Origin of the sequence: Streptomyces sp. TLI_185 (assembly GCF_003814765.1) — a bacterium.
Lineage (GTDB): Bacteria > Actinomycetota > Actinomycetes > Streptomycetales > Streptomycetaceae > Streptomyces.
This window is the reverse complement of sequence record NZ_RKRB01000001.1, coordinates 3,541,451-4,002,823: the sequence shown is the minus strand read 5'-3', so window position 1 is coordinate 4,002,823 and position 461,373 is coordinate 3,541,451. Positions and strand designations below refer to the sequence as shown.

Annotated in this window: 407 protein-coding genes, 6 tRNA genes and 4 pseudogenes (2 of these 417 only partly in view); 249 read left to right on the top strand and 168 right to left on the bottom strand. The window is 70.3% G+C overall.

The genetic code is table 11. The features are described 5' to 3' along the window. Positions 1-771 carry the beginning of a carboxyl transferase domain-containing protein gene (locus EDD92_RS18240; RefSeq protein WP_123965322.1) on the bottom strand. The gene continues 846 nt to the left of window position 1, outside the view, so only the first 771 of its 1,617 coding nucleotides appear in the window; its start codon is at positions 769-771; its stop codon lies beyond the left edge, outside the window. 95 nt (positions 772-866) lie between these two features. Here EDD92_RS18240 and EDD92_RS18235 point away from each other — a divergent pair, with 95 nt between their 5' ends. The 4 genes from EDD92_RS18235 (at position 867) to EDD92_RS18220 (ending at position 4,350) form a co-directional block, all read left to right on the top strand. Further along, positions 867-1,463 carry a TetR/AcrR family transcriptional regulator gene (locus EDD92_RS18235; protein WP_123965321.1) on the top strand — a complete coding sequence of 199 codons (597 nt, stop codon included), beginning with the start codon at positions 867-869 and terminating at the stop codon, positions 1,461-1,463. Positions 1,464-1,570: 107 nt separating this feature from the next. Next, positions 1,571-2,728, top strand: a complete 1,158-nt coding sequence (locus tag EDD92_RS18230; RefSeq protein ID WP_123965320.1) for an acyl-CoA dehydrogenase family protein — start codon at positions 1,571-1,573, stop codon at positions 2,726-2,728. A 46-nt stretch (positions 2,729-2,774) separates the two neighbouring features. Continuing rightward, the gene (tesB, locus tag EDD92_RS18225; RefSeq protein ID WP_123965319.1) at positions 2,775-3,650 is read left to right on the top strand and encodes an acyl-CoA thioesterase II; all 876 of its coding nucleotides are present in this window, start codon (positions 2,775-2,777) and stop codon (positions 3,648-3,650) included. A 31-nt stretch (positions 3,651-3,681) separates the two neighbouring features. Then, positions 3,682-4,350 carry a maleylpyruvate isomerase N-terminal domain-containing protein gene (locus EDD92_RS18220; protein ID WP_123965318.1) on the top strand — a complete coding sequence of 223 codons (669 nt, stop codon included), beginning with the start codon at positions 3,682-3,684 and terminating at the stop codon, positions 4,348-4,350. 188 nt (positions 4,351-4,538) lie between these two features. On the opposite strand, the gene EDD92_RS18215 is transcribed toward EDD92_RS18220, so the two are convergent. Next, entirely contained in the window at positions 4,539-5,339 is an 801-nt protein-coding gene (locus EDD92_RS18215) for a phosphatase (RefSeq protein WP_123965317.1), read from the bottom strand. A 275-nt stretch (positions 5,340-5,614) separates the two neighbouring features. Continuing rightward, complete coding sequence (locus tag EDD92_RS18210; protein ID WP_185124052.1) at positions 5,615-7,210, bottom strand: PucR family transcriptional regulator; 1,596 nt, start codon at positions 7,208-7,210, stop codon at positions 5,615-5,617. A gap of 122 nt (positions 7,211-7,332) precedes the next feature. Between EDD92_RS18210 and EDD92_RS18205 the strand changes: the two genes are divergently transcribed. From EDD92_RS18205 to EDD92_RS18195, 3 genes are all read left to right on the top strand, one after another. Beyond that, positions 7,333-8,793, top strand: a complete 1,461-nt coding sequence (locus EDD92_RS18205; RefSeq protein WP_123965315.1) for a sodium:solute symporter — start codon at positions 7,333-7,335, stop codon at positions 8,791-8,793. 66 nt (positions 8,794-8,859) lie between these two features. Then, entirely contained in the window at positions 8,860-9,849 is a 990-nt protein-coding gene (gene speB, locus EDD92_RS18200; protein ID WP_123965314.1) for an agmatinase, read from the top strand. Then, positions 9,846-11,534: a thiamine pyrophosphate-binding protein gene (locus tag EDD92_RS18195; protein WP_123965313.1), complete on the top strand. Its 1,689-nt coding sequence runs from the start codon at positions 9,846-9,848 to the stop codon at positions 11,532-11,534. Before speB ends, EDD92_RS18195 begins: the two co-directional genes overlap by 4 nt. Before the next feature lie 4 nt (positions 11,535-11,538). Here the strand turns inward: EDD92_RS18195 and EDD92_RS18190 are convergent, their stop codons facing one another. Beyond that, the gene (locus EDD92_RS18190; RefSeq protein WP_123965312.1) at positions 11,539-12,342 is read right to left on the bottom strand and encodes an endonuclease I family protein; all 804 of its coding nucleotides are present in this window, start codon (positions 12,340-12,342) and stop codon (positions 11,539-11,541) included. A 203-nt stretch (positions 12,343-12,545) separates the two neighbouring features. After that, entirely contained in the window at positions 12,546-14,879 is a 2,334-nt protein-coding gene (locus EDD92_RS18185) for a glycosyltransferase family 39 protein (RefSeq protein ID WP_123965311.1), read from the bottom strand. Between the two features lie 220 nt (positions 14,880-15,099). Between EDD92_RS18185 and EDD92_RS18180 the strand changes: the two genes are divergently transcribed. The 5 genes from EDD92_RS18180 to EDD92_RS18160 all read left to right on the top strand — a co-directional run bounded on the left by EDD92_RS18180 (position 15,100) and on the right by EDD92_RS18160 (position 22,925). Then, positions 15,100-15,954, top strand: a complete 855-nt coding sequence (locus EDD92_RS18180; RefSeq protein ID WP_123965310.1) for a serine hydrolase — start codon at positions 15,100-15,102, stop codon at positions 15,952-15,954. Between the two features lie 48 nt (positions 15,955-16,002). Further along, a complete protein-coding gene (locus EDD92_RS18175; protein WP_123965309.1) occupies positions 16,003-17,022 on the top strand; it encodes an esterase-like activity of phytase family protein in 1,020 nt (339 codons plus the stop codon). Between the two features lie 129 nt (positions 17,023-17,151). Beyond that, positions 17,152-20,856, top strand: coding sequence for an ABC transporter ATP-binding protein (locus EDD92_RS18170; protein WP_123965308.1), 3,705 nt, complete (start codon positions 17,152-17,154; stop codon positions 20,854-20,856). A gap of 154 nt (positions 20,857-21,010) precedes the next feature. After that, positions 21,011-21,406, top strand: a complete 396-nt coding sequence (locus tag EDD92_RS18165; RefSeq protein ID WP_123965307.1) for a hypothetical protein — start codon at positions 21,011-21,013, stop codon at positions 21,404-21,406. Between the two features lie 97 nt (positions 21,407-21,503). Beyond that, positions 21,504-22,925 carry a S28 family serine protease gene (locus EDD92_RS18160; RefSeq protein WP_123965306.1) on the top strand — a complete coding sequence of 474 codons (1,422 nt, stop codon included), beginning with the start codon at positions 21,504-21,506 and terminating at the stop codon, positions 22,923-22,925. A gap of 34 nt (positions 22,926-22,959) precedes the next feature. Here EDD92_RS18160 and EDD92_RS18155 read toward each other — a convergent pair whose 3' ends face one another. The 3 genes from EDD92_RS18155 to EDD92_RS18145 form a co-directional block, all read right to left on the bottom strand. Continuing rightward, positions 22,960-23,589 carry a hypothetical protein gene (locus EDD92_RS18155; protein ID WP_123965305.1) on the bottom strand — a complete coding sequence of 210 codons (630 nt, stop codon included), beginning with the start codon at positions 23,587-23,589 and terminating at the stop codon, positions 22,960-22,962. A gap of 155 nt (positions 23,590-23,744) precedes the next feature. Next, positions 23,745-25,538 (bottom strand): glycoside hydrolase family 3 protein, encoded by a 1,794-nt coding sequence (locus EDD92_RS18150; protein WP_123965304.1) that lies wholly within the window; start codon positions 25,536-25,538, stop codon positions 23,745-23,747. Positions 25,539-25,869: 331 nt separating this feature from the next. Further along, positions 25,870-26,787 carry a LysR family transcriptional regulator gene (locus tag EDD92_RS18145; protein WP_123965303.1) on the bottom strand — a complete coding sequence of 306 codons (918 nt, stop codon included), beginning with the start codon at positions 26,785-26,787 and terminating at the stop codon, positions 25,870-25,872. A gap of 89 nt (positions 26,788-26,876) precedes the next feature. Between EDD92_RS18145 and EDD92_RS18140 the strand changes: the two genes are divergently transcribed. Genes EDD92_RS18140 through EDD92_RS18120 form a run of 5 tightly spaced genes read left to right on the top strand, consistent with a single transcriptional unit; the run spans position 26,877 to position 31,013 of the window. Further along, the gene (locus EDD92_RS18140; RefSeq protein WP_123965302.1) at positions 26,877-27,818 is read left to right on the top strand and encodes an EamA family transporter; all 942 of its coding nucleotides are present in this window, start codon (positions 26,877-26,879) and stop codon (positions 27,816-27,818) included. A 4-nt stretch (positions 27,819-27,822) separates the two neighbouring features. After that, a complete protein-coding gene (gene aroA, locus EDD92_RS18135; RefSeq protein WP_123965301.1) occupies positions 27,823-29,073 on the top strand; it encodes a 3-phosphoshikimate 1-carboxyvinyltransferase in 1,251 nt (416 codons plus the stop codon). After that, the gene (locus EDD92_RS18130; protein ID WP_123965300.1) at positions 29,063-29,740 is read left to right on the top strand and encodes an HAD family hydrolase; all 678 of its coding nucleotides are present in this window, start codon (positions 29,063-29,065) and stop codon (positions 29,738-29,740) included. The genes aroA and EDD92_RS18130 overlap by 11 nt, the downstream gene beginning before the upstream one ends. A gap of 14 nt (positions 29,741-29,754) precedes the next feature. Further along, complete coding sequence (locus tag EDD92_RS18125) at positions 29,755-30,411, top strand: GNAT family N-acetyltransferase (RefSeq protein ID WP_123965299.1); 657 nt, start codon at positions 29,755-29,757, stop codon at positions 30,409-30,411. Positions 30,412-30,428: 17 nt separating this feature from the next. After that, on the top strand, positions 30,429-31,013 hold the full coding sequence (locus tag EDD92_RS18120) for an alpha/beta hydrolase (protein WP_123965298.1): 585 nt from the start codon (positions 30,429-30,431) through the stop codon (positions 31,011-31,013). A 47-nt stretch (positions 31,014-31,060) separates the two neighbouring features. Here EDD92_RS18120 and EDD92_RS18115 read toward each other — a convergent pair whose 3' ends face one another. The 5 genes from EDD92_RS18115 to EDD92_RS18095 form a co-directional block, all read right to left on the bottom strand. Next, a complete protein-coding gene (locus tag EDD92_RS18115; RefSeq protein WP_123965297.1) occupies positions 31,061-31,861 on the bottom strand; it encodes a sugar phosphate isomerase/epimerase in 801 nt (266 codons plus the stop codon). Between the two features lie 11 nt (positions 31,862-31,872). Then, positions 31,873-32,805, bottom strand: coding sequence for a bifunctional helix-turn-helix transcriptional regulator/GNAT family N-acetyltransferase (locus tag EDD92_RS18110; protein ID WP_123965296.1), 933 nt, complete (start codon positions 32,803-32,805; stop codon positions 31,873-31,875). 101 nt (positions 32,806-32,906) lie between these two features. After that, positions 32,907-33,506 (bottom strand): dihydrofolate reductase family protein, encoded by a 600-nt coding sequence (locus tag EDD92_RS18105; protein WP_123965295.1) that lies wholly within the window; start codon positions 33,504-33,506, stop codon positions 32,907-32,909. A 95-nt stretch (positions 33,507-33,601) separates the two neighbouring features. After that, positions 33,602-34,375 (bottom strand): DUF4253 domain-containing protein, encoded by a 774-nt coding sequence (locus tag EDD92_RS18100; RefSeq protein WP_311736769.1) that lies wholly within the window; start codon positions 34,373-34,375, stop codon positions 33,602-33,604. A 142-nt stretch (positions 34,376-34,517) separates the two neighbouring features. Then, positions 34,518-35,564, bottom strand: coding sequence for a LacI family DNA-binding transcriptional regulator (locus EDD92_RS18095; RefSeq protein WP_123965293.1), 1,047 nt, complete (start codon positions 35,562-35,564; stop codon positions 34,518-34,520). 316 nt (positions 35,565-35,880) lie between these two features. Between EDD92_RS18095 and EDD92_RS18090 the strand changes: the two genes are divergently transcribed. Then, positions 35,881-37,038, top strand: a complete 1,158-nt coding sequence (locus tag EDD92_RS18090) for a Gfo/Idh/MocA family protein (protein WP_123965292.1) — start codon at positions 35,881-35,883, stop codon at positions 37,036-37,038. Between the two features lie 34 nt (positions 37,039-37,072). Here the strand turns inward: EDD92_RS18090 and EDD92_RS18085 are convergent, their stop codons facing one another. Continuing rightward, complete coding sequence (locus EDD92_RS18085; RefSeq protein ID WP_123965291.1) at positions 37,073-38,275, bottom strand: RNA-guided endonuclease TnpB family protein; 1,203 nt, start codon at positions 38,273-38,275, stop codon at positions 37,073-37,075. Between the two features lie 29 nt (positions 38,276-38,304). Between EDD92_RS18085 and EDD92_RS18080 the strand changes: the two genes are divergently transcribed. The 5 genes from EDD92_RS18080 (at position 38,305) to EDD92_RS18060 (ending at position 41,951) form a co-directional block, all read left to right on the top strand. Then, on the top strand, positions 38,305-38,463 hold the full coding sequence (locus tag EDD92_RS18080; protein ID WP_123965290.1) for an Arc family DNA-binding protein: 159 nt from the start codon (positions 38,305-38,307) through the stop codon (positions 38,461-38,463). Between the two features lie 84 nt (positions 38,464-38,547). Beyond that, entirely contained in the window at positions 38,548-39,699 is a 1,152-nt protein-coding gene (locus EDD92_RS18075; RefSeq protein WP_123965289.1) for a dihydrodipicolinate synthase family protein, read from the top strand. Positions 39,700-39,734: 35 nt separating this feature from the next. Then, the gene (locus EDD92_RS18070) at positions 39,735-40,532 is read left to right on the top strand and encodes a sugar phosphate isomerase/epimerase family protein (protein WP_123970439.1); all 798 of its coding nucleotides are present in this window, start codon (positions 39,735-39,737) and stop codon (positions 40,530-40,532) included. 55 nt (positions 40,533-40,587) lie between these two features. Continuing rightward, positions 40,588-41,139, top strand: coding sequence for a hypothetical protein (locus EDD92_RS18065; protein ID WP_123965288.1), 552 nt, complete (start codon positions 40,588-40,590; stop codon positions 41,137-41,139). Continuing rightward, positions 41,136-41,951: an MOSC domain-containing protein gene (locus tag EDD92_RS18060; RefSeq protein WP_260326587.1), complete on the top strand. Its 816-nt coding sequence runs from the start codon at positions 41,136-41,138 to the stop codon at positions 41,949-41,951. Before EDD92_RS18065 ends, EDD92_RS18060 begins: the two co-directional genes overlap by 4 nt. Positions 41,952-41,963: 12 nt before the next feature. On the opposite strand, the gene EDD92_RS51145 is transcribed toward EDD92_RS18060, so the two are convergent. Then, positions 41,964-43,532 (bottom strand): hypothetical protein, encoded by a 1,569-nt coding sequence (locus tag EDD92_RS51145; protein WP_260326586.1) that lies wholly within the window; start codon positions 43,530-43,532, stop codon positions 41,964-41,966. Between the two features lie 21 nt (positions 43,533-43,553). Beyond that, entirely contained in the window at positions 43,554-44,942 is a 1,389-nt protein-coding gene (gene eccD, locus EDD92_RS18050; RefSeq protein WP_123965287.1) for a type VII secretion integral membrane protein EccD, read from the bottom strand. A 499-nt stretch (positions 44,943-45,441) separates the two neighbouring features. Here eccD and EDD92_RS18045 point away from each other — a divergent pair, with 499 nt between their 5' ends. Next, a complete protein-coding gene (locus EDD92_RS18045) occupies positions 45,442-45,630 on the top strand; it encodes a hypothetical protein (protein WP_311736768.1) in 189 nt (62 codons plus the stop codon). Between the two features lie 163 nt (positions 45,631-45,793). Here EDD92_RS18045 and EDD92_RS18040 read toward each other — a convergent pair whose 3' ends face one another. The 6 genes from EDD92_RS18040 to EDD92_RS18015 form a co-directional block, all read right to left on the bottom strand. Then, a complete protein-coding gene (locus EDD92_RS18040; protein ID WP_148096472.1) occupies positions 45,794-47,182 on the bottom strand; it encodes an alpha/beta hydrolase in 1,389 nt (462 codons plus the stop codon). Between the two features lie 525 nt (positions 47,183-47,707). Further along, a complete protein-coding gene (rbsD, locus tag EDD92_RS18035) occupies positions 47,708-48,097 on the bottom strand; it encodes a D-ribose pyranase (protein ID WP_123965285.1) in 390 nt (129 codons plus the stop codon). Beyond that, complete coding sequence (locus EDD92_RS18030; protein ID WP_123965284.1) at positions 48,094-48,996, bottom strand: ribokinase; 903 nt, start codon at positions 48,994-48,996, stop codon at positions 48,094-48,096. The genes rbsD and EDD92_RS18030 overlap by 4 nt, the downstream gene beginning before the upstream one ends. Before the next feature lie 132 nt (positions 48,997-49,128). Further along, positions 49,129-51,090 (bottom strand): substrate-binding domain-containing protein, encoded by a 1,962-nt coding sequence (locus tag EDD92_RS18025; protein ID WP_123965283.1) that lies wholly within the window; start codon positions 51,088-51,090, stop codon positions 49,129-49,131. Further along, positions 51,080-52,609: a sugar ABC transporter ATP-binding protein gene (locus tag EDD92_RS18020; protein ID WP_123965282.1), complete on the bottom strand. Its 1,530-nt coding sequence runs from the start codon at positions 52,607-52,609 to the stop codon at positions 51,080-51,082. Before EDD92_RS18020 ends, EDD92_RS18025 begins: the two co-directional genes overlap by 11 nt. Continuing rightward, on the bottom strand, positions 52,606-53,622 hold the full coding sequence (locus EDD92_RS18015) for a LacI family DNA-binding transcriptional regulator (RefSeq protein WP_123965281.1): 1,017 nt from the start codon (positions 53,620-53,622) through the stop codon (positions 52,606-52,608). The genes EDD92_RS18020 and EDD92_RS18015 overlap by 4 nt, the downstream gene beginning before the upstream one ends. Positions 53,623-53,912: 290 nt before the next feature. Between EDD92_RS18015 and EDD92_RS18010 the strand changes: the two genes are divergently transcribed. From EDD92_RS18010 to EDD92_RS18000, 3 genes are all read left to right on the top strand, one after another. Further along, the gene (locus EDD92_RS18010; protein WP_123965280.1) at positions 53,913-54,122 is read left to right on the top strand and encodes a hypothetical protein; all 210 of its coding nucleotides are present in this window, start codon (positions 53,913-53,915) and stop codon (positions 54,120-54,122) included. A gap of 52 nt (positions 54,123-54,174) precedes the next feature. Further along, complete coding sequence (locus tag EDD92_RS18005) at positions 54,175-56,439, top strand: ATP-dependent RecD-like DNA helicase (RefSeq protein ID WP_123965279.1); 2,265 nt, start codon at positions 54,175-54,177, stop codon at positions 56,437-56,439. 262 nt (positions 56,440-56,701) lie between these two features. Next, positions 56,702-57,991 carry a citrate synthase gene (locus EDD92_RS18000; RefSeq protein ID WP_123965278.1) on the top strand — a complete coding sequence of 430 codons (1,290 nt, stop codon included), beginning with the start codon at positions 56,702-56,704 and terminating at the stop codon, positions 57,989-57,991. Between the two features lie 669 nt (positions 57,992-58,660). Here EDD92_RS18000 and EDD92_RS17995 read toward each other — a convergent pair. The 3 genes from EDD92_RS17995 to EDD92_RS17985 all read right to left on the bottom strand — a co-directional run bounded on the left by EDD92_RS17995 (position 58,661) and on the right by EDD92_RS17985 (position 61,948). Continuing rightward, entirely contained in the window at positions 58,661-60,910 is a 2,250-nt protein-coding gene (locus tag EDD92_RS17995; RefSeq protein ID WP_123965277.1) for a cation-translocating P-type ATPase, read from the bottom strand. A 20-nt stretch (positions 60,911-60,930) separates the two neighbouring features. Beyond that, positions 60,931-61,170, bottom strand: coding sequence for a heavy-metal-associated domain-containing protein (locus tag EDD92_RS17990; protein WP_123965276.1), 240 nt, complete (start codon positions 61,168-61,170; stop codon positions 60,931-60,933). 106 nt (positions 61,171-61,276) lie between these two features. Then, positions 61,277-61,948: a TetR family transcriptional regulator gene (locus EDD92_RS17985; RefSeq protein ID WP_123965275.1), complete on the bottom strand. Its 672-nt coding sequence runs from the start codon at positions 61,946-61,948 to the stop codon at positions 61,277-61,279. 131 nt (positions 61,949-62,079) lie between these two features. Between EDD92_RS17985 and EDD92_RS17980 the strand changes: the two genes are divergently transcribed. Continuing rightward, the gene (locus EDD92_RS17980; RefSeq protein ID WP_123965274.1) at positions 62,080-64,356 is read left to right on the top strand and encodes an MMPL family transporter; all 2,277 of its coding nucleotides are present in this window, start codon (positions 62,080-62,082) and stop codon (positions 64,354-64,356) included. Beyond that, positions 64,316-65,359, top strand: coding sequence for a zinc-dependent alcohol dehydrogenase family protein (locus tag EDD92_RS17975; RefSeq protein WP_123970435.1), 1,044 nt, complete (start codon positions 64,316-64,318; stop codon positions 65,357-65,359). Before EDD92_RS17980 ends, EDD92_RS17975 begins: the two co-directional genes overlap by 41 nt. Here the strand turns inward: EDD92_RS17975 and EDD92_RS17970 are convergent. From EDD92_RS17970 to EDD92_RS17955, 4 genes are all read right to left on the bottom strand, one after another. Continuing rightward, the gene (locus EDD92_RS17970) at positions 65,340-65,906 is read right to left on the bottom strand and encodes a GNAT family N-acetyltransferase (RefSeq protein WP_123965273.1); all 567 of its coding nucleotides are present in this window, start codon (positions 65,904-65,906) and stop codon (positions 65,340-65,342) included. The genes EDD92_RS17975 and EDD92_RS17970 overlap by 20 nt on opposite strands. A 68-nt stretch (positions 65,907-65,974) precedes the next feature. Further along, complete coding sequence (locus tag EDD92_RS17965) at positions 65,975-66,199, bottom strand: AlpA family transcriptional regulator (protein ID WP_030934829.1); 225 nt, start codon at positions 66,197-66,199, stop codon at positions 65,975-65,977. Positions 66,200-66,591: 392 nt separating this feature from the next. Then, a complete protein-coding gene (locus EDD92_RS17960) occupies positions 66,592-67,440 on the bottom strand; it encodes an AraC family transcriptional regulator (protein ID WP_260327313.1) in 849 nt (282 codons plus the stop codon). A 251-nt stretch (positions 67,441-67,691) separates the two neighbouring features. Further along, on the bottom strand, positions 67,692-68,612 hold the full coding sequence (locus EDD92_RS17955) for a sugar phosphate isomerase/epimerase (protein ID WP_030934826.1): 921 nt from the start codon (positions 68,610-68,612) through the stop codon (positions 67,692-67,694). A 125-nt stretch (positions 68,613-68,737) separates the two neighbouring features. On the opposite strand from EDD92_RS17955, the gene iolC reads away from it, so the two are divergent. The 11 genes from iolC to EDD92_RS17900 all read left to right on the top strand — a co-directional run bounded on the left by iolC (position 68,738) and on the right by EDD92_RS17900 (position 85,543). After that, positions 68,738-69,688, top strand: a complete 951-nt coding sequence (gene iolC, locus EDD92_RS17950) for a 5-dehydro-2-deoxygluconokinase (RefSeq protein WP_123965271.1) — start codon at positions 68,738-68,740, stop codon at positions 69,686-69,688. A 56-nt stretch (positions 69,689-69,744) separates the two neighbouring features. Next, on the top strand, positions 69,745-70,665 hold the full coding sequence (locus EDD92_RS17945; RefSeq protein WP_123970434.1) for a deoxyribose-phosphate aldolase: 921 nt from the start codon (positions 69,745-69,747) through the stop codon (positions 70,663-70,665). A 7-nt stretch (positions 70,666-70,672) separates the two neighbouring features. After that, positions 70,673-71,500 (top strand): 5-deoxy-glucuronate isomerase, encoded by an 828-nt coding sequence (iolB, locus tag EDD92_RS17940; protein WP_123965270.1) that lies wholly within the window; start codon positions 70,673-70,675, stop codon positions 71,498-71,500. Next, a complete protein-coding gene (gene iolD / locus EDD92_RS17935) occupies positions 71,497-73,383 on the top strand; it encodes a 3D-(3,5/4)-trihydroxycyclohexane-1,2-dione acylhydrolase (decyclizing) (RefSeq protein WP_123965269.1) in 1,887 nt (628 codons plus the stop codon). The genes iolB and iolD overlap by 4 nt, the downstream gene beginning before the upstream one ends. A 14-nt stretch (positions 73,384-73,397) precedes the next feature. Then, a complete protein-coding gene (gene mmsA, locus EDD92_RS17930) occupies positions 73,398-74,900 on the top strand; it encodes a CoA-acylating methylmalonate-semialdehyde dehydrogenase (protein ID WP_123965268.1) in 1,503 nt (500 codons plus the stop codon). Between the two features lie 252 nt (positions 74,901-75,152). Then, complete coding sequence (locus EDD92_RS17925) at positions 75,153-76,553, top strand: APC family permease (RefSeq protein WP_123965267.1); 1,401 nt, start codon at positions 75,153-75,155, stop codon at positions 76,551-76,553. A gap of 229 nt (positions 76,554-76,782) precedes the next feature. Then, positions 76,783-79,593, top strand: a complete 2,811-nt coding sequence (locus EDD92_RS17920) for a CocE/NonD family hydrolase (protein ID WP_123965266.1) — start codon at positions 76,783-76,785, stop codon at positions 79,591-79,593. After that, positions 79,590-80,462 (top strand): ABC transporter permease, encoded by an 873-nt coding sequence (locus EDD92_RS17915; protein ID WP_123965265.1) that lies wholly within the window; start codon positions 79,590-79,592, stop codon positions 80,460-80,462. The genes EDD92_RS17920 and EDD92_RS17915 overlap by 4 nt, the downstream gene beginning before the upstream one ends. Positions 80,463-80,609: 147 nt before the next feature. After that, the gene (locus EDD92_RS17910; RefSeq protein WP_123965264.1) at positions 80,610-82,172 is read left to right on the top strand and encodes a von Willebrand factor type A domain-containing protein; all 1,563 of its coding nucleotides are present in this window, start codon (positions 80,610-80,612) and stop codon (positions 82,170-82,172) included. Positions 82,173-82,259: 87 nt separating this feature from the next. Beyond that, positions 82,260-84,182 carry a long-chain fatty acid--CoA ligase gene (locus EDD92_RS17905; RefSeq protein ID WP_123965263.1) on the top strand — a complete coding sequence of 641 codons (1,923 nt, stop codon included), beginning with the start codon at positions 82,260-82,262 and terminating at the stop codon, positions 84,180-84,182. A gap of 119 nt (positions 84,183-84,301) precedes the next feature. Further along, a complete protein-coding gene (locus tag EDD92_RS17900; RefSeq protein WP_123965262.1) occupies positions 84,302-85,543 on the top strand; it encodes a glycoside hydrolase family 26 protein in 1,242 nt (413 codons plus the stop codon). A 7-nt stretch (positions 85,544-85,550) separates the two neighbouring features. On the opposite strand, the gene EDD92_RS17895 is transcribed toward EDD92_RS17900, so the two are convergent. From EDD92_RS17895 to EDD92_RS17860, 8 genes are read right to left on the bottom strand one after another with little or no spacing between them, the layout of a single operon-like run. Then, on the bottom strand, positions 85,551-86,663 hold the full coding sequence (locus EDD92_RS17895) for a GNAT family N-acetyltransferase (RefSeq protein ID WP_123965261.1): 1,113 nt from the start codon (positions 86,661-86,663) through the stop codon (positions 85,551-85,553). Further along, positions 86,660-87,331 (bottom strand): lipopolysaccharide biosynthesis protein, encoded by a 672-nt coding sequence (locus EDD92_RS17890; RefSeq protein WP_123965260.1) that lies wholly within the window; start codon positions 87,329-87,331, stop codon positions 86,660-86,662. Before EDD92_RS17890 ends, EDD92_RS17895 begins: the two co-directional genes overlap by 4 nt. Further along, the gene (locus EDD92_RS17885; RefSeq protein ID WP_123965259.1) at positions 87,328-88,470 is read right to left on the bottom strand and encodes a glycosyltransferase; all 1,143 of its coding nucleotides are present in this window, start codon (positions 88,468-88,470) and stop codon (positions 87,328-87,330) included. Before EDD92_RS17885 ends, EDD92_RS17890 begins: the two co-directional genes overlap by 4 nt. After that, on the bottom strand, positions 88,467-89,258 hold the full coding sequence (locus tag EDD92_RS17880; RefSeq protein ID WP_123965258.1) for a polysaccharide deacetylase family protein: 792 nt from the start codon (positions 89,256-89,258) through the stop codon (positions 88,467-88,469). Before EDD92_RS17880 ends, EDD92_RS17885 begins: the two co-directional genes overlap by 4 nt. Continuing rightward, positions 89,248-90,942 carry a murein biosynthesis integral membrane protein MurJ gene (gene murJ / locus EDD92_RS17875; protein WP_123965257.1) on the bottom strand — a complete coding sequence of 565 codons (1,695 nt, stop codon included), beginning with the start codon at positions 90,940-90,942 and terminating at the stop codon, positions 89,248-89,250. The genes EDD92_RS17880 and murJ overlap by 11 nt, the downstream gene beginning before the upstream one ends. Then, the gene (locus tag EDD92_RS17870) at positions 90,939-92,408 is read right to left on the bottom strand and encodes an O-antigen ligase (protein WP_123965256.1); all 1,470 of its coding nucleotides are present in this window, start codon (positions 92,406-92,408) and stop codon (positions 90,939-90,941) included. Before EDD92_RS17870 ends, murJ begins: the two co-directional genes overlap by 4 nt. Positions 92,409-92,414: 6 nt before the next feature. Then, entirely contained in the window at positions 92,415-93,878 is a 1,464-nt protein-coding gene (locus EDD92_RS17865) for an exopolysaccharide biosynthesis polyprenyl glycosylphosphotransferase (RefSeq protein WP_123965255.1), read from the bottom strand. A gap of 20 nt (positions 93,879-93,898) precedes the next feature. Then, complete coding sequence (locus tag EDD92_RS17860) at positions 93,899-95,035, bottom strand: glycosyltransferase (protein WP_123965254.1); 1,137 nt, start codon at positions 95,033-95,035, stop codon at positions 93,899-93,901. Positions 95,036-95,359: 324 nt separating this feature from the next. On the opposite strand from EDD92_RS17860, the gene EDD92_RS17855 reads away from it, so the two are divergent. Continuing rightward, on the top strand, positions 95,360-95,692 hold the full coding sequence (locus EDD92_RS17855) for a hypothetical protein (RefSeq protein ID WP_123965253.1): 333 nt from the start codon (positions 95,360-95,362) through the stop codon (positions 95,690-95,692). Positions 95,693-96,031: 339 nt separating this feature from the next. Here the strand turns inward: EDD92_RS17855 and EDD92_RS17850 are convergent, their stop codons facing one another. The 4 genes from EDD92_RS17850 to EDD92_RS17835 form a co-directional block, all read right to left on the bottom strand. Next, positions 96,032-96,352 carry a hypothetical protein gene (locus EDD92_RS17850; RefSeq protein ID WP_123965252.1) on the bottom strand — a complete coding sequence of 107 codons (321 nt, stop codon included), beginning with the start codon at positions 96,350-96,352 and terminating at the stop codon, positions 96,032-96,034. Positions 96,353-96,411: 59 nt separating this feature from the next. Continuing rightward, positions 96,412-96,729, bottom strand: a complete 318-nt coding sequence (locus EDD92_RS17845; protein WP_123965251.1) for a hypothetical protein — start codon at positions 96,727-96,729, stop codon at positions 96,412-96,414. A 61-nt stretch (positions 96,730-96,790) separates the two neighbouring features. Beyond that, entirely contained in the window at positions 96,791-97,111 is a 321-nt protein-coding gene (locus tag EDD92_RS17840) for a hypothetical protein (protein WP_123965250.1), read from the bottom strand. Between the two features lie 306 nt (positions 97,112-97,417). Further along, positions 97,418-97,813, bottom strand: coding sequence for a hypothetical protein (locus EDD92_RS17835; protein WP_260326584.1), 396 nt, complete (start codon positions 97,811-97,813; stop codon positions 97,418-97,420). Between the two features lie 279 nt (positions 97,814-98,092). Between EDD92_RS17835 and EDD92_RS17830 the strand changes: the two genes are divergently transcribed. The 5 genes from EDD92_RS17830 to EDD92_RS17810 all read left to right on the top strand — a co-directional run bounded on the left by EDD92_RS17830 (position 98,093) and on the right by EDD92_RS17810 (position 101,364). Continuing rightward, positions 98,093-98,827 carry a family 16 glycosylhydrolase gene (locus EDD92_RS17830; RefSeq protein ID WP_123965249.1) on the top strand — a complete coding sequence of 245 codons (735 nt, stop codon included), beginning with the start codon at positions 98,093-98,095 and terminating at the stop codon, positions 98,825-98,827. A gap of 21 nt (positions 98,828-98,848) precedes the next feature. Further along, positions 98,849-99,328: a hypothetical protein gene (locus EDD92_RS17825; RefSeq protein ID WP_123965248.1), complete on the top strand. Its 480-nt coding sequence runs from the start codon at positions 98,849-98,851 to the stop codon at positions 99,326-99,328. Between the two features lie 74 nt (positions 99,329-99,402). Continuing rightward, positions 99,403-99,900 carry a DUF5949 family protein gene (locus EDD92_RS17820; protein ID WP_123965247.1) on the top strand — a complete coding sequence of 166 codons (498 nt, stop codon included), beginning with the start codon at positions 99,403-99,405 and terminating at the stop codon, positions 99,898-99,900. Positions 99,901-100,034: 134 nt separating this feature from the next. Next, the gene (locus EDD92_RS17815; RefSeq protein WP_123965246.1) at positions 100,035-100,508 is read left to right on the top strand and encodes a tyrosinase family oxidase copper chaperone; all 474 of its coding nucleotides are present in this window, start codon (positions 100,035-100,037) and stop codon (positions 100,506-100,508) included. Beyond that, positions 100,492-101,364, top strand: a complete 873-nt coding sequence (locus EDD92_RS17810; RefSeq protein WP_123965245.1) for a tyrosinase family protein — start codon at positions 100,492-100,494, stop codon at positions 101,362-101,364. The genes EDD92_RS17815 and EDD92_RS17810 overlap by 17 nt, the downstream gene beginning before the upstream one ends. A 24-nt stretch (positions 101,365-101,388) precedes the next feature. Here EDD92_RS17810 and EDD92_RS17805 read toward each other — a convergent pair whose 3' ends face one another. Continuing rightward, entirely contained in the window at positions 101,389-102,348 is a 960-nt protein-coding gene (locus tag EDD92_RS17805) for a D-2-hydroxyacid dehydrogenase family protein (protein ID WP_123965244.1), read from the bottom strand. Between the two features lie 182 nt (positions 102,349-102,530). Here EDD92_RS17805 and EDD92_RS17800 point away from each other — a divergent pair, with 182 nt between their 5' ends. The 5 genes from EDD92_RS17800 to EDD92_RS17780 all read left to right on the top strand — a co-directional run bounded on the left by EDD92_RS17800 (position 102,531) and on the right by EDD92_RS17780 (position 108,007). After that, complete coding sequence (locus EDD92_RS17800) at positions 102,531-102,809, top strand: hypothetical protein (protein WP_123965243.1); 279 nt, start codon at positions 102,531-102,533, stop codon at positions 102,807-102,809. A 97-nt stretch (positions 102,810-102,906) separates the two neighbouring features. Then, positions 102,907-103,269 carry a metalloregulator ArsR/SmtB family transcription factor gene (locus EDD92_RS17795; RefSeq protein WP_123965242.1) on the top strand — a complete coding sequence of 121 codons (363 nt, stop codon included), beginning with the start codon at positions 102,907-102,909 and terminating at the stop codon, positions 103,267-103,269. Beyond that, the gene (gene mgtA / locus EDD92_RS17790; RefSeq protein ID WP_123965241.1) at positions 103,262-105,937 is read left to right on the top strand and encodes a magnesium-translocating P-type ATPase; all 2,676 of its coding nucleotides are present in this window, start codon (positions 103,262-103,264) and stop codon (positions 105,935-105,937) included. Before EDD92_RS17795 ends, mgtA begins: the two co-directional genes overlap by 8 nt. A 33-nt stretch (positions 105,938-105,970) precedes the next feature. Further along, entirely contained in the window at positions 105,971-106,177 is a 207-nt protein-coding gene (gene tatA / locus EDD92_RS17785) for a Sec-independent protein translocase subunit TatA (RefSeq protein ID WP_123965240.1), read from the top strand. A 111-nt stretch (positions 106,178-106,288) separates the two neighbouring features. Beyond that, positions 106,289-108,007: an LCP family protein gene (locus EDD92_RS17780; protein ID WP_399183200.1), complete on the top strand. Its 1,719-nt coding sequence runs from the start codon at positions 106,289-106,291 to the stop codon at positions 108,005-108,007. A gap of 297 nt (positions 108,008-108,304) precedes the next feature. Here EDD92_RS17780 and EDD92_RS17775 read toward each other — a convergent pair whose 3' ends face one another. Continuing rightward, positions 108,305-108,703: a helix-turn-helix domain-containing protein gene (locus EDD92_RS17775; protein WP_123965239.1), complete on the bottom strand. Its 399-nt coding sequence runs from the start codon at positions 108,701-108,703 to the stop codon at positions 108,305-108,307. Positions 108,704-108,780: 77 nt separating this feature from the next. On the opposite strand from EDD92_RS17775, the gene EDD92_RS17770 reads away from it, so the two are divergent. Next, positions 108,781-109,704 (top strand): zinc-binding dehydrogenase, encoded by a 924-nt coding sequence (locus EDD92_RS17770; RefSeq protein ID WP_123965238.1) that lies wholly within the window; start codon positions 108,781-108,783, stop codon positions 109,702-109,704. Positions 109,705-109,894: 190 nt separating this feature from the next. Here the strand turns inward: EDD92_RS17770 and EDD92_RS17765 are convergent, their stop codons facing one another. Both EDD92_RS17765 and EDD92_RS49875 read right to left on the bottom strand, forming a co-directional pair. Continuing rightward, positions 109,895-110,323: a VOC family protein gene (locus EDD92_RS17765; RefSeq protein WP_123965237.1), complete on the bottom strand. Its 429-nt coding sequence runs from the start codon at positions 110,321-110,323 to the stop codon at positions 109,895-109,897. Positions 110,324-110,442: 119 nt separating this feature from the next. Continuing rightward, positions 110,443-110,510 (bottom strand) — tRNA-Arg (locus tag EDD92_RS49875). Positions 110,511-110,849: 339 nt separating this feature from the next. On the opposite strand from EDD92_RS49875, the gene EDD92_RS17760 reads away from it, so the two are divergent. Further along, positions 110,850-111,524 carry a hypothetical protein gene (locus EDD92_RS17760; RefSeq protein ID WP_123965236.1) on the top strand — a complete coding sequence of 225 codons (675 nt, stop codon included), beginning with the start codon at positions 110,850-110,852 and terminating at the stop codon, positions 111,522-111,524. Positions 111,525-112,070: 546 nt separating this feature from the next. Here the strand turns inward: EDD92_RS17760 and EDD92_RS17755 are convergent. Next, complete coding sequence (locus EDD92_RS17755; protein ID WP_123965235.1) at positions 112,071-112,622, bottom strand: hypothetical protein; 552 nt, start codon at positions 112,620-112,622, stop codon at positions 112,071-112,073. A gap of 1,824 nt (positions 112,623-114,446) precedes the next feature. Further along, the gene (locus tag EDD92_RS17750) at positions 114,447-115,205 is read right to left on the bottom strand and encodes a GntR family transcriptional regulator (RefSeq protein WP_123965234.1); all 759 of its coding nucleotides are present in this window, start codon (positions 115,203-115,205) and stop codon (positions 114,447-114,449) included. 189 nt (positions 115,206-115,394) lie between these two features. Between EDD92_RS17750 and EDD92_RS17745 the strand changes: the two genes are divergently transcribed. From EDD92_RS17745 to EDD92_RS17695, 12 genes are all read left to right on the top strand, one after another. Continuing rightward, positions 115,395-115,751: a hypothetical protein gene (locus tag EDD92_RS17745; protein ID WP_123965233.1), complete on the top strand. Its 357-nt coding sequence runs from the start codon at positions 115,395-115,397 to the stop codon at positions 115,749-115,751. 2 nt (positions 115,752-115,753) lie between these two features. Beyond that, a complete protein-coding gene (locus tag EDD92_RS17740; RefSeq protein WP_123965232.1) occupies positions 115,754-117,097 on the top strand; it encodes an FtsK/SpoIIIE domain-containing protein in 1,344 nt (447 codons plus the stop codon). A gap of 83 nt (positions 117,098-117,180) precedes the next feature. After that, entirely contained in the window at positions 117,181-117,393 is a 213-nt protein-coding gene (locus tag EDD92_RS17735; protein ID WP_123965231.1) for a hypothetical protein, read from the top strand. Continuing rightward, positions 117,390-117,590 carry a hypothetical protein gene (locus EDD92_RS17730; RefSeq protein ID WP_123965230.1) on the top strand — a complete coding sequence of 67 codons (201 nt, stop codon included), beginning with the start codon at positions 117,390-117,392 and terminating at the stop codon, positions 117,588-117,590. Before EDD92_RS17735 ends, EDD92_RS17730 begins: the two co-directional genes overlap by 4 nt. A gap of 78 nt (positions 117,591-117,668) precedes the next feature. Next, entirely contained in the window at positions 117,669-118,343 is a 675-nt protein-coding gene (locus EDD92_RS17725; RefSeq protein ID WP_123965229.1) for a DUF2637 domain-containing protein, read from the top strand. A gap of 20 nt (positions 118,344-118,363) precedes the next feature. Next, positions 118,364-118,573 (top strand): mobile element transfer protein, encoded by a 210-nt coding sequence (locus EDD92_RS17720; protein WP_123965228.1) that lies wholly within the window; start codon positions 118,364-118,366, stop codon positions 118,571-118,573. 4 nt (positions 118,574-118,577) lie between these two features. Beyond that, positions 118,578-118,733, top strand: a complete 156-nt coding sequence (locus EDD92_RS49870) for a hypothetical protein (protein ID WP_185124051.1) — start codon at positions 118,578-118,580, stop codon at positions 118,731-118,733. 47 nt (positions 118,734-118,780) lie between these two features. Beyond that, positions 118,781-119,086: a SpdD-like protein gene (locus tag EDD92_RS17715; protein WP_123965227.1), complete on the top strand. Its 306-nt coding sequence runs from the start codon at positions 118,781-118,783 to the stop codon at positions 119,084-119,086. 88 nt (positions 119,087-119,174) lie between these two features. Continuing rightward, positions 119,175-119,381, top strand: coding sequence for a hypothetical protein (locus tag EDD92_RS17710; RefSeq protein WP_123965226.1), 207 nt, complete (start codon positions 119,175-119,177; stop codon positions 119,379-119,381). Then, a complete protein-coding gene (gene repSA / locus EDD92_RS17705) occupies positions 119,381-120,757 on the top strand; it encodes a replication initiator protein RepSA (RefSeq protein WP_123965225.1) in 1,377 nt (458 codons plus the stop codon). The genes EDD92_RS17710 and repSA overlap by 1 nt, the downstream gene beginning before the upstream one ends. After that, positions 120,754-120,951 carry an AlpA family transcriptional regulator gene (locus EDD92_RS17700; RefSeq protein ID WP_123965224.1) on the top strand — a complete coding sequence of 66 codons (198 nt, stop codon included), beginning with the start codon at positions 120,754-120,756 and terminating at the stop codon, positions 120,949-120,951. Before repSA ends, EDD92_RS17700 begins: the two co-directional genes overlap by 4 nt. A gap of 71 nt (positions 120,952-121,022) precedes the next feature. Continuing rightward, the gene (locus EDD92_RS17695; protein WP_260326582.1) at positions 121,023-122,345 is read left to right on the top strand and encodes a site-specific integrase; all 1,323 of its coding nucleotides are present in this window, start codon (positions 121,023-121,025) and stop codon (positions 122,343-122,345) included. A gap of 178 nt (positions 122,346-122,523) precedes the next feature. Here the strand turns inward: EDD92_RS17695 and EDD92_RS17690 are convergent. Continuing rightward, a tRNA-Arg gene (locus EDD92_RS17690) sits at positions 122,524-122,596 on the bottom strand. Positions 122,597-122,917: 321 nt separating this feature from the next. Between EDD92_RS17690 and EDD92_RS17685 the strand changes: the two genes are divergently transcribed. From EDD92_RS17685 to EDD92_RS17660, 6 genes are all read left to right on the top strand, one after another. Continuing rightward, on the top strand, positions 122,918-124,525 hold the full coding sequence (locus tag EDD92_RS17685) for a dynamin family protein (protein ID WP_123965222.1): 1,608 nt from the start codon (positions 122,918-122,920) through the stop codon (positions 124,523-124,525). A gap of 153 nt (positions 124,526-124,678) precedes the next feature. Then, a complete protein-coding gene (locus EDD92_RS17680; protein ID WP_399185420.1) occupies positions 124,679-126,418 on the top strand; it encodes a GTPase in 1,740 nt (579 codons plus the stop codon). Positions 126,419-126,691: 273 nt separating this feature from the next. Beyond that, positions 126,692-127,168 (top strand): single-stranded DNA-binding protein, encoded by a 477-nt coding sequence (locus EDD92_RS17675; RefSeq protein ID WP_123965220.1) that lies wholly within the window; start codon positions 126,692-126,694, stop codon positions 127,166-127,168. Between the two features lie 260 nt (positions 127,169-127,428). Next, on the top strand, positions 127,429-128,838 hold the full coding sequence (locus EDD92_RS17670) for a Cys-Gln thioester bond-forming surface protein (RefSeq protein ID WP_123965219.1): 1,410 nt from the start codon (positions 127,429-127,431) through the stop codon (positions 128,836-128,838). Positions 128,839-128,954: 116 nt separating this feature from the next. Further along, positions 128,955-129,323 carry a hypothetical protein gene (locus EDD92_RS17665; RefSeq protein ID WP_123965218.1) on the top strand — a complete coding sequence of 123 codons (369 nt, stop codon included), beginning with the start codon at positions 128,955-128,957 and terminating at the stop codon, positions 129,321-129,323. Between the two features lie 94 nt (positions 129,324-129,417). Continuing rightward, complete coding sequence (locus EDD92_RS17660; RefSeq protein WP_123965217.1) at positions 129,418-129,714, top strand: zinc-ribbon domain-containing protein; 297 nt, start codon at positions 129,418-129,420, stop codon at positions 129,712-129,714. Between the two features lie 185 nt (positions 129,715-129,899). On the opposite strand, the gene EDD92_RS17655 is transcribed toward EDD92_RS17660, so the two are convergent. The 14 genes from EDD92_RS17655 to EDD92_RS17595 all read right to left on the bottom strand — a co-directional run bounded on the left by EDD92_RS17655 (position 129,900) and on the right by EDD92_RS17595 (position 140,339). Then, entirely contained in the window at positions 129,900-131,156 is a 1,257-nt protein-coding gene (locus tag EDD92_RS17655) for a site-specific integrase (protein WP_123965216.1), read from the bottom strand. 85 nt (positions 131,157-131,241) lie between these two features. Further along, on the bottom strand, positions 131,242-131,481 hold the full coding sequence (locus EDD92_RS17650; protein ID WP_123965215.1) for a helix-turn-helix domain-containing protein: 240 nt from the start codon (positions 131,479-131,481) through the stop codon (positions 131,242-131,244). Between the two features lie 494 nt (positions 131,482-131,975). After that, positions 131,976-133,451 carry an ATP-binding protein gene (locus tag EDD92_RS17645; protein WP_123965214.1) on the bottom strand — a complete coding sequence of 492 codons (1,476 nt, stop codon included), beginning with the start codon at positions 133,449-133,451 and terminating at the stop codon, positions 131,976-131,978. 2 nt (positions 133,452-133,453) lie between these two features. Then, positions 133,454-134,299, bottom strand: coding sequence for a bifunctional DNA primase/polymerase (locus tag EDD92_RS17640; protein WP_123965213.1), 846 nt, complete (start codon positions 134,297-134,299; stop codon positions 133,454-133,456). Positions 134,300-134,388: 89 nt separating this feature from the next. Continuing rightward, the gene (locus EDD92_RS17635; RefSeq protein ID WP_123965212.1) at positions 134,389-134,664 is read right to left on the bottom strand and encodes a hypothetical protein; all 276 of its coding nucleotides are present in this window, start codon (positions 134,662-134,664) and stop codon (positions 134,389-134,391) included. Between the two features lie 22 nt (positions 134,665-134,686). Then, on the bottom strand, positions 134,687-135,163 hold the full coding sequence (locus EDD92_RS17630) for a hypothetical protein (RefSeq protein WP_123965211.1): 477 nt from the start codon (positions 135,161-135,163) through the stop codon (positions 134,687-134,689). A 204-nt stretch (positions 135,164-135,367) separates the two neighbouring features. Beyond that, positions 135,368-137,485: an ATP-binding protein gene (locus EDD92_RS17625; RefSeq protein WP_123965210.1), complete on the bottom strand. Its 2,118-nt coding sequence runs from the start codon at positions 137,483-137,485 to the stop codon at positions 135,368-135,370. 111 nt (positions 137,486-137,596) lie between these two features. Beyond that, on the bottom strand, positions 137,597-137,761 hold the full coding sequence (locus tag EDD92_RS49865) for a hypothetical protein (protein WP_185124050.1): 165 nt from the start codon (positions 137,759-137,761) through the stop codon (positions 137,597-137,599). A gap of 57 nt (positions 137,762-137,818) precedes the next feature. Next, positions 137,819-138,055 (bottom strand): hypothetical protein, encoded by a 237-nt coding sequence (locus EDD92_RS17620; RefSeq protein WP_185124049.1) that lies wholly within the window; start codon positions 138,053-138,055, stop codon positions 137,819-137,821. Next, complete coding sequence (locus EDD92_RS17615) at positions 138,055-138,372, bottom strand: hypothetical protein (RefSeq protein ID WP_123965208.1); 318 nt, start codon at positions 138,370-138,372, stop codon at positions 138,055-138,057. Before EDD92_RS17615 ends, EDD92_RS17620 begins: the two co-directional genes overlap by 1 nt. 2 nt (positions 138,373-138,374) lie before the next feature. Continuing rightward, positions 138,375-138,764: an RRQRL motif-containing zinc-binding protein gene (locus EDD92_RS17610; protein ID WP_123965207.1), complete on the bottom strand. Its 390-nt coding sequence runs from the start codon at positions 138,762-138,764 to the stop codon at positions 138,375-138,377. Beyond that, positions 138,764-139,591 carry a protein spdB gene (locus tag EDD92_RS17605; RefSeq protein ID WP_123970431.1) on the bottom strand — a complete coding sequence of 276 codons (828 nt, stop codon included), beginning with the start codon at positions 139,589-139,591 and terminating at the stop codon, positions 138,764-138,766. Before EDD92_RS17605 ends, EDD92_RS17610 begins: the two co-directional genes overlap by 1 nt. Before the next feature lie 38 nt (positions 139,592-139,629). After that, positions 139,630-140,079 carry a Pycsar system effector family protein gene (locus EDD92_RS17600; protein WP_123965206.1) on the bottom strand — a complete coding sequence of 150 codons (450 nt, stop codon included), beginning with the start codon at positions 140,077-140,079 and terminating at the stop codon, positions 139,630-139,632. Beyond that, on the bottom strand, positions 140,076-140,339 hold the full coding sequence (locus EDD92_RS17595) for a DUF6284 family protein (protein ID WP_123965205.1): 264 nt from the start codon (positions 140,337-140,339) through the stop codon (positions 140,076-140,078). Before EDD92_RS17595 ends, EDD92_RS17600 begins: the two co-directional genes overlap by 4 nt. A gap of 440 nt (positions 140,340-140,779) precedes the next feature. On the opposite strand from EDD92_RS17595, the gene EDD92_RS17590 reads away from it, so the two are divergent. From EDD92_RS17590 to EDD92_RS17575, 4 genes are all read left to right on the top strand, one after another. After that, a complete protein-coding gene (locus tag EDD92_RS17590; protein ID WP_123965204.1) occupies positions 140,780-141,145 on the top strand; it encodes a GntR family transcriptional regulator in 366 nt (121 codons plus the stop codon). Between the two features lie 127 nt (positions 141,146-141,272). Beyond that, a complete protein-coding gene (locus EDD92_RS17585; protein ID WP_123965203.1) occupies positions 141,273-142,850 on the top strand; it encodes a transcriptional regulator in 1,578 nt (525 codons plus the stop codon). Between the two features lie 3 nt (positions 142,851-142,853). Continuing rightward, positions 142,854-143,207, top strand: coding sequence for a signal peptidase I (locus tag EDD92_RS17580; protein ID WP_123965202.1), 354 nt, complete (start codon positions 142,854-142,856; stop codon positions 143,205-143,207). A gap of 292 nt (positions 143,208-143,499) precedes the next feature. Further along, the gene (locus EDD92_RS17575; protein WP_123965201.1) at positions 143,500-144,150 is read left to right on the top strand and encodes a TRADD-N-associated membrane domain-containing protein; all 651 of its coding nucleotides are present in this window, start codon (positions 143,500-143,502) and stop codon (positions 144,148-144,150) included. A gap of 629 nt (positions 144,151-144,779) precedes the next feature. On the opposite strand, the gene EDD92_RS17570 is transcribed toward EDD92_RS17575, so the two are convergent. Continuing rightward, positions 144,780-145,649 (bottom strand): hypothetical protein, encoded by an 870-nt coding sequence (locus tag EDD92_RS17570; protein ID WP_123965200.1) that lies wholly within the window; start codon positions 145,647-145,649, stop codon positions 144,780-144,782. Positions 145,650-146,452: 803 nt separating this feature from the next. Here EDD92_RS17570 and ettA point away from each other — a divergent pair. Genes ettA through EDD92_RS17555 form a run of 3 tightly spaced genes read left to right on the top strand, consistent with a single transcriptional unit; the run spans position 146,453 to position 149,211 of the window. Beyond that, positions 146,453-148,117, top strand: coding sequence for an energy-dependent translational throttle protein EttA (ettA, locus tag EDD92_RS17565; RefSeq protein ID WP_030934638.1), 1,665 nt, complete (start codon positions 146,453-146,455; stop codon positions 148,115-148,117). 6 nt (positions 148,118-148,123) lie between these two features. Next, entirely contained in the window at positions 148,124-148,537 is a 414-nt protein-coding gene (locus EDD92_RS17560; RefSeq protein WP_123965199.1) for a thioesterase family protein, read from the top strand. Beyond that, entirely contained in the window at positions 148,534-149,211 is a 678-nt protein-coding gene (locus EDD92_RS17555) for a hypothetical protein (protein ID WP_123965198.1), read from the top strand. Before EDD92_RS17560 ends, EDD92_RS17555 begins: the two co-directional genes overlap by 4 nt. Positions 149,212-149,341: 130 nt before the next feature. Here EDD92_RS17555 and EDD92_RS17550 read toward each other — a convergent pair whose 3' ends face one another. The 4 genes from EDD92_RS17550 to EDD92_RS17535 form a co-directional block, all read right to left on the bottom strand. Then, positions 149,342-150,295, bottom strand: coding sequence for an ATP-binding cassette domain-containing protein (locus EDD92_RS17550; RefSeq protein ID WP_123965197.1), 954 nt, complete (start codon positions 150,293-150,295; stop codon positions 149,342-149,344). A 217-nt stretch (positions 150,296-150,512) separates the two neighbouring features. Further along, positions 150,513-153,224: an FtsX-like permease family protein gene (locus EDD92_RS17545; RefSeq protein WP_123965196.1), complete on the bottom strand. Its 2,712-nt coding sequence runs from the start codon at positions 153,222-153,224 to the stop codon at positions 150,513-150,515. A 1-nt stretch (position 153,225) separates the two neighbouring features. Then, a complete protein-coding gene (locus tag EDD92_RS17540) occupies positions 153,226-156,711 on the bottom strand; it encodes an FtsX-like permease family protein (protein ID WP_260326579.1) in 3,486 nt (1,161 codons plus the stop codon). Between the two features lie 145 nt (positions 156,712-156,856). Then, entirely contained in the window at positions 156,857-157,261 is a 405-nt protein-coding gene (locus EDD92_RS17535) for a globin (RefSeq protein WP_123965194.1), read from the bottom strand. Positions 157,262-157,480: 219 nt separating this feature from the next. On the opposite strand from EDD92_RS17535, the gene EDD92_RS17530 reads away from it, so the two are divergent. Next, positions 157,481-158,464: a methyltransferase domain-containing protein gene (locus tag EDD92_RS17530; RefSeq protein ID WP_123965193.1), complete on the top strand. Its 984-nt coding sequence runs from the start codon at positions 157,481-157,483 to the stop codon at positions 158,462-158,464. A gap of 111 nt (positions 158,465-158,575) precedes the next feature. Here the strand turns inward: EDD92_RS17530 and EDD92_RS17525 are convergent, their stop codons facing one another. From EDD92_RS17525 to EDD92_RS17460, 14 genes are all read right to left on the bottom strand, one after another. After that, positions 158,576-159,865, bottom strand: a complete 1,290-nt coding sequence (locus EDD92_RS17525; protein ID WP_123965192.1) for an FHA domain-containing protein — start codon at positions 159,863-159,865, stop codon at positions 158,576-158,578. 79 nt (positions 159,866-159,944) lie between these two features. Further along, positions 159,945-161,291: a VWA domain-containing protein gene (locus tag EDD92_RS17520; protein WP_123965191.1), complete on the bottom strand. Its 1,347-nt coding sequence runs from the start codon at positions 161,289-161,291 to the stop codon at positions 159,945-159,947. A gap of 98 nt (positions 161,292-161,389) precedes the next feature. Beyond that, the gene (locus EDD92_RS17515) at positions 161,390-162,739 is read right to left on the bottom strand and encodes a PP2C family serine/threonine-protein phosphatase (protein WP_123965190.1); all 1,350 of its coding nucleotides are present in this window, start codon (positions 162,737-162,739) and stop codon (positions 161,390-161,392) included. Positions 162,740-162,742: 3 nt separating this feature from the next. Next, a complete protein-coding gene (locus EDD92_RS17510; protein WP_123965189.1) occupies positions 162,743-165,235 on the bottom strand; it encodes a serine/threonine-protein kinase in 2,493 nt (830 codons plus the stop codon). Then, a complete protein-coding gene (locus tag EDD92_RS17505) occupies positions 165,232-166,563 on the bottom strand; it encodes a hypothetical protein (protein WP_123965188.1) in 1,332 nt (443 codons plus the stop codon). The genes EDD92_RS17510 and EDD92_RS17505 overlap by 4 nt, the downstream gene beginning before the upstream one ends. A 65-nt stretch (positions 166,564-166,628) precedes the next feature. Then, complete coding sequence (locus tag EDD92_RS17500; RefSeq protein ID WP_123965187.1) at positions 166,629-167,678, bottom strand: glutamate ABC transporter substrate-binding protein; 1,050 nt, start codon at positions 167,676-167,678, stop codon at positions 166,629-166,631. A gap of 14 nt (positions 167,679-167,692) precedes the next feature. Beyond that, positions 167,693-169,093 (bottom strand): hypothetical protein, encoded by a 1,401-nt coding sequence (locus EDD92_RS17495; protein WP_260326578.1) that lies wholly within the window; start codon positions 169,091-169,093, stop codon positions 167,693-167,695. 319 nt (positions 169,094-169,412) lie between these two features. After that, positions 169,413-170,384, bottom strand: coding sequence for an N-acetylglucosamine kinase (locus tag EDD92_RS17490; protein ID WP_123965185.1), 972 nt, complete (start codon positions 170,382-170,384; stop codon positions 169,413-169,415). Continuing rightward, positions 170,375-171,640 carry a 6-phospho-beta-glucosidase gene (locus tag EDD92_RS17485; RefSeq protein WP_123965184.1) on the bottom strand — a complete coding sequence of 422 codons (1,266 nt, stop codon included), beginning with the start codon at positions 171,638-171,640 and terminating at the stop codon, positions 170,375-170,377. Before EDD92_RS17485 ends, EDD92_RS17490 begins: the two co-directional genes overlap by 10 nt. 6 nt (positions 171,641-171,646) lie before the next feature. Continuing rightward, on the bottom strand, positions 171,647-172,540 hold the full coding sequence (locus EDD92_RS17480; RefSeq protein WP_123965183.1) for a carbohydrate ABC transporter permease: 894 nt from the start codon (positions 172,538-172,540) through the stop codon (positions 171,647-171,649). A gap of 2 nt (positions 172,541-172,542) precedes the next feature. Further along, positions 172,543-173,484 carry a carbohydrate ABC transporter permease gene (locus EDD92_RS17475; protein ID WP_123965182.1) on the bottom strand — a complete coding sequence of 314 codons (942 nt, stop codon included), beginning with the start codon at positions 173,482-173,484 and terminating at the stop codon, positions 172,543-172,545. Further along, positions 173,484-174,821: an ABC transporter substrate-binding protein gene (locus EDD92_RS17470; protein ID WP_123965181.1), complete on the bottom strand. Its 1,338-nt coding sequence runs from the start codon at positions 174,819-174,821 to the stop codon at positions 173,484-173,486. The genes EDD92_RS17475 and EDD92_RS17470 overlap by 1 nt, the downstream gene beginning before the upstream one ends. An 86-nt stretch (positions 174,822-174,907) precedes the next feature. Then, complete coding sequence (locus EDD92_RS17465) at positions 174,908-176,119, bottom strand: ROK family transcriptional regulator (protein ID WP_123965180.1); 1,212 nt, start codon at positions 176,117-176,119, stop codon at positions 174,908-174,910. Between the two features lie 227 nt (positions 176,120-176,346). Continuing rightward, complete coding sequence (locus EDD92_RS17460; protein ID WP_123965179.1) at positions 176,347-177,444, bottom strand: mechanosensitive ion channel family protein; 1,098 nt, start codon at positions 177,442-177,444, stop codon at positions 176,347-176,349. Positions 177,445-177,767: 323 nt separating this feature from the next. Here EDD92_RS17460 and EDD92_RS17455 point away from each other — a divergent pair, with 323 nt between their 5' ends. Beyond that, complete coding sequence (locus tag EDD92_RS17455; protein ID WP_020116449.1) at positions 177,768-178,304, top strand: HNH endonuclease; 537 nt, start codon at positions 177,768-177,770, stop codon at positions 178,302-178,304. 98 nt (positions 178,305-178,402) lie between these two features. Here EDD92_RS17455 and EDD92_RS17450 read toward each other — a convergent pair whose 3' ends face one another. The 3 genes from EDD92_RS17450 to EDD92_RS17440 are packed head-to-tail and all read right to left on the bottom strand — an operon-like array spanning position 178,403 to position 180,983. Continuing rightward, complete coding sequence (locus EDD92_RS17450) at positions 178,403-179,761, bottom strand: FtsX-like permease family protein (RefSeq protein ID WP_123965178.1); 1,359 nt, start codon at positions 179,759-179,761, stop codon at positions 178,403-178,405. Beyond that, complete coding sequence (locus tag EDD92_RS17445; protein ID WP_123965177.1) at positions 179,758-180,453, bottom strand: ABC transporter ATP-binding protein; 696 nt, start codon at positions 180,451-180,453, stop codon at positions 179,758-179,760. The genes EDD92_RS17450 and EDD92_RS17445 overlap by 4 nt, the downstream gene beginning before the upstream one ends. After that, the gene (locus EDD92_RS17440) at positions 180,450-180,983 is read right to left on the bottom strand and encodes a PadR family transcriptional regulator (protein ID WP_123965176.1); all 534 of its coding nucleotides are present in this window, start codon (positions 180,981-180,983) and stop codon (positions 180,450-180,452) included. Before EDD92_RS17440 ends, EDD92_RS17445 begins: the two co-directional genes overlap by 4 nt. A gap of 176 nt (positions 180,984-181,159) precedes the next feature. Here EDD92_RS17440 and EDD92_RS17435 point away from each other — a divergent pair, with 176 nt between their 5' ends. From EDD92_RS17435 to EDD92_RS17425, 3 genes are all read left to right on the top strand, one after another. Continuing rightward, positions 181,160-181,390 (top strand): hypothetical protein, encoded by a 231-nt coding sequence (locus EDD92_RS17435; RefSeq protein ID WP_030934551.1) that lies wholly within the window; start codon positions 181,160-181,162, stop codon positions 181,388-181,390. Positions 181,391-181,393: 3 nt separating this feature from the next. Continuing rightward, on the top strand, positions 181,394-183,478 hold the full coding sequence (malQ, locus tag EDD92_RS17430) for a 4-alpha-glucanotransferase (protein ID WP_123965175.1): 2,085 nt from the start codon (positions 181,394-181,396) through the stop codon (positions 183,476-183,478). A gap of 265 nt (positions 183,479-183,743) precedes the next feature. Beyond that, entirely contained in the window at positions 183,744-183,989 is a 246-nt protein-coding gene (locus tag EDD92_RS17425; RefSeq protein WP_123965174.1) for a hypothetical protein, read from the top strand. A 110-nt stretch (positions 183,990-184,099) separates the two neighbouring features. On the opposite strand, the gene EDD92_RS17420 is transcribed toward EDD92_RS17425, so the two are convergent. Continuing rightward, a complete protein-coding gene (locus EDD92_RS17420; protein ID WP_123965173.1) occupies positions 184,100-184,699 on the bottom strand; it encodes a TetR/AcrR family transcriptional regulator in 600 nt (199 codons plus the stop codon). Positions 184,700-184,841: 142 nt separating this feature from the next. On the opposite strand from EDD92_RS17420, the gene EDD92_RS17415 reads away from it, so the two are divergent. Continuing rightward, positions 184,842-186,278, top strand: a complete 1,437-nt coding sequence (locus EDD92_RS17415) for an FAD-dependent monooxygenase (RefSeq protein WP_123965172.1) — start codon at positions 184,842-184,844, stop codon at positions 186,276-186,278. Here the strand turns inward: EDD92_RS17415 and EDD92_RS17410 are convergent. Continuing rightward, the gene (locus tag EDD92_RS17410; RefSeq protein WP_123965171.1) at positions 186,275-186,784 is read right to left on the bottom strand and encodes a MarR family winged helix-turn-helix transcriptional regulator; all 510 of its coding nucleotides are present in this window, start codon (positions 186,782-186,784) and stop codon (positions 186,275-186,277) included. The two genes, EDD92_RS17415 and EDD92_RS17410, sit on opposite strands and share 4 nt — an antisense overlap. Positions 186,785-186,931: 147 nt before the next feature. Here EDD92_RS17410 and EDD92_RS17405 point away from each other — a divergent pair, with 147 nt between their 5' ends. The 4 genes from EDD92_RS17405 to EDD92_RS17390 are packed head-to-tail and all read left to right on the top strand — an operon-like array spanning position 186,932 to position 191,051. Beyond that, a complete protein-coding gene (locus EDD92_RS17405) occupies positions 186,932-188,260 on the top strand; it encodes an MFS transporter (protein WP_260326575.1) in 1,329 nt (442 codons plus the stop codon). Continuing rightward, positions 188,257-189,189: an EamA family transporter gene (locus EDD92_RS17400; protein ID WP_123965170.1), complete on the top strand. Its 933-nt coding sequence runs from the start codon at positions 188,257-188,259 to the stop codon at positions 189,187-189,189. The genes EDD92_RS17405 and EDD92_RS17400 overlap by 4 nt, the downstream gene beginning before the upstream one ends. Before the next feature lie 35 nt (positions 189,190-189,224). Then, positions 189,225-190,127, top strand: coding sequence for a DMT family transporter (locus EDD92_RS17395; protein WP_123965169.1), 903 nt, complete (start codon positions 189,225-189,227; stop codon positions 190,125-190,127). Between the two features lie 9 nt (positions 190,128-190,136). Further along, positions 190,137-191,051, top strand: coding sequence for a LysR family transcriptional regulator (locus EDD92_RS17390; RefSeq protein ID WP_123965168.1), 915 nt, complete (start codon positions 190,137-190,139; stop codon positions 191,049-191,051). Between the two features lie 128 nt (positions 191,052-191,179). Here the strand turns inward: EDD92_RS17390 and EDD92_RS17385 are convergent, their stop codons facing one another. Then, a complete protein-coding gene (locus tag EDD92_RS17385) occupies positions 191,180-192,082 on the bottom strand; it encodes an SDR family oxidoreductase (RefSeq protein ID WP_123965167.1) in 903 nt (300 codons plus the stop codon). Between the two features lie 130 nt (positions 192,083-192,212). Between EDD92_RS17385 and EDD92_RS17380 the strand changes: the two genes are divergently transcribed. The 3 genes from EDD92_RS17380 to EDD92_RS17370 all read left to right on the top strand — a co-directional run bounded on the left by EDD92_RS17380 (position 192,213) and on the right by EDD92_RS17370 (position 195,358). Next, positions 192,213-193,100, top strand: coding sequence for a LysR substrate-binding domain-containing protein (locus EDD92_RS17380; RefSeq protein ID WP_123965166.1), 888 nt, complete (start codon positions 192,213-192,215; stop codon positions 193,098-193,100). A gap of 59 nt (positions 193,101-193,159) precedes the next feature. After that, positions 193,160-194,524, top strand: a complete 1,365-nt coding sequence (locus EDD92_RS17375) for a sigma-70 family RNA polymerase sigma factor (protein ID WP_123965165.1) — start codon at positions 193,160-193,162, stop codon at positions 194,522-194,524. 75 nt (positions 194,525-194,599) lie between these two features. Then, positions 194,600-195,358, top strand: coding sequence for an SDR family NAD(P)-dependent oxidoreductase (locus EDD92_RS17370; RefSeq protein WP_123965164.1), 759 nt, complete (start codon positions 194,600-194,602; stop codon positions 195,356-195,358). Positions 195,359-195,586: 228 nt separating this feature from the next. On the opposite strand, the gene pepN (EDD92_RS17365) is transcribed toward EDD92_RS17370, so the two are convergent. Continuing rightward, on the bottom strand, positions 195,587-198,157 hold the full coding sequence (gene pepN / locus EDD92_RS17365; RefSeq protein ID WP_123965163.1) for an aminopeptidase N: 2,571 nt from the start codon (positions 198,155-198,157) through the stop codon (positions 195,587-195,589). 158 nt (positions 198,158-198,315) lie between these two features. Here pepN (EDD92_RS17365) and EDD92_RS17360 point away from each other — a divergent pair, with 158 nt between their 5' ends. Next, positions 198,316-198,786, top strand: coding sequence for a DUF1203 domain-containing protein (locus EDD92_RS17360; protein ID WP_123965162.1), 471 nt, complete (start codon positions 198,316-198,318; stop codon positions 198,784-198,786). Here EDD92_RS17360 and EDD92_RS17355 read toward each other — a convergent pair. Beyond that, positions 198,783-199,799 carry an aspartate-semialdehyde dehydrogenase gene (locus EDD92_RS17355; RefSeq protein ID WP_123965161.1) on the bottom strand — a complete coding sequence of 339 codons (1,017 nt, stop codon included), beginning with the start codon at positions 199,797-199,799 and terminating at the stop codon, positions 198,783-198,785. The genes EDD92_RS17360 and EDD92_RS17355 overlap by 4 nt on opposite strands. A 305-nt stretch (positions 199,800-200,104) precedes the next feature. Between EDD92_RS17355 and EDD92_RS17350 the strand changes: the two genes are divergently transcribed. Further along, positions 200,105-200,632, top strand: a complete 528-nt coding sequence (locus EDD92_RS17350) for a sigma-70 family RNA polymerase sigma factor (protein WP_030934510.1) — start codon at positions 200,105-200,107, stop codon at positions 200,630-200,632. A 1-nt stretch (position 200,633) separates the two neighbouring features. Further along, positions 200,634-201,356: a hypothetical protein gene (locus EDD92_RS17345; protein WP_123965160.1), complete on the top strand. Its 723-nt coding sequence runs from the start codon at positions 200,634-200,636 to the stop codon at positions 201,354-201,356. A gap of 65 nt (positions 201,357-201,421) precedes the next feature. On the opposite strand, the gene EDD92_RS17340 is transcribed toward EDD92_RS17345, so the two are convergent. Further along, positions 201,422-204,709 carry a S8 family serine peptidase gene (locus tag EDD92_RS17340; RefSeq protein WP_123965159.1) on the bottom strand — a complete coding sequence of 1,096 codons (3,288 nt, stop codon included), beginning with the start codon at positions 204,707-204,709 and terminating at the stop codon, positions 201,422-201,424. A 182-nt stretch (positions 204,710-204,891) separates the two neighbouring features. Between EDD92_RS17340 and EDD92_RS17335 the strand changes: the two genes are divergently transcribed. The 3 genes from EDD92_RS17335 (at position 204,892) to EDD92_RS17325 (ending at position 208,637) form a co-directional block, all read left to right on the top strand. Further along, positions 204,892-205,353, top strand: coding sequence for an NUDIX hydrolase (locus EDD92_RS17335; RefSeq protein WP_123965158.1), 462 nt, complete (start codon positions 204,892-204,894; stop codon positions 205,351-205,353). A 260-nt stretch (positions 205,354-205,613) separates the two neighbouring features. Further along, a complete protein-coding gene (locus EDD92_RS17330) occupies positions 205,614-207,362 on the top strand; it encodes a TIGR03767 family metallophosphoesterase (RefSeq protein WP_123965157.1) in 1,749 nt (582 codons plus the stop codon). Positions 207,363-207,467: 105 nt separating this feature from the next. After that, positions 207,468-208,637 (top strand): serine hydrolase, encoded by a 1,170-nt coding sequence (locus EDD92_RS17325; protein ID WP_123965156.1) that lies wholly within the window; start codon positions 207,468-207,470, stop codon positions 208,635-208,637. On the opposite strand, the gene EDD92_RS17320 is transcribed toward EDD92_RS17325, so the two are convergent. Next, positions 208,625-210,064, bottom strand: coding sequence for a PLP-dependent aminotransferase family protein (locus tag EDD92_RS17320; RefSeq protein ID WP_123965155.1), 1,440 nt, complete (start codon positions 210,062-210,064; stop codon positions 208,625-208,627). The two genes, EDD92_RS17325 and EDD92_RS17320, sit on opposite strands and share 13 nt — an antisense overlap. A gap of 324 nt (positions 210,065-210,388) precedes the next feature. Here EDD92_RS17320 and EDD92_RS17315 point away from each other — a divergent pair, with 324 nt between their 5' ends. Continuing rightward, positions 210,389-211,573, top strand: a complete 1,185-nt coding sequence (locus EDD92_RS17315; protein ID WP_123970429.1) for a glycosyltransferase — start codon at positions 210,389-210,391, stop codon at positions 211,571-211,573. Between the two features lie 253 nt (positions 211,574-211,826). Here the strand turns inward: EDD92_RS17315 and EDD92_RS17305 are convergent, their stop codons facing one another. Continuing rightward, on the bottom strand, positions 211,827-213,041 hold the full coding sequence (locus tag EDD92_RS17305; protein WP_123965154.1) for an MFS transporter: 1,215 nt from the start codon (positions 213,039-213,041) through the stop codon (positions 211,827-211,829). 65 nt (positions 213,042-213,106) lie between these two features. Between EDD92_RS17305 and EDD92_RS17300 the strand changes: the two genes are divergently transcribed. Next, positions 213,107-213,454, top strand: coding sequence for a helix-turn-helix transcriptional regulator (locus EDD92_RS17300; protein WP_123965153.1), 348 nt, complete (start codon positions 213,107-213,109; stop codon positions 213,452-213,454). A 27-nt stretch (positions 213,455-213,481) separates the two neighbouring features. Here EDD92_RS17300 and EDD92_RS17295 read toward each other — a convergent pair whose 3' ends face one another. Further along, on the bottom strand, positions 213,482-214,255 hold the full coding sequence (locus EDD92_RS17295; RefSeq protein ID WP_123965152.1) for a hypothetical protein: 774 nt from the start codon (positions 214,253-214,255) through the stop codon (positions 213,482-213,484). Positions 214,256-214,266: 11 nt separating this feature from the next. Further along, positions 214,267-215,613, bottom strand: coding sequence for a hypothetical protein (locus tag EDD92_RS17290; RefSeq protein WP_123965151.1), 1,347 nt, complete (start codon positions 215,611-215,613; stop codon positions 214,267-214,269). A gap of 190 nt (positions 215,614-215,803) precedes the next feature. On the opposite strand from EDD92_RS17290, the gene EDD92_RS17285 reads away from it, so the two are divergent. Next, entirely contained in the window at positions 215,804-216,727 is a 924-nt protein-coding gene (locus EDD92_RS17285) for a LysR family transcriptional regulator (protein WP_123965150.1), read from the top strand. 88 nt (positions 216,728-216,815) lie between these two features. Here EDD92_RS17285 and EDD92_RS17280 read toward each other — a convergent pair whose 3' ends face one another. After that, positions 216,816-217,862, bottom strand: a complete 1,047-nt coding sequence (locus EDD92_RS17280; RefSeq protein WP_123965149.1) for a hypothetical protein — start codon at positions 217,860-217,862, stop codon at positions 216,816-216,818. A gap of 188 nt (positions 217,863-218,050) precedes the next feature. Continuing rightward, the gene (pepN, locus tag EDD92_RS17275; RefSeq protein ID WP_123965148.1) at positions 218,051-220,657 is read right to left on the bottom strand and encodes an aminopeptidase N; all 2,607 of its coding nucleotides are present in this window, start codon (positions 220,655-220,657) and stop codon (positions 218,051-218,053) included. Positions 220,658-220,805: 148 nt separating this feature from the next. Here pepN (EDD92_RS17275) and EDD92_RS17270 point away from each other — a divergent pair, with 148 nt between their 5' ends. Further along, complete coding sequence (locus EDD92_RS17270; RefSeq protein ID WP_123965147.1) at positions 220,806-221,468, top strand: DsbA family protein; 663 nt, start codon at positions 220,806-220,808, stop codon at positions 221,466-221,468. 3 nt (positions 221,469-221,471) lie between these two features. On the opposite strand, the gene EDD92_RS17265 is transcribed toward EDD92_RS17270, so the two are convergent. The 5 genes from EDD92_RS17265 to EDD92_RS17245 form a co-directional block, all read right to left on the bottom strand. Continuing rightward, on the bottom strand, positions 221,472-221,699 hold the full coding sequence (locus EDD92_RS17265) for a hypothetical protein (RefSeq protein WP_051833426.1): 228 nt from the start codon (positions 221,697-221,699) through the stop codon (positions 221,472-221,474). A 106-nt stretch (positions 221,700-221,805) separates the two neighbouring features. Further along, entirely contained in the window at positions 221,806-223,230 is a 1,425-nt protein-coding gene (locus EDD92_RS17260) for an FGGY-family carbohydrate kinase (RefSeq protein ID WP_123965146.1), read from the bottom strand. A gap of 127 nt (positions 223,231-223,357) precedes the next feature. Then, positions 223,358-224,380 (bottom strand): 2-hydroxyacid dehydrogenase, encoded by a 1,023-nt coding sequence (locus EDD92_RS17255; RefSeq protein ID WP_123965145.1) that lies wholly within the window; start codon positions 224,378-224,380, stop codon positions 223,358-223,360. An 84-nt stretch (positions 224,381-224,464) separates the two neighbouring features. After that, complete coding sequence (locus tag EDD92_RS17250) at positions 224,465-225,301, bottom strand: DeoR/GlpR family DNA-binding transcription regulator (protein ID WP_123965144.1); 837 nt, start codon at positions 225,299-225,301, stop codon at positions 224,465-224,467. Beyond that, on the bottom strand, positions 225,298-225,480 hold the full coding sequence (locus tag EDD92_RS17245) for a hypothetical protein (RefSeq protein WP_260326571.1): 183 nt from the start codon (positions 225,478-225,480) through the stop codon (positions 225,298-225,300). The genes EDD92_RS17250 and EDD92_RS17245 overlap by 4 nt, the downstream gene beginning before the upstream one ends. A 174-nt stretch (positions 225,481-225,654) precedes the next feature. Between EDD92_RS17245 and EDD92_RS17240 the strand changes: the two genes are divergently transcribed. From EDD92_RS17240 to EDD92_RS17225, 4 genes are all read left to right on the top strand, one after another. Then, entirely contained in the window at positions 225,655-227,094 is a 1,440-nt protein-coding gene (locus EDD92_RS17240) for an FGGY-family carbohydrate kinase (RefSeq protein ID WP_123965143.1), read from the top strand. 40 nt (positions 227,095-227,134) lie between these two features. Next, positions 227,135-227,755 carry a histidine phosphatase family protein gene (locus EDD92_RS17235; RefSeq protein ID WP_123965142.1) on the top strand — a complete coding sequence of 207 codons (621 nt, stop codon included), beginning with the start codon at positions 227,135-227,137 and terminating at the stop codon, positions 227,753-227,755. A 427-nt stretch (positions 227,756-228,182) separates the two neighbouring features. Further along, a complete protein-coding gene (locus EDD92_RS17230; protein ID WP_123965141.1) occupies positions 228,183-228,947 on the top strand; it encodes a LamG domain-containing protein in 765 nt (254 codons plus the stop codon). 141 nt (positions 228,948-229,088) lie between these two features. Next, the gene (locus EDD92_RS17225) at positions 229,089-229,688 is read left to right on the top strand and encodes a sigma-70 family RNA polymerase sigma factor (protein ID WP_123965140.1); all 600 of its coding nucleotides are present in this window, start codon (positions 229,089-229,091) and stop codon (positions 229,686-229,688) included. A gap of 3 nt (positions 229,689-229,691) precedes the next feature. Here EDD92_RS17225 and EDD92_RS17220 read toward each other — a convergent pair whose 3' ends face one another. Further along, positions 229,692-230,624: a hypothetical protein gene (locus EDD92_RS17220; RefSeq protein ID WP_123965139.1), complete on the bottom strand. Its 933-nt coding sequence runs from the start codon at positions 230,622-230,624 to the stop codon at positions 229,692-229,694. 247 nt (positions 230,625-230,871) lie between these two features. Here EDD92_RS17220 and EDD92_RS17215 point away from each other — a divergent pair, with 247 nt between their 5' ends. Next, positions 230,872-235,251, top strand: coding sequence for an FtsK/SpoIIIE domain-containing protein (locus EDD92_RS17215; RefSeq protein ID WP_123970428.1), 4,380 nt, complete (start codon positions 230,872-230,874; stop codon positions 235,249-235,251). Positions 235,252-235,358: 107 nt separating this feature from the next. On the opposite strand, the gene EDD92_RS17210 is transcribed toward EDD92_RS17215, so the two are convergent. From EDD92_RS17210 to EDD92_RS17155, 12 genes are all read right to left on the bottom strand, one after another. Next, the gene (locus tag EDD92_RS17210; protein ID WP_123965138.1) at positions 235,359-236,537 is read right to left on the bottom strand and encodes a putative T7SS-secreted protein; all 1,179 of its coding nucleotides are present in this window, start codon (positions 236,535-236,537) and stop codon (positions 235,359-235,361) included. Positions 236,538-236,546: 9 nt separating this feature from the next. Continuing rightward, positions 236,547-237,269, bottom strand: a complete 723-nt coding sequence (locus tag EDD92_RS17205; RefSeq protein ID WP_123965137.1) for a hypothetical protein — start codon at positions 237,267-237,269, stop codon at positions 236,547-236,549. Continuing rightward, positions 237,256-237,525, bottom strand: a complete 270-nt coding sequence (locus EDD92_RS17200) for a hypothetical protein (protein ID WP_260326570.1) — start codon at positions 237,523-237,525, stop codon at positions 237,256-237,258. Before EDD92_RS17200 ends, EDD92_RS17205 begins: the two co-directional genes overlap by 14 nt. Positions 237,526-237,622: 97 nt before the next feature. Beyond that, on the bottom strand, positions 237,623-237,922 hold the full coding sequence (locus tag EDD92_RS17195) for a WXG100 family type VII secretion target (RefSeq protein WP_030934419.1): 300 nt from the start codon (positions 237,920-237,922) through the stop codon (positions 237,623-237,625). A gap of 327 nt (positions 237,923-238,249) precedes the next feature. After that, positions 238,250-238,891, bottom strand: a complete 642-nt coding sequence (locus EDD92_RS17190) for a superoxide dismutase (RefSeq protein WP_123965135.1) — start codon at positions 238,889-238,891, stop codon at positions 238,250-238,252. Between the two features lie 109 nt (positions 238,892-239,000). Beyond that, positions 239,001-240,383 carry an amino acid permease gene (locus EDD92_RS17185; RefSeq protein ID WP_123965134.1) on the bottom strand — a complete coding sequence of 461 codons (1,383 nt, stop codon included), beginning with the start codon at positions 240,381-240,383 and terminating at the stop codon, positions 239,001-239,003. Positions 240,384-240,496: 113 nt separating this feature from the next. After that, positions 240,497-241,402 (bottom strand): TauD/TfdA family dioxygenase, encoded by a 906-nt coding sequence (locus EDD92_RS17180; protein WP_123965133.1) that lies wholly within the window; start codon positions 241,400-241,402, stop codon positions 240,497-240,499. 15 nt (positions 241,403-241,417) lie between these two features. Next, a complete protein-coding gene (locus EDD92_RS17175) occupies positions 241,418-242,758 on the bottom strand; it encodes an LLM class flavin-dependent oxidoreductase (protein ID WP_123965132.1) in 1,341 nt (446 codons plus the stop codon). Between the two features lie 146 nt (positions 242,759-242,904). Continuing rightward, positions 242,905-243,621: an ABC transporter ATP-binding protein gene (locus tag EDD92_RS17170; protein ID WP_123965131.1), complete on the bottom strand. Its 717-nt coding sequence runs from the start codon at positions 243,619-243,621 to the stop codon at positions 242,905-242,907. Further along, positions 243,597-244,451, bottom strand: a complete 855-nt coding sequence (locus EDD92_RS17165) for an ABC transporter permease (RefSeq protein WP_030934403.1) — start codon at positions 244,449-244,451, stop codon at positions 243,597-243,599. The genes EDD92_RS17170 and EDD92_RS17165 overlap by 25 nt, the downstream gene beginning before the upstream one ends. Then, positions 244,448-245,515 carry an ABC transporter substrate-binding protein gene (locus EDD92_RS17160; protein ID WP_123965130.1) on the bottom strand — a complete coding sequence of 356 codons (1,068 nt, stop codon included), beginning with the start codon at positions 245,513-245,515 and terminating at the stop codon, positions 244,448-244,450. The genes EDD92_RS17165 and EDD92_RS17160 overlap by 4 nt, the downstream gene beginning before the upstream one ends. A 251-nt stretch (positions 245,516-245,766) precedes the next feature. Then, positions 245,767-246,942 carry an ROK family protein gene (locus tag EDD92_RS17155; RefSeq protein ID WP_260326569.1) on the bottom strand — a complete coding sequence of 392 codons (1,176 nt, stop codon included), beginning with the start codon at positions 246,940-246,942 and terminating at the stop codon, positions 245,767-245,769. A gap of 436 nt (positions 246,943-247,378) precedes the next feature. On the opposite strand from EDD92_RS17155, the gene EDD92_RS17150 reads away from it, so the two are divergent. Further along, positions 247,379-247,957, top strand: a complete 579-nt coding sequence (locus tag EDD92_RS17150; RefSeq protein ID WP_123965128.1) for a biotin transporter BioY — start codon at positions 247,379-247,381, stop codon at positions 247,955-247,957. Here EDD92_RS17150 and EDD92_RS17145 read toward each other — a convergent pair. Both EDD92_RS17145 and EDD92_RS17140 read right to left on the bottom strand, forming a co-directional pair. After that, positions 247,944-249,308 (bottom strand): annotated as a pseudogene (locus EDD92_RS17145) (FAD-binding oxidoreductase). The gene EDD92_RS17150 and the pseudogene EDD92_RS17145 overlap by 14 nt on opposite strands. A gap of 80 nt (positions 249,309-249,388) precedes the next feature. Beyond that, a complete protein-coding gene (locus EDD92_RS17140; protein ID WP_123970427.1) occupies positions 249,389-250,120 on the bottom strand; it encodes an LPXTG cell wall anchor domain-containing protein in 732 nt (243 codons plus the stop codon). A gap of 259 nt (positions 250,121-250,379) precedes the next feature. Between EDD92_RS17140 and EDD92_RS17135 the strand changes: the two genes are divergently transcribed. After that, a complete protein-coding gene (locus EDD92_RS17135; RefSeq protein WP_399183138.1) occupies positions 250,380-252,683 on the top strand; it encodes a protein kinase domain-containing protein in 2,304 nt (767 codons plus the stop codon). A gap of 95 nt (positions 252,684-252,778) precedes the next feature. Here EDD92_RS17135 and EDD92_RS17130 read toward each other — a convergent pair whose 3' ends face one another. Next, entirely contained in the window at positions 252,779-254,206 is a 1,428-nt protein-coding gene (locus tag EDD92_RS17130; RefSeq protein WP_123965127.1) for an amino acid permease, read from the bottom strand. 217 nt (positions 254,207-254,423) lie between these two features. Between EDD92_RS17130 and EDD92_RS17125 the strand changes: the two genes are divergently transcribed. Then, a complete protein-coding gene (locus tag EDD92_RS17125; protein ID WP_123965126.1) occupies positions 254,424-254,909 on the top strand; it encodes a ribose-5-phosphate isomerase in 486 nt (161 codons plus the stop codon). Between the two features lie 223 nt (positions 254,910-255,132). Then, the gene (locus tag EDD92_RS17120) at positions 255,133-255,942 is read left to right on the top strand and encodes an Fpg/Nei family DNA glycosylase (RefSeq protein WP_123965125.1); all 810 of its coding nucleotides are present in this window, start codon (positions 255,133-255,135) and stop codon (positions 255,940-255,942) included. Between the two features lie 7 nt (positions 255,943-255,949). On the opposite strand, the gene EDD92_RS17115 is transcribed toward EDD92_RS17120, so the two are convergent. Further along, positions 255,950-257,179 (bottom strand): GNAT family N-acetyltransferase, encoded by a 1,230-nt coding sequence (locus EDD92_RS17115; protein ID WP_123965124.1) that lies wholly within the window; start codon positions 257,177-257,179, stop codon positions 255,950-255,952. Positions 257,180-257,341: 162 nt separating this feature from the next. Between EDD92_RS17115 and EDD92_RS17110 the strand changes: the two genes are divergently transcribed. Together EDD92_RS17110 and EDD92_RS17105 are read left to right on the top strand one after the other, a co-directional pair. Continuing rightward, positions 257,342-258,532, top strand: coding sequence for a PP2C family protein-serine/threonine phosphatase (locus EDD92_RS17110; RefSeq protein ID WP_123965123.1), 1,191 nt, complete (start codon positions 257,342-257,344; stop codon positions 258,530-258,532). 4 nt (positions 258,533-258,536) lie between these two features. Next, complete coding sequence (locus EDD92_RS17105; protein ID WP_123965122.1) at positions 258,537-259,004, top strand: HD domain-containing protein; 468 nt, start codon at positions 258,537-258,539, stop codon at positions 259,002-259,004. A gap of 79 nt (positions 259,005-259,083) precedes the next feature. Here EDD92_RS17105 and EDD92_RS17100 read toward each other — a convergent pair whose 3' ends face one another. Next, on the bottom strand, positions 259,084-260,262 hold the full coding sequence (locus tag EDD92_RS17100) for an acyltransferase family protein (protein ID WP_123965121.1): 1,179 nt from the start codon (positions 260,260-260,262) through the stop codon (positions 259,084-259,086). Positions 260,263-260,876: 614 nt separating this feature from the next. Between EDD92_RS17100 and EDD92_RS17095 the strand changes: the two genes are divergently transcribed. Next, positions 260,877-261,071, top strand: coding sequence for a hypothetical protein (locus tag EDD92_RS17095; RefSeq protein ID WP_016435177.1), 195 nt, complete (start codon positions 260,877-260,879; stop codon positions 261,069-261,071). A 205-nt stretch (positions 261,072-261,276) separates the two neighbouring features. Then, on the top strand, positions 261,277-261,684 hold the full coding sequence (locus EDD92_RS17090) for an SseB family protein (RefSeq protein WP_123965120.1): 408 nt from the start codon (positions 261,277-261,279) through the stop codon (positions 261,682-261,684). A gap of 1,043 nt (positions 261,685-262,727) precedes the next feature. Here the strand turns inward: EDD92_RS17090 and EDD92_RS17080 are convergent. Both EDD92_RS17080 and EDD92_RS49860 read right to left on the bottom strand, forming a co-directional pair. After that, entirely contained in the window at positions 262,728-263,147 is a 420-nt protein-coding gene (locus EDD92_RS17080) for a UTRA domain-containing protein (protein WP_260327311.1), read from the bottom strand. A 25-nt stretch (positions 263,148-263,172) separates the two neighbouring features. Next, positions 263,173-263,322, bottom strand: coding sequence for a hypothetical protein (locus EDD92_RS49860; protein WP_185124047.1), 150 nt, complete (start codon positions 263,320-263,322; stop codon positions 263,173-263,175). 15 nt (positions 263,323-263,337) lie between these two features. Between EDD92_RS49860 and EDD92_RS49855 the strand changes: the two are divergent. Next, positions 263,338-263,853 (top strand): annotated as a pseudogene (locus tag EDD92_RS49855) (tyrosine-type recombinase/integrase); the annotation flags it as partial. A gap of 46 nt (positions 263,854-263,899) precedes the next feature. Here the strand turns inward: EDD92_RS49855 and EDD92_RS17070 are convergent. Next, positions 263,900-263,973, bottom strand: a tRNA-Gly gene (locus EDD92_RS17070). A 130-nt stretch (positions 263,974-264,103) separates the two neighbouring features. On the opposite strand from EDD92_RS17070, the gene EDD92_RS17065 reads away from it, so the two are divergent. The 5 genes from EDD92_RS17065 to clpX all read left to right on the top strand — a co-directional run bounded on the left by EDD92_RS17065 (position 264,104) and on the right by clpX (position 268,986). Further along, positions 264,104-264,180, top strand: a tRNA-Pro gene (locus tag EDD92_RS17065). 225 nt (positions 264,181-264,405) lie between these two features. Beyond that, complete coding sequence (tig, locus tag EDD92_RS17060) at positions 264,406-265,803, top strand: trigger factor (protein WP_123965117.1); 1,398 nt, start codon at positions 264,406-264,408, stop codon at positions 265,801-265,803. A 354-nt stretch (positions 265,804-266,157) separates the two neighbouring features. Continuing rightward, positions 266,158-266,766, top strand: coding sequence for an ATP-dependent Clp protease proteolytic subunit (locus EDD92_RS17055; protein ID WP_030934347.1), 609 nt, complete (start codon positions 266,158-266,160; stop codon positions 266,764-266,766). 71 nt (positions 266,767-266,837) lie between these two features. Next, positions 266,838-267,518 (top strand): ATP-dependent Clp protease proteolytic subunit, encoded by a 681-nt coding sequence (locus tag EDD92_RS17050; RefSeq protein WP_030934342.1) that lies wholly within the window; start codon positions 266,838-266,840, stop codon positions 267,516-267,518. A 178-nt stretch (positions 267,519-267,696) separates the two neighbouring features. After that, the gene (gene clpX, locus EDD92_RS17045; RefSeq protein WP_030934339.1) at positions 267,697-268,986 is read left to right on the top strand and encodes an ATP-dependent Clp protease ATP-binding subunit ClpX; all 1,290 of its coding nucleotides are present in this window, start codon (positions 267,697-267,699) and stop codon (positions 268,984-268,986) included. 79 nt (positions 268,987-269,065) lie between these two features. Here the strand turns inward: clpX and EDD92_RS17040 are convergent, their stop codons facing one another. Further along, complete coding sequence (locus tag EDD92_RS17040) at positions 269,066-270,052, bottom strand: hypothetical protein (protein ID WP_123965116.1); 987 nt, start codon at positions 270,050-270,052, stop codon at positions 269,066-269,068. A 136-nt stretch (positions 270,053-270,188) separates the two neighbouring features. Here EDD92_RS17040 and EDD92_RS17035 point away from each other — a divergent pair, with 136 nt between their 5' ends. From EDD92_RS17035 to EDD92_RS16975, 13 genes are all read left to right on the top strand, one after another. Further along, positions 270,189-272,840: a valine--tRNA ligase gene (locus EDD92_RS17035; RefSeq protein WP_123965115.1), complete on the top strand. Its 2,652-nt coding sequence runs from the start codon at positions 270,189-270,191 to the stop codon at positions 272,838-272,840. 117 nt (positions 272,841-272,957) lie between these two features. After that, a complete protein-coding gene (locus EDD92_RS17030) occupies positions 272,958-274,442 on the top strand; it encodes a folylpolyglutamate synthase/dihydrofolate synthase family protein (RefSeq protein WP_123965114.1) in 1,485 nt (494 codons plus the stop codon). 6 nt (positions 274,443-274,448) lie between these two features. After that, complete coding sequence (locus EDD92_RS17025; RefSeq protein WP_123965113.1) at positions 274,449-274,817, top strand: DUF4233 domain-containing protein; 369 nt, start codon at positions 274,449-274,451, stop codon at positions 274,815-274,817. A gap of 71 nt (positions 274,818-274,888) precedes the next feature. Further along, positions 274,889-275,302, top strand: a complete 414-nt coding sequence (ndk, locus tag EDD92_RS17020; RefSeq protein WP_030934323.1) for a nucleoside-diphosphate kinase — start codon at positions 274,889-274,891, stop codon at positions 275,300-275,302. Between the two features lie 300 nt (positions 275,303-275,602). Next, the gene (locus EDD92_RS17015) at positions 275,603-276,622 is read left to right on the top strand and encodes a rod shape-determining protein (RefSeq protein ID WP_030934321.1); all 1,020 of its coding nucleotides are present in this window, start codon (positions 275,603-275,605) and stop codon (positions 276,620-276,622) included. Positions 276,623-276,801: 179 nt separating this feature from the next. Beyond that, a complete protein-coding gene (mreC, locus tag EDD92_RS17010) occupies positions 276,802-277,746 on the top strand; it encodes a rod shape-determining protein MreC (protein WP_123965112.1) in 945 nt (314 codons plus the stop codon). 13 nt (positions 277,747-277,759) lie between these two features. After that, on the top strand, positions 277,760-278,440 hold the full coding sequence (gene mreD, locus EDD92_RS17005) for a rod shape-determining protein MreD (RefSeq protein WP_123965111.1): 681 nt from the start codon (positions 277,760-277,762) through the stop codon (positions 278,438-278,440). Between the two features lie 83 nt (positions 278,441-278,523). Beyond that, entirely contained in the window at positions 278,524-280,773 is a 2,250-nt protein-coding gene (mrdA, locus tag EDD92_RS17000; RefSeq protein ID WP_123965110.1) for a penicillin-binding protein 2, read from the top strand. Next, complete coding sequence (gene rodA / locus EDD92_RS16995) at positions 280,770-281,969, top strand: rod shape-determining protein RodA (RefSeq protein ID WP_123965109.1); 1,200 nt, start codon at positions 280,770-280,772, stop codon at positions 281,967-281,969. Before mrdA ends, rodA begins: the two co-directional genes overlap by 4 nt. A 170-nt stretch (positions 281,970-282,139) precedes the next feature. Then, positions 282,140-283,648: a CYTH and CHAD domain-containing protein gene (locus EDD92_RS16990; RefSeq protein WP_123965108.1), complete on the top strand. Its 1,509-nt coding sequence runs from the start codon at positions 282,140-282,142 to the stop codon at positions 283,646-283,648. Positions 283,649-283,741: 93 nt separating this feature from the next. Then, positions 283,742-285,715: a TIGR03960 family B12-binding radical SAM protein gene (locus EDD92_RS16985; protein ID WP_123965107.1), complete on the top strand. Its 1,974-nt coding sequence runs from the start codon at positions 283,742-283,744 to the stop codon at positions 285,713-285,715. 134 nt (positions 285,716-285,849) lie between these two features. Beyond that, positions 285,850-286,206 carry a carboxymuconolactone decarboxylase gene (locus EDD92_RS16980; protein WP_123965106.1) on the top strand — a complete coding sequence of 119 codons (357 nt, stop codon included), beginning with the start codon at positions 285,850-285,852 and terminating at the stop codon, positions 286,204-286,206. Between the two features lie 245 nt (positions 286,207-286,451). Beyond that, entirely contained in the window at positions 286,452-287,225 is a 774-nt protein-coding gene (locus tag EDD92_RS16975) for a glycosyltransferase (RefSeq protein ID WP_123965105.1), read from the top strand. On the opposite strand, the gene EDD92_RS16970 is transcribed toward EDD92_RS16975, so the two are convergent. Beyond that, entirely contained in the window at positions 287,198-287,893 is a 696-nt protein-coding gene (locus EDD92_RS16970) for a DUF899 family protein (protein WP_123965104.1), read from the bottom strand. The genes EDD92_RS16975 and EDD92_RS16970 overlap by 28 nt on opposite strands. Before the next feature lie 122 nt (positions 287,894-288,015). Between EDD92_RS16970 and EDD92_RS16965 the strand changes: the two genes are divergently transcribed. The 20 genes and pseudogenes from EDD92_RS16965 (at position 288,016) to EDD92_RS16875 (ending at position 313,458) form a co-directional block, all read left to right on the top strand. After that, positions 288,016-289,095 carry a hypothetical protein gene (locus EDD92_RS16965; RefSeq protein ID WP_123965103.1) on the top strand — a complete coding sequence of 360 codons (1,080 nt, stop codon included), beginning with the start codon at positions 288,016-288,018 and terminating at the stop codon, positions 289,093-289,095. 48 nt (positions 289,096-289,143) lie between these two features. Continuing rightward, positions 289,144-289,908 carry a TIGR03936 family radical SAM-associated protein gene (locus EDD92_RS16960; RefSeq protein WP_123965102.1) on the top strand — a complete coding sequence of 255 codons (765 nt, stop codon included), beginning with the start codon at positions 289,144-289,146 and terminating at the stop codon, positions 289,906-289,908. A gap of 263 nt (positions 289,909-290,171) precedes the next feature. Next, positions 290,172-293,960 (top strand): Rne/Rng family ribonuclease, encoded by a 3,789-nt coding sequence (locus EDD92_RS16955; protein WP_123965101.1) that lies wholly within the window; start codon positions 290,172-290,174, stop codon positions 293,958-293,960. 235 nt (positions 293,961-294,195) lie between these two features. Then, entirely contained in the window at positions 294,196-294,516 is a 321-nt protein-coding gene (gene rplU / locus EDD92_RS16950) for a 50S ribosomal protein L21 (protein ID WP_030934287.1), read from the top strand. A gap of 14 nt (positions 294,517-294,530) precedes the next feature. Then, complete coding sequence (rpmA, locus tag EDD92_RS16945; protein WP_007381992.1) at positions 294,531-294,785, top strand: 50S ribosomal protein L27; 255 nt, start codon at positions 294,531-294,533, stop codon at positions 294,783-294,785. A 129-nt stretch (positions 294,786-294,914) separates the two neighbouring features. Continuing rightward, complete coding sequence (gene obgE, locus EDD92_RS16940; RefSeq protein ID WP_123965100.1) at positions 294,915-296,357, top strand: GTPase ObgE; 1,443 nt, start codon at positions 294,915-294,917, stop codon at positions 296,355-296,357. 212 nt (positions 296,358-296,569) lie between these two features. Beyond that, positions 296,570-298,069, top strand: coding sequence for an FG-GAP and VCBS repeat-containing protein (locus tag EDD92_RS16935; RefSeq protein WP_123965099.1), 1,500 nt, complete (start codon positions 296,570-296,572; stop codon positions 298,067-298,069). Next, positions 297,969-298,262 (top strand): annotated as a pseudogene (locus EDD92_RS52425) (hypothetical protein); the annotation flags it as partial. The gene EDD92_RS16935 and the pseudogene EDD92_RS52425, both read left to right, overlap by 101 nt. Then, positions 298,186-298,494, top strand: coding sequence for an FG-GAP repeat protein (locus tag EDD92_RS52420; protein ID WP_399183118.1), 309 nt, complete (start codon positions 298,186-298,188; stop codon positions 298,492-298,494). The pseudogene EDD92_RS52425 and the gene EDD92_RS52420, both read left to right, overlap by 77 nt. Further along, positions 298,473-298,808 (top strand): FG-GAP repeat protein, encoded by a 336-nt coding sequence (locus EDD92_RS51135; RefSeq protein ID WP_260326564.1) that lies wholly within the window; start codon positions 298,473-298,475, stop codon positions 298,806-298,808. Before EDD92_RS52420 ends, EDD92_RS51135 begins: the two co-directional genes overlap by 22 nt. A gap of 203 nt (positions 298,809-299,011) precedes the next feature. Then, the gene (locus tag EDD92_RS16920) at positions 299,012-300,562 is read left to right on the top strand and encodes an alkaline phosphatase (RefSeq protein WP_123965098.1); all 1,551 of its coding nucleotides are present in this window, start codon (positions 299,012-299,014) and stop codon (positions 300,560-300,562) included. A 474-nt stretch (positions 300,563-301,036) separates the two neighbouring features. Further along, a complete protein-coding gene (locus EDD92_RS16915; protein ID WP_260326563.1) occupies positions 301,037-301,840 on the top strand; it encodes a hypothetical protein in 804 nt (267 codons plus the stop codon). 184 nt (positions 301,841-302,024) lie between these two features. Next, positions 302,025-303,521: a bifunctional cytidylyltransferase/SDR family oxidoreductase gene (locus tag EDD92_RS16910; RefSeq protein ID WP_123965097.1), complete on the top strand. Its 1,497-nt coding sequence runs from the start codon at positions 302,025-302,027 to the stop codon at positions 303,519-303,521. Between the two features lie 180 nt (positions 303,522-303,701). Beyond that, on the top strand, positions 303,702-305,798 hold the full coding sequence (locus EDD92_RS16905) for a CDP-glycerol glycerophosphotransferase family protein (protein ID WP_260326562.1): 2,097 nt from the start codon (positions 303,702-303,704) through the stop codon (positions 305,796-305,798). Between the two features lie 231 nt (positions 305,799-306,029). Then, on the top strand, positions 306,030-307,268 hold the full coding sequence (locus EDD92_RS16900; protein ID WP_123965096.1) for a glycosyltransferase family 2 protein: 1,239 nt from the start codon (positions 306,030-306,032) through the stop codon (positions 307,266-307,268). 195 nt (positions 307,269-307,463) lie between these two features. After that, a complete protein-coding gene (gene proB, locus EDD92_RS16895) occupies positions 307,464-308,570 on the top strand; it encodes a glutamate 5-kinase (RefSeq protein WP_123965095.1) in 1,107 nt (368 codons plus the stop codon). A gap of 1,141 nt (positions 308,571-309,711) precedes the next feature. Continuing rightward, the gene (locus EDD92_RS16890) at positions 309,712-310,164 is read left to right on the top strand and encodes a hypothetical protein (protein WP_123970424.1); all 453 of its coding nucleotides are present in this window, start codon (positions 309,712-309,714) and stop codon (positions 310,162-310,164) included. Between the two features lie 149 nt (positions 310,165-310,313). Further along, complete coding sequence (locus EDD92_RS16885; protein ID WP_030934266.1) at positions 310,314-311,600, top strand: glutamate-5-semialdehyde dehydrogenase; 1,287 nt, start codon at positions 310,314-310,316, stop codon at positions 311,598-311,600. 105 nt (positions 311,601-311,705) lie between these two features. Next, positions 311,706-312,272 carry a hypothetical protein gene (locus tag EDD92_RS16880; protein ID WP_123965094.1) on the top strand — a complete coding sequence of 189 codons (567 nt, stop codon included), beginning with the start codon at positions 311,706-311,708 and terminating at the stop codon, positions 312,270-312,272. 112 nt (positions 312,273-312,384) lie between these two features. Next, the gene (locus EDD92_RS16875) at positions 312,385-313,458 is read left to right on the top strand and encodes a hypothetical protein (RefSeq protein WP_123965093.1); all 1,074 of its coding nucleotides are present in this window, start codon (positions 312,385-312,387) and stop codon (positions 313,456-313,458) included. Positions 313,459-313,504: 46 nt separating this feature from the next. On the opposite strand, the gene EDD92_RS16870 is transcribed toward EDD92_RS16875, so the two are convergent. Further along, positions 313,505-314,620: a M48 family metallopeptidase gene (locus tag EDD92_RS16870; RefSeq protein WP_123970423.1), complete on the bottom strand. Its 1,116-nt coding sequence runs from the start codon at positions 314,618-314,620 to the stop codon at positions 313,505-313,507. A gap of 126 nt (positions 314,621-314,746) precedes the next feature. On the opposite strand from EDD92_RS16870, the gene EDD92_RS49850 reads away from it, so the two are divergent. The 10 genes from EDD92_RS49850 to EDD92_RS16830 all read left to right on the top strand — a co-directional run bounded on the left by EDD92_RS49850 (position 314,747) and on the right by EDD92_RS16830 (position 319,909). Beyond that, on the top strand, positions 314,747-314,908 hold the full coding sequence (locus tag EDD92_RS49850) for a hypothetical protein (RefSeq protein WP_185124045.1): 162 nt from the start codon (positions 314,747-314,749) through the stop codon (positions 314,906-314,908). 144 nt (positions 314,909-315,052) lie between these two features. Beyond that, complete coding sequence (locus tag EDD92_RS49845) at positions 315,053-315,217, top strand: hypothetical protein (protein WP_006376185.1); 165 nt, start codon at positions 315,053-315,055, stop codon at positions 315,215-315,217. Between the two features lie 79 nt (positions 315,218-315,296). Beyond that, the gene (gene nadD / locus EDD92_RS16865; RefSeq protein ID WP_123965092.1) at positions 315,297-315,983 is read left to right on the top strand and encodes a nicotinate-nucleotide adenylyltransferase; all 687 of its coding nucleotides are present in this window, start codon (positions 315,297-315,299) and stop codon (positions 315,981-315,983) included. A 16-nt stretch (positions 315,984-315,999) separates the two neighbouring features. After that, the gene (locus EDD92_RS16860) at positions 316,000-317,712 is read left to right on the top strand and encodes an LCP family protein (RefSeq protein WP_123965091.1); all 1,713 of its coding nucleotides are present in this window, start codon (positions 316,000-316,002) and stop codon (positions 317,710-317,712) included. A 99-nt stretch (positions 317,713-317,811) separates the two neighbouring features. Continuing rightward, a complete protein-coding gene (rsfS, locus tag EDD92_RS16855; RefSeq protein ID WP_123965090.1) occupies positions 317,812-318,255 on the top strand; it encodes a ribosome silencing factor in 444 nt (147 codons plus the stop codon). Next, complete coding sequence (locus EDD92_RS16850; RefSeq protein WP_123965089.1) at positions 318,255-318,926, top strand: histidine phosphatase family protein; 672 nt, start codon at positions 318,255-318,257, stop codon at positions 318,924-318,926. The genes rsfS and EDD92_RS16850 overlap by 1 nt, the downstream gene beginning before the upstream one ends. A 114-nt stretch (positions 318,927-319,040) precedes the next feature. Then, positions 319,041-319,113 (top strand) — tRNA-Ala (locus tag EDD92_RS16845). Positions 319,114-319,320: 207 nt separating this feature from the next. Beyond that, entirely contained in the window at positions 319,321-319,494 is a 174-nt protein-coding gene (locus EDD92_RS16840; RefSeq protein ID WP_107057459.1) for a hypothetical protein, read from the top strand. A gap of 3 nt (positions 319,495-319,497) precedes the next feature. Next, positions 319,498-319,731 (top strand): hypothetical protein, encoded by a 234-nt coding sequence (locus EDD92_RS16835; RefSeq protein ID WP_003976229.1) that lies wholly within the window; start codon positions 319,498-319,500, stop codon positions 319,729-319,731. A 105-nt stretch (positions 319,732-319,836) separates the two neighbouring features. Further along, positions 319,837-319,909, top strand: a tRNA-Ala gene (locus EDD92_RS16830). 114 nt (positions 319,910-320,023) lie between these two features. On the opposite strand, the gene EDD92_RS16825 is transcribed toward EDD92_RS16830, so the two are convergent. Both EDD92_RS16825 and EDD92_RS16820 read right to left on the bottom strand, forming a co-directional pair. Then, on the bottom strand, positions 320,024-321,637 hold the full coding sequence (locus tag EDD92_RS16825) for an NADH-quinone oxidoreductase subunit NuoF family protein (protein ID WP_123965088.1): 1,614 nt from the start codon (positions 321,635-321,637) through the stop codon (positions 320,024-320,026). Next, complete coding sequence (locus tag EDD92_RS16820; RefSeq protein ID WP_185124044.1) at positions 321,634-323,001, bottom strand: cytochrome b/b6 domain-containing protein; 1,368 nt, start codon at positions 322,999-323,001, stop codon at positions 321,634-321,636. Before EDD92_RS16820 ends, EDD92_RS16825 begins: the two co-directional genes overlap by 4 nt. 420 nt (positions 323,002-323,421) lie before the next feature. On the opposite strand from EDD92_RS16820, the gene leuS reads away from it, so the two are divergent. From leuS to EDD92_RS16745, 15 genes are all read left to right on the top strand, one after another. Beyond that, positions 323,422-326,295 (top strand): leucine--tRNA ligase, encoded by a 2,874-nt coding sequence (gene leuS, locus EDD92_RS16810; RefSeq protein WP_123965087.1) that lies wholly within the window; start codon positions 323,422-323,424, stop codon positions 326,293-326,295. 144 nt (positions 326,296-326,439) lie between these two features. Next, complete coding sequence (locus EDD92_RS16805; RefSeq protein ID WP_185124043.1) at positions 326,440-327,174, top strand: hypothetical protein; 735 nt, start codon at positions 326,440-326,442, stop codon at positions 327,172-327,174. Positions 327,175-327,246: 72 nt separating this feature from the next. Beyond that, the gene (locus EDD92_RS16800; RefSeq protein ID WP_123965086.1) at positions 327,247-328,092 is read left to right on the top strand and encodes a DegV family protein; all 846 of its coding nucleotides are present in this window, start codon (positions 327,247-327,249) and stop codon (positions 328,090-328,092) included. 119 nt (positions 328,093-328,211) lie between these two features. After that, positions 328,212-329,201 (top strand): ComEA family DNA-binding protein, encoded by a 990-nt coding sequence (locus EDD92_RS16795; RefSeq protein ID WP_123965085.1) that lies wholly within the window; start codon positions 328,212-328,214, stop codon positions 329,199-329,201. Between the two features lie 172 nt (positions 329,202-329,373). Further along, on the top strand, positions 329,374-330,780 hold the full coding sequence (locus EDD92_RS16790; RefSeq protein ID WP_260327310.1) for a recombinase family protein: 1,407 nt from the start codon (positions 329,374-329,376) through the stop codon (positions 330,778-330,780). Between the two features lie 90 nt (positions 330,781-330,870). Then, positions 330,871-331,086 (top strand): hypothetical protein, encoded by a 216-nt coding sequence (locus EDD92_RS16785; protein ID WP_123965083.1) that lies wholly within the window; start codon positions 330,871-330,873, stop codon positions 331,084-331,086. After that, positions 331,083-331,217 (top strand): hypothetical protein, encoded by a 135-nt coding sequence (locus EDD92_RS51130; protein WP_260326554.1) that lies wholly within the window; start codon positions 331,083-331,085, stop codon positions 331,215-331,217. Before EDD92_RS16785 ends, EDD92_RS51130 begins: the two co-directional genes overlap by 4 nt. Beyond that, a complete protein-coding gene (locus tag EDD92_RS16780) occupies positions 331,210-331,998 on the top strand; it encodes a bifunctional DNA primase/polymerase (protein ID WP_185124041.1) in 789 nt (262 codons plus the stop codon). The genes EDD92_RS51130 and EDD92_RS16780 overlap by 8 nt, the downstream gene beginning before the upstream one ends. Then, the gene (locus EDD92_RS16775) at positions 331,995-333,461 is read left to right on the top strand and encodes an AAA family ATPase (RefSeq protein WP_123965081.1); all 1,467 of its coding nucleotides are present in this window, start codon (positions 331,995-331,997) and stop codon (positions 333,459-333,461) included. The genes EDD92_RS16780 and EDD92_RS16775 overlap by 4 nt, the downstream gene beginning before the upstream one ends. Before the next feature lie 288 nt (positions 333,462-333,749). Then, complete coding sequence (locus EDD92_RS16770; protein ID WP_123965080.1) at positions 333,750-333,980, top strand: hypothetical protein; 231 nt, start codon at positions 333,750-333,752, stop codon at positions 333,978-333,980. 86 nt (positions 333,981-334,066) lie between these two features. Next, positions 334,067-334,474: a hypothetical protein gene (locus EDD92_RS16765; protein ID WP_123965079.1), complete on the top strand. Its 408-nt coding sequence runs from the start codon at positions 334,067-334,069 to the stop codon at positions 334,472-334,474. Between the two features lie 63 nt (positions 334,475-334,537). Next, positions 334,538-335,473 carry an HK97 family phage prohead protease gene (locus EDD92_RS16760; protein WP_185124040.1) on the top strand — a complete coding sequence of 312 codons (936 nt, stop codon included), beginning with the start codon at positions 334,538-334,540 and terminating at the stop codon, positions 335,471-335,473. Further along, positions 335,470-335,685, top strand: a complete 216-nt coding sequence (locus EDD92_RS16755; RefSeq protein WP_123965077.1) for a hypothetical protein — start codon at positions 335,470-335,472, stop codon at positions 335,683-335,685. The genes EDD92_RS16760 and EDD92_RS16755 overlap by 4 nt, the downstream gene beginning before the upstream one ends. A 1-nt stretch (position 335,686) precedes the next feature. Further along, positions 335,687-335,938 carry a hypothetical protein gene (locus EDD92_RS16750; protein WP_123965076.1) on the top strand — a complete coding sequence of 84 codons (252 nt, stop codon included), beginning with the start codon at positions 335,687-335,689 and terminating at the stop codon, positions 335,936-335,938. Beyond that, a complete protein-coding gene (locus tag EDD92_RS16745; RefSeq protein ID WP_123965075.1) occupies positions 335,935-336,483 on the top strand; it encodes a hypothetical protein in 549 nt (182 codons plus the stop codon). Before EDD92_RS16750 ends, EDD92_RS16745 begins: the two co-directional genes overlap by 4 nt. Positions 336,484-337,010: 527 nt before the next feature. Here the strand turns inward: EDD92_RS16745 and EDD92_RS16740 are convergent. Further along, positions 337,011-337,499: a hypothetical protein gene (locus tag EDD92_RS16740; protein WP_123965074.1), complete on the bottom strand. Its 489-nt coding sequence runs from the start codon at positions 337,497-337,499 to the stop codon at positions 337,011-337,013. A gap of 144 nt (positions 337,500-337,643) precedes the next feature. Here EDD92_RS16740 and EDD92_RS16735 point away from each other — a divergent pair, with 144 nt between their 5' ends. Continuing rightward, on the top strand, positions 337,644-337,943 hold the full coding sequence (locus EDD92_RS16735; protein ID WP_260326553.1) for a hypothetical protein: 300 nt from the start codon (positions 337,644-337,646) through the stop codon (positions 337,941-337,943). Between the two features lie 65 nt (positions 337,944-338,008). On the opposite strand, the gene EDD92_RS16730 is transcribed toward EDD92_RS16735, so the two are convergent. Both EDD92_RS16730 and EDD92_RS16725 read right to left on the bottom strand, forming a co-directional pair. Next, the gene (locus tag EDD92_RS16730; protein ID WP_123965073.1) at positions 338,009-338,863 is read right to left on the bottom strand and encodes a helix-turn-helix transcriptional regulator; all 855 of its coding nucleotides are present in this window, start codon (positions 338,861-338,863) and stop codon (positions 338,009-338,011) included. A 20-nt stretch (positions 338,864-338,883) separates the two neighbouring features. After that, on the bottom strand, positions 338,884-339,408 hold the full coding sequence (locus tag EDD92_RS16725; protein WP_123965072.1) for a DUF6879 family protein: 525 nt from the start codon (positions 339,406-339,408) through the stop codon (positions 338,884-338,886). A gap of 386 nt (positions 339,409-339,794) precedes the next feature. On the opposite strand from EDD92_RS16725, the gene EDD92_RS16715 reads away from it, so the two are divergent. From EDD92_RS16715 to holA, 8 genes are all read left to right on the top strand, one after another. Further along, positions 339,795-340,004: a hypothetical protein gene (locus EDD92_RS16715; RefSeq protein ID WP_123965070.1), complete on the top strand. Its 210-nt coding sequence runs from the start codon at positions 339,795-339,797 to the stop codon at positions 340,002-340,004. 5 nt (positions 340,005-340,009) lie between these two features. Further along, a complete protein-coding gene (locus EDD92_RS16710; RefSeq protein ID WP_123965069.1) occupies positions 340,010-340,231 on the top strand; it encodes a hypothetical protein in 222 nt (73 codons plus the stop codon). Positions 340,232-340,281: 50 nt separating this feature from the next. After that, positions 340,282-341,064: a hypothetical protein gene (locus EDD92_RS16705; protein ID WP_123965068.1), complete on the top strand. Its 783-nt coding sequence runs from the start codon at positions 340,282-340,284 to the stop codon at positions 341,062-341,064. A gap of 75 nt (positions 341,065-341,139) precedes the next feature. Then, entirely contained in the window at positions 341,140-343,758 is a 2,619-nt protein-coding gene (locus EDD92_RS16700; protein ID WP_123965067.1) for a ComEC/Rec2 family competence protein, read from the top strand. Between the two features lie 4 nt (positions 343,759-343,762). Beyond that, positions 343,763-344,569, top strand: a complete 807-nt coding sequence (locus EDD92_RS16695) for an arylamine N-acetyltransferase (RefSeq protein WP_123965066.1) — start codon at positions 343,763-343,765, stop codon at positions 344,567-344,569. A 142-nt stretch (positions 344,570-344,711) separates the two neighbouring features. Continuing rightward, positions 344,712-345,593 (top strand): YceI family protein, encoded by an 882-nt coding sequence (locus EDD92_RS16690; RefSeq protein WP_123970419.1) that lies wholly within the window; start codon positions 344,712-344,714, stop codon positions 345,591-345,593. An 82-nt stretch (positions 345,594-345,675) separates the two neighbouring features. Then, positions 345,676-345,903 carry a hypothetical protein gene (locus tag EDD92_RS16685; RefSeq protein ID WP_185124418.1) on the top strand — a complete coding sequence of 76 codons (228 nt, stop codon included), beginning with the start codon at positions 345,676-345,678 and terminating at the stop codon, positions 345,901-345,903. Between the two features lie 165 nt (positions 345,904-346,068). Beyond that, positions 346,069-347,055 carry a DNA polymerase III subunit delta gene (holA, locus tag EDD92_RS16680; protein ID WP_185124039.1) on the top strand — a complete coding sequence of 329 codons (987 nt, stop codon included), beginning with the start codon at positions 346,069-346,071 and terminating at the stop codon, positions 347,053-347,055. Positions 347,056-347,419: 364 nt separating this feature from the next. Here holA and rpsT read toward each other — a convergent pair whose 3' ends face one another. Continuing rightward, positions 347,420-347,686, bottom strand: coding sequence for a 30S ribosomal protein S20 (rpsT, locus tag EDD92_RS16670; RefSeq protein WP_123965063.1), 267 nt, complete (start codon positions 347,684-347,686; stop codon positions 347,420-347,422). A 245-nt stretch (positions 347,687-347,931) separates the two neighbouring features. On the opposite strand from rpsT, the gene lepA reads away from it, so the two are divergent. Both lepA and EDD92_RS16655 read left to right on the top strand, forming a co-directional pair. Then, complete coding sequence (gene lepA / locus EDD92_RS16660; RefSeq protein ID WP_123965061.1) at positions 347,932-349,800, top strand: translation elongation factor 4; 1,869 nt, start codon at positions 347,932-347,934, stop codon at positions 349,798-349,800. A gap of 266 nt (positions 349,801-350,066) precedes the next feature. Continuing rightward, positions 350,067-351,941 (top strand): long-chain fatty acid--CoA ligase, encoded by a 1,875-nt coding sequence (locus EDD92_RS16655; RefSeq protein ID WP_123965060.1) that lies wholly within the window; start codon positions 350,067-350,069, stop codon positions 351,939-351,941. Positions 351,942-352,042: 101 nt separating this feature from the next. On the opposite strand, the gene EDD92_RS16650 is transcribed toward EDD92_RS16655, so the two are convergent. After that, on the bottom strand, positions 352,043-352,618 hold the full coding sequence (locus tag EDD92_RS16650; protein WP_123965059.1) for a two-component system response regulator: 576 nt from the start codon (positions 352,616-352,618) through the stop codon (positions 352,043-352,045). Positions 352,619-352,630: 12 nt separating this feature from the next. Beyond that, positions 352,631-356,779 carry a HAMP domain-containing protein gene (locus tag EDD92_RS16645; RefSeq protein WP_185124038.1) on the bottom strand — a complete coding sequence of 1,383 codons (4,149 nt, stop codon included), beginning with the start codon at positions 356,777-356,779 and terminating at the stop codon, positions 352,631-352,633. Positions 356,780-356,881: 102 nt separating this feature from the next. On the opposite strand from EDD92_RS16645, the gene EDD92_RS16640 reads away from it, so the two are divergent. The 3 genes from EDD92_RS16640 to EDD92_RS16630 all read left to right on the top strand — a co-directional run bounded on the left by EDD92_RS16640 (position 356,882) and on the right by EDD92_RS16630 (position 360,838). Beyond that, positions 356,882-358,897, top strand: coding sequence for an ATP-binding SpoIIE family protein phosphatase (locus EDD92_RS16640; RefSeq protein ID WP_123965058.1), 2,016 nt, complete (start codon positions 356,882-356,884; stop codon positions 358,895-358,897). 31 nt (positions 358,898-358,928) lie between these two features. Then, positions 358,929-360,161, top strand: a complete 1,233-nt coding sequence (gene hemW / locus EDD92_RS16635) for a radical SAM family heme chaperone HemW (RefSeq protein ID WP_123965057.1) — start codon at positions 358,929-358,931, stop codon at positions 360,159-360,161. Positions 360,162-360,259: 98 nt separating this feature from the next. After that, on the top strand, positions 360,260-360,838 hold the full coding sequence (locus EDD92_RS16630) for a Uma2 family endonuclease (RefSeq protein ID WP_123965056.1): 579 nt from the start codon (positions 360,260-360,262) through the stop codon (positions 360,836-360,838). Here the strand turns inward: EDD92_RS16630 and EDD92_RS16625 are convergent. Continuing rightward, positions 360,816-361,631 carry a DUF3097 domain-containing protein gene (locus EDD92_RS16625; RefSeq protein WP_123965055.1) on the bottom strand — a complete coding sequence of 272 codons (816 nt, stop codon included), beginning with the start codon at positions 361,629-361,631 and terminating at the stop codon, positions 360,816-360,818. The two genes, EDD92_RS16630 and EDD92_RS16625, sit on opposite strands and share 23 nt — an antisense overlap. Before the next feature lie 34 nt (positions 361,632-361,665). After that, entirely contained in the window at positions 361,666-362,394 is a 729-nt protein-coding gene (locus EDD92_RS16620) for an MBL fold metallo-hydrolase (RefSeq protein WP_123965054.1), read from the bottom strand. Positions 362,395-362,546: 152 nt separating this feature from the next. On the opposite strand from EDD92_RS16620, the gene hrcA reads away from it, so the two are divergent. The 10 genes from hrcA (at position 362,547) to EDD92_RS16570 (ending at position 373,393) form a co-directional block, all read left to right on the top strand. Then, entirely contained in the window at positions 362,547-363,563 is a 1,017-nt protein-coding gene (gene hrcA / locus EDD92_RS16615) for a heat-inducible transcriptional repressor HrcA (protein ID WP_123965053.1), read from the top strand. Further along, positions 363,564-364,700 carry a molecular chaperone DnaJ gene (dnaJ, locus tag EDD92_RS16610; RefSeq protein WP_099928818.1) on the top strand — a complete coding sequence of 379 codons (1,137 nt, stop codon included), beginning with the start codon at positions 363,564-363,566 and terminating at the stop codon, positions 364,698-364,700. 215 nt (positions 364,701-364,915) lie between these two features. Beyond that, positions 364,916-365,992 (top strand): nitronate monooxygenase, encoded by a 1,077-nt coding sequence (locus EDD92_RS16605; RefSeq protein ID WP_123965052.1) that lies wholly within the window; start codon positions 364,916-364,918, stop codon positions 365,990-365,992. Further along, a complete protein-coding gene (locus EDD92_RS16600) occupies positions 365,989-366,741 on the top strand; it encodes a 16S rRNA (uracil(1498)-N(3))-methyltransferase (protein ID WP_123965051.1) in 753 nt (250 codons plus the stop codon). The genes EDD92_RS16605 and EDD92_RS16600 overlap by 4 nt, the downstream gene beginning before the upstream one ends. A 19-nt stretch (positions 366,742-366,760) precedes the next feature. Next, positions 366,761-367,153, top strand: a complete 393-nt coding sequence (locus EDD92_RS16595; protein WP_123965050.1) for a VOC family protein — start codon at positions 366,761-366,763, stop codon at positions 367,151-367,153. Between the two features lie 77 nt (positions 367,154-367,230). Then, entirely contained in the window at positions 367,231-367,794 is a 564-nt protein-coding gene (locus tag EDD92_RS16590) for a hypothetical protein (RefSeq protein ID WP_123965049.1), read from the top strand. Between the two features lie 45 nt (positions 367,795-367,839). Beyond that, complete coding sequence (locus tag EDD92_RS16585; RefSeq protein ID WP_123965048.1) at positions 367,840-371,037, top strand: S41 family peptidase; 3,198 nt, start codon at positions 367,840-367,842, stop codon at positions 371,035-371,037. 65 nt (positions 371,038-371,102) lie between these two features. Continuing rightward, a complete protein-coding gene (locus EDD92_RS16580) occupies positions 371,103-371,456 on the top strand; it encodes a histidine triad nucleotide-binding protein (protein WP_123965047.1) in 354 nt (117 codons plus the stop codon). A 21-nt stretch (positions 371,457-371,477) separates the two neighbouring features. Next, complete coding sequence (locus EDD92_RS16575; RefSeq protein WP_123965046.1) at positions 371,478-372,383, top strand: ribonuclease Z; 906 nt, start codon at positions 371,478-371,480, stop codon at positions 372,381-372,383. A gap of 20 nt (positions 372,384-372,403) precedes the next feature. Continuing rightward, on the top strand, positions 372,404-373,393 hold the full coding sequence (locus EDD92_RS16570; RefSeq protein ID WP_123965045.1) for an adenosine deaminase: 990 nt from the start codon (positions 372,404-372,406) through the stop codon (positions 373,391-373,393). Here EDD92_RS16570 and EDD92_RS16565 read toward each other — a convergent pair. Together EDD92_RS16565 and EDD92_RS16560 are read right to left on the bottom strand one after the other, a co-directional pair. After that, positions 373,390-374,601, bottom strand: a complete 1,212-nt coding sequence (locus tag EDD92_RS16565; protein ID WP_123965044.1) for a sugar MFS transporter — start codon at positions 374,599-374,601, stop codon at positions 373,390-373,392. The two genes, EDD92_RS16570 and EDD92_RS16565, sit on opposite strands and share 4 nt — an antisense overlap. A gap of 234 nt (positions 374,602-374,835) precedes the next feature. Further along, positions 374,836-375,621, bottom strand: coding sequence for an IclR family transcriptional regulator (locus tag EDD92_RS16560; RefSeq protein WP_123965043.1), 786 nt, complete (start codon positions 375,619-375,621; stop codon positions 374,836-374,838). Between the two features lie 76 nt (positions 375,622-375,697). On the opposite strand from EDD92_RS16560, the gene EDD92_RS16555 reads away from it, so the two are divergent. The 11 genes from EDD92_RS16555 to EDD92_RS16505 all read left to right on the top strand — a co-directional run bounded on the left by EDD92_RS16555 (position 375,698) and on the right by EDD92_RS16505 (position 386,635). Further along, positions 375,698-376,672 carry a 5-dehydro-4-deoxyglucarate dehydratase gene (locus tag EDD92_RS16555; RefSeq protein WP_185124037.1) on the top strand — a complete coding sequence of 325 codons (975 nt, stop codon included), beginning with the start codon at positions 375,698-375,700 and terminating at the stop codon, positions 376,670-376,672. Beyond that, a complete protein-coding gene (locus EDD92_RS16550; RefSeq protein ID WP_123965041.1) occupies positions 376,669-377,958 on the top strand; it encodes a glucarate dehydratase family protein in 1,290 nt (429 codons plus the stop codon). The genes EDD92_RS16555 and EDD92_RS16550 overlap by 4 nt, the downstream gene beginning before the upstream one ends. Before the next feature lie 475 nt (positions 377,959-378,433). After that, a complete protein-coding gene (locus EDD92_RS16545; RefSeq protein WP_123965040.1) occupies positions 378,434-379,582 on the top strand; it encodes a carbohydrate kinase family protein in 1,149 nt (382 codons plus the stop codon). A 145-nt stretch (positions 379,583-379,727) separates the two neighbouring features. After that, on the top strand, positions 379,728-380,801 hold the full coding sequence (locus tag EDD92_RS16540) for a PhoH family protein (RefSeq protein ID WP_123965039.1): 1,074 nt from the start codon (positions 379,728-379,730) through the stop codon (positions 380,799-380,801). 13 nt (positions 380,802-380,814) lie between these two features. Beyond that, complete coding sequence (ybeY, locus tag EDD92_RS16535; RefSeq protein WP_030934120.1) at positions 380,815-381,312, top strand: rRNA maturation RNase YbeY; 498 nt, start codon at positions 380,815-380,817, stop codon at positions 381,310-381,312. Further along, positions 381,309-382,613, top strand: a complete 1,305-nt coding sequence (locus tag EDD92_RS16530) for a hemolysin family protein (protein ID WP_123965038.1) — start codon at positions 381,309-381,311, stop codon at positions 382,611-382,613. Before ybeY ends, EDD92_RS16530 begins: the two co-directional genes overlap by 4 nt. Continuing rightward, complete coding sequence (locus tag EDD92_RS16525) at positions 382,610-382,969, top strand: MmcQ/YjbR family DNA-binding protein (protein ID WP_123965037.1); 360 nt, start codon at positions 382,610-382,612, stop codon at positions 382,967-382,969. The genes EDD92_RS16530 and EDD92_RS16525 overlap by 4 nt, the downstream gene beginning before the upstream one ends. Positions 382,970-383,066: 97 nt before the next feature. Continuing rightward, on the top strand, positions 383,067-383,420 hold the full coding sequence (locus EDD92_RS16520; RefSeq protein ID WP_123965036.1) for a cytidine deaminase: 354 nt from the start codon (positions 383,067-383,069) through the stop codon (positions 383,418-383,420). A 208-nt stretch (positions 383,421-383,628) separates the two neighbouring features. Further along, positions 383,629-384,105: a hypothetical protein gene (locus tag EDD92_RS16515; RefSeq protein ID WP_123965035.1), complete on the top strand. Its 477-nt coding sequence runs from the start codon at positions 383,629-383,631 to the stop codon at positions 384,103-384,105. A gap of 140 nt (positions 384,106-384,245) precedes the next feature. Beyond that, the gene (locus EDD92_RS16510) at positions 384,246-385,562 is read left to right on the top strand and encodes a beta-xylosidase (RefSeq protein WP_123965034.1); all 1,317 of its coding nucleotides are present in this window, start codon (positions 384,246-384,248) and stop codon (positions 385,560-385,562) included. A 56-nt stretch (positions 385,563-385,618) separates the two neighbouring features. Next, positions 385,619-386,635: a WxL protein peptidoglycan domain-containing protein gene (locus EDD92_RS16505; RefSeq protein WP_123965033.1), complete on the top strand. Its 1,017-nt coding sequence runs from the start codon at positions 385,619-385,621 to the stop codon at positions 386,633-386,635. Here EDD92_RS16505 and EDD92_RS16500 read toward each other — a convergent pair. Continuing rightward, complete coding sequence (locus EDD92_RS16500) at positions 386,529-386,867, bottom strand: P-II family nitrogen regulator (RefSeq protein ID WP_123965032.1); 339 nt, start codon at positions 386,865-386,867, stop codon at positions 386,529-386,531. The genes EDD92_RS16505 and EDD92_RS16500 overlap by 107 nt on opposite strands. Further along, positions 386,864-388,177 carry an ammonium transporter gene (locus tag EDD92_RS16495; RefSeq protein ID WP_123965031.1) on the bottom strand — a complete coding sequence of 438 codons (1,314 nt, stop codon included), beginning with the start codon at positions 388,175-388,177 and terminating at the stop codon, positions 386,864-386,866. Before EDD92_RS16495 ends, EDD92_RS16500 begins: the two co-directional genes overlap by 4 nt. A gap of 164 nt (positions 388,178-388,341) precedes the next feature. Here EDD92_RS16495 and era point away from each other — a divergent pair, with 164 nt between their 5' ends. Further along, positions 388,342-389,304, top strand: coding sequence for a GTPase Era (gene era / locus EDD92_RS16490; protein ID WP_185124036.1), 963 nt, complete (start codon positions 388,342-388,344; stop codon positions 389,302-389,304). A 198-nt stretch (positions 389,305-389,502) separates the two neighbouring features. On the opposite strand, the gene EDD92_RS16485 is transcribed toward era, so the two are convergent. Beyond that, positions 389,503-390,408: a helix-turn-helix transcriptional regulator gene (locus EDD92_RS16485; RefSeq protein ID WP_123965029.1), complete on the bottom strand. Its 906-nt coding sequence runs from the start codon at positions 390,406-390,408 to the stop codon at positions 389,503-389,505. Positions 390,409-390,527: 119 nt separating this feature from the next. Between EDD92_RS16485 and EDD92_RS16480 the strand changes: the two genes are divergently transcribed. Then, a complete protein-coding gene (locus EDD92_RS16480) occupies positions 390,528-391,382 on the top strand; it encodes an NAD(P)-dependent oxidoreductase (RefSeq protein ID WP_123965028.1) in 855 nt (284 codons plus the stop codon). A 25-nt stretch (positions 391,383-391,407) separates the two neighbouring features. Here the strand turns inward: EDD92_RS16480 and EDD92_RS16475 are convergent, their stop codons facing one another. From EDD92_RS16475 to EDD92_RS16460, 4 genes are read right to left on the bottom strand one after another with little or no spacing between them, the layout of a single operon-like run. Beyond that, on the bottom strand, positions 391,408-392,661 hold the full coding sequence (locus tag EDD92_RS16475) for an MFS transporter (protein WP_123965027.1): 1,254 nt from the start codon (positions 392,659-392,661) through the stop codon (positions 391,408-391,410). Continuing rightward, positions 392,658-393,971, bottom strand: coding sequence for a GH1 family beta-glucosidase (locus EDD92_RS16470; protein ID WP_123965026.1), 1,314 nt, complete (start codon positions 393,969-393,971; stop codon positions 392,658-392,660). Before EDD92_RS16470 ends, EDD92_RS16475 begins: the two co-directional genes overlap by 4 nt. A 58-nt stretch (positions 393,972-394,029) precedes the next feature. After that, entirely contained in the window at positions 394,030-394,296 is a 267-nt protein-coding gene (locus EDD92_RS16465; protein ID WP_123965025.1) for a protealysin inhibitor emfourin, read from the bottom strand. 21 nt (positions 394,297-394,317) lie between these two features. Next, positions 394,318-395,385 carry a M4 family metallopeptidase gene (locus EDD92_RS16460; protein ID WP_123965024.1) on the bottom strand — a complete coding sequence of 356 codons (1,068 nt, stop codon included), beginning with the start codon at positions 395,383-395,385 and terminating at the stop codon, positions 394,318-394,320. A gap of 320 nt (positions 395,386-395,705) precedes the next feature. On the opposite strand from EDD92_RS16460, the gene leuA reads away from it, so the two are divergent. Together leuA and EDD92_RS16445 are read left to right on the top strand one after the other, a co-directional pair. Continuing rightward, complete coding sequence (gene leuA, locus EDD92_RS16450) at positions 395,706-397,427, top strand: 2-isopropylmalate synthase (protein ID WP_123965023.1); 1,722 nt, start codon at positions 395,706-395,708, stop codon at positions 397,425-397,427. A gap of 185 nt (positions 397,428-397,612) precedes the next feature. Continuing rightward, positions 397,613-398,308 carry a TerB family tellurite resistance protein gene (locus EDD92_RS16445; protein ID WP_123965022.1) on the top strand — a complete coding sequence of 232 codons (696 nt, stop codon included), beginning with the start codon at positions 397,613-397,615 and terminating at the stop codon, positions 398,306-398,308. Here EDD92_RS16445 and EDD92_RS16440 read toward each other — a convergent pair. Further along, positions 398,303-398,725: a DUF6234 family protein gene (locus tag EDD92_RS16440; RefSeq protein WP_123965021.1), complete on the bottom strand. Its 423-nt coding sequence runs from the start codon at positions 398,723-398,725 to the stop codon at positions 398,303-398,305. The two genes, EDD92_RS16445 and EDD92_RS16440, sit on opposite strands and share 6 nt — an antisense overlap. Positions 398,726-398,809: 84 nt before the next feature. Here EDD92_RS16440 and EDD92_RS16435 point away from each other — a divergent pair, with 84 nt between their 5' ends. From EDD92_RS16435 to EDD92_RS16420, 4 genes are all read left to right on the top strand, one after another. Then, positions 398,810-400,891, top strand: coding sequence for an MMPL family transporter (locus tag EDD92_RS16435; protein ID WP_123965020.1), 2,082 nt, complete (start codon positions 398,810-398,812; stop codon positions 400,889-400,891). 124 nt (positions 400,892-401,015) lie between these two features. Beyond that, on the top strand, positions 401,016-402,260 hold the full coding sequence (locus tag EDD92_RS16430; RefSeq protein ID WP_123965019.1) for a sensor histidine kinase: 1,245 nt from the start codon (positions 401,016-401,018) through the stop codon (positions 402,258-402,260). Continuing rightward, positions 402,257-402,919, top strand: coding sequence for a response regulator transcription factor (locus tag EDD92_RS16425; protein WP_123965018.1), 663 nt, complete (start codon positions 402,257-402,259; stop codon positions 402,917-402,919). Before EDD92_RS16430 ends, EDD92_RS16425 begins: the two co-directional genes overlap by 4 nt. 2 nt (positions 402,920-402,921) lie before the next feature. Further along, a complete protein-coding gene (locus EDD92_RS16420) occupies positions 402,922-404,109 on the top strand; it encodes an exo-alpha-sialidase (RefSeq protein WP_123965017.1) in 1,188 nt (395 codons plus the stop codon). A gap of 166 nt (positions 404,110-404,275) precedes the next feature. Here the strand turns inward: EDD92_RS16420 and EDD92_RS16415 are convergent, their stop codons facing one another. Genes EDD92_RS16415 through EDD92_RS16395 form a run of 5 tightly spaced genes read right to left on the bottom strand, consistent with a single transcriptional unit; the run spans position 404,276 to position 410,831 of the window. After that, entirely contained in the window at positions 404,276-405,211 is a 936-nt protein-coding gene (locus tag EDD92_RS16415) for a dihydrodipicolinate synthase family protein (RefSeq protein WP_123965016.1), read from the bottom strand. Further along, complete coding sequence (locus tag EDD92_RS16410; RefSeq protein WP_123965015.1) at positions 405,211-406,245, bottom strand: ABC transporter ATP-binding protein; 1,035 nt, start codon at positions 406,243-406,245, stop codon at positions 405,211-405,213. Before EDD92_RS16410 ends, EDD92_RS16415 begins: the two co-directional genes overlap by 1 nt. 5 nt (positions 406,246-406,250) lie before the next feature. Next, positions 406,251-408,245, bottom strand: a complete 1,995-nt coding sequence (locus EDD92_RS16405; protein ID WP_123965014.1) for a dipeptide/oligopeptide/nickel ABC transporter permease/ATP-binding protein — start codon at positions 408,243-408,245, stop codon at positions 406,251-406,253. Continuing rightward, complete coding sequence (locus EDD92_RS16400) at positions 408,242-409,204, bottom strand: ABC transporter permease (RefSeq protein ID WP_123965013.1); 963 nt, start codon at positions 409,202-409,204, stop codon at positions 408,242-408,244. Before EDD92_RS16400 ends, EDD92_RS16405 begins: the two co-directional genes overlap by 4 nt. Before the next feature lie 4 nt (positions 409,205-409,208). Beyond that, the gene (locus EDD92_RS16395) at positions 409,209-410,831 is read right to left on the bottom strand and encodes an ABC transporter substrate-binding protein (RefSeq protein WP_123965012.1); all 1,623 of its coding nucleotides are present in this window, start codon (positions 410,829-410,831) and stop codon (positions 409,209-409,211) included. Between the two features lie 189 nt (positions 410,832-411,020). Between EDD92_RS16395 and EDD92_RS16390 the strand changes: the two genes are divergently transcribed. After that, entirely contained in the window at positions 411,021-411,719 is a 699-nt protein-coding gene (locus EDD92_RS16390) for a FadR/GntR family transcriptional regulator (protein ID WP_123970416.1), read from the top strand. Then, a complete protein-coding gene (locus tag EDD92_RS16385; protein WP_123965011.1) occupies positions 411,716-412,144 on the top strand; it encodes a protein-tyrosine phosphatase family protein in 429 nt (142 codons plus the stop codon). Before EDD92_RS16390 ends, EDD92_RS16385 begins: the two co-directional genes overlap by 4 nt. A gap of 197 nt (positions 412,145-412,341) precedes the next feature. Here EDD92_RS16385 and bla read toward each other — a convergent pair whose 3' ends face one another. Continuing rightward, positions 412,342-413,073, bottom strand: a complete 732-nt coding sequence (bla, locus tag EDD92_RS16380; RefSeq protein WP_260326551.1) for a class A beta-lactamase — start codon at positions 413,071-413,073, stop codon at positions 412,342-412,344. Between the two features lie 262 nt (positions 413,074-413,335). Between bla and EDD92_RS16375 the strand changes: the two genes are divergently transcribed. Further along, positions 413,336-414,463, top strand: coding sequence for an abortive phage infection protein (locus EDD92_RS16375; RefSeq protein ID WP_123965009.1), 1,128 nt, complete (start codon positions 413,336-413,338; stop codon positions 414,461-414,463). Positions 414,464-414,797: 334 nt separating this feature from the next. Here EDD92_RS16375 and EDD92_RS16370 read toward each other — a convergent pair whose 3' ends face one another. From EDD92_RS16370 to EDD92_RS16360, 3 genes are all read right to left on the bottom strand, one after another. Next, positions 414,798-416,273, bottom strand: coding sequence for an alpha/beta hydrolase (locus EDD92_RS16370; protein ID WP_123965008.1), 1,476 nt, complete (start codon positions 416,271-416,273; stop codon positions 414,798-414,800). A gap of 92 nt (positions 416,274-416,365) precedes the next feature. Further along, the gene (locus EDD92_RS16365) at positions 416,366-417,196 is read right to left on the bottom strand and encodes an ABC transporter permease (RefSeq protein WP_123965007.1); all 831 of its coding nucleotides are present in this window, start codon (positions 417,194-417,196) and stop codon (positions 416,366-416,368) included. After that, positions 417,193-418,107, bottom strand: coding sequence for an ABC transporter ATP-binding protein (locus tag EDD92_RS16360; protein ID WP_123965006.1), 915 nt, complete (start codon positions 418,105-418,107; stop codon positions 417,193-417,195). Before EDD92_RS16360 ends, EDD92_RS16365 begins: the two co-directional genes overlap by 4 nt. Positions 418,108-418,241: 134 nt before the next feature. Here EDD92_RS16360 and EDD92_RS16355 point away from each other — a divergent pair, with 134 nt between their 5' ends. Together EDD92_RS16355 and EDD92_RS16350 are read left to right on the top strand one after the other, a co-directional pair. After that, positions 418,242-419,441, top strand: coding sequence for a sensor histidine kinase (locus EDD92_RS16355; protein ID WP_185124035.1), 1,200 nt, complete (start codon positions 418,242-418,244; stop codon positions 419,439-419,441). Continuing rightward, entirely contained in the window at positions 419,438-420,100 is a 663-nt protein-coding gene (locus EDD92_RS16350) for a response regulator transcription factor (RefSeq protein WP_123965004.1), read from the top strand. Before EDD92_RS16355 ends, EDD92_RS16350 begins: the two co-directional genes overlap by 4 nt. 34 nt (positions 420,101-420,134) lie before the next feature. Here the strand turns inward: EDD92_RS16350 and EDD92_RS16345 are convergent, their stop codons facing one another. After that, on the bottom strand, positions 420,135-420,644 hold the full coding sequence (locus EDD92_RS16345; RefSeq protein WP_123965003.1) for a GNAT family N-acetyltransferase: 510 nt from the start codon (positions 420,642-420,644) through the stop codon (positions 420,135-420,137). A 276-nt stretch (positions 420,645-420,920) separates the two neighbouring features. On the opposite strand from EDD92_RS16345, the gene EDD92_RS16340 reads away from it, so the two are divergent. The 11 genes from EDD92_RS16340 (at position 420,921) to EDD92_RS16290 (ending at position 431,147) form a co-directional block, all read left to right on the top strand. After that, positions 420,921-421,715, top strand: coding sequence for an SCO2525 family SAM-dependent methyltransferase (locus EDD92_RS16340; RefSeq protein WP_123965002.1), 795 nt, complete (start codon positions 420,921-420,923; stop codon positions 421,713-421,715). A 101-nt stretch (positions 421,716-421,816) separates the two neighbouring features. Continuing rightward, a complete protein-coding gene (locus EDD92_RS16335; protein WP_123965001.1) occupies positions 421,817-423,670 on the top strand; it encodes an SCO2524 family protein in 1,854 nt (617 codons plus the stop codon). A gap of 4 nt (positions 423,671-423,674) precedes the next feature. After that, entirely contained in the window at positions 423,675-424,592 is a 918-nt protein-coding gene (locus tag EDD92_RS16330) for an SCO2523 family variant P-loop protein (RefSeq protein ID WP_123965000.1), read from the top strand. Further along, positions 424,589-425,575, top strand: coding sequence for an SCO2522 family protein (locus tag EDD92_RS16325; RefSeq protein ID WP_123964999.1), 987 nt, complete (start codon positions 424,589-424,591; stop codon positions 425,573-425,575). Before EDD92_RS16330 ends, EDD92_RS16325 begins: the two co-directional genes overlap by 4 nt. 1 nt (position 425,576) lies before the next feature. Continuing rightward, the gene (locus EDD92_RS16320) at positions 425,577-426,548 is read left to right on the top strand and encodes an SCO2521 family protein (RefSeq protein WP_123964998.1); all 972 of its coding nucleotides are present in this window, start codon (positions 425,577-425,579) and stop codon (positions 426,546-426,548) included. Between the two features lie 79 nt (positions 426,549-426,627). After that, entirely contained in the window at positions 426,628-427,620 is a 993-nt protein-coding gene (locus EDD92_RS16315; protein WP_260326550.1) for a DUF6879 family protein, read from the top strand. Positions 427,621-428,004: 384 nt separating this feature from the next. Further along, positions 428,005-428,220 carry a hypothetical protein gene (locus EDD92_RS16310; protein WP_123964996.1) on the top strand — a complete coding sequence of 72 codons (216 nt, stop codon included), beginning with the start codon at positions 428,005-428,007 and terminating at the stop codon, positions 428,218-428,220. 15 nt (positions 428,221-428,235) lie between these two features. Next, positions 428,236-428,859: a DUF1266 domain-containing protein gene (locus EDD92_RS16305; protein ID WP_123964995.1), complete on the top strand. Its 624-nt coding sequence runs from the start codon at positions 428,236-428,238 to the stop codon at positions 428,857-428,859. Between the two features lie 77 nt (positions 428,860-428,936). Continuing rightward, a complete protein-coding gene (gene recO / locus EDD92_RS16300) occupies positions 428,937-429,683 on the top strand; it encodes a DNA repair protein RecO (protein WP_030933986.1) in 747 nt (248 codons plus the stop codon). A 23-nt stretch (positions 429,684-429,706) separates the two neighbouring features. Beyond that, entirely contained in the window at positions 429,707-430,558 is an 852-nt protein-coding gene (locus EDD92_RS16295; RefSeq protein WP_123964994.1) for an isoprenyl transferase, read from the top strand. Positions 430,559-430,613: 55 nt separating this feature from the next. Beyond that, positions 430,614-431,147, top strand: coding sequence for a YcxB family protein (locus tag EDD92_RS16290; protein ID WP_123964993.1), 534 nt, complete (start codon positions 430,614-430,616; stop codon positions 431,145-431,147). Positions 431,148-431,151: 4 nt separating this feature from the next. On the opposite strand, the gene EDD92_RS16285 is transcribed toward EDD92_RS16290, so the two are convergent. The 4 genes from EDD92_RS16285 to EDD92_RS16270 all read right to left on the bottom strand — a co-directional run bounded on the left by EDD92_RS16285 (position 431,152) and on the right by EDD92_RS16270 (position 434,432). Beyond that, a complete protein-coding gene (locus tag EDD92_RS16285; RefSeq protein ID WP_123964992.1) occupies positions 431,152-431,571 on the bottom strand; it encodes a Fur family transcriptional regulator in 420 nt (139 codons plus the stop codon). Positions 431,572-431,756: 185 nt separating this feature from the next. Beyond that, a complete protein-coding gene (locus EDD92_RS16280) occupies positions 431,757-432,659 on the bottom strand; it encodes a metal ABC transporter permease (protein WP_123964991.1) in 903 nt (300 codons plus the stop codon). Positions 432,660-432,669: 10 nt separating this feature from the next. Continuing rightward, on the bottom strand, positions 432,670-433,476 hold the full coding sequence (locus tag EDD92_RS16275; RefSeq protein WP_260326548.1) for a metal ABC transporter ATP-binding protein: 807 nt from the start codon (positions 433,474-433,476) through the stop codon (positions 432,670-432,672). Next, the gene (locus EDD92_RS16270; RefSeq protein ID WP_123964990.1) at positions 433,473-434,432 is read right to left on the bottom strand and encodes a metal ABC transporter substrate-binding protein; all 960 of its coding nucleotides are present in this window, start codon (positions 434,430-434,432) and stop codon (positions 433,473-433,475) included. Before EDD92_RS16270 ends, EDD92_RS16275 begins: the two co-directional genes overlap by 4 nt. A 172-nt stretch (positions 434,433-434,604) precedes the next feature. Here EDD92_RS16270 and EDD92_RS16265 point away from each other — a divergent pair, with 172 nt between their 5' ends. Then, positions 434,605-435,987, top strand: a complete 1,383-nt coding sequence (locus tag EDD92_RS16265; RefSeq protein WP_123964989.1) for a glycine--tRNA ligase — start codon at positions 434,605-434,607, stop codon at positions 435,985-435,987. Positions 435,988-436,185: 198 nt separating this feature from the next. Next, a complete protein-coding gene (locus EDD92_RS16260) occupies positions 436,186-436,797 on the top strand; it encodes a LysE family translocator (RefSeq protein ID WP_123964988.1) in 612 nt (203 codons plus the stop codon). A gap of 139 nt (positions 436,798-436,936) precedes the next feature. Here the strand turns inward: EDD92_RS16260 and EDD92_RS16255 are convergent, their stop codons facing one another. Further along, positions 436,937-437,983, bottom strand: a complete 1,047-nt coding sequence (locus EDD92_RS16255) for a chitinase (protein WP_123964987.1) — start codon at positions 437,981-437,983, stop codon at positions 436,937-436,939. A 157-nt stretch (positions 437,984-438,140) separates the two neighbouring features. Between EDD92_RS16255 and EDD92_RS16250 the strand changes: the two genes are divergently transcribed. Both EDD92_RS16250 and EDD92_RS16245 read left to right on the top strand, forming a co-directional pair. Beyond that, positions 438,141-439,151, top strand: a complete 1,011-nt coding sequence (locus tag EDD92_RS16250; RefSeq protein ID WP_123964986.1) for an aldo/keto reductase — start codon at positions 438,141-438,143, stop codon at positions 439,149-439,151. A gap of 25 nt (positions 439,152-439,176) precedes the next feature. After that, complete coding sequence (locus EDD92_RS16245) at positions 439,177-439,767, top strand: TetR family transcriptional regulator (RefSeq protein WP_123964985.1); 591 nt, start codon at positions 439,177-439,179, stop codon at positions 439,765-439,767. A gap of 172 nt (positions 439,768-439,939) precedes the next feature. On the opposite strand, the gene EDD92_RS16240 is transcribed toward EDD92_RS16245, so the two are convergent. From EDD92_RS16240 to EDD92_RS16230, 3 genes are all read right to left on the bottom strand, one after another. Further along, the gene (locus EDD92_RS16240; protein WP_123964984.1) at positions 439,940-441,088 is read right to left on the bottom strand and encodes a serine hydrolase; all 1,149 of its coding nucleotides are present in this window, start codon (positions 441,086-441,088) and stop codon (positions 439,940-439,942) included. Positions 441,089-441,173: 85 nt separating this feature from the next. Next, on the bottom strand, positions 441,174-441,389 hold the full coding sequence (locus EDD92_RS16235; RefSeq protein WP_123964983.1) for a hypothetical protein: 216 nt from the start codon (positions 441,387-441,389) through the stop codon (positions 441,174-441,176). A gap of 109 nt (positions 441,390-441,498) precedes the next feature. Then, on the bottom strand, positions 441,499-442,926 hold the full coding sequence (locus tag EDD92_RS16230) for an MFS transporter (RefSeq protein WP_123964982.1): 1,428 nt from the start codon (positions 442,924-442,926) through the stop codon (positions 441,499-441,501). A gap of 110 nt (positions 442,927-443,036) precedes the next feature. Here EDD92_RS16230 and EDD92_RS16225 point away from each other — a divergent pair, with 110 nt between their 5' ends. Next, positions 443,037-443,918, top strand: a complete 882-nt coding sequence (locus tag EDD92_RS16225) for a helix-turn-helix transcriptional regulator (RefSeq protein ID WP_260327308.1) — start codon at positions 443,037-443,039, stop codon at positions 443,916-443,918. A gap of 199 nt (positions 443,919-444,117) precedes the next feature. On the opposite strand, the gene EDD92_RS16220 is transcribed toward EDD92_RS16225, so the two are convergent. Next, positions 444,118-445,563 (bottom strand): MFS transporter, encoded by a 1,446-nt coding sequence (locus EDD92_RS16220; RefSeq protein ID WP_123964980.1) that lies wholly within the window; start codon positions 445,561-445,563, stop codon positions 444,118-444,120. Positions 445,564-445,661: 98 nt separating this feature from the next. On the opposite strand from EDD92_RS16220, the gene dusB reads away from it, so the two are divergent. After that, positions 445,662-446,804 carry a tRNA dihydrouridine synthase DusB gene (dusB, locus tag EDD92_RS16215; RefSeq protein ID WP_123964979.1) on the top strand — a complete coding sequence of 381 codons (1,143 nt, stop codon included), beginning with the start codon at positions 445,662-445,664 and terminating at the stop codon, positions 446,802-446,804. 203 nt (positions 446,805-447,007) lie between these two features. Here dusB and EDD92_RS16210 read toward each other — a convergent pair whose 3' ends face one another. From EDD92_RS16210 to EDD92_RS16200, 3 genes are all read right to left on the bottom strand, one after another. Continuing rightward, complete coding sequence (locus tag EDD92_RS16210; protein WP_185124033.1) at positions 447,008-448,771, bottom strand: CDP-alcohol phosphatidyltransferase; 1,764 nt, start codon at positions 448,769-448,771, stop codon at positions 447,008-447,010. 339 nt (positions 448,772-449,110) lie between these two features. After that, a complete protein-coding gene (locus EDD92_RS16205) occupies positions 449,111-451,048 on the bottom strand; it encodes a glycogen debranching N-terminal domain-containing protein (RefSeq protein ID WP_123964978.1) in 1,938 nt (645 codons plus the stop codon). Then, positions 451,045-452,610, bottom strand: coding sequence for an amylo-alpha-1,6-glucosidase (locus EDD92_RS16200; protein WP_123964977.1), 1,566 nt, complete (start codon positions 452,608-452,610; stop codon positions 451,045-451,047). The genes EDD92_RS16205 and EDD92_RS16200 overlap by 4 nt, the downstream gene beginning before the upstream one ends. A gap of 119 nt (positions 452,611-452,729) precedes the next feature. Here EDD92_RS16200 and EDD92_RS16195 point away from each other — a divergent pair, with 119 nt between their 5' ends. The 4 genes and pseudogenes from EDD92_RS16195 to EDD92_RS16180 all read left to right on the top strand — a co-directional run. Then, a complete protein-coding gene (locus EDD92_RS16195; protein WP_123964976.1) occupies positions 452,730-453,926 on the top strand; it encodes an ROK family protein in 1,197 nt (398 codons plus the stop codon). Positions 453,927-454,332: 406 nt separating this feature from the next. Next, on the top strand, positions 454,333-457,053 hold the full coding sequence (ppdK, locus tag EDD92_RS16190; RefSeq protein ID WP_123964975.1) for a pyruvate, phosphate dikinase: 2,721 nt from the start codon (positions 454,333-454,335) through the stop codon (positions 457,051-457,053). Between the two features lie 381 nt (positions 457,054-457,434). Beyond that, positions 457,435-458,079, top strand: coding sequence for a LysE family translocator (locus EDD92_RS16185; RefSeq protein ID WP_123964974.1), 645 nt, complete (start codon positions 457,435-457,437; stop codon positions 458,077-458,079). A 170-nt stretch (positions 458,080-458,249) separates the two neighbouring features. Beyond that, positions 458,250-459,183 (top strand): annotated as a pseudogene (locus EDD92_RS16180) (RNA-guided endonuclease InsQ/TnpB family protein); the annotation flags it as partial. Positions 459,184-459,369: 186 nt separating this feature from the next. Here EDD92_RS16180 and EDD92_RS16175 read toward each other — a convergent pair. Next, on the bottom strand, positions 459,370-459,855 hold the full coding sequence (locus EDD92_RS16175; RefSeq protein ID WP_185124032.1) for a DUF4232 domain-containing protein: 486 nt from the start codon (positions 459,853-459,855) through the stop codon (positions 459,370-459,372). Positions 459,856-460,064: 209 nt separating this feature from the next. On the opposite strand from EDD92_RS16175, the gene EDD92_RS16170 reads away from it, so the two are divergent. Together EDD92_RS16170 and EDD92_RS16165 are read left to right on the top strand one after the other, a co-directional pair. After that, positions 460,065-460,991, top strand: a complete 927-nt coding sequence (locus EDD92_RS16170; RefSeq protein ID WP_123964972.1) for an oxidoreductase — start codon at positions 460,065-460,067, stop codon at positions 460,989-460,991. Between the two features lie 222 nt (positions 460,992-461,213). Continuing rightward, on the top strand, positions 461,214-461,373 hold the 5' portion of the coding sequence (locus tag EDD92_RS16165; protein WP_123964971.1) for a S8 family serine peptidase. Its footprint extends 1,175 nt past the window's final position; only the first 160 of its 1,335 coding nucleotides appear in the window; the start codon lies at positions 461,214-461,216; the stop codon falls past the right edge of the window.

The window sequence follows — 461,373 nt, the reverse complement described above, 5'->3', positions numbered from 1 at the left end:
ATGCGCGTCGTCCTCCGCGAGGTGGTCCGTCACGCCGGAGACCCGGGAGTGCACCTCGCCGCCGCCCAGCTCCTCGGCGGTCACCACTTCACCGGTGGCGGCCTTCACCAGGGGCGGCCCGCCCAGGAAGATCGTGCCCTGGTTGCGGACGATGACCGCCTCGTCGCTCATCGCCGGGACATACGCCCCGCCGGCCGTGCACGACCCGAGGACCGCGGCGATCTGCGGAATCCCGGCCCCGGACATCCGCGCCTGGTTGTAGAAGATCCGCCCGAAGTGCTCCCGGTCCGGGAAGACCTCGTCCTGCATGGGCAGGAAGGCGCCCCCGGAGTCGACCAGGTAGATGCACGGCAGGCGGTTCTCCAGGGCCACCTCCTGGGCGCGCAGGTGCTTCTTCACCGTCATCGGGTAGTACGTACCGCCCTTGACGGTGGCGTCGTTGGCGACGACCACGCACTCGCGCCCGCTGACCCGCCCGATGCCCGCGATGACCCCGGCGGCCGGGGCGGCCCCCTCGTACATCCCGTCGGCGGCCAGCGGCGCCAGCTCCAGGAACGGTGAGCCCGGGTCGAGCAGCGTGTCCACCCGGTCCCTCGGCAGCAGCTTCCCGCGCGCGGTGTGCCTGGCCCGCGCCTTCTCGCCGCCGCCGAGCCGGGACGCGGCCAGCTTGCCGCGCAGCTCCTCGACGAGCGCGCGGTGCGCCGCCTCGTTGGCCCGCCAGGCCTCCGACGCGGGGTCTGCCGCGCTCGTCAGCTCCGGTGCCTCGTGCATCCTGCGGTCCCCTCACCCAGTGGTCGACTGTTAATGAGCGTTAACCATTTCCTTCAGGTTAACGACCGCTAACCTCCCTGTCTAGAATTGCTTCCATGGCCACCAGAACCGACGCCCCCACCCGCCGCGAGCAGATCCTCAAGGAGGCCGCGCGGCTCTTCGCCGAGCGCGGTTTCCACGGGGTCGGAGTCGACGAGATAGGTGCCGCCGTCGGCATCAGCGGCCCCGGTCTCTACCGCCACTTCGCGGGCAAGGACGCGATGCTCGCCGAGCTGCTGGTGGGGATCAGCGGCCAGCTGCTGACGGGCGCCAAGCGGCGCCTGGCGGAGGCGGACGGCGTGCCGCCCGAGGCGGTCCTCGACTCGCTCATCGAAGGGCACATCGACTTCGCGCTCGACGACCGCCCCCTGATCACCCTGCACGACCGCGAGCTGGACCGCCTCCGGGACAGCGACCGCAAGCTGGTGCGGCAGTTGCAGCGGCAGTACGTAGAGCTGTGGGTGGAGGTGCTGAGGGAGGTCTATCCGGGCATCACGGAACCCGCCGCCCGCTCCGCCGTGCACTCGGTCTTCGGCCTCCTGAACTCGACTCCGCACCTGGGCCGCCCCGGCTCGCTGCCGGGCCGCGGGGCGACGGCGGAGTTGCTGCACCGGATGGCCCGGGGCGCCTTCGCGGCGGCCGGGGCGGAGTGACGAGCGTTACGGGATCACCTCTGGACGCCTCTCCTTACCCGCCGGTACCTTGGTGTTCTGAGCAAGCGCTTAGACATGGACCCAAGGACCAGGCGGAGGTGGCGGCGGTGCGCCGTACGGTGTTCAACGAGGACCACGAGGCGTTCCGGGAGACCCTCCGGGCCTTCATCGAGGCCGAGGTCGTCCCCGTCTACGACGAGTGGTTCGCCGCCGGCCAGGCGCCGCGCGACTTCTACTACAAGCTCGCCGAGCTCGGCGTCTTCGGCATCCGCGTGGACGAGGAGTACGGCGGCGCCGGCATCGACTCGTACAAGTTCGAGGCCGTGATGTACGAGGAGACCGCGCGCGCGGGCGTGCAGTTCGGCGGCTCCGGTGTGCACGTACTGCTCGGCCTGCCGTACATCAAGATGCTCGCCAGCGACGAGCAGAAGAAGCGCTTCCTGCCGAAGTTCGTCTCCGGTGAGGAGATGTGGGCCCTGGCGATGACCGAGCCGGGCACCGGCTCCGACCTCGCCGGCATGAAGACCACCGCCAAGCTGAGCGAGGACGGCACGCACTACGTCCTCAACGGCTCCAAGACCTTCATCACCGGCGGCGTCCACGCCGACCGCGTGATCGTCTGCGCCCGCACCTCCGCGCCCACCGCCGAGGACCGCCGCTTCGGCATCTCCCTGTTCGCCGTGGACACCAAGTCCGAGGGCTACTCCATCGGCCGCAAGCTCGACAAGCTCGGCCTGAAGACCTCCGACACCGCCGAGCTGGCGTTCGTCGACGTGAAGGTGCCCGTCGAGGACCTGCTCGGCGAGGAGAACAAGGGCTTCTACTACCTGGGCCACAACCTGGCGTCCGAGCGCTGGGGCATCGCCTTCGGTGCCTACGCGCAGGCCAAGGCCGCCGTGCGGTTCGCCAAGGAGTACGTCCAGGAGCGCACCGTCTTCGGCAAGCCCGTCGCGTCCTTCCAGAACACCAAGTTCGAGCTGGCCGCCTGCCAGGCCGAGGTGGACGCCGCGGAAGCGGTCGCCGACCGCGCGCTCGAAGCCCTCGACGCCGGTGAGCTGACGCCCGCCGAGGCCGCCTCCGCCAAGCTGTTCTGCACCGAGGTCGCGCACCGCGTCATCGACCGCTGCCTCCAGCTGCACGGCGGCTACGGCTTCATGAACGAGTACCCGATCGCCCGCCTGTACGCGGACAACCGCGTCAACCGCATCTACGGCGGCACCAGCGAGATCATGAAGACGATCATCGCCAAGGACATGGGCCTGTAAGGCCCGGGAAACCCAAAGAAATCACTGGCGGGTACAACTGTCTGCCATGAGCCAGGCACTACAGGGCCTCCTCGATCTGCTCGACCTCGAGCAGATCGAGGAGGACATCTTCCGCGGCCAGTCCCGGTCCGCCGTCGTCCCCCGCGTCTTCGGCGGACAGGTCGCGGCCCAGGCGCTGGTCGCCGCCGGGCGTACGGTCCCCGCCGACCGGCACGCCCACTCGCTGCACGCGTACTTCCTGCGTCCCGGCGACCCGGGCGCACCGATCGTCTACCAGGTCGACCGCATCCGTGACGGCCGTTCCTTCACCACCCGCCGGGTGGTCGCCGTCCAGCACGGCAAGCCGATCTTCCATCTGTCGGCCTCCTTCCAGACGGACGAGGACGGCCTCGACCACCAGACGCCGATGCCCGCGGCGCCCGACCCGGCCACGCTGCCCACCTCCCACGAGCGGCTGCGCGGCTACGGCCACCTCGACCCCGCGGTGGTGGAGAAGTTCCTGGAGGCGCGCGAGGCCGTCGATCTGCGCTACGTCGAGGAGCCGCCGTACGGGAGGTTCGGCGAGCCGCGCGAGCCGCACTCCCAGGTGTGGTTCCGCACCAACGGCAAGCTCGACGACGACCCCCTGCTGCATGTCGTCCTCGCCACCTACGTCTCGGACATGACCCTGCTCGACTCGGTGCTGCTCGCGCACGGCCGGGGCGGCTGGGCCGTCGGCGACGTGGTCGGAGCCTCGCTCGACCACGCCATGTGGTTCCACCGGCCCTTCCGCGCCGACGAATGGCTGCTCTACGACCAGGAGTCACCGACGAGCCACGGCGGCCGCGGACTCGGCCAGGCGCGGATCTACACGCAGGACGGGCAGCTGGCCATCTCGGTGATCCAGGAAGGACTGGTCCGGGTTCCGCGTGAACTCGGTTGATACGGTCTCGCCGCCGCGCTGGGATGGGCCCATGAGCGAATCGTGGAACTGGCGGGGCGGGCGGATCCGGGGCGCATTTCTCGAGGCGGCGGACACCGTCGCCGAGCTGCTCGCCGAGCCCGCCGTGGCGGCGGCCTGGAACGAACCCAGCGTGCTCGAGGACTTCGGCGTGCGCGGTCTCGCCGGGCACCTGTTCTGGCCGGAGCTCGACCTGCCCCGGATGCTCGCCGCGCCGGTCCCGCCGGAGCCCGTCGTGTCCCTGCGCGAGTACTACTCGGAGAAGGTCATCTGGCTGGACGCCGGTGCCGACGCCCCCGTGAGCATCCGTATCCGGCAGGGCGGTGAGGCCACGGCCGCGGACGGGCACTCGGCTCTGCACGCGCGCGTGCGTGAGGCGCTGGAACGGCTGCGGGCCGAGGTGCCGAGCGCACCCGCCGTACGCCCCGTCCACGTCCGGTCCTGGGGCGACTGGTCCCTCGACCTCGACGACTTCCTGCTCACGCGTCTCATGGAACTCGTCGTCCACGCCGACGACTTGGCGTGCAGCGTGGGCCTGCCGACCCCCGACTTCCCCGAGCACGTGACCGCGCCGGTCGTCGAACTGCTCGCGCGCCTCGCCGTCCGCCGCCACGGCGTCGTGGACGTCGTACGGGGGCTCGCCCGTGTGGAGCGCGCCCCCGGATCGATCGCCGGTATCTAGCCGGCCGGGGATTCAGTCCCGGCGGATGAGTTCCGGGTCGATGCGGCGGCCGACCAGGGGAAGCGTCCCGATCGTGGCGACGGCCACCACGCCCAGTGCGGCACACGCCAGGACCGGGATGCTTCTTTGATGCCGATACGCCGCTCAAGGCTTTGCGGTGATCTTGCCTTTGCCTGGTCGGAAGATGATCATTGGCCGGGTTGCTGAAGGCCCGCCTCCGCCAGCAGATACGCCGTCATCGGGTCGTAGTGGCGTGGGCTCGGCACATGGTCGTCGAGCGGGACCGTCACCTGTACGGTGCCCTCGGCCTCGGCGAGGAAGAGCGCCGGGTCGTTGCAGTCGGCGTAGCCGACGGAGTCGACGCCGTGCTGGCCGGCGTAGCCCGCCCAGCCGTGGTCGGCGACGACCAGGTCCGGCAGCGGGCGGCCCTCCTCCTCAAGTGCCGTGAGGATGGCCTTCATCGGCTCGCCGGAGTGCGTGTGCCACAGGGTGGCGCCGTGCTCCAGGACCGCCACGTCCGCGAGCTGCCAGACGTACCCCTCGTCCGTCTGCAGCCCTTCCGGGATCACCACGATCTCGCAGCCGGCTGAGCGCAGCGCGGCCGCGGTGGCGCGGTGCACGTCGAGCAGGCCGCCCGGGTGGCCGGTCGCGAACAGCACCCGCTGCTGCCCTTCGGCCGCCTTGCGCAGCCGGGCCGCCATCCGCTCCAGACCGCCCACCGTCAGCTCGGGATCGATGGTGTCCTGGCCGTACCGGTACTCGGGGTCGTCGTTCACCCCCACCCGCTCCGCCATCACCGCGAGCACGTCCTGCTCGTCGGTCCACCGGTCGCCGAGTTCCAGGCCGAGCCAGTAGTTGCGGACGCCGTTCGCGAGCTGGCGGTAGTGGGAGAGGTTGTTCTCGCGCGGGGTGGCGACGTCGCCCGCGATGCGGGTCTTCACGAGGTGCGCGACGAGTTCGGCGCGGCTGGGTGTCCCGGGTATCGGCATGAAACCCATTGTGAGGCAGGCGACTGTCCGATTCCCTGGCGTCCGGCGCGCTGGGACGCGAGTCACGTACTCAGCAAGACGGGCCGCCGTACCTATGGCCGCCGCATCCGCACTACGGTTCGGCAGCGCCCCGAAGGGGCGCGGGGCTGTGTCGATGTGCGGCTCTGCCGCGATGGGGGTCCCCCCGCTCGAGCGAAGCCGAGAGTGGGGGAGCGACCAGCCACATCGGCGCCGCAGACGAAAGACAACCACATCGCGGCCCAACCAGCGGAGCGCTATCGCAGCGCGAACCACAGCTCCATGCGTACGTCCGGGTCGTCCAGGTCCGTGTCGAGGAGCGCGGCGCAGCGGGCGATGCGCTGGCGGACCGTGTTGCGGTGGACGGACAGGGCGACGGCCGTACGGTCCCAACTGCCGTGCAGGGACAGCCAGGTGCGCAGGGTCTCGGCGAGCGCGGGGGCGCCCGCGATCGGGGCGAGGAGCGTACGGGCATGGGCCGCGGCCTCGTCGGACGGCACCAGGTCGGCGAGGCCCGCCCGGTCGCCGTGCCGGACCAGGGCCGCGCGGGTGGCGCGGGCGCGGGCCAGCGCGCGGGCGGCCTGCGTGTCGGCGGACGGCCACCCGTGCGGGGTCGAGGCGGCGCTGACACCCAGGGTCCAGCCCGGCTGTGCGGCCGGTTCGCGGTCGGCGGGCACCAGGACCCGTACGACGTCCTCCGCCAGGTCGACCAGCGGCGACCCGAGGGCCGCACCCAGCGCCGAGGCGGCCACCGGGTCGGGCGCCTGCGCATCCGGCCGGGCGTGCACCACGAGCCACGGGCCGGGCCCGAGGAGGGCGGCCACGTCGGCCGGCGGCGTCCCCAGCAGCAGCCGTACCAGCGCGGACGACCGTGCCGCCCCCGTGCCGCTCTGGTGCTCGCCGGTGAGCAGCGAGAGCAGGACGGCGGCGACGGAGGCGATGGTGTGGTCACCCGGGTCCCGCTGCGGTGCGGCGACCCCCAGCACGAAGCCCTGCCCGGCCCCGAGCGCATAGGCGGCGAGGTGGGTGCCGGCTGCCGTGTCGGTGGCGGAGGTGGGGGCGGGACGGTCGGCCGCGGAGGGCGGGGCGGGCGGCACCCCGCCGGGCCCGCGACGCCGCGCCGCCGCCGAACCGGACTGCTCTGCAGAGCGTGCACCCCCCGGCCCGCCTGCTGCCGCGCCCGCCTGCCGCAGAGCCGTAACCGGCCGCACGACCCGCGCCAGCCCGGCCAGGGCCCCCCGGGCCTCGGCGCCCGCCTGTCGTCCCGCCGCAGCGATCTCCGCCCCCTCCGGCCCGTACAGCACCGCCCATCCGCCCACCCGCTGGGCCAGCTGCCGCAGCACCGACGACACCGGGTCCGGGCGGGAGGCCGCCGCCGCGAGGCTCTGCTGGGCCTCCGTCACACGGCGCAGTTCGGCGAGGCGGGCCTGGGCCATCAGCTGCCAGACGGCGCGGGCGATGCCGGAGAACGTGGTCTGCTCAGGGACCTCGACGAGCGGCAGCTCGTGCGCGTCGCACGCCGCCACCAGCGCGCGCGGCACCGAGTCGTGCACGGGAGCCAGGCCGAAGCCGAGGGCCGCGCCGCCCGCCGCGACGATCCTCGAGACGTAGTCGTCGAAGTACGTGCCGGAACCGGCGGCCTCCGGAACGTGGACCCCCGCCGTCAGCAGCAGCTCCCCGCCCAGCAGATACGGGTACGGGTCGGCCATCTCCGAGGTGTGCGCCCAGTGGATGACGATGCCCGGGTCGGCGGGCCCAGCGATCTGCCGCAGGGCCAGCTCCTCACGGGCCAGGAGTGCCGAGAGAGGCACGGGTGGCGTGGGTGGCGTGGCGGGAACAGCGGGATCCGGCATGGTGTGCGTTCCCTCCACCTCGTACGGCTCGAATGGATGAAACGTACACTTCGCAGTCGCTTTTCAGCCACCTAGTGTCAGTGCTCATCACCCGCCGGCGAGACCGAGCGAAGGAGGGCCCCGTGGCCGTCGACTACACAGTGATCGTCGTCTATCTGGCCGGAATGCTGGCCATGGGCTGGTGGGGCATGCGCCGCGCCAGGTCGAAGAGCGAGTTCCTGGTCGCGGGGCGCCGCCTCGGGCCCGCCATGTACTCCGGCACCATGGCCGCGATCGTCCTCGGCGGCGCGTCCACCATCGGCGGCGTGGGCCTCGGCTACCAGTACGGCCTCTCCGGCGCCTGGATGGTCTTCACCATCGGCCTCGGGCTGCTCGCCCTGTCCGTCCTCTTCTCCGCCCGCATCGCGCGCCTGAAGGTCTACACCGTCTCCGAGGTGCTGGACCTGAGGTACGGCGGTCGCGCGGGCGTCATCTCGGGCGTCGTCATGTGGGCGTACACCCTCATGCTCGCGGTGACGTCCACCATCGCGTACGCCACGATCTTCGACGTCCTCTTCGACATGAACCGAACCGTCGCGATCGTCCTCGGCGGCTCGATCGTCGTCGCGTACTCGACGCTCGGCGGCATGTGGTCGATCACGCTCACCGACATGGTGCAGTTCGTGGTCAAGACGATCGGCGTGCTGCTTCTGCTCCTGCCGATCGCGGTCGTGAAGGCGGGCGGCTTCGCCGAGATGAAGGCCAAGCTGCCCACCGAGTACTTCGACCCGCTGGGCATCGGCGGCGAGACGATCTTCACCTATGTCCTGATCTATACGTTCGGCATGCTCATCGGACAGGACATCTGGCAGCGCGTCTTCACCGCCCGCAGCGACACGACAGCCAAGTGGGGCGGCACGGTCGCGGGCACCTACTGTCTCGCGTACGCCCTCGCCGGCGCCGTCATAGGTACGGCAGCCAAGGTGCTGTACCCGAAGCTCGGCAGCCCGGACGACGCCTTCGCGACCATCGTCAAGGACGAACTCCCGGTCGGTGTGAGGGGGTTGGTGCTGGCCGCCGCACTCGCCGCCGTGATGTCCACATCCTCCGGCGCGCTGATCGCCTGCGCGACCGTGGCCAACAACGACATCTGGTCGCGGCTGCGAGGGGCCGTACGGGGGTCCGACGGCGAGCACGACGAGGTGAAGGGCAACCGCGCCTTCATCCTGATCATGGGCCTCGCGGTGATCGGTACGGCGATCGCGCTCAACAACGTCGTCGAGGCGCTGACGGTGGCGTACAACCTGCTGGTGGGCGGGCTCCTCGTGCCCATCCTCGGCGGGCTGCTGTGGAAGCGCGGCACCGTGCAGGGCGCGCTCGCCTCGGTGATCGTCGGCGGCCTCGCGGTCGTCGGCCTGATGGCCGGCTACGGCATCCTCGCCAACGAGCCGGTGTACTACGGCCTTGTGTCGTCCCTCGTCGCATATGTGGCGGTCTCCCTGGGGACGAAGCCCACGGACGAGGTCGTCCTCGCCACCTGGCGCGAGCGCCTCGCGGGGCGGACCTCCGAACTCGCGTCCGAACCGGTCGCGGCTCCCCAGTAGAGTCGTACAAGAAGCAGTACTTATCGCTCCATACGCGATGAAGCGTAGGAAAGAAGGCATTACTCCATGAGCAGCAACGAGACGCCCCGCGGCCCCGTCGACTCCTCCCGCATCCCGCGGTACGCCGGACCCGCGACCTTCGCCCGGCTGCCCCGCCTCGACGAGGTCGGGCGTGCGGACGTCGCGGTCGTGGGCGTGCCGTTCGACTCGGGCGTCTCGTACCGGCCGGGCGCCCGCTTCGGCGGCAACGCGATCCGCGAGGCGTCCCGGCTGCTGCGGCCGTACAACCCGGCGCAGGACGCGTCCCCGTTCGCGCTGGCGCAGGTGGCGGACGGCGGGGACATCGCGGTGAACCCGTTCAACATCAACGAGGCGGTCGAGACGGTCGAGGCCGCGGCGGACGAGCTGCTGGGGACGGGCGCGCGGCTGATGACCCTGGGCGGCGACCACACCATCGCGCTGCCGCTGCTCAGGTCCGTCGCGAAGAAGCACGGCCCGGTCGCCCTGCTCCACTTCGACGCGCACCTCGACACCTGGGACACGTACTTCGGCGCCGAGTACACGCACGGGACGCCGTTCCGGCGGGCGGTGGAGGAGGGCATCCTCGACACCTCGGCGCTGTCGCACGTGGGCATCCGCGGGCCGTTGTACGGCAAGCAGGACCTGGCCGACGACGAGAAGATGGGCTTCGGCATCGTGACGTCGGCCGATGTGATGCGGCGCGGCGTGGACGAGGTGGCCGACCAGCTGCGGCAGCGCATCGGCGACCGCCCGCTGTACATCTCCATCGACATCGACTGCCTGGACCCGGCGCACGCGCCCGGCACGGGCACGCCCGAGGCGGGCGGCATGACGTCCCGCGAACTGCTGGAGATCCTGCGGGGCCTGGCCTCCTGCAACCTGGTCTCGGCGGACGTCGTCGAGGTGGCGCCCGCGTACGATCACGCGGAGATCACGTCGGTGGCCGCGTCCCACACGGCGTACGAACTGACCACGATCATGTCCCGCCAGATCGCCGAGGCCCGCGCGCAGACCAAGGAAAACGAGGGCAAGTGACCCACGACCACGACCAGGAACTCCGCCCGACCCCGGCGCAGATTTCCGCCGCTCTGAACCCTCCTCCCGGCCGCAACGGCGGAGACCTGGTCGTGGAGACGCTCGCCGGACTCGGCGCGACGACGGTCTTCGGTCTGCCCGGCCAGCACGCGCTGGGCATGTTCGACGCGCTGCGACGGTCGGCGCTGCGGTATGTGGGCCTGCGGGTGGAGAACAACGCGGGGTTCGCGGCGGACGCGTACGGCCGGATCACGGGCGAGGCGGCACCGCTGCTCCTCTCGACCGGCCCGGGAGCCCTGACATCCCTGGCCGCGCTCCAGGAGGCGGCCGCGGCCTCCGCCCCCGTGCTCGCGATCAGCAGCCAGATCCCGACGGCGGGACTGGGCGGCGGCAGGCACGGCTACCTGCACGAACTCCCGGACCAGGCAGCCTCGTTCCGGGGCGTGGTCAAGTCGGTCCACACGGTCCGCACCCAGTCCCAGATCCCCTCCGCGATCGCAGCGGCCTGGAAGTCGGCCCTGACCGCCCCGCACGGCCCGGTGTGGGTGGAGATCCCGCAGGACGTCCTGCTGGCGCCGACGCAGATCCCGGTGGTGACGGGCGGTGACGCGTTTCCGGAGGACCTCCCGCCGCGCCCCGAACTGACGGCCGTGGCCGCCGACCTGCTGTCCCGCGCCGCCCGTCCGGCGATCATCGCGGGCGGGGGAGTGGTACGGGCGGACGCCTCGGGGAAGCTGCGTCAGCTGGCGGAGGCGTTGCAGGCGCCGGTGGTGACGACGCCGGGCGGCAAGGGAGCGTTCCCCTGGACCCACCCCCTCTCCCTCCAGTCCTGGATCGAGGACCGGCACACGACGGACTTCCTGGAGGACGCGGACGTCCTGCTGGTGGTCGGCTCGGGCCTGGGCGAACTCTCCTCCAACTACCACACGTTCAAGCCCCGCGGCCGGGTCGTCCAGATCGAGGCGGACCTCGGCAAGCTGGAGTCGAACCATCCGGCGCTGGGCATCCATGCGGATGCGCGGCTGGGGCTGCAGGCGCTGCTGGAGACGGTGGAGCGGCGGGAGGACGCACTCGTCGCCGAGCGCGTACGTGAGGTCCTGTCGAAGGTGGCCGAACGCATCGCATCCCAGGAACTCACCCTGGAACAGGACGTGCTGGCGTCCGTCCGCCGGGCCCTCCCCGCCGACTCCCCGTCCTTCTGGGACATGACCATCCTGGCCTACTGGGCCTGGTCGGCCTTCGACGCCAAGGGCCCCAACCTCCTGCACTCCGCCCAGGGCGCCGGCGGCCTCGGCTACGGCTTCCCGGCGGCCCTGGGAGCGGCGGTGGCCGACCCGACGCGGCCGGTGCTGGCGGTGTCGGGCGACGGCGGAGCCCTGTACTCGATCGCCGAGCTGGCGACCGCGAAGCAGTACAACCTCGACGTCACCTGGCTGATCGTCGACGACGGCGGCTACGGCATCCTGCGCGAGTACATGACGGACGCCTTCGGCGAGGCGACGGCGACGGAGCTGTCCCGGCCGGACTATGTGGCGCTGGCGGAGTCGTTCGGCGTCCCGGGAGTCCGTACGACTCCCGAGACGCTCGAGACCGACCTGGCGAAGGCACTGTCGCAGCGAGGGCCCTCAGTGGTCGTACTCCCGGCGGTGCTGCGGATGTTCGCGGCGACGCATCTGGACGGCTGACCGGCTACCAGATCGCGTCCACCCACTCCGGGTGGTCGATGAACGGGTTCCGGTTGTGCTGGTACTTGTCGTAGATGACCTGGTTGCGGTTCTCCTCGAAGGCGCTCGGCGGGTCCTCGTCGTTCCACTGCTTGAGGACCGAGAGCTTGCCTATGTACGGGTTGCTGCCGTTGTTGACCTTCTCGTCGGGCTCCAGGTCGGGGAAGCCGTCGCCGCCGTCGTAACGCACGGCCATGTAGAGGATCATGCGGGCGACGTCGCCCTTGTCCGCGTCGCGCGGCTCGAAGGAGTCGGAGTCGGTGAGGCTGCCGCCCCCGTTGCTGACGGTGCTGCCGCCCTCGTCGAAGTCCTTGTCGCCGCGGATGCTGTTGACCGTGACGTCTGCCGGGCGCAGGTGGTGCAGGTCCGTGCCGGGGCCGGTCGCGGTGCCGAAGTCGCCGTGGGACTTGGCCCATACGTGCTCGCGGTTCCAGTCGCCCGTGTCGCCGCCGTTGAGGGACTTGGCGCGGGAGACACCGCTGTACAGCAGGATCACGTTGTTGCTGTTGTTCGGGTCCTGGTCGGTGACCTTCAGCGCGTCCCAGACCGCGGAGTACGAGATCTTCGTCTGGCTGCTGATGATCGTGTGCAGGGACGACTTCAGGCTCGCGCCCGTCTTGCCGATCGCGTTCTTGTAGTACGTCGAGTCGTAGTCGGTGGTCGTGGCGCCGGCCGGAGTCGCGGTCAGGGCCGGGGCGGTGAGGCCGACCAGGACGGCTGCCGTGGCCCAGGCCACCGACTTCCAGCGGCGGGTACGTGTCGCCAGCATGTGGGGGTCCCATCTACGCGGGTTGAATGGAGGCGGCAGATGGGAGCGTGGCATGGACATGCGGTCCGGTAAAGAGAGTAAAGGTGTCGATCGGGTTACCGGTAACGGCAAATCGGGCTGTCTCTACGCGAGTTGATGCACCTGGATGCACCGAAACGGTCCCCGACCGGTGATCGGGGACCTTTTTCGTGTGCCGGTCTCGTTCAGCTGACGTCCGACGGGTCCAGGCGGTAGAGCGACGACGAGCTCGACCGGGACGAGGAGGACGAGGAGGACGAGGAGCTCGTGTTCGGGGTCGCGTTCGACGTCGAACTCTTGCTGTACGCGCTCTCCTTCACCGCCGTGCCGTGCTGCTTCACCCAGTTCGACACCTCGGTGCTGAGGTTGTTGCCCCCGCCGGGGCCGCCGCCCATACCGCCGCCCATGCCGCCGCTGCCGATCTGGATGTAGTGCAGCTCGCCCTTCTTCACCAGCTCCTTGAGCTTGGCGACCGTCATCGCCTTGTCGGAGCCGGTGAAGCCCCACATGGAGATGACCGGTTCCCTGGCGCTCAGCTCGATCTGCGCGGCGCTCTGCGAGTTGGAGACAGCGAGCAGCCACTTGGCGCCGTCCTGATGCTTCTTCAGGTACGAGATGAGCTCGCTGTCCGCGCCGCCCATCCCGCCGCCGGGGCCACCGCCCATGCCGCCGAAGCCGCCGCGCTGTCCGGACGTACCGCCGCTCGTGCCGGTGCCGCCCGGTGCCGTGCCGCCGCCCGTCTCGCTGTTCCCGCCGGGCGCCTGGCCGTTGCTGTTGCCGCTGCCCTGCTGGGGCAGTTCGCCGTTGCCGCCGCCCGGCGTCATCTGTCCGGTGCCCGGCAGCTCACCGTTCTGGCCCTGCTGAGTGCCGCCGGGCAGCTCGCCGCCGCCGGGGAAGCCGCCGGCCTGGTTGCCGCCACCCTGCCGGGTGCCGCCCGGCATTTCGCCGCCGCCCGGGAACCCGCCCCGGTTGCCGCCGGGGCCGCCGCCGAAGCCGCCTCCCGTGGAGGGGCCGGCCGTCGGGTTGGTGCCGCCCATCATGCCGCCGGAGGAGCCGAAGGCCGGCGAGGCCGCGTACGCCGTCGGGCCCGCGAGAGCCGCGACGACCGCCGCCGCCAGGGACGCCGTCAGCAGCCGGGCCCGGGAGCCGGAGCGGAAGACCAGCATGCCCACGATGCCCGCCACGGTCAGGACGCCGATCGTGGGCCACAGCCACGTGTTCCAGCCGGAGGCACGACGGAGCAGGACGATCGCCCAGATGCCGGTGACGCCGAAGGCGAGCGGGAGCACCCACGCCCACCGCTTGTCGCGGCGGAAGGCGTCCAGCAGCATTGCGCCACCGCCGCCGCACAGCGCCGCGATGCCCGGGGCGAGAGCGGTCGTGTAGTACGGGTGCATGGTGCCCTGGGCGGTCGCGAAGATCACGTAGTGCAGCAGGGTCCAGCCGCCCCACAGGACCAGTGCCATCCGGCGCAGGTCGGTGCGCGGGGCGCGGCCGCACAGGACCAGGCCGCCAATCAGGGCGATCGCGGAGAAGGGCAGCAGCCAGGAGATCTGGCCGCCGAGGATGTCGTTGAACATCCGGCCCAGGCCGGCGGAGCCGGAGAAGCCGCCGCCTCCGCCTCCGCCTCCGCCGCCTCCGCCGTTGCCCTCGCCGCCGAGGACACGGCCGAGGCCGTCGTAGCCCATGATCAGGTCCCAGGCCGAGCCGTCCGTCGAACCGCCGATGTACGGCCGGTCGGAGGCCGGGACCAGGGACACGGCGATCGCCCACCAGAAGCTGGACACGGCCAGGACGACCGCGGCGAGCAGCAGGTTCACGGCCCGCTTCACCCACGGGGCCTTCGACGCGTAGAGGTAGAGCGCGAAGACGGCAGGGAGGGCGATCCAGCCCGCGAGCAGCTTGGTGTTGAAGGCGAGGCCGAAGCAGGCGGCGGAGCCGAGCAGCGGCAGGAGCTTCTCGTCACGGGTGGCGCGGAACGCGAGCGCCGCGCCCGCCACCATGAGGAACACCAGGAGTGTGTCGGGGTTGTTGTCGCGGTTGATCGCGACGGTGATCGGGGTGAGCGCCAACACCAGCGCGGCGACGGTTGCCGCGCCGTGCCCCCACACCCGCTTCACACTGGCGTGCAGGATCCAGATCGTGGCGAGGGCCACCACGATCATCGGTGCCATCATCTGCCAGGTGCCGAAGCCGAAGACGCGGCACGACAGGCCCATGACCATGAGCGCGAACGGCGGTTTGTCGACGGTCAGGAAGTTGCCCGGGTCCAGCGAGCCGAAGAACCACGCCTTCCAGCTCTGCGTGCCGGCCCAGACGGCACCGCTGTAGAAGGTGTTCATGCTGGAGCCGGAGAGATTCCAGGCATACAGGGCAGCCGCCAGGACCAGGGTCGCGACCAGCGCGGGCAGCGACCAGCGGGGCGCCTTGTCCGGGGGTGCCGCAGGTGTCGCCGGCGGCGGCCAGTCGGCGGAGACGGTCTCGGTGGTGTGGGGGAGTGGATCGGTGGCAGATGTCACGAGCGCATCGTGCAAAGGGGGAGTGAGTGCGCGCTGTGGCGAACCTGGCCAACGGCTGTGAATAAGTTGGGGAACCGTGCCACTGAGGTAAGTTGACCGCCAATCATCGAACGCGCGTACAACTTCCGGACATTTCTGTGAGTCAAGAGAGGTGAGCGTGCTAAGAGTGCGCCACGAGTGCGCTGTGCGCTCATCGCCATCAAGATGACGGGGGACCTCCATGACTCACCACATATCCCGGCGCGCCCGTGTGCTCGGTGCGGGCATCGCGGCCGGCGTACTCCTACCCGTCGTGGCCGCCGCCTCGCCCGCCGCGGCCGCCACGACACCGACCGTCAGCTGTACGTCCTCCAAGGCCGCCCTGGCCACCAAACTCCAGAAGGACATCACCGCCGCCCTCGCGAACCGCACGGGCACCGTCTCGGTCGGCCTCTACGACCGTTCCACCAACACCACTTGTTCGCTCAGAGCCACCTCGTCCTACGACTCCGCCAGCGCCGTCAAGGTCACCGTCCTCGCCACGCTGCTGTGGGACGCGAAGAAGCACAACCGCTACCTGACCGACACCGAGGCCTCGCTTGCCAAGGCCATGATCACAAAGTCGGACAACACTGCGACCAGCAAGCTCTGGAAGCAGCTTGGCCTGACGAAGATCAAGGGCTTCCTGAGCGCCGCCGGGATGACGAAGACCGTGCCGGGCGCGAACGGCTACTGGGGCCTGACCCAGATCAACGTCACCGACGAGCAGAAGCTGCTCAAGCTGATCACCGCGCAGAACACGGTCCTGAGCGACAACTCCCGTGCGTACATCCTGAAGTTGATGAGCCAGGTCATCTCCTCGCAGCGCTGGGGCACACCGTACGGAGCGCCCTCCGGAGTCTCGGTCCACGTCAAGAACGGCTGGCTGCAGCGCTCCACGCACGGCTGGCGGGTGCACAGCCTCGGCACCTTCAACGGCGGCGGCCACGACTACATGATCACGGTGCTGACGTGGGGCAACAGCACCATGAACTACGGCATCAACACCATCCAGGGCGTCGCCAAGGTCATTCACAGGGATCTTGCCGCGAGTTGACCCCTGCCGGTCTCCCGCCCGTCACCCACCCGCTCTACGGTGACGCCCATGCGCCTGAGAACCGTACTCGCGACAGTCACCGCGGCCCTGGCGGCGGCCACCAGTCTGACCGCCGCCGGGCCCGCCAACGCCCAGAACAGCCATGCCTGTTCGCCCTCCGTCTCCATCGACCGTTTCTCCGACGCGCTCGACAAGACGACGTACCAGGGCACCTTCGTGGGCAACTTCTCCGCGCTCGCCGTGGACCGCGACGGATCCCTGGCCGCGCTGGAGGACCGCTCGTCCCTCTTCGCCCTGGACCGGAAGAGCCTCGCGCCGCAGTCCGTCGTCCCGCTCGCCGACGAGAAGGGCGCCGCGCTCGACAGCGAGGGCCTGGTCATCGACGGCGACGGCACCCGACTGATCACCTCGGAGACCGAGCCGTCCGTCCGCCGCTACAGCGTGGACGGCAAGATCCTCGACCGCCTCCCGGTCCCGTCCTCGCTCCTCGTCGCCCCCGCGGGACGCGCCACGTCCAACCAGACCTTCGAGGGCCTGACCCTCCTCCCCGGCGGCCATGCCCTCCTGGCCTCGATGGAGAACGCGATCTCCGGCGACTCCACGACCATCGTCCGCTTCCAGACCTGGGAGCGGACGAAGGGCGGGCACTTCCGGCTCGGTGCCCAGTACGCGTATCCGGTCGACTCCGGTCTCGGTGTCCCGGAGGTCCAGGCCACGCCCGACGGCCGCCTGCTCGTCCTGGAGCGCGGCTTCACCTCCGGCGTCGGCAACACGGTCCGCCTCTACCTGGCCGACCCGCGGCACGCGACGGACACCAGCGGCATCGAGAACCTCACGGGCCAGTCCGGCGTACGCCTGATCAAGAAGACCCTGCTCACGGACATGGTGACCTGCCCGTCACTGGGAGCGACGGCCAAGCAGCCCCAGCCCAACCCCCTCCTCGACAACATCGAGGGCATGGCGATCACGGGGTACTCGAAGGGCCGCCTGAAGGTGCTCCTGGTCAGCGACGACAACCAGAACGCGGTGCAGACGACGCGGTTCTACTTTCTGCGGGTACGCGTCTGATCGGCCCCTCCGTTTTTGATCGTCCCCTCCGCTTTGTCCCCCGATTTGTTGCAGCGGGATGAAATCGCCGCCCGTACGCGTTGGTGCCTTCCGGTAGATCAGGACTTCTGAGCGACGGAGGGCACCCGCGTGGAACCGCAACGGGGATGGGCACGACGGCTGGCGGGATACGCCTGGCGCTACCCCAAGGACGTTCTCCTCGCCCTCGGCTCGTCGCTCGCCGGTATGGCCGTCATGGCGCTGGTTCCGCTGGTCACCAAGGTGATCATCGACGACGTCATCGGCGACCACAGCCGCCGCATGGCGCCCTGGGCGGGCGCCCTGCTCGGTGCCGCCGTCCTCGTGTACATCGCCACCTACATACGCCGCTACTACGGCGGCCGTCTCGCCCTCGACGTCCAGCACGACCTGCGGACCGAGATGTTCGAGACGATCACCCGGCTCGACGGGCGCCGCCAGGACGAGCTGTCCACAGGCCAGGTCGTCGGTCGCGCCACCAGCGACCTCCAGCTGATCCAGGGCCTGCTGTTCATGCTCCCGATGACCATCGGGAACCTCCTGCTCTTCCTGATCTCCCTCGTGATCATGGCCTGGCTGTCGCTGCCGCTGACCCTGGTCGCCCTCGCCGTGGCCCCCGCTCTGTGGTGGATCGCCAAGCGCAGCCGCTCCAAGCTGCATCCCGCCACCTGGTACGCCCAGGCCCAGGCCGCCGCGGTCGCCGGTGTGGTCGACGGCGCCGTCAGCGGCGTACGCGTGGTGAAGGGCTTCGGGCAGGAGGAGCAGGAGACCGGGAAGCTCAGGGAGGTCGGGCGGCGGCTGTTCGCGGGGCGCCTGCGCACCATCCGGCTGAACAGCACGTACACCCCGGCCCTCCAGGCCGTCCCGGCGCTCGGCCAGGTCGCCATGCTGGCGCTGGGCGGCTGGCTGGCCGTCCGCGGACACATCACGCTCGGCACGTTCGTCGCCTTCTCCACCTACCTCGCCCAGCTGGTCGGCCCGGTCCGCATGCTCGCCATGGTCCTCACGGTCGGGCAGCAGGCGCGCGCCGGCACCGAGCGCGTCCTGGAGCTGATCGACACCCAGCCGTCCATGACCGACGGCACCAAGGAACTCCCCGCCGACGCGCCCGCCACGGTCGAGTTCGACGACGTGTCCTTCGGGTATGACCATGAGCGTCCCGTCCTCGACGGGCTCAGCTTCGAGATCCGCCCCGGCGAGACCCTCGCCGTCGTCGGCTCCTCCGGCTCCGGCAAGTCGACCGTGTCCCTGTTGATGCCCCGCTTCTACGACGTCACCCACGGCGCCGTCCTGATCGGCGGACACGACGTCCGCGAGCTCACCCTCGACTCGCTGCGGGCCGCGATCGGGCTGGTCCCCGAGGACTCCTTCCTCTTCTCGGACACCGTGCGCAGCAACATCGCCTACGGCCGTCCCGACGCCACCGACGAGCAGATCGAGGCCGCCGCGCGTGCCGCCCAGGCGGACCGATTCATCACCGAGCTCCCGGCCGGCTACGACACCAAGGTCGGCGAGCACGGGCTGACCCTCTCCGGCGGCCAGCGCCAGCGCGTCGCCCTGGCCCGCGCGATCCTCACCGACCCGCGCCTGCTCGTCCTCGACGACGCCACCTCCGCCGTGGACGCCCGCGTGGAGCACGAGATCCACGAGGCGCTGAAGCAGGTCATGCAGGGCCGCACGACCCTGCTCATCGCGCACCGCCGCTCCACCCTCAACCTCGCCGACCGCATAGCCGTCCTCGACGCCGGCCGCCTCGCCGACATCGGCACCCACGAGGAACTGCAGGAACGATCCGCCCTCTACCGCCGTCTACTCACCGACCCCGACGAGCTCGGCGGCGTCTCGCCCGGCCACACCCAGCCCTCCGTACCGGCCGAGGACACCTCGGTACGGGACGAGCTGGACGCCGAGTTCGACGCCGAGCGCGGTCTGACGCCCCGCCTGTGGACCGGCGACCGCGAGCCCAAGGACACCGCGCTGGCCGGGATGCCCGCCACCCCCGAACTGCTTGCCGAGGTCGACGCGCTGCCCCCGGCGAACGACACCCCGGACATCGACGAGGCACAGGCGGTGCGGCCGGAGGAGTCGTACGGCCTGAAGCGGCTGCTGCGCGGCTTCGGGCTGCCGCTGCTGGTCAGCCTGGGGCTCGTCGCCGTGGACGCGGGCATGAGCCTGCTGCTGCCGATCATGATCCGGCACGGCATCGACCAGGGCGTCAGCAAGCTCGCCCTCGGCGCGGTCTGGTCGGCCTCGCTGCTGGCGCTGCTCGCCGTGGTGGTGCAGTGGGCGGCACAGCGGGGTGAGACCCGGATGACAGGGCGCACGGGGGAGCGGGTCCTGTACTCGCTCCGTCTGAAGATCTTCGCGCAACTCCAGCGGCTCGGACTCGACTACTACGAGCGGGAGTTGACCGGCCGGATCATGACGAGGATGACGACGGACGTCGACGCCCTCTCCACCTTCCTGCAGACCGGTCTGGTCACCGCGTTCGTCTCGGTCGTCACCTTCTTCGGCATCATGGCCGCCCTGCTGGTGATCGACCTGCAGCTGGCGCTCGTGGTCTTCGCCACGCTGCCGCCGCTGATCGTCGCGACGTTCTTCTTCCGCCGGGCGAGCGTGAAGGCGTACGAACTGGCCCGTGAGCGGGTGTCGGTGGTGAACGCCGACCTCCAGGAGTCCGTCTCCGGGCTGCGGATCGTGCAGGCCTTCCGGCGCGAGGGGGACGGCGGCCGGCGGTTCGCGGAGCGCAGCGACAGCTATCGCAAGGCCCGTATACGGGGGCAGTGGCTGATCTCGATCTACTTCCCCTTTGTGCAGCTGCTGTCGTCCGTGGCCGCCGCAGCCGTGCTGATAGCGGGTGCGGGACGGGTCGACGCCGCCACGCTCACCACCGGCGCCCTGGTGGCGTACCTGCTCTACATCGACCTGTTCTTCGCCCCGGTCCAGCAGCTATCCCAGGTCTTCGACGGCTACCAGCAGGCCACCGTCTCCCTCGGCCGCATCCAGGAACTCCTCCAGGAGCCGACCTCCACCAAGTCCGCCGACGAACCCCTCGAAGTGCTGTCCCTGCGCGGCGAAGTCGCCTTCGAAGACGTGCACTTCGCGTACGGCGACGACGAAGAGGCGCTCGGCGGCATCGAGTTGAGCATCCCGGCGGGCCAGACGGTGGCCTTCGTCGGAGAGACCGGCGCCGGCAAGTCGACCCTCGTCAAGCTCGTGGCGCGCTTCTACGACCCCACGGGCGGCCGGGTCACGGTCGACGGCCAGGACCTGCGCACCCTCGACCTCACCTCCTACCGGCACCGTCTCGGCGTCGTCCCGCAGGAGGCGTACCTGTTCCAGGGCACCGTCCGCGACGCCATCGCCTACGGCCGCCCGGACGCCACCGACGCCGAGGTCGAGGCGGCGGCCCGCGCGGTCGGCGCGCACGAGATGATCGCCACGCTCGACGGCGGCTACCTCCACGAGGTCGCCGAACGCGGCCGCAACCTCTCGGCCGGCCAGCGCCAGCTGATCGCCCTGGCCCGTGCGGAACTCGTCGACCCCGACGTCCTCCTCCTCGACGAGGCGACGGCCGCCCTCGACCTGGCCACGGAGGCCCAGGTCAACCAGGCCACCGACCGCCTCGCAGGCCGCCGTACCACGCTCGTGGTGGCCCACCGCCTGACCACCGCCGCCCGCGCGGACCGCGTCGTGGTCATGGATCACGGCCGGGTCGTCGAGGACGGCACGCACGAGGAGCTGCTGGCGCTGGAGGGCCGGTACGCCGCGCTGTGGCGGACGTTCGTCGGCGCCGATGCGCCGGTGGGGGCCTGACCGGCTGACTGGCCCGCCAGGGGCGGGCGGTGCGAGGGGAGGCCTAGCCCGAGGAGCCGGTGGGCATGTCCTACTGACGGCCGTGCAACCATCGGACATACGTCCTGCGTCCGTACACCCGTACGTTCATCGCCGGGGTACGGGAGGGAACACAGTGGACAGTGGTGCGATACGGCGGCGGCTCGGTGCGTTCCTCGCTGTGCTGGCCGCTTCCGGGCTGCTGGCGCTCGCGGCGCCGGGGGAGGCACAGGCCGCCGATGCCTCGTCCTGCTCGGGGCGCAAGATCAGGACGTTCTCCTTCTCCACCGGATCTGTGAAGCTCTACAAGAGCGGCAACTACCTCTGCGCGATCACCGTCCCCAAGAGCAGCGGCGGCAGGCGCCCGATGATGGTCAGCCTGCAGGCCCGCGGCTTCGAGCCCGTCGTCGACAAGGGGCTGTTCGCGCAGCACGCCGGCCCGGTCCGCTCGTACGTCGGACACCGCAAGGTGTGGATCAAGGGCTCGGTCGGCCGCGGGTCGTACGACTCCGGTGGCTGGAAGCGCTACTAACCCGCCAATCACAGCAGTAATCCCTCATCTCCCCTGGTGCATAGCGGAGTTGCTCCGATAGCTTCCGCTCGCACATCTGATTCACAGGGGAGGGTGCATGCGCAAGGCGCTCAGATGGCTGCTCGCGCTCGCCGTGTTCATAGGCACGTTGAGCACGGCGGGGGCGGCCACCGCCGCACAGCCGGAGGCCACCGGAACGACCGAAATCAAGGATCAGTTGCTCTCCATACCGGGGATGAGCCTGATCGAGGAGAAGCCGTACACCGGCTACCGCTTCTTCGTCCTCAACTACACCCAGCCGGTCGACCACCGCGACCCGTCCAAGGGCACGTTCCAGCAGCGGATCACCGTGCTGCACAAGGACGTCAGCCGCCCGACGGTCTTCTACACCGGCGGCTACAACGTCTCCACGACACCCAGCCGCCGCGAGCCGACCCAGATCGTGGACGGCAACCAGGTCTCCATGGAGTACCGCTTCTTCACGCCCTCCCGGCCCGCCCCGGCCGACTGGAGCAAACTGGACATCTGGCAGGCGGCCAGCGACCAGCACCGCATCTTCAAGGCGCTGAAGTCCATCTACACCAAGAAGTGGATCTCGACGGGCGGTTCGAAGGGCGGCATGACCGCCACGTACTACGAGCGCTTCTACCCGCGCGACATGGACGGCGTCGTCGCATACGTCGCCCCGAACGACGTCGTCAACAACGAGGACTCCGCCTACGACCGCTTCTTCACCAAGGTCGGCACCAAGGAGTGCCGCGACCGGCTGAACGCCGTACAGCGCGAGGCGCTGGTGCGCCGGGAGCCGCTGGAGAAGAAGTACGCGGCCTACGCGGCGGACAACGGCTACACCTTCACCACGATCGGCAGCCTGGACCGGGCCTACGAGGCCGTCGTCCTCGACTACGTGTGGGGCTTCTGGCAGTACAGCCTGCTGCGCGACTGCGCCACGATCCCGGCGGACGCGAAGACCGCGACCGACCAGGCGATCTGGGACTCCGTGGACAGCATCTCCGGCTTCTCGTTCTACACCGACCAGGGCCTGGAGCCGTACACGCCGTACTACTACCAGGCGGGCACGCAGCTGGGCGCGCCGGACATCCACTTCCCGTACATCGAGAAGCAGTACATCCGCTACGGCTACGAGTCGCCGCGGAACCTGGTCCCGCGCGACATCCCGATGAAGTTCCAGCCGTACGCGATGCGCGACGTCGACTCCTGGGTGCGCCACCACGCGTACCACATGCTCTTCGTCTACGGCCAGAACGACCCGTGGGGCGCGGAGCGCTTCCGTGTCGGCAAGGGCGCGAAGGACGCGTACGTCTTCACGGCACCGGGGCTGAACCACGGCGCCAACGTGGCCGGGCTGGTCGCCGACCAGAAGGCGCTGGCCACCGCCCGCATCCTGCAGTGGGCCGGTGTCCCCGCCTCCTCCACGGCCGCGGCGAAGCCGCTGGCCAGGTTCGACAGCAAGCTGGACGTGCGGGACCTGGAGCGCGAGCCGGCTCTGCGCCCGTAGCTCCGCCGACTCCTGTGCTGCGCCCGGCGGTTGTTCACACCCGCCGGGCGCAGCCCACCGGCTGCGCGCCGTCCAGTTGCACATACAGTGCCGTCGCCGCGGGGCACCGGGCGCGCCTGGCGACCGCCTTCGCCACCTGGTACTGCGGTTTCTTCCCGCCGCTGCCGTCGCACGCCGTCTCGCGGACCTGCCCGTTCCCGGAGCCGTAGACGCAGTCGCCGACGATGGTGCGGGGGCCGCCCCCGCCGCCCGGGTCGCCGGGGTGCGGTGGCTGCAGGTTGCGCATACAGGCGTAGCCCTGCGGGATCGAGCCGTCGCCGTCCTCGTCCGAGGACGGGTTCTGCCGGCTGATGTGCAGGACGAAGTCCGTGGTCGCCGGGCACAGCGGACCGTCGCCCGCCGTGCCGTCGTAGCGTGCCACGACCCGGGCTGCCGCCCGCTCGCTGGTGCACGGCACCTCGGTGAAGCTCGTCGAGCCGAACGAACTGCACTCGTCGACGGCGAGGAACACCGCCCCGTAGCCGGAGGGCTGGGTCGTGGTCGCCCTCGGCGCCGCCCGGCCGTCCTTGTCCGACCCGGACTTCAGGACCTGGCAGCCGGTCAGCAGGGCAGCGACCAGTACCAGCAGTGCACAGACCACCCCCACGGAACTTCTCTCACGCATCGCGATCCCCCCTGGTGCCCCCTCAGCCAGCGTGACCCGCCGCAGCGGGCGCACGCCAGACGCGCGGGAGGCTTTGGGTCAGTTTGGGGTCGCACGCCGGGTGCGTGACGTATGCGCCCTACGCCCCGTGCACCGGGCACGGGACGCACGGGGTTCTAGTACGACAGTCCGTACCCGATGGGATACAGCACCTTCGCCGGATCGTCCGCCTGCTGCACCGGCACCGGCAGCTTCCCGCGTGGTGCCGCCCTGCCCGCGATGACGCGCGCGGCCGCCCGCAGCTCCACGTCGGTCCACGAGTACGACGCCAAGTGTGCGGAGGCGGACGGGAGTTGAGCCACGTCGTAGGGATTGCGGATCGCGACCGCCACCACCGGTCTGCCGGTCGCCGCCAGCTGTTCGACCAGTGTGCGCTGCGAGCTGCCCGCGGTGACGTTGTAGGTGCCCACGACCACCGCGTCCGCGTCCTGCGCCGCCGCGACCGCCGCGGCGACGGTGGCTGCGGAGGGGGCCGTGCCCGTGGACAGGGCGGTGGCGGTGAAGCCCAGTTCGGTGAGGGCGGTCGCGAGGACGCCGGTGGGCGGTCCCGTCGTACCGGACGGGGAGGCCGGGTCGGCGCCGACGACCAGGATCTTCCGGTGCGAGCGCCGGGACAGCGGCAGCAGGCCCGCCCTGTTGACCAGCAGGGTCGTCGTGCGCTCGGCGATGCGGTCGGCCGCGGCCAGGTGCGCGGCCGTGCCCACGGTGCGGTCGACGCCCTTCTGGCTGACATAGGGGTCGTCGAACAGCCGCAGCCTGGCCTTGAGCTTCAGGATGCGCAGGATCGACTCGTCCAGCCGGGACTCGGTGAGTTCCCCGTCCTGTACGGCCTTCAGGACGGCGTTCCAGGCGGTGGCGAGGTCGGGCGGGTTGAGGAGCTGGTCGACGCCGGCCTTGAGGGCGAGCACGGGGACGCGGTCGTCGCCGTACTTGGTCCGCACGCCCTGCATGCCCAGGGAGTCCGTCACCACCACTCCGTCGTAGCCGAGCTCCTCGCGCAGGATGCCGGTGAGGATCGGGTGGGAGAGGGTCGCCGGGTCGCCGGAGTCGTCGAGGGCCGGGAACTGGATGTGCGCGGTCATGATCGAGTCGATCCCCGCCTTGACGGCCGCCCGGAACGGCACGGCGTCCAGCTTCTCCCACAGCTCCCGGCTGTGGGTGATGACCGGGAAGCCGTAGTGGCTGTCGACGGCCGTGTCCCCGTGGCCCGGGAAGTGCTTGGCGGTCGCGGCGACCGACGACCTCTGGTACCCGGCGACCTCGGCGGCGACCAGGCGGGCCACCGCCTCCGGGTCGGCACCGAAGGAACGGACGCCGATGACCGGGTTGGCCGGGTTGATGTTCACGTCGGCGTCGGGGGAGTAGTCCTGGTTGATGCCCATCGCGCGCAGTTCGGCGCCGGAGATACGGCCGAGGGCGCGGGCGTCCTCGCGGGAGCCGCCGGCGCCCATGGCCATGGCGCCCGGGAAGAGGGTGGCGGGTTTGCCGACGCGGCAGACGATGCCGTGTTCCTGGTCGGTGGTGATGAGCACGGGCAGGCCGCGGGGCTGCGTGAGGGAGGCGCGCTGGATGCCGTTCGACAGATCCGCGATCTGGTGCGGGTCCTTGGTGTTGTGCGCCCAGGTGAAGTAGATGATGCCGCCGACGCGGTACTCGGCGATCAGATCGGCGGCCGTGCGGACGCCGATCTCCTTGAGGTTGGCGTCGATGTCGGCCTGGTCGGGGGCGGTGGCCGAGTGGCCGTAGACCCGCATGACGAAGAGCTGGCCGACCTTCTCCTCCAGGGTCATACGGGAGATGAGGGAGCGGAGTTTCTTGTCGCCGGGGGTGCCGGCGCTTGCAGTGGTGCCGATGGCCAGAGCTGCGGTGACGCCTGCGGAGGCGGCGAGGACGGTACGTCTGGAGGGCACGTGCGCTCCTTCCGGGGTGATCCGTTGGAGATCGGCTGAAGGAAACTTCCGTGTGGGACTCAATATCCGGGAAGTTTCTGCCAGTCAAGGGAGCGCGCACGGCAGGGGCTTTCGCGGAGGGGCCGCCATCGGCGCTGTTGGAGGGGGGCGCGCCGATGGCGGCGTGCTGCCGGCCGCAGTACGGCGGAGAGGGTGGGTCAGCGATCGCAGCCAGCAGCGAGGGCCGACACCGCACGGCGGAGACTCATCCGGCAGCTTGCGGGTTGGACGAACCGTATTCGGGGCGGGTTCCCGCGTTGCCCGCGATTCGCGGAAGTTGGTGCATGAGCGTTCAACGGGACGGGTGGGACGTGATGTTCGGCCACTGCTCCTGCAGAGTGCGTACGGCCTCTGCGATCGCCGGACGACGTGCGGCTCCTTTGCGCCACAGGGCGTAGAGGCGTCGTACGGGGGCGGGCTCGAGGTGCACCTCGACGACCCCGGCGGGCAGCGGGCCGCGGCCCAGGCGCGGGACGAGACAGACGCCGAGGCCGCCGGCGACCAGCGCGACGAGCGTAGGGTTCTCGTCCGCCTGGTGCACGATCTCCGGCTCGTGCCCGGCGGCCCTCATGGTCCGCACCAGCCAGTCGTGACACACCCGCCCCGGCGGCTGGCACACCCACCGCTCCCCGCCCAGCTCCTCGCGCCGTACGGACTCCCGCCCGGCGAAGGGGTGGCCGACGGGCACCAGCAGCGTGCTGCGGTCGTCGCCGATCACCGCGTGCTCGACGCCCGGCGGCACGGGCAGCGGCGCGATGTCCCAGTCGTGCACCACGGCCAGGTCGACCGCGCCCTTGGCGACCAGGTCTACGGAGAGATGCGGGTCGATCTCGCTGAGCCGGGCGTCGAGCGCGGGGTGCCGGGCGGCCAGGTCGGCGAGCACGGCGGGCATCAGCCCGCGCGCCGCCGAGGCGAACGCGGCGATCGTCAGCCGCCCCGCCGGCACCCCGCGCCGCTCCTCCAGCGCGGTCTCCGCCCGCTCGACGATGGCGAGCAACTCCTGTGCTGTATCGACGAGTTGATGAGCCTCGGGGGTCAGTCGGACCCCTCGACCTTCTCTCTCGAAGAGTACGGTCCTGGTCTCCCGTTCCAGCTTGGCGATCTGCTGGGACACGGCGGACGGCGTGTACCCGAGCGCGGCGGCCGCCGCTCCCACGGTCCCGTGGACGGAGACGGCGTGCAGGGCGCGCAGGCGTTGGAGGTCGAGCACGGGAGCTTCCATTCATCAGCGTTGCTTCATCCGACCATGCAGTAATCATCGCTGGTGCTACATGGTCGTGGGGCGTGATGCTCGAACGCATGCGACCTGCACACCTTGCTCTCGCCGTGGTCGTCGCCGCCGTCTGGGGCGTGAACTTCACGGTCATCGAGATCGGCCTCGACCACTTCCCTCCGCTGCTGTTCTCGGCCCTGCGCTTCCTCGCGGCAGCGCTGCCGGCCGTCTTCTTCGTGGGCCGCCCGAAGGTGGCGTGGAGGTGGGTGCTGGCTGTGGGGCTGGTGCTCGGCGTGGCCAAGTTCGGCCTGCTGTTCATCGGGATGGACACCGGGATGCCGGCGGGTCTGTCGTCGCTGGTCGTGCAGATTCAGGCGGTGTTCACGGCCGGGGTGGCCTTCGTCGTGCTGGGTGAACGGCCGTCCGCGGTACGGGTGGCGGGCATGGCGGTGGCGCTGGCGGGCATCGGCGTCGCGGCGGCGGACGAGGGCACGACGGGCCCGCTCGGCGCCTTCGCGCTCGTGATCGGTGCGGCGGCCTGCTGGGGCGTCTCGAACGTCCTGACCCGGAAGGCGGCACCGCCGGACGCGCTGAACTTCATGGTCTGGGTGAGCACGGTCCCGGTCCTGCCGCTGCTCTGTCTGTCGCTGCTGTTGGAGGGCCCGAGCAGGGACTACGACGCCCTGCGCGCCCTGGACTGGCAGGGCGCCGCCACGGTCGTCTACGTGGCCTGGGTGACGACGGTCTTCGGCTTCGGGGCGTGGGGCCGGCTGCTGCGCCGGTACCCGGCGTCGACGGTGGCGCCGTTCTCGCTCCTCGTCCCGGTCTTCGGGATGTCGTCGGCGGCCGTCTTCCTGGGGGAGGGGGTGAGCCCGCTGCGGTGGTGTGCGGCGGCGCTGCTGGTGAGCGGGGTGGGGCTGGCGTCGGTGACGCGGGGGCGACGGGGCGCAGGCGGGGAACTCGGCACAGGCCCTGGCGTCCATCCCGTGGACGCGGAGGCGATCGAGCCCGCGCTCGGCCGATCATGAGGGCATGCCCGTAGTCAGCATCCCCGGTTCCAAGTCCATCACCGCCCGCGCGCTGTTCCTGGCGGCGGCGGCCGACGGAGTCACCACCCTCGTACACCCCCTGCGCTCGGACGACACCGAGGGCTTCGCCGAGGGGCTGGTGCGGCTCGGGTATCGCGTCGGCCGGACCCGGGACGCCTGGCAGGTGGACGGCCGCCCGCAGGGCCCTTCGGTGAGCGAGGCGGACGTGTACTGCCGGGACGGCGCCACGACGGCCCGCTTCCTGCCGACACTGGCGGCGGCGGGACACGGGACGTACCGCTTCGACGCGTCCGCCCAGATGCGGCGCCGTCCCCTGCTGCCCCTGACCCGCGCCCTGCGCGACCTGGGCGTCGACCTGCGGCACGAGGAGGCGGAGGGGCACCACCCGCTGACGGTGCGGGCGGCGGGCGTCGAGGGCGGCGAGGTGGTCCTGGACGCGGGCCAGTCCTCGCAGTACCTCACCGCGTTGCTGCTGCTGGGCCCGCTGACCCGGAAGGGCCTGCGGATCAGGGTCACCGACCTGGTGTCCGTCCCCTACGTGGAGATCACCATCGCGATGATGCGGGAGTTCGGGGTGGAGGTGGAGCGGGAGGGCGATGTCTTCGTGGTGCCGCCGGGCGGCTACCGGGCGATCACGTACGCGATCGAGCCCGACGCGTCGACGGCCAGCTACTTCTTCGCCGCGGCGGCGGTGACGCCGGGCGCCGAGGTGACGGTGCCGGGGCTCGGCGCGGGGGCGCTGCAGGGCGACCTCGGCTTCGTCGACGTACTGCGGAGGATGGGCGCCGAGGTGTCGGTGCGCGCCGACGGCACGACGGTCAGGGGCACAGGGGTGCTGCACGGCCTGACGGTCAACATGCGGGACATCTCGGACACGATGCCGACGCTGGCGGCGATCGCACCGTTCGCGGACGGGCCGGTGCGGATCGAGGACGTGGCGAACACGCGGGTGAAGGAGTGCGACCGGCTGGAGGCCTGCGCGGAGAACCTGCGGCGGCTGGGGGCGGAGGTGTCGACGGGCCCGGACTGGATCGAGATCCGGCCGGGTGTGCCGTCCGGGAGCGGTACGGAGATCACGTCGCACGGCGACCACCGCATCGTGATGTCCTTCGCGGTCACCGGGCTGCGGGTGCCGGGTATTTCGTTCGACGACCCCGGCTGCGTACGGAAGACTTTCCCCGGTTTCCATGAGGCGTTCGCCGAGCTGAGGAGTGGGCTGGGGGATGACCGGTGAGCTGCGGGCGGTTCTCTTCGACTCGGGCGGCGTACTGATCCGTCCGATCGGCGGCCGCTGGAACCCGAGGGCCGACTTCGAGTCGACGATCCTCGCGCACGACCCGACGGTCACCCCGGAGCGGTTCGCGCGGGCGATCGCGGCGGGGGAGGACTTCTTCGCCGCCTCGGAGTCGACGCCGGACTACGACGACTACCACCGGGTACTGCTGCGTGACCTGGGCCTGGAGCCGACTGAGGCCCTGCTCGCCGAACTGCTCCGAGAGGTCCCGGTGAGCACAGTGATGGAGACGTACGCCGACGTCGCGGAGACCCTGGCGGAGCTGCGCCGCCGAGGCGTTCGCATGGCGGTGGTGTCGGACGCGTGGCCCGGACTGGCCGAGGCCCACGACGAGCTGGGCATCGGAGGCTGCTTCGAGGCGTACGCGATCTCGGCCGTCCTCGGCTGCCGCAAGCCGGACCCGCGGATGTACCGGCACGCGAGTGACGCGTTGGGGTTGCGGGCGGCGGAGTGCGTGTTCGTGGACGACGACCCGCAGCTGGTGGCGGCGGCGATCGAACTCGGTTATTCGGGACGCGCGTTGTGCCGGGACGGGGTGCCGGCCGGGGGGCCGGGGGTGCCGGTCCCGTTCATCACCGACCTGAGCGAGATCGTCGAACTGTTCTGAAGGAGAGTTGCCGGGTGGGTCACGCACTTGAAGGGCCGCTGCTGGAAGGCAGGTTGGTGCGCCTGGAGCCGTTGGAGCACCGGCATGCCGCCGACCTGGCGATCGCCGCGGAGGAGGAGCGCGGTACATACGAGTTCACCTGGGTGCCGAGGGCCGACGAGGTGGGCGGCTACATCGAAGCGCAGCTCGGCCGCGCGGCCACGGGACGGCTCGCGCCGTACGCCCAGGTGTCGGTCGCGACCGGGCGGGCGGTGGGCGCGACGTCGTACTGGGAGCCGCGGTGCTGGCAGTCGGACGACCGACTCGACGCGGTGGAGGTCGGGTTCACATGGCTGGCCCGGTCCGCGCAGGGCACGGGCATCAACGCCGAGGCCAAGCTGCTGCTCTTCCGGCACGCCTTCGAGGTGTGGGGCGTGTCGCGGGTCGATCTGAAGACGGACGCGCGCAACAGCCGTTCCAGGGCGGCGATCGAGAGTGTCGGGGCGCGCTTCGAGGGCGTACTCAGGAACTGGTCGCGGTCCTGGGCGCCGGGCGAGGAGGGGCGGCTGCGCGACTCCGCGATCTTCTCCATCACGGCGCAGGAGTGGCCGCAGGCCCGGGAGAGGCTGGAGGAGCGGGTGGCGCGGTTCGTGGCGGCCGGCGTGAGATTGACTGGACCGAAGGAACGGTGATCGGAAACCATCGGCCCATGACCGCGAAGCACTTCCTCATCCTCCACGGCTGGCAGAACCACCGCCCCGAGGCCCACTGGCAGCACTGGCTCGCCGACCGCCTCACCGGCCTCGGCCATCAGGTCACCTACCCTCAGCTGCCCGACCCCGACGACCCGAGCCTGGAGGTCTGGCTGTCGGAGCTGACCCGTCACCTCGACGGCCTCCGGGGCTCCGAACGCGTCGTCCTCGCGCACAGCGCCTCCGTCCTGCTCTGGCTGCACGCCGTCTCCCGCGGTCTGGTGAAGGACGGTGCCGTCGACCGCGTACTCCTCGTCGCCCCGCCGTCCGCGTCCGTCCTCGCCCGGCTCCCCGAGGTGGCCGAATTCGCCCCGCCCGCCCTCGACTTCACCTTCCCCGCCCCCACCCGTCTCGTCGCCGGCGACGACGACCCGTACTGCCCGGAGGGTGCGCGTGACGTCTTCGGCGACCCCCTGCGCATCCCCACGGACCTCCTCCCCGGTGCCGCCCATCTCGACCTCGACGCCGGTTACGGCTCCTGGCCCGCGGTACTGGAGTGGTGTCTGGACGGGGCGGCGAGGATCATCGGGCGTCCGGCGTAGCGCCCCAAAGGGGCGCGGAGCCGCACATCGGTACAGCCCGCGGAGCGCTACGCGCACTCGTTGAGCAGCCGCCCCAGGTGCTCCCGTCCCGCCGCCAGCAGCTCCGGCAGCGGCGCGGCCTCCTCGTACCACCGCTTCTCGTACTCCCAGCACAGCCAGCCGTCCCAGCCGTGCCGGGAGAGGACCTCCACGGTCTCGGTGAGCGGCAGCACGCCGGCGCCGAGCGCGAGCGGGGTCGTGTCCTCGGCGGAGGCGATGTCCTTGACCTGGACGTAGCCGAGGTACGGGGAGAGGGCGGCGTACGACTCCGAGGGCTGCTCGCCGCCCAGCCAGGTGTGCATGACGTCCCAGAGGGCGCCGACATGGCGGTGTCCGACCCGGCCGAGGACGCGGATCGCGTCGGCGGCCCTGCGGTGCGAGTCGTGGGTCTCCAGGAGGATGCGTACGCCGAGGTCGGCGGCGTGCTCCGCCGCCGTGCCGAGCCGTCGCGCGGCCGTCGCGTCGGCACGCTCGGTGCTCTGCTCGTGGCCGCCGCCGGGGAAGACCCGGATGTACGGGGCGCCGAGGTCGCGGGCGAGGTCGAGGAGGCCACGGATCTCGTCGATCACCGGACCGTCGTCGCCGGGCGCGGCCACGCGCGCGTACCCGGCGAGGCCCAGCACCTCGATGCCGCCCGCCTTGAACTCGGCCGCAACGTCTGCCCGCCCGGCGAGGTCGATGCCGGGGTGGACCGGCTCCTCCGGATGCGCGCGCAGTTCGACGCCGTGGTAGCCGTGGGTGGCCGCGAGCCGGATCACGTCCGGGATGGGCAGGCCGGGGACGCCGAGGGTGGAGAACGCCAGTCTCATGGTCCCTACTGTCACTCGGGGGTGCCGTGCAGGTCCAGGCGCCAGTCCTGGCCGTTCAGGTCCTTTCCGAAAGAACGGTGCGGTTTCTCGGCGACGAGCACGAAGCCGTGGCGCTGGTAGATGCGGCGGGCGGAGGCCAGGACGTCGTTGGTCCACAGGACGAGCTCGCGGTAGCCGACACCCCGCGCGAAGTCGATGACGGCCCGCACCAGCCGGTCGCCGATGCCGAGCCCGCGGGCGTCCGGCTCGACGAGCAGCAGCCGCAGCCGGGCCGTGCCGGGCGCCTCGTCCCGCACGCACATCACGCACCCCACCGGGCGGCCGTCGAGCTCGGCGATCCACACCCGCTCCAGATGCGGGTCGTGGTCCTCGGCGAAGTCGGCGACGATCCTCGCCACCAGTCCTTCGTAGTCGGTGTTCCAGCCGAACTCGGACGCATACAGCGCCGCGTTGCGCTGGACGATCCAGCCGAGGTCGCCGGGGGCAGGGTCGCGCAGCACGACGTCCTCATGGCGCGGCGGGCGGCCCTCGGAGAGGATCTCGCGGACGGCTCGCATCGCCTCCGCCAGGCGCGGCCGGTCGGCGGAGGGCACGGTGGACAGCAGCGCGCCCACGGATTCGTTCGCACGCTCGGCGAGCAGGGCGGCGGTCTCACGGCCGCGGGGCGTGAGCGAGACATGCCGACGCCGGGTGTCGCCGGCGGACGGCGTGCGCACGATCAGCCCGTCCTCCTCGAACTTGTTCAGGATCCGGCTCAGGTACCCGGCGTCCAGGGAGAGTTCGGTCCGCAGGTCGGCCGCGTCCGTACGCGGGGAGTGCGCCAGTTCGTACAGGACGCGGGACTCGGTCAGGGTGTACGGGGCGTACAGCTGGCGGCTGTAGTCGAGGGCGCCGATGACGTTCGTGTAGAAGCGGTTGAAGGTGCGGATGTCCTGGACGGTCATGAGCGTCGACCCCCGGATGGTTGTCCCGATGCGTGAACCAGATAGTTGACTCAGTCAGAGATACCGTCGGGTCCGAGACTAGGACAACCGCACCCCCGTGGCTACCCTTCGTCGGCCACCGGCCGGTACACGCTCACCTGCACACCCGTCTTGCCCCTGGTCGTGGAGACCAGCTCGAACGGGCGCTTGGCCCCGTCCTCGGGGAAGATGGACTTTCCGCCGCCGAGGATCACCGGCATATGGATGAGCTGCAGTTCGTCCACCAACCCCTCGCTGATCAGCGTCCGCACGAGGGTGGGGCTGCCCATCATCGCCAGGTCGCCGCCGGGGGCGGCCCGAAGCTCACGGATCCGTGCGACCGCCTCGCCGCCCGGGATGCGCTCGGTGTTGTTCCAGGTCAGCTCGGAGTCGCCGAGGGTGTCGGTCACGACGTACTTCTTCATGGCGTTGAGCCGGTCGGCGAACGGGTCCCCGGCCCGCTCGGGCCAGGCCCCCGCCATCGTCAGATACGTACGGCGCCCGTACAGCAGCGCCTCCGCCTGCTCCAGCCCCGCGGCGAAGGCCCCGCCGACCACCTCCGGATCGAAGTACGGGTGCGACCACCCGCCGTGTGCGAACCCGCCGTCGGTGTCCTCCTGGGGACCGCCGGGTGCCTGCACGACTCCGTCGAGACTGATGAACTCGCTGACAACGATGCGCATGGGACTCGCTCCCTACTGTCTGCCTGACTGTCTGCCTGCGCCGCCTTGGCCGGCGTTACGTCCATCAGACCGAAGAACCGGCCGGGAGTCATCGCTCAGTCCCACCAGAACCGCCACTCGGTCCGCCCGACCAGCCCGGCGGCGTACTCGGGAAAGGGCGTGGGCGGGTCGTCGACGATGTTGTCGGCGGTGGAGAGGACATGCTCCAGGGCCAGCCGCTCGGCGTGCGGAAGGTCCAGCGGCGGGCGGGCGACCGAGGCGAACAGCTCACCGCCGAAGGCTCCGACGACCCGGGCTCCGAACCGCTCCTCCCAACTGCGCAACAGGGCGCACAGCAGGGGCAGCGGGGCCTCGGAGGACCAGCCCAGCACGGCCGGCACATCGGCGCTGCGGCGGGCGGGGACCAGGGCGAGGCGGCACGCGTGGGCGAACGGATGGGTCCCCAGAAGGTCCTCGACGAGCCGCGCCGCGGCCTCCTCCGGTGTCGGACCGTCCGTCCTGCTCTCCGCGGCGCCCGCCAGTCCGGGCCAGCTCTCGAACGGCGGTCCCGGGTCGTGCGGCCAGGGCTCGATGCCCTCGGGCAGATCGTCGTACCGAGCCGGCTCGCGCCACGAGGGCAGCCGTTTCTGCCGGTACTCGGCGAAGTCCGCCGCGAGAACGGACTCCAGGCGTACGGCGTCCACCGCCTCCAGGTCCTGGAGGAAGAAGGGGTCGCCGGGCCAACAGAGATGCGGCTGCACGCCGGTCTCCGCGGCCGACTCCATCAGCCGAGGCCACAACTCCACGATGTCGTCGGGCAGTTCCTCGGACACCCACACGTCAACAGCACCACGGGACTCGAACCGCCCGCTCGGCAGCCCATCGGGCAAGGGAAAGACCATGGCGGCAACTTCAGCCCGTCCGGCGTTTGAGGACAAGGCCCCTTCAGGGCCGGAAGCGGGGGTCTGGGGGCTGCAAGCCCCCAGCCGACGGCACCGCAAACGCCGGATGCCGATCCGCGCAACGGCGCCCTCAGCCCCGCGGCACCCCGGAGGACCCCCGCACCATCAGCTCGCCCCGAACCGTCGCCATCCCGCCCGGCGGCGGCTCCTCCCGCCCCATGGCGATCCGTCCGGCCCGGGCCCCCGCCTCCGCGAGCGGCAACCGCACCGTCGTCAGGGCGGGCACCGCGTCGACGCTGAACGGCAGATCGTCGAACCCGGCGACCGACACGTCCTCCGGAATCCGCAGCCCGGACTCCCGCAGCGCCGCACACGCCCCGAGTGCGACGGAGTCGTTCGCCGCGACCACCGCGGTGAGGGACGGGTCCCGGCGGAGCAGCTCCAGCGTCGCCTCGTACCCGGATGTCCGGTCGTACCGCCCCCACACCGTCGCCCGGGGATCCTCCTCGATCCCCGCCGCGGCCAGCGCCGCCCGGTGGCCCTCAAGACGGTGCCGGGTCGTCGTCCGCTCCTCCGGCCCCGCGATATAGCCGAGGCGCCGGTGCCCCAGTCCGATCAGGTGCTCGGTCAGCTGCTGCCCGCCCCCGCGGTTGTCGAAGGCCAGCGCGATCGCCCCCGTGCCCTCTGCCTGCGGCCGCCCGCACAGCACCACCCGGGTCCCCGCGTCCGTCAGCTTCCGCAGCTTGGACGCGACCGCCGCCGCGTGCGGCTCGTTCTCCATGGCGCCGCCGGTCAGCACGACCGCCGCGGCCCGCTGCCGTTGCAGGAGGGTCAGATACGTCAGCTCACGCTCCGGCGAACCCCCCGTGTTGCAGACGACCGCCAGCCGCTCACCGCCGGCCCGGCCGCCCGGCCCCCCGATCTCCGACTGGATCGCGCTCGCCATGATCCCGAAGAAGGGGTCGGCGATGTCGTTGACGAGAATTCCGACCAGATCGGAAGTCGCCGCCGCCAGCGCGCTGGCCGGCCCGTTCAGCACGTAGTCCAGCTCGTCGACCGCCTTCAGCACCCGCTCACGGGTGGAGGCGGCCACGGGATAGTTCCCGTTCAGCACGCGCGACACCGTCGCGGGCGAGACCTGCGCGCGGGCCGCCACGTCCGCCAGGGTCACCGTCATCTCGTCGTCCTCCGGTCGCGCATTTCGTCGCGCATCTCTCGTACCTCGTCGTACGTCCGTACTTCGTCGTACGTCCTCGTAGACAGGCCGCCCCAGGCCCCCGGTTCCGAGCACGTCGAGCAGACCTTACGGCCAGAACCCCCCACTGTTCGTCCCCTCGAACAACTCGAAGCGGTCACGGTCTTGTCCGGACCGCTGCTCAGAGGCTAGCTTCTCCTTGTATAGAAAGCGCTTGCTGTGACGCTCATCAGTAGGGCCGACGCGGCGCAGACCACCCGCGTACGACGCTGTGTACGACGCCTGCGAAGGGAATGACGTGACACGCAAGACGGTGCGTATCGCCATGAACGGCGTGACCGGGCGCATGGGTTACCGCCAGCACCTGGTCCGCTCCATCCTGGCCATCCGCGAACAGGGCGGCCTCGACCTCGGCGACGGCACGGTGCTGTGGCCGGAGCCGATCCTGGTCGGCCGCCGCGAGCACGCGCTCAGGGCGCTCGCCGAGCAGCACGGTCTGGACCCGCAGAACATCTCGACCGACGTCGACGCGGTCCTCGCCGACCCGACCGTCGACATCTACTTCGACGCCCAGGTGACCTCGGCCCGCGAGGAGGCGATCAAGAAGGCGATCGCGGCGGGCAAGCACATCTACACCGAGAAGCCGACCGCGACCGGTCTGGAGGGCGCCCTGGAGCTGGCGCGCCTCGCGAACGACGCGGGCATCAAGCACGGCGTCGTCCAGGACAAGCTGTTCCTGCCGGGCCTGCTGAAGCTCAAGCGCCTCATCGACGGCGGCTTCTTCGGCCGGATCCTGTCCATCCGCGGCGAGTTCGGCTACTGGGTCTTCGAGGGCGACTGGCAGACCGCCCAGCGCCCGTCCTGGAACTACCGTGCCGAGGACGGCGGCGGCATCGTCGTCGACATGTTCCCGCACTGGGAGTACGTCCTGCACGAGCTGTTCGGCCGCGTGAAGTCCGTCCAGGCCCTCACCGCCACCCACATCCCGCAGCGCTGGGACGAGAACGACAAGCCCTACGACGCCACGGCCGACGACGCGGCATACGGCATCTTCGAGCTCGAAGGCGGCGCGATCGCCCAGATCAACTCCAGCTGGGCCGTGCGCGTCAACCGCGACGAACTGGTGGAGTTCCAGGTCGACGGCACGGAGGGCTCGGCGGTCGCGGGCCTGCGCAACTGCCGGGTCCAGCACCGCAGCATGACCCCCAAGCCGGTCTGGAACCCCGACATCCCGGCCACCTACTCCTTCCGCGACCAGTGGCAGGAGATCCCGGACAACGACGAGTTCGACAACGGCTTCAAGGCCCAGTGGGAGCTGTTCCTCAAGCACGTCTACGCCGACGCCGACTACCACTGGGACCTCCTCGCCGGCGCCCGCGGCGTCCAGCTCGCCGAGCTGGGCCTGAAGTCCTCGGCCCAGGGCGTCCGCATCGACGTACCGGAGATCGCGCTTTGACCGCTCCGCTCCCTGAGGGGAGGGGATTCCTGGCTCAGGCCGCCTCCGGGAGCAGCGCTCCCGGAGGTCCTACGCCCTCAGCACCAGCCGGGTTCAGACCAGCCCGGACGAGCATCACGCGGGCGGAGTTCTTGTCCCGGGGAGAGACGGCTCCGCACGCGATGCAGGTGTAGGTACGTTCCGAAAGAGGAAGTGCGTGCTTGGTTCTCGCTCCGCACGACGCGCAGTCCATGGTGGTGTGCGCGGGGTGTACGAGATGGATGTCCCGTACATGCTTGCGGCCCATTTCGATCAGAGCCTTCTTCGTGGCGCCGATCGCGGCGTCCGCCGCCTTGCGTGCCATGGAGGACTTGGTGAGGAACTTCGGCTTGAAGTCCTCGACGGCGATGGCGTCATGGTCGGTCACGGCCTTCTTCGCCCACTTGCGGCCGGTGTCCTGCCGCTGCCGGGCGATCTTCTGGTAGGTCTTCGCCCGCCATTTCTTCGCCTCACGGTAGCCCTTCGAGGCGGCATGTCCCTTCTTCGGTTTGCGGCGGGCCATCATCCGGTCGTACCGGGTCAACTTGGCCTGCGCTTTCTTCCCATGCTGTGGGTGTGGCAGGTCATGTGCGTCCGAAGTGGTGGTCGCGGTCTCCTTCACGCCCCAGTCCACGCCGAGCACGGCACCGGTTTTCGGCAAAGGCTGCACCTCGACTGGAACCACGAACGAGCAGTACCAGTGGCCGACGCTGTCCTGGTATACCCGCACCGAGGAGGGGGCGGCGGGCAGGTCTCGCGACCACACCACCGTCAGTACGATCCCACCCGCCAGGTACAGGCATCCGTCCTTGAGCCGGAATCCGCGCCGGGTGTTGTTCAGCGTCGGCGAGCTTTCGCGCTTCTTCTTGTGACGCGGCATCCCGGCCCGCCGGTGTACCGGCACCCGTTCCTTGATGTCCTTCTGCGCCTTCGTGCGGGACTTGCCGAAGTCCCGGATCAGCTGCTGCTGCGGTACCGAAGAACCTTCGGTCAGCCATGGCGCAGTCGACCGGGCCTCGGTCAACATCCTGTCCAGCCGGGCCGGGCCGCATGTCTCGCCCTCGGCGTAGGCCTTCTTCGACCGGGCTACGCACTCGTTCCAGAGCCATCGGCACCGGTCCCACTCCGCGCGAAGCGCCGCGCAAGCCGTCGACGACACGCGAAGCCGGTAGGTGTACCGGCCGTGTTTGGTCTCTCGGACCATCGGTGGTGTCGTCATGACACCACGCTAGCACTACAGTTGAGGTCATGGACCATGAAGTACGCATCACGCTCAGACTCCCCGCCGACTTGCACGAATGGCTCGTATCTCAGGCCAAAACCGCTCGTCGGTCTCTCAACTCGGAGATCGTGTATCGGCTTGAGAGCGAACGCGCCACTGTCGAGGCAGAGACTGAATCGCCCTGATGACAGCTTGCCTTTGCCTGCGCTGCTCCGCAGGGGCCCGCTTCCCTCCCCGCTTGACGACCGGTTCATCCTCGGAGGTTCCCGATGACCATCAAACTCCCCGATGTCAAAGGCGGATTGAGGTCATACGACCCCCGCCCCGAACCCCTCGCCGTCACTCCCGGATCGCCCTTCACCTCTCGTACGGTGTTCTCGGCGGCGCACGTCGTGGCCGACCCGTACGCGGACGTGTCGCCCGACTCGCCCGCCGCCGTCGACTGGGACGCCACCCTCGCCTTCCGCCGCCACCTGTGGTCCCACGGGCTCGGGGTCGCCGAGGCGATGGACACCGCCCAGCGCGGCATGGGCCTGGACTGGGCGGGCGCGGCCGAGCTGATCCGCCGCAGCGCCGCCGAGGCCAAGGCGGTCGGCGGCCGGATCGCGTGCGGAGTCGGCACGGACCAGATCAGCGCCGGGTCTCTCGTGGAGGTCCGGACGGCCTACGAGGAGCAGCTCGCCCTCGTGGAGGAGTCCGGCGCACAGGCCATCCTGATGGCGTCCCGCGCCCTCGCGGCGGCCGCGAACGGCCCCGAGGACTACCTGGAGGTCTACGGCCACCTCCTCCGCCAGGCGTCCGAGCCGGTGATCCTGCACTGGCTCGGCCCGATGTTCGACCCGGCGCTGGAGGGCTACTGGGGCTCGTCCGACCTGGACACGGCCACCGACACCTTCCTGGACGTCATCGCCGCGCACCCGGACAAGGTGGAGGGCATCAAGGTCTCCCTCCTCGACGCCCAGCGCGAGATCGACATCCGCCGCCGGCTCCCGCAGGGCGTCCGCTGCTACACGGGCGACGACTTCAACTACCCCGAGCTGATCGCGGGCGACGAGAAGGGGTTCAGCCACGCCCTGCTCGGCATCTTCGACCCGCTGGGACCGCTGGCCGCGGAGGCGGTACGGGTGCTGGACACGGGGGATGTGGCGGGCTTCCGGGCCCTGCTGGACCCGACCGTCGAACTCTCCCGCCACCTCTTCCAGACCCCGACCCGCTTCTACAAGACGGGCGTGGTCTTCCTCGCCTGGCTGGCCGGCCACCAGTCGCACTTCACCATGGTCGGCGGCCTCCAGTCGGCCCGCTCCCTCCCGCACTTCGCCCGCGCCTACGAACTCGCCGACGGCCTGGGCCTGTTCCCGGACCCGAAGCTGGCCGAGGACCGGATGAAGACCCTCCTCGCCCTGTACGGAGTGACGCAGTGACCACCGGCGACCTCTCCCGCTTCTCCATCAACCAGATGACGGTGAAGCAGCTCTCGATGCCCGAACTGGTCGACGCCTGCCTGGAGTTGGGCGTACCGGGCGTGGGCCTGTGGCGCGAACCGGTCCAGTCCCACGGCGTGGAGGAGACGGCGAAACTGGTCCGCGACGCGGGTCTGACCGTCACCACCCTCTGCCGCGGCGGCTTCTTCACGGCGATCGACCCGGCCGAGCGCGCGGCCGCCCTGGACGACAACCGGCGCGCGATCGACGAGGCGGCAACCCTGGGAACGGACACGCTGGTGCTGGTCTCCGGCGGCCTGCCCGCGGGTTCGAAGGACCTGCACGGCGCGCGGGAGCGCATCGCGGACGCACTCGGCGAACTGGGCCCGTACGCGGAGCAGCACGGCGTACGGCTGGCCATCGAGCCGCTCCACCCGATGTACGCCGCCGACCGCTGTGTGGTCTCCACCCTTGCCCAGGCGCTCGACCTCGCGGAACGCTTCCCGGCCCACCAGGTCGGCGTCACCGTCGACACGTACCACATCTGGTGGGACGACAACGCTCCCGCGCAGATCGCCCGCGCGGGTGCGGGCGGCCGTATCCACACCTTCCAGCTCGCCGACTGGACCACGCCGTTGCCGGAGGGCGTGCTGACCGGCCGCGGACAGATCGGCGACGGCTCGATCGACATGCGGGAGTGGAAGGGGTACGTGGAGGCGGCCGGGTACACCGGCCCCATCGAGGTCGAGCTGTTCAACGACGCGTTGTGGGCGCGGGACGGCCGGGAGGTGCTGGCGGAGACGGCCGCACGGTTCGTGGAGCACGCCGCCTGACAGCACCGGAACAACTCGCTGGAACCGCACAGAGGTTCGTGCAGAATGTGATCTCGTGATCGAGAGCCTCGGACCACTGGAACGGGTCGACGGCCGCTGGGCGTTGGGGGACGCCCGGCGGCCGGGCCGTGCACGGGTGGAGTTCCGCCCGGACGGCCTGCACGCCATCGCACGGGACTCCGGGGCGGAGGTGGTTCCCTGGTCCAGGATCATGCTGGGCATCCGCATCACCCTGGGCGGCCGCTACCCGAACCGCGACGTCTACACCCAGATGGGCATCCTGGGCGGCCTGCCGGGTCCCTTCAAGGGGCGCGGCGGCGGCTATCTGCACATGACCGTGCGCCACCCGTACGAGGACCAGCAGCTGTTCTTCGACCGCCATCCCCGCTGGTACCGGACGAAGGACATCCTGACCCTGCAGGCCGTGATGACACAGCTGGTCGCGGACGGCGAGGTGCACCGGCTCGGCGACGCCGACTGGACGGCCCGCGTGGTGGAATACCTGTCGACGTTCGACGGCTGGGCGACGACCGGGGCGCTGCGCCGGGCGGCGGCGGAGGCAGTGGAGGCGGCGGGGCCGCCGAGCACCGGGGAGGGCCCGAGTTGAGGCAGGCCACGGTCGCCGCGCTGTACCGCTACCCGGTGAAGTCGATGCTCGGCGAGCCGCTCCAGGCCGTCGAGATCACCGACCGCGGCCTGAGCGGCGACCGCCGGTTCGCGCTGCTGGACGAGGAGACGGGCAAGGTCGCCAGCGCGAAGGCCCCTCGTCTGTGGCGGGAGTTGCTCCGGTGCGCTGCGACACTCACCGAGGCCGGACCCCGCATCACCGGACCGGACGGCACCGAAGTGCACGCAGGCGCCACCCTCTCGGCCCTCGTCGGCCGCAACGTCACGCTGACCGACGTACCGCCGCCCGCCGGCACACTGGACCGCTCCCGTCCGGAACAGGTCCTGGCGGCGGGGCAGGAGGCCGAAGTGGACGCCGACACCGTCCAGTTCGGCTCGGCCTCCCCGCCCGGCACCTTCTTCGACTTCGCGCCGGTGCACCTCATCACGACGTCGACCCTGAGGAGAATCGCCGAACTGAGCCCCCGGGGCACGGTGGAGGCGCAGCGCTACCGCCCCAACCTGGTCATCGACACGGGCGCGGCCGAAGGCTTCGTGGAACACACCTGGGCCGGCAGACACCTGCGCATCGCCGACGGCCCGATCCTCCGCGTCATCGCCTCGACACCCCGCTGCGCGATCCCCACCCTCGCCCACGGCGACCTCCCCCGCGACCCGGACACCCTGCGCGTCCTCACCCACCACCACCGCGTACCCGCCCTGCCCGGCCGCCCGCCCGAGCCGTGTGCCGGGGTGTATGCGCAGGTGGTGCGGGGCGGGTGGGTGCGGGCCGGTGATGTCATACGGTTCTGATGCCGCCGGTGGTCATTGCGCGCGCACTGCCCGGTGCAGCGCCTCGGCCGCCAGCTGCATGGCCGAGTCCTGGGCGGCCCGGCCGAGCAGATCCGTGCGGATGGGGCCGCCGCCGGCCAGATGCCGGTCGTACGGCAGGACGACGACGGGAACGCCCGTCTCCTTCAGGTGAGCGGTGGCAGCCTTCACGTCGAGGATCATGTCCGGGGAACTCGCGGTGAGGGCCACCACGGTCGTCGCGAGCGCGGAGTGCGGCAACTGCCCGAGCCAGTCGAGGACTTGCCGGGTTCCGCCGACACCCTCCGCGGTCATGGGTGCGACGACCACCCGGGCGTGGGCGGTGTCCATCGCCGTACGGGCGACGTCGCCGGGCAGCGTCTCGCAGTCGACGACCGTCACGGAGAAGTAGCGCCGCAGGGCGAGCGTCACGGTGCGGTACGTCCGTACGTCCAAGGGAGCGCCGACCTTCCCCTGGCTCCCGGGCAGCAGCCAGCCGCCGTCGGCCACGGGCACCAAGTAGCCGGTCACATGGGTCAGTTGCATGGCCGGCGTGAGAATCCGGGCGAGGTCGGCGCACGACCACCGCACCGACTCCGCGCCCATCCGCACCGGCAGCGTGCCCAGCGCGGCGTCCGCCTCCAGCGTGAGCACCGGGTCGTGCCGGTAGTGGTTGAAGGTACGGCCGAGCAGCGCGGCAACGGTCGACTTGCCGACGCCCCCGCGGATCGAGGTCACGGCGATGACCCGCCCGGTGGTCACCGGCTGCTGCAACTCCCGTGCGATCCGCGTCTGTTCGGCCACGTCCTGCGAGACGGAGGTGGTCAGCCGACGCAGGGTGCGGCCGGTGCGGTGGGCGAGCGAGTCGCCGTGGTGGGGGCGTCCGAGGGCGAGGGCCAGGCGGGGGTCGAGGGTGGGGAGGCTCTCGGGGGTGGAGGTGGGTGTGGCGGGGGCTGAAGGGGAAGTGGGTGCGGGGACCGGGACCTGGGAGTGAGGGCCGGATGCGGGCGCGGGGGCGGCGATGGGAGGGGCGGGCGCGGGCGGCCCCGACTCGGGGGCGGTGGGGTGCGCCGGGATGGCGGTCGTCGGCTCGGGCGCAGTTGTGGGCGGGGCAAGGGGCGGGGTGGGGCTGACTGCGGGGGGCACGGGGATGACGGCCGCCGGCGCGGGTGCGATGCCGGGTGGGGCGAGTGGCGGGAGGGGGCCCACTGCGGGGGATGCGGGCATGGCGGACACGGGTGACTGGGGCGGGGCAGGTTCGTCCACGGGGCGCGCGGAGGCGGTGGCCTGCTCGATGTGCTGCGGGGCGGGCGCAGTGGCCGCAGGCATGGGGCCGGCCGAGGGGCCGAACTGCCCCGCACCGGGAGCAGGCTGCTCGTCGCGCGCCGAGTGCACGAGACGCAGGGTGGACTCGCCGCCGGTTCCGGGAGGGGCCGGATCCGGATCCGCCGCTACGACGGCTTCGCCCGAGGGCGCCGAAGCCCGCTGCTGCTCCGCCTCCCCGAGCTGCTGCAGCACATCGTGCTGCCAGTCGTCGAAGTCACTCTGCCACTTCCGCTCCTGCTCCTGCTCCCCGTGAGCCATGCCGTCCGCCGTCCCCGTCCCCTAAGCGAAGCTGCCGAGCAGCCGCCCGTACACGCCGAAGACCCCGATGAGCAGGGGAAGCAGGGCGATCACGCCGACGGACTCCAGCAGGTCACCCGCTCGCCGCAGCCGCACCCGGACATGCTCGGCGGGCTGTACGACGAGTACGGCGAGCGGCAGCAGGGCCAGCGCCGCGAGCACACCCAGGGCCGGCCCCGTCGCACCGGACTGCTCCACCCACACCGCCATCAGCCGTACGGTCACCAGGGCGGCGCCCACCAGCAGCACCACAACCTCGGCGACCAGCGGAAAAGCCCGCGCCCGCAGGGCGACGACGACTGCGGTGACGAGGGAGAGCAGCACAGTCCACACGCCGTACGCACGCAGCGCCCACACCCCCGCCACGGTCGCGGACACGGCAACTGTGACGGTGGCGAGCACCAGCCCGCGATGCGCGGCAGCCAGCGCCGCGGACACCTGATACCGGCTCACGGACACCTCACCGGCCCGCCGGTCGTCGATCCCGGACAGCCCGGAGGCCATGAGCGCCAGCCGCGGCAGCACACCGAGGGCCACGACGGAGACGACGGCGAGCACCGCCCCCACCCGTGCCTGCTGCCCGGCTGTCCCTGCCCCCGACTGCAGGGCGACGACGCCCTCCCAGACGAGGACGGTGACGGCGACAGCGCCCGCGCCGACCAGCCCACCGCGCCCCAACCGGGTGAAGAGCCCCAGCAGTACGAGCGTCACCGCACCCACCGCGGCCTGCGCGCCCACGTGCAGCGCACCGGACCACCTGTGGTCACCGGCAAGTGCGGAAGCCCCGAGGGCACCTAGCACCCCGGCCGTGCAGATCAGCGTGCCGGCAACCCCGCCCTGCCGCCCGCCACGCCCCACCAGGGCCCCGACACCGGCGGCGACGGTAGCGAGGACGAGCAACACAGCCGCGACGACAGAGGCGTCGTAGGCACTCCGAGCGAAGGCCCCGCCCGCACCGGCCCACCCCACGGTCGCCAGCCCGGCGACGAAGCGCCGCGACTCGGGCCCCCATCGCCACGCCGACCCGCCGAGATCGACCGCGACCTCGTCACTCACGTCGTGCGCCACGGGCGCCGACAGAGCATCTTCGGCCCGCACAAGCCGCAGCACAGCACCGTCCTGGACCCCGGCGGACTCAAGGCTGCTGTCATGACCGAGCGCGGACCCGTCCACGGTAACCAGATGCCGCAACTCGGGCCGCTCACCCACCCGGGTGCCCAGCACCCGCAGAATCTCCGGCAGCAACACCCCGACCGGCTCCCGAGCCGGCAGCACGAGATCGACCCGACGCCGCTCCCCGACCAGCGTGACGCGACTCAGAACAACTGCGGACCCATTGGCCGCTGCACGACTCAAGGCCCCCGCAGACATCACGTAATCGAACCTATCACCGGGTTGAGTACGACCCGCCGGACGAGCCCAGCCCCGCCCGAAGGCTGCACGGAACCTCCGTACGGGCTTTTCCAATGACCCAACGCACCGTTACCGGCGGCCCGCGCCAACTCACCTGGATGCTGTTGGCGAATCCTGCCGTTGAGGCCAAGAAGCCACTAGGCGGCGGACCGGCGTCAGGGTGCTTGGAGGTCTCCGCGCGGGCGGCCCCGACTCGGGGGCGCTGGGGTGCGCCGGGATGGGCCGAGCGTCGTGTCCGGCGGAGCCGGTGCTGTCCCTTCGGGGACGGGTTCACTCGGTCGGGTGATGGGTGGTGAACGCATGGCGGGCAGTCGTACGTGTGTGTGGGTTCGGTGATCGTGAAGCTGGTGGTGCAGGTCAAGCTGTCGCCGACGCCCGTGCAGGCGACGGCACTTGAGGCGGCCCTGCGCGCCTGCAATCCCGCCTCGCCGACGAGATCGAGGCCGTCCAGCTGGGCATGGCCGATCAGCTGCTCGGTCATGCCGACGAGCTGCTCGCCGAGCCCCGCGCGAGCAGTGGAGAACTCCGATATCTGGCCGGTCGGCTCAGGGAGTCTCCGGTGGACGTCAGACGCGTCGCCGAGAGTCGAGGTGAGCGGCTGACCTGGGAAGACTCCGCTGCGGACATCGACGACGAAAAAATCTGAAGACGTCGTGCAACCCTTCCCCCACTCCGTGGGTCGTACTTGGCATCAGGACTTCTCGGAGGGGGATCTGGGGGGATCGCGGGGGTTCTGATGTTGGAGGGGAAAAGCCGAGGGGGCCCGGTCGACGGACTGGGCCCCCTCGAATTTGTGCGACACCGTTTCTCTACGGGCTGGCGGCGGCCACGCCGCTTTCGTTGACGGTGAACTTTCCGTTCGCGGTGCCGTTGAAGGTCCCGCTCTTGATCCACTCGATCAGCGCCGCCTTGACCGTGGCATGAGGGCCGGCCCACGGTTCGCCGGGGCGCCCGCCGTAGGGCGTTCCGGACTGCGGGGTGCAGCGCGGGCCGGAGCAGCCCTCCATCTGCATCTGGTGGCTGGCGCACTGGATCTGTACGAGCACCTTGCTCGTCATCGACGTCGGGAGAGCGTTGAAGATGGCAGGCGCGTTGGCCGGCGGCGCGGTGGCGTCGTCGAGACCGTGGAGGACCAGTGTGGGCGGGGTCAGCTGCCCCGCGACGGCGGTGTTCCAGCCGTAGTTGGAGAACGTCGGCGAGCGGTCGAGGCCGGTCGGGTTGCCGGGATCGTCCCCTCCCCAGTTCCGCCCCTCGGTGTCCTGCTCCATGATCTGCTTCCAGAACTGATCCTGGCTGCCGGGGACGACACGTCCGGTGCACAGGGCCTCGCGATCCGGTGGCAGCACCGGTGCCCCCGGGCGGCGGTCAAGCGTCAGCGGAAACGTGACGAAGCCCGCCGGGGGCGCCGTCTCCTCGGTCGGTCCGCCGAAGAGCGACGACATGAACACGGCACGGTTGACCTTCGCGATGACGTCGGCGCTTCCGGGGAGGAGCGGGTTTGGGTTGGCTGCGTACAGCGTCCGCCCGACGCGTACCCCACCGAGCGAATAGCCGAGCAGGGTGACCTTGCCGTCCGTCGGCTGCGCGCGCGTGATGGCGTCGTCGATGACCTGGCGGATATCGCGTACCCAGACGTCCATGCGCGCAAAGCGGTAATTGCTTGAGTGTGCGCGCCTCTCCCCGCCCAGCGGATTGGTCAGCAGCAGGCTCCCCTGCTGATCGAGGGTGAAGATCGGGTTGTGGGTGCGGTCGCACCCCTCGGGGTACGGACAGGTGCCGTCCGCGAGGTAGGGCCTGAGGCTCGCGTTGCCGGGATCGTTCAGGCCGTTGTCGAAGCGCGTCGAGTGTCCGTAGCCGAGCAGGCTCGGGGCGAAGGTGTCGATTCCCGCCCGCGCGAGTCCTTCCTGCATGCTGAGCGAGCCGCCTCCCGGCGCGGGGGAGCGCAGGTCGAAGGCCGGCGAGGCGGTGACGGCGCGGCCGTGGATCAGCACCGCGGCCCTGTTGGGCACTCCTGGACATTTGCCGTTCGCGTACACCGGCTGGACGCGGTGCACCTGGATCTTCGCCGGCTGCCCGTCGAACTGAGGGTCCGGCATGAGTCCGGGCGGCACCGTGAACCTCAGCCAGTGATCGTGGGTGGCGACGCCGGTCGGCGCTTCGTCGCATTGCCGGGCCGACGGCTCGGTGGCAGCGGCCATCGATGGTGTGCCGAAGCCGAAGGCACTCGTGATCAGGCAGAAGCACAGCAGGAGCCACCTCGTCCGGGCCCCGGCCCGTCCCCCGGTCCACCCCCGTCGCCCGCGCCCCACCGAGGCCGCCGGCACCCCCCTTCTCCGGAGAATCCCTCTGTGCCGCCGAGTCACGCACGGTGCTGCCATGCCCGAACCCCCTGCCGCTTGATGCGAGTTGAGCCCTCTCTCATCAGAGTGCCCAGGAGTCACCAGCAGCCAGTTGGCGAGCGCCCCGCGCACGGACGCACAGGTGGCACACAGGCGCGCGGCGGCAGCAGCGCTTTCACTCTCGCTCCGTGCAGTGGCCGACCGCCCCTGTTCCCTGCGCGGTCGCACGACTTGGAGGCCGGAGGCCACCGACGCCACCACGCTCCCGGCGACCACAACCCACCACACCTGCGACTCGGTAGCGCAGTTCGTTCTGACCACCGCTGCGCGCCTGGACCTGCCCTGGTTCCCGGCCAGTTGCCGACAGACCTCCTGGAAAGCCGCTCAGAAGAACACCCCACAGCGCAGCAGCACATTCGCGTACGGCCGCGCTTCCCCCGTCCGTACCACCAGCCGTGCTCCCGCCGACAGCTCCTTCAGCCGCTCGTGCGACACCAGCCGCAGCTCGGGAAACACGCCCTCCAACAACTTCGCAGCCCCCGGATTCGCTTCCCGTACCTCGCTCGCCGCCGTCGCCCCCTCCACCACCAGCTCGGCCAGCAGACCGTCCACCACCTCCGCGAAGGACGGCACCCCGGCGCGGAAGGCCAGGTCCACCACCCGCGGGCCCTGCGGTATCGGCATGCCCGCGTCGCACACCAGCACCCCGTCCCCGTGGCCCAACTCGGCCAAAGCGCCGGAGAGATGACGGTTCAGGATTCCCGCTTTCTTCATAGGGCTTCGACCTCCTCCGCCGTCGGGAACGACACCTGCGCGCCCTCCTTGGTGACGGCGGCGGCGCCGACGCGGGCCGCGTATGCCGCGGCCTCCGCCAGCGACGCCCCTGACCCGAGCCGATACGCCAGCGCCGCCGTGAACGCGTCGCCCGCGCCCGTCGTGTCCACCGCGTCCACCTTCACCGAAGGCACCCGGGTCACCCCGGCCGACGAAGCCACCAGTGCGCCCTCCGCGCCCAGGGTGACCACGACCGAGCGCGGGCCCTTGGCGAGCAGCAGGCGCGCCCAGTCCTCCGGGCGGTCGGAGACGTAGGCGTCGCCGAGGACCACCCTGGCCTCGTGCTCGTTGACGATCAGCGGGTCGCAGGCCGCCATCACCTCGGGCGGCAGCGGCCGCGGCGGGGACGGGTTCAGCACGAAGCGGTTGTCCGGCGCCAGATTCCGTACGACCTCCACGACCGACTCCAGCGGGATCTCCAGCTGGGTCGAGACCACCCGCGAGGCCAGGAACAGGCTCGCGGCGGTGCGTACATCCTGCGGGGTCAGCCGGCCGTTCGCGCCCGGCGACACCACGATGCTGTTGTCCCCGGAAGGGTCGACGGTGATGAGCGCGACCCCGGTCGGCGCCCCGCCCACCAGCACCCCCACCGTGTCGACGCCGGCCGCCCGCTGCGAGTCGAGGAGCAGCCTGCCGTACGCGTCGTCGCCGACCCGGGCGAGCAGGACCGTACGGGCCCCGAGACGGGCGGCGGCGACGGCCTGGTTCGCGCCCTTGCCGCCCGGGTGGACGGCCAGGTCCGAGCCGAGCACCGTCTCGCCGGCGCCCGGCCGCCGGTCGACGCCGATCACCAGGTCGGCGTTGGCGGATCCCACGACCAGCAGGTCGTAGTCGTACATCAAATGACTCCCCTGAGAGATGATGAGAGATGACGTGTGGCGGGCCGTCGTCGCCACCGGGCACCATTCGAGCAACCCCCGGCACCCTGGCGGCAACGACCGCCCGCCCGTTCCCCTTTGCCGGTCGCCTCGTCAGCCGCTGAAGCCGGCCACGTTCTCCTTCGTGACCACCTTCACCGGCACCATCACCGACTTCGTGACATTTTTGCCCTCGGCGACCTTCACTGCGTTCTGTACCGCGATTCTGCCGAGTTCCGTCGGCTGCTGGGCTACCGACGCGTAAAGCGTGCCCGCCTTGACGGCGCTGAGACCGTCCGGGGTGCCGTCGAAGCCGATGACCGCGACCGACTTGCCGGCCTTGCCGCCCAGGGCCTTGATCGCGCCCAGCGCCATCTCGTCGTTCTCCGCGAAGACGCCGTCGATGCCGGGGTGGGCCTGCAGGAGGTTCGTCATCACGTCGAGGCCCTTGGTGCGGTCCCAGTCCGCGGGCTGCTCGGCGACGACCTTGATGCCCGGGTAGGCCTTGAGACCCTCGGTGAAGCCCGCGCCGCGCTCGCGGCTGGCGGAGGTGCCCGCCTGGCCCTGCAGGACCACGATGGTGCCCTTGCCGCCGAGCCGGTCCGCGAGGGACTTGGCGGCGAGCCTGCCGCCGGTGACGTTGTCGGAGGCGACGAGCGCGGCGGTGTCCGCGTTGTTGACGGCGCGGTCGACGGCGACGAGAGGGATGCCCGACTTGTTCACGGCCTTCGCCGCCGGCGTCACCGCGTCGGAGTCCACCGCGTTGACGATGATGGTGCCGAGGCCCTCGCTGGTGAAGTTCTGCAGCTGGTTGGCCTGCTGGGAGGCGTCGTTCTGCGCGTCGGTGACGGTCAGGTCGATGCCCAGCTTCTTCGCCTCCTGCTGCGCTCCGGCGCGGATCTGCACGAAGAAGGGGTTGTTGAGGGTCGACAGGGCCAGCCCGATCTTCTGGTCCTTCGCCGCCGACGAACCGCTGTGCAGGAAGGACATGGCCCCGACGACGGCTGCCGCGACCACGGCGGCGAGCACGTACGTCGCGGCCTGCCTGCCCTTGCCGCTGCCCGACGTACCGGCCGCACCGGCCGCCACCGGAGTCGTCCCCGCCTTGCGCCGCACCGTGTCGAGCAGCACCGCCAGTGCGATCACGACGCCGATGACGACCTGCTGCCAGAAGGCGGACACGGACAGGAGGTTGAGGCCGTTGCGCAGCACCGCCAGGATCAGCGCGCCGATCAGCGTGCCGGACGCCTTGCCGGTACCGCCGGCCAGTGAGGCGCCGCCGATGACGACCGCCGCGATCGCGTCCAGTTCGTAGCCCTGGGCGGCCTGCGGCTGCGCGGAGGACAGACGGGCGGCGAGGACGATGCCCGCGGCGGCAGCGAACAGCCCGGAGAAGGCGTAGATCGCGAGCTTCTGCTTCTTCACCCGCAGGCCGGAGAGGCGGGCTGCCTCCTCGTTGCCGCCGATCGCGTACATCGAGCGGCCGATGTACGTCCGGCCCAGCACGAACGCCGTGATCAGGCCCATGACGACCATGACCAGCACCGGGACCGGCAGCCACCCGCCGAGCGTGTCGCCGAGGTGCGAGACCGAGCCGGGGAAGGCGATGGGGGAGCCCTGCGAGATCACCAGCGACAGGCCGCGGCCCACCGACAGCATGGCGAGGGTCGCGATGAAAGGCGGCAGCTTGCCGTACGAGATCAGGAAGCCGTTGACCAGGCCGCACGCGATACCGGTGGCGATCGCCAACACCACCGCCAGCGCTACCGGGAGACCCTGCGAAGTCGCACTCCAGGCAAGCACGGTGGCGGACAGGGCGGCCACCGAGCCCACCGACAGGTCGATGCCCGCCGAGACGATCACGAAGGTGACGCCGAAGGCGAGGATGGCGGTGACGGCCGCCTGGACGCCGACGTTCAGCAGGTTGTCCGCCGTCATGAAGTCGCCGGACAGCGCCGACATCGCGACGACGAGGACGATCAGCGCGGTCAGCGCGCCGTTGTCGAGCAGGAGGCGGCGCAGGCCGCCCGTGGCGCCACTCGCGCCCGTCGTGCTCTTGAGCGTGTCAGTGGCCACGGGAGGCCTCCGTTTCGTGCGTAGGTGTGCTCGGTGTGCTTACGGCGAGCGCCATGACGGCGTCCTGGGTGGCCTCGTCGGCCGCGAGCTCGCCCGCGATCCGGCCCTGGGCCATCACCAGCACTCGGTCGCTCATGCCGAGGACCTCCGGGAGATCGCTGGAGATCATCAGTACGGCGGCGCCCGCGGCCGTGAGTTCGTTGATCAGCTGGTAGATCTCGACCTTGGCGCCGACGTCGATGCCGCGCGTCGGCTCGTCGAGGATCAGCACCTTGGTGTCGGCGAGGAGCCACTTGCCGATGACGACCTTCTGCTGGTTGCCGCCGGACAAGGTGCGTACGTGCTGGCCGAGTCCGGCCATCCGCACGCCGAGTTGCCCGGCGACCCGGGCGGCGGCCTCGCGTTGGCCCTTGAGATCGACGAGCCCCCCTCGCGTGGCCTTCCGCAGCGTCACCAGGCCGAGGTTCTCCTCGACCGACGCGTCAAGGACCAGGCCCTGGCCCTTGCGGTCCTCGGGGATCAGACCGATGCCGGCCGCCATGGCGGCGTTGACGTCGCCCCGCCGCACCTCGGCCCCGGCGACCTTCACCGCGCCCTTGTCGTACGGATCGGCGCCGAAGACGGCCCGCACGACCTCCGTACGGCCCGCTCCGACGAGGCCCGCGATGCCGACGACCTCACCGGCGTGCACCTGGAAGCTGACGTCGTGGAAGACGCCGTCACGCGTGAGTCCCTCCACGGTCAGCAACGCGGCGCCCGCATCGGCCCGTTCCCGCGGATACTGCTGCTCGATCGAACGGCCCACCATCAGGCGTACGAGCTCGTCCTCGGGGGTGGCGGCGGGGACCTGCCCGACCGACTTTCCGTCGCGGATCACCGTCACCCGGTCGCCCAGGGCGGCGATCTCCTCCAGGTGATGCGTGATGAAGACGATCCCGACGCCGTCCTCGCGCAGCTTGCGCACGATCGCGAAGAGCTTCTCGACCTCCTCGGAGGTGAGCACGGCGGTCGGCTCGTCCATGATCAGCACGCGCGCGTCCAGGCTCAGTGCCTTCGCGATCTCGACCATCTGGAGGCGCGCGATACCGAGTTCGCGGACACGCGCGCGTGGCGGCACATTGACGCCGACACGCTTCAGCAGGACCTCGGCATCGGCCTCCATCGTCTTCCGGTCGATCATCCCGAAGCGGCGCGGCTGCCGCCCCAGGAAGATGTTCTCGGCGACCGTGAGGTCGGGTACGAGGTTGAACTCCTGGTAGATGGTGGCGATCCCGAGGCGCTCGGAGTCCTGCGCACCATGGATGCGCACCTCCTCGCCGCCGACCAGGATCCGCCCGGCGTCGGGGGTGTGGGCACCGGAGAGCATCTTGATCAGCGTGCTCTTGCCCGCGCCGTTCTCACCGAGCAGCACATGCACCTCGCCCCGGCGCAGGTCGAAGTCGACGCCGTCCAGCGCGACCACGCCCGGGAAGGTCTTCCGTATGCCCTCGATGCGCAGCAACTCGTCCGTGTTGCTCACAAGTGGCTCCTGTTCTCAGCGGGGTTCTCGCCGCACGAGCGGCGTACGACGAGACGGGCGGCGAGGGTGACGGACCGCGCGGGCCGCCCCTCGATGCGGTCGACCAGGGCCCGCACGGCGGCCCGGCCCAGCTCGCCCGTGGGCTGGGCGACCGCGGTGATCGGCGGATCGGTGTGCACGAACCACGGGATGTCGTCGAAGGCGGCCAGCGCGAGGTCCTCGGGAACGTGCAGCCCACGCGCGCGTACGGCGTCCAGCGCGCCGAGCGCCATCAGGTTGTCGGCGGCGAACACGACCTCGGGCGGCTCGGGCAGGTCGAGGAAGCCCTCGGTGACCCGCCGCCCGCTCTCGGCCTGGAAGTCGCCCTGCCCGATGTAGGCCTCGGGGAGTTCGAGCCCGTACGCACCGAGCGCCTCCCGGAAGGCCTCCACGCGCTCCCGTCCGGTGGTGGTGGCCGCGGGGCCCGCGATGATGGCGAGCCTGCGATGCCCCAGCCCGTGCAGATGCGCGACGAGATCGCGTACGGCGGCCCGCCCGTCCGCCCGCACCACCGGCACGTCGACGCCCGGGATCCACCGGTCCACGAACACCATCGGCGTCCCGGCGCGCGCGGCGTCCAGCATCAGCGGCGAGCCGCCGTCGGTGGGGGAGACCAGTAGTCCGTCGATGCGGCGGTCGAGCAGGTTCCGTACGTGGTGGTCCTGCAGGTCGGGCCGCTCGTCGGCGTTGCCGATGATGACGCTGTAGCCGAGCGCACGGGCCTCCTCCTCGACGGAGCGGGCCAGTTCGGTGAAGTAGGGGTTCATCACGTCGCTGATGACCAGGCCGAGGGTGTGGGTCTGATCGGTGCGCAGGGAACGGGCGACGGCGTTCGGGCGGTAGCCCAGCGCCTCGACGGCGGCCAGCACGCGCGTGCGTGCGTCCGCGCTGACCGACGGATGGTCGTTCAGGACGCGCGACACCGTGGCGACGGAGACGCCCGCCTCGGCAGCGACGTCCTTGATGCTCGCCATCGCCGCTCCACCTCCTCGTGGATCGTTCGTGAGGTCGACGGTCGTGGAATCGATTACATCGACGTGTACGCAGGATTGGAATCGATTACACGGGTGTTAATCAAGCCCTCAACCACATCCCGAGACCGGATCGTGATGAGCGGTCGGCTCGCGCGGCCGTCCGAAGGGAGTCGGGGCGGGCGTGCCGGGTCGCACTCCCTGCCGTGCTCCTGGTGCGCCGTTTCCCGCGCCTTCAGTCCGGTGAGTGTTCAGTCACCGGTCCATCCGCACAACATTGAAGCGAGGCTCCCATGCCCTACATGCGGCACCGGCTGGCCATCCTCACCCTGTCCGTCGTGGCGGTCCTCACCGCAGTCCTGGCCGGCAGCAGTCCTGCCTCGGCCCAGGAGGTGGAAGGCAAGGTGTGCGCGGACGGAAGCGCAAGCCTCGAGGCCGGCGGGATCCAGCTCGGGACCGGGCGCGGCGCGCAGGACGACTGCGTCAGGTTCAGCGTCGCGTGAGCTGCTGAACGCTGCGGACCCGGCTGTCGGTGCCGGGCGGTAGCGTCGGATCATGTCCAATCAGGCGGGGAACCCGGCACAGCCGGGGGAGCGGCGACTGGCCGTGCTCGAGGGCGTCCTGGAGCGGATCACGTACGCCAACGAGGAGAACGGCTACACGGTCGCCCGGGTCGACACCGGCAGAGGAGCCGGCGACCTCCTCACGGTCGTCGGCGCGCTGCTCGGTGCCCAGGTCGGCGAATCACTGCGCATGGAGGGCCGTTGGGGCTCCCACCCCCAGTACGGCAAGCAGTTCACGGTGGAGAACTACACGACGCTGCTCCCGGCCACCGTCCAGGGCATCCGCCGCTACCTCGGCTCGGGGCTCGTCAAGGGCATCGGCCCCGTCTTCGCCGACCGCATCACCCAGCACTTCGGCCTGGACACGCTGCAGATCATCGAGGAGGAGCCGAAGCGCCTCATCGAGGTCCCCGGCCTCGGCCCCAAGCGCACCAGGAAGATTGCCGAGGCCTGGGAGGAGCAGAAGGCGATCAAGGAGGTCATGCTCTTCCTCCAGACCGTCGAGGTGTCCACCTCCATCGCCGTGCGCATCTACAAGAAGTACGGCGACGCCTCGATCTCCGTCGTCAAGAACCAGCCGTACCGCCTCGCGGCCGACGTCTGGGGCATCGGCTTCCTCACCGCCGACAAGATCGCCCAGTCCGTCGGCATCCCGCACGACAGCCCGGAGCGCGTCAAGGCAGGCCTGCAGTACGCGCTGTCGCAGGCCACCGACCAGGGCAACTGCTACCTCCCCGAGGAGCGGTTGATCGCCGACGCGGTGAAGCTGCTGCAGGTCGACACGGGCCTGGTCATCGAGTGCCTCGCGGAACTCGCCCAGCCGCCCGAGGACGGCGAGGACCCTGGTGTCGTACGGGAGAAGGTGCCCGGCCCGGACGGCGGGGACCCGGTGACGGCCGTGTACCTCGTCCCCTTCCACCGCGCCGAACTCTCCCTCTCCGCCCAGCTGTTGCGTCTGCTGCGCACCGACGAGGACCGGATGCCCGGCTTCCACGACGTGGCCTGGGACAAGGCGCTGGCCTGGCTGAAGGACCGTACGGGCGCCGACCTCGCGCCCGAGCAGGAGGCCGCCGTCAAGCTGGCGCTGACCAAGAGGGTCGCCGTTCTGACCGGCGGCCCCGGCTGCGGCAAGTCCTTCACGGTCCGCTCGATCGTGGAGCTGGCCCGCGCCAGGAAGGCGAGGGTGGTCCTGGCCGCCCCCACGGGCCGCGCCGCCAAACGCCTGGCCGAGCTCACCGGAGCCGAGGCCTCCACCGTCCACCGCCTCCTGGAGCTGAAGCCCGGCGGTGACGCGGCGTACGACAAGGACCGCCCGCTCGACGCCGACCTGGTGGTCGTCGACGAGGCCTCCATGCTGGATCTGCTCCTCGCCAACAAGCTGGTGAAAGCGGTCCCGCCGGGCGCCCACCTCCTCTTCGTCGGGGACGTCGACCAACTGCCCAGCGTGGGCGCGGGCGAGGTGCTGCGGGACCTGCTCGCCGACGGCAGCCCGATCCCCGCCGTGCGCCTCACCCGCGTGTTCCGCCAGGCCCAGCAGTCGGGCGTGGTGACGAACGCGCACCGGATCAACTCCGGGCACCACCCGGTCACCGACGGCATGAAGGACTTCTTCCTCTTCGTCGAGGACGACACGGAGGAGGCGGGGCGGCTCACGGTGGATGTGGCGGCCCGTCGAATTCCGGCCAAGTTCGGGCTCGACCCGCGCCGGGACGTGCAGGTCCTCGCGCCCATGCACCGCGGCCCGGCCGGCGCAGGCACGCTCAACGGCCTGCTCCAGCAGGCCATCACCCCGGGCCGCCCCGATGTGCCGGAGAAGCGGTTCGGCGGCCGGGTCTTCCGGGTCGGCGACAAGGTCACCCAGATTCGCAACAATTACGAGAAGGGCAAGAACGGTGTCTTCAACGGCACCGTCGGCGTGGTCACCTCGCTCGACCCGGTCGACCAGCGCCTGACGGTGCTGACGGACGAGGACGAGGAGGTTCCGTACGAGTTCGACGAACTGGACGAGCTGGCCCACGCGTACGCGGTCACCATTCACCGCTCCCAGGGGAGTGAATATCCCGCCGTGGTGATCCCGGTCACCACCGGAGCCTGGATGATGCTGCAGCGGAACCTGCTGTACACGGCGGTGACCCGGGCCAAGAAGCTGGTCGTCCTGGTCGGTTCGCGCAAGGCGATCGGCCAGGCGGTGCGCACGGTGTCGGCGGGGCGGCGCTGCACGGCACTGGACTTCCGGCTCTCCCCGAGACCCCTGTGAGAGCTCCCGTGACCACTGTTCGGCCCCTCCGGGGCGGGTTTGAGACAGGCATCACGAAAAATGATCGATCAAATGAGTCGTGAAGGTCACATAGCACTTCCGGATGGGGAATCAAGGGGGCAGGATGAGCAAGTTGGCGGCACTCAGTGCCGTCAATAGGCCCGATGGTCGACCCCGAGTGCACTCTCCTGAGCCAATTGGGGGATGGTAGAGACAGTCAGGGCAACCTCGAAGATGAGGCACTACGTCGGTGAGGGAAGACGTGAGCGACAACTCTGTAGTACTGCGGTACGGCGACGGCGAGTACACCTACCCGGTGATCGACAGCACCGTCGGCGACAAGGGCTTCGACATCGGGAAGCTCCGCGCCCAGACCGGTCTGGTGACGCTGGACAGCGGTTACGGGAACACCGCCGCCTATAAATCCGCGATCACCTACCTCGACGGCGAGGCGGGCATCCTCCGGTACCGCGGCTACCCCATCGAGCAGCTGGCGGAGCGCTCCACCTTCCTGGAGGTCGCCTACCTGCTGATCAACGGCGAGCTGCCGACCGTCGACGAGCTCTCCGTGTTCAAGAACGACATCACGCAGCACACCCTGCTGCACGAGGACGTCAAGAACTTCTACAAGGGCTTCCCGCGCGACGCCCACCCGATGGCCATGCTGTCCTCGGTCGTCTCGGCGCTGTCGACGTTCTACCAGGACAGCCACAACCCGTTCGACGAGAAGCAGCGCAACCTCTCGACGATCCGCCTGCTCGCCAAGCTCCCGACGATCGCGGCGTACGCGTACAAGAAGTCGATCGGCCACCCGTTCGTCTACCCGCGCAACGACCTCGGTTACGTCGAGAACTTCCTGCGCATGACCTTCTCGGTCCCGGCGCAGGAGTACGACCTCGACCCGGTCGTCGTCGCCGCCCTCGACAAGCTGCTGATCCTGCACGCGGACCACGAGCAGAACTGTTCGACGTCCACGGTCCGCCTGGTCGGCTCCTCGCAGGCGAACATGTTCGCGTCGATCTCGGCCGGCATCAACGCCCTGTGGGGCCCGCTGCACGGCGGCGCCAACCAGTCCGTCCTGGAGATGCTCGAGGGCATCCAGGCCAACGGCGGTGACGTCGACTCCTTCATCCGCAAGGTGAAGAACAAGGAGGACGGCGTCCGCCTGATGGGCTTCGGCCACCGGGTGTACAAGTCCTTCGACCCGCGCGCGAAGATCATCAAGGCGGCGGCGCACGACGTCCTCTCGGCCCTCGGCAAGTCCGACGAGCTGCTGGACATCGCGCTGAAGCTGGAGGAGCACGCGCTCTCGGACGACTACTTCGTCTCGCGCAACCTCTACCCGAACGTGGACTTCTACACCGGCCTGATCTACCGCGCCATGGGCTTCCCGACCGAGATGTTCACGGTCCTGTTCGCCCTCGGCCGCCTTCCGGGCTGGATCGCCCAGTGGCACGAGATGATCAAGGAGCCGGGCTCCCGCATCGGCCGCCCCCGCCAGATCTACACGGGCGTGGTGGAGCGGGACTTCGTCCCGGTCGAAGAGCGCTGATACTCGCCGGTGGCTGGGCCGCCCTGTTTTTCAAGGGGCGCGGGGAACTGCGCGATCGGCCCCCACCGGCCGGAAGCCGGGAAACAACCAGAAGACCCCCGGCCCCCCCCGGCTCAATCCGCGAAGCGAAAGGCGCCCTGCCGCCGGTCCCCCCACGGGCCGACGTACAGGGCGCCTTCCCATGTCCCGGTGCGGATTCCCCCCACGGGATCCGGCCGGGCGTCTGTGAAGCCAGCGCCTGAATCGCTGTCGAGTGCGGCGAGCGTTGAGCAGAATGAGCAAAACTCGCCGTACTCACGGTTGTGCGGTCTGCCGGGACAACGCACGCTCGGGAGGGCCGCTCAAAGCACCCCGGTGTACGTGGCCCCGGCAACGCAACTCTGAGGAAGTCCCCCAAGACATCCCCAGATGCCAGGAAACGCCCCCCAAGACGCTGCCTGACATCGTCAACTTAGACCTTCGAACCCCTTCGATGGTTACGTTCACATCACTGTGATCTGCGTCTCTTGCATTTGTCCGTTAGATACGCAAGAGCCCCGATACAGCGATCGGTGCCCAAGCGTAAGGATGATGCGCGAGCCTTGTGAAGAGCTTATGTGAGGCTGGCGCCGGACTCCAGAGGTGCTCTCACCTCGACTTCGACTAACCGCCGGTAACCTCGCCCGCGGTTCAGCGGAACGTCCGCAGCCGGAGGCTGTTCGTCACCACGAACACCGACGAGAAGGCCATCGCAGCCCCGGCGATCATCGGATTGAGCAGGCCGGCGGCGGCCAGCGGCAGCGCCGCCACGTTGTACCCGAAAGCCCACACCAGGTTGCCCTTGATCGTGGCCAGCGTCCTGCGGGACAGCCGGATCGCGTCCGCGGCCACCCGCAGATCCCCGCGCACCAGGGTCAGATCGCCCGCCTCGATCGCCGCGTCCGTCCCGGTCCCCATCGCCAGACCCAGATCGGCGGTGGCCAGCGCGGCCGCGTCGTTGACGCCGTCGCCGACCATGGCGACCGTCCGCCCCTCGGCCTGCAGCCGCCGTACGGCTGCCACCTTGTCCTCGGGCAGGACCTCGGCGACCACCTGCTCGATCCCGACCTCCCGCGCCACCGCTTCCGCGACCGCCCGGTTGTCCCCGGTCAGCAGCACTGGTGTGAGCCCCAGCGCGCGCAGCTCGCGCACCGCCTGAGCGCTGGTCTCCTTGACCGCGTCGGCGACGGCGACGACACCGCGTGCCACCCCGTCCCAGCCGACCACGACGGCCGTACGTCCGCCGCTCTCGGCCTCGGACTTGGCGCGGACCAGTTCCTCGGGGAGCCCCTCGAAGAGCCGCCCGACGGCGACCTCACGGCCCTCCACACGCCCCCGCACGCCCCGCCCGGGCACGTTCTCGAACCGCTCGACCCCCGGGAGCCGCCCGGCCCGCTCCTCGGCGCCCAGGGCGATCGCGCGGGCGACGGGATGCTCGGAGGCGTGCTCGACGGCGCCCGCGAGCCGCAGCACCTCCTTCTCGTCGGTGCCGGCGACGGCGTACACCTCGTGCAGGGTCATCCGGCCCGTGGTGACCGTTCCGGTCTTGTCGAGTACGACGGTGTCGACGCGGCGCGTGGACTCCAGGACCTCCGGGCCCTTGATGAGGATGCCGAGCTGGGCGCCACGCCCCGTGCCGACCATCAGCGCGGTCGGGGTGGCCAGGCCCAGCGCGCAGGGGCAGGCGATGATCAGGACGGCGACGGCCGCGGTGAACGCGGCCACGGTGTCGCCCGTGACGCCGAGCCACGCCCCGAACGTGCCGACGGCGATCAGCATGACGACGGGCACGAAGACCGCCGAGATCCGGTCGGCGAGCCGCTGCACCTCGGCCTTGCCGTTCTGCGCGTCCTCCACCAGCTTCGCCATCCGCGCCAGCTGGGTGTCGGCGCCGACCCGGGTTGCCTCGACGACCAGCCGCCCACCGGCGTTGACCGTGGCCCCGGTGACGGCATCGCCCACGCCCACGTCCACCGGCACCGACTCGCCGGTCAGCATCGAGGCGTCCACGGCGGACGCACCCTCGACGACGGTGCCGTCGGTTGCGATCTTCTCCCCGGGCCGTACGACGAAACGGTCCCCGACGGCCAACTGGGACACCGGGATACGGGTCTCACGGCCCCCGCGCAGTACGGACACGTCCTTGGCGCCCAGCTCCATCAGCGCCCTGAGTGCCGCCCCCGAGCGCCGCTTGGCGCGGGCCTCCAGATAACGGCCGAGCAGGATGAAGGCGACGACGCCGGCGGCCACTTCGAGGTAGATCGCCGAGGCCCCGTCCATGCGCGAGACGGTGAACCTGAACTCGTCGTGCATGCCCGGCATGCCCGCGTCGCCGAAGAACAGCGCCCACAGCGACCAGCCGAATGCGGCCAGAGTGCCGACCGAGACCAGCGTGTCCATGGTGGCGGCGCCGTGCCGGGCGTTCGTCCAGGCGGCGCGGTGGAACGGCAGCCCGCCCCAGACGACCACCGGCGCGGCGAGCGTGAGCGCCAGCCACTGCCAGTTGTCGAACTGCAGGGCCGGGATCATCGACAGCAGTACGACGGGCAGCGCGAGCAGGGCGGAAACGGTGAAGCGCTGCCGGTAGGAGGCCAGTTCGGGGTCCTCGGCGGCCTCCTCCTCGGCGGGCTCCGGCTGCGGCGGGGCCGGCTCCTCGGCCGTGTACCCCGTCTTCACCACGGTGGCGATCAGGTCGGCGACCTGGAGGCCCGCGGGGTAGCTGACCTTCGCCTTCTCCGTCGCGAAGTTCACCGTGGCGGTGACGCCGTCCATCCGGTTGAGCTTCTTCTCGACGCGGGCCGCGCAGGAGGCGCAGGTCATCCCGCCGATGAGCAGCTCGACCTCGGAGGCGTCCGCTGCCGTGCGTATCGGTGCCGGTGTCTTTGCGGTAATGCTGCTCATCTCGGGTCCCCGGACTTCCGTCAGACCTGGCCGACGAGCTCGAAGCCCGCCTCGTCCACCGCGGCGCGCACGGCGGCCTCCTCGAGCGGGGCCGCGGAGACGACGGTGACCTCACCGGACGCGGCGACGGCCGTCACCGAGCTGACGCCGGGAAGCTCGAGGAGCTCACCGGAGACGGAACCCTCGCAGTGCCCGCAGCTCATGCCGCTCACCTTGTAGACGGCGGTGACGGTCCCCGGGGTGTCGGTCTGGGCGGTCATGTCGTTCTCCTCGTCGAGGTGTGTGGGGCTGCGGGGGCCCACGGGAGGCCCTCCACTCCTCACACTATACCCCTAGGGGGTACCCATCCAAGGAGGGGTGTGGCGGTCAGGCGGTACGAGTCGTGGTGGCATCCGTGACCTGCTGGGTGCCCAGGCGGTCGCCGACCAAGGGCTCCAGATAGCGGATCAGTACGTTCTTGATCTCCCGGGCGTACGCGTCGCGTTCGGCGCCCTCGTGGGCGAGGACCAGCTCCAGGCCCGCCTTGTACACGCCGAGGCAGACATGTGCGGTGCGGGTGACGTCGGCCGCGGGTGCGTCCGGCAGCAGCGAGGACAGCAGGGCCTCGATCCGGGAGACCAGGGTCGCGTGCAGGGCGTCGTGTTCCTCGGCGATCCGGCCCGGGATGTCGGGGCCGTGCATCAGTGCGAAGAACACCGGGTGGTCGCAGTTGAAGGCGATGAACCGGTCCACGGCGGCGCCGACCGCCTCCTCCAGCGGGGTCGCCGGGTCGATGGGCGCGAGCGCCTCCCCGTACGTCTCCCGCATCTCGTGCATCAGCCGGTCGCCCAGCTCGATCGCGATCGCTTCCTTGTTCGGGAAGAACTGGTACAGCGTGCCCGGCGAGACGCCGGCCTCGCGGGCGATGGCGTTGGTGCTGGCGGCCGTGTAGCCGGTGGTGCAGAAGACCGAGGCGGCGGCCTCCAGGAGCTGGGCGATGCGGCGCTCGCCGCGGGCCTGACGGCGGCGCGGCTGTTCCTTCTGTGAGTTCTCGGGCACGCGTTATCCCCAGTTCTCCGAACGCGATTGACAAACGCGAGCGGTCGCTCGCATTCTGGGTGCAGATGAAACGCGAGCGATGTCTCGTGTTTGCCAGTTTATGGTTTCCACGGTGAAGGGGACACCGCACGATGACCGAAGTCAACAAGCCACCGCGCCCCGGGGGCTGGACCCGCTTCGTGACCGCCCGCCCGCGGCTCTCACTGCTGGTGGCCCTGGTCATCACCGCGCTCGCCGTGCTGGCCGGCAGTGGGGTCGCCGACCGCCTGGGCAGCGGCGGCTGGGAGGACCCGGACGCCCAGTCGACGTATGCGACCAAGGCGCTGGAGCGCGAGTTCCCGGACTCCCAGCCCAATCTGCTGCTCCTCGTCGACTCGGGCCGATCCTCGGTGGACGACCCCGCCGTCGTCGCACAGGCCCGGCGCCTCACGGCGCGCCTGGCCGGCGAGAAGGGCGTCATAGGGGTCGGCTCCTACTGGCAGTCCACATCACCTGCACTCCGCGCCAAGGACGGCCACGAGGCGCTGATCGCCGCGCACATCACGGGTGACGAGAAGGCGATGGGCGACACCCTGGACCGCATCGCGCCCCACTACCGAGGCACACACGGCCCGGTGCAGGTGAAGGTCGGCGGTCTCGTCGCCGTGCGGCACGAGATGCAGACGATCATCAAGGAGGACCTGACCCGCGCCGAGATGATCGCCCTGCCGGTGACACTCGTGCTGCTGGTGATGGTCTTCGGGTCGGCGATCGCCGCCCTGCTGCCGCTGGGCATCGGCGTCGTCGCGATCCTCGGGACCAACGCGGTGCTGCGCGGACTGACCGAGTTCACCGACGTCTCGGTCTTCGCGATGAACCTCACCACGGCCCTGGGGCTGGGCCTGGCCATCGACTACGCGCTGTTCATCGTCCGTCGCTTCCGTGAAGAACTGTCCACGGGCGCCGACCCGTTGACGGCGGTGGGCACCACCCTGCGCACAGCCGGCCGCACAGTCCTCTTCTCGTCCCTCACGGTCGCGGTCTCGCTCGCGGCGATGCTGCTCTTCCCGCAGTACTTCCTGCGGTCTTTCGCATACGCCGGCATAGCGGTGGTCCTGCTGGCCGCCGCGGCCGCACTGATCCTGCTCCCGGCAGCCCTGGTCCTGCTGGGACACCGGGTCAACTCCCTGGATCTGCGCCGCCTGTTCCGGCGCGGACGGGCGCCGAGGACCTCCGGCGAGGAGGGCACGGCCTGGGCGCGGACGGCGACCCTCGTGATGCGCCGGGCCCCGCTCTTCGCCGTGGCGACCACCGCTGTCCTGATCGTCCTCGGACTGCCCTTCCTGGGCGTGAAGTTCGGCACTGCGGACGACCGTCAACTCCCCTCGACCGCAGAGTCCCACGTGGTCCAGCAGCACATCCGCGACGGCTTCCCGGGCACCCCGGGCGGCGGCCTGGAGGTCCTGGCCGAAGGAAAGGCGACCCCCGCCCAGTACAGCGCGTACAAGGACCGGATAACCGCCCTGTCCGGCGTGCTGAGGGTCGACGGCCCTCTGGTGAAGGGAGAGTCGGCGTACTTCACCGTGCTGCCGAAGGGGGAGGCCGTGGACGACGCGGCCCAGCGCCTGGTGGGTGAACTGCGCGCCACGGACGCCCCCTTCGACACCAAGGTGACCGGTACGGCCGCCGTCCTGGTCGACTCCAAGCACGCGATAGCCGAGCGCCTGCCCTGGGCGGCCGCCTTCATCGCGATCGTCACCCTGCTCCTGGTCTTCCTGCTGACCGGCAGCGTGCTGATACCGATCCAGGCGGTGGTGCTCAACGCGCTCAGCCTGACCGCCATGTTCGGCGCGGTGGTCTGGGTCTTCCAGGACGGTCACCTGTCAGGTCTGCTCGGCTTCACCAGCCCCGGCTCCATAGAGACCACCCTGCCGGTCCTGATGTTCTGCGTGGCCTTCGGCCTCTCCATGGACTACGGCGTCTTCCTGCTCTCCCGCATCAAGGAGGAGTACGACAGAACGGGCGACCACAACGAGGCGGTCCGCCACGGCCTGCAGCGCACGGGCGGGCTGATCACAGCGGCGGCGGTGATCCTGGCCGTGGTGATGGTCGCCATCGGCACCTCCCGGGTCACCAACACCAAGATGCTCGGCCTGGGCATCGCCCTGGCGGTGCTGATGGACGCGATGATCGTACGGAGCCTGTTGGTACCGGCGGTGATGAGGCTGACGGGGCGGGCGACCTGGTGGGCGCCGGGGCCGCTGCGGAGGTTCCACCAAAGGTTCGGGCTCAGCGAAACAGGCGGTGGGCGAACCCCCCTCAGGGGCGCGGGGAACTGCGCGACAAGCCACGATGTACCCGCAGACGAAAGCGGCGATGGGATGGCAGATGCGAGCGGTGGTCTTCGAACAATACGGCGCACCCGCTGAGGTACGTGAGGTCAATGACCCCCACCCCGCCGACTACGGAGTGGTCGTCCGGGTTGAGGCCACCGGCCTCTGTCGAAGCGACTGGCACGGCTGGCAGGGCCACGACCCGGACATCACCCTCCCTCACGTCCCAGGTCACGAACTCGCCGGCGTTGTCGAGACAGTCGGCGCCCGGGTGACCGGATGGCACCCCGGCGACCGAGTCACCGTCCCCTTCGTGTGCGCCTGCGGCAGCTGCGCCGCATGCGCCGCAGGCGACCAGCAGGTCTGCGAGCGCCAGACCCAGCCCGGCTTCACACACTGGGGCTCCTTCGCCCAGTACGTGGCGCTGGACCACGCCGACGTCAACCTCGTCGCCGTACCCGAGGAGCTGTCGTTCGCCACGGCGGCAGCGCTCGGCTGCCGGTTCGCCACGGCGTTCCGGGCGGTCGTGCAGCAGGGCCGGGTGGCGGCGGGGGAGTGGGTCGCGGTGCACGGCTGCGGGGGTGTGGGCCTGTCCGCGGTGATGATCGCGGCGGCATCGGGGGCGCGGGTGATCGCGGTGGACGTATCGCCTCAGGCGCTGGACCTGGCGCGGAAGTTCGGCGCGACGGAGTGCGTGGACGCGGCGCGGACACCGGACACGGCCGCGGCGATCCGCGAGCTGACCGGCGGCGGCGCGCAGCTGTCTCTCGACGCCCTCGGCTCACCCGTCACGTGCGCCGCGTCCGTGAACGGCCTGCGCCGCCGCGGCCGCCACGTCCAGGTGGGCCTGCTCCCGTCGCCCACCGGCACGACCCCCGTCCCGATGGGCCGAGCGATCGCCCTGGAGCTCGAACTCCTCGGCAGCCACGGCATGGCGGCGCACACCTACCCGTCGATGCTGGAGCTGGTCAGAGCGGGCGTGCTCCGCCCCGACCTGCTGGTCACGTCCACGATCACCCTGGACGCGACCCCCGACGCGCTGGCGGCGATGGGGACGGTGCCGGGAGCGGGGGTGACGGTCATCGAGCCGTGGAGCTGAGGGCGGCCCACTCGCGGTCGAGGAGGCCCATGACCACCTCGTCGACCCACTCGCCGTCGCGCATCTCCACCTCCCGCAGGACGCCCTCGGTCACGAACCCGGCCTTCTCGTAGACATGCAGGGCCCGGTGGTTGTGGGCGTAGGCCTCCAACTGGATCCGGTGCAGCCCGAGTTGCTCGAAGCCGTACCCGATGATCAGCCGAGTGGCTTCGGTGCCGATACCCCGGGCGCGCCCCCGGGGGCCGATCACCGTGCGGAACGTGCAGCTGCGCGCCCCGGGATCCCACTCGTACAGCACGACCTCGCCGAGGAGTTCGCCCGTGGCGGGGTCGGTGACGGCGAGGTCGAGCCGGTCGGGGGCGGTGGCCCGGGCGCCGTACAAGGACCGCAGGAGGGCCAGGGTGAACTCGGTGGACGGTTCGCCCGTGAAGCGGATGACCTCGGGGTCCTGAATGATCTCCGAGATCACCTCGGCGTCGGCCGCGGTGAAGGGCCGCAGGACGGTCTTCTCGCCGGTCAGTACGGGCTTTACGGAGAAGTCGCTCATGAGACGACTGTGCCCCACGGGGCAGGTGGGGCACAGTTCATTTTTCACGAGCTCAGGAGGCCGCGAGCTCAGGAGACCGGGTGGTCAGGGGCCTCGTCGTCTCTGCGGCCGCGGTTTCCGGGCCGGGAGGCGACCCAGGCCCGGACCGTGTCCGCATACCAGAAGGGCTTGCCGCCCTCGACGTGGTCGGGCGGCGGCAGCAGTCCGTGCTTGCGGTAGGACCGCACGGTGTCCGGCTGCACCTTGATGTGCGCCGCGATCTCTTTGTACGACCAGAGCCTTCGGTCGGTCATGGGTAGCACCTCCCCGCGCGCACCGCGGGGGCGGCCGGGGGCGGCCGTCGGGGGAGCCGGGCGCTGCGCTGGCGATCACAGATCTGTGCCTGGCCAACGACGGAGCGTGAGGGAAGGGCAGGGTCTGTGGGACGGGTGTGACGCAAGCCTCGCGCACATGCGACACCCGTGACAGGAAAGGGGTGTTTGTGACACGAGTGCTGCAAACGCGCGGGCGGGCTCAGAGGCGTGGTGCGTTGACATCGCCCCGATGGGCCGGACCCTTCCCCAAACTCTCGACTTCGCTCGAGCCCGGGGAGACCCCTATCGCCGGGCCCGGCCCACCGGCTCCCCGTGGCGGTGCCGTCGGAGACCTCCCCCCGGGGATCACCGGCCGGACGATCAGCGTGCATTCAGCGGACCCTGCCGGTCTTGGAAAAATCCGCACTTCGCGTGGATGTGAGCAACAGACTCGTCGCCTCGCCGGTCATCCGGTCCGCCGCAGGCGCACCGGGCTGCGACACCGGCGGAATCACCCGGGCCATGGTGAACTCCCGCGGAGTGCACCCCGTCATGGCCCTGAACTCCCCGCTCAGATGCGCCTGGTCGTAGAAACCGCAGATCGCCGCCGTCTCCGCCTGCCCGCGCCCCTGAGCCAGCAACCGCCGCGCCCGCTGCAGCCGCAGCACCCGTGCCGCGACCTTCGGGCCGAGCCCGATCTGCTCCCTGAAGCGGTTCTCCAGCTGCCGTACGCTCCAGCCGACCTCGTCGGCGAGCGACCGTACCGGCACCGCACCCCACGTCCGCACCAGCTCCGACCAGGCCCGCACGACCCGTACCGAACTCGGCGTCCCGGCCTGCGACCAGCGCACCAGCACATCGTCGAGCAGCCCGAACCGCTGCTCCCACGTCGGCACAGCGGCCAGCGCGGCGGAGAGTTCGCCGATGGTGTTGCGACGGTCGCCCGCTCGCCGCGTGCCCAGGGCGTGCGGAAGGTCGTCGGGGACGATGGTGCGGTCGATGAGTTCGTACAGCGGGGTACCGAAGAGAGTGAACGCCGCCCACGGCATCATCAGCACCTCGATGCCCGACAGCCGCCCGCCGTGCTCACCGACGGCGGGCGTGGTCGTGGGCCCGGCGAACAAGGACACGAGCGTGACCGGCGGCCGCCCTGCCCGCGTGACCGTGACCGGCTGCTCGAACCCGAGCATCAACGTCGCCGCCCCGATGGGCGCCTCCAGCCGCCGCCGGGGCCGGTCCAGCGCCAGCCGGATCCCCCGGTAACTGATCACCGCGGGCCGTAACCGACCATCGGGCCGCGCAAGCACGGTTTCCCACGACCCTCCGGGCCCACGCCCCGACCGAAGCTGCACGGCACTTGTCATCCACCCATGCTGCAACCCCCTGAGGGGCGCGGGACAGTGTCAATTTGCGGCTCCGCCGCCCGGGCGCGACAAGCCACAAACGAGCCGCACTCGCACACCTACAGAACCTGGCAGATCAGTAGGCGCCGTCACGCACCACAGGACCGCAGAAACGCCCGGGTCCGCTGAGCAATAGGCAACGGCTTGTCCGGCTCACAGGGATACATGTCCTGCTCGACGATCGCGAACAGATCCACATCCAGCTTCTGCGCAGCCTCCAGCACCGGCCCCAACGCCGGCACCCCGGCAGGCGGTTCGCACATCACGCCGCGCGCCACCGCAGGCCCGAACGGCACCTGGTTGGCCCGGACATCCGCGAGGATCTCCGGATCCACCTGCTTCAGATGCAGATACCCGATCCGCTCCCCGTACGTCTCGATCAGCTTGACGCTGTCCCCACCGCAGTACGCGTAGTGCCCCGTGTCCAGGCACAGCGACACCAGCCCGGAGTCCGTCCCGTCCAGGAACCGGACGACGTTCTCCTCGCTGTCGACATGCGTGTCGGCATGCGGATGGACGACGATCTGCAGCCCGTACCGCTCCCGCACCTCCCGCCCGAGCCGCTCGGTCAGCGAGGTCAGATTCCGCCACTGCTCGGCCGTCAGCGTGTCCGGCTCCAGCACCTCACCGGTCTTGTCGTCCCGCCAGAAGGACGGGATGACCACCAGATGGGACGCACCCATGGCCTGCGCGAGCACCGCGTTGTCCGCGACGTGCGCCCAGGTCTTCTCCCAGACCGCCTCGCCGTGGTGCAGGCCCGTGAACACGGTCCCCGCCGACACCTTCAGGCCACGCCGGGAGGTCTCCTCCCTGAGGACGGCCGGATCGGTCGGCAGGTATCCGTACGGGCCCAGCTCGATCCACTCGTAGCCGGACTGCGCGACCTCGTCGAGGAAGCGCTGCCAGGGGACCTGCTGCGGGTCGTCGGGGAACCACACACCCCAGGAGTCGGGAGCCGACCCGATCCGGATGCGGGACAGTGAGGAAGAGGAGGGTGACAACGACGTCATGCCGGCCAGCTTCCGTGTGCGTGGTAAGCGCTGTCAAGGTCTCGTCCGAATGTCTGGACAAAACATTGACAGGGCTCCGCGTGCGGGGCTAAAAACGCGGGGAGAGCCGTAACGAAGGGAAGCCGATGGCGTACGACCTGATCACCATGGGGCGGATCGGAGTGGACCTGTATCCGCTCCAGACCGGTGTCCCGCTGCCGCAGGTGACGAGCTTCGGCAAGTTCCTCGGCGGCTCCGCGACGAACGTCGCGGTCGCCGCGGCCCGCCTCGGACGCCGTACGGCGGTGATCACGCGCACCGGCGACGACCCCTTCGGCGCCTACCTGCACGAGGCCCTTCAGGGCTTCGGCGTCGACGACCGCTGGGTCACCCCGATCCCTGGCCTGCCCACCCCGGTCACCTTCTGCGAGATCTTCCCGCCGGACGACTTCCCGCTGTATTTCTACCGGCAGCCCAAGGCCCCCGACCTGGAGATAGACGCCCACGAGCTCGACCTCGACGCCATCCGCGACGCCCGCATCTTCTGGGTCACCGGCACGGGCCTGAGCGAGGAGCCCAGCCGTACGGCGACGCTCGCGGCGCTCGCCCACCGCGCGAAGGCCGGTACGACGGTCTTCGACCTCGACTGGCGCCCCATGTTCTGGAAGAACCCGGCAGCCGCCCGCCCCTTCTACCAGGAGGCCCTGCGCCACACCACCGTCGCGGTCGGCAACCTCGACGAGGTCGAGGTCGCCACCGGAGTGCGTGAACCGCAGGCCGCCGCGCAGGCGTTGCTGGACGCGGGCGTCGAACTCGCCGTCGTCAAGCAGGGCCCCAAGGGCGTCCTCGCCGTCAACAGCAAGGGCGAGTCCGCCGAGGTCCCGCCCCTCCCGGTGAACGTCCTCAACGGCCTCGGCGCCGGCGACGCCTTCGGCGGCTCCCTCTGCCACGGTCTGCTGGAGGGCTGGGACCTGGAGACGATCATGCGGCACGCCAACGCGGCCGGCGCGATCGTCGCCTCCCGCCTGGAGTGCTCCTCCGCCATGCCGACGCCGGACGAGATCGAAGCCGCCCTCAAGGCCGGAGCAGTGCTGTGAGTACCCGCAAGCGTCGACAGGGCGTGGACGAGACGGACGACACGGGCTGCCTGGGCATGACCGTGGTTCCGAGGAGCGAGCCCGCTTCCGCACCCACGACCGTGGACGTCGGCGAACTCGTCCGCATCCGTGCCCACCGCCCCGAGGCGATAGCGGAGGCCGCTGCTCGCCGCACCCGCAGGCCGCTGCTCGGCGACTCCGGGCGTCTGATGATCGTCGCCGCCGATCACCCGGCCCGTGGCGCGCTCGGTGTCGGCGACCGCAGGTTCGCCATGGCCAACCGCGCCGACCTGCTGGAACGCCTCTGCCTGGCGCTCTCCCGCCCCGGCGTCGACGGCGTCCTCGCCACCGCCGACATCCTCGACGACCTGCTGCTGCTCGGCGCCCTCGAGGGCAAGGTCGTCATGGGCTCGATGAACCGCGGCGGCCTCCAGGGCGCCAGCTTCGAGCTCGACGACCGCTTCACCGGCCACCGCGCCGAGGACATCGAGCGCCTCGGCTTCGACGCCGGCAAGCTGCTCCTGCGCATCGACTACGACGACCCGGGCTCCCTCACCACCCTGGAGTCCACTGCCCGCGCCATCGACGACATGGCCGCGCGCAGACTTCCCCTCTTTGTCGAGCCGTTCATCAGCCGCCGCACGGACGAGGGCCGGCTGAAGAACGACCTTTCGGCGGAGGCGGTCACCAAGTCCATCGCCATCGCGTCCGGGCTCGGCGGCACGTCGGCCTACACCTGGCTCAAGCTGCCGGTCACCGAGAACCCGGACGACATGGCCGAGGTCATGGAGACCTCCACGCTGCCCGCCGTCCTCCTGGGCGGCGAGGTCGGCGACGACCAGGACGGCGCGTACGAGAAGTGGCGCGGCGCCCTCCAACTCCCCACCGTGCGCGGCCTGGTGGTCGGCCGTTCGCTGCTGTACCCGGCGGACGGCGATGTGGCCGCCGCCGTGGACACCGCCGTAGGACTGCTGTGAGGGCCGCATGACCGGCAACGACCTGTACATCGCGCGGGGCACCACCGCGGACGCCGACCACGCGCTCGACATCGACCCCAAGCGGGCCGGCTGGGCCTACTGCAGCCTGCGGATCGTCGAGCTGGAGCCGGGTGGTACACACACCTTCACCACCGGCGACAGTGAGTGGATCGTGCTTCCGCTGCAGGGCGGATGTACCGTGCGGACAGCCGACGGCACAACGGACGAAGAGTTCCAACTCCTGGGCAGGGACAGCGTGTTCGCGTCGGTCTCCGACTTCGCGTACGCACCCCGTGACGCCCGGGTCCAGATCGCCTCCGGCGCGGGAGGCCGCTTCGCCCTGGCAGGAGCGAAGTGCGAGCGACGACTCCCCGCCCGCTACGGCCCCGCGCCGGAGGTCCCCGTCGAAGAGCGCGGCAGCGGCACCCAGTTGCGGCACGTCCGCAACTTCGCCTCCGCCGACGCCTTCGACTGCGACAAGCTCATCGCCGTCGAGGTGATCACCCCCGGCGGCAACTGGTCCTCGTACCCGCCGCACAAGCACGACGAGCACCGGCCGGGTGTGGAGGCGGAGCTGGAGGAGATCTACTACTTCGAGATCGACGGCCCGAACGGTTTCGGCTATCAGCGCGTATCTCCCTCCCGTGAGGGCGGATCGGACGTCCTCGCGGAGGTCCGATCCGGCGATGCCGTCCTCGTCCCCGACGGATGGCACGGCCCGTCCATCGCCCAGCCCGGCCACGACATGTACTACCTCAATGTCATGGCGGGACCGGGGGAGACGCGGGAGTGGCGGATCTGCTTCCATCCGGAACATACGGAGGGTTACCGATGACGTCCTCAACGACGAGGCTCACGGTCGCGCAGGCACTCGTCCGCTTCCTGTCGGCCCAGTACACCGAACGCGACGGCGTCCGGCAGCGGCTGATCGGCTCCACCTGGGGCATCTTCGGCCACGGCAATGTGGCGGGGATCGGCCAGGCACTCATCGAGTACGCCGACGACATGCCGTACCATCAGGGCCGCAACGAACAGGCCATGGTGCACGCGGCAGTCGGCTACGCCCGCCAGTCCAACCGCCTGTCCACCCACGCGGTGACCACCTCCATCGGCCCGGGCGCGACCAATCTGGTCACAGGCGCCGCCCTAGCCACGATCAACCACCTCCCGGTCCTGCTCCTCCCCGGCGACGTCTTCGCCACCCGCCCTGCCGACCCGGTGCTCCAGCAGCTCGAAGTCCCCTACGCCGGCGATGTCTCGGTCAATGACAGCCTGCGCCCGGTGTCGAGGTACTTCGACCGCATCACCCGGCCGGAAGCCCTGATCCCGTCGGCCCTGAACGCCATGCGTGTGCTGACCGACCCCGTCGAGACCGGCGCCGTGACCCTGGCCCTCCCGCAGGACGTCCAGGCCGAGGCGTACGACTGGCCGGACGAGTTCTTCGCCGAGCGCACCTGGGTCGTACGACGCCCGGGCGCCGACCCGTCCGAACTCGCCGAGGCCGTACGGGCGATCAGGTCCGCGCGTCGGCCGCTCGTCGTCGCGGGCGGCGGCGTCCACCACAGCCGCGCCGAGGAGGCCCTCGCCGAGTTCGCGGGGACCACCGGCATACCCGTCGCCTCCACCCAGGCCGGCAAGGGCTCACTGCGCCACGACCATCCCCAGGACGTCGGCGGGATCGGCCACACCGGCACGGCGACCGCGAACGAACTCGCCCGCACCGCCGACCTGGTGATCGGCGTGGGGACCAGGTACACCGACTTCACCACGGCCTCCGGGACCCTCTTCACCGGCGACGGCGTGCGCTTCCTCAACCTCAACATCGCGCCCTTCGACGGCCACAAGCTCGCCGGTCTGCCCCTGATCGCGGACGCCCGCAGCGGCCTCCAGGAACTGACGGCGGCCCTCGACACGCATGCGCACGAGGTCGCGGCCTCCTATGTCACCGAGTACACCGAGGACAAGGAGCGCTGGGAACAGCGCGTCGACGCCTGCTACGAGGCCGACGAGCCGGACGTACGCCCGACGCAGCCGCAGGTCCTCGGCGCCCTGGACGCGCTGGTGGACGAGTCGGACGTGATCATCAACGCGGCCGGCTCCCTCCCCGGCGACCTGCACAAACTCTGGCGGGCGCGGTCGCGGGACCAGTACCACCTGGAGTACGGCTACTCCTGCATGGGCTATGAGATCCCCGCCGCGATCGGCGTGAAACTGGCCGCCCCGGACCGGCCCGTATGGGCGCTGGTCGGCGATGGCACGTACCTGATGATGCCGACGGAGATCGTGACCGCCGTACAGGAGGGCATCGCGATCAAGGTCCTCCTCATCCAGAACCACGGGTACGCGTCCATCGGCGGTCTGTCCGACTCGGTGGGCGGCGAGCGGTTCGGCACCGCGTACCGCTTCCAGTCGGACGACGGTACGTACACGGGGGCGCCGCTGCCCGTGGATCTCGCCGCCAACGCCGCCAGTCTGGGCATGCGCGTGCTGCGCGCGAAGACCGTGGCGGACCTGCGGGCGGCGCTCGCCGAGGCGCGCACCGCCGACACACCCACATGTGTCTACGTCGAGACCGAAACGGCCGACACTGTGTCGGGCCCGCCGCCCGCGCAGGCCTGGTGGGATGTACCTGTGGCCGAGACCGCGACCCGACCGTCTGCGGTGAAGGCCCGCGAGCTGTACGAACGGCACGTCTCGACCCGACGCCGCCATCTGTGAAGGAGCAACTGGGCATGACGAAGATCGTCAACCACTGGATCGGCGGCAAGACCGTCGAAGGCGCGTCGGGCACGTACGGGCCGGTCACCGACCCTGCGACCGGCGCGGTCACCACGAAGGTCGCGTTCGCCTCCGTGGAGGAGGTGGACGCGGCGGTCGCCGCTGCCAAGGACGCGTTCGCGACCTGGGGCACCTCCTCGCTCGCCAAGCGGACCACGATCCTGTTCAAGTTCCGGGCGCTGCTCGAGGCGAACCGGGACGCGATCGCCGAGCTGATCACCGCCGAGCACGGCAAGGTGCACAGCGACGCGCTGGGCGAGGTGGCCCGCGGTCTGGAGATCGTCGACCTGGCGTGCGGGATCACCGTGCAGCTCAAGGGCGAGCTGTCCACCGAGGTGGCCAGCCGCGTGGACGTCTCGTCCATCCGTCAGCCGCTCGGAGTCGTCGCGGGCATCACGCCGTTCAACTTCCCGGCGATGGTCCCGATGTGGATGTTCCCGATCGCCATCGCGACCGGCAACACCTTCGTGCTGAAGCCGTCCGAGAAGGACCCGTCGGCCTCCATCAAGATCGCCGAGCTGCTGGCCGAGGCCGGGCTGCCGGACGGCGTCTTCAACGTCGTGCACGGCGACAAGGTGGCCGTCGACCGCCTCCTGGAGCACCCGGACGTCAAGGCGGTGTCGTTCGTCGGCTCCACCCCGATCGCCCGCTACATCCACACCACGGCCGCCGCCAACCACAAGCGCGTGCAGGCCCTGGGCGGCGCCAAGAACCACATGCTGGTCCTGCCGGACGCCGACCTGGACGCGGCCGCGGACGCCGCCGTCTCGGCCGCCTACGGCTCCGCGGGCGAGCGCTGCATGGCCATCTCCGCGGTCGTGGCGGTCGGCTCCATCGGCGACGAGCTGGTGGACAAGATCCGCGAGCGCGCCGAGAAGATCAAGATCGGCCCCGGTAACGACCCGACCTCCGAGATGGGCCCGCTCATCACGAAGGTGCACCGCGACAAGGTGGCGTCGTATGTCTCGGGCGCGGCGGCCGAGGGCGCCGAGGTCGTGCTCGACGGCACCGCCTACACCGTCGAGGGCTTCGAGGACGGCCACTGGATCGGCATCTCGCTCCTCGACAAGGTGCCCACGTCCGCGAAGGCCTACCAGGACGAGATCTTCGGCCCGGTGCTGTGTGTCCTGCGCGTGGACACCTACGAGGAGGGTGTGGCGCTGATCAACGCCTCGCCGTTCGGCAACGGCACCGCGATCTTCACCCGGGACGGCGGCGCCGCCCGCCGCTTCCAGCTGGAGATCGAGGCCGGCATGGTCGGCGTGAACGTCCCGATCCCGGTCCCCGTCGGCTACCACAGCTTCGGCGGCTGGAAGGACTCCCTCTTCGGCGACCACCACATCTACGGCAACGACGGCACGCACTTCTACACCCGCGGCAAGGTCGTCACCACCCGCTGGCCCGACCCCGCCGACGCCCCCTCCGGCGTCGACCTGGGCTTCCCGCGCAACCACTGACCATGGTGTGAACGCCCCGCAGGGCCGTCCGTCATACGGACGGCCCTGTTTTTTTGTGTGCACGGGCTACGGTTCCCGTACGGGCCCAACTCGGAGAGTCGACAGGCGCAGAGTGCCGTATTCGCGATCAAAGAGCCTTCCGATCTACGGATTCCGTAGGTAAACAGGTATTGACGCGCTGGTTTTCGTCGGGATTCCATGCAGCCACCCAGCCGCCGGAGGCATCCGCACGAGTCGATCGGAATCCGCCGTATGACCGACACGCTCCGTCCTGTCGACACCGCCGTCCCAGAGGCGGCGGACAGCAGCCCCAAGGCCCTCAAACGCTCCATCGGGGTCGTCGGCGGCACGCTCCTCACCCTCTCCTGCGTGACCCCGGCCTCCACGCTCTTCGTGGTCGTCCCGGACCTGTTCGGCTCGCTCGGCACCGCCACCGCCCTGACGATCGCCATCGGCTCCCTCCTCTGTATCGCCGTGGCGTTCTGCTACTCGGAGCTGGGCACGCTCATCCCCAGCGCGGGTGGCGAGTACGCGATGGTCTCGACGATGGCCGGACGGCTCGCGGGCTGGCTCGTCTTCGTCCTCTCCCTCCTGGTCGTCATGATCGTCCCGCCGGTGATCGCGATGGGCACGGCGGACTACCTGGCACCGGTCGTCCATCTGGACCCGTCGGTCGCGGGCGCGGGAGTCATGCTCCTCGCGACTCTCGCCGGTCTGCTCGACCTGCGGGCCAACGCCTGGATCACCGGCATCTTCCTGGTCCTGGAGGTCATCGCGGCGGCCATGGTGGCGGTCCTGGGCTTCGCACACAGCGAGCGGGGCGCCGGGAGCCTGGTCTCCATGCAGGTGGCGGGCTCCGGCGGCCACACGGACACGGTGACGGCGATGCTGGTGGTGTCGGGCCTGGCGATCGCCCTGTTCGTCACCCAGGGCTTCTCGACCGCCGTCTACCTCTCCGAGGAACTGGAGCACCCGCGCCGCAACGTGGCCCGCACGGTCCTGGCCACCCTCGCCATCTCGACGGTGATCATCCTGGTCCCGGTGGTGGCGATCACCATGGGCGCCTCGGACCTCTCCACGCTGACCGGCGGCGACATCGGCTCCATGGTCACCGCCTGGTCCAACTCCGCGGTCGGCACCTTCGTCAGCCTCTGCGTGGCTCTTGCGATCATCAATGCGGGCATCGTCATGGTCATCCAGAACTCCCGTGTCCTGTTCGCCTCGGCCCGCGACAAGGCCTGGCCGGAGCCGGTCAACAACGTCTTCGCCAAACTCGGCCGCTTCGGCTCCCCGTGGGTCGCCACCCTCGCCGTCGGAGTCCCGGGCGCCCTGCTCTGCTTCGTGAACCTGGACACCCTGTACGGCGTCACGGGCGTCTCGGTGACGGGCATGTACCTCCTGGTCGCAGTCGCCGCCCTCCTCTCCCGCCGAGGCCCCCACAAGCACACACCCGCCTGGCGCATGCCCCTGTGGCCCGCAATGCCGGTGCTGCTGATCGCGGTCCTGGCCTACATCCTGAGCCAGCAGGAGGTCAGCTACCTCATGTGGACGGGCGGCATCACGGCGGCGGCCACTCTGTACTGGGCCTTCTACCTTCGCCCCCGGAGAGACACGCGGTGGCTGGTCTCACTCCCGGAGGACGCACAGCCCTGACCGCCCCGAAGGGGCGTCTCAGGGGCGCGGGGCGGTATCGATTTGCGGCTCCGCCGCGTGGGCGCGACAAGCCACGACGCAGTCGCAGTCGGCAGACCACAGAAGCGACCGAGCTCGTAGCCGTACACCAGGCGCGGTACATGCTGATCGCCCCGTACTCCCGCGGGAGGGCGGCCCCTTCACCCCCGAGGCTGCCCCAACTGTCAGAGACGCCCCGTACCGTTGAGTCATGGATCTTCGACCGCCCCGCCTGCGCGGGCTGCTTCGGAGGCCCCGGAGGCTACTGGCCGCCGGGGCCGCCGTCGTCGTACTCGCAGGCGCGGGAACGTGGACGGCCGTCGCCTCGGACAAGAAGGCCCCGGTACAGGAGACCGACCGGGTCATGGCCGTGGACGGCGTCCGTATCGACACCGCGTATTTCACCTCCGGCCCAAGCGGCGCACGCCGTCCCGCCGTCCTGCTCGCCCACGGCTTCGGCGGCAGCAAGCAGGACGTCCGGCAGCAGGCGCAGGACCTGGCGAGAGACGGTTACGCGGTGCTCACCTGGTCGGCCCGCGGCTTCGGGAAGTCCACCGGCAAGATCGGGCTGAACGACCCGAAGGGCGAGGTCGCCGACGTCTCCAAGCTGATCGACTGGCTGGCGAAGCAGCCCCAGGTCCAGCTCGACAAGCCCGGCGACCCGCGCGTGGGCGTCGCGGGCGCCTCGTACGGCGGCGCGATCTCCCTGCTGGCAGCGGGGTACGACCACCGGGTGGACGCCATAGCCCCGGCGATCACGTACTGGAACCTGGCGGACGCGCTGTTCCCGAACGGCGTGTTCAAGAAGCTGTGGGCGGGCATCTTCATCAACTCCGGTGGCGGCTGCGGCAAGTTCGAGCCCGAGCTGTGCCGGATGTACGAGCGGGTCGCGGAGTCGGGCACGCCGGACGCGCAGGCGCGTGAGCTGCTGGCCGCCCGCTCCCCGTCCGCCGTCGCCGACCGCATCAAGGTGCCGACGCTCCTGGTGCAGGGCCAGACGGACTCCCTCTTCCCGCTCGGCCAGGCCGACACCGCGGCGAAGGCGATCCGCGAGAACGGTGCCCCGGTCGACGTCGACTGGATCGCCGGCGGACACGACGGCGGCGACATGGAGGCGAGCCGCGTCCAGACACGCGTGCGTGCGTGGTTCGACCAGTACCTCAAGGACGAGAAGGGCACGGACACGGGCCCGGCCTTCCGCATCACCCGCACCGGAGGCGTCGACTCCACGGACGGCGCGGCCGTGCTGCGCGGAGCGACCGACGACACGTACCCGGGCCTGGAGAGCGGACAGCGCTCCGTGCGGCTCAGGGGCTCGGAACAGAGCTTCGCCAACCCGGCGGGTGCCAGCCCGCCCGCCGTCTCCGCCCTGCCCGGCCTCGGCGGCTCCGGCGGCCTCGCCCAGCTGTCCTCGCTCGGCGTCGGGGTGTCGCTGGACTTCCCCGGCCAGTTCGCCCGGTTCGACTCGGCGCCGGTGAGCAGCGGCCTGCGGATCACCGGATCGCCCACGGTCACCGTCCACGTGAAGTCGACGAGCGACGACGCCGTGCTGTTCGGGAAGGTGTACGACGTCGGCCCCGGCGGCGGCACGCCCGTGCTGCCCTCGCAGCTGGTGGCCCCGGTCCGCGTCGAAGGCGCGAAGTCCGGCAAGGACGTGACGATCACGCTCCCGGCCGTCGACCACGAGGTCGAGCAGGGCCACCGGCTGCGCCTGGTCCTCGCCTCCACCGACCTCGGCTATGCCTCCCCGGCCGCCCCGGCGACGTACACCGTCTCCCTCAAGGGCGACCTGAAGGTGCCGACGGCACCCGGCGTGACGACCGCGGCCGCCCCGCTGCCGTCCTGGGTGTGGTGGCTTCCGCTGGCCGGTGCGGTGCTCGCCCTGGCCCTGCTGCTGGCGGGCCGACGCCGCACGATCGCCGCGCCGCCGTCCCCCGAGCTGGCCGAAGTCCCGCTCCAGATCACGGACTTGAGCAAGCGGTACGCAAGGTCGGCGGACCGTTACGCGGTACGGGACCTGTCCTTCCGTGTGGAGAAGGGCCAGGTGCTCGGCCTCCTCGGTCCCAACGGCGCGGGCAAGACGACGACTCTCCGCATGCTGATGGGCCTGATCAGGCCGGACGGCGGCGAGGTCCGCGTCTTCGGCCAGGCGATCCGCCCCGGCGCCCCGGTCCTGTCCCGGGTCGGCGCGTTCGTGGAGGGCGCGGGCTTCCTCCCGCACCTGTCCGGCCGTGAGAACCTGGAGCTGTACTGGCGGGCGACCGGCCGTCCGCCCGAGGACGCCCACCTGGACGAGGCACTGGAGATCGCGGGCCTCGGCGACGCACTGGCCCGTGCGGTCCGCACCTACTCCCAGGGCATGCGCCAGCGCCTGGCCATCGCCCAGGCCATGCTCGGCCTCCCGGACCTGCTCATCCTCGACGAACCGACCAACGGCCTCGACCCGCCCCAGATCCGCGAGATGCGCGAGGTGCTGATCCGCTACGCGGCGGCCGGCCGCACGGTGATCGTCTCCAGCCACCTCCTGGCAGAGGTCGAACAGTCCTGCACCCACCTGGTCGTCATGGACCGCGGCCGCCTGGTCCAGGCAGGCCCGGTCGCCGAAATCATCGGCTCCGGCGACACGCTCCTGGTCGGCCTGGCGGCCGACATCCCGGACCCGCTGCTGGAGAAGGTCGCGGCCCTACCGGGCGTCGAGTCAGCGGTACGGACGGACGGGGGCCTCCTGGTCCGGCTCGCTCCCGGCGAGGGGGCCGTCTCGGGCGGGGGAGGCGAAGTCACCTCCGGTGCGGCAGCCTCCCCAAGGGGCGCGGGGAACTGCGCGACCAGCCACGACGGCGCCGCAGACGAACGACGGCAAATCGCGGCACTCACCGAACCGCCCCCAGCCGCCCGCACGGGCACGAGCACCGCCGCCGACCTCCTGGTAGAGCTGGTGCGCATGGAAGTCCCGGTCGCCTCCCTCGGCCCCCACCGCCGCCTCGAGGACGCCTTCCTCACCCTGATCGGAGGTTCCGCATGAGCACGCTGGCCGAGCACACCGACCCCCTTCACGCCGCCTCCGGTTACCGGGCCGGCCGCACACTGCCCCTGCGGGTGGAGCTGGTCCGGCAGCTGAAGCGGCGCCGGACGCTGATCATGGCGGGGATCCTCGCCGCGCTGCCGTTCGTGCTGCTGATCGCGTTCGCGATCGGCGGCGACCCGAGCGGCCGCAACGGCCAGGTGACGCTGATGGACACGGCCACCGCGTCGGGGGCCAACTTCGCCGCCGTCAACCTCTTCGTCTCCGCGGGCTTCCTGCTCGTCATCCCGGTCGCCCTGTTCTGCGGGGACACGGTGGCGTCCGAGGCGAGCTGGTCCTCCCTGCGCTACCTGCTGGCCGCCCCCGTCCCACGGGCACGCCTCCTGTGGTCCAAGCTAGTCGTCGGACTCGGCCTCAGCCTGGCCGCGATGATCCTGCTCCCGGTGGTGGCACTGGCCGTGGGCACCGCCGCCTACGGCTGGGGCCCGCTGCAGATCCCCACCGGCGGCGCGCTGGACTCGGGGACGGCGGCCCAGCGCCTGCTGGTGGTCGTGGCGTTCATCTTCGTGTCCCAACTGGTCACCGCCGGGCTGGCGTTCTGGCTTTCGACGAAGACGGACGCGCCCCTCGGCGCGGTCGGCGGCGCGGTCGGACTCACCATCGTCGGCAATGTCCTGGACGCCGTGACGGCCCTCGGCCACTGGCGTGACTTCCTGCCCGCGCACTGGCAGTTCGCCTGGGCGGACGCCGTCCAGCCGCACCCCGAGTGGTCCGGCATGATCCAGGGCACGGCGATTTCCATAACGTACGCGCTCGTGCTGTTCGCCCTGGCCTTCCGGGGTTTCGCCCGCAAGGACGTGGTGTCCTAGGTCAACGGAGGATCACCCACCGGTCTCGACCGGCCATGATCGTGGCCGTCTTGAGATGCATCCGCAACGCCCCGTGCCGCACATTCCGACCCCCTGCGCCGTCACAGTCACAGACGTCGGCGTCAACACACCAAGGGGGCACGGAAGATGGAGCGGTACCGAACACCACGGCCGGGCACACCACACCCACGCACCCGACGGCTGCGCGCAGCCCTTCTCGCCCTCACGGCGACGAGCGGTCTGCTGCTCACGGCCTGCGGCGCGGGCGGCGGCTCCGACAGCAGCAACAAGGCCTCGGACGGTGCGAACAGGACCGGCTTCCCGGCCCCGCCCGCCCCGACGGCCGGTGAGCAGAAGGGCGAGGACTCGTTCGCGAGCCCGTCCCCGACCACCGACTACCTCTCCACCTTCGCCCTCGACGTCGACACCGCCTCCTACGGCTACGCCCGCCGCACCCTCGCCGCCGGGCAGCGCCCCGACCCGTCGACCATCCGCCCCGAGGAGTTCGTCAACAGCTTCCGCCAGGACTACGAACGCCCCGACGGCAACGGCTTCACGGTCACCGTCGACGGCGCCCTCACCGACGAGAAGAACTGGTCCCTGGTCCGCGTGGGCCTCGCCACCCGCCCGGCCGCCGAGACCGGCGAACGCCCGCCCGCTGCCCTCACGTTCGTCATCGACATCTCCGGCTCCATGTCGGAGCCCGGCCGGCTCGACCTCGCCCAGAAGTCCCTGGACACGATGACGGACCGGCTGCGCGACGACGACTCGGTCGCCATCGTCACCTTCAGCGAGAAAGCCGAGCAGGTCCTGCCGATGACCCGCCTCGGCGGCCACCGGGGCGAGATCCACCACGCGATCGACGGCCTGGAGCCGACCTACTCCACCAACCTCGGCGCGGGCGTCGAGACCGGCTACGCCACCGCAGTCGAGGGCCGCCGCAAGAACGCCACCAACCGCGTCGTCCTCATCTCGGACGCCCTCGCCAACGACGGCGACACCGACCCGGACTCCATCCTGGACCGCATCTCCTCGGGCCGCCGCGAGTACGGCATCACCCTCTTCGGCGTCGGCGTCGGCAGCGACTACGGCGATGCCCTCATGGAACGCCTCGCGGACAAGGGCGACGGCCACACCGTGTACGTGTCGGGGGAGGGCGACGCCCGCAAGGTCTTCTGCGACCAGCTCCCGCAGAACATCGACCTCACCGCCCGCGACGCCAAGGCCCAGGTCGCCTTCGACCCTGCCACGGTCGCCGAGTTCCGCCTCGTCGGCTACGACGACCGCCGGGTCGCCGACAACGACTTCCGCAACGACCGCGTCGACGGCGGCGAGGTCGGCCCCGGCCACACGGTCACCGCCCTGTACGCCGTCCGCACCAGGCCGGGCGCCGACGGCCACCTCGCCACCGCCACCGTCCGCTGGCTCGACCCCGACACCCGCGACCCGCACGAGAAGTCCGGCGAACTGGAGACCGGCGCCCTGAACGACTCCCTCTGGGAGGCGAGCCCCCGCTTCCAGGTCACCGCCGTGGCCGCCTATTTCGCCGACGCCCTCCGCCAGGGCGACGAACGCCGGCGCTCCCTCCCCGGTGACCCCGGCCTCGGCAAACTCCACGACCGCGCCGAGAAGCTGGCGAAGAAGACCGAGGACAAGGACGTGCAGCAGCTCGCGGACGCAATAGACCAGGCCGACCGCAGCCAGGGCTAGAACGTCAGTCCACTCACCACCGCCCCATTGACCTTTCCTTACTTACGAGTAAGTTGACCTCCCAGTCCGAGCCGACCGGGAGCCGTCATGGGCGTACGCAAGGACCTGAAAAGGGCAAAACGGCGCACCGACCTTGCGTCCCGCACCAGGGTCGAGGTCGTCAGGGACGAGGGTGGAGTCGTCCGCGAGGCCCGCACCCCCGCCCTCGCCCCGCGCCCGGCCACCGGCAGCACCGCCGACCTGCCCTTCACCAACGCGGCCGAGGCCCCCGATGCCGTGGTGCTGCGCCGCAAACACGACAACGGCACCTGGCAGCCGGTGACCGCGGCGGCCTTCGCCCACGAAGTCACCGCCGTGGCCAAGGGGTTGATCGCCGCAGGTCTCGAACCCGGCGGCCGGGTCGCCGTCATGTCCCGTACCCGCTACGAGTGGACGGTCCTGGACTTCGCGATCTGGGCGGCGGGCGGCCAGACAGTCCCGGTCTACGCCACGTCCTCCGCCGAGCAGGTGGAATGGATCGTCCGCGACTCCGACGCCCGCTTCGTGGTCACCGAGACCGCCGAGAACGCAGCCACGGTGACAACGGGCACGGCCCGGCACGAACGGCAGCCGCGGATCTGGCAGTTGGACGAAGGTGCCATGTCCGACCTCACCGTCCTCGGCCGCCACCTCCCCGACGAGGAGGTCACCAAGCGCCGTGCCGCCCTCACCCCCGGCACGACCGCGACGATCTGCTACACCTCCGGCACCACCGGAAAACCGAAGGGCTGCGTCCTCACCCACGGCAACCTGCACGCCGAGGCCGCCAACACGGTCGAGCTGCTCCACCCGATCTTCAAGGAGGTCACTCGCCAGGTCGCCTCCACCCTCCTCTTCCTCCCGCTCGCCCACATCCTCGGCCGCACCCTGCAGATCGCCTGCCTGATGGCCCGTATCGAGATCGGCCACTGCCCGAGCATCAAGCCCGACGAACTCCGCCCCGCCCTCAAGGAGTTCCGCCCGACCTTCCTCGTCGGCGTCCCGTACCTCTTCGAGAAGATCCATGACACGGGCCGCGCGACCGCCGAGAAGATCGGCCGCGGCGCCTCCTTCGACCGCGCGGACCGCATCGGCGTCCGCTTCGGAGAGGCGTACCTGAACAAGTTCCTGGAGACGGGCAAGGGTCCGGGCCCCGGCCTCTACGCCGCCTGGGCCCTGTACGACCTGCTGGTCTACCGCCGCATCCGCAAGGAACTCGGCGGCCGCATGCGCTACGCCGTCAGCGGCGGCTCCCCGCTCGACCGCAACCTCAACCTGTTCTTCTACGCCGCTGGAATCATCGTCTACGAGGGCTACGGCCTGACGGAGACGAGCGCGGCCGCCACGATCGTCCCGCCGCTCAAGCCCCGCCCGGGCACGGTCGGCGTCCCGGTCCCCGGCACCGCGGTGCGCATCGCCGACGACGGGGAGGTGCTCATCAAGGGCGGCGTCGTCTTCGGCGCGTACTGGAACAACCCCGCCGCCACCGACGCCGTACTGCAGGACGAGTGGTTCGCGACCGGTGACCTCGGCTCCCTCGACGAGGACGGCTACCTCACCATCACCGGCCGCAAGAAGGACATCCTCGTCACCTCCGGCGGCAAGAACGTCTCCCCGGCCGTACTGGAGGACCGGCTGCGCAGCCGCTCGCCGATCGGCCAGTGCATCGTCGTCGGTGACAACCGCCCCTTCGTCGCCGCCCTGATCACCCTCGATCCCGAGTCCGTCGCCCACTGGCTGACGGTCCGCAAGCTGCCGGCGGACACCCCCATGTCGGAGGTCGTCCGGGATCCGCGGATGCGCGCCGACGTCCAGAAGGCCGTGGACTACGCCAACGAGGCCGTCTCCCGCGCCGAGTCGGTCCGTGCCTTCACCCTGGTCGAGGGCGAGTTCACGGAGGACAACGGTTTGCTCACCCCGTCGTTGAAAATCAAGCGGCACGCCGTGACGGCGGCGTACGCGGAGGAGATCGAGGCGCTGTACGGCGGCTGACGGCCCGACCGGGTCACTCGTGCGGGTGATCCATGTCCGGCCACCCGCCTCAAGTGGTGCAATTAAGTGATATATGACTGTGTGTCATTAATGTGCGGAATTGCGGCAAAGGAGGATGAATGACCCCTCATCGCCGCCGGTCCGCCCACAGGCGGCTGGCGCTCATCATCGCCGGAGCGATCGCGTCAGCAGCTCTCGCCTGGGGTCCGGCCTCCCCGGCCGATGCCGCACGGCACCCCGATGCGCGGCGCGCCATGCCCGTGGTGCCGGGCGCACTGGACCCCACGCCCGCGCCCGCGGACATCACCCGCTCCTACTCGGTGGCGGACGTGCGGCGCGCCGCGTTCGGCGCATTCCTCGACTCCGAGCCCGAAGGGCTGGTGCGGCTGAAGGAGTTCAGCGGCTGGCTCGGCGGCACCGAGCTGCGCGTGGGGCACACCTATCTGCCGGGCGACGTCTGGGAGAACATCGAGGGCGGCTACGGCTTCCTCGACAGCTGGGCCAAGTGGCGGCTGGCCAAGCCCGACCGGCTGCTCGTGCTCAACGTCCCGCTGATGGAGCACAACGAGGCGCAGGTCTCCGACATCGCCGTCGCACGGCTGCTGCGGCGCGCCGCGGCGGGCGAGTTCGACGAGCACTTCCGGCTGCTGGCGAAGCGCCTGGTCGACCTGGGCGCGAGGGACACGGTCCTGGTGCTCGGATGGGAGATGAACGGCGTCACCTACACCCACCGCTGCGGCCCCGACCCGGAGGACTGGATCCGGTACTGGCGGCGCATCGTCACCGTCATGCGCTCGATTCCCGGCCAGAAGTTCAAGTTCGACTTCACACCGAACCGTGGCATGGACGCAATTCCATGGCCGAAGTGCTATCCCGGTGACGACTTCGTCGACATCGTCGGCATGGACTCCTACGACCAGCCGCACGGAATGTCGTTCGACGAGGAGGTGTCGGAGCCCTACGGCCTGAAGTTCCACGTGGACTTCGCGCGGGTGCACCGCAAGCCGATCTCGTATCCGGAGTGGGGCCTGTACCGCAACGGCGACGACGTCACGTACATGCTGCGCATGCTCGCCTGGATGGACGAGCACAAGCCGCTGTACAACACGATCACGGACTACTGCCCGCACGGCGTGTGGCTGTGCACCGACAACCCCCGGGCCGCCGCCATCTACCGTGCGGTGCTGGCCAGTTCTGTCCTGCCGGAGCCGACGCCTGTGCCCGTCGTCCCCGTCCCGCCCGCGCCCGCGATCCCCGTGCCACCGGAGCCGACACCGGTGCCGTTGCCGACGCCGCTGCCCACCCCGCCAGTGCCCACGCCGCCCCTCGCACCGGCGGTCCCGCCCGCTCCCTCCCCTTGAGGCGGTGCTACCAGTGGTCCTTGGAGTCGGGGACCATGCGCCGGACCGACTTGGCCCCGCACCGGGCGGCGGCCGCGCAGACGGTGGCCGCCAGCAGCGGCGCCGTGCGCCGGCCGGCCAGCAGGAACCGCTGGTTGTAGACCGTGTCGGGGCACCAGCGGTACTTGTGCGGCTCGTCGCCGCGCATCAGGCTCAGGACCCGCCCCTCCCCGGCGGAGGCGACATGCTCGGTGGACGCGCGCAGCAGCATCGTCGCCACGTCCACCTTCCGCTCCCGCAACCCCGGGTGGAAGCCGTACATGTAGTCGCCCAGCAGCCTTCCCGACAGCAGATGCAGGTCGACCGCCACCACCGCGCCCTCGAGCAGGAACTCCGTCACCGAAGCCTGACCGGAGCGGGCCATCGGGACCACCGACCGCACCAGGTGCTCCAGAAACTGCGGCCGGGTGTGCTCCGGTGTCATCTTCTTGCCCTGCCACTGCAGACGGTGCAGCTCCAGCAGCCGCCGCAGCGCCGTCTCCGTCTCGTCGTGGCCGACGACACGCCACTCGACGCCGAGCCGGCCGAGCTTGTTCACCTTGTTGCGCACCCGCTGGGCGCGCGTCGGCGGGAGCCGCTTGACCAGCTCGGTCATCGGCAGGGCGGGCAGTTCCAGGCACGTCGAGTCGCGCAGCCGGTGGCGCGGACCGCGCCAGCGGCCGTAGACCTGCTCCACCGCGCTGCCCGGCCGGACCTCCCGGAAGTCGATCAGCGCGGTGCGGGCCGCGTCGGCCAGGGCGTCCGCCAGTGCCCGGCTGCCGTCCTCGGCCTCCTTCTCGTCCAGCAGTACGTCGCAGAAGTCGGAGATGGCACCGCCGATGGGCACCAGCTTCGGCAGTGGATGCCGTACCCGCATCAGCGGTGCGGCGGCCACCAGTTCACCGCCCCGGCGCACCAGGAACAGCCGCAGCCCGTCAGGGGTGCCGTACGAGAGCCACCAGGAGTGCAGCCAGGCGTGGCTCTGGAACGGTGTCGCCGACGGGCAGGCATCGTGCAGCCGGCCCCACTGCTCCGCCAGCCCGGCGAAGGTGCGCTCGTCGGTGCAGAGTTCCACCGAGAGCGTATGGCCGGACGCGGTCATCCGAGGGTCCCGCGGGCGTCCGCGGCGAGTGTCGGGGCGGGCACCGTCGCCTGTCCCGGGCCGTCGTCGTCCGCCGCCCGCCGCGGTCGTGCCAGCAGGACGAGGCCGCCCAGCAGACCTCCGGCGCACGCACCCACGAGCGAGGTCAGCTTCCAGGACGCGGACGACGGTTCGGCGGGCCTCATGGCGCGAGCGAGCGGTTCGAGCCGGATGCCGGTGCCGGCCTTGTTGTGGGCCGCCTGCGTGACCAGAGCGCCGGACACGGCGTTGGCGATGTCCGCGGCCTGGGCGGGGCTCGACGAGATCGCCGAGACCGAGACCATCGGTGCGTCCGGCGAGGTCGCGACCTGCACGCTCTTGCGCAGCGTCGCGGCCGGTACGCCCGCCTCGACCTGCGCGTCCCCGAGCACCGCGAGCTGCGGGGCCACCCGGCCGTAGGCCTGCGCGAAGCCGAGCGCGTCGGCGCAGTCGACGTCGGACCGGCCCGCCGCGACGGCGACGACGGAGCTCGTCGCCGTGTACTGCGGCGGCTTCGCCACTCCGTACGCGCCGCCGGCCACGGCACCGAGCAGCGCGCCGGCCGGCAGCAGCCACCACGAGGGCAGCCGCTTCACGCGGGCACGCTCACGGCGCGACAGGCGGGCACGCTGAACGGGGTTGTCGGTCATGGAGAACTCACTTCCAGGGTCGAGCCGGCCAGAGCGGCCGTGTAGACATCCATCAACTGCCGGGCGCTGCACGCGATGTCGTAGCGGTGCACGGCGTCCGGGGCGGATCGCTCGCCCGGCCCCGCCGCCCGCAGCCGCAGCAGCTCCCGTACATAGGCCCCGGTGCCGCCGGTGACGCGCCGGGCGCCGGGTGCCGCGTCCGGCGGCAGGTCCTCGACGGCGGGGCAGCTCGCGTAGAGCACGGGCAGCCCGGCCGCCAGCGCCTCCACCACGGCCAGCCCGAACGCCTCCTGCGGCGACGGCGAGACGAGCACATCCATCGCCGACAGCAGGTCGACCAGGCCGGGTGCGCCGTCGCGGGAGTCCGGCAGATACGGCCGCTCGCCCGTCAGCACCACCCGGTCCGCGACGCCCAGCGCCCGCGCGGTGCGCCGCAGCGTCTGCTCCTCGGGCCCGCCGCCCACCAGCAGCAGCCGTACGTCACCGGGCAGCCGGGACAGGGCGCGCAGCAGCAGGTCGAAGCGTTTGCCCGGGGCGAGGCGTCCCACCCCGCCGACGACGTATGCGTCCTCGGGCAGCCCGTAGTGCATCCGGGCCTCCTTGCGGGCCACCTCGTCGAAGCGGAACCGGGGTGCGTCGATGCCGTTCGGGATGACGCGGATGCGTGCCCCGGGCACGCCCCAGTGACGCAGCCGCTCGGCCACCGTCGGTGAGACGGCGACCGTGGCGCGGCCCAGGCGCTCGCCGGCCAGGTACAGCCCGCGGACGCCCGCGGTCAGCGGCCGGCCCTCCAGCACGGAGTCGCCGATCGAGTGCTCGGTGGCGACGACGGCCCGGACTCCCGCGAGCCGCGCGGCGATCCGGCCGTAGAGGCAGGCCCGGTACAGGTGGGTGTGGACGAGGTCGTAGCCGCCGGTGCGGATCAGCCGGGTGAGGCGGGGCAGCGCGCCGAGGTCGCGGTTGCCGCCCATGCCGAGGTGGATGACGCGGACACCGTCGGCGGCCAGGCCCGCGGCGACGGGGCCGGGGTTGGTCAGGGTCACCACGTCGCACTGCGCGGGAAGGTGACGCAGCAGCAGGCGCAGCTGCTGTTCCGCTCCGCCGACGCCGAGGCCGGTGATGATGTGCAGGGCCCTCACACGGCCTCCACGGAGCGGCCGAAGAACCGGGCCAGGCGTCGCTTCAGCTCCAGCCGTGCGGCGGTGTCGATCTGCCCGACGTGGATGCGGGGCAGCGCGAAGTCGCCGCAGCCGTCCGGGCCGGGGGTGATCGCGCAGGCGTAGCGGTAGCCGGCCAGCCGCACGGCGGCGGCGACGCGCTCGTCGAGATACCCGTACGGGTAGCAGAAGCCCTCGACGTCGCTGCCGGTGATCCCGGCGAGCAGATGGCGGCTGTCGTTGACCTCGGAGTGCAGCACCTCGTCGGTGGCCTTGGTCAGGTCCAGGTGGGTCAGACCGTGCGAGGCGATCTCCATGCCCGCGGCCACGGCACGGCGGATGCCGTCCACGTCGAGCAGCGGCTTGCGCGGTCCGAGCGGCTCCCAGGCGTTCTCGCCGCCGAGCCGCCCGGGCAGCACGAACACGGTCGCCGTGAAACCCCAGCGGCACAGCACGGGCAGCGCGTCGCCGGTGAAGTCGGCGTATCCGTCGTCGAAGGTGAGCCCCACCAGACCGCGCTCGGTGCCCCGGGCGCGCGCCGCGAGCAGTTCCCGCATGCTCACCCCGCGCAGGCCGCGGCCGGACATCCAGGCGAACTGGCGGTCGAGGCGGGCGGGGGTGACGGTGACGTTGTACGGGTCGTCCGGGCAGTCCGAGACGGAGTGGTACATGGCCACCCAGACGGCGGGACCCCGCTTGGACCGTCTTCTCGCGGACGATCTGGGATCCGGTTCGGTCTTGCGCGGTACAGCGGAGACGTCAGCGACCATGGCCCAGCTTTCGTGTGACGGAATGACGGAGAGACTGCGCGAGGGGAAGCAGAAGGGACCGGGCGCCCGCCGCGTCGAGGACCCAGGACAGCAGCAGGAAGACGACGGTCACGCAGATGCAGCAGGCGGCGACGGCCGCAGCGGGCGAGGCGAACAGCCCCGCGACCAGCAGCCCGGCTCCGGTGGCGCACACGGCCGCGCACACCGGCCGGACGAGTTCGGCGACGACCCTGCGCACGCGCACCGGCACATTGCGGGGCCCCAGGCCGTGCAGCATGAGCAGCGCGGTGAGGGTGATGCCGGTCGCGTTGGCCGCGGCGATGCCGCAGGCACCCCAGGGTCGTACGGCCCAGGCGCCGATGACGACGGTGGCGATCGCGCCCACGCCCATCGCGCCCAGCGGGAACCAGGTGGTACGGCCGGCCGCGAAGTACGACCGCACGAGCGCCCCGACCAGCGTCTGCCCGAGCAGGCCGGCCGCGTAGACCCGCATCACGGCGGCGGTCGCGGCGGTGTCCTGCGCGGTGAACGCCCCCCGCTGGAAGAGGAGTTGGACGATCTGCGGCGCGCAGGCCACGACCACCGCGGCGCCGAGCAGGACGAGACAGGCCATCAGCAGCACGTCCCGCTCGACCCGGTCCCGGGCCCGCCGCGTGTCGCCCTCGGCGATGGCCTGCGCCACCACCGGGAAGGTGACGATGCACACCATCATGGACAGCGACATCGGCAACTGCGCCACTTTCTGGGCGTAGTTGAGGTGCGAGATGGCGCCGGCGGGCAGCGTGGACGCGAAGTGCCGCTCGATGAGGACCTGCGACTGCCGGCACAGGGCGAACAGCAGAACCGCACAGACCAGCCCCGGCGCGAGCGGCCGCCCCCCGTCGTCCTCGTACCCACGGTCGTTGCGGCCGGGCCGCCCTGCGATCCGCCGCGCCAGCGACGGAGTCTGTACGGCGACCATGAGGCACCCGCCGAGGGCGACCCCCAGAGCGGCGGACCGCACGCCCCAGTGCACACCGAGGACGAACATCGTGGAGATGATCGCGACGTTGTACGCGATGTAGATCGCGCCGGGCGCCAGATACGAACGGTGGGCGCGCAGCGCCGCACTGCAGTACCCGGCGAGCCCGAAGCTCAGCACGCAGGTCGCGGTCAGCCGCGTGCAGGAAATCGCGAGCGACGGGTCGGGCAGACCGGGCGCGAGGGCGGAGACCAGCAGCGGCGCCCCGGCCACGAGCGCGGCGGCCGTGGCGGCGAAGGCGAGGCACAGCCGCGGCAGCGAGGCGGCGACCAGGGCGCGCACCGGATCGGGGGTACTGTTCCCGAGCGCCCGCCGGGCCAGCGCCACGCTGAACGCGGGAACCAGCACGAACGCCATGCCCTCCTCGATCAGCAGGGTCGCCGCGAGTTCGGGCACGGTCCAGGCCACCAGGAACGCGTCTGTGTCCGCGCCGGCGCCGAAGAGATGCGCGAGCGCCTGGTCCCGTGCCAGGCCGAGGACCGCCCCGGCCATGGACAGCGCGGCGGACAGGAGCGTCGCCCGGGCCAGGAAGCGGGCCGAGGGGGTGTCCGCCTGCCGGGCGGCGGGAGCACCGGTGAGGCCGTCGGCCGCCGGCGCGCCGTCCGTGCCGGTGGCGTCGGTCGCCTCGGAAGCGCCCGCGGTGCGTGCGGGTCCGGGGTTCATCGCGGGTCCGATTCCGCGACGGGGCCCGAAGGGCCCTGAAGGGGCGCGGGGCTGGGTCCATTTGCGGCTCCGCCGCGAGGGGGGTCCCCCCGCTCGAGCGAAGCCGAGAGCGGGGGAGCGACCAGCAACGACGGCGCTGCGGACGGCCGACGGCACATCGCGGTGGAGCCGGCAAAGTGCCCCGCCAGCGACCACCAGGCGGCGACGCCGAAACAGACGGCCGTCACGGTGGTGGAGGGGCCGCCGATGTCGGAGTACAGGAAGTTCACCAGCTGCCACAGCAGCAGCCCGCACGCCGCGAGCGCGCAGTCCCGGGCGTGCGGCGCCCGCCGCAGCCGGCGCAGCGCGCCCACCAGCAGGGCCAGCCAACTGCCCGCGACCGTGAGCAGACCCAGCAGGCCCTGCTCGCTCAGGAGCAGCATGTACATGTTGTGCGGGGAGAGCAGGGGCTGGCGCCGGAAGGCCTGGCCATCGCCCTCCGTGTCGCTGCCCGAGGACAGCGCGAGCGAGGCGTGGGAGTCCCGGTAGGCGGGAAAGGCCTTCAGACCCACGCCCCGCACCGGGTGCTCGCGCCACATGTCGACGGACGCCGCCCACATGGTGTAGCGGTCGACGACCGACTGGTCCGGTGCGCCGGCGACCTGGGTGATGCTGGTCAGCCGCTCCTGCAGCACCGAGCCGCCCACGCCGAACCCGCCCACCAGCACCACGCAGGCCGCGGTCGCCGCCGCGAACACCTTCAGCGCCCGCCGCACCCCGGCCAGCAGCAGCTGCGCCCCGCAGGTCACGGCCGTGGCGATCCAGGCGCCCCGGCTGAAGGACAGTGCGAGCGGCACGAGCAGCACCAGCGCACCACCGGCTGCCGCCAGCCGCTGCCGCCGGGCTCCCGTCCCGAGCGCGAGACCGGTCAGCACCACCACTCCGGCGGCGACGACGGCCGCCATCCCCATCACGTCGTGCGGCCCGAACGTGCCCACCGCCCGGATGTAGGCCCCCTGGTACGAGGCCCCGGTCCCGGTCAGGTACTGGCGCACCCCGACCGCCCCCTGCCACAGCGCGAGACCGGCCAGCGCCCACAGCACCAGCCGGGCATCGCGCCGGTCGCGCACCAGCAGCACCATCGCGAGCGGGACGAGCACGAACACCTGGAGGTAGCGGGCAAGTCCGGTGACCGCGTCGCCGGTTGTCACCGCGCCGGTCGCGGAGACCGCGATGCCGACCACGGGCAGTCCGAGCACGACTGCCGCCGTCCGCGTCAGCGGGCGCCGCGCCCCTCGTACGGTGCACACGACGGCCCAGAGCACGACCAGCCCGCAGGCCGCGTCGGCGGGTGTGGCGCCGCTGTCCGTCTCGGCCGGCAGCCCGAGCAGGGCGATCACCGCCAGGACGGGCAGCACGGGAGCGGCCCGGCGCAGCGCCGCGAGCTGCGGCACCAGCGGTACGGAGGCCGCCGAGGTAGTGCTCACCCGCGCTCAGCTCCCCGTCGGCCGTACGAACAGGACCGCCGTGCGCGCCAGGATGCAGATGTCCTGCCACAGCGACCAGTTGTCGATGTACGCGTTGTCGAAGCGGCACCGGTCCTCGATGGAGGTGTCCCCGCGCAGCCCGTGGATCTGGGCGAGCCCGGTGATCCCGGTCGGCATCCGGTGACGCTCCCGGTAACCCGGGTAGGTCTGGCTGAACTTGGCGACGAAATAAGGCCGTTCGGGCCGCGGACCGACCAGGCTCATGTCTCCGCGGCAGACGTTCCACAGCTGCGGCAGCTCGTCCAGTGAGGTGCGGCGCAGGAACTGGCAGAAGCGGCTCATCTCCTGCTCGTTCGCCACGCTCCAGCGGGTCGCCGCCTCGTGCGCGCTGGCGGGCCGGTGGGTGCGGAACTTCAGCAGGGTGAACGGCCGCCCGTCCTTGCCGATCCGCTCCTGCCGGAACAGCACGCCGGGCCCGTCCATGACCCGCAGCACCGCCGCGCACACCAGCAGCACCGGGCAGGCGAGCAGCAGCAGCGAGCCCGAAAGCACCGCGTCGAGCACCCGCTTGCCCACGCCGACCCGCCGCCGTCCGCGCCCCGGGCACAGCAGCCTGCGCGGGAAACCCGCCAGATGCCCGCCCGCTTCGCGGCGCCCGCCGAGGCCGTACGAGGGCGCGTCCGCGTCCAGCTCCCACACCACGCAGCCGTACGCGGCGAGATCCCGCAGCAGAGCGGTCTTCTCCACCCGGGTGGCGGCGCCCACGACGAGCACCGTCTCCACACCGTTCTGGATGACGGCCCGACGCGCCGCCTGATCCGTGGTCAGCAGTGGCAGCTCGGGACCCTCACCGGGCCGGGCGAGGACGTCGAGGCCGTCGCCGACCACGCCCACCGGCCGTACTCCGCAGCCCGGCTGGCGCAGCAACGCGGCCGCGACCTTCCGGGCCGCCGCGACCGGACCGACCACCAGCGCGGGATCGGGCAGCCGCCGCCGTGCCCGCCGCCCGTGCACCGCCGCACGGCCCGCACAGGCCGCCGCGCACTGCACGGCGAACGCGCTGACCAGTACGGCCGGCGGGAGCGGCCGCAGCGGCGAGAGCGACCCGACAGCAGCCCAGCCGACGGCGATCCGTCCGCAGACGGCGGGAAGTTCGTCCAGCACACCGCGCACGAGGGAGCCGTCGTACAGGCGGGCCCGCCGGTTCAGCCCGACCACCCCCAGCACCAGCAGGGCGACGACCAGCGGATACCTCGGGAACCCGGGCACGACCAGGACTCCCAGCACGGCGGCCCCGCCGTCGACGAGCGGCAGGGTCACCCAGAAGGCCCGCCGCGGCCGGCTCTCTCTCCGTCCGGCGGGCAGTCGACGTCCGGCTGCGGGGCCGCGCGGGGCGAGAACGGAGACAGCGCGCTCTGCCGCCCGCGGCTGCTGCCCCGTAGGAGGGGGAACGGTACTTTCCGCAGTCATCTGGTGATGCACTTCCTGCTCTAGTTGGGTACGGCGACCGGCGCGAGAACGACGCCGTGGAGTTCGCCGAGCAATTCGCGGTACACGTCGGTCACGGCGTCCGCCGCCTGCCGCAGGTCGTGGGCGGCGAGCACATGCCGGCGGCCCTGCGCGCCCAGCGCCGCGCGCAGCGGCTCGTCCCGCAACAGCGCCGTCAGCGCCCGCGCCAGCGCACCGGGGTCCTCCGGCGGCACCAGGCAGTACGGCAGCTGCTCGGGCGGCAGGCTCTCGCGCGCCCCGTCCACGTCCGTGACCACGACCGGCCGGGCGCATGCCATCGCCTCCAGCGGGGCGAGCGCCATGCCCTCCCAGCGGGACGGCAGGACCACGACGTCGGCGGCCCGGTACCAGGGGGCCGCGTCGGGCGCGGCACCGGCGAACACCACCGAAGCGGGCGCACAGGAGCGCAGCCGGTCCGCGTCCGGGCCCTCGCCGACCAGCACCAACCGGGCCCCGGGCAGCTGCCGTTCCACCTCGGGCCAGGCCTGCAGAAGCACGTCCTGCCCCTTCTGGCGGCACAGCCGGCCCACGCACACGACGAGCGGCCCCGGCCCGGACCGGGAGTCGTCCCCCTCCGGCCGGAACCTGAGCGTGTCCACACCGTTGGGGACCACCCGCCACGGGGCGTCGACCCCGCGCCGCTCCCCGGTCCGCCGCTCCGCCTCGCTGACGCACACCACGCGCGTCGCCCACCGTGCCCCTAACCGCTCCCAGCCCAGCGCCAGACGCGCGACGACTCCCTCGGCGGCCTCGAACGACCAGGCGTGCGGCTGAAAGACGGTCGGGAGACCGCCGCGTACGGCCAGCCGGGCCGCGAGTCCCGCCTTCGCGCTGTGCGCGTGCACCAGGTGCGGCCGCGCCTCGCGCAGGATCCGGGCCAACCGCCGTACCTCGCCCGGAAGTCGGTGCCCCGGCGAGCGGGTCGCGTCCCAGCGGAGCACCGTGCAGCCGGCCGCGTGCAGAGCCTCCGTCAGCGTGCCACCCTCCGGACAGGCCACGGTCACCCGCAGCCCGGCGGCGAGCTGAGCCGCCACCAGGTCCGCCACGACCCGCGCGACACCGCCCTCGACGGGCTGGGCGACATGCAGGATGTGCGGCACGCGTGGGGAAAAACGCATGGGAGAGGATGCCCTTCCGAACAAAAGAGTCCGAGCCGGGGCCAGGACGTGCGGCTCGTGCTTCTTGATATAAAAACCCGCACCCGTTCGAGAGCGTGAGGTTCGTTGTTCAACCGGCATCGCTGAAATCACGAGGTGAGCCACTCTAGCCGCTCACCCGTATTTATCTGCGAACCGGTCATCTGTGTCGGAATGGTGGCGTTTCCATGAGCTATTTGTCGCCCTGGATCACCCGTTTGGAGTTACGGCAACGGCAACAGGGTTTCCCGGAAGCCGCACTCTCGTTAGGCCGGTCGAAGACGACTTACGAAAGAAAGGCACACGATGAAGACTCTGAAGGCTGCCGCCGTCGTAGCCGGTTCCCTCGCCCTTGCCGGTGTCGCCGTGCCTGCCGGCGCGGCGGACATGCCGGCCGGGGGCCTGATGGACAGCGGAAAGACGGTTGCGAGTGGCGTCCCCACGGCAGCCAAGGTGTCGACGGGCTTCGTGGGCGACAACGTCGGCCAGGTGGCGCAGAGTGTGAAGGACAGCGTGAAGGGCAGCATGAAGGAGGCGGGCATGAAGGGCCCCGTCGTCGGCGGCACCCTGCCGAACCCCGCCCTGCCGGCCACCGCCGCCGACGGCAAGCTGCTGGGCGGGCTTCCGGTCGGCAAGTAGCGTTCGACGATTCGGGTCGGCTCCGCATTCCTCGGAGTCGGCCCTTCGGCATATATGGGGGGCGTATTGCGAGCACACTTCGCGCGCTGGGCCAAACGAACGATCCAGGGTGACCGCAGGCGGCAGTGTGCCGTTGTTCCCATTGGAACGACCCGCTGGAGCGCCTTTCCCTCCTTGTTGGCGCGCTCTTCGTCGGCTGTCTCCTGACCGCGGGGCCTGTCTGTATCTGACACAGACGGGCCCCGCGCGTTTTTGTGAAACCAGCGGAACGAAGGCGATGGAAAAGCCGATGGCGGCCCACCGGAGTTCCGGCGGACCGCCATAGGGGTGAAGTGCGGCTCAGAAGATGATGCCGCCCGTGTACGGGGCGTTCTGCGACTGGTCGACGGCCGCCGTGTTGCATGCGGCGTAGTGCGAGTTCGGGGCCGCGACGCCGCCGAGGACGGCACCGTTGGACCACGGCGCGATGCAGCGACCATCGATCAGCGAGCCGTTGACGACAGCGATGCCCTGCTGGGGCTGGTTCACGACGATCGGGGACTGCGAGAAGCCGCTTCCGCCGGTGACGGTGGTGTTGGAGTCGTTGGCCGCGGCGGCGCCACCGGCCGCGAGCACGAGGCCCGCGGCGAGGGCGGTAATGACCGTAACCTTGTTACGCATGGGATGCGCCTTTCGGTGGGGCGGTTGGGATTTCCGTGCTCCGAGTTGCTTGGAGCAGGTCAGAAGAGCAGTCCGCCCGTGTACGGGGCGTTCTGCGACTGGTCGATCTTCGCCGTGTTGCATGCGGCGTAGTGCGAGTTCGGGGCCACGACGCCGCCGAGCACGGAACCGTTGGACCACGGCGCGACGCAACGGAGGTCGACGGCCGAGCCGTTGACGACGGCCACTCCCTGCTGGGGAGCGTTGACGACGACCGGGGACGACGAGAAGCCGCTGCCGCCCTTGACGTCGGTGCAGTCCTCGGCCGCGGCGGTGCCGGCCGCCGCGAGGACGAGGCCCGCGGCGAGGGCGGAAATGGCCGAAACCTTGTTACGCATGAGTTGCGCCTTTCCGGGCTGTTTTGGGTGTTGCACCTGCTCCGAGTTACTCGGGACAGGGTCAGAAGAGAATGCCGCCCGTGTACGGGGCGTTCTGCGACTGGTCGACGGCCGCCGTGTTGCACGCGGCGTAGTGGGAATTCGGCGCGACGACGCCACCGAGCACGGATCCGTTGGACCACGGGGCGATGCAACGACCGTCAACGAGCGTCCCGTTGACCACCAGAACGCCCTGCTGGGGGGCGTTCACTACGACCGGCGACTCCGCGAAGCCGCTGCCGCCCTTGACGGTGGTGTTGTTGTCGTTGGCCGAGGCGAAACCGACGCTGCTGACCATAGCGCCGAGGGTGAGGGCAGTGATGACCGCGAACTTCCTGGGCAACTTAGTTCCTTCCTCAATTCACGGTTGCGCACGCTTGCATACCAGGAAACCTTGATATGCGCCTATAAGTCACGGGACGGGCGCCTAAACAAGGTTTATTCCGTCGGATGGCGCAATGCCGCAGGTTCCTGGGGGTCGGGCCGGAATGGATCCGGAATCCATATGGCGTAAATGAAGGACAATCCGAAAAGGGAACGGGCGTCGACATGGGTCCGGCCCACCGGAAGGAGGAGGGCCGGTGGGCCGGACAAATGCTTCGTATGGGGGCTTCCGCCGGTACGGCCGGCTCCTACGGTTTCCGTCTCGTCACTTGCTGAGCAGGTTCCCCAGCCCGGCGGAGGTCGGCGCCTGCAGCGGGTGGACCTGAACGACGCCGTTTCCGGCCGGGTTCTTCACCGGAATCGTGGGCTTCTTGGAAGCGTTCGGGTCCATACCGTCGAGGTAGACGCCCGAGACGCCCGGCGTCTTCTGCTTGTCGAAGGCGCTACCGTTGGCGAGTTTGCCGTTCCGGGCCAGCCGCGACACGACGTCGGCCGCGGGCACCACCGCCGGAGTCACCTTGGTCGGGGACATGAGACCGAGCAGGCCGCCCGACGCGGCCGGTGCGGCCGGTGGGGTGGCGGCCGACGCCGCGACGGCGGACCCACCCACGAGGCCCGCGCCGATGGCCAACGCCGCAGTGGTGAAAATTGCCTTCTTCATGATTCACCTCGGTTTGAAAGTTACCTCTGAGCCGACGGCTGGAGAACATAGCAGTCCAAGCCCTCCGTAAAAGCGATGCGTTACTCCATACGCATGAAAGTCAGAGGGGTGAACAATGCTTTGCTTACGGTGTCGTCAAAGGGATTCACATGGTCGGTGAATCAATTCATCGTATGGTGGGTGCGGTTTCGACCGGATGGGTAGTGTGAAAGAGGAATTCCAGCGGTGCAGCCGGTGCTTCGGCCGGGGCGGCCGCTTCGCGGCCCTACCCTCACCGCCATGACCGCCGACAGCGCCCAGCCCATGCCGACCGCGCCTCCTGCCCTCGCCACCGGCAAGTCGCTCACCTGGTCGGAGGAGTTCAACACCCCCATCGCCTGGGGGACCAAATGGGTCGGCGACAGAACCAGCGCCTACCGCTACGGCAACCACAATCCCGACGACAACAAGCTCGACTGGCTCAGCCCCGGCTGTGTGACCGTCTCCGAAGGCGTGGCCACCTTCACGGCCACCCCGGCCGGCCACACGCTCGAGAACGGCCGGCAGGCCTGGCACACCGGACTGCTCACCACCGAGTACTCCGCCGAGGGCTTCCAGGTGCGGACCGGTGACTACGCCGAGACCCGGGTCAAACTGCCGTCCGGGACCGGTGCCTGGCCGGCGCTGTGGACCTGGAAGGACGGCGGGAACGAGGTCGACTCCTTCGAATACCACCCCGACAACCCGAACCTGCTGGAGCTGTCCAACCACGTCAACCACGCCTGCGCCTATCACACCGATGCCGACACGATCGCCCCGGACGAGTGGGTGACCATCGGCAGCTGCTACGGCAAGCACTCCGTCGACTGGTACGTCAACGGCGAACGGGTCTTCCGCGACGGCACCGGAGTGGGCGCCCACTGGTCGGCGTACCTGATCCTCAATCTGTCGCTGAGCGCCGGCCAGTACCACCCGGCCCCCTCCGGTCCGGGCCCCCTCACCTTCGCCGTCGACCACCTTCGCGTCTACCGCTGAGTGTTCTCGAAAGGAGCCCCCATGCGTGTACTGCCCGCACGGCGTCTCGCGTCCGTCGCTCTCTGCGCCGCCCTGCTGGTCGGCATCGCCGCCCCGGCCGCCATCGCGGCCGACTCCGCACCGGAACGCACCCGCACCTCGTCCCGCGGACCCGTCCCCGGGGCGGACCAGCTGCTCCCGCAGGTAAAGAAGCTCGGCGACCTCGGCAGTGTCCTCACTCCCGTCGCCAGACTGCTCAACGCCGTACTGAAGGCCGACGGCGGCCAACTGTCCGTCGTCGAGGCGCAGAAGCTCGGCGACGCCGTGAAGGACGCCATCGCCAAGGCCTTCCCGGCGACCACCAAGGCAGTCAAGGGTGACACGCTCACCGCGCTGAAGAAGGCGGTCGACGCCCTGCTCTCGGCCGCCACCTCCGGTGACGCCGACAAGGTCCCCCCGGCCGTCAGCAGCATGGTGACCGCCTTGAGCAAGGTGCTCGCCACGGCGACAACGGCCGGGTGAACCTCGCCCGAGCCGTCGGTCATTCGGGTGAGAAGGCGGCGGGCCGTTCGGCAGCCCGTCGATAAGGTCGCGCGATGACCTCAACCCCAACCGAAGCGCGCTCCTTCCGCATGACCGACCTCGGCACCCTCGTACTGCTGCCCTGGAGCGGTGCCGCCGCCGACGGAGGCGACCTGCCGTATCTGCTGGCCTACTCCCTCGGGGACGCCGACGGCGGTCCGCAGACGACGTCCGCCGCGGTCGAGGGACTCCTGGCCGGCAACGGGCTGCGGGTCGGCGGGGGCCTCGTCGACGCCACCGCCGGGGCCGGGATCGCCGTCAGCCTGTTCGTCGAGGCCGGGCAGGCCTTCGTCACCATGCCGCAGCTGGGCGCCCGGTGCGCCGCTCCGCCGGAGTGGCTCGCGGCGGTCGCCGAACGCGGCTACGCCTACCTCGTGTTCACCACCCGCCCCTGGCCGGAGGGCAGGCCGGGCCGGCCGATCGAGCCCGCGGCGCTGGCCGCCTTCGCCGGCGCCGAGCAGACCCTGAGGGCCGCTGCGCACGTGCTCCTGCCGGCGCTCACCCCGCGCTGAGCGCGTCGTCGGCAGGCCGAGCCTGACCCGTTGGTGGGATTTCTTGACGATCTGACGCACCGGCTCCGCCGACGTTCCGCCCGGGCACAGCATCGTATGGACGTACTGGTGTTGATCCTATGAGGGAGCGAGCCATGGTCGTCCGTGCCGGTGGAGTACCGATGGGTGGGGAGCAGCGGGCGAGGCCGGCGATAAGGCGCCGGGTGCTCGCCTCCATCGCCGCTTTCGCGCTCGCGCCCGTCCTCGTCGCCTCGCGCGTCCCGCGGCGCGCAGCCGGCTCCGAGGGTGCAGCGGAGTCGGCCTTCGACGAGATCTACCGCGGCCGTCGCATCCGGGGCGCCCTGGTCACTCCCACCGGACCCCGCGCCGGCGGCCACGCGTGGCAGGTCACCGTGGACGGCCACCCGCTGCATCTGATGCGTCGCTCCGACGGCACCTGGCTGAGCATGGTCAACCACTACAACTCGTACCCGACCTCGCTGGAGGCGACCCGGGCCGCCGTCGACGAACTCGGCCCCGGGCAGCGGCTGCGCGACCTGGCCCCGGGCCCGCTCGGCGGACCGCACGGGTCCATGCACATGGGGGAAGACCATGGCGTACGTGCGTAAGGACGTGAGCAGGCTGACCCCCGACGAGCGGCGGCGGTTCGTCAACGCGCTGCTCCGGATCAAATGGCGGGGAGAGTACGACGAGTTCGTGCGCATCCACATTGCGTACTACACCTCCGACGGTGAGAGGGGCCTGCGTTCCGCCCACATGGGGCCGTCCTTCCTGCCCTGGCACCGCCGCTTCCTGCTGGACCTGGAGCGGGCGCTGCAACGGGTCGACGAGTCCGTGACGGTGCCGTACTGGGACTGGACGCGGGACCGTTCGACGATGTCCGTGCCCTGGACCGACGACCTCCTCGGCGGTAACGGGCGCCCCTTCGACCGCCAGGTCGTCACCGGGCCGTTCGCCTATGTGCAGGGGTACTGGCCCATCAGGGAAGGCATCATCGACGCCCTGTTCCTCACCCGGGACCTCGGCCGCGCCCACGACCCCATCGAGCTGCCGACGGAGGAGGAACTCGAGACGGCGCTCGCCGACCCGGTCTACGACACCGAGCCCTGGGACTCCACCTGTGAGGAGGGGTTCCGCAACAAGCTGGAGGGATGGGGGACAGGGGAGGACAGCGACGCTCTGCACAATCACAACCTCGTCCACCGCTGGGTCGGCGGTGCCATGGTCGGTGGCGCCTCCGTCAACGACCCCGTGTTCTGGCTGCACCACGCCTTCGTCGACCTGCAGTGGACCCGCTGGCAGCAACGGCACCGCAATGGCGCACCGCACTATCTGCCGGCCTATCCGCCCGGCCCGCGCAGCGGGCAGCGCGGACGCATCGTCGCCCGGCACGAGCCGATGCCGCCGTGGGGCGTGTCGCCGGACGAGATGGAGGACGTGAGCGGGATCTACCGGTACGCCTGACCGTGCCCCGCGGGAGCTTCCGTCTCAGCCCAGCCGGCGTACCGGTGCCCCGTCCAGGAACGCGCGGATGTCCTCCACCGCCTCCCGGTAGTACGTCTCGTAGTTCGCCTGCGACACATAGCCGAGGTGGGGTGTGGCGAGCAGGCGGGGAGCCGTGCGCATCGGGTAGTCGGCGGGGAGGGGCTCGATGTCGAAGACGTCGATGCCCGCGCCGGCGATCCGGCCCTCGTGCAGGGCGGCGAGCAGGGCGTCCTGGTCGACGATCGCGGCGCGGGAGGTGTTGATCAGGTAGGCGGTGGGCTTGAGGAGGGCGAGTTCGGCGGGGCCGAGCAGGCCGCGGGTGCGCTCGCCCAGGGCCAGGTGGACGGAGACGTAGTCGCTGCTCGACAGCAACTCCTCCTTGGAGGCGGCGAGTTCGACACCCACCTCGTCGGCGTACTCCTTGGTGAGGTTCTGGCTCCAGGCGCTGACGTGCATGCCGAAGGCGGTGCCGACCCGGGCGACGCGGCTGCCGATCTTGCCGAGGCCGAGCAGTCCGAGGCGGCGGCCGTGCAGGTCGGCCCCCACCGTCTGCTGCCAAGGGCCGCCGGAGCGCAGGGAGTTGCTCTCCTCGACGATGCCGCGGGCGAGGCCGAGGAGCAGGGCCCAGGTCAGTTCGACGGGCGGCGTCGAGGTGCTCGCCGTGCCGCACACGGTGACGCCGTGCGCCTCGGCGGCGGCGTAGTCGATGACGCTGTTGCGCATGCCGGAGGCGACGAGCAGCTTCAGCCGGGGCAGGCGGGCGAGCAGCGAGGCCGGGAAGGGCACGCGCTCGCGCAGGGTGACGACGATGTCGAAGCCGGACAGGCCCGAGGCGAGCGCGTCCTCGGTGTCGAAGTGTTCGGAGAAGGAGACGGTCTCCACCCGGTCGGCCACGGGTGACCAGTCGGCGAGCTCCGTCGCCACCTGCTGGAAGTCGTTGAGCACAGCGCAGCGCAGCCGCACGGCGGGTCCCTTTCGTCGGCGCGGTCGGGTGGCAGGGCGTGATCAGCAATGGTCGCGCATGAGCGGATCCGCGAGCCACCCGAGCACGCGTAGATCAAGTAAGCCTTTAAAGATTGCGCAATCCGAGAACCATTACACTCGCCACTCCATGCCGCAGGCGTTCAACCAACGGGGGGAGATCCATGCGGTTCGTGTGTGTGCGGGCGATGCTCGTGACCGGTGTGCCGGCCGCTGCCGCGGCCCTGTTCCTGTTCCTCGGGTTCGGGGTGGGGGCGTTCGCCGGGCGGCCCTACGTCGGACAAGGGCTGATCACGGCGGGGCTGATCGCCGGGGCGGTGGCCGCCGGGACGGCCGTCGGTGACGTCGCCTGGTTCCTGATGGCCGCCCGCGGCCGGTCCGAGCCGGACGACGCGGCGGCAGCGGGCGCCGAGACGGAGGCTCGGGCACAGCCGGACACCTAGCAGGAGCTGTCCGACGGGTCGGCTCGGTGTCGCGGGGGCACCCCTAGACTGGTCCGGCGCGGTGCGGCGCGGTGATCGGGTGTGACGGGAGAGGACTGTGGCGGCAGACATCGGGGGCTTCGAGGATCCGTCCGCCGAGGTACTGGCCGAGGCGGCCGCCGCCTTCGGACTGCTGGCCTCCTCGGCCCGGCTGCACCTGGTGTGGGCGCTGGCGCAGGGCGAGAGCGATGTCACCCACCTCGCCGACCGGGTGGGCGGGGCCCTGCCCGCGGTCAGCCAGCACCTGGCGAAGCTGAAGCTCGCGGGGCTCGTGCGGTCCCGGCGGGAGGGGCGGCGGCAGATCTACTTCGTCGACGATCCCGACGTCGTGACCGTGGTCCGGGTGATGGTGGGGCAACTGGCCGCGCGGGCGGGCGGGGCGTCCGCGTCCGTGCACGCGCTGCGCGGGGCCGGTGGCTGACACCACCGCGGCCCCGGAACCGGACCCCGGGGCGCTCGATTGCGCGGGAGGGCCGGTACCGGTCGCCGATGCGGGCCAGGGGCCGGGCCCCACGACCCTGCTGCAGACGCTGCGGCGCCTGGGCAGCGGGCCGCGCGGTCTGACGGAGGCGCAGGCCGAGGAGCGGCAGGCCCGCTTCGGAGCGAACGCTCTGCCGACGCACCGGGACGCCTCCTGGCCGAGGGTGCTGCTGCACAGTCTGCGCGATCCGTTCACCGCCGTACTGCTGTGCCTCGGGTTGGTGTCGGCGGCCGTCGCCTCCTGGGGCACCGCCTGTGTGATCCTCCTGCTGGTCGCCGTGAGCTGTGTGCTGCGGGCATCGGGGGAGCACCGGGCAGGCCGGTCCATGGCCGCACTGCGCGGCCTGGTCGCCACCACCGCCACCGTCCTGCGCCGTACTGGGGAGGATCTGCCGCCGGACACCCGGGAGATTCCGGTGGACGAGCTGGTGCCGGGCGATGTGATCCGGCTCGGCCCCGGCGACCTGGTCCCCGCCGACGTACGACTGCTGCGCGCGCAGGGCCTGACCGTGCATCAGGCCGCGCTCACGGGCGAGTCGGCTCCCGTGGCGAAGGATGCCGCCGACACGGCGGGCGGGGCGGGCGGTGGTCTGTTCGACCGGCCCCAGCTCTGCTTCCAGGGCAGCAGTGTCGCGTCCGGCAGTGCCACCGCGGTCGTCGTGGCGACCGGTGCGCGGACCCGGTTCGCCGCGGCGAACGCCCGCAGCGACGTCCGGCCCGAGGCCAGCGCGTTCGACCGGTCCGTGCACGGCGTCTCCTGGATCCTCATCCGGTTCATGCTGCTGACCCCGCCGCTGGTCCTGATGGCCAATGCCGCGCTGCGCGACCGCGGTCTGGAGACCCTGCCGTTCGCGGTGGCGGTGGCGGTCGGGCTGACGCCGGAGATGCTGCCGGTCATCGTCACCATGTGCCTCGCACGCGGCGCATCGCTGCTGGCCCGCAGCCACGGAGTGATCGTCAAGCGGCTGCCCGCGCTGCACGACCTCGGCGCCGTCGACGTGCTGTGCCTCGACAAGACCGGCACCCTCACCGAGGATCGGCCGGTCCTCGACCGCGCCCTCGGCCCGGACGGCAGGGACGACCCCGAGGTGCTGCGCTGGGCCGCGCTGAACGCCTGGTGGACCCTGCAGCTCGCCGACCTGCCCGCCCCGGACGCCCTCGACGACGCGGTCCTGGACGCGGCCGACGAGGACGACGTCATGGTGTACGACGGGGTGGCGGCCCTGCCCTTCGACCCGCTGCGACGCCTTGCGACCGCCGTCGTCCGCACGCCGGGGCGGATGGGCACGCACACCCTGGTCGTGAAGGGGGCCGCCGAAGCCGTCCTGGAGCGCTGCGTACTGGAGGACGACGAGCGCGGGGAACTGCTTGCGCTCGCGGCACGGCACGCGGACGACGGGCTCCGGGTGCTGGCCGTCGCCACCGCCGACCTCCCCCACTCTCGACTTCGCTCGAGCGGGGGGACCCCCATCGCCCGGACCCGCGAGTACACGGCCGCCGACGAACGCGGCCTGGACTTCCGGGGCTTCGTCACCTTCAAGGACGCGCTCGCCCCCACCGCCGCCGAAGCGCTGAAGGCCCTCGCCGACCGGGGCGTCACCGTCCGGATCCTCACCGGCGACCACCCGGGCACCGCCGTCCGCGCCTGCCGCGACCTGGGCATCGCCGTACCGCAGGACGGCGTCCTCACCGCCGACGGCATCGACGGGCTCACCGACGCCGAACTCGCCGCGGCCGCCGCCCGCACGGTCGTCCTCGCCCGCTGCACCCCCGAGCACAAGGCCCGCTTCGCCGCCGCCCTGCGGGCCGGCGGGCACACCGTCGGCTATTTCGGCGATGGAGTGAACGACCTGCCCGCCCTGCGCGCGGCCGACGTCGGCATCGCACCGCGGGACGCCGTGGCCGTCGTGCGGGAGAGCGCCGACGTGGTCCTGGCCGACAAGGACCTCACCGCGATCGACCACAGCATCGCGGCCGGACGGTACTCGGGCGGCAACATCGCCACGTATCTGCGCATCACCCTCTCCTCCAACCTCGGCAACGTCATCGCGATGCTCGCGGCGGGCCTTCTGCTGCCCTTCCTGCCGATGCTGCCGGCCCAGGTGCTGGCGCAGAACCTGTGCTTCGACGCCGCCCAGTTGGCCTTCGCGCACGACCGGCCGCATCCGTCCGTGCTGCGCCGCCCGACGCTGCTGCGCCCGCGCGACCTGCTGCGCTTCATCATCGGCTTCGGCGTCCTCAACGCGGTCGCCGACCTGGCCACCTTCGGCGTGCTGGAGCTCGCTCTGCACGGGCCCGAGGGGCTGGACGACCAGGCCGTGTTCCACTCCGGCTGGTTCACCGAGAACCTGCTCACCCAGGCCCTGGTGATGGTGCTGCTGCGCGCTGGGCGCCTCGCGGCGGGGCGGGGACCCGGGCCGATCGGCTGGGCGGCGGGCGCGCTGGCCGCCGTAGGGCTGCTGCTGCCGGTCTCCCCGCTGGGCTCGCTGCTCGGGCTGACCCCGCTGCCGCTCCTCTACTACCTGCTGTTGGCCGCAGTGCTCGCGCTGTACACCGTCGGGCTGATGGCTGTCGGAAGGGCACCTTGGTTGTACAGTTGCGCAACGTAGCAACCATGCGAGAAGTGAGAAGGGGTGGGCGGGATGCTCCGCAACGGACTGGAACCCTGGCACCTGCTGGTCCTGGCGATCGTCATCATCTTGCTGTTCGGCTCCAAGAAGCTGCCTGAGGCCGCCCGCGGGCTGGGCAAGTCCATGCGCATCCTCAAGAGCGAGGCGAAGGCGATGAAGGAGGACGGTGCCGTGGCGGCCCGTCCCGCGTCCGGGGACAGCACCGTCCGCGAGGTGTGACGCAGCCCACCTGCGAACTCGTAAACGCTTGCTATATTGCGCAATCAACCAACCCGAGGGACGCGCCGTGGCGCCGGCGGTTGGCGTCGGCCACAGCGTAGGGAGTGGGAGTTGAGCGACCCCTGGGGCGGAAACCGTGGCCATGCGGCCACCCGAGATCGTTCAGCAAGCGTTCCCCGTCAGCGCGAGTCCGATGACGGCCCGCCCCGCCCGCCGCACGGGGGCCGGGCGGCCGCCCGGCAGGCGGCACGCTCCCGGGGGCGCGGCTCGGGCCGCCGGGCCAAACCCGTCGCCCGGCGCAGAAGGATCGCCCGCATAGCCCTGTTCACGGTGTCGGCCCTGATCCTGGTCACCGCCGGAGCCGGTGCCTGGCTGTACGAGCACCTGAACGGCAACATCAAGAGCGTCTCGATCGACGACGGTGCCGGCGGGAAAGAGAAGGTCGACGCCTTCGGGCGGACCCCGATCAACATCCTGGTGATCGGCTCCGACGGCCGGAACAACGCGGCCGACTGCAAACTGGGCGGCGGCTGCGGCTCCGCGAGTGCGACCGTCGGGCACAATGCGGACGTGGAGATGGTGGTGCACGTCTCCGCCGACCGCTCCAACGCCACCGTGATGAGCGTCCCGCGCGACACCATGACCAACGTCCCCGCGTGCAAGGACCCGGACAGCGGCCAGGCGACGTCGGGCTACTACGGGCAGATCAACAGCGCGCTGCAGTACGGCGCGGCCTGCCAGGTCAAAACCATTCACCAGCTCACCGGCATCACCATCGACCACTTCGTGATGCTCGACTTCTCCGGAGTCGTGAAGATGTCCGACGCGGTGGGCGGTGTGTCGGTGTGCGTCAGCGACAACGTCTACGACACCTACTCCCATCTGAAGCTCGCCAAGGGCACCCACACCCTCGAGGGCGATGCGGCGCTGGAGTTCGTCCGCTCCCGGCACGGCTTCGGCGACGGCAGCGACCTGGGCCGTACCGTCTCCCAGCACCTCTTCCTCAGCGCGATGATCCGCAAGTTCAAGAGCGCGGGGACCCTGACGGACCCGGGCAAGGTCTACTCGCTGGCGGACGCCGCCACCAAGGCGCTGACCGTGGACACCGGCCTGGGCAGCGTCACCAAGCTGGTGAACCTGGCGACCGACCTGAACAAGGTCCCGTCCAAGCGGATGACGTTCACCACCATGCAGACCGCGGCCGACCCGACCAACGCCAACCGTGTCGTCCCCGCAGCCACCGCGAAGTCGCTGTTCGGGACCATCGCGAACGACCAGTCCCTGACCTCGGACAGTGGCAAGAAGAAGACGTCCTCGGCGTCGCCGTCCGCGTCGGCGGCGGCCACCGTGCCGGCCTCCGAGGTCGCCGTACAGGTCGAGAACGGCACCACCACCGGCGGACGCGCCTCCGTGATCGCGCAGGCCCTCCTCGCCAAGGGCTTCAGCTCGAACACCACCACGGGCAACGCTCCCGAGCAGTCGTCGAGGACGACGATCACCTACGGGCCCGGTCAGAAGGCCGAGGCCCAGACGGCGGCCTCCGCGCTCGGACTGCCCGCCTCGCACCTCACCCAGGGCGGCAGCAGCGGCGTGGTCCTCGTCATCGGCAGCGACTGGCCGAGCGGTACGGCGTACGGCTCCTCGGGCGGCTCGTCGGCCGCTCCCGCCGACACCCACGCCGCGGTCGCCGACGCGCACGCCCAGACCGCCGACAAGGCCAAGACCTGCGCGAAGGTCAGCCCCTACAAGACGGTGCAGATCAACGGGGTCCCGATGACGCCGGCCCAGGCGTACGCGGCGGCGCGCAGCAAGAAGGACTCGGCGCCCTGACCGATCCCCGCATCCCGGCCGCCTCCTCACCTGTCGTATGAGACCAGCGCGTCTTCGGTGAAGCTGCGGCTGAGCAGGGCGGGTTGGTGGTGACGGCGCGGCCGTGAAGGCGGCCTTCGCGAAGGGATGTGCCATGTCTCAGCCGGTCAGCACCCTACGTCGACGGGTCCCTGGAGCCCTGTACGCAGAGGCGCAGACCACGCCGGGACACGGCCCTGTCGGCCCCGCTGAGCAGGCCTGTTGGAAGCCGATGGATGCGTGGCGCGGTCATGGTGAGGCGCGCGCCGTCCGGCCGGTTCAGTCGGTTTCGGGTCTCTGCTCCGCCGCGGTGTCATAGGCGGCGCGGGCCTCGGCGATGGCGGACCGGTGCCGCTCGGCCCAGCCGACCAGCCCGGTCAGCGAAGCGTGGAGCTCCCGGGCCATGGGCGTGAGGCTGTACTCGACCTTGGGCGGCACGGTCGGATACACGGTGCGGACGAGTAGTCCGTCCCGCTCCAGCCGACGCAGGTTGAGGGTGAGCATCCGTCGGCTGATGCCCTGGATGGCGCGTTCGAGTTCGGTGAAGCGGACCGGGCCGTGGGCGGCGGCGATCAGGATCCCGATGCTCCACTTGCCCGCCACGCGGTCGAGCACCTCGGTGACCGGGCAGGCTTCGTCTCTCAGGGCTTCGGTAACACGGGTGTGACTGCGTGACAAGAAAGTGCCCCCTTCCGATGACCAGCAAGGTTATCGATGATGACTGCTGTCACAAGTCGTGAACCAAGGGGGAAGAGATGTCTGTTCGTGCTCTCGTCGTCGACCCGTCCGCATCCGCGGCCGTCCGCCTCGCCGAGGTGCCCGATCCGGTGCCCGGGCCGGGCCAGGTCCTGGTGGACGTCTCCCACGCCTCGTTGAACTACGGCGACCTCAACGACGCCCGCTCCGGGCGCGTCCCGGTGGGTGCGGTGCTCGGTTCGGACGCCGCCGGAGTGGTCGTTCGGGCCGCAGCCGACGGAACCGGCCCGGCGGTGGGCACCCAGGTGGTGGCGCTGACCGCGGGAGCGTTCGCCGAGCGCGTGGCGATCGACGTGGGTGCGCTCGCCGAAGTGCCGAAGGGCTTGGAGCCGGCGCAGGCGGCGGCTCTGCCGGTCGCCGGAGTGGCGGCACTGCGCTCGCTGCGGGCCGCGGGGCTCGGACCGGACAAGCGGGTACTGGTCACCGGGGCCTCCGGCGGGGTCGGACGGTTCGCGATCCAGCTGGCAGCGCGGGCCGGTGCCCACGTGATCGCGTCGGTGGGCTCGGCAGCCCGCGGAGAGGGGCTGACCGAGGCCGGCGCCGACGAGGTGCTGATCGGACTGGAGGGACTCCAACGACCCGTCGATGTGGTCATCGACAGCGTCGGCGGCCCTCAACTGGTCGCGGTATGGAACCTGCTCGCTCCCGGGGGCAGTGTGCAGAGTGTCGGCTGGACTTCCGGGGAACCGGCGGTCTTTCCGCCGTATGCAACCGTCGGGCCGGCCAAGTCGCTGACCTCCTTCGTCATCGAGGGCGATGTCGGCGCTGACCTTGCCGTTCTCACCGAGCTGGCCGCTGAGGGGTTTCTCGACGTCGAGATCGGCTGGCGGGGATCCTGGGACCGCTTCGACGAGGCCGCCGAGGCCCTCCGGGGGCGCCGTGTCTTCGGAAAAGCGGTCATGACGCTGGGAAGCCCGTCCTGACCATCCTGTCCTGACCATCAAAAACGCCCTCCCGGAGGAGGGCGGAGACTTGGGCGCCCCCGGCAGGACTCGAACCCAACGAACGCTGTCAAATCGCTTGCTGTCATTTCCGGGGGACCTTTGGCCGATGACCGCCCCTCGTGCCTCCGCCTGGCTCATCGGGACAGGGCGAAGGCAGGTCCGTGGCCTCTCAGTCGATACAGAACTCGTTGCCCTCGATGTCCAGCATCGGTATGCACGCATCACTGCCGTCATACAGCGTGCGCACGTGTACCGCACCGAGCGGGACCAGTCGTGCGCATTCCGCCTCAAGTGCGGCGAGGCGCTCTTCCCCCACGAGTCCGGTGCCGACCCGCACATCAAGATGCACCCGGTTCTTGGCGGCCTTCCCTTCGGGGACGCGCTGGAAGTACAGCCGCGGGCCCACACCTGAGGGATCGACGCAGGCGAACCAGGAATCCCGCTGCTCAGCTGGCTGCGAGCGCTTGAAATCGTCCCAAGTGGCAAACCCCGCAGGTGGCGGCGGTATGACGTACCCCAACACCTCGCACCAGAAACGAGCGAGCCGCTCAGGTTCTGCGCAGTCGAAGGTGACTTGGAACTTCTTGATCGGAGTCATCGGACAACAGTAGGGCGCGTTGGCGCCGAGGCTCCGGGCGCCATCTCTGTGCAGGTGGATGTGTATCTGGACACGAAAGAGCCCCTCACGCGTTTCCGCAGGTGAGAGGCTGTATGCGCCCCCGGCAGGACTCGAACCTGCGGCCAAGCGCTTAGAAGGCGCCTGGTGCTTGCAGCGCAACAGGGTTCTGACCTGCAGCACTGTCGGGGGTGATCCTTGCGGGCCTCCAACTTTGACACACATTCGACAGCGCGCGTAGGTGCTTGAGCGAGCAGCACCCGTCCAGGAGTAGACCAGGGGATCAATGCCGCTTTGGTGATCGTAACCTCGCGTCAGGGCTGGTGATCATTAAGCAGACTCGATCGCTGTGATCGTGTTGGGACTCCCAAGATCGCCACCCTGGACCGTTGGAGGCTTCAGCGAGTGCGAAGGTGAGCGGTTCGCTGACAGTCCAGGCACTAATTCTGTCGGCCAGATGGAGCAACAGAACAGGCCGTCGACTCTGATAGCAGTAGAGAGTAGAAGCGTGAACGGCACGAATGAGGGGGCGACGGAGTCTCAAAGAGTGCGATTCGACAGTGTGCACAAATGGGCCGCCACACTAGCCGCTGTTGTTGCGCTCGCTTTCTCGATCTACAACTTCGCTGAAATCCAAAAGAAGCCCAAAATCGATCTGACACTCCCTCACCTGTTGCGCACTGGAACGGTAGACCACGGAATCGCTTTCGAGATTCAGCCGACGGTCTCCACCAGATTCAAGACCCAGGACGTCGAGGTGATTCGTGATGCACGCCTGCAACTGACTCCCGTCGGCTCGATCTCGTCTTCGAGGAAGCCGACTTTCTACTGGCACGAAAACGGAACATATGTCTACGATGCCGCTTCAGACCAGATCAACTATCATTGGGTCAGCGATCCCGCACCATTTATCGTCAGTCAGGACAAACCTCAGCAGCCCACACTTAATTTCTGGGCCGACAACTGGACCTTCAAGCCCGGGCGATACGAGGGATCACTTCAGTTGAGCAGGTCCGAGAGTCACAGTCCTTTGATCAAGAAGTTCTGCTTGATCGTCTCAAAGGGAGCCGTTAATGAAATCCATGGTTCGACATCACGAGAGATCTTCTTTTTCCGCGATGACCTGCCAAAGTTTCATGCTTCTAGCAAATCTAAAGACTGCTACCGAAGAGAAACGGATTAAGAGCTCTCGTCGGACAGCAGTTATCCGAGTCCGCTAGGAGGTACCGGGCCTTCAGTCCCTGGATACGAACTGCGGGCGCGGAGCTCGCTGGGGGTATCCCCAAGCTGGTCACGGGGACGCAATGATTCGGGAGTACCGCAAAGGGCTCCGGAGAGCCTGTGCGGCCTACGCATTCCAGCAGGTCAGAGCTTTGCGGCAGCATCGATGGGCTCATCGGTCCACGAATGGTCCACAGGCGTCCGTTCGTTGGTGTTCGCATGCCGGCTCACCACTCTGGAGCGCTACTAGCAAGAGGAATAACCACAGGAGGCCCGGGCTGGCAGTCGTCCCGGAGCGGTCGCAGGGGGCCTTCACATGCCCCTGTGCTCCGGTTTGTATCGTTCATCCGCATGGACCCGGTTCATCTCGCCTCAAGCAGACGAACCGCACCTCCTTTACGAGGGCGAAACTGCCGCCGTGATCTCGTCCGTGAAAGCCTCTTCCTGAACTTCCCTGCCTCATCAAGGCCCGCGCACGGCGCAGGCCCAGCCCCAAGCAGTAGCCAAATCAGTAACCCCAACGCATGAATGTCGCGGAATGCCCCATCGCCCTAAACTGGGAAACCATTCTTTTCTGAATATCTGCAATTTTGTCGGCAAGGACCTCCACATCACCTACCGATATTTCCCGTACTTCGTCGAGCTTTCGATACCTGCTGCGCAAGCAGTAGTAGACAGGGGAACCGTCATCCTTTGCCCCCCAAGGCCGAGGGGAAAGGCCTTCCCCTCCGAAGGGGTCGTAGGGATACCACACACCATGTATCACGGCATTTCTAATCACGCGATACCGTGAGAGTTCATCCAGCAACTCCAGAACCTTGACATGATGATTCTCCGGCCAGACCCGAAAGTACGGGTCTCTCTGCTCCAGGATGGCTTTACAAGTGTCAGAAAGCCACTCGCTACTCTGCCCCTGAAGAAGAACCCAAAAGAGCTCGTCGACGCCCGACACTTCACAGATAAGCTCGCGCAAGAGTTCATCCATAAGCGCACTCTCTGAGGCTACGCGACCTATTGCGCGATAAAGATCTCGGTCCTCTACGAATACCGATTCAGGCATCTTGATGCTTTCCTTCGCGTCAGGCGGTCACTCAAAATGTTTTACACGACTCTGCGACGCTCCGCATGGGCTTAAACCATCCACGTTCGGTGGACGTGTGCTGACCTGCCCGACGACCCACTCAGGCCCAGCCCTCATCCGGACCCCACCCTTCCTCGCGCTGACCCGAATCATCCTGAGGCTGGCGCTCCGTGTCCCGCGGGGCATTACGCACCTCGCCGCCTACCGGTGTGGGCTAGCCGAACTGACCTCGCTTGTTCGGCTGGCACTCCAGGGGTGGCAGCGATGCCACCGTGGGTTCAAATCTCACACCTCTGACCGGGTGAATCGGTCAGAGGCCGTTCTGCCGACCGGTGTGTACTCGCCGCCGTGGGTCCCCGCCAGTTCCCGGCCGATCGGGTACGGCAGGGGCATAGGCACCATCTGATCCGCAGCTCTACAGAGATCGGTCGATGAGGGTCATAGAGGCCGTCGTACGGTCCTTCAGGGTGGCTGGAGGCCGTGGTCGGTTGCTGTGGTTGCTGTACTCCGCTGCTGTACAGCAATCGCGGTGCGGAAGGATGTTCTCTCCCTGGATCACCTGGATCTTGCGCACGACCTGCGTTGCCGATACAACCGTCCGGTGACAAGCGACTCCAGGCCGAAGGCACGGTGGACCAAGGACAAGGCTGGAGCCACCCTGGCGGCCACAACCGGCTTCTTCTTCTCTCGCGGGCCGGCTCTTGAAACGACGAAGCGACTGACCCAGGGGTATCCGAACACAGCGGCTGCGCTCATAAGCCTTGCGGTCGCGGTCCTGGCGTACTGGATCGGGTTGCGGGTGATGAGGAAGCTCCCCTGATGGTTCTTCGTGGGGTGCTCGCACTGATCGCGGGCAGCGCTTTCATCCTGGTGGCCTGCGGCTACCGCGGCGTGGACGCGTGGCTATGGGACTGGGCAGACGTTACGTTTTCGCCGCGTTACAGGACCGGATGGGGGGGCGCCTTGGAAGAGCCTTGAGCGCATGAAAATGCAGTGCGGGTTCGTGGGAGTCGGGTTGGTATTGCTGGGACTGGCGGTCCTGGTGGGCTGACAGAGCGGTCGGCGCAGCGACTTTGGGCTGGAGCTGCTTTGGGGGGAGTGATCATGGCCCCGTAAGCTGCCGGCGCGTCGGGCAGTCTGTTGACCTGCCCGTTAAAGCACGACGTTGGGGCCATGATCTTCGAGGCTCCCCCCAAAGTGGCTGCCTAAAGTCGTGGAGCCGACCGCCCCAGCCACGGGGCAACGGCCACGGTGGCGAGGTAGCCCGCGGGGAACCGCCGCCGCGATCCGGCCTCTTCGGTAACACAAAGCGTCTATGGCCGCCTGTGCGGCAATCCCCTGCACCTCATGGCCCGCTGCTGGGTTTTTGGCCGCTGCTGGTGGCGACGGACGGGCGGCGACGTGCGGCCGGTGGCGAAGACATGGAGGCGGCGCGGCGGCGACCGGTCGGCGCCGCCGCGCGTGCGCGGCCCCTCGGTCCCCCTGGATCGATCCCGACTTCGTTGGGCGGCTCGGGTCTAATGGTCTTGATGGGGTGTCTCGTGCTCGTGCGCCTTTTGAGCCCTACGGATGCTGAAGGGTTTTCCATCCCTAGGCCGGATCGCGGCGGCGGTTCCCCGCGGGCGCTTCCGCGTCACCGGAGCATGAGCCCCCGGATCTTAGGGCGGTCGGCGCTCGCGGCCGGAGCAAGGCCGCGAGCGGAGCGAGCCTTGATGATGTAGGGAAACTCCCACCGCGCCGCGATCGGGGCGTCTGGCCGCCCTCTTGCACCACTGCCCCCAAGGGTGGCGTGAGGTGCCGGGGTCAGGCGTCGAAGTCGTACTCAAGGACGTAGGAAGCCGAGTCCAAGGTCATCTCATTGACCTCAACCGCTCGGCCGTCGTCGGCATAGGCCGTTCGACAAACCAAAATCACCGGTGTCCCCATCGACAACCCCAGACGTTCAGCCTCATCGCTCGATGGCATGCGGCACCGGATCTCTTCGCGGAAGTGGACCGGCTTGTACCCCAACTCGGCGAGTCGCGCGTACGTACCGCCGGGGCCGGTGTCTACCTGAGTGATCGCAGAACCTGCCACAAGATCGGCAGGCAGGTATGAAGTCGCGAGTAGCACGGGCTTGTCGTCGAGGATGAAGCGACGACTGCGAACGCATACCGGGGCTTGCGACTCGATGTCGAGGACTGCGGCGATGCGGTCGGCGGCCGGCACTTCGCTGACTTCTACCTGATCAACTACTAGCGTCCGGTCTTCAACGTCCGCCGACCAGATAGACCGGCCGGAGCCCCATTGCTCTTGGGCCAGACGCTGGATGCCGCGGCGGCGCAGAGGGCGGAACGTGCGAACGAACACCCCGGCTCCCTTGCGGGCTTCGGCGATGCCCTCGTTTTGCAGGACGCTCAGAGCCTGACGGGCAGTCATTCGAGCCACGTCGTACGTGGCCATGAGGTCGTTCTCTCCTGGTAGCCGATCACCTGGGCCGTACTCGCCTGCCTGGATCGCGTTCCTGAGCGCGTCGGCGATGCGCTGGTACTTCGGCTGGCGATCTCCGCCCTGGGTGGCCATGTGATCCCCTCCTCTCTTCTCTAGACAGCTTAGGCGTCTCTCTCGGGGTGCAGCTAATCGGCTGGCCATGGTGACCGACTCGAAACATCTCTAGAGATGAGTTGACAGCAGGTCTCTAGAGATGTTCCATGGAGACATCTCTAGAGAGGCTGCTCATGAGGGGCAGCCCGAAGTCTGGGAGTGATCTCTGTGCGTCAGATTCCCGTCGACACCTCCACTGCCACCGTGATGGTCGCCAAGACGCCGCAGCCCAAGGTCAAGGACCGCCGTACCGGCGAGGTCGCCACCGACGCCGACACGGGCGCCACGATGATGACCGTGGACGTGATGTTCGCGGCGAACGACGAGGTGGAGATCCTCTCCATCACCGTCCCCGAGCCGGGCATCTCCGGCGACCTGGTGATGGGCACCCCGGTCGCGCTCACTGGCCTGATCGCGCGGCCGTGGGAGAACGAGTTCAACGGCCAGAAGCGGCACGGCATCGCCTTCCGTGCGGTCGCGGTCACCTCGCTGGTCGAGGCGTCTGCGAAGTCGAAGGCAGCCTGATCATGACGTGGTTAACGATCGCTCTGGTGGTCGTTACCGGGCTGGCGCTGCTGCTGCGGTGGCGGCGCCCCGCCTGGTACTGGATGACCTTCGGTGTCGTGTACGCCTCCCTCAAGGTCCGGCTCCGGTACGCGTCCGTGATGGACGCCTGCGACCTCACCGTTGCCGCCTCCCGCTTCCGGCTCACCCTGGCCCGCTGGTTCAACTGGGACACACCGCAGCAGCGCGTTCCCCGACTGCTGTGGATCAAGCCCACCCGGACCGGGCTGCGGCTGCGGGTCCGGATGCGGCCCGGTCAGGACGCCTTCGACTACTCTGCCGCGGTCGACCGGCTGCGGCACGCCTTCGGCGTCCACCAGGTCACCTCACGCGAGGTCAAGCCCGGCACGGTCGAGATCGCCATGACCGGCTATGACGTCCTCAAGCGGGTGCAGATGCCCGCCCGCGTCGACCGTGGCACGCTGCGCATTCCGATCGCGCTGCGCGAGGACGGCTCAGTCCACTACCGCGACTACCGCGAGGTGCCGCACTCGATCACCCTGGGTGCGGTCGGCTCCGGCAAGTCGGTCACCCAGCGCCGGGTCATCAAGGAACTCGCCGCTCAGCGCGTCGCTCTGGTCGGCATCGACTGCAAGAACGGCGTGGAACTCGCCCCGCTCGCCCGCCGGTTCTCGGCCCTGGCCGACAACGCCGACGATGCCGCGGACCTTCTCCAGGCGCTGGTGGCGCGTATGGAGGCGATCTACCAGACGATCCGGCGGGAGCAGCGCATCAGTGCGGACACCCCGGATGCGGAGATCACTGCGGACATCTGGGGGCTGCCGGAGCATCTGCGGCCGGTTCCGGTGGTGCTGACCATCGACGAGATCGCGGAACTGGCCCTGTTCACGAGCGCGGCGGAGAAGAAGCGCCGTGAGCGGGCCGTGGTCTCCCTGGTGCGGCTGGCTCAGCTGGGCCGTGCCGCGGGGATCTTCGTGGACATCTACGGGCAGCGCTTCGGCTCCGAACTGGGTGACGGGATCACGATGCTGCGCGCTCAGTTGACGGGCCGGATGTCGCACCGGGTCAACGACGAGTCGAGCTCGAAGATGGCCTTCGGGGACGTCTCCCCGCATGCGGTGTTCGCGGCCACGCAGATCCGCAACGACCGGCCGGGTATGGCCGTGGTCGGCTACTCCAACGGTGACTGGACCCGGATCCGCTCCGCCTACACCTCGATGCGCGAGGCCGTCACCGCTTGCAACCGGCATGCGGATCTGACCCCGGATCTTCCGGAGCTAGCCCGCTTCCGCCCGCTGGTCGATCTCGCGCCCGTCGAGGCGCCCGCGGTGGCCACCGCCGCCTGATTGCCCCCTCTGCTCCACGGTCGGCGTGACCGCTTTCGCGCCAGGTCCCTACCCGAGCCATGCCCAAAAGGAGATCACCGGCCATGTGCCCGAACTGCGAGGACTTCGCCCGGACCGTCTTCATGCTCGGTCAACTCGCCCTCTACGCCGACACGTTCGGCGCCGACCAGGACTTCATCGAAGCCGTGGGCCCGTGCTTGGCCGCGTCGCTGCCCGAGCCGCCGCCCGGCACCTTCCCGCCCGGCTACGACCCCACGGACGGCCCGGAGTACCCCGGCGAGGGGTGGACGCCGTGACCGCCGCGAAGAAGCCCGCCACCCGTCGCAGGACGGCCCCGGTCAAGCCGGAGCCCGCGAAGTGCCCGGACTGCGACGGCCACGGCGAGATCACCGAAGCCGTCAAGGTCGGCGCCCGCAAAGGCCGCCTCACTGATCACCGGCAGGCGGGCCTGTGCCTGACCTGCCTCGGCACCGGCGAGGCCCCCACCGACTGAACTCCCGCCGGGACGGGGCGGCCGGACACCTGGTCCCCGCCCCGCCCCTGGCCCAACTCCCCAAAGGAGGTGAAGACCATGTCCCGCTCGATCCGCCCGGATGCCGTGCTCGTACAGGCTGTGATCGCCGGAGCCCTGTCCTTCGCCCACCTGCACGACCTCGCCGCCGCGGCCGGACAGTCCGGCTGGAAGGCCTGGGCCTACCCCATCTCGGTCGACCTGTTGCTGGTTGCCGCCTGGCGACGGCTGCGCAACACGGGCCCGTCCCGGCTGGCCTGGTGCTGGTTCCTGGTCGCCCTGGTGGCCTCGCTCGGCGCCAACGTCGCCACCGCCGGATTCCTCGACCTGCACCAGCCGCCCGCTCTGCTGCGCCTCGGCGTTGCCGGATGGCCCGCCCTCGCCTTCCTCGGCGGCACGCTTCTCGCCCACTCGCCAACCACGGCCGGGGACCGGGTGCCGGTTCCGCCGGCGCCCGCAGCCCCGGCCCTCGCACCCGATATTCAGCCCGAACCCGCTCCTGTCCCGGAGCCTGCCGCCGCCCTCGCGACCGAGGAAACCCCGGCCCTGCCCGCCTCTGCTGTGGTCCCGGAACCTCCGGCCGTGCCGGTCCCGGCCGCGCTCGTCGCTCATGCCCGCAAGGTCGCCGACGAACACCGCGCCCGCACCGGCCAGGAGATCGACCCTGACGCGCTGCGCGCCCGCCTCGGCGTCCCGTCCCATCTCGCCGACGCGATCGCCGCCCAACTCTCCTGATTCAGAAAGGACTTGAAGCCGTGGGTTTTCTCTTTCAGCGCCTGGTGCGCTACGGCCCCGTGGAGATCGGCCGCGCCCTGACCAAGAGCGGTGACAAGGGCTACATCGCCGCGTGCACGGCCGATCAGTGCGGCTGGTCGGCCGAGTACTCCAGCTACGGCGCCGTCTGCATCGCCGCCAAGGGCCACCGCTGCCAGATCAAGAGCAAGTACGAGAACCGGAAGGGCTGACGCCATGTCCGTGCCGCTCTGGTTCTTCATCGCCTGCCTGGCCGTGGTCGGCGTCAAGACCCTCCGCCCGCCGCTCTGGCTCGTAATCGTCCTGCTCGTCGGCGGCTACATCCTCGCCAACAGCCTGCTCGCCCCGCTCTTCAACCTGTTCGTCAAGTAACCCGCCCCGGAAGGGAGTTCACCCATGCTCCGCCCGAAGATCCAACCATGCCGACACCGACCGGCACGGCCACCCCGCCCGCCGTCGTCGAGCCGACCACCGTCGTCCCGGCGGCCCAGACTTCGCCGTCTGTCCCGGTGGCTCCGGCTCCGGCCTCGGCGCCGTCCCGGCCGGTCGTCCAGCTCACACCCGGCACCGTGATCGCCCTCGTCGGCGGCGGCACCGCCGTCGTCCTGGTCGTCGGCGCCGTCCTCGTCTCGATGCTCCTCGCGGTCGCCATCACCGGCATGACCGTCGCCGTCGTCGCGGTCGTCCTGCGCTCCCTGCTCGCCTCCGAGGCGAAGCACCGCTGACCGGCCCCCGGGCGGCCCTGAAACCGCCAAGTCTCCGCCGCCCGGGCGCCGTCCCTACCCGATCTTTCAACCGGAAGGAACCTCCATCATGACCGGCCCGACCCCGGCCACCACCACGAACGCGCGGATCTGCCCGGACTGCAACGGCTTCGCCACCGCCGCCGTATCCTCCGGCCCCCGCGATACCTCCGGCGACCTGCCCGTCACCGCTGTCGACTGCCCGGCCTGCCACGGCACCGGCACCGTCCCCCTGCGCCCGCGCCTGACCGCCGCGGATGTGGAGGTCGCCGCCTGATGGACACCGCGACCTTCGCGGGCCTGGACCCGATCACCCTCGGCGACGCGCTGCGGGTGGCCGGGCTCCCAGGCTTCGACCGCTGGCAAGACCAGATCCGCCGTACCGGCGGCTGCGCCGACCCCATCCACCTGACCGGCTGGACCCTGCACAAGGACAAGACCACCGGCGAGACCCTGCACCACTACAGCACCGAACGGGAGCCGGGCGGGCGCCTCCGCATCGCGTGCGGCAACCGGCGAGCCTCCCGCTGCCCGGCCTGCGCCTGGACCTACGCCGGAGACACCTACCACCTGATGCGCGCCGGGCTCGCCGGGGATGAGGACAAAGACATCCCGGCGACCGTCCGGGATCACCCAAGGGTGTTCGCGACCTTCACCGCGCCCTCGTTCGGCCCGGTCCACAACCGGCCCGACCGCGGCGCCTGCCGCTGCGGCACCCGCCACCGCGAGGATGACCCCGCCCTCGGCACCCCGCTCGATCCCGCCTCGTACGACTACGCCAGCGCCGTGCTCTTCAACAACCACGCCGGAGAGCTGTGGGTGCGCCTCGCCAACCGGCTCCGCCGCGAGATCGCCAAGCGCGCCGGACTGACGCAGCGCGAACTCAAAGAGGTCTGCCGGGTCTCCTACGGCAAGGTCGCGGAGTTCCAAAAGCGCGGCGCTATCCACTTCCATGCCGTGATCCGTCTCGACGGCCTGGACGGACCCGAGTCGGCTCCGCCGTCCTGGGCCAGCACCGACCTGCTCACCGACGCGATCCGCGCCGCCGCCCGGCACTCCTACACCTCGGTCTCGGTCCCAGCGGCCGAGGACCAGCCCGCTCGCACCTTCCGCTGGGGCCGACAGCTCGACGTCCGGCCGGTCAAGGCGTTCGGGGACGGCTCAGAGCTGACTGAACAGGCGGTCGCCTCCTACGTGGCCAAGTACGCCACCAAGGCTGCGGAAAACACTGGCACCCTCGACCGCCGGATCGGCGAACTCGCCGAACTCGACCGCCACGGCGTCCCCGACCACGCCCGCCGCCTGATCACCGCATGCCGCGACCTCGACGACGTATACCCCGACCGGCGGCTGTGGGCCTGGGCGCACATGCTCGGCTTCCGCGGCCACTTCTCCTCCAAGTCACGCCGCTACTCCACCACCCTCGGGGAGCTCCGCCAGGCCCGCGCCGACTACCGCGCCACCCAGGAACGCGAAGCCCTCGGCCTCGACGAGCGCGCCCCGGACACCGTCCTGGTCCTGGCCGACTGGCAGTACGCCGGCCACGGCCACACCCCCGGCGAATCCGCCCTCGCCGCATCCATCGCCCGGGACATCCAACTCAACCGAGAAACCGCCCGCGAAGCCCAGCTCGGCGAAGGGAGCACAACATGATCACTGCCGTCCGATCACGGAACATGCTCACCCTCGCTGAGGTCTGCGAGGAACTGAGCATCTCGCGTTCGACCTTCTACGACTGGCGTGCCAAGCGGCGCGCACCCCGGTGCATCAAGCTCCCGAACGGCGACCTGAGGATCCGGCGGACCGACCTCGACAACTGGCTCGATGACCGGGAGGACGTCGCCTGATGGAGACGACGTACGACGTCAAGGTCTACAACATCCTCACGTACAAGGGTGCTCGAAAGACCACGTACACGGTGCGCTGGGTGGTTGCTGGGAAGCGCTGGCGCGAGCCGTTCGACACGATTGCGCTCGCTGAGGGCTTCCGCTCTGAACTGATCCAAGCCACCGGCAAGGGCGAAGCGTTCGTCATCGCGACCGGGCTGCCGGTGTCTCATCGCTCCAAGTCGGCGGCAATGAGCTGGTACAAGTTCGCAGTTCAATACGTGGATGCCCGGTGGTCTCAACTTGGTGGCAACAGCCGAAAGAACACCGCCAAGACGCTCACGGCAACCACTCTCGCCCTGCTCCGCGCGCAGCCCAGCCAGTTCAATCCCGTGGCCGTGCGGACAGCCCTGCGTGAGTGGGCGTTCAACGCCAACCGCCGATCGGAAGCACCGCGGGACGTGGTGACCATCCTCCGATGGGTTGAGCGGAACTCCCTTCCCGTCTCGGCCTGGGAGGACCCCGAGAAGGTCGACGACGTCCTACAGGCCATCGACTCCCGGCTCGACGGCAAGCAGGCTGCGGCCTGGTCCCGCAAGCGGCATCGCCGCATCCTCAACGTCGTCATGAAGTACGCCATCCGGCGGCGCATCCTGCGGACCAACCCTCTCCCCAAGGGCAAGGAGGCGATGACCGCCACCAAGACGAGCAACGCCGTGGACAAGCGCAGCTTGATGAACCCTGACCAGGCGGCGGCCCTCCTCGACTGGATCCGTCGACGGCCCCGCGGCGGCAAGCGACTGCACGCCTTCTTCGCCACGCTGTACTACTGCGGACCACGCCCCGAAGAGGCCGTAGCCATGCGCGTGTGGGACGTGAGCCTGCCCGACGTCGACGCCGACGACCAATGGTGCGAGCTGATGATCCACACAGCGACTCCGGAAGTCGGCAAGCAGTGGACCGACACGGGAGAGATCCACGAGCAGCGCGACCTCAAGGGCCGCGCTGAAGGGGACACGCGCGCGGTGCCGGGGCATCCCGCTCTGACTCGCATCCTGCGGCAGCACATCGAAGACGAAGAGCTCAAGCCGGGTGATCTTCTGTTCCAGGGCGAGAACGGCGGCATCCTCGCGGGGTCCGTGATCCGCCGAGCCTGGCGCAGTGCTCGCCGGGCGGTCCTGGCTCCGCACGTCTTCGACTCGCCGACCGGGAAGCGTGTGTACGACAACCGGCACACCCGCCTGACCAAGTGGCTCAACGACGGGATCCCGCCCGCACAGGTGGCCGATTGGGCCGGAAACAGCGTGCCGGTGCTCCTCGCCACGTACGCCCGGTGCGTCGATGGGCAACTTCCTGACTTGAAGAAGCGCCTCGAAGCCGCCGGAGACCTACCCGAGCTGCCTGACCCTGGTTGATCTTCGGCCAAGAACTTCGACACGTATTCGACACGGCGACCCGCAAAAACCCGGTGACAGCCGGACAGCCCCGGAGACCTCCCTTGATCGTTGGGGGAGTGCCCGGGGCTTTGTCGTGCCTGGAGGAAACCTGCTCTGAACAGCAAAAACGCCCTCCCGAAGGAGGGCGGAGACTGGGCGCCCCCGGCAGGACTCGAACCTGCGGCCAAGCGCTTAGAAGGCGCCTGCTCTATCCACTGAGCTACGGGGGCCGGGTGTGTGGCCGCTGTCGTGGGTGCCCGGGTGTGGGCCGATCCGTGACGTTGCCGGGGACAAGGATAGGGCTCCCGTGTCCTTGTCCCTGTTGCTTCGCCTCCGTGGCTCGATGTGGAGGTTCGGTGAAGCGGTCCTGATAATCGCAGGCAGGTACGAATCGTGCATCGCTTTTGGGTCCTCACGCACCGGGTGTTGTGCACTCGTTATGCCTGGAGTGTGCCCGCGTCCCAGTCGTCCCTTCCGTCCCTTGTGTCCTGTCGGCGCGCAGACATGCTCATATGCTTCAGAATTCCCCTAAAATCGGGCATTCTCCGCATGTGGTGACCTTGGACGTACGGCCTCAGCTGCTTGACGCACTCTCCGCCCTGCGCGACGGTGTCGCTGCCGCACGCTTCCCGCTGCCCCTGGCCGGGGCTCCACGCGCGCGTGCCAACCGCGACGAACTGCTCGCACAGCTCGACGACTACTTGGTGCCCCGGTTGCGGGAGCCCGAAGCGCCCCTGCTGGCCGTCGTGGGCGGATCGACAGGGGCCGGCAAGTCGACTCTCGTCAACTCCCTCGTGGGGCGGCGGGTCAGCGAGGCGGGCGTGCTGCGGCCGACCACGCGGACACCGGTGCTGGTGTGCCACCCGGAGGACCATCACTGGTTCAGCGGGATGAGGGTGCTGCCCGACCTCACCCGCGTCTGGGTGCCCCATCAGGACACCGGGGACGACCTGTTGCTCCCCGGAGAGGACCCCGCGCGCGTGCTGCGCGTCGAGACCGCCGACACGATGCCGCGCGGGCTCGCCCTCCTCGACGCCCCCGACATCGACTCCCTGATCGCCGACAACCGCGTCCTGGCCGCCGAACTCGTCTGCGCGGCCGACATCTGGGTCATGGTCACCACGGCCGCCCGCTACGCCGACGCCGTCCCCTGGCATCTGCTGCGCACCGCGAAGGAGTACGACGCCACCCTCGTGACGGTGCTCGACCGCGTGCCGCACCAGGTCGTCTCCGAGGTGTCCCGGCAGTACGGCGCACTGCTCACAAAGGCCGGACTCGGCGACGTACCGCGCTTCACCGTGCCCGAACTGCCCGAGTCCGCCTGGGGAAGCGGGCTGCTGCCGGCCACCGCCGTGGCGTCGCTGCGGACCTGGCTCGTGCACCTGGCGCAGGACCCGGCCGCCAGGCAGCAGGCCATGGCCCGTACCGCGCACGGCATGCTCGACTCCCTCAAGACCCGGCTGCCCGAACTGGCCAGTGCCGCCGCCGCCCAGTACGCGGCGGCCGTGCGCCTCACCAACGCCGTCGAAGGCGCGTACGACAGCGAGCACGCGCGCGTGCGAGGGCGGCTGCAGGCAGGCGCCGTACTCGCCGGAGACGCCCTCAAGCGGTGGCGCGCGTTCCCCCTGGACTGCTCCGCCGGAGAGCTCCTGGACGCGCTCATGGAGAGCCTGGCCACGCTCCTGTTGTGCGCCGTCACCGCCGCCGACGAGCGCATCCGGGAGGCCTGGCGGCGCGAACCCGCGGCGAGCGCCCCGGAGCTGACGGAACAGGAACCGTCCCTGGAGAGCGCCGAGGACCGCATCGGGATGGCCGTACGGCGATGGCGGCGCGAGCTCGAGGAGTACGCCGAGGAAGAGGTCCGCGACCTCGACCGCAACGTCGCCCCGGACCCCGAGGTCGTCGCCGTCCTCGTCACCACCGCGCTGCTGGGCGGCCGCCGGGCGCGTTCGGCCGGGGAAGGGCTCGCCGAGCGGATCGGCGCGCACGGGGCGCTGCGGCTGCGCGACCGGGGCGGGCGGCTGCTCACCGAGCACCTCGACCGGGTCATGCACACCGAACGCGAGCGCCGTCTCGCACCCCTCGACGCCCTCGAGATCCACCCCGAACCCCAGGCCGAACTCATCGCCGCGCTGTCCGTACTGCAGAAGGAGAGGTGACCGGTGACTGCCGTCACAGACGAGGACCACACAGGCCGGGCCGAGCACCCCGAAGAGAGCGCCAAGGGCCTGACGGGAGGGGGCGGAACTGCCAAGCAGGACTCCGGCGAGCGGGAGGCCGGCGTACGGGACAAAGGCGGCCACGCGCGCTTGGTGGACGCCGCCACCTCCCGTCGTACGGACTCCGCGAGCGCCTGGGACGACGGGCTGATCGCGCGGCGCGCGACCGAGGAGAACACCGGGTCCGAGCACGTCCCGGTGGTGGAGACACGGGCGCTCAGCGCCCAGCCGACGGTCCCGCTCACCTACGACCGCCCCCTGCGGTCGCGGCTCGACGCGCTGCGGGAACTCGTGGGGCTCTCCCGCACCCGGCTCGACGGCCAGACGCTCGCCGAGGCCGGACGGGTGCTCGACGAGTCGGCGGCACGGCGCAGGCTCTCCGGGCAGCACACCGTGGTCGCCATCGCGGGTGCGACGGGCAGCGGCAAGTCGCAGCTGTTCAACGCCCTGGCCGGGGTGCCCATTTCGGAGACCGGCGTCCGGCGGCCCACCACGGCGACCCCCATCGCGTGCAGTTGGAGCGACGGCGCGGCGAGCCTCATCGAGCGGCTCGGCATCCCGCCCCGGCTGCGGCGACGCCCGCTGCAGAACCCCGAGACGGAGGCACAACTGCGCGGGCTGGTCCTGGTCGACCTGCCCGACCACGACTCGGCGGCCGTACAGCACCGCGAACAGGTGGACAGGGTCCTGGCCCTCGTGGACGCCGTCATCTGGGTCGTCGACCCCGAGAAGTACGCGGACGCCGTCCTCCACGAGCGCTATCTGCGGCCCATGGCGGGGCACGCGGAGGTCATGTTCGTCGTCCTCAACCAGACCGACCGGCTGCCCGGCGAGGCCACCCACCAGGTCCTCGACGACCTGCGGCGGCTGCTAGACGAGGACGGGATCGCACTGGGCGAGTACGGCGATCCCGGTGCCACCGTGCTCGCGCTGTCCGCGCTCACCGGGGACGGCGTCGGTGAACTGCGCGAGGCGCTCGGGCAGTTTGTGGCGGAACGCGGCGCTCCGGCGCGGCGAATTTCGGCCGATCTCGACGCGGCCGCGGCGGAGCTGCGGCCCCTCTACGCGGCGCGGCGGCGGACCGGCCTGAGCGAGGAGGCGCGGGACGAGTTCTCCGCCCGGCTCGCGGACGCGGTGGGTGCCTCCGCTGCGGGCGAGGCGGCCGAGCGCGCCTGGCTGCGCAACGCCAACCGCGCCTGTGGAACGCCCTGGCTGCGGCTGTGGCGGTGGTACCGGGACCGGTCCGAACCGACCACCGGGCGGGTGCCGTTGCCCACCCAGGCGGACGAGGAGGTCACGGCACGCCAGCGCGTCGAGCAGGCGGTACGGACGCTCGCCGACCGTGCCTCGACCGGGCTGCCCGCGCCCTGGGCCCAGGCGGTGCGCGAGGCGGCCGTACGCGGCTCCCACGGGCTGCCCGAGGCGCTCGACGAACTGGCGGTACGGGCGGGACTGCCGCCTGGCCGGCCACCGCGGCCGGGCTGGTGGCCGCTGGCCGTCATGGCTCAGGTCTCCATGACGCTCCTTCAAGTCGTGGGCGGACTGTGGCTGCTGGGGCAGATCGTCGGATTCATGGCGCCGAACCTGGGGGTGCCGGTGCTGCTGATGGCGGCCGGCATCATCGGCGGACCGATCGTCGAGTGGAGCTGCCGGATGGCGGCGCGCGGACCGGCCCGCCGCTACGGCACCGACGCGGAACGGCGATTGCGGGAGGCGGCTGCCGGGTGCGGGCGGGCCCGGGTGCTGGATCCGGTGGCGTCAGAGCTGCTGCGCTACCGGGAGGTGCGGGAGCAGTACGGGCGGGTGACGGGGGTGGGGAACGGGCCCCGGTGACACCCGGACGGGGCGGTGGGTTCCGGAGGGTGACGGTGAGCTTTTCTGCAGATGATCACTCGTCGGGGTCTTCCTGGGCTCACTCGTCCGGGTGACGGAGTTTTCCACAGGTGGAGGACGGTCCACAGGGCTCGGCGGGCTCGGCCCGACGGAGGCAGTCTGGCGGTGCGGCGATCGCGAAGGACGCGGTCGCCGCGGCAGACGCAGCCGTACGGGACGGGCCCGTAGGCATGTCCGCCCGGCCCCGGCGGCCGGGCGAGGGAGGGGGTCGTGATGAACGAGACGATCATCTGCGCCGTGGGGAACGTGGCGACGAAGCCGGCGTTCCGGGATCTGGCGTCGGGGCCGTCGGCGCGCTTCCGGCTCGCGGTGACCACGCGCTATCTGGACCGCGAGAAGAACGAGTGGACCGACGGCCACACCAACTTCTTCACGGTGTGGGCCAGGCGGCAACTGGCCACGAACGTGACGGCCTCGCTCGACGTGGGCGATCCCGTCATCGTGCAGGGCAGGCTCAAGGTGCGGACGGACGTACGCGAGGGGCAGAACTGGATCTCGGCGGACCTCGATGCGGTGGCGATCGGCCATGACCTCACGCGGGGGACCTCGGCCTTCCGGCGGCCGGGCAGGCCGGAACCGGAGGTGACCGATGCCGCGCCCCAGCAGCCCGAGCCCAACTGGGAGACCCCGCCCGGGGGTTCAGGGGCCGACTCGGCCCAACGGGAGCCGGAACCCGCTGCGGTGACGTGATGTCAGACGGTGCCCCGAGCTGACCGTACTGCGGCTTATCGACGAATGCGTTCCGAACGGTCCAGTGGATTTGTCGATAAGCCCTGCTCATGGGTCGTCTTGGCGATAACGATTCCGAGTCGGATCGCTTGTCCGACGGTATGACCGGCAAGCGCGGTGCGCCGCTTCCATAGGATGCCCGGCGTAGCTCTCGGGGCTTCTGATTCTGCTGGTGGGACCACACCCCCCACGTCAATGGGTCCTGCTCGAAGGGGAGTTTGGTGTTTTCTTCTTTCTCTGCGCCGTCCGTGCGCAGGCGAGGGTCCGTTCGTCTCGCCGCCGCGACACTGGTGTCCGGTCTTGTGGCCGTCGGGGTGCTCACCGGAGCCGGTACGGCCACCGCGGAGGAGACGACACAGAGCCAGGGCGGGGCGACCGCCACCATAGGCGGCCTCAAGACGTACGGCACCGCCGTGATCCACGAGGACACCGGGGACCAGCAGGTCTCGGCAGGCCTGTTCGAGATGTCCGTCGACGGCGGCGGCACCCTGCAGACGTACTGCGTCGACATCCACAACCCCACCCAGCGGGACGCCAGGTACCACGAGACCGCCTGGAGCGGTACCTCGCTGGGCGCCAACAAGAACGCCGGCAGGATCCGCTGGATCCTGCAGAACTCCTACCCGCAGGTCAACGACCTCGCGACGCTCGCGGCGAAGGCGGGCGTCAAGGGCGGCCTGACCGAGCAGGACGCGGCGGCCGGCACCCAGGTGGCCATCTGGCGGTACTCGGACCACGCCGACGTCGACGCCGTCGACCCGCAGGCCGAGAAGCTCGCGGACTACCTGGAGAAGAGCGCGGTCGGCGTGGCGGAGCCCCAGGCGTCGCTGACGCTGGACCCGCCCGCGGTCTCCGGCCACCCCGGCGAACTGCTCGGCCCGGTGACCGTGCACACCAACGCGGCCGGCGTGACCGTGACGCCACCGACGGACGCAGCGACCAGCGGGGTACGGATCGTCGGCAAGGACGGCAAGCCCCTCACCTCCGCGGTCGACGGCAGCCAGGTCTTCTTCGACGTGCCCGAGCACGCCGCAGCCAGCTCGGCCGAGCTCACCGTGCAGGCCTCGACCACCGTGCCCGTGGGCCGCGCCTTCGCCTCCGACACCCGCAGCCAGACGCAGATCCTGGCCGGCTCCAGCGAGTCGACGGTCTCGGCGACGGCCGGCGCGACCTGGGCGAAGGAGGGCGCCATACCGGCCCTGTCCGCGGTGAGGAACTGCGCCAAGGGGGGCGTGGACATCACCGCTGCCAACCAGGGCGACGAGGCGTACACCTTCGAGCTGATGGGGATCGAGCACAGCATCCCGGCAGGCGAGTCCCGGACCGTGACGATCCCCCTGCAGGAAGACCAGCCCTACGACTTCACGATCACGGGACCGGCCGGCCTCCAGAAGCGCTTCACCGGCATCCTCGACTGCAGGACACAGGCCTCCGAGAGCGGCAACGCGACCCAGATCCTCAGCGAACCGAGCCCCGCGACGGTGGGCGGCACGGCCGACGACACCAACCTCGCCGCAACCGGCGGCTCCAGCACGACCCCGTTGATCGCGGGCATCGCCATCGCCCTCGTCGTGATCGGCGGCGCGGCCCTGGTCCTCGTGGGAAAGAAGGACGCACCGACGCAGGACTGAACCCTCGGAGGCAGCCTCTGTACCGACGAGAAGTGGCGCCTCCCCAACACACGCTCCTCCAGGACGTGTTCGGCCGCATACGTGGAGTCCGGCGAGAGGACGGGCAGGATGGACTCATGACGAAGCCATCCGTATCGCCGGCGCCGCACGCCTTCTCGGGCTCGGTGCTGTCCCTGTGGTCGCAGGACTCGGTGCTGTCGATCGGCTCGGTGGGGTCGGTGCTGTCCATCGGGTCCGTCGGATCGGCCCTGTCCGTCGCCTCGATCGGGAGCGCGCTCTCCGTCGGATCGATCGGATCGGCGTTGTCGCTGATCTCGGCCGGATCATGGCTGAGCACAGGGTCGGTGCTGTCCGCGCAGTCCCGGTGGTCGGTCCTGTCCTGGCGTTCCTCCCGTGCGTTCCGGTCGTCCGGTGTGGTGGGCGTGGCAGCCGTAGGTGCCCTGCTGTTGGCTCAACGGCCGCCGAGGGTGAACGGCGACCACTGACAGTGACCATGGCGCCTAGAGTGCAAATCTGCGAGAAGATCTCGGTCAGCGTCTTCCACCGGCGGCGGACACCGACCCGAGAAGGGCCGATCTCGTGATCATCTTTGGCACCAGGGGATACCTGTACCAGCTCGCGATACTCACGCTGGTGTGCGGAGGCTGCGGCAACCCTGCCGCGCACACGCTCAGGAAGCGCGTCACGAAATTCACGCTGTTCTTCGTGCCGCTGTTCCCCGTCTCGACGAGGTACGCGACGCAGTGCACCTTCTGCGGCACCGAACAGAAGGTGACCAAGGAACAGGCCGAACAGCTCCAGACACAAGCCGCAGGCGCTCCCGGCGGTCAGCCCCACGGCCGGCCGCAGCAGCCCCACCAGCACCCCGGAGCCTGAGCGACCGCCGACCCCGACAGCGAAACCCCAGGTCACAGGCGCCCGGCCATATGGGTTACCACCCAAGGCTGGACCTCAGGCAAGATGGGGTGTTTCTGCCGTCGCTAAGGCGCCAAACAGCCCCTGACCAGCGGCGGAGCCGTCGGACAGGGGCCGTCGTGGGGCCGTGGGCCGTCTGTGGGCCGTCAGGCCGCTGCGTGGAGCTCCCGCACCGGCTGAAGGCGCTGGAACACGGAGGAGACGGCAGCCCGCGCTTTCTCGTCGCTGCTGGGCATCAGGTGCGTGTAGATCCGCAGCGTGAATCCGGGGTCGGAGTGTCCCAGGTACGTACTCAGGGCCTTGATGCTCCCTCCGGCCTCTAGGACGACCGAGGCGTAGAAGTGCCTCAGCGCGTGCATGCCGTCGTCCGGAGCGGCGGCGTAGCGCTGGCCCCGCTCCTTGGGCGGGATGACGCCAGCGTGGGCGAGAGCGGGCTTCCACACGAAGTCGTCGAAGTAGCTCCGCCTGATGGCGTTGCCCACGCCGTTGGTGAAGACGAGTTTCAGGGTGACCGCTGGCCCGTCCGGGGTCTTCCAGGGCAACGTGACTGCGGTGGGCGGGAACTGTGCCATGTGCTCACGCAAGCCCGCAGCCACCACCGGGCTGAGCGGCGTGTCCCGCAGCTTGCCCCGCTTGGGCGGGGCGAAGACCAACTTGCCGCCCACCCGCTTGACCTGTTGGCGCACGTGCACCCAACCCGCGTCGAAGTCGAGGTTGTCCACGGCAAGCCCGAGAATCTCTCCCTGCCGGAGCCCGCAGCCCGCGCCGGCGTCCACGGTGGCCGCGTACCGAACGGGAAGTCCCTCGCGAACGCTCAGCACGCGCTCGTTGGTCCAAGGCACGATGAGCCGGTGCTCGGGGATCGGGGGCTTGACGGACTGTGCGTGACAGGGGTTCGACTTGAGCACGCCATCGTCCACCGCAGCGTTGAACACCGCCGACACAGAGTCGTAGATCGCACGGCGGTACGTGCCGTTGGGCACTGCGGAGTTGAGGCGGTTCAACCACGTACGCATGTGCTCGGGCTTGAACGATCCCATCGGACGTGATCCCAGGTGAGGGATCGCGTGCAGGCGAACCCGCCTGTCCACGACTTCCTGACTCACCGGGTCCGTCGTCAGACCGCCCAACCACTTGTCGGCGTATTCGCGAAACGTGATCTTCCCGGCATTCGGATCGATGTACTGACCAGCGTCCATGTCCGCTTCGATCCGCGTCAGCCACTTCTCGGCGAGACGTTTCTGTCCGTCGGGGTAGCTCTTGGACTTCTCGGTACCGTCCGGGCCGATGTAGCGGGCGCGGTAGCGCAGGCCGGTGCCGTGGCGGTCGGTCTTGACGCGGACGGTCTTGCCGGCGGCGTTGGTCTCGGTCTTGTACCAGCGGTCTTGGATGTGGCCTGCCATGTGGGGCGTGGTCCCTTCTGGGCATGGGGTGGGGAGGGCCACGGTGTGGCCCTCCCAGGGGGGTTGGGTGCGGGGTGCGGCAGGCTCAGGCCGCGTCGTCGAGGGCGGTGCGTTCGGCCTCCCACGCCTGTACGGCGGCGGGGTTGAAGCGGAGGTAGCGGCCGACGCGGAAGCCAGCGGGGCCGATGCGCTTGCGTCGCCACTGGTAGACGGTCTCGACGCTCGGCAGCTTGAACATGACGACGAGGTCTTCGGGGGTGAGGTAGCAGTCCGGGAGGCCGCCGCGCAGGATGGCGCGCGGGTCGGTCGGCTCTTCGGTGGCCATGGCTGATGACTCCTCATGTCCATCGGGGTTGGGTGAGGTGTCTTGCGGTGGGGTCTGGTGCCGTCCGTGCAGGGCGGGCGGGGGCCTGCGTCTGTCCGAAGGGCGGATTTCTGCGTCATCGCGTCACGCACGTCATTTGTGGCTCTGACCTGTGGTGATGCGGTGACGCGGGCAGTGCGGGGCGTGTCACAGCGCGGGGCGGGGTTCTGTCACCCGTGACGCGGATGACGGGCGGTGACACAGGTTTCGGCCGTCTGCGTCACCGCTGTAGCCACTGGTCAGCGCCCGGGTTCGGGTGGCTGGTGACGTGGGTGACGCAGGATCTCTTCTCTTAGGAAAGCGACGGGGTGGTGTCTGTCGTGGTGCGGCGCTGCTCAAGACGAATGCGGAGCCGCGCAGCGGCACGACTCTGCGGCGGCACGCCGCCGGAACAACAAGAGGAGCACCCGCGCCGGGCGGGGGTGCTCCTCTTGCTTGTCCGCCCTGGTGGCGGGTCAGAACGCCGCTTCCTGTTGGTGGGGGGCGAGGGCGGGGGCGCGGGTCATTTCGATGTAGCGGGCGGCGCTGGTGCGTCCCCAGTCGATGAGCACGCCGCGTGCGGCGAGGGTCGGTTGCAGCCGCTTGAGGCGGTCGGAGAGGACTTTGCCGGTGGTGGGCCAGCCCTTGGGCAGGGGGCGGCATTCCTCGCCGCTGTAGAGGGTGGTGAGGCAGTGCAGCCACTCCGAGGACGTCATGCGGACTTCCGCTCCCGCGTCGAGTTCGGCGGCGTGCTTGAGGACCGTCTGCGCGAGCAGGTCACCTTCGATGACGTCGTCATTGAGGTCGTCGAGGCTGGCCCGGTAGGAGGCCAGCGAGCCCCAGCCGGTGGCCGCATCGAGTTGCGCGCACAGGTGGGCGAAGTCGGCCATGCGCAGGTCAGTGGGGGTTTCTGCCTGAGCGGCCCGCACCTTGACCGTCAGGTCCAGCAGGGAGCCGAGAACGACGGGGAGGATCTCCGCGTACTCCGCCCACAGCTCCGCCTCGGTCCGCCGTACCCGGGGCCTGACGAGACGCAGCGGGAGGAGGCGTTCGGCGAGGTCGGGCCGGATAACGCCGACGTCGATACCGGTCAGCAGCATGGGGCGCCGGTAGCGGGAGCGGACGACGTCACCATCGGTGAACAACGCGCGCTTGATGCTCTCGGCTCCGGTGACGACGCAGCACATGAGGTCGGACAGGTCCGGGGGCAGGTGGGAGAGGTTGTCCAGAGCGGTGACCCATCCGGCAGCGACGGCCGTGATCATGTTCTCCTCGTCCTTCGGGGCCCGGCGCAGGTCGCCGCTCATCCCCTCGATGACCCGCACGAGCATCCGGCCGCCGGTGGACTTGCCCGCTCCTTGGGGGCCGGTGAGGAAGGGTGCGGGGACGGGCACGGAGGGTTCCAGGCAGCCGATCAGCCAGGCCAGGGCCAGGCATTCGGTCTCGGCGCCGGCGAAGTTGCACAGGCCGAGGAGAAGGTCGATGCCCTTGCCGTTGGTGTCCTTGGCGGGCAGGGGGAGTTCGCCAGTGAGCTGGGTGCGCCGCCAGCAGACTTCCTGCGGGTCGGGGGTGATGATGTCCCAGCCGGTGGGGTGGATGCGGACGGACTTGCCGTCGGTGCGGCCCAGGTCGAGCCAGGTCGCACCGTCGAACCCGGGCGCGACGCGGATGTGGGTGGGCTGTACGTCCTCAGTCAGGGCGAGTGCTTCGATCAAGTCCAACGCCTCCTTGAGTGCCGTGCCGTTGAACACGCCGACCCCGTCCTTGAAGAGGCCGACCATGAGTTCCTGGCGGTGGCTTCCGGTGGTGCCCTGGGAGCGGATGGGTCGGGCTACGGGGTGGCCGTTCTTCTGCGCGTAGACGGTGCCGTCGATGGTGCGGAAGTACCGGAAGTGCGCTTGCGCGTAGTCGGTGATGATCTGGCGGGCCGGAGTCTTCTCGTCCTCGGACACGGTCACATCCCCAGTGCGGTGCGGGCGTTGGTCCACGCGTCCGTGCAGTGCCGCGGGGATTCGCCCTTGGCCTGCGCGGCGGTGAACAGCCGCGCGACGTGGGCGTCGGTGAGGCAGCCGCACCGGCCATGCGTCGAGAGCACGGCGAGGAAGGTGCGGTACACGGTCGCGTGGATGGCGCTACGGGCCTCGGTGATGCGCTGCACCGCCATGGCGATGCCACGGTCCAGGTAGGCGGGGGCGCGGTGTCGGCACTCGCCCTCGCGCCCCCTCAGAGGCACTGTGAGCGTCTGTGGCGCCCTGCGGGCGTGCGACGGCTCCTTTACTGCCAACGACCGCACCACGGCCGGGAGAGGGGCTATGGCGCCCGTGCCGTTTCCGAGCCAACGGGCGTACGCCATAAGGGACTTGATGTCGACGCCGGGCCGTACGGCGTTGGCGGACGGCATGACGCCCTGGTAGATCCAGTGCTCTCCCCGCGTCGTGCGCAGGGTGCGGGTGGCGGGCAGGCTCGCGTGTGCCCACGCGATGGCGTCTGGGTTGTCGAGGTCGACCACGGTCAGCCCTGCGCCTGCGGGGTGGTAGGCGACGGACGCGGCCCGACGCCACGCGGCAGCCCATGCGGGCGAGGCGATCGTGTCAGGGTCGGTGGTGGCAGCGGCCCACGCGTGGCACGGGGCGGGGCACTGGCACGGGCCCGCATTCTTCATGTTCGGCCGGCCACCGCACGCGTTGCCCGCGCAGTAGCGGCAGTTGCCGAACGGCACCTTGCCCCGCAGCGGCAGCACAGGCACTCCGTCAGCGGCGAGGGTCAGCGCCACTCGCCGGATAGGGGTCTGTTGGGTCATGCTGGGAGACCTCCAACAGGTCTGTTGAGGACTGGAGACAAGGGCGACCCCGCGACTTTGGCGAGACGAGGGGGTCGCCCTTGGCGTAGCTAGAGGTCCGTCAGGGCTGCGGTGGGGATCTCGTAGACGTCGAGGACGTCCGTGACGTTGGACCAGTGGTCCGGGGCGTAGCGGATGTATGCGATGTGCACGGCGGTGCCGTCGCGGCCGGTGCACTCGTAGATGTGCACCGCTTCCACGCCGGTCCGGTTGGTGCGGGCCCTGCGGATGAGGCGGCGGACCGTGTCGGCGTTGAGGTGCTCGGGCCGGTAGGTGCGCTCAGCGGTCCGCGTGTACAGCGTCGCTGCGAGCTGCTTGGCCGTCATGTGGGTTCTCCTGCTCTGGGGGTCAGTGCCGGTTGTTGGTCTTGGCCCACACGCCGGTGGTCCGGGTGTGGACGTTGCGCCGGTCCTGGTAGACCGGGCCGGTGTAGTGCTGGTGGACGTCCGGGGCGGGCTTGGCCTTTTTGGCGAGCCGCGCGAGGGCGAGCACCAGGGCGGTGGGGGCGCCGAACACGAGCCCGCACACGACCGGGTCGGCGTACTGGGACACGTACATGAGCACGGCCGCCGTGAGCCCGACCATGGAGACGGTTGCGCCGCCGGTGAGCATGAGGACGCTGGCGTCGGTGGCGCCCTGGCTCATCGGGGGGCGCCCGGGCTGGACGACGGGCGGGGTGGTGCCGTGGGTAGGGACCGGGGCGTCGTCGCGGTAGGTGGTGGGCCGGTAGGCGTCGGCGATGATCCGCCGGGCCTCGGTGGCGGCCTCTTCCTCGGTCAATCCGGCTTCCGGCCGGACGGTGCTGGGGGTGTTGTCGGGGTGCATGCGGAATCCCTTCCGAAGGTGGGGCAGGGAGGCTGAGACACCCCCTTCCGGGGGCGCTGTGGAGGGGGTTTCGGGGGTCTGACCTGGGGTGCCTCCCTGCCTCCCTGAATGATCAATCGTGCAGGTCAGAGCCAGGGAGGCAGGGCAGGGAGGGGTTCAGGGAGTTCTCCCTGCCTCCCTGCCCCGACACCGGTCGCCTCCCTGTCACTGGGAGGCAGAAGCGGAACCCTCGTCGTCGCGGTTGGCGAGGGCGCGGGCGAGGCGGTCGCGGCTGACGACCATGACGCCGTCGGACTTGTACGGCTCGGCTCCGGCGTCGTCGAGGACGCGCTTGAGGTCGAGGAACGACCAGCCGCCGTAGGCGTGCTCGTTGAGCACCGCGAGCCGCTTGAGCACGTCCTTGGTGCGCACCCGCGCCGCGTCGCCGACCACGGACGCGATGTCGGCGAGCGGGTCGCGCTCCTCGCCCTTCTCGATGGCGTGGAGGGTGGTGACGCCGTCGCGCAGTGCCTTGGCGCGGTCGGTGATGGCTTCGGCTGCGTCGTCGTCGATGTAGTGCGTGCGCACCGTGATGGACGACTGTCCGGCCGGGATGGCGATGCCGTCGGAGGCGACGACCAGGGTTCCCCGATCCAGGCCCGGACGCAGCAGGTTGGGGGCCGCGCCGCCGTCGACGGCCTTGTCTCCCAGCGCCATGCGGGCCTGTGACTCGGTGCCCAGCGCGAGGGAAGCGCGGGTGTGGGCGCCCTCGCGGACCAGCTTGGGCAGGTTCTCGTTGGTGGGGTCCTGGGTGCCCTGCCACATGAGGACGTTCACGGCACGGCCCTGGTTGTGGATTTTGCGGACGGCCATGAAGTACCGGGAGTTGGCCTTGGAGCCGCCGTAGGGGCGCTTGTCCTCGTCCTTGGCCGGGCACATGAACGCGACCTGCGCCTCGTCGACCAGCACGATCAGCGGCGGGAACACCGTGCCGGGCGGGGCCTGGATGCGGCGGTTCATCTCCTCGACCGCGCCCTCGACCATCTCCGTGACCTGGATGACGTGCTCGTCGGTCGGGCCCTGGATCAGGATGCGGGCCAGACCGGTGAACATGGCCCAGTCGCCGACGCCCTTCAGGTCACCGATCAGGAACTCGACCGACCTGTCCAGGGAGAGCCACAGCGCGAGGGAGCGCAGGGCGACGGTCTTGCCCTGGTTGGACAGGCCGGTGATGAGCAGGTGGCGCTGATACAGGCTCAGCGCTGCCGCATCGCCGCGCAGGTCCTGGCCCCACGGGGCGCGTCCCTTGGCGTAGTCGGCGGTCATCGTCTCGTCGGTGACCAGCGGGGACGGGCCGATCGGCTCATCCAGCGCCCCGGAGTCGGCGACCCACAGCCGCACTGTGCGGGCGGCCTGCGGGATGGTGATGAACACCTCGTGCTCGTGCCTCGTGAGGTTCTCCGCCAGCTTGCGGCGGCGCTGTTGCACCTCGTTCGTCGAGACCCCGGAGGGAAGCGTGACGTCGACCTCGACACCGCATCCGGCGATCCGGATCGGGCCCAGCATCGAGGCGCCGGCGTCGCCCATCTCCGTGATCGCCTTGCGCAGGGCGGGTACCCCCAGGTCGCGCAGGGCCTTGACGACGATGGACGGGGTGATCGGCTCACCCTCACCGTTGCGGACGTTGTCGGGCAGGGCCCAGGCGGGTGCTGCCTGCTGCTTGCTGCCGACGGCCCACAGGGCGAGCAGGGCCAGCAGCGGGCCGATCGTGAGGGCCGGGCCCCACACGATCTGCACGATCCGGATCAGGGTGCCGATGAACTCGATCACGGCCGCAAGCGGGGTGATGACGTCCTTGACGTCGTGGTTGTTGATGGCCATCACCACACCGAGCGCGACCAGCGTGCCGACGCTCATGCCGACGCCGACCCCGACGCCCTTGGCCACGTCGAGGGGGGAGTGGAGCAGGTCCATGCGGCGGCGGTGGCGTGCGTCGCGGAAGCGCTGAAGGCGCTCCTCCCATTCCTGTGCCACCTCGTAGTTCCCGGCGGCTTCGGCGGCGCGCAGCATGCGTTCGTAGCGGGAACCGGTGCGGCCGTCCCAGGTGCGGCGGGCGACGATCCGGCCCCCGTTGACGGTGTACAGGCCGTGCCGGGCCACGGCGCGCACGGTGGTCTTGGTGGTCTCGTGGGTGACGACCGTGCGCACGGCGCGGCCGGAGCGCACCCACAGCGGCACGGGCTTGGCCGGGGCGGGGTCGGGGACCACGGTCAGCGTGGTCACGGTCGCCTCGTCGGCGGGCGGTTGGGGGTCCTTGTGCAGGTGAACGACGTTCTCGGACATGCTGAAGGTGCTCCTGACTGCCCTGATCCGGGCGGGAGTTGAGAGGGAGTGCCGGGGTGGCCGTGGCCGTGGCAGGGGCGGCAACCCCGGCGGGCGAGCAGGACGCGGGCTCTAGCGGCGGGGCGTGCGGGTGTTGCGGTGCTGTGTGGCCAGCGCCTCAGCGCGCGCTCGGCTGTCCACGGGCGGGCTGAAGCTGCCGCAGGAGCAGCGGAAGGTGTACTTGTAGCGGCCGAAGCGGCCTTCCTGCAGCACGGTGGTGCGGTGATTCCAGCTCATCGAGATCCTCCGAAGCGGGCGATCGTGGCGGTCAGCGGCCGTACCGAGGGGGGCGCCTCAGAACCACTTCGATTCCTTCTTGGGCTTGGGCGCCCGGCGGGGGTCGTGGCCGACCTTGCGCAGCTCGTTCGCGGTGAAGCCGCCGGAGTTGGCGGTCAGGAATCCGGGCAGGCCGTGCACGGCCCACAGGCCGTTGAACGGCGGGGCCTCGTCGATGATGTAGCCGCGCTTGCCCACCAGGCGGGAATCCCGCTCACACGAGACGATCTGGACGATGTCACCGGCCTGGAACATCAAAACCACCCCGAAGACTTCTTGGCGGCCTTGGCGTTGGCGGCCTCGGTCACGATGCGCTGCCGCTCGCTCTCCAACGCGGTCAGCTCGGTGGTCAGCCGGATCTGCACGGCGTTCCACACGTTTTCCAGGGCGCGTTCGGCGCGGCCGGTGCTCTTGCCGCGGGTGACCCGGTAGGAGCCGCCGATCACGGCGCGGGCGACCTGGCGCCGCTCCTGGCCGGTCAGCGGCCACATCTCCTCGTTCTGGACCGCTTCGATCTTGCGCTGTGTCCGCTGGATCTCCTTGTCCAGCCGACGAGTGTTGGGCTTGCCCATGCTCAACTCCCCTTCTGGGAGGCTTGGTTGGCGTCGATGCACATCCCGCACAGGCCGTAGCGGCGGGAGATGCAGTAGCTGTAGGTGATCCGGCAGGACGGGCACGTTTGGCGGGCGAGCATCGCCAAGGCGAGGGCGCCCCACTTGCGCGACGTCATCGGCCGCACCGGCAGCGCGCGGTCCTCGCGGTACAGGTAGGCGACCCGCGGTGTGCCGGTACGGCGGTTGATCCGCATGACCTGCGCCTGTATCGGCTGACCACCCGGACGCAGGCCGCGAGCCCGTAACTGCCGTCGCGTGGCATACCCGTCCGGGGCCAGCTTCCAGGGATAGGTGGGCACGCCGTGGCGGGCGCCGTTGGGGTCGAAGCACTTGCCGTAGGCGGCGGACATCAGGCCGCCACCACGCGCTTCCACGCGGCCCTCAGGCGTACCTCGGAGGCGGAGTGGCCGGCCGCCCTAAAGCGGGTGGCCATCTCGCGGTACGACAGGGTCGGGGTCTGGCTGTGGCGGATCTCGTCGACCAGCGCGTCAAGCGCCGCATCCGTGAGCGCGGGCGCCGTCTCCAGCGCCGCTACCGGCTCCACGGGGCCCCACACGGGAAGCTCCCAACGGGCCGTGACGTCGGGCGTGACGGGGGTCGTCACGCTGGTCAGCGCCCTGCCGGTGCCCTCTCCCTGACGGGCCGTCTCCAGCGTCGACCACGCCCCGGCGAGGGTCTTGGCGGTCTTGGCCTGGACGCGGGCGACGCGGGCGCCAGCCTGCGTCACGGCCGTCAGCCGGGTCTCCTCCGTGACCGCTTCCGCCCGTAGCCGGGCGCGGGCCACGGCCGCCTCGTCGCGGGCTTCCTGCTGGATGCCCCGGATGGCGTCCAGGGCGAGCGGGGTGAGCGCGGTGCGCTCCCACAGTCCGTGGACCAGCCACAGCGCCTTGGCGGCGATGGGCAGCCAGGCGACTGCCAGCCACGCGGCGGCGGAGTGCTCGGCGGTGAGCGCGTGCGCCACGAGGACGCCGGAGGCGACCAGGCCGAAGGACCAGCCCACGGCGGTCACCGTGCGGTTGTGGTCGCCCTGCGCCGCAAGCCTGCGCTCGTAGGCGAGGGTGGCCAGCCAACCCCCGTCGATGCCGAGACCGACGACCAGGGCGACGGGCCACGGCACGGCCGTGCCCAGCCACATCACGACCACGGCCAGGGTGAGCACCATGGACACCGCCGTCATCGCCACGGCGGGCAGCACCGTCTTGGTGTTCTTGGCGTTCACAGCGCACCTCCGGCGGTGAGCAGCAGCGCGAGGATGAGCAGGGCCCCACCGGCCTGCGTCAGGTCGACCGCGCGGCGCAGGCAGGTGAACTTGGCGACCGCGAGCCGGGACAGGCCCGCGATGTCGGCGGCCAGGTCGCCGCCGTTGACGGTGGCGGTGATCTCCTCGGCGGTGAGGATGGCCCACAGCGGGAAGCCGTGCCGACCGGACAGGTTTGGGCGTACCGACCGCAGCAGCAGTCCGGCCGCCGCGACCAGCAGCGCCATCCCCGCACTGCCCACCACGTACGCGGGCCCGTTCAGGGGCAGGTCGCGGGCGATGGACCAAACTCCGGCCAGCACCGCGCCGACGAACGCCAGCAGCAGCGCGGTCTTGTTGTCGGTGCGGGCGATCTCCGCCTTCACCTCCGCGTGCGCGGCGGTCAGCTTCTGCTCGGTGGTGCTCATGCGGCACCGCCCGTGGCACCGGAGGTGCGGTTGGCCAGGGTCAGCCGCTCGGCGAGCACCCGACGGTGAGCGCGGCGGATGCGCCGCGCGTCCAGCTCGCTCGGGGTGCGGTCAAGGGTGATGATCACGGCGTCGAGCAGGTCGACGTCCGCGAGGATCGCGGGCATCTCCTGCTCGATCGCGTCCAGCTCCGCATTCGTCGGTTCGATCCAGTCGGCGAACGCGGTAACAGCGTCCTGAACAGTGACGATGTGGTCCATTGGGTCGTGGTTCCTCTCAGCAAGGCAACGGCCCGAACAAGCGGCCCCGGAGTTGCACCTCCGGGGCCGCGCGCCGTTGAAGTCGGAACATCCGGCTCCCCTCGGCACTGCTCGTACGAGACGAGCAGTGGAGGCAACCGGCCGCAGCGTTGAGCTGCGGAAAGGTCGGATTGCACTGAACTCGCACGCAGGTCAGGACCTGCGCACGTCGCCCGCCTAGCAACAGGGGGCGGTTTCTCTCAGCACTCTGTTGAGTTCTCAAGTAACTGACGCTTCCTTCGTACTCACCCCTCCGGGCTTTCCTCCGGGCGTTCCTCCGTACAGCCATGGCGCCCTAGGGCGCTCTGATGCGCTTCACTGTGACACCGGGCCGACGGCCCGTCAAGCCCTGTCACTGATGCGCCCTAGTGCGGTCGCCGTGACCTTGGTACGGTGACTGGGTGCCGATCAGCAGAGATGCCCCCAGTCCGCTGCACCTCCAGATCGCAGAAGACCTGCGGCAGCGAATTCGTGCTGGCGAATTTGAACAGAAGAGTTTTCCTTCACTCCGGTCTCTCGCTAAGTACTACGAGACCGCGCAGGTCACGGTGCACGATGCCGTCAAAGCGCTACAGCAGGAGAAACTAATCATCTCCGTAAGCGGCAAAGGAACCTTTGTCCTCCCCGTGGAGGAGAACGCCTCAGCCGCAGCGAACGAAAGCGGAAACCTAGAAGAGCAGGTTGCTTCGTTGCGCACAGAGCTCGAAGATGTAAAAGAACGCCTTAGTCGACTCGAAGGAAGTACGAGTCAGAGTAAAGGCCTCTGAACTTTGGGTGATTGGGTCTCCGTCTCTTCATGGGAAGAGTCAATCGCAAGACTCGGCAACTCAACATGAAGCGAGAGTGCAGCCGCAGTGCAGCCGCAGTGCAGACCGCTGACAGGAGGGGGATCCCGTGGACGTCGTTGACACATGGACCGGCCAGCACGCAAGCGCATTGAAAAGGGCGTTGCGCGAAACTAACGAAGGGTTCGCCGATCTCCTCGGAACATCCGTCAGGACTGTCGCCGGATGGAGCGCTAACCCACGGTTGGTCCCGACAGCGGAGATTCAGCGCGCCTTGGATACGTTGCTTTTTCAGGCAGCGGCCGACGTCAAGGCGCGGTTTGCACTACTAGTCGGGAGCCGCCAACCAGAGAGCACAAACCAAGTCACTGCGCGTCATCCAACGCCTGCGCAGCAGCGCTTGGCGGAAGACCCTCACATCGCCGCGGGCTTGGCCTGGCTCGAATCGAACTTTGATTGGGCGCCCGGTAGCGCGCGAGAGCGAGTCGCCGACGAACTTGCCGCCTTAGACTCAAACGCCTTGAAAGCGCAGGCTCATCGAAATGCGCAGGTGACTCGGCAGCAGGCCGCTGAGGCTGCACGGCGCTACTACCGGGCAGGGTTTGGTCAGTGGCGCCCGTACACAGCGCAGGTAGCTGGCCAAGAGCACGCGACAACCATTCTGACGCAGGATGCATGGCTGGACCTGGGGCAGCCAGTAGGCGGCGGGCAGGACGACTTTCGGTTTCACCCCAACACACGACGTGGAATGAAGATTACTCGGGGCGTGGCGGAAGAAGCAGCGCGAAGTTTGGCTGAATCACTTGAAAAGGGCAGTCAGATCGTCAACTCTGAGATTTACACTCTGACTTCATTGGATATCCGCCCGGGGGTCGTGGCTGGCAGTGTAGGTGTCATCGATTTTGTTGAATTCGCCTTGACGCTCAACCTCTTGGAGGGTGAGCTTATGCGGTCAATCGCCACTCAAGGGACCGACCGGCCACTAGCCATGCCAATAAGAGACGAGCTTCTGCCCGATGTGCCAACGGTCTTGGATTTCGCCGGGCGAATTTGCGCAGGCGGAGCCCTGGCCCTAACTGCGATTGCACGACCCCGTGGACGCGGCCACGACCCTGACTACCTCCTCCTGATTCAAGAGCGGTCCGGCAGTGTGCTCAATGCGAACCGTCGACTAGCAGTAATCCCCAAAGCGTTCCACGGGCCGTTAGCTGACTACGGCGAGGATGCTCGCTTTTCCGCAACGCTTGAGCGGGAGATGGAAGAGGAGCTCTTCGGGCGAACCGATGTGGACTCTACTGTCGGCGATCAGCTCCATGCAGATCCGATGCACCCAAGCCTTCTCTCCGACCCAATGCGTTGGCTCATGGACCGGCAAGGCAGCGATGCGTGGCGGATGGAGTCCACGGCTGTGGGGGTCAACCTCGTGAGCGGAAACTATGAGTTCGCGAGCCTAATCGTCATCGATGACGAAGAGTGGTGGGTCAAGTACGGCGGTCAGGTTAGAGCCAACTGGGAGTCAAGCGGACTGCATCGCTACTCTAGCCTCGATACTGTGCGACTCGAGGCGTTGGCGCTCGACCCGCGCTGGAGTAATGAAGGATTCTTCGCGTTCACCCAAGGATGCCGACGGCTTGCCACGATCGGCGGCCAGCGTGTTCGGATGCCTTCCATCGAATTGGAGTCGTAGATCATGGCTGACAACTGGTACACGGGCAACGCGAACTCTGATGCCGACCAGCACCGCGGCTGGCTTCTGGGCCACTTCATAGACCCCAGCAGGAGCGCAGTGCGTCAGACGGGAGCACTAGAGGTGAAGTGGGGTATCCATCCGGCCGGCGAGAAGCGGCCGGAATGGGTAGCCGATGATCAGCGGACTGCCATGCTCCTCCTGGTGAGCGGCAAGTTCCGCCTAGACCTCAGTGTGGGAAGCGTCACGCTGGAGAAGCAGGGCGACTATGTGGTGTGGGGACCCGGAATCGACCACTCGTGGCAGGCAGAGGAAGACTCTGTAGTCGTCACCGTGCGCTGGCCGTCCGTCGGCTGACGCGAGCATGCGGCGCGCGAGGATGTGAGTCTGCCGCGGCACGAGGTCGAGCAGGTGGTGAAAAGGGTCGTGCGGCACCCCAGCCGGAGGACTGACGGAGCTACTCCGGGCCACACGGCCAGCGTGCGGGCTTCGACCTCGTCGACCAGCGAGCAGTTCAGAGGGCCCTTACCGAGTCGGTAAGGGCCCTCTGGCGTTGCTGCGTGTCTATGGCACCGACTTCCTCAACCTCTACCTGATGGCATCCGTGAGTCTCTACACTCGATGCGTTGAGGCCGGAGCAGGGGGGCTCATGACCAACAGGGACGACGACACCGAAGCAGACGGTAACGGCACCGCCGATAACAGCCCGTGGTTCTCAAACACGCAGGCTGACGTGATCTTCGGTGACAAGGTGGTCCAGATTGGCAATTTCAATAGAGGCGAAGTCAGAGTTGAGTCTAAGGGGACGGATCACGCGGCTCAACGTCAAACCTTCCTATTCGATTTTCTGAGGCAGGCCCTAAAACAGGCTGAGACGACATTTCGACTCAGCGTTGCATTCATGTCTGGCGGTGCGATCATCCTTCTGGTGGGCGGGGCACTTGCCCTCGCTAATGCTGGCAACCAGGAGTGGAGCTACCTCCCAGTGCTTACATCGTTGAGCGGGTTGTTGATCAGCTCTTGCGGAGGGGCATTCGCCCTTCACTCGAACCGAGCCCGAAAGCATCTGACGGAACAGGCGGAGCGCATCCATGGTGAGATGCGCGCCGACCTGACGTTGGAGCAGACGCTCAGCTTGATTGATCGTGTCGATGATGTTGAACTACGGGACAGGTTGAAATCAGTAGCTGCGATGAGATCTCTGGGATTCATGCCAGAGGCTTCAGATGTGGCTGATCGAATCTTGCCGCCACGTGATGAAAGCGGCAGAGGCGTTATCGAACCGCCGCCACGGAACTAGGCACTGCAAACTCTTGCGCCGTGAAGCGAACGTCTCCCGGCTAGGGAGGGGGGAAATTCCTACTGCTTGGAATCCGCACCGCAGGTGATCTCTGTGGCTCCGTCACGTCCGCGTCAGCCATGTCGATCAGCATGCTGAAAAGCCAAACGAGCCGAAGTGAGCGCAGGGTTCCCAGAATGAGCAAGCCTTCCATTAGCCATCCAACGAGGCCAACCGTTTTTGCACCATCCCGCATTAGAGCCAATAGACTTCCCGCAGAAACGGCGAGCATGGATACAAGAATCCCTGACCAGTTCTTGCGTAAGCTCGCACCAAATCGGCGTCTCAGTTCTAGCATCCTCCTGCCATTCGCCGTTGCGTATTGGCTAATGGCAGCCGTGCCGAACCCTCCGATGAGTGCAGATATCGAAGCGGTCGTCATGTAGATGTCGCCACGGCGATCGTGGTCGATTCCTCGGAAGATAGAAGAAGACGCGCCGTAATACGTAAAGGCTGCATGGACGGCTGTTGCTACTAGAGACAGTCCCCAGTCAACTATCGGATGCTCGCTCCACATACTCGCTAGACGTCTGTAAATATCACTTGGCCGCAACAAGGTCTACCCCCCACTGTCGGAGCCCACGATAGAGCTACCCACTGACAGCGGCCTTGAGGTCGTCCTCGTGCTCGCGCGCGGCCTCCATGATGGCCTGCACGGCTACGGCATGACGCGGTCGGGACTCGTCGTCGAGGACTTCGACTCGCTTCTTCGCTGTGACGTGGTGCTTGAGGAAGTCCAGAGCCTCCTCCTTGTGGTGCCCGTCCGGCGTAGGCGACGTCACCAGCGCGCGAGCTCGATCGATGCTGCTCGGACCTACAAGGTAGCCAAGCCCGGAAACGAGACTCACGGCATCATCCTGAAGGCGCCTGTGTCCGCGCGCTCGGGAGGTCGGGCCGCCCCCTCCTCGCTTAGGCACTTCTACCTTGATGGTGATTCGATGGTCTGCATAACGCTCTCCTGCCTCTCTGCTGAAGCCGAACAAGGAGACACCATCTTGGGGCATCCAAGCAGGGTTCGGGCGGAAGGTGAATTCCACGTTATGCACGGCTGAGGCGTTTTCTAGCTTTTCCCAAACGCTCTTGGAGATCACGGGCCACAGTGCCACATCATCTGTGGTTATTCCGCATGCGTTCATCCAGCGCTGAATAGCCGACGCTCTTGGTGCTGACTGGTTTCCATGCATCACGCCAATAATGTTGGCGTAGCTCAAAAAACAGACCGTGCTGGTGTCGATGAAGCCTCGATTGCCCTCAAGGCGGAGTTCTTCGATGTGGCCGTGGTCGAGGTCAACAGTCTGCATGTTGCCTGCGCCGATGCGCCCCACGATCAGATGCATTTGATTGAAGTAGGCGACCGATTCGCCGATATACGTGTCACCATCTGGATCGGTGAACGTTCTGTGTGCGGCGGTCCGGTGAAGCATGCCTTCTAAGGCTAGCTGCCAATCGACGTGCTCCATACGAGGGTTGTGGTCGTCTTTTCCTCGGACTACCTCGAAAAATGAAACGGTGCGAAAGCGGCTCTGAGTCAAGGTCCCCCCCGGGCGCCTAGCGAAGATTCAGCGTCCGTATCGTACGCCGGGAGTAGCGAATCTGACGCCGTGTCTGTTGCCGACGAGTAGTGGTCCGCACTGGTAGCTGGGGGGCCTCCGTGGGGTGATCGCCGGACTCTAGGCTTGAGCTCCAGGTCATGGGCGACGTGCGGCGCGGTCTGTGCCTCGTCGTGCCCTGAGGGCACAACGGCCTCGCGCGGGTTCAACGGCAACCAACGCCAGCAAACGCCATTTGGCCTGGTCAGCGACTTGGCTTGACAGTCCCCGCAGAGAATGCGGGAGAGGGCGGCACCCCCGCACAGGGTACGGCCCTCTTAACGGCACGAGGTCATGACGGCGATCGCCGCGGTGCTGGTACGGCGGATACGTGGCCGGAGCCGGGAGGCTGGGACGTCGCCGGGCGGGTAGCGGGTCTTGACCACTCCCCGAGCAAGCACGAGTCTGAGGGGCTCAGAGCGGCGAGACCCGGAAGCCGTGTCCGGGTCTCTGATCTGGCGCTTTGCGGGTCAGGTCGGGCCGTCTGTGGGCCGTCCGAGGGTGGCCAACGACGACAGACGACGACCGGCAACGACAGGTACCGGGCGCGTGGCGGACCGTTGCGCCCCTGGTCAGAGCCCCTCGGCCATACGGGTTTCCCCCCAGGGGTGGCAGTCAGGCAAGATGGGGTGTATCTGCCCACTGCCAGATTTCAAGCTGCCGGACGGTTTCTCTTGGCTGAGTACATCTACACCATGCGCAAGACGCGCAAGGCAATCGGCGACAAGGTCATCCTTGACGACGTTTCGCTGAACTTCCTGCCCGGCGCGAAGATCGGTGTGGTCGGCCCGAACGGAGCCGGTAAGTCGACCATTCTGAAGATCATGGCGGGGCTGGAGCAGCCGTCGAACGGTGACGCGTTCCTTTCGCCGGGCTACACCGTGGGCATCCTGCTCCAGGAGCCGCCGCTCAGCGAGGACAAGACCGTCCTGGAGAACGTCCAGGAGGGCGTCGCCGAGGTCAAGGGCAAGCTCGACCGGTTCAACGAGATCGCCGAGCTGATGGCCACCGACTACTCCGACGCGCTGCTCGACGAGATGGGCAAGCTCCAGGAGGAGCTGGACCACGCCAACGCCTGGGACCTCGACGCCCAGCTCGAGCAGGCCATGGATGCTCTCGGGTGCCCCCCGGGCGACTGGCCCGTCACCAACCTCTCCGGTGGTGAGAGGCGCCGCGTCGCGCTCTGCAAGCTGCTGCTGGAGGCTCCCGACCTGCTGCTGCTCGACGAGCCCACCAACCACCTCGACGCCGAGTCGGTGAACTGGCTGGAGCAGCACCTTGCCAAGTACGACGGCACCATCGTCGCCGTGACCCACGACCGGTACTTCCTGGACAACGTGGCCGGCTGGATCTGCGAGGTGGACCGCGGCCGGCTGCACGGCTACGAGGGCAACTACTCCAAGTACCTGGAGACCAAGCAGACCCGTCTCAAGGTCGAGGGGCAGAAGGACGCCAAGCGCGCCAAGCGGCTCAAGGAAGAGCTGGAGTGGGTGCGGTCGAACGCCAAGGGACGGCAGGCCAAGTCCAAGGCCCGTCTCGCGCGCTACGAGGAGATGGCGGCCGAGGCCGACAAGATGCGGAAGCTGGACTTCGAGGAGATCCAGATCCCGCCGGGCCCGCGGCTCGGCAGCATCGTCGTCGAGGTCACCAACCTCAGCAAGGGCTTCGGCGACAAGGTCCTGATCGACGACCTCAGCTTCACGCTGCCGCGCAACGGCATCGTCGGTGTCATCGGCCCGAACGGCGCCGGCAAGACCACGCTCTTCAAGATGATCCAGGGTCTGGAGACCCCGGACTCCGGCTCCATCAAGGTCGGCGAGACCGTCAAGATCTCGTACGTCGACCAGAGCCGCGAGAACATCGACCCGAAGAAGACCCTCTGGGCCGTCGTGTCGGACGAGCTGGACTACATCAACGTGGGCCAGGTCGAGATGCCGAGCCGGGCGTACGTGTCCGCCTTCGGTTTCAAGGGCCCGGACCAGCAGAAGCCCGCCGGCGTCCTCTCCGGCGGTGAGCGCAACCGCCTCAACCTGGCGCTCACCCTCAAGCAGGGCGGCAACCTGCTGCTCCTCGACGAGCCGACCAACGACCTCGACGTCGAGACCCTCGGCTCGCTGGAGAACGCGCTGCTCGAGTTCCCGGGCGCGGCCGTGGTCGTCTCCCACGACCGGTGGTTCCTGGACCGAGTCGCCACGCACATCCTCGCCTACGAGGGTGACTCCAAGTGGTTCTGGTTCGAGGGCAACTTCGAGTCGTACGAGAAGAACAAGATCGAGCGGCTCGGACCGGACGCCGCGCGTCCGCACCGCGCCACCTACAAGAAGCTGACCCGGGGCTGATCGATCTTGCGTCACATCTACCGCTGCCCCCTGCGCTGGTCGGACATGGATGCGTACGGCCATGTCAACAACGCGATCTTCCTCCGGTATCTGGAGGAAGCCCGCATCGACTTCCTGTCCCTGCGGGGCAAGGAGTCCAGGCAGGGGTCCGTGGTGGCGCGCCATGAGATCGACTACAAGCGGCAGCTCGTGCACCGGCCCGACCCGGTGGACATCGAGCTGTGGGTCACCGAGATCAGGGCCGCGTCCTTCACCGTCACCTACGAGGTGAAGGACGAGGACCTGGTCTATGTACGGGCCTTGACCGTCGTCGTGCCGTTCGACTTCGAGACACAACGGCCGCGCCGGATCACCTCGGAGGAGCGGGAGTTCCTCGAGGGGTTCCGGGACGACACCGAGGAGGAGGCCGTCGCCGCATGACGGTGCTCCACCTCGCCGACGAGGGGGAGGCGGCGGACCTCGCGGCCTTCCTCTCACGGCTGCTCCACTACGACCGCGGTGCCGCGGTACGCCTCCAGGCCGCCGGGACCGCGCTCGCCGTCTTCGGGCGCCCGCCGTCCTTCGAGGTGCTCGCGATCCGCGCGGTGCGGCTCGCGAAGCCGTACGAGAAGGGGCTCGACGTCACGCTCGACGTGACCGTGTCCGCCGGTGAACTCCTGGAGACGGTGGACGAGTCGGCCGCGACGGCCGGCGTTCCGGCCGCGGTCACCGGGCCGCCCTGGGCGGGCGTCCTCCCGCCGCGCGGCGGCTGGCGGCCCGAGCCCGGGCTGCCCGCGCCCGATGCCCTGCGGGCCATGGTCGGCGCGGCGGTCGCGGAATTCCGTTCCCGTACGGGGGAGTTGGCGCCCGAGCTGCGCACCCGCGCCGAGCTCGACCGCATCGGACGGGAGATCTGGTCCCGGACGGTCGGCAACACACACCTCCCGGTACGGGCCGCGCACGCGGCACAGTCGCTCGGGTTCCTCCGCTCCACGCAGGGCGCCGGGGGCCTGGCGCTGGTCTCGTCGGGCGCCTGGCTGCGGCTGCGCACGCCGTACGGATCGATTGCCGTCCGGCGTACGGGACTTGGGGCGCTGGACGTCAGCGTCCGGTAGTCGTCCGACCAGGGCCGCCGGTCATCCGGCCGGCGGCCACAACGCGGCGGTGAGTCCGAAGCCGATGACACCCATCGGGGTCGTCAGGGTCGTCCAGGTGTGACGCCGCTCGCCACCAGCACTCACGTGATCAGTCGCTGTCGTCCGGTCGTACGGCGATGTGGTCCGGCTCCAGTTCCAGGGCCACGCGGTCGCGCATGCCCAGGGCCTCGGTGTACTCGGCGGGGAGCTGGAGGCGGCCGGCGCGGTCGAGCATCGCGTACTCGCGGGCGACCACCGTTTCGTGGCCGGTGGTCGCGTCGACCTCGCTGCGGCGCAGGACCTCGGTGGAGGTGCGGCCGTCGCGGATGGCGACCGTGCGGCGGACCTCGTCGGCGACCGCCTGGTCGTGGGTGACGATGACGATGGTGGTGCCCAGGTGCTCGTTCGCGGTGCGGAAGGCGGCGAAGACCTGTTCCGCGGTGTGGGAGTCGAGTTCGCCGGTGGGTTCGTCGGCGAGCAGGACCGCGGGTTTGTTGGCGAGGGCCACGGCGATGGCGACGCGTTGCTGCTGGCCGCCGGACATCTGGTGGGGGCGGCGGTCGCGGCAGTCGGCGATGTCCAGCAACTCCATGAGTTCCAGGGCGCGTTCGGTGTGCAGGCGGCGCTCTTTCCGGGCGCCCGCGAGTTGCATCGGGAGGGCGATGTTCTGGGCCGCGGTGAGGTAGGGGAGGAGGTTGCGGGAGGTCTGCTGCCAGACGAAGCCGACGGTGGTGCGGCGGTAGGTCAGGCGGTCCTTCGCCGTCATCGTGAGGAGGTTGTGGCCGGCTACGCGGGCGGTGCCGGCGGTGGGGGTGTCGAGGCCCGCCAGGATGTTCATGAGGGTGGATTTGCCGCTGCCCGATGCGCCTACGAGGGCCATGAGTTCGCCCTCGTGGACGAGGAGGTCCAGGCCTTGGAGGGCCTGGACCTCTGTGCCGTCCGTGGTGAAGATGCGGACGAGGCGGTCGCAGGTGATGAGGGCGTCGTGGCCGTAGGTGGGGCGGTTGCGGTGGGCTGCGGCGCGGTTTGCCAGGTCGGTGAGGGTGGGATTTGCCGGGGGCATCGGGGTCTCCTGGGCATCGGCTCGGTGGACAGTGGCCCGGGGCGGGGGTTGCTGTGGGGGTGGGTGCGCTCGCCGGCGCCGGCGGGGTGCCGCTCTCTTTGGGTCGGGTGCCGCTCTAAGCGGCACGATCGCCCGCAGCTAGGGTGGCGGGGCAGCTGTGGCGGTTGCGGCGGCACGACTGCCCGAAGCTAGGGCGGTGCGCCCCCCGTCCCCTGTCTCATCTCGCGTCCCCCGCCCTCAGCTCCGCCACCGCTCCCCGCCGCCCCGTCCACCAGGCCTGAACCCCCGCAACCCCCACCGTCACCAGGACGATCGCCGCCGCCGGGACGACCAGCGACATCGCATCCGTTCGCAGCACTGCATCCGTCGCCGGTGCTCGGGCCGAGGCCAGTGCGATGGTTGTCAGGTCTACGCCCGGTGACAGGAGCCGGATCGTCGCCCAGCCCGTGAGGGTGCCACCGGCCGCTGCCAGGACCGCCTGGGGCAGGGACTCCAGGATCAGCAGGCGGCGGCCCTGGGTGCGGGTCAGGCCCATGGTGCGCAGGCGGGCCAGGAGGGCCGTGCGTTCGGGGGCTGTGCGGAGGAGGGACACTAGCAGGGCCAGTACGGCGTAGCCGGCGCCCGCGGCGACCGCCGTCGTGTAGACGCGTTCGGCGCCGGTCTGGAGGGGGGAGTCGGCGTATCGGGCGCGTTCCTCGGTGCGTAGTTGTACGTCCGCCGAGCCGGGCGCCGTTCTGCGCAGGGCGGGCCCGTTCAGGTGGGTGCCGGTCAGCAGCAGTGCGGTGGGGAGCGACGCCGGTCCGTTCAGGCCGGCGCGGTCCACGACCAGGAAGTTGTCGCCGGTGACGGCAGGGGTGCGGTCCCGGACGACGGCGATGCGGACGGTGACCGTGGTGCCGTCCTCCAGGCGTACCGGGAAGGGCCGGGTGCCGTAGGTCCTCGCCACCGCAGGGGAGGCGAGTGCCGGGAGCGCGCCGTGGCCCGACTTCTCCCTCAACTCCCCTTCGGGGAAGGGGCCGAGGCCCGTCCGGCTCGTCAGTTCCGCGTAGTCCCGCGGGTCCACCCCCGCCAGCGGCACCGACCGGGTGAGGTCGGTCGGCTTGGCCTGGTACGTGATGCTCACGACCGCAAGCTGCTGTACGCCGGGCGTCCGGCGGATCCGGTCCGGCAGACCCGGCGGCAGCGGGGACGTCGTCTCGATGCGGGCGTCGGCGCCGACCGCGAGAAGGGCCGCCTGGTCGCGGGCCTCGCGTACGCCCGCGAGGACCGAGCCGCCGAAGGCCGCCGTGGTGAGGGCGGTGAGCAGGGCCAGCAGGGGCAGCACCGCTGAGGCGGAGGTGCGGCCCGCCCGGGCCAGTGACAGGTGGCCCAGGGCGCCGCGCAGCCGGGCCGCCGGACGGGCCAGGCCGCGCAGCGGGAGCGGGTAGAGGCGGACGAGCATCAGGGCTGCGACCACCCCCACCAACACCGGTGCCAGCGCGGTCAGTTGATCGCCTGTCGTGCCCCGCCTGCGCAGTGTCTCGACCGCGCCCAGGGCCACCACGACCAGGGTGAGCTCGGCGACCGTACGGCGTCGGGACGGCCGTACGGAGGTCACGTCCGCGCGGCCGCCGTGGATACGGACGGCCCGGTGCACGGCGGCCGCCCGCAGGGGCAGGGCCGCGCAGGCGACCGCCGTGACCGTTGCCGCCGCGGCGATCGCGTAGGAGGCGCGGCCGCCGGGGAGCGCGAGCAGGGCGACCGCCAGCCCCGCGGCCCCTGCGGGGAGCGCGGCCACCGCGGTCTCGGCGAGCAGGCGGCCCGCCAGGCCGGGCAGGGACGCGCCGCGGGCGCGCAGCAGGGTGAGTTCGGCGCGGCGGCGGTCGGCGGCCAGGCCGCCCGCCATCAGCAGGACCACGGCGGCGACCGTGCCGGTGCCGAAGGCCGCGACGGCCACGAGTGGGCGGACGCCCGACCGGAGACCGGTGAAGCCGCCCAGTACGTCGTCGAGGTCGGTGCTCACCGTCGTGGTCGGGTCCGTGAGCGTGCGGACCTTCCGTAGGACGGGGCCGGCCTCGAGGGACGCGACGGCCGACTTCAGGCGGTCCACCTCGTGGGCGTGGAGGGCGGCGGGCGAGGGGGCCAACTGCCAGTAGCGCCAAGCGCTTCCGGCTGTGCCCAGCATCGCCGGGGCCGCCTCGGGGGCGAGCAGCAGAGAGCCGACCCAGTACTTGTCGGGGTCGGCGCCGTTTCCCGGCAGCAGGACGAGGTCGGGGGTGCGCAGAAGGGGCTGGGCGGCCCAGTAGGCGCCCCCGGGGTCGCGCGGGGTGACGATGCCGGTGACGCGGACGGCGAGCGGGGCGCGTTCCTCGCCGGGTACGTGGATGACCGAACCGACCTTGATGTGCAGGCGCTCGGCGGTCTCGACGGTGACGGCGGCTTCCACCCCGGCGGTGGCGGCGGTGACCCGGCCGGCGGTGCGCGGGAGGCGTCCGCTGCGTACCGTCGCGTGGTCGGCGAGGCCGTGCTGCGCTGCGAGGGACATCTGCGCCGGCAGACCGCTCGGCCGGGGCAGCCAACGGTCCGGTACCTCCTGGGGGTTGGTGCGCACCCCGTACGTCGACTGGTCCGGGTCGACGACGAGCGGCCCCGGCACGGCGGCACGGACCTTCGTGTACTGCGCGGCGAGCGTGCCGGGGAGCAGCGCCTCCTCGCGCTGCTCCCGCGGCAGAAGCAGACTCGGCTGCCGCGCCCACACACCTACGCCGGTGGTCGCGGGCCGCGCCCGCTCGACGGCCCGGCGCAGAGCGGCGTCCTCGTACCGGTCGACCGCCCGCGGGAAGGCGGCCGCGAGGCAGGCGGTCAGCGCCACCAGCAGCGCCAGCGCACAGGCGGCACCGGGCGCGGCACGCAGCCGCGTAAGGACCCAGGGAGCCGGTACCGCATTCATGTCACTCACCCCCCTGCTCCCGCAACGACATCACCGGATCCCCGCGCCGCACCGCCAGCGCCGCCGTCACGAGCAGCGGCGTCACCGCCACCGCCGCCAGCAGTACGGCGACGTGCGGCACCGGCAGTTCGACCAGCACCCGCGGCACGGGGCGGGTGGCCTGCGCCGTCAGCACGATCAGCGGGATCACCGCCCGGGCCAGCACCGTCCCGAGGGCCGTCCCCACCACCAGAGCCAGTGCCACCAGGACGCCCTGCTCGACGGCGATCATGCGGGCCAGGCGGCGGCGCGGGGCGCCCAGGGCGCGGAGCACCGCCAGTTCGGCGCCCCGCTCCCGCAGGGACCCCGCCGCGCTCACCGCGAAACCGACGGCGGCCAGCGCCGCCGCCACCCCGGCCGCCGCCGCGAACGCCGCCTCCGCGCCCGCGCCGAACGGATCGTCCCGCAGCCGGGCGGCCGTCTCGTCCCGCACCACGACCTGCGCCGGATCCAGTTCGGGCAGTGCCCGCAGGGCCGCCGCGACCTCGGCCGACTTGCCGGGGCCGGTCCGCAGCCACCACTCCGTGGGTGTGGCGCTCGTCCCGTACCGCGTCTCCAACAGCCGGTTCACGGACCGCAGATCGACCAGCAGGGCGCCCCCGTCGGCATCGCCGGTCGTCGGCAGCTCCCGTACCGCACGCACGATCCGCACGGGCACGTTCTCGCCGCCGACGGTCACGTCCACCCGCTGCCCGGTGCGCGCGGCCGCCGAGGTGAGGAACCGGTCGGTCGCCACCGCCGTGATCTCGGGCGGCCTCGGCTGTACGACCTGCACCCGCACCGTCAACGACGCGGTGACCCAGGTGTCCTCGGCCGGCACGTACCCCGTGCCGTACTCGACCGTGGGCGGTCCCGACGAACTCATGCCCGGCTTCGTCGGGTTCGTCCTCTCGTCCGGCGAGGAGACCTGCCCGTCACTGCGCACGGACGCCTTCCAGGAGGCGGGCAGCGGCACCTTCCGTACGTTCCCGCCCACCTCGGTCGCCGTCAACTCGCCCAGAGTAAGGCGATGTTGCTCGGGCTCCCCGACCGGCTGGGGCAGCACCAACTGCACACCCGTGAGCGTCAGCGACCCCTTGGAGACGGGAACGTTGAGCGCATGCGCCCGCCCGTCGCCGGGAAGCTCCCCGGCCGGCACCTGGTACGGCGTCCCGTACCGGTCCACCAGCGTGACCGTCACGTCCGCCGCGGCGCCCGCCCCGTTCCGCGAGGAGCTGTGCAGGGCCGCCGTCAGCCGCAGCCGGGCGGTGCCCGCGGGCACCTTCGAGCCGGCCGTCGGCGCCTTCGGGCCCAGGGATGCGAGCAGCGGCCGTACCGGCTGCGAGGCCAGGTCCCGGCGCATCAGCACCGTGTCCGCCGCCTGCGCCGTGTCCAGCGCCAGCAGTGCCGCCGTGCGGTCGCCGGACAACGGCAGGTCCGCACGGAGGGCCGGGGCGACCTCCCGCACGTGCGGAATCGCCGCGTAGGTCTCCGTGCGTCCGAGGCCGTCCTCCCCGGCGGCGAGGACACGCACCGGCGCGCCCGCGCCGAAGTCCGCCTGGTCGTCCTGCGAGCGGTTCCAGGAGGCGCGCTGCCCGATCGCCAGCATGCCGAGCGCGACGGCCAGGACCAGCAGCAGCACCGGGCCCGCCCCGCGCATCGGGCGGCGGCTCAGCTGCCAGCCCGCCAGCGCCGCCGTCAGCCCGCGCCCGCCGGCCGCCCGGCGCTCGGCGAGCCGCGCCACCAGGGGCAGCAGCCGCAGCGTCAGCACCGTGCCGGCGAGCAGTGCGAGTGCCGGGGCGGCGACCAGCAGCGGGTCGATGCCCAGGGTGCCGGCTTTGTCGCCGTTCACGGCGCCCGAGTTCTGCCGGCTCAGCTGCCAGTACGCCACGGCGGCCACGGCCAGGAGGCCCAGGTCGGCGCCCGCGCGCACCGGGGCGCCTGCCGCGCGTGCTGTGCGGCTGGGAACTCGGTTGCTTCCGTCGTTGGCTGAGTGCGGATGCGTCGTGGCTTGTCGCGCCCCGCGGCGGAGCCGCATAGCGATACCGCCCCGCGCCCCTTCAGGGCGCGGCCGATCCGCACGGCCCTTAAGAGGTCCGGCCCGGTTCGGTTCTGGGCCACCCCCGGCCTTCAAGGGGCGCGGGGAACTGCGCGACCAGCCACGACGGACCCGCAGTCGATCCACAGCCCATCCCGGCACATCCCGCGGAGCGCCCGGCAGCGTCACGGCCAGGGCGCACCCCGACCCCACAGCCCCCGCCACCACCCACACCCCGAGCCCCCCGCCCGCAGGCACCTCCAGTCGTAGCCCGATCCGTGCCAGTGCCCCCTGGCCGGCCAGGAGTCGAGTGAGCGGGCCCGACAGCAGGGGCCCGCACAGCACCGCGGGCGCCGCCAGGCACAGCGCCTCCAGGGCGGCGAGCGCCGCGACCCGCGCGCGGGAGGCGCCGCGCGCCCGCAGCAGCCGCACCTCGCCCGCGCGCTCGGCGCTCAACAGCCGGGCTACGAGCAGTAGCGCACAGCAGGCCAGCAGCGCCAGCTGCAACGCGACGATCAGCAGGGTCGAACGGGACACGAGCAGCGAGCGCTCGACGCGGTCCAGAACGCCGGGCAGGGACGTGCCCGCGGCCGTCGTGCCGCTGAGCGCGGGCTGCCTGCGCAGGGCGGCCCCGCCCGCTCCGGCCGCCTTGCGCAGCTCGTCGATCCGCCCGGTCGTCAGCGCCGAGAAGTCGGCCGACGCCAGCCACCCGGACGGGCCGGCGCTCACCTTTCCGCCGCTCAGCACGCCGGGGGCGGCGAGCAGCGGGCCGTACGTCGTGAAGTCGACCGTGGTGACGCCCCGGCCGCCCAGGTCGTCCAGCCGCCAGTAGGGCGCGTCCGCCCGGGCGGGCCGGTACAGGCCGGTGAGCGTGACGTGCACCTTCGGGCCGCCGAGCCGGTCGACGAGGGTGAGACGGGCGCCGGGCTTCAGACCGAGACGCCGGGCGGCGGTCTGCGGGAGCGCCGCCTCGATGCCGGCGCCGGAACCCGTCCGGGGCGCCCGTCCCGACATGAACCGCACCTGGGTCGGGTCCAGCGCCGCGACATAGGTCAGAGCGGGGTTCCCGGACCGCTCGGCCGGCGGCTGCAGCGAGCGCGGCAGCGCGTACGGGCCCGACCGCACCAGGGTCCGCACGGTCACCGGCAGCCCGTCGAACGTCCGCCGCGCGCCCCGCCGTACGGCCTCGTCGGCGGCGGCGCGCCGGTCCGCCGGGACGTCGGCCTTCACGATCAGCGCGGCGTCGGCGGCGTTCTGCGGGTCCTGCAGCGAGTGGCGCAGGGCCGCGTCACCGATCGCGCCCGAGTAGGCGGTGAGGGTCGCGAGGACGGCCGTGGTCAGCAGGACGGTGAGCAGCGCGGCGGCGAGCAGCAGGCGGTGCGCACGGGCACGTAACAGGACGAACCGTGCCACCGCACCGAACGCCGTCACGCCCAACCCCCCGTGGTTGTCCAGACTTCCGAGCGATGCTGTCAGAGGGGGCGGGCCTCGGTAAGCGCTTGTACGGCGGGCTTGACCGGATCGTGACCGGATTCCGGCGCAGTACGACCGGAATCCGCACGTCATGCGGTCAGGTTCAGCCCGGGGTGTTCACCATCGAGGCCGCGGCGTACGTCAGGTACTTCCACAGCTGCTGCTCGTGCTCCTCGGACAGCCCGAGCTCGTCGACGGCGTCCCGCATGTGCCGCAGCCAGGCGTCGTGCGCCTCGCGGTTCACGGTGAAGGGGGCGTGACGCATGCGCAGCCGGGGGTGGCCGCGGTTGTCGCTGTACGTCGTCGGGCCGCCCCAGTACTGGATCAGGAACAGCGTGAGGCGCTCCTCGGCCGGGCCGAGGTCCTCCTCGGGGTACATGGGCCGCAGCACCGGGTCCTCGGCCACACCCTCGTAGAAACGGTGCACGAGACGGCGGAAGGTCTCCTCCCCGCCGACCTGCTCGTAGAAGGTCTGCTCCTGAAGCGTGCCGCGCCGAATCTCGGTCACTTTGAGCTGCCTCGCATGGGTTGTTCCGGTCCGCCCGAGTCTTTCTGCCGGGGGTCCGGGGGTTGTCCCCCGGGAAAATGCAGTACGCTCCCCATGCTCTCAGACCGTGCGGAGGAGGACTTGAGGCTTAGGTCCCCGCCCTGGGGCCGGGAAGCGGACATTCCGGATCTGGCGGCTTCGGTACTCGCCTCGTGCCCCCTCCCGCAGGACAGTGGACGTATGGGCGCAGCTGCTCTCGACAAGGACCTGGACGACCTCGCGGCCACCGCGCGGGCGGCGCTCGTACGGGAGATCCAGGCGAGCGGGGCCTGGGACGACGACCCGGTGTGGCGGGAGGCGTTCGAGGCGGTCCCGCGCCATCTCTTCGTGCCGTACTACCACGTCGCAGTCGTGGGCGGCTACGAGCGGCGATGGGGCGAGAGCCCTGATCCACGAACACGCGAGCGGTGGATGCGCGGGGCCTACGAGGACGCCCCGCTGGCCACCCGGCTGCGCGACGGCGAGCTCCTCTCCTCCAGCAGCCAGCCGTCGCTGATGGCGAAGATGCTGGCCGAGCTGAGGGTCGAGGACGGCAACCGGGTCCTGGAGATCGGTGCGGGCACCGGCTACAACGCGGCCCTGCTGGCCCACCGGCTCGGCGAGGACGACCTGGTCACCACCGTCGACCTGGAGCCGGAGATCACCGAGTCGGCCCGGCAGCACCTGGCCGCCGCGGGTTACCACCCGGCAGTCGTCACCGGCGACGGCGCGCGCGGAGTCCCCGAGCGTGGCCCCTACGACCGGATCATCGCCACCTGCACCCTGACCTCGGTCCCGCGCGCCTGGCTCGCCCAGTGCAACCCCGGTGCCCGCATCCTGGCGCCGTTGGCCACCGGCCTGATCGCCCTGACGGTCCGGGACCGCGCCCACGCCGAGGGCCGCTTCCTGCACACGCCCGCCTACTTCGTACCGCTGCGCGGCGAGGCCCGGCCCGAGCCGGAGTCGGTCCATCTCGGCGCCATCCCCCGCCGGGCCAGGGACCACGAACTCTTCCGCTTCCTACTGGCACTGACCCGCGGCAGCATCGATCCACAGGAGGCGTTCGCCCTGTGGGAGCGCGAGCAACAGCCGGAGCGCCAGCGCTATGGCATCACGGTCAGCGGCGAGCAGGAGTGGGCATGGCTGGACGACCCGGAGGGGCCGTACGCATGGCCTCTCCAGTGAACCCGGGGGTGACGGGAGCGCCCCAAAGGGGCGCGGGGCTGTGTTGGGCATGCGGCTCCGCCGCGTGGGCGCGATCAACCACAACGGCGCCGCACCCTGCAACGGCGCCGGCTATCCACGGCGAATAGTGATCGTTGTCCACGCCCCCACGTGCACACGATCCCCATCCTGCAACGGCACCGGCACAAAAGGTTGAATCGGCTCATCAGAGCCGTTGACAGTCGTACCGTTCGTCGAGTTCTGGTCCACGACCGCCCAAGTGCCGTCCGGCTGCTGCACCAGCACCGCGTGCTGGTGCGAGACGCCCGGATCCTCCGGCGGCACCGCCAGGTCGATGTCGGGGGTGTCGCCGGTGGAGTGCCGGCGACGGCCGATGGTGATCTGGTTGCCGCTGAGGGTGCGCTGCTGCTCCGGCGAGTACGCGGGCAGGTTGAGGCCCGCCGCCTCCGGGCCGGAGCGCTGCATCATCGCCATGAAGTACTCGCGGTCCGGACCGATGGTGGCCGTCCAGGTCACCGGCCCGCCGTGCGTCTGCGGGAAGCCCTGGCCGGGCGGGGGCGCCTGGGTCGGGCCGGGCTGCGGATAGCCGTAGCCACCACCCTGACCGGGACCACCGGGGCCACCGGGGCCGGGACCGCCGGACGGCGGGGAGATCACCCAGTCGTCGTCACCGCCGCCGAAGGACGGACCGCCTTGCTGCGGCGGACGTCCCGTCTCCTGCGGGAAGCGGGGCGGGGCCGGCGGACCGGGCTGCTGGAACGCCTGCGGGGCGCCGCCGGGGCCACCGGGGCCACCGGGGCCTCCGTGCGGTGTGGGCCCGGGTGGCGGCGGGACCGGACGCGAGGGGTCGGGGCCGAAGCCGGACCGGTCGGCGAACGGGCTCGGCGGACCGGAAGGCTCGGTGCCGAAGGGGTTCGGCGGCGGGCCCGAGGGCTCGTTGCCGAACGGGCTCGGCGGGATCGGCTCGGCCGGGCGGTTCATCTGGGACGGACGCGAGCCCTGGTACTCGTACGAGTCGCCGCCGCCGTACGACGGTCCGGGCGGCTGCTGCTGGAAGGGCCCGCCGGGGCCCTGGCCGGGCGCCGGCGGGCGCGGGGCGGCCGGGGTGTACGAGGTCGCGGTGTTCGTCAGGAAGTTCCACCGGCACTCCTCGCAGAACGGCGCACCGCCCTCACGGGGCGTACGGCACTGCGGGCAGAGCTCCGGCTCGTGGTCCGGCACCGCGGACAGCGGCGGTCGGCCGCCGTGCTGAGGGCCCTGGCCGGGCGGCGGGAAGCCGTAGCCGCCGCCGGGCGGGGGCGGCGGGGGAGGGGGCGGAGGCACGGCACCGGCCATGCGGTGACCGCAGACCTCGCACCAGTCGTCGGAACCCGACTGGTGTCCGTTCGGGCAGGTCGGCATGTCGGCGCTTCCCCCTCTCTTTCAGGAATTCTCTTCAGGAAGCTTCGCTCAGAGAGCTTCTCTTCAGGAAACCTCTACGTCACTTCTTTACACGAACAGTCTTTGTCGACCGTGTCTCGAGAGTCATCTCGTCGGCCTCCTCGACCTTCGCTTTCAGTCGCACAGTACCTGTCGCGGCATCGACCACGTCCACCACCTTCGCAAGCAGTTTCGCAGTATCCGCGTTTCCGGAGGCGCTGGCGAGCTGAACGGCCCGGCCCAGTTTGGCCGTTGCTCCATCCATATCGCCCGCTTTGCGAAGATCCAGCCCTTGTTGGATGGCCTGTGCCAGTTCGGCCTGGCCGGTGTAGTGGGCGACCTGCGGGTTGATCGACGTGGAAGCCACCATGTCGTCGGTCCACACGGCCCTGACGAGGCCCTGGGCGCCGAGGTTCTGTGCGCCGCCGTCGGGCTGCGGGACGACCAGGGAGACCCGGGCGGCGAGCATCTCCTGGCCCAGGCCCGCGGCCGGGACCTCGACGCATACGTGGTAGTCACGGGACTCGTCCCCCCAGGAGCCGGTGGGGTAGTCCCCGGCGCGGGGGCCCGCCTCGGTGCGGCGGCCGGTCAACTCCTCGACGGTGGGCGCGACCTGCTTGACGAACTTGATGGCGGTGCCGACCGGCGTCCACAGCCTGAGAGCGACGTCGGCGACCTCCTTGCCCATGGCCGTCTCCATCATCTGCGTGAAGTCGGCGGCGAGGCCGGACGGGTCGGCGACGATGTCGGCGGTGCCGAGCAGCGCGGAGGCGATCCCTGTGACTTCTTTCACTTCCCAGTCGGTGCCCACGCCGCGTGCGTCACAGGTGAACCGTCCGGCACAGGAGTCCAGGGCGGCCTTGAGATCCTCCGGTGACTCGTGCTCGTTGCGGCCGTCGGTGAGCAGGATGCCGTGCCGGATGGCGACCTCGTCCGAGGAGAGCAGGCGGTCGGCGAGCTTCAGCCAGGTGCCGATGGCGGTGCCGCCGCCCGCGCTCAGCTTGCGCAGGGCCTCCTTGGCCTGGCTGCGGGTGGCGGCGTCGGCGACCGCGAGACGCCCGCCGCCCGGGTAGACCTCCTTGGCCACGTGCGTGCCGCCGATCACCGCGAAGTGCACCCCGTCGCGCAGGGTGTCGATCGCGGCGGCCGTCGCGTCGCGGGCGTTGCGCATCTTGGTCGGCGGGTAGTCCATCGAGCCGGAACAGTCGACCATGATCGCCACCCCCGCGGCCGGGCCCTGCCCAGGCGCGTAGAGGTGGGGCGCGGCGACCGCGCTGCCGACAGTGCCGCCGCCGGTGGCGGTGACCGTGACGATGGCGTTGACCTCGCGGCCGCCCTCCGGCAGGTACTCGTTCTGGTACACGTCCATCGAGAACTGCGGCACGTTGGACTTCGAGAAATTGGCCATGCCTACTCAAATCCCCCTCGGAAACCCCGCGTTCGCGGGGCGACGACTGTATGCGGACCGGTCCCCTCCGGTCCGCTGAGGCATCCCCGTATACGGCCTCAGGCCGATCCTGCCCCCTGAGGCACGGCCGGGAACGGCACGACGGCCACTGTTACGTTGTCGTGGCCCCCGCCGTCCAGGGCGTGACCGACCAGCACACGGGCGCTGTGCAGCGGACGTACGGCGGCATCCGGCGGCACGACCTCGGCCATCTCCTCCGCGGCCTCCGCGTAGTTCCACAGTCCGTCCGTGCACACCACCACTACACCCGGCCGGTCCGGCTTGAAGGAAGCGGTGTGCGGCTCCAGTTCGTAGGCGTCCGCGCCGAGCCAGCCGGTGATCGCGTGGGCGCGCTCGTCGGCGTACGCCTCGGCCTCGCTCATCAGGCCCGCGGAGACCATCTGCGCGGCCCAAGAGTCGTCCTCGGTGAGCCGGGCCGGGGGCGAACTGCGGTCCACCGGCACCCAGTAGGCGCGGCTGTCGCCGACCCAGCCGACGACCAGCAGCCCGGACGTCACGACCGCGCCCACGATCGTGCAGGCGGGCGCGTTCTGGTGCGGGGAGTGCTCGCGGGCGGTGGCAGGCTCGTCGGCGAGGGCGTTGACCGCGTGCGAGGCGGCCACGATGGCGTCGTGCATGGCCTGCTGCGGGTGCGTGCCGCGCGGCAGGGCGGTGAGCAGCGAGTCGCCCGCGGCGCGGGCGGCGGCGAGCGACGCGTCGTCGGGCCGGGTCGCCGAGGAGACACCGTCGCAGACGATCGCCACGGACGCGGGGGCGCCGTCGGGCAGGGTGGCGGTGCCGATGCCGAACGCGTCCTCGTTGCGGTGGTGGCGCAGACCGCGGTCGCTGACGGCGGCCACCGGGCCGGACTCCTGCTCCATGTGGTCGCGCTCCCGGGGCTGGGCGTGCCCGCAGTTCTCGCAGTAGCCGTCGTTGTCGACGCGGCCCGCACGGCAGGCCACACACAGCTTGGCCTCCTCGGCGGACGCGGCGAGAGAGGCGACGCGCGGGTCCGGGGCCTGCAGCGGGTACTCGTCGGGCACCGGCGGCCGGTCGAAGCGCACACCGGAGGCGGGGGAGACCGGCGATCCCGTCGGCGGCTGCGGCGGCAGCGCGGAGCCGCCCGAGTCCGTGCCCTGCAGGTCCGTCGGCAGATGGGGTGCCGCCGGGGTGTCGGAGCCGCCCGGCGCGGCGGCGACGGGCCAGGGCGCACCGTCGACACCGGCGCCGTCGGCCTCGCCCGGCTGCAGGCCCGAGCCGTTCAGGGCGATCGTCGGATGGTCGTCCGGCCGTGCAGGCACGACGGACAGGTCGTATCCGCACGCACCGCAGAAACGGTCACCCGACTCGAGCGGCCACTCGCAGCTCGGGCAGTTCGACAGGGCGGCCTGCTGGGGCATCTGCGACATCAACTACACCCACGTCCGGGGGCGGTAACGGTTTGCACGTTCCACCAGGTCGATCCTCTCCTCGCCGCCCCGCGCCAGCCGGGCCAGCGTGCGGTACGAACGCTCCAGGCCGAAGCGGAGTCCCCGCTCGTCCAGTTCGCTGCCGAGCAGCACGCGCTGCGTGGCGGGCGCTACTACCTGGCCCCCGGAGAGTATCCAGTCCAGCGCGCAGCCGAGGACTTCGGCCGACAACTGCTCCCGGCGCGCCGGATCCAGACCGTACGCGTCCAGCGCCTCGACCTGCCCGGCGGCGGCCTTCAGGTCCTCGAGGAACGGTACGTCGGAAGCGGCCGCCGTGCGCCCGCGCAGCCGCGCCCGTACGGCGGCCACCCGCGCCGCCGTGTAGTGGATCGACGACTCCGGCACCGACTCCAGCGTCCGTACGGCACTGCGCCGGTCCCCGGCCGCGAGCTGAACGCGGGCCAGGCCGAACGCGGCGCTCACATAGCTGGGGTCGGTCGACCAGACCAGGCGGTAGTACTCGGCCGCGTTGTCCAGCTGGCCCAGCACCTCCGCGCACAGGCCGAGCGCGAGCTTGGGCGCGGGCTCGCCGGGGAACGCGTCGTAGATCGCGTCGAAGGCGAGCGCCGCGCCCTCCTCGTCGGCGGTCACCAGTGCGGCCACGCCCCGGTACCAGACGACCCGCCAGTCGTCGGGCCGCTCCGTCTCCAGGGTCTGCAGGGCGTTGAGCGCGGTGGCCGAGTCGCCGTTCTCCAGCCAGGCGCGGATCTGCCTCAGCCGGGTCTCGACCGAGGCGGCCGGAGCGGCGGCGAGCGCCCCGAGCAGCTCGGCCGGCGCGGTCGTCATCAGGCCCGCCAGGAAACCCGCGTTCGGGTCGGAGGGGTCGACACGGGGGACGGGCAGGGCGAGGGCCGCGGTGGGGGAGTTGACGTGCTTGACGAGGGCCGCGGTGCCGCCCGACGCGGGGAGCTGCGGCTGCTGCCCCTTCCGCGGCTGCACCGCCCGCGCCCCGAGCCGCGACACGTCCCCCGCCAGCTTCGGGAACAACTCCGTGTCCGTGACCTTCAGTTCGGGTCCGAACAGCGTCGACAGCGCGGGCCGCGCACGCCCCGTCTGCAGCGACACCACCTCACGCAGCACGCCCGTGAGCTGCTCCGCCATCTCCTGCGCGGAGGCGAACCGGCGGGCCGGGTCGGGGTCGGTGGCGCGCACCAGGAGCCGGTAGAAGGACTCGTACTGGCGGAAGACCTCGATGTTGTCGGGGTCGGGCAGGGAGTCCACGAAGACGTTCGTGTAGCCCTGGAAGTCGAAGGACAGCACGGCCAGCGTGCGCGCGACCGTGTACAGATCGCTCGCCACCGACGGGCCGACCTCGGCGACCTCCGGCGCCTGGTAGCCCACCGTGCCGTAGATGGCCGACTCCTCGTCGTCCATCCTGCGCACCGCGCCCATGTCGATCAGCTTGAGCTGGTCCTCGGTCTGGATCGCGTTGTCGACCTTGAAGTCGCAGTACAGCAGGTTGCGGCTGTGCAGATGGCCGAGCGCCTCCAACGCCTCGATGCCGTACGCGCAGGCCTGCTCCACCGGCAGCGGATCCCGCTTCCCGGTCGGTGTACGGCGGTCGTTGGCGATCTCCTTCAGCGACTTGCCGCCGACGTACTCCATGACGATGTAGCCGTCGAGCGAACCGGTGCGCTGGTCGAGGTGCTCAACGAAGTTGTAGATCCGCACGATGTTGGAGTGCTCGATCTCGGCCAGGAAGCGCCGCTCGGAGATCGCCGCCGCCATCGCGTCCTGGTCACCGGTGTCCAGCAGGCCCTTGAGGACCACCCACCGGTCGGAGACCGCCTTGTCCACCGCGAGGTAGACCCAGCCGAGGCCGCCGTGCGCGAGACAGCCCACGACCTCGTACTGGCCGTGCACCACGTCGCCGGCCTTCAGCTTCGGTACGAAGGAGTACGGGTGGCCGCACTTGGTGCAGAAGCCTTCCGTACGGCCAGGCCGCTCCCCGCGCGCCCGGCCCACCGGCGCCCCGCAGTCGGAGCGCGAGCAGAACCGCTTGCGCTCGGGCACCTCCGGGTTCTCCAGCACCATCGCGCGCGGATCGGGCCGCGGCACGTCCGGCACCTGCACCAGGCCCACGCCCAGCCGGCCGCGGGAGCCGGTGCTGGTGCCGGAACCGGAGCTGCGCACCGACACCGAACGGCCCGTGGACCTGCCCGACAGGGAGCGCGAGAGCCGCCCCGACACCGAGCGCCGGGACTTCGACGACTGCGAGGACGTACGCGAGCTGCCGCGGCTGCCCGCCCGTGAACTGCCGCTGTCCTGCGAGCCCTTGCCGCCGCCGGTGATGCCGGTGGCCGGCGAGCTCACCATGCCCTTCGCCGACACGACCGGCGCGAGACCGCAGGTGTCGCAGTACAGCTCGCCGCCGCCCACGTCCTCGTACGTGCCCTCGCAGTCCGGTCGTTGACAGGTCTGCTGTGCCTCACTCATGACGTCTCCCCCCTGCGGTCCTGCGGCCCGCCCTGCGGCGGCACGCGCGGGGCGCCCAGCACCTCGGCAGCCGCCTGCTGGTAGCGCAGCACGGCCTGTTCGGCGACGCGCAGGTCGCACGGTGCGCTCCACAGCATGCGGCGCGCCGCGTCGTACCGCTCGATCAGGAACGGATCCTCGGCGTACCCGAGCCGGGCGACCTTCGCCTTGTACGCGTCGAGACGGCCGCGCAGCTCGGCGCGGACCGCCAGTGGCGCGGTGACCGCGGTCAACGACTCGCGGGCGCGCAGCAGTTCGTCCTCCGCCTTCTGCTCCAGGGACTCCAGGAGCGGGGACAGGCGGTGCCACTGGGCGTGTCTGCGGTACTCGGCGGCCGTCGCCAGCTGCTCCTGCAGCACGGTCGGCGGGCCGCTGACGACGGGCACCTCCGTGGCAGCGATCTTCGCGAGGACCTCCCCGCGCGCGTTGCGTGCCTCCGCGAGCGTGCGGTCTGCGCGGCTGAGCACGTCCCGCAGCTTCACCAGCCGCTGCTCCGCGTCCTGCCGGACGGTGAGCACGGCGTCGATCTCCCGGCGCACCTCCTCGAGGGCGCGCGCCTCCCGGTCGTACACCGTGGTGTCCGGGCGGCCGCCGCCCGGCGCCGAACTCCCCTGCGCGGGAACCCAGTACGCGAGCGGGTCGGAGATCACCTGCTCGCGCAGGGCGGTCAGGGTGCGGGTGATGCGCTCCAGGTCGTCGCCGGAGGGGTGCTCGCCGGGGCGCACACCGACGGAGTGGGCGAGCGTACGGGTGCGCTGGAGTTCCGCGGCCAGTAAATCGATCCGGGCGGGCAGCGCCGACCAGACCGCGTCGGCCGCGACCACCATGTCCAGGCTCGTCGCATACAGCTCGTTCATCAGGTCGACCAGGGTGGCCAGGGAGAACTGCCGGCTCAGCTTGCCGGGGGCGGACAGCAGCGTCGGTGCGTTCGCCGCGGCCGTCGTCGAGCCCGCGACCGTGACGGACTCGCCGCGCAGCAGCTCCGTCAGCTCCACCAGGTCCTCGCGGCTGGACCAGCGGCGGCGGGAGCGGATCGCCTGGGCGGAGCGCAACGCGTCCGTGTACGCGTCGAAGTACGCCCACAGCAGCGTGATCGACGCCTCCGCGGCAGCCCAGCGCTCCTTGGTGATGCCGGTCAACTGCGCACCCTCGAGGAGTCTGCGGCCCGCGTGGTCCTGCAGGGCGAGGAGCGAGGTCTCGATCGCCTCGTGCTCCGCGCCGAGCCGCGCCAGCGCACGGTCCACCTCGTCCCGGTCCATCACCGGCCCGGCGGGGTCCGTGACGCCCATCGATCACCTCTCGCTGCTGTCGTGTTCCGTCGTGTTGTGCCGTACGTCCGTCAGTTGATGGTCGGTCACTTGTAGTGGGCTTCGGGAGGGGTCGCCGACGCCGACTTCTTGTCGCCCTGGTCCATGGTCGGGTGCAGCCACTTCTCGTACGAGGCCGCCCAGGCGCCGTCCTTGATGTAGTTCTGCAGGGTTCGGTTGACCTGGCGTATCAGATCCCGGGAGCCCAGCTTCATCGCCACGCCGTAGTACTCGTCGCTGAACAGGCCGCCCTTCAGCTGCACCGTGGGGTCCTGTGCGGCCTGGCTCGCGGCGAGCGCGCCGTCCGTGACGACCGCGTCGACCTCGCCGAGCTGCAACTTCACCAGGCAGTCGAGCTGGTTGGGGACCACCGTCCGGATGTCCGCGCCGGTGGGGAGAGTTCCCTTCCCCTGGTCCCCCTGCAGTCGCTCCAGGGCCGTCGAACTGTCCGCCGAGCAGATCTTCTTGTGGGCGAGGGTCTTGTTGTATCCCGTGATCGCCGAGGTCCGCGGGGCGAGGACCTGCTGTCCGGTCCTGAAGTAGGGAGCGGAGAACGCGACTTGCTTGATCCGGTCGCAGTTGATCGTCATGGTGCGGACCACCATGTCGACCTCGTCGTCCTGAATTGCCTTGACACGGCGGCTGGTGGGGATGGCCTTGAACGAGACCGCGTCCGCATCGCCCAGGATGTCCTTGGCGATCTGGTGGACGAGGTCGATGTCGAAGCCCTCCGGCGCACCGGACGTGTTGTTCGGGTTGAGATAGCCCCAGCGGTAGCTGTTGGTGTCGATGCCGACGATCAGACGCCGGTCCTTGCGGGCCTTGATCCTGTCGATGATCGGGGTGCTGCTGTCGACGCCCGACGGTGACAGGCTGCGGTCCTGCGGGGCGTCGCACTTGGCCGCCGCCCTGACCTGCAACCCCTGGGCGACACCCTGGCCGCCGATGCCCGCGGCGTCGTCCGTGCCGCTCGACTGGGTCAGGGGCAGCAGCAGCACGAACGCCAGGGCCAGGGCGCACAGAGCCGCCATCGCGCCGACCCCGCCCCAGCCCCGGAGGCCGGTCCGCAGACGTTGTGCCAGACGCTTTGCATCCATCGTCACGCCCCCTCTCACCGGTACTCCGACAGCCTGCGCCCGATGCCGACCACCGCGCCGGCCGCACCCAGCACCGCGAGGACCGCGGCCCCGTACGGCAGGCCCGTCAGCGCGTCCTTGCCGTCACCCGCGGCCTGCTTGAACTCGGCCTGCTCATGGTCGAGCGCCGTCTCCAGAGCGATGTCGATGTTGTCGAAGCACTCGCTCGTCGGGTCCTTGCCGACACCGATGACCTTGTCCCGGGCCTGCTGGTACTCGCCCTTGTCGTTCCAGCCCTGCGCGACCTCGTGCCGCTGCTTCCACGCCTTCATGAAGCCGTTCGCGTTCTGTACGGGTTTCCGGCCCGCCGAGTCGTCCGCGAGACCGTCGGCCCTGGTCAGCGACTTGGCCAACTCGTCGATCTGCTCGTCGTACCCTGCGGCGTAGGCGTCCACCGGACTGCCGCCCACCTTCTTGGTGTCCGCGCCGCGGCGGATCAGGCTGAGGTTCTCGTCACTGCGGGCCGTCAGGGACGCGATACGGGCGTCGTGCAGCACGTTCAGCGAGCGGACGCCGTGGTTGTACGAGGAGTTCAGCCCCGAGCGGGCGACCGTGTGGCCGACGACCAGCCAGAGCAGCACCACCACGGACGCGGCGGAGGCGGTCACCAGGCCGTGGTTCAACACCCGGTTGGTGCGCAGGTAGTTGCGGCGCTGGGCCCAGGCCAGCCCGCCGAGGGCGAGCAGACCGAGGCCGATCGCGGCCCAGGGGAACGACTTCGCGTCCGCGTAGTCGGAGCTCAGCCTCTGGTTCTCCTTCTGGTACAGGGCCTCGGCCTTCGGCAGCATCTGCTTCTGCATCTGCTCGTTCGCCGCGCGCAGATAGGCACTGCCCACCGGGTAGCCCTGCCGGTTGTTGGCCCGGGCCGTCTCGACCAGACCCTTGTACTGGGGCAGCAGCTTGTTGAGTTCGGCGATGGTCTTCGCCGACTCGGTTCCCGGCTCCGAACTGGAGGCGGCCGTGACCAGCTTCTCCGCGGCCCTCCTGATGCCGTTCTCGTACCGCTGCCGCGTCTCGGGCTTCTCCTGCGGGCCCGCGAGATAGCCGCTGGCCGCCGCCGTGTTGGCGTCGGCGAGCGAGCGGTAGATCTCGGCCGCGTCGGAGCTGAGCGGCTGGCTGCGGGTGAGCACGTCGTCGGCGGCCGTCGCCCGGGCCGTCATCTGCCAGGCGGTGACCGCACCGAACGCGACGACCAGGACGGCGAGGAGCGCACCGATGATGCGCAGCCGCCCGGGCTCCGTGGTCGCGGCCTCGCGCAGCCGGTCGACGCCCTCCGCGAAGGCCGTACGACGTGCGGAGACGACGTCGGGAACGGCTGCGGGGCCCGTCGGGGTGGGGGGAACGGGCGGGCCCGGCTGAGGCGGTACAGCCGGCATCGTGGGCACGGCGGTGCCCGGCCTTGCCGCGCTGCTCTTCGGCGGGTGTGTCACTTTTGACCTCCCCCATGGTCATCCGTCACAGCAAGTATCGCCGCCGGGACCGACATCCGCACCGGGTGCCTGCCGGCGGCTTGCAGGATCCCGCACGACCCCTGCCCATGAACACGTTCTGGGAATCAGTTCGGTTCCGTCTGGGGGCTGCCCTCGGCGGGACGGGTGCTTCGGCCCTTGAGGGGCCTCGTCCTCGAACTCCCCCACTCTCGGCTTCGCTCGAGCGGGGGGACCCCCACGACGGGCTGAAAATACCTGACGGCGTTCAGCCTTCGAAGTGTGCCCGTACCCTCTCGTGCACCTCCGCTTCCGCGCCCACCCTGTCCAGGCCCAGCAGTGCCGCCCCCAGCACCGGGCTCGCCGTCACCACCCGGGGTACTGCCTTCGGGGCGCGTGCGGTCAGCAAGTCGCGGATGCCGTCCGTCAGTTGGGGGTGCTGGGCGGCCAGGACGCCGCCGCCCAGGAGGACGGGGGTCTCCTCCTCCAGGAGGTCGAGGCGGGTCAGGGCCACCGTGGCCATGGTCACCACCTCGTCGGCCAGGCGGTCGACGATCGCGCGGGCGACCGGGTCGCCGTCCGCCGCCGTGGCGAAGAGGACCGGGGTCAGTTCGTGGCGGCGGGCGGGCGGTACCTGCTCCAGGTGGAGGGCCTCGACGAGGGCGAGCATGGTGTCGTGGCCGAAGTGGGCCGGCAGGGTGTGTGCGAGGGCGGTGGGGTCGCCGCGGCCGTCCTCCGCCCGTGCCGCGTGCCACAGCGCCTCCTCGGCGAGGCCCCAGCCGCCGCCCCAGTCGCCGGAGATGCGGCCGAGGGCGGGGAAGCGGGCGGTACGGCCGTCGGGGCGCATGCCCACGCAGTTGATGCCCGCGCCGCAGACGACGGCGACCCCCCGGGGCTCGGTGACGCCCGCGCGCAGGATGGCGAAGGTGTCGTTGCGGACCTCCACGCCCCCGCCCCACGCGCGCGCGTGCAGCGCGGCCGCCAGTTGCTCCTCCTCGACGGGGAAGTCGGCGTTGGCGAGGCAGGCGGAGACGTGGTCCACCGAGCTCACCGAGGCCGCGGCGAAGGCCCGTTCCACCGCCTCGGCGACCTTGTCGACGGCCGCCTCCACGCCCACCACGGGCGGCCGGAACCCGCCGCCGCGGGCCGTGGCGAGGACGGTACCGTCGGCCGCCACGACCGCGACGTCGGTCTTGCTGTTGCCCGCGTCGACGGCGAGGACACGTGCGGTCATGCCCACGCGAGATGCTCCCGGTTGTGTGCGATCAGTCGGTCGGTGAGGGCTTCTGCGTACTCGTACTGGCCGACGAGGGGGTGGGCGAGGAGGGCTTTGAACACCCGGTCGCGGCCGCCTCGCAGCGCCGCCTCCAGGGCCAGGTCCTCGTACGTCGTCACGTTTGCCATCAGGCCCGCGTACAGCGGGTCGACGGGCGGCACCGGCAGCGGGAGCGGCCCCTTCGGGCCCACCGCCGCCTGCACCTCGATCACCGCGTCGTCCGGCAGGAACGGCAGCGTGCCCCGGTTGAGCGTGTTCACGACCTGGTACGGGCTGCCGGCCGAGCCCAGCAGGGCGGCCGCCAGGTCCACCGCCGCCTCCGAGTAGTAGGCGCCGCCCCGCTTGGCGAGCAGCTCCGGCTTCTCGTCGAGGGCCGGATCGCCGTACATCTTGAGGAGGTTCCGTTCCATCTCGGCGACTTCGGCGGCACGGGAGGGCTTGGTGCGCAGTTCGCGTACGACCTCGTCGTGTGCGTAGAAGTAGCGCAGGTAGTACGACGGGACGACGCCCAGGCGGTCGAGCAGGGCCCGCGGCAGCCGCAGGTCGGCGGCGATCGCGTCGCCGTGTTCGGCGAGCAGCTTGGGCAGGACGTTCTCGCCCTCGGGGCCGCCCAGGCGTACGCCGGTCTCCCAGGTGAGGTGGTTGAGGCCCACGTGGTCGAGGTGGACGTCGGCCGGTGAGACGCCGAGCCGGTCCGCGAACTTGCGCTGGAAGCCGATCGCCACGTTGCACAGGCCGACCGCCTTGTGGCCCTCCTGCAGCAACGCGCGCGTGACGATGCCGACCGGGTTGGTGAAGTCGACGATCCAGGCGCCCGGGTTCGTACGGCGGACCCGTTCCGCGATGTCCAGCACCACCGGGACCGTGCGCAGCGCCTTGGCCAGGCCGCCCGCGCCGGTGGTCTCCTGGCCGACGCAGCCGCACTCCAGCGGCCAGGTCTCGTCCTGCTCACGGGCCGCCTGCCCGCCGACGCGGAGCTGCAGCAGCACCGCGTCGGCTCCTTCGACGCCGGCGTCGAGATCGTCGGTCGTCACGATCCGGCCGTCATGCCCCTGCTTGGCGAAGATACGGCGGGCCAGGCCACCCACCAGCTCCAGACGTTCGGGCGCCGGATCGACGAGGACCAGTTCCTCGACGGGCAGGGTGTCGCGCAACCGGGCGAAGCCGTCGATGAGTTCGGGGGTGTAGGTCGAGCCTCCGCCGACCACGGTGAGTTTCATGAATGGTTAACCCTTCACTCCGGTCAGCGTGACGCCCTCGACGAACGCCTTCTGGGCGAAGAAGAAGACGAGGATCACTGGGGCCATGACCAGCACGGTCGCCGCCATGGTGAGGTTCCAGTCGGTGTGGTGCGCGCCCTTGAAGGACTCCAGTCCGTAACTGAGCGTCCAGGCGCCCGGGTTCTCCGATGCGTAGATCTGCGGGCCGAAGTAGTCGTTCCAGGCGTAGAAGAACTGGAACAGGCCGACGGCTGCGATGCCGGGCTTGGCCATGGGCAGGACGACCTTCAGCAGGGTCCTGAAGTCGCCGCAGCCGTCCACCTTCGCCGCATCCACGTACTCGTTCGGGATGGTCATCAGGAACTGGCGCAGCAGGAAGATGGAGAACGCGTCACCGAACGCCATCGGGATGATCAGCGGCCACAGCGTGCCCGACAGGTCCAGCTGCTTCGCCCAGAACAGGTACATCGGGATGATGATCACCTGCGGCGGCAGCATCATCATCGAGATCACCAGCATGAGCGAGAGATTGCGGCCGCGGAAGCGGAACTTGGCGAGCGCATACGCCACGGGGATCGAGGACGCGACGGTAAGGACTGTTCCCAGTCCTGCGTAGATCAGCGTGTTCTTCCACCAGGTCAGGAAGCCCGGGGTGTCGAAGACCTTCTTGTAGTTGCCCCATTCCCAGGTGCGCGGGATCAGGTCCCGGCTGAGCGCCTGTGTGTCGCTCATCAGGGAGGTCAGGAACACGAACACGAAGGGCAGGACGAAGAAGAGTGCCGTCGCGACACCGAGGGAGTGGATCGCGACCCATTCGAGCAGGGCCCGGCGGCGGGCCGTGCGCTCGGCGGGGGAGGCCGGTGCCGTCAACTGCACGGGCTTGTCCAGTACTTGGGCCATGGTCAGTCACCTGCCAGGTTGAGACCGCCCCGGCGCCGCATCAGGAACGCGGTGAACACCATGGACAGGGTGAACAGGACCAGGGCGACGACGCACGCGGAGCCGTAGTCGAAGCGCTGGAAGCCGAGGTTGTAGACGAGCTGGGGGAGGGTGAGGGTCGACTTCTCCGGGTAGCCGGGCTCGAACTGGGTGCCCGCGCCCTGGATCACGCCGGAGGCGACCTTCCCGGCGATGAGCGGCTGTGTGTAGTACTGCATCGTCTGGATCACGCCGGTGACGACGGCGAACATCACGATCGGTGAAATGTTGGGAAGGGTTACATACCGGAACCGCTGCCAGGCGGACGCGCCGTCCAACTCGGCCGCCTCGTACTGCTCCTGCGGTACGTCGAGCAGTGCGGCCATGAAGATGACCATCAGGTCGCCGATCCCCCACAGGGCGAGCAGGGTGAGGGCGGGCTTGGACCAGGTGGGGTCGTTGAACCAGCCGGGGGCCGGGATGCCGACTTTCTCGAGGATCGAGTTCACCGGGCCGGTACCGGGGTTGAGGAGAAAGGCGAAGGCCATCGTCGCGGCCACCGGCGGGGCGAGATAGGGCAGGTAGAAGAGGGTGCGGAAGACCCCCGTACCCGTCTTGATCTTGGTGATCAGGAGGCCGACCCCGAGGCCGAAGACGACCCTGAGGCTCACCATGACCAGCACCAGCCACAGGGTGTTGCGCAGGGCCGGCCAGAAGAACGGGTAGTGCTCGAAGACGTACGTCCAGTTCTTCGTTCCGCTCCACGTCGGCGGTTTGAAGCCGTCGTAGTGCATGAAGGAGAAATAGACCGTCGAGATCAGCGGATACGCGAAGAAGACCGCGAAGCCGATCAACCAGGGTGACATGAAAGCGGCCGTACGAAGCGCCGACCTGCGGCGCTTCGACGCCAGGGTGATCGTGGCCATTACTTCGCCTGCGCGATGTCCGTGTCGATCTGCGCGGCCGTCTTCTTCAGGCCCGCCTTGAGGTCGGTGACCTTTCCGCTCTCGTAGTCGTAGCCGAAGTTCTCGATCGTCGCGAGGTACACGCCGCCGTTGATGGAAGCCGGAGAAGTGGTCGAGTTCGGGTTCGCGGCGATGTCCAGGAACGTCTTGAAGCGCGGGTCGTACTTCAGCTTCGGGGACTTCAGGGCGGCCAGCGTCGAGGGCACGTTGTGGATGGCGTTGGAGAAGTTCACCACCGCGTCCGTGTTCGTGGTCATGTACTTCACCAGCTCCCAGGCCGCGTTCTGCTTGTGGCCGGCGGCGGAGATGCCGGTGATGGTGCCGGTGATGTAGCCCTTGCCGTACTGGCTCACCTGATCGTCGGGGACGGGCAGCGGGGCCACGCCGATGTCGAACTTCGGCTTGGCGTCCAGGGCCATTCCCAGGCGCCATTCGCCGTCCAGCTGCATGGCCACCTGACCGGTGTGGAAGGGGTGCTTGACGCCCCATTCGTCACCGAGCTTGGAACGGTAGGTCTCCAGTTTCCTGAAGCCGCCGAGTTCGTCGACCAGCTTCTTCTGGAGTTTGAAGCCGGCCTCGAAAGCGGGGTCCGTGGCGAGCTGCGACTTCCCTGCCTTGTTGAAGTACGTCGGAGAGAACTGGCCGAAGTAGTGCTCGGTCGTGGTCTCCCAGCCGTGGTAGTCCGGCATGAAGCCGAGCTGCTTGTAGCTGTCGCCGTCCGGGATGGTCAGTTTCTTGGCGTCGGCCTCGAATTCGGACCATGTCTTCGGCGGAGTCTTGATACCCGCCTTCGCGAACGCCGTCTTGTTGTAGTAGAGCCCGTAGGCGTCGCCCAGCAGCGGTGCCGAGCAGCGGTTTCCGTCGAACTGGGTGTACTCGTTCATCGCCTTCGGGAACGTCGTCTCCGGGTCGATGTCCGCCTTCTTGAAGAAGGGGTTGAGGTCGACCAGTGCACCCGACGAGCAGAACTTTCCGACGTTGTTGGTGGTGAAGGAGGAGATGACGTCCGGGGCCTTGTCGCCGCCCGTGCGCAGCGCCTGGTTGATCTTGTCGTCAGTCATGTTGGCGACGACGTTCACATGGATGTTGGGGTGTGCCTTCTCGAAGCCGTCGATCAGGGAGTTGACGGCCTTCACTTCATTCGGCGCGCTCCAGGCGTGCCAGAAGTTGATGGTCGTGTCCTTCGAGGCGTCGTCGTCGGCGCTCGAGGAGGACTGGCCGGTACAGGCGGTGGCGAGCAGGGCGAGGGAGGCGGAGGCGGCGAGAGCGAGGGCCGCTTTCCGGGATATTCCGGGCATGGCAGGGTCTCCCAGGGACAGGGCAGGGGATGGTGAGGGAAGGCGGGGGGTGAGTACGGGGGCCTGTACGCGGTGCGTACGGGGTGTCAGCGCGAGGTGTCGAAGACCTCGTCGCGGGTGGTCGCGAGGGCGTTCTCCAACGCGCCGCGCAGCACGGGGTGTTCACGGACGTCGCCGACCACGAGCCGGGGCCGGGAGGCCGCCAGCTCCTCCAGCTCGGCCTGGACGAGGGCGCGCAGCACCTCGCCGCCCGAGGTCAGCGAGGCGCCGCTGAGGACGACGAGTTCGGGGTCGAGGACGGAGACGAGGGAGGCGAGACCGGTGGCCAGCCGGGTCGCGTACGTCTGCAGCAGCTTGCGGTTCAGGACGGTGTCCTCGGCGGCGGCCCGCTCGACGAGGGCGGCGGCGACCTCGGCGTACGGCCCCGAAGGGATGTCTCCGATGCCGAGTTCACCGGCGAGGTGCGGGATGGCCTGGGAGCCGGCCAGCTCCTGGTAGCCGCCACTGTTGGCCTTGGTCACATGCCGGACCAGAGGCGCACCGGGAACAGGAAGGAAACCCACCTCTCCCGCGCCGCCGGTCCAGCCGCGGTGCAGTCGCCCGCCGAGGACGAGGGCGGCACCGAGGCCTCCCTCGTTCCACAGCAGTACGAAGTCCTCGTGCCCGCGGGCCGCGCCCAGCCGCTGTTCGGCGACGGCGGCGAGGTTGACGTCGTTCTCGTACTCGACCGGCATCGGCAGTGCGGCGGCGAGTTCGTCGAGGAGGGCCGGGGTGTGCCAGCCGGGGAGATGGGAGGCGTAGCGCAGGCGGCCGGTGTTGGGGTCGAAGGCGCCGGGGGTGCCGATGACGAGCCGGTGGATGTCGTCGCGGGCGAGCCCCGCGGCCTTCACGGCGCCGTCGAGGGCGTCGGTGACCTGCCGGACGACGGGCTGGGTGGGCCGCCTGCCGGGGGTCGGGAGCTCGAAGGAGCCCACCGTGCGGCCGGTGATGTCGGCGACGGCGGCGAGGACGCGCTCGGGGGTGACGTCGAGCCCGGCGGCGTATGCGGCGGCCGGATTGACCTCGTACAGCTGGGCGTTGGGGCCGGGGCGTCCCTCGGTGGTGCCGGTGGCGAGGACGAGCCCGGCCGCTTCGAGGCGGGCGAGCAGCTGGGAGGCGGTCGGCTTGGAGAGGCCGGTGAGCTTGCCGATCCGCGTGCGGGACAGGGGGCCGTGCTCCAGAAGGAGGTCCAGGGCGGCGCGGTCGTTCATGGCGCGCAGGACGCGCGGGGTGCCCGGCGTACCGGCTGTTCCTGCCATGTGGGTCGCCACCTGCCTTTCGACTGCCCAGCTTCTCAGCGACCAGGGAGGTAAGTCCATCGGACGATCACCGGAGGGCCGTCTCCCGATCACTGTTAGGAAAGTTTCCTATTGGCTGGAAAGGAACGTAAGCCCAGGGCGAAGGAGGCGTCAAGAGAAACCGCCCCCGAGGCAACGGACTCGTTACCTCGGGGGCGGCGGGAGGGACTGGTGGGGTCGGCCGGGCCTTACTTCGGCGCCGACCGTTGCTGGACGATCGGTGATGCCGCTGCCGTCTGCGGGGAATCGGAGTTGGAGAACACCGAAGGCGCCGCGACCGCCGCCGTCGGGTCGGCGGCCTCCTCCTCGTCCAGAGGGGCCGTCGCGCCGCCCACGATGCGGATGTTCGCGGCGTCGAAGGCGCGCTTGATGCGCCAGCGCAGTTCCCGTTCGACGGTGAGGGACTTGCCGGGCATCGTCTTGGCGGAGACGCGGACCACCATCGAGTCCAGCAGCACGCTGTCCAGGCCGAGGACCTCGATCGGGCTCCACAGGAGCTCGTTCCAGGGCTCCTCCGCGCTCATCTTCTCGGCGACCTCGTCGAGGGTGGACTTCACCCGGTCCAGGTCCTCGTTCGCCTTCACGGTCACGTCCACGCCGGCCGTCGCCCAGCCCTGGGAGAGGTTGCCGATGCGCTTGACCTCGCCGTTGCGGACGTACCAGATCTCGCCGCTCGCGCCGCGCAGCTTCGTCACACGCAGGCCGACCTCGATGACCTCGCCGGAGGCCACGCCCGCGTCGATCGAGTCGCCGACGCCGTACTGGTCCTCCAGGATCATGAAGACGCCGGAGAGGAAGTCCGTGACGAGGTTGCGGGCGCCGAAACCGATCGCCACACCCGCGACACCGGCCGAGGCGAGCAGCGGTGCCAGGTTGATCTGGAACGCGGCCAGGATCATCAGGGCCGCGGTGCCGAGGATCGCGAAGGACGCGACCGAGCGCAGCACCGAGCCGATGGCCTGGGAGCGCTGGCGGCGGCGCTCGTTGTTGACCAGCAGGCCGCCGAGCGAGGTGCCGTCGACCGCCTCGGCGGTGCGGGTCATCCGGTCTATCAGCTTGGTGATCGCCCGCTGCACGACCACTCTCAGCACCCCCGCGATCACCAGGATCAGCACGACCCTGAGGCCGATCGCGAGCCAGTTCGACCAGTTCTGCTCGACCCAGCTGGCGGCGTTGGTCGCGCTCTCCTGGGCGTCCTGGAGCGTGGGGACCGCCGGGGTCGTCGACTCCGAGGGGGTCGGCGACGGCGACGAACCGGCGGCCAGTAGGACGGCGGGCAAGGACACGGCAGGTACCTCCAGGTGCAACGGTCTGCCGCCCGGCACGTCGACTCGGTCAAGGTCACGAAAAGGTCACCGGGCGGGCAGGTCCACCACACTATCGGGGCACGGTGTGCGAGTCCTTGCCCTCTTCTGAGGAGAGACTGTGCTCACCCCGGGTTGAGCAGGTGGGATAAACAGATGGCCCTCCGGGGGATGAATCAGGTGTGGTCGAAAACACTCCCAGCCCGTTACCGGGACATGGTGGCGCTTCCACCAGGCAAGAGGGGAGACTGACTACAGATCGTCCCGGCGCGAGCCACGCGCCGCCGACGCCCAAGGAGGCATCCGTGCCGCATGTCCTGGTCCTCAACGCGTCGTACGAGCCACTCGGCGTCGTACCGCTCCGCCGCGCGCTCGTCCTCGTCCTGGAGAACAAGGCTGTCTCCCTGGAGGAATCCGGCGCCTTCATGCACAGCGCAACCGTCACAGTCCCCGCACCCAGCGTGGTCCGGCTCAAGCGATTCGTCCGGGTTCCCTATCGGGGGCCCGTTCCTCTGACCCGTAGGGCGCTCTTCGCGCGCGACGGGGGCCGGTGCATGTACTGCGGTGGCGTCGCAACCAGCGTCGACCACGTCATCCCGCGCAGCCGCGGGGGCAAACACGTCTGGGACAACGTGGTGGCGTCCTGCCGCCGCTGCAACCACGTGAAGGCCGACCGACATCTCTTCGAGATCGGCTGGCGGCTGCGCCACAAACCCGCTCCACCCACCGGCCTGGCCTGGCGCATCATCGGCACCGGCCATAGGGACCCGCGTTGGCTGCCGTACTTGCAGCCGTACGGCGCGGAGGACGCCATGGCCCGGATCGACGGCATTTCAGCCTGACGATCCGGGCCTTCGCACACCCCTGGTCACAGGGCATGCAGCAGTCGTGCGGTCCGGCCCGGGAGCCCCCCGTACTCCCGGGCCGGACGGTCATGTGGTCATGCGTAGCGCAGCTCGGCCGGTCGGACGGAGCGGCGCAGCAGCGGGAGTGAGCAGGCCGCCGCCAGCAGACAGGCCGCGTAGACGACGAGCGGGACCAGGAGGGGCACATACGGCACCGGCGCCACCGTGACCTCGGAGGTGAGCGAGGCGTACCAGGTGCCGATCGCGAAGCCCCCCACGCCCGCCACCGCGGCCGCGGGCGCCAGCGGCAGTGCGGTCTCCAGGAGCAGCGCCCGGGCCAGCACCGCCTGCGGTACCCCGGCCGCGACCTGTGCGGCCAGGCCCCGGCGCCGGGTGGCCAGGGACTCGGCGGTGCCGACGGCGAGCGCCGTCAGGACGAGCGCGAGGCCGACGAGGATCGCGGCGGCCGTCAGATCGAGGCCCGTCGTGTAGTAGGAGAGGTCCGCCGCGAGCGAACCCTCGCGGCTCCTTGCGTGCAGTTCCGCGAGCAGTACCTGCCGCACCCCCATGAAGCCGGAGCCCGCGACCGTCACCAGCAGCACGCCCGCATGTGTACGGGCCGCCGCCCAGGGATCGTCGCGCAGCCGTTCCGCCGCGATCAGAACGTCCGGGCGCCGGGTGCGGGTGGCCAGGCCCTCGCCCAGCTGCCGGGACGAGGAGCCGGTCAGCCACACCGCGGTGAAACTGATCAGCAGCGCCAGGACGAACACCGTCACCGGACCGAAGTCGAAGGTGAAGGAGTCGCTGAAGACCGGGGCCACGACGATGAACAGCGCCGTCGCCGCGAGCAGCCAGGTCACTGTCCGGAACAGCCGCCCCGGAGCCCACGTGGGTCCTGCCCGCCGCACCCGGCCCAGCGGCGAGGCCACCACCCGCCGCAGTGACAGCGCGCTCACGGCCGCGCCCAGGACCGGTACGGCCACGGCCATCAGGGCGAAGCCGGCCCAGGCGCCGGGGGACGGGTGCGACCACAGGTGCAGCAGCACCGGTACCGCGGTGACGGTGGCCAGCACCGAACCGGCCAGGCAGGCGAGCCCCGACTCCAGCGCCGCGATCCGCCGCACCTGCCAGGGCGCGGCCCCCGCGAGCCGCAGCGCCGCCAGCCGCCGGTCGCGGTGCACCGCTCCGATGCGTGCGCACTGCCCGACGAACCCGAGCACCGGGATGAGCAGCAGGCCCAGCGCGATGCTCACGTTCCTGCGGTCGCTCGTGGAGTCGAGCAGCCCGGACCCCACGGACACGGAGTAGTACCCGTCCAGCGAGGTGAGCGCGACGATCGCGAGTCCGATGCCCGTCGCCAGGGCCGCCCCGACCGCCGTCAGCGCGACCCGCCACCACTCCCGCCGGTCCGACCCCCGGGTCAGCAGCCAGGCCAGCCGCAGTTCGGCCCTCATGCGGTCACCCCCGCCGGCAGCACGGCCCCGTCGCTCAGCCGGACCTCGCGGTCCGCGTAGGCCGCGACCTGCGCGTCGTGCGTGATCAGCAGCACCGCCGTGCCCGCCTCGCGAGCCGTATGGACCAGGGACGTCATCACCTGCTCGGTCGCCAGGGAGTCCAGTGCACCGGTCGGCTCATCGGCGAAGACGATCTTGGGGCCGGTGACCAACGCCCGCGCCAGCGCCGCCCGCTGGGCCTGGCCGCCGCTCATCTCGCCGGGCCGCAGCGCCTCCTGCCCCCGCACCCCGAACCGCTCCAGCCACTCGCCGGCCGCCGCCTGGGCGTCCTTGCGGGGGGCGCCCGCGAGCATCAGCGGCAGCGCCACGTTGTCCAACGCCGTCAGCTCCGGAATCAGCTGCCCGAACTGGAACACCACCCCGAAGTCGGTCCGGCGCAGCTCGCTCAGCCGCTTCTCCGGCAGCCGGTCGAGTCGCTGCCCGTCGTACGTCACCGACCCCGCGTCCGGGCTGACGATGCCGGCCACGCAGTGCAGCAGCGTGGACTTCCCGCTGCCGCTGGTGCCGGTCACGGCGAGGATCTCGCCGGCCCGCAGCTCCACCGAGGCGCCGCGCAGCGCCTCGGTCCTGCCGTGCGCCTTGGTGAGGTCACGGGCCGCCAGGAGCGGCACCGTGCTGTCCCCGTTGCTCATGCTGCGTCGACCTCCGCGGTCAGGGTGGTGAGCCGGGCCGCCGTCGTGGTCATCCAGCGGAGGTCGGCGTCGAGATGGTTGAGGGCGTAGTCCGTCGAGAGCACGGTCGCGAGATCGGCGCCGGGCGCCGTCTTGACCGCCGTGAGCTCCCGCATCCGTTGCATGTGTGCGGCGCGCTGGGCGGCCAGATAGGCGCCCGCGTCGCCGCCGGAGAGGATCGAGACGACGACCTTGGCGAAGATCTCGTTCGCCACGAAGGGAGCTGGCGGGGCGACCTCCCCGGCCCATTTGGCCAGTTCACGCGCCCCGTCGTCGGTCGAGCGGTACGTGGTCCGCTCCGGGCCGCCGTCCGAGTCCGTGCCCTCGACCTCCGCGAGGCCGTCCCGGACCAGGCGCTGCAGGGTCGTGTAGACCTGCCCGTAGGCCAGCGGACGGGCCTGCGGGAAACGTTCGTCGTGCCGCCGCTTCAGGTCGTAGCCATGGCTCGGCCCCGAGGCGAGCAGCCCCAGCAGGATGTGGCGGGTGCTCATGGCGATCATTATGCACTCGATACATGTACTGAGTGAATAGTGGCGGCTGCGGGGTCCTGGAGTTGACGCAGAATGTGAGGAGGGGCACGTAGTCCCCTTCTGTACGTCTGCCGCCGCGCCCGGTGGGTAGGGCTGCGTTAACCCGCAACCTCGCCGTACTCGACAAGGAGGCCCCCGTGGCCGCACCGGCTTACCCCCTCTCCAAACCCGTGGCGCAGCTGCCGTCCCTCGATCCCGAGCCGCACTTCTGCGTCTTCAGTGCGGAGGGCGCCTGCGCCGAGACCCCGCTGACCAGCGAACCGCCACTGCCCGAGGCCGAGCCGCTCACCAGTGAGCCGCCGCTCGCCGACGCCGCGCCCCTGACCAGCGAGGCGGTGGCCCCCGAGCCGGATGCTCCGAGGTTCTAGATGATGGTGCAGGGGTCGGCCGACCCGCCCTCCGAGGACCTGTCCCGGCTCGCCGCACTGCACGGCGTCGCCACCTCCTACAGCCCCTCCCCGGACCGCACGGTCGCGGCCTCCGCCACCGCCGTCACCCTCGCCCTCGCCGCCCTCGGCATCGACGCGAGCACCGATGACCTGACCCGTGCCGCGCTCTCCGCCCGCGAGCGGGAGCTCGGCGAACGGCTGCTGCCGCCGACGGTGGTCCTGTGGAGCGGCGCCACGTCCTCCGCCCTCGAAGCCCTGCCGGCCGGCACCCGGCTGCGCATCGAGACCGAGCAGGGCGAGACGCGGGCGTCCGCCGAGCAACTCCCGTCCGGCGTCCACCGGTTGACGGCCACCGCCCCCGACGGCCGCAGCGCCGAGGCCCACCTCGTCGTCGCCCCGCCCCGGCTGCCCACGCCCACCGCACGCTCGTACGGCCTGCTCGTCCAGCTCTACTCCCTGCTCTCCCGGCGCTCCTGGGGCATGGGCGACCTCGGTGACCTCGCCGAACTCACCGCCTGGGCCGGACGCGCGCTCGGCGCCGGATTCGTCCAGGTCAACCCGCTGCACGCGGCCGTGCCCGGTGCCCCCACCGACCCCTCCCCGTACCGCCCCTCCTCCCGCCGCTTCCCCGACCCCGTGCACCTGCGCGTCGAGGACATCCCCGAATACGCCCACGTCGAGGACCGGGAGCGGCTGCGGGCGCTGCTCGGGCGCGCCGCCGAACTGCGCGAAGCGGTGCTGGAGAAGGGCGCGATGATCGACCGGGACGCCGTGTGGGAGCTCAAGCGGGAGGCGCTGGAGCTGATCCGCGAGGTGGAGCTCGGGCCTGGCCGGCGTGCCGCGTACGTCGACTTCCTCGCCGAGCAGGGCGAGGCCCTGGAGGACCACGCCACCTGGTACGCCCTCGCCGAGGTGCACGGCTCCGACTGGAGCCGCTGGCCCGCCGCCCTGCGTGACCCCCGCTCGGCCGAAACCGCCCGCGCCCGCAGGGAGTTGATGGACCGCGTCGACTTCCACTCCCGCCTCGCCTGGCTCACCGACACCCAGCTCACCGACGCCCAGCGCGCCGCCCGCGAGGCCGGAATGCCCGTCGGGATCGTGCACGACCTGGCGGTCGGGGTGCACCCCGGCGGAGCCGACGCCTGGGCGCAGCAGGAGTACTTCGCCGCCGGGATGTCGGTGGGCGCCCCACCGGACGCCTTCAACGCGCGCGGCCAGGACTGGGGCCTGCCGCCCTGGAGACCGGACCGCCTCGCCGATTCCGGCTACGCACCGTACCGGCGATTGCTCCGAGCCCTGTTCCGCTATGCCGGTGCCCTGCGCATCGACCACGTCATGGGCCTGTTCCGCCTCTGGTGGGTGCCGCAGGGACATCCGCCCACGGAGGGCACATACGTCCGCTACGACGCCGAGGCCATGCTCGCGATCCTCGTGCTGGAGGCCTCGCGCGCCGGGGCGATCGTCATCGGCGAGGACCTGGGCACAGTGGAGCCCGGGGTGCGGGAGACGCTGCGCGAGCGCGGGGTGCTCGGCACCTCGGTGCTGTGGTTCGAGCGGGACTGGGAGGGTGACGGACAGCCGCTGCCGCCTCCGGCGTGGCGTGCCGACTGCCTCGCCACCGCCACCACCCACGACCTGCCGCCCACCGCCGCCCGCCTCACCGGCGAACACGTCGAACTCCGCGAGCGCCTGGGCCTGTTGACCCGCCCGCTGGAAGAGGAGCGCGCGGAGGCGGCGAACGACACGGGGGAGTGGCTGGGCCTGCTCGCCCGCCTCGGCCTGCTGCACGGCACCGGCGGCGCGCACGGCGTGTCGGAGGAGGAGGCCGAGATCCAGGCCGTCCACCGCTTCCTGCTGCGCACCCCGTCCCGCATGATCGGCATCTGGCTCCCCGACACGATCGGCGACCGCCGCCCGCAGAACCTTCCGGGCACCTGGGACCAGTACCCGAACTGGCGGCTGCCGATCGCGGACGCGGAGGGCCGCCCGGTGACGCTGGAGGAATTGGCCGGGTCGCCGCGGCTGCATGCGCTGATCGACGTACTGCGGCCGGTACGGCCGGGGTGAGGAGAGGGGGCGTAGGGCGCTCCCCGGACGAGCGGCCCCACGCTCTCAGAACCTGCCGGGAACCTGGGACCGGTACCCAATTGGCGGCTGCCGATCGCGGACGCCGAGGGCTGCCCGGTGATGCTGGAGGAGCTGGTCTGGTCGCCGCGGCTGCATGCGCTGATCGACGTGCTGCGGCCGGTACGGCCGGGGTGAGGAGGGGGCGGATCTCGTGGAGCACCCCCCGGACGAGCGGCCCCAATCGTCGTTCGATACTTTTGACAGCGTGGACAAGAAGAACGCCCTGCGCGCCGGCGCCCTGGCCGCCGGTACGACGCTGATGATGCTGCTCATGTCGTCCCCCGCCTCCGCGCTGATCCGCGACGACGGCGACGACCCCGGCAATGGCCTGAGCGTCGGCGAGACGCTGGGCCTCTACGTCCTGGCCCCGCTGGCCCTGTTCGCGGTCATCGCGGGCCTGGTCATGGTGCTGGACAGGTCCAAGGACCGTCAGCCGAAGGCCAAGGCCTGACCTCCGACTGACCCCACACATCTTTCGAGGGCACCGGTTCCGCCGTACAACAGGCGGGACCGGTGCCCTCGGCATGTTCTGCAGGGGGCTCAGCCCCGGGGCGCTCCGTCTCAGGGGCTCGGCGCCGTCAGGTATCGCTGCAGCGTCGGAGCCAGCCACGCCGTGAGCTCCTCGCGGCTCAGCGCCACGGTCGGCGGGAACCGCAGGACGTAGCGGGTGAGCGCCAGCCCGAGCAGCTGCGCCGCAGCGAGCGCGGCCCGTGCGGGGGCCTGCTCGGGATCGGGACACACCGCGTGGGCGACCGGCATCATCTGGTCCCGGAAGATCTCCTGCATCCGCTCGGCCCCGGCCCGGTTGGTCGCCCCGACCCGGAGCAGGGCCGTCAGCACCTCGTTCTCCTCCCACATCGCGAGGAAGTGCGCCACCAGCACCCAGCCGACCTGCTCCCGGGGGAGCGCGGTCACGTCCGGCATCCTCAGATCGATGGAGACGGCCGCCGCAAACAGGCCCTCCTTGTTGCCGTAGTAGCGCATCACCATGGAGGGGTCGATGTCCGCGTCCCTGGCGATGGCGCGGATGGTGGCCCTGTCGTAGCCGTCGGCCGCGAAGCGTTCGCGGGCCGCGATGAGGATGGCGTTACGGGTGGTCTCCGAGCGGCGGCGGGTGCCGCCTGAACCGGAATCCGTGCTGCTGCTGTCGCTGACTTTCACATCAACAAGCGTAGGTCAACGTACGTTGGCCAACAAGTGTTGACTTCCCTTGCCCAGCCGCCCTATTCTCGTCCGCAAGCGTTGGTCAACAAGTGTTGGCCAACAAGCGTTGGCAGGTAATCGTCGGCACCAGGAGGTCATCATGAAGGCTCAGCACTCCGTGATCGTCGTCGGCTCGGGTCCCGCCGGTCTCCTCCTGGCCGGCGACCTCGCCACCGCCGGTGTCCCGGTCACCCTCCTCGAAAAGCGCCCGCACAAGATCAGTAACCTCTCCCGCGCCTTCGTCCTGCATGCCCGCACCCTCGAGCAGCTCGACTCCCGCGGTCTCGCCGACGGTCTGGAGGCGGTCGGCCGCCCCCTCGGCAGCCTCCGCCTCTTCGGCCGCCTCACCGTCGAACTCTCCACGATCCACTCCCGCTTCAACCACCTCCTCGTCATCCCCCAGTACGAGGTGGAGAAGGCCCTGGAGCGGCGCGCCGTCGAGGCCGGCGTGGACGTCCGGTACGAGACCGAGCTGACCGGGCTCACCCAGGACGCGGACGGCGTGACGGTCGAGGTCCGCGGGCCCGGCGGGGCCGCCGAGAGCCTGCGGGTCTCGTACGTCGTCGGCACCGACGGCATGCGCAGCGCCGTGCGGGACGCGATCGGGCTGCCCTTCCCCGGCCGCTCCGCCATCCGTTCCGTCGTCCTCGCGGACGTACGCCTCGCCGAGGAGCCGGAGAACCTGCTGACCGTCAACGCGGTCGGCGACGCCTTCGCCTTCCTCGCGCCCTTCGGCGACGGCTACTACCGCGTGATCGCCTGGAACCGCGCCCGCAACGTCCCCGACAGCGAGCCCCTCGACCTCGACGAGGTCAAGGAGGTCACCCGGCTCGCCCTCGGCCGCGACTACGGCATGCACGACGCCCGCTGGATGTCCCGCTTCCACAGCGACGAACGCCAGGCGCCCGCCTACCGGGTCGGCCGTGTCTTCCTCGCCGGGGACGCAGCGCACGTCCACACCCCGGCCGGCGGTCAGGGCATGAACACCGGTCTGCAGGACGCGGCCAACCTGAGCTGGAAGCTGGCCGCCGTCGTCCAGGGTCACGCGGACGCGGCCCTTCTCGACAGCTACCAGGCCGAGCGCCACCCCGTCGGCAAGGCCGTGCTGCGCAGCAGCGGCGGCATTGTCCGCCTCGCGATGGCCAAGCGCCCCTGGGAACTGGCCCTGCGGGCCGCGCTCACCACCTTCCTCGACACCGTGGGCCCGGCCCGGCGCAGGGCGGTCGGCCAGATCACCGGCATCGGCTACCGCTACCCCGCGCCCCGCGGCGCCCACCGCCTCACCGGCACCCGCGTCCCGGACGCCGCCCTGGAGGGCGGCCGCCTCTACGAGGCCCTGCGCGGCGGCAGGTTCGTACTGATCACCCCGGAGGCCTACGAGGACCAGGGCATCCGCAAGGACCGGCTGGCCGTGGACCGCTGGGCGAGCCACCGGCGTACGACCGTCCTGGTCCGCCCCGACGGGTACGTGGCCTGGGCGGCGGACTCGGCGGACGCGGCGCGCATCGAGGACGCGGTGGCCCGGTACGTGGGCTAGTGCCCAGCCTCCTGTGTCCCCGCCATCAACTCCCGTAGCAGGTCGGCCAGTTGGCCGGCCTGTTCGTCGTTCATGGTGGCCAGGGCCTCCGTCTGGACGGCGAGGCCGGCGCCGACCGCCTGGTCGATGACCGTCAACCCCTTCTCGGTGAGGGTCACCTGGAGGGCCCGCCGGTCGTGCGGGTCGGGGGAGCGGCGCAGCAGGCCGGCGCGTTCCAGTTTGTCGAGGCGGCCGGTCATGCCGCCCGTGGTGAGCATCAGGGTCGCCGAGAGCTGGCGCGGCGAGAGGGCGTACGGCTCTCCGGAGCGACGCAGGGTCGCCAGCACGTCGAACTCGCCGCGTGAGATGCCGTACGGGGCGTACGCCTTCTCCATGCGGTCGCCCATGGTGCGGGAGAGGCGGTAGATCCGCCCGAAGACCTCCATCGCCCTGGTGTCGAGGTCCGGTCGCACCTCCGCCCACTGCTCGATGATCGCGTCGACGGCGTCCTGGCGCTGTGCACTCATGTCCCGAGTATCCGCATGCGCAGAGTCACTCGCAAGAAAGTGGCTTGACGGAAAGTTGCTTAGCGCTAAGCTAATCACTGCCAAGCTAACCGTCAGCGGTCTGCCTTCCGCTCGTCGCCGAGCGCATCCGATTCCGAGAGGTCAACCGTGAAGAAAGCGGAGAAACCGGACCGTATACCCGGCCAGTGGGCCCTGCCCGTCGCCGCCGCCGTCAACGGCGTCGGCACGGGCATGTACGTGCCCTTCACGCTGGTCTTCTTCCACTACGTCACCGGCCTCTCCTTCACCACCGTCGGGCTGGTGCTCACCGTGACCGGGCTGGTCGGTATCGCCGCCCTGCCGCTGGCCGGTGCGGCCGTCGACCGGTTCGGTGCGCGGCGCGTGCAGCTCGCGCTGTACGGGGTGCGTGCCGCGGGCTTCGCCATCTACCCCTTCGCCGACTCCCTCGCCGCCTTCGCCGCGGTCGCGCTGGTGACCGCCGCGGCCGACCGCGCCTTTCCCGCCGTGCAGTCCTCGCTCCTCGGCGAGGTGGCGCAGGGTGCCGGTCGGGACCGGCTGCAGGCCGCCACCCGGGCGCTGCAGAACGGCGGCAACGGCGCCGGTGCCCTGCTGGCCACCCTGGTCATCGCCTTCGCCGGACCCACCGGCTACACCTACGCGGCCTGGGGCAACGCCCTGTCCTTCGCCCTCGCCGCGCTGCTGCTGCGGCCGCTCAGGCCGTTGCCCGCCGCCGACGGTACGGCGGCGCGGCGGGCCGGGGCCGGTTACCGGCTCGTGCTCGCCGACCGGCCCTTCCTGGTCGTCACCGGCGCCAACTTCCTGAACGCGCTGAGCTATTCGGCCCTGTCCGTGCTCTTCCCGCTGTTCATCGTGGAGTGGCTGCACGGGCCCGCAGTGCTCACCGGTGCCGCGTTCACGATCAACACCGTGCTGTGCGCGGCGGCCGGGGTGTTCGTCGGCGGACGGGTACGCAGGGCCGGCGCCCGGCGCACCCGGGCTGCGGCGCTGGGCGGGGGTCTGTTCGCGGTGGCGTTCCTCGGGCAGATCGCGCTGGGCACCCTCAGGCCGCACTCCGGTCCGGTGCTGGGCGGGGCCCTGGTCGCCATGGTCCTCGTCTACACGCTCGGCGAGCTGATCCACAGCCCCGCCGCCGAGGTCCTCGCCGTGTCGGCTGCGCCCGAGGCCGCGCGCGGGCGCTACCTGGCGGCGTACCAGATGTCCTGGTCGCTGGCGAAGGCGGTGGCGCCGTCGCTGTTCACGGCGCTGCTCGCGCTGGACGGCCGGGCGCCCTGGGCGGTCCTGGTCCTCACTTCGGCGCTGGCGGCCGCCCTCCTGATCCGCGCGGAACGCCAGCTGCCGGCCGACGCGGTACGGCCGGTCGCGGAGACCGTCGTACGCAAAGCGCGCTCCGAGGGGGCCCGGCCGGCCGGAATTGCGCCCCTCTCCTCCCATCACCCCGAAGGAACCCGGTCATGAAACGGACCGCGACCGTCCTGGTCACCGCCCTCGCCCCCGTCTCGTGGGGCACCACCTACGCCGTCACCACGCAGTTCCTCCCGGCCGACCGTCCGCTGTTCACCGCTCTGGCCCGAGCCCTGCCCGCCGGTCTGCTTCTGCTGGCCGTCGCCCGGGTGCTGCCGCGCGGTGCCTGGTGGTGGAAGTCGGCGGTGCTCGGTGTGCTGAACATCGGTGCCTTCTTCCCGCTGCTGTTCCTGTCCGCGTACCGGCTGCCCGGCGGCATGGCGGCCGTCGTCGGTTCGGTCGGGCCGCTGTTCGTGGTCGGGCTGTCGGCGCTGCTGCTGGGGCAGCGGCCGACGGGGCGGGCGCTGCTCGCCGGGGTCGTGGCGGCGTTCGGCGTCAGCCTCGTCGTACTGAAGGCGGCCGGAGCGCTCGACCCCGTCGGTGTGCTGGCCGCCCTCGCGTCGTCCGCGTCGATGTCCACCGGCACGGTGCTGACCAAGAAGTGGGGGCGCCCGGAGGGTGTGGGGCCGCTCGCCCTCACCGGCTGGCAGCTGACGGCCGGCGGGCTGCTCATCGCCCCGCTCGCCCTCCTCGTCGAGGGCGTCCCGCCCGTCCTGGACGCCCGCGCGGTCGGCGGCTACCTCTACCTCGCCCTCGCCAACACGGCCGTCGCCTACTGGCTCTGGTTCCGCGGCATCGGCCGGCTCACCGCCACCCAGGTCACCTTCCTCGGCCCGCTCTCCCCGCTGACCGCGGCGGTGGTCGGCTGGGCAGCACTCGGCCAGGCGCTCAGCCCGGTCCAACTCGCGGGCATGGCGCTGGCGTTCGGCGCGACGGTGGCGGGTCAGGCGGCACAGCCTGCCGGCCCTCGATCGTTCAGTTCTGCTGAAATGAATCGTCGAAAAGATTCGATGGACCTGACAGGTGTGTCGCTGCGACGGTAGATCCACCGAGATCACCCGTCACCGAAAGGACCTCTGTGGCCGTCGCCCTGGACCGGACCGTCTCCACTGTCACCACCCGCTCCCTCCGCGGGCTCGCCCTGGCCGCGCTCGCCACCGTCGTCTGGTCCGGCAGCTTCGTCACCTCGCGGGCGCTGCACGACAGTGTGCCGCCGGTGCAGCAGGCGTTCTGGCGATGGGTGGTCGCCTTGGTGGCCGTGGCGCCCTTCGGGGCCCGGCAGGCTTGGCGGCAACGGGAGTCGATACGACGTCACCTCGGGTTCGTGCTGCTCGCCTCGCTCCTCGGTGTCACCGTCTACAACACCCTGGTCAACCAGGCCGGGCTGACCGTCCCGGCCGCCAACATGGGCATGATCATGGCCGCTTCGCCGGTACTGATGGCGCTGTTCGAGCGGGTGGGCGGTACCCGGCTGGGGGCGCGCCGGGCCGTCGGGCTGCTGACGGCGTGCGGGGGCGTGGTGCTCCTGGTCGGGGGCGGAGCCGCAGATCGATACGGCGCGCCCGGCGACCTGTGGATGATCGCCGCCGCCTGCTGCTTCGGCTCGTACAGTGCGCTGCTGCGGCGCAGGCCGACCGGGCTCGGGGGTACGGCCTTCCTGTTCACCACCTTCCTGTTCGGCACCGCCCTGCTGCTGCCCGCCCAGGCCATGAGCGTGGCGGCGCAGGGCGCCTTCACACCGACGCCCGGGACCGTCCTCCCGCTCCTCTACGTCGGCGTGGCCTCCTCCGCCGTCGCCTTCTTCGCCTGGAACAAGGCGATCGGCCTGATCGGTGCGGCCCGCGCGGGAGCGGTCTACTACCTCCAGCCGGTGTGCGTGGCCCTGCTGTCCTGGGCGGTGCTCGGGGAGCAGGTCGTCTGGACGCAGGCGCTGAGCATGGCGCTGATCCTCGGCGGGGTGGTGCTGGGCGCCGCCGTATAGGTTGCCGCCATGGTCGACTGGGACATCCGGAAGCTGCAGATCCTGCGGACGCTCGGGGAGCGGGAGACGGTCACGGCGACCGCCGAGGCGCTGCGGATGACGCCGTCCGCGGTGTCCCAGCAGCTGACCAACCTGGCCAAGCAGCTCGGGGTGCCGCTGTTGGAGGCGCAGGGGCGGCGGGTGCGGCTGACCGACGCGGCGCGGCTGGTGCTGCGGCACGCGGAGGCCGTGTTCGAGCAACTGGAGCGTGCCGACGCCGAGTTGGCGGCGTACACGCAGGGCGAGGTCGGCGAGGTGCGGGTCGGCGCCTTCTCCACGGCCGTACCCGCTCTGGTCGTGCCTGCCGTACGGGCGCTGCGGACCCGGCACCCCGGAGTGACCGTACGCGTGCGGGAAGCGGAGGCCGGGGAGGCGTACGAGCTGCTCGCCGCAGGGGACGTCGACCTCGCGCTCTCCCTCGCCGCCCAGGCCCCGACCGCCGCCGATCCCCGCTTCACCCGCGTCCCGCTGCTCGCCGACCCCCTCGACGTCGCTCTGCCCCGCGACCACCCGCTCGCCGCCGCCGACGGGCTGCGGCTGTCCGACCTCGCCGGGGAGCCGTGGATCTTCGGCGGCAGCGGGCCCTGGTCGGACATCACCCGCGGGGCCTGCGAGGCGGCCGGGTTCAGCCCCGTGCAGGGGCATTCGGCGGCCGGGTGGACGGCGATCCTGGCGATGGTCGCGGCCGGGATGGGGGTGGCGCTGATGCCGCGCATGGCCGTCGTGGGGAGGGAGGGCGTCGCGATGCGGGAGCTGACGGAGGACCGGCCCCGGCGGCACGTGGTGGCGGCCGTACGGAAGGGGGCCGGGGAGGGGGCGGCCGTGGGGCGGGTGCTGCAGGTTTTGCGGGAGGTGGCGGGGCGTTCCCGGCGGGACGGGTGCTGAGAGCTCCGCGGGATGTGCCGCGACGGGTCGTCTGTCGGCTGCGGCGCCGTCGTGGCTGGTCGCGCCCACGCGGCGGTAGCCGCATGTTCAACACAGCCCCGTGCCCCTTCAGGGCGCGCCCGAACCGCTCAGGCGAAGTAGTGCCCCTCCTCCAAGTCCTCGATCAGGCCGGGGCCCGTCGGCTCCCACCCCAGCCACTTGCGGGTCAGTGTGTTCGAGGCCGGTATGTCGAGGCCGGCGACGTTGGCCAGCCAGCCGAAGTGAGCGGGTGCCGCCTCGGCGGTGATGCTCCTGGCCGGCAGGTCCAAGTGGCGGCCGATGACCGCGGCGATGTCGCGGAACGGGACGCCCTCGTCGCCCACGGCATGCAGGCGGGTGCCCGCAGGCGCCGACTCCAGGGCGAGCCGGACCAAGCGTGCCGCATCCGTGCGGTGCACGGCCGGCCAGCGGTTGGCGCCGTCACCGACGTAGGCCGCGAAGCCCTTGTCGCGGGCGATGTCGATCAGCATGTGGACGAAGCCGTGGTCGCCCCGGCCGTGCACGGAGGGCGAAAACCGGGCGGAGGAGGAGCGCACCCCGCGGTCGGCCAGTGCGATCGCCGCGTCCTCGTTCCGCGCCCGGATCGCCCCGAACGACTCCGGCGGGGCCGTGTCCTCCTCGGTGTTGACCCTGCCCGGCTGCAGCAGCGCCGTGCCCGAGGAGATCACGAAGGCCTTGTCCGAGCCCTCCAGTACCGTCCCGATCGCCTCGATGACCCGCAGGTCGGCGGCGCACGCGGCGGCGAAGTCGAAGGTGCCCGAGAAGTCGTGGATGAAGGCGAGATGGGCGACGCCGTCGGCCGTGGCCACCCCCTTGGCCAGACCGGCCGGGTCGGTGAGGTCCCCGCGGTGCACATCGGCCCCGGCGGCCGTCAGTGCCTCGGCGGACGCGTCGGAGCGGGCGAGGCCGGTGACCTCGTGTCCGGCGTCGAGGAGTTCGCGGACCACGGCGGAACCGATGAAACCGGTGGCGCCCGTGACGAATACACGCATGGTGCAGCCCTTCGGAAGGGGGTGAGTGGGTGTGTCTCCATCCTCCGCAGGGGGTGGCGGCCGCGTCCAAAGCCTGTTCCGCATGGCGCAATACGATTCGGGCATCACCACAGGTGAGTACGCTGGAGGCATGGCTGACCTCGACCTCCGTCTGGTCCGGTACTTCATCGCCGTCGCCGCACACCGCCACTTCGGGCGTGCCGCGGAGGCCTTGCACATCACGCAGCCGTCCCTGAGCCGCCAGATCGTGGCCCTGGAACACCAGCTCGGCGCCCGGCTGCTGGACCGCACCCCGCGCGGCACCCGGCTCACCGAGGCCGGCCAGGTGTTCCTGCCCCGCGCGAGGGCGCTGCTGCGCGCCGCCGAGCAGGCCGGGGCCGAGGCCCGGGCCGCCGCCGAGCCCAGCCGGTTCACCGTCGGCTTCACCAGCGGCCTGATCGTCACCTCGGCCGTGCGCGAGCTGCGGCGCCGCCATCCGGACGCCGACGTACGCAGCCGGCATCTGCGCTGGGACGAGGCACGCACGGCTCTGCTCGAACACCGGGTGGACGCCGCGGTGACCCGACTGCCCTTCCCCACCGACCAGCTGGAGGTGACCGTCCTCTACGACGAGCCGCGGGCCGTGGTGGTCCCCGTCGATCACCGCCTGGCCGGCAAGGAGTCCGTCACCGTCGACGACATCGCCGACGAGCCGATGCCCCGGATAGTCGGCGCCGACCCCGCCTGGGCGGCCTTCTGGCGCCTGGAACCCCGGCCGGACGGCCGCCCGGTGCCCGAAGGCCCCGAGATCCTGGACCTGGAGGACAAGTTCGAGGCCGTCGCCGCCGGGGAGGCCCTGGTCATCACGGCCTACCCGACCGGCGTGTCACTGCGCCCCGACGTCACCGCCGTCCCGCTGCACGGCGTCGAGCCCAGCCAGGTCGCCCTCGCCACCCGGGCCGGCGACCGCAGCCGTCTGGTGTCCGCGTTCCGCAAGATCGCGCGCACCCGCCTCACCGGGCCGTCCGAACCGGCGTGACGAGAGGGCCCCTCGGGCCTCCGTATCGCGATAGCGTCACACCGTCCCCGCGTGACGCAATGCCCGGACTCGATGCCATTGCCGGACTCCCGGAGGTCCCCGTGGTCGCCGACACCTGTGCCAACTGCGGCAAACCGCTCCCCGCACGGGCGGGCCGCACCGGCCGCAGTTCCGTGTACTGCTCGGCCGCGTGCCGGCAGAAGGCCTACCGGGAGCGGCAGGGCACCGGGACGGGGGCCAGTGTGCAGGGCCTGATCGACGACATCGGGCGGCAGGTCGAGGAACTCACGCCGCAGCCGCCGTCGGTCCTGTACTCCGGGGTGGCCGACCTGTCGGCCGCCGTGGCCCGGCTGCGGCGGGTCGCCCGGACCGCCCGGGACACCGCGAAGGAGCCCCAGGGACCCACCGAGCCTTCCGTAACACCGAAAGCCGTTACGGAAATCCCCCTCACCGAGGCCGACTTCGCCACCCTCACCGAGTCCCACCGCCGGGAGATCCACGTCCACTGCTACCGCATGACCGGCTCCTACGACGACGCCGAGGACCTCGTGCAGGAGACGTTCCTGCGGGCCTGGCGGGCCCGGGAGTCCTTCGAGGGGCGGGCCGGCGCCCGCACCTGGCTGTACCGCATCGCCACCAACGCCTGCCTGGACTTCCAGCGCCGCACCGCCCGCCGCCCGCAGCGCTACGAGCCGATCCCCGGCATGAACCACGGCACCGGCGAGGCCCCGGCTCGCATCACCTGGCTGCAGCCCTACCCCGACGACGAGCTGCCCACGGCCGAGGAGGACCGGCCGGACGTCGCCGCCGTCTCCCGCGAGACCCTGGAGCTGGTCTTTCTCGCCGCCATCCAGCACCTCCCGCCCCGCCAGCGGGCCGTGCTGATCCTGCGGGACGTGCTCGGCCTGACCGCCGCCGAGACCGCCGAGGCGCTCGACCTGACCGTGGCCTCCGCCAACAGCGCCCTGCAGCGGGCCCGCCCCACCCTCCGCGACCATCTGCCCGGGCAGCGCGCGGAGTGGAGCGCCGGCGAGCCGACGGAAGCCCAACGCACCGTCCTGCAGCGGTACATGACCGCCGCCGAGCAGCTCGACTTCGCCGCGATGACCGACCTGCTCAGCAAGGACGTCACGCTCACCATGCCGCCCAACCCGTTCTGGTTCACCGGCCGGGACGCCCTCGTCGAGTTCCTGCGGCCCACCCTCGACCCGGCGTCCCCCATGTTCTTCGGCCACTGGCGCCACCTGCCCGCCCGCGCCAACGGGCAGCTCGCGGCGGGCGGTTACGTCCGCAGACCCGGTACGCACGTCCACCGTGCCCAGGTCCTCGACGTCCTGCGCTTCGACGCCGACGACCGGATCGTGGAGATCACGTCCTTCGAACCGCATCTGTTCCCGGCCTTCGGACTGCCGCTGCGGCTGTGAGCACCGATGAGTGATCGGGGTGCGGTGCGTCTGTATGACCGACCGACACGGAACACCCCTACCGAGGAGATCATCATGCTGCTCAGCGACAAGACCGCGATCGTGTACGGCGCCGGTGGCTCCATCGGCGGTGCGGTCGCCCGCGCCTTCGCCGCCGAGGGAGCACGCGTCCACCTGGTCGGACGGACCCGCAAGACGCTGGAGGCCGTGGCCGCCGACATCAAGGACGCCGAGGTGGCCGTCGTCGACGCCCTCGACGAGGCGGCCGTCGAAGAGCACCTCGCGGGCGTCGGCGACGTCGACATCTCGTTCAACCTCGTCACACGCGGCGACGTGCAGGGCGCCCCGCTCACCGACATGCCCGTGGACGACTTCATGCGGCCCGTGCTGGGCGGCGTCCGCGCCAACTTCATCACCGCCCGTGGCGCCGCCCGCCGGATGGCCGAGCGCGGCTCCGGCGTGATCCTCACCCTCAACAGCGGGTCCGCGCACGGCAGTCCGATGATGGGCGGCACGGGGCCCGCCGATGCCGCCATCGACACGCTCGTCCGCAACCTGGCCGTGGAGTGCGGTCCGCGCGGGGTGCGCGCCGTGGGCCTGTGGGCGGCCGGGGTGCCCGAGACCTTCACCGTCGAGAAGCTCTCCGCGGTCAACCCGGCCATCGACGAAGCCGCCGTCCAGGGCATCGTCGCCAACCTCGCCGGGATGCGCATGACACACCGCAACCCCACCCTCGCCGAGGTGGCCGCCACCGCCGTCTTCCTCGCCTCGGACCACGCGGGCGGCATCACCGGCACGTTCGTCAACGTGACGGGCGGGATGATCGCGCGCTGAGCGCGGGAACGAGGAAGGGCGCCCGGTATGACACCGGGCGCCCTCGTTTTCGTGCTCCTGTGGGTGGCTACGCCTGTGCGTCTGCCGCCTGCGCCTTCAGCGCGCGCTCCACTCCCGAGGGGGACTTCGTCAATGTGGCGGGCGGGATGATCGCGCGCTGAGCGCGGGAACGAGGAAGGGCGCCCGGTATGACACCGGGCGCCCTCGTTTTCGTGCTCCTGTGGGTGGCTACGCCTGTGCGTCTGCCGCCTGCGCCCTCAGCGCGCGCTCAACCCCAGAGCGGGACTCCGAGACCAGGCGGCGCAGGGCCGCGCTGGGCTCGGCGGAGGAGAGCCAGGCGTCCGTCCTGTCCAGGGTCTCCTGGGACACCTGGACGGCCGGGTAGAGGCCGACCGCGATCTGCTGGGCGATCTCGTGCGAGCGGGAGTCCCAGACGTCCTTGACCACCTCGAAGTACTTCTCGGCGTACGGGGCGAGCAGCTCGCGCTGGTCGGTCTGGACGAAGCCGCCGATGACCGCCTCCTGGACGGCGTTCGGCAGCTTGTCGGACTCGACGACCTGCGCCCAGACCTCCGCCTTCGCCTCCGGGGTCGGCCTGGCCGCACGGGCGCCGGCCGCATGGCGCTCGCCCGCGGCGGTCTTGTCCCGCTCGTACTCGCCGGCGATCTCCGTCTCGTCGTAGCGGCCGACCGCGGCCAGCCGCTGCACGAACGCCCAGCGCAGCTCGGTGTCGACGGCCAGCCCCTCGATCGTCTGCGAACCGTCCAGCAGGGCCTCCAGCAGGTCCAGCTGCTCCGGCGTCCTCGCGGTCGCCGCGAACGCCCGCGCCCAGGCCAGCTGGTGGTCGCTGCTCGGCTCGGCCGCGCGCAGGTGGGCCAGCGTGGCGTCGGTCCAGCGGGTGAGCAGGGCCTCGCGGGCGGCCGGGTCGGCGTACAGGTCGATCGCCAGCTTCACCTGGCGGTGCAGCGACTGCACGACACCGATGTCGGACTCCTTGCCGATGCCCGACAGGACCAGCGAGAGGTAGTCGCGGGTCGCGAGTTCCGCGTCCCGCGTCATGTCCCAGGCGGAGGCCCAGCACAGGGCACGCGGGAGGGACGACTCGAAGTCGCCCAGGTGCTCGGTGACGAACGCCAGCGACTGCTCGTCGAGGCGGACCTTGGCGTACGACAGGTCGTCGTCGTTGAGCAGCACGACGGCCGGGCGACGCCTGCCCACCAGCTGCGGCACGGCGGTCAGTTCACCGTCGACGTCCAGCTCGATGCGCTCCTCGCGCACCAGCTTGCCGCTGTCCTCGTCGAGTTCGTACAGGCCGACCGCGATGCGGTGCGGGCGGAGAGTCGGCTCGCCCTTCGCGCCCGCGGGGAGCGCCGGGGCCTCCTGGCGGATGGCGAAGGAGGTGACGACACCGGCGGCGTCCGTCTCGATCTCGGGACGGAGGATGTTGATGCCGGCGGTCCGGAGCCATTTCTCCGACCAGTTCTTCAGGTCGCGGCCGGAGGTCTCCTCCAGCGCGCCGAGCAGATCGGACAGGCGCGTGTTGCCGTACGCGTGACGCTTGAAGTACGCCTGCACGCCCCCGAAGAACTCGTCCATGCCGACATACGCGACGAGCTGCTTGAGGACGGAGGCACCCTTGGCATACGTAATGCCGTCGAAGTTCACCAGCACGTCGTCGAGATCGCGGATCTCGGCCATGATCGGGTGGGTGGAGGGCAGCTGGTCCTGCCGGTAGGCCCACGTCTTCATGGAGTTGGCGAACGTGGTCCAGGAGTGCGGCCAGCGCGACTGGGGGTGGTACGCCTGGCAGGCGATGGAGGTGTAGGTGGCGAACGACTCGTTCAGCCACAGGTCGTTCCACCACTCCATGGTGACCAGGTCGCCGAACCACATGTGCGCCAGCTCGTGCAGGATGGTCTCCGCGCGCAGCTCGTACGACGCGTCGGTGACCTTGGAGCGGAACACGTACTGGTCCCGGATGGTCACCGCACCCGCGTTCTCCATCGCGCCCGCGTTGAACTCCGGCACGAAGAGCTGGTCGTACTTCTTGAACGGGTACGCGTAGTCGAACTTCTCCTGGAACCACTCGAAGCCCTGCCGCGTGACCTCGAAGATCGCGTCGGAGTCGAGGAACTCGGCGAGCGAGGGCCGGCAGTAGATGCCCAGCGGCACGCTCTGCCCGTCCTTCTCGTACACGCTGTGCACGGAGTGGTACGGGCCGACGATGAGCGCCGTGATGTACGACGAGATCCGCGGCGTCGGCTCGAAGACCCAGGTGTCGTCCTTGGGCTCGGGCGTCGGCGAGTTGGAGATGACGGTCCAGCCGGAGGGCGCCTTCACCGTGAACTGGAAGGTCGCCTTGAGGTCGGGCTGCTCGAACGAGGCGAACACGCGACGGGCGTCCGGGACCTCGAACTGGGTGTAGAGATACGCCTGTTGGTCCACCGGGTCGATGAACCGGTGCAGCCCCTCACCCGTGTTGGTGTAGGCGCAGTCGGCGACGACCCGCAGGATGTTACGGCCCTCCAGCAGTCCCGGCAGGGCGATCCGCGAGTCCTTGAAGAGCTCGGCGGGGTCGAGGGTGTCGCCGTTCAGCGTCACCTCGTGGACGGTCGGGGCCACCAGGTCGATGAAGGACTCGGCGCCGTTTTCGGCCACGTCGAAGCGCACCGTCGTCACAGACCGGTAGGTACCGCCCTCCTGCGCGCCGGAGAGGTCGAGATCGATCTCGTACGAGTCAACGGTGAGCAGCTTCGCCCTCTGCTGCGCCTCTTCGCGGGTCAGGTTTGTGCCAGGCACGCGGTCATCTCCTCGTCATGTGTCGGTTCGGCCATCCTTCCACGGGACCGTGGGGAGGGCGACGAGGGTTTTCCCGATGGATCAACGGGTCAGAACCCCCGGACCGTCACGTCCGAATCCCGCCGGTCCTGCGGCCCCGCCCGCGCCAGCCTGGGTGCATGACGACGTACACCGCACGACCCATCGCCCCGTCCGTCCTCAAGGAACTGCGCACCACCGACGACGCGGGCCGTCCGATGATCCCCGTGGCCGACGACGAGGGCGGCGCCCCGCTACGCTGCTGTCTGCGCCGCAGCGAGCCGGGGGAGCGGATCGCCCTGGTGTCGTACGCGCCCCTGCGGCGCTGGGCGGCCGGGACGGGCGCCGAGCCCGGGGCCTACGACGAGCAGGGACCGGTCTTCATCCACGCGGACGAGTGTCCGGGCCCGGACGGCGACGGCTACCCGTTCGACAACGCCCACCGCACGGTCCGCCGCTACTCCGCCGACGGGCACATCCTCGGCGGAGAGCTGGTCGACGCCCCCGACGACGCGGCCTTCCGTAACGCATTCGACGACCCGTCCGTGGCGCTCGTCCACGTCCGGGCCGTCGAGTACGGCTGTTTCCTCTACGAGGTCAGGAGGCCTTAGCCCTTCAGCTCAGCGGCCACCAGCTCCGCGATCTGCACGGCGTTGAGCGCGGCGCCCTTGCGGAGGTTGTCGTTGGAGATGAAGAGCGCGAGACCGTTGTCGACCGTCTCGTCGCGGCGGATGCGGCCCACGAAGGACGGGTCCTGGCCGGCGGCCTGGAGCGGGGTCGGGATGTCGGAGAGCGCGACGCCCGGGGCGCCGGCCAGCAGCTCCGTCGCCCGCTCGGGGGAGATCGGGCGGGCGAAGCGGGCGTTGACCTGGAGGGAGTGGCCGGAGAAGACCGGGACGCGGACGCAGGTGCCGGAGATCTTGAGCTCCGGGATCTCCAGGATCTTGCGGGACTCGTTGCGGAGCTTCTGCTCCTCGTCGGTCTCGTTCAGACCGTCGTCGACGATCGAGCCCGCGAGGGGGAGCACGTTGAAGGCGATCGGGCGCTTGTAGACGCCGGGCTCCGGGAAGTCGACCGCGCCGCCGTCGTGGGTGAGCTTGTCGGCGTCGGCGACGACCTTCTGTGCCTGGCCGTGCAGCTCCGCGACGCCCGCGAGACCCGAGCCGGACACCGCCTGGTAGGTGGCGACGACCAGCGCCTCCAGGCCGGCCTCGTCGTGCAGCGGCCTGAGGACCGGCATCGCGGCCATCGTCGTGCAGTTCGGGTTGGCGATGATGCCCTTGGGGCGGTCGGCGATCGCGTGCGGGTTCACCTCGGAGACGACCAGCGGGACCTGAGGGTCCTTGCGCCAGGCCGAGGAGTTGTCGATCACGACGGGGCCCTGTGAGGCGACCTTCTCGGCCAGCGCCTTCGAGGTCGCGCCGCCCGCGGAGAACAGCACGATGTCCAGGCCGGTGTAGTCGGCGGTCGCCGCGTCCTCCACCGTCACACCGTCCAGCTCCGTCCCCGCCGAGCGGGCCGAGGCGAACAGCCGCAGCTCGGTGACCGGGAAGTCGCGCTCCTTGAGGATCCTGCGCATGACCGTGCCGACCTGCCCGGTGGCTCCGACGATTCCGACCCTCACGGCGACTCCTTTGCGTGTTCCTGTATGTCTGCGGCGTTTCCATCATGCGGCCGACCCGGGTCCGCCTGTCCAATTCTTTGCGCTCCATGCCCGAGGCCTGGGACGCCGCGCCGCGATCAACAGTTGCGGAACTCCGCCCACACCCGCGCTGAGCTGGAGAAATTCGCCCCACGGCGGCCCGGTGCCGCAAGCTGTGCTGGCCGCGGGCGGTGGTGTGACGTACACCTCTGCAGGATTTTCCGCGGTCGGGCCGAACGTTTCCGCCGGCTCCGGCGTCGTAGAGGAAACGCGGTAGGGGGTGGCTTGTGCTGCGCAGAAAGGCCCGCCGTGGCCAGGAGGACGATCATGGCGATCCTCTGGACGCGGCTCAGGAACGCCGGGTGCGGGCGGTGCTCGCGCTGGGCGGGGTGCCGCAGACGGACCTGCCGGACGGGGTGCAGCAGGTCCGTCTGCGGCTGCTGGAGCGGGCGGCGAAGGGGTACGAGGCCCCGCGTGACGTCTCCGCATGGGCGGCCGTCGTCGCCTCCAACCTGGCCATGGACTGGCACCGGTCCAAACGCCGCCAGGAGCGGATCGGCGAGCGGCTCGCCTCCCTGCGCCAGCTGGAGCACCCGTCGGGAGAGGACACCAGCGTGCTCTCCCTGGCCGTCGCCCAGGGCCTCGACGAGCTCCCCGACTCCCAGCGTCAGGTCCTCGTCCTCCGCTTCTACGCCGACCTGCCCGTCCGCTCGATAGCCGACGAGCTCGGCATCCCGGAGGGCACGGTCAAGAGCAGGCTGCACACGGCGGTACGGGCACTGCGCGCCCGCCTGCACGAGGACGAGGTGGTGTGAGATGACCGCCGAACACAACAGCGTCGATGCGCTGACGGCCGCGATCACCGGCGAGGAGCTGCCGGACGAGGCCCGCGCGGACTCCGCCTTCGTGGCCGAGCACCGCAGGGCGACGGCCGAGGTGGCGCTGCTGCGGCAGCAGCTCGGGATCATCGGGGACGCGCTCGCCGAGGAGCCGCGGCCGGAGCGGACGCCTGCCCCGGTACGGGCGCCGAGGGACTGGCGCCGGGCGCGCAGGTTCGCCTTCGGCTCGCTCGCCGTGGCCGCCGTCGCGACCGTGCTGGCGGGGATGGGCTGGCTGGTGACGCAGGCCGGGAGCGGCTCGAGCGACGACGCCAGCAGCGCATCGGGCGCCAAGGCGGACACCGCCGCCCGCTCGCCCTTCTCCAGCCCCGGCTACCTCGCCTGCACCCGCCTGGTCGCCGAGGGCGAGGTGACACAGGTGGAGCCGGTGCCCGGGACCGCCGAGCAGGAGCGGATCACGCTGGACGTGACCCGCTCGTACAAGCCGGAGGAGTCCAAGAAGGAGTCCAAGAAGGAGGTCACCCTCGTGATCGAGGAGGAGACCCTCCGGAAGGCCCTGCACAAGGGCGACCACATCCTGGTGGCCGTCCCACCGCAGTCCACCGTCCCGGACTACGTGATCGTCGGCGAGAAGTCGATCGCCCGCGAACGCGCCGGGCTCGTCCGCGCGCTGCCCGAATCGGCCGGCGTCACCTGCTGACGTCCCCCGCGACGGAAAAGGGCGGGCGCCCTTACGGACGCCCGCCCTCACCGCCGTACCACTGGCTACGGAGTGACCTTCTCGATCTTCACGCTGCCGGTGCCCGCGGCCGTGCCGCGTGCGTTCACCAGCTGGACCTGGCCGAAGAACTCACGGCCCTCAGGAGCGGCCGCCGCGGCGGTGACGCTGCCCGAGACGGTCGCCGAGTCGCCCGTGCCGAGCTTCACCGGCGCGGACTCGTCGACGGTGACGGTGCCCAGGGACGCGGAGAAGAAGACGTCCCGGTAGTCGTACGCCGTGGAGCCGGACGGGACCGAGTAGCCCGCGACCTCGATGGTGTACGTACCGGCGGCGGGTGAGGCGACCGAGACCGCTTCCTCCGAGTCGCCGTCGGCGGACGTGCCGACGACCGTGCCGGCTGCGTTCTTCACCGTCAGGTCGAGGTCCGCGGACGCGTCCGACACGTTGCCGATCGCGACGTCCAGCGACTTGGCGCCCGCGGGCACCTCGACCGTGGTGGTCTGCGTCTCGCCCTCCTTGATGGTCGGGCGGGCCGTCTTGGACGAGCCGAGCGGGCCGCCGACCAGCTTGCCGTCGAGCGCGGCGAGCTTGTTCGTCACCTTCCAGGAGACGGCGGCCGGGGTACCGACCTTGGCCTCGGGCACGGTCACGGTCTCCGGGTCGAAGGCCGCGCCGAGGACGGCGACGTCCAGCTTGTACGGGTTGTCGAGCAGCGGCGACGTACGGCGCGACTCGACCTCGATCTCCCAGACGCCGGCCTGCGGGTCCGCGTACGAGCGCACGTCGGGCTTGCAGCCGTTGCCGTCGAGGTAGTTCGGGTAGCAGTACGGGGTGCCGGTGTTGTCGACCGGAGTGCCGTACGGGTGGATCGCGATGAACCGGGTCTGGCTCTTGTCCTTCAGTCCGCCCATGGCGACCTCGAGGGACTTGGCGCCCTCGGGCACGGTCACGAAGTACGACTGCGTGCTGTTGCGCTGCACCGTGTTCGAGGCCGTGAAGGTGTACTTCACCGGCGTGGAGACCACGACCGCGGCGAGGATCTGCTTGTCGACGCCCTCGGTCCTCGGGTCGTCGACGTCGAGGATCGCGCTCTTGATGCCCGCGGACCTCGGCTTCGCCTGCACCTTGACGGTGACCGGCTGGTTCAGCGGCAGCTTCACCTCGTCCTTGCCGACGATCCGGAAGGTGTCACCGGCGTTGTTCTCGATGCTCAGCTCGTGCCGGACCGCCTTGTCGGAGCCGGAGGTCCGGGTGATCGTGACGTCGTACGTCTTCCGGTCACCCGCTTTGAGGCCGCCCTCGCGGTCGTACAGGCCGGTGCCGAAGCCCGGCGTCTTCAGCGCCTGGTCGAGCGCGGTGTCGACCGGGGCCTTCACGGTGTACTCGTGTGCGGTGGCGCCGTCGCGGATCGCGTCCCAGGCGTCGACGATGTCGATGCGGCCCGAGCCCTCCTCGTATGCCTGAACGCCCTTGATGTGGTGGGCAGTTGAGGTAAGAGCCGTGCGCAGGGTCGCGGGCTTGAGCTCGATGTGCTTCTGCTTGGCGGCCGACAGCAGCAGCGCGCTGGCGCCCGTGGCCTGCGGGGAGGCCATGGACGTGCCCTGCAGCATGGAGTAGCCGGCCGGCAGCGAGTAGCCCGACTCGGCGACCGGGGAGCCCGGTAGCCAGGTCTGGGTGGTGTTGATCGCGGCACCCGGCGCGACGAGGGTGGGCGTGAAGCCGCCGTCCTCACGCGGACCGCGCGAGGAGAACGGCATCATGGCGTACTTCTTCTCCACGGCGGAGCCGTAGTTGGACGCCCAGGTCGCCTTCGAGATACCCGCGCCGACGGAGATCACCTTGTCGGCCAGACCCGGGTCGCCGATGGTGTTCGCGCCCGGGCCGGAGTTGCCCGCCGAGATCACCAGCTGCACGCCGTACGTGTCGATGAGGCGCGTGTACAGCTCCGCGCGCGCGTTGTTGCCGTCGTTGAGGGCCGGGAGGCCGCCGATGGACATGTTGACGATGTCGACACCGCGGTTCACGACGAGGTCGATCATGCCCTCGGTGAGCGCGACGTTCGTGCAGCCGCCCGTCCAGGTGCAGGCACGGGAGGAGACGATCTTCGCGCCGGGGGCCGCGCCGTTCATCTTCCCGCCGAACAGACCGTTCGCGGAGGTGATGCCGGCGACGTGCGTGCCGTGCTCGGACTCGATGACACCGATGTTGACGAAGTCGGCTTTCTTGCCGACCCAGTCACCGCCGAACGGGTCCATCGGCACGTCCTTGCGGATCTGCACGACGAACGGCTGGCGCTCCACGACGTCGGTCGACGGGTTGTCGGTGCCGAAGTAGCCGACCTGGAACCCGTCCTTGTACGGCTTCATCGGCTCGTCGTCGCTGAAGTCGAAGTTGTTGTTCAGGTCGACGCGGACGGTCCCGGCGGCGGCGTCGTAGAGGACGCCCCACTTGTCCGTGGTGTCCCCGTCCCGGTTGGCGTCGCCCTTCGCGTCGCCGCCCGTGGTGGCGGCCTCGCTGAAGGTGCTGACCTGGTACGACCCGGCGGGCGCCGTCCAGCTCTTTCCGCCGTAGGTGAAGGTGGGCCCGGAGACGGCGGTCACCATCGGGCGCCAGGTGGCGTCGCTGTCGACGATCGGGTCGGTCGCCGTCACCCAGTCGACGATCTTCCGCTCACCGGTGGTGGTCTTCTGCAGCGCGGGGTGGCCGAGGTCGACGCCGGAGTCCAGGATGCCGATGGTGACGCCGCGGCCGTCCGCCTTCGGGTGGTCCTTCACGAAGTCGACGGCGCCCGTCTCGAAGGACGGGTTGTACGGGTTCTCGGCGGGCGTGTTCTTGTCGGGAGCCGGGTAACTGGCCGTGCCCAACGCCGACTTGGAGCCGCTCGTCGCGCTCGGGTCGTCCAGCGGTATCTCCTCACGCAGGTCGATGCCGTGCACGGAGGAGAGCTTCGCCGCGGCGGCGATGGCCGCGTCCGCCTGCGAGGTGGGGACGGTGGCGCGGACGTAACCGAGCTTGTCGTAGGTCCGGCCGACGGAGCCGCCCTTGACCGCGTCCAGCTTCCCGGCGACCTGCTCGGTCTGCCCCGGGGCGGTGGCGATCATCATCGTGACGTTCTTGTCGCCGTCGGCCTTGGCCTCGGCGAGCAGGTCCGCGTCGTCGGAACCGAGCTTGTTCTGCGCGGACTTGACGCTGCCGTCCGAGGGGGCGGTGGAGCCCGGGGACGGCGCGTCGGCGGAGAAGGCCATGGGTATCGGCCCGGCCGCGGAGAGCGCGGCGACGAGACCGGCGGCCACGGCTATTCGGGCCACGGGTCTGAGGGGGGTGAGGGTCATCGGCATCCCTAGGAGTGAAGATTTCAGTGCCGGACGAGCGCACAGCTTTACCCAGGGGACAGTTGTTTGGGAAGTGTTGACCGAAACGATATGGACGTATGGGGAAAACCCCCGATGCTCTTTACGGGGATGAGTCCCCAATAGTGCCAAATGATCCGGCGGTTCCGGACTAACGTCCCTACGTGCGCAGGAAATTGAGGGTGGCGGCCTACGCCATATGCGTCCGCGACGACCAGCTCCTACTGGCCCGCTGGATCGACGACCAGGGCCGCCCCGAGTGGACCCTGCCCGGCGGCGGCGTGGAACACGGCGAGGACCCCTACGACGCCGCCCTGAGGGAGGTGGAGGAGGAAACCGGCTACCACGTGGACCTCACGGCCCTCCTGGGCGTGGACTCGATCCGCCGCACCGCCCCCAGCCGCTTCGGACGCTCCGTCGACCATCACGGCGTACGGCTGGTGTACGAGGGGCGGGTGACCGGCGGCGAACTCCGGCACGAGATCGGCGGTTCGACGGACATGGCGGCCTGGCATCCCCTGGATACGGTGCCCGGGCTGCGGCGGGTCGGACTCGTCGATGTGGGGCTGGCGCTGTGGCGGGAGCGGCCGGTGGCGGGGCGGGTGACGGTGACCGCCGAAGACTGACCACGGTTTCACTGTGCTGTGAACTGCCTTCACTACCCAGCAAGATGAACACGGAGTGACCGCCTCCGGGCCGCCCGACGAGCGGCCGTGAACGCACAGGGTGGCCCAAGATCCACGTACGGTGATCGGCGTTGCCCGTTGCCGTCTCGTTCACGCGCAGGTCATTCCCAGTGCCAAGCATCCAGTACGAGCGGGTTGTTCGCGACAGCGAAACAGCCCGCGACCACTGCCGACGCGTTGCCACTCGGGGAGATCGCGCCATGTCGCGCATACGCTCTGTCGCCGCCACCATCCCGGCGATCAACCGCCGTACCGTCCTCGCCGCCACCGGCGCGGCGGCCGTCTCCGCAGGCGTCGGCTACGCCCTGCGGCCCACCGACAGCCAGGCCGCCACCACCGAAACGACCCGGGTCGTGGCGCAGTCCCGCAAGGCCCCGGCCGCCCCCCTCGCGCCCTACACCAAGGGCACCACCCTCGCCACGGTCGCCGCCCCGCGCACCTCCTCCGGCTACCGCCGCCTCGGCGACGGCCCCGGCTGGTCCCGAGTCGTGCGCAGCGAGCTCGCCGCCCCCAAGTCGGGCCGCGCCGGCCGCCGTACCGCGCTCGCCGCGTTCGTACAGCTCACCGACCTGCACCTGATCGACTCCCAGCACCCGATGCGCCTGGAGTACCTGCGCTCCACGGACAAGCACTCCTGGCGCCCGCACGAGGCGCTGACCGTGCAGGGCGCGATCTCGCTGGTCGAGCGGATCAACGCGCTGCGCGGCGCCCCCGTCACCGGCTCCCCGCTGCACTTCGCGATGACCACCGGCGACAACACGGACAACAACGCCAAGTCCGAGCTGGAGTGGTTCCTGACGATCATGAGTGGGGGCAAGATCCGTCCCAACTCCGGTGATCTGCGGCATTACGAGGGCGTCCAGAACAGCGGCCTCAAGCTGTACTGGCAGCCCGACTCCACCGTCCGCGACGGCGACAAGCAGCTCGGCTTCCCGCATCTGCAGGGCTTCCTGGCCGCCGCGATCCGCGAGGTCCGCAGCCCCGGCCTGAACCTGCCGTGGTACTCCACGGTCGGCAACCACGACGCCATGCCGCTCGGCTGCTACGGCCACGGCGACTCCTGGCTCGCCGAGTACGCGGTCGGCGGCAAGAAGCTGATGTCGCTGTCCGCCTCCGAGGCGAAGAAGCTGCAGGACCACATCAGGAGCGGGAGTGACCCCAAGGGAACCGGCTTCCGGGACCTGCTCAAGGCCCACGCACGCAACATGCGCTCGGTCACCGCGGACGAGAGCCGGGCCCCCTACACCCCGGCCGACTACCTCAAGGCCCACCTCGACCCGGCGCACCGCGGCAACGGCCCGGTCGGGCACGGCTACTCCACCGCCAACCTAGAGGCGGGCACCCAGTACTACACCTTCCGCATCTCCGACGACGTCATCGGCATCAGCCTCGACACCACCGACCCGGGTGGCCACTACGAAGGCTCCATCGGCACCGCCCAGTTGAAGTGGCTCGACAAGCAGCTGAAGGACAACAAGGACTCGCACGCCATCGTCTTCAGCCACCACACCAGCAAGACAATGGACAACACGGGCATCGTGGACCCGGCACGCCCGAACGAGCGGCGGCACGGCGGCCAGGAGGTCATCGCCCTCCTCGGCAGCCACTCCAACGTCCTCGCCTGGGTGAACGGCCACATCCACCGCAACGACATCACGCCGCACCAGGCCGGTGGCCGTTCCTTCTGGGAGATCTCCACCGCGTCCCACGTGGACTACCCGCAGCTGGCCCGCGTCATCGAGATCGCCGACAACAAGGACGGCACGCTCTCCCTGTTCACCACCCTCGTCGAGTCCGCGGCCCCGCACCGCACGGACTTCACCGACCTCACCCAGACGGGCCTGGCCGCCCTCTACCGCGAGCTGTCGTACAACGCCCCCGGCTCCAGCACTGTGCTCGGCGGCGACCCGAACGACCGCAACACGGAACTGGTGTTGAAGAAGGGCTGAAAGCGGCTCAACCGGCTCGCGGTGCATCAACCTTCGCACTGCGGGCCGGGTCTGTCTCCCCCGACCGAGCTCGGCTCAGTACCGAACCCGATGGGGGAGACAGACATGAACGCAGGCATACGTACGACTCTGGCCGCGGCGACGGCCGTCGCACTGTCCGCGGCCCTGGCCGGACCCGCGCTCGCCGCCGCGCCCGCCAGAGGGGCCGAAGGCCACGAGGCGACCCAGCGGGCCGTCGAGGCCGCGGTGAAGCTCGGCGTGCCCGGAGTGACGCTCACCGCGAAGGACGCCCACGGCACCTGGTCGACGACCGCGGGCGTGGGGAACCTCAAGACGGGCAAGCCGCGTTCGGCCGATGACCGTTACCGCGTCGGCAGCATCACCAAGACCTTCGTGTCCACCGTGCTGCTCCAACTGGAGGCGGAGGGACGGCTGTCGCTGAACGACACCGTGGAGAAGTGGCTGCCCGGAGCGGTCCGCGGTCACGGGCACGACGGGCGAGCCATCACGCTCCGCCAGCTCCTCAATCACACGAGCGGTGTCTTCAACTACACCGCGGACGACGAGTTCGGCCGCACGTACTTCCTCAAGGACGGCTTCTTCAAGCACCGTTACGACCGCAAGGCTCCCGCGGACCTGCTGGAGATCGCGATGTCCCACAAGCCGGACTTCGCGCCGGGCACCTCCTGGAAGTACTCCAACACCAACTACCTGTTGGCCGCGATGGTGATCGAGAAGGTCACGGGCCGTCCGTACGGGGAGGAGATCCGCGACCGCATCATCGGACCGCTCCATCTGACCGGCACCTCGGTCCCCGGCACCCGGGTCACCGTCCCGCAGCCCAGCAGCCGCGCCTACTCCAAGCTCGCGGAGTCGACGACGGGCCCGACGTACGACGTCACCACGCTCAACCCCGCCATCGCCTACGGCTCAGGCGAGATGATCTCGGATTCGGCCGACCTGATCCGCTTCTACTCGGCGCTGCTCACCGGCCGGCTCCTGCCTCCGCACCAGCTGAAGGAGATGAAGACCACGGTGCGGCAGAGCGCCGGGTCGACGGGCGGTTACGGTCTGGGCATCGCCGACGTCCCTCTTTCCTGCAACGGCCGTGAAGTGCACGTGTGGGGCCACGACGGTGGCATCCACGGCTCTCTCTCCCTGGCGCTGACCACCGCGGACGGCCGGCACTCCCTCGCGTACAACTTCAACGGGGACTGGGCGGACAACAGCAAGGACGTGGTCGAGGCGGAGTTCTGCGGCGGTCAAGGCCGCTGACGGCACGCGTCGATCGCCGCGCGCAGCTGGGCGACCGCCTCCTGAACCGCCCCGTCGGCGAGGTTGCCGTACCCGAGGACCAGGCCGTGGTCGGCGTGGTCCTCGGTGGCGTGATAGGCCGCGAGGTCGGCCACGCGCAGCGAGCGGGCGGCCGCCGCCCTGACCACGGCCGCCGGGTCCACGGCGGTCGGCAGCCGGAGGAGGAGGTGCAGCCCGGCCGCGACGCCGGAGACGGGGGCGTCCGGCAGCTGGTCGGCGAGGGCCCGGACGAGGGTGTCGCGGCGGTCGCGGTAGCGCCCCCGGCAGGCCCGCAGATGGCGGTCGTAGGCGCCTGATTCCAGCAGGTCCGCGAAGGCGAGCTGGTCCAGGGGCGGGGGCTGGGTCGCCGTCTGGTCGGCCCGGTGCAGGTGCTCGGTCCAGCGGGCGGGCGCCACGATCCATCCGATGCCGAGCGCGGGGGAGAGGATCTTGCTGAGCGACTTGAACAGGACGACCCGGGACGGGTCCATGCCCTGCAGGCTCGCGACCGGCCGGCGGTCATAGCGGAACTCCGCGTCGTAGTCGTCCTCCAGTACGACGCCGTCCACCTCGCGGGCCCAGTGCAGCAGGGCCGCGCGCCGCTCCGGGGCGAGCACCGTGCCCAGCGGGAACTGGTGCGCCGGAGACGCCAGCACGGCCCTCAGGCCGGTGTGTCCGGCGAGCTCGTCGGTGCGCAGGCCGGCGCCGTCCGCGCGGACGGGTACGACGTCCAGGCCCGCGGCGCGGATCACCTCGCGCAGCCGGGTCCAGCCCGGTTCCTCGACGGCGACGGCGGTGATGCCGCGGGCGCGCAGGGCCTGGCAGAAGCGGCGCACCCCGTCGGTCACGCTGGTGCACACCGTCACGTCCTCGGGGCTCGTGGAGACACCGCGGGCGCGGGCCAGGTACTCGGCGAGCAGCCGTCTGAGCCGGGGGTGGCCGCCGGGCGGCGGGTAGCCGAACTCCGTGAACGCCACCGTCGTCGCCTGCGCGCGGACCGCGTCGGCCCAGCGGCGCCGCGGGAACGCCCGCAGGTCCGGCAGGCCCGGGGCCAGGTCGTAACGGGCCGCCGGAGCCTGCTGCGGCGCGCGTCGCGCGGAGCGGTCGTCCGGGCTGTTCGACCAGCGCACCCGGGTGGCGGAGCCGGTCCGCGCCTCCAGATACCCCTCGGCGACGAGCTGGCCGTACGCCTCGGTCACCGCCCAGCGCGAACAGCCGAGGTCGGCGGCGAGCCGGCGGCTCGGCGGCAGGGCGGTGCCCACCTCGATCCGGCCGTCCCTGATCGCCGTACGCAGCGCCCGCTTCACCCGCTCGTGCAGCGGTCCGTCGGCGGCCTGCCCCAGGTGGAGCAGGAGATCGCCCGCCAGGTTGGTCTGTGACACCCGCGGATCGGTCTGTGATTCCCGCATGCGATTGGACGGTAGCAGCGAGCCATTTCTCCCTACCGTCGAAGGGCAGTGGGAAGCAGACGAAGGAGGCTGTCGTGCACCAGTTGTTCCGTGCGGTGTTCGAGGACTGGCAGGTCAAGGCGGGGGTCTACTCGGCGATGCCGGACGCGCCCGTCGTACCGGATGAGGCAGACCGTCCGGTAATCCAGCGGACTCGGATTCGAGACGCCGGGTTCATCCGTACGAAACGTCCATGCCGCCTCATATCGGCTAACCCGCACTCCACGGGGATGGCTCGATTTGTGCAAGGCGGGTGGTCATATGCCCACGAGGCGCGGACTGCACGTGCTCTCGGTCTACGAGGGCTTCTTCTCCGGCGGTGCCCGGATCGTCCACAGTGACGTCGTACTCGGACTTCAGGAGGGTGACCAGCAGCATCGCGTGCTGAGTCTCCATGGCGAGGTGCACCGGGAGGCCACCCGGCAGCGGATGGAGGACGACGCCTGCTACCGGTCGCTGACCGCGGCGGGCGTGGGTGTCACTTCCCTGGGCCGGGTCTTCCCCGCAAGCGGTGATCCGGCCACCTTCACCGGCCCGGAGCTGGCCGACACGGCGCGGGCGACGGCGGACGCGGACGTGATCCTTTCCTTGAAGGAACAACCCCTCCGTCTCCTCAACCAGGCGGGCCTGCCGCGCCGCCCCGTCGTGGTCTGTCTGCACCGCTCCGACCCGGAGAACCAGGGGGCGGCCCTCGACGAGCTGAAGGCCGCCATCGCCGACGGCAGGGTGGTGGCGTGCGTGTGCTGCGCGGAGTCGACCCGCTCCGCGTACGAGGCCGCGGGGATCCCGGCCGAGCTTCTGCACGTCATCCCGAACGGTGTGGACCTGCTCCGCTTCCGCCCCGACGCGGCCCGGCGGCTCGCCCTGCGCACGTCCCTCGACATCCCCGCCACCGCTCCGGTGGTCGTCTTCGCGGCCCGCTACGACGCCATGAAGAACGTCCCGCTGTTCCTGCGGGCGGCGCGGGAGTGGCTGGGCCGGGAACCAGGGGGACATGTGTTGATGTGCGGGGCGGGCATGACACCGTCGAACCCGGGGCTGGAGGTGGACATCGAGACCGCGTTCGGACCGCAGCGGACCTTGACGGACCGCGTCCACCTGCTCGGCGTCCGACACGACATGGAGTCCGTGTACGCCGGTGCCGACGTCGTCGCGCTGACCTCCTCCTGGGGCGAGGCGGCCCCGCTGTGCCTGGTCGAGGGCATGATGTGCGGCGCCGTACCGGTCGCCACCGACGTCGGCGACAGCGCGGCGATCGTGGCGGGCCACGGCTTCGTCACGCCGCCGGACGCGAAAGCCATCGCGGCGGCGTGGGGGGAGGCGGCAGCCGCCCGGGCCGACCTCGCACCAGCTCTTGCAGCCAGCCGCGAACGCTTCAGCCGCACCCGCATGATCGCGTCGTACGCCACCCTCCTCGACTGGGTGGCCGCAGGCACCGCCACGAGCCCGGCCCTCCCGGAGCCGCGGTAGGGCCTCCGACTCGAGCGGAAGGGCCAGCCCCCGGACCCCCGCTCCTCAAACGCGGGAGGGGCTGAGTTTTTCAGCCCGTCCGGCGTTTGAGGACGAGGCCGTTCAGGCCGAAAGCGGGGGTCTGGGGGCGGCAGCCCCCCAGGGTCGGGACGGGAAGGGGCGGCGGGGGCGAGAAAGACGGGGCGTGGCGAGGAGGGACGGCGGCGGCCAGGGTTCCGCGGCGCGGACCGTCGCCTCCTCGGCGCAGCGCCGTTCACTCCACGCGTGTCGCCCCCCGTAGGTCCGCCGGCGCTGTCTCGGTCGTCGGGGCGTCGACGTGAGACGGCGGCAGGACCTGACGCACACTCACCAGCGCCGCCAGGGCGATCATGCCCGCGACCGCGGGTACTCCGGCCGCGCCGGCCGTGGACAGGGTCAGGCCGCCAAGGGCTCCGGCGACCGCGACCCCCAGGAACTGGGCGGAGAAGTGCAGGCCGAGAGCCTGGGAGCGTTGCTCGGGGGCCAGGCCCGCCAGGCGGGTCTGCTGGCTGATGCCGCCCGACCACCAGGCCAGGCCGAAGGCGAAGAGGAGCGGGAAGGCGATGACCCGGGCTGCGGTCGGGATGTGAGCGATCGTCAGCAGCGTCAGCACCGCCAGGAATCCGGCGATGAGCAGCAGCACCGTCCGCAGCACCTTCGCCAGCGCGTGCTTCTTCAGCACCGAGCCGATGAGGCGCCCGCCCGTGAAGCCGCCCGCCCCGAACACGACCATCAGCGCCGCAACTCCCGTACTGCCCAGGCCGGTTGCCCGGTGCGCGACGGGGGACAGGTACGTGTACATCGTGTAGGCGGCCAGGAAGAGGCCGAAGGTCGTGACCAGGCCCCAGCGGACCGGGCCCCGGCGCAGCAGGTTCAGGCGTCCGGCCGTCGCACCCGCCGTGCCGGGCACGTCCGGGAGCCAGGCCAGGACGGCCAGCGCGGTGACGAGCGCCAGGGCGGCCACGAAGGCGAAGGACGCCCTCCAGCCCAGCGCCGCGCCCACCACCGTGCCGATGGGGGCGCCGAGGGTGAGGGCGACCGCGTTGCCGCCGGCCGTGACGGCGATCGCGCGCGGGAGTTCCTCGGGTTTGCTCAGTGCCGCCGCGGCGGCCGCCGCCGGCGCCGCGAACAGGGCCGCGCCCAGCGCCGCAAGGACCCGCGCCACGGCCAGCGTCGCGATGTCGGGGGCGACGGCCGCGAGCACATTGGCCGCGGCGAAACCCACCGCGGCCCAGATCAGGAGCCGTTTGAGGGGGACGTGCTGGAACTGGCCGATCAGGGGCGGCCCGGCGATCGCATAGACCAGGGCGAAGACCGTGACCATCTGCCCGCACACGGACACCGTCGAGTGGAGGTCGTGGGCCACGTCGGGGAGCACTCCGGCGATCACATATCCCTCGGTGCCCACCGTGAAGGTGCCAAGGGCTAAGAGGTAGATCCTTGGATTCATGGTCCAACGGTACAAGAGTCATTGAACCTTTGGAAGGTGGGTTCTCTGGCAGTAGGGTCGACGTCATGCGGGACAGATTCCATGCCGAACTGGCCAACGTCAGCCTGGCCGAGGCGATGCACGGGCTGAGCGATCCGCTGCGCCTGCGCATCGTCGCGCTGCTCGCCGAGCGCGGTGAGACCGAGTGCTCGGTCATCTACAACGACCTGGGCATCAGCAAGTCGAACGCCTCCCACCACTTCCGGGTCCTCAGGGAGTGCGGGCTCATCTGGCGCAGCCACCAGGGGCAGCAGCAGAGCGCCCGGCTGCGGGCGGACGAGTTCGAGGAGCGCTTCCCGGGGCTGTTGCCGGCCGTCGTCAAGAACATGGAACTCGTGAAGCACGTGGGGGAGGGCGGGGACGGCGAACAGTGACGTTCGCCATCCCCGCCCGGGCACCGCTCAGCCGAAGAACACGTTGCCGAGGCTCAGCCCCGTGTACGTGTCCCGCATCGTGATCACGTCACCGTCGCGCAACTCGGCCCCGTCCTTGTGCGAGCTGATGCACGACCCCAGCAGCAGGTACACGACCGTGCCCGCCTCGAACAGGCCGCGCCGGCGCAACAGCAGCCGTTCCAGGACGCGGGGCGAGTAGAGCATCTCCCGCCTGCCGAGCGCCCCTCGGCGCTCCCACACCGCCGTGCCGTCGCGGCTGATCGACGCGGTGACCGCACTGGACGGCGGCAGCTCGTCGAGGACCACCTCGGCGGCCACGGCCGTCGGCTGGAGCTTCGACAGGTTCGCCAGATTGCGGCGCGCGTGCCGCAGGCCCGCGTCGGAGAAGTCGTTGGCCAGCGTGAAGCCGAGGTAGACCGGGTCGCCCTCCTTGTTCACGCAGTACACGGCGCAGTACTCGACCTCGATGCCGCCGCCGGTCAGCGGCACCGGGCTGGAGAGCGGGTCCCCGTCGGTGCGCAGCAGGTCGCCGGTTCCCTTGTAGTAGAAGTCCAGCTTGCCTTTCTCCACCGCTGTTTCGTTCACCACGGCGTGGGTGTAGCCGAAGCTGTAGACGGCGGCCCGGGAGCGTTCCTCGGGGAGGAAGGGGACCGTGCCGGGAGGTGACGGCCGCTCCTCGTGCCCGGCGAGGCCGTCCAGGTACTCCGGCCAGGACAGGCCGCTGTCGGCGTAACCGACCGCGAGTTCGTACGTGCCGGTGACTTTCCGGGTCGTGGTCATCCGCACTCACCTCACTTCTTCTTGAACGCCTTGTACTGCCGCCCGCCGAGCTGCAGTTCATGGGTCTCGACAAGGTTGTCGGGCCGCTCGCCGCCGGCCGGCAGGTTGCGGACGTCGGTGATCAGGACGCCGCCCTGGAGCAGGGTGCGCTCCAGCTCGGCGAGCGGTACGACCGGGGTGTCCGGGGCGTGTTCCGAGACCGTGAGGTCGTATCCGATCCGCTTGTTGTAGTGGAAGGTGCCGGCCGTCTCGAAGGGCAGCTCGGTGGTGGTGAGGTCCGAACGGACCCTGATCCGCAGGGCCTTGTGGTCGCCCGCCCACTGCAGGACATGGGGCGTGAGGTCCGGGGAGTGCGTGGCGATGTCGAGGCGGCCCTGGGCGAGCAGGGGCACGAGCCGCAGCGAGTCCGGCTTGAGGAGCAGGGCCCGCGAGCGCGGGTGGGTCACCTCCCGTACCAGGTCGGCGAGTTCGGACAGGTCCGTGCCGGCGTCGAGCAGGGCGCCGCGCTCCTCGCCGTGGACGCGCAGCCAGTCCTCGTCGACCCGGCCCCAGTCGGAGATCCGCAGGACCTCCTCCACCGTCAGGTCGTACCGGCCGAACAGGAAGGCCTTGAACGGCTGGTACTGCAGGATGCGCCCGTGGTCGCCGACGATGGAGTAGTCGCCCACCCAGCCGTTGATGAAGGACCGGGTGCCGACGACGCTCGCCAGGCCCAGGTAGTCGGCGTTCCAGCCCACCATGGCGTCGCGGCCCACCCAGGCGTAGTCGCGCAGCACGACACCAGGCTGGTGCGTCATGGAGACGGTGCGCGCGCCGATCGACGGGCGCCCGTACGCGCTGTGGTCCTGGCGCAGGAGCAGACTTCCGGGGGACAGCCAGGCGCCGTCTCCGATGGTGATGTCGCCGCCGGCGTTGATCCCGCTGCCCTTGCCGAACCGCACATACCTGCCGATGTTGATACGGGGTATCTGCCCCGCCCCCAGCGCGTACTGGTGGTCGGCGTGCGGGGCGCTGAAGTAGGCGCCGCCCTCGAAGTGGGTGGGGAGGATCCAGTGCTGTCCCGCGCCCTCCCGGACCAGCAGCGGGTCGCCCGAGGTGTCGACGGAGAAATGGTTTTCCGGAAGGCCGAGTTCCGCTGCGAGTTCCCGCAGGGAATTAGCCACCAGTCGGCCGAATTCTATCTGCTGCTGCTCGTTTCCGATGGTGGCCGACTGCTTGCGCAGTTCCTTGAGGACCCGGGCGTACCGAACAATGGGGTACGGCTCGGGGTCGGAGGCTTCCGCCAGCTTTTCGAGAAGGTTTACCGTGCTGACCCGCTCTATCGTCGTGTGTACGTCGAAGTATGCGGACTTGTTCACGTGGGTCCCCCTGAAAACGTCGTTGGACGGTTGGCAAAAGCCTAGGTGAGAGGCGTCTGACGGACCAACGAGAGTTGTTTATTGCTTCAATAATTGAAGCTTATCGGCAACTCCGTGTAACTGGAAAGGATTCGTTAACAAACGGTCAAGGGGGGAATCTGTGCAGCATGCCTGGGTAAGGCGCCTGGTTATGTTCCGTAATCTTGATGTAGGTCAACTGCGTACCCTCGTTACCATTCTGGAAACGGGAGGTTTCCGGCGTGCAGCCGAGCGGCTTTCCCTCACACAACCCGCCGTGAGCCAGCACATACGACGCCTCGAATCCCTTCTTGACGGCCCCGTCTTCACCAGCACCGGGCGCCGGCTCAGGCTCAGTCCGCAGGCCGAGGAGCTCGCCGGATACGCCCGCCGGATGGTCGCCCTCAACGACGAGGCGGTCGCCCGGGTCAGCGCCGTGGCGCGTCGCGAAGTGGTGCTGTCGGTCGGTATCTCCCAGCAGTTCGAGCCCGCCATGCCCGAGCTGCTGTCGGGTCTGACCCGATTACTGCCCGAGGCCCGGGTCGCCCTGCGCACGGGCCTGAGCGCACCGCTCACCGCCCGGGTCGCGGACGGCGAACTCGACCTCGCCCTGATCTCCGCGCCGCCCCGCGGAAGCCGGGACCGGTTCCTGGGCCGCATACAACTCGCCTGGTTCGGCCGCCACTTGGTGGACGCGGGCGCCCCGCTCCCGCTGGTCCTGTGCGCCGAGCCCTGCAACCTCCGGGTCCACGTCCTCAACTCCGTCACCCTCGGCCGGCTCCCCTGGCGGAGCGTCTACGAGGGCCCGGACCTGCCCGGCGTGCGGGCCGCGATCCGCGCCGGGCTCGGCAACACCTGTCTGCCGGCCAACGCGGACGAGCTGTGGGGGCTGCGCAAGGCCCCGACGGAGTGCTTCCCGCCGGTCGACCCGGTCCCCGTGTCGCTGGTGGTCGCACCCGGCACCAAGGAGGGCGTCATCGAGGCGGCGCACCTCGCGGCCCGCGACGCCCTGCGCTGCTTCCCCTACCTGGACGAGGGCACCCACGACGACCCGTACGACCTCGTACCCGAGCCGGCACAGCCGCTGGCCTCCTGACCGCACGCGAGCCTGACCGCACACGAGGAGGGGCCACCGACCCCCGGTGGCCCCTCCTCTCCCCTCCTGGTCCCGCCCCGGTCCGTCACTACCGGGGCAGCACCACGACATAAGCGGCGGGCTCCCGGTCGCCGGACGCCATCAGTGCCGTGCGGACGACCGCCGCCTGCTGTTCCATCGAGTCGCGGAGCTTCTTGGGCGTGATGTGGACGACCGTGATGCCCAGGCGCTCCAAGTGCTCCCGCTTGCGGGCGTATTCGGACCACAGCGCGTCCTCGTCCTGTCGTGGGGCCCTGGTGTCCAGCTCCACGGCCACTGCCTGCTCCGGCCAGTACGCGTCCAGGCCGCCGAGGTGGGGGCCGCCCGGCAGCCGGAGGTCCACGTTCCAGACCGGGTCGGGCAGGCCGTAGTCGTGGACCATCCGGTACAGCCGGTCCTCCGCGATGGCGCGGCCCTCGGCCAGCAGGGAGTCCACCGCGTCCACCACGTGCGGGCGGCTGAGCAGCTTCGCCTGGTTCAACGCCCGTACCACCGAAGCCGGTTCGCAGTGGCCGGCGCGTACCGCCTCCGTCAGCAGCCGGCGTACCGCGCCCGCGTCCGCCAGTTCCGAGACCGCGTCGGCCAGGGCGCGCGGCACCGGCGCGATCGGAACTCCCGTCACCTGCTGGGGAGTCGGCAGCGCGTGCGTGCGGACGACCCGTGCACAGCCCGCCGAGCGCAGCCGGCGCAGCCGCGGGACCAGTACGTCGATCTTCTCCAGCGACAGCAGCGGCGGGGCGGACGTGAAGCCGTGCAGCGTCAGGGCCGCCAGGCCCGTGATCATCGCCTCCGGGTAGACCGGTCGGTGGGGGTCCTCCGCGCCGGGCTGCGACGGCACTCCGGGCGCCGACTCGCGCGCCGCGTACATCAGCACCGCGTGCAGCCGCTCCTCGCTGGTCGGCGGGCCCGGGTGGAGGAGGAAGACGCCCGGGAGGAGCTGCTGCCAGGGGCCGCCGGTGCGGCACTGCTCGGTCATCTCCGCGGACGAGACGCCGTGCGCCCGGAGCTGAGCCGTCGTCAGAACGCGGCGGTGCACCTCGGCGAGGTGACGCAGGGGGCGGGGGGAGGCCGGGGGGAGCGGGGTGTTGTGGTTCATGACGGGGGGTTTCCCGCGCTCGAACCGCTCTCTAACCGCTGTTACACGCTCGTCGACAAAAACGGACAAGGTGGCACTAAAGGACGCTTGTTCGGATGCCGATAGGGCACGGAAAACCCCTGGTCCGTTCGGGTCGGACCAGGGGTTACGGGTGTTATTGACCGGATTCCGTAACGGTCACGGGCGGATCAACCGTTGGCCAAAGCCTGGGTCCGCAGCGCCCGCGCCAGGTCGTCGCGCGCCTCAAGGACCAGCCTGCGCAGCGCCGGCGCCGCCTCCTCGTGGGCCGCCAGCCACGCGTCCGTCGCGTCCAGCGTCGACTGCGCGTCCTGCTCCGTCGGACAGGACGGGAACAGCCCCCGGACCACGTCCATGCCGATCTGGATCGACCGCTCCCGCCACACCCGCTCGATCGCCGCGAAGTACTTCGAGGTGTACGGCGCGATCAGCTCCCGCTGCGAAGGCTGCGCGAAGCCCGCGATCGTCGCCTCCACCAGGGCGTTGGACAGCGCGTCCGACTCCACCACCTGCGCCCAGGCCTGCGCCTTCACCGCTTCGGAGGGGCGGGCGGCCAGACAGCGGACCTGGTGGCGCTTGCCGGACGCCGTGTCGTCGCGGGCCAGCTCGGCGGCCAGCACCGTCTCGTCCGCGGCCCCGTGCGCGGCCAGCGGCTCCAGGAACGCCCAGCGCAGCTCCTGGTCCACCTCAAGACCGTCGACCTTCTCCGTACCGTCCAACAGGCCGCGCAGCAGCGCCAGTTCGTCCGGGCCGGCCGCCACCGTCGCAAGGAAACGGGCCCAGGCCAGCTGCTGCTCGCTGCCCGGCTCGGCCGCCCGCAGATCCCGCAGGGCGACCTCGGCCAGCAGCCGCTCGCCGGTCGGCCGCCAGGCCGGTGCCGCATAGTTGACCAGCGCCGAGTTCGCCCAGGCGTGCAGCATCTGCAGGACGCCGATGTCGGACTCGCGGCGCGCGAACCGCGTCACCAGGTCCACGAAGTCGGCGGCGGGCAGCAGCGCGTCCCGGGTGAGGTTCCACAGCGCCGACCAGCACAGGGCGCGGGCCAGCGGGTCGGTGATCGCACCGAGGTGCTCGCGCAGCGTGGCCAGCGAGGTGTCGTCGAAGCGGGTCTTGCAGTACGTGAGGTCGTCGTCGTTGACGAGGACCAGCTCCGGCGCCTGAGCACCCGCCAGCTCCGCCACGACCGTACGCGGTCCGTCGACGTCCGTCTCGACCCGCGCGTACCGCTCCAGCGCACCCTCGGCCGTGCGCCGGTACAGGCCGACCGCCACCCGGTGCGGCCGCAGCTCGGGGTGCCCCGCCGACGGAGTCGGCTGATTGAGCACAGCGGCGGCTTCCTGGAGCACCACCAGCTCGTCCACCCGCCCCTCCGCGTCCAACAGCACCTGCGGAGTGAGGGAGTTGACGCCGGCCGTCTGCAGCCACTTCCGCGCCCAGGCGCCCATGTCCCGTCCGCTGGTCTCCTCCAGCACCGACAACAGATCGCCGAGGCGCGTGTTGCCGTACGCGTTCCGCTTGAAGTAGCGGCGCGCACCCTCCAGGAACGCGTCCTGCCCGACGTACGCCACCAGCTGCTTCAGCACCGATGCACCCTTGGCGTACGTGATGCCGTCGAAGTTGAGCTTCGCGTCCTGCAGGTCGCGGATGTCCGCGGTGATCGGGTGGGTGGAGGGCAGCTGGTCGGCTCGGTACGCCCAGGCCTTGCGGCGGTTGGCGAAGGTGATCCAGGCGTCGGTGAAGCGGGTCGCGCCGACGTTCGCGAACGTGCCCATGAAGTCCGCGAAGGACTCCTTCAGCCACAGGTCGTCCCACCACACCATGGTGACCAGGTCGCCGAACCACATGTGCGCCATCTCGTGCAGGATGACGTTGGCCCGTCCCTCGTACGAGGCCCGCGTGACCTTGCCGCGGAAGATGAACTCCTCGCGGAAGGTGACCAGCCCCGGGTTCTCCATCGCGCCGAGGTTGTACTCGGGGACGAACGCCTGGTCGTACTTCCCGAAGGGGTACGGGTAGTCGAAGTGGTCGTGGAAGAAGTCCAGGCCCTGCTTGGTGACGAGGAAGACGTCGTCCGAGTCGAAGTAGGGCGCCAGACCCTTGCGGCACAGGGCGCCGAGGGGGATCTCCAGCCGCGTACCGTCCTCGAAGGTCCGCTCGTAGGAGTCCGTGACGTAGTGGTACGGGCCCGCCACCACGCACGTGATGTAGGTGGAGATCGGCTTCGTCTCCGCGAACCTCCACACCCCGTCCGCCCGCTCGCCGACGCCGTTGCTCCAGACCGTCCACCCCTCCGGTGCCCGCACCTCGAAGCGGAACGGGGCCTTGAGGTCCGGCTGCTCGAAGTTGGCGAAGACGCGACGGGAGTCGGCCGGCTCGTACTGGGTGTACAGGTACACCTCGCCGTCCTCCGGGTCGACGAAGCGGTGCAGGCCCTCCCCGGTGCGGGAGTAGGCGCACTGGGCGTCGACGACCAGCTCGTTCTCGGCGGCGAGGTCCTCCAGGAGAATCCGGGAGCCGTCGAAGACCTGACCGGGGTCGAGATCCCTCCCGTTGAGTGAGACGGAGGTCACACTCGGCGCGATCAGGTCGGCGAAGGTGGCGGCGCCGGGTTCGCTGCTGCGGAAGCGGATCGTGGTGACGGACCGGAAGGTGCGCGGACCGTCGCCGTCCTCTTCCCCCACCGCCGTACGCAGGTCGAGGGACACGTCGTACCCGTCGACGGACAGCAGGGCGGCCCGCTCCCGGGCCTCGTCGCGGGTCAGATTCTCACCGGGCACGGGCGGTACTCCCTCTGGGCATATCGGACAGGGACGGTACGGCGGAACAGGACCGATCCTGCCATGTGCCCCTGACCCCGGGCACCCGGGAATGGGCTCGGTGACGGCTGGTGTTGCCTGGGGAAACGACCGTATTCCTGGGAGAACCATGTCCGAGACCGCGACCGCCTCTGCCAAGACCCCCGTCGACTTCTGGTTCGACCCGCTGTGCCCCTGGGCGTGGATGACGTCCCGCTGGGTGCTGGAAGTGGAGAAGGTCCGGGACATAGAGGTCCGCTGGCACATCATGAGCCTGGCGGTGCTCAACGAGAACCGGATCGACGAGCTGCCCGAGGAGTACCGGGAGATGCTCGCCACCAAGGCATGGAAGCCGGTGCGCGTGGTGACCGCGGCCTGGCAGAAGCACGGCGAGGACGTCGTCGGCCCGCTCTACACCGCCCTCGGCACCCGCATCCACAACCAGGGCGAGGGCCCGACCGTCGAGGCGATCGTGGGCGCCCTGGCCGACGTCGGCCTGCCCGCCGACCTCATCGACTACGCCGACCAGGAGGACTTCGAGTTCGACGCCGAGCTGCGCGCCTCCCACAAGGAGGGCATCGAGAAGGTCGGCCAGGAGGTCGGCACCCCCGTCATCGCCGTCCCCGGCGCGGACGGCGAGCAGATCGCCTTCTTCGGCCCGGTCGTCACCCCGGCCCCCAAGGGCGAGGACGCCGCCAAACTCTGGGACGGCACCCTCGCGGTGGCCTCGGTACCGGGCTTCTACGAGATCAAGCGGACCCGGACGGCGGGTCCGGACTTCAGCAACCTGTAGGGATCAGACGGGGTCGGCCTCCTCCTTGCGGAACTTCTCGGGGAGGAGGCCGCGCTCGCTCAGGTGTCCGGCGGGGAAGTACGTCAGACAGCCGACGGCAGTGCAGCGCCAGAGGTCGTCCACATAGTGGCGGTCCCCCTTTTTCTCCCGGACGGCCGCCCGTTCGGCGTCGTCCAGCTTCCGGAACTCCTGCATCGTCCCGCAGGTCGGGCACGCCCGGGTTCTCGTCATCAACGCCTCCTCGCGATCACCACCGCGTCGACTCCCAGGCGGTATTACAGCGCGTACTCGGCGAACGCGTCCCCGAAATCGTCGGGTCCGGACGCGTCGGGGTCGTTCATCCGCGCGCCCTTCCCCGCGCCTCCGCGAGCCGCGCCAGATGGTCCTCGTAGGCCTTCGCGTAGTACGCCGCCCGGCCCGCGTCCGGTTCCACGACCGCTGTCGGCTCGGTCCACGCCGCCGCGTCCAGCACGACCCCGTACCGCTCCGCCGCCGCCAGCACCGCACCCCGCGCGCCCACTTCACCCTCGACGACCCGCAACGGACGGCCCAGGACATCGGCGAGCAGCCGCATCCAGGCAGGGCTGCGCGTTCCCCCGCCGCAGACGGCCAGCGAGCCCGTCAGGCCTGCCGCCTCCAGGCAGTGGCGGGCGGCGTACCCGATGCCCTCGCAGGTCGCGCGGATCAGGTCACCTTTCGTCGACTCCAGGGAGACGCCGGTGAGTTCGGCACGCAGATGGGGTTCGACGAACGGGGCACGCTCCCCGGAGGGGGCGAAGTACGGCAGGACGCGGACGCCGTTCGCACCGGGCGTGGTCCCGGCGAGCAGGCCGTCGACCTCCTCGTGGTGCACGCCGGTCGTCGACAGCACCCAGTCCAGGGCGGCTGTGCCGACCATCGCGGGCATGGCGCGCAGCCAGTGACCGGGACGGTCGGTGGAGATGTACAGACCGGCCGGCTCGCCGGTCAGGTCGAGATCGGTCGTGGCGACCAGGCTGGCCAGACAGGTGCCGACGATGAGCAGACCGTCCCCCGGGGTCGTGACACCCGCACCGAGCGCACACGCCGGGAGGTCGTACGGGCCGTTCGCCAGCCGGGTGCCGGCCGGCAGGCCCTCGCCGCGCGCCTCGGCCGTCGCGATCGGGTCGCCGACGGGAGCGAGCAGACCGCGGCGACGGGTCAGCCCCAGCAGCTCCACCACCCGGTTGTCGTACGTCCGCGTCCGCGGGTCGAGGAACGGCATCGACGCGTCCGACACATCCGTCGTCACCGGCGCCCCCGTCAGCCGCCGGAAGACCATGTCCTTGCAGTACAGGGCAGTGGCCGCAGCGTCCAGGGACTTCGGCTCGTACCGGTCGAACCAGGCCAGCAGCGGCCCCGGACAGCCCGGGAACATGGCACTCCCCGTCCGCCGGAACACCGTCTCGAAGGTCCCGTCAGCCAGCCACTGATCGAGCAGCTCATGAGCCCGGCCATCCATCCAGGAGGCGGCGGGGCGGACGGGGCGGCCGTCCTTGTCCACCAGCCAGACGCCGTCGCCCTGGCCGGTCAGCCCGGAGAGCTCGACCGGCTCCGCCACCCGGGCGGTCAGCGTCTCAAGCACGCCGACGACAGCCGCGTACACCTCCTCCATGTCCTGCTCGACGACACCGCCGTGCAGGGCAAGCCCCACGGGCCGCGCCTCGACGGCGAGCTCACGCCCGTCACTGTCGAACGCGGCAGCTTTCACCATGGACGTACCTACGTCAATCCCGACGTACATAGCGCTCTCTCCTTTGCGGTCCGGTAGCCGCCCTGAAGGGGCGCGGGGCTGTGTCGATATGCGGCTCCGCCGCGGGGCGCGACAAGCCACGACGGCGCCGCAGACGAACCACGACCCATTGCGGCACTCACGTCAGCGCGTGCGCGAGGGGCTCCCCTCGCACCCACCGGGAAACTTCCCCCGCAGCGATCCGCGCAGCCTTCTCCGCCACAGCCCGCGATGCCCCGCCCAGATGAGGGGTCATCACCACCCGCTCGCCCAGCCCGAACAGCCGCGACCGCGCCGGCACCGGCTCCTGCTCGTACGTATCGAGCGCCGCCGCCGACACCCCCCCACTCTCCAGCGCGTCGCACAGCGCCTCCTCGTCCAGCAATGCCCCGCGGGCGGCGTTCACGACGACCGCACCCCGCGGCAGCAAAGCCAGTTCGCGTACACCGATCAGCCCCCGGGTCTCGTCGGTGAGCCGCGCGTGCAGCGTGATCACCCGGGACCGCCGCAGAAGTTCGTCGAGCGAAGACACCCGCAGCCCGTGGATCTCACCGCGCACATACGGGTCGTGGACCATCACCTGCGCCCCGAACGCACACAGCGCCCGAGCGACCCGGCTGCCGACGGCCCCGTAGCCGACGAGCCCGACCGGCAGGTCCTCCAGCTCCAGTCCGCTGTGTTCGTACGTGTAGTACGTCGCCCCCTGCCAACTGCCCTGTCCGGCCAGGAGGTTGTGGGCCTGCGGGATGCGCCGCAGGGCCGCCAGCATCAGGCCGACGGTGAACTCGGCGGTGGCGGCGGCGTTGCGGCCGGGAGCGAAGCAGACACGGACGTCGTGCCGTTTGGCCGCGTCCAGGTTGACGTTGACCGGGCCGCCCCGGCACACGACCACCAGCCGCAGGTCCGGGCAGGCGTCCAGGACGCGCTCCGTCACCGGTCCCATCTGGGTGACCAGCACCTGCGCCCCCGCGAGCGCGTCGATCAGCTCGTCCTCGGCGTCGCTGGCCTCCGTCACCTCGGCCACCGGGCCGAAGGGCTCCAGCGGCCAGCCGAGGGTCAACTCGCGTACATCGCAGGCCAGTTCCCGACGGACCGCCGCTGTGATGAGCGACGGCAGGATGAAGTGGTCGCCGGCGGCGACGACACGCACGGGTTCGCTCATCGCAGGGAGTCTCCTGTCTCGGCGTCGAGGACATGGGCGGCGTCCACGGCCGGGCGGCCCCGCGGCCGGTGGACCTTGCGCAGATCACGTGGCTCCAGCTCGGTCATCGCCGCCCCTCGTCGCGCAGACTTGGTAGTCGACCTTGTGCTCGTCCAGGTCCCGCAGTGCCTCCGCCGACGCCCCGTCGTCCACGAGGAGCAGGTCGAAGCGGGACAGCGGGACGACCCGGTGCAGGGCGGTCCGGGCGAGCTTGGTGTGGTCGATCAGCAGGACGTTGCGGGCGGCCGAGTCGAGCATCGCCCGCTTCACCGACACGATGTGCTGCTCCTGGTGGTAGGCGTACCCCCCGTGCACGGCGGACGTCGACGCGAAGCAGACGTCCACCCGCAGCGACTGCACCGCCTCCACGCAGGACACCCCGAGGAAGGACGAGTGCAGCGGGTCGTAGTCGCCGCCGAGGGCCATCAGATGGATGCCCCGCCGGCCCGCGAGCAGGTTGATCGCCTCCAGGAAGTTGGTGACGACCGTCAGCGGGGTGATCTCACCGAGGCGCAGCCTGCGGGCCATCTCCAGCGTGGAGGTGGAGTCGTCCAGCATGATCGCCATGCCGGGCTCTATCGACCTCAGCGCCTGCTCGGCGACCGCGGCCTTCTCCGCCCGCATGGTCTTCAGCCGGTACTGCACGTTCGACTCGAAGACCCCGGACGGCTGGGCGGTGACGCCACCCCTGAACTTCCTTACGATGCCCTGCCGTTCGAGCTCGTCGAGGTCCCGGTGGATGGTCATCAGGCTCACCCCGAACCGCTCGGCGAGCTCGGCCGCGGTCGCCGACCCGTCGGCCAGGACCTGCTCGGCCATGGCGGCCTGCCGGGCCGCCGGCCCCTGCTGGTGTGCGCTGCCACCGCTGGTGTTGCTGCTCATCGTGTCCCGATCCGTCGTCCTGGACCCTGGGGCCCGTCGGCCTCGAACAGCAGCAGGTTCTCAGGCCGGACCGTCAGCCGTACCGGATCGTCGGACCGCAGCCCGGTCGTGTCGGCGCGGGTGGCGGCCCCGGCGGTGAGGGCGAGGAAGCGTCGGCGGTCGTGTCCGTGCGGGTCCATCCGTGACCTCCGGGTGGGGGGTGGGCCCGGTGCGCTGTGTGGGTTGACACGTCGAGCCGACTCGCTAACAGAGCGTGTAGCGGCGGAAGAAGGCCGTCAATCCCTCGCGCAGGCGAAAATCTCAGGGCAGAGTGAGAAGTTCACATCCCGGGTCGCGATCCGTGGGAGGTCCGGATGGGATACGAGGGCGAGGCGTGGCTCGGGATCGACCTGGGCACGCAGAGCGTCCGGGTGCTGCTCGTCGCCGCCGACGGCACGGTCCTCGGCGCCGGTTCGGCCCCCTTGGCGGGGAGTCGTGACGGGGTGCGGCACGAGCAGGATCCGGGGGAGTGGTGGACGGCGGTGTGCACGGCGTGCCGCGTCGCCCTCAGGGAGGCGCCTTACCGGATCGGCGGACTCGCGGTGTGCGGGACGTCCGGGACCGTGCTGCTGACGGATGCGGCGGGGCGGCCGGTGAGCCCCGCGCTGATGTACGACGACGGGCGGGCCTGGGCCGAGGCGGAGCGGCTGCGGGGGGCGGGGCTCACCGTGCAGAACACGTGGGGCCTCCCGAAGGCGCTGTGGCTCCTGCGCAACCACGGCCGGGGGCAGATCACCCACCAGCCCGACCTGATCGCTGCCCACCTCGTCGGCCGACCCGTCCCCACCGATTCCAGCCATGCCCTCAAGACGGCCTACGACGTGGAGGGCGACGCCTGGCCGGACATCCCGGGTGCGCCCGAACTGCCCGAGGTCGTACGGCCCGGTACTCCGCTCGGCGAGGTCTGCCCGGCCGCCGCGGAGGCCACCGGCATCCCCGCAGGCACCCCGGTGATCGCCGGGATGACCGACGGCTGCGCGGCGCAGATCGCGTCCGGGGCGCTGCGCCCGGGTTCCTGGAACTCGGTGCTGGGCACGACGCTGGTGCTGAAGGGGGCTTCCCGGACGCCCGTCCACGATCCCACCGGCGTGGTCTACAACCACCGTGCCCCGGACGGGAGTTGGCTGCCCGGCGGGGCGTCCAGCGTGGGGGCGGGGGTGCTGACCGCCGCCTTCGCGGGCGCCGACCCGTCGGCGATGGACGCGCGAGCGGCAGCCCACGAGCCGTCGGGCGCGGTGGCGTACCCCCTGGTGTCGCCCGGCGAACGGTTCCCGTTCCTGGCGCCGCAGGCCTCCGCCCTGGTCCTGGGCGAACCCGAGGGGGAGGCCGACCTGTGGGCCGCGCTGCTGCAGGGCGTCGCCTTCGCCGAGCGCCTCTGCCTGGACTACCTGCACCACCTGGGCGCCCCGATGGACGGCCCGCTCACCTTCACCGGCGGCGGCGCTCGCAGCCCGTACTGGAACCGGCTCCGCGCCGACATCCTCGGCCGCCCCGCTCGCGTACCGGAGCAGACCGAACCGGCACTCGGCATGGCCGCCCTGGCCGCCCATGGAACGGGCTCGGTCCCCCTGACGGAGGTGGCAGACCGCATGGTCCGCATCCACACCGTCCTGCGCCCCCACCCCGACCGCACGGCCCTGTTCGCCGAGCCATACGCCCGCCTCGTCGACGAACTGACGACCCGAGGCTGGCTCCCGCCCCCCGTGGCGGCACACGCACACAAGCGCCTGGACCGGGATACTGCAGGCTCATGACCACGCGGCACGCCCCGGCCCCGCACGGATGGAGCGTTTCATGAGCACCACCCTCCTGCTGGCGCGCCACGGCCAGACCGTCTGGCACGCCGAGAACCGTTACGCGGGCGTGAGCGACGTCGCCCTCACCGGGACCGGGCGCGCCCAGGCCGAGGCGCTCGGCCGCTGGGCCGGCACCCATCCCGTCGACGCGATCTGGACGTCCACCGTCTCCCGCGCGATCGCCACCGCCGAACCCGCCTGCCGCGCCCTCGATCTCACCCCGCACCGCGAACCCGACCTGCGGGAATGCGACTTCGGGGTGCTGGAGGGCCGTACCCTCGCCGAGTTCGCGGCCGAGGACCCGAAGGCGGCGGAGGCCTTCCGCGCCGACCCCGTGGCCCACCCCTTTCCGGGCGCCGAGGACCCGGCGGCCGCGGCGCACCGGGGCGCCGTCGCCCTGCACCGCATCGCCGCCGCCCACGACGGCGAACGCGTCCTGGTCGTCGCCCACAACACCCTGCTCCGTCTGGTCCTGTGCGACCTGCTGTCCATCCCGCTGGGCGACTACCGCCGCGTCTTCCCGCAACTGCGGAACGCGGCGATCACGGAACTCCGTATGCACAGACGGGCCGTTGGGCTGATCTCGCTGAATGTCCCGTGCGAGCCCGACGGGGCGTAGGGGTACCTCGCAGAGAAGGTGACACTTTTCGGGAACCAATGCGGGGATTCGGTAGTCACGGGGTGCCTTTTCGCAATTGGCTGATCACGGCCGTGGATTCCGCCTGGGCGAACGAGCGTGGCCTGAAGTGATCGAACGCCCGTGGATGATGTGGCAAGAGGGCTCGACGTGAACGGGCAACCGCAGTCGGCGAGTTGTCACACCTGAAGCCGTCCGCTCCGGGCTCCGCGCCCTGTGGGATTCGCCCCCGCAACGGGGGCCGGACCAGTGGGCCTGCGTGCGCAGTGCGAGTGCAACTGGCGGATTATGAGCGGGAGTTCATGGGACCTTGTCTGCCGATCGGCGAGTACGGCGTGGGGTGAGCCGCTTTTCGGTCGTACATGTGATCTACAGTGATACATCTACGCCTTACGTCTCGGGGAGACTCATGAAGCGCAGATGGTCGCTCATCACAGCGATCACCGTACTGGCCGTCGCGCTGGCCTTTGTCGTCGTGCACCTGGTGCGCGCCCAGGGATCCGGGCAGGAGCAGGCCGGGGCGAAGCCGGCCGTCTCCGGTCCGGGCGCCGGGGCGCTGCGCGGCGTCGGGTGGTGGCCCCTGCACCGGTCCGGCACCGCGAAGGCGGGACAGCACGACGCCGTGACCCGCGGCGGCACGCAGTGGGCCGACGGTCCCACGGGCGGCGCCCTGCAGCTGGACGGCACCAGCGGATACGCCGAGACCGGCTCACGGCTCGACACCCGGGGCAAGGACTACTCGGTCGCCGCACGGGTGCGGATCACCGCCGACGACATGGACGGCTTCCACACCGCGGTGTCCCAGGACGGCGACGGGGTCAGCACGTTCTTCCTCCAGTACTCCGGGTCGGACCACAGCTTCGCGTTCAGCTTCTCCGGCGCCCGCACCCTCGCGCAGGCGGTCGGGAAGCCGCAGGCCGGCCGCTGGTACCACCTCACGGGCACCTACCGCCAGAACGACCACCTGATGCGGCTCTACGTCGACGGTCGGCTGGCGGGAAGCAGGGTGGCCACCAGTGGCGTGGAGCCCACCGGTGACGTGGTGATCGGACGCGCCAGGTTCAACGGGAAGCCGGCCGACTACTGGCAGGGCGACATCGCCGACGTGCACATCTACCAGCGGGAACTGACGTCCCGTGAGGTCCGGTCCCTGTCCTCCCGCGAGCCGCACTGACGGTGACGCCGGGGCGGGTTCACCGCCGCAGGCCGGCGGACACGCCGCACGGCGCGCACGACCGCTCGCGGCGGCCCCCGCCGGCTCTCCCGCAGCCGGCCGACCCGTCTGCTGCACAGACGACCGGAGAGGAACAGGCCTTTGCCGGCCAGCACTTCGAGCGGGGACCGGATACCCCGTCCCGCCCCGGTGGACTCCCGCCCCGACGACTTCCTCAGAGCCCTCTACCACTTCCACGGCACCGCATTGCTGCAGTTCGCCGCGCGGCGGCTGGAGGGTGACTGGCACCGCGCCGAAGACATCCTCCAGGAGGTCGCGATACGCGCCTGGCGGCACGCCGAGGAGATCGACCCGGCCGATGACTCGGCGCGACCGTGGCTGTTCACCGTGTTGCGCAATCTCGTCATCGACGGCCACCGGGCCCGTCAGGCCCGGCCACCGGAGGACGGCGACCCGGAACTCGTCCACCTGCCGGTCTCCGACGACGTGGACCACGTCCTCACCTCCCTGGTCCTCGTCGAGGCGATGCGGGATCTGCGGCCGGCGCAGCGCGAGGTCCTGCTGCACGTGCACTACCTGGGGCGCAGCGTCAACCAGACGGCCGAGATCCTCGGCGTTCCGCCGGGCACGGTCAAGTCGCGGACGCACTATGCGGCCCGCGCCCTGCGGGAGGCACTGCACCGCCGCGGGCTGCACATGGACGGCCTGGACATGGACGGCCTGGACCGCGAGGCCTGCTGAGACTCATGCGAAACGCCCCACATGCCGGGTGATCTCCAGGCCGAGCGGTCCGGTGTCGAGCGAGCCGTCGGCACCGGCCCGCCAGCGCCATCCCGCGGGTGCCTCACCGACCACCAGCAGCGCGTCCCCGCGCCGCAGAGCGGCCAACGCCCCTTCCCGCTGCGGGAGCTGCGAGGCGTCCACGACGAACAGGCGCGGCGCCTCGTCCTCGACGGCGGTCCGGCTGCTGCCCTCGATCACCCAGGAGACCTGGGTGACTTCGGCGTCGTCGGACTCCGGCCAACCCGGGGCCCCCTTGGCGAACGCCTCCCCCAGGGTGGCCGCGGTGTGCAGACGCGAGCTGCGCCGCGCGTCGCCGGCCACGAGCCCGTCGTCGGCAAGGGATCCCACCAGGGTGACCTCGGCGAGGGCTCCCACCGGGCCGGAGAGTGTCTCGACGACGAGGGCCCGCACCAGGCTGCGCACTTCCTCGTCCGGGCCCGTCACGGAGATCGGCCCCGTCGCCCGGGAGAGGTCGACCAGCACCCGCTCGGGCCCGTCCAGTCCCACGGTCACGGTCAGCGCGTACGGCAGGGCCGGCTCGCCCTCCGGACCGCGGCGGTGCAGGTCGTCGGGCGAGATCGTCCAGCGCTCGCCGTCCGCCTCGGCGGTCCAGGGCGCGGGGGCGGTCTCCTCCGCACCGGCCAGCAGCACTCCGAGCCGCTCCCCGGAGTAGACGACGGCGTACAGGTCCGGCAGCGACCGGCCGGAGCGCAGGCACTCGCCCGTCAGCCGGCGCAGGCCGGCGTCGACCACGTCCAGTGCCTGCCGTCCCACGACGGCGGCCGAGGCGGCGACGGGCTTCGGCGGGCGCGCCCGCCACTCGGTGACGACCAGCGCGGCCACCGCCCCGACCAGCGCCAGCCCCAGCACCACGGCCAGGACGTACCAGATCATCTTCTGACTCCTTGTCGGGACGCCCCGGCGACGGAGCCGGGACGGTCACAGGCGGGGGCGGCGGCGCGGCGACGTCGCGGCACCGTGCACCCAAAGGCCACTACGGGCCCGGCCTGCGGATGGTTCACCACGTGTTCGTGAACCATCCGCGGGCCCGCCCCGTAGGCCATTTCAGTGGCTCGGGAGCCGACTGGCATCAATCCCGCGGCCCCCGTTCACGCAGGCTGGAGGACGTTCCGTGTCGTTGATGTTGACCGTGGTGGAGGGGGACGGTGACGCGTTCGACGTCCACCTCGACGCCGACCCCGACACGCCCCTGAGCGCCGTCGCGGCGGCGCTGGCCGAGGCGGGCGGCGTCCACCGGCCCCCGGAGGGCCTCGGCCTGTACGCCGGCGACCGCCTGCTGCCGGCGGACCTGACGCTGCGGGACGCGCAGCTGCACCACGCGGCCGTCGTCGGCCTGGGCCGCCCGGCGGGCACCTCGTCGGCCGAACCGGACGGGCTGGTGGAGGTCCGTACGGTCGGCGGGACCGGGGCGGGCGCGGTGCGCCGGCTCGGCATCGGCGAGTACCGGATCGGGCTGGCAAACGACGGGACCGCCCAGGTGCTGGGCACCGTACCGGACCGTCCGTTCGCCGTCCTGACGGTGGGCCCCGGAGGGCGCTGCCGGGTGGCACCCGACGAGTCCGCGGACGGCGGCCCCCTGCAACTGGACCGCGAGGACCTCGCCGAGCCCACCGCCTGGGCGGTCGGCGAACAGCTCCTCGTCGGCGGCAGCCTGCTCGAACTCGCCCTGCCGGAGCGGCCGGACGCGGCCCTGCAGCCGTCCGAGGACGGCGCGGGCCAGGACTACAACAGACCGCCGCGGCTGCGGCCGCCGGTGAACGCCACCCGCTTCGTCCTGCCCTCCCCGCCCGCGGCGCCCGCCGCCCGCCCGATGCCGTGGATCACCGCGGCCGCGCCGCTGGTGATGGCGGGTGCGGGCGTGCTGGTCTTCGGCCGCCTGTCGATGCTGCTGTTCGGGCTGCTCTCCCCGGTCGCGATCCTCGGCAACTATCTGGTGAACCGGCGCAGCGGACGCCAGTCCCACGCGGATGCGGTCGCCGCCTACAAGGAGAAGAAGGCACGTATCGAGGGCGACGCGAAGCAGGCCCTGGCGGCCGAACGCACCGCCCGGCGCCGCGGTTTCCCGGACCCGGCCGAGGTCGTCCTGACCGCCGTCGGCCCCCGGCGCCGCCTGTGGGAACGCCGCACCACGGACGCCGACTTCCTGGAACTGCGTATCGGGACCGCCGACCTGCCCTCCGACGTGGTGCTCCAGGACCCGACCAAGGACGAACACCGCCGCCAGGACCCCTGGACCGCATACGACGTCCCGGTGACCGTTGCGCTGCGCGAGCACGACGTGCTGGGAATCGCCGGCGAGGGCCCGGCCGCGCGCGCCGTGGCACGGTGGGCGGTCGCCCAGGCCGCCGTCCTGCACAGCCCCCGTGACCTCCAGATCCACTTGCTGACGACCGGCGGCCCGGGCCGGGACGCCTGGTCCTGGCTGCGCTGGCTGCCGCACGTGCGCAAGAAGTCCGGCGACATCCCGGCCAGCATCGGCTACGGCACGGAGAGCTGCGCCCGGCGGGTCGCCGAACTGGCTGCGCTGATCGCCGAGCGCGCCGGCGGGGAGGACCGCCGCAGCCGGCCCGGCGGACCCGACGTGCTCGTCGTCCTCGACGGGGCCCGCAGGCTGCGTTCGCTGCCCGGCGTGGCGCAGATCCTGCGCGACGGACCGTCCGTCGGCGTTCGCGCGGTCTGCCTGGACGCCGAGGAGCGGCTGCTGCCCGAGGAGTGTCACGCCGTCGTCGTCGAGGAGCCCGGCGGAACCGTGCGGGTGGGACGCTCCGGGAAGGGCACCATCGGCGGCATCCGGCCCGACGGGGTGTCCCTGGACTGGTGCCGTTCGCTGGCCCGGGCGATGGGCCCGCTGCGGGACCCGGGCGGGGCCGACGAGGAGGCCGCGGTGCTCCCCGGTGCCGCGCGGCTGCTCGACGTGCTCGCCCTCGACCCGCCGCAGGCCGCCGGTATCCGGGCGCGCTGGGCGGCCGGGGGCCGCTCGACCCGGGCGGCCGTCGGCGTCTCCCTGGACGGCCCGTTCTTCCTGGACCTGCGGCGCGACGGCCCGCACGCGCTGGTCGCCGGTACCACCGGATCCGGCAAGTCCGAACTCCTCCAGACGCTGGTCGCCTCGCTCGCGGTGGCGAACCGTCCGGACGCGATGACGTTCGTCCTCGTCGACTACAAGGGCGGCTCCGCGTTCAAGGACTGCGTGGACCTGCCGCACACCGTCGGCATGGTCACCGACCTCGACGCCCACCTCGTCGAGCGGGCCCTGGTGTCCCTCACGGCGGAACTCACCCGGCGCGAGCACGTCCTCGCCGAGGCCGGTGCCAAGGACATCGAGGACTACGTCGAGCTGCTGGAGCGCAACCCGGCCGGCCGCACCCCGATGCCCCGGCTGCTCATCGTCATCGACGAGTTCGCCTCGATGGTGCGTGACCTGCCGGACTTCGTGAAGGGCCTGGTCAACATCGCACAGCGGGGCCGCAGCCTCGGCATCCATCTGATCCTGGCGACGCAGCGCCCCAGTGGCGTCGTCTCTTCGGAGATCCGCGCCAACACCAATCTGCGCATCGCGCTCCGGGTGACGGACGCCGGCGAGAGCCAGGACGTCCTCAACTCGCCCGAGGCCGCGTCGATCTCGCAGAGCACACCCGGCCGCGCCTATGTGCGCCTGGGCCAGAACTCCCTCGTGCCGTTCCAGTCCGGACGGGTCGGCGGCCGTCGGCCCGGCGCCACGGCGAGCTCGCTGCCGGCCCCCTGGGCGGTGGTGGTCGGCTGGGAGCGGCTCGGCGAACCGCTCCCGCCGCGGCCCCGCGCGGTGGCCGCCCCCGCCGAGGTGGAGACCGACCTCGCCGGACTCGTCACGGCGATCCGCGAGGCGGACCGGGAGATGGGCATCCCCGCGCAGCACAGCCCCTGGCTGCCGCCGCTGCCCGAGCAGCTGGTCACCGGCGAACTGCCGCCTGCCCCGCCCTCGGACTACGACCTCGCGCCCGTCGCGTACGGTGTGGTGGACCTGCCCGCCCAGCAGGCCCGCCGCCCCCTGGTGATCGACCCCGCCACCCTCGGGCACCTGCACATCATCGGCTCGCCCCGGCAGGGCAGGTCGCAGACGCTGCGCACCATCGCCGGCACCCTGGCCCACGCACACGCCCCGGACCGGCTGCACATGTACGGCATCGACTGCGGCAACGGCGCCCTGCTGGCGATGGAGGGGCTGCCGCACTGCGGCGCCGTCACCCAGCGCACCCAGCCCGACCGGGTGGCCAGGCTGCTCGCCCGGCTGACGGCGGAGCTCGCCCGGCGCCAGGAGCTGCTCGCCGCCCACGGCAGTGCCGACCTGCCGGAGCTGCGCCGCAGCCTGCCGGAGGATGAACGGCCGCCGCACATCGTGCTCTTCATCGACCGCTGGGAGGTCTTCGACAAGCAGCTCGGCGAGTACGACGCCGGGAACCTGCTGAACGCCGTACTGACCCTGCTCCGGGACGGCGGGAGCGTCGGCATCCACCTGGTCGTGACCGGCGACCGGGCGCTGTTCTCCAGCCGGGTCAACGGCTCCACCGAGGACAAGCTCGTGCTGAAGCTGAACGAGAAGTCCGAGTACGCCATGATCGGGATCACCCAGCGGAACGTGCCCGACGAGATCCCGCCGGGCCGCGCCTTCCGCGCCGCCGACAAGGCGGAGGTGCAGATCGCACTCCTCACGGACAACCCGGAGGGCCAGGCGCAGGCCGCGGCGCTCCAGCGGATCGCCGAGCAGTGCCGCCGGCACGCGGTCCACCTGCCGGCCGCCACCCGGCCCTTCCGCGTCGACACCCTGCCGGACCGGCTCAGCTGGGAGGAGGCGGTCCGGTACGTGCCGCAGCCGCTGAAGTCCGCACGCTGGGCCCTGGCCGGTGTCGGCGGCGACGAACTCACCGCGTTCGGACCGGACTTCGGCCTTACGCCGACCTTCCTCGTCGCCGGCCCCGCCCGCTCGGGCCGCAGCACCGTCCTGGCGACGCTGGCACTCTCGCTGCTGTCGGTCGGGATGCCCGTCGTCGTCGGTGCTCCCGCCAGGTCGCCGTTGCGCCGCCTCGCCGGACGGCCCGGCGTCCTCGCGGTGTTCGACGAGTCCGACATCGACCCCATCGCGCTGGAAGAGGCACTGGCGTCCTCGCCGAAGGGGGCGGTGGTGCTCCTGGACGACGGCGACCTGCTGCTGAAGACGAAGGCCGAGTCCGTCCTCACCCGGATCGCCAAGTCCGGTACCGAGACCCGCCGGGGTCTGGTGATCGCCGGGCAGACCGACCGGCTCTCCTCCGGGTTCTCCGGCTGGCACACCGAGGCCCGCCGCCACCGGTGCGGACTGCTGCTGAAGCCGCAGAACATGAGCGACGGCGAACTCATCGGCGTCAAGGTGCCCCGCAGCCGTCTGGGCGCGACCCGCCCGGGCCGGGCGATCCTGCACCTGGGCGACGGCGTGCTGCGCACCGTCCAGGTCCCGGAGACGGTGCTTCCGAAGGCCGTGGACTGACCGGTCGTCCACTCGGATCGAGGGCTCCCGCCGGTGACGCGGCGGGAGCCCTCAGCCGTGGACGGTGCCGTGACTGCGGCTCACGGCCCGGAGCCCGGCGAGCGGCCTCACACGTCCACAGCCCCGCCCGGCGCGTGTCCGCTGAACTCGATGGGCCCGTAGATGAGGCCGCCGATGCCGGTGATGAGCCCCAGCCCGTTCAGTATGCCGTCCAGCACCGACAGCCCCGGCCGGGCACCGCTCACTACGATGGCGGGGATGGCGACACTGGCCCCCCCTCCTACGAAGTCGAGCTCAATCACCGGTGGCCTCTCGAAGGTTCCCACCGGATACCACTTCTTGAAGAGGTTCTTGATCCACTGCCCCAGGCCGACCTTCCCCAGGGCGCCGATGCCCTTACCGGCGATGACGGCGACCCCTCCCGCGGCGAGCCCCACCACTCCCAGGACAATGCCCACGATGTCCCAGTGCCCGGTATCGATCCCCTTCCCGATGGTGAGGCCCAGCGAAGCGGCCCCGAAGGCAAGAGCGCCGATGGTGAGAGCGATGCCGATGGGGCCGGCGACGAACATGGCGATGACACCGAGAACGGCTCCGATGACGGAGAAGACCTGGTTCAGGATGTCCCCGATCTTGTCCCAGAAGCTCTTCCCCTTGACCGCCTCGCCCTCGGCCTCCTCCAGCTCGCGCTTGGCCACACCCGCGTCGGAAGTGCGGAGTTCCTGAGCGTCGAGGGCCAGCAGCCGGGCGGCCTCCAGATCCGCCTGAGCCGACTCGACGGACTGCGCGGCGGACTGGTCCGCCTGCTGTGCATCGGCCAGGGCACGCCGGGCGTTGCTCCGGGCCGCCTCGTCGTCGGGCGGCGGGGCCTCCGCACTGTCGAGGCTCTTCAGATGGGCGCTCGCCGCGGACGCCACCGAGATGGCCGAGTCCAGCCGTTGTTTCGCCTCGCGGCCCGTTTCCAGCGCCCGGTCCGCCTGGTCCTGGCTCTCCCGGAGGCGGATGGCGTACTTCGCGATCGCGTCGGCGGCCGCCTCGTAGGACGACTGGAGCTTGCCCACCTGCGTGGGCAGTTCTTTGAGCTGCGTCCGCAGCGCCTCCATGGACTTGCCCTCGCCGAGCTCGTCGGAGTCCAGCCGGGCGACGACGGAGTGGGCGGACTGGGCGTCGTTGGAGATGGACCGGTATTCCGAGGCGAGTTTCTCAAGAATCTCGGGGTCGCCGGGTGTCGGGTCCGACGAGAAGCCGAACACCGATTCCCAGTCGGCCTGCGGTGGCCGTGCCATGTCCCGCCCTCACTTCTCGTTCTCGGCGCCGGCGACGGCGTCCTGGGGAGGGTCCTCGGGGTCGTGGAACCGGAAGGTCCCGGCGACGGCGTCGAACACCTCGAAGAACTTCTCCGCCAAGCTGATGTTGGGCGTCGTACTGGCGAGGATCATCAGGTCCCGGCTCGACGGCACGGGGATCACCACCTGGTGCACGGCGGTGCGGATCGTGGCCTGCCCGAAGTAGTCGAAGTCCTCGAGCGAGGTCATCCGCCCCACGCTGCCCACCTCGGGCAGTTCCATGATCTCCACGCGGTTCAGGTCGGAACCCCGCCCGACCGAGGTCCGGCTGTTCTGCACGCCCGCGGCGAGCATCATCTGTGGCAGGTCGGTCGGCTCGCCCTCGGGGATCCGGGTCCGCAGCACCATCGCCGTGGCGTTCAGCGTGCTGCCGTCCGCGAGGAACCCGAGCAGGTAGCCGACCTGCAGGGCGCCCTGGGCGTAGGCTTCGCGCGCGCTCTTGCGGGTGTCCCGGATCAGGGCGTCCACCCGCTCGCGCTCGACCTCCACGCCCTTCGCCTGCTCCTCGATGCGGCGCCGGATTGCCACATCCCTGGTGTTCGGGTCGAGGTCGAGGTGCGACCAACTGGACGGATATTTCAGCGTGTAGCGCGCCGGAGCGCCCGACGGCCGCTCATCAGAAGGCAGCAGCCGCGGCCGCCCGTCCCCGTCCTGTACCTCAAGCGGGTTCATCCATAGCCTTTGCAGCTTCGTTGTCCGTGTCGGTGAAGTTGTCGACGATGCCCTGCGCGGCCTTCTTGAACGTGTCCACGTTCTCCTGGACCCGTTCGTGGCCGGCCGACCATGCGTGGTCGAAACCGTTGACGGCCGAGATCAGACCGGAGTCGCCCACATCGTCCTCCGAACCGACATTGCTCAACTTCGCGGTCTTGTCGATCCGTTCGCGGATGTCCTGCAGCGCGGCCATGGTGTCGGCGAGTTCGTCCACCGGTATGTGAATGCGCGACATGACGCCCCTTTCTCTCCCCGCACAGGCCGGGTTCCGTGGCACCGGAACGTCACGGAACCCGGCCGTGGCCAAGAAGTCAGCCGATGGCGCCGGACGTCTGGTCGTCGGTGTCGACGAACGCGTCGGCGACCTGCTTGATGAACTCGCTGACGCCCTGAAGGCCCTCGATCGCCTTCTCGGTGCCGTTCTTGTACTCCTCCCAGAACGGACGGAACTTGCTCTCGGAGCCCGGCGTCGCGTAGGCCGCCTCGACCATCTCGTCCATCTTGGTGTTGGCCTCGTGGAGGCTCTGCTGCATCAGTTCCTTCTGGTGCTGCAGCCAGGTCGACGCCTCCCGCATCTCGTCCGGGCTGATCTTGATGTTGCCGCCGGCCATGTCGGTTCCTTCTCTCGTTCCGGATCGCCGCGGCCGCTCGGCCGCTCACACCCGGCTCTACGGGGCACCTGCCTGGGCGGTTCATGCCTGTTGCGGAACGGTGACGAAAGCGGCAGGCCACGGGCGCCGGGCGACTGGTGTCAAGCGGGCCTTCCCGGCCATGCCGGTTCGTCGTGGAGGGCGTCGAGGCCGCCGGCAGGGAGACGGCCCGAGGCATGACACAAGGAAGGCCCTGGCGAGTCACGTCCTCGCGAGGGCCTTCCTCTTCATCCGCCTGCCCCGTGAAAGGTGAGAAGACGATCACGAGCAGGACGCTTCATGTATGCCTTACGGCGCGAGCAGCAAGACATCCGCGCGGGACCTGGCCGCCTCGTAACGCCGCGCCACGTCCTGCCAGTTGACGACCCGCCACATCGCCTCGACGAAGTCCACCTTCTGGTTGCGGTACTGGAGGTAGAAGGCGTGCTCCCAGGCGTCGAAGACGAGGATCGGCACCGAGCCCTGCCCGACATTGCCCTGGTGGTCGTAGACCTGCTCGACGACGAGCCGACCGCTCAGCGGCTCGTACGCGAGGACGCCCCAGCCCGAGCCCTGGGTGGTGGCGGCGGCCTTCGACAGCTGCGCCCGGAAGCCGGCGAACGACCCGAAGGACTCGGCGATCGCGTCCGCGAGGTCGCCCACCCCGTCCGCCGCCAGCGGCTCACCGCCGCCGTCACCCGTCATGTTCCGCCAGTAGATCGAGTGCAGGATGTGCCCGGACAGATGGAAGGCCAGGTTCTTCTCCAGCCCGTTGACCGCCGCCCACGACTCCTTGTCCCGTGCCTCCGCGAGCTGCTCCAGCGTGTCGTTGGCGCCCTTCACATACGCGGCATGGTGCTTGTCGTGGTGCAGCTCGATGATCTCGGGACTGATCACGGGCGCGAGTGCGGAGTAGTCGTACGGCAGGTCAGGAAGCGTGTAGACGGGCATGGGGGTCCCCTCCGGAACTCTTATTGCAAGTAACTTGCAACTACAACTCAACGCTAACAATAAAAAGCCCCCGTGTGTACACGGGGGCTTCTTCGTGAGGCGGCCGTCGTCAGCGCCTGGCCCGTTGCCAGGCGTACCCCACCGCCGCCAGGACGGCCGTCATCCCGCCGGTGTAGTAGAGCTGCACCCGGGTGCCGGGCTCCCGGGCCATCAGGACGAAGATCGCCGCCATGCCCGCCAGCGCCACCCAGGTCAGCCACGGGAACGCCCACATCCGGACCACCAGCTTCTCGGGCGCCTCCCGGTTCAGCCGGGCACGCAACCGCAGCTGGCTGACCGCGATGAAGCCCCAGACGACCAGGATCACCCCGCCGATCATGTTCAGCAGCCAGGGAAAGACGTCGTCCGGGCGCCAGTAGCTCAGGACGACACAGACGAAGCCGAAGACGGAGGAGGCGAGGACGGCGATCCGCGGGACGCCGCCCGACAGCCGGCCCAGCACCTTCGGGCCCTGGCCGCGCTCGACGAGGGAGTAGGCGATGCGCGAGGAGCCGTAGATGTTGGCGTTCATGGCGGAGAGCAGGGCGACCAGGACGACCACGTTCATGAGCTGCCCGGCGCCCGGGATGCCGAGGTGGTCGAGGGCGGCGACGTACGGGCCCTTCTCGACGACCTCCTTCGAGTCCCAGGGGACGAGCGTCACGACGACCGCCATCGAGCCGATGTAGAACAGCGCGATGCGCCACATCGCGGTGCGGACGGCGCTCGCCACGCCCCGCACCGGGTCCTGCGACTCGGCCGCCGCGATGGTGACGGTCTCCAGGCCGCCGTACGCGAAGATCGAGGCGAGCACTCCGACGATCAGGCCCTCGCTGCCGTTCGGCAGGAACTCGGTCAGGTTCGCCGTGCCCGGGGCGTCCGTGCCGGGGAGCACACCCGCGATGGCGAGCACGCCCAGCACCAGGAACAGGCTGATCGCGCCGACCTTCAGGGCCGCGAACCAGAACTCGAACTCGCCGAAGTTCTTCACGGCGGCCAGGTTCGCGACACAGAACACGACCATGAACAGGGCCACCCAGCCCCACTCGGGTGTGTGCGGCAGCCAGCCCGTCACGATCTTCGCGGCACCGATGCCCTCCAGGCCGACGGCCGTGCACAGGAGCACCCAGAAGGACCAGCCGGCGGTGAAGCCCGCCCATGGCCCGATCGCCCGTTCCGCATGCGCCGAGAACGAACCCGACGACGGATACGCGGCCGACATCTCGCCCAGCATCCGCATCACCAGCATCACGAGGAGACCGGAGAGCGTGTAGGCGACGACGATGGAAGGTCCGGCGGCGGCGATACCCGCGCCGGAGCCTACGAACAGACCGGCGCCGATGACCCCGCCGAGGGCGATCATCGACAGGTGGCGCTGCTTGAGGCCGTGGGACAGGGTGGCGTCGGCGTGCGCCTGCGGCGGCGACTCGACCTCGGTGGTGCTGCTGGGCATGGGCGCGGCTCGTCCAGTCCATGAGATGGGCAAAAACGCCCACAGTCTGGGCAGCCTCTCCGGTCAGGAGGAGAGGCTGCCCATTATCCGGACACTACCGCTACATGCTGTGACTACGCGGCTACGGACGCCACGGATGTGTAGTGCGAGGCGTCGCCCTGTATCGAGTAGCTCTCCTTGCCCTCGATGCCGACCGGGACGTCACCGGCGACGGTCACGCGGTGCAGGCGGCGCGGCAGACCGTCGTAGTTGTCGACGGCGTAGTGCTGCGTGATGCGGTTGTCGAAGAGGACGAGCTGGTTCTCCGACCAGCGGTGGCGCAGGATGTTCTCCGGCCGGGTGACATACGCCTGGAGCAGGTCGAGGATCTTGCGCGACTCGCCCGGCGACAGACCGACGATGCGCTGCGCGAACCCGCCGATGAACAGTCCGCGCTCCCCGGTCAGCGGGTGCACGCGCACCACGGGGTGGACCGTGCGGTACTTGATCGACGTGAACTGGGCGCGCTGGGCGGCCTGCTGCTCGTCGAGCTCCTCCTCCGCTACGGCGTAGTCGTAGTCGTTGGTGTGCTCCGCCCACAGAGTGTCCGCCAACTGGCGCAGCGAGTCGGGCAGTTGGCGGTAGGCGGCCGCGGAGCTGGCGATCAGGGTCTCGCCGCCGTACGGCGGGACCGTGAGGGAGCGCAGGGTGCTGGCCTGCGGCGGGTTCAGGACGAAGGTGACGTCCGTGTGCCAGTGGTTGGCGGCGCGGCCGCGCTCACTGTCGACGGGCAGGACGTTCGGGACGCCGTCCACGGAGGAGACCGTCGGATGGGCGGTGGTGACGTCACCGAGGTGGCGGACGAAGGCCTGCTGGCCGGCGTCGTCGAGGTGCACGTCGTCGAAGACGAGCGCCTTGTGGACGTTGAGGGCCTCGCGGATCGCGGCGGCCGTCTCCTCGTCGAGGGGCTTGGAGATGTCGACGCCGGAGATGCGGGCGCCGATGTGGGCGGTGACCTTCTGGATTTCGATGACTGACATGGGTGGCCGGTCCTTTCAGACGAGGGCGGGTTCCTGAGGGGCGTACTGGTTGGCGGGGCGGGGGAGGCCGTAGCGCTCCCGGAGGGTCTGGCGGGGGCCGTACTCGCTCCGGAGCAGACCGCGGGCGCGGAGGATCGGGACGACCTGGTCGACGAAGGTCTCGAGCCCGGAGGGCAGCACGGCGGGCATGATGTTGAACCCGTCGGCGGCGCCCTGCGTGAACCACGTCTCGATCGCGTCGGCGACCTGCTCGGGCGTGCCCGCGAAGGTGAGGTGGCCGCGTCCGCCGCCGAGCCGGCCGATCAGCTGCCGGACGGTGAGACGCTCGCGCCGGGCGAGTTCGACGACGAGCGTGTAGCGGCTCTTGGCACCCTCGATCGCGTCCTCGGGCGGCAGGTCGGACGGCAGTCGGGCGTCCAGTTCCAGCGTCCCCTCCGGGAGTTGGAGAAGCCGCTCCAGCCGGTCCACGCCGTGCGTGTACACGATGTGGTCCTCCAGGACCTGCTCGTTCGCCCGCGCCTCGGCCTCCGTCGACCCGATGACCGGCACGATCCCGGGCAGCACCTTGATGTGCCCGGGATCCCGGCCGGCCGTCGCCGTACGGGACTTGAGGTCGGCGTAGAAGGCCCGGGCGTCGGCCAGGGTCTGCTGCGCGGTGAACACCGCCTCCGCGTACCGCGCCGCGAACGCCTTCCCGTCCTCGCTCGAACCCGCCTGCACGAGCAGTGGGTAACCCTGCGGCGAACGGGGCACATTGAGCGCGCCCTCGACGCTGAAGTACGTCCCCTGGTGCCGGGGCGGATGGATCTTCGTGTCGTCGCCCCAGACGCCGGCGGCCTTGTCGCCGACGACGGCGTCGTCCTCCCAGCTGTCCCAGAGCTTCAGCGCCACGTCGAGGAACTCGGCGGCGCGGGCGTACCGGTCCGCGTGGGCGGGCTCGTGCTCCAGACCGAAGTTGCGCGCGGCCTCGGCACCCGCCGTGGTGACGATGTTCCAGCCCGCCCGGCCGCCGCTGATGATGTCCAGGGAGGCGAACTTGCGGGCCAGGTTGTAGGGGGAGTTGTACGAGGTGGAGGCGGTGGCGATCAGCCCGATGTGCTCGGTGGCCGTCGCCAGCGCGGTCAGCAGGGTCAGCGGCTCCAGGGCGCCCGCGGGGCGCTGGGCGAGACTGCCCCACAGCTGCGGCCCGTCGGCGAGAAAGAGCGAGTCGAAGGTTCCGCGTTCGGCGATCCTGGCGAGCCGCACATAGTGGCCCAGCTCGACGTGCGCGTACGGATCGCTTTCGGGAAGCCGCCAGGAGGCTTCGTGATGGCCGGTGTTCATGAGGAAGGCGTTGAGGTGGAGCTGGCGGGGCATGGGGTGTCCTTTGCTACTTGGTTTTTCAGCCCGTCCGGTTCTGGTGAGCTCCGGTCGCGGCATTTCAGCCCGTCCGGCGATTGAGGACGAGGCAGGCCCCTTGAGGGCCGAAGCGGGGGGTCGGGGGCGGCAGCCCCCGAGGCCGGTCACTCCAAGCCTTCGGTCACCCCCAACGCCGCCAGCAACCGCTCCCGGTACTCGCCGCGCGCCGGCGCATCCCGCTCGATGGCCAGATCGAGCGCGATCCGCCCGGAGTCCAGAACAAGCACCCGCTCGGCGAGCACGATCGCCTCGTCCACGTCATGCGTGACGAGCAGTACCGACGGCTGATGCCGCCGCCACAGCTCCCGCAGCAGGGCGTGCATCTTGATGCGCGTAAGTGCGTCCAGCGCCCCGAACGGCTCATCGGCCAGAAGCAGTTCGGGCTCACGGACCAGCGACCGCGCCAGCGCCGCCCGCTGGGCCTCCCCGCCGGACAGCTCGCTCGGCCATGCCCGCTCCCGGCCGGCGAGGCCCACCTCGGCGAGGGCCGCGCGGCCCTTCTGCTCGGCGTCCTTGCCGTCCAGGCCGAGGAGCACGTTGTCCAGGACCCGCCGCCAGGGCAGCAGTCGGGAGTCCTGGAAGACCACGGACACCTTCTCCGGGGCCGTGAGCCGGCCGCTGCCCGCGACCTTGTGGTCCAGGCCCGCGATCGCCCGCAGCAGCGTGCTCTTGCCGGAACCGCTGTGCCCGAGCAGCGCCGTGAACTGCCCCGCCGGGAGGTCGAGGTCAATGCCGTCGAGGACGGTCCGCCCCTCGAACGACCGTGTAAGGCCCCGGAGTTGGACGGCGGGCCGGGTCAGCTGCTCAGTGTGCGGCGCCAAGACAGCACCCTCCGTTCGATGAGACGGACCGCGCTGTCGGAGACCAGGCCGAAGATCCCGTAGACGAGCAGTCCCACGAGGATGACGTCGGACTGGCCGTAGTTCTGGGCCTGGAACATCATGTAGCCGAGTCCGCTGGTGGCGTTGATCTGCTCAAGAACCACCAGGCCCAGCCAGGAGCCGGTCACCCCGAGCCGGAGTCCCACGAAGAACCCGGGCAGGGCGCCGGGGACGACGATCTGGCGGATGAACCGGAAGCGGGAGAGCCCCTGCACCTCGGCGAGTTCGACATAGCGGCTGTCGATGCCGGACAGCGCGGAGTGCGTGTTCAGATAGATCGGGACGTAGACGACGATCGCGATGATCGCGATCTTGAATGTCTCGCCGATGCCCAGCCAGAGGATGAACAGCGGGATCAGGCCGAGCGTCGGGATCGCCCGGTTGAGGTTCACGGTCCCGTCGATCAGCGCCTCGCCGACCCGGCTGAGGCCGGCGGCCAGCGCCAGGACGACCCCGGCCGCGAGGCCGATCGCGAAGCCGTACGCGGCCCGTTCGAGGGAGGTCAGGATGTCCGTGGGCAGCGTCCCGGCGCTCCACAGGCGGCCGGCGGTCCGCAGCACCGTCCAGGGCGCGGGGATCGCGCCCGGGTCGAGCTGTCCGGCGGCCGAGGCGGCGGCCCACAGGGCGAGGAGGAGGGCGGGGCCGATCAGCCTGGAGGCGGGCAGGCGCCTGCCGGGGGAGAGGCCGCGGCGGCGGCGCCGTACCGGATGGGCCTGTTCCCTAGCCTGCACCGGGGGTGCGGCGGTCGTGGTGGTGGTCACGGCGGTCACCTTCGGTACTCCGCCGGCACGGCCTTGGCGGCGATGGACTCGAAGCGGTGGTCGAAGAGCGAGGAGACGTCGAACTTCTTCACGAAGCCGCCCTCCGCCAGCAGATCGGCGGTCTCCTGCTCCCACTTGATCGCTTCGCCCCAACTCGGTGGGAACAAGGGCTTGTTGGCGAGCTTGCTGATGCCGCGGGCCTGCGCGAGGGTCAGGTTCTGCGTCTTGACGTAGAACTCCTCGTTCCAGGCGTCGGGGTTCTCGTACGTCCAGACCTGGCCCTTGGCCCAGTACGGGATGTACGCGGCGACCGCGGCGGCCTTCGCGGGGTCGTTGAGCACGGAGGTCGGTGCCCACAGCAGGTTGAGGAGGTCGACGACGTCCGTGGTGATGGCGTGGGCGCCCTTGGACTCGTACTGCCCCAGATAGGCGGGCGCCTGCTGGTTGGGGAGCGGTGCGATGTCCACCTGGCCGGACTGCAGGGCGGTCAGGAACTGGTTGCTGGTCAGCGGGACGAGGTCGACCTCGTCGTACTTGAGTCCCGCCTTCTTCAGCGCCCGCAGGAGTACGACACCTTGGGCCTGGCCCTGCGAGAAGGCGAGTTTCCTGCCCTTGAAGTCGGCGACCGACCGGATGTCGCTGCCGGGCTTGGTGGCGAAGAGGTAATTCAGCTTGCGGGTGATGTTGATTGCGACGATCTTCGCGTCGAAGCCCTGGTAGTGCGCCTGGATCGGCGGGATTCCCGCGTTGTTGGCGACGTCCAGGGATTTGGCGCGGAAAGCGTTGATCACGTCCGGACCGGCGCCGATGTTCAACCAGCTCGACACCTTGAACGGCAGGCCGCCCAACTTGGCCAACCTGAACTGGAGTTGCTCCGTGTTCTGATACGAGGCGATCTTCAGGCTCGTACCGGCCGGGACCCTGTCGGCGAGCGGCGCGGTCGAGACGCCTTTGCTGTCGGCGGATGCACTGCCGCCCGCGCAGCCGCTCAGACCGGCGACACCGGCTGCGGCACCGAGCACTGAGGTGAGAAAGAGCCGTCGGTCGACACCCGGCACGGCAGAGGAATGCATGGCAGGACTCCGTGAGGTTCAGAGGGGAGGAGCGCAGGAAAAGAGGGGAGCGCGGAGGGGAAGAGCGCAGGCGGAATTCCGGCAGGAGAACGCCAGGGGGAGGGAATTCGCGCGGTATTTACGCAGGAGGAAATGAGCGCTTCACACGCGGCAACGTGTCAGCAACAAAGGGTGCGACAGCTCACGATCGGGCTCATGAGTACGATGTTCCTGGCCGGTGGTGAGCCCTGTCAATATTCCGCGATTCTGAATTAAATAGCCTCAGGTCGAGCGGCCAGCGGATCCCGGTAGAGCACGTCGAGGGCCACCGAACCGCCCGCCACCGCGAGCACCGAATCCGGAAAACTCGTCGGTACGACGGCAGCCGCCCGCTCGTCGCCGACCCCTTCGCGCAACGCGTTCAGGCAGTCCTCCCGGTGAATGATCCCGACCTCCGTCACGACCACCGTCTCCGGATTCAGCACATCCAGCAGCAGCCGCGCCGCCCGCCCGATCGCGCCCGCCCGCTCCACCAGCAGCCGTACGGCCTCCGGATCGTCCGCGGCGGCCGCCGCGACCACGTGCATCGGATTCACACCGTCCGTGACGCCCGCCTCCCGCGCCCGCCGGCACAGCGTCCCCTCGCTCAACTCGGCCTGCAGGCAGCCGGTCCGCCCGCAGGCGCAGGGCTCCGTGCCGCCCGGCACCGGCAGATGCGCGATGGCGCCGGCCTGGGAGCGGGGCCCGTGGTGCACCTCGTCGTGGGTGGCGAAGGCCGCGTCGACGACGTTGCCGACGAACAGATGCAGCATGCTTCCGCTGCCCCGCGCCCGCCCGAACAGCCGCTCCGCGTTGACCAGCGCCCGCGCGTGGCCGTCCACATGAACCGGCAGCCCGGTGCGCGCGCCGAGCACCTCCCGCACCGCAACGTCCCGCCAGCCGAGCAGCGCGTGCTCCACGACGGTCCCGGACTCCCGGTCCACCCAGCCGCCGACGGCCACGCCGACACCGAGAGCCCGGCAACGGGGGTGGCCGGCCAGCAGCGCCCCGAGCTCCTCGGCGGCCCGGGCCAGCACCCACCCGGGATCGGTGCGCTCGTGCTTCAGCTCGCGCCGCGCCACCACCCGGCCGCGCAGATCGAGCAGCGCGACCGTGGTGTACGGCACCGCCACATGCACCCCGCCGACCACGAACCGGGAGTCGTCCAGGTCGACGGGGACGTGCGGGCGGCCCACCCCGTTCGACCGCCGGGGCACGGCCGACTCGCAGATCAGGCCCAGTTCGGTGAACCGGGCGCAGTAGTCCGTCACCGACGCCGGCGAAAGACCGGTCAGCCGGGCGATGGTGCTGCGGGCCACCGGGCCGTGCTCCAGAACGGACCGCAGCACGACGCTCGCGCTGGTCCGGCGGCGGGTGGAAGTGGAAGGGGACGCAAGGGTGGATGCCATGGCAGAGGGCATGGGAGACCGTCCTCGGGAACGGGGCCGACACGTCTCGGAGGTCGAGGCGCGCCGCGGCCCGCCTCACACCGGACGGCGACAGGTGGCAGCACCCTGGCGTCGCAGGTCGACATAGCGACGCGACGTGAAGTTCCGGGCCTGGGCAACCATGGCTCGAAGGGTAGGCCAGAAAAGGTGAATCCGGCCAGACCACTAGGATTCATTTGGCGAGACCCTACAGACCTGCCCGCCTCCTGCCGGGTGAGCACGGCCTCCCTGCCTCAGTGACCGGTATCACGCAAAACCCCGTGTAGCCAGCACTGTTTGTCCGGAGCCCACCAAGCCCGCGTTCCAGCCTTTGTCGACCACTGACGGTGATCGGCTCGAGGCCGCTGGGATAGCGTCACCGTGTCCCAGCATGTCCCCGTCACCCGCGGAGTCCCCAATGAGCACCGCCGCCGCCACCGCCCGCCCCCGCGAGGTCCTCGCCGACCTCCTCCCCGCGTCCCGCGTCCGGGACGTGGCACTCGTGCTCGGCGGCGCCGCGCTCACCGGCCTCGCGGCCCAGATCTCCGTCCCCGTCCCGGGCTCCCCGGTGCCGGTGACCGGCCAGACCTTCGCCGCTCTGCTGGTCGGCACGACGCTCGGCGCGAGCCGCGGCCTGGCCTCGCTCGTGCTGTACGCGCTGGCCGGACTCGCCGGTGTGCCGTGGTTCGCGGGCGGCAGCTCCGGTGTCTCCGTCTCCTTCGGCTACATCCTCGGCATGCTCCTCGCCTCCACCGTGGTGGGCGCCCTGGCCCGCCGCGGCGCCGACCGCTCCGTGCCGCGCATGGCGGGCACGATGCTGCTCGGCGAGGCGATCATCTACGCCGTCGGCGTCCCGTACCTGGCCTACGCCGCCGACATGTCCGCGTCCGCCGCGATCGCGGCCGGCCTCACGCCGTTCCTGATCGGCGACGCCCTCAAGGCCGCCCTGGCGATGGGCGTCATGCCCACCGCCTGGAAGCTCGTCAACAAGCGGTGAGGCTGTAGTTCCTGCGGAAGAGGTTCGCCGGGTCGTACGACGACTTCAGCTCGGCGAGCCTCTTCTGCGTCGTGGCGTCGTACAGCCCGTCGGTCCGGTCCCCGGCACCGAAGGCGAAGTTGACGCACGCCCGATCGTGACCGGGGCGAGCAGCGCGAACGCCGGATCCAGCACCGCGCGCGCCGCGTCCCGGTCGCCCACCGTCAGCAGCCGCACCAGGAAACGCCCTTCGCGATACGGCACCGAGTTCGGCGCGGGCCGGGCGAGCGCCCCGCCCAGGTGGTTGATCTGCACGACGCACAGGGGCCCGCCGGCATCCGGACCGACCCCGGCGAGCAGCTCACCGACGGCCGCCACGTCCAGCTCGCTCAGCACCGCACTGTCCCCGTAGTACGCATGCGGGAAGTCCGGGTCGCTGTGGATCGTGTGGCTCTCGGCATACGGCATCTCCCGCAGGGGGTCGGCGAGCGCGGGCCCCGACTCCCGCAGCGGAGCGACGAGGCCATCACCGTCGGCCCCGGTGTACGCGACGCGCAGGGAGACGACGTACCGGCCGCGCAGCTGCGGCGGCAGCGCCGGGACGTCCGGATACGGTACGGCCGCGAAGGACGAGGTCAGCCCGTCGGGCACGGTCCGCGTCCACTCCTCGTACGCTCGCAGCACGGCCGCCGGATCGACCTCGCGGCCGTCGAACGCGAGCGAGCCGCCGTAGAGCGTCCTCACGCGTACGAGGCCGACCTCCAGCTCGGTGACGACGCCGAAGTGGTGGCCGCCGCCGAGCAGGGCCCAGTACAGATCGGGGTCGGACTCCCGGGTCACATGCCGGAGCCGGCCGTCGGCCGTGACGAGGTCCAGGGCGCGCACATGGTCGGCCGCGTACCCGAACTCCCTCGCCAGGATGCCCAGTCCGCCGCTCAGTGTGTAGGACACGGCGCCGACGCTCGGCGCTACGCCTCCCCCACTGCCTTAAAGGCGTGGGGGTACCCCCATTCGCGGGGCCAGACCGTACGGCTCGGCGGCCGCCACGACCTGCCCCCCAGCGGACGCCCGCCTGGACGCGGGCGGTGCGGGTCTCGGGGTCGACGGTCACCCGGTCCATCCGCTTCGTCGTCACCAGCACCCCGCCCTCACAGGCGCCGGGCAGTCCGTGCCCGGTGGCCTGGACGCCGAACGGCAGGTCGTGGTCGGCCGCGTACCGTACGGCGGCGATCACGTCGGCGGCGGAGGCGACGGCGAAGACAACGGCGGGACGCTGGGCGAACCCGGTCTGGAACCCGGCGAGTTCGTCGTCGTAGCCGGGGTCGCCGGGACGGAGGACGAGCAGGTCAACGGTGTGGTCGACGGAGTTCATGAAACGCGTCGTGCCCGCATAACCTGACGCGTGCCGTCAGGTTATGCGGGCGGAGTGGCGACCGGTGTGCGCGAGGGCGCTCAGCCGCGCAGCCGCTGCTGGGCCGGGCGCCGGGAGGACCACCACAGCCCCGCCGCACCGGCCGCGAGCAGCGACGCGCCCGCCGCGCCCAGCGGCAGGACATCGCGCCCGACACCGGTCTTGGGCAGCTCGCTGCTGCCGGCCGGGGCCACCGGCTTGTTGTCGGTACCGAGGAGCAGCGGGGTGGCCGGGGCGTTCGGCGACGGGTTGGTCGTACCGAACGGAACCGGCCCCTGCTGCCAGTACGTCTTCTTCCCGTCACCGGACTGCACGGGCAGGCAGATCTTGCCGGTCTTGCGCAGGTCGTAAGTGGCGTCGACGGCGAACGACTTCGACTTGCCGGCGGCGAGATTGTCGATCGGGCAGGAGAAACCGCTGTTCGAGCCGGCCGGAAGGTTCTTTCCGTCAATCTGGGAGCAGCCTTGAACGCTCTTGACCGTGAGGCCGTCGAAACCGACGACCAGAAGCTGGATCTTTCCGCTGTCCTTGGTCCCCTCGTTCTTGACGGTGGCGGTGATTGCCGTCTTTTGCGAGCCATTGTCGACCGCGATCCTGGAGGGCAGGAGCGTGGTCAGCTTTACACCTGCCGGTGCCTCGTCGACGGCCTTTCCCCCCTTGCTGCTGCCGGGCCCCTGGTCGTCCGCGCTGGCGGTGAAGGAAAGGATCATCACCGCCGAAAAAGATGCCGCGACCAGCGATCCCGCGATGGTCGTCGTGCGACGAGAACTCATGTTCACATCCCCCTTGGCTGCGCCTGAATTCGCAGTACTTGAAGAGCTACCACAAGATTTCTCCGCACTATGCTGGTACGCCATGAAGTGTGACCATTGTGTTTCAGTCGGGGCGCAGTCGAGGTAATTGAGGTAGTTGAGAGATTTTCGGTGGCTGAGGGGGTGCAGCGGATTGCCGGGGAATGAGAGAAGCGGCGGAGTTCCAGGGCTACTGGTGACGGGGCGCTATCGGTTGGTCGAAAGCATCGGCCAGGGAGGAATGGGGCGGGTGTGGCGAGCCACCGACGAGATGCTCGACCGCCCGGTCGCCGTCAAGGAGATGCGCATAGACGGCCTGGACGCGGAGGACACCCGCACCCGCCGCGAACGCACGCTGCGGGAGGCCAGGGCCACCGCCCGGATCGACCATCCCAATGTCGTGCGGGTCTACGACGTCGTCGACGAGGGCGAACGCCTCTGGATCGTCATGGAGCTGGTCGTCGGCCGTTCCCTCGAACGGATCATGGTGGAGGAGGGGCCGCTGGGGCCGGGCGAGACGGCACGGATCGGGCTCGGGCTGGTGGCGGCGCTGCGTCAGGTGCACGCCCGCGGTGTCCTGCACCGGGACATCAAACCGGGGAACGTCCTGGTGGAGGGCACCGGCCGGCGCATCGTCCTCACCGACTTCGGCATCGCCGCGATCCAGGACGCCAAGGCGCTCACCATGGTCGGCATGCTCGTCGGCTCCCCCGACTACATGGCCCCCGAACGCATCTCCGGCCGCCCCCAGGGCCCGCCGTCGGACGTGTGGTCACTGGGCGCGACACTCTGCGCGGCCCTGGGCGGCCGCTCCCCCTTCTCCCGCGACACGACCCTGGCCACACTGCACGCGGTCCTCTACGAGGAGCCCGCACTCCCTGCCGCAGCAGGTCCCCTGCGCGATGTCCTGGCAGCCCTGCTCGAGAAGGAGCCCGCGGTCCGCCCGTCCCTGCCCGACCTGGAGGAGGCCCTGCGGCCGGTCGCGTACCCGGCACCTACGCCGACTCTCCCCGTGGGCGGGGGAGAGGGCGAGGGTGCGGCGGCGGAGGAGGGGCGCGGGGCGGGGCCGGAGACTGCTCGACCGACGGATGTCGAAGAGCCGTCCGAGTCCCAGGAGCCACCCGGGACCGAACCGGCCGAGGGTGCCGACCCGAGCTCGGCCGGTGCTCCTGCGGCCGAAGGAACGGCGCGTGCCGAAGGAACGGCGCGTGCCGAAGCCGAGCCGGAGCCCGAGCAGCCCGACGCGGCCGACGCCCCCGGAGGCCTGGACACCCCCGCCGCCTCGAACGAGGGGCCCACCCCGGCCTACCTGGACACCCGCCTGGTACGCGCCGCACGCGACCCCAGGCAACCCGCGCCCGCCCCCTTCGAGGACGCGGTCCCCCAAGAACTGCCGGACACCCACGACCTCCGCCGGGACCGCCCCCCGGCCCCGACCACCATCCCCGAGGCCTCGCACCACCACACGGCAGCACAACGACCTCCCGCCACATCCGCGGCAAAGGCACCGGCAAAGGCACCCCCGTCTCCGGAAGCACCGCCCACACCTTCTCCGGAAGCACCGCCCACACCTTCCGCGCCCCCGGTACCCGTGCAGCTCCCCAACGCCTCCACCGAAGTCCCCTCCGAACTGCGCTCGGAGGTCCGTTCCGAGACCCCGTCCGCCAACTCCGCACCCCCGGCTGCCAATTCCTCGCCCCCCGCACCCCGACGATCAGGTGTCTCCCTCATCCGCCCCCACAAGGTCACCGAGCAGCCGCCCGCGCAGCGCAACGGCTCCGGCCCTGGAGCAGTCGCGCACCCGGGCCCCGAGGGGCCGCCCCCGGACGCCTCCCCGAACGCCTGGCAGACCCGCCCCGCCCTGGGCCCCCATCCCCTCCGCGCCCCCCAAGGTGAACTCCTCCCCGGCCCCGCCGTCCCCCACCGCGGCCGTCGTCGTCCCGTACTCGTGGCCGCCGTCGGTCTGGTGGCGGCCGGTGCCGTGGTCGCCGTACTCCTTCTGACGAACTCCGGCTCGCCCGGCGGGAACCACGCAGGCTCCTCGACGTCACCGACGACGTCCGCCACCACACCCGCCGGCAGCCCGTCGCCCACGGTGGAGGGCACGTCCAGGCCGCAGAGCCTGCCCCCGGGCGCGCACCGGGAGGCCGGCGGGTTCGCGTGGGCGCCGCCGCCGGGCTGGCGGCGGGATCTGAAGACGGGGGCGGAGGTGCACTACACGTCCCCCGACGGCGCACAGGAGCTGGTGGCCAAGTCGTCCCTCGCCCGCGGCGACCTGATGGAGACCTGGCAGAAGTCGGAGCAGGACGCCCACCGGGGCCAGGACTACCGGAAGATCCGCCTGGAGAAGACGACGTTCCGCGGCAACCCGGCCGTGGTCTGGGAGTACACCTTCACCCTGAAGGGCACCCCCTGGCACGCCCGGCTACTGGGCTTCGACCAGGACGGGAAGTCGTACCAGATCAACACCTGGTACCAGCCGGAGACCGAGACCCAGGCCCTCAGGACCTACGACAGGGTCAAGGACAGCTTCACGGTGCTGTGAATGATGCGGTGAAGGGTGCGGCGGGCACGCGGAAGGGGCCCGCGGCACTCACAGAGCACCGCGGACCCCTCATGCCGCACACAACACCGCTGACGTCAGCCGGCGTTGACCTTGTCCTGGTCCTGCACCTTCACCGAGGACGCGCCCGCGACAACCGCCCGGCCGCCCCCACGCACCTTCTCCTTCACCACGGCGACGACCAGCACGACCGCCGCGACAAGCAGCGACAGCAGCACGGTCTCGCGGCCGTCGTGCTCCGTGTCCGTGAGCATGTAGCCGAGCACGAACACGATCAGCGCGGCCGTCGCCCAGGTCAGATACGGGTACAGCCACATCTTCACGACCAGCTTCTCCGGCGCCTCGGCCTGGATGATCTTCCGCATCCGCAGCTGCGAGAAGCAGATGACCAGCCACACGAACAGGGCCACCGCACCACTGGAGTTGACCAGGAAGAGGAAGACCGAGTCCGGGAACTTGTAGTTGAAGAACACGGCGACGAACCCGAAAACGACGGACGCGAGGATCGCGGCCATCGGAACGCCCCGCGAGGTCGTCCTCGCGAACGCCTTCGGCGCGTCCCCCCGCTCACCGAGCGAGAAGGCCATCCGGGAGGCCGTGTACAGACCGGAGTTGAGACAGGACAGCACCGACGTCAGCACGATGAAGTTCATGATCTGACCGGCGTGTGCGATACCCAGGGAGTCGAGGGCCGCGACGTAGGAGCCCTGCTTCTTGATCGACGGGTCGTTCCACGGCAGCAGCGTCACGACGACGAAGATCGAGCCCAGGTAGAAGACCGCGATACGCCAGATGATGCTGTTGGTCGACTTGGTGACGGCCCGCTGCGGGTCCTCCGACTCACCCGCTGCCAGCGTCGCGATCTCACTGCCCATGAAGGAGAAGACGACCAGCAGTACGCCGGTGAGGATCGCGCCGGGCCCGTGGGGCAGGAAGCCGCCGTGGCCGGTGAGGTTGCTCAGACCGGCCTTGTCGCTGTCGACGCCCGGCAGCACACCGAAGACCGCGAGCCCGCCGACCACGATGAACGCACCGATCGCGACGACCTTGATCCCGGCGAACCAGAACTCGAACTCGCCGTAGGAACCGACCGAGACGAGGTTGGTGGCGGTCAGCACCGCCATCACGATCAGGGCCCAGCCCCACTGCGGAACGGCCGGCATCCACCCCGCGAGGATCTTGGCCCCGGCGGTGGCCTCCACCGCGAGCACCACGACCCAGAAGAACCAGTAGAGCCAGCCGATGGAGAAGCCGGCCCAGCGGCCGAGCGCCCGGTCCGCGTGCGCCGAGAACGAGCCGGAGGTCGGGTTGGCGGCGGACATCTCGCCGAGCATGCGCATCACAAGGACGACGAGCGTGCCGACGAGGGCGTACGACAGGAGGATGCCCGGTCCCGCGGTGGCGATACCGGAGCTGGAGCCGACGAAGAGGCCGGCGCCGATGACGCCACCGATGGCGATCATCGACAGATGGCGGTTCTTGAGGCCGGCCTGGAGACCAGTCATGGGGGAATTCCTTTGCGCCGGGTGAGCGGTCCCGTACGGGTCGCGTACGAGTTGGTCCAGTGAAACGGAGGTAAAGGAATTCGTGAACCTTTGAATCCAGATTGTTACTTGAGGTTTACTTGAGGTTCGTTGGTCGGGGCCGCTGTGCTGGACCCTCTTCTCTCCCGGCCGACACCCGAGGCTGCCGCCCGGAAACAGCCATGTCACACTCGGAACCATGCGCGTGTATCTCGGCTCCGACCATGCGGGCTTCGAACTCAAGAACCACCTCGTCGAGTGGCTCAAGGCGGCAGGCCACGACCCCGTCGACTGCGGCCCCCACATCTACGACGCCCAGGACGACTACCCGCCCTTCTGCCTCCGCGCCGCGGAGCGGACGGCCGCGGACCCCGACTCCCTCGGCATCGTGATCGGCGGCTCCGGCAACGGCGAGCAGATCGCCGCGAACAAGGTCAAGGGCGTCCGCGCGGCCCTCGCCTGGAGCGAGGAGACGGCGTCCCTCGGCCGCCAGCACAACAACGCCAACGTCGTGGCCGTGGGCGCACGCATGCACACGCAGGAGGAGGCGACAAAGTTCGTCGAGACCTTCCTGGGCACCCCGTTCTCCGAGGACGAGCGCCACATCCGCCGCATCGACATGCTCGCGGCGTACGAAACCACGGGCGAGCTGCCACCCATCCCGCCCCACCACCCGCAGCAGTAACTTTCAGCCCGTCCGGCGTCTGGTTTTTAGCCCGTCCGGCGTTTGAGGACGAGGCCGTTCAGGCCGATCGGGGGTCCAGGGGGCAGAGCCCCCTGGGCGGGGCCGAAGGGGCGGCAGCCCCTGGGGATGGGAACGGGTAAGGGCGGCGGGGGCGAACTCCATCCATCAGCGGCTCCGCCGCGAGCCCCCACCCGCCCCCACCCACGGACGAACAGGAGCCACCGTGCCAGAGGGGCACACGATCCACCGCCTGGCCAAGGACTACGCCACCAAATTCCTCGGCACCCGCCCCCACGTCACCAGCCCCCAGGGCAAGTTCTCCGACGCCGCAGCGCTCCTCGACGCCGCCGAACTCACCCACACCGAAGCCCACGGCAAACACCTCTTCCTCGGCTTCCGCGACACCGACTGGGTCCACATCCACCTGGGCCTCTTCGGCAAGGTCGCCTTCGGCGACGCACCGGCACCCCCGCCCACGGACACCGTCCGCCTCCGCCTCGCGAACGCCACCTCGTACGTCGACCTGCGCGGCCCCACGACCTGCGCCCTGATCACGGACACCGAGAAGCAGGCGATACACGACCGCCTCGGCCCCGACCCCCTGCGCGAGGACGCCGACCCGCAGACGGCGTACCGACGAATCACCCGCACCCGTACGACGATCGCCGCACTCCTGATGGACCAGAAGGTGATCGCAGGCGTCGGCAACGTCTACCGCGCCGAAGTCCTCTTCCGGCACAACATCGACCCCTACCGCGCCGGCAAGGACGTCACCCCGGCCGAGTGGGACGCGATCTGGGCGGACCTGGTCGAGCTGATGCACGAGGGCGTCCGCCACAACCGCATCGACACCGTCCGCCCGGAACACACCCCGGAGGCCATGGGCCGCCCGCCGCGCGTCGACGACCACGGCGGCGAGGTGTACGTCTACCGCAGGGCCACCCTGCCCTGCCACATCTGCGCCGGCGAGATCCGCACCGCCGACCTCGCCGCCCGCAACCTCTTCTGGTGCCCCACCTGCCAACAGCGCTGATACGCCGCTAGAACCCGTGCGGCAGCCAGGGCGCCACCGTCGAGCCGAACGCGAGCGACGCCTCCGTCAGCGCGCCCTGGCGCAGCTCGCGCACGCGGCCGGCCGCCGCCAGCGACGCCAGCGGGACACCGCCGAGGTACGCCGAGCCCAACTCCCGTACGGACAGGGCGAGATCGGCCGCGTCCGCCGTACGCTCGCACGACGCGCCCTTCGGGTCTCCGGTCAGCCGCCAACGGCCCTCGTTCCAGGGGCAGAAGGCGTCCTCGACCTCCAGCACCACGTCCACGGGCGCCTGATACGTGCGCGCCTGAAGCGCGGCGCCTACGTCCACCAGCCGTACGTGCAGCGAGTCCCGGACCAGCAGCGAGCAGCGGCGGACGTCGGACACCATGTGCTGCCAGGGCTCGTCGACCGGCCGACCGTACGCGCTCACCTTCGTCGTCAGGTCGATGTCGAAGAGGAACTTCCACAGCGCCGCGTGCGCAGCCGGGTCCAGGCCGTACACGTCCTGCGCGAGCACGACACTGTCGGGGCCCGCGGGCTCCCAGACCCTCCTGATCCTGAAGCGCGCGAACCCGACGACCTCGCCGTCGCGTTCCGCGAGCACGCACTGCAGCGGCGACGCCCCGCCCCGCTCGCTCTCCGGATCAAGCAGGCACAGCCGCTCCCAGCCGGGAATCCGCGCCACCATCCCCGGCCGCCGCGCCACCAGTTGCGCGTACACCGCCTCGCACGCGCCGAGCACCTCGGCGGGCGACACGTACCGCAGACGTACGTCGTCGGTGCCGGGCGGCACGGACAGCCGGACCCGGGTCGTGTCGATGTCGACGTTCACGGCGTACGTCGCCGGGCCGTACCCGAACCGCCCGTAGATCACCGGCTCCGAGGCAGTGAGCACCGCCAGCGGCTCGCCCCACGACCGTACGTCGTCCAACTGGCGCCGCATCATGGACGTCAGCACCCCGCGCCGGCGGTGCGTCGCGGCCACGGACACCATGGTCACGCCCGCCGCGGGCGCCGCGGCCCCGCCGGGCACGGTCAGCCGGAAGGAGAACGCGCCCGCCGTCCCCACGCACATGTCACCGTCCCAGGCGCCGATGGAACGGTCCGTCTCGGTGAGCTCACGCCACAGCGCCCGCTCCTCGGCCGACTCCGGAACCCCGCCGAAGGCGCGGATCAGGTTGTCGTACCACTCGTCCCAGTCTTCCCGGCGCAGTACGCGCAAGTCAGTCCCCATGAACCATGCCTACCAGGGCATTGCGGGACGAGCGAGGGAATTTCGCCTTGGCGGACCCGCAACGGCTTTCTGTGAAGTTCACTGTGAAGTCGAACCTCGGACGGGGGACAAGTGGGACCTCCCGTGCCAAGCAGCTGGTCCGATGGATAGGGTCCCGAACTAATGGCAGCAGGACGAGAGCGGCGCGCAGCAGCCGAGACGTTCACGGCCCGGTTGAAGATGCAGTGGCACCGGGTCCGCGTCGGCCTGCGCAGAAGCGCCGTGGACTACTTCCGCGGGGACGGCTCGGACTGGGTCGCGCTCGCAGGTCTGCTCCTCACCGTCCCGCTGATCGCCGCCGTCACGCTCGCCAACTCGGTGTGGTGCTCCCCGGCCGTACTGGTCCTCCCGATCGTCGCGGGCGGCCTGCTGCTGCGCCCAGCCAGCCTGCTCGGTCTGTACGCGGCCGCGGCCACGGCGCTGATCGTGGAGTCGGTGAAACTGGGGCCCTACACGGAGGGCCCTTCCCGTGTCACCCCTGGCGTCGTGCTGGTGGTGGCCGCCTGCGGGTTCTTCGGTCTGCTCATCGCCCAGTTCCGCAGCCGGGTCGGTGTGCCCTGGCGGCGCGGCGGCACCATGCTCTTCGACCTGCGCGAACGCATCCGGGTGCAGAGCAAGCTGCCGCAGCTGCCGGTGGGCTGGCACCGCGAGATGGCGCTGCGCCCGGCGGGCGGCCAGTCGTTCTCGGGCGACTTCGTGGTCGCCGCACGCACCAACGGCGGCCGCACGATGGAGGTCGTCCTGACGGACGTCTCCGGGAAGGGCATGGACGCGGGCTCGCGCGCCCTGCTCCTGTCGGGAGCGTTCGGCGGCCTCCTCGGCTCCCTGCCCCCGCACGCGTTCCTCCCGGCGGCCAACGGCTATCTGCTCCGCCAGGACTGGGACGAGGGCTTCGCGACCTCGATCCACCTGGTCCTGGACCTCGACTCCGGCGACTACGAGCTCTACTCCGCGGGCCATCCGCCGGGTCTCCAGCTCAGCGCGGGCAGCGGCCGCTGGGAGGAGAAGGCGGCCGAGGGCCCGCTCCTGGGTGTGTACGACGGCGCACAGTTCGACCCCGTGAAGGGCTCGCTCCGCCCCGGCGACGTGTTGATGCTGTTCACAGACGGCCTGGTGGAGACCTCCGACCGGGACATCGTCGAGGGCATCGACCGCCTCACGGGCGAGGCCGACCGCTATGTCGCCGGCGGCTTCCACGGCGCCGCCTGGCACCTCATCGAGGCGGTCGCGAAAGACGTGAACGACGACCGCGCACTACTGCTGATCTGCCGGGAGGGCCCGACGGTGACCTCCCAGCCGCCGACCCTGGGCTGAACCGATGACCGAAACCCCTCGCCATCCGATGACCCTCGCCGAAGTCGAGGCCACCGCCCGCGCCGCCCACGAAGGCCAGACGGACAAGGCGGGACGCCCGTACGCCGAGCACCTCGAAGCCGTCGCCGAGGGCGTACGCGCACGTGGCGGCGACGAGGAACAGATAGCGGCAGCCTGGCTGCACGACGCCGTCGAGGACGACGCGCTGTCGGAGCAGTGGCTGGAGGCGGCGGCGCTGAGCGCCCGTACGAAGGACGTCGTGCGAGCGGTCACCAAGCGCCAGGGGGAGACACCGGAGGCGTACGCAGCCCGAATCCTCGCCACCCCGGGCGCACTCCTGGTGAAGGAGTCAGACCTGGCTCATAACGCCGACCCGGAGCGCCTTGCTCGCCTGGCCGACGAGGCCACGCGCACACGCCTGACCGAGAAGTACGCACGCATGCGAGCACTTCTCGGCCTGGCCCGGCAGTAGCGGCTTCAAGGGGCGCGAGGAACTGCGCGACAAGCCACAACGAACCCGCAGGCGCCGGACGGCAAATCGTGGCAAATCCTCAGGCGTCGGCCATCTCGCGCTTCTGCGCAGTTCCCCGCTCCCGAGCCACCTCCGCCGCATCCCGCCGGAAGGCCCACTTCAACTCAGGCTCCATGACGAACTTGAACACCCGCCGCACCGGCGAAGTGCACAGCAACGTGACGGCACCGGCAAACACCACCGTCACGAAGATCTCCCCCAGCGGCCGGTGCAACCACTTCGGCTCGAACCAGCCGTAGAAGTCGCCCGCCTTCACCAGGAACCCGTGCAGCAGATAGCCGTAGAGCGTGCCCGCGCCGAGCGCCGTGAACCACATCTTCCGGCGCGGCACCCAGGCGAAGAAGCAGGCGGTCAGCAGCAGCGAGCAGCCGAACAGGGCGAGCACCATGACCGGCCCGCTCCACCACGGCGCGGCCATCTCCTGGGCGGCGTCCCGGTGGTAGAACCACGCGGTGTTCATCCGCGGCACCGCCCACCAGCCGACGGCCAGCGCGGTCCCGAAGACCGGCACCGCCAGGATCCGCATCTTCCGCGTGCGCACCATCTGGAAGTGCTCGGGCCTCATGCACAGGCCCAGCACGAAGTACGGCAGGAACTGCAGGACGCGCTGGAGGTCGAGGTCGTTGCCGATCTCCGGCGAGACCGACCCGAACATCGCGATGCCGAGCGCGACGGGCAGCGGCCAGCGCAGGGTCTTCCACAGCGGGGTCGTCAGACGCCAGATGAACAGCGCGATCAGGAACCAGGTGAGGTACCAGGGGTCGAGCAGACTGACCGTCTTGCTCGGGTCGTGGTCGCCGTAGCGCTTGAAGAGGCTGTACGCGGTCTCGAAGACGAGGTACGGCACGAGCACGCCGGTGACCAGTCGTCTGAGGCGGTCGGGGCGCATGTCGAAACTGCGGGAGAAGTAGCCGGAGATGATGATGAACGCCGGCATGTGGAAGCAGTACACGACCGTGTACACGCCCTCCAGGATGCGGCTGTCACCCTTCAGCGGCTCCCAGGAGTGGCCCATCGCCACCAGCACGATCGCCAGGTACTTCGCGTTGTCGAAGAACGAGTCGCGCTGTTTGCCGGGTTTGGGGGGAGTGTTCTGCTGTTTCTGCGGTGAGCGCGGACTCGGCACTCCCGACGCCGGCGACTGTGCCGGAGGGAGCGGCGCTCTGTTCTGGCCGTGCGGTTGCAACGAGTTCGTCACAGACCCTCCCCCCAGAAACTGGGGGAGACGATCCCGGACCTCGCTGCGCGTGCGGGGGACGAGGCAGCGTGAAACATCTGAGGCACCCTAGCGGCGTCTGTGGGTTTTCGTAAAACTCCCCACGCGCTTGCTGCCAATTGGCTTCGAGTACCCGGGATTAAGGGAAGTTGACAGCCTCATGGAGGTGACGGTCAACACACCATTACATGTCCTGGTTGTCACGACTCATCCTGACTAAACGGGGCATATGACCAGGGGGCGACTCCAGTGGAATGTCTGCTTCATTGGCCTTTCGGGGAGCTGGTGTTGACGGCTTTGCTGTGCCCGTGACGACAATTCGAATTACCTGCGAACGCGTTGTGTGGACATGGAAACGATCTCGCCGAATTCCCTGTGCGGGTGCACCGTCGAATTGCTGTGCGACAGACGGCCGTTGGGGCTCTCGGACGGGCCGCGCCCGCATGGCCGAGGCAAAGGTCCGGCACAGGTGTGACCGACGATGCCTCACCTGCCGCATACGCGGGCCCCGTTGGTGGCACGATGGTTCTGGCGGGGGTGCGCGGGGCTGGCACCCCCGGGCCGGGAGAGCGGACCGACCGAGGGTGTGATCAGTTGTGGCCATTTCACTGTCAGTGGTGCTGCTGTTGGCGATCATCCTGGTGGTGTTGATCAGGGGAGGCTCGATCAAGGCCGGCCCGGCGATCGTCGCGGTGCTCTTCGGCTTCTTCCTCGCATCGACCGGCATGGCCCCGTCGATCAACCGGTTCCTCAACTCGATAGCAGAGACCATCAACTCGATCAGCTTCTGATCCGGGCAGTTGCTCCGCCCGCAGAGGACGTGGACGCCGCCGCGCCGCGCCCTTGGGCGATCACGCTCTGCGTCCGGATGTATCGGGCGGGAACCCCGGCACCCCGTCCGGCCGAGCACACCGAAACCGGCCCCGCATCGCATGATCGTGCCGATCGCGGGTAGCCGACAGGGTGGAGTGTGGACTCGTACAAGGGTGTGGGGCCATGACCGAGATCCCCGCCGAACTCTTCGAGGCAGTGGCGCGGGAAGCTCTGCGGGACCTGAGCAGAGCGCCCGATCGCTTGGCCTTGGAGGTGCTGTCGGGCTGCGATGTGCTGATCCCGGCAGTCAGCGGCATCCGCTACACACGCGACCGCAGCGAGTTCGTACGGTTCGTGCTGCCGGTCATCGAAAGCGTGCATGACGCCCCCGCGGTCATGGTCTTCACCTCGGAGGAGCGCCTGCTCAGGGCCTTCCCCCAGGTGCCCTGCTACCGGCCCGTCACTCTGCGGCAGCTGGCCGCGCACTGGCCGACCGACGAAGTGGTGCTGGTCATCGATGCCGGCGACGAGGACTCGCTGGCCCTGTCGGCACACGAAGCGCGGTGGTTGCTCGCCCGCTGTCTCGCCTGAAAACGAGCCTCACCTGCAAGCGCAGCCTCATCCGAAACGATCAGGGCCGGGCCGGAGGAAGATCCTCCGGCCCGGCCCTGATGCACAGAGAGCGGGCGACGGGAGTCGAACCCGCGTAGCCAGTTTGGAAGATCGCGTACGCAGCCCCGGCCTGACCTGGCGTAACGCTGACCTGCGGGTTCTCGGACCGTTCGCCGAGACTCCCCGCTGTTCCCCGTTGGCCGCTTCCTCATCGGGCACGCAAGGGGCACGGCGTCACTCGTAGAACCGCGCTGCGCTGAGGGCCCGTGCCATGAACGCCCAGTCACCCTCAGTCGGGAGCTCCTGGCCGTGGTTCGCGTACCACCCTGGGGCATCGGCCACCCACGCTTCAGGAAGCTGTCCAGCGTCCGGTTCTCCCATTGGTCGCCGCTCGCTTCGTAGTCCTGCCGCAGACGCCTCAGGAAGCCGCTCAGGGCTACGCGGTCGGCAAGGCGTTCGTTAGGCTCCAGGGGGAGGGGTGCGCGCTCGCCTCCCCAGTCATCGAGCCTGAGCTTGACTTGGCAGTTGCGCTCCGCGTGATCGACCACGCTTCCACTGATCACGAACCCCAGTGGGGGAGGGACGGTTCCAGGCGGTGTACCACCGATCTCTGCCAGTCCCAGACCATCGGGTACGCCTTCGATCTGTACGAAGACGCCGAAGGGCTGTCGACCGATGACCTTGCCGGTCACGGCAGTACCAATCGGAAGGGCAGCTTTCGTCGCTGGCCACGCACGTCGTATGTCTTCAGGCGTCGGGTCGCCGACACCGTTCGGCCAGGTGTACTCGGTCATGAGTCGAATCTTGCCAGGCGTCGACCGACCGCCCCAGCCACAGCGGATTTTCCTCCTCCGCCCGCAGCACGCAGCGCGCCGCCGGGCGCGGCCAGCCGGGGCGCAGACAGGAGGCAGGCCGCGCCGCAGAGGCGGCGCGCGCCCGCGCCGTGCGCGGGCCTTGATGAAGTAGGGAAACTCCCACCGCGCCGGGATCACACGGCGGTCTTCATGACCGCATAGCCGTCGTCACACGGTTGCAGGGTCGTCCTCATCGGTCACGCGGAACTCGTAGGTCAACGAGTAGCGATCACCAGGGATGATGATGTCTGCGGTCTCCACAGGACGTTCGTCTGTGCTGAAGGTTCGACGGATGTGGAAGACGTGCACGCCTGGCTCGATTTGAAGGAGATCCGACTCAGCCGCGCGCGGTGGCCTGATTGTGACTTCTTCCGAGACCCGGGTGATGTGCACATCGATCGCATCCATGCGTGTGATCACGCCGGTGTTGGTGTAGCGGCCTTCTTCCGGCAGCTCGATCTCTGCCCCTTCGGTTAGGTCGAGGGGCTCATATGAGACCGACGACTGGATGGGCTGCCCGTCGGCGAGGAAGACGTACTCGGTCTTCATCACGGCGCTTCCAGGTTCGATCGCAAGCCGCTCCGCGATCTTCGAGTGGCCACAACATGGGTGCTCACAGCTTGGATGTTGGGATCACGGCCAGCTGCCAGAGCGTCAGTTGCAAACTCTCCCAACTGCTTACGCCGTCGGTACCGGCGAGGCTTTCGCTCCAGGCGTCGTTCCTCTCGGAGGCGAGCAGGGAGCGCAGGACGACGGCGACCACGGCGACGTCGACCTTGAGGCGGGCATGATCCGGGTATGCGGCTCGGTGTGGGAGCTGAACAACGGCAAGTGGATCTACAAGGCGCCCAAGAGCGAGGCGGGCAAGCGGTCCGTGGCCATTCCGCGTTCGATCATGCCGGTTGTCGTCGCCCACATGAAGCAGTTCGCGGAGCCCGGTGCTGACGGACGGGTCTTCGTCGGCGCGAAGGGTGCCACACCCCGGAACTACTTCAACGGTCTGTGGCAGAAGGCCTGTGCCGAGGTCGGCATCACGGGTCTCCGGTTTCATGATCTGCGCCACACGGGCAACACCCTGGCGTCCCAGACCAACGCCAGCACACGGGAGTTGATGACCCGGCTCGGCCACAGCTCGACGCGTGCGGCACTGATCTACCAGCACACCTCGGACAGGCGGGAGCGGGAGATCGCCGACGGCGTGGATGCGGTGATCGTGGACGCTCTGAAGCGGCGTCCCCGGCCGAAGGGGCACGCGGGGGGGCACGCAGGACTGAACGACCCCGGCAACGGCTGAAGGCCCAGGGAGAGGAATTCGACCTCTCGCCTGGGCCTTCGGCGTATGGAGCGGGCGACGGGAATCGAACCCGCGTAGCTAGTTTGGAAGACTAGGGCTCTACCATTGAGCTACGCCCGCACGGCACGCGCCGCAGGTCAGGTGACCGCGGCACAGAAGGCATCGTAGCGGGTCGGGCCCCCTCGGCGCACACCCCGTAAATGCGGCAGCCGCACTGACTGCGGGCATGTACCCTACGTGTCGCACCTGACGGGGTGTGGCGCAGCTTGGTAGCGCGTCCGCTTTGGGAGCGGAAGGCCGTGGGTTCAAATCCCGCCACCCCGACCACCGACCGGTCAACACCGGTCACCCCGGGCGATCACCTGGCATGATCGCCTTTGGGGCGTTCAGCCGCTGCGGTTACTATGCAAGCTGCGCGCCCGTGTGTCTCATCCACAGGAATCCACTGGTACCACCACTGGAGATCCTTCGGACGTCCTCCGGGCGGCGAAATCCGCCGGACCAGTCTGGCTCCGGCAGAAACCAAGAAGTCAGCCACAAGGAGACCGAACCGTGAAGAGCGCCGTGGAGACCCTGAACCCGACTCGGGTTCGGCTCACTGTCGAGGTGCCCTTCGAGGAGCTCAAGGACAGCCTCGACGCGGCGTACAAGAAGATCAACCAGCAGGTCACGGTGAAGGGCTTCCGGAAGGGCAAGATCCCGGCGCGCGTCATCGACCAGCGGTTCGGCCGCGGTGCGGTCCTGGAGGAGGCGGTCAACGACGCGCTTCCGAAGTTCTACACCGAGGCGGTCAACGAGGCCGACCTGAACGTCCTCGGCCAGCCCGAGGTCGACATCACGGAGCTGAAGGACGGCGAGACGCTGAACTTCACCGCCGAGGTCGACGTCCGTCCCGCCCTCGAGATCCCGGACTACTCCGGCATCGAGGTCGAGGTCGACGCCGTCGAGGTCACCGACGAGGACGTCGAGAAGTCGGTCGAGCAGCTCCGCGAGCGCTTCGCCTCGACCTCCCCGGTCGAGCGCGCCGCCGAGGACGGCGACGTCGTCACCATCGACCTGGAGGCCAAGGTCGAGGGTGAGGTCCTGGAGGACGGCGTCGCCAGCGGCGTCTCCTACACGATCGGTTCCGGCGAGCTCCTCGACGGCATCGACGACGCCGTGAAGGGCCTGGAGGCCGGTGGCGAGGCCACCTTCACCTCCGAGCTCAAGGGCGGCTCCGCGGCCGGCAAGGAGGCCGAGGTCACCGTCAAGGTCACCCAGGTCGCCGCCCGCGAACTGCCCGAGCTGGACGACGAGTTCGCGCAGCTCGCCTCCGAGTTCGACACCCTCGACGAGCTCAAGGCGGACAGCCGCAAGCGCCTCGAGAACATGAAGCAGTACGACCAGGCCACGCAGGCCCAGGAGCGCGTCCTGGAGAAGCTGCTCGAGCTGGTCGAGGTCCCGGTCCCCGAGAAGCTGCTCGAGGACGAGATCAACACCCGTAAGCACAACCTCGAGCACCACCAGCTCGGCCAGATGGGCCTCGACCTCGAGAAGTACCTCGAGATCCAGGGCAAGACGGTCGAGGAGTTCGACGCCGAGACCAAGGAAGCCGCGGTCAAGGGCATCAAGACCCAGTTCGTCCTCGACGAGCTGGTCAAGCAGGAGAAGCTCAACGTCAACCAGGAGGAGCTCACCGAGCACCTCATGCGGCGTGCGGCCTCCTCCGGCATGTCCCCCGACCAGTTCGCCCAGGCCGTCGTCGAGGGCGGCCAGGTTCCGCTCCTGGTCGGCGAGGTCGCCCGCGGCAAGGCCCTCGCGGTCGTCGTCGAGGCCGCCACGGTCAAGGACACCAACGGCGAGGTCATCGACCTGGACGACGAGGACGAGGTCGAGACGGCCGCCGAGGTCGCCGCCGAGGCCACGGAGGCCGACGCCACCGAAGTGGACGAGGAGAAGACCGAGGGCTGACGCCCACGGCGCTCCGAGACGTCGTAGGAAGGCCCTGGGGACGTATCCCCGGGGCCTTTCCGGCATACGGCGGCAGACGCGTCCCAAAGGGGCGCGGGGCTGTATCGACATGCGGCTCCGCCGCGTGGACCCGAGCAGCCGCATCGGACCTGCACCAGGCAACGGACCGGTCTACCCACGGCTACGCCCCCGGCGAACACCCCCCTTTGCGGGATTCCCCGAAGGGACCCGCGCGTTAGGGTCCATGAATACGGGGCCGGAGAACTCGGTGAAACCGCCGGCGGCCCCCCGCAGGGAAACGTGAGACGGCCCGGCGCCGTCGTAAGACGAGCAGGTGGATACGTGACGAATCTGATGCCCTCAGCCGCCGGCGAGCCTTCCATCGGTGGTGGCCTCGGCGACCAGGTCTACAACCGGCTGCTCAACGAGCGGATCATCTTCCTCGGCCAGCCGGTCGACGACGACATCGCGAACAAGATCACCGCACAGTTGCTGCTCCTTGCCGCTGCGGACCCCGACAAGGACATCAACCTCTACATCAACAGCCCCGGCGGCTCGATCACGGCCGGCATGGCGATCTACGACACCATGCAGTTCATCAAGAACGACGTGATGACGATCGCGATGGGCCTCGCCGCCTCGATGGGCCAGTTCCTGCTCAGCGCGGGCACCCCGGGCAAGCGGTTCGCCCTCCCGAACGCCGAGATCCTGATCCACCAGCCCTCCGCCGGACTGGCCGGTTCGGCCTCCGACATCAAGATCCACGCCGAGCGGCTGCTGCACACCAAGAAGCGCATGGCCGAGCTCACGGCCCAGCACACCGGCCAGACCGTTGAGCAGATCACCCGTGACTCGGACCGCGACCGCTGGTTCGACCCCGAGGAGGCCAAGGCGTACGGCCTCATCGACGACGTCATCACCACGGCCGCCAACATGCCGGGCGGCGGCGGTACCGGGGCCTGAGCCCCACCGCGGGGCCCGTACGGCCCCGCGCAGCCCCCCAGCCGACCGCCTCAGCTCCTAGGAGACAGACAGTGAACGACTTCCCCGGCAGCGGCCTGTACGACCGCTCACGCGCCGAGTACACGGGCCCCACGGCGGAGTCCCGTTACGTCATCCCGCGCTTCGTCGAGCGCACCTCGCAGGGCATCCGCGAGTACGACCCGTACGCGAAGCTCTTCGAGGAGCGCGTGATCTTCCTGGGCGTCCAGATCGACGACGCCTCGGCCAACGACGTCATGGCGCAGCTGCTGTGCCTGGAGTCGATGGACCCCGACCGGGACATCTCGGTCTACATCAACAGCCCCGGCGGCTCTTTCACGGCGCTGACCGCGATCTACGACACGATGCAGTTCGTGAAGCCGGACATCCAGACGGTCTGCATGGGCCAGGCGGCCTCCGCCGCCGCGATCCTGCTGGCCGCCGGTACGCCCGGCAAGCGCATGGCGCTGCCGAACGCCCGTGTGCTGATCCACCAGCCCTACAGCGAGACGGGCCGCGGCCAGGTCTCCGACCTGGAGATCGCCGCGAACGAGATCCTGCGGATGCGCGCGCAGCTGGAGGAGATGCTCGCCAAGCACTCCACCACGCCGATCGAGAAGATCCGCGAGGACATCGAGCGCGACAAGATCCTCACGGCCGAGGAGGCGCTCTCGTACGGCCTGATCGACCAGATCATCTCCACCCGGAAGATGAACAACGCGGCCGTCCGCTAGTCGGAGGCTGTATCGTCTGCCGCCCCTTGGCACGGTAAGTGTGCTTTGACACGCTGCACGTCAAAGTGAACCGCGCCAAGGGGGGCCCGAACGGGGGGCCCGGCAAGGTACCGTCGGAATAAGGCAGCACCAGGAGCCGCTGGATTCAGGCGTCTCCCAGGCGAAGGGGAAGCACACCGTGGCACGCATCGGTGACGGCGGCGATCTGCTCAAGTGCTCGTTCTGCGGCAAGAGCCAGAAGCAGGTCAAGAAGCTCATCGCAGGGCCTGGTGTGTACATCTGCGACGAGTGCATCGACCTCTGCAACGAGATCATCGAGGAAGAACTCGCGGAGACGAGCGAGGTGCGCTGGGAGGAACTTCCCAAGCCGCGCGAGATCTACGAGTTCCTCGAGGGCTACGTCGTCGGCCAGGAGCCGGCGAAGAAGGCCCTCTCGGTGGCGGTCTACAACCACTACAAGCGGGTCCAGGCCGGCGAGAACGGCGGCGCCAACGGACGCGACGACGCGATCGAGTTGGCGAAGTCCAACATCCTGCTGCTCGGCCCCACGGGCTCGGGCAAGACCCTCCTGGCCCAGACCCTGGCCCGCATGCTGAACGTGCCGTTCGCCATCGCCGACGCCACGGCGCTGACGGAGGCGGGGTATGTGGGCGAAGACGTCGAGAACATCCTCCTCAAACTGATCCAGGCGGCCGACTACGACGTCAAGAAGGCCGAGACCGGGATCATCTACATCGACGAGATCGACAAGGTCGCGAGGAAGAGTGAAAACCCTTCCATCACCCGCGACGTGTCGGGCGAGGGCGTCCAGCAGGCCCTGCTGAAGATCCTGGAGGGCACGACCGCTTCTGTGCCCCCGCAGGGCGGGCGGAAGCACCCCCACCAGGAGTTCATCCAGATCGACACGACGAACGTGCTGTTCATCGTGGGCGGCGCCTTCGCGGGTCTGGAAAAGATCATCGAGTCGCGTGCAGGGGCCAAGGGCATCGGCTTCGGCGCGACGATCCGCTCCAAGCGCGAGCTGGAGGCCAAGGACCAGTTCGAGGACGTCATGCCGGAGGACCTGGTCAAGTTCGGCATGATCCCCGAGTTCATCGGCCGCCTCCCCGTCATCACCTCGGTCCACAACCTGGACCGCGAGGCCCTGCTCCAGATCCTGGTCGAGCCGCGTAACGCCCTGGTGAAGCAGTACCAGCGCCTGTTCGAACTCGACGGTGTGGAACTGGACTTCGAGCGCGAGGCCCTGGAGGCCATCGCCGACCAGGCCATCCTCCGCCAGACCGGCGCGCGAGGCCTCCGGGCCATCATGGAAGAGGTCCTGATGTCGGTCATGTACGAGGTCCCGTCCCGCAAGGACGTGGCCCGCGTGGTCGTCACGGCGGACGTCGTCCACTCGAACGTGAACCCGACGCTGATTCCGCGGGATGCCCGCAACGGGCGGGGGCCGGGCGAGCAGAAGACGGCGTAACCGCCGCACCGCAGACGGCGAAGGGGCCCCGGTCGACCGACCGGGGCCCCTTCGTGGCTCTGTGCCGAGCTGTACGGCGTCAGGCCTTGACGCGGACGTCGTTGCGGAGCTTGGCGGCCAGGGCGGCCGCGTCGTCGATCGAAGCACCGCCGCCGCTGGCGAGGTCGGCCAGGCTGAAGGACGTGACCACCGCGACGGTGCTGTGGTCACCCCAGATGCACATCGGCATCTTGATGGTCTTCGCGGTACCGGCGCCCGTGCTCGACGCGCCGCCGTCGAGCTCGATGATCTGACATTTCATGACGCCGTTCGAGAAACCGGAAGGCGTGACCGCCTGCGGGCTGCCGACCAGCTTCCCCTTGGTCCCGCTGCTGCTCTGGTCCTTCTGGGACTCCGACTTGACCTTGGCGAACATGGAGTCGACGACGGCCTCGGGGTCGTCGATGGTGCCGTACACACCGCTGAAGGACAGGTTCTTCACGCTGAGGCCCGTGCCGCTCTTGTACCCGGCGCTGACGTCCTTGGCGTTCTGCACGCCCCACTTCTGGAAGTCGGCCTTGTCCTTGCTGGTCATCTGATCGGCGGAGTCGGCACTCTGGGACTTCGTGTACGCGCCGCTGATCACGGTCGCCGGCGCCGTCAGCTTGTGCGTGCCGTCGTCAGCGACGCTGCTTCCGCCGCCGGAACCGCCGCCCCCGTTGGTCACGAACCACACCCCGACCCCGATGGCCGCCACGACCGCCACCGCGCCGATGATCAGGCCTGCCTTCTTGCCGCCGCCGCCGGGCTGGGGCGGCTGCGGGACGTTATAGGGCTGCTGGCCGTACGGGTCCTGGCCGTAGGGCGGCTGCTGCGGGTAGCCGTAGCCGGGCTGGGCCGGGGGAGCCTGCTGCGGGTAGCCGTAACCCGGCTGGGGCTGGGGCTGGGGCGGAGGGGCCTGCTGGGGGTAGCCGTAGCCGGGCTGCTGCGGGGCCTGCGGCGGCTGCTGGCCGTAGGGGCCCGGCTGGCCGTACGGTCCGGGCTGCTGGGGCTGCCCGCCGTACGGGCCCGGCTGGTTGTGACTCATTACTGGGTTCCCCTCCAGATGCTTATATGGCCCTGACATCCTGGCGCAGACACAGTGGCCGCATTGCATCGGGGCCCCGACCGTGACAGAACAAACACGTTTCGGGACACCCCCGCGGCACCCCTAAACTGACCCCGTGACCGAGAACGCTCAGCAGCAGCCACCAGCGCCCAGCACCGAACTGCCGACCCAGTACGCGCCGGCCGATGTAGAGGGGCCGCTGTACGAGCGTTGGGTGGACAAGGGGTACTTCGCCGCTGACGCGAAGAGCGACAAGCCGGCGTACACCATCGTCATTCCGCCGCCGAACGTCACGGGCTCGCTCCACCTGGGCCACGCCTTCCAGCACACGCTCATGGATGCCCTCACCCGCCGCAAGCGCATGCAGGGGTACGAGTCGCTGTGGCTGCCGGGCATGGACCACGCCGGTATCGCCACGCAGAACAAGGTCGAGCAGCAGCTCGCCGAGGAGGGCAAGTCCCGGCACGACCTCGGCCGTGAGGCGTTCGTCGAGCGCGTCTGGCAGTGGAAGGAGGAGTACGGCGGGAAGATCCTCGGCCAGATGCGGCGCCTCGGCGACGGCGTCGACTGGGACCGCGAGCGGTTCACCATGGACGAGGGGCTCTCCAAGGCCGTCCTCACCATCTTCAAGAAGCTGTACGAGGACGAGCTGATCTACCGCGCCGAGCGCATCATCAACTGGTGCCCGCGCTGCCTGACGGCCATCTCGGACATCGAGGTCGAGTACCAGGAGGACGACGGCGAGCTCGTCTCCATCAAGTACGGCGAGGGGGAGGAGACGCTGGTCGTCGCCACCACCCGCGCCGAGACGATGCTCGGTGACACGGCCGTCGCCGTCCACCCCGACGACGAGCGTTACCGGCACCTCATCGGCAAGCGCATCAAGCTGCCGCTCACCGACCGCTCCATCCCCGTCGTCGCGGACACCCACGTCGACCCGGAGTTCGGCACCGGCGCCGTCAAGGTCACCCCGGCCCACGACCCGAACGACTTCGCGATCGGCCAGCGTCACGGCCTGGAGTCGATCACGGTCATGGACGAGCGGGCGGTCATCACCGCGCACGGCCCGTTCCAGGGCCTGGACCGCTTCGAGGCGCGCTCCGCGATCGTCGCGGCGCTGCGCTCGCAGGGCCGGATCGTTGCCGAGAAGCGCCCGTACGTCCACTCCGTCGGCCACTGCTCGCGCTGCAAGACCACCATCGAGCCCCGCCTGTCGATGCAGTGGTGGGTCAAGGTCGGCCCGCTCGCGAAGGCGGCCGGTGACGCGGTCCGCGACGGCCGCGTCAAGATCCACCCCGAGGACATGTCGAAGCGGTACTTCGACTGGGTCGACAACATGCACGACTGGTGCATCTCACGCCAGTTGTGGTGGGGCCACCGCATCCCGGTCTGGTACGGCCCCGAGGGCGAGGTCGTCTGCGTCGGCCCCGACGAGGAGCCGCCGACGGGCGAGGGCTGGACGCAGGACACGGACGTCCTCGACACCTGGTTCTCGTCCGGCCTGTGGCCGTTCTCCACCTTGGGCTGGCCCGAACAGACCGAGGACCTGCGCAAGTTCTACCCGACCGACGTCCTCCTCACCGGTCACGACATCATCTTCTTCTGGGTCGCCCGGATGATGATGTTCGGCCTGTACGCGATGGACGGCGAAGTCCCGTTCCACACCATCGCGTTGACCGGGCTGGTCCGTGACGAGCGCGGCAAGAAGATGTCGAAGTCCTTCGGCAACGTCGTCGACCCGCTCGACTGGATGGACAAGTACGGCTCCGACGCCGTCCGCTTCACCCTGGCCCGCGGCGCAAACCCCGGTACCGATGTCCCGATCGGCGAGGAGTGGGTCCAGGCATCCCGGAACTTCGCCAACAAGATCTGGAACGCGACCCGCTTCGCGCTGATGAACGGCGCGACGGTGGAAGGCCCGCTGCCCGAGGCGTCGAGGATGTCCGCCACCGACCGCTGGATTCTCTCCCGCCTCAACAAGACGGTTGCCCAAGTCGACGCGCTCTACGAGGACTACCAGTTCGCGAAGCTCTCGGACGCGCTGTTCCACTTCGCGTGGGACGAGGTCTTCGACTGGTACGTCGAGCTGTCCAAGACCACGTTCATCGCGGGCGGCGAGGCGGCCGAGGTCAGCAAGCGGGTCCTCGGTGAAGTCCTCGACGTCACCCTCAAGCTCCTCCACCCGGTCGTCCCCTTCGTCACTGACACCCTCTGGACGACCCTCACGGGCGGCGAGTCGGTCGTCATCGCCGAGTGGCCCAAGGCTGTGTCTGTTCCTGGTGCTGACGCACCGGGCGGCTTCCGCGACACGGCCGCCGAGAAGGAGATCGAGACCCTGCAGTCGGTCATCACCGAGGTCCGCCGCTTCCGCGCCGACCAGGGTCTGCAGCCGGGCCAGCGCGTCCCGGCCCGCCTTACCCTGGACGGCACGGCGCTGGCCCCGCACGAGGCGGCGATCCGCCAGCTGCTGCGTCTGCAGCCGGAGGGCGACTCCTTCACGGCCACGGCGACCCTGCCGGTCGGCGGTGCGGAGGTCGCCCTGGACCTCTCCGGCACGATCGACGTCGCTGCGGAGCGCAAGCGCCTCGCGAAGGACCTCGCGGCCGCGGAGAAGGAGAAGGCCCAGGCCACGGCGAAGCTCGGCAACGAGGCGTTCCTGGCGAAGGCCCCGGACAACGTGGTGGACAAGATCCGCGGCCGTCTGGCCAAGGCGGAGGAGGACATCGCCCGGATCCAGGCCCAGCTGGACAGGCTGCCTGAGCAGTAGCCGACCAGGGGCGCGGGGAACTGCGCGACAAGCCACAACGTTCCCCGCGCCCGCCGGACGACCGTCACCCAACCACTCCGTGGGCACTCTGTCAGTGGTCGTCCGTAGACTGGCCCCGTGAGTGAAAGCGACCCCTTCGACGACATCGTCGCCGCCGAGACCGACCGCGACCCCGACCTCGCGGTGATCGAGGCCGGCAGCCGCACCCTGCGCACCCAGGGCGGCCCGCCGGAGGCAGACGTCCCCGCGCGCCCGGAGGACCCCGAGGTCGACAAGGCCCTGCGCGAGGTCGAGGCGGAGCTCGCCACCCGCTGGGGCGAGACCAAGCTCGAGCCCTCGGTCAGCCGTATCGCCGCGCTGATGGACGTCCTGGGCGAGCCGCAGCGCTCGTACCCCTCGATCCACATCACCGGCACCAACGGCAAGACCTCCACCGCCCGCATGATCGAGGCCCTGCTCGGCGCCTTCGAACTGCGCACCGGCCGCTACACCTCGCCGCACGTCCAGTCGATCACCGAGCGCATCAGTCTCGACGGCGCCCCGATCTCGGCCGAGCGTTTCATCGAGACGTACAACGACATCAAGCCGTACATCGAGATGGTCGACGCACAGCAGGAGTACCGGCTGTCCTTCTTCGAGGTGCTGACGGGCATGGCGTACGCGGCCTTCGCGGACGCGCCCGTCGACGTCGCCGTGGTGGAAGTGGGGATGGGCGGCTCCTGGGACGCCACCAACGTCATCGACGGGGACGTCGCCGTGGTCACCCCCATCGACCTCGACCACACCGACCGCCTCGGTGAGACGCCCGCCGCGATCGCCACGGAGAAGGCCGGCATCGTCAAGCAGGACGCGACGGTCATCCTGGCCCAGCAGCCGGTGGACGCGGCCCAGGTGCTGCTGAAGAAGGCCGTCGAGGTCGACGCCACCGTGGCCCGTGAGGGGCTGGAGTTCGGGGTCGTGTCACGTCAGGTCGCGGTCGGCGGACAGTTGCTCACCCTGCGCGGGCTGGGCGGCGAGTACGACGAGGTGTACCTCCCGCTCCACGGCCCGTACCAGGCGCACAATGCCGCCGTCGCGCTGGCCGCCGTAGAGGCGTTCTTCGGGGTCGGCTCCGAGCGGCCCGAACCCCTCGCCATCGACACCGTCCGCAAGGCCTTTGCGGCCGTCTCGTCGCCGGGGCGGCTCGAAGTCGTACGGCGGTCCCCGACCGTGGTCCTGGACGCGGCCCACAACCCGGCAGGCGCCCGCGCGACCGCCGAGGCGGTCGGCGAGGCCTTCGACTTCAGCCGGCTCATCGGTGTCGTCGGGGCGAGCGGCGACAAGAACGTACGAGGACTGCTGGAGGCCTTCGAGCCGATCTTCGCCGAGGTCGTCGTCACGCAGAACTCCAGCCACCGCGCGATGGACGCCGACGAGCTCGCCGCGATCGCCGTGGAGGTGTTCGGCGACGACCGCGTCCAGGTCGAGCCGCGGCTGCCGGACGCCCTGGAGGCCGCGATCACGCTGGCCGAGGAGGAGGGCGAGTTCGCGGGCGGCGGCGTGCTCGTGACCGGTTCCGTCATCACCGTCGGCGAGGCCCGGCTGCTGCTGGGGAGGGGCTGACAACTCGTGCGTACGCTCTGTGCTTCGACCCTGATCGGCGAGTTCTTCGTGATCGGCTTCGCCGGACTCGTCGCCATGAAGGACCCCGACCTGTCCACGTCGACGGTCTGGATGGTCAGCGGCATCGCGATGTTCCTGTGCGTGGCGCTGTGCGGTGTCGTGACGCGTCCGGGCGGCATCGCTTTCGGCTGGGCCCTCCAGGTCGCCCTCGTCGCCTCCGGTTTCGTCGTTCCGACGATGTTCTTCCTGGGTGCGGTCTTCGCGGCCCTGTGGTGGGCCTCGGTGCACTACGGAAGAAAGATCGACGAGGCGAAGGCGCGGTTCGCCGCGGCACAGTCCGGCTCGACAGGCTCCTCCACACCTGACGCTGTGTGACAAGGGCCCGGACACGCCCTGTAATCTTCGAACACCCCCGCACCATCCTTGATCTTCCATAGGAGCCCGCAGTGACCCAGCGCACCCTCGTCCTGCTCAAGCCCGACGCGGTCCGCCGTGGCCTGACCGGCGAGATCATCAGCCGTATCGAGCGCAAGGCCGGCTGGCAGATCACCGCGCTGGAGCTGCGCACCCTGGACCAGGAGACCCTGGAGCAGCACTACGGCGAGCACAAGGGCAAGCCCTTCTACGAGCCGCTGGTGGAGTTCATGGCCTCCGGTCCGGTCGTCGCGCTGATCGTCGAGGGCGAGCGGGTCATCGAGGGGCTGCGCGCCCTGGCCGGTCCGACCGACCCGATCGCCGCCGCCCCCGGTTCCATCCGCGGCGACTACGGCGTGATCGTCCGCGAGAACCTGATCCACGCCTCCGACTCCGAGGAGTCCGCCGAGCGCGAGGTGAAGATCTTTTTCCCCGGCCGCGGTTGAGCGACGAACCTATGAATTTTTGAGTGACCGTCAGGTCGCTCGCCCTTCTGACCTGGGGCGGCCGAGAGTTTCCGGCCGTCCTCTGGCATATGCGTGCCGATCGGGGGAACGAGTGCCCCCGATGGGCCGTCTCCACAAGCGAGGCGACACTTCATCTGCTGACAATGGCGAAGACCCTCGCGCAGTGTTCGTGCAGGCGCGTCTACGATGGAAGCCTTCACGTCACAGCACCCACTTCGCCGACCTGAAATGCCCTCAAAAGCTCCCAGGAAGGCCAGACGAATCCTGATGGGGAACTCAATGTCGTTCATCGGCCGTGACATGGCTGTCGACCTCGGGACCGCCAACACGCTGGTGTACGTCAGGGGTCGCGGGATCGTACTCAACGAGCCGTCCGTCGTCGCGATCAACACGAACACCGGTGGAATTCTGGCAGTCGGTGCCGAGGCCAAGAAGATGATCGGGCGGACCCCCGGCAACATCGTTGCCGTGCGGCCGCTGAAGGACGGTGTCATCGCCGACTTCGAGATCACCGAGCGGATGCTCCGCTACTTCATCCTGAAGATCCACAAGCGGCGGTATCTGGCGCGTCCGCGCGTCGTCGTGTGCGTCCCCTCCGGCATCACGGGCGTCGAGCGCCGCGCCGTCATCGAGGCGTCGTCCCAGGCCGGTGCTCGTCAGGTGCACATCATCGAGGAGCCGATGGCGGCGGCCATCGGCTCCGGCCTGCCGGTCCACGAGGCCACGGGCAACATGGTGGTGGACATCGGCGGCGGCACCACGGAGGTCGCGGTCATCTCGCTCGGCGGCATCGTCACCGCCCAGTCCATCCGCGTCGCGGGCGACGAACTGGACAACGCGATCATCCAGCACATCAAGAAGGAGTACTCGCTCCTTCTCGGTGAGCGGACGGCCGAGCAGATCAAGATCACGATCGGTTCCGCGTACGACCTCGACGACGACCAGCACACCGAGATCCGTGGCCGGGACCTCGTCTCCGGACTGCCCAAGACCGTCGTCATCTCTGCCGCCGAAGTGCGCAAGGCGATCGAGGAGCCGGTCAACGCCATCGTCGACGCCGTCAAGACGACCCTCGACAAGTGCCCGCCGGAGCTGTCCGGCGACATCATGGACCGGGGGATCGTGCTGACGGGCGGCGGGGCGCTCTTGAAAGGGCTCGACGAGCGGCTGCGCCGGGAGACCGGGATGCCGATCCACATCGCCGAGGACCCCCTGGACAGCGTGGCGCTCGGCTCGGGCAAGTGCGTCGAGGAGTTCGAGGCGCTCCAGCAGGTGCTGGACGCCCAGCCGCGCAGATGACATAACTCTTCGATTCCGCCGTACGGGACGATCTCCTCTCGTGCGGCGGATCGTTGATATAGAGGCAGTTGATATAGAGGCATAAGCTCGCCCATAAGCCTCTGCACGCTGGAACTGCCCACCTGAACTGAACACCTGAACCTCTGCACATTCCTATGAGGAAGGCACGGCCGCCGCACGTGAGGGACACACGAGAGAGCCGGCTGCTCCTGGTGCTGCTGATCGCCATCGCGTTCGCGCTGATCACGGTGGACATCCGCGGCGGTGAGGACTCACCGGTCGACGGTGCGCGCCAGGTCGCGGCCACCGTGTTCGGCCCGATCGAGGACGGCATGTCGTCGGCGGTCAACCCGGTCGGCAACGCCGTCTCCGCGGTCCGTGACTCGGGCACCCGGCACGACCGGCTCGCCCGTCTGGAGACGGAGAACGCGGCCCTCAAGTCGAAACTCGGCAGCGACGACCGCAACCGCAGCCGCCTCAAACAGCTCGACAAGATGCTGAAGGTCTCCGCCGAGGGCCAGTACGGCATCAAGGGCGCCCAGGTCATCGCCATAGGAGCGGCCCAGGGCTTCTCCTGGACGATCACCATCGACGTCGGCGCGGCCGACGGCATCAAGCGGGACATGACCGTGCTGAACGGCGACGGCCTGGTCGGACGGGTCACCAACGTCGGCCCCGACGCCTCGACCGTCCTGCTCGCCAACGACCCGGACTTCACCGTCGGCACCCGCATGGAGGGCAGCGACGAGCTCGGCTTCGCCACCGGGCAGGGCGACCGCCCGCTCCGGGTGGAACTGCTCAACTCCAAGGCGGACGTGAAGAAGGGCGACCGGCTGGTCACCTTCGGCTCCGAGGCCGACAAGCCCTTCGTGCCGGGAGTCCCGGTCGGCGTGGTCTCCCGCGTCGACCCGTCCGGCGGCAACCTCACCCGCACCCTCTACGTCACGCCGTACGTCAGCTTCTCCAAGCTCGACATCGTCGGCGTCGTCGTGGAGACCCCGAAGAAGGACCCGCGCGACACGGTGCTCCCCGACAAGCCCCAGCCGACGCCCACACCGACGGTCACCGTCACGGTGACCCCGTCCCCGAGCGCGTCCCTCGACGGCCAGACCCAGCAGCAGTAGGAGCTGAATCCCCATGCGCGTCAACCGGATCCTGCTCTCCTCGGCCCTGGTCGTCGTAGCCCTGGTGGTCCAGGTGAGCGTCCTCGCCCGGCTCCATCTGCCGGGCGCCGTCCCCGACTTGCTGCTGCTCACCGTGCTGGGCCTGGCCCTGGTCTACGGCCATGTCGGCGGCGCCCTCGTCGGCTTCGGCGCGGGCCTGCTCGCCGACCTGGCCCCGCCCGCCGACCACGCCGCCGGCCGCTACGCCCTGGTGCTGTGCGTCATCGGCTACCTGGCCGGGCTGGCCAGACCGGAGAACGGGCGGCTCAAGTCGGCCACCGGTCCCATGATCGTCGTGGTCGCCGCCGCCGTCGGCTCGACCATGCTGTACGCCGGTGTCGGCGCCCTCGTCGGCGACACCGCCGCCCGGCATGTGGGCCTCGTCAGCCTGCTGTTCTCGGCGGCCCTGTACGACCTGCTGCTCGCCCCCTTCGTGGTCCCCGGGATCATGGCCCTGGCCCGGCGCGCGGACAACGACCCGCTCGCCGAGGCCAACTCCCCGTCGAAGAAGGCCACCGACATCACCTCCGGCTGGATCTCCGCCGGGACGGGTCTCAAGCTCGGCGGTCAGCGCGGCGGCCTCGGCAGCCTGAAGACCAAGGCCCGTACCCGCACCGCCCGTGTGGGCCGCATCAAGGGGGTCAAGCGGCTGTGACGAGGCGGGAGTTGGCGGCGGGCGGTATTCACAGCTCCGTCGTATATGACACGTACACACACTGAGAGGGGGAGGCAGCCGCAGTGACCAACATTCCCGAGACCGGACGGACCCCAAGGGTCCAGATCCGGCTCGTCGTCATCCAGATCCTCGTCCTCTCCCTGCTCGGCACGCTCGGCGGCCGGCTGTGGTACCTGCAGATCCGCGAGGGCAGCGAGTACGCCAAGGAGGCGTCCGGCAACCACGTCCAGCAGGTCGTCGATCCCGCCGTACGCGGCTCGATCCTGGACGCGCGCGGTGTGGCGCTCGCCGACAACGAGACCCGCCTCGTGGTCTCCGCCTCCCGCACCGACCTGCTGAAGATGAAGGACGACGGCAAGGCCGTCCTCACCAAGCTGGCCAAGGTCCTGGGCATGAAGCCCAAGGAGGTCATGCAGCGGGTCCGGCTGTGCGACGCCAAGACCCCCCAGCCCTGCTGGAACGGCTCGCCCTTCCAGCCGATCCCCATCACCGACGAGGCCACGCCCCGCCAGGCCATGCAGATCCGCGAGCGCTCCGAGGACTTCCCCGGCATCACCGCCGAGCCCGAGGCGCTGCGCCGCTACCCGGGCCCCGGCAAGTCCAACACCGCGCAGGTCCTCGGCTATCTCTCGCCCGTCACCGACGACGAGATCCAGAAGGCCAAGGACACCGACTCGCCCTATCTCCGCTCCGACCAGGTCGGCCGCTCCGGCCTGGAGCGCCAGTACGACAAGGAACTGCGCGGCAAGGCCGGCGTCACCCGCTACGAGGTCGACAACCTCGGCCGCGTCATCGGCAAGGCCAAGTCCGATCCCGCCGAGGCCGGTTCGACCCTCGTCACCAGCATCGACTCCCGCGTCCAGCGGGTCGCCGAGTACGAACTGCACAACGCGATGAAGATCGCCCGCGGCCAGTACGACAAGGTCACCGGCGAGAAGTACAAGGCCGACTCGGGTGCCGTCATCGTGATGGAGGCCAAGACCGGCCGTATCGTCGCCATGGCGTCCGCACCGACGTACGACCCGAACGTCTGGGTCGGCGGCATCTCCGCCAAGGACTACAAGCAGCTCACCGGCAAGGATTCCGACTACCCGCTGCTCAATCGGGCCATACAGGGTCAGTCCGCGCCGGGTTCGACCTTCAAGGTGGTCTCCACGGCCGCCGCGGTCCAGGCCGGCTACGCCTGGGACGGCGGCTACCCCTGCACCAGCTCGTACTCGGTGGGCGGTCAGGTCTTCAAGAACTTCGAGGGCGAGAGCTTCGGCCCCATCTCGCTGGGCCGGGCCCTGGAAGTCTCCTGCGACACCGTCTTCTACGGCCTCGCCGACCGCGAGTGGAAGAAGGACGGCGGCATCAACCCGAAGAAGGGCGAGCCCAAGGACTACTTCTACAAGACCGCCCACCAGTTCGGCCTCGGCAAGCAGACGGGCATCGACCTCCCGAACGAGGTCACCGGCCGCGTCCCCGACCGCAAGTGGAAGGAGGACTACTGGAAGGCCAACAAGGACGCCTGGTGCAAGAGCGGCAAAAAGGGCGGCACTTACGTCCAGAGGATCGAGTACGAGGGGTGCCTCGAAGGCTACAAGATGCGCGAGGGCGACTCGATCAACTACTCCATCGGCCAGGGTGACACCCTTCTCACCCCGATCCAGGAGGCCACGATCTACGGGGCTCTCGCCAACGGCGGCACCGAGCACGTCCCGACCATCGGCAAGGCGATCATCAGCGCCGACGGCAGGACGGTCAAGGAGATCAAGCCCCAGGTCCTGCGCAAGCTCCCGATCAGCGAGGCCACGCACAAGGGCATCGACAAGGCCCTCGCGGGCGTCATCACCGCCGGTACCGCCGCCTGGAAGTTCAAGGGCTGGCCACAGGACAAGATCACGCTGCACGCCAAGACCGGTACCGCGGAGGTCTACGGCAAGCAGACCACCTCATGGCTCGCGACGTACTCCAAGGACTACTCGGTCGTCATGACGATCGCCCAGGCCGGTACGGGTTCCGGTGCCTCCGGTGAGGCCGTCCGCAGCATCTACAGCGCTCTCTACGGCGTCCAGCCCGACGGCTCGATCGACAACAAGAAGGCACTGCTGCCCAGCCCGCAGAAGGGCCTGCCCAAGGTCAAGACGGACGGCACGATCGCCTCGCCGAAGGTGCCCAAGGACCCGGCCAAGGAACTCCACGCCAACGACAACGCCAGCCCCTCCCCGGGCGGCACCCAGCCCGCCGCGACCACGGCCTCGCCCACGTCGACCAACCGGACCACCCGCAGGCGGCCGCGCAGGCGGGGAAGCCGGAGGATGCTCACATGACCGGTGCAGGCAGCTTCTCCGTCCCCGGGTACGGCCCCCGGCGCGCCGGCTGGACCCGCATCTTCGCCCGTGACTCGGTGGCCCGCCGCCTGGACTGGCCGATGCTGCTGGCGGCCCTCGCGCTCTCGGCGATCGGCTCGGTGCTGGTCTTCTCGGCGACCCGCAACCGCACCGAGATCAACCAGGGCGACCAGTACTACTTCCTCATCCGGCACATCGTGAACACCGGCATCGGGTTCGCCCTGATGGCCGGCACGGTCTGGCTCGGCCACCGCACCCTGCGCACCGCCGTCCCGATCCTGTACGGCGCCTCGGTGTTCCTGATCCTGCTGGTGCTCACCCCGCTCGGCGCCACCATCAACGGCAGCCGCAACTGGATCGTCTTCGGCGGCGGCTTCTCCCTGCAGCCCGCCGAGTTCGTGAAGGTCACGATCATCCTGGGCATGGCGATGCTGCTCGCCGCCCGGGTGGACGCGGGCGACAGACCGTACCCCGACCACCGCACGGTCCTGCAGTCCCTGGGCCTGGCCGCCGTACCCATCCTGATCGTGCTGCTCATGCCCGACCTCGGCACGGTCCTGGTCCTGGTGACCATCATCCTGGGCGTGCTGCTCGCCTCCGGCGCCTCCAACCGCTGGGTCTTCGGCCTGATCACGGCCGGCGTCGTCGGCTGCATCGCCATCTGGCAGCTGCACATCCTGGACGAGTACCAGATCAACCGCTTCGCGGCCTTCGCCAACCCCAGCCTCGACCCGGCGGGCGTCGGCTACAACACCAACCAGGCGCGCATCGCGATCGGTTCGGGCGGTCTGACCGGCGCCGGCCTCTTCCACGGCTCGCAGACCACCGGCCAGTTCGTGCCCGAGCAGCAGACGGACTTCGTCTTCACGGTCGCGGGCGAGGAACTGGGCTTCGTCGGCGCGGGGCTGATCATCCTCCTGCTCGGCGTGGTCCTGTGGCGGGCCTGCCGCATTGCCCGCGACTCGACCGAGCTGTACGGCACGGTCGTCGCCGCCGGGATCGTCGCCTGGTTCGCCTTCCAGACCTTCGAGAACATCGGCATGACCCTCGGCATCATGCCGGTCACCGGCCTGCCACTGCCCTTCGTGTCGTACGGCGGCTCGTCGATGTTCGCGGTGTGGATGGCGGTGGGGCTGCTGCAGTCGATCAGGGTGCAGAGGCCCATGTCGGCGTAGGCCTCCGGCGGTTGCGCCGGGTACGGTGCGGGTGAGAGGGGGGTTGCGGCCCTGGGGGCTGTGCCCCCGGACCCCCCCCCTTCGGCCTGAACGGCCTCGTCCTCAAACGCCGGACGGGCTGAAAGATGCGGCCTCTGTCGTCCCGGCCCGGCAGCAACTAGATTCGGTTCATGGCGGACACAAAGCGGGAGATCGAGCGGAAGTACGAGTCCGAGGACAGCGGCCTGCCCGACCTGACCGGCGTCGCCGGTGTCGACGCGGTCGTCGACAAAGGGGTCGCGCATCTGGACGCCACCTACTACGACACCTCCGACGAACGCCTCGCCGCGTCATCGATCACCCTGCGCCGCCGCACCGGGGGTTCCGACGCGGGCTGGCACCTGAAGTTCCCGGTCGCCCCCGGCGTCCGCGACGAGATCCAGGCGCCGCTCTCCGACACCGTCCCGCGCAGCCTCGCCGGCCTGGTCCGCTCCCGGGTCCGCGACGCCGAGCTGCTGCCCGTGGTCCGGCTGCGCTCCGACCGCGACGTCCGCGACCTCGTCGATGCCGGGGGCCGGCTGCTCGCAGAGGTCAGCGTGGACGCCGTACGCGCCGAACGGCTCACCGGCGACGGCGGTTCGGCCCAGTGGACAGAGCTGGAGGTGGAACTCGCCGACGGCGGCGACCCCGCCTTCCTCGACAAGGTCGACAAGCGGCTGCGCAAGGCGGGCGTACGACCCTCCGCATCGGCTTCCAAGCTGGCCCGTGCCCTGGCGGAGACCGCGCCGAAGAAGAGGCGCGGGAAGAAGCAGCAGCAGGTGAAGCCGCCCGTGACGGCCGGCGAGCACGTCCTCGCCTACGTCCGCGAGCAGCGCGACGCGATCATCGAACTCGACCCTGCCGTACGCCAGGACGTGTACGACTCCGTGCACCGCATGCGCGTCGCCACCCGCCGTATGCGCAGCGCCTTCCGCTCGTACGGCAAGGTCCTCGACCGGACGGTCACCGACCCCATCGGCGTCGAACTGAAGTGGCTGGCCGGCGAGCTCGGCGTGGACCGGGACCGGGAGGTGCTGACCGAGCGACTGTCGGCGGCCCTGGACGAACTGCCCAGGACACTGCTCTCCGGCCCCATCCGCACCCGGCTGCGCACCTGGATGAACGCCCGCCACGGCGGATCCCGCCGCCGTCTGACCGGCGTCCTGGACTCCCAGCGCTATCTGAAGCTGCTCGACAGCCTGGACGCGCTGGTCGCGGACCCGCCGGTGCTGGAGGCGGCCGCCGGAAAGCCGGAGAAGGTGATCGCCAAGGCCGTACGGAAGGACTTCGGAAAGCTGTCCGAGCTGGTCGAGCAGGCCATCGCCCTGGAACCCGGCCACGAACGCGACCTCGCCCTGCACGAGGCCCGCAAGAAGGCCAAGCGGACGCGGTACTCGGCGGAGGCCGCCGCACCGGCCCTCGGCAGCCCGGCGACCGCGCTGACCAAGTCGATGAAGTCCCTCCAGAGCCTGCTCGGCGACCACCAGGACAGCTTCATGACCCGCCAGACCCTGCGCGAGCTGTCCGCCGTGGCCCACGCGGCGGGGGAGAGCTCGTTCACGTACGGAGTCCTCTACGGCCGCGAGGAGGCGCGCGCCACGGCCGTGGAGACACAGGTGCCGGCCGCCTGGCGGGAGGTCAAGGACGGGATGCAGGTCTGAGCGGTCGGGGCGGGTGCACGGCCGCGTTAGGCTAGATGGTCACCCCTGTCAGTTCAGGTCGTCCCATCAGCCCACCCCACGAAGGTTCGCGAGATGTCTGCCGAAGTCGCTGCGGCCGCCGAGTCTGTGTTCCCGCAGCTCGAAGCTCTGCTCCCGCATGTGCAGAAGCCGATCCAGTACGTCGGCGGAGAGCTCAACTCCACGGTCAAGCCGTGGGAGTCCTGTGACGTCCGCTGGGCGCTCATGTACCCGGACGCCTACGAGGTCGGGCTGCCCAACCAGGGCGTCATGATCCTCTACGAGGTCCTGAACGAGCAGGAGGGCGTCCTCGCCGAGCGCACCTACAGCGTGTGGCCGGACCTGGAGGCGCTGATGCGGGAGCACGCCGTCCCGCAGTTCACGGTGGACAGCCACCGGCCGGTGAAGGCCTTCGACGTGTTCGGGCTGAGCTTCTCCACGGAGCTCGGCTACACGAACATGCTGACGGCGCTGGACCTCGCCGGAATCCCCCTGGAGTCCAAGGACAGGGGACTGGACGACCCGATCGTCCTGGCCGGCGGCCACGCGGCCTTCAACCCCGAGCCGATCGCGGACTTCATCGACGCGGCGATCATCGGCGACGGCGAGCAGGCCGTGCTGGACATGACGAAGATCATCCGTGACTGGAAGGCGGAGGGCCGCCCCGGCGGCCGCGAGGAGGTCCTGTTCCGCCTCGCGAAGACGGGCTCGGTCTACATCCCCGCGTTCTACGACGTGGAGTACCTCCCCGACGGCCGTATCGCCCGTGTCGTACCGAACAAGTCGGGCGTGCCGTGGCGCGTCTCCAAGCACACCGTCATGGACCTCGACGAGTGGCCGTACCCCAAGCAGCCCCTCGTCCCGCTGGCCGAGACCGTCCACGAGCGGATGTCGGTGGAGATCTTCCGCGGCTGCACCCGCGGCTGCCGCTTCTGCCAGGCCGGCATGATCACGCGCCCGGTCCGCGAGCGTTCCATCACGGGCATCGGCGACATGGTGGAGAAGGGCCTGAAGGCGACGGGTTTCGAGGAGGTCGGCCTCCTCTCCCTGTCCTCCGCGGACCACAGCGAGATCGGCGACATCGCCAAGGGCCTCGCGGACCGGTACGAGGAGGACAAGATCGGTCTGTCCCTCCCCTCCACCCGTGTGGACGCTTTCAACGTCGACCTGGCGAACGAGCTCACGCGCAACGGCCGCCGTTCCGGCCTCACCTTCGCCCCCGAGGGCGGCTCGGAGCGCATGCGCAAGGTCATCAACAAGATGGTCTCGGAAGAGGACCTGATCAGGACGGTCTCCACCGCCTACGGCAACGGCTGGCGTCAGGTGAAGCTGTACTTCATGTGCGGCCTGCCGACGGAGACGGACGAGGACGTCCTGCAGATCGCCGACATGGCGATGAACGTGATCGCCGAGGGTCGCAAGGTCTCCGGCCAGAACGACATCCGCTGCACGGTCTCGATCGGCGGCTTCGTCCCCAAGCCCCACACGCCGTTCCAGTGGGCTCCCCAGCTCTCCGCCGAGGAGACGGACGCCCGCCTCGAAAAGCTCCGTGACAAGATCCGCGGCGACAAGAAGTACGGCCGCTCGATCGGCTTCCGCTACCACGACGGCAAGCCCGGCATCGTAGAGGGCCTCCTCTCCCGCGGCGACCGCCGCATCGGCCCCGTCATCCGCGCCGTCTACGAGGACGGCGGCCGCTTCGACGGCTGGCGCGAGCACTTCTCCTACGACCGCTGGATGAGCTGCGCGGAAAAGGTGCTGCCCGCCTTCGGCGTGGACGTCGACTGGTACACCACGCGCGAGAAGGCGTACGAGGAGGTCCTGCCCTGGGACCACCTCGACTCGGGCCTCGACAAGGACTGGCTCTGGGAGGACTGGCAGGACGCCCTCGACGAGACGGAGGTCGAGGACTGCCGGTGGACGCCGTGCTTCGACTGTGGGGTGTGCCCGCAGATGGACACGCATATCCAGATCGGCCCGACGGGCAAGAAGCTGCTGCCGCTGACGGTGAAGAACGCTGCGGCGGCCCCGAGTGGGCACGTGCACTGAGGACACCGGCGCAGCCCGGCATGCGGGGGGCTCGGGGGGTCCATATGGTGGAAGGGCAAGCAGTCGGCGCGTGGGCGTTGTGCTCTGCGCGTGCCGCGTGTCGGCACCGTACTGCACCGGAAGGTGGTCCCGAGATGGCCGCTACCTCAGACGCCCCCGTTCTGGACACGCTCGCTGCCATGACCCTCGACTCGATCGAGCGCTGCGGAATGGATGAGGGGTCGCTGATCCTCACCCGCATCGCAGCGCTCGTGGCCATGGACGCACCGGCGATCTCGTACCTTGCCCACGTCGGTCCTGCGCTCAAGGCCAATCTGACGCTTGAGCAGGTGCAGGACGTTCTTGTCGCGATCGCCCCCGTTGTCGGCACGGCGCGTGTCATGGCGGCGGCAGGCCACATCACCGAGGCGCTCGGCTTTGCCGTCGCGGTGGCCGAGTCGGACGCCGAAGCGATGGCCGATGAATCGGCCAGGAGCCAGGGCAAGTCCTGACGCCCCGACCTTGCCGCCGGGGATCATGAACATCGCCATGACGAGGGTGTAGGCCGTGATCGCGCCCTGGATGCCGGTCACGGTCGTGCCCACGTACTCGGCCACCGTCGCGATCGAGACATTCATGGCGGACATGCATGGCGACCGGCCCGGGGCCGTTCTCACACCTGGTTGTCCGGTTCGGTCGTCCCGGTCCGTAGGGTGGGCTCCGAACAGAAGATCAGCGCGAATCAGGAGGGGACTTCGTGCCCGTCGTCTCCATCGTCACCCCGGTACACGGCGGCGCTGTCGGTTTCCTTCCTGACGCCTACGCCTCCCTGCTCGACCAGGAACTTCCCGGCGGATGGTCGTGGGAGTGGTGTGTACAGGAGGACGGCAGCGACGTACGTGCACAGTCGTATCTGCCGGCCGACGATCCGCGGATCCGGGTTGCGGCGTCCCGCGCCGGCGGCCCGCACGTGGCACGGACCATGGCGTTCGCGCGCTCGACCGGTGCCTATGTGAAGACGCTGGACGCCGATGACCAGCTCACCGCCGGCACTCTCGCCCGGGACATCGCCGTGCTGGAGGAGGACGCCTCGGTCGGCTGGACCACGTCGCGGGTCGTCGATCTCCTCGAGGACGGCAGCACCGTCTCGTTCGAATCGAGCGACCCGCAACCGGGCCGGCTCCCCAGGGGAAGCGCGTTCGGCTTCTGGGCCGAGCACCACCGGCCGCAGGTCCATCCCGCCACCCTGTGCGTGAGGCGCTCCCTGCTGGCGCTGCTGGGCGGCTGGATGGCCCTGCCCGCCTCGGGCGACACCGGGCTCCTGCTCGGTCTGGACGCCTTGGCGGACGGATGGTTCATCGGCGAGACCGGACTTGCCTACCGCAAGCACGGCGGCCAGATCACCGCCCACCCCGACCATCGCAGCGGGGCGGAGTGGGAGGCCCGTATGTCCCTGATCCGTGAACATGCGGAGGCGATCCGGGCGTGGGCCGACACCGGGGTTCAGCTGTCGCCGGAGCCCGGGCCGTAGAGCGCAGCGATGTCCTTGGACGATGCCCACCGGCTGTAGGTGGGGGACTGGGGCCAGCCCTCGGGTGAGTCCTGCCATTCCTCCTGGCGGCCGTATGGGAGGAGATCGATCAGCGCGAAGCTGTGACCGATCTGCTCGGTGCCGCGGCCGTTGGTGTGCCAGGTGCGAAAGACGGTGTCGCCGTCGCGCAGGAAGACGTTGACCGCGAATCCGCCGCCGGGCGGTGCGCCGACGTCGGTCCCGAAGGAGCTGTTGGCGGTCGAGTACCAGGTCATGCGGTTGCCGACGCGCCGCTTGTAGGCGAGTGCCTCTTCGATGGGGCCCTGGGTGACGACGACGAAGCGCGCGTCGTAGTTGTCCAGGAACTCCAGGCGGGTGTACTGCGAGGTGAAGCCCGTGCAGCCCGGGCACTGCCATTCCTGGCCGGCGAACCACATGTGGTTGTAGACGATCAGCTGCCTCCTGCCTTCGAAGACGTCCGCCAGCCGGACGGGGCCGTCCTCGCCCTCGAGGGTGTAGTCGGGCATCTCGACCATCGGCAGCCGGCGGCGCTCGGCGGCGATGGCGTCGAGCTCCCGCGTCGCGGCCTTCTCCCGGGCGCGCAGTGTCTCCAGCCTGTGCTCCCAGGTTGCGGCGTCGACGACGGGTGGTAGTGCGTGGGTGGTCATGGTTCCCCTCACAGAGCTCGCGCGTGACTTTCGCTGGTGTGGAGGTAGACCCCGCCGGGCTCCGGAACTCATCGGCGCACCGACGAGGGATCCGGACGGGCGGCCCTGGCGTCTGTGGGGGTATGGATCTGCAGAAGCCGCCCGCCGAACACCCCGAACAGCAGCCCGCGCGGCAGTCGCCCGAAGGGTGCCTCGTCGTTGCGATCCGTCTTCCCGTGCGGATCGTCGTGCTCGTGCTGGTCGTGCCGGTGCGGATGGTGTGGGATGCGCTCGTGGTCGCCGGGCGGTTTGTGAACAACACCGTGTTCCGGCCAGTGGGACGGGCGTTGCTGTGGGTCGCGCGGGCCGTGTTCGTATGGCCCTTCGTGGGGCTTTGGCGGTATGTCGTCGTGCCGCTCGGCAGGGCGTCGGGGTGGCTCGGGAACGTGCTCGTGGTGGTGCCGCTGAAGTGGTTCCACCGCTACGTCCTGACTCCGCTGGGGCAGGCCCTGGTGTGGGTGTACGCGCGCGTTCTCGCGCCCGTCGGGCATGGCGTGATGTGGCTGCTCAGGGGGATCGGGGCGGTGCTCGCCCTGCTCGGGGCCGGTGTGTACGCCGGGGCTGCGTGGCTGGTGCGGTATCTCGTCGTCGTTCCCGCGATGCGGGTGTACGAGTGGGTGCTCGCGCCGGTCGGCCGGGCGATCGCCTGGGTCGCGCGCACCGTCGCCACCGGGGTCGGGATCGGGCTGTACTGGGTGGGGCGGGTGCTGTTCGTGCTGCCCGCGCTCGCGCTGTGGCGGTGGGTGCTGGTGCCCGTCGGGCGGTTCCTCGCCGTCGTCGGGCGTGAGGTGGGGCAGGCGATCGGGCATGCCTGGCGGGTGGCAGGGCGGATCTCGCTCGCCGTGGGGCGGGCTCTGGCGACCCTCTTCCGGTGGATCTTCGTGGAGCCGGTGCGCTGGGCCTACCGGACCGTGCTCACTCCCGTCGGACATGTCGTACGGGACGCCGTGCTGCGGCCCGCCGCCGAGGCGGCGCGCAGTATGGGGCGGGCCACCCGGCTGGCGCTCGCCTCCGCCCGGGAGTCCGCGCGACAGGCGCGCGCCGACTTCCGGCGGATGCTCTTCGGGGAGCCCGATCGGACCGAGGCCGTGGACCGGCGGGAACCTCCGGGCCGCGAGACACGTACTCTTGGTAGCAGTACGACCGCTCTCACGAAGGACTGAACGACACTGGGCAAGCGACAGCCCGAAGGCCCGCCGCCCGCACCCGCGGTGCAGCGCATCCGACTGCGCTACACCAAGCGCGGCCGCCTCCGGTTCACCAGCCACCGTGACTTCCAGCGCGCCTTCGAGCGTGCGCTGCGCCGCGCCGAGGTGCCCATGGCGTACTCGGCGGGGTTCACGCCGCATCCGAAGGTGTCGTACGCCAATGCCGCACCCACCGGCACGGGCAGTGAGGCGGAGTATCTGGAGATCGCCCTCACCGAGGCGCGGGATCCGGAGAAGCTGAGGCTTCTGCTCGACGAGTCGCTGCCCGCCGGGCTCGACGTCGTCGATGCGGTCGAGGCCCGGATCTCCGGGCTCGCCGACCGGCTCACGGCTTCCGTGTGGGAGCTGCGACTGGACGGCGTGGACCCGGCCGAGGCGGCGCGGGCCGTTTCGGCCTTCAACACCGCCGAGGCCGTCGAGGTCCAGCGCATGACCAAGAACGGCGTGCGGACCTTCGACGCCCGCCCCGCGGTCGTACATCTTGAAACGCATAGTGATCCGGCTGATAGGCCGACCGACCAGCCCTGTGCGATACTGCGGCTGGTTGTTCGGCACGTGACGCCTGCCGTACGACCCGACGACGTCCTGTCCGGTCTCCGCGCCGTGGCCGACCTGGCGCCGCCGGTCCCCGCTGCGGTGACCAGGCTGGCGCAGGGGCTGCTCGATGAAGAGACCGGCACGGTGACCGACCCGCTCGCGCCCGACCGCGAGGCAGCGACGGCCCGACCCACGGCCGATTCCGCTGCCGCCGCGAAGGCGTCGGCGTAAGGAAGGTCCCGCGAAGGACGGACGTCGAAGCGTCGCCCTCGTACTCGGGAGCCACCTGGGTCGGGCAGCGCACCGACACAGAAGACTTTCGCCAGGCCGTATGCATTCGGTGTACGGAACCGGCGAGACAGGACACAGAGAGCTCCCGTGCGGCGCCCGCGCCCCGGACGGCGGCACCGCGCATCGCGCGAGCCGCGGACGTCACCGGCGATCAACGCCGGACCAGGCGCGGCGCCCGGGAGCCTGACGGGAGAAATGCCCGCATGCTCGAGCCGACCGAACCCACTGAGGGTTCCGAACTGAACACCCCCAGCGACACCTTGCCGCCGCGTCGTCGGCGCCGTGCCGCTTCACGCCCGGCGGGTCCCCCCGCCGCGGCCGCCTCCGAAACCCCGGAGGAGATCGTCGCGCCGGCCATACCGGCCGACAGCGACAGCGAGAAGAAGCCCGACGAGGCCGACGAGGTCGCTGAGGCCGAGGAGACCGAAGAGGTCGCCGAGGCGCCCTCGGTCGTCGAGGAGGCCGCGCCTGCCGGGCGTGCGCGTCGTCGTGCGACCCGCCGTGTGTCCGCGCCTGCCGGCGCGACCGCTGCCGCCGAGGCCGCCGAGACCGTGGTGGCCGCTGCGGCTCCGGTCGAGGAGCGGGAGAGCGCGGCCGTCGCCGAGGTTCCTGCCGAGGCGGCCGCTGAGCCCGACGAGGACGCAGCTCCGCGCCGCACCCGTCGTCGTGCCACGCGCCGTGTGTCGGCGCCCGGCGAGGCGCCCGTGACCACCGAGGCGCCCGCCGAGGAGACCGAGACGCCCGCCGTGGCCGAGGCGCCCGCCGCCGAGGTTGCAGAGCCGGCCGAGGACGCCGCTCCGCGTCGTACCCGTCGTCGTGCCACGCGTCGCGTGTCCACGCCGGTCGAGGAGACCGCCGGTACCGAAGAGGCGCCGGCTGTTGAGGAGCCCGTCGCCGCTCCGGCTGCCGAGCAGGCCGAGGAGGACGGCGCGCCGCGGCGTACGCGTCGCCGGACCGCTCGTAAGGCCGCCACCGGGTTCGCCGAGCCCGCGCAGGCCGCCGGTGCCGCCAAGGGCGCCGAGAACGCCGAGGACGAGGGTCCGCGGCGGCCGGCCCGGCCCGCCGTCGCCGTGTTCCAGGCGCCCGTGTTCACCGAGCCGCAGTTCCAGACCCCGCAGCGCGCCGCCGCCGAAGCGGCCGCCGAGGCCGAGACCGTCGAGCCGGAGGAACTCCCCGAGGAGCAGACCGGGGCGCGGCGCCGTCGCCGTCGCCGCGGTGCCACCGCCGGCGAGGAGGCCGAGCCGCAGGCCGTGGAGACCACCGTGGAGGACGAGGCGGAGGAGGCCGAGGAATCGGTCGAGGACGCCGCCGAGGGCGACGATTCGGAGGAGACCGGTTCGCGCCGTCGCCGTCGCCGTGGCGGCCGTCGCCGTCGCCGTGGCGAGTCCGCCGAGTCCGCCGGTGAGGACGAGTCGGAGGAGTCCGACGAGCTCGCCGCCGTACAGGCCGAGCAGGACGCCGAGGACACCGCCGAGCAGGTCGAGGACGACGAGGAGGACGAGGCCGGCGAGAGCGGCGGCTCCAGCACCAGCAGCCGTCGGCGCCGTCGCCGTCGTCGTCGTGCCGGTGACTCCTCCGTGGACACCGAGCCCGGCGACGGTGACCCCGAGCGCACGGTCGTCAAGGTCCGCGAGCCCCGCCCGAAGGCCGAGCCGTCCGACGAGGTGCAGTCCATCAAGGGCTCCACGCGTCTGGAGGCCAAGAAGCAGCGCCGCCGCGAGGGCCGTGAGCAGGGCCGCCGACGTGTCCCGATCATCACCGAGGCCGAGTTCCTGGCCCGCCGTGAGGCCGTCGAGCGCGTGATGGTCGTCCGGCAGAGCGGTGAGCGCACGCAGATCGGCGTCCTGGAGGACGGCGTGCTCGTCGAGCACTACGTCAACAAGGAGCAGTCGACCTCGTACGTCGGCAACGTGTACCTGGGCAAGGTGCAGAACGTACTGCCCTCGATGGAGGCCGCCTTCATCGACATCGGCAAGGGCCGCAACGCCGTCCTGTACGCCGGTGAGGTCAACTTCGAGGCGCTCGGCATGGCCAACGGGCCGCGCCGCATCGAGTCCGCCCTGAAGTCCGGCCAGTCGGTCCTCGTCCAGGTGACGAAGGACCCGATCGGGCACAAGGGTGCGCGTCTGACCAGCCAGGTCTCCCTCCCGGGCCGCTACCTCGTGTACGTCCCCGAGGGCTCGATGACCGGCATCAGCCGCAAGCTGCCCGACACCGAGCGGGCCCGGCTGAAGACCATCCTCAAGAAGATCGTCCCCGAGGACGCGGGCGTCATCGTGCGCACCGCCGCCGAGGGCGCGAGCGAGGACGAGCTGCGCCGCGACGTCGAGCGACTGCAGGCGCAGTGGGAGGACATCCAGAAGAAGTCGAAGAACGGCAACGCCCCGACGCTGCTGTACGGCGAGCCGGACATGACCGTCCGCGTCGTCCGCGACATCTTCAACGAGGACTTCACCAAGGTCGTCGTCAGCGGTGACGACGCGTGGGAGACCATCCACGGATACGTCTCGCACGTCGCGCCCGACCTGGCCGACCGGCTGTCGAAGTGGACCAGCGAGGTCGACGTCTTCGCCACGTACCGGATCGACGAGCAGCTCGCCAAGGCCCTGGACCGCAAGGTCTGGCTGCCCAGCGGTGGTTCGCTGGTGATCGACCGGACCGAGGCGATGGTCGTCGTCGACGTCAACACCGGCAAGTTCACCGGCCAGGGCGGCAACCTCGAGGAGACCGTCACCAGGAACAACCTGGAGGCGGCCGAGGAGATCGTGCGTCAACTGCGGCTGCGCGACCTCGGCGGCATCATCGTCATCGACTTCATCGACATGGTGCTGGAGTCCAACCGGGACCTGGTGCTGCGGCGCCTGCTGGAGTGCCTGGGCCGGGACCGTACGAAGCACCAGGTCGCCGAGGTCACCTCGCTGGGCCTCGTCCAGATGACCCGCAAGCGGGTCGGACAGGGCCTGCTGGAGTCCTTCTCCGAGACCTGCGTCCACTGCAACGGCCGCGGTGTCATCGTGCACATGGAGCAGCCGACCTCCGCCGGTGGCGGCGGCAAGCGCAAGAAGCGCGGGCGCGGCGGCGACGGGCACGTGCACGAGCACGAGGCCGTGGCGGCCGTCGAGGCTCCGGAGGCCGTCGAGGAGACCGAGGCCGAGGTCGCTGCCGAGGCCGCGGCACCGGTCGCGCTGTCCGAGCCCGCCTTCGCGCCGGACGAGGAGCTGTACAGCAGCGTCGCCGAGGCGGAGGCCGCGGTCGGCCGTGGCCGTTCGCGGCGCCGGGCGAGCCGTCGGGCGTCCGCTCCGGCGGGTGCGCCCCGGCGTGAGGCACCGCGTCACGAGGAGGCCGAGGCGCCGACCGCTCAGGACGTGACGGTCGAGGCAGAGGTGGAGCGTCCGGTGCAGCCGGAACCCGCCGCCGAGGCGCTGGCCGAGCCCGCTGCCGTCGAGGACGCGGTCGTCCAGGCCGCCCCCGCCGAGGCTCCGGCCGTCGAGGAGGCCGCGCCCAAGGGGCGTACGCGCCGTCGTGCGACCCGCAAGGTGTCCGCGCCGGCCGGATCGCCCGCGGGTGCCGAGGCCGCCGTGGTGACGGTCGCCGAGACTGCGCCGGTCGCGGAGCCCGAGGCTCCGGTCGCGACCGAGGCGGAGGCTCCGGCCGAGAGCGCCGCTCCGGCCCGCCCGCGGCGCCGTGCGGTGCGCAAGGAGACCGCGCCGACCGCGTCCGAGGAGACGGCCGTCGTGGTCGTCCCGTCGGGTGCGGAGGAGCCGGCGGCCGCGGAGGAGAGCGCCGAGGAGGCGGCTCCGGCCAAGAAGACGGCCGCTCGCAAGACGGCCAAGAAGGCCACCGCGAAGAAGGCCGCCACCAAGAAGACCGCGGCCAAGAAGACGGCAGCGAAGAAGGTCACGGCCAAGAAGGCGGCGACGACCGCCAAGACGGCCGCGGCCAAGTCGACGGCGAAGAAGACCGCGGTCTCGGCCGCCGCCGACGAGAGCTGAGCAGTGCCGCGTGCGGCCGGTCCCTGTGACCGGCCGCACGCGTGCGGGGCCCGGCCCGGTTTGACCCCTCCGGCCACGGCCCCGTAACCTTGACTGTCGGCGTGTCCTTGGATATGGGCGCGCCACATCCCCGTAAACCTCATTCCTCCAGGGCACTGGGTGCTCCGGAGAGGCTGCCCGTGCCGGGTGGCTGGACTGCGGGGGTGCCGTTCCCGAGCGAGAGAGTGAGATCCGCGTGTACGCCATCGTGCGCAGCGGTGGTCGCCAGCACAAGGTTGCTGTCGGCGACATCGTTGAGGTTGACAAGATTTCCACTGCCAAGGTTGGCGACACGGTCGAGCTCTCGACCCTGCTCGTTGTCGACGGCGAAGCTGTCACCAGCGACCCGTGGGTGCTGGCCGGCATCAAGGTCCAGGCCGAGGTCGTGGACCACCACAAGGGCGTCAAGATCGACATCCTTCGCTACAAGAACAAGACCGGCTACCGCCGTCGTCAGGGCCACCGCCAGCAGTACACGGCGATCAAGGTCACTGAGATCCCCACGGCTGCGAAGTAAGGGACTGAGGAGAGATGGCACACAAGAAGGGCGCATCGTCCACCCGGAACGGTCGCGACTCGAATGCCCAGCGGCTCGGCGTGAAGCGCTTCGGCGGTCAGGTCGTCAACGCGGGTGAGATCCTGGTCCGCCAGCGCGGCACCCACTTCCACCCCGGCGCGGGCGTCGGCCGTGGCGGCGACGACACGCTGTTCGCGCTGAACGCCGGCGCGGTGGAGTTCGGTACCCACCGTGGCCGCAAGGTCGTGAACATCGTTCCGGTCGCCTGAGTCAGTTCCTGATTCAGGGCTGATGCCCGAACGCTTCGCGAGGCGGACCTCACTTCCCGTGTGGGAAGGCGGGTCCGCCTTTCGCGTGTTGACATGAGTAACACCCGTACGTAACTGGAGGCACCAACCATGACCACCTTCGTGGACCGCGTCGAGCTGCACGTCGCCGCGGGTAGCGGAGGTCACGGCTGTGCCTCCGTCCACCGTGAGAAGTTCAAGCCGCTCGGCGGACCCGACGGCGGCAACGGCGGACGCGGCGGTGATGTGATCCTCACGGTCGACCAGTCGATCACCACGCTCCTCGACTACCACCACTCCCCGCACCGCAAGGCCACCAACGGCAAGCCCGGTGAGGGCGGCAACCGGTCGGGCAAGGACGGCCAGGACCTCGTCCTTCCCGTGCCGGACGGCACCGTCGTCCTCGACAAGGCCGGCAATGTGCTCGCCGACCTGGTCGGGCACGGCACCTCGTACGTCGCGGCACAGGGCGGCCGCGGCGGGCTCGGCAACGCGGCCCTCGCCTCGGCGCGGCGCAAGGCGCCCGGGTTCGCGCTGCTCGGTGTCCCCGGCGATCTGCAGGACATCGTCCTGGAGCTGAAGACAGTCGCGGACGTGGCGCTCGTGGGGTACCCGAGCGCCGGCAAGTCCTCGCTCATCTCGGTGCTGTCGGCAGCAAAGCCGAAGATCGCCGACTATCCGTTCACGACCCTCGTCCCCAACCTGGGTGTCGTGACGGCCGGCTCGACCGTGTACACCATCGCGGATGTGCCGGGGCTGATCCCGGGCGCCAGCCAGGGCAAGGGACTGGGGCTGGAGTTCCTGCGGCACGTCGAGCGGTGCAGTGTGCTGGTGCATGTGCTGGACACGGCGACGCTGGAGTCCGAGCGGGACCCCGTCTCCGACCTCGATGTCATCGAGGAGGAGCTGAAGCAGTACGGCGGGCTCGACCGGCGGCCGCGGATGGTCGTACTGAACAAGATCGACGTACCGGACGGCAAGGACCTCGCCGAGATGGTGCGGCCGGATCTGGAGGCGCGCGGGTACCGGGTCTTCGAGGTGTCGGCCGTCGCTCATCTCGGGCTGAAGGAACTGTCGTTCGCGCTGGCCGACCTGGTGGCGAAGGCGCGCGCCGCGAAGCCGAAGGAGGAGGCGACGCGGATCGTCATCCGGCCCAAGGCCGTCGACGATGCCGGCTTCACGGTGACCCGCGAGGACGACGGGCTGTTCCGGGTGCGGGGCGAGAAGCCCGAGCGCTGGGTGCGGCAGACCGACTTCAGCAACGACGAGGCCGTGGGCTATCTCGCGGACCGTCTCAACCGCCTCGGTGTGGAAGAGGAGTTGATGAAGGCGGGGGCCCGCTCGGGCGACGGTGTCGCCATCGGACCCGAGGAGAACGCCGTCGTCTTCGACTGGGAGCCGACGGTGATGGCCGGGGCGGAGATGCTGGGCCGTCGCGGTGAGGACCACCGGTTCGAGGCACCGCGGCCTGCGGCACAGCGGCGCCGGGACCGGGAGGCGGAGCGGGACGAGGCCCTCCGGGAGTACGGGGGCTTCGAACCCTTCGGTGAGTAGGCCCTCAGCGGGGTCGGTGCCGTCTGGGGGCCCCGCCCCCAGACCCCGTATCGGCCTGAACGGCCTCGTCCTCAAACGCCGGACGGGCTGAAGTGGGTTAACGGCGGGGAAAATCGCGACCCACTTCAGGGCAACCCCATCGCCTCATGGTGAGTCGTACTGGGCAACGCGGATGAGGATCTTGAGTCTCTCCGTGGTCAACTGCCCTTCAGATGCCCGGAGTCGACGTGGCCCAGTCCGAGTCCGTTGTACCCAGATCGCGGCGTGCCGTTGCCGTTGCGATCGCCCTGCTTGCTGCGACAGCCGCCGCGTCGCCGCTCGCCCACGCGCAGCCTGCCGCGGCGAAGAGCGTTCGGCAGGACTTCAACGGTGACGGGTATGAGGACCTCGCCACCGGGGCGCAGTTCGCCACGGTCGGCGGCAAGAAGGGCGCCGGTTACGTCGCCGTGGTGTACGGGTCGGCGCATGGGCTGAACCTCGCGAGCAAGCAGGTCTTCAGCCAGGCGACGCCGGGTGTCCCGGGCGCTCCCGAGGCGGGCGACTACTTCGGCGCTCATCTCACCGGCGGCGATCTGGACGGCGACGGCTACACCGATCTCGTGGTCCCGGCGGCCGGGGAGGACTGGACGCAGGGCGGGGCGGCCCGGCACGGCAGTGTGACCGTGCTGTGGGGCGGGAAGAGCGGGCTTTCCGGCGGGACGATTCTGCCGGGCGCCCTCATCGACGGTTCCGCGCGCGTCGTCGCCGGTGACTTCGACGGGGACGGGCACGCCGACCTGGCGGGGCCCTCCTCGCTGGAGTCGGGGCCGTTCAGCCGTACCGGAGTGCCCGCCCGCAGCCAGGACATCTCGTTCACCGACGCCGATGTGCAGGTGCTGGACGTGGCGAGCGGGGACGTGGACGGGGACGGCATCAGCGACGTGGTCGTGCTGACCGGGCCGTTCGACTTCGACGACCCGGGCGACCAGAACGTCGGGCACAGCCTCTTCTATCTGCACGGCACCCGGAACGGTCTCGCCCCGCTGACTCATGTGAAGGACGGCGAGGGGCGGGACATCGAGGGCGGCGAGAGCATCGCGCTCGGCGACGTCAACGGGGATGGACGGGACGAACTCGTCTTCGGCCGGCCCCGGGTCGCGTACTCGGGTGAGGGCACGGCCGACCCGAGCGAGTACGGCGAGCGGATCGGCGTCGTGCTGGGCACGGCACTGGGGCCGAAGGCGGCCGACCCCCGCACGATCGACCAGGACACGCCCGGTGTGCCGGGTGCCACGGAGTTCGGCGATCTCTTCGGTTCGGACGTCGCGGTCGGTGACGTGAACGGCGACGGCTACGCCGACATCGCGGTCGGCATTCCCGGTGAGGACTTCTCGGGTGTGACCGATGCCGGGACGGTCGCCGTCGTTCCCGGCAGCGCGTCCGGGCCCACCGGCGCCGGTACGAAGGTGTTCAGTCAGAACACGGCGGGTGTCCCTGGCACCGCGGAGCGCGCCGACGGTTTCGGTGGGGCGGTCACTCTCCTCGACGGAGACCACGACAGCCGTGCGGATCTGGTCGTCGGTGCGCCCGGTGAGAACGCGAATGCCGGTTCGGTATGGGGTTTCCGTTCCAATGCCTCCGGCGTCACCACCACGGGCTCCGTCTCCTTCGGCGCCAAGACCCTCTGCACGGACCCCGAATTCGCCCGGCTCGGCGGCGAGTTCACTCGCTGAGCTCCCTCCACCCTCCACCCTCCACCCACGAAAGGAGCACCACGACCAGGCTCAGGTTCGGACGAGGCATCGCGCTCGCGGCGGCGATCGCCGTCACGGGGGCCGTCACCGCCCCGGTGGCCGCGTACGCCGCAGGCGGCCGGGGGTCGAGGCGAAGCTGCACGGGGACTTCAACGGCGACGGTTACCAGGACTTCGCGGTCGGCGCCCCGGCTCGGCGTCGTGCACGGCTCGGCCGCCGGACCCGACACCTCCCGTACGACCGTCATCACCCAGGACGGCCCGGGGGTGCCGGGGGCCACCGAGGGTGGCGACAGCTTCGGCTCGGGCATCTCGGTCGGCGACGTGAACGGCGACGGGTATGCCGATGTGACCGCGGGCTCCTCACCGAGAGCATCGGCAGTGTGGCGGCGGCCAGTCAGGTGACCGTGCTCAAGGGCGGCGCGCACGGGCTCACCGGGACCGGTGCCGTGTCCTTCAAGCAGAACACCGCGGGCGTGCCGGGCACCGCCGAGCAGAACGACTTCTTCGGGCGCAGCACTGCTCTGGTCGACACCGACCATGACGGCCGTGCCGAGCTCTACGCGGGCGCACCCGGCGAAAACGTATTCGACGGCGCCGTCCGGTCCTTCCGCAACCCCGGCGCCGGCTCCGTGGCCGCCGGGTCCGTCAGCTGCGGCGCAGGCACCCTCCGGACGGTCGCGGCCGACGCCGAACTCGGCTTGAACTTCGCTCACTGAACAGCCCCCTGCCCAGTGTCAATTGAGGGCATGTAAGGCCCGTTGCGGCAAAATCACGTTCGTCGTGTTGTTCCCGTGTCGCAACGGGTCTTCTGTTGTCTGCCCATTTGTCATGCACGCGAAGGCCTCCGTTCAGCGGGTGGACCGCCCGGCTGCGTGAGCTTTCACGTGTCCAAGAGTCTTGCGAGACAGGGGAGTTCGCGATGACCGGAGCAACCTCGCCCGACCGACGCCGCTTTCTGACCGCCGGTGCCGCCGTCCTCGGCGCCGCCGCGTCCGCCCAGCTCTGGCTGCCGGGCACGGCACGCGCGGCCGAAGCCACTCTGCCCGACGGCGTGTTCAGCCTCGGCATCGCCTCCGGCGACCCGCTGCCCGACGGCATCGTGCTGTGGACCCGGCTCGCCCCCGATCCCCTGAACGGCGGCGGCATGCCGGACACCGCGGTGCCGGTGGAGTGGGAGATGGCCGAGGACGAGCGGTTCAGAAAGCCCGTGCGCCGGGGTGTCGCCCAGGCCCGGCCCGAGTACGGGCACAGCGTTCACGTGGACGTACGGGGCCTGCGCCCGGACCGCTCGTACTGGTACCGCTTCCGCACGAGCGGCCAGATCTCGCCCATCGGCCGCACCCGCACCGCCCCGCACCCGCACAGCCGGGGCGGCTCCCTGCGCGTCGCTCTCGCCTCCTGCCAGAACTGGCAGCACGGCTATTTCACGCCGTACGCCGACATGCTGGACCAGGACCCCGACGTCGTCCTGTTCGTCGGCGACTACATCTACGAGTCCACCCCGTCGGCCACGGGCGTGCGCAGGCACGAGGGCACCGGGGAGCCGTACACCCTGGAGCAGTACCGCAACCGGTACGCCCAGTACAAGACCGACCCCGACCTTGCGGCGGTGCACGCGAGCACGCCCTGGGTGGTCACCTTCGACGACCACGAGGTCGACAACGACTGGGCCGGCGAGATCCCGCAGGACCCCGACAAGCAGCCGCACGACGCGTTCGTGGCCCGGCTGACGGCGGCCTTCCAGGCGTACTACGAGCACATGCCGGTCCGTGCCTCCGCGATCCCGAACGGCCCGCACATCCAGATGTACCGGCGGCTGGAGTTCGGCCGTCTCGCCCGCCTGAACGTCCTGGACACCCGGCAGTTCCGCAGCGACCAGGTGACCAGCCAGGCGGCCGCCGAGAACCCGGCGCTCACGATGCTCGGCGCCGAGCAGAAGGAGTGGCTCCTGGACGGGCTGCAGGACTCGCCGGCCCGCTGGAACCTGATCGCCTCGCAGATAATGATGGCCGAGACCGATCTGCAGATCGGCGAGGGCAAGCTCTGGTACTACGACGCCTGGGACGGCTACCAGGCCGAACGCAACGCCCTGCTGGAGGACTTCGCCGACATCCGCAACCCGGTCGTCCTCAGCGGCGACCGCCACCTCACGATGATCAGCGACCTCAAGGCGGACTACGACGACCCGGACTCCGACGTCGTCGGCGCCGAGTTCGTCGGTACGTCCATCTCCAGCAACGGCGACCAGGACCAGGCCGCCTTCCACGCCGAGTGGGACCCGCGGATGCCGGACAACCCGCACTGGAAGCTGATCGACGCCCACCGCGGCTACCACCTCTTCGACATCGACCGCGACGGCATCGACGCGCAGGTGAGGGTGGTGGACACGGTCCGGCAGCCGACGGCCACGGCGAGCACGCTGGCGCGGCTGCGGGTGGAATCGGGCGAACCCGGCGTGCGGCTGGTCTGACGGTCCGCACCGGCACCTGGGACTGATCCGCACCGGCACCGTGGGACTCACCGGAGTCCCACGGTGCTCTACGGTAAGTCTCAGGTAAGACTCTTACCGTCCGTTGACCAGGGAGACGGACTGTACGACCACCCCCGCGCCGCTGCCGCACGGCACCCGGCTGCTGCACATCGGCCCGCACAAAACCGGGACGACCTCGATCCAGGGCCGCCGCGCAGAACCGACTGCCCGCGCACGGCGTCGAGTTCCCCGGCCACACCCGGCACCCCATGGAGGCCGCGCTGGCCGCCTGCGCGCGGCCCGCGATGATGGGCGACACCGTGCCCACCGACCGGCACTGGACGAAGCTGCTGCAGCAGGTGCACGCCACCGGCAGCCGCACCTCGGTGGTCAGCAGCGAGTTCTTTCGCCGAGGCCGAGGCCGAGGGCGACGACACGATCGGGCGGATCGTCGAACAGCTCGGCGGGGGCCGCGTGCACGTCCTCGTCACCCTGCGCCAGCTGACGAAGATCATGCCCTCGCAGTGGCAGCAGTACGTGCAGAACGGACTGCGGACGGGCTACGAGGACTGGCTCGGGCACATGCTGAACAAGGCGCCCTACGAGCAGTCCACCCCCAGCTTCTGGCGCCGGCACCGGCACGACCGGCTGGTGGAGCGATGGGTGCGGGCGGTCGGGCCGGAGCGGGTCACCGTCGTCGTGGTGGACGACCGGGGCCGGGGCGGACTGATGCGCACCTTCGAGGCGCTGCTGGGGCTGCCGGAGAATCTCCTGCAGCCCGTTCCGGACACGGCGAATCGATCCCTTACCCTCGCCGAGACCGAAATGCTGCGGAATCTTAATAGGGAATTCCGGGGCAATGGACTGCCGGACGAGCTGTATTCCAGGCTTGTCCGTAACGGCGCGGTCATGCATATGAAGAACACGTGCAGCCCGACACCGCAGGACGTGAAGATCTCGACCCCGCAGAGGGCCGTGGAGGCCGCCGCCGGGATCGGCGCCGAGATGGTTGACCGCATCGCTCATACGGGCGTACGGGTCCTCGGCGATCCGGCGTTGCTGTCCTCCCTGCCCACGTCCTCCGGGCAGGGGCCCCGCGAGCCGCGCAGCGCTCCCGAGGTGGCCGCCCAGGCCCTCTACGGCGCCCTCGCCGCGGCCGCCGCGGTACCGGTGCGGCACAGCACCCCGATCAAGGCGCGCACGGTTCATCAGACGCCTTCGGTGGAACTCGTGAAGGTGCTCGGCCACCGCTGCCCGAAGAAGCTGCGGCGGCACTGAACACCCTGTGCAGTTACTCACAGCAATTCCGAGGGAGCTGACGGAGGCGGTCCCACCGTCACCAGCAGTGCCAGGTGAATGACAGGTAGCGCGCACATATGCAGCGGACGGCGCTCACCTTGCACAGCGGTAACCGCAAGTGGGACCATTTCGGCGTTCCCTGTCGCCCCAAGGTAGGTCCTCTGTGTCCCAGCGCATAGCCAAGCCCCGTACCACCGCAGTGATCCTGGCCGGCGGTACCGGCCAGCGTGTGGGTCTTTCGATCCCCAAGCAGCTGCTGAAGATCGCCGGCAAGGCAGTCATCGAGCACACCCTGACCACCTTCGAGAAGGCCGACTCGATCGACGACGTCATCGTGCTGATGGCGCCGGGATACGTGCCCGACGTCGAGAAGATCGTCGCCAAGGCCGGGTTCAAGAAGGTCAAGAAGATCATCGAGGGCGGTTCGACCCGGAACGAGACCACCGAGCGCGCCATCGAGGCCCTCGGCGAGGGCCTGGCCGAGGGCGAGGACCTCAACGTCCTGTTCCACGATGCCGTACGCCCCCTGCTCGCGCAGCGCGTGATCGACGACTGTGTGGTCGCTCTTGAGCGCTACCAGGCCGTCGACGTCGCCATCCCGTCCGCGGACACCATCATCGTGACGCGCACCCACGGCGAGGACGGCGAGTTCATCACCGAGATCCCGGACCGCTCCCGGCTGCGCCGCGGCCAGACCCCGCAGGCCTTCAAGCTGTCCACGATCAAGCGCGCCTACGAGGTCGCGGCCGGCGACCCCAACTTCCAGGCCACGGACGACTGCTCCGTCGTACTGAAGTACCTGCCGGACGTGCCGATCCACGTCGTCGCGGGCGACGAGTACAACATGAAGGTCACCCAGCCGGTCGACGTCTTCATCGCCGACAAGCTGTTCCAGCTCGCCTCCACGGCCGCGCCCGAGCAGGTGAGCGAGGAGGCCTACCGCGAGCTGCTGACCGGCAAGACGGTCGTGATCTTCGGCGGCTCGTACGGCATCGGCAAGGACATCGCCGAACTCGCCGAGTCCTACGGCTCCAAGGTGTACGCGCTGGGCCGTTCCACCACCGGTACGCACGTGGAGAACCCGGAGGAGGTCGACGACGCGCTGTCCAAGGCGTACGCGGAGACCGGCCGGATCGACTATGTCGTCAACACCGCGGGCGTGCTGCGCATCGGCAAGCTGGCCGAGACCGACAACGCGACCATCGAGGAAGCGCTGAAGGTCAACTACCTGGCCCCGGTGCAGATCGCACGTTCGAGCTACAAGTACCTGTCCGAGACCAAGGGCCAGCTGCTGCTGTACACCTCCAGCAGCTACACCCGCGGCCGCGCCGAGTACAGCCTCTACTCCTCGACCAAGGCCGCCATGGTGAACCTCACCCAGGCCCTGTCCGACGAGTGGGCCGGTGACGGCATCCGCGTCAACTGCGTCAATCCGGAGCGCACCGCCACGCCGATGCGCACCAAGGCCTTCGGCCAGGAGCCCGATGGTTCCCTGCTGTCCTCCGAGGCCGTGGCCCGCACCTCGCTGGACGTGCTGCTGTCCGAACTGACCGGCCATGTCATCGACGTCCGCCAGCAGGACCCGACGGCGGGCGCGGCGAAGGCCTCCGGCTTCGAGCAGGCGCTGGCCTCGGTGCTGGACCGACAGGACGGCATGTAATAATCGACGGGAATTAGTCTTCCGTTATTCAGGCCTCTGCTTTCCGGTGTCAATGCAGTGTATTGACCGGGTGTTCGCAGGGGCCTGAATCCGTACACCCGACGAATTCCCATCGAATTGCCACAAATCCTGCGCACTTCAGAACAAAACCGGCACTCCCCATCCCAGAGCAGGTTCTCCGTGATATCCACCGCCATTCGCGTCGCCCGGGTGGGCAGCGCGGCCGAGCTGGCCGCGGCGGTCCTCATGATGCTGGGCTTCCCGGCGATCATGGTGGCCGCGCTCATTCCGAGCGTCTACGCCTTCGCGGCAGCGGCCGCCGTGACGTACCTGGCCGACCACTATCTGCACCGCAAGGGCAGCTATCTGGTCAACAGGCTCAGCAAGGTCAGAGCCGGCCTCTCGATCCGGTTCCTGATCCGAGAGCTGCTGCTGATCCTGCTGCTGGCCCGGCTGGACCTCGCGAACAACCTGATCTACTACGGCGCGATCGGCTGCTTCATCGCGTTCTATGGCCTCCAGGCCCCGCACGGCGCCGTGGTCACGCTGATCCGCAACCGCCGCCGGATGCCGGTCGCCACCCGCAATGTCGACCTGGCCTCGCGCATCCGCATCCCGGACGCGCCGCCGCAGGGGCTGCTGAACCGCTCGGCCGAGAAGATGCTCCACCTCGACCTCGCGGCCGTCGTCGGTCTTCTGGTCGCCGCGGAGGCGGGGTCGTCCGTGCCGGGCTTCATCGGCATCGGTGTCACCCTGTTCCTGGGCTGCCTGTACGTCCTCGCGCTGATGCCGTACGTCCGCGGCAACAAGATCCCGCCGACCGCCGAGAAGGTGCTGGCGGCCGTCGACGACTGGCTGCGGGAGTACAAGCCGGAGACGGTTCTGTACTTCTCGGGCTCCAAGGACTCCGCGTACCAGGTCAACATGTGGCTGGAGACGATGGAGCAGCTCGACTCCAAGCCGCTGGTCATCCTGCGCGAGCGGGTCATCCTGGCGAACCTGGCGCCCACCACGGCCCCCGTCATCTGTGTGCCCGGCGGTGTGCACCTGATGAACATGGACCTCAGCAACGTGCGCGTGGCGCTGTACGCGGCGAACGTCGGCAAGAACATCCACCTGCTGCGTGTCCCCACCATGAAGCATGTCTTCATCGGCCACGGTGACAGCGACAAGCTCGCCAGCGTGAACCCGTTCAGCAAGGTGTACGACGAGGTGTGGACCGCGGGCCGCGCGGGCCGCGACCGCTACGCCATAGCCGATGTCGGCGTCCGCGACGACGACATCGTGGAGGTCGGCCGCCCCCAGCTGGCGCCGATCAGGACCCGGCAGGCCGTGCCCGAGGGCACCGCCGAGGGACGCTGCCCCACGGTGCTGTACGCGCCCACCTGGGAGGGATGGGACGGCGACCCGGGCAACACCTCGCTCGTGCTCGCCGGCGAGAACATCGTGAAGAAGCTGGTGAAGGCCGACCCGCCGGTCCGCGTCCTCTACAAGGCGCACCCGTTCACCGGCACCGTCAGCAAGGAGGCCGCCGCCGCGCACCGGCGCGTCGTCGCCCTGGTCGAGAAGGCCGCCGCCGCGCGTGCCGCCGACGCCCGCTTCACCGTCGACACGGCCGACCAGGCGAAGGCCAAGGCCGAACTGGCCCGTATCGAGACCCGCCTCGCCGAGCTGTCCGGCCCCGCGGGCGACCGGGGCGACGAGGCCGAGGCCACGCGTGACGGCGTGGTCGACATCGCCAAGCACGAGGAGATCGCCCGGCTGCGGGCCGAGTGGAACGACGCGTACTGGCGCTCCTTCCCCGCCTGGGAGCACCGTGTCATCACGGGCGCCGAGCCGCGCCTGTACGACTGCTTCAACGTCTCCGACGCGATGGTCTCCGACATCTCCAGCGTGGTCTCCGACTTCATCGCGAGCGGCAAGCCGTACGCGGTCACGGACTCCGCCGAGCTGGGGGTCGAGGAGTTCAAGCGGCAGAACACCGCCGTGCGCGCCGCGGTGATCCTCTCCAACAGCGCCGCGGAGCTGGGCGAACTGCTGGACGCGGTCCGCGACCCGGCCGCCGACGCCCTGGCGGAGGACCGCAAGGAGCTGAAGCAGTACCTGCTCGGCCCGGACGACCCGACGTCCATCGAGCAGTTCAACACCGCGGTGGCGAACCTGACGCTCAAGGCCGACACCCGCAACCTCGGCCAGGAGTCCCGGGCCGCCGCGGCCGGTACCCCCGGCGCGGACGAACTGTCGGACGCGCTGTCGGCGCAGCCGCCCACCGCGTGAAAAGGCCGCCGCCCGTGGTGTGAAACGGGTGAGAAGGGCCCGGTTTTCGAGGAGTGATCCTCGAAAACCGGGCCCTTTTACGTACGTTCATGTGTCCGTACCTGTCCGTTCGCCATGTGAACTGAGCCACGAAAACCCGGTCATAGGGCAACCGCTTGCCCGGGTCGACCGTCTTTTCAGGTAGCGAATGAGGCGATACGGGGGAAATATCCCGTTGACGAGGGGGAAATAGTGACCGTTACGCAGCCTGATGTGAGCGTCGTCATCGGGGCGTACGAAGCGATGCCGTATCTGGTCGAGTGCCTGGCGTCCGTCGAGGCACAGACCATCGACCCGGAGCGCATCGAGGTCATCGCGGTGGACGACGGCTCCACCGACGGGTCGGGGGAGTACCTGGAGGAGTTCGCGGCCCGCGTGGCGATGTCGGTCACGGTGATCCGGCAGGACAACTCCGGGGGCCCCAGCGGCCCGCGCAACGTCGGCCTGGGCAAGGCCACCGGTCGCTATGTCTTCTTCCTCGACGCCGACGACCGGCTCGGCCCTCAGGCCCTGGAGCGGATGGTCGCGATGGCCGACCGCAACGGCACGGACGTGGTCCTCGGCCGCGTCGAGGGCATCAACCGCAAGCCGCCGCAGTCGATGTGGGGCAAGACCCTCGACCGCACCGACGTCTACTCCTCCAACATCAAGTTCACGCTGAGCGCGCAGAAGCTGTTCCGCCGTGAGCTCCTGGAGCGGCACGGCATGCGCTTCGACGAGTCCCTGTGGACCGGCGAGGACGCGCTGTTCACGATGGAGGCGTATCTGCGGGCGAACGGCGTCTCCGTGCTCGCCGACCACACCTGCTACTACCTGGTGGGCCGCGAGGACGGCAAGCACGTCACGAAGAGCGGGGGCTACACCCTGCGCTTCGACTCCGCGCGCGCCCTGATGAACCTGATCGCCGAACTCGTCCCCGCCGGGGACAAGCGCGACATGCTCCTGGTGCGCCCCTTCCTGATCACCCTGCTGCCGCAGTTCGGTCCGAAATACCTCACGGACAGCGAAAAGGTACGGCGGCACAAGTTCGAGCTGGCGAAGCCGCTGATGGAGGAGTTCTGGAGCGAGGGCGTCGCAGGCCGCCTCAAGGTCGAGGAGCGGCTGCGGCTGCACCTGGTCGCCGAGCAGCAGCCCGAACTCCTCGTCCCCGTCGTGGAGTTCGTGAAGGCGAAGAAGCAGGCGGCGGCCCTGCTGGAGAAGAAGGGCCGGGAGGTCTACCTGGCCTACCCGCACTTCCGCGACGCGAAGGCCGCCATACCCGACTCCGTCTACCTCGCCGCGCCCCGCGAGGCCCGCGCCTGCCCCGGCTACCGCGAACACTCCATCGGTTCGGTTCTGAAGCGGGCGGTACGGAAGGCGCGCCGGGTGCTGAAGGCGCGGGCGGGCGCGGGCGGGACACGCACCCCGGGCGGGACTGCCGCGGCGGCCTGACGGCCGGGCGGACTGTCGGCCGGTCGGACTCTCGGCCGTTTGTTCACTGCGCATCGCTTGACCAAGTGAGCCGTGCTGCCCGTCCGGGGACTGGACCGGCGCGCGGGACCCGGTCCCCTTCGCGTAGATTGCCGGGCGGGGGAGCCTGAGCGTGCGAGGGGACGGAAGAACAAGGTGGCAGGGGCAAGGCAGGCCGTGAGCGAGGCCCGCAGGATCGTCGTCAAGGTGGGTTCCTCATCGCTGACCACCGCATCCGGCGGTCTGGACGCCGACCGGGTCGACGCGCTCGTCGACGTCCTCGCCAAGAGCCGCAGCGGCGGGGAGAAGGAGATCGTCCTGGTCTCCTCAGGCGCCATCGCCGCGGGGCTCGCACCGCTGGGCCTGCGCCGCCGCCCCAGGGACCTCGCGCGTCAGCAGGCCGCGGCCAGCGTCGGCCAGGGCCTCCTCGTCGCCCGCTACACCGCCTCCTTCGCCCGCTACGGCGTCCGGGTCGGCCAGGTGTTGCTCACCTCCGACGACATGAGCCGTCGCGCCCACCACCGCAACGCCTCCCGCACCCTCGACAAACTGCTCGCGATGGGCGCGTTCCCGATCGTCAACGAGAACGACACCGTCGCCACCGACGAGATCCGGTTCGGCGACAACGACCGCCTGGCCGCCCTCGTCGCCCACCTGGTCCACGCCGACCTGCTGGTGCTGCTGTCCGACGTCGACGGCGTGTACGACGGCGATCCGAGCAAGCCCGGCACCTCGCGGATAGCCGAGGTACGCGGGCCCGAGGACCTCGCGCACGTCGAGATCGGCAGCGCGGGCAAGGCCGGCGTCGGCACCGGCGGCATGGTCACCAAGGTCGAGGCGGCCGGGATCGCGGCCGCCGCCGGCATCCCCGTCGTCCTGACCAGCGCGATCCACGCCGCCGAGGCTCTGCACGGTGGTGACACCGGCACCTACTTCCACCCCGCCGGCAAGCGCTCCGCCGACCGGCTGCTGTGGTTGCAGCACGCGTCCACCCCGCAGGGCTCCCTCACGCTGGACGACGGGGCGGTGCGGGCGGTCGTCGAGCGGCGCAAGTCGCTGCTGCCGGCCGGGATCGCCGCCGTGGAGGGCGAGTTCGTCGCCGGGGACCCGGTCGAGCTGCGGGACGCCGAGGGCCGCGCGGTGGCCCGCGGCCTCGTGAACTTCGACGCCAAGGAGATCCCCCAACTGCTGGGCCGCTCCACCCGGGAACTGGCCCGCGAACTGGGCCCGGCCTACGAGCGCGAGGTCATCCACCGCGACGACCTGGTGCTCCTGCATCCCTGACGCACTCCAGGCGGCTGCATCCACTTGGGGGCGACCCTCGGGACCCCGGCTCCTGCGTTCTCCCCGGGGGGAGGGCGTCGGGGCTGCTGGTTGGCGGTTTCTCTGGATAGGGCGTTGGGGGGGAGCGGGGGCTGTTGGTCGGTGTTTTCTCCCGGGGAGGGCGTGGGGCTGCTGGTCGTTGTTTCTTCCGGGGGAGGGCGTCGGGGCTGTCGGCTGCTGCTTTCTCCGGGGGACAGTCCCGGGCACCGGACGCTGCTTTCTCCCGGAAGACGCCCTGCGGCTCCCGGCTGACTGCATTGCCTCCGGGGACGCCCTCCGGCTCTCGGCCGACTGCGTCTCCGGGGGATGCCCTCCGGCTCTCGGGCGGCTGCGTTCCCCCAGGGGGACACCCCTCGCCCGGCCGACTGCGTTGCCTCCAGGGGACGTCCTCCGGCTTCCGGCCGACTGCGTTCCCTCCGGGCCACCCCCCCGGGGGCCCCGGCCTACTGTCTTCCCCCAGGGGACACCACCGGCCCCCGGCCGACTCCGCAGCCCTCGAGCGGCCGCCCCCGGCCCCCGGCCGGCTCCGTCCCCCACGGGACCCCTGACCCCCGGCTGGCTGCGTTGCCTCCGGGGGATGCCCTCAGGCTTCTGGCTGGCTGCGTTGCCTCCGGGGGATGCCCTCAGGCTTCTGGCTGGCTGCGTTGCCTCCGGGGGATGCCCTCAGGCTTCTGGCTGGCTGCGTTGCCTCCGGGGGATGCCCTCAGGCTTCTGGCTGGCTGCGTTGCCTCCGGGGGATGCCCTCAGGCTTCCGGCCGACTGCCTTCCCTCCGGCGGCACCCCCCGGCCCCGGCCAACTGCCTCCCCCCTGGGGACACCCCGGCCCCGGCCGACTCCGCAGCCTCAAGAGGCACCCCCGGCCCCCGGCCGGCTCCGTCCCCCACGGGACCCCTGACCCCCGGCCGAATGTCTCCCGCCGAGACACCCCCCCGACCCCGCCCGGCCGAAAACAGGGGGAACGCCCTGAAAATCGGCCCGTCCTGAGGTGGACGTTCCGCAAAACCGCCCCACGAGCCCTTGCGGCCTGCTCAACTTTGTCTCAGGGATACATTCCGCACGTCCGCCAGTCGATCACTGCGTGAAGGAGGCCGTCGTGAGACGAGTGCGCCCTGGGGCGGCGGCGTCCCGCGACGGCGCCCCCTCCCGCGCGGCCGGCGAGGAGCGCGCCCTGACCAGCGTCGCGGCCGGCGACCGGTACGAGGAGCCAGCCGACCTGCCGCGCCTGTGGCATGTCACCCTCAGCGTCTCCGGCGAGGAGGCCCCCCTGCAGGAGGTGCGGCGCGGCCTCGAGCAGCTCGCCCACGACCACCCCTTTCTGCTGACCAGCCGGTACGCGGGCGACCACGCGGAGATCCGCTACTGGGAGGAGGCCCGCGACCTGCACGACGCGGCCGCCGTCGCCCTGCGCCTGTGGGGCGAGCACCGCCAGACCGCCAAGCTGCCGCCCTGGGAGATCGTCGGCCTGGAGGTCATCGACCGCGAGACCTACCACCAGCGCATCGCGGAGGGGTACGGCCCACTGCCCGCGACACCGGTCGGCGTGCACCCCTATTGATCCCACCACGGACCGTAACCAGTAATTGAGAAACCCTCACGGCGAGCAACCACATCCGCGAGAGCGGCGCCGGTTTAGGCGCAAAAGGGCGCGTCTCGGGGTTTGGAATGCGCGGTGGACGGGCCCGTCCGGCGCACTACCCTTCCCTCATGACCACGCTTTCGCCGTACGACTCCATGTCCCCGGTCAACCGGGCCGCCTACCGCGCCAAGGCCGCCGCCGCCGACCTCGCCCCGCTGCCGCGCGCGGTCAAGGACGACGCGCTGGCCGCCATCGCGGACGCCCTGGAGGTCCGTACGAGCGAGATCGTCGAGGCCAACGCCAAGGACATCGCCAAGGCCCGTGAGGCCGGCACCAGCGAGGCCATCATCGACCGGCTGACGCTCACCCCGGAGCGGGTGCGTGCCATCGCCTCGGACGTGCGTGACGTCGTCGCCCTGCCCGACCCGGTCGGCGAGGTCGTCCGCGGCTCGACCCTCCCGAACGGCATCGACCTGCGCCAGGTCCGCGTCCCGCTCGGAGTCGTCGGCATCATCTACGAGGCCCGCCCGAACGTCACCGTCGACGCCGCGGCCCTCTGCCTGAAGTCCGGCAACGCGGTCCTGCTGCGCGGCTCGGCCTCCGCCTACGAGTCGAACACCGCCCTCGTCCGGGTCATCCGGGACGCCGTCGGCGGCGCCGGACTGCCCGCCGACGCCGTACAGCTCGTACCCGGAGAGGGCCGTGAGAGCGTGCGCGAGCTGATGAGGGCCCGGGGTCTCGTCGACGTGCTGATTCCCCGGGGCGGCGCCTCGCTCATCCAGACCGTCGTCTCGGAGTCCATCGTCCCGGTCATCGAGACCGGCACCGGCAACTGCCACGTCTACGTCGACGCCCACGCCGACCTCGACATGGCGATCGACATCCTGATCAACTCCAAGGCCCAGCGGGTCAGCGTGTGCAACGCCGCCGAGACCCTCCTCGTCCACCAGGACATCGCCCCCGAGTTCCTGCCGCGCGCCCTGGACGCCCTCGCCGAGGCCGGCGTGACAGTGCACGCCGACCCGCGCGTGCTGGCGTACGCCAAGGACTCCAAGGCGACCGTCGTCGAGGCGACGCCGGAGGACTGGGACACCGAGTACCTCTCCTACGACATCGCCGCCGCCGTCGTCGACTCCCTGGACAAGGCCGTCGAGCACATCCGGCTGTGGACCTCCGGTCACACCGAGGCGATCGTGACGACCTCCCAGCAGGCCGCCCGCCGCTTCACCCAGCTCGTCGACTCCACCACCGTCGCCGTGAACGCCTCCACCCGCTTCACCGACGGCGGCCAGTTCGGTTTCGGTGCGGAGATCGGCATCTCCACGCAGAAGCTGCACGCGCGCGGCCCGATGGGGCTGCCGGAGCTGACGAGCACGAAGTACATCGTCACCGGCGACGGGCACATCCGGCGCTGAGGCCGCGCCCTCCCGGGCGGGTGTGCGCACGAGAGGTGTCTCACAAGGCGGATGAATTTCCATACCGTCTGCCCAAATTGACCCCCCAGGTCTACTCTGGATCCCGTGCCGGAGGACGTGGGGGGCACGCCGTTCCCTGACGGCTGGGAGCCCGACGACGACCACGACCGCGGGGTGTCGGACGAAGAGTTCGCCTCCGTGGTCTTCGACGAGGCCTTCGTACGGGCGGCCGTGGTGCACGAGCCGACCGCCGTCGAACGCCTCCTTGCCGCCGCCCAGGCGAGAGCGGAGGCCTCCGAGGCGGAAGCGCGCCGGGCCCACGGCAGGGGCGAGCGGTACGAGGAGGGATACGAACCCTCCGGTTTCGGCCATGATCCCGAGCTCGACGACCCGGACGACACCGACATCCTGGAAGGCCGCTACGGCACCCCGAGGGGGTACGGCAAGCAGGTCCGCTGGCACCGCCCCGTCGCCTGGATGCTCGCCCTCGTGATGGGCATAGGCATGGTCGCGCTGGCCTTCACCGCGGTCTACCGCGGCGCCTCCTCGGGCAGCCGGGACCAGGTGCCGCCGCCCGCCTCGACCGGCCTGGAACAGGGCAGCGCGGCGCCGCCCTCCGCCTCCGCCGACAACTCCCAGCCGGCGCTCTCGGTCATCCCGCCGACCCCCTGAGCGGCGGCGCGAACGCCCCCTTCGCGCTCACTTTCGAAGCTGGTGAGAACCTGTCAGAACTTGTCGTGTACCAGGGCGTTTACCGGGCCTTCCGGAGACCTACCCTGAATATATGGGAGGGCCTGGAGACCCACCTGAGGGGACACCCGACGGCGCCCCCAGCGGTGGAGGAGAGGATGAATACCGATCCGTCGTCTTCGACGAGTCGTTCGTCCGCGCTGCCCGCCTCCAGGAGTTCTCCGCGCAGGAGCGCATGGCCGACCACACGCCCGCCGTGCGCCGCCGCCCGCCGCTGCGCAGAGGCCTGTCCCGGCAGGCGCTGGTCCTGGTCCTGCTGATAGCGGTGGCCTTCGGCACCGCTGTCTACATGGGTGTACGGCACCCCTACCAGAGCCCCGCCGCCCGGCAGCCCGTCGAGCCCCTGCGGATGACCGTCATACCGCTCTCCCCACAGGGCAAGGTGCCGGGCGCGGCCGATCCCGAGTACCTGTACGCGCACAGTCCCGCCGCGCAGTTCCGCGTCGGCGCCGAGGGCATACCGCTGCCCGCCGCACGCCGCACCGCGCACTTCTCGGACAGCCAGGTGGTGGCCGCCCTGACCACCGCCAAGGACTACATAGTCCGTTCCTCGCTCTACCCCGAGGTGCTCAGCAGCCAGGACGTCCGCGCCGCACGCGTCCTGCTCGACGGCAGCCAACTCGACCAGTTCGACCAGAGTTTCGAGCACCCGACGGCCGACGGCCGGCATCAGCCCACCGGATGGCTGGTTCGCTTCGACCAGACCCGCGCCCAGCTCGCCGACCGCAGGATCCGGGTCCAGGGCACACTGCAGGCCGCCGAGACCGACTCCGCCACCCTCGAGGTCACCGCCGACCACACCTTCGTGTACGCGCTGAAGCCGACCGGCGCCGACGCCAAGGCCCAGGCCTCCCTGTTCACCGTCCGGCGCGAGCTGCACTTCCGCTTCGACCGCGACGACCTGCGCCTGCACCAGGCCCAGCTGGTCATCTCCTACGTCCAGGCCGGCCCCCTGTCCTGCGCCGAGGACTCCACGAACCACTTCCACCCGCTGCTGGCCGGACAGACGGCCAAGGCGGGCGGCCCCGCAGGCACCGACCCCTACGCCACGGGCGGCGCCACGGCCCTCTGCGGCTCGCTGGCGACGAGCGCGCAGCCCAAGGTGTGAGCGACCGGCGGGGCGTCGCCGTCCCCGCCGGCCTCGAACCGTCGGGTCAGCCCTCGTCCCGCGGCGGCGTGTCCGTGGGCGGCTCGTCCCGCGGCGGCTGCTCCTGCGAGGGAGCCGAGCTCGTGAAGCCGTCGAACCCGCGCCGCACCCGCCCGCCGATGCCCCCGGCCCCGCCGGCGATGTCGCTGACCAGCTTCATCAGCGGGTCCTTGGAGCTCTTCACATTGCTGGCGTAGCTCGCCGCGGACTCCCGGAACGAGTCCGAGACCGAGGTGTCCTTGTCCTCGCTGCGCCGCGGGTAGTGGCCGTCCATGATCCGCTGGTAGTCCCGGGACTCGGACCACTTCTTCAGCTCGGCCGCCCGGATGGTGGTGAACGGGTGGGACCGCGGCAGCAGGTTAAGGATCTTCAGCACGGAGTCGCGCAGGTCGCCGCCCTCCTCGTACTCCTCGGCCTGCTTGAGGAACGCGTCCACGTTCATCTCGTGCAGATGGTTGCCGCCCGCGATCTTCATCAGGCCGCGCATCGAGGCCTGCAGATCCTGGCCGGCCAGCAGTCCCGCCCGGTCGGCGGACAGCTCCGACTTGCGGAACCACTCGCGCAGCGCCGTCACGATCGCCATGATCGCGATCGTGCCCAGCGGGATCCAGGCGACCCGGACCGCCAGGTTGGTCAGGAACAGCAGGATCGTGCGGTACACCGCGTGCCCGGACAGGGCGTGGCCCACCTCGTGGCCGACGACCGCCCGCATCTCCTCCTCGTCGAGCAGCTCGACGAGCCCGGTGGTGACGACGATGATCGGCTGATCCAGGCCGATGCACATCGCGTTCGGCTGCGGGTCCTGGTTGACGTACATCGGCGGGACCTTCTCCAGGTCCAGGATGTAACAGGCGTCCCGCAGCATGTCGTTGAGGTGCGCGAACTGCTGGTCCGAGACGCGCACCGAGTCGGACAGGAACAGCAGCCTGAGGCTGCGCTCGGGCAGCAGCCCGCTGAGCGCCTTGAAGACCGTGTCGAAGCCGCTCAGCTTGCGCAGCGCCACCAGCGCGGAGCGGTCCGCCGGGTGTTCGTACGCACGCGAGGAGATCCCCGGGAAGCGCCTGCGCTGCCTGCTCGGTACGTTCTCGTGTCCGTTGTGCTCGTGGTGGCCGTCGTCGGACATGTTCTCCCCCATGTGCGTGTAGTGGCCCTTTGCGGACCCTTGTGCGGCCCTTTGCGCCCCCGAAGCGAGCCCCAGCCTAGGCGGAGTTACCGTGGACGGGCACTACACCGAAGGAGTCCATCAGCCATGGAGCACACCCCCGCAGCCGCCTGGCTCGCCGAGGCCACGAGCGCCGCCCAGCACCAAGGGCCGGGGAATCTGCTCCGGGTCGTACTCATCGTGATGATGGCGGGTTGTGCGCTGACCGGGTGGTTCCTGTTGCGGGGCTACAAGCAGAAGGACGACTGACGACCGCCCGGGGTTCCCGACAGCGGAGTCGGGGTGATCGCCGCGCAGGCCCCCGCTTACGATGGGCCGACATCTTTATCCCGCCCTCCCCCACTCTCGACTTCGCTCGAGCGGGGGGACCCTCATCGGATAGGTCCTGCCGAGATGAGCTTCCACAGCGCCGCAGCCCAGTTGGTCACCCTCGCCGCAGAGGGCGAGGAGCACGGCGGCAACCACGAGAGCCTCAGCCCCTACGTCACCGGCGGCGGAGCCCTGTTCATCCTGCTGCTCCTGCTGTGGATCACCACCCGTTTCAACCGCGACCGCTGAGGCACCCGGTGCCCATAGCCGGGCACTCCGGGCATCCTCGGGCCGGTGCCCTCAGGCCGGGCCGGTAGGGTCTGCACGCATGGGAGAGCAGGACATGCCTACCGGTCCGGCGAAGGACGCGGCGATCGGCACGGAACCCCGCCCGACGAGCGGCCTCGGCAACGGGCCGTCGAACCCGGGCAAGCGCCGCCTGGGCGTCATGGGCGGAACGTTCGACCCGATCCACCACGGGCACCTCGTGGCGGCCAGTGAGGTCGCCGCGCAGTTCCACCTGGACGAGGTGGTGTTCGTCCCGACCGGACAGCCCTGGCAGAAGTCCCACCGCCATGTCTCCCCGGCCGAGGACCGCTATCTGATGACGGTCATCGCGACCGCCGAGAACCCGCAGTTCTCGGTGAGCCGTATCGACATCGACCGCGGCGGCCCCACCTACACGGTCGACACCCTGCGCGACCTGCGTGCGCTCAACCCCGACACGGACCTGTTCTTCATCACCGGCGCCGACGCCCTCGCCCAGCTGCTGACCTGGCGCGACAGCGAGGAACTGTTCTCCCTCGCGCACTTCATCGGGGTCACCCGCCCCGGCCACCACCTGACCGACCACGGTCTCCCGGAGGGCGGTGTCTCTCTCGTGGAGGTTCCCGCACTGGCCATCTCCTCCACCGACTGCCGTGCGAGAGTCGTCAAGGGAGACCCCATCTGGTACATGGTGCCGGACGGAGTCGTGCGCTACATCGACAAGCGCGAGCTGTACCGCGGCGAGTGAGCCGAGAGGGGCACCGGTGAACGACCGATACGACGCGGGCTACGGCGGCGACCACGAGGACCAGTACGAACTCGTCGGCTACGACGAGTACGGCCGGCCCGTCTACCGGCAGACCACGCCTCAGCAGGCTCCCCAGCAGCCGTACGACCCGTACACGCAGCAGCAGGGCTACGGGTACGACCCCTACGCCACCGGCAGCCAGCAGCCGGTCCCCCAGCAGTACGACCCCTACGGCACGGGCCAGCAGCCGCCCGTGCCCTCCTACGACCCCTACGGCACCGGTTCGCACCACAGCGGTGCGCCCGGGGCGCCGTACGACCCCTACGGGCAGGCCGCGGCCAGTGGTCAGCAACCCCGGGTCGTCGCCGAGCAGACCGCCTACATTCCGCAGCAGGCCGGCCCGGCGGAGCCGGCCCAGAGCGAGAAGGCGCCGCCCCGGCCCGACCGGGACTACCGCACCGAGCAGTTCGCTTTCGTCGAGGACCCCGACGCCGAGTCCGAAGACGTCATCGACTGGCTGAACTTCACCGAGAACCGCACCGAGCGCCGCGAGGAGGCCAAGCGCCGCGCCCGCAGCCGCATGATCGCCCTCGTCGTGGTCCTGGCGCTGGTCGCGGTCGGCGGCGTCGGCTACCTCTGGTACGCAGGGAAGCTGCCGGGCCTGTCGTCGCCCGACTCCAAGAAGGGCGGCACCGCGACGGCCGCGGGCGCCCAGAACCGCGACGTGATCGTGGTCCACCTGCACAACACCAAGAAGGGCGGCACCTCCACGGCGCTGCTCGTCGACAACACCACCACCAAGCAGGGCACCACCGTCCTGCTGCCCAACTCACTTGCCCTGACGGACGACGACGGCAACACCTCCACCCTCGCCAAGTCGGTCGAGGGCGACGGCTCCTCCGGCACCCGCGACGCCCTCGACACGGTGCTCGGAACCAACATCGAGGGCACCTGGCGGCTGGACACCCCCTACCTGCAGAACCTGGTCGACCTCATCGGCGACATCGACGTCGACACCAACGCCGACGTACCCGACCCGGACGCGACCAAGAAGGGCAGCGCGCCCCTCGTCCACAAGGGCAAGGACCAGACCCTCAGCGGCAAGATGGCCGTCGCCTACGCCACCTACCGTGCCTCCGGCGAGGCCCAGAACGCCCAGCTGGAGCGGTTCGGCCAGGTCATGCAGGCCACGCTGCGCAAGCTGTCCTCCGACCCGACGGTGGCGACCACCACCGTGCAGACGCTGGCGCAGATCCTGGACCCCTCCCTGACCGACAAGGACCTCGGCACCTTCCTCGCCAAGCTCGCCGACCTCGCCAAGGGCGGCGACTACAAGACCGCCCTGCTGCCCGTCCAGAACGACGGCACGCTGAGCGAGCAGGCCAGTGCCAGTGTCGTCAAGGACGTCCTCGGTGGCACCGCGAAGAGCCCCGACCAGGGCGCCGCGGTCCGGGTCTCCGTGCAGAACGCCAGCGGTGTGAAGGACAACACAGAGAAGGCCCGCGTCGTCCTTCTCAACGGCGGCTTCACCTTCCTGGAGGGCGGCACCGCCTCGGCCTCGTCGGCCACGTCCAAGGTCGTCTACACCGACGCCGCCGACAAGGAGAACGCCGCCGAGGTCGCCAAGACCCTGGGCCTCCCCGCCGCCTCGGTCACCAAGGGCAAGGTCACCGGCAACGCGAACGTCTCCGTGATCCTCGGCCAGAACTACAAGCCGTCGTCGTCCTAGCCGACCGGGCCGCCCCACGTGATCCGCCAATCACGTGGGGTGCTGTCGGCGGTCCGTGAGACCCTTGGTGTCAAGTGACCGCCGACCGAAAGCCTCGTAGTGACCGCGACTGACCGCTCCATCGAGCTCATCCACACCGCCGCTCAGGCGGCCGCCGACAAGCTCGCGCACGACATCATCGCCTACGACGTCAGCGACGTCCTGTCGATCACGGACGCCTTCCTGCTGGCCTCCGCACCCAACGACCGCCAGGTCAAGTCGATCGTCGACGAGATCGAGGAGCGGCTCCAGAAGGAGCTCGGCGCCAAGCCGGTGCGCCGCGAGGGCGACCGCGAGGCCCGCTGGGTCCTGCTCGACTACGTCGACATCGTCGTCCACGTCCAGCACAGCGAGGAGCGTGTCTTCTACGCCCTGGAGCGGCTGTGGAAGGACTGCCCCGAGCTGGAGCTGCCCGCCGACGCGAAGGCCACCCGCGGCAAGGCCGAGGAGCACGCCAAGCTGCAGGCTGCCGAGGAGGCGGCCGACCTGGGCGGTGAGTGGTGATGAGCGCCACCGGTGAGGTGTCCGCCGGCCGGGCAGGCCGCGGCCGCCGCGTCATCCTGTGGCGCCACGGCCAGACCTCCTGGAACGTGGAGCGCCGCTTCCAGGGCACCACGGACGTCGCACTCACCGAGGCGGGCCTCGCCCAGGCCCGCCGCGCTGCGCGGCTGCTCGTCTCCCTCAAGCCCGACGCGATCGTCGCCTCCGACCTCCAGCGCGCCGCGCACACCGCGGCCGAGCTCGCCGTGCTCACCGGCCTGGACGTCACCCACGACGAGGGCCTGCGCGAGACCTACGCGGGCGTCTGGCAGGGGCTGACGCACCAGGAGATCATCGAGCGCTACGGCGACGAGTACGCCGCGTGGAAGCGCGGTGAGCCGGTCCGACGGGGCGGCGGCGAACTGGAGACCGAGGTGGCCGAGCGCGCCGCCCCCGTGGTGCTGAGGCACGCCGAGAAGCTCCCCGACGACGGCACGCTCGTCGTGGTCAGCCACGGCGGGACGATCCGCACCACCATCGGACGCCTCCTGGGCCTGGAGGCCCGCCACTGGGAGAGTCTGGGCGGTCTCTCCAACTGCTGCTGGTCCGTCCTGGGCGAGGGCGCCCGCGGCTGGCGCCTGCTGGAGCACAACGCCGGCACGCTCCCGGAGCCGGTGCTCGGCGACGACGACTGACGCCCCGGCGGTCCGCACACCCGGATTTCACTTTCCGGCAGGTCGCAGGCTAGAGTTCTACTCGTTCGCCCCGCCGAGCGGGACGCGACAACGTGCGGCTCCGCCGCATGGCGAGGGGCTATAGCTCAGTTGGTAGAGCGCCTGCATGGCATGCAGGAGGTCAGGAGTTCAATTCTCCTTAGCTCCACAGATCGGTCGACGAAGATCCCGTCCCCACAGGGGACGGGTTTTTTCGTGTTCCGGCACCGGCTTGAGTCACTTCGGCCGCGGAGGCGTATACCTCTGCGGAGGCGCCGTGTCCGGACTGGTACTGAGGCGTCGCTGACCGTATTGGTCCGGCCGTGGCAGAATCAAACGGCCGGAAGGGGGCGCGGCCCGACGGGAGGGAGCAGTGATGCCTGCGAGCATCCTCGAGGAGGTCGGCCACCTCCTCGAAGCGGCGTCGACACGGGACACGGTCACCCGTCTGAGCTGCCCTTCCTGCGGTTCCGTCCATGTCGCCCAAGTCCTCGGTGACAACGGCGGAATCTCCTACGTGTGCACGGCCTGCGGCCACAGCTGGAGCTGATCGATGGGTGCACACAGGCGAAAGTGCGACTGGTGCGGCAGCGGTACGCCGATCGTCCGCGACATGGAGCCGGTCAACCCCGACTACCAGTACTGGTGCGAGGAATGCGCGCGGGCGCTGATCATAAAGGGCGACCCGATCGAGACGTACCGCGAGCTGGAGGGCGAGCCGATCTACGGCCGCCTCCTGGAGGAGCACTGCACGCTCAAGCGGTTCTACTCCTTCGTCACCGCTTGACGCCGTCGGCCCTGCCCGGGGCCGACGGAAACGATTTGGTGTTCCACCCGGTGGACCGTGTAATGTTGGCGTCGCCGCCGGGGGAAACCCCGGAGGACCAAGCAAGGGGCTATAGCTCAGTTGGTAGAGCGCCTGCATGGCATGCAGGAGGTCAGGAGTTCAATTCTCCTTAGCTCCACAATCAAGATCCCGCCAGATCATTTCGATCCGGCGGGATCTTCGTGTTTTCGGGGGCAGTTGAACGGGAGGGGGGCCGTCCGGTGGTGCGGGCGGCCCCCCTCCTGACGTCGGCTCAGCGGCCCAGCGCGCGCCGCCCGCGGCCCTGCGACAGCACCGGCAGGTTGCGGGAGGGCGCCCGGTCCCGGGGTGTCTCCTCCTCGATGCGCAGGGCGAGCGCCGGGCAACGGCGCACCGCGCGCAGGGCCTTGGCCTCCGCGTAGCGCGGCACCTGCGCCTGGGCGACGGTCGGGAAGCCGTCGGCGCCGAGTTCGAAGACCTCCGGGAGGATGTCCGCGCACAGACCGTGGCCGCGGCACAGGGTCCAGTCGACGTAGATCTTCTGACGGGCGGGACCGTTCTCCACGGGCTCTGAGCCGCCCGGGATGCCCGTGGGCATCTGGCCGCCCTCGAAGAGCGGCAGAACGCCCTCCACGGGCCGTCCGCAGCCGTTTCCGAGGACGTGCGCGGCCAGGTCGTCGGTGAACGCCTTGATGGTCGACTCCAGGAACATCGCGGAGCCGTCCGGGTGCGAGCACGCGCCGCGCCGCTTCACGTTCTTGGCGACCTGCTTGAGCGCCTCCAGGGCGGCCGGGCCGCCGCCGCCCAGGATGTCGGCCATACCGCGCGCGGCGGCCGGCAGACCGAGGTAGCAGGGGCCGCACTGGCCCGCGCTCTCCTCGGCCAGCCACTGCGCCACGCGCAGTGACTCGCCCAGCGGGCAGGTCTCCTGACTGATCGGCAGGATCGCGCCGGCGCCGAGTGCACCACCCACCGCGTCCAGGGAGTTGCGGGAGACGATCGCCTCGTTGACCGTCGCCGCGTCGATCCACTTGCCGTGGTAGCCGCCCGTCAGCACGCCCTGGGGGACCGGCGGGGCGCCGGCGAGCTGGAGGACGTAGCGCAGCGGGACGCCCGTGGGGACCTCGATCACCATGGGGCGGGCTACCGCGCCGGAGACGGTCAGCATGACGGTGCCCGGCTCGTCGTACAGACCGGTGTTGCCGTAGCGCTCCGGGCCGATGCGGGCGGCGATCGCCAGCTGGGCGAAGGTCTCGGCGTTCGACAGCAGGGTCGGTGCACCGCCGACGCCGTTCTGGGATGCGCTGACCTTGCGGCCGGGCGGGATCGCCGGGCCGCCGTCGATGGAGCGGATCAGCGAGGCCGCCGCTCCGGTCACCATGCGGATGGGGTTGCGCTGCACGCGCGCGCGTAGAACCGATCGGCGGCCGTTGCTCAGGCCGCGTTCGGCGAGCGCGGCCTCCATCGAGCGCTGTGTCGACTCACGGGTGACCCCCACCACGAGCGTGCGGGCACCCAGCGCCTCCGCGACCAGCAGAGCGCCGTCCAGGATGAGGTGCGGGGCACGGTTGATCAGCACCGTGTCCTTGCGGCAGGCCGGCTCGTCCTCGCTTCCGTTGACGACGACGACCGGCCGTACACCGCGCTTGATCGCCGCTTCGGCGACCGAGCGCAGCTTCTTGTGGAAGGGGAAGCCCGCGCCGCCGCGGCCCTTCAGGTTGATGTTCTCGGCGAGCTTCGCGAGCTGCTCGCCGCCCAACGGTTCGAGCGGGCCGTGCACCTTGAGGTGCATGGGCAGATCGAGTCTTTCGACAAGGTCGAAGCCAGACGTGAGCTGCGGAAGTCCGACCACGCGGACTTCTGGGACGTCGGGCAGGGCCTCGTTCACCTATAGCCTCCGGAAGGCGTGTTCCAAGGTTCGCCCGAACCCGGTGCATCGAACGAGGCACCGGGCGTTGGTTCACTGGCGGGACCGCTGTTGTACGTGTCGTTCGGGTTGTACGTGCCGTAGAGGGTGTTCGTCTCACCGGTGTCGTACATGTCACTTCCGCCGTACCCGGCGGCGCCCGGATTGCCATAGGCCGGGATGTTGTATCCGGTGTCCTGCATCGGGTCCCCGCCTGTGCCCGGACTGCCATAGGCCGGGATGTTGTATCCGGTGTCCTGCATCGGGTCGTACGCCGACGGGGGCGCCTCGCCGACCGGCGGGGGCGTGGGGACGGGCCAGCTGCCGGAAGTACTGCCGCCGCCCTCCATGCGCGGGATCGACTCCGTGGGCTGCATGTCCATGGGCAGGTCCATGCGGGCGGTCTGGTCGGCCCCATACTGCTGCTGGCCACGCTGCTGGGGCGTGACGGCGCGGTAGGCGGCCGCGAAGCCGCCCGCTGGCTCCGGGGTCATGGTGCGGGCGGCGGGAGCGTCGTAGAAGGGCGCCGCGGGCGTCGTCGTCGTGTCGGCGCGGGACGGCTTCGGCGCCCGCGCGTTCTCGTAGCCCGGCAGTGCGGAGGAGGTCTCGCCGACCCGTGCGCGGCTCGCTTCGAGCTCCTCGGCGCGGGCCGAGCCCGGCTCGTTGCCCAGGAGCGCGGCCAGCCGGTCCGCGACCTTGCGCTTGAAGGGGCGCGGGGCCGCCCGCAGGGCGAGCGCGCCGGCCACCGCGACCAGGCACAGCTCGTAGGAGATCATGAAGAACGGCTTCGCCGCGCGGCCCGCGAACAGGCCGTGGACCAGCGCCGAGCACCAGGCCGGGTAAGCCAGCGCGTGCATGGCGCGCCAGCGCGCCGCGACCGGCGCCGGGGAGGCGAACTGGTTGCGCAGGGCGCCGGTGATGCCCACGAAGATCATGAGCAGTCCGGCCAGCGAGCCGAGGCCGATGAGGCCCGCGCTGCCCTTGACGCCGAGGCTGAAGGGGATCAGCGCGGCGATCAGCACCGTGTGGTCCAGTGCCAGCTTGACGGTGATGTGCACCAGCAGGAACGCGATCGAGCCGACGGCCGTCACGCGGTGGATGCCCTGGGCCAGGATCCGCTGGCGGGTGTTCAGGATGAGCCGGTCCTGGGCCACCAGTCCCCAGATCACCGAGCAGGTGAGGCAGACGAGCGAGAGGACGCCCGCACCGAAGTTCAGGAACTGTTGCAGCCAGCCGCCTCCGAGGAGCACGACGACGGGTATGAGCAGCAGTACGACAGCCGACGCCACCCCATAGGCCGACCGGCCCGGTTTGGGGAGCGAGGTGTTACTACGACGAGGGTTCATGGGGGCAACTCCGAAGCAGTTCCGGGAAGGCGGTCCCGCTGCCGAACTCTAAGTGGCTCCATACCGATCGGTACGAGGTTTGAGTTATTGCGTTGTTATCTAAGGACAACGTGCTCGTTGCGATGTCCCGGTAATGGGTGTTACGCGAAGTAACTTTTGACCTTGGTCCAGCTTTTGTCGGGTGAGGACAGTGGTGCCAAGGAGCCATACGGAAGCGCGTCGCATCGTGCTCAAGTGCTGCGGTACCCTAACGCCATGCGTGCTGTACGCCTTCTGCTTAGCGGGCCGCGCTGATCAGTCCCGACCACCGGGCGAATCGGATGGTCGGAATCGGCGCGGCGTCCCCTCCTGTGCGAGGGGATTTTTCGTTTCTCGAACGACACGGCTGCTGGCAGAGACGATCGATGGAGCTTAAGGATCATGAGCGAGACGAACCCCGCTGCCGCCGCCGAGGCGGCAGCGCCGCACCGCTACACGGCCGCCGTCGCGGCCGAGATCGAAGCACGCTGGCAGGACTTCTGGGACGCCGAAGGCACCTATGCGGCGCCGAACCCCAAGGGTGACCTGGCCGGTGATCCCGCGGTCGTCGCCCGGCCCAAGAAGTTCATCATGGACATGTTCCCGTACCCCTCGGGTGCGGGCCTGCACGTCGGTCACCCCCTGGGGTACATCGCCACCGACGTCTTCGCGCGCTTCCAGCGCATGACCGGCCACAACGTCCTGCACACCCTGGGCTTCGACGCCTTCGGCCTGCCTGCCGAGCAGTACGCCGTGCAGACGGGCACGCACCCGCGGGTGTCCACCGAGGCCAACATCGAGAACATGAAGGCCCAGCTGCGCCGGCTGGGTCTGGGCCACGACAAGCGCCGGTCGTTCGCCACGATCGACCCGGACTACTACAAGTGGACCCAGTGGATCTTCCTGCAGATCTTCAACTCCTGGTACGACGACGAGGCGAACAAGGCCCGCCCGATCTCCGAGCTGATCGCCCAGTTCGAGACCGGTGAGCGCGCCGTACCGGGACACACACGCGCGTGGCACGAGCTGAGCGCCACGGAGCGTGCCGACGTCCTGGGCGACTTCCGCCTGGCATACGCCTCGGACGCGCCGGTCAACTGGTGCCCCGGCCTGGGCACCGTGCTGGCCAACGAGGAGGTCACCGCCGACGGGCGCTCCGAGCGCGGCAACTTCCCGGTCTTCAAGGCCAAGCTGCGCCAGTGGAACATGCGGATCACCGCGTACGCCGACCGGCTGCTGGACGACCTGGAGGCGCTGGACTGGCCCGAGGCCATCAAGCTGCAGCAGCGCAACTGGATCGGCCGCTCCGAGGGCGCCCGTGTCGACTTCCCGATCGACGGCGAGCGCATCACGGTCTTCACCACCCGCCCGGACACCCTGTTCGGCGCGAGCTACATGGTGCTGGCCCCCGAGCACCCGCTGGTCGAGAAGTTCACCCCGGCCGCCTGGCCCGAGGGCACCCACGAGGTGTGGACCGGCGGTCACGCGACGCCCGCCGAGGCCGTCGCGGACTACCGCGCGCAGGCGGCCTCGAAGTCCGACGTCGAGCGGCAGGCCGAGGCCAAGGACAAGACGGGCGTCTTCATCGGCGCGTACGCGACCAACCCGGTCAACGGCGAGCAGGTCCCCGTCTTCATCGCCGACTACGTCCTGATGGGCTACGGCACGGGCGCGATCATGGCCGTACCCTGCGGCGACCAGCGCGACTTCGAGTTCGCGCGCGCCTTCGAGCTGCCGATCCCCTGCATCGTCGAGCCGACCGACGGCCGCGGCACCGACACCTCGACGTGGGAGAACGCCTTCTCCGCGTACGAGGCGAAGATCATCAACTCGTCCCACGACGACATCTCCCTGGACGGCCTGGGCATCGTCGAGGCCAAGGCGCGCATCACCGAGTGGCTGGCGCGCAAGGGCATCGGCGAGGGCACCGTCAACTTCCGCCTGCGCGACTGGCTGTTCAGCCGCCAGCGCTACTGGGGCGAGCCCTTCCCGATCGTCTACGACGAGGACGGCATCGCCCACGCGCTGCCCGAGTCGATGCTGCCGCTGGAGCTGCCGGAGGTCGAGGACTACTCGCCGCGCACCTTCGACCCGGACGACGCGAACACGTCCCCGGAGACGCCGCTGTCCCGCAACGAGGACTGGGTCAACGTCACCCTGGACCTGGGCGACGGCCCGAAGCGGTACCGCCGCGAGACCAACACCATGCCCAACTGGGCCGGTTCCTGCTGGTACGAGCTGCGCTACCTGGACCCGCACAACAGCGAGCAGCTGGTCGACCCGGAGATCGAGCAGTACTGGATGGGCCCGCGCGAGGGCCAGCCGCACGGCGGTGTCGACCTGTACGTCGGCGGCGCCGAGCACGCCGTGCTGCACCTGCTGTACGCGCGCTTCTGGTCCAAGGTCCTGTTCGACCTGGGGCACGTCTCCTCCGCGGAGCCGTTCCACAAGCTGTTCAACCAGGGCATGATCCAGGCCTACGTGTACCGGGACAGCCGTGGCATCGCGGTGCCGGCCGCCGAGGTGGAGGAGCGCGAGGGCGCCTACTACTACCAGGGCGAGAAGGTCTCCCGGCTGCTGGGCAAGATGGGCAAGTCCCTGAAGAACGCGGTCACTCCGGACGAGATCGCTGCCGAGTACGGTGCCGACACACTGCGCCTGTACGAGATGGCGATGGGCCCGCTGGACGTGTCGCGGCCGTGGGACACGCGCGCGGTGGTGGGCCAGTTCCGGCTGCTGCAGCGGCTGTGGCGCAACGTCGTCGACGAGACGACCGGCGAGGTCACCGTCGTCGACACCGAGCCCGACGAGGAGACCCTGCGCGCCCTGCACAAGGCGATCGACGGCGTCCGCCAGGACCTGGAGGGCCTGCGCTTCAACACCGCCATCGCCAAGATCACCGAGCTGAACAACCACCTGACGAAGGCGGGCGGCGCGGTGCCGCGCTCCGTCGCCGAGGACCTGGTGCTGCTGGTCGCGCCACTGGCCCCGCACATCGCCGAGGAGCTGTGGCGCAAGCTGGGCCACACCGACTCGGTGGTTCACCAGGACCTGCCGGTCGCCGACCCGGCGTACGTGGTCGACGAGTCCGTGACCTGCGTGGTGCAGATCAAGGGCAAGGTCAAGGCGCGGCTGGAGGTCTCGCCGGGCATCTCCGAGGAGGAGCTGGAGAAGGTCGCGCTGGCCGACGAGAAGGTCGTGGCGGCCCTGGACGGCGCCGGGATCCGCAAGGTGATCGTGCGGGCGCCGAAGCTGGTCAACATCGTTCCGGCGTAGGCGTCGCGGGCGGCCCGGGGCGTGAGCGCCTCGGGGTAGTCCCCTACGGGCAGGTTCGGGGTTCTTCTGGAACTCCGGGCCTGCCCGCCTCGTTTACCGTGGAAGAGCGACGCGGGGTGTGTCGCGACCGTCGGAGGAGAAGCGGTGGAAGCAGTGATCGCAGTGTTCGCCCTGCTCTTCGTGCTCTTCCTGGTACTCGGCGCCTACGCGACGGTGAAGGTCGTCGGCGCCGCCAAGCGCGGCGTGGACCGCACGATCACCCAGGCCCGCCGCACCGTCGAGGACCACACCCTGCGGGCCAAGTCCTTCGCCCAGCCCGGAGCGGCGGGCGAGCTGGCCCAACTGCGGCTGAAGCTGCGCACGTCGATGCGGGCCACGCAGGACGCGCTGCACGCGGGCGTGGCCGAGGACGAGTCCCTCAAGGAGTCCCTGGGTCTCTTCGAGCGCCTCAGCGCGCACGGGCACGAACTGGACGGCGATCTCAAGCGCCTGGAGGCCGAACCGGACCGCACGACGCTCGCCGAGCGGCTGCCCGCCCTGCGGGAGCGCACCGAGCGCATCGTTCAGTCGGCGGACGCACTGCGCTGGGCGGCCCGCGACCGGGCCCGCCGCTTCGCCGACGACGACCTGGACTCGCTGAGCGCGCAGATAGACGTCGAGGCGGGAGCCCTGCGGCACTGGACGACGGCGGAGCCGGCGTCGCCCCCGCCGCCGTGGCCCGAGGCCCCGGCCGCCGATGCCGAGGCATCCCGGCAGACCTGGTCCGAGGGACGCCGGTCCGGGAGTGCCGAGGAGCCGGCGCGGCCGGCCATCACCCCGCCGGGAAGGCGGCCCGCCTACCCCTGGCAGAAGAAACCCCGCCCCGAGAGCACTACTTGATCCGGTCAAGGGCAGACCAGGTGAGAGGGGCCGGGCTGCCGTCCCGGCGCTACGGCAGGTAACCTCCAGCTCATGTCCCGCCATGTCGCGATCGTCACCGATTCAACGGCCTACCTGCCGCCGCGGACGATGGAGCGCCACGGCATCACAGCGGTGCCCCTGACCGTGGTCCTCGGCGACCAGGCACTGGACGAGGGCACCGAGATCTCGACGCGCTCCCTGGCCCAGGCACTCCAGAAGCGGCGCCCCGTCACCACCTCGCGCCCCAGCCCCCAGCTCTTCGCCGAGACCTACCGCAAGGTCGCCGAGTCCGGCGCCATCGGCATCGTCTCCCTCCACCTCTCCGCCGAACTGTCGGGCACGTACGACGCGGCGGTGCTGGCGGCGCGTGAGGCGCCGGTGCCGGTGCGGGTGGTGGACACCGGGATGGTCGCGATGGCGCTCGGGTTCTGCGCGCTCGCGGCGGCCGAGGCTGCGGAGACGGGTGGCACGGTGGACGAGGCGGTGACGGCGGCGGAGAAGCGGGCGGCCGGTACGGCCGCCTACTTCTATGTCGACACCCTCGAGTATCTGCGCCGCGGCGGCCGGATCGGCGCCGCGCAGGCGCTGCTCGGCTCCGCGCTCGCCGTGAAGCCGCTGCTGCAGCTGGACGGCGGCCGTATCGAACTCCTGGAGAAGGTCCGTACGGCGTCAAGGGCGATCGCCCGCCTGGAGGAGATCGTGGCCGACCGCGCCGGCAGCGCTCAGGTCGACATCGCCGTCCACCATCTCGCCGCCCCCGAGCGGGCGTCGGCCCTCGCGGACCGGCTGCGGGCCCGGGTGCCCGGGCTGGCCGACCTGCATGTGAGTGAGGTGGGGGCGGTGATCGGGGCGCACACCGGGCCCGGGCTGCTGGGGGTAGTGGTCTCGCCGCGGTGACGCTCCGCGCCGCTGCCCTGTCACCCGTGTGAGGGGCGAAGTTATCCACAACTGGTGGGTAATCCCCGGGAATCGAGCAAGATCATCGCGATGGTGGTGGAGTGCCCCATCGTCGTGGCATGGCACTTCGATCACGTTCACGCACAGCCACTGCGACGAGTGGCCCGGGGCGCAGCCCCGCATCCGACGGCCGGATCCGCCATCGTCGCCCCATGACCCGCAGCCGGGTCCGGCATCGGCACCGGCAGGCGCCGGCGGAGGAACTCCGCCGGCGTGCGGAGGTGCTGTTCCCCGAACGGGCAGGGGAATGGCGGGAGTCGGGGGCAGGACCGCCGGTTTCGACCGTCGAGGAGAACAACGAGCGCGCTCTCCCCCTCGTGGGAGGGATGGCCGAGAGCCCGGACGATCACCGGACCGGAGAGGCCTGGCGCATGCGGGCGGGGCTTGCGCTGCGGGAGCGGATGCCGCTGTGGTTGCAGGCGAGGTGTGGGCTGGAGCGGCGGAGCGTGATCGCGCTCACGGCGCTGCTCGTCGTTGCCGCAGTGTTCGCCGTTCAGCACTTCTGGTCCGGGCGGACACAGTCCGTGCGGGCGCCCGACGTGGTGCGGGCGGCGGCTCCCTTCGCCGAACGGAAGGGGAGCGGGCCGCCAGCGCCGGACGCTTCAACCGGGGCGCCGAATGCCGCAGGCACGGCCGGGGCCGAGATCGTCGTGGACGTCAGCGGCAAGGTCCGCGAGCCCGGGATTCATCGCCTGCCCGCCGGTTCACGCGTCGCCGACGCATTGCGCGCGGCCGGTGGGGTACGTCCCGGCACGAGCACCGACGGGCTGAACCGGGCCCGTTTCCTCGTGGACGGGGAGCAGGTGATCGTCGGCGGTCTTGCCGCCCCGGCGCCGGGTGCGGTCCCCGGTGGCCCGGCCGGTTCGGCGGCGGGCGCCGCACCCGCCGCTCCGGTCCCCCTCAACACCGCCACCGTGGACCAGCTCGACACCCTGCCGGGCGTCGGGCCTGTCCTGGCCCAGCACATCGTCGACTACCGCACTCAGCACGGCGGTTTCCGCTCGGTGGACGAGCTGCGCGAGGTCAACGGCATCGGCGACGCGACGTAGACAGGGAGACCTACAGGGCCGGTCCGGCTCCTTAGGTCATCTCCCGCACGCGGGCTGGCCGACGTGTCTTGGCTATCTGCGGCATGGCTTACCCTCCAGACCGGCGCATAGCACTACAAGTCGGGACGGGGTGGTCGTAATGGACGCCACGCCGCAGCGAGCGATCTTGCTCGTGCGAATAAGCGACGACAAGGCCGAGGACGCCAAAGGTGTCGGCCGACAGGAGGACGACGGCCGCACGCTGGCCGACCGTCTCGGCTGGGGCATCGCCGAGGTGCTGGTCGAGAACGACACGAGCGCCTTCAAGCGCCGCAAGACCAAGCTCCCGGACGGCACGACCGCTCTGCGGACCTTCCGGCCGAAGTTCCGGGCCGCGCTCGACATGCTCTCCTCCGGGGAGCGTGACGGCCTGCTCGCGTACGACCTTGACCGCACCGCACGCGACCCTCGCGACCTCGAAGACCTCATTGACGTGGTGGAGCAGCGCCACATACCCGTCCAGTCCGTGACGGGTTCGTTGCGGCTGGCCAACGACGCCGACATCACGATGGCCCGCGTGATGGTCGCCATCGCCAACAAGGCGTCGCGGGACACCGCGCGCCGAGTCGCTCGCAAGCATGTCGAGCTGGCGGCTGAGGGCAAGTGGAACGGCGGCGGGTTCCGGGGCTACGGCTACACCCGCAAGGGCATGGAGATCATCGAGGCTGAGGCCAAGGTGATCCGGGACATTGCCGCATGGATCCTGGGCGTTCCGAGTCGGTCCCTCAACTGGATCAAGGACGAGCTGAACCGCCTGGGGGTCCCCACGGTCACCGGAAAGCCCTGGAACGCGCGGAGTGTCCGGAGCGTCGTCACGAAGCCCTCCGTGGCCGGTCTAAGGGCTCACAGGGGCCGAATCGTCGGCCCTGGGCAGTGGAAGCCGATCCTCGACATGGACACGTGGGAGCGCGTGTGCGCCACCCTCGCCGGACGGCACAGGAACGTCGACCTGACCCTCAAGCGTTGGCTGACGGGCCTCCTGCACTGCTCCCAGTGCCACCGGGAGATTTCCGGCGCTCAGGGCAACGGCGGCCCCCGGTACTGGTGCTCCACTCCGCACGGCGGCTGCGGGAAGATCGCGATCAACGCAGCGATGGCGGAGGCCGAGGTCGAGCGTCAGGTACTCGATCTGCTGACCAGGCCGCGCGTCCTGGAACGGCTCGACCACATCAGCCGCAGCGAGGTGACCGACGACGCCCGGCGCGAACTGGCCGACGATGAAGCACAGTTGAAGCAGCTTGCCGGTATGTGGGCGCGCAAGGAAATGTCGCTGGGCGAGTACCGCGAGGCCCGGAAGATCATCGAAGACCGGATCAAGGGGTCCCGCGCTTTGATCAACGCCTCCGCGCCGCGCGCCCTGCGCCGTCTGCTGGCCGGAGACGTGCGCGCCAACTGGGCGGCGCTGACCCCGGCCGACAAGCGTGACGTGGTGCTCACCCTGGTCCCCGAGGGGTACGAGGTGCTGGCGCACGACCGCTCGCGGGGCAACCCGTTCCAGCCCGAGCGACTACGCCCGGAGCACGTCACCACGGCCGCGTAAGGCAATCCACCACGTACGCTTTAGGAACACGCCAATCGGGCCGGAAGACACAGAGTGCGTCGGCCCCAGGAATTCCCTGGGGAGAACTCTGTGCACGTCAAGATCAGTTCCGATGTCGCCGGAATCCGCGCCAGGCTCGGCAACACCTGCCGGAATCGCCCGGAAGCCACCGACGAAATCAAGATCCTCCGCCGCGACCTGAAAGCCGCCCTGCTGGCCGAGCGCATCTGCGAGGACGCCGCCCAGCTCGACGACACTCAGCGCGCCCGCCTGGCCGCCCTGCTGCTCCGTGGCGGTGGCGCATGAGCGAGCACCCCAACCCCCTCGCCGAACTGGAGCTGTCGGACGCCCAGTTGCGGCGCATCGCCGCGCTCCTCGGCCTGGCGAACCGCGAGCCCGTCCCCGCCGCGAACGGCGGTGATGATCGGGATGAGTGAAAACGCCGGAGCCGCGACCCCCGGCAAGGGCAGCGGCTCCGAGATCAACAACCGGGCGGCGGCATCGATCGACGACACCAGTATGTTGCCCCTCGCCGCTGCCGCTCTGTCGTACGCCGCACGCGGATGGCGGGTCCATCCGCTCGTGCCGAGCAGAAAGATCCCGTTGTGGCACCGCGAGGACCGCTGCCCGCGTATCGGTGACTGCGTCACTGGACACGTCAAGTGGACACAGCGTGCCACCACCGACACCGACACCATCGTGAAGTGGTGGACGGCAAACCCTGCGGCGAACGTCAGCGTCGTCACCGGCCCCGCTTCCGGCGTCTGGGTCCTCGACGTGGACGACAAGGACGACCCGGTGCGCGGTGTGGGCAGTCCCTCGCTCGCCGCCCTCGAACGTGAGCACGGCGACCTCCCGCCGACTTACACCGTGGGCACCGGCTCCGTGGGCGTTCACCACTACTTCACGTACGAGGGCGTCGACTTCCACCTCGGCAACCCGGCGAGCAAACTCGCCCCCGGCCTCGACATCCGGGCCGAAGGCGGGCAGGTCGTCGCGCCCCCGTCACGGGTGGATGACCCGAAGCACGTCATGGCGTACGTCGTGCTCGACCCTCGGCCTCCGGTGCCCGCCCCGGCCTGGCTGCTCGACAAGCTGCGCAACCTGAAGCCGAAGCCGACGGCGGCGAGGCGGCTCGCACATATCGACGCCGCGACCCCCGAGAACCGTGAGCGCCTCGCAGCAGCCTTGCGACGTCGGAGGGCTGGTGCGGCATGAGCAACTACAACTCCGCTGATGACCGTCAGGCCGACCGCCTGATCGCCTACGTCGACAAGGTCGTCGCCGAGGAGTCCGCGAAGGTCAGGAACTGCCCCGACAACCACACCGGCAACGACACCCTCAACACGGCGACCTTCAGCCTGGCCACGCTCGCCGCAGCCCTCGCACAGCTCGATCCCGGACTGCTGCCCGCCGACAAGGTGCGGGAGACCATGACCGACGCCATCTCGGCATGGACGTTCAAGAACCACGACGAAGCGGACCAGCACCGCACCATCGACAGTGCCATCCGGGACGGGTGGGCCAGGCCGAGGAATCTCGACGAGCTGATCAGCAAGGTGGCCCCGGACAGCGACGAGACCGACGCGGACCGCTTCATGAACGGCCGCTACATTGCGGTTGCGCCCGTCGGCGTCCCCCAGCAGCGGCAGGCGCCGGACGGGGCTACCGACAGCCACAGCAGCCGGGACGGTGCTGCGGAGGCAGAGGGCGCTGTGTGTGCTTCGGGGTTGGAGCTGACCACCTTCCTTAGCAGCCGGGACGGTGCTGCGGAGGCAGAGGGCGCTGTGTGTGCTTCGGGGTTGGAGCTGACCACCTTCCTTGCCGAGGTGCCCGAGGAGCCCGACTGGCTCGTCGCCGGCCTGCTGGAGCGGCAGGACAGGTTGATCCTCACCGGCCCCGAGGGCAAGGGCAAGAGCACGCTGCTGCGACAGATCGCGGTGCAGCTCGCCTCGGGGCTGCACCCCTTCGGGGGTGCCGAGCTAGCGGCGCCGCTGCGCGTGCTGCTAGTTGACCTGGAGAACTCGCCACGGCAGATCCACCGGAAGATCCGGCCGCTCCACCTGGCCGCCGGGGACAAGTACGCCGGGGGCTTGGTGCTCGTCGTGCGTGGCGAAGGGCTCGACCTCACCGACGGGGGTGGGGAGATCCTGGAGGCCGAGGTGGCCGCCGCCCAGCCCGACGTGTTGATCATCGGCCCGTTGTACAAGATGGAGCCCGACGGCGACGATCACAAGGACTCGGCAAAGATCGCCCAGCGTTGGCTCGACAAGATCCGCACGCGGTACGACTGCGCGGTCATCCTCGAAGCCCACACCCCTCACGCCTCCAACGGCGGCGCCCGTCCTACACGCCCCTACGGCTCGTCACTCTGGCTGCGATGGCCCGAGTTCGGCGTCCACCTGGCCGACAACGGGACGCTCTCGCACTGGCGCGGCCAGCGGGACGAGCGGTCCTGGCCGCCCATGCTCCAGCGCGGCGGCGAGTGGCCGTGGACGCCCGTGACGCGTCCTCGTGACCTTCTCTGGGCTCGCATCGCCGCCCTGTGCGCCGAGGCCGGGGAGCAGCTCTCGGAGCGCGACCTGGCCCAGCTGACGGGCGAGTCCAAGACGGCCGTCCACCGCGCGATCGACGAGCACCGGAGCGAGTGGGACGCCCTCTCTGGAGGTGCATCCGAATGACCACGCAACGTAGCTGGTCCACTGGTCCAGGCATGTGGTCCACCCACGTGACCTGCGATAACAGTGAGGTGGACCGGATTTCGCGGTCCACCTGGCCATCGCACCCCCTCTGACCTGCGGTGGTCCAGCGGTCCAGGTGGACCCCTTACAGGGGGGCCTGTAGGTGGACCAGGCCCCCAAGGGGCGCCCTGGCGGCACTGGTCGCCGCTCGGAACCCTGGTTCCCGTCACCCTTCTCAGTCCCCACCGAAGGAGGCCAACGAAGAAGATCAATCAGAAGGAAGAGATCATGACCGACAACAGCCGCTGCGACATCGAGATGATCACCGAGGACCACCACAGCGAGGCCGTCCTGATGGGCGGCTTGTCAAGCGGAGCTGTGCACGCATTGCTCGCGGTGGACGACTCGCTCCGCGCCCTGGTCGCCCTCCAGGAGCGGCAGACCGCCGCACTGGAGCGCCTCGCCGAGGCCCTCGAAGGCCGCCAGGCCGCCATCCCGAGGCCGCGTACGGCCGCCTGAGCGCCCCGGAGCCCCGCCCCGACAACTCTCACCCATCACCGCGAGGACGTCACAGGCGACTTGCAGCCCCCCGCAAGGAGCCACCCATGCCGATCCTCCACGAGTGCAGCGTGTTCATCCCTGACCGTCTGACCCACATCGCCGCCCGGATGCTCCTCCACGCGCGGCGCACCTGGCCGGAGTACGTCCGGCTGCACCCGACGGTGCGCCGCGAGATCGAGGCGTTCATCGCCGACTGCGAGACCAGCGCCCTGCGCTACCTGGCCGCTGGTACGAAAGCCGACGCGGCCGAACGCCGTGCACTGTCGAATCAGCCGGGCCGGATCGGCACCGCAGACGCGGCCGAGGTCCTCGGATGCTCCGAGGCGTGGATGCGGGAGCGGGCGGCACGGGGAGACCTCGGGGCCGTCAAGGACCGCAACAGGTGGACGTACGACGCGGAGGCCGTGCTGGCCGAGGCGGAGGAAGAAGAGCAGCGGAGGAGGGCAGCGTAGATGGAGTGGAAATCAGCCAGCGGCGGCAGTTCACGCATCGACGTGTCGGAGCAGGACGGCACCGTGACCGTCGTCGCCGTTTTCGCGACGTTGGGTGTGAAGGATCACGACGGCGACGTAATCCTGCCTGGAGCGTTCGAGAACGGCGCCCTCGTCCGCATGTCGGCCTGGAACCATCAGATCTGGAGCGGGACGCTGCCCATCGGCAAGGGCCGCATTTACGAGGTCGGCGAGGAGGCCGTCTTCCGTGGCGAGTTCTTCAAAACGCAGGCCGCCCAGGACATGCGGGAAACGCTCAAGGGTCTCGGCTCACTCGCCGAATTCAGCTTTGGCTATGACGTCCTCGACTCCGAACAGGGCGAGTTCCAGGGTGAAAGGGTGCGGTACCTCAAGTCGCTCAAGACCCACGAGATCTCGCCCGTATTGCTCGGCGCTGGCATCAACACCCACCTCGTCGACATCAAGGAGCAGGGTCGCGCGGTGTACGCCGAGGAGACGGCCGACCCTGGTCTCAACCGCGCTGAGCGGCGCGAACTCATTGCCCTCAAGGAGCAGTTGCGGCGTGACGAGATCATCGAACTGCTGACCATGCGGCGGCAGCTCGACGCCGACATCGAGCGCGCAGCCGCGACCGCCGAGTTGAAGGAGCTGGGCGTAGCCGCTGGCCTGCTGGTCGGATACCGCGAAGCCGCTCCGCATGCTGTGCCGGAGGCCGTGCGGAAGGCCGCCCAGGAGGCAGTCACCGCGCACGGACCCGGCACGAAGGTGCGGTGGTTCACCGATGAACTCGACCCCGCGAAGGCCGAGTTCATCGACACACCGATGGCTGGGTGGTGCCGCCCGAAGGCGGGCCTGCGGGAGATCTGGATCAACGCCGGCCTCGATGCCCCGAGGGCCGCCAGCACCGTCGCCCACGAGATCGCCCACCTGGACGGAGCAGACGAGCCGACCGCCCAACTGGCCGGGCTCCGCGCCGCCTTCGAGAGGGGGCTGCTGTGACCCGTGAACACATCGCCGCCGCCATCGCGCTGCTGAAGGCGGCCATGACGGACGACTCCGAGGGCGTGCACACGCTGATGGACACGGTCCCGCACCGCGAACTCGTCCTCGGTCTGCTGGCGGTCTGCATGTCGGAGGTGGGCCGCTTGCCGAACGGCGAGGAGTACCTGGCGTCGCTTCAAGCCGCCTTCATCGCTGAGGGAGTTGATTGACATGCGGACACCCGCCGAGAACAAAGGAGTTGCTGTGCCGAATTACGCGAGCCCGACGGAGGAAAAGCAGGCCGAGCTGCTCGCCTCTCTCGAAATCGAGGACCTGGAGCGGGACATCCCCGACAGCAACACCAGGCTGACGCTTCAGCGGATCAGGTTCCTCGACCTGGAGGAGTCGGAGCGGCTGATCGGTGTGTTTGAACGCGCGAAGAAGATCGCGGTATCCAAGGCCCTTTCTGGAGGTGCATCGTGACCAGGACCACGACCGCGAAGAAGTGCCCGCGCTGCGGCCGGGTGATGGGCGAACTCTCGTGCCGCCCAGTCAAGTTGGGCTTCTTCTGCATGCGCGATTACCTCATTCTCGACGACGCCAAGCTCATCCACCCGACCCCCGATCCGATAGGCGAGGCCGAGCAGTCCGTCATCGACGAGTACGCGCCGCAGATCGAGAAGGCCGAGAGCCTGGTCGATGCCGCGCTCGAAGCCTTCAGCGCCGCCCAGTCGGCGCACTTCAAGGCTCTCACCGAATGCCACCGGGTCGGCATCAAACCGCAGGGCGCGCCGGAACTCATGCGCGCTGACGGCGGCGCGTTCGGGCTGGCCGTCGACGCGTTCGCGAGGCGTGCCCTTTCCGGCCGCGATAGGCGGAAGCTGACCGAAGCCGAGGAGAACGCCCGTGGCGAAGTTGAGGCCGCCGAGGACCAGCTCAGCCGTGAACGCAGGCACCTGTCCAAGATCGAGCGGGCCTACGACAATGAGCGGCGTGCCGCGAAGAGCCGCGACCGCGACCGCGCGTGATGACTCCGGCCCCTGGCGTTCTGCTCCTTCCGCCAAGGGCTGGCACAACTCTCCGCATACGCAGGGGACTTGACGTCACCTTGCGCCGTGGCCGCCATCCCCACCACCTCACCCCAATCCCTGGTGCCACGCAGCTACCCCGTCACCCACCACCCATCCATGTGCGTCCATGCCACCCCTCCCCCCGCCTGCACTCCACGGCGCTGATGGGCATGAATGAGTAATGGTCAGGAAGTGACGATTGAAAGATTCGCGAAGTCAAAGATGCGTCGAAGTGTCGAAGTCATCGAGCAAAGCGCGAGCGGCAAATGCGCTCGGCACAGGAAGGGACCACCCCAAGCCCAGGAGGACCACAGCAAAGGGAATTCCTTACCCGCACGCAAGAGATTCCTTAGAATCGCAGGTAAAAAGGTTCAAGGACCCGCCCGGCATCCAGGGGGGCGGGGTACACGCGGCGATCATGGATGGCTCGAGGACCCCGCCCAGTCGGCGGCTTCTCTCTCTATGGCGAGCGGCAGAGATCGCGATCACGTTGATGGCGGATGCCATATGGCCGTCAGGACGATCCCGGTCATGAGGATCAACACAAAGGCAGGGAGTGAAAATGCAAGCGTCATGGTGGAACTAGCAGAGGCGAGATTGCATATACCGGCGACGGCAAGGCCGCCCAGTATTGTTGACAGCACAACTGAAAGGTATACCGCAGATCTGTTCAGTGCGGAACCTTCTCTTGCCTTAAACGCCGCGTGCCCCTCCACTTCGGCGATGGCCCCTCCAATTGAAAGCTCCTCGTATGTTATTGCGGGGTCTGCGCGATAGCTGGGCTGTTCGTTGCGTAGATCCCAGTCGTCGTCGTCGTCGCCGTCGCCGTCGGTGTCGCGTATTACTAGGCTCTCGAGATGGATTTCCGGTTCAGCGTTGGAGGTCGGTTCTTCGTCACTCAGATCCCAGTCGGGTGCATCCCATTCCTCTTCCCACCGCTGGAATGACTCGCCGTAATCGCCGCGATCCGTCATGACAAAAGCCTCCAACTGCACGCAAAACACCCTCTTTCATCATGCATCACAGCTTCCGCTTGCGCACCTGCTCCCCAGGCGTATGCTTGAGTGATGTACGAGATGCATGCGATGTATGCATGACCCTTCTGGAGGGAGATCTTCATGAGTGACCTCGCAGAGCGCCGTGCGCGCATCGAACGCGAGCGCAAGCGGAAGGGCCAGGGTCAGCAGCCTCCTGAGCAGCCTGGTGGCGGTTCCCTTAAGAGGATCACCGTGAACCTCACCCCCCGATCAGTCGACGCGATGAGGACCGCAGTCGAGCTGACGGGGGACAGTCGCACGGACATCATCAACCGAGCAGTCCAGGTATACGCGGAGATCCTGCAAGTCCGGGACGCAGGAGGAGCTTGGTACGCCAGGCCAGAGAAGGATGCCGATCTCCAAGAGCTACGCATTCTGTAAGGGTCCGGCCACTTGGCTGAGTCGCTGCACACGGAGGCCCGCCGCTGGTGCGGAGGGGGTCATGGTCAGTGCCAGCCTAGGGAGTCGAGGGCTTCCCTGATGCGCTCTCTCGCCTCGCGCCCGTGCACCGCGGTCCGGGACAGTTCGGAGAACGCCTTCAGGTAGGTGCGGATCTCGCCTGGGGCCGTGATGTTGACCTCTGCCGTCAGTGTCTCGACGGCCACCTGCGCGTCGTCGAAGGCGTAGAAGGCTTCCAGTGGCCAGACCGTGCGGTGGGCCGTGAAGGGGATGATCCCGAGGGACACGTTCGGCCGGGACATGATCTCCAGCAGGTACCGGAGCTGTCCGGCCATCGCCGCGTCGTCGCAGACCCGGTAGTAGAGCACCGTCTCTTCAAGCAGCAGGGCGAAGCGGTGGTTGCCTTCATGGACTACGCGGGACCGGTTCAGCCGTGCCTGTACGGCGTCGGCCACGTCGTCAGGGGTGCCCTGGAAGTCCGTGATGGACCGCAGGAGCCCTGTCGCGTAGTCGGCGGTCTGGAGCATGCCGGGGACCAGGTTCGACGCGTACACGCGGAAGTGGGTAGTCCGCTCGTACAGCGGTGTCGTCTTCTCGTGGACCCGCCGCATGCCGTCGCGGTGGATCTGCGCCCAGTGCGCGTACATGGACTCGGCGGTGCGGGAGGCAGCGATCAGATCGGCTGCTTGATCTTCGGCGTCGCAGGCTCGGCACCATGCGCGGATGTCGTCGTCGGACGGAACGGTCTTGGCGCGTGCGATGCGGGACGACTTCGACTTGTGCCAGTCGCACCGCTGCGCCAGCTCATGCCCGGTGAGCCCGGCGTCCTTCCTGATCTCGTCCAGACGGGCCGCGATAGCCGCGCGGGCGGCCTGGGCGGTGGACAGCGGGGATGTAGACATGAACTGGCGTACCGGGCTTCTCAGACGGCGTACTTCTCGTGTGGGATGGCCCGCTCCCAGACGGCGTCGAATGCGGTCGAGCACAACTGGGCGACGGCCGGCTCGTCGGTCTGATCGGTGTGGACCCAACGCCCGTCGCCGTCAAAGACGTTGAACTGGACGATGCGATCGTCGAAGAGCCAGAAGTCGTTCCCCGGAAGGGCGAGGTCGGATGCCTGTCGCCTCGGCAGCCAGCGGATCTCCTCGCCTGCGGCGACGTTGGTGAAGGTGAACGAGTGCTCGTAGCGGATGTACTCGCTCTGCGGCTCGCCGATGATCCGGGCGCGCCTCATAACGACACCCTTGGCGGTGACCTCCTGAACGAGGTCGAGCCACGGACGCCACCAAGACTCGCGGTCGTCCGGGTTGAGCCGGTGCCCTTGCTTCCACGCCGCGAACCCCTCGTCCTCATCGGAGATCGCGTACACATCCCGCATCTCAAGGTGGACGGCGGAGTGCTCCACGGACCGGATCAGGTCGGCAAAGCTACTGAGGGTCTGCGCCATCAAGTGCCTCCCTCAGCAGCGGGATCATGCGCTGCGGTAGCCGGATCACGCCCTCGTAGTCCGGGAGCGGACTGTCCTGGACGGTCCGGGTGATTGTGTCGGCGTCGGCCCTGATGCCCTGGATAACGAGATCATTCGTGACTTCGTCCACCCACACCGCCGGGCAGCCGTGATCTCCGGACTCTGGATCTTTCCCGACGAACCGTAGTTGCATCGCCCCTCCCGATGTCGAGCCGGTTGCTTCCGGTTGCACCAGAGCCTCACGGTGCCGTGACCAGGGCGTCAAGGCCGTGACGGGCCGCGTGCAACCGCGTGCAACTTCGTGGACCCGACCGTTCCCAACTTCCTACGGTCGTAACCGGAGTCACGAAGAGCGGGGAGCGCCCATGGCCACGAAGCACAAGACGACACAGGAACGCCCCATCGAACTCCCAGTGGGGCTCAACGCCTGGTTGCTGGACTGCGCACCCGCGCCCGGCTGCAAGACATGTCAGGCCAACTGGAGACTGCTCAGCGCCGCCAAGGACGACGGGAACATCGCCCAGGCCGCGCGGCACGCGACCCTGATCCGCGACCACGCCTCCGGGGTCCACTGATGACGATGGACATGCAGACCTACCGGGACGGCCGCGAGCAGGCCACGGACGCGGCAGAGGCCATCCGGGAAGCCCTGGCCGGGCTTGGCCTTCCCGAGAGCGTCTGGGGCAGCGTGCGGCCGATGGTGACGCACAGCGGCAAACCGTACGTCCACCTCGGGATGGTGCGCGCGGACGTTGCCGAGAAGATGGCAGAGGCCATGCGGGCTGAGAGCTGCCCTAGGTAACTGCCGTGCGATCCCCCTCGGTTGTCAGTGCACGATGAGACAATCCGACCATGAGTGAAGAGGTGCGCTCGCGTGACGTCGAGCTGAGCGACGACGAAGTGATCGGTGCCGCATCTGTGCTTCTGGCTCAGCGTGGGCATGCGAAGGCGGCCGCTCTGATGTTGGACGCGAACGTCCGCATCGAGAAGGGCACTGTTCACGAGGAGACGATGACCTACTCCTACGACAGGGAGTACCAGGAGGTCATCCTTGAGCTAGAGCCGCACCTGATGAACAATTCCGGCTATCTCCTGAGGGACATCAAGTCAGCCTTCGAAACTGTCGGGATCGGCTGCGGGCGGAACATCGACGACGTCTCCATCCGAGAGGTCATCCCCAGGGTTGGGCCAAACTGGAGAGAACAGTTGGCCCGTGAACTTAAGGGTGGTCACCAGACGAACCTGGCCCGCACTGTCCGGCTGGAGCCCCGGCATCCGATCGAGGATGGTCTCCACTTCACGAACGAGTGGGAACACCGTGTCTACCAGGTGCTCAAGGAGCACCAGGCCCGGCTTCCGGAGAATGAAACAATCGGGATCATGCCCCTGGGGGCCTTGCGGGTTCCTGGCCACACCTTCGAGCCGGACTTCCTGATCACGTATCGCGGACGCGTCGGTGTCATCGAGGTCGACGGCCCCCACCACAAAGGCCGTGCGTCTGCCGACCGCAGCCGGGACCGGTTGTTCAAGCACGCCGGAGTCAGGGACGTCGACCGCCTGTGTGTGGAAGACAGCACGACGAAGGAAGAGGTCGAGAAGTTCGTGACCGACTTCCTGAAGCATCTCGTCAGCTGACCAGCGACGTTCGCTAGGTCAGCTTGACAACGTGGGCGACCGCCGCTTCGCCGATCTCCGGAATCTCGTACGGCCATGAGGCGCGCTCCCGATCTCCAGGCCCGGCGCGCGGACGTCCACGCCGCCTCCTCTGGACGGCTCGGAGCCGCCCACCCCCGACAGGAAGGACCGACGGACCTGCGTCTCGTACCGCCCGCGCTCGCGGTCTGGGCGACGGCTGCGGTGATGCTGGACGCGACGGCGGTATGGGTCATGAGCACATCGGTGGTGTGCCTCGTCGCGGCCGGTGTGCTGCTGCTCGTGCGGAGACGGACAGCGGGCGGCGGAGGAACCGGCGGGCAGGTGCCCGAGCTGTCGGCACCGGTGTCTGTGCCCGCGGGCCTGGCTTCGCGGGCGGGTGGGCGACCGGCGCATGCAGTGTGGCCGCGGGTCTCCGTCGCCGCCGTCCTGCTCTGCGTCGCCGCGGCCGCCGTGTCTGCGGGGCTGCACGGTGCCGACGTCCGGCGTGGCCCCGTGCCGGATCTGGCGCGGCAGTACGCCACCGTGACCGCCGAGGTCGAGGTCACTTCCGACCCCCGGCTCAGCCGGCCCCGGATCAGCGGGGACCATGTCGCACCGACCTCCGTGCTGATCGAGGGGGAGGTGCAGCGGGTGGAGAAGGCGGACGGGACGGCGGCGGTGACGCGGGCGCCCGCGTTGGTCATCGTCGACGCGGGGGCACGTGGTGCCGGAGGGGAGACCTCCGCCGAGAGGCCACCACGGTCGCCCTGGCTCGAGCTGTTGCCCTCCACGCGGGTGCGGGTCGTTGCGCGGCTGGCGCCCGCGGCGGTCGAAGGCGACCGGGTCGCGGCCGTACTGCGGGTGCGGGGAAAAGCCGCGCCGGAGGCGGTGGGCGGGCCGTCGGGGGTGCAGCGGTTCGCGGGGCGGTTGCGGGCCGGTCTGCGGGAGGCGGCCGACGGGCTGCCGGCGGACGCACGGGCGTTGCTGCCCGGCCTGGTCGTCGGGGACACCTCGCGGATCACCCCGGAGCTGGACGAGGCCTTCAAGGAGACCGACCTCGCCCACACCCTCGCCGTCTCCGGGAGCAACCTCACGATCATCCTCGCCCTGCTCATCGGGCCACCCGGCACGGCGCAACTGGTGGAGCGCCGCGGACTCGCCCCCCGGCTGGGCATCCCGCTCAGGACGACCGCGCTGCTCGGAGGAGCGCTCACGCTCGCCTTCGTGGTCGTGTGCAGACCGGATCCGAGCGTGCTGCGGGCCGCGACCTGCGGGGCCGTCGTACTGCTGGCCCTGGCGACCGGACGCCGCAGATCGCTCATCCCGGCGCTGGCGACGGCGGTCCTGCTCCTCGTGCTGTACGACCCCTGGCTGGCCCGGAGCTACGGCTTCCTGCTCTCCGTACTGGCCACCGGCGCCCTGCTCACGCTCGCGCCCCGCTGGAGCGAGGCGCTGCGCAGGCGCCGGGTCCCGCCGAGGCTGGCCGAGGGGCTGGCCGCGGCGGCCGCGGCGCAGGCGTTGTGCGCGCCCGTCGTCGCCGTGCTGTCGGCGCGGGTGAGTCTGGTGGCGGTGCCGTGCAATCTGCTCGCGGAGATCGCGGTGGCGCCCGCCACGGTGCTGGGCTTCGCGGCGCTGGCGACGGCGCCGGTGCTGATGCCCGTGGCCAAGGCGCTCGCCTGGTGCGCGAGTTGGCCGGCGGTCTGGATCGCGGGCATCGCCAGGACGGGGGCCGCCCTGCCCGGCGGGGGAGTGGACTGGCCGGGCAGTTGGAGCGGGGCGGGGCTGCTCGCCCTGGTCACGGTGACCGTGCTGCTGATCGGCCGCCGGGTGCTGAGACATCCGTGGTGGTGTGCTGCCTGCGGGGTGCTGCTCGTGCTCGTCGTCGTGCAGCCGCCACCGTTGACCAGAGTGATCACGGGGTGGCCGCCGCCGGGGTGGCGGTTCGCCATGTGCGACGTGGGGCAGGGCGACGCGACGGTGCTCGCGGCGGGGGACGGCGGCGGTGTGGTGGTGGACGCCGGGCCCGATCCCACGCTCGTCGACCACTGCCTGCGCACGCTCGGCATCACCAGGATCCCCCTGGTCGTGCTCACCCACTTCCACGCCGACCATGTGGCAGGGCTGCCCGGTGTGCTGCGCGGACGTTCGGTGGGCGCGATCGAGACGACGGGCTTCGAAGAACCCGCCGACCAGGTGCAGTTCGTACGGAAGGAGGCGGCGGCACGACACATCCCGCTCACTCAGGCCGTGGCAGGGGAGCAGCGCCGAACCGGTGCGCTCTCCTGGCAGGTGCTGTGGCCCCCGCCCCGCCCGGCACCGGATCCGGACGGCCCGAACGACGCCAGCATCGCCCTGCTCGCCAGGTCGGGCGGACTGCGGCTGCTGCTGCTAGGGGATCTCGAACCCCCCTCCCAGCAGGCGCTGTTGAGATCGCCGCAGGGTGCGCTGCTGGGCGGCGTGGACGTACTCAAAGTGGCCCATCACGGTTCGGCGTACCAGGACCCGGAGCTGATGCGCAGAGTGGCCCCGCGGATCGCGTTGATCAGTTGCGGGGAGCACAACATGTACGGCCATCCTGCTCCCAGCACCGTCGCGGCGCTGCGCGCCGAGGGCGCGGTGGTGCTGCGGACGGACCGGGACGGGGCCCTCGCGGTCATGGGAGAAGGCAGGGAGCTGGGGGTGGCGCGAGACTGAGGGAATGAATTCAGCACAGGTAGATGCCTACCTCCGCCGCCTGGGAGCCGAGCGTCCGCAGCGGGCCGTCGGCGCCACCACCGACGTGCTGCGCGAGCTGCACCTGCGACACCTGCAGACAGTGCCCTTCGAGAACCTGTCGATCCACCTCGGCGAGGAGATCGTGCTGGAGGAGGAGCGGCTGCTGGACAAGGTGGTGGGGGCACGGCGGGGCGGGTTCTGCTACGAACTCAACGGGGCGTTCGGGGCCTTGCTCGGCGCGCTGGGGTTCGAGGTCACGCTGCTCGCGGCGCGGGTGCACGGGGACGAGGGGCGGCTGGGGATCCCGTACGACCATCTCGCGCTGCGGGTGCGGGCGTCGGACGGCAGCGAGTGGCTGGCGGACGTGGGCTTCGGGGCGCACAGCCACTACCCGCTGGCCTTCACGGAGAGGGGCGAGCAGGAGGATCCCGGCGGCAGTTTCCGGATCGTCGAGGCGGGGCCGGACCTGGACGTCGTCGTGGACGGCAGGCCGCAGTACCGGCTGGAGGTGCGGCCCCGTGAGCTCGGCGACTTCGTGGCCGGGGCGTGGTGGCACAGCACCTCGCCGGCGTCGCACTTCGTGCAGTCGCTGGTGTGTTCAAGGGTGACGGAGGACGGCGGGAGGATCACGCTCAGCGGGCGCACGTTCAAGGAGACGGGCGCCGACGGGGCGCGGGAGGAGCGGGAGTTGGGCACGGACGAGGAGGTGCTCGGGGCGTACCGGGAGCGGTTCGGGATCGAACTCGGCTGGGTGCCGACTGTGCGAAATCCCCTGGGGGTGACTGATTGAGGTCACATGGCGTCACATGGGTCGAGAGGGGATCAGTCGTTGCTACTCGTGCGTAGACACTCTGTGTTGCCTCGAAAGCCGCATCAGTGATCGAATGTCTCTTCGGCAACAGAAGATGTCGAGGCACACAGGGGTGGCGTGGATGTTCGGCCGCTGGCTGGGAAACCGAACGAACAGGGTGCAACGGACGAGTCCCCTGGCGGCGGTGCAGACCCCGCCGAGTGCCGGGGTGCTGAGCTGCCGGGTGCTGGATCCGGTCAACGAACCGGTCAGACACGCGGAGTTCGCGGTCAGCGATGCCATGGGGCGCAAGGTGGTCGGCGGGGAGACGGATCCCTACGGTTCGTTCGTGACGACGCTGCCCGCCGGGGAGTACCGGCTCGCGGTGTCCGCCGAGGGATACAGGCCCTACCGGGCCGGCGCGACCGTCGGGGAGAACGCGCTCGCCTCGCTGGGGGACGTGACGCTCCAGGTCGCGAGGCCTCCGGAGCTGCCGCCGGCGGGGGACTGGGAGATCGAGCCCACGCATTCCTCGATCGGGTTCACCGCGCGGCACATCGGGCTGGCCCGGATCCACGGCCGGTTCAACTCCTTCGCGGGGGCCGTCCGGATCACCGATCCGGTGGAACAGTCGGCGATGCATGTGGTGATCGACGCGGCGTCCATCGACACGAACGTCCGGATGCGGGACGACCATCTGCGGTCCGGGGACTTCCTGGATGTGATGCGCTTTCCGACGCTGGAGTTCTACAGCGAGCGGTTCGTGCACAAGGGCGGGAACCGCTGGGCGGTCACCGGAGCGCTGTCGCTGCACGGCGTCACGCGTACGGTCACGCTCGACACCGAGTACCTCGGGCTCGGCAACGGCATGGAGGGCGAGGTGCGGGCGGCCTGCCGGGCCACGACGGAACTGCACCGGGACGACTTCACGGTGAGCTGGCAGACGATGCTGGCACGGGGGATCGCGGTGGTGGGCCCGAGCATCCGGATCGATCTTGACGTACAGATCGTGCGGAAGGCCTGACGCGCGGATCGTGCGAAAGGGGTGACCTGCGGGGCCCTGCGGCGGGTGCCGGACAATGGCTGCCGTGAGTGATGTGAGACATGTGCTGGTGCTGCCCGACCGCGATGCTGCGGAGGAGGTGGCCGCGGCGCTGGGGGAGCGGTTCGGGGTGTCCGAGGAGCCGCGGCTCGTACGGGATGCGCTGGCCGGTGAGGACGACGCGGAGGACGCGCAGTGGCTGGTCGTGCTGCGGGACGAGGACGGGCGGCTGGATCCCGGCGAGCTGGATGAGTTCGTGGGCGCGTGGGACGGGTGGCGGGAGGAGCCGTAGCGCTCCGCCGGGAGCGCCGAGGACCTGAAGTCGGGTGTCGGCTGCGGGGCGGAAGGACGTGGTTGGTCGCGCCCACGCGGCGGAGCCGCTGTCGATACAGCCCCGCGCCCCTTGGGCGCGGCCGTGCCGACCGCGTTGTCAGTGCCCCGTGCCATGCTTGTCGCGATGGCCAGGAAGACTGCTGAAGACGACCCTCTCGCCCCGGTGACGCTTGCCGTGGGCCAGGAGGACCTCCTGCTCGACCGTGCCGTGCAGGAGGTGGTGGCCGCCGCCAGGGCCGCCGACGCCGACACGGACGTACGTGACCTGACACCGGAGCAGCTGCAGCCCGGCACGCTCGCCGAGCTGACCAGCCCCTCGCTCTTCGCCGAGCGCAAGGTCGTGGTCGTACGCAATGCCCAGGATCTGTCCGCCGACACGATCAAGGATGTGAAGGCCTATCTCGGGTCGCCGGCTGAGGAGATCACCCTCGTGCTGGTGCATGCGGGCGGGGCCAAGGGCAAGGGGCTTCTCGACGCCGCGCGCAAGGTCGGGGCACGGGAGGTGGCCTGTCCGAAGATGACCAAGCCGGCGGATCGGCTGGCCTTCGTGCGCGGGGAGTTCAGGGCGGCGGGGAGGTCTGCCACGCCCGAGGCCTGCCAGACGCTCGTCGACGCCATCGGGAGTGATCTGCGGGAGCTGGCGTCCGCCGTCTCCCAGCTGGTCGCCGACGTCGAGGGCACCATCGACGAGGCCGTCGTCGGGCGGTACTACACGGGGCGGGCCGAGGCGTCGAGCTTCACGGTTGCCGACCGGGCCGTGGAGGGGCGGGCGGCCGAGGCCCTGGAGGCGCTCAGATGGTCGCTGGCCACCGGGGTGGCGCCGGTGATGATCACCAGTGCGCTGGCGCAGGGCGTGCGGGCGATCGGGAAGCTCTCGTCCGCGCGCGGGGGCCGGCCGGCCGATCTGGCGCGTGAGCTGGGGATGCCGCCGTGGAAGATCGACCGGGTGCGGCAGCAGATGCGGGGGTGGACGCCGGACGGGGTGGCGGTCGCTCTGCGGGCGGTCGCCGAGGCGGATGCCGGAGTGAAGGGCGGCGGGGACGATCCCGAGTACGCGTTGGAGAAGGCGGTCGTGGTGATTGCCCGTGCTGCGCGGTCGCGAGGGCGGTAAGGGGGCGTGCCTCGCGGGCTTTCGGGTGATGGCGCCGAGAGGTTTTCGCCCCCGCCCCTTCCCGTCCCGTCCCGTCCCTGGGGGCTGCCGCCCCCAGACCCCCGCTTTCGGCCTGAACGGCCTCGTCCTCAAGCGCCGGACGGGCTGAAAGGGCGGCCCCGCTCAAGAAGCACCGAAGGCCCCCCTCCCGCCCGGGGAAGGGCAGGAAGCGGGGCCTTCGGTACAAGATGTCGAGCCCGTACCCGCGTGGCGAACGCAGGCCGCGTACAGGCTCTGGGTGCCGGTCGGGAGCGGATGAGAGAGGGCCCGCTCTGGGTCCTTCCGGCGGTTCGGTCCCGCGGGACCGGTCAGATCAGTAAGAGGTTCAGCCCTTGATGGAGGCGACCTTGGAAGCAAGCGCCGACTTCTTGTTGGCGGCCTGGTTCTTGTGGATGACGCCCTTCGAGACGGCCTTGTCGAGCTGACGCGCCGCAGCGCGCTGGTACTCGGTGGCCTTCTCGACGTCACCCGCGGCAACGGCCTCGCGGGCCTTGCGGATCGCGGTCTTCAGGGAGGACTTGACGGCCTTGTTGCGCTGCCGGGCCTTCTCGTTGGTCTTGATCCGCTTGATCTGGGACTTGATGTTCGCCACTGATTGAGCCTTTTCAGGTTCAGGCACAGGGCCAGGAGCACTCCATGCAGGAGATACCGGGTCCCGTACCAGGTGATTTCTTGGGAGTTGTGCCTCGCGCTGAGAGGGCATGAGACACAGCCACCCAGAGTACCAGCGGCTGTCCGGACGGCCCAAAACGGTCCCCGGTCGCCACCCGTGGGACCATGGAACCTACGTATCGATCCGACCCGAGGCATAAGGCGCCTCAAGAGACAGGACCCTGCGTGCCCGCGACCCCTAACAATGTGCCCGAGCCGAGCCGTACCGACCCGGCTCTGATCCGCAATTTCTGCATCATCGCGCACATCGACCACGGCAAGTCCACGCTCGCCGACCGGATGCTCCAGCTGACCGGTGTGGTCGAGCAGCGGCAGATGCGTGCTCAGTACCTCGACCGGATGGACATCGAGCGCGAGCGTGGCATCACGATCAAGTCCCAGGCGGTGCGGCTGCCCTGGGCTCCGACCCACGAGCCCGGCAACACGCACATCCTCAACATGATCGACACCCCGGGGCACGTCGACTTCACCTACGAGGTCTCGCGGTCGCTCGCCGCCTGCGAGGGGACCGTCCTCCTCGTCGACGCCGCCCAGGGCATCGAGGCCCAGACCCTCGCCAACCTGTACCTGGCGATGGAGAACGACCTCACGATCATCCCCGTACTGAACAAGATCGACCTGCCGGCCGCGCAGCCCGAGAAGTTCGCCGAGGAGCTCGCGAACCTCGTCGGCTGCGACCCGGACGACGTGCTGCGGGTGTCCGCCAAGACCGGTCTCGGCGTCGACGCGCTGCTCGACAAGGTGGTCAAGGAGATCCCGGCGCCGATCGGCGTCGCGGACGCCCCCGCCCGCGCCATGATCTTCGACTCCGTCTACGACTCCTACCGCGGTGTCGTGACGTACGTACGAGTCGTCGACGGCCAGCTCAACAAGCGTGAGCGGATCCGGATGATGTCCACCGGTGCTACGCACGAGCTGCTGGAGATCGGCACCAACTCGCCCGAGATGCTGGGCGCCGACGGCCTCGGCGTCGGTGAGGTCGGTTACCTCATCACCGGTGTGAAGGACGTCAGGCAGTCCAAGGTCGGTGACACCATCACCAGCCTGGCCAAGGGCGCGACCGAGGCGCTCGGGGGATACAAGGACCCGAAGCCGATGGTCTTCTCCGGGCTGTATCCGCTGGACGGCTCCGACTACCCCGAGCTGCGCGACGCCCTCGACAAGCTCCAGCTCAACGACGCAGCGCTCGTCTACGAGCCGGAGACCTCGGCCGCCCTCGGCTTCGGCTTCCGCGTCGGGTTCCTGGGGCTCCTCCACCTCGACGTCATCCGCGAGCGGCTGGAGCGCGAGTTCGGGCTCGACCTGATCGCGACCGCGCCCAACGTGGTCTACCGCGTGATCATGGAGGACGGGACCGAGCACACGGTCACCAACCCCAGCGAGTTCCCCGAGGGCAAGATCAACGACGTGTACGAGCCCGTCGTACGCGCCACGATCCTCGCCCCGAGCGAGTTCATCGGCTCGATCATGGAGCTGTGCCAGACCCGGCGCGGCACCCTCCTCGGCATGGACTACCTGTCCGAGGACCGCGTCGAGATCCGCTACACGCTCCCCCTCGCCGAGATCGTCTTCGACTTCTTCGACCAGCTGAAGTCGAAGACCCGTGGCTATGCCTCGCTGGACTACGAGCCCACCGGCGAGCAGACGTCCAGCCTGGTCAAGGTGGACATCCTGCTGCACGGCGACAAGGTCGACGCCTTCTCCGCGATCACCCACAAGGACGCGGCCTACGCCTACGGTGTGCGGCTCGTCGCCAAGCTGCGCGAGCTCATCCCGCGGCAGGCCTTCGAGGTGCCCATCCAGGCCGCCATCGGCTCCCGGGTGATCGCCCGAGAGACCATCCGCGCCATCCGCAAGGACGTCCTCGCCAAGTGCTACGGCGGCGACATCTCCCGTAAGCGCAAGCTGCTGGAGAAGCAGAAGGAGGGCAAGAAGCGGATGAAGATGGTGGGTTCCGTGGAGGTTCCTCAGGAGGCGTTCATCGCCGTGCTCTCCAGTGATGACAGCGCGGGGTCGGGCAAGGGCAAGAAGTAACCGCGGGTAACAACGGGTTACGGCACCAATCCGGACACAACAGGGGCTCGTCGTACGAAAGCGCGGCGAGCCCCTACGCGTGCGTAGCGTTGCTCTCTGTACGAAGTGACAGGCCGCCGCCCCTTACGAACCGGCCGGTCGGGCTCTACCCTGATCTCTGCTCGATAGTTACTCGCGAGTTAAACAAGGGCTCGCGAGTGGATACAGCCGCAGTCAATACCGCCGCACTTGAGCCAGCCGCGCTGCCGCGGGCCCCGGAGGATGTCGTGAGCGACACACAGACACTGATCGAGAACCGTCCGCCGAGCGTGGCGACCCTCTTCCTGGAACGCGTAACGGCCACACCGGACGCGGAGGCCTACCGCTACCCGGTGGCCCCCGCCTCCGGTGAGGGCCCCGACGACTGGAAGTCGCTGAGCTGGGCGCAGGCCGCAGAGCGGGTCTTCGCGATCGCGGCCGGTCTGATCGAACTGGGTGTGCAGGCCGAGCAGCGCGTCGCGCTCGCCGCCTCCACCCGGGTCGAGTGGATCCTCGCCGACCTCGGCATCCTGTGCGCCGGAGCGGCCACGACCACGGTCTACCCGCAGACCAACGCCGACGAGTCGGCGTTCATCCTCTCCGACTCCGACAGCCGGGTGCTGATCGCGGAGGACGCGGCCCAGCTCGCCAAGGCGGTGGAGAAGAAGGCCGAGCTGCCCGACCTCACGCATGTCGTCGTGATCGACCCGGCCGGCGTCGAGACCAGTGACTGGGTCCTCACCCTCACCGAGCTGGAGGCCCGGGGCGCCGCCCGACTGGAGAAGGACCCCGACCTGATCAAGGAGCGGGTCGGTGCGATCACCTCCGATCAGCTCGCGACCCTGATCTACACCTCGGGCACGACCGGCCGCCCCAAGGGTGTGCGCCTGCCGCACGACAACTGGTCGTACATGGCGAAGGCGATCGCCGCGACCGGCCTGATCAGCACCGAGGACGTGCAGTACCTCTGGCTGCCGCTCGCGCACGTCTTCGGCAAGGTCCTCACCTCGGGGCAGATCGAGGTCGGCCACGTCACCGCCGTCGACGGCCGCGTCGACAAGATCATCGAGAATCTGCCGGTCGTGCAGCCGACGTACATGGCGGCCGTCCCGCGCATCTTCGAGAAGGTCTACAACGGGGTCGCGGCCAAGGCGAAGGCCGGCGGGGGCGCCAAGTACAAGATCTTCCAGTGGGCGGCCGAGGTCGCCCGCGAGTACGCCAAGACCGCGCAGGACAACTTCCGGCGGACCGGCACGGCGTCCGTCCCGTTCTCGCTCGGCGCCAAGCACAAGGTCGCCGACGCGCTGGTCTTCGCCAAGATCCGCGAGGCGTTCGGCGGGAACCTGAGGGCGTGCGTCTCCGGGTCGGCCGCGCTCGCACCCGAGATCGGCTACTTCTTCGCCGGCGCCGGCATCCACATCCTTGAGGGCTACGGCCTCACCGAGTCCTCCGCCGCCTCCTTCGTCAACCCCGGCGAGGCCTACCGCACCGGCACGGTCGGCAAGCCGCTGCCCGGCACCGAGGTGCGTATCGCGGACGACGGGGAGATCCTGCTGCGCAGCCCGGGCATCATGGAGGGCTACCACGGGCTGCCCGAGAAGACCGCCGAGGTGCTGGAGTCGGACGGCTGGTTCCACACCGGTGACATCGGTGAGCTGTCGCCCGACGGGTACCTGCGGATCACCGACCGCAAGAAGGACCTCATCAAGACGTCCGGCGGCAAGTACATCGCGCCTGCGGAGGTCGAGGGGCAGTTCAAGGCGGTCTGCCCGTACGTCTCCAACATCCTGGTGCACGGGGCCGACCGGAACTTCTGCACGGCGCTCATCGCGCTGGACGAGCCGTCGATTCTGCAGTGGGCCTCGGAGAACGGGCTCGAGGGCAAGTCGTACGCCGAGGTGGTGGCTGCGCCGGCGACGGTCGCGCTGATCGAGGGGTACGTCACGGAGCTCAACCAGGGGTTGCAGCGGTGGCAGACCGTCAAGAAGTTCCGGCTGCTGCCGCGGGATCTCGATGTGGAGCACGGTGAGATCACGCCCAGCCTGAAGCTGAAGCGGCCCGTTGTCGAGCGGGAGTACAAGCACCTCATCGATGAGATGTACGCCGGTACGCGGGAGGCGTAGGGGCCAGGGGATCGTCGGCGACTGACCGTTCGTCGTGGCTGGTGGGCCCACGCGGCGGCAGCCGCAAATTCAACGCAGCCCCGCGCCCCCGAAGACAAGAGCTAGAAGCCGCGCCCTCTGGCTACAAGTTCCCGTAGCTCCCGGACTTGGACACGCAAGGCTGCCAGGTCCGGGGGCTCCTCCCCGTCCAACTGCCTCTCCAGCTCGGCCAGCCTGGTGCCCACCTCGCCGTAGTCCGACTGCTCCTGTGCCAGCAGGCGTTCCAGTTGCTGGTTCTTGCGGTGGAGGTCCAGGAAGACGGTGACCTTGGCCCGGAGGACCCAGGGGTCGAAGGGCTTGGTCAGATAGTCCGCGGCTCCTGTGGCGTAGCCGCGGAACGCATAGCCGGAGTCGTCCTCCGCGCCGGTCAGGAAAATGATCGGGACGTCCTTGGTCTGGTCGAGCCGCTTGATGTTGGCAGCCGTCTCGAATCCGTCCATGCCGGGCATGCGGACGTCGAGCAGGACGAGGGCGAAGTGCTGGCGCAGCAGTGCCTTCATCGCCTCCTCGCCCGAACGTGCGCGTACCAGCGGCTCGTTGAGGGACCCCAGGACGGCCTCCAGCGCGATCAGGTTGTCCTCCATGTCGTCCACGAGGAGGATGCTGGCGCGCTCGTTGGTCGTTGCCTCAGCGCTCATGGTGAGTGTGCCTCATTCGGTATTCGGCCCTGCTGCCGCTTCCTCGGTCGTGCCCGGCTGCGGGGCAGTGGTGTCGGTGGTCTCGTCCGGGCCATCCGGATCCAGCAGTGCGCAGACGACCGTCAGCAGCTGGTCGACGTCCACCGGCTTGGGTACGTAGTCGTTCGCGCCCCGGCCGATGGACTTCTCGCGGTCTCCGGGCATCGCTTTGGCGGTCAGGGCGACGATCGGCAGACCGGACCAGCGGGGGGTGCGTCGGATGGCGGCGATGGTCTCGTAGCCGTCCATCTCCGGCATCATGATGTCCATCAGGACGAGTTCGACGTCCGGGTTGCGCTCAAGCGTCTCGATGCCCTCGCGGCCGTTCTCCGCGTACAGGACCGGCATGCCGACGCGGCCGAGGACGTGGGTGAGGGCGAAGACGTTGCGGATGTCGTCGTCGACGATCAACACCCGCCGCCCGGGCAGCACCTGGCCCGCCCGGCCCACCTTCCACGCCTCCAGTTTGGTGGGCGCCGGCCAGGAGTCGTCCACGTCGTGCGTGGCGGTGTACGGCTCGGCGGACAACTGCTCCGGCACCGGCAGGGCATGCTCCTCGGGGGCCGGTCCGGTCGCCGGGTGCCCGGGGCTGACGACGGGGACGTACAGCGTGAAGGTGGATCCCTTGCCGGGCTCGCTGGTGGCGACGATACGGCCGCCGAGCAGGCCCGCGATCTCCCGGCTGATGGACAGGCCGAGGCCCGTGCCGCCGTACTTGCGGTTGGTGGTGCCGTCGGCCTGCTGGAACGCCTCGAAGATCACCGGGAGCTTCTCGGGCGCGATGCCGATGCCGGTGTCCGTGACGGCGAAGGCGATCACGTCGTCGCTGTCGCGGACATGGAGGCGCTCGGGATCCTTGATCCGGCTCACCCGCAGCTCGACCCGGCCCGTCGCGGTGAACTTGATCGCGTTGGAGAGCAGGTTGCGCAGGATCTGCTGCAGCCGCTGCTCGTCCGAGTACATCTCGCGCGGCACGTCCTCGCCGACCGCCACCTCGAAGGCGAGGCCGCGGTCGAGGGTGAGCGGGCGGAAGGTGGCGTGGACGTAGTCGAGCAGCTTGATGAGCGGGAGCTTCTTGGGGCGTACGTCCATGCGGCCGGCCTCGATCTTCGACAGGTCCAGGATGTCGTTGATCAGCTGGAGGAGGTCCGAGCCGGAGCGGTGGATCGTGGTCGCGAACTGCACTTCCTGGTCGGAGAGATGGCCGTCCGGGTTGTCGGAGAGAAGCCTCGCCAGGATCAGCAGGGAGTTCAGCGGGGTGCGCAGCTCGTGCGACATGTTCGCCAGGAACTCCGACTTGTACTGGGAGCTGGTAGCCAACAGGGCTGCCTTCTCCTCCAGTTCGGCGTTCGAGCGCTGCAGCTCCGCCTGCTGCTTCTGGAGTTCGTCCGAGCGTTCCTGGAGCTGCATGGCCAGGCGCTGGGACTCGCCGAGCAGGGACTCCGTACGGGAGTTGGCGATGATCGTGTTGATCGCGACGGCGATGGTGTTCACGAACTGGTCGAAGAAGGCGAGGTGGACGTCGGAGAAACGGGAGAAGGAGGCCAGCTCGATCACGCCGAGGAGCTTGTCCTCGAAGAGGATCGGGATGATGACGACGCTCGTGGGGGCCGCCTCGCCGAGCCCGCTGTTGATCTTGATGTAGTCCGGCGGGGCCTCCTCGACGAGGATCCGCTTCTTCTCCCGGGCCGCCTGCCGGACCAGGCCGTGCACCGGGAGGCCGCCGGTCTCGATGGTCGTGCCCTGGGCCGAGCCGTACCCGGCGATGAACGCGAGTCCCTTCGTGGGTACGGCGGTGCGCAGCCCGGCGCTCTCCTCGTCCGGGTCGGCCAGGAAGAACGCGCCGTACTGGGCGTTCACCAGCGGGGTCAGCTCGCGCAGCAGCAGGTCGGCGACCTCCATCAGGTCGCGGTGGCCCTGCATCAGCGCGGCGAGGCGGGCCAGGTTGGACTCCAGCCAGTCCTTCGCGCGGGTGGTCTCGCGGAGGTTGGCCACCATCAGGTTGATGTTGTCCTTCAGCTCGGCGACCTCGCCCTGGGTCTCCACCGTGATGGAGCGGGACATGTCGCCCTGAGCCACCGCGGAGGCGACCTCGGCGATCGCGCGGACCTGGGTGGTGAGGTTCGACGCCAGCTCGTTCACGTTCGTCGTCAGGCGCTTCCAGGTGCCGTACACGCCCTCGACCCTTGCCTGGCCGCCGAGTTGCCCCTCGGAGCCGACCTCGCGGGCCACGCGCGTGACCTCGGAGGAGAAGGAGGAGAGCGTGTCGACCATCGTGTTGATGGCGGTCTTCAGTTCCAGGATCTCGCCGCGTGCGTCGACGTCGATCTTCTTGGAGAGGTCGCCGTTGGCGACGGCGGTCGTCACCTGGGCGATGTTCCGCACCTGTGAAGTCAGGTTGTCCGCCATGTAGTTGACGTTGTCGGTCAGGTCCCGCCAGACACCGGACACGCCCAGCACCTGGGCGCGGCCGCCGAGCCGGCCGTCGGTGCCGACCTCGCGGGCCACCCTCGTCACCTCGTCGGCGAAGGCGCGCAACTGCTCCACCATCGTGTTGACGGTGTCCTTCAGCTCCAGGATCTCACCGCGTGCATCCACGGTGATCTTCTTGGAGAGGTCGCCGTTGGCCACGGCGGTCGTCACCTGGGCGATGTTCCGCACCTGCGAAGTCAGGTTCAGCGCCATGAAGTTGACGTTGTCGGTCAGGTCCTTCCAGACGCCGCTGACGCCCCGCACCTGCGCCTGGCCGCCGAGGTTTCCTTCGGTGCCGACCTCGCGGGCGACGCGGGTGACCTCGTCGGCGAAGGCGGAGAGCTGGTCCACCATCGTGTTGATCGTGGACTTCAGCTCCAGGATCTCGCCCTTCGCCTCGACCGTGATCTTCTTGCCGAGGTCGCCCTGGGCGACGGCGGTCGAGACGAGGGCGATGTTGCGGACCTGCGAAGTGAGGTTGTCCGCCATGAAGTTGACGTTGTCCGTGAGGTCCTTCCAGACGCCGGAGACGCCCCGCACCTGGGCGCGGCCGCCGAGGTTTCCTTCGGTGCCGACCTCGCGGGCGACGCGGGTGACCTCGTCGGCGAAGGCGGAGAGCTGGTCCACCATGGTGTTGATGGTCGACTTCAGTTCCAGGATCTCGCCCTGCGCGTCGACCGTGATCTTCTGACTCAGGTCGCCGTTGGCGACGGCGGTCGTCACCTGGGCGATGTTGCGGACCTGCGAAGTCAGGTTCGAGGCCATGAAGTTGACGTTGTCGGTCAGGTCCTTCCAGACCCCGCTGACGCCCCGCACCTGGGCGCGCCCGCCCAACTGGCCCTCGGTGCCGACCTCGCGGGCCACGCGGGTCACCTCGTCGGCGAAGGCGGACAGCTGGTCGACCATCGTGTTCACGGTCAGCTTCAGTTCGAGCAGCTCACCGGTCGCCTCGACCGTGACCGTACGGGTCAGGTCACCGCGGGCCACCGCCGTCGTCACCAGGGCGATGTCACGCACCTGGGCGGTCAGCCGGGACGCCATCGTGTTGACCGCCTCGGTCACGTCCCGCCAACTGCCGGACAGACCCGTCACCTTGGCCCGTCCGCCGAGCCGCCCCTCGGTGCCCACCTCGCGCGCGACCCGGGTCACCTCGCCGGTGAACAGCGACAACTGGTCGACCATCTTGTTCACGGCCCGGCCCAGCCGACGCAGATCACCGCGCAACTGCCGGTTGCCGTCATGCAGGTCGACCCGCTGGGTCAGATCGCCGCCGGCCACCGCGTCGAGCACCCGCGTCGCGTTCGCCGCCGGGGCCACCAGGGCGTCGAGGAGCTGGTTCACATCGTTGACCCGGGAGGTCCAGGCGCCCTGCCCGGGGCTCGCCGTGACCCGTTCGTCGAGCCGCCCGTGCCGTACCAACTCCCGCTTCACGCGCTGCACTTCCCCGTTGAAATGCGTGCTGCGGTCCATGATCTGGTTGAAGACGGCCGTCAGCTCGGCCACCATCCCGTGGCCGGTCTCCGGAATCTTCGTGAAGTCGCCGTCCCGGGCCGCGGTCATCGCGGCGAGCAGCGGACGCAGCTCCGATGCTCGGAGTTGTTCCGGTTTTTGACCGTCTTCGAGCACACGCGTAGCACTGTTCTCACTCATGGCGGCCCACTTCAGTAACTCGGCGCTTATGGGCGGGGTCAGTCTGTCACTCTGTCGGCATCGACTGAGGCGAATTCGTCCGAACCGTTCGGGGAGCTGTCCATGGGGGCCATTCCGACGCAACGGGAGACCGCTTCCTGCGCTTGCGATGCGCCTGCACACCTGCACGCGACCGCGCACGGGAGGGTGGACCCACGTGCGCAGACATACGCGACCCTGCCCGGCAGCCCCCTCGCGCCGGGTTACGCCCGCGCCCTCGTACGCACCGCGCTCGCCGACTGGGCCGAGGCCGGGCTCCCCGGCGCCGAACACCTCACCGACCGGCTCGCCGACGACGCCGTACTCGTCGTCAGCGAACTCGTCACCAACGCCGTCGTGCACGCGGGCACCGAGGTCGAGGTGGAGTGCCGTATGGAGGAGGCGCCCGGCGCGCTCGTCGTGGAGGTCTCCGACCACCACCCCTCCCGGGCGCCCCGCGACTCGGACGCCGAAGGGCCCTACGAGACGGCCGAAGTGCCGTACGGGACACCGGAGTACGGCCGCGGACTGCGCCTGGTCGCCACGCTCGCCGAGTCCTGGGGTGTCACCTTCCGCAGGGGCACCAAGACGGTGTGGGCGCGACTGCCCGCCGAGCGGAGCCCGGCCGCGTCCGAACCGGAGGCGCACGCCGGCCGGCAGGCGCTGGAACGCGGGCTGCGCGCCGCCGAGATACTGGCGCCCGACCCGCAGCGGGCCGAGCGCGACCGGGACTGGCTGCACCGCGGTGCCCTGTCCTTCCTCGCCGAGGCCTCCGATCTGCTGGCCGGGCAGCTCGACGAGAACATGGTCGCCGCGCTCGCCGGACAGCTGATCGTGCCGCGGCTCGCCGACTGGTGCGCGGTGTGGCTGGAGGACGAGGCCATGGGCCGCGTGGGCTGGGCCGACGGCACCGGCGGCGCCGGGCCCCGCCTGGCCCGCGTCTGGCACTGCAGCGAGAACCGCATCGAGGAACTGCGCCGGGCCCTGGAGAAGGACCCGCCGCTTCCGCCCGAGGCGATGAGCGTCCTGCCGGCCATGGGGGCCCCGCCGCTCGATCGGAGCCGGGAGTGGGGGAGCAGCCGGGAGTGGGGGAAGTCCGGGCCGGTCGTGTACCCCTGGCCCGGCGAGGCGCTCGACGTGCGCGACGAGCACGGCGCGGCGCTCGCCTACCGTCTCATCGCGGGCGGCCGGCCGCTCGGCACGCTCGTCATCGGACGCGCCGGGCTGCTGCGCTTCCCCGACGAGGTCACCGGGCTCGTCGAGGACCTCAGCCGCCGGGTGGCGCTCGCCATCGGCGCGGCCCGCCAGTACGCCCGCCAGGCCACCATCAGCCAGGTACTGCAGCGCGGCCTGCTGCCCGCCGCCGTCGCCGAGATCCCCGGCGTACGCAGCGCCCTCGTCTACGAACCGTGCGACAAGGGCGGCCCCAGCGGCGACTTCTACGACCTCTTCCCGGCCGGCGACGGCCGCTGGTGCTTCGCCGTCGGCGACGTCCAGGGCAAGGGCCCCGAGGCCGCCGTCGTCATCGGCCTGGCCCGCCCCTGGCTGCGCCTGCTCGCGCGCGAGGGCTACCGCGTCGCCGACGTCCTCGACCGCCTCAACCGCCTCCTCCTGGACGACGCGACGGAGGCCGCGGACGCCGCCGCCCGGGCCCTGGTCCGTCCTCCGGCCCCCGGCGACGGCCCGCAGACCCGCTTCCTCTCCCTCCTCTACGGCGAGCTGACCCCCTTCGACGGCGGCATCCGCTGCACCCTCGCCTCCGCAGGGCATCCCCTGCCGCTGCTCCTCGGCCCCGACGGAAGCGTCCGTACGCCCGCCCGCCCGCAGACCCTCCTCGGCGTCGTCGAGGACGAGACGTACACCAGCGAAACCTTCGAGCTCCGCGCCGGAGACAGCCTGCTGTGCGTCACGGACGGCGTGACGGAGCGTCGCTCCGGCTCCGACATGTTCGACGACGCCGACGGCCTCGCGACCGCGCTCGCCGGGTGCGCGGGCCTGAGCGCCGACCTGATCGCGGAACGCATCCGCAGGCTGGTGCACGAGTTCGGCGGGCGGCCGCCGGAGGACGACCTCGCGCTGCTGGTGCTGCAGGCGGAGTGAGGAGTCGTACGGGTGCTGGACAATGGAAGGCATGCCTTCCGCACTCCCCGACGGCGAGCCGGTCCCCGCCGACGGCGCACTCCCCGCATCCGCGCTCGCCGGGGCCCCCGACCGCCCCCTCGGCTTCTACCTGCACGTCCCGTACTGCGCGACCCGCTGCGGCTACTGCGACTTCAACACCTACACCGCCACCGAGCTGCGCGGCACGGGCGGCGTCCTCGCCTCCCGCGACAACTACGCGGACACCCTGATCGACGAGATCCGCCTGGCGCGGAAGGTCCTGGGAGACGACCCGCGCCGGGTCCGCACGGTCTTCGTCGGCGGCGGTACGCCGACCCTGCTGGCCGCGGAGGATCTCGTACGGATGCTGGGCGCGATCCGCGACGAGTTCGGTCTCGCGGCGGACGCGGAGGTCACGACGGAGGCGAACCCGGAGTCGGTGGACCCGGCGTACCTGGCGACGCTCCGGGAGGGCGGCTTCAACCGCGTCTCCTTCGGCATGCAGAGCGCGAAGCAGCATGTGCTGCGCGTGCTGGACCGGACGCACACACCGGGCCGCCCGGAGGCGTGCGTGGCGGAGGCCCGCGCGGCCGGCTTCGAGCACGTGAACCTGGACCTGATCTACGGCACGCCGGGGGAGTCGGACGAGGACTGGCGGGCGTCGCTGGAGGCGGCACTCGGGGCGGGCCCCGACCACATCAGCGCCTATGCGCTGATCGTTGAGGAGGGCACGCAACTGGCGCGTCGCATCCGCCGGGGCGAGGTCCCGATGACGGACGACGACGTCCACGCGGACCGCTATCTGATCGCGGACGAGGTGATGTCGGCGGCGGGCTTCGACTGGTACGAGGTCTCCAACTGGGCCACGTCGGAGGCGGGCCGCTGCCTGCACAACGAGCTGTACTGGCGGGGCGCCGACTGGTGGGGGGCGGGGCCCGGGGCGCACTCGCATGTGGGCGGGGTGCGGTGGTGGAACGTGAAGCATCCTGGCGCGTATGCGGCGGCGCTGGCTGCGGGGCGATCGCCGGGGGCGGGGCGTGAGCTGCTGTCGGAGGAGGACCGCCGGGTGGAGCGGATCCTGCTGGAGCTGCGGCTGCGGGAGGGGGTGCCGCTGGAGCTGCTGCGGGAGGAGGGGCTGGCGGCTTCTCGGCGGGCGCTGGGGGAGGGGTTGCTGGCGGGCGGGCCGTATGAGGAAGGGCGGGCTGTACTGACGCTGCGCGGTCGGTTGCTGGCGGATGCAGTGGTCCGGCACCTGGTGGATTGATCACTCGGGCGAGTGAATCGCCCCAGAACTCCGGTTCGGTCTCTAACCTGGCTCCTAGGCTGCCGCCAAAAGGACGCGGCGGATGGGAGGCCATGGAGATGACCGCTGTGGACGAGCGTGGATTGGCCAATTACCTCGACACATTCGAGCCTCCCGAGGGCGTCAAGGCTGAGCTTCTTCGGGGGGTAATCGTGATGATGGCCAGCCCAGATCTGGTGCACAACCTGATCGTGACGCACACGCTGCGGCAGATTCCCATGGACCGGTGGTATCCCATCCAGACCCAGGATGTTGACATTGTCGGCGAGGAGAGTGTGCCCATCCCGGATCTGCTTCTGGCGGCGCCGGACGTACTACCCGCCTCGGGGCATCTGCTGCCGTCCCAGCTGGTCACCATGGTTGTCGAGGTGGTCTCCAAGTCCAGCGTTCATCAGGACTACGTGGTCAAGAGGTCGATCTACGCGGCGGGCAAGGTGCCTGCGTATCTCATTCTCGACCCGATCATGGAGCAGTGCGTCCTGCTGACGAGGCCCGAGGGCGACGGCGAGGACGCCAACTACCTGACACAGCAGATCACCAAGTTCGGTGACCCCGTGTCGCTGGATGTGCTCGGAATCGAACTGGCCACGAGTGACTTCGGAACCCTCCCCAACGTCAGGCCCCACCGCTACCCGTAACGAAGTCGATCAACTCCTCCACCCGCCCCAGCAGCTCCGGCTCCAGGTCCTTGTAGGAACCCACCCGCTTCAGGATCGCCTGCCACACCGCCCCGGTGTTCTCCGACGGCCAGCCCAGCGCCCGGCACACCCCCGTCTTCCAGTCCTGCCCGTGCGGCACCCGCGGCCATCCGGCGATCCCCAGCGACGACGGCTTCACCGCCTCCCAGATGTCGATGTACGGGTGGCCCACCACCAGCGCGTGCTCGCTCGTCACCGACTCCGCGATCCGCCACTCCTTCGTCCCCGGCACCAAGTGGTCCACCAGGACGCCCAGCCGCGCATCCGGCCCCGGCGCGAACTCCGCCACGATCGACGGCAGGTCGTCGACACCCTCCAGGTACTCCACGACCACGCCCTCGATCCGTAGGTCGTCGCCCCACACCTTCTCGACGAGCTCCGCGTCGTGCCGCCCCTCCACATAGATCCGCCCGGCGCGAGCCACACGCGCGCGTGCCCCGGGGACGGCCACCGAACCGGATGCCGTACGGGTGGGACGTACGGGCCCATTGCCGGTCGGGCGGACGAGCGTCACCACCCGCCCCTCCAGCAGAAACCCCCGCGGCTCCAGCGGAAACACCCGGTGCTTGCCGAAGCGGTCCTCCAGGGTCACCGTGCCCGCCTCGCAGCGGATCACCGCGCCGCAGAAACCGGTGCCGGGCTCCTCGACCACCAGACCGGGCTCCGCCGGGACCTCGGGGACGGGCTTGGGCTTCTTCCACGGTGGGGTCAGATCGGCGGAGTACTGGCGCATTCGAGTGACGATAGGAGAAGCGGCCGGTCAGCGCCTACGACACGCCGAAGCGTGCCGCCAGCTCGTCGCGCTGTCTCCGTACGAACCCCGCATCCACCGCCGCTCCGTGACCGGGCACGTACAGCGCGTCCTCCCCGCCCAGGTCGAGGAGCCGGTCCAGAGCGGCCGGCCAGTGCGACGGTACGGCGTCGGATCCGGCCTGCGGTTCGCCGGACTCCTCCACCAGGTCGCCGCAGAAGACGACCTCAGGGGAGCCGGGCACCAGCACCGCCAGATCGTGGGCCGAGTGGCCCGGCCCGACGTTCGCCAGCAGCACCTGCAGGCCGCCGCCCAGGTCGAGGGTCCACTCGCCGGAGACGTGATGCCGGGGCGCGACCAGGGCGTCGACCGCCTCCTCGGCCAGGCGCGCGTCCAGCCCGTTGCCCACCGCGTCCGCCCGCAGCTCCTCGCGCGCGTGCCGGGCCTCGAAGACCGTGTCCATGCCCACCGCGCCGTACACCTCCGCGCCCGCGAACGCCGCCGCCCCGAGGACATGGTCGAAATGAGGATGCGTGAGCGCGAGATGAGTCACACGGTGACCGGCCAGCTCCTGCGCCTCGGCACGCAACCGTGCGCCCTCCGCGAGGCTCGACCCCGCGTCGATCAAGAGCGCCGTGCTCTCCCCGACGACCAGCCCCGTCGTGCAGTCCCAGCCCGGAAGCCGGCACCGGCCGACACCGGCAGCCAGCCGCTCCCACCCCAGCTCTTCCCAAGTCACCGTCATACGGCGACGCTAGCGGTACGCCCCGTTCAACAGGGGCCGACCTTGCCCCGGGTGTACCCCACCGCCGTACACTGGCCGGTAACGGCTGGCACTCGGACGGACAGAGTGCCAGGCGAAGCGCCTAGGGGACGACTTCTGGAGGTGTGCGCTAGATGCTGAGTGAACGACGGCTCCAGGTGCTGCGCGCCATCGTCCAGGACTATGTCGGCACCGAGGAGCCGGTGGGGTCGAAGGCCCTGACCGAGCGGCACAACCTCGGCGTTTCCCCGGCGACGGTCCGCAACGACATGGCGGCCCTGGAGGACGAGGGGTTCATCGCTCAGCCGCACACCAGCGCCGGGCGCATCCCCACCGACAAGGGCTACCGGCTGTTCGTCGACAAGCTCGCGGGCGTCAAGCCCATGTCCGCGCCCGAGAAGCGGGCGATCCAGAACTTCCTCGACGGCGCCGTCGATCTCGACGATGTGGTGGCGCGGACGGTTCGGCTGCTCGCCCAGCTCACCCGGCAGGTCGCCGTCGTCCAGTACCCGTCCCTGACCCGCTCGACCGTGCGGCACGTGGAGCTGCTCTCGCTCGCCCCCGCCCGCGTGATGCTCGTGCTGATCACCGACACCGGCCGGGTCGAGCAGCGCATGATCGACTGCCCGGCGCCGTTCGGGGAGGCCTCGCTCGCGGATCTGCGGGCGCGGCTCAACAGCCGGGTCGCGGGCCGTCGCTTCACCGACGTCCCCCGGCTCGTGGAAGACCTGCCCGAAGGCTTCGACGTCGAGGACCGGGGTACGGTCTCGACAGTGCTCTCCACTCTTCTGGAGACACTGGTCGAGGAGAACGAGGAACGGCTGATGATCGGCGGCACCGCCAATCTGACCCGTTTCGGACATGACTTCCCCCTCACCATCCGCCCCGTCCTGGAGGCGCTGGAGGAGCAGGTCGTGCTCCTCAAGTTGCTTGGTGAGGCGGGGGATTCGGGCATGACGGTGCGCATCGGGCACGAGAACGCCTATGAGGGACTCAACTCCACTTCAGTGGTGTCGGTCGGCTACGGTTCGGGCAACGAGGCGGTCGCCAAGCTCGGCGTGGTCGGACCGACCCGCATGGATTACCCGGGAACGATGGGAGCGGTACGCGCAGTGGCACGGTACGTCGGACAGATCCTGGCGGAGTCGTAAGTGGCCACGGACTACTACGCCGTTCTCGGCGTGCGCCGCGACGCGTCGCAGGAAGAGATCAAGAAGGCCTTCCGGCGGCTCGCGCGCGAGCTGCACCCGGACGTCAACCCGGATCCGAAGACCCAGGAGCGGTTCAAGGAGATCAACGCCGCTTACGAGGTGCTCTCGGACCCGCAGAAGAAGCAGGTCTACGACCTCGGCGGCGACCCGCTCTCGCAGGCGGGCGGCGCCGGTGCGGGCGGCTTCGGCGCGGGTGGCTTCGGGAACTTCTCGGACATCATGGACGCGTTCTTCGGTACGGCGTCCCAGCGCGGCCCGCGCTCGCGCACGCGCCGGGGCCAGGACGCGATGATCCGGCTGGAGATCGAGCTCGACGAGGCGGCCTTCGGTACGACCAAGGACATCCAGGTCGACACGGCGATCGTCTGCTCCACCTGTAACGGTGAGGGTGCGGCGCCGGGTACCTCCGCCCAGACGTGTGACATGTGCCGCGGTCGCGGTGAGGTGTCGCAGGTGACGCGGTCCTTCCTGGGCCAGGTCATGACCTCGCGTCCCTGCCCGCAGTGCCAGGGCTTCGGCACGGTCGTTCCGACGCCGTGCCCGGAGTGCGCGGGCGACGGTCGCGTACGGTCCCGCCGTACGCTCACGGTCAAGATCCCGGCCGGTGTCGACAACGGCACCCGCATCCAGCTCGCGGGCGAGGGCGAGGTCGGGCCCGGCGGCGGTCCCGCCGGTGACCTGTACGTCGAGATCCACGAGCTGCCGCACCCCACCTTCCAGCGGCGCGGCGACGACCTGCACTGCACGGTCACCATCCCGATGACGGCCGCGTCCCTCGGCACCAAGGTGCCGCTGGAGACGCTGGACGGCATGGAGGAGGTCGACATCCGGCCAGGCACCCAGTCCGGCCAGTCGATCCCGCTGCACGGCCGGGGTGTCACGCATCTGCGCGGCGGCGGTCGAGGGGACCTCATCGTGCACGTGGAGGTCCAGACCCCGACGAAGCTGGATCCCGAGCAGGAGCGGTTGCTGCGGGAGCTTGCCAAGCTGCGGGGTGAGGAGCGGCCGACGGGGCAGTTCCAGCCGGGGCAGCAGGGGTTGTTCTCGCGGTTGAAGGATGCGTTCAACGGGCGGTGACGGGGGTGGCTGCGGGTGGTTTTCTCGCCCCCGCCGCCCCTTCCCTTCCCGTCCCAGGGGGCTGCGCCCCCAGACCCCCGCTTTCGGCCTGAACGGCCTCGTCCTCAAACGCCGGACGGGCTGAAATACACCGACCGGCAGGGAGACGTGCCGTAGGCCTATGCCTGCGGACGGCCGGATTCGGACTTGTTCGGAGGACGTGACAACATGCCGTCATGTCCTCCGCGCTGACCGATCTCTTCCCTCATCCGATCGTGCAGGCCCCCATGGCGGGCGGTGTCTCGGTGCCGCATCTGGCCGCCGCCGTGTGCGAGGCCGGGGGGCTCGGGTTTCTCGCCGCCGGGTACAAGACGGCCGACGGCGTGTACCAGGAGATCAAGCAGCTGCGGAGCCTCACGAGCCGCCCCTTCGGCGTGAACCTCTTCATGCCCCAGCCCGAGTACGCCGACCCTGGCGCCGTGGAGATCTACGCCCACCAGCTGGCCGGAGAGGCCGCCTGGTACGAGACCGAGCTCGGCGATCCGGACAGCGGCCGCGACGACGCCTACGACTCCAAGCTCGCCGTGCTGCTCGACAACCCCGTGCCGGTGGTCTCCTTCCACTTCGGGGTCCCGAGCCGCGAGATCCTCGACTCCCTGCGCCGGGCGGGTACCTTCACGTTGGTCACCGCGACCACCCCTGAGGAGGCCCTCGCCGTGCAGCTGGCCGGCGCCGACGCGGTGATCGTGCAGGGCGTGGAGGCCGGCGGCCACCAGGGCACGCACCGGGACAACCCGGAGGCGGACGGCACCGGCATCGGGCTGCTCTCGCTCGTCGCCCAGGTCCGCGAGACCGTGGGCATCCCGATCGTCGCCGCCGGCGGCATCATGCGCGGCGGCCAGATCGCCGCGGCGCTGGCGGCGGGCGCGAGCGCCGCCCAGCTCGGCACGGCGTTCCTCGCCACCCCGGAGTCCGGCGCGAACGCCGTCCACAAGCAGGCGCTGACCAACCCGCTGTTCGTGCGCACGGAGCTGACCCGCGCGTTCTCCGGCCGCCCGGCCCGCGGCCTGGTCAACCGCTTCCTGCGCGAGCACGGCCCGTACGCCCCCGCCGCCTACCCGGAGGTCCACCACCTCACCTCGCCCCTGCGCAAGAAGGCCGCCGCCTCCGGCGACGCACAGGGCATGGCGCTGTGGGCGGGGCAGGGGCACCGCATGGCGCGTGAACTCCCGGCCGGGCAGCTGGTCGAGGTCCTGGCCGCCGAGATCGACATGGCCAGGACAGCGTTGTCGGGCAAGGGGGACCTGCGATGACTGCGCCGGTGTTCGTCGTCGACTCGCTGGCAGACGTGGGGCCCGGCTCGATCGTCGAACTGGACGGGCCCGAAGGGCGGCACGCGGTGTCCGTACGGCGGCTGCAGCCCGGCGAGGACGTGGTGCTGACGGACGGTCTGGGCCGCGGTGCCGCCGGTGCGGTCGTCCGTACGGAGGGCAAGGACCGGCTGTTCGTCGAGCCCGTCGAGTTCCCGGTCGAGCCTGAGCCCAGCCCTCGGATCACCGTCGTCCAGGCCCTCCCCAAGGGGGACCGTGGCGAGCTGGCCGTCGAGACGATGACCGAGACCGGCGTAGATGCGATCGTGCCGTGGTCGGCAGCCCGCTGCATCACCCAGTGGAAGGGCGAGAGGGGCCTGAAGGCCCTGGCGAAATGGCGGGCCACCGCCCGCGAGGCCGGCAAGCAGTCCCGCCGGCTGCGCTTCCCCGAGGTCGCGGACGCGGCAACGACCAAGCAGGTTGCCGCACTTCTCGCCAAAGCCGACTTCGCCGCCGTACTGCACGAGGACCGCGACTACGGCAGTGAGCCGCTGGCGACCGCCGAACTCCCCTCCGCGGGCGAGATCGTGCTGGTCGTGGGCCCCGAAGGGGGCGTCTCCGAACAGGAGTTGGCGCTCTTCGAGGAGGCGGGTGCCAAGGCGTACCGGCTCGGGCGTAGCGTGCTGCGTACATCGACCGCGGGCACCGCGGCGACCGCCCTGCTCCTGGGCCGCACCGGCCGCTGGTCCTGAACGATCACGGGGGAACCCCATGGAACTCGCCCAAGTCCGGCTCCTCGTCAGCGACTTCGCCGCCTGCTACCGCTTCTACGCCGAGGTCCTCGGCCTCAAACCGCAGTCGGGTGCGACCGCGGGCCCGTACGAGAAATTCAGCCCGGCCACCGGCTCGGCGGGCATCGCACTCCAGGACCGTTCGATGATGGCCGAGGTCCTGAACGAGCTGGGCGACACGGCAACGGGCCACCGCTCCCTGGTGGTGCTGCGCGTCGACGACCTCGACACCTACTGCGAGGAGATCGCCACCCGGGGCGCCGTCCTCCTGCACGGCCCGTCCCCGATGACGGACCGCATGCGGGTGGCCCATCTCAAGGACCCCGAGGGGAACTTGGTGGAGTTGCAGGAGTGGCTGCTGCTGCGCGGCTGACCCAGCAGGGCGCGCGGGCGCTTTCGTGACCGTATGCGCTCTACCGTCGGACGGCACTCGGTGGCAGGCTGCCCTCCATGGGGGCATTGAGGCGGATTTGGCGGCGGCCGCGCGGACGGCGGGTGGCGGCCGCGCTGGGACTTGCCGTGCTGGGCGTCGGCGGGGCCGTGGCCTGTGATCCGGGCGGGCTGAACTCGGCGGCCGTGGCGTACACGACCAGCAAGACCGCGACCGCGGAGCTGAAGCGGCAGAAGGTCGACGTGCAGTGGCTCAGCTGCACCGCCAACTACGGCAACAACAAGGCCAACACGCCGGGGCGGACCGCGCCCTCGGCGAGCGAGACCACCGTCGCCAACGTCGACTGCCAGGGACAGACCAAGGACCGACGGGACATCACCGTCACCGGCAAGGTCACCCGCGCCGTCGACGGCGCCTGCGTGCGCGGCGACCTCACCGCCAAGGTGGGCGGCAAGCAGTGGTTCCACGTGACGGGGCTCGGCAACTGCAACGCGACACCGTCGCCCATCCTCAACAACCCCTCCAACGGAAACGGGCAGCCCGGCGCCACCGTCACCGTGACGGTCACCAGGACCATCTGGTGCAAGGGCGATCCGAAGTGCTGGCCCGTCGAGGGCAAGTGATCCGAACCGCGGACCCGGGGTGGCGCCCCTGCGTAGGGTGATCGGGTGACACAGCCTGCGACGCCTGCCTATGTCCGGTTTCCGCACCTGCGGGGCGAGTTGGTCGCCTTCACGGCAGAGGACGACGTGTGGCTCGCCCCCGTCGACGGCGGACGCGCCTGGCGGGTCAGCGTGGACCACACACCGGTCACCCTGCCCCGCATCTCGCCCGACGGTACGACCGTCGCCTGGACCTCCACCCGCGACGGCGCCCCCGAGGTGCACATCGCCCCGGTCGCCGGCGGACCGTCCAAGCGGTTGACCCACTGGGGCAGTTGGCGCACCCAGGTGCGCGGCTGGACCCCGGACGGACAGGTCCTCGCGATCACCACGCACGGCCAGGCGAACCTGCGCCGCAGCTGGGCGCACGCCGTCCCGCTCGACGGCGGACCTTCCACCGTCCTGCCGTACGGCCTCGTCGGGCATGTCGCCCATGGGCCGAGCACCGTCCTGCTGTCCGCACCCATGGGGCGCGAGGCCGCCTGGTGGAAGCGGTATCGCGGGGGCACCGCGGGCAAGCTGTGGATCGACCGGGAGGGCCAGGGCGCATTCGTACGGCTGCATGAAGAGCTCCACGGGAATCTGGAGTTCCCGGTGTGGGCGGGGGAGCGCATCGCCTTCCTGTCCGACCACGAGGGTGTCGGGGCGGTGTACTCCTCCCTCGCCGACGGTTCCGACCTGCGCCGGCACACGCCGCTCGACGGCTTCTACGCCCGGCACGCCGCCGGCGACGGCACCCGTGTCGTCTACGCCTCGGCCGGTGAGCTGTGGATCCTCGACGACCTCGACGGAGCCGAGCCCCGCCGCCTCGACATCCGGCTCGGCGGGCAGCGCGCCGACCGGCAGCCGTTCGCCGTGAACGCCTCCCGCTGGTTCGGATCGGCCGCCCCCGACCACACCGCACGCGGCAGCGCGGTCGCCGTGCGCGGAGCCGTCCACTGGGTCACCCACCGCTCCGGACCCACCCGCGCACTTGCCGCCGAACCCGGCGTACGGGCCCGGCTGCCGCGCACTTTCCGCGCCGAGGGCGAGGAATGGGTGGTGTGGGTGACGGACGCGGAGGGCGAGGACGCCCTGGAGTTCGCGCCCGCCACCGGTCTGGCACCCGGCGCCACTCCGCGTCGCCTGGCCGCCGGACAACTCGGCCGCGTCCTCGGGCTCGCCATGGCACCCGACGGCAGCCGGGCCGCGGTCGCCGCGCACGACGGACGCGTCCTGCTCGTCGAGAGGGAGACCGGCGAGGTCCGCGAGATCGACCGCAGCGAGGACGGGGACGTCACCGGCCTGGTCTTCTCGCCCGACTCGGCCTGGCTCGCCTGGTCCCACCCCGGCCCGCGGCCGCTGCGCCAGCTCCGCATCGCCCACACCACCGACCTGACCGTCACCGAGGCGACCCCGCTGCGTTTCCGGGACTACGCGCCCGCCTTCACCCTCGACGGCAAACACATCGCCTTCCTCTCCAACCGCTCCTTCGACCCGGTCTACGACGAGCACGTCTTCGACCTCGCCTTCGTGGTCGGCGACCGCCCGCACCTGATCACCCTCGCGGCGACCACACCTTCCCCCTTCGGCCCGCAGCGGCACGGACGCCCCTTCGACACCCCCGACAAGGACGAGACCCCCGACAGCGAGGGCACCCCGGCCACCCGCATCGACCTCGAAGGCCTCGCCGACCGGATCGTGCCCTTCCCGGTCGAGGCCGCCCGCTACTCCGGCCTGCGTGCCGCGAAGGACGGCGTGCTGTGGCTGCGCCACCCGGTGCAGGGCGTCCTCGGAGTGTCCAGGGCCACCCCCGACGATCCCGACCCCAAGACCGAGCTGGAGCGCTACGACCTCGTCCAGCATCGCCTGGAGCACCTCGCCGCCGATGCCGACCACTTCCGGGTCAGCGGCGACGGCAAGCGCGTCCTGCTGTGGACCGACGGACGGCTGAAGGTCGTACCCAGCGACCGGCGCGCGTCCACCGACGACACCAGCGACACCAACATCACCGTCGACCTGAGCCGGGTACGGCAGACGGCCGACCCCTCGGCCGAGTGGCGGCAGATGTACGAGGAGACCGGCCGCATCATGCGGGACCACTTCTGGCGGCCGGACATGAGCGGCGTCGACTGGACCGGCGTACTCGACCGCTACCGGCCGGTCCTGGACCGCGTGGCCACCCACGACGACCTCGTCGACCTCCTGTGGGAGGTGCACGGCGAGCTCGGCACCTCGCACGCCTACGTGATGCCGCACCACGGATACGGCAACGGGCCAAGGCAAGGGCTCCTCGGTGCCGACATCTCCCGTCACCAGGACGGCAGTTGGCGCATCGACCGGATCCTGCCGACCGAGACCTCCGACCCCGACGCCTGCTCCCCGCTGGCCGCACCGGGCGTCGCGGTGCGGGCCGGGGACGCGATCGCCGCGGTGGGCGGGCAGCCGGTGGACCCGGTGACGGGGCCCGGACCGCTGCTCGTCGGCACGGCGGACAAGCCGGTCGAGCTGACGATCTCGCCCTCCGGCGGAGGCGAGGTGCGGCATGCGGTCGTCGTGCCGGTCGCGGACGAGGAGCCGCTGCGGTACCACGCATGGGTCGCGGACCGGCGGGCCTACGTCCACGAGAGGTCCGGCGGGCGCATCGGCTATCTGCACGTTCCCGACATGCAGGCGCCGGGCTGGGCCCAGATCCACCGGGACCTGCGGGTCGAGGTGGCCCGGGAGGGCCTCGTCGTGGACGTCCGGGACAACCGGGGCGGCCACACCTCCCAACTCGTCGTCGAGAAGCTGGCCCGGCGGATCGTCGGCTGGGCCGTGCCGCGCGGCCTGCGGCCGTACAGCTACCCGGCGGACGCGCCCCGCGGACCGGTGGTCGCCGTCGCCAACGAGTTCTCCGGCTCCGACGGCGACATCGTCAACGCGGCCATCAAGGCACTCGGCATCGGTCCGGTCGTCGGCACCCGGACCTGGGGCGGCGTCATCGGCATCGACAGCCGCTATCGCCTGGTCGACGGCACGCTGGTCACCCAGCCCAAGTACGCCTTCTGGCTGGAGGGTTACGGCTGGGACGTCGAGAACCGCGGTGTGGACCCGGACGTGGAGGTGGTCCAGCGGCCGCAGGACTACGCGGCGGGACGGGACGTCCAACTGGACGAGGCCATCCGCATCGCACTGGCCGCCCTGGAGGAGACCCCCGCCAAGACACCCCCGAGCCTGGACTGACGACCCTGGATACGATGCCCCCGTACTCGATCACCGTGATCGATCAACCGGCTTGAGGAGACCACATGCCAGGGGAGCCGCAGGACGACTGCCTGTTCTGCAAGATCGTCGCGGGGCATGTCCCGGCGACGATCGTCCGCGAGACGGAAACCACCGTCGCCTTCCGGGACATCAACCCGCAGGCACCCACCCATGTCCTGGTGATCCCCAAGGCGCACTACAAGAACGCGGCCGAGCTCGCCGCCGCGGAACCGGTCCTCGCCGCGGACGTCCTGCGCGAGGCCCAGTCGGTCGCCGACGAGGACAAGCTGGAGAGCTACCGCATCGTCTTCAACACGGGCGCCGGCGCCGGCCAGACCGTCTGGCACGCCCACGCGCACGTCCTCGGCGGCCGTGGCCTGCAGTGGCCGCCCGGGTGACCCAGAAGGACGTAAGTCACCGTGTCCGTACGTGAATTGGTGGTCCTCGGCACCGCCAGCCAGGTCCCGACCCGGCACCGCAACCACAACGGCTACCTGCTGCGCTGGGACGGCGAGGGCATCCTCTTCGACCCCGGCGAGGGCACTCAGCGCCAGATGCTGCGTGCCGGGGCGGCCGCGCACGATCTCAACCGGATCTGCGTCACCCACTTCCACGGCGACCACTCGCTGGGCCTCGCGGGCGTCATCCAGCGCATCAACCTCGACCAGGTCCCGCACGAGATCACCGCGCACTACCCGCGCTCCGGGCAGCGCTTCTTCGACCGCCTGAGGTACGCCACCGCGTACCGCGAGACGGTCGACCTCACCGAGGCCCCGGTCGACACCGACGGCCCCCTGGCCGTCACCGCCTCGTACACCCTCGAGGCCCGCAGGCTCTCGCACCCCGTGGAGTCCTACGGCTACCGGCTGACCGAACCCGACGGCCGCCGTATGCTCCCCGACCGCCTTGCCGCGCACGGCATCAAGGGCCCGGACGTCGGCCGTATCCAGCGGGACGGCGCGCTCGGCGGAGTGTCCCTGGAGGAGGTCAGCGAGGTGCGCCGCGGTCAGCGGTTCGCGTTCGTCATGGACACCCGCCTGTGCGACGGGGTGCACGCGCTCGCCGAGGGCTGCGACATGCTCGTCATCGAGTCGACGTTCCTCGACGAGGACACCGGCCTCGCGGTCGAGCACGGCCACCTCACAGCCGGGCAGGCGGCGGCCGTGGCGCGCGAGGCGGGCGTACGGCATCTGGTGCTGACGCACTTCAGCCAGCGCTACACCGAGCCGGACGAATTCGAGCGGCAGGCGCGGGCGGCGGGCTTCGAGGGTGAGCTGACGGTGGCACACGATCTGCTGCGGGTGCCGGTTCCGAAACGCCGGTAAAGCACCCGTACGATGCTGCGATGCCCCTCCCCAAAGCTGAACTGCACCTGCACATCGAAGGCACCCTGGAGCCGGAGCTCGCGTTCGAGCTGGCCGCCCGCAACGGTGTCGAGCTGCCGTACGCCGACGAGGACGAACTCCGCAAGGCGTACGAGTTCGAGGACCTCCAGTCCTTTCTGAACCTGTACTACGAGCTCATGGCCGTCCTGCGCACCGAGCGGGACTTCGAGGACCTCGCGAACGCCTACCTGGCCCGCGCCGCCGCGCAGGGCGTGCGGCACGCGGAGATCTTCTTCGACCCGCAGGCGCACCTCGCGCGGGGCGTGGGCATGGGCACGGTCGTGGAGGGGCTGTGGCGGGCGCTGCAGCACAGCGAGTCGGTGCACGGCATCTCCACCCGGCTGATCCTGTGCTTCCTGCGGGACGAGTCCGCCGAGTCTGCGCTGCAGACCCTGGAGGCCGCGAAGCCGTACCTGGACCGGATCACCGGCGTCGGCCTCGACTCCGCCGAGGTCGGGCACCCGCCGGTGAAGTTCCGCGAGGTCTACGAGGCCGCCGCCGCGCTCGGCCTGCGCCGGGTGGCGCACGCGGGGGAGGAGGGCCCGCCGGAGTACATCACGGAAGCCCTGGACGTGCTCGGCATCGAGCGCGTGGACCACGGCCTGCGCTGCATGGAGGACGAGCAGCTGGTGGCCCGTCTGGTCCGCGACCGGATCCCGCTCACCCTGTGCCCCCTCTCCAACGTCCGCCTGCGCACGGTCGACACCCTCGCCGACCACCCGCTGCCCGCCATGCTCGACGCCGGTCTGCTCTGCACGGTCAACTCCGACGACCCCGCCTACTTCGGTGGCTACGCGGGCGACAACTTCGACGCCGTACGCCAGACCCTGGCGCTGTCGCACGACCGCCTGCGCGAACTCGCCCGCAACTCCTTCCTCGCGTCCTTCCTGGAGGACGACGAGGAGCGCCGGGCGCGGTACCTCTCCGAGGTGGAGGCGTACGAGTTCTAGGCGGCGGTGGTGAAGTCCGGTGCGGGGGTTGCTGGGGGCTGCCGCCCCCAGACCCCCGCTTCGGCCTGAACGGCCTCGTCCTCAAACGCCGGACGGGCTGAAACAGCGACCGCGGTCATCGGTACGGCTATCGCGAGCAGCCCGACGGCCAGGACCGCACCCATGACGGGGAACCCGGCCTGCGCCGCCAGCACGCTCCCGGTCAGCGGTCCCGCCGCCGTCCCCAGCGAGGACGCCGATCCGACGAGCACCGCCCAGCGCCCGCGCGGATCCAGGGAGGCCGCCAGCCCGATCACGTACGACAGGACGACCGGGTAGAGCACGTTCCAGGCGATCTCACCGCTCGCGAACGTCGTCAGGTCGGTCGCGGACGCGCTGAGCACGATGCAGCCGGAGATCAGCACCGTGCCCGCCCCGATCGGCAGCGCACGGCCGAACCGCGGCCCGACCGCTCCCGCGCCGACGACGCCCAGCAGCCCCGCGCCGAGCGCCACCGCGAAGACGGCGCCGACGGTGGCCTCCGCGAGGTGCGCCTGGGCCAGGCCGATGCGGCCGCTGACGCCCCACAGCGCGTTCTGCGCGAGCGACCAGCAGAACATGACGAGGGCGAGGACCAGGCCGGAACGCGGATGGGGGAGACGGGTGCCGTCGAGGGGGTTGTGCGCGACGGCCGTACGGACCGGGAGCCGGCCGGTGAGCGGCCAGACGGCGAGCGAGGTGAGCGCGATCGCGGCGAGGGGCTGCCCGTGGCCCGCGCCCAGGTGGGGGATCGCCAGATACAGGGCGCCCGCGAGCGCGGACACACCGAGCAGGCCCAGCGTGGTCGTCCGGTGCGGATCCCTCTGGGCGGCGATCCCGGTGGCGGCGACCGTCGTCGCCGTCCCGGAGCCGAAACCGCCGACGAGCGCGCCCGCGACGACCGCGGGGACGGAGTCGGTGAGCGCGGCGCCGCCGTAGCCGAGGACCGCGAGCAGGAGACCGAGGCGGGCCAGGGTGCGGGGGCCGACGCGGTCGACGCGGGAGGCGAGCAGGAAGCCGGCCGCGGCCGAACTCAGCAGCAGGGCACTGCCGATGGCGCCCGCCTCGGTGGCGGAGAGCGAAAGCCCCGAGTCGAGCCGTCCGACGGTGGTCGGCAGCAGATACGGAGCGAGGTACCCGGCCGTGAAAAGGGCGACGAGGGGCCAGGGGGTGGTGCGAGGGGCGAACACGGGCGTTCCCAGGGCATGCGAAAGAAGCGGCTCAAGAAGGGGTTGGGCGACGACCGTCGACGGACAGGAACGCGCGGAGAATTTGTATCAAGCACGCGGTTCGGGAAAGAAGCGCGGGGGGTGTGATGTGGCGCACGTTGCGTTTGGGGCGGGAGAGGTCGGGTAGCAGAGGGCGCCGGTCCGGCAATTTCAGCCCGTCCGGGGGCGCCCCCTCCGGGGGAGTTCGAGGACCGACTAGCGCCAGTGAGCAGCGCCGCCGGCACTCGGTGCCGTCGCCTCGATCTTCAGGCGGATCTCCCGCATCACCGCCACGATCCGCTCCTCGTGCTCCGGCGTCAGCCGGGCCACCGGCACCGAGCAGCTGATCGCGTCCTGCGCGGGGGCGTCGTAGCGCAGCGCGAAGCCGAAACCGACGATTCCGGCCACGCCCTCCTCGCGGTCGACCGAGTAACCACGCGTGCGGACCCGGGCGAGATCCGCCGCCAGCGACTCGCGGCCGGTGTGCGTGTTCGGTGTGAGCGCCTGGTACGGCCCCTCGGGGAGCTCCTCGTCTCCGCGCTCGGCCAGCAGTGCCTTGCCCAGCGCGCCCGCGTGCGCGGGCAGCCGGCGGCCGACGCGGCTGATGGTCCGCAGGTACTCGTGCGACTCCCGCGTGGCCAGATACGCCACGTCCCGTCCGTCGAGCCGCCCCATGTGGATCGTCTCTCCGAGCGCCTCGGACGCCTCGTCGAGATACGGCCGTACGACGCGCACCCGCGGGTCGGAGTCGAGGTAGCTGGTGCCGGTGAGCAGGGCGTGGATGCCGATGCCGTACAGCGAACCGGTGACGTCCGTACGCACCCAGCCTCTGCTGATCAGGGTCTGCAGCAGTGCGTACATCGAGCTGCGCGGGACGCCCAGCTCGTCCGCCAGCTCCTGCAGTCGTGCCGGACGGTCGCCGCGCTCGGCGAGCAGTTCCAGCAGTTCGACCGTCCGCGCGGCGGACTTCACCTCGCGCACGCCGCCACCCGTCTCCGACATGGGGCGATGTTAGTCGGCTCATCTCGGACCGTTGACTGCTGCTGTTCGCATATCTAGGCTCTGTCTCCATACATGGATGGCATCTACATGGGGAGACAGTGTGACGGGTGAGGCGGAGGCAGCTGTGCGGAGGCTGCGCGACGGGATGGAAAGAGGAGTGCTCTCCTTCCCGCTGACGTCCTTCCATGACGACGGCTCGCTCGACCCGGAGGGCTTCCGCGCCCATGTCGCGGCACAGCTGGCCACCGCCCCCGGCGCGGTCTTCCCCGCCTGCGGCACCGGCGAGTTCTTCTCGCTGGACGAGGACGAGTACCGGCAGGTCGTCACCATCGCCGTCCAGGAGGCGGGCGGGCGCCTGCCCGTCGTCGCCGGTGTCGGGTATGGCTGGGCGCAGGCCGCCCGGTTCGCCCGCATCGCCGAGGAGGCCGGCGTCGACGCACTGCTCGTCCTGCCGCACTACCTGGTCGCCGCCCCGCAGGAGGGCCTCGTCGCGCAGTTGGAGCAGATCGCCGCCCGCACCCGGCTGCCGCTCATCGCCTACCAGCGCGGCCAGGTCGCCTACACGGCAGCTTCCTTGCGGCGCATCGCGGCCATCCCGAACGTCATCGGCCTCAAGGACGGCCACAGCGACCTCGACCGCCTCCAGCGCCTGACCCTCGCCGCACCCGAGGGCTTCCTCTTCTTCAACGGCGCGTCCACCGCCGAGATCCAGGCCCGCGCCTACGCCACCGTCGGCGTCCCCGCCTACTCCTCCGCCGTGCACGCCTTCGCCCCCGAGATCGCGAACGCCTTCTTCGCAGCCCTGCGCGACGGCGACGGCGGTGACAACAAGGACACAGAGCGGCTGCTGCGCGACTTCTACGTCCCGCTCGTCGAACTCCGCGACCGCGTACCGGGATACGCCGTGTCGCTGGTCAAGGCGGCGGCCCGGCTGCGCGGCCGTCCCGTCGGCCCGGTGCGCGCCCCGCTCACCGACCCCTCGGCCGGCGACCTGGCCGACCTCGAAGCCCTGCTCACCACCGGACTCGACCTCGTAGGAGCCGCGCTGTGAACCTCACCATCGCCGACGTACGGCTGACGCCGATCCTGGTGGCCGACCCGCCGCTTCTCAACACGCAGGGCGTCCACCAGCCGTACACCCCGCGGCTGATCGTGGAGGTGGTGACGGCCGACGGGATCACGGGGGTCGGCGAGACCTACGGCGACACCAAGTACCTGGAGCTCGCCCGGCCCTTCGCCGGGAAGCTGAAAGGCCGTCAGGTCAGCGATCTGAACGGGCTGTTCGTGATCGCCGACGAGGTCTCCGTGGACTCGGCGCGGGTCCGGAACCAGGTCGACGTCGGCGGACTGCGCGGCGTACAGACCGCCGACAAGCTGCGGCTGTCCGTCGTCTCCGGCTTCGAGGTGGCCTGTCTCGACGCCCTCGGCAAGGCGCTCGGCCTGCCGGTGCACGCGCTGCTCGGCGGCAAGGTGCGAGACGCGGTCGAGTACAGCGCCTACCTGTTCTACAAGTGGGCCGACCACCCCGAGGGGGTGGCCTGCGAGAAGGACGACTGGGGTGCCGCCCTCGACCCGGCCGGGGTCGTGGAGCAGGCCCGGCTGTTCAAGGAGCGGTACGGGTTCACCTCGTTCAAGCTGAAGGGCGGTGTCTTTCCGCCGGACGAGGAGATCGCCGCCGTACGGGCTCTCGCTCAGGCGTTTCCCGGCCACCCGCTGCGGCTGGACCCCAACGGTGCCTGGTCCGTGGAGACGTCGTTGAAGGTGGCCGAGGAGATCGGGGACGTCCTCGAATACCTGGAGGACCCGGCGCTCGGCACCGCCGCCATGGCCGAGGTCTCCGCCGCCACAGGCGTGCCGCTCGCCACCAACATGTGTGTGACGACCTTCGCCGAGATCAAGGAAGCGTTCACGCGGGACGCCGTCCAGGTGGTGCTGTCGGACCACCACTACTGGGGCGGGCTGCGCAACACGCAGCAACTGGCCGCCATCTGCCGCACGTTCGGAGTCGGGGTGTCCATGCACTCCAACACCCACCTGGGGATCAGCCTGGCCGCGATGACGCATGTCGCGGCCACCGTGCCGAATCTGCACCATGCCTGCGACTCGCACTATCCCTGGCAGTCGGAGGACGTGCTCAGCGCGCGGCTGACGTTCGACGGCGGCAAGGTCGCTGTCTCCGACGCGCCGGGGCTCGGTGTCGAGCTCGACCGCGCCAAGCTGCAGTTCCTGCATCAGCGGTGGCTGGACGACGACGGTGCGCTGCGCGAGCGTGACGACGCGGCGGCGATGCGGGTCGCCGAGCCGGGGTGGGTCACGCCGTCCGTGCCCCGCTGGTAGATCGCCCCCGCCGCCCTTACCCGTTCCCATCCCCAGGGGCTGCCGCCCCTTCGACCCCGCCAGGGGCTCCGCCCCTTGGCCCCGGCGGGGGCTGTGTCCCCTGCAGCCTGCTTCGGGGCTTTGGCCCTGGACTTGGGCGGGGGCTGCGTCCCCTGCACCCCGCTTCGGGGCGTCGGCCCCCGCACTCGCGCGGGGCTCCGCCCCGGACCCCGGTCGGCCTGAACGGCCTCGTCCTCAAACTCCCCCAGGCGGGTGCCCCCCAGACGGGCTGAGGGATGACGGCCGGCGTCAAGGGGGTGCGGCCCTGGTGGGTGGGTGGGGGATGGGGATGGCGGTGGCGGCCTCAAACGCCGGACGGGCTGGTTCTGGCCACGTCGGCTGCCACGGCGCCCGGGCGCCCGCGGCGTGAGCGGCGGCACACTGTCGGCGGGGTGGTGCACACTGGCCTGATCCGCACCATGTCAGGGAGTGCACCGTGAGCGCGTCCAACGGAAAGGGACCAGCACCCATCACAGCGGGACCGGAGTGCCAGGCCCAGGTCGACCCCCTGGCCGTACTGCGCACACCGGACGATCCCCCCTGGGACGTGTATCTCACCGGGCCCGTCTTCCTCGACATCATCTTCACCGGGCTCGACTCCGCTCCGGTCCGCGGCACCGAGTCCTGGGCACGCGGGATGGGGTCGAGCCCCGGCGGCGTCGCCAACATGGCCACCGCACTCGCCCGCCTGGGCCTGAGGACCTCCCTCGCGGCGGCCTTCGGCGACGACCACTACGGGGAGTACTGCTGGGACGCCCTGGAGCAGGGCGAGGGCATCGACCTCTCCGCCTCGCGCAGGGTCCCCGGCTGGCACTCCTCGGTCACCGTGTCGATGGCGTACGAGGGCGAGCGCACGATGGTCTCCCACGGCCACGAGCCGCCCCCCGAGACCGTGTTCAACCAAGGGGGCGCCCCCGACTGCCCGCCCCGCGCGCGTGCCGCCGTCGCCTCCCTCACCCCCGGCAGGCGCGCCCCCTGGATCGCCCAGGCCGCGCACCACGGCACCCGGATCTTCGCCGACGTCGGCTGGGACGAGACCGGCGCCTGGGACCTGGCGGGCCTGACCGACCTCGAACACTGCGAGGCCTTCCTGCCGAACGCGGAGGAGGCGATGCGGTACACGGGCGCCGCCTCCCCGCGCGCCGCCGCCCACGCCCTCACCGAGCACGTTCCGCTCGCGGTGGTCACCCTCGGCGCGGAGGGGGCGTATGCGGTGGACCGACGGACCGGGGAGACGGCCGAGGTGCCCGCCATCGCTGTGGAGGCCCTGGACCCGACCGGCGCGGGCGATGTGTTCGTCGCGGGTTTCGTCACCGGCACGCTGGCGGACTGGCCACTGGCGGACCGGCTGGCCTTCGCGGGGCTGACGGCCGCGCTGTCCGTCCAGGAGTTCGGGGGATCGCTGTCGGCCCCGGGGTGGTCGGAGATCGCGGCTTGGTGGCGGAAGGTGCAGTCGGTGGCGGGGCAGGACCGGGCGGCGCTGCGGAGGTACGCGTTCCTGGAGCGCCTGATCCCACAGGAGGAGGCCGCGAGGCCGTGGCCGCGGCGCAGGGCTGTCCCGACGATCGGGTTCAGATCGGCCTGAGCACTGCGAGCGGGTGTGAAACAGCGCCTGCCGAAAAGGCCTACGGCGTTGTCAGTCCCCCGGCGTACCCTTGAAACCGCCAGGGCAGCCCAAGTGGCTGGCGTGCCGTTTCGAGGAGGACGAGCAAGGCCTACAGAGCCGGCCCATGACTCAGACACCCACAGCTCACACCCCCGCGCAGGGGCAGGCGAGAGCACAGTTCACCGTCCCCGCCCAACACCCCATGGTGACCGTTCTGGGGTCCGGCGATTCCCTTCTGCGCGTGATCGAGAAAGCCTTCCCGGCGGCCGACATACACGTCCGGGGCAATGAGATCAGCGCCGTCGGCGACTCCGCGGAAGTCGCCCTCATCCAGCGCCTGTTCGACGAGATGATGCTGGTGCTCCGCACCGGGCAACCGATGACGGAGGACGCAGTGGAACGCTCGATTGCCATGCTCAGAGCGAGTGAGAACGGGGAGGGCGAAGGCCAGGAGACCCCGGCCGAGGTCCTCACCCAGAACATCCTCTCCTCGCGCGGCCGCACGATCCGCCCCAAGACCCTCAACCAGAAGCGGTACGTCGACGCGATCGACAAGCACACGATCGTCTTCGGTATCGGCCCCGCCGGCACCGGCAAGACGTACCTGGCCATGGCCAAGGCGGTGCAGGCCCTGCAGTCCAAGCAGGTCAACCGCATCATCCTGACCCGGCCCGCGGTCGAGGCGGGCGAGCGGCTCGGCTTCCTGCCCGGCACGCTCTACGAGAAGATCGACCCGTATCTGCGCCCGCTGTACGACGCGCTGCACGACATGCTCGACCCGGACTCGATCCCCAGGCTGATGGCCGCGGGCACGATCGAGGTCGCGCCGCTCGCCTACATGCGAGGCCGCACGCTGAATGACGCCTTCATCATCCTGGACGAGGCCCAGAACACCTCGCCCGAGCAGATGAAGATGTTCCTCACCCGCCTCGGCTTCGAATCGAAGATCGTGATCACGGGTGACGTGACGCAGGTCGACCTGCCGAACGGGACGAAGTCGGGGCTGCGCCAGGTCCAGGACATTCTGGAGGGGCTCGACGACGTCCACTTCTCACGCCTGTCGTCCCAGGACGTCGTACGACACAAGCTGGTCGGCCGTATCGTCGACGCGTACGAGAAGTACGACAGCCAGCACGGCACCGAGAACGGCACCCACAAGGGCGGCCGGGGCAGGCAGTCCGGGCACAAAGGGAAGTAGACCGAGCAGCACCATGTCGATCGACGTCAACAACGAGTCCGGAACCGAGGTCGACGAGCAGGCGATCCTCGACATCGCCCGCTACGCACTCGCGCGGATGCGCATCCACCCGCTCTCCGAGCTCTCGGTGATCGTCGTGGACGCCGACGCCATGGAGCAGCTGCACATCCAGTGGATGGACCTGCCGGGGCCGACGGACGTCATGTCCTTCCCGATGGACGAGCTGCGTCCGCCGTCGAAGGACGACGACGAGCCCCCGCAGGGCCTCCTCGGCGACATCGTGCTCTGCCCGGAGGTCGCCAAGAAGCAGGGCGAGGAAGCGCACACCCAGCACTCCATGGACGAGGAGCTCCAGCTCCTCACCGTCCACGGGGTGCTGCATCTCCTCGGGTACGACCACGAGGAGCCCGACGAGAAGGCCGAGATGTTCGGTCTGCAGGCGGCCATCGTGGACGGCTGGCGCGCGGAGAAGGGCCTGACCGGTCCGTCCCCGGCCCCGACCGTCTCATGAGTCCCCAGATCGTCGCGGGCGCGATCGCCCTGGTCGTCGTGGCGTGGCTCGCCGCCTGTGCGGAGGCGGGCCTCGCCCGCGTCTCCAGCTTCCGCGCCGAGGAGGCCGTACGCTCCGGCCGGCGCGGCAGTGCGAAGCTCGCCCAGGTCGCCGCCGACCCGACCCGCTATCTCAACGTGGCGCTGCTGGTCCGCGTCGCCTGCGAGATGGCGGCCGCGGCCCTGGTGACGTACGCCTGTCTGCAGCAGTTCTCCGGCACCACGCGCGCCCTGCTGGCCGCGATCGGCGTGATGGTCCTGGTGTCGTACGTCGCCGTCGGTGTCTCGCCGCGCACCATCGGCCGCCAGCATCCGCTGAACACGGCCACCGCGGCGGCGTACATCCTGCTTCCGCTGGCGCGGATCATGGGCCCGATCCCGTCCCTGCTCATCCTCATCGGCAATGCGCTGACCCCCGGCAAGGGTTTTCGCCGCGGCCCGTTCGCGTCCGAGGCGGAGCTGCGGGCGCTCGTCGACCTTGCCGAGGCGGAGTCGCTGATCGAGGACGACGAACGCCGCATGGTGCACTCGGTCTTCGAGCTCGGTGACACCCTCGTACGGGAGGTCATGGTCCCGCGCACCGACCTGATCGTCATCGAGCGGTACAAGACGATCCGCCAGGCCCTGACCCTCGCCCTGCGCTCGGGTTTCTCGCGCATCCCGGTCACCGGGGAGAGCGAGGACGACATCGTCGGCATCGTGTATCTGAAGGACCTGGCCCGGAAGACGCACATCAGCCGGGACGCCGAGAGCGAGCTGGTGTCGACGGCCATGCGGCCCGCCGCCTTCGTGCCCGACACCAAGAACGCCGGCGATCTGCTGCGCGAGATGCAGCAGGACCGCAACCACGTCGCCGTCGTCATCGACGAGTACGGCGGCACGGCCGGCATCGTCACCATCGAGGACATCCTCGAGGAGATCGTCGGCGAGATCACCGACGAGTACGACCGTGAGCTGCCGCCGGTGGAGGACCTCGGCGAGGACCGTTACCGGGTCACCGCCCGCCTCGACATCACCGACCTCGGCGAGCTGTACGGGCTCGACGAGTACGACGACGAGGACGTGGAGACCGTCGGCGGTCTGCTCGCGAAGGCGCTGGGCCGGGTGCCCATCGCCGGGGCGTCGGCGGTCGTGGAGGTGCCCGACGGGCGCGAACTCCGACTGACCGCGGAGGCCGCCGCCGGCCGCCGGAACAAGATCGTGACCGTGCTCGTGGAGCCCGTTGATCCGACGGATCTGCAGGAGGAGGCGAAAGAGGAGTGAAGCCCGAGGAACTGCGCGGCTTCTGTCTGTCCTTCAACGCGGCGGTGGAGGACTTCCCCTTCGCCCCGGACATCTCGGTCTTCAAGGTGCTGGGCAAGATGTTCGCCCTCAGCTGGCTGGACTCCCGTCCCCTCACGGTCAACCTCAAGTGCGACCCGGAGGACGCCATCCGGCTCCGTACCGAGTACGAGGGCCTGATCATCCCCGGCTACCACATGAACAAGCGCCACTGGAACACCGTCACGGTCGACGGCGAGCTCCCCGACCGGCTGGTACGGGAGCTCATCGAGGACTCGTACGACCTGGTGGTGGCCGGGCTGCCGCGCGCCGAGCGGCTCCGTCTCGACCGTTCTTGAGTACGTCCGCGTATGGTCGTCGTGCAGTACGGGATCCGGCCGGGAGCTGTGCACCCCGTGGCCGGATGGGGCCGGTGGCGATACGTATGCTCGGCTCATGACCGACAGCAACGCGCTTGACCCCGAGGACCGCAAGATCGTCACCCTGGCCCGTTCCGCGCGGGCCCGCAACGGTGTGCCCGAGGGGGCTGCCGTACGGGACGAGACGGGCCGTACATATGTCGCCGGGACGGTCGACCTGGCCTCGCTGAAGCTGAGTGCGCTGCAGACGGCGGTGGCCATGGCGGTGGCGTCCGGGGCGAAGTCCCTGGAGGCAGCGGCCGTGGTGACGGAAGCCGAGTCGGCCTCGGTACAGGACCTGGCTGCCGTACGGGATCTGGGCGGGGCTGGGACGCCGGTGCTCGTCGCCGGGCCCGACGGAACGGTACGGACCACCGTCACCGCAGGCTGAAAACCGGCCGCTTCAGAGCCGTCCGGAATTCACCCTTGCCGTTTCTTCACCTCACGGGCATCAATGGAACCGGTAGTTCCGACGGACCGTCAGATTCACCCCCACCCCCCACCGGCGCCCCGCACCGCGCCTGCCGGCTGTCCGTACGGACCTCTCCCATCCATCGCCACATGGCAGTTCCCAGCTTCGGGAAGGGAGCCGGATCCCCATGAGAGCCAAACGAATAAGCACAGGTGCGGCCATGGCGGTGGGGGCCCTCGCGGCCGCCTCGCTCGCGTTCGCGCCCAGCGCCCTCGCCGTCACTCCGCAGTCGGCGACGATCACCGCCGACTGCGGAAGCTTCGGCGGCGGAGAGGCCACGCTCACGGCCACCCAGGACGGCACGGCGGCCACCATCACCGTTACGTCGTCCGCCATCACCGCGCCGATCGCCCTGTCGCAGGACTCGATCTCCTCCACCCTGACCATGGTCAAGGCGAGCGGCGGCACCACCGCCTTCACCGGCACCAAGAACCCGGCGATGGCTGCCGGCGACCCCGTCACCGTCGGCCCGCTCTCCGGCACCGTCGCCTCCGGGGACAGCCTGGAGGCCTACGGCGGCTCGCTGCAGATGACCGTCTTCGGCATCACCATCACCTGCACCGCGGCAGGCGCGCAGTCGCCGGGACCGTTCGTGTTCGACTGAGCCACAGCCGATGGACCGTCAGTTCTTGGGAGGCGCACAGGAACTGACGGTCCATCAGTTCATTTCGGCTTCTCCATTGACTTCTCACGCAATCCCCACATCAATGCCCCCAGTGAGCGCAGAAGAGAGGGGGCACACCCATGGGTTCGACAACCCGAAGACGCCGCTGGGCATCGTTGCTCGGTGGGACCGTGCTCGCGGTCACCGCGGGTGGCGCGCTGGCCTGTCCGGCCGGTGCCGCCACCAACGTGGACTTCGCCACGCACTGCATCCCGCCCGCGGTCGCGGGCATCCCGCCGATCGACGGTACGACGACCGCGAGTATCGCGGTGGACAACGCCAGTCCGAAGGTCGGCGACACCGTCACCGTGACCTACACGGTCGTCAAGCCCGCCGCCAGCAATCCCACCGCCATCGCCCTGCCGGCCGACATCATGACTCCCACCGGCAAAGTCACCCTCGGCGGTGCGCAGACGGGGGACGTGACGGTCGCCGGGCCCAAGAAGAACGACCCGGTGCCGGGCAACGGCGCCTTCCCGTCGTTCTCCATGACCGGAACCTTCAAGGTCACCACCGCCGGTTCGATCACGCTCTCGCCGGGCGACTACAACATCCACACCAGCTACATCCTCGAGCTGGACACACCGTGCACGGTGACCAACCCGCCCGCCCCGGTCTCCCAGAGCATCACGGCGACGGACGCCACCCCGGTCAACAACCGTGCCATCTCGCTGGGTTCGGCCTCCGGGAACGCCGGTGACAGCGTCACCGTCAACGGCAGCAACTTCACGGCGGGCGCGACCGTCACCCTCGCCGGGCGCTCCGGGGACACCCAGACCGCGGACAAGGCGACGGTCACCGCCGCCGCCGACGGCTCCTTCAGAGGCTCCCTCGTCGTCAACGACAAGACGACGACGGGCGTCGTGGCGTACGAGGGAAGCGCGTGGAGCGCCGGCAAGGGGGCCGGGCCCGCGGCCTACGTCGTGAACGACACCACCCCTGTTCCCGCCGGCAGCCAGAAGGTCACGACCACGGTGAAGGCGGGCACGCTGTCCATGTCCCAGGCCGGGGACTCCGTCGCCCTGTCGGCGGTCGACTTCGGCAAGGGCGGGGCCTCGACCGGTGCCCTCAGCACCGTCACCGTCAAGGACTTCCGCGGCGGACCCGCGGGCTGGTCCCTCACCGGCAAGGTCACCGACTTCACGGGCCCCGGCGCCAAGATCGATGCCGGCAAGCTGAGCTGGACCCCTGCCTGCGCCACCAAGGCGGGCAGCCCGAGCACCTGCCAGGCCGGTTCGGCGGGCACGGTGGGCAGTTCGGGAGCGACCCTGGCGTCCACCCCCAACGGCACGCTGACCGGCGGCGAGTTCACGGCGGGCGCCGGGCTCTCCCTGGACGTACCGGCGTTCACGCCTCCCGGTTCGTACTCGGGCGTGCTCACCCTGACGCTCAGCTGACCGTACGGGCGTCCGCACCCGCCCGTCCATCCCGTACACGTGGGGGGTCCGCACCCATGAGAAAGCTCTACGTCCTCCTCCTGGGCCTGTTCCTGGCCCTCTTCGTCGCGCCCGCACTCGCGCACGCCGCCGACAACGGCAGCTGGTCCGTGTACCCGGCCTCCTCGAGGGTCGCCGCCCGCCCGTACTTCTACCTCTCCGCCGACCCCGGGACGACCATCGAGGACAAGGTGGTCGTGGCGAACAGGACCGGGCAGCCGCTGAGCTTCCGGTTGTATGCCGCCGACGCCTACAACACCCCCCGGGACGGCGGTTTCGCCGTCAGGACGGTGAAGGAGAAGCAGCGGGGCGTCGGAGCCTGGGCGAAGCCCGCCACGTCACGCGTGATGGTCCCGGCGCAGGGCAAGGTCACCGTCCCCTTCACGCTGCACGTGCCCGAGGGCGCCGAACCGGGCGATCACCCGGGCGCGCTCGTGGCCCTCGACGAACGGATCGACAAGGGCGACGGCTCCCTCGCGCTCGGTGTGCAGAGGGCGGTCGGCGCCCGCGTCTACCTGCGCGTCGGCGGCCCGACCCTCCCCGCGATCGCCGTGGAGAACGTCCACGTCGTCCACCACCAGCCGCTCGTCCCGGGCCTCGGCGACAGCACGGCGACCATCTCCTACACCCTGCACAACACCGGCAACGTCACCCTCGACCCGAAGGTGGAACTGCGCGCCAAGGGCCTGTTCGGCCGTACGCTCCTGTCCCGCAACCTCTCCCGCATCCCCTCCGAGCTGTTGCCCGGCCAGCGCGTCCACCTCAGCGAACCATGGCATGGGGCGCCCCAACTCGACTGGGGCGACGTGACGTTGACGGCGAGCGCGACGGACACGCGGAACTCGGAGAGTGCGTCCTTCTTCGCGCTGCCGTGGCCGGCGGCGATGGTCCTGCTCGTGGTGGCGGTCGCGGGAGTGGTCCTCGTGGTCAGAGCGCGTCGGGGCCGCGCTCTCCCGTCCGTACCCGTACGACCGTCTCGACCGGCAGCGCCCACACCTTCCCGTCCCCGATCTTCCCCGTCTGCGCGGCCGTGACGATCGCGTCGATCACGGCGTCCGACTCGGCGTCGTCGACCACGACCTCGATACGGACCTTGGGGACGAGGTCGACCTGGTACTCGGCGCCGCGGTACACCTCGGTGTGGCCGCGCTGCCGGCCGTACCCGCTGGCCTCGGTCACGGTCAGACCGTGCACGCCGAGTTCCTGGAGGGCGGTCTTCACCTCGTCGAGGCGGTAGGGCTTGACGATCGCGGTGATGAGCTTCATGCCTGGCTCTGGACCTTCTGCGCGGGGGAGAGGATGGAGGACGAGACCGGGGCGCCGTGGCCCAGGACGCCGTGATCGTATGCGGTCTCGGCGTGCACCGTAAGGTCCAGGCCGGTGTGCTCCTGCTCCTCGCTGGCGCGCAGGCCCATCGCCTTGTCGATCAGCTTGCCGATGCCGTATGTCACGAGGAAGGCGTACGCGGCCACGACGACCACGGCCACCAGCTGCTTGCCGAACTGGGAGAGCCCGCCGCCGTAGAGAAGACCCTCGGTGCCACCGGTCATGGCCTTCTCCGCGAAGACGCCGATGAGGAGCGTGCCGATGATGCCGCCGACCAGGTGGACGCCGACGACGTCGAGCGAGTCGTCGTAGTTCAGCTTGAACTTCCAGCTCACGGCGTACGAGCAGACGACGCCGGCGGCGAGGCCGACGACCAGGGCGCCGAGCAGGGAGACCGAGCCGCAGGAGGGCGTGATCGCGACCAGACCGGCGACCGCGCCGGACGCGGCGCCCAGCGTGGTCGGATGCCCGTCGCGCTTCTGCTCGACGAAGAGCCAGCCGAGCAGGCCGGTGCAGCCGGCGGCGAGGGTGTTGAGGAAGGCGGCCGCGGCAAGACCGTTCGCGCCGAGGGCCGAGCCCGCGTTGAAGCCGAACCAGCCGAACCAGAGCAGGCCCGCACCCAGCATCACCATGGGCAGGTTGTGCGGGCGCATCGCGTCCTTCTTGAAGCCGAGCCGCGGGCCGAGGACCAGGCAGAGGGCCAGGCCCGAGGCGCCGGATGTGATTTCCACCGGGAGTCCGCCCGCGAAGTCGAGGGCGCCGAGGCGGTGCGCGATCCAGCCGCCGGGGCCCCACACCCAGTGGGTGACGGGAACGTATACGAGCAGCGCCCAGACCGGGACGAACACCAGCCAGGCCGCGAACTTCACGCGGTCCGCGATCGCGCCGCTGATGAGGGCGGCCGTGATGATCGCGAAGGTGAGCTGGAAGGTGGCGAAGAGGAGGGTGGGGACGGTGCCCTGCACGCTGCCGGGCCCGAGACCGGCCATCCCGGCGTGCTTCAGGCCGCCGATGAGCCCGCCGCCGATGTCGTCGCCGAAGGCCAGCGAGTAGCCGACGGCCAGCCACACGACCGTGACCAGGGCGATCGATACGAAGCTCATCATCAGCATGTTGAGGACGCTCTTCGTGCGGACCATGCCGCCGTAGAAGAGGGCGAGGCCCGGGGTCATCAGCAGGACGAGGGCGGTGGCGGCGAGCAGCCAGGCGGTGTCGCCGGTGTCTGCGTGCGCTGCGGCGAGGGTCGTCACGTCGTCTCCATCGAGGTGGGGGCTCGTCAGAGGGTCAACGCCGTGCGTTTCCAGTTCTGCACGGGCGTGTTTCCGTGATGTTTCGTTGCGTGGAGGTTTCCTGAATCTCACAGTGTGGGCGGTGGTCGCTCGGTTGTGCGGCGGGGCTCTGTGGATCAGGGAGAATGGGCGGCATGAGCGTTCGTACCCAGTCATCCGAGCAGTCGGCCGAGGCCGTCCACCGCGCCGGCTTCGCCTGCTTCGTGGGCCGCCCCAACGCGGGCAAGTCCACCCTTACGAACGCTCTGGTCGGCCAGAAGGTGGCCATCACCGCCGACCAGCCGCAGACGACGCGGCACACGGTGCGCGGGATCGTGCACCGGGAGGACGCCCAGCTGATCCTGGTCGACACCCCTGGCCTGCACAAGCCGCGCACGCTGCTGGGCGAGCGGCTGAACGACGTCGTGCGTACGACGTGGGCGGAGGTCGACGTGATCGGCTTCTGCCTGCCCGCGAACGAGAAGCTCGGCCCCGGTGACCGCTTCATCGCGAAGGAACTGGCGTCGATCAAGAAGACGCCGAAGATCGCGATCGTCACGAAGACCGACCTCGTGGACAGCAAGACCCTTGCGGAGCAGCTCATCGCCATCGACCAGCTCGGCAAGGAGCTCGGGTTCGAGTGGGCGGAGATCGTGCCCGTGTCTGCGGTCGCCGACAAGCAGGTGGACCTGCTGGCCGATCTGATCGTCCCGCTCCTGCCGGAGGGGCCGGCGCTGTATCCCGAGGGCGATCTCACCGACGAGCCCGAGCAGGTCATGATCGCGGAGTTGATCCGGGAGGCCGCCCTGGAGGGTGTGCGCGACGAGCTGCCGCACTCCATCGCGGTGGTGGTGGAGGAGATGCTTCCGCGCGAGGGGCGGCCTGCGGACAAGCCGCTGCTCGACATCCATGCGTTCGTGTACATCGAGCGGCCCAGTCAGAAGGGCATCATCATCGGGCCGAAGGGCCAGCGGCTGAAGCAGGTCGGCATCAAGAGCCGGAAGCAGATCGAGGCGCTGCTCGGTACTCCGGTGTTCCTGGACCTCCACGTCAAGGTCGCGAAGGACTGGCAGCGGGATCCGCGGCAGCTGCGCAAGCTGGGCTTCTGACCTTTTCGTCCGCCCCCGCCGCCCCTTCCCGTCCCGTCCCCAGGGGCTGCCGCCCCTTCGACCCCGCTTCCGGGGGCCCGCCCCCCGGACCCCCGCTCCTCAAACGCCGGAGGGGCTGGATTTTGCGGACTGGGGCTGATATTTCGCCGACCGGGGATTGATCTTTTCAGCCTGTCCGGCGTTTGAGGACGAGGCCGTTCAGGCCGAACGGGGGTCCGGGGGCGGAGCCCCCAGGGTCGGGACGGGCAGGGGCGGCGGGGGCGAGGAAACCTTCAGGGACTGCAGGCCCACCACCCGCAGCAGCTGCAACCGTTCGTACGACTCCGTGCCCGGGCGGGCCGTGTGGATGACGAGCATGTGGTGGTCGTCCTCGTTGAGCAGCACCTCGCAGTCCAGTTCCAGCAGACCGACCACGGGGTGCCGGAAGCGTTTCGTCGACTGCCGCCGCACAGCCACCTCGTGCTCGTCCCACAGCCGTGCGAACTCCTCACTCGACGCCCGCAGTTCAGCCACCAGCGCCGCCGGTTCCGGGTCGTCGGGACGGGACGCCGCCACCGCCCGCAGGTTCGCCACATGGGCCCGCGCGTGCTCGGCCACGTCCTCCGGCGGGAACAACTCCCGGGCCGCCGGGTCCAGGAAGAAGCGCCGCAGCATGTTGCGGTCCCGAGGCGGGCGGGCGGACACGTCCCCACTCAGCGCCCTCGACATCGCGTTCTGCGCGAGGACCTCACCGCAGTCCGTCCCGACCATCGCCGGGGTGTCGTGCAGCCGGTCCAGGACCAGCAACAGACCTGGCCGTACGTGCGCGGAAGCGCCCCCGTGGCGCGGCGGCTCCTCGCCCGTCAGATGGAAGAGATGGTCCCGTTCGTCGTCCGTCAGGCGCAGGGCACGCGCCAGTGCCGTCAGCATCTGGCGGGACGGGCGCGGCCCCCGGGACTGTTCCAGCCGCGTGTAGTAGTCCACGGACATGCCGGCCAGCTGAGCCACCTCCTCGCGGCGCAGGCCCGGCGTGCGGCGGCGGGTGCCGGGCACGAGCCCCACGTCGGACGGGTCGAGGCGGGCACGGCCGCGGCGCAGGAAGTCGGCGAGTTCGGCTCGGTTCACCTCTCCAGCGTGCGGGAGTCCGCCCGGCTTATCCAGGGACTGCCGATCCCCCGATCGGGAGGTCTCTCCCGCGGCCGGGATCCCTGTTGAAGGCTGGGCCGGGACGAGAGGAGCAGAACATGCTGACATTGGTGACCGGTACGACGGGGCAGGTCGGACGGCGCTTCGTGCCGAGGCTGCTGGCGCAGGCCCGGAGTGACGAGAGGGTGCGGGTCCTCGTGCGGGACGCGGCGCGCGGCGAGCGGTTCGCCGATCTGGGCGCCGAGGTCGTCGTCGGGGATCTGCGGGACACGGAGGCGCTCGCCAAGGCGGTGGCCGGAGTCGACGCGGTCGTGAACGTCGCGGCGTCCTTCCGCGGAGTGCCGGACCAGGAGGCGTGGGCGGTCAACCGGGACGCAGCCGTGGAGCTGGGCCGCGCCGCGCTGGCCTCCGGGGTGCAGCGGTTCGTGCAGGTCAGCACCGGGCTGGTGTACGGCACCGGGCGGGGGCGCCCGCTGACCGAGGAGGACGAGAGCCGGCCGGGCGGGGCGATGTGGGGCGCCTACCCCGAGTCCAAGGCCGAGGCCGAGCGGGCACTGCTCGCCCTGGACGGCATGGACGTACGCGTCGGCCGGCTCCCCTTCGTCTACGGCGAGGGCGATCCGCATCTCGCCCAGTCCCTGATGTGGGCCCGGAACTGGGCGGCGAACCAGCGGCTGCAGATGGGCCACCACGCAGACGTCGCCCAAGGACTGCTGCGCATCCTGCACGCTCCGGGCATCGCCGGCCGGATCTACAACATCGCCGACGACACCCCCGTCACGGCGGTCGAACTGCACCAGCTCAACGGCGCCGAGATCCCCGCCGAGCTCTACACCCGCACCGACCCCGATCCCTGGCTCGTGATCACCTCGACCGAGCGCATCCGCCGGGAACTCGGCTACCGCCCGCTGTACCCCAGCGTCTACGCGGCCCGGGAGGCCGGAGCCCTGTAAAGGGCTGCGGATCCCGGTGGACGCTTCAGTCCACCCCTCTGATCCGCCCCACCAGCACCGCCCCCGCCAACCCGATCACCGCCGACACCAGGTACAGCACCCGGTAGCCGCCGAGATACGTCACGATCGGCGCGGCGAGGGCGGGTGCCGCGACCTGCGGCAGGGCATTGGCCACGTTGATCACGCCGAGGTCCTTGCCGCGGTCCAGCGCCTTCGGCAGTACGTCCGTCATCAGCGCGAAGTCGACCGAGGTGAAGACGCCGAAGCCGACCCCGAGCACCGCCGCCGCGACGATCGCGCCCGGCCAGGTCTGCCAGCCCGCCAGCGCCGCAGTCGCCACCGCCATCAGCACGCCGGACCAGATCACGAACGGCTTGCGCCGCCCCACCCGGTCCGACCACACCCCGCCCACCACGACCGTGGCGAGCAGCGTCACCCCGTTCACCGCCGTCAGGATCAGCACGCCCTGGTCGGGGTCGCCGTAGTGCAGGCGATCGCGCAGGTAGTACAGCAGGTACAGCAGCACCAGCGCGTTGCTGAGGTTGATCAGGAAGCGGGTCAGCCAGGCCCAGCCGAGGTCCGGAAACCGGCGCGGGCTCAGCCAGAACCCGGCAAGGAAGCCGCGCCACGACCACGCCGGCCGGTCCGCCACCGCCAGTCGCAGGTCCTCGTACCGCAGGACGTACGGCACCACCCCCACCACCGTGAACACCGCGCACGCCGCATAGCCGGCCCCCACGCCCCCGGCCGCCGTCGCGAGCCCCGTGCCGCCGACCACGCCCAGGATCTGCGCGGCCCCCAGCCAGCCGCCCACCGAGCCCCGTTGGAGCCGCGGCACACGGTCCGGCACCGCCGCCGTCACCGCCGCGAACGCCGCGTTCAGCGTCAGCTGGACCAGACACCAGCCGGCCGCCATGGTCCACACCCCGCCCGCGCCCGCGAGCAGCAGCAACGACAGCGCGCCGCCTGCCGACCCGGCCACGATCCACGGCGTACGGCGGCCCCGGCGGGACGTCGTCCGGTCCGAGAGGGCGCCGAAGAGCGGGTTGGCGACCAGGGACACCGCCGCCCCGGCCCCCGTCACCCAGGCCAGCATCGTCTCCTTGGACATGCCGGAGCCCGGCGCGAAGTCCTTCGCCTGGGAGGCCAGCAGGATCTGCAGGGGGCCGTACCAGCCCACCCAGATCGCCCCGTTGGCGAGCGAGAGAGCGGCCGTCCAGCCGCGGCCGACCCGTTCGACGGGCTCGGCGAGTGCCTCGGTGGGCCGGGTGGCGGTCATCTCTGCGCCCGCAGCACATCCCGGAACCAGCCGTACGACGACTTCGGCGTCCTCAGCTGCGTCTCGAAGTCGACGTGCACCAGCCCGAACCGGCGCTCGTACCCCTCGGCCCACTCGAAGTTGTCCAGCAGCGACCACACGAAGTAACCGCGCACGTCCACGCCCGCCTCGACGGCCTTGTGCAGGGCCCGGAGATGGCCGTCCAGATAGGCGATCCGCTCCTGGTCGTCGAGGCCCGGGTAGGAGCAGCCGTTCTCGGTGATGACGACGGGCGGGAGGCGGTCGCCGTAGCGCTCGCGGAAGCCGGTGAGCAGCTCGGTCAGGCCCTCGGGGACCACGGGCCAGCCGAAGTCCGTCACCGGGACGCCCTCGATCTGCCGTACCGAGAAGGGGAGTTCGGCCGGGATGGTCAGCCCGCCGAACTCGATGTCCTCGCCCTGCGGGGCGCCCACCCGGGTCGGCGCGTAGTAGTTGATGCCGTACCAGTCGAGCGGTTCCGCGATGACCTTCAGGTCGGACTCGACGTCGCCCGGCATCAACTCCCCGATGCCCTCCGGGTACTGGCCGAGCAGCAGCGGGTCGGCGAACAGGCGGTTCAGCAGCAGATCGTAGAAGCCCGCCGCCTCCACGTCCGCGCTCTCCTCGGACGCCGGCCAGGTCGGCCCGTGTGAGTTGGCGATCCCGATGTCGGTGGCGCCGGACGCGCGCAGGGCCCGTACGGCCAGACCGTGGGCCAGCAGCTGGTGGTGGGCCACCGGCAGCGCGTCGAAGAGCAGCTGCTTGCCGGGCGCGTGAGCACCGAGGGCATGCCCCAACAACGTGTGCTCCGCAGGCTCGTTGACGGTGATCCACTTCTGTACGCGGTCGCCGAGCCGGTCTGCCACCACCGACACGTACTCCGCGAAACGCGACGCCGTGTCCCGCTCCAGCCAGTCCATGCCCAGCGGGAGGTCCCAGTGGAAGAGGGTCGGTGCCGGTCGTACGCCCACCGCGCACAGCTCGTCGACGAGACGGTCGTAGAAGTCGAGGCCGCCCGCGGAGCGCACCCGCGGCCAGGAGACGGAGAAGCGGTACGCGTCCACGCCGAGGTCGGCCAGGAGCGCCACGTCCTCGCGGTAGCGGTGGTAGTGGTCGCAGGCCACCGCCGCGGTCGAGCCGTCCTTCACCCGTCCCGGCTCGGCCGTGAAGGCGTCCCACACGGACGGCTCGCGCTCGTCCACAGCGCCCTCGATCTGGTGGGCCGAGGTCGACACGCCCCACAGGAAGCCGGCCGGGAAGCGGGGTATCGGATTGCCTGCATCAGAAGCCATGGGCCGGATCATCCTTACCGGCGGTAACGGAAGTCAACGGCCAGGCGTGAACTGCCGGTTACGCCCCTTCCTTCAGTACCCGGCTGATCAGTTCGCGCTGCTCCTCCGTGAGCCGGGGATCGGCCGCGTACACCGTCTTCCCGTCCACCGTGATCTGGTAGCTGAAGCCGTCCGGAACCCCGATGGGAGGCGTGCCCCGGCCGGACGCGAGAGCGCGTTCGGCCAGGGCGTGCCACTCCTGGGCGTCGGGCCGGCCCGAGGTGTCCACCTCGGCATGACGCTCGATGCCCGCGAACCCACCCGTACGCCTCACCTGAATACGCATGGGTCCCTGTCTAGTACGCGGTCACAGGATCCGCACCCCGACCTGTTCCCACGCCTTCTGTACGGCCTGGAGCTCCTCGCCCTCGTTGAAGCGGGCCTTCGCCGCCGCCACCGTGAGCTTCGCGAAGTCGTTGAACAGCGCCTGCGAGGACAGCTCGCCGCCGGTCAGGACGTCGTACCAGATCTGTCCCGCCTTCTCCCAGGCATGGCCGCCGAGCGCGGAGGCGACCAGATAGAACGCGTGGTTGGGGATACCGGAGTTGATGTGGACGCCGCCGTTGTCGCGGCCGGTGCGGACGTAGTCGTCCATGGTCGCGGGCTGCGGGTCCTTGCCGAGCACGTCGTCGTCGTACGCCGTGCCCGGTTCCTTCATGGAGCGCAGGGCCTTGCCGGTCACGCTCGGGGCGAGCAGGCCCGCGCCGATCAGCCAGTCGGCCTCGGCGGCGGTCTGGCCGAGCGTGTACTGCTTGATGAGCGAGCCGAAGACGTCGGACATCGACTCGTTGAGGGCGCCCGGCTGGCCGTAGTACGTGAGGTTCGCGGTGTGCTGGGTGACGCCGTGGGTCAGCTCGTGGCCGATGACGTCGATCGGGATGGTGAAGTCGAGGAAGATCTCGCCGTCGCCGTCGCCGAACACCATCTGCTCGCCGTTCCAGAAGGCGTTGTTGTAGTCGTGGTCGAAGTGGACGCTGGCGTCCAGGGGCAGGCCGTCGCCGTCGATCGAGTGGCGCTGGTAGGCCTTGAGGTAGAGGTCGAAGGTGGCGCCGAGGCCCGCGTAGGCGCGGTTGACCGTGGCGTCCTTGCCCGGTTCGGCACCCTCGGCGCGCACCTTCCTGCCGGGCAGGTCGGTCCCGTGTCCGGCGTCGTAGATGGTGCGCAGCGGCTGGTCCGACGGTGCCTTCGCCGACGGCGCGGCCGCGAGGCCGAACTCGGTGGTGACGCGGCGCCTGCCGCGCAGCTCGCTGTCGCGCATCAGGGTGCGCTGGGCGGGACCGGATAGTGCGGGGTCGTCGTTCCGTGCCAGCTTGTCCAGGACGTGTGGCGGTACGACGGTGCAGAAGACGGGCTCGAAGCCCCCGTTGGTCGTCATGCCCGGCACCCTTGCACTGAGTTATGCCGGTGTCACTACCCGCAACCATGATTGGTGAAATATGCGGACAGGGAAGCGCACGCTCCGTGACGAAGTGGTATGGCGCACTTTTTGTCCCATTCATCCTCCGGGTCCCGCATACTGATACGGCGCCCCGCATCCGAAGGGGCTCGGCTAGCATGCTTCGCATCATGCGTTTCGGGCTGCTTCTTCTTAGCTGCCGCGGCGAGGGCCTGTAATTCAGGTCGACTCCCTCCCCGCGGAGCTTGGCGTTGCGTCGTCGGCCGTCCTTCCGGACACCCTGAGGAGCCCGAGTCATCATGGCGAACCGCCAGCAGCCCAGCACCATGCCGATCCACAAGTACGGCCGGTACGAGCAGGTCGACATCCCCGACCGCACCTGGCCCGAGAAGCGGATCACCCAGGCCCCCCGTTGGCTGTCGACCGACCTGCGTGACGGCAACCAGGCCCTGATCGACCCGATGTCGCCCGAGCGCAAGCGCCGGATGTTCGACCAGCTGGTCAAGATGGGCTACAAGGAGATCGAGGTCGGCTTCCCCGCCTCCGGCCAGACGGACTTCGATTTCGTACGGTCGATCATCGAAGAGCCCGGGGCCATCCCCGACGACGTCACCATCTCCGTACTGACCCAGGCCCGCGAGGACCTGATCGAGCGGACCGTCGAGTCGCTGAAGGGCGCCAAGCGCGCCAACGTCCACCTGTACAACGCCACCGCGCCCGTCTTCCGCCGGGTCGTGTTCCGCGGCTCCAAGGACCAGATCAAGCAGATCGCCGTCGACGGCACGCGCCTGGTCATGGAGTACGCCGAGAAGCTGCTGGGCCCGGAGACGGAGTTCGGCTACCAGTACAGCCCCGAGATCTTCACCGACACCGAGCTGGACTTCGCGCTGGAGGTCTGCGAGGCGGTCATGGACGTCTGGCAGCCCGGTCCGGGCCGCGAGATCATCCTCAACCTGCCCGCCACCGTTGAGCGTTCGACCCCGTCGACCCACGCCGACCGCTTCGAGTGGATGGGCCGCAACCTGTCCCGCCGCGAGCACGTCTGCCTGTCGATCCACCCGCACAACGACCGCGGCACGGCCGTCGCCGCCGCCGAGCTGGCGCTGATGGCCGGCGCCGACCGCGTCGAGGGCTGCCTGTTCGGACAGGGCGAGCGCACCGGCAACGTCGACCTGGTCACCCTGGGCATGAACCTGTTCTCCCAGGGCGTCGACCCGCAGATCGACTTCTCCGACATCGACGAGATCCGTCGTACGTGGGAGTACTGCAACCAGATGGAGGTCCACCCGCGCCACCCGTACGTGGGCGACCTGGTCTACACGTCCTTCTCCGGCTCCCACCAGGACGCCATCAAGAAGGGCTTCGACGCGATGGAGGCCGACGCGGCCGCCAAGGGCGTCACCGTCGACGACATCGAGTGGGCCGTCCCGTACCTGCCCATCGACCCGAAGGACGTCGGCCGCTCCTACGAGGCCGTCATCCGCGTCAACTCGCAGTCCGGCAAGGGCGGCATCGCCTACGTCCTGAAGAACGACCACAAGCTGGACCTGCCGCGCCGGATGCAGATCGAGTTCTCGAAGATCATCCAGGCCAAGACGGACGCCGAGGGCGGCGAGGTCACCGGCGGCGACATCTGGGCGACCTTCCAGGACGAGTACCTGCCGAACCCCGAGAACCCGTGGGGCCGTATTCAGGTCAAGAACGGCCAGTCGACGACCGACACCGACGGCGTGGACACCCTCCGCGTCGAGGCCACGGTCGACGGCGAGGACACCGTCCTGACCGGTACCGGCAACGGTCCGATCTCGGCCTTCTTCGACGCCCTGCAGAAGGTGGGCGTGGACGCCCGCCTGCTGGACTACCAGGAGCACACGATGAGCGAGGGCGCCTCCGCGCAGGCCGCCTCCTACATCGAATGCGCGATCGACGGCAAGGTCCTGTGGGGAATCGGCATCGACGCGAACACGACGCGTGCGTCGCTGAAGGCGGTCGTCTCCGCGGTGAACCGCGCGACCCGCTGACGCTTCTGACCGGGCATTTCGGGGCCCTGATTGTCGTATACGGCGATCAGGGCCCCGTCGCTTATCGGCCATCTGTTCGTGGAGGTCACGGAGAGGTCTCGTCCAGGGTGCTGACTACGCCTCATTGATGTGGCTAACATCACGGGCACCGCGACGATGTTGCCGCGGCGTTACGGAGGTGCGACGTGCTGCCAGTACGGGGACGAAACGGCCGAGCCGCCAGGCCTGCGCGCCTTCTTGGTACCCGCACCGCGTGGACACCCGTCGGAGACGGCGAGTTCTTCTGCCCGGGCTGCGGAGGCGACCGCAACTACCAGCGGCTGACCGGCCACCGCCGCTTCATCCTGCTCGGGGTGCCCGTGCTGCCGCGCGGCGAGACCGCGCCGGTCGTCGAATGCGCCGCCTGCCGCCGCCACTTCGGCACGGACGTCCTAGACCACCCGACCACCACCCGCTTCTCGGCGATGCTCCGCGACGCCGTCCACACCGTCGCGCTCGCGGTGCTGGCCGCGGGCGGCACCTGTTCCCGTACGGCCCTGGAGGCCGCCGCGAGCACGGTCCGCGCGGCCGGCTTCGACGACTGCACCGAGGAGCAGCTGAACGCGCTCGTCGAGGCGCTGGCCGCGGACAGCGGCCGGGCCTACGGCCAGTCCTGCGGCGCCGGACTCGCCATAGAGCTGCACGAGGCCCTGGACCCGCTGGCCCCGCACCTCGCCCCGGTCGGCCGCGAGTCGATCCTGCTGCAGGGCGCCCGCATCGCCCTCGCGGACGGCCCGTACACCCCCGCCGAACGCGACGTCCTGTCCACGGTGGGCGCGGCACTGACGATCTGCTCGGACGACGTGACGAGGCTGCTGGCGGCGGCGCGGACGCCGTCATAGACCCGGACTCGCAGCGGATACGGACGCATCGGCGCGGGCACCGTGCTCCTCGTCGAACTGCGCGCCGGCCACGGCGATGAGCATCACGGTGACGGCGACGAGCACCTGAAGACAGGTGCTGACGACGGCGCGAAGCCGGTACAGCAGTGCGGCGGTCAGCAGAATGAGGCCGCCGGCGATGCCCACATAGAGCCAGTTGGGCGTGAGATGGATGTCGGAGTTGTCCGCCCTGGGATCGAAGGACTGCCAGCCGCTGTAATCGATGCCTATCAGCAAGGCGACGACGGTTCCGATGGCGTCGAGGACGAGCAGCCCGACGGCCAGGGCGATGTCCCCGGCGATGGGCAGCCACCGGCGTCCGCAGTACTCCCCCGGGAGTAATCCGGTGGCTGCGCCACCCCCGGCAGTACCCCGCAACTCGCCCTCACGCCCGACGAACCGTCCCCCGCGCGCCGGGAGTCTGGAACCGACCCAGACATCCGACCGGAGGGAGGCCCGTTCATGGGGGCCGCAAGGACAGGAACACGGGGACGGCGTGCTGTGCCCTGGGTGGTGCTCGGCCTGTGGCTGGCCGCGCTCGTGCTCGCCGGACCGTTCGCAGGAAAGTTCTCCGACATCCAGCAGAACCGGTCCGTGGACTACCTGCCGGACAGCGCCGACTCCACCCAAGTGGCCCGTATCCAGGACCAGTTGCCTGGCGGGGAGGCCACCGACCTGGTGCTCGTCTACCACCGCGACGGCGGCCTCACCGCCGCCGACAAGCAGAAGGCGAGTGCACAGGTCGCCGAGATAGGGACCACGTACCAGCTCACCGGCACTGCGAAGGCGGTCCCCTCCCGCGACGGCACCACCCTCATGTACCCGGTCTCCAGCACGCAGCCGGGCCAGGACGACAAGGCACGGGACGCCTTCGTCGACGGCGTGCGCGACCTCGCGAACGGCGGCGCGGGACTCAGCGTCGAGGTCGGCGGACCCGGCGGCCTCCAGACCGACATGAGCAAGGTGTTCGGCTCCATCGACGGCACCCTGCTCTACGCCACCCTCGGCGTCGTCACCGCCCTGCTGATCCTCATCTACCGCAGCCCGTTCCTGTGGCTGATGCCGCTGGTCGTCGCCGGGGTCGCGGCGGGCATGGCGATGGCCGCCGCGTACGGCCTGCATGCGGTGTTCGGCGTCACCGTCACCGGCCAGAGCGGCGGCGTGATGACGGTCCTCGTGCTGGGCGCGGGCACCGACTACGCGCTGCTGATCGTCTCCCGCTACCGCGAGGAGCTACGGCGCCACGAGCGCCCGTACGACGCCATGCGCGCGGCCCTGCGCGGCTGCGGCCCGGCGATCCTCGCCTCCTCCGGCACCGTTGCGGCCGGGCTGCTGTGCCTGCTCGCCGCCGACCTCAACAGCAGCCGCGGCATGGGCCCGGTCGGCATGGTGGGCGTGCTCGCCGCCCTCGCAGCGATGATCACCCTGCTGCCCGCCCTGCTGGTCCTCCTCGGCCGCCGCGTCTTCTGGCCGCTGATCCCGGCCTTCGGCAGCGAGCCCAAGGCGCGGCGGTCGCTGTTCGCGGCGATGGGCAACTCGGCCACGCGCCGCCCGGTCGTCGTACTTGCCGGAGGTGCCGTGCTCCTCGGCGCACTCGCGCTGGGTGCCCTGAACCTCCCGGGCACCCTCAAGCAGGAGGACTCCTTCACCGCGAAACCCGAGTCGATCTCCGCGAGCCAGACCCTGGCTCGCGCCTACCCGGAGCGCAGCAGCCAGCCCATCACCGTCATCGCCCCCACCGCCAAGGCCGACGCCGTCCTGGCCGAGGCCCGCACGACCGACGGGGTCGCCCAGGCGACGACCGGCCGCACCGGCTCCGGCTGGACGGAGATCTCCGTCTACGCCACCGCGGCCCCCGAATCGAAGGGGGAGACCCGCACCATCGAGGCCCTGCGCGCCGGGCTCGACGACACCTACGGCACCTACGTCGGCGGGCCCAGCGCCCAGCAGCTCGACCTGACCGACAGCCAGGCGAGGGACCGCGAGGTCGTCGTGCCGCTGGTTCTGGCCGCCGTGTTCGTGATCCTCGTAGGCCTGCTACGGAGCCTGATCGCGCCGCTGATGCTGCTCGTCGCGGTGGTCGCGGTGTGGGGCGCGGCCCTCGGGATCGGCGGGCTGGTGTTCGCGCCGGTGCTGGGCTTCGCGGGCACGGACTCGGGCCTTGGCCTGTTGTCCTTCGTCTTCCTGGTGGCCCTCGGCGTCGACTACGGCATCTTCCTCATGCACCGCATGCGCGAGGAGTCCGTCGCGGGTGCCGAACCCGAGACGGCGGCGCTCATCGCCCTGCGCACCACCGGCGGGGTCATCGCCTCCGCGGGTGTCGTACTCGCCGCGACCTTCGCGGTGCTCGGCACGCTGCCGCTGGTGGCGCTGGTCGAGCTCGGGTTCGTGATCGCGGTGGGCGTGCTGCTGGACACCTTCCTCGTACGGACGTACCTGGTGACGACGGCGAGCGTGCTGCTGAAGCGCCGGGTGTGGTGGCCGGGGCGGCTGTCGCGGGCGCCGGAGCCGGTGCGGGTGGAACGGCAGCCGGAGACGGTGTGATGCATTTTCCCGGGGCCGTGACATCAGCGGCTTCGCCGCGGGCCCCCGGACCCCATCAGAAAAGCAGGCCGGCGAGCGTGACCGGCGGGGACATCGCGAGGCAAACCTCAGTGAAGCCCGGAAGATGAACGACGTGAAGGACGTGAAGGAGACGACGACAGTGACGGCATCCCTCCGGGGCGAGCGGATCATGGCGGTGGTCAACCGCGACCCCCGCACCGCCCCGCACGGCACCCGCAACGACGCGATCCTCGCCGCGGTCCTGGCCGCGGCGGGGGTGGCCCTGGCGCTGTTCACCGCCCCGCACGACCGCCCCGACGCGCTCGGCTGGACGCTACTGCTCGCCGCGTACGTGCCGATCGTCTGGCGCCGCCGCCACCCGCTGCTCGTGCTGGCGGCGGTGGTGGCGCTGGTCGCGCCGTACCACGCGCTGGACAACAACCACGGTGCGCCCGTGGCCGCCACCTGCGTCGCGCTGTACACGGTCGCCGTCACCGGCCGCCCGCTGCGGACCGTGCTGACCGCCGTCGCCGTCCTCGGCGTCACGGTGACCGCGATGTTCGCCGTCGACTACCACCAGGGCCTCGAACTCCTCCGCGTCTCCGGCTGGGTGATCGCCACGCTCTTCTGCGGCGTCGACGTCCGCTTCTACCGGCAGTACGTGGCCGCGATCGTCGAGCGCGCCGAGCGCGCCGAACGCACCCGCGAGGAGGAGGCCCGCCGCCGGGTCGCCGAGGAACGTCTGCGCATCGCCCGCGACCTGCACGACCTGCTCGCCCACACCATCACCCTCATCGGCGTGCAGACGTCGGTGGCCGCGCACGTCCTGGCCGCCGACCCCGAGCGTCTGGACAGGGAGACCGTGGCGAAGGCTCTGGACGACATCGCTCAGACGTGCCGGACGGCGCGCGGAGAGGTGCGGACGACGCTGGAGGTGCTCCGCGAGAACGACTGCACGGACGGCCGCGGCCCGCTCCCCGGCCTCGACGGCCTGCCCGACCTGGTGGAGACGGCACGGCTCGCGGGCGCGCGCGTCGAGCAGACGGTGCGGGCACGGCACGCCCCGCCCGCCGTCGGCGCCGCCGCGTACCGCATCGTGCAGGAGGCGCTGACCAACGCGGTACGGCACGCCGGCCCCGAACCGGCCGTACGCGTCGATCTGTACGAGGAGCAAGCCGCCCTGCACGTGTCCGTCACCGACGACGGCACCGGACCCACTCCCGGCACGGCACCCGGCTTCGGGCTGGTCGGCATGGGGGAGCGGGCCCGCAGTGTGGGTGGCACACTCGACGCCGGGCCGCGGGCGGAGGGCGGTTTCGAGGTGACGGCCGTACTGCCGCTGACGACCACGGGGGAGATCAACGGATGACCATCCGCGTACTGCTGGCCGACGACCAGACCCTGGTACGGGCCGCGTTCGCCATGCTCGTCGAGTCGGCGCGGGACATGGAGGTCGTCGGACAGGCAGGCACCGGCCGGGAGGCGGTGGAGCTGGTCCGCGGCGCGCGCCCCGACCTGGTGGTGATGGACATCCGTATGCCGGACCTGGACGGCATCGAGGCGACCCGGCTGATCGCCGCCGACGACGACCTGGCGGACGTCCGGGTCCTGGTCCTCACCACCTACGACACCGACGAGAACATCGTGGATGCGCTGCGGGCGGGGGCCTCCGGATTCCTGGTGAAGGACACCCGGCCGGCCGAACTCCTCGACGCGATCCGCACGGTGGCCGCCGGAGAGTCACTGCTGTCACCGGGCCCGACGGCACGGCTGATCGAGCGGTTCCTGCGCAGCCCGTCGGCGCCCGTGACCGGCGGGCCGGAATGCCTCTCCGACCGGGAGCGGCAGGTGCTGACCCTGCTGGCGCGCGGGCTCAACAACACAGAGGTCGGCGAGGCGTTGGGACTGAGCCCGCTGACAGCGAAGACCCATGTCAGCCGGATCATGGGGAAGCTGGGGGCGCGGGACCGAGCGCAGCTGGTCATCGTGGCCTACGAGTCGGGACTGGTCACTCCGGGAACGATCTGACGGTGACCTTCCTGAGCCGCACCCTCTTCGCAGCCACCGTGCTCCTCACCCCGCTCACGGCCCTCGCGCCGGCCCACGCCTCCACCGGCTGCACGTCCTCCGTCCCGTACGTCTCGGGCGAGGGCGGCTACGACACCTACCGCATCCCGGCGACGGTCACGACCGGCCGCGGCACGGTGCTGGCCTTCGCCGAGGGCCGCCACAACGGCGCCGGGGACACCGGGAACATCGACGTCGTCCTCAGACGCTCCGGCGACGGGGGCTGCACCTGGGGTCCGCTGCACGTGGTGGCCGCCGGGGACGGGGACACCCGGGGCAACCCCGCCCCCGTCGTCGACCCGCGCACCGGTGCGGTCGTCCTGCTGACCTCCTACAACAGCGGCGCTGTCACCGAGGCGCAGATAATGCGCGGCGAGGTCACGCCTCAGCAGAGCCGGCGGGTGTTCGTGCAGCGCAGCCGGGACGACGGGCGGCACTTCACGCCGCCGCGGGACATCACGGACGAGGTGAAGCCGGCGGGCTGGCGCTGGTATGCGACCGGGCCGGGCCACGCGGTCGCACTGACCCACGGCCCGCACGCCGGCCGTCTGGTCGTCCCCGCCAACCACTCCGCGGCGCCGCCCGCCGGTTCGCCCGACACGGGTCAGGAGGCCAGGTACTACGGCGCGCACGCCATCTACAGCGACGACGGGGGGCGCAGCTGGCGGCTGGGGTTCGTGGACTCCTCGTACGACGGCTTGGAGAACGCGAACGAGTCCTCTGCCGCTCAACTTCCCGACGGCAGGCTGTACTTCAGTGCGCGGGACCAGAACGGGGCGAGTGTCGGCAACCGGCTCGACACGTACTCCGGTGACGGTGGGGAGTCCCTGGAGCGGCCGTATGCGGTACAGCCCGCACTGAACGACGTCCCGGTGGTCCAGGGGAGCGTGCTCCAACTCGCCGGCTGGAAGCCTCCGTTGCTGTTCTCGGGGCCGTCCGTGCCGACCTCCCGGCGGATGATGGCGGTCTGGCGGAGTGAGGACGGTGGGGAGACGTTCACGAAGGTGCTGACGGTGTCGGCGTCTCCGGCCGCATACTCCGACCTGGTGCAGCTCGACCGGGCCACGGTGGGGTTGCTGTACGAGACGGGGGTGTCGGGGCCGTACGAGACGATCGAGTTCCGCAGGCTGCCGGTGTCGGACCTCGGGTAGAGGTTTCTCGCCCCCGCCGCCCCTACCCGTCCCGTACCTGGGGGCTGCGCCCCCAGACCCCCCGCTTTCGGCCTGAACGGCCTCGTCCTCAAACGCCGGACGGGCTGAGAATGGCTGCGCCAAATCCGGGGGCGACTGCATCCATCAGCGGCTCCGCCGCGGGCCCCTACAGCAGGCCAGCCGTCGCCAGGAACTTCCCCACCCGCTCCACCTCGTCCGGCGACAGCGGCACCTGCGGCTCCGCAGTCGCCGCACAGTCGATCACGCCCCGGAGGTGCAGCGCAGCCTTGAAGGCTCCGAGGGCCGACGAACTGCCGCCCATCCGCCCGGGGTCCCCCACCCGCACCATCCCGAACAGCGCACACAACCGCTCCTGCTCCGCCCGAGCCCGCTCCCGGTCCCCCGAGCGGCACAGCCCGTCCAGGCGGACGTACCCATGGGGGTCGACATTGGCGAGCCCGGGCACCGCCCCGTCCGCCCCCATCGCAAGTGCCGCGTCGACGACCAGTTCCGAGCCGGTCAGGACACTGAAACCGGTGATGTCGGACCGGTTGCGCGCGCCGCTGACGACCTCGCGGAAGCCCGCCAGATCGCCGCTGGAGTCCTTGAGGCCCGCGAGCACGCCGTCGGCGGCCAGTTCGAGGACGACGTCCGCGGGCAGCTTCGTGTGGACGGCGGCCGGGATGTCGTAGGCGACGACCGGCACCGGCGACGCGGCAGCGATCAGTCGGTAGTGGCGCGCGATCTCCGCCGGGTGCGTGCCCGCATAGAACGGCGCCGTCACCACCACCGCATCCGCCCCCGCACCCGTCACCGCCGCCACATGATCCAGCACCCTCGGCGTCGTCATGTCGATCGCCCCTGCCAGGACGGGCAGTTGACCGGCCACATGAGCCACCACCGACTCCACCACCAGCTTGCGCTGCCCGTCCCGCAGATACGCCGCCTCCGACGACGACCCCAGTACGAACAGGCCATGCACCCCGCCCCCGACCAGGTGGTCGACCAGCCTGAGCAGGGAGGGGACGTCCACCTCGCGGTCCGGTGTCAGGGGCGTGCAGACGGGCGGGACGACACCGGTCAGCGGGGCGGAGAGGGTCATCAAGGCTCCCTGGGGTGACTGGGGTGGTTCTGACGTACGAGGTCGCGGTTCGAATCGTCCTCCTGCACAGGATGGTGGCAGCGGAAACGGTGCCCCGCGTCCGACGTGGCCGACACCACCGAAAAGTCCGGCATATCCGCCGCGCACACCTCGTCCGCCTTCCAGCAGCGCGTGCGGAACGGGCAGCCGCTCGGCGGGCGCGTCGCCGACGGGACCGGGCCGGTGAGGGGGATCGGATCGATGGGGTCCAGGAGACCCGGGGTCGCCGAGAACAGGGCACGGGTGTACGGGTGCCGCGCGCGGTCCGTGACGTCCGCGGCCGGGGACTCCTCGACGATCCGGCCGAGGTACATGGTGATCACGCGGTCGCTCATCCGCCGTACCGTCTGGATGTCGTGCGAGACGAAGACCAGGGCCAGGTTCAGTCGTTCCTTCAGGTCCAGGAGGAGGTTGAGGATCTGGGCGCGGACCGAGACGTCCAGGGCGCTCGTCGGCTCGTCCGCCACCACCAGGTCCGGGTCCAGTGCCAGCGCCCGCGCGATCGCCACTCGCTGGCGCTGACCGCCCGACAGCTGGCCGGGCAGCGCGTGGGCCAGGGCTCGGGGGAGGCCGACCAGGGACATCAACTCCCGTACACGGGCTTCGCGTTGGGGTTTCGTTCCCCGCTCGTGCACGTCCAGGGGGTCCCGCAGGATCTGCCGCACCGGCAGTCGGCGGTTCAGAGCCGTCGACGGGTCCTGGAAGATCATCCCGGTGCTGCCGCCGACGGCCGCCCTGCGTTCGGCCGGCGGCATCGACCACAGGTCGCGGCCCTGGAAGGACACCGTGCCGGTGGTCGGCCGCACCACGCCCACCAGTACCTTCGCCAGCGTCGACTTGCCGCATCCCGACTCGCCGACGACGCCGACCGTCTCGCCGGGTGCGATCGTGAGATCGGCGCCGGTCAGCGCGTACACCCTGTCCCGGGTGAACAGGCCGCCGCTGCGCGCCTTGTGGACGACATGGGCGTCGGACAGCTCGACGATCGCGTTCATCGCGTTCACTGCACCGCCTCCGGTTCCGATGTCACCAGTTCGACCGCCGGGTGATGACAGGCCGCCGTGTGTGTCGGCGTGCCCAGCAGGTCGGGTGGGGTGGCGCGGCAGAGGTCGGTGGCGAGCGGGCAGCGGTCGGCGAAACGGCAGCCCGTCGGGAAGTCCGCGGGGGACGGGACCACGCCCCGGATCTGCGTCATGCGCTCGGCCGCCGACTCCAGCGAGAGCACGCTGCCGAGCAGGCCGCGCGTGTAGTGATGGGCCGGCGCCTCCACCAGATCGGCGGTCACGCCCGTCTCCACGATCTGTCCGCCGTACATCACCACCACCCGGTCGGTGACGTCCGCGACCAGCGCCAGGTCGTGCGAGACGAGGATCAGCGCGAAGCCCAGCTCCTCGCGCAGCCGCAGCAGCAGCTCTATGACCTGCGCCTGGACCGTCACGTCCAGCGCCGTCGTCGGTTCGTCGGCGACGATCAGCTTCGGGTCGCGAGACAGGGCCATGGCGATCAGGACGCGCTGGCGCTGGCCGCCGGAGAGTTCGTGCGGGTAGCTGCGCAGGGTGCGCTCGGGGTCGAGGCCGACCATCGCCAGCAGCTCGGCGGGGGTACGGCGGCCTCCGCGCCGTACGACCTGTTTGAGCTGGGCGCGGATCGTCATCGCGGGGTTGAGGGACGACAGTGCGTCCTGGTAGATTATCGCCATTTCGTGGCCGAGGAGCCGGCGCCGTACCTTCATCGGTTCTGCCAGCAACTCCCGCTGGTTGAAGCGTACTTGGCCGCGGATGCGGGCGCCCTTCGGCGCCAGGCCCATGACCGCGAGTGCCGTCAGCGACTTTCCGCAGCCCGACTCGCCCACCAGGCCCAGGACCTCACCGGGGTGCACCTCGAAGCTGATGCCGTCGACGATGTCGACCCCGCCGTGCCGGCCCTCGAAGCCGATGGCGAGGTTCTCGACCGCCAGGACCGGTTGTCCGCCCCGGGGGAGAGGCCGGGCCCGGGAGCGCAGCCGTGCGGCCGCCGCGTTCAGCCCCGGCAGTTGCAGCACCTCGCCGCTGCCGGGTTCCGCGGCCTCCAGCCGGTCGTCGTCCTCGCGTACGTCGACCTCCCGGGCCGGCGGGGCCGCCCAGGCGTCCGACACGCCCTCCGACAGGATGTTCAGCGACAGCACGGTGACCAGCATCAGCAGGCCCGGGAAGACCGTGGCCCACCAGCCGCCGGTCAGCACCATGTCCTTGCCGTCGGCGATGACACTTCCCCAGGACGGGTCCGGGGGACGAACCCCCGCACCGATGAAGGACAGCGACGCCTCGAAGACGATGGCCTCGGCGACCTGCACCGTGCAGAACACCAGAACAGGAGCGGCGCAGTTGACGGCGACGTGCTTCAGCACGATGTGCGGGGTCCGGGCGCCGATCACCCGTTCCGCCGTCACATAGTCCTCGCCGTACTGGTCGAGGACGTTCGCCCGTACGACCCTCGCCACCGGCGGCATGAACAGAAACGCGATCGCGCAGATCAGCACGGTAATGCCACCGCCGAACACGGCGACCAGGACGGCCGCGAGCGCGATGCCCGGGAACGCCATCACCACGTCCAGGCAGCGCATCAGCGTCTCGTCGACCCCCTTGCGGGAGGTGGCCGCGACCGCGCCGATCAGCGCCCCCACCACCAGCGCGAGGGCCGTCGCGCCGAGGCCGATCGCGAGCGACCAGCGGGCGCCGTACATCAGCCGGCTGAGGATGTCCCGGCCGAGGCTGTCCTGGCCCATCCAGTGCCCGGCGGACGGGTGCCCGGTGCCGTCGGCGGGCGCCTGCTGGTCGAGCGGGTCGTCCGGCGCGAGCAGGGGCGCCAGCAGGGCCACCAGTACGACGATGGCCAGGAAGCAGACCGCGACCTTTGACAGCGGCGGCAGCCGGCGCCAGCCGCGCAGGCGGACGCCGGGACGGGACAGTGCCTCGGTGAGGCTCTTGCGCGTGAACTGCGTGAACTGGGAGATCATGCGGTCGTGTCCCTCAGTCGCGGGTTGACCAGCAGGTAGAGGACGTCGATGACGAGGTTGACCACGACGAAGCCGGTCGCGGTGGTCAGGACCACGCCCTGGACGACGGCCGGGTCGCCGTTCTTCACCGCGTCGATCATCAGCTTGCCCATGCCGGGCAGCGAGAAGATCGTCTCGATGACGACCGCACCGCCGAGCAGATACCCGACGCGCAGGCCCAGCACGGTGAGCGGGTTGATGAGGGCGTTGCGCAGCACGTTGCGGCCGACCACCACGCGGGGCGGCAGTCCGCTGCCGATCGCCGTGCGGACGTAGTCCTTGTCCAGCTCCTCCACCACCGAGGTGCGGACGATACGGGTGAGTTGGGCCGCCACCGGCAGTGACAGGGCGAGGGCGGGCAGGGTCATGGTCTTCAGCCAGCCGGTGAAGGAGTCGGCCGGGTTGATGTAGCCGCCCGTCGGGAACCAGCCCTGGTCGACCGCCAGGTACTGGATCATCAGCAGTGCCAGCCAGAAGCCGGGGGCCGCGACGCCGGTGAGCGAGACGACGCGGATGACCTGGTCGGGCAGCCGGTCCCGGTAGATGGCCGCCGTCACCCCGCCGGCCAGGGACAGCACCACCGCGATGCCGAGGCCCAGGAAGGTGAGCTGGAGGGTGAGCGGCAGCGCGGTGGTGACCTGGTCGACGACGGGGGCGCGGGTCAGGGCGCTGGTGCCCATGTCGCCGTGGAGGAGGTCGCCGACGAAGTGGACGTAGCGCACGGGCAGCGGGTCGAGCAGACCGTTCTGCTCGCGGAAATCGTGCAGCTGCTGCGGGGTGGGGTTGGCGCCCTGGAAGAACGCGGACGCCGGGTCGACGTCCGAGAAGCGCATCACCAGGAACACGAACAGCACGATGCCGAGCATCAGCGGCACCAGCAGGGCGATACGGCGGAGCAGGATGCGGAGGACCGCGACCATGGAGCTAGACCCACTTGGCCTGGAGCAGGTTGATGCCGGGATACGGCTGTGCCCTTATGCCGGTGAGTTTCTTCGGGTCCCAGGCGGTCATCAGCTCGTTGTGGACGACCGGGTAGAGGACGGCCTGTTCGGCGACGACGTCGATGTAGTCCTGGATCATCGCCTTCTTCTTCGCCGGGTCGGCCTCCTGGGTGGCCCGGTCCATGTCCTTGAAGAGCTGCTTGGCGACCGGGTTGTCGGCCCAGCGCGTGTACTGCATCCAGAGGTTGGTGGGGCCGTAGTTGTAGTGCATGATCAGGTCGGCGTCGAGGCCGAACTGGTTGGGGTTCGAGGCCGCGGCGACGACCTGGTAGTCCTGCTTCTGGTCCATCTTGGTGAAGACGGCGGTGGTCTCCTGCGGCGAGAGGGTCGTACGGACCCCGATCGCGTCCCAGGACGCCTTGATGGTCGGCAGGCAGTCGACGATCCAACTCACGTTCACGGCAAGGATGTTGATACTGAGGTTCCTGACCCCGGCCGCCTTCAGCAGGGCCTTCGCCTTCTCGGGGTCGTAGTCGTAGACGGTCTTCGCCCGCCGGTAGCTGGGGTTGCCCTCGTTCAGGAACGAGGAAGACGGCTTCCCGTGCCCCTTCAGCGCGACCTGCACCATCTTCTCGGTGTCGACGGCGTAGTGCAGCGCCTGCCGCACCCGTACGTCGTCGAAGGGCTTGTGCCTCGTGTTGAACATCAGGAACAGGTTGTTCATCCCGGCCCCGCCCGCGACCGTCAGCCCGCCGCTCTCGAGCTGCTCGATGTTGGCGTAGGGGACGTTGTCGGAGATCTGCGCGCCCGCGCTGGAGCCGGAGATCCTGGCGACGCGCGGGGCGGCGTCCACGATCGTCAGCCAGTTCATCTTCTTGAAGGCCGCCGGACGCGGGCCGTTGTAGTCGGCGAACGCCTCGAAGGTGGTGTTCGACTTCGGGTGGTGTGCGGACTGCCGGTACGGCCCGGAGCCGATCGCGAGACCCGTGATGGCCTTGTCCCAGGCGCCCGGCTTCGAGAAGACGTGCTTCGGCATGATCTTCGCGAGGGTGAGCCGGGAGAGCCCGTCCGGGAAGGGGAACTTGAGCACCAGCTCGACGTTCTGCGCGTCGATCTTCCGGACCTCCTTCAGCCAGCTCGCGAAGAAGCCCTTGGCGAGCGTCTGCGTCTTCGGGTCGAGGATCCGGTCGAACACGAAGACGACGTCGTCGGCGGTGACGGGCTTCCCGTCGTGGAACTTCGCGCCCGCACGCAGGGTGAACTTCCAGGAGGTGGTGTCGAGGTCCTTGGGCGCCGAGGTCGCGAGCGCGGCGTACGGCTTGCGGGAGATCGGGTCGGTGTCGAGCAGACCCTCGTAGATGTGGTTGTTGGCGGCCATGCAGAAGGCGGACGCGGTCTGGGTGGGATCCCAGGTGCCGTCGTTGCCGTAGCCGATGACCGCCGTCAGCGTGCGGTCCTTGCCGCCCCCGCCGCCGGTGTCGTTGGTGGACTGGGGCCCGGACGAACAGGCCGACAGCGACGCGGAGACGGCGGTGGCCGCACCCAGCGCGCCGGTGTACTTCAGGAAGGTCCGGCGATGCACGGTTCCTCCAGCGGAGAGTTCCATCGGGAGTGAGGAGATACGACGTCCTACGTCCTGCGTCAGCCGCGACCATAAGAGGCGCTCCGGGGGCGGTCAAGGGCCCGCACACGAATGGCGTAGCTGCCAGAGGTCGGCCCAATGGCGGTATGAAATGGCGGGAGTTGGCGCATGTCACCGCCGGACATGGGACGTGGGACGTCCGGCGCGCGTACGATGCGGCGCATGTCCGCGGAGTCGAGGAACAGCCGGATACGGCGCGAGGTCGTGCAGCTGATCCTCGACCGCAGGCTCGGGCCCGGCGCCCCGCTGCCCACCGAGGCCGAGCTGATGGAGGACCTCGGCGTCAGCCGCAACTCCGTGCGCGAGGCCCTCAAGGCGCTTCAGGCGCTGGACATCGTGGAGATCAGACACGGCTACGGCACGTATGTCGGCCAGGCCTCCCTGGCGCCCCTCGTCGACGGTCTCACCTTCCGCACCCTCGCCCGGCACGACGACGACACCGGGGCGCTCGCCGAGATCCTCCAGGTGCGGGAGGTGCTGGAGGAGGGCCTGGTCCGGCGGATCGCGGGGACGGTCACCGAGGCGGAGCTGGACGTGCTGGAAGCGGTGGTGGCCCGGATGGAGGCGGCGGTCCGGGCGCAGCGCCCGTTTCCCGAACTCGACCGCGAGTTCCACGAGTTGCTCTACGCCTCCCTGGGCAACGCGTTCGTGCCCCAGCTGCTCGGCGCCTTCTGGACCGTGTTCCGCAGGGTCGCGGGCGCCCGCGGCTGGACGGACGACCCGGCGCCCGAGGTGACGGTGCGCCGCCACCGGGACATCGTGACGGCCCTGCGCGCCGGGGACGCCGAGGGTGCCCAGCGGGCGATGGCACACCACTTCCGCGGCATCGAGGCCCGTACGCTGACCCGATGACGGACACCTGGCATCCCGCGGACCCCGGAGTGCTGCGACTGCCGTCGGGCCGGCTGGTCCGCGGCCGCGGACTACGGCACCCCCTCGCCCCGGGGACGCCCACGCCCTCGTACGCCCTCTACCTCCTCGGCAGACAACCCCCGCCCGTTCCCTGGGAGTTCACCTGGATCCGCTGGCCCGACTTCCGCCTTCCCGCCGACCGCCCGGCCGCCCGCGCCGCGCTGGCGGAGGCCTGGGAGCGGACGGCGGACGAGCGCGTCGAGATCGTCTGCGGGGGCGGCCGCGGCCGGACCGGCACGGCACTGGCCTGTCTGGCGGTGCTGGACGGCGTACCGGCCGAGGAGGCGGTGGCGTATGTGCGCGCGCACTACGACCGGCGGGCCGTGGAGACGCCGTGGCAGAAGCGGTACGTGCGGAGGTTCTGAGCAGGGTGGGCGGAGTCCGGTGCGGGTTCAACCGCGCCCAAAAGGGGCGCGGGGCTGTGTCCGATCTGCGGCTCCGCCGCGATGGGGGTCCCCCTGCTCGAGCGAAGTCGAGAGTGGGGGAGCGACCAGCCACAACGGAGTCGCAGACAATGGACGGCATTGCGGCCCCGCGGCGGAGCCGCAAATCAGCAGGGCGCTCAGCCCAGGCTGTCCGCCAGGAAGGCCGCCGTCCCCGCGATGAGCGGGTTGTCCAGCTCCGCGTCCTGGTCCGGCTTGGTCACCTGCACGGCGAGCACGATCGGCGTGCCGTCGGGCGTCCATGCGATGCCGACGTTGTTGTTCGCGCCGTATGAGCCGCCGCCGGTCTTGTCGGCGACCGTCCATGTCTTGGGCAGCCCGGCGCGGAAGCGGTTGCCGCTGGTGGTGTTGCCCAGCAGCCAGTGGGTGAGGAGGGCGCGGTCCCGGCGGTCGAGGACGTGGCCGAGGACCAGGCGGGCGTACGAGCGCCCGATCGCGCGCGGGGTCGTCGTGTCGGTGATCCGCCACGGTTCCGCCGAGTTGAGGTCGGTCTCCCAGCGGTCGAGGCGGGTCACCGGGTCGCCGATGGAGCGGGCGAACCGGGTGATCGCGGTGGGGCCGCCCAGCTCGCGCAGCAGCAGGTTGCCGGCGGTGTTGTCGCTGTAGCGGATGGCCACGTCGGCGAGTTCGGCGACCGTCATGCCCTCGGCCAGGTGTTCCCTGGTCCGGTCCGAGCCGTCGACGAGGTCGGCCTCCGTGTAGTGGATGCGCCGCGCGAGGACCTCGCCGTGCCGGTCCAGATCGCGCAGAACGGCCGCGGCGGCCAGGGTCTTGAAGAGCGAGCAGACGGGGAAGAGTTCGTCGGCGCGGTGCTCGACGGTCTGCTTCGTACGGACGTTGTGTGCGAACACGCCCAGGCGGGCGCCGTGTTGCTGTTCCAGCTCGCGCAGGCGGTCGACGGCGGCGGCGTGGGCGGGTGCGCCGGTGAGGAGCGCGGCGGCGGTGGCGGTGCCTGCGGTGAGCAGGGTACGTCGGCCTAAGATCTTGGTCTCCTTCGCTCGGTACGGGGTGTCGATCTCTTCAGTGACCGACGCCGTACGTCATCCCTTGGTTGCCCGGCCGTAGACCATCGGCGGACGGCCGGGCGGGCCCGGTTTCGCCACAGTGAGGGGCATGGAGAAGACGAAGGGGATCAATCGGGCACAGTTCCTGGCGGGGGCGGCGGCCCTCGGTCTGTCGGCGGCAGTGCTGCCGTCCCGCCCGGCCGCAGCGAGCGGCCGTGGCCTGCGGCACCGCGGCGTCGTCTACACCGTCGGCGAGGGCGAGACCCCGGGGACCGCGTGGAGCGCAGCCCGAATGCGCCGGGACATCCGCGCCATCCGCGACCGGCTGCACGCCGACACCGTCGACGTCACCGGCGACGGCGTCGAACGCCTCACCGCCACCGCCGCCGAGGCCGCCGAACGGGGGCTGCACGTATGGCTCCAGCCGACCCTCGCGGACGCCCCGCAGCGCGACACCCTGGAGCACCTGGCGGAGTGCGGACGGTTCGCGGAGCGGCTGCGGCGGCAGGGCGCGAGTGTCGACTTCAGCGTGGGCTGCGAGTTCTGGCTGCTCGTGCCCGGGATCGTGCCGGGGGAGACGGTTCTGGACCGCGTACGGAACATGCTGAACGGCAACTTCGATCCCGTGAAGATGCAGCGCCGCCTCGACCGCTTCACGGCGAAGGCGGCGGCGGTCGGCCGTTCCGTCTTCCACGGCAACCTCAGCTATGCCGCCGCCCAGGACGACGAGGTGGACTGGCGGCTCTTCGACATCGTGGGCATCGACTACTACTCGTACTTCCACCAACACACCGACTATGTCCGGGAGTTGAGGAAGTACCTGCGCTGGGGCAAACCCCTCGCCATCACCGAGTTCGGGACCTGCACCTACGTCGGCGCCCCGGAGGCGGGCGGCATGGGCTGGAACGTCGTCGACTACGACAAGGACCCGCAGGAGATCAAGGGCCACCTCGTCCGCAGCGAACACACCCAAGCCGCCTACCTGGCCGACCTGCTGGACGTCTTCGAGTCGATGGGCCTGTACGCGGCGATGGCCTTCGAGTTCGTCACCCCGGACGCCCCGCACCGCACCGACAACCCGCGCTACGACCTCGACATGGCGAGCTACAGCATCACGAAGACCATCAAGGACCGCCCCGACGACCCCCGCTCGGGCTGGCACTGGGAGCCGAAGGAGGCGTTTCGCCTGCTGGCGCGTCAGTACGGGAGGGCGGCCTGCGTGCGCCAGACACCGTAGACAGACCCGTCGCCCGGTCGTCGGCCCGATGAGAGGGCGCTGCCCAAGCCGCATCGACGTGGCGTACCGGGCGGTCTCGCAGTCGGATCTGCGTGACCTCTTCATCGACCTGCCCGCCCCGGACTGGGAGGACGGCCGCCCTGGCGAGTGCGGTGCTTCCGGCGGCCGGGGTCGGCGGACTCGTCCTGACCGTTCTTACCGGCTCCTGGTACTGGCCGGTGCTGTTGCCAGCGGCCCTCTACGGCGTCCGCCAGATGGAGAGGAAGGTCCGGGTCGGCGATCAGGAGGGGCGGGGCGGTCCGGGCGGCCGGAGCTGCGGTAGGGCGGGGTGTGGTCAGCGGCAGTAGAGGTCCTGCCGCGGTCGCTCGCCCGTCGCCAGGAAGCGTGAGACCGTCTCGTCGCCGCACCTGGTGCCGTTGGCGAGATACGCCTCGTGGCCGGTGGCGTCGTTGATGACCATGACGGCGCGGCGGCCGAGCGCCTTGCGGAGCTTGAGGGCGCCGCTCAGCGGGGTGGCGACGTCGCGCTTGTTCTGGACGAGCAGGATGTTGGAAGGGCCCCGATCGGTGATCCGTACCGGTGTCTCCTTCGGCTGCCACTGCCAGGCGGCGCACACCAGAGCGTTCCTCGGCATGCCCGCGGTCAGCGGGTACTTGGCGCGGCTGGCGTCGACGCCCTTCTGGTACGTGAGGGCATCGCGCGGCCATGCGGCGTCGTTGCAGATGGTGGCGGCGCTCACCGCGACGAGGTTCTGCATGGCCGCCTCCGGCGGGGCTGCCGGTGCGGGCGGGACGATGCCCTTCAGGGCGGCTGCGATCAGCTTGGCCAGAGCGAGGTACTGGTCGGGGTCGTCGAGGCTGTCCAGCATCGTCTGGCGCAGTACGTTGCCGTTCAGTTCCTCCGGGTTGGCGCCGGGCCAGGGGATCGGCTCGCGGTCCAGGCGGGCGGTCAGGCGGAGGAAGAGCGGGCGGATCTCGGCGGCCGTGTCGGCCAGGCGGTACGGGTTGCCGGGCGCCGACGCCCACTTGGCGAACTCGGGGAAGTTGTCCTCGACGCCCACCTCGTACGCGGCGACCCAGGCCCGCTCCGCCCGGACCGGGTCGGGGTTGTCGTTGCTGTCCAGCACGATGCGGTCGGTGCGCTGCGGGAACATCTCGCTGTAGGCGGCGCCGACATACGTGCCGTACGAGACGCCCCACGCGGACAGCCTGCGTTCGCCGAGCGCAGCGCGGATGCGGTCGATGTCGCGGGCGTTGTCCTTGGTGGTGATGTGGCGCATCAGCTCGCCGCCGCCCGCCGCGCAGGCGGCGGCCACCCGTCGGGCCGTGGTCATGTTCTCGGTGACGGAGCCGTCCGGGGCGGGCCAGGGGCGCAGCTTCGACAGGGCCAGATCGGCGTGGTCGAGCCCGCAACCGACCGCGGTGGAGGGCGCGTTGCCGCGCGGTGCGAATCCGATCAGGTCGTAGGCGTCCCGCACGTCCTGCGGCAGCTTCTGCCCCTTGCCGGAGGGGTCGTCCAGGCTGGTGCCGCCCGGGCCGCCGGCGATCAGCAGCAGGGCGCCCCGGCGGGCGGACGGTTTCTCGGCGGGGATGCGGGAGACGGCGATGTCGATCGTCCGGCCACCGGGGTGGGCGTAGTCCATCGGGACTTCGAGGGTCGCGCACTGCTGGCGGGGGTCGAGGCCGCTGCCCGCGCACCTGGTCCACTGGAGCGGCTCCTCGGCGGCGGACGCGGTGAGCGGCGTGACGACACCGAAGACGATGCCGGAGGCGGCGGCGATCAGGGCTGCGCTTTTCGTGATCTCCTTCATGAACACGAGACTCCCCGATGCCGCCCGCGCATCCCATCCGGTCAACTGCCTTGTCGGCAGGGGGGTTTACCCCCGCCCGGACGCAGGGTTCCTCATACGTCCCGACGGTCCACGACCACCACCGCCACGACGGCCGCGACCGCCGCCCACACCGCGAACACGACCCACCCGCCCGCGACGGTGGCCGGATACTTCGGGACCAGCACGTAGCGGGACTGCCCGTAACCCACGTCCACGATCCGCGCCCAGGCGTTGAACGGAAAGGCATGACGGACCGACGCCGTCCAGTGGTAGCGGTCCGTGACGAAGGACGGCAGGAGCAGCAGGACGAACGTCGTCAGGACCATCGTCGTGGCGCTGTGCCGGATCACCGCGCCCAGACCCATGCCGACCAGCGCACACACCGGGGCGAGCAGGGCCGACGCCACGACCACCCGCCAGGCGCCCGGGTGGCTGATCGGCACGCCCATGCCCCGCCCGTCGAGGATGGCCTGCGAGGAGGCGTAGGAGGCGGCCGCGAGGAGCGCGCCGAACAGCGTCATGACCGCCGTCAGCACGACCACCTTGGCCGCCATCAGGGCACGCCGGTCCGGCACGGCGGTGAACGTCGTACGGACCAGGCCCGTCGCGTACTCGCCGACGATCGTGATCGCGCCGATGCTCGCGCACACCAGCACGAGGATCATGGCGGACCCCTGGGTGAAGGCGTCCCGCAGCGCCCAGTACACGAAGTCGTCGCGGATCGGCCCGCCGTAGTGCGGGTAGTTGACGTAGTCGGCGCGGGCCGCGTTCGCGTTGAAGCCGACGACGGCCAGCGCCCCGCAGCCGAAGGCCCAGTAGGTGGAGCGCAGGGAACGGAGTTTGATCCACTCGGCGGCGAGCAGGTCGGTGAAGCGGGAGGCGGGCAGGGCGAGGGTGGTCATCGGGTCTCTCCAGCCGCGTACTCGACGCTGTCGGCGGTCAGTTCCATGAAGGCCGTCTCCAGGGAGGCCACTTGCGTTGTCAGCTCCCAGAGCAGGAAGCGGTGTTCGTGCGCCAACTCGCCGACCCGGACGGCGCTCACCCCGTCCACCTTCAGCGTCTCCTCGTCGTACGGCGCCACCACCGCACCCTCCGACTCCAGTACGGCGGCCAGGGCACCCGCCTGCGGCGAGCGCACGGTCACCGTCGGCGCCGTCCCGCGTGCGGCGAACGCGGTGAGGCTCTCGGCGGCGATGAGCTCCCCGCGGCCGATGACGATCAACTCGTCGGCGGTGTTCTCCATCTCCGACATGAGATGACTGGACACGAAGACCGTCCGCCCCTCGTGCGCCAGCCTCCGGAACAGCCCCCGCACCCACAACACCCCTTCCGGATCAAGCCCGTTGAGCGGCTCGTCGAACATCAGCACCGGTGGGTCCCCGAGCAGCGCCGCCGCGATGCCGAGCCGCTGCTTCATGCCCAGCGAGAAGGAGCCGACCCGGCGCCGGGCGGCGGCCTCCGTGAGCCCCACCTCGGCGAGCACCTCGTCCACCCGCGCCCGCGGGATGCGGTTGCTGCGGGCCAGTGCGTGCAGATGCGCCCGTGCACTGCGCCCGCCGTGCACGTCATGGGCGTCGAGGAGGGCGCCGACGTGCCGCAGCCCGCGCGGATGGCGGCGGAAGGAGTGGCCGCTGATCGCGGCGGTACCGGCGCTCGGCTCGACGAGCCCGAGCAGCATCCGCAGGGTCGTCGTCTTCCCCGCACCGTTCGGGCCGAGGAAGCCCGTGACATGGCCGGGGCGGACGGTGAAGGACAGGTCGCGTACGGCGGTCGTGGGGCCGTACCGCTTGGTGAGCTGCTCGACTGCGATCATGCGGACCACGGTGGCGCGGGCGCCGGGTGCGGGGCATCGGCCGGGCGCTGACACTCGTACGGGGCGGCTGTCGACCGTGGTTGTACGCCCACGGGCCGATGACCGCGCCTCGCACCCGCGCCTACGATCACGGCATGTCCGCCACCGCTCCTCCGCCGCCCCTGGTCAAACGCGTGTCGCCGGCCGCGTGGACGGCGGTCGTGTGGTGCGCGAGCGTGCTGTTCACCCTGCTCACGACCTTCCGGCTGCCCGGCGAGATGGCGCCGGCCCAGTGGCCGGCGGCCCAGTTGTACCGCTGGGACGGCCTCACGTTCCTCGTGCTGTCGACCGCCATGGCGTTCCAGGGCGGCAGGCTGCTGCACCGCAGACCGCTGCTCGCGACCGCCTTGACGATCCTGGCCGCGGTCTTCGAGACGACCACCCTCGGTGTCGCCGGGCTGCCGATGGCGCAGTACCTCACGACGATGGTGGCCCTGTACTTCGTCGCGGCCACCTACCCACGGCGTACCGCGCTCATCGCCCTGGCGATGGCGGTCGGCACCCTGATCGCGTACATAGCCGTACGAATGCTGCGCGACTGGATCGTCAGCACCTCCGCCGAACTGGCCGTCGCCCTCGTCACCGTGATCGTCTGGCTGCTCGGCAACTCGGCCCACCAGTCCCGCGTGCACGCCGAGCGGCTCAGTGCCGAACACGCGGCACAGGCGGTGACCGCCGAACGCCTGCGCATAGCCCGCGAGATGCACGACACCGTCGCCCACAGCATCGGCATCATCGCCCTCCAGGCGGGCGCGGCGTCCCGCGTGGCGACGACCCGCCCCGAGGCGGCCCTCGCGGCGATGCGGGCGGTCGAGAACGAGGGCCGCGAGACCCTGGCCGGCCTGCGCCGCATGCTGGTCGCGCTGCGGGCGGCGGACGAGGGACAGAGCCCGGAAGCCGCCCCCGCGGGCCTGGCGGACGTCGACCGGCTGGCCGCCACGACCACGGCAGCGGGCGTACGGGTGGAGGTGCGCCGCCTCGGCGAGGCACGCCAACTCCCGCCGGACATCGACCTGTCGGCGTTCCGTATCGTCCAGGAGTCGGTGACGAACGTCGTACGCCATGCGGGCACGCGCGCGTGCCGGGTCACCCTCGACTACCGCGACGACGAGGAACTCGCCGTGGAGATCACGGACGACGGCCTCGGGCGCGGCAGCTCGACCGACACCGGTTTCGGCCTGGCCGGGATGCGCGAGCGCGTGGCCCTGCTGCACGGCGAGTTCACGGCGGCCCCGCGCCCCGAGGGCGGCTTCCGCGTGACGGCCCGCCTGCCGCTCCCGGTGGCAGTCCGATGACCGCGGCCCCGACGATCAGGGTCCTCCTCGTCGACGACCAGGAACTCATCCGCACCGCACTGAGCATGGTCATGGCCGACATCGAGGACGTGGAGGTCGTCGGCGAGGCGGCGACGGGGAAGGACGCGGTACGGCTGGCCGGCGAACTCGCCCCCGACGTGGTGGTGATGGACATCCGCATGCCGGGGATGGATGGCATCGAGGCGACGCGCCGCATCACCGAGACGCAGAGCGACGTGCGGGTGGTCGTCCTGACCACCTTCGACGACGACGCGTACGTGTACGGGGCGCTGCGCGCCGGTGCGGCGGGCTTCCTGGTCAAGGACATGGCGCTGGACGACATCATCGGCGCGGTACGGGTGGTGGCGGCAGGCGACGCGCTCATCGCGCCGAGCGTGACCCGCCGCCTGATCCATGACTTCGCCTCCCGCCCCGAACCGGCCGTCGGGCGCCGGGAGTTGAAGGCCATCACGGACCGCGAACGCGAGGTCCTCACCTTGGTCGGCAGCGGCCTGTCCAACGCCGAAATAGCCGCCGAGCTGTGCATCAGCGTGGCCACGGCGAAGACGTACCTCACCCGCCTCCTCACCAAGCTGGACGCCCGGGACCGGGTCCAGCTGGTGATCATGGCTTACGAGGCGGGGTTGGTGTCCCCGTGATCCCCCTGTTCCCCCTGACCTCCTGGCCCCTGGCTCACAGGCCCAACGCCATGATCAACCGATCCTCCCCGGGCCCGAAATAGCCTTTGCGCACCTCACCCTCGAACGAGAAGCCCAGTGACCGGTACAGCGTGATCGCGGCCGCGTTCGTCGGTTCCACCGTCAGGCGGACCTGGTGGACGCCCTCGGTGCGCAACCGGCGTATCACCTCGAGCATCAGCCGGCGGCCCTGCCCGCGTCCCCGCAGTTCGGGGGTGACGGCGAGACTCTTGATCCAGTTCACGTAGCCGTCCGAGGTGGTGACGAAGAGGACGTAGCCGTGCAGGTTCCGGCCGTCGTCGAGGACGAGGATGCGGTCGCCGTGGATGTCGTAACTCTGGCGCAGCTCGAAGTAGTGGTACGGCTCCTCGGGGAAGGCCTCCCTGTCGACGCGGTGCAGTTCGGGCAGGTCGGCCTCGACGACGCCCCTCATGGTCAGGGGGCGGTCGATGCGGTCGGTGCGGTCGACCGTGGAAGGAAAACGTTTCTCTGGAAGAGCCGTCATACCGCCCCCTGCGGGTTGGGAGTCAAGGGCGCGTTGACACCCGTACGAGTGGTACGGGTGAGACGCCTGTTGTCTGCCTTTCTGGTGTGTTCGGCAGAGTTCCGACCATCTTGAGCGGGACAATCCGGCCGTTCAAGGCCCGATCAGGCCGCACGAATGCATTCGCCCCGGTGCGCCCCCAGTGCGCCCCGTCCCGCTGCCGGGGACATGACGTAATTCTCGGGACATTGACCTCAGGGGGATCCGGAGGGCCTCCGGTGTTGGTACCGTAGGTAAATGACCTTGAGATCGTCGGGGGATGCCCAGGTGAAGAATGCGGACGCGCCCTGGGACTCATTCGACCCGATCGCCTACGTTCGGCACAACTACCGCTTCTTACAGGCGGAGGACGAGGAGATCCTGCATATCATCCGGGGTCATTTCGGCGGTCATTTCCGGAAGCAGGGCGTCGGCCCGGTTTACGGCATCGACGTCGGTGCCGGTGCGAATCTCTATCCCGCGCTCTCCATGCTGCCCTGGTGCGACGAGATCACCCTCTTCGAGCACTCGCTCGCGAACGTGGAGTACCTCGAGCGTCAGGCGGGCGGCTACGACGAGAACTGGGACCCGTTCTGGAACGCCCTGTGCGAGCACGAGGCGTACGGCTCCCTCTACTTGGACCCCCGCGAGCGGTTCCGCAAGGTCGTCAAGGTCGAGCAGGGCAACATCTTCGGTCTCGAGCGCTTCGGTGGGCGGTGGTCCGTGGGGACCATGTTCTTCGTCGCCGAGTCGATGACCACCTCCCACCAGGAGTTCAACCTGGGGGTGAGGCGTTTCATGTGCGCCCTGACTCCCGGTGCCCCCTTCGCCGCCGCCTTCATGGAACATTCGAAGGGCTATCACGCCGGGGAAGAGTTCTTCCCGGCCTGTGACGTGGGAGAATCCCAGGTGCGCGCGAGTCTCGCACCATTCGCGGGCAGCTTCGAGGTGCAGCGGCTCAAGTCTGTGGCAGGTGTGCGCGACGGGTATTCGGGAATGATCCTGGCCTACGGTTGGCGACGGAATACGGACGCAGGCATTCCGGCCGTTTGACCAGTGGTTCTCCGAGCAGTGGCTCCACGTCGAAAAATCTTCACAACAGAAAAGGGTCATTCCTCAAATGACGGCAGTGCGGCCTGTGTGAGGGGCATGGGATGCAGATCAAGCCACGCCAGCATTTGCTGGACATCTGGCAGGCCATCGCCCGCCATTCCTTCGAGCGGGAGCAGTGGGACTGGGGCGAGTGGGGCGGACTGAGCAGCGTGGCCGACGCCGAGCGGCTGCTCTGCCTGCTGTACCCGGCCACGGAGATCCCCGCGTTCCGGCTGGACGACCCGGACACCACACAGGAGGACGTCCAGCAGGCCCTGAGGAAGGCCGGTGGGCGGCTCGACCTCCCGGCCAACCTCGTCAAGGCCGCGTCCGAGTTCATGCGCACCCACACCGGCGAGGACAAGAGACCCACCTTCGCCGGGGGCTACTACTTCGGCTCCGCGGACAAGACCCAGGGGGAGCCCACCGAGGAACAGCGCCAGCTCGGCGTGGTCGACTCCTTCTCCATGTCGATCACCCTCTGCCTGGCCACGCTCGGCTTCCTCAAGGTCTACGAGACCAGGACCAGACGCAGCGACATCCAGGAGACGATCGCCGAGCTGCGTTCGGCCACCAGCAACCGGCTCACCGCCGCCATGGTGAGCCTGCTGCGCTCCTTCACCGTCAACGCCTTCGACGCCGACTCCGCCCAGGGCCGCAACCTGGTCGAACTCCTCGGCCAGGGACGGCTGTCGCAGCGGCAGGTACTGAACATGTACCAGAGCCGCTTCCGCGCGCTGCGCGCCGCGATCGTGGAGAGCCTCACCCTCGGTATCGACGTCCAGGCGGGCCTCAAGGACGAGAACCAGTTCTTCGAGTGCGGCTGGTCGTGGAGCCTGGTGAAGGACGCCCCCGAGGTCGAGACCGACGAACCCGTCGGGCCGCAGCCCAAGGGCGCCGCCGACCCCGTGCCGTACCTCTACTTCACCGTGGTCGCCCTCGACGGCATCCAGGACCTGTTCTCCGAGCGCACCCTCACCCTGGGCCTGCTCAACACCGAACAGCAGAAGCTCGCCGAGGCGCTCCGGCTGCGCTGGGAGCTGACCCAGCAGTACTGGTCCGGCATCGCCCGCTTCGACCCCGAGCGCTGGCCCCTGGAGGACATCCCCTGGCGTACGACGGGACAGGAACTGGAGTCCGAGTACTTCTCCCTCTCCGTCGCCGCCATCCTCGTCCACGACCTGATGCGGCGCCGGGCCACCGACGACGACCTGGCCCGCACCGTCACCGTCATGGAACGCCTCGCCGAACGCGGCCGTATCACCAGCCGTATGACACGCGACGACCGCACGGTCTACGAGCTGCACAACGCGGGCGTCAAACTGCCCCTGCAGGGCAGCGAGCGGCTCGGCCCGCCGATGACGTGGTCCCTGCACGACTTCTCGGCGCAGCTGCTGAAGCGGACCATCCAGCTGCGCGCGCTCTCCCGCAACCTCGACTCGCACGACCGGCTGCTCAGACTCGCCGAGGACGTCTTCGACCACATGTGGCGCCGCCGGATCCGGGAGGGCGAGGGCACCGGCCTGTGGGACTACGTCCACGCCGCCTATCCCGAGGCGGAGATCGTCACGCGCAAGGTGCCGGTGTCGTGGAACATCACCGAGCGGGTCGCCGAGGTGATGGTCCAGGTCCACCAGATGTACCGGCAGCCCCCGGTCCGCAGCCCCGAACTCTCCGAACTGGCAGGCGCGTTGCTCAGCGAGTCCGCGCATCTCCTGGGCAACGAACAGATGGAACCCGCGCCCACCGACGACGGCCGGCACGGCATGCAACTGAGGAACATCGAGGTCAAGCTGCGCCGCGCCCGCAGTCTCCTGGACCAACAGCCGGGCACCGCCTACGCGTTGGCGCTCGACGTGCTGGGACAACTCGACTCGCTCACCCGGGCTCGCGAAGCCGCGGCCCAGGGACGGTGACCGCGTGCTGATCTTCGCCGCCTCCGACAAGGGAGGCACGGGCCGCTCGGTCACCAGCGCCAACCTCGCCTACCACCGTGCGCTGGCCGGGGACGACGTCTGCTACCTGGACTTCGACTTCGGCTCGCCCACCGCCTCGGCCGTCTTCGACGTGGCCGACGCCCGCGCGGCCGTCGAGGACCGCGGTCTGCACTCCTACCTGATAGGGGAGGTCGGCGAGCCGGAGCGCATCGACGTCTGGGCCAGGACCGAGCACCAGGTGCTGCGCGACCCGCCGCCCGGCTGCGGCCGGCTGGTGCTGATGCCCGGCGACGTCAGCGGCGGCGAGTTCGCCACCACCGGCGACCACGTGCGGCTCTGCGTCGACCTGCTGATGAAGCTGTACTACGAGTTCGACCTGGTCGTCGTGGACCTCAGCGCCGGCCGCTCCTACGCCGTCGACATGGTCCTGGAGGCCACCGCACAGCCCGAGATGCGGGAGATCACCGCCCGCTGGCTGGTCTTCCACCGCTGGACCCGCCAGCATGTGGCGGCCGCCGCCGGCCTGGTCTTCGGCGAGCGCGGCATCGTTGCCGGCGGAGTCGACCGCGGCCACGAGGAGGAGGCGCTGCGCGGCGCCATCCGCTTCGTCCGGGCCGCCGTACCCGACCCCGAGTCGCCGCTGTGGTCGCAGGTCTCGCCCACCCAGTCGGCGTGGATGCGCAAGACCGACAGCGACCTCAAGCAGCTCGCTTCGACGCACGGCATCGGCTACAGCCAGGTCCTCGGCTCCATTCCCCTCGAACCGGTCCTGCAGTGGCGGGAGCAGCTCATCACCGACGAGGACGTGCTCGACAGCCAGATCGCCAACATGGAGACCTGGCGGGCGCTGAACCAGCTGGCCGCCCGGCTCACCGACGACAAGTACTGGGAGCAGGCGTGAGAGAGGCCGTCTTCCGGGAGACCACGGCGGAGCTCCGCACCCAGTCCGTGCCGCTGTCCCACCTCTCCCTGGAGCTGGGCCACCTCTACATGGAGGACTTCGAGGCGGGCCCCGAGCGACTGCGCGAGCACTTCGCCGAGGTGCGGCTGTGGGTGGACGCCGCCCGCGCCTCCGCCGCCCGTCGCACCGGCGGCAAACGACCCCGCATCAGCACCTGTTTCCTCATCGACGACTACTTCACGCGCTTCTCCACACCCGCCGAACTCGTCCCGCTGGTGCTGAAGGAGGCCGAGAAGGCCGGCCTGGTCATCGACTACCTGGCCCGCGAGTCGGGCTGCGCGGTCGCGGACCGGATCGAACTCGCCGAGTCCGTCATGCAGCGCCTGGTCGAGTCGCCGCCGCCGGGCAGCTACGGCTCCCGCCCGTCCGTCAGCCAGACCGGCTGGCTCGCCAACGGACAGCGCACCCCCACCACCAAGCGCGCCGCCCTGGGCGAGGTCAGGGGCTGGCAGCCGCCCCAGGAGACCGCGGCCCGCAACCACTCCGTCTTCATGGACGTCGAGCTGTGGTCCGAGAAGGACGGACGGCGGCTGTGGTCCTGCCCGTTCCTGGCCGCCGTATGGCAGCTGGCCAGGCTCGGGCTGTTACGACACCTCGGTGAGCCGGTGCTCGTCCCGCGCCCCTGGAACGGCGAGGACTTCCCGCAGGACTGGGACCGGCTGCCGCCCCTGCTCCAGCTCAACCCGCAGGCCGCGGCCTTCAGCGCCTACCGCACCTGCACCCTGATGCCGAACCGTTTCCTGGCCGTCGAGGACGCCGTGCGGCTCATCCTCGACCAGACGGAAGTCGACTCCGGGGCGCTCAGGCAGGTCGCCGAGCGCTCGGCCCGGGAGGGGCTCGCGGTCCCGGCCGCGGTCGCCCAGCGCGCGACGTACGTCTTCTACGAGGAGCCCGTCAACGCCCTTGCCACCGAGGGGCCCTGACATGACGACGGCCCTCGGACAGCCCGCGCGCCCGGTCCTCGCCTGTGGCGAGGTGCGTACCTGTCTGCTGCCGTCCTTCCAGGCGCTGGACGGCCGGGCCGCCGCCCAGTTGCTCAGACTGCGCGCCGACGAACACGTCCGGGTCTCCGAGCGGCCCAACCTGTACGCCCTGTCCCCGGAGGTGCTGACCGGGGTGGACTGCCGGCTGCCCACCTCCAACGGCGCCAAGGTCCGGGCCGTCGGCACGGTGGCCACCCGCGTGGCGCTCACCGAGGGCCGTCTGCTGCAGTCCACCGCGTACTTCAGCGCACCGGCCGCGGGCCCCGACACACGCCGCCCCTGGGGGCACTACCTGGTACGGCCCGGTGTGGTCGAGCCGTTCGGGAAGCTGCCCGAACAGGCCACCGCGGAGGGCGTGCTGCGCGGCGCAGGGCGCGGTGAACTCGACCTGGGGACGATCGCCGAGTCCCTGCTGACGCGGCTGCTGCGCCACCCGCTCCTCGATCGCAAGGTCCCCTTCAAGTCCCGTCGCACGCACCTGCGTTGGGCCGCCCGCCGGATCCCGGAGGGCGAGCGGGCGGAACTGACGCGGTTCACACTCGCCGAGGACGGGCTGCGGACCGTGGAGCTGCGGCTGCCGGAGAACACACCGGTCTCCGCGGCCGCGGGTCTGTGCGAGGACCTCGCGCTGCACGACTGGCTTTTGACGACGGTGGTGCACATGCTGGACAGCAGTCGGCTCGCCGCGGCGGACGGGCGCGCCGCGGTCCAGGCACTGCGCCCGGCCGTCGACCATCTGCTGCATCTGTGGATGCCGCACGCGCAGGTGGACCGCTCGCTGGTCCACCTGTGGGAAGTGCTGGAGCGGGAACCGGGGTTCACACGCCAGTGGCAGAACCTGGTCCAGCGCATCCGGGACCAACTGGCCGTCCAGGCCATACCGTTGCTGCACCAGGCACTGAGTACGAGCTGAGGGGCGGCACCAACCACATACCCGACGGGGGAGAGACATGAGCGGAGCGTCGTTAGGGTCCGGGGACAACGGAGCGAGGGTGCAGCGGCAGGGCATACCCAAGCTGTTCTGGAAGATCCTGATCACGGCGTCGGCGGCGGGCGGCGCCTTCCTGCTGACCATCCTGCTGAACGGCGACAACAACGACATCTGGCAGTGGGTGGCGTCCATCGTCCTCGGCAGCGCCACGCTGATCGTCCAGTACCTCGTGGACTTCGGGGAGCGCCTCGAGGTGGTCGAGGAGAGCCAGCGCCGGCACATCGACGACATGAAGCAGAGCCTGGCCAACCACCATGCGGAGATGCGCACCGCGGTCGACCAGAGCTTCGCCAAGATCAACGAGGCTACGGAGCTGTTCAGCAAGGTGGACGGTTCCGTCCTGCGCTCCGAGGAAGTGACCCGGCTGGTCAAGGCGTACACCCAGGTCGGTGACGAGGCGCCGGGGATCGTGAAGAGCTTCGCCGAGGAGGAACTGAAGCGGCTCGCCGAGCTGATGGAGGACCTCATCAGCGGCAGAGCGGACTCCTCGTTCGAGAACCACGAGTGGCTGATCGACCTCGCCCTGTGCGTCAAGAAGACCCTGTACGCCACGAGCACGACCGTCGACCGGGACTTCTGGGCCAGTGAGCCCGCGAAGCGGTATCTCAGCGCGCAGGAGAAGGCCATCAAGACCCGGGGTGTCGAGGTCCGGCGCCTCTTCCTCGTGGACGAGCCGGAGGAGGTCACCGAAGCCCTGGAGCAACTCTGCGCGCGGCAGCGCAGGTACGGCATCGACGCGCGTATAGGCGTGCAGTCGCAGCTGGATCCGGGCGGCACGGTGATGGACTTCATCATCTTCGACGGGGAGCTGTCCTACGAGACGCGGCCGGACAATCACGTCAGGCCGGACATGACGATGCTGAGGATGAAGCACGAGCACGTCGAGGACCGCGTCAACCTGTTCAACGAGCTGTGGGCGGCGACGGAGCCGGACCATGAGCCCGAGCCGGAACTGGGGAGCGTCCGCCGCCGGCTGCGCCGGGTGGCCGAGTGACCCCGCCCTCGCCGCTGCTGTGACTGCTTTCTTCGTATAGGCGGCCGGTGGCGCCTCTTCGAACTCCGTGAACCGCTCGAAAATACCGTCGGTTTGCAGGGCCTGGTTAATGCGCATCGCGATTTCGGGCTGAGGCTTTTCGAAAGGCCTGCTCGAACTCACGGATTGCGGGCCGTGACGCGTGCGAAAGCGTTGGCCATGGCTCAACCGCCTCTCCCTGGCCAGCACTTGTGGAGCACAGACTCCTGCCGAGTGTAGGCGCAGCGGCCCACGCCGGAGACGAAAAGCGTGAAACTCAAAAGGAAAGGGGAGCACGCTGTAGGCGCAACGGACACGGTGCCCGCAATTATGAGTCGTGTTCGTTACGGTCGTTAAGGAGAGGAAATGAAACCGCCCGTCGGCGCTCATGTCGTGGACACGCGTACTGGAAAGGTGGGAATCGTCATGGGGCACGAAGGGCCGTACGTGCAACTGAGACCGTACGGGGGCGGCAGGGAGTGGGACGCCGATCCCGCCGCCGTGCGCGGGGCCACCCAGGCGGAGCGGCTGAGCGCGGCGACCGCGTACGCCAACGCCCGCAGCCGGGGTGAAGTGCCTTGAGTAAGGTGCGGGCGCATGAGTCTGCCGAGCATATGGAGATGGCTGAAGCCGCGGGCTGCGCGGCGCTACCCCGACCCGCTCACGGCACACCAGCTCTGGATGGTGTCGCTGAGCGCGCCGGTCAGCCGGGACCGCAGCGCCTCGCGGACCACCCTGTACCCGTTCACGCGGATCGACGACGACAGCGCCCGCAGCCGGCTGGCCGAGCAGTGGGAGATCACCTCGCGCGCCGAGCTGACCGACCGGCTGGACGGGCTGTCACGCAGCGGCTACCGCGCGCGGGCCAGGCAGCTCCTCGGCGTCTCGCCGCTCGCCTGGGACGCCGCCCTCTACGCCGACATCGCCCGGCTCGGCTTCGGGTGCGGGATGGTCACCGAGGCCGAGGCCTGGACGGCGCTGAAGAACATCGTGCCGGCGGTCGTCGGGACGTACGCCTCCTGGCAGGAGTACGCCGATCACTACCTGCTGGGGCGGACCGTGTGGCGGGACGGGCTGCGCGGCACCCAGGAGGCGGCTTTCCCCGCCCCGCAGTCCGCCGCCGACGCGCATCTGCGCGCCCTCCTGGACCCGGCGAACCGGGCCAGCCCGTGGAACCTGGCCCCCTGGGACACCATCAGCCACCCCGACCGTCCCCGCTGAGCCCGGCCGTACGCGAGAATGGACCTCATGAGTCTGTTCCCTGACGAAGACCGGCCGGAGCCCTGCGGGGGTCGGCGATGAGTCTCTTCCGGGACGACGGCATCGTCCTGCGGACCCAGAAGCTCGGGGAAGCGGACCGGATCATCACCTTGCTCACCCGGGGGCACGGCCGGGTGCGGGCCGTGGCGCGCGGGGTCCGGCGTACCAAGTCCAAGTTCGGTGCCCGGCTCGAACCCTTCTCCCATGTCGACGTGCAGTTCTTCGCGCGCGGCAGTGAGCTGGTCGGGCGCCATCTGCCGCTGTGCACGCAGAGCGAGACCATCGCGCCGTACGGCGGCGGGATCGTCGCCGACTACGCCCGCTACACCGCGGGCACCGCCATGCTGGAGACCGCCGAGCGGTTCACCGACCACGAGGGCGAGCCGGCGGTGCAGCAGTACCTGCTGCTCGTGGGCGCCCTGCGCACCCTGGCCCGCGGCGAGCACGCCCCCCACCTCGTCCTCGACGCCTTCCTCCTGCGCTCCCTCGCCGTCAACGGCTACGCCCCCACCTTCAGCGACTGCGCGAAGTGCGGAATGCCCGGGCCGAACCGGTTCTTCTCGGTCGCCTCCGGCGGAGCCGTCTGCGTCGACTGCCGGGTGCCCGGCAGCGTCGTACCCTCGCCGCAGACCCTGGAACTGCTGGGCGCACTGCTTACGGGAGACTGGGAGACCGCGGATGCGTGCGAGCCGCGGTATGTCAGGGAGGGCAGCGGGCTGGTGTCCGCGTATCTGCACTGGCATCTGGAACGCGGGCTGCGTTCGCTGCGTTACGTAGAGAAGTAAGCCGTAGAGGAGACGAGAAGCACATGGTCGTACGCGGGATCCTGGGACGCCAGCGCCGCGAGTACAAGGCACCGGAGCCGCACCCGTCCGGCGCCCGCGCGCCGAAGCTGCCGGGCGAGCTGGTCCCGAACCATGTGGCGATCGTCATGGACGGGAACGGCCGGTGGGCGAAGGAGCGCGGGCTGCCGCGGACGGAAGGGCACAAGGTCGGTGCCGAGCGTGTGCTGGATGTTCTCCAGGGCGCCGTCGAGATGGGCGTCGGCAACATCTCCCTCTACGCCTTCTCCACCGAGAACTGGAAGCGCTCGCCCGAAGAGGTCCGCTTCCTGATGAACTTCAACCGGGACTTCATCCGCAAGACCCGCGACCAGCTCGACGAACTCGGCATCCGGGTGCGCTGGGTGGGCCGTATGCCCAAGCTGTGGAAGTCGGTCGCCAAGGAGCTCCAGGTCGCCCAGGAGCAGACCAAGGGCAACGACAGGCTGACGCTGTACTTCTGCATGAACTACGGCGGGCGGGCCGAGATCGCGGACGCCGCGCAGGCGCTCGCCGAGGATGTGAAGGCGGGGCGCCTCGACCCCTCCAAGGTCACCGAGAAGACCCTCGCCAAGTACCTCTACTACCCGGACATGCCGGACGTGGACCTGTTCCTGCGGCCGAGCGGCGAGCAGCGCACCTCCAACTACCTGCTCTGGCAGAGCGCATACGCCGAGATGGTCTTCCAGGACGTGCTGTGGCCGGACTTCGACCGGCGCGACCTGTGGCGGGCCTGCGTCGAGTTCGCCTCGCGCGACCGCCGCTTCGGCGGCGCCGTCCCGAACGAGGAACTGCTCGCCATGGAGCGGGACATGCGGGGCGGGCCGGCCACCTCGTAGCTTCGGCCGAAGCTGATCACCTGGCGGCCGAAAAGCGCCTGTACTATCCCGCCTCATGGTCATGGACATGGGGCGGGACGCCGAACAGGGCGTGGTCGAGCTGGTGTACCAGCCGGTCGCGGGGGATTTCTCGGGGGCGCTGCGGGAGCGCAGGCGGTTCAACCGGGCGGGGAAGATACAGAGGTGGGCGATCGGCTTCATCGCCGTAGCCCTCGTCATCGAGATCGCGGGTGCGCTCGCCGGGGGACACATCGACTGGTTTCCGCTGATCTGGCTGCCGCTGTGCGCAGGACTCCTGCTCCTCATGCCGCAGTTGCAGGCCCGTACGGTCCTCAAGATCGCCGCTCGCAACGGCACGTACCGCGCGACGGTGACGGACGCCGGGCTGACGATGACGACCGACAACAGCACGACCTCGGTCAACTGGGCCGCGCAGCCCCGCTATCGGGAGACCAAGGACGCCTTCTTCACCTTCAGCGACGACAAGAACGCCACCTGCTTCACGGTCCTGCCCAAGCGCGGCCTGCAGGACCCCGCCGACGCGGACCGGCTGCGGGAGATCCTCGACCGCAACCTGACCCGCGTCTGAGGGCTCAGTTCTTCTGCGTCGCCGCGCACTCCGCACACGTGCCGAAGATCTCCACCGTGTGCGCCACGTTCATGTATCCGTGCTCCGCCGCGATCGCCTCCGCCCACTTCTCCACGGCGGGGCCCTCGACCTCGACCGCCTTGCCGCAGACTCGGCAGACCAGGTGGTGGTGGTGTTCGCCGGTGGAGCAGCGGCGGTAGACGGACTCGCCGTCGGAGGTGCGCAGGACGTCCACCTCGCCGGCGTCGGCGAGGGACTGGAGGGTGCGGTAGACCGTGGTCAGGCCGACCGAGTCGCCCTTGTGCTTGAGCATGTCGTGGAGTTCCTGCGCGCTGCGGAACTCGTCGACCTCGTCGAGCGCCGCCGCCACAGCGGCACGCTGCCGGGTGGCGCGGCCCTTCACGGGCGGTCCAGCGGTCGTCACCGGTTCCTCCTCTTTTTGGCTCGTTCGCCTACGGGGCGCTTTGTGCCGGTGTCGAGGCCACGACCGCGCTCAGCCCTTCGGGCCTCCGCGCGCTCGTGGCCTCGACACCGGCACACCCCTGCGGCTCTCTCGAGCTCCTGCGTCTGCGCTTGCCGGGCCATTGTGCCAGCCCGGCCTGTGCGCAGTCAGACGCCGACCTTCCCCTCGGTGGCCCGCGCGGCCGGAATTGCGCACTCCGCCGGGTCGCCGGCGGGCTGTCCGGCCGCTGCGGCGCGGGCGCGGCGGCGGGCCAGCGGGGCCGCCAGCGCGGTCAGCGCCATGAAGGCCGCGATGGTCAGCAGCACGATCGTCGCGCCGGGCGGCACGTCCTGGTAGTACGACGTGATCGTGCCGCCGATGGTCACGGAGACCCCGATCGCCACCGCGATCGCGAACGTCGCCGCAAAGCTGCGGCTCAACTGCTGGGCCGCCGCCACGGGCACCACCATCAGGGCGCTCACCAGCAGCAGACCCACCACCCGCATCGCGACCGTCACCGTCACCGCCGCCGTGACGGCGGTGAGGAGGTTCAGGGCGCGCACCGGAAGGCCCGTCACCCGCGCGAACTCCTCGTCCTGGCTGACGGCGAAGAGCTGCCGGCGCAGACCGAGGGTGACCAGCACCACGAAGCCCGCGAGCAGGCAGATCGCCGTCACGTCCGACTCCGAGACGGTCGACAGGGAGCCGAAGAGGTACGAGGTCAGGTTGGCGTTCGAGCCGCCCGGCGCGAGGTTGATGAACATCACGCCGCCGGCCATACCGCCGTAGAAGAGCATCGCGAGGGCGATGTCGCCGCGGGTGCGGCCGTACCAGCGGATCAGCTCCATCAGGACCGCGCCGAGCACGGAGGTGAGGGTCGCCATCCAGACCGGGGACGCGGAGAGCAGGAAGCCGAGGCCGACGCCCGTCATCGCCACATGGCCGATGCCGTCGCCCATCAGGGCCTGGCGGCGCTGCACGAGGTAGATGCCGATCGCCGGGGCGGTGATGCCGACGAGGACGGCGGCGAGCAGGGCCCGCTGCATGAAGGCGAAGTCGAGAAAGTCCATCACAGATCCATCAGCTCAGCAGGCCGGTGCGCACGGGCGTGTGCTCGTGGGGGTGTACGTGGTCGTGGCCGGGCAGCGCGTGCTGGCCGACGGCCTGCGGAGGCGGGCCGTCGTGCAGGACGCAGCCGTCGCGGAGCACCACCGCGCGGTCGATCAGGGGCTCCAGCGGCCCGAGTTCGTGCAGGACGAGCAGCACCGTCGTACCGGCCGCGACCTGCTCCCGCAGCGTCTGCGCGAGCACCTCCTGGCTGGCCAGGTCCACACCCGCCATCGGCTCGTCCATGATCAGCAGTTCGGGTTCGGCGGCGAGCGCGCGGGCGATCAGCACGCGCTGGTGCTGGCCGCCGGAGAGGGCGTTCACCGAGTCCTTGGCCCTGTCCGCCATGCCGACCAGCTCCAGGGCCCGGCGTACGGCCGCGTGGTCCGCCTTGCGCAGCACCCCGAAGCGGGCCCGGGACAGCCGGCCCGACGACACGATCTCGGTGACGGTGGCGGGGACGCCACCCGCGGCGGTCGTGCGCTGCGGCACGTACCCCACCCGCGCCCAGTCCCGGAACCGCCTGCGCTCCGTGCCGAACAGCTCGACCTCGCCTGCGCTCACCGGCACCTGGCCGATGATCGTGCGGATCGCGGTCGACTTGCCGGAGCCGTTGGCGCCGAGCAGCGCGACGACCTCACCGCGTGCCACGGTGAGGTCGATCCCGCGCAGGACGGGACGCGAGCCCAGGTCGGCGCGGACCCCGCGCATCGCTATGACGGGCTCGATGCCGGGATCGCCCAGTGCGCCCACGCCCATGTCGTCCTCCGTAAACGTCATTTGGATCCCAGGGCCGTCTGCAGCGCCTTGAGGTTGGCCTCCTGGACCGAGAAGTAGTCCTTGCCGCGGGACTTCGACGTGATGCCCTCGATCGGGTCGAGGACGTCCGTCTTCAGTCCGGCGTCGGCGGCGATGGTCTTCGCGGTCTTGTCGCTGACGAGCGTCTCGTAGAACACGGTCGTGACTCCGTCGGCCTTCGCCATCTTCTCAAGCTCCTTCACGCGGGCCGCGCTCGGCTCGGACTCGGGGTCGAGGCCGTTGATCGCCTCCTCGGTCAGGCCGTAGCGCTCGGCGAGGTAGCCGAAGGCGGCGTGCGTGGTGACGAACACCTTGGACTTCGCGCCCGAAAGGCCGTCCTTGAACCGGGTGTTGAGCGCGTCGAGCTTCTTGACCAGGGCCGCGGTGTTCTTCTTGTAGTCGGCCGCGTGGTCCGGGTCCGCCTTCGCGAAGGCGGCGCCGACCCCCTTGGCGACCTGGGCGTACCGCACCGGGTCGAGCCAGATGTGGGGGTCGAGGCCGGCCAGCTCCTCGTTCTTGGAGCTGTCGTGGGAGGCCGCGTGGCCGCCGACCTCGTTGCCGTGCTTCTCCAGCGAGGTGAGGGAGGCGGCGTCGATCTTCGTCTTGACCTCGGACTGGGCCACCGCGTCGTCGACGGCGGGCTGGAGGTTCTTGAGGTAGAGCACCGCGTCGGACTCCTGGAGCTGCGCGGTCTGCCGGGCGCTGATCTCCAGGTCGTGCGGCTCCTGCCCGGGCTGGGTCAGGTCCGTGACGTGCACATGGTTTCCGCCGATCTGCTCCGCGAGGAAGGCCATGGGGTAGAACGACGCGACGACGTCGAACTTGTCCGTATTGCCCGTAGCGGCGTTCGCGCCCGAGCAGGCGGAGAGGGTGCCGAGGCCGAGTGCGGCGACGGCCGTCATGGCCACGCCGGATATGTGCTGTCGTCGTACGTTCATGACAGTCATTTTCAACAAACATGGAAACCGTTGTCAACAAAGCTGGGTAAAGGCTCGTGCAAGGCTCCTAAGCCGAACCGATTTGATTGAGGGGGAGCCCCCGCCGGTACCCTGAAGCATTCGCTCTGAAGCGTCTCGCTTCGTCGCCCGTCGTCGTAATGAAGAGAGCACCGTGGCCGCCGACAAGATCGACACCATCGTCAGCCTGAGCAAGCGCCGTGGCTTCGTATTCCCTTGCAGTGAGATCTACGGCGGCCAGCGCGCCGCCTGGGACTACGGGCCGCTGGGTGTCGAGTTCAAGGAGAACATCAAGCGCCAGTGGTGGCGCTACATGGTGACGTCGCGCGAGGACGTGGTCGGCATCGACTCGTCCGTGATCCTGGCCCCCGAGGTCTGGGTCGCCTCCGGCCACGTCGCCACCTTCACGGACCCGCTCACCGAGTGCACCTCCTGCCACAAGCGGTTCCGCGCGGACCACCTGGAGGAGGCCTACGAGGCCAAGCACAAGCGCCTCCCGGAGAACGGCCTGGCGGACGTGAACTGCCCGAACTGCGGCAACAAGGGCCAGTTCACCGAGCCCAAGCAGTTCTCGGGTCTGCTGTCCACGCACCTCGGCCCGACGCAGGACTCCGGCTCGATCGCGTACCTCCGCCCGGAGACCGCGCAGGGCATCTTCACCAACTTCGCCCAGGTGCAGACCACCTCGCGCCGCAAGCCGCCGTTCGGCATCGCGCAGATGGGCAAGTCCTTCCGCAACGAGATCACGCCCGGCAACTTCATCTTCCGCACCCGCGAGTTCGAGCAGATGGAGATGGAGTTCTTCGTCAAGCCGGGCGAGGACGAGAAGTGGCAGGAGTACTGGATGGAGCAGCGCTGGAACTGGTACACGGGCCTTGGTCTCCGTGAGGAGAACATGCGCTGGTACGAGCACCCGGCGGAGAAGCTCTCCCACTACTCCAAGCGCACCGCCGACATCGAGTACCGCTTCCAGTTCGGCGGCAACGAGTGGGGCGAGCTGGAGGGCGTCGCCAACCGCACCGACTACGACCTCTCCTCGCACGCCAAGGCCTCCGGCCAGGACCTCTCCTACTTCGACCAGGAGGCCGGCGAGCGCTGGACGCCGTACGTCATCGAGCCCGCGGCCGGTGTCGGCCGTGCGCTGCTCGCGTTCCTGCTGGACGCGTACGTCGAGGACGAGGCGCCCAACGCCAAGGGCAAGATGGAGAAGCGCACGGTGCTGCGCCTCGACCACCGCCTGGCACCGGTGAAGGTCGCGGTGCTCCCGCTGTCCCGCAACCCCGAGCTGTCCCCGAAGGCCAAGGGGCTCGCCCAGGCGCTGCGCCAGAACTGGAACATCGAGTTCGACGACGCGGGCGCGATCGGCCGCCGTTACCGGCGCCAGGACGAGATCGGTACGCCGTACTGCGTGACGGTCGACTTCGACACGCTGGACGACAATGCGGTGACGGTGCGTGAGCGTGACTCGATGAAGCAGGAACGCGTGTCGCTGGACCAGATCGAGGGTTACCTCGCCGGGCGGCTCGTCGGCGCCTAGGTCCGTCAGGGCGGGCGTCTCTGGGGCTGCCGCCCCCAGACCCCCGCTTTCGGCCCTGAAGGGGCCTCGTCCTCAAACTCCCCCACTGCCTTAAGGGCGTGGGGGGACCCCAACGGGCTGAAAAGACTCGTGGTGGCCCCCGATACAGACCCTGAATTGGTCCTGTATCGGGGGCCGTTCCGTTACCAGGCTGGCCCCATGAGTCTCGCCTTTCTCCTCACCACCCTTGTCGTCGTCGCCACGCCCGGCACCGGCGTCGTCTACACCCTCGCCGCCGGTCTGTCCCGCGGCCGTCGCGCGAGTGTCGTCGCGGCCTTCGCCTGCACGCTGGGGATCGTGCCGCATGTGCTGGCCACGGTCACCGGTCTCGCCGCGCTGCTCAACGCCAGTGCGGCCGCCTTCCAGATCCTCAAGTACGCGGGTGTCGCCTACCTGCTCTACATGGCCTGGGCGACCGTGCGGGACAAGGATGCGATCGCCGTCGACGAGGAGGCCGCCCCCGGCTCGGCGGGACGCGTGATCGTGCGGGGCGTGCTGATCAATATCCTCAACCCGAAGCTGACGATCTTCTTCTTCGCGTTCCTGCCGCAGTTCGTGGACCCGAATGAGCCGCGTGCGCTGCCGCGGATGCTCTGGCTGAGCGGCGTGTTCATGCTGACGACCTTCGTCGTCTTCGCCGCGTACGGGATCCTCGCCGCGTCGGTCCGCAGTCGCGTCACCTCGCGGCCGCGGGTGATGGCTTGGCTGCGGCGGGGGTTTGCGGGGTCGTTTGTGGCGCTGGGGGCCAAGCTTGCACTGACGGTGCGCTAGTCGCTCCGCGGGGGTGCCACGATGGGTTGCGGGCTCGTGGGGGCTGGTCGCGCCTGCTGCGCCGTCGTGGCCGGTCGCGCCCACGCGGTGGAGCCGCAGATCGATACAGCCCCGCGCCCCCTTAGGGGGCACCCTCGGCTCAACGACCCTGCAGCGTCCTCACGTTGTCCCCGAACGTCCAGTTCTTCGAGCCGTCCCAGTTGATCGACCAGGTCATCAGGCCCTTGAGCGCGGTGCCGTAGTGCTTCCAGGCCTGTGAGACGAGCGACGGTGACATGTAGCCGCCGCCGGCGCCCGGCTGGGCGGGGAGGCCGGGGACCTGTTTGTCGTACGGCACCTTGATCGTCGTACCCTGCACGACCAGGCCCTTGTTGAGGCAGTCGGTCTGGGCGACGAAACCCGCCACCGTGCCGGCCTGGTACGAGTCGCCCGAGCAGCCGTACATGCTGCCGTTGTAGTACTGCATGTTCAGCCACCACAGGCGGCCGTTGTCGGCGTACTTCTTGATGATCGGCAGGTACGCGCCCCAGATCGAGCCGTAGGTGATGCTGCCGCCGGTGACGTAGGCCGTCTCCGGGGCCATCGTGAGACCGAAGCCCGACGGCATCTGCGCCAGGATCCCGTCGATGATGCGAATCAAGTTGGCCTGGGATGTGGAGAGCTGGGTGATGTTCCCGCTGCCCACCAGGCCCGTCTCGATGTCTATGTCGATGCCGTCGAAGTTGTACTTCTTCAGGATCGGGACGATCGTCGAGACGAACCTGTCGGCCACCGTGGTCGAACCGAGGTCGATGCCCGCCGCCGCTCCGCCGATGGACAGCAGGATCGTCCGGCCGGACGCCTTCGCCGCGCACATCTCCGCGGGCGTCGCCACCTTCACGCCCGAGTCCATGCCGTCCTCCCAGAGGGCCGTTCCGTCGGAACGGATCACCGGGAAGGCGGCGTTGATCACGTTGTAGCCGTGCGCGGGGATGCGGGAGTCGGTGATGGGGGTCCAGCCGAAGGGCGGGTGGACGCCGTTCGCGGAGCCGTCCCAGTTCTCCCAGTAGCCCTGGAGGACCTTTCCGGCGGGCCTCGACCTGACCGCGCAGGTGTCGGCGGCGGAAGCGGTGGGGGCGGCGGGGAGCTGGGTCAGGGCCGCGGTCGCGAGCGCGGTGGCGAGCAGGGCCAGGGTGCGGCGGAGCATCGGGCCTCCCGGTGGGGGATCGGTGAGGTGTCGTAGGCATGACAGTGCTCTGGTCCAGACCTCTCGTCAATAGGTCTGGACCAGCCTGTGGAGGGTGGGCGGGGGAGTTGGAATGACAGATATTGAAATCTGTCATCTGTCATGTCAGGCTGGAGGCATGACGATGCGAACCCGATCCCTCGGAACCACCGGCCCCCAGGTCTCCGCCCTCGGCCTCGGCTGCATGGGCATGTCCGGCATGTACGGCGAGGCGGACCGCGCCGAGTCCATCGCCACCATCCACGCGGCCCTGGAAGCCGGCGTGACCCTGCTCGACACCGGCGACTTCTACGGCATGGGCCACAACGAACTGCTGATCAGCGAGGCCCTGCGCACCGCCCCGCCAGCCCTGCGCGAGAACGCCCTGCTCAGCGTGAAGTTCGGCGCCCAGCGCGGCCCGGACGGCGCCTGGCACGGCTACGACGCGCGCCCCGGCGCCGTAAAGAACTGGGCCGCGTACTCCCTCCAGCGCCTCGGCGTCGACCACATCGACGTCTACCGCCCCGCCCGCCTCGACCCGAACGTGCCGATCGAGGAGACGGTCGGCGCGATCGCGGAACTGGTCGAGCAGGGGTACGTCCGCCACATCGGCCTCAGCGAGGTCGGCGCGGACACCATCCGCCGGGCCGCCGCCACCGCCCCGATCGCCGACCTGCAGATCGAGTACGCGCTCATCTCCCGCGGCCCCGAGCGGGAGATCCTGCCCACCCTCCGGGAACTGGGCATCGCGGTCACCGCGTACGGCGTGCTCTCCCGCGGGCTGATCTCCGGCCATGTCACGGCCGGCCAGGGGTTCGCCGCGACCGACTTCCGCGCCCACTCGCCCCGCTTCCAGGGCGACAACCTCCAGCACAACCTCACGCTGGTCGAGTCCCTGCGCAAGATCGCCGAGCAGAAGGGCGTCTCCGTCGCGCAGATCGCCATCGCCTGGGTGCTGTCGAGGGGCGAGGACATCGTGCCGCTGGTCGGCGCCCGCACCCGCGAGCGGCTGGGCGAGGCCCTGGGGGCGCTTGACGTGACTCTGGACGCGGCCGACCTCGCCGCCATCGAGTCCGCCGTACCCGCGGACGCGGCGGCCGGCGAGCGGTATGCGCCCGCCCAGATGGCCATGCTCGACAGCGAGCGCTGATCAGGGTGCCGGGTACCGTCTAGTCATGCCTGCGACCAGCGAGACCCTGACCGCCGAGCGCATCCTCGAGGCGACCGAGGAGGTGCTGCGCCGCCATGGCCCGGCCAAGGCCACCGTGGTCGACGTGGCCCGTGCGCTCGGCGTCAGCCATGGCAGCGTCTACCGCCACTTCCGTACGAAGGCGGCGCTGCGGGAGGCGGTGACGAAGCGGTGGCTGGACCGTGCGACTCAGGACCTGGCCGGCATCGCCGCGGACGCGGAGCGGGACCCGGAGGCCCGGGTGCGGGAATGGCTCGCGGCGCTCTTCGCGGCCAAGCGCCGCAAGGCGGGCAAGGACCCCGAACTGTTCGCCACGTACTCGGTCCTGACCGGTGAGGCGGGTGAAGTGGTCAGCGGCCATATCGCCGACCTGACCGGCCAGCTGACCGAGATCGTGCGGGCGGGCGTCGAAGCAGGCACCTTCGCCGTCGCGGACCCGGCGACCGCCGCCCGCGCGCTCTTCCAGGCCACCGGCCGCTTCCACGACCCGGGTTACGCCAAGGAGTGGGAACGGCCGGGTGTGGAGGGGGAGTTCGAGGCGGTGGTGGATCTGCTGGTGCGAGGCCTGCGGCGCTGAGCGGCTCCGGGGCGATGTGCCGTGACGGGCCGTCGATTGGCTGCGGGACCGTCGTGGCTGGTCGCGCCCGCGCGGCGGAAGCCGCATATTCAATGCAGCCCCGCGCCCCTTTGGGGCACGGCCGTCGCCGGCCCGCTTAGCCACCGGCCCCGCCCGGCCCGCTGAGCAGGCGTCAGCCTTCCGCCACGCACCGCCAAAAGTCCCGCATCACCGGTGTCGGCGTCGGGTTTGACATCCCCGCCTGCGTCAGCAGGATCGCCACCGTCCCGGTGGCCGGGATGATGTGGGCCGTTGTGCCGGTGCCGCCGACCCAGCCGTAGCGGCCGGGGACGTTCCAGGGGTCTGCCGGGGTGACGTCGACCTGGCCGCCGTAGCCCCAGCCCTGGCCCTCCAGGAAGAGGGGGACGGCGTCTCGCTGCTCGGCCGTGAGGTGGTTGGTCGTCATACGGCTGACCGAGGTGGGGGAGAGGAGCCGGTGGCCGTCGGGGCCCGTGCCGGCGTTCAGGAGCAGACGGGCGAAGGCGAGCCAGTCGTCGGCCGTGGAGACGAGGCCCCCGCCGCCCGAGTGGAAGCGCGGGACGCGGCTCCAGCCGCCGTCCCGGGTGTCCGCCAGGTGGAGGGTGCCGTCCTCGGCCGGGGCGTAGGACGAGGTGAAGCGGTGCCGTTTCGACGACGGGACCTCGAACGCCGTGTCCTGCATGCCCAGCGGTTCGAAGATCCGTTCCGCGAGGAACTCGGGGAACGTACGGCCCGACGCCCGGGCGACCAGGATGCCCTGCAGGTCGGACGAGGTGCCGTAGAGCCAGGCCTCGCCCGGCTGGTGGAGCATCGGCACCTGGGCGAGGAGGCGCAGCCAGGTGTCGTGGTCCGGCCAGTCCTGGAGGTGCCGGCCGTCCTTCTGCACTGTGAACAGGGACTGCACCGCCGGGAGCGAGAAGTCGGCGGGGAAGCCCCAGCCAGTGCGGGAGCTGAGCAGGTCCTCGACGGTGATCGGGCGGGCCGCCGGGACCACGTCGTCGACGGGGGCCTCAGGGGTGCGGACCACGACCGGCTTCGCCAGCTCCGGCAGCCACTCCTCCACCGGTGAGTCCAGCCCGAGCACCCCGTCCTCCACCAGCATCAGGACCGCGGCCGCCGTGATCGGCTTGGTGATGGAGGCGATACGGAAGAGGGAGTCCCGGGCCATCGGGGCGGTGCCGTCGGTGTCCACCGAGCCGACGGTCACCACCTCGACGTCGTCGCCGCGGGCCACCAGGGCGACGGCGCCGGGCACGGTTCCGTCGTCGACGTGCCGGTGCAGGGTGTCGTGGAGAGTACTCATCGGTCGGCCTTCCGGTCTGGGCGGTCGTCCTGTGTACGACTCCCGGGACGGCGGAAAGTCATCGGGCCGCCCGCTCCCGGGAGCCCTACGCGTCCGACGCCCCCGACGGATCCACCGTCGCCTGGTGCTCCTCCGCGAGATGCTCCTCCGCCTTCAGCCAGGGCAGGAACTGCGCACCCTTGCGCCAGCCGCACGTGTCACATCTGATCATGCGCTGCGCGCCCTTGCGCTGCACTCGGACGACGTGCTCGCGCCCGTGCTGGTCCCAGCGGCTCACCTTGCTCGTGTTGATCTCCAGCATGATGTCTCGCCTCCGGCACAGGAGTGTGCAGCAAGACCAACATCAACAGGGACTTCTGCACGGCGAGTTGACCAAGCCGTAGCCGATTCCACACAGGATCGCGCGGGCGTCAGCCGATGGTGCGCGGCAGACGCAGGCTGAGCAGGCAGGTCAGGGCCACGCAGCCCAGCTGGGTCACGAGCGTGGCGACGAGGGCGTCCCGCATGCCCAGCGCCGGGACCAGGGACAGGAAGAGGGTGCCGAGGGCCGCCACCCCGAGGGCCAGGGACGACTGCTGGGTCGTCATCATCACGCCGCTGCCGACACCGGCCCTGGCGGGCTCCACCTCGGACAGCACGACCCGGAAGATGATGGGGAGTTGGAGCGCCTGACCGGCGCCGGCGAGGGCCGCTCCGGGGAGCAGTTCGACGAGGCCGAGGTCCGGCCAGGACCGCCAGGCGGCCAGCGCCATCAGTCCGATGCCCGCCCCCTGGATCAGAGCACCGGCGGTCACCACCCGGGTGCCGTACCGCGCGACCAGCCGTGGCCCGGCGAGCGAGACGAAGAAGAAGACGACCGCCATCGGCGCGAGCGCCAGCCCCGCCGGGACCGGCCCCAGCCCGGCGCCCCGCTGCAGCGCCACCGCGACGACGAACATGAAGCCGCTGAAGCCGACGCCGAACGGCACGATCATCACCAGCCCGCGACGGAGCGAGGTGAGCGCGAACAGGCTGGGCGGGACCAGCGGCGTACGGCCCCGGCGGTCCGCCCGGCGCTCCACCGCGTAGAACGCCGCCGCGACGAACGGGAACGCCGCCAGCGACAGCCACGTCCACGGCGGCCAGCCCGCCGAACGGCCCTCGGTGAGCGGGGCCAGCAGGGCGAGAAGGGAGGCGGTGAGCAGGACGGTGCCGGGGCCGTCGACCGGCTCCGGGTGCTGGGAGCGGGTCTCCGGGACGGCACGGGCCGCGAGGACCAGGCCCGCGATCACCACCGGCACGTTCACCAGGAACACCGAGCGCCAGCCGGTGCCCCAGATGTCGGCGGCGACCAGGACCCCGCCGAGGATCTGCCCGGCCACCATGGACAGCCCGGCCGTGGCGCCGTACAGGCCCATGGCCTTCGCCCGCCGCTGTCCCGAGGTCGCCGCCTGGATGGTGGCGAGCACCTGCGGCAGCATCGCGGCGGACGCCGCACCCTGCGCGACCCGCGCCGCGACCAGGGCCCAGGCGTTGGGCGCGAGCCCGCAGGCCAGCGAGGTCAGCCCGAAGGCCGCCACACCGCCGAGGAAGAACCGCCGCCGCCCGAACAGATCGCCCAGCCGTCCGCCCAGGACGAGCAGGACGGCGTACGCGAGCCCGTACCCCGCGACGACAAGCTCGAGAACGGCCTCACTCGCGTGCAGATCCCTGCCGATGGTCGGCAGCGCGACATTGACGATGAAGAAGTCGATGAGAGGAAGTGCCGCTGCCAGCAGCACGGTGAAGAGCCCGAGGCCGCCGAGCGTGGGTGACGCGGCCGGCGATCGGACGGTGCGTGGAGCGATGGTTTCGGTCACGCTTTTGAGCGTGCGCCCGTTCCCAGGCTGGTACCAGAGTCTCCTTATCCTGGTAGAAGAACCACCTGGAAACAGTGTCCGCAGGGCGGCAGGCTTAAGGCATGGCGACGATGGCTCAAGTGACGAAGCAGGAGACGGCGCCCGCGCGGTCGCACGGCACGGGTGCCGAGGTACGGCGCCATGAGCTGGCGGCCTTCCTGCGCAGTCGCCGCGAGCGCATCGCCCCGGAGGAGGTGGGGCTCCCACGCGGCCGCCGGCGCCGCACGCCCGGTCTGCGCCGTGAGGAGGTCGCCCAGCTCTCCGCGGTCGGCGTCACCTGGTACACCTGGCTCGAACAGGGCCGTGACATCCAGGTCTCCGTCCAGGTCCTCGACGCCCTCGCCCGCACCCTGATGCTCGACGCCACCGAGCGCGCCCACCTGTTCCAGCTGTCCGGCACGGTGGATCCGACACCGGCCCTGATCTGTCCGTCGGTGACACCCGCCCTGCGGGCCATGCTGGAACAACTGGAGCCCTACCCCGCCAGCATCCAGAACAGCCGGTACGACATCCTCGCCCACAACCGCACCCTCGGCCTGCTGCTGTGCGACCTGGAGGCGGTACCGCCCGAGGACCGCAACTGCATCCTGCTGTCCTACACGAACGAGGACTGGCGCAACTCGATCGTGCACCTGGAGGACACCCGCCGTCTGATGGCCGCCCGTCTCCGCGCCGCCATGGCCGGCCATCTCACCGAACCCGCCTGGAAGATGCTCCTCAAGCGCCTGCGCGAGTACCCGGAATTCTGCGAGGCCTGGGAACGCCACGAGGTCGTCGCCGCCCACAGCAAACGCAAGGAGTTCCTCAACCGCCTGGTGGGCCGTGTGGTCGTGGACCAGTCCGAACTGTGGCTGGGCCCGGAGTTGGGATCGCGGATGGTGACGTACGTCCCGGCGGACGAGGACTCGAGGGTGCGGCTGGAGAGGCTGCACGAGATAGCGCTGGGTAGGTGAGCGGCTTTCGGCTGTGCGGGTGGGTGCCGGGTAGGTGAGCGGCTTTTGGCTGTGCGGGTGGGTGCTGGCCAGGTGAGCGGCTCTTGGCTGCGCGAGTGAGCGCCGGCGAGGGCAGCGGCTTTTAGGGGCGCGGGGCTGTGTCGATTTGCGGCTCCGCCGCGTGGGCGCGACCAGCCCCCACCAGCCCGCAGCCAAAAAACTACGCACTGACCCCCGCAGCTTGGCGCACCTCGGCAGAGTCAAGCTGCGCAGCAGTCCGCTCAGCAGTCCCCCTGGCCCACCGCCCACTGCTCAGCGCCCCAAGACCAAGCACCGCAACCCCACACCCCGTGAGAATCCACCACCCCGGCACGGAGGCCGAAACGAACACGTCTTTGTACGACGACGATCCGACCCCCGAGGCCAGCACCGCCCCCACGACGGCGACGCCCAGCGTCTGCCCGAGCTGCCGGCTGGTGGAGGCGACAGCGGCGGCCACGCCGGCCTGACTGCGCGGCATCCCGGAAACCGCCGTATTGGTGATCGGCGCGTTCACGAACCCGAACCCGATGCCGAACAGCATGTACGCGACGAACAGGGTGACGTTCGACGTCTCGGCCTCGAACCCCGCGAACAGCACCGCGCTCGCCGTGATCGCCGCACCGGCGACAAGAAGCGACAGCCTCGGGCCCCTGCTCCCCACCAGCCGCCCGGACAGTGGCGCGCACAGGAACGTCGGCACCGCCATCGGCAGCATCCACAGCCCCGCGTGCAGGGCGTCGTACCCGCGCACGTTCTGCAGATACAGCGTCGACAGGAACAGGAAGCCGCCGAGCGCGGCGAACGCGCTGATCGCGATCACCGTCGCCCCGCTGAACGGCACCGACCGGAAGAACCGCAGGTCGATCAGCGGTTCGGCGCGACGGGGCTCGTACCACAGCAGCCCCGCCAGCGCGGCCAGCGCGACCGCGACGAAGGGCAGCACGAAGGCCGCACCCGAGGTCGGGGCCTCGATGATCGCGTACGTCAGGGAGCCGAACAGGGCGATCACCAGGAGCTGGCCGACCGGGTCGGGTCGGCGGGCCTTGGGGGCGCGGGACTCGGGGACGTAGCGCAGTGTGAGCAGCAGGGCCGCGAGTCCGACCGGCAGGTTGACCCAGAAGATCGAGCGCCAGCCGACCGACTCCACCAGCAGTCCGCCGGCCAGCGGACCCGCGGCCATGGAGATGCCGACGACGCCTCCCCAGACACCGATCGCACGGGCGCGCTCGGCCGGGTCCGTGAAGGTGTTGGTGATGATCGACATGGCGACCGGGTTGAGCATCGAACCGCCGACCGCCTGGATCATGCGGAAGGCGATGAGCGAGTCGAGGTTCGGGGCGAGGGAGCACAGCAGCGAGCCCGCCGTGAAGATGATCAGGCCCGCCATGAAGACCCGCTTGCGGCCGATGCGGTCGGCCGTGGAGCCGGCGAGCATCAACAGCGAGGCGAGGACCAGCGTGTACGCGTCGATGGTCCACTGCAGGCCGGCCGTGCTCGCGTGCAGCTCCCGCTGCATCGACGGCAGGGCGACGTTCAGAGCGGTGACGTCGAGGCTCACGATCAGCAGGCTCATGCAGCAGATCGCGAGGACCAGGAAGCGTCGGCGGTGGCTGAGCTCGGGCATGGGCTTCACTGTACGCCGACATCGATAGTGCGTCTAACTAATAGTGCAGCTAACTAATGGCTGCTACATGATCACTCTCGATGCGCGACAATGGGCCAATGTCCACGCCCGTGTCCCCGCTGCAGATCGGCCCGCACACCGTCGAGCCGCCCGTCGTCCTGGCCCCGATGGCCGGGATCACCAACGCGCCCTTCCGCACCCTGTGCAGAGAGTTCAGCGGTGGCAAGGGGCTGTTCGTGAGCGAGATGATCACGACCCGGGCGCTGGTCGAGCGCAACGAGAAGACCATGCAGCTGATCCAGTTCGACGCGACGGAGAAGCCGCGCTCGATCCAGCTGTACGGCGTCGACCCGGCCACCGTCGGCAAGGCCGTCCGCATGATCGCGGAGGAGGACCTCGCCGACCACATCGACCTGAACTTCGGCTGCCCGGTCCCGAAGGTGACGCGCAAGGGCGGCGGCTCGGCCCTCCCCTACAAGCGCAACCTGCTGCGCTCCATCCTGCGCGAGGCGGTCGCCGGCGCGGGCGACCTCCCGGTCACCATGAAGATGCGCAAGGGCATCGACGACGACCACATCACCTACCTCGACGCCGGCCGGATCGCTGTCGAGGAGGGCGTGACGGCCATCGCCCTGCACGGCCGCACCGCCGCCCAGCACTACGGCGGCACCGCGGACTGGGACGCGATCGCCCGCCTCAAGGAGCACGTGCCGGAGATCCCCGTCCTCGGCAACGGCGACATCTGGTCGGCCCAGGACGCGCTGCGGATGGTGCGGGAGACAGGGTGCGACGGGGTGGTCGTCGGCCGTGGCTGCCTGGGCCGGCCGTGGCTGTTCGCGGACCTGGTGGCGGCCTTCGAGGGCCGTACGGATGACATCGCTCGCCCGGTCCTGCGTGAGGTCGCCGACATCATGGTCCGCCACGCCACCCTCCTGGGCGAGTGGATCGGCGACGAGTCCAAGGGCGTCGTCGACTTCCGTAAGCACGTGGCCTGGTATCTGAAGGGCTTCGCGGTCGGAAGCGAGATGCGCAAGCGCCTCGCGATCACGTCCTCCCTGGCCGAACTCCGCTCCGGACTCGATGAGTTGGACCTCGACCAGCCCTGGCCCACCGGCGCCGACGGGCCCCGCGGCCGTACGTCCGGCAACAACCGGGTGGTCCTGCCGGACGGCTGGCTGAAGGACCCGTACGACTGCGCGGGGATCGGCGAGGACGCGGAGCTGGACACCTCCGGGGGCTGAGGTGTGATGCCTGCGGCGCCTGTGCGCCTTCGGTGGGGGCGGGCGTAGCGCCTTGGGGTGCGGGGTGGGTCGGGGCCGTGGCGGGGTGTCCGTCCTCGGTCCGGCGGTGCCGCCTGGTGCAGCTGTGCCGTACGCGGACGCCGGCCGCTGCGGGCGGACACCCCCGCCCCGTCCCCTTCCCGCCGTACGCGGCTGCGGGCTCGTCAGTCCTTCTTCGGGTGCGGAGTCGAGCCGTATGCCGTCAGGAACTTGTCGCGGAACGCGCTCATCTTCCAGACCGGGGCGTTGTGCGCCGGGCGCAGGCCGTCCGACCAGCCCCAGCTGTCGATCCTGTCGAGGACCTTGGGGTCCTTGGCGACGATCGAGATCGGCACGTCACGGCTGGCGTGGTTGCCGCTGACGCGGGCGATGGGCTGGTGGTCGCCGAGGAAGACGAGAACGGTGTTGTCGTTGCCGTAGCGCTCCAGCCACTGCGTGAGGGCGGTCACCGAGTACTGGACCGACTTCCCGTACTCCGCCTGGGACTTGGGCGAGCTGGCGATGATGTCCGACGGCTTGTTGCCGGCCTTCTGGATGGCCTTGAAGACCGAGCCGTCGCCGAGGTCGTTCCAGGGGACCATCTTGGGGATCGGCGCCCAGGGCTGGTGGCTGGAGGTCAGGATGACCAGCGACATGAGGGGCTTGCTGCGCTTCTTGCTGTGCTCCAGGTTCTGGAACTGCTGGAGTGCGTACTGGTCCGGCATCGTCGACCAGCTGAACTTCGGGCCCTTGTAGCCCATCTGGAAGGCGTTGCGGTACTTGTCCAGGCCGTAGAACTTCGACTCCGGCCAGCTCTTCTGCACTCCCGGCATGATGCCGACCGTGTCCCAGTCGCCCGTCTTCTTGAACGCCTCGGTGAGACTCATGTGGTCGCTCGCCATGAGCGTGCGGTAGCGCTGCTGGTTGCTGATCCACAGGCCCGACATGGTGGTGGAATGACCGAGCCAGCTGCTGCCGCCGTACGTCGCCGACGTCAGCCAGCCGCTCTTGGCGTGGAAGCCCGCCTTCGCGAGCGCCCGGGTGCGTGCGTCGAGCGTCTTGTCGACGCCGGGCGCCTCGACCGGGTCCTCGATCGCGCTGCGGCCGTAGCTCTCGATGAACGTGAAGATCATGTCCTTGCCGCGCAGGTCCGGCACCAGCTGACCGGGCGGTGTGTTGCCGAACTCGTCGACCTTGGCGACCTTCTGGAACTCCGCCTCGTCCCGCAGCGTGTCCCGCACCCGGACCGCCTGGATCGCCACCGCCCCGGCGGTGCGGTCGGAGGCGATCGGCACGCCCATGATCTGCAGGCCGAGCGCTGAACACAGCACCCAGACCGTCGTGGCGACCAGCGTCGCCCTCGTCGCCACCTGCTTGTTGCGGGCCAGCAGATTGCTGAGCCGGACCATCGCCAGCGCCATCAGGCCCAGCGCGAGGAGGACCAGGACGACGGCACCGACCGTCGCGCCGATCGCCACTGCCCTGCCCATCGAGTCCTGGACGTAGGACTGCGCGTCGGGGAGCAGCTCCCAGTCGAGGACGACATTGAAAGGGCGGCCGAGATATTCGATGAACCCCATGTCCAGGAGGTTCACGATCGTCATCGCGCCCAGTGCCGCCCCGGACAGCACCGCCACCACCAGCCGCGGCCGGCGCGGCAGCACGAGCGCGACGGCGGCCCCGATGATCGCCTCCACCGGTATGCGCAGGAACCGGTCGGTGTGCAGCGCGGTCATCCGGTTCGGCAGCAGGAGCGCACCGAGGACGAGCACGGCGGCGAGCACGGTGATCGTCCACCGGATGGTGCGCACGGCCGTGGGGTGCCGCTCCCGCCGGGCGGCCAGACGCGCGCGCAGCGTGCCGCGCACCGGCGCCTGCTGCTCCGACGCTTCCGGCTCGACCTCGGGTGACGTGCCTTCTCTGACGTTCTCGACGGTGTCCGGCTGCACCCGAAGGTCCTTCCGCGCGTGGCCCGTGACAAGGCGGCGGGCCACGCTGGGGAGGCAACGCGGATCAGTTTCAGGACCCGCTTGGCCCGCCGCCATCTCGTACGGCTTGCCTCACACCCCTGTTCAGGGCACGAGGCAAACACCGGGCAAACGCCTGTTCAATGCTGCGACCAAGCACTCCGCGATGGGCTGTCGTTCGGCTGCGGGGCCGTCGTGGCTTGTCGCGCAGTTCCCCGCGCCCTGAAGGGGCGCGGGGCTGTGACATATGCGGCTCCGCCGCGTGGGCGCGACCAGCCCCCACAGACCCGCACCCGCCAAAGGACCTACCAGACCGAGCTCTTACGCGCCCCCCACGGCAGTGAGCAGCGCCAATGGAGCCGCCGCAGACCGAGACTCCCGCACACACGCGTGCGGATACGGCACAGGCTCCGCATGCGTATCCCGCCCGTACCCCGCAATCACCTCCGGCAGCCGATGCCCGGCCGCCGTCGCCGCATCCACCAGCCCATGCGCCACCCCCCGGGCTTCGTCATGCAGCCCGTACCGCGCCAGCCCCAACGCGATCAGCGCGTTGTCGTGCGGCCACACCGACCCCCGGTGGTACGAGAGAGGGTGATACGCCGCCTGCCCGGCGGCGAGCGTCCGCACACCCCACCCCGAGAAGAAGTCCGGCTCCAGCAGTCGCCGGCCCACCAGCTCGCCGTACTCCTTGTCCAGCAGCCCCGACCACAGCAGATGCCCGGCGTCCGACGCCAACGCGTCCACCTGGTTGCCCTCGCCGTCCAGAGCCAGCGCCGGGAAGGAGCGCTCCGGCATCCAGAAGTCCCGCTGGAAACGGTCCCGCAGGTCACCGGCCGCCTGCTCAAGGAGCGCCGCGTACACCTCGTCCTCCCAGACCGTGCGCGCGACCCACGCCGTGCGGCGCAGCGCGTCGTAGGCGTACCCCTGGGCGCCGGCCGCCATCACGGCCCCGCTCGCCCGGGTCCCGTCCGCGGAGCAGATCGCGCCGGGGGAGTCCTTCCAGTTCTGGTTGGCGAGGCCGCCCTGGTCGGCGCGGTAGACGAGGTAGCCGCGGGAGGTGAGCCCGCCGTGATCCAGCATCCAGCCGATCGCGGCGCGGGCGTGGGGCTCAAGGCGGCGCGCGAGTGTCAGGTCCCCGGTCTGTTCGACGTATGCACCGAGCAGCACGAGGAACAGCGGCGTGGCATCCACGGAGCCGTAGTAACGGCCGTACGGCACCTGTCCGAAGTGCGCCAGCTCCCCGTGCCGTACCTCGTGCACGATCTTGCCGGGCTGGGACACCGAGTTCGCGCCGGTCTCGGTCGCCTGGGTGGCGGCGAGGGCGGGCAGTGTGGCGGCGGCGAGCTGCGGGCGGTAGGGGAGGGCGAAGAGGGAGGTGAGCAGGGCGTCGCGGCCCAGCAGGGTGAGGAACCAGGGGGCGCCGGCCGCCGGTACGCGCAGCTCCTCGCCGTCCGGGCCGGTCGCGGTGACCTGGAGCGAGGCCAGGTCCGCGAGACCGCGTGCGCAGGCCGCCGCCAGCTCGGGCCAGCCGGTCGGGAAGGGCACGCCCTCGGCGAACTCGCCCTCCAGGGCGAGGAGTTGCGCGTTGGCGGCGGCGGGCGAGTCGGGGATCCGGGGGCTCTGCGCCGCTCCGTGCGGACGGGCGGCCACCCGCAGCGCCAGTTCCGCGGTGCCGTGCGGCTCCAGTTCCAGCGTCCAGACCAGGCGCCGGGCGCCCGTGCCGGTCTCCTCGACGCCGTCCGGGGCGGGCTCGGCCGTCACCGTCGTACAGGAACGCCATTCGCCGCGCTGGTAGTTGAACTCCACGCCGTCGTCGAGGACCTGGCGGGAGCGGGTGGCGCCGATCTTGGTGTAGGTGCGGTGGTCGGAGCGCAGCTCGAACTGGTCGGTGAAGTCGGCGTCCGCGGTGACCGCGAGACGGATCGTCGTCGGCACCGGGCGGTTGCTGGTCACCCGCAGGGACTCGACGAACGCGCTGTCGCCGACGGCCTGTTCGCGGAAGATCGTGTACGCGGGCGGCTCCTGGCGTCCCCCGCGTGGTACGAGGACACAGCGGGCCGTGTCCCCGTCCGCGACCGGCGTGAGAGCCTCCGGCACCGCGCCGTCGACCGTCAGCTGCCAACGGCTCAGATGCCGGGCGTCGCGCACGAATAACCCGTCCGGGGAGCCCGACCCCCGCACGCCGCTGATGTCCCCGCCGTCGCCGACGGCCGCGAACGTCCCGCCGTGCACGAGCAGATGATGCCGGTCCGTCATGCCCGGTCGCCTCCCCTGACTTCCTTGTCGCTCCTGGCGAAGTCGCTTCCGTCGCAGCCACTGCTGCCGAGGTCGCTTCTGCCGACGTCACTTCTGTCGAACGTGCCGATGCCCGTGCGGGACACGCCGTGTCCGGGGCGCTCATGGAGCAGATCCAGCGCGAGCGCGGCGGTCCAGCTGAACCCCCTCGCGCCGCACGCCTCGCCGGTGAACGGGTCCACGTACTCGGCGAACCCGGAGGTGCCGGCGATGTCCAGGACGGCCTCCCGGAGCGCGTCGGCCCGCGTCTGCTCGCCGTGCGTGCGCAGCCCGCGCTCCAGCAGCCAGCTCGTGTTGAACCAGGCCGGACCCCGCCAGTAGCGGTGCGGGTCGAAGGCCTCGCCGAGAAGGTCGTAGGAGGGGGCCAGGCGGGTCGCGCTGCCGAGGCCGAAGTGCGGGCCGCAGGCCGTGCGGACGAGGACGGCGGCCGCCTCGCGCGGGAGCGTGGGCAGGAGGAGCGGGACGAGGCCCGAGACGCTCCGCTCCCGGATCAGCTGCCCGCCGCGCACGTCCCGGCAGAAGAACATCCCCTCCGCCGGGTCCCAGAGCCGGTCGAGCATCGCGCTGGTCAGCCGCTCCGCGCGCGCGTGGCGGGCCGTGCCCGTCGCGCCCAGCTCGTGCGCGATCCGGGCAAGGGCGTGCTCGGAGGCGATGAGCAGGGCGTTGAAGGACGGGTCCTCCACCGCGAACTCGGCGCCCCCGTCGGCGTAACCGCGATCCCGGTAGTCCGTCGCCAGCCGCACGTACCGCCCGTAGTCCAGATCCGTCGGCCGGTCCTCGGCGGCCCCGTGGTCGAGGTCCGCCCGACGGAAGGAGCGGGCCGGGGCGGGCGTGACCCTGCTCAGAGGCGCGTCCCAGCAGGGGCTGTTGTCCATGCCCTGTTCCCAGGGGTGCACGACGGACGCCAGGCCGCCGCCGCCCAGGTCCCGCCGGTGCAGCAGATAGCGGTGCCAGGCGGCCAGCCGGGGATACATCCTGGTGAGGAAGCCGCGCGCACGGGACAGCCCGGGGTCGGCGCAGTGCACCAGCCAGACGGCGAGCGCGTGCACCGGTGGCTGCACGATGCCGGAGGTCTGTACGGTGCGCGGGGCGCCCGCAGCGCGCCCCGCGGTCGAGGAGCGCCAGAAGTCCGGGCTCGGGAAGTACGCGTCGAGCGGCACGGAGGGGTTGAAGACGATGTGCGGGATGCGCCCGTCCTCCCACTGGGCCGCCAGCAGCGTCTCCAGCTCCGTCTGCGCCCGTAACGGCGACAGGTGTCTGAGGCCGATCGCGATGAAGGCCGAGTCCCAGGACCACTGGTGGGGATACAGGCCGTGCGACGGCACCGTGGAGATGCCCGTCCAGTTGCCTTCCAGCACCCGCGCCGCCCTGACGTGCAGCGAATGTGTCGGGGCTGCGGGATCGTATGCAACGCCCTGCAGGCCCGTCACCTCACCATGGCCGGAAAAGGGGGGTGAGGAAGTGGTGCGTACGGGACCGACGTGACCCGTGTCGCGGGCGGTGAGCTGGGTTGTGCGATCCACTCAGGTCTCCCCGAAGACGTCCTGCCGACCAGTTCGGCTGTGGCTACCGTAGAGTTACGTCTATTTAACACGCAAAACCCAGGATGTAATGCAAGCTTGAGAAACACAAGGGGGTGTGCATGACCGGACGGAGCCAGGCCAGCGCCGGAGATCTGCTCGAACTGGTACGAAGCGGGCGTGCGACCACACGCGGCGCGCTCCAGCAGGCCACCGGGCTGTCCCGTGCCACCGTCGGCCAGCGCCTCGACCGGCTCTTCCGTGCGGGCTGGCTGCGCGAGGGCGCCGGCGGCCCGGTCGACTCGCCCCTCGGCGGCCGCCCCTCCATCACCCTGGAGTTCGACGACGACCACGCCGTGGTCCTCGCGGCCGACCTCGACACCCGCCATGCCCGCGCCGCCGTCCTCACCCTGACCGGCGAGATCCTCGCCGAACACTCCGGCACGCTCGTCGTCGAGGACGGCCCGGACGCCGTACTGGGTGAACTCGGCCACTGGTTCGCCGAGTTGCTGGAGAAGGCCGGGCAGCGGGCGGGATCGGTCTGCGGTATCGGACTCGCGGTGCCGGGGCCCGTCGACACCGAGGCCGGGCGGGTCGTGCAGCCGCCGATGATGCCGGGCTGGGACGGCTACGACATACGAGGCCGCCTCGCCAGATCCCTCACCGAACACACGGGCGCCGGTCCTGTGCCGGTGCTGGTGGACAACGACGCGAACCTCATGGCGTACGGCGAACAGCGCACGGGATACCCCGGCTGCTCGGCGTTCGTGCTGGTCAAGGTGTCGACCGGCATCGGCGCCGGGGTCGTGGTCGACGGCTCGATCTATCGCGGCATCGACGGGGGCGCCGGCGACATCGGGCACATCCGGGTGGGCGCGGAGGCGCTGTGCCGGTGCGGGTCGTACGGCTGTCTGGCGGCCGTCGCGAGTGGTGGCGCCGTGGCGCGGCGGCTCGCGGAGACCGGGGTGTCGGCGGCCTCGGGCTCAGATGTGCGGGACCTGCTGGCGGCCGGGCACCCGGAGGCGGTCGGGTTCGCCCGGGAGGCGGGGCGGCAGGTCGGGGACGTGCTGGCGACCGTCGTCACGCTGCTCAACCCCGGGGTTCTGATGATCGCGGGAGATCTGGCCGGAACTGCATTCCTCACCGGCGTACGGGAGCTGCTGTACCAGCGGGCGCTGTCCCGCTCCACGGCCCACCTGGACGTCGTCACCTCGCGGCTCGGGGAGCGGGCGGGGCTGGTGGGAGCCGGTGCGCTGGTCGTGGAGTACCTGTATGCGCCGGAGCGGGTGGAGGAACGGCTGCTGGCGATGGGCGTGTGACGTCCGCGTTTCTGTCCCGGAACGCGTCCGCATGGTGAAATCCGGGCCTCTGTGGCAGCGTGATTCTTGCCACCCTTGATAAGGGTTGCGCTCAGATGAGCGGATCTTGAGCGACTGCACTTCTCCAAGGGGTGGCACTCGGTGCCACCCCTTGATCGTTCATCGATCGAAATCAGACGTGCAGTATGACTGCTCATCTGAGCGGAATACCGTGCTCATGGGCGGTCTTGCGTTCAAGAAGTGAAAACATCTACCCGTCACCGCTTGCCAAGCCTTGACTTTCGATCCGCTGGCGGACGACTGGTTACGAGCGCATGACACGCGAGTAGACGTACCCAGACGCCTTTGATCTGGGTATGTTCCTCGCCGTCAGGGCAGCCACCGCGTCCTCGAGGGAGTCGAGACCGTGTCGGAAAACAAAGAACCCCACGTAGCGAAGTTCGTTTACGACTTCACCGAGGGAAACAAGGACCTCAAGGACCTCCTGGGTGGCAAGGGCGCGAACCTCGCCGAGATGACCAACCTGGGACTCCCCGTTCCTCCTGGCTTCACCATCACGACCGAAGCCTGCAAGGTCTACCTCGACAGCGGCGAGGAGCCGGCGGCACTGCGTGACGAGGTGAGTGCGCACCTCGTGGCCCTGGAAGAGAAGATGGGCAAGAAGCTCGGCCAGGCCGACAACCCCCTGCTCGTCTCGGTCCGTTCCGGCGCGAAGTTCTCGATGCCCGGCATGATGGACACCGTCCTGAACATCGGGCTCTCCGACAAGTCCGTGAAGGGCCTCGCCGAGCAGGCCGGCGACGAGCGGTTCGCGTGGGACTCCTACCGGCGCCTCATCCAGATGTTCGGCAAGACGGTCCTCGGCGTCGAGGGCGAGCTCTTCGAGGACGCGCTGGAGGCGGCGAAGGCGGCCAAGAAGGTCACCGTCGACACCGAGCTCGAGGCGGCCGACCTCAAGAAGCTGGTCACCAAGTTCAAGAAGATCGTCAAGACCGAGGCCGGCCGGGACTTCCCGCAGGACCCGCGCGAGCAGATGGACCTCGCCATCAAGGCGGTCTTCGACTCCTGGAACGGCGACCGCGCCAAGCTCTACCGCCGCCAGGAGCGCATCCCGCACGACCTGGGCACGGCCGTCAACGTCTGTTCCATGGTCTTCGGCAACCTCGGCCCGGACTCCGGCACGGGCGTCGCCTTCACCCGCGACCCCGCCTCCGGCCACCAGGGCGTCTACGGCGACTACCTGCAGAACGCGCAGGGCGAGGACGTGGTCGCGGGCATCCGCAACACGGTCCCGCTTGCGGAGCTGGAGCAGATCGACAAGAAGTCGTACGACCAGCTGATGCAGATCATGGAGACCCTGGAGAACCACTACAAGGATCTCTGCGACATCGAGTTCACCATCGAGCGCGGCCAGTTGTGGATGCTGCAGACCCGCGTCGGCAAGCGCACGGCGGGTGCGGCCTTCCGTATCGCCACGCAGCTCGTGGACCAGGGGCTCATCGACGAGACCGAGGCCCTGCAGCGCGTCAACGGCGCCCAGCTCGCGCAGCTGATGTTCCCGCGCTTCGACGAGGACGCGAAGGTGGAGAAGGTCGGCCGGGGCATCGCGGCCTCGCCGGGTGCGGCGGTCGGCAAGGCGGTCTTCGACTCGTACACCGCGGTGAAGTGGTCGCGTTCCGGCGAGAAGGTCATCCTGGTCCGCCGGGAGACCAACCCCGACGACCTCGACGGCATGATCGCGGCCGAGGGCATCCTGACCTCGCGCGGCGGCAAGACCTCCCACGCGGCCGTCGTCGCGCGCGGCATGGGCAAGACCTGTGTCTGCGGCGCCGAGGAGCTCGAGGTCGACACCAAGCGGCGGCGGATGACCGTGCCCGGCGGGCATGTGGTGGAGGAGGGCGACCTCATCTCCATCGACGGCTCCAGCGGCAAGGTGTACCTGGGCGAGGTCCCGGTGGTCCCCTCCCCGGTCGTCGAGTACTTCGAGGGCCGGATGCACGCCGGCGCCAACGACGCCGACGAACTCGTCGAGGCCGTGCACCGGATCATGGCGTTCGCCGACCGCAAGCGCCGGCTGCGGGTGCGCGCCAACGCGGACAACGCCGAGGACGCGCTGCGCGCCCGTCGCTTCGGCGCGCAGGGCATCGGTCTGTGCCGTACGGAGCACATGTTCCTCGGTGACCGCCGTGAGCTGGTGGAACGCCTGATCCTGGCGGACACGGACGCCGAGCGCGAGGAGTCCCTGAAGGAGCTTCTCCCGCTGCAGAAGCAGGACTTCGTCGAGCTGTTCTCGGCGATGGACGGCCTGCCGGTGACGGTCCGCCTCCTCGACCCGCCGCTGCACGAGTTCCTGCCGGACATCACCGAGCTGTCGGTCCGGGTCGCCCTCGCCGAGTCCCGCAAGGACCCGCACGAGAACGAGCTGCGGCTGCTGCAGGCGGTGCACCGCCTGCACGAGCAGAACCCCATGCTGGGTCTGCGCGGCGTACGCCTCGGTCTGGTCATCCCCGGTCTGTTCACCATGCAGGTACGGGCGATCGCCGAGGCCGCGGCCGAGCGCAAGAACGCCAAGGGCGACCCGCGCGCCGAGATCATGATCCCGCTCGTGGGCACGGTCCAGGAGCTGGAGATCGTCCGCGAGGAGGCCGACCAGGTCATCGCAGAGGTCGAGGCGGCCACGGGCACGCAGCTCAAGCTGGCCATCGGCACGATGATCGAGCTCCCGCGTGCGGCCCTCACGGCCGGTCAGATCGCGGAGGCGGCGGAGTTCTTCTCCTTCGGCACCAACGACCTCACCCAGACGGTGTGGGGCTTCTCCCGGGACGACGTGGAGGCCTCGTTCTTCACGGCCTACCTGGAGAAGGGCATCTTCGGGGTGTCGCCCTTCGAGACGATCGACAAGGACGGCGTGGGCTCGCTGGTCAGCGCCGCCGCGAAGGCGGGCCGCGAGACGCGTCCCGACCTGAAGCTCGGCGTCTGCGGCGAGCACGGCGGTGACCCCGAGTCGGTCCACTTCTTCCACGAGGTGGGTCTCGACTACGTCTCCTGCTCGCCGTTCCGTATCCCGGTGGCCCGCCTGGAGGCGGGGCGCGCGGCCACGCAGTCGGCGGGCAGCGACCACCGGTAGGCCCTACGGCCACTGAAGCCCCGGAGCCGCCGCCCGTCCCCGACCCTCAACACCGATGGGCGGCGGCTCCGGACCACGAAAGAGGGCGGCACCCTGTGCGGAGGGTGCCGCCCTCTCCTGCATTCTCTGCGGAGACCGTCCAGCCAAGTCGCTGACCAGTGAAAATGACATCTGACCAGGTGAGGCGCTGACCTGCGCGTTCTCAGCACTTGATGTCGTCGGCGGCCGGGAACGGGGCCGGGGGTGGATGAAGGTACCGAGCGGCAGGGCCGTATTCTGCAGCAGGCGAGACAGGCTCTGCAGATGCGGCGTAGCCGTCCGTTGCAACCGGGCGACCCATTCCGTGTTCAGGTGCCCGACGAACGACCAGGAGGTTGACCGGTGATCACTCTGACCGCAGTCGGAGGAGTGGCCCTGGTCGAACTGGGCATGGCCCTGACTCCCGGACCGAACATGATCCACCTCGCCTCCCGTGTGATCACCCAAGGCCGCAGGGCGGGCCTGGTCAGCCTCAGTGGGACCGCTGTGGGATTCGTGTGCTACCTGCTGGCCGCAGCTGCGGGCCTGTCCGCGTTGTTCGCTGCCGTGCCGGTGGCGTTCATGGTGGTCAAGCTTGCCGGGGCCGTCTACCTGGCCTACCTCGCCTGGGGCATGCTCAAGCCCGGCGGCCGCTCGCCCTTTGCCCCGGCACAGGACCTGCCTCCCGTCTCCGACGCCCGCCTGTTCTCGATGGGGCTGCTGACCAACCTGCTCAACCCCAAGATCGCTCTTTTGTATGCCGCCCTGCTGCCCCAGTTCCTGGACCCGCAGGCCGGTCCGGCCTGGGGGCAACTGCTCCAGCTCGGTGGTGTGCAGATCATCGTGGGGCTCTGCGTGAACGCTCTGATCATGCTGGGCGCAGCGCGGGTGTCGGCGTTTCTGGCCGCCCGGCCCCGCGCCATGATCGCCCAGCGGTTCACGGCAGGCGGCTTGCTCGGCGTCTTCGCGCTGCGAACCGCCCTGTCCAGCACTCCTGCCTCCACCTGAGCCAGGCTCACGGGCCTGTGACACCGGTCCTGCTGTGAGAGTCGATGCGGGGACCTTCATGGCGTCCGACCAGGCGCTACAGAGTTTCATTCGCAGTGCATCGGGCTTCAGCCCGGTGGTGAAGCGAATCTCGTGAGTGCGGCGCGGAGCAGCTTCGGTACGCCTTCCGGTTGTACCCGGAGCCTGGTCAACGCGTCGCGTTGGCAAGGGCGTTCGGGTGTGCCCGTGTCGTGTTCAACGACGCGGTACGCGCCCGCGAGGATGCCTGCGCGGCCCAGGAGCCCTACCCCGGTGCCGCCGTCCTGTCCCAGCGGTTGATCACCCGGGCAAAGAAGACCCCCGAACGCTCCTGGCCGGCCGAGGTGTCGTCGGTCGTTCTGCAGCAGGCTTTGCTGGATGTGGAGGCCGCGTACAAGAACTTCTTCGCCTCGTTGAAGGGGGAGCGTAAGGGGAAGCGGGTGGGTGCGCCGCGGTTCAGGTCGCGCAAGGACTCGCGGCAGGCGATCCGGTTCACGGCCACGCCCGCTGGAAGATCACGAGCAGTGGGCGGCTGTCGCTGCCGAAGATCGGCGATGTGAAGGTTAAGGGGTCACGGGTCCTGCCGGTGACACCGTCGAGTGTGACGGTGATCTTGGATGCGGCGGGCCGGTACTTCGCCAGCTTTGTCATCGACACCGACGACGAGACGGACCGGGCCCGCTGGGCGGAGCCGGACCCTGAGACCGCGATCGGCATCGACCTGGGCCTCACTCACTTTGCCGTTCTCTCCGACGGCACGAAGATCGGCTCCCCGCGGTTTCTGCGCCGGGCGGAGAAGAAGCTGAAGAAGGCGCAGCGGGAGCTGTCCCGTAAGCGGAAGGGGTCGAAGAACCGTGCGAAGGCCCGCCTGAAGGTGGCCCGTGCTCACGCGGCTGTGGCTGATGCGCGCAAGGAGTTCCACCACCAGCTCTCCACCCGGCTGATCCGCGAGAACCAAGCGGTCGCGGTGGAGGACCTGGCGGTCTCTGGGCTCGCGCGCACCCGGCTGGCCAAGAGCGTGCACGACGCGGGCTGGTCGGACACCGGGACGGGCCCAAGCCCCTGCAGGTACGGGAGTGGACCTGCCCCGTGGGATGGGGTCGGGCGCGGGCCGTCGCCCACCACCCAGGAGGCGCCGGGCCGACCGTGGTCGACTTCGACATCGTGTGGGCCCGCGCGAGGGCCCGCCACCCGCACCGTGCGCACCACCCGGCGAGCACTGGATCCACTTGGGCGTCATGCAGTCGGCCCAGGCCGTGCTGCTTCGCCTCCTCAGAAGGTGCCCTGGGTGTTGACCGGGCCGACCTGGAAGATGCCGGAGCAGATCGTCCAGGAAGCGGGGACGAGGACTGCCTGGTGCGAGGCTGGGGGATAGATCCGCAGGTAGGTGCTGGTGCGCAGGCAGGGCCCGCCGATCGGTCCGTTCGTGGTGCGGATGACCGCCGAGACGGTGTGGGCGGGGGCGAGCGTGACGGTGGAGTAGGCCTGGCCGGTGCGGGTGGCGGCCGGGCCGATCTGCCGGTGGCCCGTGTCCAGGGCGCTGACGCCCGGATAACCGCGCAGGGTGCAGCCGGTCGTAGAGGTGTTGGTGAACCGGATCGGCCAGTACACCGAGCCCGCCGCGCCCTCCTTGCGCCCCATGGAGAGGTAGAGGTCGCTCACGGCGCAGGTACGCAGTCCCTGCGCCGCCGTCGCGGTCGCTGCCGTCGCGCTCCATGCCGCTCCCGCCCCCGCGAGACCGAGGAGGCCGGCGGCCATGAGGGCGGCTATGCCGCGTCGGGTACGTCGCTGAGAGTGAACAAACATGGCATATCCGCCTCCGTCGGGCGAATGGGTGGATGTGTACGTTCTGTTGGATGAGTGCCCAGCGGAAAAAGTTGTACCGGGTGGCCGACGAACCCCTCGGGCGACATGCCCGGACCCCTCTCCTACGCTGGGAAGCACCCGCACGCGGAGGGAGCCCGCCCATGTCCGGCTGGAACGAGAAGGCCGTCCCCGACCAGAGCGGGCGCATCGCGGTCGTGACCGGGTCCAACAGCGGGCTCGGCTACGTCGTCGCGCGGGAACTGGCGCGCAAGGGGGCGCGGGTGGTGCTCGCGTGCCGGAGCGAGGCGCGGGGGAGCGCGGCGGCGGACCGGATCGTGGCCGAAGTGCCAGGCGCGATCGCGGAGTTCGCGCGGCTGGATCTCGGGGACCTGGACTCTGTACGGGAGTTCGCGGCGTCGTATCGCTACGACTATCTCGATCTGCTCGTCAACAACGCCGGGGTGATGGCGTTGCCGTACGGGACGACGGCGGACGGCTTCGAGACGCAGTTCGGGGTCAACCACCTCGGGCACTTCGCGCTTACCGGGCTGCTGCTGCCCACCCTGCTCGCCACTTCCGGCGCCCGTGTCGTGAGCGTCTCCAGTGGGATGCACGCGGTGGCCAACATCGACATCGACGACCTCAACAGCGAGCACCGGTACCGGCGTTGGATCGCATACGCCCGCTCCAAGACCGCCAATCTGCTCTTCGTCCACGAGCTTGCGCGCAGGCTCGCGGCGCATGGCGCGGACGTGGTGGCGGCCGCGGCCCATCCCGGGTACGCGGCCACCAATCTGCAGGGGGCCGGACCCCGCATGGAGGGGCGCAGGCTGGTCGGGCGGGTGGTGGAGCTCGGCAACCGGGTCTTCGCGCAGTCGGCGGAGGCCGGGGCACTGCCCGTCCTGTACGCCGCCACGGCGCCGAACGTGCGGCCGGACTCCTTCACCGGACCGTCGTTGATGATGTGGCGCGGGGCGCCCGCCCCGTCCTGGCGGGCGCCGTGGACGCTCAATGACGCCGCGGGGGAACGGCTTTGGGCCGCGTCCGAGCGGCTCACCGGGGTGGCGTACGACGCGTTGAAGGTGTGACCGGGCGCGTCCTGCGCGCTGTCGTGTTGCGGGCCTGCGTGCTCGGTGCGACGGTTGTCCAGGGGGCGATGCCGACGGCCTGACGAAGGGAATCCTTGCAGGTCACGGCAGTACACGTCGATCCACACGACTGATCTGCGCCCCTTTGTCCGGCGCTGGCTCTCCGTGTCCCGACGTGTGTCCACGAACGGGGGGAGCAGCGCACAGAAAGCGGGAAATTCAATGGCGAACGGACCCATGGACAGGCGCGCCTTCGGCGAGCACCCCGATCGGCCCCACCCCCGATTCGAAGGCCAGGGAGCGGAGTACACCGGCCGGTACGTGGTGTTGCTCGACCCGAGCAACCAGGAGAGCGGGTTGAACGCACTGCGTTCCTCCGCAG

What these genes read in the sequence shown, in the direction of transcription:
- EDD92_RS18215 (WP_123965317.1), bottom strand. Translation starts at nt 5,339, where the DNA reads ATGCCGATACCCGGGACACCCAGCCGCGCCGAACTCGTCGCGCACCTC.
- EDD92_RS17195 (WP_030934419.1), bottom strand. Translation starts at nt 237,922, where the DNA reads ATGGCCGGCGGCAACATCAAGATCAGCCCGGACGAGATGCGGGAGGCG.
- EDD92_RS16355 (WP_185124035.1), top strand. Translation starts at nt 418,242, where the DNA reads ATGTCCGCCACCGCTCCTCCGCCGCCCCTGGTCAAACGCGTGTCGCCG.
- EDD92_RS17735 (WP_123965231.1), top strand. Translation starts at nt 117,181, where the DNA reads ATGTGCCCGAACTGCGAGGACTTCGCCCGGACCGTCTTCATGCTCGGT.
- EDD92_RS16305 (WP_123964995.1), top strand. Translation starts at nt 428,236, where the DNA reads ATGAGTCTGCCGAGCATATGGAGATGGCTGAAGCCGCGGGCTGCGCGG.
- EDD92_RS16320 (WP_123964998.1), top strand. Translation starts at nt 425,577, where the DNA reads ATGACGACGGCCCTCGGACAGCCCGCGCGCCCGGTCCTCGCCTGTGGC.
- EDD92_RS17910 (WP_123965264.1), top strand. Translation starts at nt 80,610, where the DNA reads ATGGAGCGGTACCGAACACCACGGCCGGGCACACCACACCCACGCACC.
- EDD92_RS16290 (WP_123964993.1), top strand. Translation starts at nt 430,614, where the DNA reads ATGGTCATGGACATGGGGCGGGACGCCGAACAGGGCGTGGTCGAGCTG.
- EDD92_RS18155 (WP_123965305.1), bottom strand. Translation starts at nt 23,589, where the DNA reads ATGCGTGAGAGAAGTTCCGTGGGGGTGGTCTGTGCACTGCTGGTACTG.
- EDD92_RS17510 (WP_123965189.1), bottom strand. Translation starts at nt 165,235, where the DNA reads ATGAGTGAGGCACAGCAGACCTGTCAACGACCGGACTGCGAGGGCACG.
- EDD92_RS17595 (WP_123965205.1), bottom strand. Translation starts at nt 140,339, where the DNA reads ATGGACCACATCGTCACTGTTCAGGACGCTGTTACCGCGTTCGCCGAC.
- EDD92_RS16840 (WP_107057459.1), top strand. Translation starts at nt 319,321, where the DNA reads ATGCCTGCGAGCATCCTCGAGGAGGTCGGCCACCTCCTCGAAGCGGCG.
- EDD92_RS17235 (WP_123965142.1), top strand. Translation starts at nt 227,135, where the DNA reads ATGAGCACCACCCTCCTGCTGGCGCGCCACGGCCAGACCGTCTGGCAC.
- EDD92_RS17285 (WP_123965150.1), top strand. Translation starts at nt 215,804, where the DNA reads ATGTTCCGTAATCTTGATGTAGGTCAACTGCGTACCCTCGTTACCATT.
- EDD92_RS16295 (WP_123964994.1), top strand. Translation starts at nt 429,707, where the DNA reads ATGGTCGTACGCGGGATCCTGGGACGCCAGCGCCGCGAGTACAAGGCA.
- EDD92_RS16280 (WP_123964991.1), bottom strand. Translation starts at nt 432,659, where the DNA reads ATGGACTTTCTCGACTTCGCCTTCATGCAGCGGGCCCTGCTCGCCGCC.
- EDD92_RS16965 (WP_123965103.1), top strand. Translation starts at nt 288,016, where the DNA reads ATGGATCTGCAGAAGCCGCCCGCCGAACACCCCGAACAGCAGCCCGCG.
- EDD92_RS16275 (WP_260326548.1), bottom strand. Translation starts at nt 433,476, where the DNA reads ATGACGTTTACGGAGGACGACATGGGCGTGGGCGCACTGGGCGATCCC.
- EDD92_RS18080 (WP_123965290.1), top strand. Translation starts at nt 38,305, where the DNA reads ATGGACCATGAAGTACGCATCACGCTCAGACTCCCCGCCGACTTGCAC.
- EDD92_RS17380 (WP_123965166.1), top strand. Translation starts at nt 192,213, where the DNA reads ATGGCTGACCTCGACCTCCGTCTGGTCCGGTACTTCATCGCCGTCGCC.
- EDD92_RS17295 (WP_123965152.1), bottom strand. Translation starts at nt 214,255, where the DNA reads ATGACCACGACCCGGAAAGTCACCGGCACGTACGAACTCGCGGTCGGT.
- EDD92_RS18190 (WP_123965312.1), bottom strand. Translation starts at nt 12,342, where the DNA reads ATGCTGGCGACACGTACCCGCCGCTGGAAGTCGGTGGCCTGGGCCACG.
- EDD92_RS49865 (WP_185124050.1), bottom strand. Translation starts at nt 137,761, where the DNA reads ATGAGCTGGAATCACCGCACCACCGTGCTGCAGGAAGGCCGCTTCGGC.
- EDD92_RS17890 (WP_123965260.1), bottom strand. Translation starts at nt 87,331, where the DNA reads ATGACCGACAACCCCGTTCAGCGTGCCCGCCTGTCGCGCCGTGAGCGT.
- EDD92_RS17635 (WP_123965212.1), bottom strand. Translation starts at nt 134,664, where the DNA reads ATGACGGCCAAGCAGCTCGCAGCGACGCTGTACACGCGGACCGCTGAG.
- EDD92_RS17440 (WP_123965176.1), bottom strand. Translation starts at nt 180,983, where the DNA reads ATGAGCACCCGCCACATCCTGCTGGGGCTGCTCGCCTCGGGGCCGAGC.
- EDD92_RS17340 (WP_123965159.1), bottom strand. Translation starts at nt 204,709, where the DNA reads ATGACCCTCACCCCCCTCAGACCCGTGGCCCGAATAGCCGTGGCCGCC.
- EDD92_RS16690 (WP_123970419.1), top strand. Translation starts at nt 344,712, where the DNA reads ATGTTCGGCCGCTGGCTGGGAAACCGAACGAACAGGGTGCAACGGACG.
- EDD92_RS16735 (WP_260326553.1), top strand. Translation starts at nt 337,644, where the DNA reads ATGAGTGACCTCGCAGAGCGCCGTGCGCGCATCGAACGCGAGCGCAAG.
- EDD92_RS49870 (WP_185124051.1), top strand. Translation starts at nt 118,578, where the DNA reads ATGTCCGTGCCGCTCTGGTTCTTCATCGCCTGCCTGGCCGTGGTCGGC.
- EDD92_RS17375 (WP_123965165.1), top strand. Translation starts at nt 193,160, where the DNA reads ATGCCCGGACTCGATGCCATTGCCGGACTCCCGGAGGTCCCCGTGGTC.
- leuS (WP_123965087.1), top strand. Translation starts at nt 323,422, where the DNA reads ATGAGCGAGACGAACCCCGCTGCCGCCGCCGAGGCGGCAGCGCCGCAC.
- EDD92_RS17830 (WP_123965249.1), top strand. Translation starts at nt 98,093, where the DNA reads ATGACCGCCGACAGCGCCCAGCCCATGCCGACCGCGCCTCCTGCCCTC.
- EDD92_RS17710 (WP_123965226.1), top strand. Translation starts at nt 119,175, where the DNA reads ATGACCGGCCCGACCCCGGCCACCACCACGAACGCGCGGATCTGCCCG.
- EDD92_RS51130 (WP_260326554.1), top strand. Translation starts at nt 331,083, where the DNA reads ATGAGCGAGCACCCCAACCCCCTCGCCGAACTGGAGCTGTCGGACGCC.
- EDD92_RS17810 (WP_123965245.1), top strand. Translation starts at nt 100,492, where the DNA reads ATGGCGTACGTGCGTAAGGACGTGAGCAGGCTGACCCCCGACGAGCGG.
- EDD92_RS16540 (WP_123965039.1), top strand. Translation starts at nt 379,728, where the DNA reads ATGACTCAGACACCCACAGCTCACACCCCCGCGCAGGGGCAGGCGAGA.
- EDD92_RS16405 (WP_123965014.1), bottom strand. Translation starts at nt 408,245, where the DNA reads ATGATCTCCCAGTTCACGCAGTTCACGCGCAAGAGCCTCACCGAGGCA.
- EDD92_RS49850 (WP_185124045.1), top strand. Translation starts at nt 314,747, where the DNA reads ATGGAGCACACCCCCGCAGCCGCCTGGCTCGCCGAGGCCACGAGCGCC.
- EDD92_RS17600 (WP_123965206.1), bottom strand. Translation starts at nt 140,079, where the DNA reads ATGAGCACCACCGAGCAGAAGCTGACCGCCGCGCACGCGGAGGTGAAG.
- EDD92_RS17130 (WP_123965127.1), bottom strand. Translation starts at nt 254,206, where the DNA reads ATGACTGGTCTCCAGGCCGGCCTCAAGAACCGCCATCTGTCGATGATC.
- EDD92_RS17090 (WP_123965120.1), top strand. Translation starts at nt 261,277, where the DNA reads ATGACCGAGATCCCCGCCGAACTCTTCGAGGCAGTGGCGCGGGAAGCT.
- EDD92_RS17210 (WP_123965138.1), bottom strand. Translation starts at nt 236,537, where the DNA reads ATGGCACGGCCACCGCAGGCCGACTGGGAATCGGTGTTCGGCTTCTCG.
- EDD92_RS17865 (WP_123965255.1), bottom strand. Translation starts at nt 93,878, where the DNA reads ATGACTGCGGAAAGTACCGTTCCCCCTCCTACGGGGCAGCAGCCGCGG.
- EDD92_RS16605 (WP_123965052.1), top strand. Translation starts at nt 364,916, where the DNA reads ATGTCCTCCGCGCTGACCGATCTCTTCCCTCATCCGATCGTGCAGGCC.
- EDD92_RS18140 (WP_123965302.1), top strand. Translation starts at nt 26,877, where the DNA reads ATGCGACCTGCACACCTTGCTCTCGCCGTGGTCGTCGCCGCCGTCTGG.
- EDD92_RS17500 (WP_123965187.1), bottom strand. Translation starts at nt 167,678, where the DNA reads ATGGATGCAAAGCGTCTGGCACAACGTCTGCGGACCGGCCTCCGGGGC.
- EDD92_RS16505 (WP_123965033.1), top strand. Translation starts at nt 385,619, where the DNA reads ATGAGAAAGCTCTACGTCCTCCTCCTGGGCCTGTTCCTGGCCCTCTTC.
- EDD92_RS16390 (WP_123970416.1), top strand. Translation starts at nt 411,021, where the DNA reads ATGCGGCGCATGTCCGCGGAGTCGAGGAACAGCCGGATACGGCGCGAG.
- EDD92_RS17925 (WP_123965267.1), top strand. Translation starts at nt 75,153, where the DNA reads ATGACCGACACGCTCCGTCCTGTCGACACCGCCGTCCCAGAGGCGGCG.
- EDD92_RS18075 (WP_123965289.1), top strand. Translation starts at nt 38,548, where the DNA reads ATGACCATCAAACTCCCCGATGTCAAAGGCGGATTGAGGTCATACGAC.
- EDD92_RS16570 (WP_123965045.1), top strand. Translation starts at nt 372,404, where the DNA reads ATGCCCCTCCCCAAAGCTGAACTGCACCTGCACATCGAAGGCACCCTG.
- EDD92_RS18130 (WP_123965300.1), top strand. Translation starts at nt 29,063, where the DNA reads ATGACCGGTGAGCTGCGGGCGGTTCTCTTCGACTCGGGCGGCGTACTG.
- EDD92_RS16775 (WP_123965081.1), top strand. Translation starts at nt 331,995, where the DNA reads ATGAGCAACTACAACTCCGCTGATGACCGTCAGGCCGACCGCCTGATC.
- EDD92_RS18045 (WP_311736768.1), top strand. Translation starts at nt 45,442, where the DNA reads ATGGCCGATCAGCTGCTCGGTCATGCCGACGAGCTGCTCGCCGAGCCC.
- EDD92_RS16740 (WP_123965074.1), bottom strand. Translation starts at nt 337,499, where the DNA reads ATGACGGATCGCGGCGATTACGGCGAGTCATTCCAGCGGTGGGAAGAG.
- EDD92_RS17320 (WP_123965155.1), bottom strand. Translation starts at nt 210,064, where the DNA reads ATGCGGGAATCACAGACCGATCCGCGGGTGTCACAGACCAACCTGGCG.
- EDD92_RS16920 (WP_123965098.1), top strand. Translation starts at nt 299,012, where the DNA reads ATGACCGGAGCAACCTCGCCCGACCGACGCCGCTTTCTGACCGCCGGT.
- EDD92_RS17995 (WP_123965277.1), bottom strand. Translation starts at nt 60,910, where the DNA reads ATGAGCAGCATTACCGCAAAGACACCGGCACCGATACGCACGGCAGCG.
- EDD92_RS17640 (WP_123965213.1), bottom strand. Translation starts at nt 134,299, where the DNA reads ATGACCCAACAGACCCCTATCCGGCGAGTGGCGCTGACCCTCGCCGCT.
- EDD92_RS17740 (WP_123965232.1), top strand. Translation starts at nt 115,754, where the DNA reads ATGACGTGGTTAACGATCGCTCTGGTGGTCGTTACCGGGCTGGCGCTG.
- EDD92_RS18040 (WP_148096472.1), bottom strand. Translation starts at nt 47,182, where the DNA reads ATGGCCGCTGCCACCGAGCCGTCGGCCCGGCAATGCGACGAAGCGCCG.
- malQ (WP_123965175.1), top strand. Translation starts at nt 181,394, where the DNA reads ATGGTGCAGGGGTCGGCCGACCCGCCCTCCGAGGACCTGTCCCGGCTC.
- EDD92_RS16710 (WP_123965069.1), top strand. Translation starts at nt 340,010, where the DNA reads ATGGACATGCAGACCTACCGGGACGGCCGCGAGCAGGCCACGGACGCG.
- EDD92_RS16695 (WP_123965066.1), top strand. Translation starts at nt 343,763, where the DNA reads ATGAATTCAGCACAGGTAGATGCCTACCTCCGCCGCCTGGGAGCCGAG.
- rpmA (WP_007381992.1), top strand. Translation starts at nt 294,531, where the DNA reads ATGGCACACAAGAAGGGCGCATCGTCCACCCGGAACGGTCGCGACTCG.
- EDD92_RS18015 (WP_123965281.1), bottom strand. Translation starts at nt 53,622, where the DNA reads ATGGCGAGCATCAAGGACGTCGCTGCCGAGGCGGGCGTCTCCGTCGCC.
- EDD92_RS17115 (WP_123965124.1), bottom strand. Translation starts at nt 257,179, where the DNA reads ATGGGGACTGACTTGCGCGTACTGCGCCGGGAAGACTGGGACGAGTGG.
- EDD92_RS17505 (WP_123965188.1), bottom strand. Translation starts at nt 166,563, where the DNA reads ATGGGCGTCACGGACCCCGCCGGGCCGGTGATGGACCGGGACGAGGTG.
- nadD (WP_123965092.1), top strand. Translation starts at nt 315,297, where the DNA reads ATGGGAGAGCAGGACATGCCTACCGGTCCGGCGAAGGACGCGGCGATC.
- EDD92_RS16520 (WP_123965036.1), top strand. Translation starts at nt 383,067, where the DNA reads ATGACCGACAGCAACGCGCTTGACCCCGAGGACCGCAAGATCGTCACC.
- EDD92_RS16820 (WP_185124044.1), bottom strand. Translation starts at nt 323,001, where the DNA reads ATGAACCCTCGTCGTAGTAACACCTCGCTCCCCAAACCGGGCCGGTCG.
- EDD92_RS17665 (WP_123965218.1), top strand. Translation starts at nt 128,955, where the DNA reads ATGACGAAGCCATCCGTATCGCCGGCGCCGCACGCCTTCTCGGGCTCG.
- EDD92_RS17615 (WP_123965208.1), bottom strand. Translation starts at nt 138,372, where the DNA reads ATGGGCAAGCCCAACACTCGTCGGCTGGACAAGGAGATCCAGCGGACA.
- EDD92_RS16935 (WP_123965099.1), top strand. Translation starts at nt 296,570, where the DNA reads ATGCCCGGAGTCGACGTGGCCCAGTCCGAGTCCGTTGTACCCAGATCG.
- EDD92_RS16195 (WP_123964976.1), top strand. Translation starts at nt 452,730, where the DNA reads ATGACCGGACGGAGCCAGGCCAGCGCCGGAGATCTGCTCGAACTGGTA.
- EDD92_RS16705 (WP_123965068.1), top strand. Translation starts at nt 340,282, where the DNA reads ATGAGTGAAGAGGTGCGCTCGCGTGACGTCGAGCTGAGCGACGACGAA.
- EDD92_RS18220 (WP_123965318.1), top strand. Translation starts at nt 3,682, where the DNA reads ATGAGCGAATCGTGGAACTGGCGGGGCGGGCGGATCCGGGGCGCATTT.
- EDD92_RS51145 (WP_260326586.1), bottom strand. Translation starts at nt 43,532, where the DNA reads ATGGCTCACGGGGAGCAGGAGCAGGAGCGGAAGTGGCAGAGTGACTTC.
- EDD92_RS17150 (WP_123965128.1), top strand. Translation starts at nt 247,379, where the DNA reads ATGAGCACCGCCGCCGCCACCGCCCGCCCCCGCGAGGTCCTCGCCGAC.
- mreD (WP_123965111.1), top strand. Translation starts at nt 277,760, where the DNA reads ATGCGCGTCAACCGGATCCTGCTCTCCTCGGCCCTGGTCGTCGTAGCC.
- EDD92_RS17270 (WP_123965147.1), top strand. Translation starts at nt 220,806, where the DNA reads ATGTCCGAGACCGCGACCGCCTCTGCCAAGACCCCCGTCGACTTCTGG.
- EDD92_RS16715 (WP_123965070.1), top strand. Translation starts at nt 339,795, where the DNA reads ATGGCCACGAAGCACAAGACGACACAGGAACGCCCCATCGAACTCCCA.
- EDD92_RS16875 (WP_123965093.1), top strand. Translation starts at nt 312,385, where the DNA reads ATGGGAGGGCCTGGAGACCCACCTGAGGGGACACCCGACGGCGCCCCC.
- EDD92_RS16580 (WP_123965047.1), top strand. Translation starts at nt 371,103, where the DNA reads ATGCCAGGGGAGCCGCAGGACGACTGCCTGTTCTGCAAGATCGTCGCG.
- EDD92_RS16595 (WP_123965050.1), top strand. Translation starts at nt 366,761, where the DNA reads ATGGAACTCGCCCAAGTCCGGCTCCTCGTCAGCGACTTCGCCGCCTGC.
- EDD92_RS16500 (WP_123965032.1), bottom strand. Translation starts at nt 386,867, where the DNA reads ATGAAGCTCATCACCGCGATCGTCAAGCCCTACCGCCTCGACGAGGTG.
- EDD92_RS16255 (WP_123964987.1), bottom strand. Translation starts at nt 437,983, where the DNA reads ATGCTCCGCCGCACCCTGGCCCTGCTCGCCACCGCGCTCGCGACCGCG.
- EDD92_RS17525 (WP_123965192.1), bottom strand. Translation starts at nt 159,865, where the DNA reads ATGCCGACCTGCCCGAACGGACACCAGTCGGGTTCCGACGACTGGTGC.
- EDD92_RS16175 (WP_185124032.1), bottom strand. Translation starts at nt 459,855, where the DNA reads ATGGCCGCCGGCCTCCTCGGTCTCGCGGGGGCGGGAGCGGCATGGAGC.
- EDD92_RS17230 (WP_123965141.1), top strand. Translation starts at nt 228,183, where the DNA reads ATGAAGCGCAGATGGTCGCTCATCACAGCGATCACCGTACTGGCCGTC.
- EDD92_RS16750 (WP_123965076.1), top strand. Translation starts at nt 335,687, where the DNA reads ATGCGGACACCCGCCGAGAACAAAGGAGTTGCTGTGCCGAATTACGCG.
- EDD92_RS18085 (WP_123965291.1), bottom strand. Translation starts at nt 38,275, where the DNA reads ATGACGACACCACCGATGGTCCGAGAGACCAAACACGGCCGGTACACC.
- EDD92_RS17190 (WP_123965135.1), bottom strand. Translation starts at nt 238,891, where the DNA reads ATGCCCGTCTACACGCTTCCTGACCTGCCGTACGACTACTCCGCACTC.
- EDD92_RS16170 (WP_123964972.1), top strand. Translation starts at nt 460,065, where the DNA reads ATGTCCGGCTGGAACGAGAAGGCCGTCCCCGACCAGAGCGGGCGCATC.
- EDD92_RS17125 (WP_123965126.1), top strand. Translation starts at nt 254,424, where the DNA reads ATGCGCGTGTATCTCGGCTCCGACCATGCGGGCTTCGAACTCAAGAAC.
- EDD92_RS16460 (WP_123965024.1), bottom strand. Translation starts at nt 395,385, where the DNA reads ATGACGACCAACGGGGGCTTCGAGCCCGTCTTCTGCACCGTCGTACCG.
- EDD92_RS16770 (WP_123965080.1), top strand. Translation starts at nt 333,750, where the DNA reads ATGACCGACAACAGCCGCTGCGACATCGAGATGATCACCGAGGACCAC.
- eccD (WP_123965287.1), bottom strand. Translation starts at nt 44,942, where the DNA reads ATGTCTGCGGGGGCCTTGAGTCGTGCAGCGGCCAATGGGTCCGCAGTT.
- EDD92_RS17905 (WP_123965263.1), top strand. Translation starts at nt 82,260, where the DNA reads ATGGGCGTACGCAAGGACCTGAAAAGGGCAAAACGGCGCACCGACCTT.
- EDD92_RS17815 (WP_123965246.1), top strand. Translation starts at nt 100,035, where the DNA reads ATGGTCGTCCGTGCCGGTGGAGTACCGATGGGTGGGGAGCAGCGGGCG.
- ybeY (WP_030934120.1), top strand. Translation starts at nt 380,815, where the DNA reads ATGTCGATCGACGTCAACAACGAGTCCGGAACCGAGGTCGACGAGCAG.
- EDD92_RS16240 (WP_123964984.1), bottom strand. Translation starts at nt 441,088, where the DNA reads ATGAGTACTCTCCACGACACCCTGCACCGGCACGTCGACGACGGAACC.
- EDD92_RS16730 (WP_123965073.1), bottom strand. Translation starts at nt 338,863, where the DNA reads ATGTCTACATCCCCGCTGTCCACCGCCCAGGCCGCCCGCGCGGCTATC.
- EDD92_RS17140 (WP_123970427.1), bottom strand. Translation starts at nt 250,120, where the DNA reads ATGAGTTCTCGTCGCACGACGACCATCGCGGGATCGCTGGTCGCGGCA.
- EDD92_RS17015 (WP_030934321.1), top strand. Translation starts at nt 275,603, where the DNA reads ATGTCGTTCATCGGCCGTGACATGGCTGTCGACCTCGGGACCGCCAAC.
- murJ (WP_123965257.1), bottom strand. Translation starts at nt 90,942, where the DNA reads ATGAACCCCGGACCCGCACGCACCGCGGGCGCTTCCGAGGCGACCGAC.
- EDD92_RS17465 (WP_123965180.1), bottom strand. Translation starts at nt 176,119, where the DNA reads ATGGCAGGAACAGCCGGTACGCCGGGCACCCCGCGCGTCCTGCGCGCC.
- EDD92_RS17625 (WP_123965210.1), bottom strand. Translation starts at nt 137,485, where the DNA reads ATGTCCGAGAACGTCGTTCACCTGCACAAGGACCCCCAACCGCCCGCC.
- aroA (WP_123965301.1), top strand. Translation starts at nt 27,823, where the DNA reads ATGCCCGTAGTCAGCATCCCCGGTTCCAAGTCCATCACCGCCCGCGCG.
- EDD92_RS16480 (WP_123965028.1), top strand. Translation starts at nt 390,528, where the DNA reads ATGCTGACATTGGTGACCGGTACGACGGGGCAGGTCGGACGGCGCTTC.
- leuA (WP_123965023.1), top strand. Translation starts at nt 395,706, where the DNA reads ATGGCGAACCGCCAGCAGCCCAGCACCATGCCGATCCACAAGTACGGC.
- EDD92_RS16620 (WP_123965054.1), bottom strand. Translation starts at nt 362,394, where the DNA reads ATGACGGTGACTTGGGAAGAGCTGGGGTGGGAGCGGCTGGCTGCCGGT.
- EDD92_RS49845 (WP_006376185.1), top strand. Translation starts at nt 315,053, where the DNA reads ATGAGCTTCCACAGCGCCGCAGCCCAGTTGGTCACCCTCGCCGCAGAG.
- EDD92_RS17550 (WP_123965197.1), bottom strand. Translation starts at nt 150,295, where the DNA reads ATGCCCCCGGCAAATCCCACCCTCACCGACCTGGCAAACCGCGCCGCA.
- EDD92_RS18110 (WP_123965296.1), bottom strand. Translation starts at nt 32,805, where the DNA reads ATGACCGTCCAGGACATCCGCACCTTCAACCGCTTCTACACGAACGTC.
- EDD92_RS17215 (WP_123970428.1), top strand. Translation starts at nt 230,872, where the DNA reads ATGTTGACCGTGGTGGAGGGGGACGGTGACGCGTTCGACGTCCACCTC.
- EDD92_RS17980 (WP_123965274.1), top strand. Translation starts at nt 62,080, where the DNA reads ATGACCGAAGTCAACAAGCCACCGCGCCCCGGGGGCTGGACCCGCTTC.
- EDD92_RS16475 (WP_123965027.1), bottom strand. Translation starts at nt 392,661, where the DNA reads ATGACCGCCACCCGGCCCACCGAGGCACTCGCCGAGCCCGTCGAACGG.
- EDD92_RS16870 (WP_123970423.1), bottom strand. Translation starts at nt 314,620, where the DNA reads ATGTCCGACGACGGCCACCACGAGCACAACGGACACGAGAACGTACCG.
- EDD92_RS16645 (WP_185124038.1), bottom strand. Translation starts at nt 356,779, where the DNA reads ATGAGTGAGAACAGTGCTACGCGTGTGCTCGAAGACGGTCAAAAACCG.
- EDD92_RS17520 (WP_123965191.1), bottom strand. Translation starts at nt 161,291, where the DNA reads ATGGCCAATTTCTCGAAGTCCAACGTGCCGCAGTTCTCGATGGACGTG.
- EDD92_RS17630 (WP_123965211.1), bottom strand. Translation starts at nt 135,163, where the DNA reads ATGCACCCCGACAACACCCCCAGCACCGTCCGGCCGGAAGCCGGATTG.
- EDD92_RS17185 (WP_123965134.1), bottom strand. Translation starts at nt 240,383, where the DNA reads ATGCCCAGCAGCACCACCGAGGTCGAGTCGCCGCCGCAGGCGCACGCC.
- EDD92_RS17495 (WP_260326578.1), bottom strand. Translation starts at nt 169,093, where the DNA reads ATGCCGGCTGTACCGCCTCAGCCGGGCCCGCCCGTTCCCCCCACCCCG.
- EDD92_RS16980 (WP_123965106.1), top strand. Translation starts at nt 285,850, where the DNA reads ATGGCCGCTACCTCAGACGCCCCCGTTCTGGACACGCTCGCTGCCATG.
- tesB (WP_123965319.1), top strand. Translation starts at nt 2,775, where the DNA reads ATGAGCCAGGCACTACAGGGCCTCCTCGATCTGCTCGACCTCGAGCAG.
- EDD92_RS17825 (WP_123965248.1), top strand. Translation starts at nt 98,849, where the DNA reads ATGCGTGTACTGCCCGCACGGCGTCTCGCGTCCGTCGCTCTCTGCGCC.
- EDD92_RS17755 (WP_123965235.1), bottom strand. Translation starts at nt 112,622, where the DNA reads ATGCCTGAATCGGTATTCGTAGAGGACCGAGATCTTTATCGCGCAATA.
- EDD92_RS17345 (WP_123965160.1), top strand. Translation starts at nt 200,634, where the DNA reads ATGACCGCCGAACACAACAGCGTCGATGCGCTGACGGCCGCGATCACC.
- EDD92_RS17250 (WP_123965144.1), bottom strand. Translation starts at nt 225,301, where the DNA reads ATGAGCAGCAACACCAGCGGTGGCAGCGCACACCAGCAGGGGCCGGCG.
- EDD92_RS16415 (WP_123965016.1), bottom strand. Translation starts at nt 405,211, where the DNA reads ATGACCCTCTCCGCCCCGCTGACCGGTGTCGTCCCGCCCGTCTGCACG.
- EDD92_RS16850 (WP_123965089.1), top strand. Translation starts at nt 318,255, where the DNA reads ATGAGCGCCACCGGTGAGGTGTCCGCCGGCCGGGCAGGCCGCGGCCGC.
- EDD92_RS16205 (WP_123964978.1), bottom strand. Translation starts at nt 451,048, where the DNA reads ATGACGGACCGGCATCATCTGCTCGTGCACGGCGGGACGTTCGCGGCC.
- recO (WP_030933986.1), top strand. Translation starts at nt 428,937, where the DNA reads ATGAGTCTCTTCCGGGACGACGGCATCGTCCTGCGGACCCAGAAGCTC.
- EDD92_RS16725 (WP_123965072.1), bottom strand. Translation starts at nt 339,408, where the DNA reads ATGGCGCAGACCCTCAGTAGCTTTGCCGACCTGATCCGGTCCGTGGAG.
- EDD92_RS18095 (WP_123965293.1), bottom strand. Translation starts at nt 35,564, where the DNA reads ATGACGGTGACCCTGGCGGACGTGGCGGCCCGCGCGCAGGTCTCGCCC.
- EDD92_RS17970 (WP_123965273.1), bottom strand. Translation starts at nt 65,906, where the DNA reads ATGAGCGACTTCTCCGTAAAGCCCGTACTGACCGGCGAGAAGACCGTC.
- EDD92_RS17325 (WP_123965156.1), top strand. Translation starts at nt 207,468, where the DNA reads ATGAACGCAGGCATACGTACGACTCTGGCCGCGGCGACGGCCGTCGCA.
- iolD (WP_123965269.1), top strand. Translation starts at nt 71,497, where the DNA reads ATGACGTCCTCAACGACGAGGCTCACGGTCGCGCAGGCACTCGTCCGC.
- EDD92_RS17770 (WP_123965238.1), top strand. Translation starts at nt 108,781, where the DNA reads ATGTCTGTTCGTGCTCTCGTCGTCGACCCGTCCGCATCCGCGGCCGTC.
- EDD92_RS18120 (WP_123965298.1), top strand. Translation starts at nt 30,429, where the DNA reads ATGACCGCGAAGCACTTCCTCATCCTCCACGGCTGGCAGAACCACCGC.
- EDD92_RS17900 (WP_123965262.1), top strand. Translation starts at nt 84,302, where the DNA reads ATGACCCCTCATCGCCGCCGGTCCGCCCACAGGCGGCTGGCGCTCATC.
- EDD92_RS17915 (WP_123965265.1), top strand. Translation starts at nt 79,590, where the DNA reads ATGAGCACGCTGGCCGAGCACACCGACCCCCTTCACGCCGCCTCCGGT.
- EDD92_RS16510 (WP_123965034.1), top strand. Translation starts at nt 384,246, where the DNA reads ATGGGTTCGACAACCCGAAGACGCCGCTGGGCATCGTTGCTCGGTGGG.
- EDD92_RS17515 (WP_123965190.1), bottom strand. Translation starts at nt 162,739, where the DNA reads ATGTCGCAGATGCCCCAGCAGGCCGCCCTGTCGAACTGCCCGAGCTGC.
- EDD92_RS17650 (WP_123965215.1), bottom strand. Translation starts at nt 131,481, where the DNA reads ATGGCCACCGAAGAGCCGACCGACCCGCGCGCCATCCTGCGCGGCGGC.
- EDD92_RS17655 (WP_123965216.1), bottom strand. Translation starts at nt 131,156, where the DNA reads ATGGCAGGCCACATCCAAGACCGCTGGTACAAGACCGAGACCAACGCC.
- EDD92_RS17360 (WP_123965162.1), top strand. Translation starts at nt 198,316, where the DNA reads ATGACGACGTACACCGCACGACCCATCGCCCCGTCCGTCCTCAAGGAA.
- EDD92_RS17475 (WP_123965182.1), bottom strand. Translation starts at nt 173,484, where the DNA reads ATGGCCACGATCACCCTGGCGTCGAAGCGCCGCAGGTCGGCGCTTCGT.
- EDD92_RS17990 (WP_123965276.1), bottom strand. Translation starts at nt 61,170, where the DNA reads ATGACCGCCCAGACCGACACCCCGGGGACCGTCACCGCCGTCTACAAG.
- EDD92_RS17265 (WP_051833426.1), bottom strand. Translation starts at nt 221,699, where the DNA reads ATGACGAGAACCCGGGCGTGCCCGACCTGCGGGACGATGCAGGAGTTC.
- speB (WP_123965314.1), top strand. Translation starts at nt 8,860, where the DNA reads ATGAGCAGCAACGAGACGCCCCGCGGCCCCGTCGACTCCTCCCGCATC.
- hemW (WP_123965057.1), top strand. Translation starts at nt 358,929, where the DNA reads ATGCCTTCCGCACTCCCCGACGGCGAGCCGGTCCCCGCCGACGGCGCA.
- EDD92_RS16335 (WP_123965001.1), top strand. Translation starts at nt 421,817, where the DNA reads ATGCAGATCAAGCCACGCCAGCATTTGCTGGACATCTGGCAGGCCATC.
- EDD92_RS16270 (WP_123964990.1), bottom strand. Translation starts at nt 434,432, where the DNA reads ATGAACGTACGACGACAGCACATATCCGGCGTGGCCATGACGGCCGTC.
- EDD92_RS16375 (WP_123965009.1), top strand. Translation starts at nt 413,336, where the DNA reads ATGGAGAAGACGAAGGGGATCAATCGGGCACAGTTCCTGGCGGGGGCG.
- EDD92_RS16640 (WP_123965058.1), top strand. Translation starts at nt 356,882, where the DNA reads ATGGGGGCCATTCCGACGCAACGGGAGACCGCTTCCTGCGCTTGCGAT.
- EDD92_RS16425 (WP_123965018.1), top strand. Translation starts at nt 402,257, where the DNA reads ATGACCATCCGCGTACTGCTGGCCGACGACCAGACCCTGGTACGGGCC.
- EDD92_RS17820 (WP_123965247.1), top strand. Translation starts at nt 99,403, where the DNA reads ATGACCTCAACCCCAACCGAAGCGCGCTCCTTCCGCATGACCGACCTC.
- EDD92_RS17620 (WP_185124049.1), bottom strand. Translation starts at nt 138,055, where the DNA reads ATGTTCCAGGCCGGTGACATCGTCCAGATCGTCTCGTGTGAGCGGGAT.
- dusB (WP_123964979.1), top strand. Translation starts at nt 445,662, where the DNA reads ATGTCCACGCCCGTGTCCCCGCTGCAGATCGGCCCGCACACCGTCGAG.
- EDD92_RS16245 (WP_123964985.1), top strand. Translation starts at nt 439,177, where the DNA reads ATGCCTGCGACCAGCGAGACCCTGACCGCCGAGCGCATCCTCGAGGCG.
- EDD92_RS18030 (WP_123965284.1), bottom strand. Translation starts at nt 48,996, where the DNA reads ATGTACGACTACGACCTGCTGGTCGTGGGATCCGCCAACGCCGACCTG.
- EDD92_RS18115 (WP_123965297.1), bottom strand. Translation starts at nt 31,861, where the DNA reads ATGAGACTGGCGTTCTCCACCCTCGGCGTCCCCGGCCTGCCCATCCCG.
- rodA (WP_123965109.1), top strand. Translation starts at nt 280,770, where the DNA reads ATGACCGGTGCAGGCAGCTTCTCCGTCCCCGGGTACGGCCCCCGGCGC.
- EDD92_RS17400 (WP_123965170.1), top strand. Translation starts at nt 188,257, where the DNA reads ATGAAACGGACCGCGACCGTCCTGGTCACCGCCCTCGCCCCCGTCTCG.
- EDD92_RS17385 (WP_123965167.1), bottom strand. Translation starts at nt 192,082, where the DNA reads ATGCGTGTATTCGTCACGGGCGCCACCGGTTTCATCGGTTCCGCCGTG.
- hrcA (WP_123965053.1), top strand. Translation starts at nt 362,547, where the DNA reads ATGCTGAGTGAACGACGGCTCCAGGTGCTGCGCGCCATCGTCCAGGAC.
- iolC (WP_123965271.1), top strand. Translation starts at nt 68,738, where the DNA reads ATGGCGTACGACCTGATCACCATGGGGCGGATCGGAGTGGACCTGTAT.
- repSA (WP_123965225.1), top strand. Translation starts at nt 119,381, where the DNA reads ATGGACACCGCGACCTTCGCGGGCCTGGACCCGATCACCCTCGGCGAC.
- EDD92_RS16530 (WP_123965038.1), top strand. Translation starts at nt 381,309, where the DNA reads ATGAGTCCCCAGATCGTCGCGGGCGCGATCGCCCTGGTCGTCGTGGCG.
- EDD92_RS17725 (WP_123965229.1), top strand. Translation starts at nt 117,669, where the DNA reads ATGTCCCGCTCGATCCGCCCGGATGCCGTGCTCGTACAGGCTGTGATC.
- EDD92_RS16365 (WP_123965007.1), bottom strand. Translation starts at nt 417,196, where the DNA reads ATGACCACCCTCGCCCTGCCCGCCTCCCGCTTCACCGACCTGCTCGCC.
- EDD92_RS17105 (WP_123965122.1), top strand. Translation starts at nt 258,537, where the DNA reads ATGACCGAAACCCCTCGCCATCCGATGACCCTCGCCGAAGTCGAGGCC.
- EDD92_RS16465 (WP_123965025.1), bottom strand. Translation starts at nt 394,296, where the DNA reads ATGCGTATTCAGGTGAGGCGTACGGGTGGGTTCGCGGGCATCGAGCGT.
- EDD92_RS17180 (WP_123965133.1), bottom strand. Translation starts at nt 241,402, where the DNA reads ATGTCAGTCATCGAAATCCAGAAGGTCACCGCCCACATCGGCGCCCGC.
- iolB (WP_123965270.1), top strand. Translation starts at nt 70,673, where the DNA reads ATGACCGGCAACGACCTGTACATCGCGCGGGGCACCACCGCGGACGCC.
- EDD92_RS18105 (WP_123965295.1), bottom strand. Translation starts at nt 33,506, where the DNA reads ATGCGCATCGTTGTCAGCGAGTTCATCAGTCTCGACGGAGTCGTGCAG.
- EDD92_RS17255 (WP_123965145.1), bottom strand. Translation starts at nt 224,380, where the DNA reads ATGAGCGAACCCGTGCGTGTCGTCGCCGCCGGCGACCACTTCATCCTG.
- EDD92_RS16800 (WP_123965086.1), top strand. Translation starts at nt 327,247, where the DNA reads ATGTCCCGCCATGTCGCGATCGTCACCGATTCAACGGCCTACCTGCCG.
- EDD92_RS16985 (WP_123965107.1), top strand. Translation starts at nt 283,742, where the DNA reads ATGTCTGCCGAAGTCGCTGCGGCCGCCGAGTCTGTGTTCCCGCAGCTC.
- EDD92_RS17160 (WP_123965130.1), bottom strand. Translation starts at nt 245,515, where the DNA reads ATGCATTCCTCTGCCGTGCCGGGTGTCGACCGACGGCTCTTTCTCACC.
- EDD92_RS16310 (WP_123964996.1), top strand. Translation starts at nt 428,005, where the DNA reads ATGAAACCGCCCGTCGGCGCTCATGTCGTGGACACGCGTACTGGAAAG.
- EDD92_RS17280 (WP_123965149.1), bottom strand. Translation starts at nt 217,862, where the DNA reads ATGAACCACAACACCCCGCTCCCCCCGGCCTCCCCCCGCCCCCTGCGT.
- EDD92_RS16260 (WP_123964988.1), top strand. Translation starts at nt 436,186, where the DNA reads ATGAGTCTCGCCTTTCTCCTCACCACCCTTGTCGTCGTCGCCACGCCC.
- EDD92_RS17260 (WP_123965146.1), bottom strand. Translation starts at nt 223,230, where the DNA reads ATGTACGTCGGGATTGACGTAGGTACGTCCATGGTGAAAGCTGCCGCG.
- EDD92_RS17975 (WP_123970435.1), top strand. Translation starts at nt 64,316, where the DNA reads ATGCGAGCGGTGGTCTTCGAACAATACGGCGCACCCGCTGAGGTACGT.
- EDD92_RS17675 (WP_123965220.1), top strand. Translation starts at nt 126,692, where the DNA reads ATGAACGAGACGATCATCTGCGCCGTGGGGAACGTGGCGACGAAGCCG.
- EDD92_RS16650 (WP_123965059.1), bottom strand. Translation starts at nt 352,618, where the DNA reads ATGAGCGCTGAGGCAACGACCAACGAGCGCGCCAGCATCCTCCTCGTG.
- EDD92_RS17610 (WP_123965207.1), bottom strand. Translation starts at nt 138,764, where the DNA reads ATGTCCGCCGCCTACGGCAAGTGCTTCGACCCCAACGGCGCCCGCCAC.
- EDD92_RS17445 (WP_123965177.1), bottom strand. Translation starts at nt 180,453, where the DNA reads ATGAGCAACGGGGACAGCACGGTGCCGCTCCTGGCGGCCCGTGACCTC.
- EDD92_RS17415 (WP_123965172.1), top strand. Translation starts at nt 184,842, where the DNA reads ATGAAGGCTCAGCACTCCGTGATCGTCGTCGGCTCGGGTCCCGCCGGT.
- EDD92_RS17370 (WP_123965164.1), top strand. Translation starts at nt 194,600, where the DNA reads ATGCTGCTCAGCGACAAGACCGCGATCGTGTACGGCGCCGGTGGCTCC.
- EDD92_RS17305 (WP_123965154.1), bottom strand. Translation starts at nt 213,041, where the DNA reads ATGAATCCAAGGATCTACCTCTTAGCCCTTGGCACCTTCACGGTGGGC.
- EDD92_RS17920 (WP_123965266.1), top strand. Translation starts at nt 76,783, where the DNA reads ATGGATCTTCGACCGCCCCGCCTGCGCGGGCTGCTTCGGAGGCCCCGG.
- EDD92_RS16555 (WP_185124037.1), top strand. Translation starts at nt 375,698, where the DNA reads ATGGCATCTACATGGGGAGACAGTGTGACGGGTGAGGCGGAGGCAGCT.
- EDD92_RS16780 (WP_185124041.1), top strand. Translation starts at nt 331,210, where the DNA reads ATGAGTGAAAACGCCGGAGCCGCGACCCCCGGCAAGGGCAGCGGCTCC.
- EDD92_RS17055 (WP_030934347.1), top strand. Translation starts at nt 266,158, where the DNA reads ATGCCCTCAGCCGCCGGCGAGCCTTCCATCGGTGGTGGCCTCGGCGAC.
- EDD92_RS17410 (WP_123965171.1), bottom strand. Translation starts at nt 186,784, where the DNA reads ATGAGTGCACAGCGCCAGGACGCCGTCGACGCGATCATCGAGCAGTGG.
- EDD92_RS16430 (WP_123965019.1), top strand. Translation starts at nt 401,016, where the DNA reads ATGAACGACGTGAAGGACGTGAAGGAGACGACGACAGTGACGGCATCC.
- EDD92_RS16235 (WP_123964983.1), bottom strand. Translation starts at nt 441,389, where the DNA reads ATGCTGGAGATCAACACGAGCAAGGTGAGCCGCTGGGACCAGCACGGG.
- EDD92_RS17855 (WP_123965253.1), top strand. Translation starts at nt 95,360, where the DNA reads ATGAAGACTCTGAAGGCTGCCGCCGTCGTAGCCGGTTCCCTCGCCCTT.
- EDD92_RS17450 (WP_123965178.1), bottom strand. Translation starts at nt 179,761, where the DNA reads ATGAGGGCCGAACTGCGGCTGGCCTGGCTGCTGACCCGGGGGTCGGAC.
- EDD92_RS17580 (WP_123965202.1), top strand. Translation starts at nt 142,854, where the DNA reads ATGGCTGACAACTGGTACACGGGCAACGCGAACTCTGATGCCGACCAG.
- EDD92_RS18210 (WP_185124052.1), bottom strand. Translation starts at nt 7,210, where the DNA reads ATGCCGGATCCCGCTGTTCCCGCCACGCCACCCACGCCACCCGTGCCT.
- EDD92_RS17330 (WP_123965157.1), top strand. Translation starts at nt 205,614, where the DNA reads ATGTCGCGCATACGCTCTGTCGCCGCCACCATCCCGGCGATCAACCGC.
- EDD92_RS17895 (WP_123965261.1), bottom strand. Translation starts at nt 86,663, where the DNA reads ATGACCGCGTCCGGCCATACGCTCTCGGTGGAACTCTGCACCGACGAG.
- EDD92_RS16250 (WP_123964986.1), top strand. Translation starts at nt 438,141, where the DNA reads ATGACGATGCGAACCCGATCCCTCGGAACCACCGGCCCCCAGGTCTCC.
- EDD92_RS17480 (WP_123965183.1), bottom strand. Translation starts at nt 172,540, where the DNA reads ATGGCCCAAGTACTGGACAAGCCCGTGCAGTTGACGGCACCGGCCTCC.
- EDD92_RS17715 (WP_123965227.1), top strand. Translation starts at nt 118,781, where the DNA reads ATGCCGACACCGACCGGCACGGCCACCCCGCCCGCCGTCGTCGAGCCG.
- EDD92_RS17205 (WP_123965137.1), bottom strand. Translation starts at nt 237,269, where the DNA reads ATGAACCCGCTTGAGGTACAGGACGGGGACGGGCGGCCGCGGCTGCTG.
- EDD92_RS16700 (WP_123965067.1), top strand. Translation starts at nt 341,140, where the DNA reads ATGAGGCGCGCTCCCGATCTCCAGGCCCGGCGCGCGGACGTCCACGCC.
- EDD92_RS16340 (WP_123965002.1), top strand. Translation starts at nt 420,921, where the DNA reads ATGACCTTGAGATCGTCGGGGGATGCCCAGGTGAAGAATGCGGACGCG.
- EDD92_RS16225 (WP_260327308.1), top strand. Translation starts at nt 443,037, where the DNA reads ATGGCTCAAGTGACGAAGCAGGAGACGGCGCCCGCGCGGTCGCACGGC.
- era (WP_185124036.1), top strand. Translation starts at nt 388,342, where the DNA reads ATGGGCGGCATGAGCGTTCGTACCCAGTCATCCGAGCAGTCGGCCGAG.
- EDD92_RS17845 (WP_123965251.1), bottom strand. Translation starts at nt 96,729, where the DNA reads ATGCGTAACAAGGTTTCGGCCATTTCCGCCCTCGCCGCGGGCCTCGTC.
- EDD92_RS16220 (WP_123964980.1), bottom strand. Translation starts at nt 445,563, where the DNA reads ATGCCCGAGCTCAGCCACCGCCGACGCTTCCTGGTCCTCGCGATCTGC.
- EDD92_RS16410 (WP_123965015.1), bottom strand. Translation starts at nt 406,245, where the DNA reads ATGAACGCGATCGTCGAGCTGTCCGACGCCCATGTCGTCCACAAGGCG.
- EDD92_RS16370 (WP_123965008.1), bottom strand. Translation starts at nt 416,273, where the DNA reads ATGAAGGAGATCACGAAAAGCGCAGCCCTGATCGCCGCCGCCTCCGGC.
- mmsA (WP_123965268.1), top strand. Translation starts at nt 73,398, where the DNA reads ATGACGAAGATCGTCAACCACTGGATCGGCGGCAAGACCGTCGAAGGC.
- EDD92_RS17765 (WP_123965237.1), bottom strand. Translation starts at nt 110,323, where the DNA reads ATGACTCCGATCAAGAAGTTCCAAGTCACCTTCGACTGCGCAGAACCT.
- EDD92_RS17955 (WP_030934826.1), bottom strand. Translation starts at nt 68,612, where the DNA reads ATGACGTCGTTGTCACCCTCCTCTTCCTCACTGTCCCGCATCCGGATC.
- EDD92_RS17750 (WP_123965234.1), bottom strand. Translation starts at nt 115,205, where the DNA reads ATGGCCACCCAGGGCGGAGATCGCCAGCCGAAGTACCAGCGCATCGCC.
- obgE (WP_123965100.1), top strand. Translation starts at nt 294,915, where the DNA reads ATGACCACCTTCGTGGACCGCGTCGAGCTGCACGTCGCCGCGGGTAGC.
- EDD92_RS17835 (WP_260326584.1), bottom strand. Translation starts at nt 97,813, where the DNA reads ATGAAGAAGGCAATTTTCACCACTGCGGCGTTGGCCATCGGCGCGGGC.
- EDD92_RS17040 (WP_123965116.1), bottom strand. Translation starts at nt 270,052, where the DNA reads ATGAGTCACAACCAGCCGGGCCCGTACGGCGGGCAGCCCCAGCAGCCC.
- rbsD (WP_123965285.1), bottom strand. Translation starts at nt 48,097, where the DNA reads ATGAAGAAAGCGGGAATCCTGAACCGTCATCTCTCCGGCGCTTTGGCC.
- EDD92_RS16970 (WP_123965104.1), bottom strand. Translation starts at nt 287,893, where the DNA reads ATGACCACCCACGCACTACCACCCGTCGTCGACGCCGCAACCTGGGAG.
- EDD92_RS17800 (WP_123965243.1), top strand. Translation starts at nt 102,531, where the DNA reads ATGCGGTTCGTGTGTGTGCGGGCGATGCTCGTGACCGGTGTGCCGGCC.
- EDD92_RS17110 (WP_123965123.1), top strand. Translation starts at nt 257,342, where the DNA reads ATGGCAGCAGGACGAGAGCGGCGCGCAGCAGCCGAGACGTTCACGGCC.
- EDD92_RS17570 (WP_123965200.1), bottom strand. Translation starts at nt 145,649, where the DNA reads ATGGAGCACGTCGATTGGCAGCTAGCCTTAGAAGGCATGCTTCACCGG.
- EDD92_RS16835 (WP_003976229.1), top strand. Translation starts at nt 319,498, where the DNA reads ATGGGTGCACACAGGCGAAAGTGCGACTGGTGCGGCAGCGGTACGCCG.
- EDD92_RS17530 (WP_123965193.1), top strand. Translation starts at nt 157,481, where the DNA reads ATGGGCGCAGCTGCTCTCGACAAGGACCTGGACGACCTCGCGGCCACC.
- EDD92_RS16345 (WP_123965003.1), bottom strand. Translation starts at nt 420,644, where the DNA reads ATGACGGCTCTTCCAGAGAAACGTTTTCCTTCCACGGTCGACCGCACC.
- holA (WP_185124039.1), top strand. Translation starts at nt 346,069, where the DNA reads ATGGCCAGGAAGACTGCTGAAGACGACCCTCTCGCCCCGGTGACGCTT.
- EDD92_RS17240 (WP_123965143.1), top strand. Translation starts at nt 225,655, where the DNA reads ATGGGATACGAGGGCGAGGCGTGGCTCGGGATCGACCTGGGCACGCAG.
- EDD92_RS17135 (WP_399183138.1), top strand. Translation starts at nt 250,380, where the DNA reads ATGGGGCGGGTGTGGCGAGCCACCGACGAGATGCTCGACCGCCCGGTC.
- EDD92_RS18005 (WP_123965279.1), top strand. Translation starts at nt 54,175, where the DNA reads ATGTCCAATCAGGCGGGGAACCCGGCACAGCCGGGGGAGCGGCGACTG.
- EDD92_RS17545 (WP_123965196.1), bottom strand. Translation starts at nt 153,224, where the DNA reads ATGAATGCGGTACCGGCTCCCTGGGTCCTTACGCGGCTGCGTGCCGCG.
- EDD92_RS17555 (WP_123965198.1), top strand. Translation starts at nt 148,534, where the DNA reads ATGACGGTGCTCCACCTCGCCGACGAGGGGGAGGCGGCGGACCTCGCG.
- EDD92_RS16470 (WP_123965026.1), bottom strand. Translation starts at nt 393,971, where the DNA reads ATGGCTTCTGATGCAGGCAATCCGATACCCCGCTTCCCGGCCGGCTTC.
- EDD92_RS17220 (WP_123965139.1), bottom strand. Translation starts at nt 230,624, where the DNA reads ATGATCTGGTACGTCCTGGCCGTGGTGCTGGGGCTGGCGCTGGTCGGG.
- EDD92_RS18235 (WP_123965321.1), top strand. Translation starts at nt 867, where the DNA reads ATGGCCACCAGAACCGACGCCCCCACCCGCCGCGAGCAGATCCTCAAG.
- EDD92_RS16360 (WP_123965006.1), bottom strand. Translation starts at nt 418,107, where the DNA reads ATGATCGCAGTCGAGCAGCTCACCAAGCGGTACGGCCCCACGACCGCC.
- EDD92_RS17175 (WP_123965132.1), bottom strand. Translation starts at nt 242,758, where the DNA reads ATGCCCCGCCAGCTCCACCTCAACGCCTTCCTCATGAACACCGGCCAT.
- EDD92_RS18180 (WP_123965310.1), top strand. Translation starts at nt 15,100, where the DNA reads ATGACTCACCACATATCCCGGCGCGCCCGTGTGCTCGGTGCGGGCATC.
- EDD92_RS16395 (WP_123965012.1), bottom strand. Translation starts at nt 410,831, where the DNA reads ATGGAACTCTCCGCTGGAGGAACCGTGCATCGCCGGACCTTCCTGAAG.
- EDD92_RS17700 (WP_123965224.1), top strand. Translation starts at nt 120,754, where the DNA reads ATGATCACTGCCGTCCGATCACGGAACATGCTCACCCTCGCTGAGGTC.
- EDD92_RS17945 (WP_123970434.1), top strand. Translation starts at nt 69,745, where the DNA reads ATGACCGTGGTTCCGAGGAGCGAGCCCGCTTCCGCACCCACGACCGTG.
- EDD92_RS18160 (WP_123965306.1), top strand. Translation starts at nt 21,504, where the DNA reads ATGCGCAAGGCGCTCAGATGGCTGCTCGCGCTCGCCGTGTTCATAGGC.
- EDD92_RS16990 (WP_123965108.1), top strand. Translation starts at nt 282,140, where the DNA reads ATGGCGGACACAAAGCGGGAGATCGAGCGGAAGTACGAGTCCGAGGAC.
- EDD92_RS17390 (WP_123965168.1), top strand. Translation starts at nt 190,137, where the DNA reads ATGGTCGACTGGGACATCCGGAAGCTGCAGATCCTGCGGACGCTCGGG.
- EDD92_RS17155 (WP_260326569.1), bottom strand. Translation starts at nt 246,942, where the DNA reads ATGGCATCCACCCTTGCGTCCCCTTCCACTTCCACCCGCCGCCGGACC.
- EDD92_RS18070 (WP_123970439.1), top strand. Translation starts at nt 39,735, where the DNA reads ATGACGGTGAAGCAGCTCTCGATGCCCGAACTGGTCGACGCCTGCCTG.
- EDD92_RS17300 (WP_123965153.1), top strand. Translation starts at nt 213,107, where the DNA reads ATGCGGGACAGATTCCATGCCGAACTGGCCAACGTCAGCCTGGCCGAG.
- EDD92_RS17485 (WP_123965184.1), bottom strand. Translation starts at nt 171,640, where the DNA reads ATGAAACTCACCGTGGTCGGCGGAGGCTCGACCTACACCCCCGAACTC.
- EDD92_RS17470 (WP_123965181.1), bottom strand. Translation starts at nt 174,821, where the DNA reads ATGCCCGGAATATCCCGGAAAGCGGCCCTCGCTCTCGCCGCCTCCGCC.
- EDD92_RS17850 (WP_123965252.1), bottom strand. Translation starts at nt 96,352, where the DNA reads ATGCGTAACAAGGTTACGGTCATTACCGCCCTCGCCGCGGGCCTCGTG.
- EDD92_RS16350 (WP_123965004.1), top strand. Translation starts at nt 419,438, where the DNA reads ATGACCGCGGCCCCGACGATCAGGGTCCTCCTCGTCGACGACCAGGAA.
- EDD92_RS16885 (WP_030934266.1), top strand. Translation starts at nt 310,314, where the DNA reads ATGACCACGCTTTCGCCGTACGACTCCATGTCCCCGGTCAACCGGGCC.
- EDD92_RS16955 (WP_123965101.1), top strand. Translation starts at nt 290,172, where the DNA reads ATGCTCGAGCCGACCGAACCCACTGAGGGTTCCGAACTGAACACCCCC.
- EDD92_RS17880 (WP_123965258.1), bottom strand. Translation starts at nt 89,258, where the DNA reads ATGGTCGCTGACGTCTCCGCTGTACCGCGCAAGACCGAACCGGATCCC.
- EDD92_RS16630 (WP_123965056.1), top strand. Translation starts at nt 360,260, where the DNA reads ATGACCGCTGTGGACGAGCGTGGATTGGCCAATTACCTCGACACATTC.
- EDD92_RS16600 (WP_123965051.1), top strand. Translation starts at nt 365,989, where the DNA reads ATGACTGCGCCGGTGTTCGTCGTCGACTCGCTGGCAGACGTGGGGCCC.
- EDD92_RS16590 (WP_123965049.1), top strand. Translation starts at nt 367,231, where the DNA reads ATGGGGGCATTGAGGCGGATTTGGCGGCGGCCGCGCGGACGGCGGGTG.
- EDD92_RS17605 (WP_123970431.1), bottom strand. Translation starts at nt 139,591, where the DNA reads ATGACGGCGGTGTCCATGGTGCTCACCCTGGCCGTGGTCGTGATGTGG.
- EDD92_RS16765 (WP_123965079.1), top strand. Translation starts at nt 334,067, where the DNA reads ATGCCGATCCTCCACGAGTGCAGCGTGTTCATCCCTGACCGTCTGACC.
- EDD92_RS16560 (WP_123965043.1), bottom strand. Translation starts at nt 375,621, where the DNA reads ATGTCGGAGACGGGTGGCGGCGTGCGCGAGGTGAAGTCCGCCGCGCGG.
- EDD92_RS16625 (WP_123965055.1), bottom strand. Translation starts at nt 361,631, where the DNA reads ATGCGCCAGTACTCCGCCGATCTGACCCCACCGTGGAAGAAGCCCAAG.
- EDD92_RS17860 (WP_123965254.1), bottom strand. Translation starts at nt 95,035, where the DNA reads ATGCGTTTTTCCCCACGCGTGCCGCACATCCTGCATGTCGCCCAGCCC.
- tatA (WP_123965240.1), top strand. Translation starts at nt 105,971, where the DNA reads ATGCTCCGCAACGGACTGGAACCCTGGCACCTGCTGGTCCTGGCGATC.
- EDD92_RS16795 (WP_123965085.1), top strand. Translation starts at nt 328,212, where the DNA reads ATGGCACTTCGATCACGTTCACGCACAGCCACTGCGACGAGTGGCCCG.
- EDD92_RS17575 (WP_123965201.1), top strand. Translation starts at nt 143,500, where the DNA reads ATGACCAACAGGGACGACGACACCGAAGCAGACGGTAACGGCACCGCC.
- EDD92_RS16435 (WP_123965020.1), top strand. Translation starts at nt 398,810, where the DNA reads ATGGGGGCCGCAAGGACAGGAACACGGGGACGGCGTGCTGTGCCCTGG.
- EDD92_RS17965 (WP_030934829.1), bottom strand. Translation starts at nt 66,199, where the DNA reads ATGACCGACCGAAGGCTCTGGTCGTACAAAGAGATCGCGGCGCACATC.
- EDD92_RS16400 (WP_123965013.1), bottom strand. Translation starts at nt 409,204, where the DNA reads ATGGTCGCGGTCCTCCGCATCCTGCTCCGCCGTATCGCCCTGCTGGTG.
- EDD92_RS16515 (WP_123965035.1), top strand. Translation starts at nt 383,629, where the DNA reads ATGAGAGCCAAACGAATAAGCACAGGTGCGGCCATGGCGGTGGGGGCC.
- EDD92_RS18010 (WP_123965280.1), top strand. Translation starts at nt 53,913, where the DNA reads ATGCCCTACATGCGGCACCGGCTGGCCATCCTCACCCTGTCCGTCGTG.
- EDD92_RS18175 (WP_123965309.1), top strand. Translation starts at nt 16,003, where the DNA reads ATGCGCCTGAGAACCGTACTCGCGACAGTCACCGCGGCCCTGGCGGCG.
- EDD92_RS17245 (WP_260326571.1), bottom strand. Translation starts at nt 225,480, where the DNA reads ATGGACCCGCACGGACACGACCGCCGACGCTTCCTCGCCCTCACCGCC.
- EDD92_RS16385 (WP_123965011.1), top strand. Translation starts at nt 411,716, where the DNA reads ATGACGGACACCTGGCATCCCGCGGACCCCGGAGTGCTGCGACTGCCG.